This window comes from Rhizobium sp. C104 (genome assembly GCF_022354505.1).
In the GTDB taxonomy this organism is placed as follows: Bacteria; Pseudomonadota; Alphaproteobacteria; order Rhizobiales; family Rhizobiaceae; genus Rhizobium; species Rhizobium redzepovicii.
The window spans coordinates 2,733,125-3,192,663 of sequence record NZ_CP092348.1 but is presented as its reverse complement, the minus strand read 5'-3'; the positions used below and the strand labels follow the sequence as shown (position 1 = coordinate 3,192,663).

The following is a 459,539-nucleotide window of genomic DNA, read 5'->3' as shown; positions in this document are numbered from 1 at the left end:
ACGCGCTCGATGTTCGAATCCGGATCCTTGACGGTCTTGCGCGCCTTTTCGGCGAAGACCATGTTGCCGTCCTTGCCGCAAAGGCCGATCGCCCATTCGCCGGTCTGGTTGATCAGCGCGACGATTTCCTTGTTGATCGAGCCGGCGAGCACCATCTCCACGATCTCGACCGTCTTCTGGTCGGTGACGCGCAGCCCGCCCTCGAATTTCGATTCGATGCCCATCTTGTTCAGCATGGCGCCGATCTGCGGGCCGCCGCCGTGAACGACGATCGGGTTGACGCCGGATTGCTTCAAAAGGGCGATGTCGCTGGCAAAGGCCTTGCCGAGTTCGGGATTGCCCATGGCGTGGCCGCCATATTTCACGACGATCGTCTTGTTTTCATAACGCTGCATGAAGGGCAGCGCCTTGGCCAGAAGCCGTGCCTGCAGTTCGCTTTCGGAACTCGTTCATGGGGACCCCGCGGAATTGTTCGCGGCCTTTTATCGCAAGTTTCCGACAGAGGGAATAATCCAGAGGGCAATAGTTTTTCGTATCTGGCGCGGAGCCGGTGGCCTTTAGCGTCCGGCGCACCCAAGCATGAGATGAGGAACGGCATGCAAGGCGATGAGATTGCAGACCTGATCGGCCGCGTCGCGCTCGGCGACCGCCGGGCCTTTGTTGCCCTTTACAATCAGACCGGGCCGAAACTTTTTGCCATCTGCCTGCGTATCTTGAAGGATCGCACGGAAGCCGAAGAAGCCCTGCAGGAAGTTTATATCAGCATCTGGCAAAGGGCCGGAAGCTACCAGGCAGCGACAGGATCGTCGGCAGCGTGGCTTTCGGCGATTGCCCGCAACCGGTCGATCGACGCGTTGCGGTCGCGCAAGCCCGTCGCCGACGAAATCGACAGTGCCTATGATCTTGCCGACGCCGCACCCGACCCGGAAATGCAGACGGTGACGAAGGATGAAGGAAGGCGGATTGACACCTGCATGGAAGAGTTGGAAGCTGATCGTGCGGTCGCGGTGAAACGGGCTTATGTCGAAGGGCTGAGCTATCAGGAACTGGCCGATCAGTTTGGTGTCCCGCTGAACACGATGCGGACCTGGCTCAGGCGCAGCCTGTTGAAACTGAGAGAGTGCATGGAACGATGACATCGCCCGACAAAAGCAAGGGAGACCGCTCCCGCGACGAGGTTCTCGCCGGCGAATATGTGCTTGGCGTCCTGTCGCTGCAGGATCGGCGGGTGGTGGAAGAGCGCATGCGCCACGATCGGCCCTTTGCCGCGATCGTCAGCCGCTGGGAAACCAACCTTTCTGCCTTCAATGACGAATATGAAACCGCCTCGCCGAACCGGGAAACCTTCAAGCAGATCGAGGCGCGGCTATTCGGCGATGCTCAAAAACCCGCATCCTTTTCGCAAGGCCTCTGGAATTCGGCAGTCTTCTGGCGCTCGCTGAGCTTTGCCTGCGTCGTCGTCGCCGTCAGCGCCGTCATCTTCGCCTCGGGCGTCGTGCCTGAGCCGCAGGGACCGACACCGCTGGTCGCCTCGCTTTCCGGCCAGAACAGCGCCATCAATCTTCTTGCCTCCTACGAGCTGCAGAGTGGACGGCTGAAGATCGTGCCGGTCGCCGCCGGCAAGCCGGAGGAGAAGTCGCTGGAACTCTGGCTGGTGCCGGGCAGCGGCCTGCCGAAATCGCTCGGCGTCTTCCAGCCGGGCGAGAGCGGCGAACTCGTCATTCCCGCCGATCTGCGCAGCAATCTCGCCGATGGCGCGACGCTTGCCGTCAGCCTCGAACCCTTCGGCGGCTCGCCGACCGGCCAGGCGACCGGTCCGGTGATCGCAAGCGGCGCATTGCGCCGGCCATGATCGGGCGCCGGCCGTAAATCGCGTCGGCCATGAAATCATTTTCTCCTGTCTGAAACTCTTTGGCGCAAGCCGCCGTAGTTCGAAATGTCCGGACGACGCTCAGGCATTAAGCCCGCGGATCGTGTCCGGTGAGGAGAAAATCATGATCAAGTCCGTATTGCGCGGTTTTGCGCTCGCCACCGCCCTGTCCGCCGTCGCCTTTGCCGCCGCCAAGAACCCTGAAGTCGGCGGTGCGCCGATGTTCGCCACCAAGAACATCATCGAAAACGCCGTGAATTCCAAGGATCACACGACGCTGGTCGCCGCCGTCAAGGCAGCCGGCCTGGTCGGCACGCTGGAGGGCAAGGGTCCCTTCACCGTCTTTGCGCCGACCAACGAAGCCTTCGCCGCCCTGCCGAAGGGCACCGTCGACACGCTGCTGAAGCCGGAAAACAAGGCGACGCTCACCAAGGTTCTGACCTGCCATGTCGTTGCTGCCGACGCGATGGCCAAGACGGTTGCCAAGATGATCAAGGATGACGGCGGTGAGCACGACATCAAGACCGTCGGCGGCTGCGTGCTGAAAGCCAAGGAAAGCATGGGCAAGATCACCCTGACCGACGAAAACGGCGGCGTCTCGCATGTGACGATCGCCGACGTCAAACAGTCGAACGGCGTCATTCACGTCGTCGACAAGGTGCTGCTGCCGAAGATGTAAGCCCGCCCATCTTGGCAGGGCCCGGGGCGCTCTTCGGGGCGCCCCGAAAGTAGCCGAGAATGACTTGCCTTGTGATTTCCGACCAGTTTTCTAGCGATGAGGCTATCGGGTCGCTTCGGCTATTGGGAAAACGAGCGAGACACTCACGCCGGCGTCGGGGGACGAGGTGACTTCGACCTTGGCGCGGGCGTTCTGTTTCAGCGACTGTACGATCATTGCGCTTAGTTTACCCGGGTGCGGCCAAGTCACATCTTGAGGAAGCCCGACCCCGTTATCGGCGACGGTGATCCTGCACCCTGTATCGCTGACGACACAACGGAGCGTGATTTCTCCGCCATCACGCCCCACGAAGGCATGTTTGAGCGTATTGGTGAGCAGTTCGTTGATGACCAAGCCGGCGGGCATGGCCACATCGACCGAAACCGGCCAGGTGTCGACCTTCATGTCCAGCCGGATCCCTTCCACGGCGTGAGCCGCCATCACCGAGGCGGCAATCTGGCTCACATAGGTTCCAAGATCGACTGTGGCACCTTTCTCTTCGTCCGACAGCGAGCGATACAGCAGCGCCAGGGCCTCAATTCGCCCGGCAAGCCGTGCAAACCTTTCGCTTTCCTCGCTCTGTTGCGCATTGCGTGCCTCCATCCGGATCAGCGCTGTGATCATCTGAAGGTTGTTCTTCACGCGATGCTGAAGTTCGCGCAGAAGGACATCCTTCTCCGTCAGCAGTTCACCGAAGCTTTGATCGGCCGCCGCCTCATTGCGCGCCGCAAAGGCCACCAATCGGAACAGCGGGGTATCATCATCGTTGACGATGGTATTCGACCAGACATCGATAATGGCAGTGCTCTCGGGTTCGGCCACCAGCGAGAACGCGCCAATATACTCCTCGGCAGAGGTCACGGCGGCCGTGAGCGTCGCTCCTCCCGAAATGGCGGTGGAATTCAATTCGATCTCGGACCAGGTCTTTCCCTCGACCTGCTTTGCGCTCAGCGCCGTCAGCCGTTCGAATTCGAGATTGACATAGATCAGCGCCTCGCGGTCGCCGAGTTCGGAGACGGCCACGGCAAAAGGGACGTGATCGAGAAAGTGTCGAAACCGATCGTCATCAAGGGCTTCGGCCAGATGGGGCAGGTTGCCGACGCCTTCCGGCGACAGCGGCTGGTCTTTGCTATCGGTCATCTCATTACTCGCGCACGCGGACTGCTCTTGCACCGCCTGGGATGGAGGGTTGCTTCAAATACTGCGGGGACGCAAGTGCAATCGCCGCTGATCCGCTTACGCAAGCAGTTTCATGATGCGATGATAAGGATCCGAACCCGTGGGGCCAAACCCGGCAAGGCTATGCCCGGTCATAGGTAAACGAGGTCAGCAGCGTCGTCACGAAATTGCTCGCCCGTTCCTTGACCAGGACCTCCGTCCATTCATCCGTGCCGCGCAGCCGCAAGTCCGTGTAGATGCTGTCCACCGCTGCCTCTTCGATACGCTTGATGTGCGTCCTGAACGAAGCCTCGCCGCCACCATGATACATGTCCCTGATAACCATTCGGAGAATCTCCTGAATGGCGATCTGCCAAGCCGTATTGATCGACTGGAGTTCCTTGATATCGTCCGCCATTCAAGCTTCCTTCAGGATGAGTTCACGGTGAGCGCAGTGTGAGGTCAGCCGGCCCGGGTGCGTTTTGCAACGAGCGCGGCCGTTGTTGTTGCCCGGTCGTTGCGTTCCCTGGAAAGCCGCGCCTCGCGAAGCCGCAAGGTCTTTGCCTGTTGCGATTGGACGTCGGATTCGAGTTCCTCGGCCGCCTTGTTCTTTGCAAAGAACTGGCTCTGGACGTTGCCGAAGGCAATCTCCGCCCGCTGGCGGGATTTGCTGTATGTCTCTGTCATGTCGGGTCCGATACTGAGAGTTCGATGGGCGAGCGAAAACAAAAAGGCCAGGCAGTTCGCCTGGCCTTGCATGGATAACGTGCTTCCGGCAGTGCCAGTACATCCGTGGTCAAAGGAAAGCAGATATCGAGTTAAGCGTTCTGGAGATTGCAAGCGGACATCTTGCCCGACTTGTTGTCACGCTCGAGATCGAAGCCGATCTTCTGGCCTTCGACGAGTTCGCGCATTCCGGCGCGCTCGACGGCGGAGATGTGAACGAAGGCGTCAGCGCCGCCATTGTCAGGCTGAATGAAGCCGAAGCCCTTGGTGGAATTGAACCATTTAACGGTGCCAGTGGTCATGATGAACCCTTTCATAGCAATATTGAAGAACCGCAGCGCCAGGGCGATACGGATGGTGATAGCGATTTTTGAAAGGAAGTTCGTTCAGGCCGCGGTGCTAATCGCGCGATAACCAAGCCAGCAAGCAAAATTCGATAGTTGTCATGTAGCGCAAAGGACGCGCGCCGTCAACCGTTAGTTTTTCATCGCCGGTCGATTCAATCTTTGGATGCGTCGGTGGCCTTTGCACCAAATGGGGACTCGGCCGACTGAAAAGCCGCGGATCCGAAAATGTGGGAAGGAGCTTCGGAACTGGCCGGATTCGCGCGTCGCCGAACATTGCCGCAGCTATCGGCGAGCGCTGAACCATCTAGCGCCGCTCTATTTCCAGCGGGCGACGCCGACGGTTTCGCCGATCGCCTGGCGCAGATCGTCCAGCCCGTCGCCCTTTTCCGACGAGGTGGACAGCACGCCGGGATAAGCGGCCGGGCGCTTGCGGATCTTTTCCGCGGTCTCGGCAAGCAGCTTCGGCACGGCCGGCGCCTTGATCTTGTCGGTCTTGGTCAGCACGATCTGATAGGAGACGGCCGCCTTGTCGAGCAGATCGAGCACGTCGTCGTCGTTCTTCTTGATGCCGTGGCGGCTGTCGATCAGCACATAGACGCGCTTCAGCGTCGCGCGGCCCCGCAGATAGTCGAAAACCAGCTTGGTCCACTTGTCGACCTGCTCCTTCGGCGCCTGCGCATAACCGTAGCCGGGCATGTCGACGATCGCCATCGGCGGCATGTCGCCGCTTTCGCCGGAATAGCCATCCGGAACGAAATAATTGAGCTCCTGGGTTCGCCCCGGCGTGTTCGACGTGCGCGCCAGCCCCTTCTGGCCGACCAGCGCATTGATAAGCGACGACTTGCCGACATTGGAACGGCCGGCAAAGGCCACTTCCAGGGGCCCTTCCGGCGGCAGGAAATTGAGCGAGGGTACGCCGCGGATGAAGATCCATGGGTGGCCGAAGAGCGGCTTTTCGGTTTCGGGCATGCGGGCTCTGCAATCTCCGGGTTCTGTCTCTTCACCGGGCTTCGTGGTTTTGAGGGGAGATGTCAAGCTTCGAGGCGGTTAACAGCCCATTGCGGTCCCCACGGCCGACGGCTCTGCGTCTCATCGCGCGCCCAGGCTGACAAGGTAGGCGCACAGCATATCGGCCATTGCCTCCGAATAGGCTTCCATGTCTTCGCTCTTCCGCGGTCTTTCGGAGAAATCCTTTCCGACGGTCGTCAGGGTTGTCATCATAACGTCGCCGGCGAGCACTCGGGCTGCCTCAGGGAGGGCGGGAAGCACCTCCCTCAGGAACGCCTCGATCACCGGATCGCCAGCCTGTCGCGCCTCCCGGGCCTCCGGCGCATCCCTGTAGAGCGGAGCGGCGTCGCCGAGCGCCACACGGACGGCGGCCTCTTCGCACTCCGAGCGAATAAAAGCCTGAACCAATCTGCGCACCCGGCGAAGCGGCGGCTCCGATCGGTCGTTGAGGATCTCACTCAGAAGACCGGTGGTCTCGCGCCACTCGTCGCTCTGCAGCCGAAACAGGATCGCCGCCTTGTTCGGAAAATATTGGTAGAGCGACCCAATGCTGACGCCTGCTTTCTCAGCCACGCGCGCGGTGGTGAAGCGGTGCGCGCCTTGCTGCGCCAAAACCTGAACAGCAGCCTGCAGAATGGCCGAAACGAGCTCGTTCGACCGCGCCTGTTTGGGCTGTTTTCGTGAGGAAATTTCAGAGCTTGGGCGATCGGCCATTTCCAGGCTCCCGGATGCGATTAGCGAATGCGACGAATTAATCGTATTTTTTCGATCGGCACAACAACGCTCTCGACAAAGGATTTGCCATGACCACGTTAACGACCTCACCGCTCGCGCCGCTGCTCGAGCATTTGTTCGAACAGGCCGACAAGGCGACGAGCCCCGGCCTGGCGGCACTGTCGCGGGAGGAGCGGGATCGCCTCTTCCACAGCAAGACGGAATACCGCAATTTCTACGGCCTGATAAAGGACCTGTGGCTGCCCGTGTCGCGCAGGACCGGCGAGTTGCTCTATATGCTGGCACGCGCCAGTGGAGCACGTGAGATCGTCGAGTTCGGCACGTCGTTCGGTATTTCCACGCTCTATCTCGCCGCCGCATTGCGCGATAACGGCGGCGGCCGGCTGATCACCACCGAGTTCGAGCCCGACAAGATCTCCAGAGCACGGCAGAACCTTGCGGCGGCCGGGCTTGCCGATCTCGTCGAGTTTCGGCAGGGCGATGCGCTTGAAACCCTCGTCGCCGATCTTCCCGGCAGCATAGATCTGGTCCTGATGGACGGCGCAAAGTCGCTCTATCTGGAGATTTTGTACATCTTGGAAGGCCGCCTCCGGCAGGGAGCGATTGTCATCGCCGACGATGCCGACGCCTGCCCGGAATACCTCGGCCACGTGCGCGCGCCTGGCCGCGGTTACATGTCGACGCCGTTTTCCGAAGATATCGAGCTTTCCATGCGCGCTTGTTGAAGCCGCGTCGGCGCAGGGTGATTGCTCACCGATACGAACAGAAAAGCCCCGTCGGAGCGGGGCTTTTCTGTAGCACATTAACCTGCTGCAATAGGCAGCTGCGTCATTTCGACGGCGCCGTTTTTCGTCGGAACAGGCCCTTCAGATTGTCGAACAGCTCGACCTTGACGCCCTGGCGCTTCATGATCACCGACTGCTGGATCACCGAGAGCGTGTTGTTCCAGGCCCAGTAGATGACCAGGCCGGCCGGGAAACTTGCCAGCATGAACATGAACACCAGCGGCATCCAGTTGAAGATCATCGCCTGCGTCGGATCGGGCGGGGTCGGGTTCATGCGCATCTGCAGGAACATGGTGACACCCATGATCAGCGGCCAGACGCCGAGATGCAGAATGGTCGGCGCTTCGAAGGGCAACAGGCCGAACAGATTGACGATCGTCGTCGGATCGGGGGCCGAAAGGTCCTTGATCCAGCCGAAGAACGGCGCGTGCCGCATCTCGATGGTGATGTAGATCACCTTGTAGAGCGAGAAGAAGATCGGGATCTGCAGCGCCACCGGCCAGCAGCCGGCGATCGGGTTGATCTTCTCTTCCTTGTAGAGCTGCATGGTCGCCTGCTGCAGCCCCATGCGGTCATCGGCGAATTTCGCCTTCAGCTCCTCCATCTTCGGCTGCATGCGCTTCATGTTCGCCATCGAAGCATATTGCTTGCTGGCGAGCGGGAAAAACAGCGCCTTGACGACGATGGTGGTGCACAGGATCGCCACGCCGAAATTGCCGAAGAAGCGATAGAAAAAGTCCATCAGCTTGAACATCGGCTTGGTGATGAAATAGAACCAACCCCAGTCGATCAGCCGGTCGAACTTCGGGATCGAATAGCTGGTCTCGTAGCCGTCGATGACGGGCACTTCCTTGGCGCCGGCGAAGACGAGGTTCTTGAGCTCGATCGACTGGCCGGGCGCAACGGTGAAGGCATCGTCCTTGTAGTCGGCCTGATAGCGCGGCTGGCCATCGGCAAAATGCGAGAAGCGTGCTTCATAGGCCGAGGTCTGCGGCGGAATGATCGTCGCGGCCCAGTATTTGTCGGTAATGCCGAGCCATCCGCCGGTGGATTTCGGCGGCATGACGGCTTCCTTCTCGGCGGCGGTATATTTGGTTTCGACGAGCCCGTCATCGCCGATGACGCCGATGAATCCTTCATGCAGCACGTAGACGGAGGGCGTCGTCGGCTTGTTGTAACGCGTCACACGGCCGTAGGAAGACAGTGATACGGGAGCCTGGCCGGTATTTTCGACCTTGTCGGCGACGGTGAACATGTAGCGTTCGTCGACGGAAATCGTCCGGGTAAAGGTCAGGCCCTTGTCGTTGGTGTAGGAAAGCGTCACCGGCGTCTTGTCGGTGAGCTTGGCGCCCTCGGGCGCCGTCCAGAGCGTCGAGGCGCCGGGAACGTTGCCCGTGGCGTCGCTGCCGATATAGCCGAGCTCGGTGAAGTAACCATCCTTGGTTTCCGCCGGGCTGAACAGGGTGATGGTCGGGCTCGAGTCGTCGACGGTCTCGTGATAGCCCTTGAGCTTCAGGTCGTCGAGCCGGGCGCCGGCGAGGTTGATCGAGCCGGAAAGCGCAGGCGTATCGATGACGACGCGCGGGTTCTTTGCCAGCGCCTGTTCCAGCGTTGCCGTGGCGACGGCCTGACCGGAAGGGGCGGTCCCACTCGTCGGGGCCGGCGCCGCGCCGTTGGCTGCGGGCTGCTGCACCTGTTCGGTCTTCTGCTGCGCCTTCTGGGCTTCCTGCGCCTTGCGCTGGGCCTCGATGCGCGGATTCATATAGAGAAACTGCCAGCCGAGGACGATCAGCACCGAGAGAGCGATCGCAATGAAGTAATTGCGGTTTTTTTCCATCATACGTTCCTGGGGCGTCCGTCTCCGGAGCGCCGGGGTTTCGGCCTGGTTTCCACGCGAAATTTCAGTTCCGCGGCCAATTCTTTGAAGGACGCCTCAAGCACGTCCCTGCGCGCGACAACCACATAGTCGTGTCCGGGCTGCATTGCAAACCCCGCATGAAGCCGCACCGCCTCTTTCAGGCGGCGGCGCATGCGGTTGCGTTCAACCGCGTTGCCATGTTTTTTGGTGACTGTAAATCCGACGCGGGCTTGGCTGTCGGGTTCCTTCCGGTCGAGGACTTCGAGAAGAAAGAGGCCGCCGCGGCGTTTTTCGCCCTCGCGCACGGCAAGAAACTGCGGGCGGCTTTTCAGCCGCCCGACAGCGTGTTTTTCTTTTTTGGTCGTCAATTCGCCCGCCATCTCTTTTCGGGCAACCCGGCCTTAAGCCGAAAGACGCTTGCGGCCCTGCGCGCGGCGGCCGGCGATGACCTTGCGGCCACCCTTGGTAGACATGCGCGCACGGAAGCCGTGGCGACGCTTGCGAACAAGCTTGGATGGTTGGTAGGTACGCTTCATTTATTTAAACACCGCGGAGTGCGGCCCTTCTTGAATTTGCATAATGCAAGGAGCGTTATTTTTCGAACGGGCGGGCCATAAAAGGCTGAGTGACCGGACGTGCGGCGGCTTATAGGGATGAAGCCGGTGAAAGTCAATTATACCGGATAATTTCGCTGCAAGCACCAACTCGGCAAGTATTTTCGCACTCCGGTATTAATAAATTCGATCTGCGCCGACTGGTTGTGATTTGTCGGCGCGGCAGACCGATCGCCCGGTTTTCAGGGCTTTGTGCGTCCCGGCCAGGGTCCACATGGATAATTTCCCCAGCCATAATCGTAAATAATGGAAATCTAACTTTAATAAATTTCGCCGATATTCAGGTCATCGGCTGGAATTTGCTTTCCAGGCAGTGGCGTACCTCAGGAGACAGCATTGAAGATCCGCGGCAAAATTAATCTGTTGGTATGCGTGATGGGCGCGGTGGCGCTTCTGATCGGCGCAACGGCGCTCTCGGCCATGCACGAATATAATCGCAACCTGACGGCTTACGAGCAGGCTGCCGCCCGCGCCTATGCCGGCGAACGCCTCAACCGCTTCGTCACGGCCGTGGTCATGGAAGCGCGCGGCATCTATGCGGCCAAGTCGATCAAGGACACGCCGAACTTCGCCAAGGGCCTGCTGGCCGGCCTCGACGAGATCGACAAGGTTATCGCGGGCTGGGCGCCGCTGGTTCCGGAAGACGAGAAGGGCGATTTCGCCAAGCTCGTCGCCCGCGCTGCGGAATTCCGCACCTTCCGTATGGAGACTGCCCGTCTCGGCACCGAAGTCGGCCCCGAGGCCGCCAGCGCCCAGGGCAACAATGACGCCAACCGCGCCAACCGCAAGGCGTTCCAAGCCGAAATCGACGCGGTCGTCGCCACCGACAAGGCAGCGCTCGAAACCGTCAATACCGAGATCGAAAGCTTCCGCACCTGGGTACTGATGCTCGTCCTCAGCATCACCGGCATCGGCATCGCGGTCGGCATCGGCATGGGCTTCTATATCGGCACCAGCCATCTGAGCCGCCCGATCAAGCGCGTCACCCGGGCGATCAATGAGGTCGCCAGCGGCAATTTCGAAGCCGAGGTTCCCTTTGCCGGACGCCAGGACGAAATCGGCGAGATGGCCGCCGCCGTTGCGGTCTTCAAGGCGAACGGCCTAGCCGTCAAGCGCCTGAACGCTCAGGAGGCGGCGATGCGCGCCAAGAGCGACGACCTGCAGTCGAGCATGTCCGTCGTCGTCGCCGCGGCTGCGGCCGGCGACTTCGGCCACCGCATCGACAAGGACTATGAGGACGAGAACCTCAACCAGTTCGCTGGCAACATCAACACGCTGCTGTCGAGCGTCGATGCCGGCATCGGCGAAACCCGCCGCGTCATCGCAAGCCTTGCCGAAGGCGATCTGACCCAGACGATGCGCGGCAGCTTCCAGGGCGCCTTCGCCGAGTTGCAGCAGAACGTCAACAATACCTTCGTCACCCTGCAGGCGACCATGCGCGAAGTGCGCGAGACGACGGAGGCCATGAACGGCAACACCGCCGAGCTGCGCAATGCCAGCGACGACCTGTCGAAACGCACCGAGCAGCAGGCGGCCGCCCTCGAACAGACATCGGCAGCGCTCGACCAGATTACTGCCGTCGTCCAGAACTCCACCGAGCGGGCGCATGAAGCAACCGTCATGGTCTCCGAAGCCAAGGACAAGTCTGGCGCTTCCGGGGTCGTCGTGCGCAACGCCGTCGAAGCCATGGGCCGCATCGAGCAGGCCTCGCGCGAAATCAGCCAAATCATCAATGTCATCGACGAGATCGCCTTCCAGACCAACCTGCTGGCGCTGAACGCCGGCGTCGAGGCGGCACGCGCCGGCGAGGCCGGAAAGGGCTTCGCAGTCGTCGCCCAGGAAGTGCGCGAACTCGCCCAGCGTTCGGCAACGGCCGCCAAGGACATCAAGGCGCTGATCACCAAGTCGGGCGACGAGGTCCAGGTCGGCGTCAAACTCGTCCAGGCGACCGGCGAGGCGCTCGCGGAAATCGGCACCCGCGTCATCGCCATCAACGATCATATCCATTCGATCGCCACGGCTGCCACCGAACAGTCGACCGGCCTCAAGGAAGTCAATACCGCCGTCAACCAGATGGACCAGGTGACCCAGCAGAATGCCGCGATGGTCGAAGAGACCTCCGCCGCCACGCACAGGCTTTCGGCCGAGGCCGGCGGACTGGTCCGCCTCATCTCCCGCTTCAGGCTGTCGGATGACGCGCCGGCACCGGTGGCGCTTGTCCGCAACGAGCCGCAAAGGCCGGTCGCCTCGCCCGCCCGCCGGGCGATCGCCAAGGTCGCCCGCGCCTTCGGCGGCAATACGGCCGCCGCCGAACAGAGCTGGGAAGAGTTCTGATCTGTTATCGATCATGCGCTTTGAAACGCCGCCTCCGGGCGGCGTTTCTTTGTGACGACATGACGCTGCTCGCAAAGATTTGAAAGCGGAGCCTTTTGGTCTAATATAAAGCTCCAACGGTGAAGGCGGCTGGAAGGTTGCCGATCGGGCGAGACAAAAATGCCGGTACAAGATCAGGGCGACAATCCTTCGGCCGAAACCCCCGCGACCGGCGAGACCGCAAGGGCGCCGTGCCCGTCTGCCGGTATGTTCGGCGGACTGTCGGGCAAGCTGCTCTGGCTGACTGTCTTCTTTATCATGCTCGCTGAAATCCTGATCTTCTTCCCCTCGGTCGCCAGCATGCGCATACGCTGGCTGGAGGACAGGCTGAACACGGCCGCTGCCGCCGCCATCGTCATCGATGGGCTGCAGCCGGTCGAGCTGCCGCGCGCGCTGCAGAAGGAGACGCTCGAGGCCACCGGCACCAAGGCAATCGTGCTGCGCAAGGATGGCACCTCGCGGCTCTTGGCGACGACCGATATGCCGACCTCCGTCGATGAAGCCTATGATCTCACCGACGTGCCGCCGGCAACGGCGATGCGCGATGCGCTTGACACCTTGATCTTCGGCGGCAGCCGGATGATCCGCGTCTACGGCCCGGTCGGCGACACCAATACCGGCGTCGAGGTGGTGATGAAGGACAGGCAGCTGCGCACCGCGATGTTTGCCTATTCCCGCAACGTTCTCCTGCTATCGGTGCTGATTTCGCTCTTCACCGCGACGCTGATCTTCTTTGCGATCAACCGCATCCTGATCGGCCCGATCCGCCGGCTGACCGGCAGCATGCAGCAATTCTCCTCCGATCCGGAAAACCCCGCGCATATTTATATCGGCGAGGGCGGCCGCGACGAACTGGCGGTTGCCGGCCGCAACCTCACCTCGATGCAGATGGAGCTGCAGAAGACGCTGAAGCAGCAGAAGAACCTCGCCGCTCTCGGCCTCGCCGTTTCCAAGATCAATCACGACATGCGCAATATCCTGGCCTCGGCGCAGCTGATGTCGGACCGGCTGGTCGATGTCGACGATCCGATGGTCAAGAGCTTCGCCCCGAAGCTCCTGCGCACCATCGACCGCGCCGTCGGCTATACCACCGAGGTGCTGTCCTACGGCAAGGCGAGCGAATCCGCCCCGCGCCGCCGCCATATCCCGCTTTTGGAACTCACCCAGGACGTCAAGGACATGCTGGCGATCGATCCGCAAAGCGGCATCGAATTCACCGAGCAGATCGGCGCCGATCTCAAGGTCGATGCCGATGGCGAGCAGCTGTTCCGGGTCATCCACAATCTCTGCCGCAACGCGCTGCAGGCGCTGACGGCGCCGGGCGAGGCTGCCCCTGGCGCCGTCAGGCGCATCACCGTCGCCGCCCAGCGCGTCGGCAGCGTCGTCAGCATCACTGTGGATGATACCGGCCCCGGCATGCCGCTGAAGGCGCGCCAGAACCTGTTTGCCGCCTTCCGCGGCTCCGCCCGCTCCGGCGGCACCGGCCTCGGCCTGACGATCGCCCGCGAGCTGGTGCTCGCCCATGGCGGCACGATCGCGCTGGTGGAAAAACCGACGGTGGGAACCCAGTTCCGCATCGAGATTCCCGATCGCCCGGTTTCGCTGGAGGATTACCGCAGCCGGACGCACCTTGAGAAGTGACCGGATTTCGAAAGCCGCGGCCGCAAATTATGAAACGCGCGATTTTTTCCGAAATGCTCTTGCATTGTCCCGAAGGACGCTTTAGAGGATCGCCCACGCAAGCGGCACCGCCGCAATTGCACGCACCCGTAGCTCAGCTGGATAGAGCACCAGACTACGAATCTGGGGGTCAGGAGTTCGAATCTCTTCGGGTGCGCCACTTCCTTTTTAGCAGCTTTAATTGCACTCAGTGCCGGATGGGCAACGTCATCTGACGTGGCTCTCTGATATTGTGCGTAACTGACCAGCATCTTTTCCTATGGTCCCATCGGAGGAACTGTGTCCGGTGGCAGTTGCCTGCGGAGGAAATTTGCCGTGACAATTTCAGAATTATTGACCGTCTCCAACCGACATCAGTTTCCCTTGCCGGATTTTCAGAACGGCGATGAAATAAGGTTTCCCGGCGCTTTGGTGTCGGCATTGCTTGATCGGTTCACAAAATCAGGAGACGCCGTCTTCGATCCCTTTGTCGGCTTAGGGACGACCTTCTTTGTCTGCGAGCAGAATGGCAGAATCCCTTATGGGATAGAAGCCGACCGGCAGAGATATGAATGGGTCAGGGAACGCATCACGACAAAGGATCATCTCTTCTGCGGTGATAGCGCGGGGCTGGCAGCCTTCGGCCTTCCCGAGATGGATTTCTGCATCACATCGCCACCATACATGCCCCATTGGCATAAATGGAACCCGCTTTACAACGGCGATCCCGATTATGACGGCTATGACGTTTATCTGAAACGCATGCAGGAAATATACGGCCAGATCTGCCAACGCATGAAGACGAATGCCTATCTTGTCGTTCAGGCCGATAATCTGACCAACGAAAAATTCTCCCCCCTTGCCTGGGATCTGGGAAGAGCTTTGTCAAAGGTCATGATGCTTGAAGGGGAAATTGTGGTGAATTGGTCTGAAGCGGTGGAAAGCGGCAACCGCTTCACCCAATGCCTCGTGTTCAAGAATACAGGCGGATGAAAAGTTCGCCGCGATAGCCGTTACAGTCTGTGCCCCAAGGCAGCCAAGCGAAAAACTATTGCTCGGCCGGGAAATCTCTTTCAAAGTCTTCCTTTTCTTTCTTGCCGTACGCGGATGAGTAATAGCCACTGCAAATCAGATATGAGCACTCATCCGGATCGCCCATTTCCCATCCCGGCAGGCAGGTAACCACGCGCTGGAATTTTTCGTTGCAAAGGCCGTGGTTTGCCAAGAGCCGCGGCTCATTTCCGAAATACGCGCTTATGGCTTTCTGGCGTGTCCATGCCGGAACGACTTTCCAATCCGCGGCGCCACCCTCAGCGCTCACATTGCCGGTCGCACAGAGCGACCAGTTGGAAATCACGACCGGCTGATCGCAGGGAAAGGCCTGGACGGCGCTTCCCAGCAGGATCGAAACCAAAGCCAGTAGCCGCTGGCCATAGACCATCGCGCCCTTCTTCCTCATGCCGACCTTTCGCATCCTGGCCTCCACCACGTTCAATTACCTGCCACCGTCTGACGGGATCAGGTGACCTCAAAAATGCCCTAAGATTTTTTTCCTAGTTCATGGAATGTTCTTACGCTAGATTGCTTGCCGTTGCAACCATGGAATGTTGAATTCCGGAGAATATTGTGGCGATTGGCAATGTCGGCGCCTGGTCTTTCCCTCCGCATCTGTGAAAAACGAGTTCTTCTGTCGTTTCTCGGAAGGAGGCGCTGGCGGCCAAGCTGAGGGGCTGATAGGGGAGTTCAACCCGCAGGACAAAAGCCGCCCCAGTGCCGGAAGCCGCCGGCTCGCGCCTCTCGGTGGAAGCATCAAGCCCAACAGCGTCCAAAATGCCTGGCCCTACTCCTTGATCGGGATTCCGGCTTCGATCGCAGCCTCGATGAAGGCCTGCCGCGCCTCTTCCCGGTTTCGTTTGCCCGACATGACATCCGCGCAAACCGCGCAGGCCCGATCCAGGGCCGGCCCCTCTTCGGTCGGCCAGTCTTCGATCAACGCCCATGTTGCCGCCTGGGTCGTCTGGATGACCACCCACTGATCCGGGCCTTCAAGGGCTAACGTCACCGGCTTCTTCCAAATGGTTTGCATGTCTCAGGACCTCCGCTGCGTGCTCTCTGCCGTCTCCTCACATAAGGCGGTTTATCCCGCGTGGCGAGGCGACGGCTAGAGCGAGATGTTTTTTTCAGCAAAGCCGACTGCAGGCTTATGCGGCGCCTCTTAGAAATCCTGGGCGAATTCGCACGCCAGCAATGTCTTGCCTTTGAAGGCATCCCCCTGGCGGGCGGCGATGGAAACTTTTCCAGGCCCGGCAAGTCCGGGCTCAGGCTGCTGATCGGCTGGAAGCTCGCGCGCATAGCCCTTGGTGGAGGTTCCAAGCAGGTCCGAGGTCTCCGGCTTCAACCCGTATTTTTTCGCCAGATCGTCAGCGCGTTGGCCCTCGACCAGAATTCCGACCGCATTGCTGGCAAAGAAAACCTCCGTCGACTTGAAGCCGTCGTGGCCGATCTGGCTCGGGATCTTGTAGATCGCTGCACCCAGCGACGACGTGTCCGGCTTGGCCAGAGCTTCCGCGGCATCATAGATTTCGGTTGCCGATGTTATCGAATAGGGCGGCTTGCAAAGGGCGGCATCGAAGAACTTTTCATTGGCCGAAGCGGCCAGGGCGTGTTCGGCCTGAAATGTCTGAAAAGCAACGAATAGCGAGATGGCAGCGGTGCGCATGAATTTGGCGTTATGCATGTGATATTTCCACGAGTTGGCAGTAGCGGGCCGCGTTCGATGATAAGTCCGGATGCTTCAGGGATTCGGAACGGCATTGCCACCTTAGGTTTAGCTTTCGGTCTTTTCGAAAGTGCCGCCAGATGTTTAATTGGAGATCGCTGTCCGGCTCGGATAGAGCGGCTCCGCTTGTCGAGACAGAGCATCACAGTCCCTACGACGGCGGGAGAGCCATGATCGCAGCCTATATCGACGAAATCATCATGTTTTGCGCAGGCCTGTGGATGACCTCGGTCGGCTTTGGTTATCTGCCGCTGCCCGGCTACTCCGCCAATCCGCCTTTGGTTCGTCACTTCAAGTGGATGGGGCCCATACTGCTCGTCATCGCCATCGTCCTGGCCGCCGCCTCATCAGGGCTGGAGTGAACAAATGAACAATATGTTGGCTTGCCCATCGTGCGGATTGGACGAAACAGAATCGATTGTGCACTTCGATTCGTACATTCTTCGATGCGCCGCCTGCGGCGAAGCAATCGTCGCGACATCATTCATGGCGATGCTCGAGTCGGATCACGCGTTTTCAGCCTTTGCCGATCCGGGGCCTGGAAAACACCTTGCGCCAGAGATGCTCATCGCTCGCGGACCGCTTCGGCAGATCTCAACGACAATCAGCGGCGCGGCGTCTAACGGAACGCTGATACGCCTGATCCCTGAACCCAAGGATTGAAATCCGACTTCGCGTCGGTTTATGGGTTTAGCCCAGCGACAGCCGCGCCGCGCACCAGTGCCATACCGCATCGACCGCCTTTCGCGGCGATGACGCGCGTTTGCGGATAAGGAAATAGTCCGGTTCGATCAGCGTCGTCGCATCCGTCACCTGCACCAGCCGCCCGGCCTCGAGATCCGCCGCCACGAACGCCCGGCAGGCCAAAGCGACGCCCTGGCCGGCGAGCGCGGCATCGAGGGCCAGCGTGGTGTGGTTGAACACCGCGCCCGGCAGCTTCTCGCGCGATCGCAGGATGAGCGGCCAGGGGCTGACCGCGTCATGCAGAAGCGGCAGCTTGCGAAGCGCATCGGCCGTCAGCGGAAGGGGTAGGCCCTTGACGAGGTATGGGCTGGCGACGGCGACCAGTTCCTGGCGGAACAGCAGCCTTGTTTCCAGCGAGGCTGGGAAGGGCCCGCGGGTCAGCCGCACCGCAATGTCCACCTGATCGCGGTCGAAGTCCGACAGCGCCTCGGTGGCGACCGTTCGCAGTTCCACGTCGGGGAGGGCGGCTTTGAACTCGGCGAGACGCGGGATCAGCAGCTTGGCGGCGACCGTCGGGGTGACGCTGATCGTCACGGCGTCCGGCCGGGCGAGAAGCCGTCCGGTCGCCTCGCCGAGCGTGTCGAAGGCGCGGGTCACATCCGCCAGATAGGCTGCGCCTTGCGGGGTCAGAGCCAGACCGCGCGGCAGACGTTGAAACAGCATCAGGCCGAGTTGATCCTCCAGCGCGCGGACCTGCTGCGCCACCGCACCCTGAGACACTCCCAGCTCCTCGGCGGCGGTGCGGAAATTCAACCTGCGGCCCGAGACCTCGAAGGCGCGGAGCGCATTCAGCGGCGGCAGCTTGCGGCGGGGTTGGGCCATTGAGATTTCCGGAGGCTCTCCAGTAGATTTTCTACAGTCTGACACGTTTCTTTCTGAGGCGAAAGTCGGCGCTGTCTCTGGCATACTGCTTCGCAATTCAACGATTGGAGGCTTCGATGTCTAAAGAAAAAGTCGCTCTCATCACCGCAGGCGGTTCCGGCATGGGTGCTGTCGCCGCACGGAAGCTGGCTGCGGACGGCTATCGCATTGCGGTGCTCTCTTCGTCGGGCAAGGGCGAGGCGCTCGCCAAGGAATTGGGCGGTGTCGGCGTCACCGGCTCGAACCTGGTCAATGACGATGTGAAGCGGCTCGTCGATCTGGCGATGGAGAGATGGGGGCGGATCGATGCGCTGGTCAATTCCGCCGGCCATGGGCCGCGTGCGCCGATCCTCGAAATTACCGACGAGGATTGGCACAAGGGCATGGAGGTCTATTTCCTCAGCGCCGTGCGGCCGATCCGGCTGGTCGCGCCGATCATGGAGGCCCAGGGCGGCGGCGGCATCGTCAACATCTCGACGGCATGGGCCTTCGAGCCATCGGCGATGTTTCCCACTTCGGCCTTCGCCCGGGCGGGGCTGGCAAGCTTCACCAAGATTTTTGCCGACACCTATGCGGCGAAGAACATCCGCATGAACAATGTCCTGCCCGGCTGGATCGACAGCCTGCCGGCCACCGACGCGCGGCGCGACAGCGTGCCGATGGGCCGCTATGGCACAGCCGAGGAAATCGCCGCGACCGTCGCCTTCCTGCTCTCCGAGGGCGCCGGCTACATCACTGGCCAGAACATCCGCGTCGACGGCGGCATTACCCGTTCCGTCTGAGTCAGGCCATGGAAACAGATCATGAGGCCGTGCCGCCGAACCTCGCGGATATAGACGCTTCCGCATGGCGGGAGCTTGAAACGGCTGCGTCAAATCCGCAGTCGGGTTTCCGGTTCGTGAACCTCTGCTCGGTGGATTCAGAGGCGAGGCCGCAGGCGCGCATGGTGGTCTTGCGGCGCGCCGACGGGTCATTGCGGGTTCTGGAATTTCACACCGATAGCCGCAGCCCGAAATGGCGGGAGCTTTCGGCAAATCCCCATGTCGTAGTCCTCGGCTTCTGCCCGCAGACGCGGCTGCAGTTTCGCCTTCAGGGAACGGTCGAACTGCATGCCTCCGGCAGCGATCAGGCGAACGCCGCCTGGGACACGCTCTCCCCCTGGACGCGGACGACCTACACCGGCGGTCCGCCCGGCGACGAGTGTGGTTTTGACATGATCGATGAGGCGGTTCTACCAAAGCCTGCGGATGAGGCGGAGGGAAAGCCGCACTTCGGCCTGCTGATCTTTCGCGCCCGCATGCTGGACTGGTTCCAGTTGCGCCGGCAGGGCAATCGAAGGGCGCTGTCGACCTATGACGAGACGGGCGCTCTTGCCGCCTGTCGATGGGTCAATCCATAATCTGGGAGGCCATGATATGGAATGGGCGCACCCTCATGGGCGCAGCCGGACGACGATCGAAGCTCCCGGAACCCTCAACTGTTCCGCCATCGCTTCCAGATCTTTTCCATCGGTGCCCGCCAGAACAATGTGGCCATCCATGATCGGCTCCCTCATCCAAGGTTCCATGACGACCTTGTCGTTGATCAGCAACTGCGTTTGCCGTCCCAATGCGGCTTGCGTGAAATCGCGGAATTTGGCGGTGCTTTCCGGCGTGAGTACGATAGTCAGCCCCCGATCATAAGAGATGGGAGACCGGGCGACCTCGGCGCTCTTCACCTCGAGCGAGACGGGCGCGATCGCTTCAGCCCCGTCTTTTTCCGTCACCACCGCCGTCTCCTGCGATTCCGGCGGCGAAGGCGGCGTGGAAAGCTCGTCCAGGATGCCCGGCCCGGCCTTGGCAGATGGCAGCGGCTCGACATGCAGATCGGGCGTCTGCAATACCTTGGCCGTCACCACGGCGGGGAGCGGCAAGCGCGCCGGCATGTCGTCCCGCAATATGTGGGTGTAGGTGCGCAGCGTAAATCCGCCTGTGGTCACGCTGACGATCTCGGTGGCTTCGACCGCCGAACCATCGTCCAGCGAGACGACGAATTTGGCGCTTCGGGTCTTGCCGGCGCGTTTGATGGAAGCCAGCTGATCGGCGGTAAGGTTCTTTACCCGCTCGGGAAAGGCCGCCATCATCTTTGCCGTCGCCGGCTGCTGCGACTGACTCAACGCTGCGGGATCGAATTCTTCCGAGAGGGAAAGAGTTGCCGTGTGGGAGGCAGCGTCGGTGGACTCAAGGGTCCAGGTCGACACCACGGGGACATTGACGCCGCTATAATCCTCGATCCGCGACGCCGCCGCGGGCTGCCCGATCTGCATGACCTGATCCTGATAGAATTGTCCGGTCGCAAGCAGCTGCGCCTCCGGCACCAAGGCGGTGACGATCAGCAGCGGGTTTTGCTCTATCTTGCCGATGATACCATTGACCCCATTTTCCGCGGGCGCGGTCCCACCTGGTCCATTGGCGGCCATTTCCCGCATATGCGCCAGGATCCCATCGACGCCGAAGAGGTTGGTGGGAAAGCCGTTCAGGTCCGTTTCCAGCTCGAGCGTGCTGGTGCCATAGACTGCAAGGGAGTTCCGATAGAGCAAGTTCATCTGATAGCTGTCGGTAGGGCCAGCAGTGCCTTCCGGCAATTCGGCATTGAGGGACCAGCGGGCCCGCATGCCGCTTTCATCCCGCGACAGAACCGTCATGCGCTGGCGAAATACGCCGCGCGCCGTCACCGCGGCACCTGGCTTGTCGAACCAGAACGACATATCGCTTTCGGTGGCTTTCTGAACGCTGTAGCCGCGCTCGGCGCCGGTCGCCGGCGCATAGCTGGGGATTGTGACGCCGTCATCGGACCACGCCGGACCGGAGAGCGTGACACAGACGCAAAACCAGACAAGTCTTCTCCAGTGCGGTGATTTCATGCTGGCTGGCCTCTGACATTCCTGCCGAGATCCTAGCAGGAAGGCCTCGGTGATATAAGATCAAAACTAAGAATATTTTCCTATCCTGTGGATCGTGCTTGCGATATGTTGCACGCAATTGCAACCATGGAATGCTGAATGTCGAGCAAATTTTTTCCCGTTGGCGAAATGATCGTCCGGACGAACTTCCGCTGTCGCCCGCAGAATTCCCGGCCTCGCAAGGTGGGAGTCTTGCCGAAGGATCGGCTGGCAACGAGGGTTAGGGGCTGATGGTGGAATTCAACCCGCGCGACAAGAGCCGAACCAGTGCCGGAAAGACGCGGGCGATGGTGCGAAAACATACCGCTCCGCCCGGCAGGAGCGATGACGGCAGCCTTCGCTGGCAATGGCTGACGATCCAGTTGCTGGAATCGCCGGCATTCACGACATTGAGCGCCAATGCCTGCCGCGCCTTCTTCCGCATCATCATCGAACACACCGCCCATGCCGCCTTGGAAAACGGCAAGCTTGTCGTGACCCATCCCCAGTTCGTGTCCTACGGCGTCACCGGCGAATATGTCGCCGATGCGCTTGATGAATTGGCATATAAGAGGCTGGTCAAAGTTCGCCGCGGCCGCGCAGGCAGCGGGGTCGCGCATCCCAACCGCTTCACCCTGACATTTGTCGGCGACCATGAAGGCGCGCCGGCCACCGACGAGTGGAAACAATGCACGGCCGATAGATGCCGGAAATGGTCCGAGACCGACCGCAAACTTGCCGCCGACAAACGCGGGCGCGTCGGCCGGAAGAAAAAACGCCACTTCGGAATCCCGAAATCCCACCGCTTCGGGATCCCGAAATTCGCCGCGCTTCGTGAGCTATGACCCTCGGAAAATATTGAGGGATTTCAATGCCGCAGCCAATTTCGGGATTCCGAAGTGCTATATAGAGTTTGGTGGGGACGAAGGCACTTTGCCACGATCAGGAACTCCGTCTCCCGCCCGCCGATCCTTCCGGCCGAAACCGTGCGCAGCAGAAGGCCGAAGGCTTCATAGAGCCAATAAAGCGGAGGAATTCGGTCCTTGAGCGCATGCACCTGGGTCGACACATATTCTCCGACGAAGACGATATCCATGCCGAGTTCCTTCAGTGTCCCGGCGATCTCCGAATGCGATGCCTCTGCGGCGTGCTCGACGCGAAACGGGGCATAACCCGGTTTTCCCGCGTTTTTCTGCCGCAGCACGTAGCGGTAGAACAGGACGTGGGTCCACCAGGGCGTGAGGTCGGTGAAGATCCCTTTGGTCGAATTCAGGATCGGACCCTTGACGAAGACCAGGCCACCGGGGGACAGGGTGTCGTGGGCTCTGAGCAAGGCGGCGCGCGGGCTTTCCAGATGCTCGAGTACGTCCCAAAAGACACACGCGTCGAAGCGGCGGTCTCCGTAGTCGATAGTCTGCGCATCGCCGAGGATCCGCTCGCAAGCATCCCGGTTCCTCTCGAGCTGCTCCTTCGAGATATCCAGCACCGTATATCTGGCGCCCTCCAAGGGAATATGGGTGCGGGAGCCGCCGCCAACCTCGAGAATATCCGTGTTGATCTTGCTTGAAAAGGCTGACCGCGCGTGTGACAGCGCATCGTTTACCCACGGCGAAGCCATAATCTTCCTCCCCAGGAGAGATTAGCGTCTGCGACTATAAGTAAGCATTAATATAACGTTTAAGCAATATTTAAACTTTCGATGCCGGTGTGCCTAAAGCGCGTCGCGTCAAACTTGATTCATGCGACGCGCTTTAGCTCTTTGTTTTCACGCATGTCGCTGCCGCAAAACCGCGGCACACTTTTGCGCGACATGCTTTAGTTTCGCGCAACCTTGCTGATGTACCCGCAGGTCTGATGAGTCTCAGAGGCGCTTCGGCCGGAGGATTGCATGATGGTGGGTATTTTTCGGGCTCTGGCGGTCCTTGCGATGATGACGGCGCTTGCCGGCTGCATCGACCATGCCAATGATCCGGTGCTCCTGGCGGTGGGCGTGCCGGTCAATCCGCCTGCTGTTGCGCACGGCATCTGCATGACCGATGGCAACGCCATGTATGACGAGGCGAGGAAGCAGTATCAGCTGCGGGCCCAGCTGACCGGCTACGCTCAGGCCGACGAGCTGGAGGCGGAAACGATAGCGCGCGCTGCGGCCCACCGGCAATATGTCGCCTGCCTCTCCGGCCAGGGCTACCGGACATTATACGCGAATTGAGAACAGAGAATTCAGATTTCCACCCTGGCGCCGTTTGAGCCCGTCTGCCGATCGCGACTTTTCACGTTTTTCGGCGCTTTGGTCACGCCGGATCGCCTGCAATCACGAGTTTTGGAAGCTGCATGTGAGCGAGGAACCAGGCAGCTGGAAAAGGCATTTTCATCAGGTAAATCCACGAAGGAGGGTTTATCATGAAGACGCTCAGACTGACCCCTTTCACCACGGTGCTCAGTGCCTTTCTCGCCCTCGCGTCGATCGCGTCGATCGCGCCGGCGCAGGCGGCACCTGTCCAGGCAGTTCGGCCGCCCGATCTCCAAGCCGAAAAAATGGTGCAATATAAACCACATGCCGGGTCCTGGCATGGATATCAGGGCTTTCACACCGAGCGCGCCGGCACCCGCCGCCATTCCGACGGTTACTGGTATCCGCTTGCCGCCTTCGGCGTCGAAGCCGGCACCACGGGCTCCATCGTTCGCCAGCCGGTGAACAGACCGGCAGCCCCGGAAATGTGCAACCCTACGTTTTCCGGATCGATCGGTCCCGGCAGCATGCCTTGTGATAACGGCTATTGAGCCGGCAAATGAAAGAGGCGGCCCTGAGCCGCCTCTTTCTCGATCATGGGGCCGCTCACATATCCGTGACCTCCATTTTGGCGCCGTAGTATGTGACAGATCGCCTTCCTAACTCCGGGGCGCAAATTCCCTGAATCCTCCCAAGGAGACGATTATGACCACGACCTTCAAGAGCGGCCTGACCGCCGCCGCTTTCAGTGCAATCCTCGGCCTCTCTGCCTTTTCGGCCACGGCAGCTCCCCTCCAGTCGAGCGCGACGGAGCAAGGTGCGACAGCGCGCCCGGTTGCTCAGGAAACCAAGGTTGAACATGACAGGCGCACGACCGGTTCGATCGGCGAGCGCGCGGAAAGCATGGGTTCGACACACTATATGATGAACCCGAAGAAGCCCCTCAACATGGATTGCAAACTCGGCTTCAACCCCACGAGCAGCTCCAGCTGCAACTATTGACGAGCGCCCCGCCGTTCGCGGCCAAGTTGGCAGACTTTGTCGGCAATATGGAGGCGGCCTTTTTGGGCCGCCTTTTGCTGTAGGGACCGGTACAACCGTCTTCCACAAATCTTGCATCAACTGCAAAAATGCAATAAGTGAAAAATCAACAGAGATTTCGACAGAAAAAACCGCGCAAATCGCCTGTTCGCACAGGTGTTTGATGCGTCTGCCTTGGAATTGCCATGCTCGCCGCGATGGTCGCATTTCATAATCAATCGAATTTCAGACAGGTGGGATAGTCATGACCGCAAAGGCTGCATGCTCCGATTTCCTGCATTTTTTTCGCTCCTGGATCAGCAACCCGCTTCGTGTCGCCGCCATCGCGCCGTCGGGCGATTCGCTTGCCAGGATCATGACCAGTGAAATTGCCGCGCTCGACGGGCCGATCATCGAGCTTGGCCCCGGAACCGGCGTCTTCACCCGGGCGCTGTTGACGCGCGGCGTCAGCGAGGCGGATCTGACCCTGATCGAGTACGGCCCGGAATTCATCGCCGCGCTGCAGGCGCGTTTCCCTATGGCGCGTGTGTTGCAGATGGATGCGGCCCAGCTCGCCCATGCCGATATTTTCGAGGGCGAACCGGTCGGCGCCGTTGTCAGCGGCCTGCCGCTCTTATCGATGTCGCCGCGCAAGATCGCCTCGATCCTGGCCGGAGCCTTCGCCTATATGCGGCCGGGCGGGGCCGTCTATCAATTTACCTATGGGCCGCGCTGCCCGGTGCCGCCGCCGATCCTCGACCGTCTCGGCCTGAAGGCGGTGCGCATCGGCGGCACGGTGCGCAACCTGCCGCCGGCCTCCGTCTACAGGATTTCCCGCCGCAAACCGCTTGAGCTGTCGCGCGAGCGCTTCAGCTATCGTGAGAGCGAAGCCGAACTCGACGATATTGCCGCTTTTTCCAACGAAACCGGCGGCTGAGTGATGATGCCGGGCTGACATGGCTGACAGCAAACGGACGGCGACCGGGGAAGGCAGGCGGGAACGCAAGCGGCGGCAGACGCGCGAGCGCATCGAGCAGGCGGCGATGACACTCTTTCTCCAGCGCGGCTTCGAGGCCACGACCGTCGAGGACATCACCGAAGCGGCCGACGTCTCCAAGCGCAGCTTCTTCGACTATTTCCCCTCCAAGGAAGAGGTGGTGTTTGCCTGGCAGGACAGTTTCGCCGATCGGCTGATGGCTGCGATCGCCGCAAGGCCGGCAGAAGAGCCCTTGGTGGCCGTGGTCGAGGCGGCGATCATCGCCACCGTCATCGCCGCTGTCGACGAGCGCGGCCTGGCGCTCGCTGAACTCATTCATCGCACGCCGGCGCTGAACGCCCGCGACCAGCTGAAATATGCCAGGCTGGAGCAGAAGCTCGCCGAGGCGCTGCTTCTGCGCAAGGGAAATGATCCGCAAGAGCGGTCGCGCATGCGCATTCTCGCGGCGGTCGTCATCGGCGCGCTGCGCGTCGGGGCCGAACTTTGGCAGCAGCGCCCGCCGGGTGCCGCGCCGCAGGATTTTGCCGAGGAAATCTTCGCCGAGCTCTGGAGGATCCTGGCTGAATTCGGCGACGAGGCGAAGACCAGGCTTTGATGTCGGTCGCTCAATCCGCGCACCCTGCGGCATTTTCGGTTCCGTCCCTGTCCGTGCCCGCGGCTCCCTCCTATATGTGCAAGCGTCATAAAGGCCATAGTCTCGATATCACCGTGATCGGCGGATCATCACCGCGCGCCGATGACCGGTGAACCCGGCGGCACCGCGCTGCGCCACCCACTTTAACGATTTCATTGACCAGGAGAGGAAAGATCATGTCCAGTCATAATGCAGCCAAGTCAGGCACCTTCAAGATCGGCGGCGAGATCGCCGTCAACCGTCTCGGTTTCGGCGCCATGCGGGTCACCGGCAAGGGCATCTGGGGCGAGCCCGACGATCATGCCGAATCCATCCGCACGCTGAGGCGCCTGCCGGAACTCGGCGTCAACTTCATCGATACCGCCGATTCCTACGGTCCCGATATTTCCGAATGGCTGATCAAGGAGGCGCTGCATCCCTATGGCGGCAAATCCATCGTCGCCACCAAGGGCGGCCTCACCCGTCATGGCCCCGACATCTGGCTGCCGGTCGGTCGCCCGGAATATCTGATCCAGCAGGCGCATAAGAGCCTGCGCAATCTGGGGCTCGAGCAGATCGACCTCTGGCAGCTGCACCGCATCGATCCGAAGGTGCCGGCCAAGGAGCAATTCGATGCGATCAAATCGCTGCTCGATGCCGGTCTTATCCGCCATGCCGGCTTGAGCGAAGTCTCCGTCGCCGACATCGAGGCGGCCTCGAAGCACTTCAAGGTCGCCACCGTCCAGAACCGCTACAATCTCGTCGACCGCACCAGCGAAGACGTGCTCGATTACTGCGCCAAGCACAATATCGGCTTCATCCCCTGGTTCCCGTTGGCCGCCGGCGATCTCGCCAAGCCCGGCTCGCTGCTCGACACGATCGCCAAGAAACACAATGCCGCGCCAAGCCAAATTGCGCTCGCCTGGGTTCTGAAGCGCAGCCCGGTGATGCTGCCGATCCCCGGCACCTCCAAGGTCAAGCATCTAGAAGAAAACGTCGCGGCTGTGGATATCACGCTGTCGGACGAGGAATTCTCCGCACTCGATGCCGAGGGCCGGAAGGTCTTTAAGGCGGCTTGAGGAGCTGACCGGCGGAGCCAATCCAAAACCCCTCCCCACAAGGGGAAGGGGCCAACTTGCTGCACCGCTTCAAGTAACCGTCGATCGCACCAATCCGTCGAACGGTAACAACAGACAAAGACCTTCACCGTCTTTAGCCCCTCCCCCTTGTGGGAGGGGTTGGGGAGGGGAAAGGGCGGGAGGATGAGCGGCAGGCGGCGACCTCTGAGTTGCAGCAAGATTTTTCGGCACAATTTTGACCACCTGGTCAAACATGCCGCAAAATGAGGCGCCTCCCTGCTGTTTCCTAGGCAAGCCTTGCACTGAGTGCAATGCTGCATTGCGGTATTTTCGCTATTCCCGATCAAGTGAATGGGGTATCACTATCTTCGTAAGCAGCGCACTCCTCCTCCCAGCGCTCTTACATCGGACTGACAACACTCCTCCTCCCAGTTGTCAGTCAGGATCAAGAGCCTGGCACACCTCCTCCCGCGCCAGGCTCTTTTCGTTTTCCCAATCAAGCTCTTCCTTCTAGGCAATTTGACTCTGCGGCTGTCGTCGGCCTATTTGAACGGGCGCCGCCTGTCGGTGCGCGAACCGGTTGGAGTTTGGTCATGATCGGCAGATGGCGCGGCCCGCGGGCGGCTCTGACAGGTCTTCTGCTGGCGGCGTTCGCGCTCGCCGGCTGCGGCGGCAGGCCGGTCGGCGTCATGCAGGCGGCGGGCAGCGTTCCCCCGGGCACGTCGAAGGTGGACCTTCTCGTCGCGACAACGCGCGCTGCCGACGACAATCCGGCCGTGCTTTTCTCAGGCGAACGCGGCACCGGACTTACCGTCAATGCCGTCGATGTTTCGATCCCGCCGGAGGCCAATCGCAAGGTCGGCCAGGTGCAATGGCCAACGCGGCTGCCGGCCGATCCCTTACGCGATTTCGTCACCGTGTCGGTCGATCCGCTCGAAGGCGAGCGGGCGGGCGAGACCTGGCTGAAGGGCCATATGCCTAAGAGCCGCCGGGTGCTGGTCTTCGTGCACGGCTTCAACAATCGGTATGAGGATGCCGTCTACCGCTTCGCCCAGATCGTCCATGATTCGCATGCCGACGTCGCTCCCGTCGTCTTCACCTGGCCCTCACGCGCAAGCATCTTCGATTACAATTACGACAAGGAAAGCACCAACTATTCCCGCGACGCGCTGGAGGAATTGCTGACCCGCACTGCCGCCAATCCCGCCGTCAGCGACGTCACCATCATGGCCCATTCCATGGGCACGTGGCTGACCGTCGAAGCGCTCAGGCAGATGGCGATCCGCAATGGTCATGTCGCGTCCAAGATCAACAACGTCATCCTCGCCTCGCCGGATCTCGATGTCGACGTCTTCGGCCGCCAGTTCGCAAGCCTCGGCAAGGACCGGCCGCATTTCACCATCTTCGTCTCCAGGGATGACCGGGCTCTGGCGTTGTCGCGGCGCATTTCCGGCAATGTCGATCGCCTCGGCCAGATCGATCCTTCGGTCGAGCCCTACCGCAGCAAGCTGGAGGCGGCCGGCATCACCGTGCTCGATCTCACCAAGCTCAAGGGCGGCGACCGGCTGAACCACGGCAAATTCGCTGAGAGCCCCGAAGTGGTGAAGCTGATTGGCGACCGGCTGATTGCCGGCCAGACGATCACCGATTCCAATGTCGGCCTCGGCGAAGCCGTCGGCGCAGTGGCGATGGGCGCTGCCCAGACGGCCGGAAGTGCCGTCAGCGTCGCCGTCAGCACGCCGATCGCCATCTTCGATCCGCGCACCCGCCGCAACTACGACGCCCAGTTGAAGCGCCTCGGCCGGTCGGTCGACAATACCGTCGGCTCAGTCGGCGACAGCGTCGGCGCCGGCCTGCCGGAAAGCCAGTAAAAAATCCATAGGCATCACTACCGATCTGATATATCAGAGTGGCGAAGGGCAATTCTGTCTGCAGTATGGGTGGGTTGATGGCATGGCTGAAGAGACGAAGAAGAGGGTTGTTGTCGTCGGCGCAGGCGTGATCGGCGCCTCGATCGCCTTCGAGCTGCAGCGGCGCGGCCTTGCGGTGACCTTGGTCGACAAGGGCGAGCCGGGCCGCGGCACCTCCTTTGGCAATATGGCGAGCATCGCGCTCGATTTCGTCGCCGGTTCCTGCCCCTCGACCTGGAAGAAAATGCCTGGCTGGCTGCTCGATCCCGAAGGCCCGGTCTGGCTGCGGCCCTCATATGCGGCAAAGATGCTGCCCTGGTTCCTGCGTTTCCTCGCGGCCGGCCGCCCGTCGCGCCTCCGCGCGATCGAGGATGCCGGCATGAGCCTCTCACAGCGCGCCCTCGGCGATTTCAGGCAGATGCTCGAGGCGATCGGCGCGCCCGAGCTGATGACCGAGGAGGGGTGTCTGGCGATCTACGAGACCGAGGCGGAATTTGCCGCCGACCGCGGCCATCTCGCCATGATGCAGCGCTACGGCCTCGAATTCGAAGTGTTGAGCAACGGCGCCATTCAATCTTATGAGCCGGCTCTTTCCCCATCGATCGCCAAGGCCGTGCTGCTGCCCGACAACAAGTCGATCCGCGATCCCTATCAGCTGGTGGTCAAACTTGCCGAGGCGGCCAAGGCCGCGGGCGCGGCCTTCGTCTCCGGTATGGTCCGGAATATCGAGCGCAAGGGCGATGGCACCGCCGTCGTGCTGCTTGAAGACAGCAGCCGCATCGAGGCGGATTCCGTCGTGCTGGCCGCCGGCGTCCACACCCGCTTCCTCGCCGAAAAGCTCGGCGAGCCGATCCCGCTTGAAACCGAGCGCGGTTATCACACGCAGATCATGAAACCCGGCATCTCCATGCGCTATTCGATGATCTGGCCGGCGCGCGCCTTCATGGTGACGCCGACGGCGGGCGGCATCCGCGTCGGCGGCAATGTCGAACTTGCCGGCCTCGATGCGGCTCCGGATTTCCGCCGACCGCGGGTGCTGGTGCGCCATGCCCAGCGCGCGCTGCCGGGTCTCAAACTCGAGGAGGCGACGGACTGGATGGGCCATCGCCCGGCGCTGCCCGATACGATCCCGATCATTTCGCCGTCCTCGAAAATGCCGGGGGTTTTCTATGCGACAGGCCACGGCCATCTCGGCCTGACCTATGCGGCAACGACAGCGCGGCTGATCGGCGATATGGTGACCGGGCTCAAGCCACCTCTCGACATCACCCCGTTCCGCATGGACCGATATTAGGATTTACTGTCGATGGCGGCCTCGGCCGTCACATCCGAACTGGAGTTTACGACATGAGATGGAAGCGCACGATCCAGCTGCTGGACGTTCATGCCGAAGGCGAGATCGGCCGCGTCGCGATCGGCGGCGTGCCGAAGATCCCCGGCGAGACCATCGCCGCTCAACTGCATTGGCTGAACACCGATCCGAAGGGTGACGAGCTGCGCCGCTTCCTCTGCCTGGAGCCGCGCGGCGCCCCGATTGGCTCGGTCAACCTGCTGCTGCCGGCAAGGCATCCGCAGGCGGATGCCGCCTTCATCATCCTGCAACCGGATCAGGCGCATGCGAGCTCCGGCTCGAACTCGATCTGCGTCACGACGGCTTTGCTCGAATCCGGCATCGTCGAGATGCAGGAGCCGGAGACGATCGTGACGCTCGAAACCGCGGCCGGCCTCGTCAAGGCGGTAGCAACCTGCCGCGACGGGCGCTGCGAGAAGGTCAAGCTCACCATGGTGCCTTCCTTCGTGCACGAACTCGACGTCGAGATCGACACGCCGCATTGGGGACGGATCAAGGCCGATCTCTGCTATGGCGGCATCTTTTACGCCCTGGTCGATGTCGGCCAGATCGGTTTGACGATCGAGGAGGCCAATGCCGCCGGCCTCGTCCAGGCCGGCATGATCCTGAAAGAGCTGATCAACCGCGACATCACAGTCGTCCATCCCGAGATTCCGGCGATATCAGGCGTCGCCTATGTGATGTTCCGCGATAGCGAGGCCGACGGCACGGTGCGCACCTGCACCACCATGTGGCCGGGCCGGGCCGACCGCTCGCCCTGTGGCACCGGCAATTCCGCCAATCTTGCCGCGCTCCATGCCCGCGGCAAGGCGAAAGTCGGCGATGTCTTCACCTCGAAATCGATCATCGGCTCCGAGTTCGAGGTCGGGCTGCAGGCGGTGACCGAGGTGGCCGGCCGCCCGGCCGTCATCCCAACAATCACCGGCCGCGGCTTCACCTTCGGCCTCACCCAGGTGGCCCTCGACCCCTTCGACCCGCATCCCGCAGGCTTCGCGCTGACGGATGTCTGGGGGCCGTCGGCGGGAGAGATCTGAACGCCCAAGGCCACGATGGGCCGGGGTGGATATGGGCATCAACCAGATATGCTGCCGGCGAGGTTGGCGTTTGAGCGTTTGCGGCCGGGCAGCGGGGTCGCGTCAATTGCCCGCTCCGAGCACCTGCGCAGCAGCGAGGGATCGTCGATCACATGCGCCGGCACCGCGTAGTAGCGGCGAACCGTCACATCCCTGCCGGCAGCGCGGTAGCTGAACGGTTCCGAGCCATCTGCCTCGAACTCCGCGCGCATCGCGGCGTCGACGCGCAGATACAACGTGCCCTTCATGACGAATCCGAACTGCGCGCCGTTTCGGACGAGGGCGGATCCGCCGAAGAACCGCCTTACATCGATGGCGCCCGGTGGGGCGATCTGGCTCGCAAATTCGAGCGCCAACTGGCGTGTCGCCTCGCTAGTCATGGGGCTGCCCCGCCGAAGGATCAAAGAAGCCGGTGATCGCGCTGAGCCGGCCATCGGACATCGCCGCGAAGCTTGTCCCCGTCTGCAGGACGGTCTCGTCGTCGTGGCGCAGTTCCCAGCGTGCCAGCGAACGTTCATTGTGATGGAGGACGCTCAATATTATGAACCGGCCTGCCGGCATACTCTCCTTGAAGCCGGCCATGTAAGTCGAGAGACCGGCTCGCCCGGCGATCGCTCCATTCGGATCGCAATAGGTCACATCGTCGGCGAGGCAAGCCGACATTTCCGACTCGCGCGCGTCAGCGTCCAACGACCAGATGGCCGCATATCGATCCCATAGCGCCTCAGGCGTCATAACAGTATCTCCAGTTGATTGAATTCGTCTTCGATCGCCTGCCGCAGGCGGGCTTTGTCTTCGCCGCCGCGAATGAGCACGAGGAGGCCTTGATAGAGGGCAAGAAGACGGACGGCTGTCCGGTCCGCCTTGGCTTCGTCCGCGTCTCGAGCCACAATCGACGACTCGCCGAGCCTCGAGCGGAACGTGCTGCGAAGAAGACCAAGCGCTGCTTCGACACGGGGATGCGTTTTGACCTCACCTCCAAATTCCACAGCCATGTTGGTGATCAGGCAGCCCAGGGAACCGTTGTCGGGCTCATGCAGCAGTGAAAGGAACAGTTCGCGCAAGCCTTTAAGGCCGCTCCCCGGCGGCGCAAATCGCTCGATCCGCCCCTCCAGGACCGTCCGGTTATAATGTCTGAACGCCGCGTCGAAGAGGCCGGCCTTGTCGCCGAAGGCGTGATAGATGCTCCCGCCTTTGAGGCCCGTCGCCTCTTCCAGGTCTCGGATCGACGCACCTTGATAGCCGTGCTTGCGAAAGACCTGCATCGCGCCCTTCAACACCGCCTCCTCATCGAATTCCCGCGTTCTGCCCACACTCGCCTCGATTCTTTATTGATCGTTCTAGAATGACCGATCAAGAATGCGAGTGCAAGGCCTTTCGTAAACTTTCACCAATCATGCCTCCGATGTCGCTGGCGAGATGGGCAACGTGACGAGATTAAGGATTCCGTCGCGGATAGGCCGCGTAGCCGAAATCGAGATCCCTTATCTCAATTGCCGCGGCGACTGGTTGAATTTCTGGCGGAAAGCCGTTGCGAAATGTGCGGCATCCGAAAAGCCGGTCTCGAAGGCGATCTGCGTCATCGAGAGCGTGCTGTTCTCCACCAGAAAGCGGGCATAACGCAGGCGGGTCTCGATGATGAACCGCTTCGGGGTCATGCCGATGCCTTGCTGGAACAGGCGCCCGAACTGACGCGGCGACAGCCCGATCATGCTGGCTGCCTGCTCGGGTGATACGTCGCGGCCCTTGCGGCTCTCGATCAAAACGACCGCGCGCTGAATGCGGGAATCCTCGACATGTCGAAAGCTGGAAACCCGGCCTTGGTCGAAAGCGCTCAAGCCCTTGTGCTCGGTCAAAGACAGCTGGTGAACTGCCTTGGCCGCCCGGTCGGGACCGCAATGGGTGCCAATGAGTTCCGTCATCAACGACAGGATCGAGACGCCGCCGGGAACGGTGATGCGGCCGTTCTCGATCAGGAAGTCGTCGCGCGTCGAGAATGCCTGGCGCGGAAAGGCGATCTTGAAATCCTCGGCATGGAAGGGATGAACGGAGGCTTTGCGCCCGGTCAGCAGGCCCTCTTGGGCGAGTACGAAGACGCCGGTGCAGACGCCGATCACCGGGACTCCGGCGGATGCGGCGACCCGAAGGTAGTCGCGATGCTTGCTGGGTGCTGCGCGTAGATGCGGCAGGAGACCGCCGATGACGGCGATATAGTCGAAGTCCGTCGGGTTGATATAGGGCGCATCGGCCTGCACGCGGATGCCGCAGCTCGCCACCGCGGCGTGGCCCGGCGCTCCCATGATCGACCAGCGGCAATGCAGGGGTCGGGAGTTGTCGGCAAAATCGGCCGCATGCCGCAAGGGCTCGACGATCCCGGTCAGCGACATCATCGGGAAGCTCGGCCAGAGCAGAATGCCAATGGAGAGATCGGCCTTGCGGTCTCGGGCCGCCAAAAGCCGTTCGGCCCACAATCCATCGAGCCAGCGGACATAGTCCGGCTCGATGGCCGGTGCATCTGAAGGGGTGGCGTCTGTGTTCATGGCGGCCGACCTTAAGTCAGCCATGTCGCTATTTCAAAGAAAATGTCCGATTTCTAAAATTCAACGCCGCCTTTCGGTGGCAAGCTCTCTCTCGTCGAACTCGACATCCGGCGACAAGACCCACCGGACCGGGGAACCAAAAACAAATCAAGGATCAGAACAATGGCACTTTCTCTTTCGAGAAGGGTGGTGATGTGCGCGCTGCTGGCAGGCAGCTTCATGGCATCGGCACCGCTCGCAAACGCATTCGAACTTGCCGAGCAGGGCAAGCTGACGGTCGCCTTTACGGGAGACATGCCGGGCTCCGGCTGGCAGGACGGCAAGCTGATCGGCTACGATGGCGAGATCATGCAGCGCATCGCCGACAAGCTCGGCCTCAAGATACAGCCGGCGCTGATGGAATGGTCGGGTACGATCGCCTCCGTGCAATCCGGTCGCGTCGACGTGATGCTCGGCACGATGGGCTGGACTGAGAAACGTACGAAGATCATGACGTTGTCCGAGCCGATCCATTATTTCAAGAACGGCATCATGCAGTCGAACAAGACCAACTGGGATAAGCTTTCCGACCTGGAAGGCAAGAAGGTCGGCACGATCACCGGCTTCTCCTTTGTCCCGGAACTGAAGATGATCAAGGGCATTGAGCTCTCGCTCTACGACACATCCGACGCTGCCGTGCGCGATCTCATTGCCGGGCGTATCGATGCCGTCATCGGCGACCCCCCGGTGGTTTCCTACGCCATCAAGCAGAACCCGGATTGGAACATGCACTTCCTTGCCTTCACGGATAACAGCGCGGATTTCCCGCTGCTCACCGGGCTCGGTCAGGTCGTCTATGGTCTCAACCAGAAGAACGACGATTTGCGTCAGAAGATGGACGCGATCATCGCCGATATGTGGAAGAGCTGTGAGATGAAAGAGATCGGCGCACGCTACGGATTGTCCGCCGATGTCTGGTTCAAGCCGGTGGGTGCAAACTTCCGTGCCGGCGTCGACCGCCCCGGCGATTACAAGCTTCCCTCCTGCGCAGCCGGCGGCTGACCGGGCTGACGGATGAAGGCTGCGGCAAGCGGCCTTCATCCGACCTCTTCGCCACGACACAACAGCATAAGGAAACTGCGATGAATGCGCTTTTGAGCGTGGCGGGCCTGCGCAAGAGTTATGGCCCTGTCGAAGTCCTGAAGGGGATCGATTTTACCGTCGCGCCCGGTGAGAAGATTGCCCTGATCGGCCCCTCGGGCTCCGGGAAATCGACCTGTCTGCGCTGCATGAATTTTTTGGAGAAACCGAGTGCCGGTGAGATCTGCCTCGATGGCGAGCGGATCGGCGTTCGCAACGGCCAGGTGATGAGAGATCGGCAGCTTGCGCCACAGCGCGCCGAGATGGGCATGGTCTTCCAGCTCTTCAATCTCTGGCCGCATCTCTCTGTGACGGAAAACGTTGCGATCGCGGCACGCAAGGTCCGCGGCCTGTCTGCCGGCGAGGCGCGCGAATTGGCCCTGGAGATGTTGGCGAAAGTGCACATGACGCACCGCGCCGATGCCTCGCCGCTGGAGCTGTCCGGCGGCCAGCAGCAACGTGTGGCCATCGCGCGGGCGCTCGCCCAGAAGCCGAAACTCATGCTTTTCGACGAACCGACTTCAGCTCTGGATCCCGAACTGGTCCATGAAGTTCTGAAAGTGATGGAAGAGCTCGCCGCCGAAGGACGCACGATGCTGATCGTTACGCACGAGATTGCCTTTGCCCGCGACATCGCTGACCGGGTGCTGTTCCTCGACGGCGGAAAGATCGTCGAGGCCGGGCCGGCGCGCCAGGTCATTACCGCGCCGCGCGAGGCACGCACGCAAGCCTTTCTCAACAAGATCCGGCACTAGGCGCCATGAGCGGATTCTCGCTATTCCTCTCCGTCGTTAATGGGCTCGCCGCCGGGCTTGAGGTAACCGTCCTGGTGACGCTGGCCTCGCTGGCTTTTGCAACCGGCGTCGGCTTCCTCCTCGCCCTCGTCAGGCAATTCACCGCCATCAGGGTCGTCAATCTGGCGATCGACGCCTATTGCGAAATCCTCTGCAACGTGCCGGCCCTGACGCATCTGTTCATCCTCTATTTCGGGCTTGCCAGCATCGGCGTGAGGCTGACCTCGATTGCTGCCGCCATTCTGGGTCTCGGACTGATCGGCGCAGCCATTACCTCATCGATCTTCCGTGCTGGTTTCGCCTCTTTACCAAAAGGCCAGGCGGAGGCGTCGCTTGCTGCAGGTCTGACGCCGCTCCAGACGATTTTCGAAATTTTGACGCCGCAGGCCATGCGGATCGCGCTGCCGGCGCTCGGGAATTACGCGGTGCAGTTCCTCAAGGACACCTCAGTCGTCTCGGCCATCGCGGCGCCTGAAATCATGTTCTTCGCCCGCTCCATGGTCACCTCGTCCTTCCAGACAACGATGATCTACGCGACGGCGGCGGCACTCTATCTGCTGCTGAGCCTGCCATTGATGCAGGTGACGCGATTCCTCGAAAGACGTTACGGGAGGCTGAAAGGATGATCGGGTTTTTCGCACCCTACCGCGACTATGGTGGCGAATGGCTGCCCTTGTTGTTGCGGGCAATGGTGAATACGGCAGTGCTTTCCGTATGTGCCTTTGCTCTGGCGCTCGTGCTCGGTTTGCTGCTTTCGCTGTGCCAGAGATCAGATTTCCAGGCGTTACGGCATTTCGCGGCCCTTTATGTGACGGTCGTGCGCGGCGTGCCGCTGCTCGCGGTGCTGTTTCTGCTTTACTTCGGCCTGCCCGGCATTGGGATCGTCTTCGATGCTTTCGGCGCGGCGATCGCAGGTTTGGCGCTGTGTTTTGCGGCTCAGATCGCCGAACTCTTCCGGGCCGGGCTGAAGGCGATCCCGGCGGGGCAGCGCGAGGCGGCCCTGGCTGTCGGTCTCACGCCGGTCCAGAGCTTCCGGCTGATCATCTTCCCGCAGGTCGTCCGCGTCATCCTGGCGCCGATGATCGTCACCTTCGTCGCGCTTCTCAAGGATTCCTCGCTCGCATCGCTGATCACCGTCAACGAACTGGTTCTGACCGGCCGGGCGATGGCGACCGAGTATTTCCTGCCGCTGCAGATCTATGTGGCGGTCGGCCTCTGCTACTTCGCGATCGCCTGGCCGTTTTCTGTCTTCTCCCGCCGGCTTGCCGTGCCCGCCCGCTAAATCATAAGGTTCAGACCATGACCACCGATATGACCGTTGCCGCGGTCACCGCGTTTCCCGCCGCGCCGGCACGTAAGGCCCGCCCCCTCATTCTCATAACGCCCGATCTCGACGAGACGCCGCAACAGCCGACGGAATGCGAATATGTGGTGCGCTCGAACTATGCCGAGGCCATCACCAGCGCCGGCGGGGTGCCGCTGATCCTGCCCTATGACGCCGAAAACATCGAGGCGGCGCTGGCGCTTGCCGATGGGATCGTCCTGACCGGCTCCCGGCCGGGGGCCGAAGTGGCCGATCGGCGCCGCGACTTCGAGCGTCAGCTGGTGGCCAAGGCGCTGACGGCAGGCAAACCGCTGCTCGGTATCTGCCATGGCATGCAGCTGATCGGCGAGTGCCTCGGCGGCGAGTTCCTCAGCGAGCTTCCGGCCGCCGGCATTTCGCACATCCCGCAGGACCTGCCCGATGAACTGGCGCACGAGATCATCGTCGAGCCCGGCAGCCTGCTTGCCGGCTGGGTCGGGACGGGGCCGACCCGGGTCAACAGCCTGCATCGCCATGCGCTGTCCGGTCACGGGCGCTTTCGCATCATCGCGCGGGCACCCGATGGGATCATCGAGGCATTCGAGGGCGAGACCGAGGCATTTTGCCTGGGGATCCAGTGGCATCCCGAATACCGTCTGACGGCCCTCGATCTGGAAATTCTCAAGGCTTTCGTCGCGCGCAGCGCCGAAGCCGGCAAAAGCAGAAGGGCTGATCCCGGCATGAGCGCAAGCGATGCCGTGCACAGGCGTCTTGCCGTCCTCGGCCTCAGTTTACCGGAAGCCGCAATGCCGCCCGGGGCTTTCGCCGGCGCTGTGCGAACCGGCAATATCGTCACCATGTCCGGTCAGGTGCCGGTGACCGGTGGAGCTGTTCGGCGAACCGGTCGGCTCGGGGCGGATGTCTCGATCGAGGAGGGCCGCGAATGCGCGCGGATCTGCCTTCTCAACCTGCTTGCTCAGCTTGAGCGCGCCGGTGGTGGGTTCGACAAGGTGCGCGGCTTCGTGCGGCTTGCGGGCTATGTTGCCGCAACGGATGATTTTACCCGCCATGGGGCGGTCGTCGACGGCGCGTCCGAGCTGCTGCGCGATCTGTTTCCGGATCGGTGGGAGCACGCCCGCATTGCGATCGGCGTGTCATCTCTTCCGCGGGGCGTTCCGGTCGAAATCGAGCTGACCGCGCTTGTGGGAAGCGAGGTCTGACATGGCGCGCATCGCAGTCATCGGCGCAGGCGTGATCGGCGTTTCCTCGGCCTATCTTTTGGCCAAGGCAGGGCACGATGTGACGCTTATCGATGCAGCAGCCGAACCCGGCAGCGGCGCCAGCGCCGGCAATGCCGCGCAGCTCTCCTGGGCCTATGGCGATGCGATGGCATCTCCCGGGCTGCTCAGGCATCTGCCGGCCATCGCTCTCGGCCGCGACCCCGCCTTCCGGATTCGCTGGCAGCTCGACCCGGATTTTTTTCTCTGGGGGCTGCGCTTCCTCGCCAACGCGTCATTTTCGCGATGGTGGAGCAATACCCGGGCCATTCTGGAACTCGCCGGAGAGTCCCGCCGCGAACTCGCATTGCTGGTGGCGGAAACCGGTCTGTCCTTCGACTACCGGCTTGCGGGAAAGCTGCATCTCTATCCGGATCAGCGTAGCTTTGCCGCGGCCCAATCAGCCGTCTCACGGAAAAATGCACTCGGATTCGAGCAGCAGATGCTCTCGAACGCGGAAGCCCAGGAGATCGAGCCTGCCCTTGCCGGCTACCAAGGCGAAATCGCCGGTGCGGTCTACACGCCGGGTGATGCGCTCGGCGATGCAGCCGGCTTTTGCCGTCAGCTGACACACCATATTGCTCAGCACCACCGGGTGTCGCTGCTCTTCGGCCGGAAAGTGGCGGGCTTCTCACGACAGGCGGACAGGCTTGCGGCCGTGAGGTTCGACGACCGGGAGGAACTCGCGGTCGATACCGCCGTCGTCGCTGCGGGCGCTCAGGTCCGTCTGCTTGCCGCGGAGCTGCCGGAGGTCCGCCCGGTGCGTCCGGTGAGAGGCTATTCGCTGACCGTGCCGCGGACCGCTGCCGCACCCGCCATCAGCCTCACCGACGTAAAACGCAAGCTGGCTTTCGCATCGATCGGGGATCGTTTCCGCGTCGCCGGTCTTGCCGATATCGACCGCCCGGGCGCGGGCTTCGACCCGGCGCGTTTCGAAGCGCTGCGCGGCGCAGCCGTCGGCGTCCTGCCGGCCCTCTTCAAGAACAGCGTCGTTCTGATGCGATGGTCAGGCGAGCGGCCGATGACCCCGTCATCCCGCCCGATCATCAGGCCCTGCGAGCATCTGAAAGGTGTTTACATCAACACCGGCCACGGAATGCTCGGCTGGACCTTGGCATTGGGCTCGGCCCGAAAAATGGTGGACCTGATCGCCACACAGACGAGATGATGACTAGACGATAGCTAGTAAACGAACGGATCCACCCCGGCCGCCGACGGTGTGCCCGGCTCTTTCGGATAGATCACGCCCTTGCGCAGGATGATGTTGGCGTAGAGCCTGGGCTCGCCGGTCTGGATCAAGGCATGGGCAGTCTTCACCCTTCCGTAGAAATCCTGGCCGACGAGCGGCACCACCGGCCGGTGCGGTTCGTGGCGGGCGCAGCAGTCGATCATCTCCTCATGCACGGGGTCGAGCTTGTCGCGCTCGGCCTTGACGGTCGAGCGGAAGATCGCCTCCGCCACGAAATCGTCGATCGGCAGCACGCTGAGCACGGCGTTCAGAACCGGGACGAGGTGGTGGCCGTCGAGCCGGATCAGCCGGCGGGCATGTTCGACGCCCGGATAATTGCCGTCGACGATGGCGATCTCGTCGCCGTGGCCCATGGCGCGAAGCGTCAAAAGCAGCTCCGGGCTCAGCAGCGGATCAAGTCCTTTCAGCATGGTCTACCTCCTTGAAGAGTACGTTCTGGTCGGTGAGGTACCGCGCAAAGATCGGCAGGCTGGCGCCGCCGATGGCACGCGCCTGGGCGCCGACCGCGCCCTCGATGATTTCGGGCATGACGACGCCCTGCAGGTCGAGCTTGGCGGCTTCGTCGATGGTGGCCTGCACCACCCGGCTGCGCACCCAATCGGGAAAGCCGCCGTCGATGACGGCCGCGCTGAAATCGACGATCGAGGCGGCGGCAACGATCGCCTGCGCCAGCGCCTTGGCGCTATCCTGGATCCAGGCTTCCATCGGCTCGCCGAAATCCACCCAGCCGTCGGCGGAATACCAGAGCGGCTCGGGATCGATGCCGCGCTCGCGCAGCATGTTTTCGAGCACGAAAATCGAGGCGATTTCAAGCAGCTGCATCGTCTCGCCGTTCTTGCCGCGCACCGGCAGCGGCCCGATCGCGCCCGCCGTACCGGTGCGGCCGGAAAAGATCGCCGAATTGAGCACAATGCCGCCGCCGATGAAGGAGCCGATGAAGAAATAGACGAAATCCGGATAGGACGGCCCGACGCCGAAGACCAGTTCGGCGCCGCAGGCGCTGGTCGCATCGTTCTGCAGAAAGACCGGATGGGAGACGCGGGCGGCGATGTCGGCCTGCAGGTCGACATCCCGCCAGACCTCCATGGCGCCGACCGGAGCTCCCACCTCTTCGGCCCAGTTCCAGAGTTCGAAAGGGGCGGCGATGCCGAGGCCGGCGATGCGGCCGCGCTGCTTGTCGTCGAGCCGGTCTTCGAGTTCCTGGATGCCCGAGGTGACGAAGTCGAGGATTTCATCCGGCAGCGGATAGGCATAGGTGCGGTGCAGCTGCATGCGGATGCGGCCGACGAAATCCATCAGCACCAGATCGGCGCTGCGCCGGCCCATCTTCAGGCCGAAGGAATAGACGGCATCGGGATTGATATGCATCGGGATCGACGGCTGGCCGACACGGCCGCGCACCGGTTCTCCGCGCGACAGTAGCCCTTCCTTCTCCAGCACCCGCATGATGACGGAGACTGTCTGCGCCGACAGCCCGCTGCGGCGTGCGATATCGGCCTTCGACAGCGCGCCGTAGAGACGCACCAGCGACAGCACGAGCCGTTCGTTATAGGCTCGCACCCTGACCTGGTTCGCACCTCCGGCCGGATTCAGAATTGGTGGCGGGACCGGCGTGTGTTCCGGTCCATCCAAGGACGACATGGCCGCTCCTCCCGATTGTTGGCCTATGCCCTAATTCGATCGAGCATGCCACATCGAATTAATAATTCAATTGGATTTATTTATTGACAAGCCAATTTCTTTTCGCTCTTAATTGCCGTCGTCAAGGGCACGGGACCGCTGGGAGGCATTAGCGATCCACGGCGAAGTGTCATATCTTAAGCTTCCGGCCCCGCAGGGGCGGCGCCGGCAAACTCTGGGAGGAGTTCCATGAAGAAATCTGTTCTCGCTTTCGGCGCGCTCGCGCTTGGTGTCACCTTTTCCGCTCCTGTCATGGCGGCTGACGTTGCTGCCTGCCTGATCACCAAGACCGACACCAACCCCTTCTTCGTCAAGATGAAGGAAGGTGCGACGGCCAAGGCCAAGGAACTCGGCGTCTCGCTGAAGTCCTATGCCGGCAAGGTCGACGGTGACAGCGAAAGCCAGGTCGCAGCGATCGAAAGCTGCATTGCCGACGGCGCAAAGGGCATCCTGATTGCTGCTTCCGACACCAAGGGCATCGTCTCTTCGGTCAAGAAGGCCCGTGATGCCGGCCTGCTGGTCATCGCGCTCGACACACCGCTCGAGCCGGCCGATGCTGCCGACGCCACCTTCGCCACCGACAACCTGCTCGCCGGTAAGCTGATCGGCCAGTGGGCCAAGGAAACGATGGGCGACAAGGCCAAGGATGCCAAGGTCGGCTTCCTCGACCTGACGCCCTCACAGCCGACGGTCGACGTTCTCCGTGACCAGGGCTTCATGATGGGCTTCGGCATCGATCCGAAGGACCCGAACAAGATCGGCGACGAGGACGATGCCCGTATCGTCGGTCATGACGTGACCAACGGCAATGAAGAAGGCGGCCGCAAGGCCATGGAAAACCTTCTGCAGAAGGATCCGAGCATCAACGTCATCCACACGATCAACGAACCGGCCGCTGTCGGCGCCTATCAGGCGCTGAAGGCCGTCGGCATGGAAAAGAACGTGCTGATCGTCTCGGTCGACGGCGGTTGCCCGGGCGTGAAGTCGGTCAAGGAAGGCGTCATCGGCGCCACCTCGCAGCAATATCCGCTGATGATGGCAGCCCTTGGCGTCGAAGCGATCAAGAAGTTCGCCGACAGCGGTGAAAAGCCGAAGCCGACCGAAGGCAAGTCCTTCTACGACACCGGCGTCTCGCTCGTCACCGACAAGCCGGTTTCCGGCGTCAAGTCGATCGACACCAAGGAAGGCACGGACAAGTGCTGGGGCTGAGGCCTGATTGTTGAAAGCAGACCGGCCGGGGCTTGATCCCCGGCCGTTTTCGACGGACGATGTGCCGTCGCCTCACGAACCGGCTAATCAAAGACCGGATGGATATCGGTGACGGCCCCCGCGCGAGTTCGGCGCGCGGATGCGGAGGAGGAACCATGACCGGAACACAGGAATTCGAACGTGTCCTCGACGGCAGCGACAAGAGCGTTGCCTCCTTCGAGCACGAGAAAATCTCGCTGATCAAGCGCGCGCAGCATTTTCTGCACTCGACGCCGGCCGCCGTGCCGCTGATCGTGCTGGTGCTGGCGATCGTCATCTTCGGGATCACCATCGGCGGACGGTTCTTCTCGTCCTATACGCTGACGCTGATCCTGCAGCAGATCGCCATCGTCGGTATTCTCGGCGCCGCCCAGACGCTGGTCATCCTGACCGCCGGCATCGATCTTTCGATCGGCGTCATCATGGTGATCTCGGCGGTGATCATGGGCAATGTCGCCATCACTTACGGCATACCGACGCCGATCGCGGTCGCAGCCGGCATGCTTGTCGGCGGCCTTTGCGGATTGCTGAACGGCTTCCTCGTCGCCTACATGAAGCTGCCGCCCTTCATCGTCACGCTCGGCACCTGGAACATCGTCATGGCGACGAATTTCATCTATTCCGCCAATGAGACGATCCGCGACACCGACGTCGACGAAAAGGCGCCGCTGCTTCATCTTTTCGCCGTGAGCTTCAAGCTCGGCAGCGCCGTGCTGACCCTCGGCGTCATCGCCATGGTGCTGCTCGTCCTGGTGCTCTGGTATGTCCTTAATCACACCGCCTGGGGCCGGCATGTTTATGCGGTCGGCGATGATCCGGAGGCAGCCAAGCTCTCGGGCATTCAAACCAAGAAGGTGCTGCTGACCGTTTACGCCATATCAGGCGTCATTGCCGGCTTGGCCGCCTGGGTCTCGATCGGCCGCAATGGCTCGATCTCGCCGTCCTCGGCCGTCACCGATTTTAACCTCCAGGCAATCACCGCGACTGTGATCGGCGGCATCTCGCTGTTCGGCGGCCGCGGCTCCATTCTCGGCACGCTCTTCGGCGCGATGATCGTCGGCGTCGTCTCGATGGGCCTCAACATGCTCGGCGCCGACCCGCAATGGAAAGTCCTTTTGACAGGCGTGCTGATCATTGCCGCCGTCGCCATCGATCAGTGGATCAGAAAGGTTTCGGTGTAATCATGGCTCGCGAACCCCTTCTCACCGCCCGCGGTCTCGTCAAGCGTTATGGCCGCGTGACCGCACTCGACAATGCCGATTTCGACCTCTATCCGGGTGAAATCCTCGCCGTCATCGGCGATAACGGCGCCGGCAAATCCTCGCTCATCAAGGCGATATCGGGTGCCGTCACCCCGGACGAGGGGTGATCACGCTCGAAGGGCGGCAGGTGCAGTTCCGCTCGCCGATGGAAGCCCGTGAGGCCGGCATCGAGACCGTCTATCAGAACCTCGCCTTGTCGCCGGCGCTGTCGATCGCCGACAACATGTTCCTCGGCCGCGAGATCCGCAAACCGGGCGTGCTCGGCTCGATGTTCCGCATGCTCGACCGGCCGGCGATGGAAAAGCTGGCGCGCAACAAGCTCTCCGAACTCGGCCTGATGACCATTCAGAACATCAACCAGGCGGTGGAAACGCTCTCCGGCGGTCAGCGCCAGGGTGTTGCGGTCGCCCGTGCCGCCGCCTTCGGCTCGAAGGTCATCATCATGGACGAACCGACGGCGGCGCTTGGCGTCAAGGAAAGCCGCCGCGTGCTGGAGCTGATCCTCGACGTGCGCGCCCGCGGCCTGCCGATCGTGCTGATCTCCCACAACATGCCGCATGTCTTCGAGGTGGCCGACCGGATCCATATCCACCGCCTCGGCCGGCGGCTGACGGTGATCGATCCGAAGGAATACACCATGTCCGACGCCGTCGCCTTCATGACCGGCGCCAAGGCGGTGCCGACGGAGCCCGTCGCCGCATGAACGCACGCATCGATGAAATCGCCGGCGAGGTGCTTGACCGCGCCGGCCATTCCAAGCGTTTCCTGGTCGCCATCGCCGGACCGCCGGGTGCCGGCAAATCGACCATGGCCGACAATCTGGCGGAAGCGCTGAAGGCCAAGGGTGAAAGTGCCGAAGTCCTGCCGATGGATGGCTTCCACATGGACAACGCCATCCTGATCGAACGCGGCCTGCTGGCGCGCAAGGGGATTCCCGAGACCTTCGATGTCCGCGGTTTCCTCGATATCATCCGCGCCGTCAGGCTGGCCGATCAGGAGGTTCTGGTGCCGGTCTTCGACCGCTCGCGTGAACTCGCCATCGCCTCGGCCCGCCCCGTTTCCCCCGATCACCGCTTCATCATCGTCGAGGGCAATTATCTGCTGTTTTCGCTGGGCAAATGGGCCGAACTCGAAGGCGTCTTCGACTTTTCGATCATGCTGGCGCCGCCGATCGAGGTCCTCGAGGAACGCCTCTGGGCGCGCTGGCGCGGCTACAACCTCACCGAAGAGGCCGCCAACGCCAAGGTCTACGGCAATGACCTGCCGAACGGCCGGCTGATCCTCGAAAACCGTCGCCCGGCCGATGTGACGCTGGAGATCGCGCTGGCGTGATGCCGCGGCGATTGTTTTCATGTAAAAGATAGTGCTATCGAGACGGCAGACGCATCGCTTCGGAGGCCTGCCATGCAATCGATCACCATCCGCCGTCCTGATGACTGGCACCTGCATCTGCGCGACGGCGCCATGCTGGAGGGCGTGATCGCCGATACGAGCCGCACCTTCGCCCGCGCCATCATCATGCCCAATCTCGTGCCGCCGGTCGTCACGTCAGCTGACGCCAAGGCCTATCGCGAGCGCATCCTCAAGGCCTTGCCTGATGGCCATCGTTTCCAGCCGCTGATGACGCTTTATCTGACCGAACATACCAGTCCCGATGACGTGGAGGAGGGGAAGAACAGCGGCCTCATCACCGCCGTCAAGCTTTATCCCGCCGGTGCCACGACCAATTCGCATGGCGGCGTGCGCGACATGGAAAAGGCGATGCCGGTGCTGGAGCGCATGGCGAAGATCGGCCTGCCGCTCTGCGTCCATGGCGAGGTGACGACGCCGGAGGTCGATATCTTCGATCGCGAGGCCGTCTTCATCGACACCGTGCTCGATCCGCTGCGCCAGCGCCTGCCGGAACTGAAGGTAACGATGGAGCATGTGACGACGTCCGATGGCGTCGATTACATCAAGGCGGCCAAGGGCAATCTCGCTGGCTCGATCACCACCCACCATCTGATCATTAACCGCAACGCCATCCTCGTCGGCGGCATCCGTCCGCATTATTACTGCCTGCCGGTCGCCAAGCGCGAAAACCACCGGCTGGCCTTGCGTGCGGCGGCCGTCAGCGGCGACCCGCGCTTCTTCCTCGGCACGGATTCCGCTCCGCATGTCGATCCGCTGAAGGAATGCGCCTGCGGCTGCGCCGGCATCTATACCTCGGTCAATACGATGAGCTGCCTTGCCCATGTCTTCGAACAGGAAGGCGCCCTGGAGCGGCTCGAAGCCTTCGTGTCGCTGAACGGGCCGGCCTGGTACGGGCTGCAGCCGAACGAGGAGCGCATCACCCTGTCGAGGCAGGCCGAACCGGTCATCTTTCCCGCGAGGATTGAAACCGGCGCCGGTCCGGTGACGGTGTTCGATCCGATGTTTCCCCTGCATTGGCAGGTGGTTCAGCAGGCGTAAGCTTTCAAATTTCAATTTTAAATAGAATATTCATCTTAAACTTCGGCGCGACGTTAAACGCGTAACATTTGCATTGTGCAGTGCATCATTTGTTAACGGATGCATAAGACATTCCTCCTCGCAGGCCGATAAGCTGCCATTCGAAGCGACAATAGCTGCGGAGACTGAAAAGCATGATGCTTGACTATAACTCCCTCTTGTTGGCGCTCGGCGTCTCCGCGGCCTGCCTTGCGGTGACGCTGATGGGCAGCTGGCTTGTCCGCCGCTCCGAAACCGTGCTGCTCACCGCCACCGTCGGCCTTGTCCTCGTCGTCAGCGGCATTTTCGTCTATAGCGCCTTTGTCAATACGCCGGAGACATGGCTCGGCGTCGCCAATTTCGTGCTGTTTCACGCCGGATTTGCCACCATCTGGGGGGCCGGCAAACAATTCCTCACCGGCCGGGTGTCTCTCCTCGCCATCGCGGTCCGCGCGCTTGCGGCGATGGTCTTCTCCGTCGTGCCGATGCTGGCAGGCTATGACGGGCTGGCCTTCATCGCCGACAATCTTGCCATCGCCCTTTTGCTCTTTGCCACCGCCCGGCAATATTGGCTCGCCCGTGCCGAAGCACCGGCGCCGCTGCTCGGCATCACGGTGCTTTATACGTTGACGGCGATCTCCTTCGTTCTCTGCGCCGCCGTGCTGATCTCCGACGGCAAGCTGGTGCTCGGCAAAGCTCCCAGCAACTGGGCCGAAGATCTGAGCCTTGCCGTCTGCATCGCCGGCATGACCGGGATCGGCGCGCTGTCGCTGGCGCTGCATCAATGGCGGCTCGCCGCCCGCCATCGTCTCGATGCGATCACCGATCCGCTGACCGGCCTGCTCAACCGCCGCGCCCTCTTCGACCAATACGGCACGCGTCCGATGGGAACGACCACCGCCGTCATCGTCTTCGATATCGACCATTTCAAATCCGTCAACGATCGCTTCGGCCATGCCGCCGGCGACCGCGTGCTCAAGGTCTTTGCCGGCGAACTTTCGGCCCATTGCCGCACCGGCGACACCGCTGCCCGGCTCGGCGGCGAGGAATTCGTACTGGTGCTGAAGGAGATCATGCCCGGCCGGGCGGAACTCAGGGCCGAGCGCATCCGCCGGGCGTTCGAGGCGCGCGAGATCCATATCGATGACGAAGTGCTGACATGCACGGTCAGCGTCGGCGTTGCCCCCGGCCGTTCGAAGAGCTTGGATTTCGACACCATGCTGAGTGCCGCCGACAAGGCGCTCTACGTCGCCAAGCGCGCCGGCCGCAACCGGGTCGAGCTTGCCAGCTACCTCAAGGCGGTTCCCGTCGAGGCAACGCGCACCGCGTCTTGATTCCTGACCGACCCTCTCATATTATCGCCCTCGGCCGGATGCGGCCAGCCGCCCCGCGACGCTTCTGCGTTATGGTGAATGCATCCAGGCAACATCCTTCACATCCCTTGCCGTTTGGCGATCGATGGCGAACGGGTCAGCAGACGCGGGCACTGATCTTCCTGTTTGCCGCCAACGGAAGGATGACATCATGCGCGATTTTCGCGATGCCAAGCTCATGGCAAAGACATTGCGGCAGGTCCTTGCCGACCGCGACATTTCGCTGACCCACAGCGAGACGCTCGAAATCGTCGCCCGGCAATTCGGGCTCGAACAATGGAATATCCTCTCGGCAAAGATCGATGCGGCAGGAGCCAACCCCTCTGCCGTCGGCATCGAGCCGCCAATGCCGATCTTCCGCATCTTCTCGGTCGAAAAGGCCATGGAGTTCTATTGCGGCTTTCTCGGCTTCCATCTCGATTGGGAGCACCGCTTCGGCGAAAACTTTCCGCTCTATTGCCAGGTCTCGCGCGACGGCATGGCGCTGCACCTGAGCGAACATTCCGGCGACGCCAGCCCCGGCGCCAAGGCCTTCGTCCGCGTCGCCAATATCAGGGCCTATCACGCCGAACTCTCAGGCAAGGACTACCGCTACATGAAGCCCGGCGTCGAGCAAGCGCCGTGGGGGCTGGAGATGACCGTCACCGACCCCTTCAGCAACCGCATCGCCTTTTGTGAACAGACGTAGACTTATGGGATAACTAAGGTCACGGCTTGGCTCCCTCTTCTCCCCAGCGGGGAGAAGGTGGCCCGAAGGGTCGGTTGAGGGGGCGGCACGGTACATCCTATAAGTTGCCCTTCGCTTACGCTCCGTGCATTCGCGGCCTTGCCGCTCACCCCCTCATCCGCCTGCCGGCACCTTCTCCCCGCTGGGGAGAAGAGACGTGTAGCAGCGCCGTGCCGTTTCTTCTTCAGTCAGAGCAAGATATATCGGGCGAAAAGTTGCTCGCTTCTTCTTCCAGCTGTCCGGTCTAAAAGGGCGCAACGCCAGCGCGATGGGGTCGCGTTCATGCCTGCCGAGAGGAACAAAATGAAATACCTTCCAGTCTTCGTCTTAACGCTTCTGGCGATTTTTTTCGGATGGTTATTCTATGAAAGGTACTGGAAGTTCCGAGATTGCATATCGCAGGCCTTATCAAGTTGCCTCACTCCCGACGGTGATAACCTGACGCAAGGCGGCTCTCTGTGGGCTGGTTTGGCGGGTCTGTTCTTGTTGCTCGCGGTGATCTCAGCCTGGCGCGTTTTCCGGGGCCGGTGACCGAGGCGGAAGCGAAGCTGCGGCACCCTCCAATCTGCGTCATTCAGAGGTGCGATCCGCAGGATCGCCTCGAAGGACACGCCGCAACGGTGCTCCCTGCATGCCTCCGCCTCTTCTCAAACGATCATCAACGCCCGCACGAAGGCCACCGAGGCAATCAGCGAGGCGATGGTCCGCACATGGTTCCACCACGTCCAGTCCCTGACATAAGTGGTCCAGAACTCGACCGCTTCCGGCCCATTGCCGCCGACCTTTGCCAGCGCATCGTTCATCGGCACGTTGAAGATGATGGTCGAGAGGAAGGAGGCGAAGATGTAGAGGGTTGCTCCCGCCAGCATCAGAAAAGATGCCCCGCCGCGCCAGTCGATGAGGGCGAGCACGGCGATGACGAGGCAGAGGATCGCCGTCGGCATGAAGAGGCCCATGAAGGGCGAACGGACGATCGTCACGTTGATCGAGTTCATCGCCGCAATGCCTTGCTCTGCCGGGATCCGCGAGAAGGCGGTCATGATAAAGGTCGAGAAGGCAAAGAAGATGCCGGCGACGAGGCCGCTGCCGATCGCCGCGGCGACGAGGGAGAGGATGAGAATGATCTGCATGGTCAGGCGCTCCATATTCCGGTTGCCACGGTCCGGTGGGCATATTCGCTCAAATCGGTGGCGGGACGGCCGAGAATTTCGGCGACGCCGCCCATCACGTTGGAATTGCGGCCATCGAGGACCTGGCCGAAGAGCTCCTCCAGAAGTTCGATCAGGCCCTGCGGCAGGCCGGCATCCGCAAGCCCGCCGGTGAAATCCGCCATCGACACCTGCTCATATTCGATCGGCCGCCCGGCGGCCTGAGCGATCTCGGCGACCGCCTGGCGGAAGGTCAGCGCCCGCGGGCCGGTCAGCTCGTAAGTCTTGTTGCGATGGCCGGGATCGGTCAAGACGGCGACGGCAGCATCGGCAATATCGTCTGCATCGATGAAAGGTTCGCCGATCTCGCCCGCCGGCAATTGCAGCCGGCCGCCAATGATCTGCTCGACAAAGGCGCCCTCGCTGAAATTCTGGCAGAACCAGGAGGCGCGCAGGATGGTGGTGTTTATGCCGGACGCTTTCAGCGCCGCCTCGCTGCGCTGCGCGCCCTCTTCGCCGCGGCCGGAAAGCAGCACGATATGCTCAAGGCCACATTCCACCGCGACCTTGGCGAGCGCTTCGATCGCCTCCGCCGCCCAGGCGACGGATAGGTCCGGCTGGAAGGCGACATAGGCGCTCGATGCGCCGTCAAGCGCGCCGCGCCAGGTCGACCTGTCCTCCCAATCGAAGGGCCATGCGCTGGAGCGCGATGCCGCGCGGGCAGTGAGGCCCCGCTCTTCCAGGCGCTTGATGATACGGCCGCCGGTCTTTCCCGATCCACCGACGAGGACGATTTCGGAAGTCTGCATGTCAAAACTCCTCCCAAACTTTGAAAACAAGAGAAACTCTCTCATTTGCAAAATGAGATAATCTCTCTTATTTTGTGTGTCAACGTGGAAAAGGAGAGAGCATGTCGGAACAGCCGGTCGCAACGCGCAGGCGCCAGCAGGAGTCTACCGGCCAGCTGCGTCGCATCCCGAGCCAGCAGCGCGGCCGCGAACGCTTCGAAAAGATCCTCACTGTGGCCGCCGAGCTGATCGAAAGCCACGGCAGCGACGGCCTGAAGATGAGCGAGATCGTCGAAAAGGCCGGTCTTTCCTTCGGCGCTCTCTACCAATATTTCCCCGACAAGACCTCGATCATCCGCACATTGGCCGAGCGCTTCAACGAAGAGGGCAGGCGGTGCGTCGAAGAGGAACTGGCGAAGGTGACCGACGCTGCGGCCCTGCAGGGCGCGCTCGCCAATATCGCCGATGAGTATTACGCCTTCTTCCGCCGCGAGCCCGTCATGCGCGACATCTGGCATGCGACCCATACCGACAAGCTGCTGCAACAGGTCGATGCCGAGGACATGGAATTTCATGCCCAGGCATTTCTCGCCGTGCTTATCCGTCTATGGCCGGATCGCGACCGCAAGGAGCTGCTGGCGATCGCCCGGCTGACGATGCAGCTTCTTGCCGCCGCCGTGCGTTATGCGGTGTCGCTGAATGCGGAGGAGGGCGCCCAGGCGATCGCCCTCTTCAAGAAAATGCAGATCGTTGATATCGGCCGCCTGCTGCAGCAATAGCCCGCCTTTCGTCTGGAAACGGCGGGCTCTTGCTGCTATTCCCGCAAGGATCCAAGCCGAAGGAGAGCCGTATGATCCAGACCACATTTCCCGACCGCGCCGTGATGGCAGAATTGCTGGCCAAGATGCTCTGGGAAATCAAGGCGGTGCATTTTAATGCCGCTCAGCCCTATAAACTCTCCTCCGGCATGGCGAGCCCCGTCTATATCGATTGCCGCAAGCTGCTCTCCTTCCCCCGCATCCGCTCGACGGTGATGGATTTCGCCGCCAGCACCCTGCTACGTGACGCCGGTTTCGAGCAGTTCGATTGCATCGCTGGCGGCGAGACCGCCGGCATTCCTTTCGCCGCCCTGCTGGCCGATCGCCTCGGCCTGCCGATGATCTATGTCCGCAAGCAGCCGAAGGGCCATGGCCGCAATGCCCAGATCGAAGGCAACATGCCGGAAGGGTCGCGCGTGCTCGTCATCGAAGACCTGACGACAGCCGGCGGCAGCATGTTCAAGTTCATCGATGCCGTCCGTGCTGCCGGCGGCATCGTCGATCATGGCATCGCGCTGTTCTTCTACGGCATCTTCGGTGAACAGCGCTTTGCTGACGGAAAGGTCAGGCTGCATCACATCGCCACCTGGCGGAATGTTCTGGCCGTCGCCAGGGAGCAGAAGCTCTTCGACGACAAGACGCTGTCGGAAGTCGAGGCCTTCCTCGATGCGCCGCTGGCCTGGTCGGGAAGGAATGGTGGCGTGAGTGAGCTTTCGCTCTAGCTGGTTGACAAAAGCTCGCTTAATCGGTTGATGAACATATCAGTGCTGTTGGGAGGAATACGATGATTTTGTGCTGCGGCGAAGCCTTGATCGACATGCTGCCGAGGGACACCACTCTCGGTGAAAAGGGCTTTGCGCCCTATGCCGGCGGCGCGATCTTCAACACCGCGATCGCGCTCGGCCGCCTCGGCATCCCCACCGCCTTCTTCACCGGCATTGCTGATGACATGATGGGCGAAATCCTGCTCGCGACGCTGAAGGCGAGCAACGTCGATTACAGCCCATGCGCCATCACGCCGCGTCCCTCGACGATCGCCTTCGTCAAGCTGGTCAACGGCCAGGCGACCTATGCCTTCTACGACGAGGGCACGGCCGGCCGGATGATCACCGCGGCCGACCTGCCTGTTCTCGGCGATGATTGCGAGGCGCTGCACTTCGGCGCGATCAGCCTGATCCCCAGCCCCTGCGGCGAAACCTACGAAGCCTTGCTCGACCGCGAAGCCGCAAGCCGCGTCATCTCGCTCGATCCGAACATCCGTCCTGGTTTCATCAAGGATAAGTCGTCGCACATGGCCCGCATCAAGCGCATGGCCGCGAAAGCCGACATCGTCAAGTTCTCCGACGAGGACCTCGAATGGTTCGGCCTGCAGGGCGACCATGATGCGCTCGCCGCCCATTGGCTGAACCACGGCGCCAAGCTCGTCGTCATCACCAAGGGCGCGGAAGGCGCTTCCGGTTATACCAAGGACCGCAAGGTCACGGTGCCGAGCGAACGCGTCACCGTCGTCGACACGGTCGGCGCCGGCGACACCTTCGATGCCGGCATCCTGGCTTCCTTGAAGATGGATGGTCTGCTGACCAAGCCTCAGGTCGCCTCGCTCGACGAAAAGGCACTCCACAACGCCCTGACCCTCGGCGCCAAAGCCGCCGCCGTCACCGTCTCCCGCGCCGGCGCCAATCCGCCCTGGGCGCGCGAGATTGGACTTTAAGGCTTAAGCCCGAGTCTGCCCCTCATCCGGCTGCCGCCACCTTTTTCCCCGCTTGCGGGGCGAAGGGGGGTGTGCCGCAATGCCGGCGAAGCCGGTCTGCCCAAAACAAGATGAACACCCATGCGGGCTTCGACCGCGCCGGCATCGTCTTGACATCCTGTGCTCAAGGCAATTCTTTCGTACGCGCGCGCGCCTTGCTTTCCTTCTTGATCGGCCGACCGACCGGGCAGACCTCCTGTACGAAGCCGTTGAGCGTATTGACGAGATTGTTCTCGATCAGGGAGTAGTGGACGAACTGGCCCTGTTTCTCTCGTCTGATCAGTCCCGCAGCTTCGAGGATAGAAAGATGCTGCGAAACGGCTGGCTTGGACATGCTGAAGCGGTCAGCGATCTCGCCAGCGGTCAGGCCCGACGCTGAGAGATAGGCGAGGATCTTCCGGCGTGGCGCACTGGACAGCGCGTGGAATACCCGCTGGGCGGCGCTGACGGAGCTGCCTTCTACAGCGTCATCGAAAGTCTCTTCGTCCAAGTCCGGTCTCCGTGCCTGCGGCATCATCGCATCGATGCGTTAATCAATTAAGCAATTAATGTATTGCTTAATTGATTCTATTCGTGCAAAGTAATTAGGTAATTGCTTAAATAATGAATTGATGGGCGATGTTCAAGTGGAAATGCGCCCGATGGGAGGGAGTTTGCCATGAGCAGTATTTCCACTGGACGCATGATCGACAACGGAAGCGATCCGGTGAAGGGCAGAGTGGTCTGGATGCCTGCAAAGTCGATCTGGATCACTGCCATGACGTTGATTGCCATCATTGGCGGCCCACTGACCTTCGCCTGGAGCGCCTTTGCCGTCTTTATCCTCTTGACCGCCATCACGATCTGCCTTGGTCATTCGGTCGGCATGCACCGGCTGCTGATTCATCGCTCATTCAGCACTCATATCTGGATCGAGCACGTTCTCGTCTACCTCGGTACGCTGGTCGGCATGGCCGGCCCCTTCGGCATGATCTATGCGCACGACATTCGCGACTGGGCGCAACGTCAGCGAGACTGCCATGACCTCTATGCCCATCGGCGGCCTTTCTTCATCGATGCCTTCTGGCAGATGCATTGCATCGTGGCGCTGGACCATCCGCCGCGTTTCGTCCTCGACGAGCGCGAGCGGCGCGACCGCTTCTATCGTTTCCTGGAAGCGACATGGATGGCGCAGCAGATCCCCTTGGAACTCGCGCTCTTTGCGCTCGGCGGACTGCCATGGGTGGTTTGGGGTATTGCCGTGCGGATATCCGTGTCGCTGACCGGACACTGGCTGGTCGGTCATTTCGCGCATCGAGTTGGCCATCAGGGCTGGAGTGTCGATGATGTCGCGGTACAGGGCTATAATCTACCGCGTTTCGGGCTGGTGACCTTCGGCGAGAGCTTCCACGGCAACCATCACGCTTTCCCGGAATCGGCTCGGCTCGGCATCGAGCCGGGGCAGCTGGATCTCGGCTGGTATTTCATCCGGCTGCTGGCAAAGCTCGGTCTGGCTTCGGCGATCAAGCTCCCACACACGATCGTGCCAAGGCGGGGATTGAGACGCATCGACGCAATTGTAACGGCGGGCGACAGTCATCCGCCACATCACGCAGCAGGTCGCGCGGAATCTCGCACGTAAGTGCCTCCTCCTGCCGCTACGTCTCGATTCCCTCTTCTTCCCTCAGGTCCGAACGCCGATCGATCAGGAGCCTGTCCGGGAGTCACGCTCCAGTCGAGGCTCGGGAGCAAGTACCAAGTCTCCCAAGAAGTTTTCGCACCAAAGTGAGACGTCGTGGGTTAGCAGATGCTCCATCATCATACTCCAGCGGTCGCGGCGCTCCTCCAGCGACATGGCAAGGCCCTTGGCGATGGCATTGGCAGTGCCTTCGACATCGTAAGGATTGACCAGCAGTGCGCCCTTCAACTCTCGAGCCGCGCCGGCGAAACGCGATAGCACCAATACGCCCGGCCGATCGGGATCCTGGGCGGCAACATATTCCTTGGCGACGAGGTTCATGCCGTCGCGCAACGGCGTGACCAGCCCGATCGTCGCCAGCCGGTAGAGGCCGGCGAGCACGTTGCGACTGATCGATCGGTTGACATAGCGGATCGGCACCCAGTCGACCGTTCCGATGGCGCCGTTGACGCGCCCGGCCTGTTCGGCGACCATCCCCTGCATATGCTCGTATTCGGGAACTTCCGATCGCGACTTTGGCGTGACCTGCAGATAGGTGACCTTGTTCTGGTAGGCAGGATTGCTGGTCAGGAAGCGTTCAAACGCTTCCAGTCTCTGAATGATGCCCTTCGAATAATCGAGGCGGTCGACCCCGATGATCATGTCCCGGCCTTCAACGCTGCGCCGGGTCTTCTGTACCATGACGTTGTTTGCGGCTTTTTCGGCGAATTCGGCGAATCCAGCGGTTTCGATGCCGATCGGATAGGCGCCGGCCTTGAAGACCCGCCCGTGCGAATCGAACAACCCGTTGCCGAGGTCGTCGCCGATGCCCTCCCTTCTGAGATAGCCCGCGAAGTTCTGCAGGTCGTAGTCGGTCTGGAAGCCGACGAGATCGTAATGCGAGAGCCCGCGCATGATTTCCTCGTGGACCGGCATGGTGACGAGAATGTCCGCCGGCGGCCAGGGGATATGCAGAAAGAAGCCGATCCGGTTCTTCAGCCCCATCTGGCGGAGTTCGGCCGCCAGTGGAATGAGGTGGTAATCGTGAACCCAGATAATATCATCAGGCTCGATCAGCGGCGCCAGCCGGTGTGCAAAGAAGCGGTTGACGCGGAAATAACCGGCCATTTCCTTCCGGCCATATTCGGCGAGATCCAGGCGGTAGTGGCAGATCGGCCAGAGAACGCGGTTTGCAAAGCCGCGATAGTATTCTTCGACGTCGGTGTCGGTGAGGTCGGTCAGGGCATAGGTGATGTTGCCCTTCTGCAGTTGTGACAGCGCGCCCGGTTCCCTGTCGCCACTCAACTCTCCCGACCACCCCATCCAGATGCCGCCGCGCTCCTGCAAGGCTGCCTGTAGCGCGACGGCAAGGCCGCCGGCAGCAGCACCCCCATCTTTGCTCGGCACGGGAACACGATTGGAAACGACGACAAGACGGCTCATGGAGTTCCTTTGCCTGAGAGCGGTTCAGCTTTTTATGGAAGCGCCTGCTCATCGGCCGATGGGATTGATGGAACGGAGCGTCGTCCCAGGCTTGATAGGCCATGTCTTGGGAAGCAGCCCCTGCACAGAATTTGCTTAAATCTAGGGTGATTGCCGAGAAATGAAAGAATTCCTTCTATAATTTTCCATTAGAAGAACATTTCATCCGCTTCCGCACGACGAGCGTCTGTGCGGCGGCGCACCAGATCCTACTGATATCGGTTTAACATTTGCGGCTGTGATGATGATGTCGGCGCTCGTCGCGATGTCGGCCCGTGGATGGCCTGCGCGGGTCACAGCCCGCCGCGGGACGCCGCTCCCAGGAATGGGGCCGTCGGAGGACGGGCATAAACGTCTGCCCGGCCTCTTGCGTTAAGATGAGGCGGCTGCCTCGAGTGCTTACTTCGCGAGCTTTGACAGCGCTGCGACCAGCCCCTGCGTCGAGGAATCATGGCCAGCCGCGCTCTCCTTGCCCTCGACGACAGGCAGCAGGCCGGTTGCCAGTTCCTTGCCGAGCTCGACGCCCCACTGGTCGAAGGAGTTGATGCGGAAGAGCACGCCTTCGACGAAGACGCGGTGTTCGTAAAGCGCGATCAGGCGGCCGAGCGCATAAGGGGTCAGCTTGTCGTAAACGAAGGTGATCGACGGCCGGTTGCCGGTAAAGACGCGGTGCGGCGCGATGAAATCGGCCTTTTTGTCGTCCATGCCCTTGTCGGTCAGCTGCTTCTTGGCTTCTGCGAAGGTGCGCCCCTTCATCAGCGCTTCCGACTGGGCAAGCACGTTCGAGATCAGCAGCTGGTGCTGGTGGCGCAGTTCCGGCTCGAAGGCGTTGGCGGCGATCATGAATTCGGCCGGGATGATGCTCGTGCCCTGATGGATGAGCTGGTAGAAGGCGTGCTGGCCATTGGTGCCGGGCTCGCCCCAGACGACCGGGCCGGAATTGCCCTCGACCGGCGTGCCGTCGATGGTAACACCCTTGCCGTTCGATTCCATGTCGAGCTGCTGCAGATAGGCCGGGAAGCGCGACAGGCGCTGGTCGTAGGGCAGGATGGCGCGCGTGGCGTAGCCGAGCACGTTGCGGTGGTAGAAGCCGATCAGGCCGAGCAGCATCGGCAGGTTTTCGGTAATCGGCGCCTGACGGAAATGATTGTCGACGGCATGGGCGCCGTCGAGGAACTTGCCGAAATTCTCAGGGCCGACGGCGATCATCAGCGGCAGGCCGATCGCCGACCAGATCGAGTAACGGCCGCCGACCCAGTCCCAGAAGCCGAAGACGCGGGCGCTGTCGATGCCGAAGGCGGCGACCTTGTCGAGCGCCGTCGAGACGGCGGCGAAGTGGTGCTGCACGGCGGCTTCGCCGAGCGCCTTGGCGATGAAGTTGCGCGCCGTCTGCGCATTGGTCATCGTCTCCACCGTCGTGAAGGTCTTCGAGGCGACGATGAACAGTGTCGTTTCCGGCTGCACCAGCTTGAGGATATCGGCGATATGGGCGCCGTCGATATTGGAGACGAAATGCGCGCGCGGGCCGTCATGGAAGGGGGCAAGCGCCAGCGTCGCCATGACAGGGCCGAGATCCGAGCCGCCAATGCCGATATTGACGACATCGGTGATCGCCTTGCCGGTGGCGCCCTTCAGCGTGCCGGAGCGGACGCCGTCGGCAAACTTGCCCATGGCGGCAAGCACCGCATTGACGTCGGGCATGACGTCCTTGCCGTCGACCAGAACCGGGGTGTTGGAGCGGTTGCGCAGCGCGGTGTGCAGAACGGCGCGGTCTTCGGTGAAATTGATCGCCTTGCCGGAGAACATTTCCTCGCGCTTCTTCTCGACACCGCCGTCTTCGGCGAGCTTCACCAAGAGCTTGAGGATGTCGTCGTTCACCGCCGTCTTGGAAAAATCCATCAGCAGATCGTCAAGCGCGACGGAAAAGCGCGAAAAGCGCTGCGAATCGGCGGCGAAGGCGGCACGGATATCGGTTGCCTTGGTGGCATCAGCGGTGCTTTTCAGCTGTTCGACGATGGCGTTCATGGGAGGCTCCTTTGGAGGCGGAAAGGTTGCGGAAACTATTCGCTTTCTCACCCGCAAATCAAGTTCAGCCACCTGCCGAAATAGAAAAAAGCCACCCGCGGCAAGCGGATGGCCCCTTCAGGAAAGCCTCCAATTCATCAAATCGTCAAATTCAGCCGCGCAGGTCCTTGCGCAGGATCTTACCAACAGGCGACTTCGGCAAGCTCGGTGCGGAATTCGATGAAGCGCGGCCGTTTGTAGTTGGTGAGGTTGGCGATGCAATGGGCTTTTACCTCGGCTTCCGTCAGGTTCGGATCCTTCCTGACGACGAAGAGTTTTACCGCCTCGCCCGAATGTCCGTCCGGCACGCCGATGGCTGCGGCCTCGAGGATGCCGGCATGCATGGCGGCGACTTCCTCGATCTCGTTCGGATAGACGTTGAAGCCGGAGACCAGGATCATGTCCTTCTTGCGGTCGACGATCTTGGTATAGCCGCGGTCGTCCATGAAGCCCATGTCGCCCGAACGGAAGTAGCCGTCATCGGTCATCACCCGCGCCGTTTCCTCAGGCTTCTGCCAGTAGCCGGCCATCACCTGCGGCCCGCGGATGCAGATCTCGCCGACGTCGCCGAGCGGCAGGGAATTGCCGGCCTCGTCGCGGATGTCGAGTTCGGTGGAGGGAAGCGGCAGGCCGATCGTGCCGGTGAACTCAGGCGAATCGAAGCGGTTGGCGGTGGCAACGGGCGATGTCTCGGAAAGGCCGTAGCCTTCCGTCACGGCCGTGCCTGTCATCTTCAGCCAGCGGTCGGCGACCGGGCGCTGCACAGCCATGCCGCCGCCGAGCGACATGATCAGCGAGGAGAAGTCGAGCTTGGCGAAATCGGCATTGTTCATCAGCGCATTGAACAGCGTGTTGAGGCCGGGAAAGATATGGACCTTCGACTTTTCGAATTCCTTGACGAGACCGGGAATGTCGCGCGGATTGGCGATCAGGATATTGTGGGCGCCGAGCGACATGCCCATCAGCGAATTCACCGTCAGCGCGAAAATGTGGTAGAGCGGCAGGGCGCAGAGGAAATTCAGCACCTCCGGCTCTTTCTTGCGTTCGAAGGCCGATCGAAGCCAGAGCGACAGCTGCACCTTGTTGGCGAGCAGGTTTTCATGCGTCAGCACCGCGCCCTTGGCAACGCCGGTCGTGCCGCCGGTATATTGCAGGAAGGCGATGTCGCTGCCTGTCAGCGCGACCGGCTGGAGCTTTTTCCCGCACCTTCGCTAAGCACCTGGCCGAAGCTCTTGTGCTGAGGGATCGACCAGGAGGGAACGAGCTTCTTCACCTTGCGCACGACGAAATTGACGATCAGCCCCTTCGGTCCCAGCATTTCCCCGAGCGAGGTGACGACGACATGGCGCAGATCGGTCTTGTTGAGAACCTGTTCCACCGTGCGTGCGAAATTCTCCAGCACGAAGATCGCCTTGGCGCCGGAATCCCGCAACTGGTGTTCGAGTTCGCGCGGCGTATAGAGCGGGTTGACGTTCACGACGACGAGGCCGGCGCGCAAAATGGCATAGGTGGCAATCGGGTTCTGCAGCACGTTCGGCATCATCACGGCGACGCGGTCGCCCTTCTGAAGGCCGGTGCTTTGCAGCCAGGCGGCGAGTTTGCGCGTCTGGCTCTCCAGTTCGCGGTAACGCATCCCCTTGCCCATGCTGGAAAAGGCGGTCCGGTCGGCGTAACGGGCGCAGGATTTTTCCAACAGTTCGGCAAGCGAGGCATATTCCAGCGGCGGAATCTCTGCCGGAACGATATCGGGATAGGCGGCAAGCCAGGGTTTGTCAGGCTTGGCTCCATTCGGATGGACGGATATGCTGTTCATCTGTCTCTCTCCCCTGCGGCCGCCGCGCCGACATCATTCGGCAGATAACCAGAAAGATCCTCCATCTTCCAGTCCGGCAGCTTATGCCATTGCCTGAACGGTTCAAGCCGAATGAAGCTATACTAACCTTGACGTAAACGTCAACATTCCGCCGACACACGATCATGGAATGGATGGGGCACAATCATAGAAAGATGGGGAACTTTGAGTCTGCCATGACGTTGATCTTGCATACTCACCATGAGGAAACACCAAAAGGAGGTGCACAATGCTGAACCAGGATACTGACGCCACCCGCCGCGACCCGAATGTCAAGAGCACACACTCGCTGATCGCCAGCGACCGCGTCGAGGGCACCCGTGTTTATGGGGCCGATGGCAAGCATATCGGCTCGATCGAACGCTTGATCATCGGAAAGCTCGACGGCCGTGTTGCCTATGCCGTGCTGAGCTTCGGCGGGTTCCTGGGCATCGGTCACGACCACTATCCGCTTCCCTGGGAAAAGCTGAACTACGACACCCAGCTGGATGGCTATCGCATCGACCTGACCAAGGAGCAGATCGAAGGCGCCCCGAGCTATTCGGACGATGACGACACCTGGTACAACGACAATGGCCGCCGGGTCTATGATTACTACGGCGTGCCGCCTTACTGGATGTAACGTCGTCCGATAGGCCGAGCTGGAAGGGCCCCGCGGATGCGGGGCTTTTTAGTGTTGGGCGACAAGGTCGTTGGCCGAGCGCAAGACGGTGCCGACGACAATATCGTCTGCCACGATCGCCTTTGCCGTCTTGACCGCAAACACATGGCTCTCGCCCGGCAGCAGCGTCACCAGCATCGAATCGACAACGGCATCCGGATCCAGCCGATCGGCCATCAGGCAAAGATCCTTGAGGAAGTTCTGCGCCGTCACCTTGACTCCATACCCGCCGTCGATCCCGACGACATCGACCGTCAGCCGCGGCGCCGGCAAGGCAAGCTCGATATCCTCGACGAAATAGTGAAAGGCGCGCCGGTCGAGCATCTGCACGACGATCACCTCGTCCTTCGGTAAGTCGGGAGTGACGATAGCTTCGGGCAGCGGAAATTCCTTTGCTTCGAAACGGTCGCAGAGCAGGCGCCAGAATTCGAATTCGGCAAGCACCGTGCCGTCAAGCTTCAGGCGTTTGCCGCTGATCTTCGCCCGCCAGAATAGCGTCCGTTCATTGACGGCCACCGCCGCAAGCCCGCCGCCGCGCGGCTGGATCGTCAGCAGGCGCGGATCATAGGCTGCCTTCAGCGCATACCAGAGCGGCTTGCGGCGCCCGGCTGAATCGAGTGCCGCCCACGAGGTCACCGGCCAACAATCGTTGAACTGCCAGACCACGGCACCCTTGCAGATATCCCGATGCGAGCGCATGTGCTCGACGCCGAAGCGGATGGCGCGCGCCTGGTTGAGCTGGGTGGTGAAGTGCCAGTCGTCCATTGTCCGCGGCTCCGGCAGATGGCCGGACAGGCCGCGGATCAGCTTGCCATTGCCCTCCGTTGCCTTCTGGTGGTGGAAGACGCCGTTCGATTGCGGCGTCAGCGGCGCATCGTGCACGCTTTCTTCGATCGTTGCCCAGGCCGGCGGCGCCTGCCAGCCGAATTCGGAGCAGAAGCGCGGGATATAATTGCGGTAGACCTCGTAGCCGACATCGTTCCACACATCCCAGATATGTTTGCAGCCATGTGCGTCGGCATTGGGCTCGATCTCCATCGAGCCGGAATAGGGACTGCCGGGGTAATAGGGCCGGTCCGGATCGAGTTCGACGCAGAGTTTCGGCAGCAGGTCGAGATAATAACCGAGGCCCCAGCTTTCGCCCGCCTTGATGATCGGCCGCCAGCCCCATTCGTCGAAGCCCCAGATGTTCTCGTTGTTGCCGTTCCAGAGGACGAGCGAAGCATGCGGCATCAGCCGCACGACATTGTCGCGCACCTCCGCCTCGACCTCGCTTCTGAGCGGCTCCTCCTCCGGATAGGCGGCGCAGGCAAAGAGGAAATCCTGCCAGACCAGCATACCGGCGCGGTCGCAGGCCTCATAGAATTCGTCGGTCTCGAAGATGCCGCCGCCCCAGACGCGCAGCATGTGGATATTGGCGGCCTTTGCCTCCTCGATCCGCGCGGCATAACGCTCAGCCGTCACCCGCGGGGAAAACAATCGTCCGGAATCCAGTTCGCCCCGCAGATGAAGAGCGGCACGTCGTTGATGACGAAGGTAAAGGCCGAGCCGTGCTCATCGGCCGAGGTATCGAGCCGCAGCGAGCGGAAACCGAGTTCCCGCTCGTGAGCGTCGAGCAGATCGTCGCTCCCATCTTCGACCAACCGGAGCATCATCGGATAAAGCGGCTGCGCGCCGAGATGGTGCGGCCACCAGAGCTGCGGCGAGGCGAGGGCAAGCTCGAAGGCTACCTCGTCTTCGTCGGCGGCGATCACCACCGTCTTGGTCACGCCGCCGATTTCGGCAATGAGCCTCAACGGCGTCGTGTCACCATGCCGCGCCAGCCTGGCATCCACTTTTATCAGCCCGTCGCCGCCGGCAAGCGTCGCGGAAACCCTGGTTTCGGCAAGCCGCGCCCGATCCCAGCTTTCCAGCCGGACCGGCTTCCAGACGCCTGCCGTCACCAGCGTCGGCCCCCAGTCCCAGCCGAAATTGCAGGCCATCTTGCGCATCAGATTGCCCGGTCCCGGATAGTTGTTAGGACGGTAGCCGTAATGTTTTTCCATCTCCGCGCCATAGGCGTAGGCGGAGCGAAAGGTGACAGAAAGGTCGTTGGCGCCAACCTTCAGCAGCCGGGAAACATCGAAACGATAGGTGCGGTGCATGTTGAAGGTGCGGCCGATCTCTTCCCCGTTGAGGGCGATCACCGCGACCGTATCGAGCCCGTCGAAGACCAGCTCTTGCACCCTGCCATCGTCCGGCATCGCCTCGAAGCTGCAGCGATAGGTCCAGTCGGTCTTGCCGATCCAGTCGTTGGTGATCTCGTTGACGTCGATATAGGGATCGGGGATCAGCCGGTTGGCCATCAGGTCGAGATGCACGCAGCCCGGCACCGTCGCGGGGATCACAGCCGGCAGGCCAAGCCTGGCTGTATCGTTACAGGAGAGCGTCCAGCCGGAATTGAGCGCAGTCTTTTCGATCATGGCGGGCTCCTGATGCATGCCGCTTGAAGCTGTGGGATTATTTGTGGTTTGGAACGTCTCGGGGGTTCGGCGTCAGATGCGTCAGAGAAACCGGCCGTGGCGCTGCAGCACCTCGATCTTGTAGCCGTCGGGATCGCTGATGAAAAAGAACAGGCCGAAGAGCTTGCCGTCGCGGTTGAGCTCCACCAGTTCGCCCGGATTGAGTCCGAGCTTCGACAGCCGCTCGCGCTCGACCGCCACCTCTTCGACGGAGACGGCGAGATGGCCATAGGCATTGCCGGGATCGTAAGGCGCGGTCCGGCCCTTGTTGACGGTCAGTTCCAGCTCGAAGCCGGTCTCGGCATTGCTCATATAGATCAGCGTGAAGGTTTCGAAATCGACGCGGTCGGCGACTGAAAGGCCGAACGCCCTCTCGTAGAATTCAACGGAGCGCGCCTCATCGAGAACGCGGATCATGGAGTGGATCATCTTCGCCAAGTCTGCCTCCCATTATCATCAATTACGGCAGTCTTGGTACCCGTCCTTTTACGCCGCGCGCAAGCCGATTCTTCGCGTAATCGCCGCTTCGACGAGGCCCATGGCGTCATAGATCAGCACCGCCATCAGGCCGACGATCAGGCCGCCCTGCAGGATGAAGGCGGTATTGTCGGAGATCAGCCCGGCGATGATGACCTCGCCGAGACCCTTGGCCGCAACCGTCGAGCCGATCGTCGCCGTGCCGATATTGATGACGGTCGCGACCTTCAGCCCCTCGAGGATTAGCGGCAGGGCAAGCGGCAAGCTCGACGCGAAAGAGCCGCTGCGTGCCGTTCATGCCCATGCCGTCAGCGGCATCGAGAACCTGCGGCGAAACCTGCTTCAAGCCGGCAACAGTATTTTCGAAGATCGGCAGCAGGCCGTAGAGAAAGAGCGCGATCAGCGTCGGCATGGCGCCGAAACCGGTGGCGGGAACGGCGAGCGCCAGCACCGCGACCGGCGGAAACGTCTGCCCGGCATTGGCGATGGCGCGCGACAGCGGCAGAAAGTCAGCCCCGCTTTCCCGTGTCACGAAGATGCCGCCGACAACGGCAAGCACGGCGCTGCAGACGATCGAGCCGATCACCAGCTGCAGATGCCCGACAGCAAGCGAGGCAAGGCTGTTCTGCGTATAGACGGCAGGCGCATTGTTGTTGGTCAGCGGCGTGAGCAGGAAGGAGAGCCACTCCGTCCTGAACAGCAGGATCAGGAGCAGGGCGAGCGCCGCCAGGCGGAAGAGATTGGCGACGAGGAGCTTCATGCCTTGCGGCCCAGTTCGAGAAGCCGCGTCATCGAGATCGATCCCACAGGCGCCTTTTCGCCGTCCTGCACGGCCGCCTCATCGACCCCCTGCCAGATCATCTCGGCCAGCGCATCACGCAGGCTGAGCGACTGCGGCAGGGCATAGGCGAGGCCATTCTTGGCCGGCTCCATGCTCTCCTTCAGCGGCAGCAGCGACATCAGCTTCAAGGCCCGGTCGGACGTCCCGGTTAATTGCTGGACGAAGGGGTCGGCGGGTTCGGTGAGGATCTTTTCCGGCGTCGAGCATTGCAGCAATCTGCCCTGGCTCATCACCGCGATCTGATTGCCGAGATGGAAGGCCTCATCCATGTCGTGGGTGACGAGAATGACAGTCGTGCCGAACTGCTTCTGGATCGCCAAGAGATCGTCTTGCGCCTTGCCGCGGATGACCGGATCGAGCGCGCCGAAGGGTTCGTCCATCAACAGCAGTTCCGGCTCGGCCGCCAGTGCCCGGGCGACCCCGACGCGCTGCTGCTGGCCGCCGGAAAGCTGGTGCGGATATTTGTCGGCGAAAGTTGCCGGATCGAGGTTGAACAATCCAAGCAGTTCCTCGACCCGTCTGGCGATACGGGCCGAATCCCAGTCGAGAAGCTGCGGCACGGTGGCGATATTCTGCGCCACGGTGCGGTGCGGGAAGAGCCCGTGCCCCTGGATCGCATAGCCGATCTTGCGGCGAAGCTCCGTCACCTCGACGTCGATCACATTCTGCCCGCCGACGAAAATCTCGCCCTCGGTGATCGGCACCAGCCGGTTGATCATCCGCATCAGTGTCGATTTGCCGGAGCCGGAGGTACCGACGATGACGGTAATCTCGCCCTTCTCGACCTGCATCGAGACATTGTCGACGACGGTGGCCGTGCCATAGCGCTTGGTGACGTTCCTGATCTCGATCATGCTCATGCGGCGGATCCCCGGATACTGTCGATGACCGCATCGAGGATGACGGCCGATGAGAAGGCGAAGAAGACGGTCGGCACGGCGCCGAGCAGGACGAGGTCCATGGCCGTCTGGCCGAGTCCCTGGAAGATGAAGATGCCGAAGCCGCCGCCGCCGATCAGCGCGGCGATCGTCACCATGCCGATCGCCTGCACCAGCACGATGCGGATGCCGGTGAGGATGACCGGAAAGGCAAGCGGCATGTCGATGCCGGTGAGGATCTGCCGGCGCGTCAGCCCCATGCCGGCCGCGGCATCGCGCACCGAGGGGTCGACGCCCTGCAGGCCGACGACGGTGTTGGCAACGATTGGCAGCAGCGAATAGAGCACCAACGCGATCAAGGCGGGCGCCGTGCCGATGCCGCGAATGCCGATGGCCGATGCCAGCGCCACATGGGTGGCGAGATAACCGAGCGGCAGCATCAACAGGCCGAAGAGCGCAAGACTGGGGATCGTCTGGATGAGGCTGAGGCCCTGCAGCACGATGGCGCGCAGCTTCGGCACCCAGAAGCAGAGGATGCCCAGCGGCAGGCCGAGGATGATGGCGATGGCGAGCGAACCGAAGGCCAGCAGCAGATGCGAGATCGCTTCCGTCTCGAACTGCGGCGCCCGCGTCGAGAACTCCTTCATGATCGACAGGCTGTCGAGCAGGCCGGAGGCGAGCGAGATGAAGAGCAGCGCGGTGTAGCCCGCAAGGGCCGCGACCCGCATCCAGGGCGCCAGCCTTATTTTCACCAGCGCATCCGAGATGACGAGCCCGATCACCGCAAACAGCACCCAGAAGCCGCCGCCGGGCGTCATCCGCGCCACCGTGCTGCCGGGCGGTGTCGCCGCCGTCGAGACGAGGCCGATCGCAACGACCAGCGCCGCAAGGCAGAGTGTGGCGATCACGAGCCGGGCGAGAGCATTGCGGAGAAACAGCGTCGCCAAGGCCGTGAGAATAAGCAGCACGGTCAGGAAGATGACGGAAGGCTGGGGAAGAAGCTGCGTCAGCAGCATCGGCTTGCCGGCGGCGATGCGGTTCGCCTTGACATAGATGAACGGCATCAGTGCCGTCGCCGCAATGCCGCCCGCCACCAGAACCACGCCGAGCCGGTCCAGCCTGCGGACCGCTGAGGTTTCTTCCATCAAATCAACCCTGTCTGAGCAATCCCGTCCGGCCAACCCTATCAGCAGAGGGGGCTCCGCCCGCAATCGGGCGGAGCGAGTGATGATTATTTCAGGAAGCCTTTTTCCTTGAGATAGGCTTCAGCGACGGATTTCGCCGGCTCGCCGTCGACCTGGATCTTGGCATTGAGCTTGCGCAACTCGTCGGCGGTCAGGCTCTTGAAGATCGGCGAGAGCACTTCCTCGATCTTCGGATTGGCTTTCAGCACCTCTTCGCGGATGATCGGCGTCGGCGCATAGACCTGCTGCACGTTCTTGTCGTCTTCGAGAACGGTGAGCTCGGCCGCTTCGATCGCGCCATCCGTGCCATAGACCATGGCGGTGTTGACGCCGTTGGTTTGGTCGGCGGCCGCCTTGATCGTCGCCGCCGTGTCGCCGCCGGAGAGAACGACCATCTGGTCGGGCTTCAGCTGGAAGCCGTAGGTCGTCTGGAAGGCGGGAAGCGCGCCGGCTGAATTGACGAATTCGGCAGACGCCGCCAGCTTGGCGGCACCGCCGCCGGCGACCCATTTGCCGAAGTCCGTGAGGCTCTTCAGCTTGTTCGGTTCCGCGACGTCGCTGCGCACGGCGAGCGCCCAGGTGTTATTGGCAGGCGACGGCGTCAGCCAGACGATCTTGTTGGCGTCGTAATCGAGCTTCTTCGCCAGCTCGTAACCCTGGTCGATATTCTTCCAGGCGGCATCGTCGGCCTTGTTGAAGAAGAAGCCGGCATTGCCGGTATATTCCGGATAGATGTCGATTTCGCCTGCGGTGATCGCCTTGCGCACGACCGGCGTGGCGCCGAGCGCGATGCGGTCCTGCGTCTTGATGCCGTTGGCTTCGAGCGCAAGCGCAATGACATTGCCGAGCAGCGTGCCTTCCGTGTCGATCTTCGACGAGACGACGACATCCGCGGCGTGAGACGCACCCGCCGCGAAGGCGGAGAGCGAGACGGCGAGTGCGAGTTTCTTCAGCATGGAATATCCCCTTGGTTGACACTGTTAGCACTTTGAATTGCTGCATTATGCAGGTGCGCAAGCTCCGAGCGGGAGCTCTGCGCACAGAAGTTCGCCAGCCAGCGCGACGACGTCGCCACCATGCCGGAATTGCGTGCGTCATGGAAATAGCGTGCACGCCCGAAAAATCGATGCAAGCCCCCTCCAGTATTTGCAGTCGCGGCACGATTATGGCGGCGAATGCATCTCCACGCGTGGAAACGCATTCCCTTTTCCAGGGCCGGCGCGATTTGTTTTTGTCCCCTTGCGTGTTTCCGCGGTGGTCCGGTGCTCTGTTGCGGATTGCCGCCGCCCGGATTTTTCTATGACGGAAACGATAGCCCGCCTCTTACGATGCAGGGATATCTTTTTTCGTGAACACATCATATCGTCCGGTTTTTCCAGCGCTTTCCGGAGCCAGCCCTTTTGCATCTCGGCGCCCTGTTCATAAGCCACCATGTGCTGACCTCCGGTTCGGTGCGCGAGACCGCGCGGCGCTTCCAGCTGTCGCCCTCCACTGTCTCGACGGCCATCCGCCATCTCGAAACAGAGCTGGCGATGAAGCTGACGGAACGCGCCTCCGGCGAGCTGGTGACGCTGCTCGCCAGCGGCAGGGTGCTGGAGGGACTGGTGCCGATCACGGCGGCAATCGGCGAACTCGGTCAATTCGCCGGTCATGACGCTGCGGCCGCCGATGCCCACGCGGCCTGGGCATCGCGCATTCCCCTCAAGATCGTCACGATGGAGCGCTTTCTCGAAGTCGCCGATCAGGGCAGCATCAATCGCGCCGCCCGCCGTCTTGGCCTGGGTCAGCCGCAGCTTTCGCTTCAGCTTGCCAACCTGGAGAAATTTCTGGGTGGCCGCCTGTTCGAGCGGCAGGCGCAGGGCTCGGTGCTGACGGAGGAGGGCAGGCGCGCCTACCAGGTCTTCACGGCGATCAGCCAGGCATGGAACGATCTGAAGTCTTCGGCCGACGAGCGATATCGGCGCACCGTCCGGTCGCTGCGCATCGGCTCGATCATCCCCACGGGATCGGAAAGCTGGGTGGCGCGCTGCCTGGGTTCGCTGGTTTCGGAATGGAATGCGCGGCGCAGCAACAATGCGATATCGCTGGTCTCGATGACCGCCGACGATCTGCGCGAGGCGCTAAAGAGTGGCCGCATCGATGTCGCCATCCTGGATTCGGTCTTCGGGCTGGAAAGCTTCCGCCATCGCGAGCTGCTGCAGACCGACATGGTGGTGATCGCGCCGCCGGATAGCACCGAAACGAATGTCGCCGATCTCGTCGCCGGCCATGCCATCTGCATGCCGAGCCCGCGCACCGGCCTCGGCCACGCGGCCATGGCCTTCAGCTATGAGCGTGGCCCGAACCGGCGGTTCCGCAGCCAGGATATCACTGCGGCGGATTCGCTGCCCGTGATCGTCGACCTCGTCGCCAATCACGGCTACGTTTCCTTCTTGGGCCGCGTCAGCGCCATGCCGATCGCTGATAAGGTGCGCATTGTCGATCTCGACGAACATCTGCCGATGTCCTATCACGTCGCCTTCAATCATCGCAAAGCCGCCGCCGATGCCTGCGCCGTCATCATCGAGGCGGCGGCGAGAATCACGTCTGAGCCTGTCGCGCAGACCGAAAGAGTTAGGGAGAGCGCGGCATGACGATCCTGCTGGAAGTGTGCGTGGATAGCGCCAATGGCCTCGCCGCCGCCATCGAGGGCGGCGCCGACCGCATCGAGCTTTGTTCGGCGCTGGAGCTCGGCGGTCTGACGCCGCTGCCGAGCTTGATGCGGATCGCCGCCAGGGCGCGTATTCGCGTCTACGCAATGATCCGCCCGCATGCCGGTCCCTTCATCTTCGACAGGGCGGACGAGGAAGCGATGATGCTCGATATCGACGCCGTGCGCGCCGCAGGCCTGGCCGGGGTCGTCATCGGCGCCAACCGGCCTGATGGTACGCTCGACATGCCGCTGATCCACCGCCTGAAGGCGCATGCGACAGGCCTCGGCTCGACGCTGCATCGGGCGTTCGATCTGGTGCCGGATGCCGATCAGGCGCTGGAACAGGCGGTCGAACTCGGCGTTGAGCGCATCCTGACATCCGGCTGCGCGCCGAAGGCGGCCGACGGAACCGAAACCCTGAAACGCCTCTCGGCAAGGGCCGCCGGCCGCATATCCATCATGCCCGGCAGCGGCATCCGCCCCGCCAATGTCACCGCCATCTTGCAGGCAACCGGCGCCCGCGAGGTCCATGGATCCTGCAGCTCACCTGTGGAAAGCGCCGACCCCTGCGCGGTCGCCTTTGGTTTCGAGGCGAAAAGCGCGAACCGGACGGATAGTGCGGTGGTCAGGGAGATGTGCAGGGCGATTGCGTCAATGGAGCGTTAGCGGTCTCGCAATTCCGGACGGAAAGCGTTTTGCGATTTTGAAACGCGAATGCAGTGCTTGCGGCATGGGTCCTCGGGTCAAGCCCGAGGACGACGGAGTGTGGTGTGGGCGCTGCGGCAAGTAGGTGCCGTAGACACCAAACGACAAGCAAATTGGGACCGCGGGTTTTCCCTATTTTTACGCGATCCCGGACATAAAACGGGCGCCCACCTTTGATGGAATTGCTCCAAGCGTCCCGGCCCTTGCCGCGTGGTTTCCCCACCCTCCGTCATACTCGGGCTTGACCCGAGTATCCACGACGCACTCCACGTGCATGCTACCGTCTTACCCTAATCTCCAACCCTGATCACCGCCTTGATCAACCCGCTCTTCTCATGCGCCCAGCGCGCCAGATCTTGCGGCGTATCGGCCAGCGCCGTCCGGTGGGTAATCAGTTTATCCACCGGCACCAGCCCCTTGGCGATCGAATCGACCACATGCTCGAAATCGACGCGGGTGGCGTTGCGGCTGCCGATGACCATCATCTCGCGTTTGTGGAATTCCGGGTCGGAGAAGCGGATATCGTCCTTGACGACGCTGACCAGCACCAATGCGCCGCCATGGGCGACGAAGGAGAAGGCTTTTTCCATCGACGGGCCGTAACCGGTGGCGTCGAAGACGACGTCGAAACCGTCGCCATCGGTTTTTTCCCGCACAGCCTCTAAGGTTTTCTCACCGGCGACGATGCCGGAGGTAAAGCCGAAGCGCTCCGATGCCATCTGCAGTCGTTCGGCACTGGTATCGAGCAGCGTCACCTCGTGACCGGCAATGCGCGAGAAGATCGCCGCGCCGAGGCCGATCGGGCCGGCGCCGATGACGAGGGCGCGCGCGCCGGCGCCGGCCAGCGAGCGGCGCACCGCGTGGGCGCCGATCGCCAAAAATTCCGTTGTCGCCGCCGCCTCCAGGCTGAGGCCCTTGGCGGGATAGAGATTGCCTGCCGGAACAGAAATCTCCTCGCAGAAGGCACCGTCGGTATGGACGCCGAGCACCTTGATGTTGGTGCAGCAATTCGGCTTGCCCTGGCGGCAGGCGACACATTGGCCGCAGGAGAGATAGGGGTTGACGATAACAGGTGTGCCGGCCGCAAGCGTTACGCCGTCGCCGGCTGCGATGACCGTCGCCGAGATCTCGTGCCCCATCACCCGGGGATATTCGAGGAAAGGGTGTTTGCCCTCGAAGATATGATAATCCGTGCCGCAGATGCCGACATGGCTGACCGCCAGGCGCACCCAGCCGGGCGCCGGTGCGGCGGGAGATGGCCGCTCGACGATCTCGAGCACGCCGGGTTCGCGGCAAACAACTGCTTTCATGACAGGTCTCGCATTCCTGGAAATTGAAGAAGCCGGCCTGTGCGACCGGCTTCTCTGAGTTTCTCAATTGCTCTTGCGGCGGCGCAGCTGGTCGAAGAAGACGATCACGATGATCAAGAGACCGGTGATGATGCGCTGCCAGAAGGAGTTGACGTTCAGAAGGTTGGCGCCGTTGTTGATGGTGGCGAGGATGAAGGCGCCGATCAGCGGCCCGTGCACCGAGCCGACCGCGCCGAACAGGCTGGTGCCGCCGATGACAGAGGAGGCGATCGCCTGCAATTCCCAGCCGTCGGCCTGCGTCGCATTGCCGATGGCGATGCGCGAGGCGAGCAGCACGCCGACGAAGGCGGCAAAGCCGGCCGACAGGATATAGGCGAGGTAGATCATGCCCTTGACGTTGACGCCGGAAAGGCGGGCAGCTTCCGCATTCGAACCGACGGCGAAGAGATAACGGCCCCAGCGGCTGAGATGCAGGAACACGAAGGATGGCACCGCCACCAGGATGACCATCCAGAACAGGCTCGGAATGCCGAGGAAATCGGCGCGGGCGAAATTGCTGAAACCCTCATCGGTGATGCTGATCGTCGAACCGTTGGTGATCAGCAGGCCAATGCCGCGCAGCGATGTCAGCGTTGCCAGCGTGATGATGAAGGGCGGCAGGCCCATATGGACAATGCCGAAACCGTGGAAGGCGCCGATCGCCACACCGATGGCGAGCGTCAGCACGATCGCTCCCCAGAGCGGCACCCCCGCCTGCAACAGCCAGGCGATGATGACGGTGCAAAAGCCGACGATCGCGCCGACCGACAGATCAATGCCGGCGGTGATGATGACGAAGGTCTGGCCGAGTGCGAGGATTGCCGTCATCGCGCCTTGGCGCAGCAGGTTGGAAATGTTGAGCGGCGTCCAGAAGCTAGCGGTGACGAAGCCGAGTACGATCCAGAGGAAGATCAGCAACCCGATCAGGGTCAGGCCGAACAGGATGTTCATCTTCCGGCGCGGCGGCGGCGCGACGATTTCGGTGGGGGTGGCAGTCATGAATTTTCTCCCTCTTAGAGAATTTTCGTTTTTCCGAATGACGGAAATTCTCTATCTCTTTGTTCTCACGCAATTTCCGAACGCAAAACCGCAGCGCACTTTTGCTGGAATTGCTTGTGCTCAGACGCCGATCGCTTCGCTGAGCACTTGTTCATGCGTCGCCGCGTGGAAATCATGGCTGGCGACGAGCTTGCCGCCGCGGAAGACGTGCAGCCGGTCGGCCAGTTCGTAGACTTCAGGCAGGTAGGAGGAAATCAGGATGATGCCCGCCCCCTCCTTCAGAAGCTTGGCGAACAGCCTGTAGATTTCCGCCTTGGTGCCGACGTCGACGCCGACGGTCGGCTCGTCGAAGATGAACAGTCTTGCGCCGTGGCTCAGCCACTTGCCGATGACGATCTTCTGCTGGTTGCCGCCCGACATGCTGGAGGCCGGCACGCGCCGGCTCGGCGTCTTGATGCTGAGATCGCGGATCTGCTTGTCGGCATTGGCCGCTTCGCGCGTATGACTGATCACTGGTCCTTGGCTAAGGCGCCCGAAGACCGGCAGGTTGATGTTGAGGCCGATCGGCAGGTTGAGGCAAAGCCCCTGGTCGCGCCGGCTTTCCGGCGCCAGCGCAATGCCGAGTTCCATCGCCGTGCGTTCGTTTCGGATATCGACGCGCTTGCCCATCCATTCGATGTCACCGGCGCTGATCGGCTGGCGTCCGTAGAGGCCGAGCGCGAATTCGCTGCGTCCGGCGCCGATCAGCCCGTAGAGCCCGACAATCTGCCCGGCTTTGACGCTGAGCGACACGTCCTCGAAGCCCGGACCCGAAAGCCCCTTGACCTCGACGATCGTCCCGCCGATCGCAATCTCTTCCTTGTGGTAGATCTGCTCGATCGAGCGGTTGATCATCAAAGCGATCAGCTCAGCATCGTTGGTCTCGCCGATCAGCCGTGTGCCGACATGCGTGCCGTCGCGCAGCACCGAGACACGGTCGGCCAGTTCGAAGACTTCCTCCATGCGGTGGCTGATATAGACGATGGTGACGCCTTCGCCTTGCAGCCGGCGGATCAGCTTGAACAGCTGTGCGGATTCCTGGCGCGTCAGATAGGCTGTCGGTTCGTCGAAGATCAGGAACTGGGTGCCGCGCATCGCCGCCCGCGCGGTTGCCACCAACTGCTGCTGGCCGATGGTCAGTGAGCTCAGAAGCGCGGCCGCCGGCAGGCCGAAGCCGAGATCGTCGAGCACGGCCTGCGCCATTTTCACCATCTGCTTCTTGCGCATCAGGCCGTAGCGGTTGACCTCGTCGCCGAGGAAGAGGTTGGCGGCGACCGTCAGGTGCCGGCAGAGCACGACTTCCTGGTGGACGGCGTTGATGCCGCGGGCGATCGCCTCGTTCGGGGTCGACAGTCCTACCGGATGGCCGCACCACAGGACCTCGCCGGCCGTGCGGGTAATGACGCCGGTGAGCAATTTGATCAGGGTGGATTTGCCGGCGCCGTTTTCGCCGACGATGGCGTGGATCTCTCCGGCCAGAAAGGTCAGCGTCGCCGGCTTCAGCGCCTGGACATGACCGTAATTCTTTTGCAGGCCCTTAAGTTCGAGGATAGGCGATCCGGTCGGGATGCGATTGGCTTCTTTCAGCGTGGCGCTGTCATCATGGCGATGACTGACCTCTTCCAGTCCGATCATGGACCTCTCCTCTTCTTGGTCGTCTCATTTCCACCCTGGCAAACCATAGCATGGATGGAAAAGGCCGCGCCGGTTTTTAGAAAGCCGGCGCGGCCCGTTCTTGTCGGATTACTTGATCTTCGGGTTCAGGAGCGCGTCGATCTTCGGATCGGCCATGTTCGCCTTGGTGACGAGGTTGGCGCCGGTATCGACATTTTCCGGAACCTTTTCGCCCTTGGAGACGGCAAGCGCGGTCTTCACGCCGTCATAGCCCATGCGATAGGGGTCCTGGACGACGAGGCCGGCAATGGCGCCGTCCTTGAGGAAGCCAACCGTCTTGTCGTCGCTGTCGAAGCCGATGACCTTGATCTTGTCGCCGAGCTTGTTTTCGGCGATCGCCTGGCCAACGCCCTGTGCCAGTATGAGGTTCGAGGCGAAGACGCCGACGAGCTTCGGATTGGCCGTGATCAGGTCGGTCATCATGTTGAGGCCGGTGGTTGCCTGGCCGTCACCGTATTTGTCGGCGATGACCTTGAGACCGGGATGCTTGGTCTTGATCTGATCCAGGAAGCCTTCGCGGCGCTGTTCCAGCGAGCCGACGCCGGGAAGATTGGTGAGGATGACGATTTCGCCTTCTTCCTTGCCCGTCATCTCCTTGATCGCGGCGGCAAGACCGTCGGCTGCGATGCGGCCGCCCTGGACGTTGTCCGTCGTCAGGAACGACTTGAATGCCTTGGAATCGGCACCTGAGTCGATGCCGATGATCGGTACCGACTTGGCGGCTTCATCGATCGGCTTGCCGAGCGCCTTGAATTCGGTCGGCGAGATGACGATGGCGGCCGGCTTGCCGGCAACGGCGTTCTCCAGAATGCTGATCTGGCCGTTGATGTCGGATTCGGCCTGGGCGCCGAGCTCCGGCACGTTGACGCCGAGATCCTTGCCGGCCTTGCGGGCGCCGGCCAGAACGATCTGCCAGTAGAAGGACGTCGTGTCCTTGACGATGATCGGGATCGTCACATCGGCGGCAAAGGACGTGACCGGCATCGCCGTGGCGATAACGGCAGCGCCGGCAAGCGCGGTAAAGGCGCGGCGCGACAGAAGGGATTTCATGATGGTCATAAGGGTTCTCCTCTCAAGATGCGTTCTCCTCCGAATAAATCGGCCGCTGAACGCAGGCGGGCGATTTTTATCGATAAAAAACATTTGCAGGCAGAAGCTAGCTGAGGCGCAATCAAATTGCAAGAGCGCCGATCCGGCTTTTTTGCTTTGGTAAACTCCTGCCAAGCAACTGATTTCATTTCAATACAACGATAACCTAAAGTAGGTATCAGCCGAGATCGACCTCATGCGGATGCACGACGCCCTTTTTCAAAATCAGGTTGCCGTAGAGCCGGAATTCCGTCGTCGCGACGATATAGGCAGCCTTGCGGGCCATCGCGTAAAAGGCGAAGCGTTCGACCGGCACGATCGCAAAATCGCCGGCGCGCCTGGCAACGATCTGTTGGAACTCGGCGCACACCTCCGGCATGGCGTGCGGGTCGCCGACCACCTCCATCCGCCAGGCCGCTTCCGGCACGAAAGTGTCGAGCGGCATATGGGCGAGGATCGCTTCAGCCATCGCGGTGGCGCTGACGCCGTCGGCGCGGATGACCGGCGGGCCCATCGAGCCTGAGGGAAAATTAGCGTCCGAAATGACGATATCGTCGCCATGCCCCATCGTCTTCAGCGCATGGAGCAGGTCGGGGCCGAGCAGCGGATGAATACCCTTCAGCATAATGTCTCCTCGAACTCGGACCGCTTCGGCGCCGAGCGGCGGCGCGACCAGCGTATAGGGTTCGAATTCGGCATAGATCTCGTCGGCAAGCCGTGGTTCGACGATTTCCATGTTGCGCGTCAGGCTCGACGGTTTGGCCGTGCCGATCAGCACCGATGCGACGATCGGTTCGAGCAGCGGAAACTGCAGGGCGGGTGCTGCCAGCGGCACGCCGTGGCGCTTGGCGATCGCCTCCATGGCGCCGACCTTGGCAAGCACCTCGTCATCGGCCGGCATATAGTCGAAATGTGAACCGGGCACCGGGCCGGTGGCGAGAATGCCTGAGTTGAAGACGCCGCCGACGACCAGCGACGTGCCCTTCTGCCGGCAGAGCGGCAAAAGTTCGGCGACCGCCGAGCGGTCGAGCAGGGTGTAGCGGCCGGCCATCAGAATGCAGTCGAGATCGGCGTTGCGCATGACGTCGAGGCAGACGGGCACTTCGTTGACGCCGAGGCCGAAGGCGGAGATCGCGCCCGAGGATTTCAGTTCTTCCAGCGCCTTGATGCCGGAATCGAGCAGCTGCTTCTGGTAGACGGCATTCTTCGCCGCGCCATGCGTATAGACGCCGATATCGTGGACGTAGAGAATGTCGATGCGGTTGAGGCCGAGGCGTGCATAGCTGAACTCGACCGAGCGCATGATGCCGTCATAGGAATAGTCGTAATCGGCATCGAAGGACAGCGGATCGACATAGCTGTAATCGGGCACGGTTCCGGTCGGCACCGGCCTGAGCAGCCGGCCGACCTTGGTCGACAGCACGTATGAGCCATCAGGCTGGTCGCGCAGGAAATCGCCGACGCGGCGTTCGGCCAGGCCGAGCCCGTACCAGGGCGCCACGTCGAAATAGCGGATGCCGCTGTCCCAGGCCGCCTGCAGCGTGTCCATCGCCTGCTGGCGCGGGCAGGCGCGGTAGAGGCCGCCGAGCGCTGCGGCGCCGAAGCTGATTTCGGTCACCTCAAGCTTGGTCTTGCCGATCCGTCTCGTTTTCATCATGCCTCCTGGCGAAGAACGTGAAATTCTCTGGCCATTCCCGGAAACCGCGAAGCGGGCTTTCCGGGAATTGCGTAAAACAAAGGACTAGAGCGTAGCCCCCAGATGCCAGGGCACGAATTCATTGTCGCCATAGCCGAAGAGTTCGCTCTTGGTCTTCTTGCCGGAGGCCGTGTCGACGATCAGCTCGAAGATCTCGCGGCCCTTGCCGCTGATCGTCGCGTCACCGGTGGCGATCGTGCCGCAATCGATGTCCATATCCTCTTCCATCGAGGCATAGAGGGCCGAATTGCTGGAAAGCTTCAGCGACGGCGCCGGCCGGCAGCCGAAGCAGCTGCCGCGGCCTGTGGTAAAGGCGATCATGTTCGCCCCGCCGGCCACCTGGCCGGTTGCCGAGACCGGGTCGTAGCCTGGAGTGTCCATGAAGACGAGGCCGGGGGCGGTGACCCGCTCGGCATAACCATAGACCGCCGTCAGCGGCGAGCGGCCGCCCTTGGCGACGGCGCCGAGCGACTTTTCCAGAATGGTGGTGAGGCCGCCGCGTTTGTTGCCGGGTGAGGGGTTGTTGTCCAGCGAGGCGCCGTGCAGGGCGACATAATCCTCCCACCAGGCGATTTTCTCGTCGAGTTTCTTGGCCACCTCGTCGCTGACGGCGCGGCTGCGCAGCAGATGTTCGGCGCCATAGATTTCCGAGGTTTCCGACAGGATTGCCGTGCCGCCGGTGGCTGCCAGCAGATCGGCCGCGACACCCAGCGCCGGATTGGCGGTGATGCCGGAAAAGCCGTCCGAGCCGCCGCATTGCAAGCCGATGATGATCTCGCTGACCGACATCGGCACACGCTTTTCCCTGCCGACATCGGCCGCAATTTCGCGCAGCATGCCCATGGCCCGCTCGACCGCGCGGCGCGATCCGCCGGCATCCTGAATGTTGAAATGCCGCTTGGAGGCACCCGCACCGCTCTGGCCGTATAGCGTCAACTGGTTGACCTCGCAACCGAGGCCGATCATCAGCACGCCGCCGAAATTCACATGTCTTGTATAGCCGGCCAGCGTCCGGTGCAGCACGTTCATGCCGTCGCCGGTCGAGCTCATGCCGCAGCCCTGGTCATGCACGATCGGCACGAAGCCGTCGATGCCGTCATAATGCGGCAGGATTGTCCGGTTCGCCTCGTCGGCGATCGCCCGGCAGACCGTGGTGGAACAGTTCACGCTGGCGATGATGCCGATATAGTTGCGCGTTGCAGCCCGCCCGTCGGCGCGGCGATAGCCCATGAAGGTGCGCGCCTTGTCTTCGCTCGACGCTGTCTCCGGCGCCGAATTGGCGGTCGCAGCCAGCCGGTCGTTTTCGAAATGCAGATTGTGGCTGTGCACATGGTCGCCGGCCTTGACCTCCGCCGTCGTGCGGCCGATCGCCTGTCCGTATTTCACCACGGCGGTGCCGAGCGGAATATCGGCGATCGCCACCTTGTGGCCGGGGTCGATTTTTTCACGGGTTTCAATGCCGGCAACCGTCGAACCCGGCGCGATGGCCGCCGTTGCGACCGCGACATTGTCACCGGCCGACAGGATGATCCAAGGCAGTTTGTCCAAGTCTCTTCTCCCAGAGCATGACACCGAAAAATCTAAGCGGTTTCGGACGACATCATGCTCCAACTCTTGAATTCAGGAAACACTCGCTGCACCGGCGAATGCGCATTGATTTTGTTTTTTATCTACAATAAACATTTTCAAGTCAACGGGAATATTGATCCTGTGGACGAGGGAGGCAATGAGCCGCAGGCGACTGGAAATAAGCTAAAGGTCGTTTGAACAAGCCCCGGTCTGTTTGCCCTGCTATGCAGAGGCGATTGCGCACGAGGGCGGAAAGCGGGGGTCTGGTGGCAAGGCAGAATACGGTCTTCAAGGAAGCCTACAACAGGTATGCCGTGGCTCTGCGCACGGATACCGCACTGCCCTCTGAGCCGGAGATCGCCGCCCAGCTCGGCGTCAGCCGCTCCACCGCGCGCGCCATCCTGACCCGCCTCAGCGAGGAAGGCATCATCCGCTGGAACAAGCGCCAGAAGATCGTACTGCGCCAGCCCACAGACCGCGACCTCTTTCCCTCCGAAGAAACCGACTCCCTGCATGACATCATCGAGCGCAGCTTCATGCAGCGCATCCTTGCCGATGATGCCGCCCCCGGCATGCAGATCAACGAGCTGGAACTTGCCCGCGAGATCGGCACCGGCACGACAAGCGTGCGCGAGTTCCTGATCCGCTTTTCCCGCTTCGGCCTCATCGAGAAACGGCCGAACAGCCACTGGACGCTGAAAGGCTTCACCCGCGAATTCGCCCTCGAATTGGCCGATGTGCGCGAGATGTTCGAGCTGCATTCCGCTGCCGAATTCGGCCGGCTTGCCAGGGACAGCCAGGCCTGGACCGATCTCGCCGCCATCCGTGACGAACATCACGCCATGCTTGCCGACATCAACCAGCGCTTCAAGGATTTCTCCGTCCTCGACGAACGCTTCCACCTGCTGATCCACCGCGCCTCGAAGAACCGCTTCATCGCCGATTTCTACGACGCCATCGCCATCGTCTTCCACTATCACTACCAGTGGAACAAGACCGCCGCCCGCGAACGCAACGAGCGCGCCATCCACGAACATCTGGATTACATCGCAGCGCTCGAATCCGGCGACCAGGCCGCAATCGAGAAAGCCTGCCGCATCCACCTGCGCTCCGCCCGCCAGACCCTGTTGCAATCCCTGCCGCAGATGGCGACCGACAGTGGCTGAGCGTAAGCGAAAATCGACAAAGGGCGTGCCGTGCAGCCCCCTCATCCGACCCTCGGGTCACCTTCTCCCCGCTGGGGAGAAGAGGGGAGAATGCCGCTTCGCCAACGATTCCATTGAATGGGGTGTCTTTGGACAGGCGCGTTCGTTTGGGCAGTGTCGGCGCATCTTGCTCCCTCTTCTCCCCAACGGGGAGAAGGTGGCCCGCAGGGGCGGATGAGGGGCCATACGGCACAACGCCAAACTTCGGCACGATGAAACCTTCTGATCCATAAGCCGTTATCGTGCTTATGAGCGGCGCAAAACTTAAACCGAAATCGGTCGACGACACCGAACCGCAGGGTTCCGAGACGACGGCCGAGGATAAGCCATCGACTGCCGAGGCCGTGCCGCCGCCAGATCTTCCACCTCCAGATGTCGTCGAACCCGGTCCGGAACTCACGCCCGAGGAGGCGGAGCAGGCGCGCAAGAAGTATCTGCTCAAGCGTTTCTGGATCAGCGCGCGCCATTACTGGGGCCGCGGCGGCGACAAGTTCGCCTGGCCGTGCACACTCGGGCTGCTGGCGCTGATCGGCATCAATGTCGGCTTCCAATATGGAATCAATCTGTGGAATCGGGGGATTTTCGATGCCATCGAGCGACATGATGCCGGCACCGTCTATTTTCTGAGCGCCGTCTTCGTGCCGCTGGTGCTCGGCACCGTCGCGGTCGTCACCACCCAGGTCGCGCTTCGCATGATGATCCAGCGCCGCTGGCGGTCCTGGCTGACGACCGCCGTCATCGGACGCTGGCTGGCAAACGGCCGCTATTATCAGCTGAACCTGATCGGCGGCGACCACAAGAACCCCGAAGCGCGTATTTCGGAGGATTTGCGGATTGCCACCGAAGCCCCTGTCGATTTCATCGCCGGGGTCATTTCCGCATTCCTGGCGGCCTCCACCTTCATTGTCGTGCTTTGGACGATCGGCGGGGCGTTGACGCTGCCGATCGCAGGCTTCACCGTCACCATTCCCGGCTTTCTCGTCGTCACCGCAGTCCTCTATGCCGCAATCACCTCCAGTTCGATGGCATTCATCGGCCGCCGTTTCGTCCAGGTCTCCGAGGCCAAAAATCAAACCGAAGCCGAATTTCGATATACGCTGACGCATGTGCGCGAAAACGGCGAGAGCATAGCCTTGCTCGGCGGCGAAGAGGAGGAGCGCAACGACCTCCACAAGACCTTCGCCAATGTGCTCGGGCAATGGGCGCTGCTTGCCCGCCAGCACATGCGCACGACGCTGGTGTCGCATGGATCCATGCTGATTGCCCCGGTCGTGCCGGTGTTGCTGTGCGCTCCAAAATTTCTCGAAGGCAGCATGACGCTCGGACAGGTCATGCAGGCAGCCTCAGCCTTCGCCATCGTCCAGGGCGCGTTCGGATGGCTGGTCGACAACTATCCCCGCCTTGCCGATTGGAACGCCTGCGCCCGCCGCATCGCGTCGCTGATGATGTCGCTCGACGGGCTGGAGCGGGCCGAACAGAGCGACGCGCTCGGCCGCATCAAGCGCGGCGAAACGGAAGGCGAGGCGATGCTCAGCCTGAACGATCTCTCCGTCTCGCTCGACGACGGCACCGCCGTGGTCACGGAAACCCGGGTGGCGATCGAACCCGGCGAGCGGGTGCTCGTCTCCGGAGAATCCGGTTCTGGCAAGAGCACACTGGTGCGGGCCATCGCCGGTCTTTGGCCCTGGGGTGACGGCAGCGTCAATTTCCACGCCGACCGCCGCTTGTTCATGCTGCCGCAACGACCCTACATTCCTTCCGGGACGCTGCGCCGCGCAGTCGCCTATCCCGGCGCTGCCGATAGCTGGACGTCCGATGAGATCAAGGCGGCCCTCGACAAGGTGGGACTGGCTTACCTGAACGACAAGATCGAGGAAGACGCGCCATGGGACCAGACCCTGTCGGGCGGCGAAAAGCAGCGGCTCGCCTTTGCGCGCCTGCTGCTGCATACGCCCGATATCATCGTGCTCGATGAAGCGACCTCGGCACTCGACGAAAAGAGCCAGGATAAGATGATGCAGATGGTGATCCATGAATTGCCGGAGGTGACCATCATCAGCGTCGCGCATCGCGCCGAGCTCGAAGTCTTCCATAGCCGCAAGATCACCCTGGAACGGCGCGAGGGCGGCGCAAAGCTCGTCAGCGATATCGACCTCATCAAGCGCAAGAGAAAACGGAACTTGCTGTCACGCGTTCTGGAGAACCGTCGCTCCCCGCGAAAGGCCGGCACGGCCTCGAACAAGAGGCGCAGCCCCTGAAGAGAACCTGGCTTTCGCTTGGTCGCGGTGCCCGGTGGGCCTTCGTTTTCTATTGCTCATTCTGGGGGAGGTTGTCGGTGATATCGTAGTAGTCGCCCTTATCAGCGACAAAGATATGCATTTTTAGTTTGGTTTCGGTCGGGCTATCAAATGCACCCATCGCGACAGCAATCCAGTCTCGATGCGGTGGATCCCAAAACAAAGATGATCCGCATATCGTGCAAAATCCACGCCTCACCTTTTCCGAGGATTGATACCAGGTGATATGTTTGTCTCCTTGGATCGTGATCTGACGTCGAGGTACGTCGGTTGAAGCGAAAAAGTGCCCGGATTGTTTTCGGCATTTGGAGCAGTGGCAGGCGTCTGGCGCTTGCAAACCGCCCTCGATCTCAAAAGTTACGGCGCCACACAAACAGGATCCTTTGTGCATAAGCGTTCCTCTCATAAGTCCCATATTGCCTATAATTCTGTGCCCAGGATATGGCGGTTACCGCTCGCCCGCCGAAGCCTCCGCGCCGGCAATCCGATCCAGATTGTCGATCAGCCGCTTGAGCAGATCGACGAGCTGTGCCGCTTCCGCCTCCGTAAACCCTGCCAATGCCTCGCTGTTTCCCTGGAACAAGGCCGCAACAGCTTCCGGCATGCCTTCCCGCGCCGCCTTCGTCAGCACGATGTGGCTGCTGCGCCCGTCAGCCGGGTCGCGCGTCCGTTCGATCAAGCCGTCCCGCTCCATGCGGGCGAGCATTTGTGCCATCGGCGGTTGCTCGACCCTGGCAAAGCGGGCGAGGTCTCGCTGCGTGCTTGCCGTGCCATCTCCAAGCGCCACTAGCACCGGCAACTGGCCGACACCGAAGCCGAGCGGTTTGAGGCGCATCTCGCTCAGCCGAGCAAAGCCCCGCGCCGCAAGACTGATGAGATGCCCCGGTGTTGACAGCACGTCTTCGCCCATCTGCTTCCCCGTTCTCATGCGCTTGACCACAAGATATATATGTACGTATATATCTCCATGAGCGGTCTTCGACAATGCCGTTTCGACACCGAATGTTTCAATCACCATCGGGGAAGCGATATGCCGCAGAATGACATCGAAATGATCAAGCGCATCTATGCCAGCTTCAATGCGAGAGACATCGACGCGGTCCTTGCCGTCCTTTCTGATGATGTCACCTGGGCCAACGGCATGGAGGGCGGCCATATCCATGGCCGTGAGGCCGTGCGCGATTATTGGACTCGTCAGTGGGCTGTCATCAGTCCGCATGTCGAGCCGGTCGCATTCGAAAAAACCGAAGACGGCGCCCTTGCCGTCGAGGTGATCCAGTCGGTCTTCGACTTGGACAGCCGGCCGCTGCAGGGGCAAACCCACGGCCTGCGGGACAAGATCGTCACGCATGTCTTCCGCATCGAAGCAGATAAGATTATTCGCTTCGATATCCGGGATGGCGTGTCAGGCCCGGCTTGAGCGTCGAGAGCCGAATCGTTTAATGCGAGGTCGCCTCGCTTGCGACAGCCGCGCCCCGCTTTTCCGGCCATGCGCGACCGGGATCAGCCAGGTGGTGACGAAGGTCAGCACCGCGACGACCACAACGCCCCAGAAGCTCCAATGCAGCGCCGCATTGAAGACGGCGCGGATCGCCGGATCGGCGGCGAGCGCCGACAGCCCGGTCGGCTGGTTCAGCGCGGCATGCAGGCCGGCCGCCGCCTCGCCGCCCGCATAATGATTGATGCCGGCATTGAGGATGGCGCCCAGCACGGTGGCGCCGAGCGTATTGCCGAGGCTGCGGGAAAAGATGATCGACGAAGTGGCGCTGCCGCGCATCGACCATTCGACGCTGTCCTGCACCAGCACGATGCTGGTGAGGCTGATGAGACCCATGCCGAAGCCCATGAAGAAGGAGCCGGCGCCGGCAACGATCGGCGAACTGTCGGGGGTCAGGAACAACAGGAAACAGGCGCCGAAGGGAAACATCAGGCTGCCGACGCGCAAGGTGCGCTGGATGCCGAAGGCCCTGTAGAAACGGCCGGAGAGCATCACCGCCAAAGGCCAGCCGACGACGAGCATGGTGAGCGTGAAGCCGGCGACAAGAGGCGAGCGGCCGAGCACGCCTTGCACATAGAGCGGCAGGATTGTCGAAAGCCCGATCAGCGCCATGCCGGCCAGCAGCGTCGCCGCATTGCTGGTCGCGATCAGCCTTCGGCTCCACAGCGGGATCGAGATGATCGGCTCCGGCGCCCGCCTCTCCTGGGCCAGGAAAAGGATGCCCGAGACCACGAAGACGGCGAAAAGCGACAGCAGGATCCAGGCGCTGGCATCGGTTTCCGTCAGCATGACGAGAAGTGCCACGATCGAGATCGAAAACAGCACCGAGCCGAGGTAATCGATCTTTGCCTGCTTGTGCGCCACGTCCTCCTTCAGGAAGAGCATGAAGGCGATGATTGAGATGACGCCGATCGGCAGGTTGATCCAGAAGATCCAGGCCCAGGAGATATTGTCGACGATGATGCCGCCGGCCAGCGGCCCGACGACAGCCGAGGTCGCCCAGACGGTCGCCATGAAGCCCTGGACGCGGCCGCGCTCCTCGAGCTTGAAGAGATCGCCGATGATCGTCGTCGTCACCGGCTGGATGGCCCCGGCGCCCAGCCCCTGCAGCAGCCGGAACAGCACCAGCGACATCATCGACCAGGCAAGCCCGCAGAGCAAAGAGCCGACCAGGAAGATCAGTATGCCGCCGATCAGCACCGGCTTGCGCCCAAAGATGTCGGAAAGCTTGCCGTAGATAACCGTCGTCGTCGACTGTGCCAGCAGGAAGGCTGAAAACACCCAGCTGTAATAGGAAAAGCCGCCGAGCTCCCCGACGATGCGCGGCATCGCGGTCGCCACGATCGTCGCCTCGATCGCCACCATGAAAGTGGCGAGCATGATGGTGGCGACGACAAGCACGCGGTTCGAGCGATGCGCTGCATTCGACATGACGATCCTCTTCGGGTGCTCCGCAGATGCCGGAAAACGGCAGGCTGGGCAGGGCGATCGCCGCTTGCGGAGGGATGTGGTACTATTACGTCCTGGAAACCGGCCGGTAAAGCAGTTCTCACGGCAACCGTTGTCTTATGCGGTTTGACGGCAGCGAAACGAAGGCCCGGCGCCCAGCCCCAGGCCCTTATCCAATCAGGCGGACATCCGCCCTATCCTCACTGCGGGCAGGCCTCGCCGCCCGAGCCGGTATCCCCGGAGCCGGCGGTGCAACCCGGCGTCGGCTTGAGATCAGGATTGACCCCGCCGGGATTGATCGTGCTGCGGTCGATGTTGAGTTCGACGCCGCCAGTGCCCGTGGCATTGCCGCTCGTGCTGCCGGTGGTGCCGGTATCGGTGCCGACGGAACCGCTGCCCGCCGAACCAGTGCCGCCGGATCCGGTGCCCGCCGAGCCTGAGCCGGAACTTCCCGAGCCGCCGATAACAGGCGCCACCGAAAGCCGCCCGCTGGAATTTGCACCACCAGCCGTCTGCGCCATGGTCGAGCCGGCAAGGCTGATGGAAAGGAGGGATATTGCGATGAGTTTGCAGGACATGATGTTCTCCATGCTCGTTTGTCTCAAGGGGAGAACCGGCTCGGCGGCGGCATTGTTCCGAGCGGAATTGGTCGCGCGGCCGCTTCACCTGCTCATCATGCAGCCCGTCATCCCTGGTTGATCAACGATGCCGCCCTCAGCAATCCGAGGCGCCGGCTAGGGGCGCTGATCGTGACCATCCCGACCGTCTATGCCTACCCGGCAGCTCAATGAAATCTATAGCCTACGCAGGACAGTCATTCGCCCTGCAGCATTTTAAACTTTCGCGCCGCCTTAGGGCAAAGCATCGTGAACTGCTTGATCAGCGGCGGCATGCCTGAGGAGCACGACACATCTGCATCCTCCGGTAATGGGAAAGTGGCCCGCAGCGGTTCTCCGCCAGGAGGAACGAAGGACAGGGTGCCCTTGCGGCAATCGGCGGTGGAACGGTAAGTGTCTTTGCCATTTTCCTTCAGATACATCGCCACGCACTGCTCAACAGTCAGTTTCCCGCCATGTGCGACCGTCTCGTATCCCGGATCTCGCTCGCAATATTCCTGAAAGTTGGCCTGATTGACGTTCCCTTCCATAACCGCAGCGCGTGAATCGGTGCCGGTCCTGCTGACCAGCGTTCCGTCCCACCCAGCACATGAGGCAAGAGGGAAATCCGCGGCCTGTGCCGAGGACATAGCAAAGGTGAAAACTACCATACTCAAAAGCGATATCCGCATAAATCCTCCTAATTGCTGGCCTGCACGCGCTCGATCGACATCCAGCCGCTCATGCGAACTGAAGGGCAGCCCGACCGCGTTGAGAGAAGATGCCCACCACCTGTCGAAGCTTGCCTGCCGAGCGCCCAAACGTAGCTAAAGGTGGACGCAGGATATTAAAAGGGGCTTATAATGGAGGTTGTTAGCACGCGATTGAGGAAAAAATGGTGCCGCTTGCAGGACTCGAACCTGCGACCCCATCATTACGAATGATGTGCTCTACCACCTGAGCTAAAGCGGCATTTCACGGCCGAAGCATGCGGCCCGCGATTTGCATGGCGCTGATACAGCCATTGTCCGAAGATTTCAAGCGCTCTGTCATGGCTTTGGCAAAAAAGAGGGCAGGGTGTGGAAGACTGCCCTCAGAGTGCCAGCCGGGCGCGGGCGGCCTTATATTCGGCCTCCAGCCGGTCGACGAGTTTGGCAACCGGTTCGACGGCTTTGACAGCGCTGATGCCCTGGCCGCTGCCCCAGATGTCCTTCCAGGCCTTGGCGCCGCCGACCGCCTGCTCGAAATCCATCTTCGAGACATCGGCGGCGGGCAGGTTGTCCGGGTCCATGCCGGCAGCCACGATCGAGGGTTTCAGATAGTTGCCGTGCACGCCGGTGAAATAGTTGGAATAGACGATATCGCCGGCAGCGCCTTCGACGATCGCCTGCTTGTAGGCCTCGGTGGCGCGCGCCTCTTCAGTGGCGATGAAGGGCGAGCCGATATAGGCCATGTCGGCGCCCATCGCCTCTGCGGCGAGGATGGCGCCGCCGGTGGAAATCGCGCCGGCAAGCAGCAGCGGCCCGTCGAACCATTCGCGGATTTCCTGGATCAGCGCAAAGGGCGACAATGTGCCGGCATGGCCGCCGGCGCCGGCCGCCACCGCAATCAGCCCGTCGGCGCCCTTGCGGATTGCCGAATGGGCGTGGCGGTTGTTGATAATGTCGTGCAGCACGATGCCGCCATAGGAATGCACGGCGGCGTTGACCTCGGGCACGGCGCCGAGCGAGGAGATGACGATTGGTACCTTGTATTTGACGCAGAGCGACAGATCGTGCTCCAGCCGCTTGTTCGACATATGGACGATCTGATTGACGGCAAAGGGGGCGGCCGGCCTGTCGGGATGGGCGGCGTCGTGGCGGGCGAGCTCTTCGGTGATCTCGGCCAGCCATTCGTCGAGCTGGCTCTCCGGCCGGGCGTTCAGCGCCGGAAACGCGCCGATGACACCCGCCTTGCATTGCGCCAGCGTCAGCTTGGGATGCGAGATGATGAACAGCGGCGAGCCGATGACCGGCAGTCTCAATTTATCCCTCAGGATCGGGGGCAGGGCCATGGTTCATGCATCCATTGACGTTTACGAAAACGTCAATCTCTTAACAGAGAAGAAAAGGCGATAAAAGAGCGGCTGCCACGCCTTCGTCGATTTCTGCCGGAATATATGCAGCCGACAGAGCCATTAGAATAAGGTCCGCAAGCGGTGAAACCTCGCGATTATCCCCGCCGATCCGCTGCAGCCGGGCCTGCAAGGCTTGCGGTTTGACGCGCTTGCCGCTACCGAATTTTGATGGAGAACGGCGGGGATTGCAGTCCGATGCCGGGTTCAAGGTGAAGGACTTGACGTGAGCGGATTAGAAACGGCCATCAGAACAGCGCTCGATAATTCCGATCGCGACAATCCGGAGGTTCGAGCGAGGATCTATCAGTCGGCCCGCCAGGCGCTTGAAGCCGGCCTGCGCAAGCAGGATATTACCGATACCGAGGTGGTCGCCCATCATCGCCATCGCCTGGAAAGCACCATCCACGCCATCGAAAGCGAAGAGCGCGACCGCCTTCACCCGCGCCAGAGGCCGCCTGAGGTGCCGGTGCCGCCCGTCGTCGAAATGCCGGCGCCGCCGGTCCATCAAGCTGATGCGGGTGATATCGACAACCATATCGACAGCCCCGTGGCCACCGGCGAGACTCGTGCTCCCGAGGTGGCCCACAGCCGCAGCGACGATTTCAGCCTCGACAACGTGCGTGCCGGCAGTGCCGATCATCTCGCCGCCGCTCCCGTCGGCGAGGAGCGGCTTGCCCGCGGCCAGCGCGCCACCGACATGGATTTCCGCCCGGAGCGGGCGGCAGGCCGCCGCAAGCCGCGCAAGTTCTTTTCCAGGCTTCTCGTCTGGTGCGTCCTGCTCGCCTTCATCGGCATTGGCGCCTGGTGGGCGCATACGTCGGGCCTGCTTTTGACGGCCGCCGAGCGCGACACCAGCGTCGCCAATCCGCCGGCGAGCACCCAGCCGGAGGATTTCACCGGCAATGACGACAGCGCCGGCAATGCGGCCCCTCATACCGACGAGCCGGTGACCATCGATCCGCAGAACAGCTTTTCGGCCGATTGGATCCCCGTCTTCAAGCCCGATGACGCCGACAAGGTCCAGAGCGGCCCGCGGGCGCGCACCGAAAAGATCGCCGAGAATGACGGCCCCGCCGTCCGCCTGATTTCAGAAAGTGGTGCGGCCGACGGTAATATCTCGATCAGCGTTCCCGCCTCGGTGCTGCAGCAGCTTGCCGGCAAATCCTCGACCATCGCGCTGACGCTGCAATCCACAACCGACGAGCCGACGCAGGTCACCGTCGAATGCAATTTCCAGTCGCTCGGCAATTGCGCCCGCCATCGCTTCAACGTCACCCGCGAAAAGTCGGATGCGCTGCTGCAGGTGAAGTTCGACCGTTCGCTGGCGCCGAATGCGCCGGGCACGCTGACGATCAACAGCGATCTCGACGGCAAGGCGCGCGGCATCAACCTCTTCGCCATCCGCATCCTGCCGGGGCAATGATCCCAGCCTCGGCAAAGCCGATGGCCCCAGCCCCGGCAAAGCCGGTGGCTCCGGCTCGTCGCCTACTTCAGGAAACCAGGCCCTGAGCCGATGATCTGCTCGTCGACCGTGCCGAGCGCCTGTCTGTCCTTGCCGTCATAATCCATTCTGTTCAGCATGTGGCGGATGAGTTCGAGGCGCGTCCGCCGCTTGTCGTTGGCGCGGATCACAGTCCAAGGCGCGAAATCCGTATGGGTTTCCTTCAGCATCCGGTCGCGCTTTTCGCTGTAGTCGTCCCATTTCGTCAGTGCGGCGATATCCATCGACGACAGTTTCCAGACTTTCAGCGGATCGTGCCTGCGGTCGTGGAAGCGCTTCAGCTGCATTTCGCGGCCTATATCGAGATAGAATTTGAAGAAGAAGATGCCCTCATGGGCGATAATCTTTTCGAGCTGTGGTGCCTGCTTGAGAAAATCCTCGTATTGCTGCGGCGTGCAGAAGCCCATGACCGGCTCGACGCCGGCGCGGTTGTACCAGGAGCGGTCGAATAGCACGAATTCGCCTGCGGTCGGGAACTGCGCGACATAACGCTGGAAATACCATTGCCCCTGTTCGCGCTCGGTCGGCTTGGTCAGCGCCACGACGCGGGCAAGGCGGGGGTTCATATTCTCCGAGGAGGCCGAGATCGCGCCGCCTTTGCCGGCCGCATCCCGCCCCTCGAACAGCGCCATCACCCGCTTACCTGATGCCTGCAACCAGAACTGTACCTTGACGAGTTCCACCTGCAGCTTTTCCAGCTGCTCGACATAGTCCTCTTCCTTCAGCTTCTTCTTGTGGGGAAAGTCGCCGGATTCTAGTGCGTGTTCATCCACCCAGTCCGGCAGGACGGGATCGTCGACATCGAAGGTGCGTTTCTTTCCGCGGATCTCCAGCTCCACGGCCCTGCTTTCGACGGTCTCGGCCATATGCTCCTCCTAAGCCCGATCGGTTCTTTCTCTCAGGCGAACATATTTACCGTTGGAAATCAAATCTTTCGCATTCGGCCGATAATTTTTCGCGGGTTTCGACTGCGGCCTTTCGCTTGAGACGCAGCAGCCGAAAACTTCTGTCATGAATTGCCGCTATCAGGCAGAGTTCAATACTAAGAAAAACGAATCGACGCCGCGAGGGCACTTGGAAGACGAAACTCCGTGGAGAAAGAGCCTGTTGGCGCGCATCCGGCGCGAGCGGCCGGTGCTGCTGGCGGCGATCCTCAGCGCGCTCGCCGCGCTTGCCGCCGGCATGAACAAGTGGGTTGTGCTTGGCCTCCTGCTTGTCATGATCGTCACCGCGCTTTTCAATGAGGCGCCCGTCATCAAGGACGAACCCGCCGAGCCCATTGAAATCAAGCCGGAGGTGCCGCCGAGCCGCCTGCCTGAGGTTTCCGCCACGCTCTCCGGCCTCGATATCCCGGTCATGGTGCTGTCGGACGACGCCTCGGTGCTCTTCCAGAATCGCGCTGCCGAAAAGGCCTTCGGCGAGGTGGCGCTCGGCGCCCATATATCGGGCCGCATGCGTTCGCCCGGCGTGCTCGACATGGTGCGCGAAACCATCGCCACCAACGCGCCGAACCAGATCGAGCATGCCGAGCGGCTGCCCTCCGAGCGAGTTCTATATCGTGCGCAGCGCCCCCGTCGAATTCGCGGCCGACGGCGGGCCGCATGAGCGGTATTTCATCCTTTCCTTCCGCGATATTTCGGAGGTCCGCCGCATTGACCGCATGCGGTCAGATTTCGTCGCCAATGCCAGCCATGAGCTGCGCACGCCGCTTGCTTCGCTGCGCGGCTTCATCGAGACCATCCAGGGGCCGGCGAAGAACGATCTGAAGGCGCAGGCGCGTTTTCTCGCCATCATGTTCGATCAGACGACGCGCATGAGCAGGCTGGTCGACGACCTGCTGTCGCTGTCGCGCCTCGAGCTGAAATCGCATATCGCGCCGGATGAAAAGATCGACCTGGTGCCGCTGCTCGGCCATGTCAGAGATGCGCTGGTGCCGCTGGCAAGCGATGTCGGCGTCGACATCAACCTGCATCTGCCCGACGGCAAGGTCGAGGTGCTGGGAGACCGCGACGAGCTCGTCCAGGTCTTCGAGAACCTGATGGAAAATGCCTGCAAATACGGCCAGGAGGGCAAGACCGTCGATGTCTGGCTGAAGAACGGCGCCGGCCAGCCGGTCGAGGTCAGCATCGTCGACCAGGGCCCGGGCATCCCGGCCGAGCATGTGCCGCGCCTGACCGAGCGCTTCTATCGCGTCAGCATCGAGGACAGCCGATCGAAAAAGGCACCGGCCTCGGCCTTGCCATCGTCAAGCACATCCTCACCCGCCACAGGGCGCGGCTGATCGTCAAGTCCGAGGTCGGCAAGGGCACCGATTTTACGGTCCGCTTTTAATGCGCATTGCCTGTCCGCGGTGCCTTCTACCCGGCTCGCCATAATGATGTTGAGGTAGATTTTGCAACACAAAGTGGAGTGGCGCTCAAAGTTCATGGCGTTGTTGACGCATGTGTTCGGACCATTTTAAAATTTATATTTTATATCAAATACTTAACCTGTCACAAATGTTTCACGCCTTTGACATAAAAGGACGGTGCTTACAGCGCTAAGAGAGTCTCGCCGATGAAAAAAGGCACTGCGAGGGCCTCTCTGAAGGCCGCACTCACACAAGCCCAATGCCGGGAGATTTCTAATGAACACCTTCAAGCTCACCGTTGCCGCGCTCGCTGCAACCGCCGCTTTCGCTGGCGCTGCCGTCGCCCGCGACCAGATTCAGGTTGCTGGTTCGTCCACCGTCCTGCCTTACGCAAAGATCGTTGCCGAGTCCTTCGGCGAAACCTTCACCAACTTCAAGACGCCGGTCGTTGAATCCGGCGGCACGGGCGCTGGTTTGAAGGAATTCTGCAAGGGCGTTGGCGAAGACACCATCGACATTGCAAACGCTTCGCGTCCGATCAACAAGAACGAAGCCGAAGCCTGCAAGGCTGCCGGCGTGACGGACATTCAGGAAGTCAAGATCGGTTATGACGGCATCGTCTTCGCAACCGACTCGTCCAACCCGGATGTCGCCTACGTTCCCGCAGACATCTACAAGGCCCTCGCAGCCCAGGTCGTCGTCGACGGCAAGCTCGTCGCCAACCCCTACAAGAAGTGGTCGGACGTCAACCCGAAGCTTCCGGCTGTTGATATCGCTGCCTATATCCCGGGTGAAAAGCACGGCACCCGCGAAGTCTTCGAACAGAACGTCCTCGCTGCCGGCTGCAAGGCCTCTGGCGCACTCGACGTGATCGCCAAGGAAATCGCCGACAAGGCCGCTCAGACGAAGGCCTGCGTCGCAGTCCGCAAGGACGGCGCTGCTGTCGACATTGACGGCGACTATCCGGAAACGCTCGCCCGCATCGCCGCCAACAAGACCGGCGTCGGCGTATTCGGCCTTTCCTTCTATGAAAACAATGCTGACAAGCTCAAGGTTGCCAGCATGAGCGGTATCGTTCCCTCCACGGAAACGATCGCCAACGGCACCTACCCGGTTTCCCGCCCGCTGTTCTTCTACGTCAAGAAGGCACATCTCGGCGCCGTTCCGGGCCTGAAGGAATACGTCAACTTCTTCGTATCCGACCAGATGATCGGCCCCGACAGCCCGCTCGTCGAATACGGCCTGGTTGCCGCTCCGGATGCCGAGCGTGACGCGATCCGCAAGGACGTCGAAGCCGGCAAATCTATGTGATGACTTTGCCGGCGCGGCGCTGCAAAGCCCGCGCCGGCATTGCCTTTTCCCTTTGCGCGCCGGCGTTTCCGGTGCTGCAGGGTTGAATTCATTCCGCATGATTGGAAGCTGAAGGCAGGCTGATGAGGCTGCCGGGCTTTGGGGGCTACGGGCCTGGGGACGTAACGAATGAGCACATCCATCATACTTTTGTGCCTTGTGGTGATCGGCGCCGCCGCCTATCTGGTCGCGCGCAGCCGGGCCTCAGCACTTGCCGGAGGCAGATCCTCCGCATTGCATTCACGGCCGGCCTATTACGGCGCCTATGCGGCGATCTGGGCGGTTCTTCCCGCCCTCATCGTGCTTTGCGTCTGGCTTTCTGTCAGCCCCGGCATCATCCAGACCTCGGTTCGCAGTGGCTTCCCTGCCGACGTCAAGGCGCAAGCCGCCGTCGAGCAGGATCTCGGCTATTCGATGGTGGCAACCGTTGCCCGCGGCCTGACGATGCTGAGCGCGGATGAAACCGCAACGGTCGCCGGCGATCCGGCCGCCCTGCAGGCCAAGCTCAGCGAGAAGGGCGTGCCGCTTGCCGGCCAGCCGCAGCCTTACATGCTCGACGCCGCCAAAAAGCTCAACACCATGAGCATGACGAGCCGCCTCGCCATGACGGCGGTGGTCTTTGTTCTCGCTGTTGCCGGCGCCTTCTATGCGCTGCGCGCGATTGCGCCCCGCTTCCGCGCCCGCAACCGGGTCGAGCGCGTCATGCTCTGGGGCCTGCTGCTCGCCTCTTCGATCGCCATCCTGACGACGATCGGCATCGTGCTTTCCATGCTGTCGGAAGCAGCACGCTTCTTTGCCGTCGTTCCTGCCGCCGACTTCTTCTTCGGCACCGTCTGGGATCCGCGTTTTGCCGGTGCCGGCAGCTCGTCCTTCGGCCAGTTCGGCCTCATCCCGCTGCTGCTCGGCACGCTTTATATCGGCCTGGTCGCCATGCTGGTCGCCGTTCCCGTTGGCCTCTTCGCCGCCATCTACATGGCCGAATACGCCTCGCCGAAGCTGCGCGGGGTCGCAAAGCCGCTGCTCGAAGTGCTCGCCGGCATTCCGACGATCGTCTACGGCTTCTTCGCCCTTGTCACCGTCGGCCCGTTCCTGCGCGATTTCTCCGCTCAGATCAGCGGCCTGCTCTCCGGCAGCTACACCAACTTCATCCAGGCGCAGAGCGTCCTGACCGCCGGCATCGTCATGGGCATCATGCTGATCCCCTATGTCTCCTCGCTGTCGGACGACATCATCACCGCCGTGCCGCGGGCGCTGCGTGACGGTTCGCTCGGTCTCGGCGCCACACGCTCCGAAACCATCAAGAAAGTGGTCTTGCCGGCCGCTCTGCCAGGCATCGTCGGCGCATTGCTGATGACGGCCTCGCGCGCCATCGGCGAAACCATGATCGTCGTGCTGGCCGCCGGTGTCGCCGCCCGCATCCAGATCAACCCCTTCGAGCCGATGACGACGGTGACCGTCAAGATCGTCAACCAGCTGACGGGTGACCTTGAGTTCACCTCGCCGCAGACGCTGGTTGCCTTTGCCCTCGGCATCACCCTGTTCTGCATCACACTTTGCCTCAACATCTATGCGCTCTACATCGTGCGCAAATACCGGGAGCAATACGAATGACGGATATTGTTTCTCCCACAACAGGCGTCACCATCTCCAAGGCGCCGGCGCGCCGCGATATCGGCATCAAGCGCCGCTACGCCGCCGAGCGCCGGTTCCAGGCCTATGGCATCGCCGCCATCAGCTTCGGTCTCGTCTTCCTGTTCATCCTCCTGTGGACGGTGATCGGCAAAGGCTACACCGCCTTCCAGCAGACGGCGATCACCCTGCCGATCGAATTCTCCGAGAAGATGATCGACCCGAGCAACAAGCGTGCGACCGACCCTTCGGTGCTGGTTGCCGCCAATTATCCGGTTCTGCTGCGCGATGCGATCGTCAAGCAACTGAACATCAACGCCTCGAGCAAGCCTGACGTGCGCGATGCATCCGCCATGCTTTCCAAGAGTGCGCCGATCCAGCTGCGCGACATGGTCGTCGCCGACCCGTCGATCATCGGCAAGAGCGTCAATGTCACCGTGCTCGCCGACGCCAATGTCGACAGCGCCAACAAGGGCCAGATCGACCTCTCGGTCGATGAAAAGAACCGCAAGGTCAACGACAAGCAGGTTGGCTGGATGAACGAGCTGAAGGCGAGCGGCGCTCTGCACAAGCAGTTCAACACCGGCCTCTTCGTCAACGGCAATTCCAGCCGTCCGGAGGCCGCGGGTCTTGGCGTCGCCCTCATCGGCTCGCTCTACCTGATGCTGATCGTGCTGGTGCTGGCGCTGCCGATCGGCGTTGCCGCCTCGATCTATCTCGAGGAGTTTGCGCCGAAGAACCGACTGACGGATCTGATCGAGGTCAACATCAACAACCTCGCCGCCGTCCCTTCGATCGTCTATGGTCTGCTCGGCCTTTCCGTCTTCATCAACTTCGTCGGCCTGCCGCGTTCGGCCTCGCTGGTCGGCGGCCTGGTGCTGACGCTGATGACCCTGCCGACGATCATCATCGCGACGCGCGCCGCGCTGCGCGCCGTGCCGCCGTCGATCCGCGCCGCAGCGCTTGGCCTCGGGGCCTCGAAGATGCAGATGGTATTCCACCATGTTCTGCCGCTCGCCATGCCCGGCATCCTCACCGGCACGATCATCGGCCTGGCGCATGCGCTCGGCGAAACCGCGCCGCTGCTCTTGATCGGCATGGTCGCCTTCGTCGCCAACGCGCCGACGACACCGCTCGATCCCTCGACGGCTCTGCCGGTGCAGGTCTATATGTGGGCGAACGAGGCCGAACGTGCCTTCGTCGAGCGTACTTCGGGTGCCATCATCGTCCTGCTCCTGTTCCTGATCGTCATGAACATGGGCGCCATCCTCTTGCGTCGTCGCTTCGAGCGCCGCTGGTAAACGGAGTTAAACATCATGAATATGTTGACGGAAGCTGCAGTTGAAAAGGCGCTGGATCAGAAGATGAGCAACGTCCCGTATAAGATGATCGGTCAGGATGTCTCGGTTTACTACGGCGAGAAGCGCGCGCTTTTCGATGTGAACCTGAACATCCGCGAAAACACCGTAACCGCGCTGATCGGCCCGTCCGGCTGCGGCAAGTCGACCTTTCTGCGGAGCCTCAACCGCATGAACGACACGATTGACGGCTGCCGCGTCGCCGGCAAGATCACCCTGGACGGCGACGATATCTATGATCCCGATATCGACGTCGTCGAACTTCGCGCCCGCGTCGGCATGGTTTTCCAGAAGCCGAACCCGTTCCCGAAAACGATTTACGAAAACGTCTCCTACGGCCCGCGCATCCATGGCCTGGCCAAGTCGAAGGCCGATCTCGACCAGATTGTCGAGACCAGCCTGCAGCGAGCCGGCCTCTGGAACGAGGTCAAGGACCGGGTGCATGAATCCGGCACCGGCCTCTCCGGCGGCCAACAGCAGCGTCTCTGCATTGCGCGTGCCGTCGCCGTCAGCCCTGAAGTCATCCTGATGGACGAGCCCTGCTCGGCGCTCGACCCGATTGCCACCGCCAAGGTAGAGGAGCTGATCCACGAACTGCGTGAGAATTATACGATCGTCATCGTCACCCACTCCATGCAGCAGGCCGCGCGCGTCTCGCAGCGCACCGCCATGTTCCACCTCGGCAATCTGGTCGAGGAGAACGACACCGACAAGATGTTCACCAATCCCGACGATCCGCGCACCCAGGACTACATCATGGGTCGCTTCGGCTGATTTTGGCGTCACCAAGCCTTCCCGTTATTCGAGGATAAAGCCCCATGGCATCGACACATATTTATTCTGCCTATGATGATGATCTGAAGTTCCTGTCCAGGCGGATTTCCGAAATGGGCGGCCTGGCCGAGCAGATGGTCGCCGAATCCGTCCGGGCGCTGGTCAACGGCGATACCGCGCTGGCCCAGAAGGTGATTTCCGACGACGTGATCCTCGATCACGCCGAGCGCGAAATCGGCGACAAGGCGATCGTCACCATCGCCCGCCGTCAGCCGATGGCTTCGGACCTGCGCGAAATCATGGGTTCGATCCGCATCGCCGCCGATCTCGAACGCGTCGGCGACCTCGGCAAGAACACCGCCAAGCGCGTCATCGCCGTGCAGAGTACCGGCGTCCCGCGCAAGCTCGCCCGCGGTCTCGAGCATCTGTCCGAGCTGGCGCTCGTCCAGCTCAAGGAAGTGCTCGACGTCTACACGACACGCGCCGCCGACAAGGCGAGTGCGATCCGCGAGCGCGACAACGAGATCGACGCGATGTACACCTCGCTGTTCCGCGAGCTGTTGACCTACATGATGGAAGATCCGCGCAACATCACCAGCTGCACGCATCTTCTCTTCTGCGCCAAGAACATCGAGCGCATCGGCGATCACGCCACCAACATCGCCGAGACCATTTATTACATGGCGACCGGAGCACAGCCGGAAGGCGACCGTCCGAAGGACGACAGCGCCAACACCGTCGGCGCGGTCACGGAATAACCGCCTAAACCAGACGATTGCGCGCGCGCCCATGTGGGGCGCGCGAAAAGGTCGCAGCCAATTTTTATGAATTTGCGCAGGATGCATTGCTTAAATCACCCCCGGTTTAAGGATCATGCGCGAGGAGACCGACACGCATGATCCCGAGAGTTGCAGTTGTTGAAGACGAGGAAGCCCTGAGCGTGCTTCTTCGCTACAATCTCGAAGCTGAGGGCTTCGAGGTCGATACCATCCTTCGTGGCGACGAGGCCGAAATCAGGCTTCAGGAGCGCACGCCCGACCTTCTTATCCTCGACTGGATGCTGCCCGGCGTCTCCGGCATCGAACTTTGCCGGCGACTGCGCATGCGACCGGAAACCGAGCGCCTGCCGATCATCATGCTGACGGCGCGCGGTGAGGAGAGCGAGCGCGTCCGCGGATTGTCGACGGGCGCCGACGATTATGTCGTCAAGCCTTTCTCGACCCCGGAACTCGTCGCCCGCGTCAAGGCGATGCTGCGCCGCGCCCGCCCCGAGGTGTTGTCGACCGTGCTGAAATGCGGCGATATCGAACTCGACCGCGAAACCCACCGCGTCCACCGCAAGAGCCGCGAAGTCCGCCTCGGCCCCACCGAATTCCGCCTCTTGGAATTCCTGATGTCGTCGCCCGGCCGGGTCTTCTCCCGCTCGCAGCTCCTCGACGGCGTCTGGGGCCACGACATCTATGTCGACGAACGCACCGTCGACGTCCATGTCGGCCGCCTGCGCAAGGCGTTGAACTTCTCCAACATGCAAGACGTCATCCGCACCGTCCGCGGCGCCGGCTATTCGATGGAAGCCTGAGGGGTTTCCATCTTTTGTGCCGGTGTCGGCCCCTCACTCTAACCCGACCGGGGTCGAGCCACTCGTCTCGACCCGTCCTTCGGACCCCCTTAAACGGGGCGAGGAGACGTGTCCTACGTGACGTTGGAGAGGGACCGAGAGGTCGCGGCATATCCCCTTCGCCGCGCAAGCGGGGAGAAGGTGCCGGCAGGCGGATGAGGGGCAGCCACACCCAGCCCACTCGCATAAAAAAACGGGCCACTCGGCCCGTTTTCGAATTCTCTGCAATGTCGCCCGCTCAGCTCGCCCGCGCGGCCGCGCGGCGGCGTTCGTTCACCGGCTGGTAGGCTAGCTTCTGGTGATAGCTGCAATAGGGCGAGTTGTCGGGGATTCGCAGCCGCAGAAGTGGAAGTCGTCCTTCAGCGGATCGCCGACCGGCCATTTGCAGGTGCGTTCGGTCAGTTCCGTCAGGCCGAGGCGGCGCGAGATCGGCACGACCACGTTGCCCTTCGGCACGTATTCCATTTCCTCGACCGTTTCGATCTCGATCTCTTCCTTCAGCATCGTCGCGCCCTGCTGGCGGGTAACGGTGCGGGTAGCGATCCGCGAGGCGTAGTTCGGTGCGCGCGGTGCCGATGTATTGCGTTTCGGCGTGCGCGCCGCGGCGGCCGTGCCGCCGGCCTTGGCGCGGCCGGGAAGGCTCAGCCGGTGAACCTTGCCGATCACAGCGTTTCTGCTGACACCGCCAAGTTGCGCCGCGATCTGGCTGGCGCTCAGTCCTTCGGCCCAGAGCTTCTTGAGTTTCTCGACCCGCTCGTCTGTCCAGTTCATGCCCTGTCTCCACCTTTTGCGTTGGTGATGGCAGAATCCCTCACCGTTGTCCCGGAAGCCTCCGAAACAAGAAACGCTTGATCAATTTTGGTGACTAGTTCCGCCGCATGCAGTCTAGTAATTGAACTTTAACCTAGTGTGAGCCTGACTCCGTGACAAGAGTCGCATGAATCCGGATGAATCGAATTCGGAGTTTTCCCCAACTTGCTTCCGCTGCGTGGCATTTCTGCAATATTGCCTGTTGAAGGCCGAAAACACCGCTGTACAAGCTTGCTGCATGCGCTAAGGGCGCAGTTTTGTTGACATTGCAGCGCGAAAAGGAAATAGTACCGCTGGCCGCCGCAAGGCGGCATTTTTGATTTTTCGGGCCTGGTTTTCTTAGCCGGAGTCCCATGTTTGACAACGCTGATCGGGAGACCCGCGCCATGGCTGAAGCCGCGCCGCTTTATGACACCTATTCTCGTGCCCCACTGCGGTTCGAGCGAGGCGAGGGCGTATGGCTGATCACCGAAGGCGGCGAGCGTTATCTCGATTTCGGCGCCGGCGTCGCCGTCACCTCGGTCGGCCATAGCAACCCGCATGTGGTTGGGGCGCTGAAGGAACAGGCCGACAAGGTCTGGCACCTCTCCAACATCTATGAGATCCCCGGCCAGGAGCGCCTCGCGAAGCGGCTGACGGACGCCACCTTCGCCGACAAGGTGTTCTTCACCAATTCAGGCGCCGAGGCGCTGGAATGCGCGATCAAGACGGCGCGCCGCTACCAGTTTTCCAAGGGCCATCCCGAGCGCTTCCATATCATCACCTTCGAAGGCGCTTTCCATGGGCGCACGCTCGCGACCATCGCTGCCGGCGGCCAGGAGAAATACCTCGAAGGCTTCGGCCCCAAGGCGCCGGGCTTCGATCAGGTGGCCTTCGGCGACATCGAAGCCGTCCGCGCCGCCATCACCGATGCGACGGCTGGAATTCTCATCGAGCCCGTGCAGGGCGAAGGCGGCGTCCGCCCGGCCACGCCTGAGTTCATGAAGGCGCTTCGCCAGCTCTGCGACGAAAACGGCCTGCTGCTGATCCTCGACGAGGTCCAGACCGGCGTCGGCCGCACCGGCAAGCTCTTTGCTCATGAATGGTCGGGCATCACGCCCGATATCATGGCGGTCGCCAAGGGCATTGGCGGCGGTTTCCCGCTCGGGGCCTGCCTTGCGACCGCTGAGGCCGCCTCCGGGATGAAGGCCGGCACGCACGGCTCGACCTATGGCGGCAATCCGCTCGCAATGGCCGTCGGCGGTGCCGTGCTCGACATCATCCTCGCCGATGGCTTCCTCCAGCAGGTGCGCGACGTAGCACTCGTCTTCCGTCAGGGACTGGCCTCGCTGAAGGACCGCTATCCCGATGTGATCGAGGATATCAGAGGCGAGGGGCTGCTGCTCGGCGTCAAGGCGGCGGTTCCTTCAGCCGAACTGCTGCAGGCGATCCGCGCCGCGCATCTGCTCGGCGTGCCCGCCGGCGACAACGTCATCCGCCTTCTTCCGCCCCTCGTCGTCACCGCCGAGGAAGCCCGCGAGGGCCTTGCCCGCATCGAGCGCGCCGCCGAGAGCATCCGCGCCTCCAAGGTCAAGAAGACGGCTTGAAAGGATTGCGCCTGCGGGCGCACGACAGGTAAGAACATGGCTCCTAAACATTTCCTCGACCTTTCGGCGGTCACCTCAGCCGACCTCAGAACCATCATGAACGATGCGCTCGCCCGCAAGCAGGCCTTCAAGGCCGGCAAGGGCGACAAGCCGCTCGCCGGCAAGATGCTGGCGATGATTTTCGAAAAGCCGTCGACCCGCACCCGCGTCTCCTTCGATGTCGGCATGCGCCAGCTCGGCGGTGAAACGCTGTTTCTATCAGGCACCGAGATGCAGCTCGGCCGCGCCGAGACGATCGGCGACACCGCCAAGGTGCTGTCGCGTTATGTCGATGCGATCATGATCCGCACCACCGAACATTCCAGGCTGAAGGAGCTTGCCGAGCATGCGACCGTGCCGGTGATCAATGCGCTGACGGATGACACCCATCCCTGCCAGATCATGGCCGATATCATGACGTTCGAAGAGCACCGCGGCCCGATCAAGGGCAAGACCATCGCCTGGACCGGCGACGGCAACAATGTGCTGCATTCGCTGGTCGAAGGGGCGGCGCGTTTCGGCTACCGCATGAACATGGCCGTGCCCCTTGGTTCGGAGCCCAAGGATCACTATCTGAACTGGGCCCGCAATGAGGGCGCCGAAATCATGCTCTGCCATGATGCCGACCGTGCGGTCGACGGCGTCGATTGCGTGGTGACCGATACCTGGGTCTCCATGAATCAGGAACATCGGGCCCGGGGTCACAACGTCTTCCAGCCTTATCAGGTCAACGCGGCCTTGATGGCCAAGGCCGGCAGCGATGCATTGTTCATGCATTGCCTGCCCGCGCATCGCGGCGAGGAAGTGACGGACGAGGTGATCGACGGCCCGCAATCCGTGGTCTTCGATGAGGCGGAAAACCGTCTTCATGCGCAGAAGTCGATTCTTGCTTGGTGCCTGGGCGCGATCTGAACCACAATCGGACGCCGCGTGTGAAAACGCGCGGCCGCGCGAGCGAAGGGCACCCTGTCCTTTCGCTTGAAAACTAGGAGTGAATCCATGGCAGAAGCTGCAACCGCCCTCGGCCAGTTCGATTTCGCCGGCGATGACCATGTCGTCCCCTTCCAGGTGGAGGGTCTGGATGTGCGCGGCCGCGCCGTCCAGCTCGGCCCGATGCTCGACGCGATCCTCGAGCGCCATCATTATCCCGCACCCGTCGCCCGGTTGCTTGCCGAAGTCGTGGTGCTGACGGTGCTGCTCGGCACCTCGCTGAAGTTCGACGGCAAGTTCACCGTGCAGACCAAGGGCGATGGCCCGGTCGATCTTCTCGTCGCCGATTTCTCGACGCCGGAAAATGTCCGCGCCTATGCCCGTTTCGATCAGGCGTTGCTCAACAAGGCCATTGAAGCTGGGGAAACCGAGCCGGAGCAGCTGCTCGGCCGGGGCGTGCTCGCCTTCACCATCGATCAGGGCAAGTTCGGCCAGCCCTACCAGGGCATCGTCGAACTCGACGGCACCTCGCTCGAGGACATCGCCGGCGTCTATTTCCGCCAGTCGGAGCAGATCCCGACGCGCGTACGCCTGGCCGCGGCCGAGCTCTTCGACCGCGACGATGCCGGCAAACCACGCCATCGCTGGCGGGCAGGCGGCCTTGTCGCCCAGTTCCTGCCTGAGGCGCCGGAGCGCATGCGCCAGCCGGATCTCCACGGCGGCGACGGCGACACCGGCGGCCGCCCGCATGGTGAGGACGACGCCTGGACCGAAGCCCGATCGTTGGTCGAGACCATCGACGCCGATGAATTGACCGACCCGCTGGTTGGCACCGAGCGGCTGCTGTTTCGCCTGTTCCACGAACGCGGCGTCCGCGTCTACGAACCGCGGGCGGTCTTCGACCGCTGCAGCTGTTCGCGCGACAAGATCAAGGGCGTGCTGAAAGGCTTTACCGCCGAGGAGATCGAGGCCAGCCAGGAAGACGGAGAAATCGCAGTCACCTGTGAATTCTGCTCGACCACCTACCGCTTCGAGCCGGCCGAACTTCAGCCGGCCGAATAGGCTCGGTTGAGCACGCACAGAACGAATACGAAAGATTAGCGATGATGCAGCACGGTGACTCGACTTTCGGTAGTCACTGTGCACCAATTACCCAATTGGTTCGGGGATGGGGACTTCATGCGTATTTTTTATGTCGTAGTCGCACTCATGGCTGCGATGCCACGAATTGGCTTGGCTGATGATAAGGCAATCCAATGGAAAGAGGTCGGGGGCTGGACCGTGGCTGTCGACCCGACTTTAGACAATGGCTGTTTTGTTCTGACTTCCTTTGATGATGACACCATTTTTCGTCTTGGCTTCAATTTCCGAAAAAAGGACAAACCTCTGTACATTCTGCTTGGAAATCCGAACTGGAAATCCTTGGAGAAAGGTAAGCATTATCCCATCGAACTCTCGTTAGACCAGTCTCGATGGACGGCTGATGCGAGAGGTCTTGATCTCGATGGCCTCAAATCATTGTGGATCGATACCGACGATACCGACTTGATTGAGGAGTTCGCTGGTAAACTGAGTTTCCGCGCCCGCTTTAACGGAAAAGAGATTGTTGCCCTCGGTTTGAAAGATTCCGAGAGGGCAGCGGATGAGTTGCTCGCCTGCCAAAAGGCGGTAAACGATGCGGTCATGAAACAGCCGGGGCCGCCACAATCAAAAGATCCGTTCGAAGCAAAGCCAGGCACCCAAGCCTCGGATCTTTTTGACCTTTAGTTGATTGCTGACTGGGCAAGCCCGAGGATCCACGGCGGGGGGTACGGCGCCCATGTTGGTACTGACTGGAAGGCTGCAGCCGGCCGCGTCCGAGCGCAGTGATTGCCGCATGGGTCCTCGGGTCAAGCCCGAGGACCCATGCGGCAAGCACGGCGTTCGCGTTCGAACTGACAAGCAACCCGTCAGTTGAGCACGCGCAACAGCCCCGGTGAATCCAGCGAGAAAGCGGGGATGTCGACATCGAACATCTCGCCTTCATCCGTTTCCATCTGGTAATGGCCGAACATCAGCCCGGAGGGCGTGTCGAGCGGGCAGCCGGAGGAATATTCGTAGGTATCTCCAGGGCTGAGCCGCGGCTGTTCGCCGACGACGCCGGGGCCGGTCACCTCGTCCACCTGTCCGTTCTGGTCGGTGATATTCCAGTAGCGGTTGACCAGGCGAACCGCGATGGCGGAATTGTTGCTGATGACAATCCGGTAACCCCAGACATAGCGATCGTCTTCCGGATCGGATTGCTCCTCCAGATAGAATGGCTCGACGACGACTTCGATATCTTTTGTGAGGGCGCGATACATGCCTTGCACCTTAGTCAAGATATGTTACCCGTATCTTATAAGAGGCGCTGTCCGTCAAGAAACGGAACGTTGATCGTGACTAAAACGGTCCTGATCCAAGCTGTTTCGATTGTTAAGCCTAATTGACAGTGTTAATTTCACTTCCGAACGCCGGCACCGCCGAACTTGTTCCCCGGCCGGACCGCAGTGAGGTCCGGCCTATCACATCGTGGCGTGCCGAACCCCCGAGGGGTCCGGCCGCCATGGGTGGGATCAGGCCGAGACCTTGGCAAGCGCCTTGGCGAAATCCTCGATCAGATCGTCGGTATCCTCGATGCCGGCCGAAAGGCGGACCGTGCCCGGGGAAATGCCGAGTTCGGCGCGCGCCTCCTCCGTGAGGTTCTTGTGCGTCGTCGTCGCTGGATGGGTGATCAGGCTCTTGCTGTCGCCGAGATTGTTGGAAATCTTGATGATCTCGAGCGCGTTCTGCAGCGCGAAGGCCGCCTCCTTGCCACCCTTCAACTCGAAGGCGACGAGGGTCGAGCCGCCGGTCATCTGCTTGGCGATGATGTCGGCCTGCGGATGGTCCTTGCGGCCGGGATAGATCACCTTAGCGACCTTGCCTTGCTCGGCCAGGAAATCGGCGATCTTCGCCGCATTCTCGGTCTGCTGACGCACGCGCAGCGGCAGCGTTTCGATGCCCTTCAACAGCGTCCAGGCATTGAACGGCGACATGGCCGGGCCGGTATGGCGGAAATAGTCGTGCAGGTTCTCGTCGATCCATTCCTTGTCGGAAAGCACGACGCCGCCGAGGCAGCGGCCCTGGCCGTCAATATGCTTGGTGGCGGAATAAACGACGATATGGGCGCCAAGCTCCAGGGGCTTCTGGAAGAGCGGTGTCGCAAAGACGTTGTCGACAACGACCTTGGCGCCGATCTGGTTGGCGAGCTTGGCGACGCCTGCGATATCGATCACTTCGAGCGTCGGGTTGGTCGGGCTTTCCAGGAAGAACACTTTGGTCTTCGGCGTGATCGCCTTTTCCCAGTTCGCCAGATCCCGGCCGTCGATCAGCGTGCAGTCGATGCCGTATTTCGGCGCCAGCGTCTCGACGACCCAGCGGCAGGAGCCGAACAGGGCACGCGCAGCGACGATATGATCGCCTGATTTCAGCTGGCAGAGGATCGCCGCGCTGACGGCCGCCATGCCGGAAGCGGTGGCGCGGGCGTCTTCGGCGCCTTCGAGCATGCACATGCGCTTTTCGAACATGTCGTTGGTCGGGCTGCCGTAGCGGGCGTAGATGTAGCCGTCCGTCTCGCCCTTGAAGCGGGCTTCGGCCGCCTCCGACGTCTCATAGACGAAGCCCTGCGTGAGATAGATTGCCTCGGATGTTTCGCCATATTGCGAACGCAAGGTTCCGCCGTGGACGAGTTGGGTTGCCGGGCGCCAGGTCTTGCTCATGCCATCACCTTCACATAACAAAAAAACCGGCCGCAAAAGCAGACCGGTTTCAACCCGGTCTTTTTAGCCACTTGTTTAACGTGGCTGCAAGCCGACCGGCCAAATCACCACGGGATAATTCTGCAATACTGCTGTTAGCTGCTTGCGTCAATTCCCCGTATTTGGTTTTGTCGGCGGCAAATGATGGATGAGGCATGATGGCTCGTGAAACGGGAATTCTGGCGGACCGCGCGATCTCGGCGCTGTTCGAAACGGGGCGTCTGATCTCCGAACGGGAGCTGGACCGTGACCAGATCCAGCCGGCAAGCCTCGACCTGCGCTTGGGCGCCAAGGCTTTTCGCGTGCGCGCCAGCTTCATGCCCGGCCCCTCGCACCTGGTCTCGGACAAGCTCGACCGCCTTAGCCTGCATGTCATCGACCTTTCCGAAGGTGCGGTGCTCGAAACCGGCTGCGTCTATATCGTGCCGCTGATGGAGAGCTTGGCGCTGCCGGCCGACATGTCGGCCTCGGCCAATCCGAAGAGCTCGACCGGCAGGCTCGATATCTTCACCCGCGTCATCACCGATTACGCCCAGGAATTCGACAAGATCCCATCCGGCTATGCCGGCCCGCTCTATCTCGAAATCAGCCCACGCACCTTCCCGATCGTCGTGCGCCGCGGCTCGCGCTTGTCGCAGATCCGCTTCCGCGTCGGCCAGGCCCTGCTCGGCGAGCCGGAACTGTTGAAGCTGCATGAAAGCGAAACGCTGGTCGCCAGCAAACAGCCGAACGTCTCCGGCGGCGGCATCGCGCTGTCAATCGACCTTGCCGGAGATGAAGACGGCCTGATCGGCTATCGCGGCAAGCACCACACCGCCGTTGTCGACGTCGACAAGAAAGATCAGCACGACATCTTCGATTTCTGGGAGCCGCTCTATAGCCGCGGCCGCAACGAACTGATCCTCGATCCCGACGAGTTCTATATCCTCGTCTCGCGGGAGGCCGTGCACGTGCCGCCGGATTATGCCGCCGAAATGACCCCCTTCGATCCGCTGGTCGGCGAATTCCGCGTCCATTACGCCGGCTTCTTCGATCCGGGCTTCGGCCACGCACCGGCCGGCGGTCGCGGCAGCCGCGCCGTGCTCGAAGTGCGCAGCCACGAAGTGCCCTTCATCCTCGAAGACGGCCAGATCGTCGGCCGCCTGGTCTACGAGCACATGCAGGAAAAACCGACCAGCCTCTACGGCTCCGGACTCGGCTCCAACTACCAGGCCCAGGGCCTCGAACTCTCGAAACACTTCCGCATCTGAGAGATCGGTCCCGCGCGGCTTGACAGCGGCCCCCATCTGTTGGAAATCTCAGCGGATCGCGGGTGTAGCTCAATGGTAGAGCAGCAGCTTCCCAAGCTGAATACGAGGGTTCGATTCCCTTCACCCGCTCCAACTGCCTTTCCAGCGAACTTCTCTAATCCCCAAAAAACCGGATCGGCTTGTACCGGCGGTGCGCGATGATCAGGCTCCGGTCGGGCTGGATGATGTAGGTTTCTTCCACCTGCTGGCCATACTGGTCGATGAAATCATGCGGGAAGGCGGAGCCAGCAGGTGATTTGGTGAGCTTGCTGCGTGGCTGGCCGTTATAGGTGATGCTTCCCGGGATCGGCTCCAGGCCGGGGCCGCTATAGGTGGCGGTGCTGCACCCGGTGAGAATGAGGCTGCCGATCAAGCCGATGAGTGCGGGTTTCATGTCCATCCCTTCCGATGCGCCGAGGATGCGATCTTACTCCCGATCGGATCACGCTCGCCAGATGAAACGGCGTATCCGCCTTCAATCCTTCGAGAAACGCTGCTTGGGACGCCGTGATCGGGCGCGGGCTATTTCATTGCCGAAACCGGCGCCGTCTGCTAGATCGGCAGCGTCGAAAAAGGCAGGATCGGTTGAGGTAAGCCCGATCCCTTCCGTCAGAGCGTCACGAGCGCTCTCAAAGAAGCTCTGCTCCGTAGCCTATGGCAAGAGAACCCGCGACGTGATCTGCATCAGATGCGGGATCCCGGCGGCGTGCGGAGACGGCAAATTGCAGTCCCGGGATTTTTTTGAACGGAGACTGTCATGCGCCTGAACCATCTCGATTTTCACGTACCCGATATCGCTGAAACGGCGGACTTCTTCATCCGCCATTTCGGCCTGACGCTGAAGGATATGCGCGGCAACAACGGCCTCGCGATCCTGGAGGACGATACCGGCCTCGAAATCGTCCTCAGCCACGCCATCGCCAAGTTCGGCATTGCCGACCAGGTCGAACTGCAGCGCCAGACCTATCATATCGGCTTCATTCTGCCTGATAGGGCGGATGTCGATAGGGTTCACGCCGGGCTGGTTGCCGCCGGCGTGGAGCTCTCCGGCCCGCCGGCCGCTATGCGCGGCGGCTGGCTGTTTTATTGCACGGCGCCGGGGAATATCCTCGTGGAGGTTGGGTGGCGGCCGGCCAGGTAAACGCGGCGAAAGGAGGAGATGCCGCGGCCTTGCGATTGCCTCTTCTCCGGAGCGGGGGTCCGAAGGACGGGCGAGACCCGTGGCTCGCCCAGGCTGGTGCCCGTAGGGCGGATGAGGGGGCCGGCGAAGCCGGTCTTTTCATCGACGTCCATGCAGGCTTCGACAGTGGGATAGATTGTGACGGGAGGGCTTTCCGCGTAGCCCCCTCATCCGCCTGCCGGCACCTCTCCCCGAGGGGAGAAGAGACTTGTGGCTGCCGCTCAGTTCCTCGCTCACCTCTCACAAGGCAAATCGCCTACGGAAGGGTGAGGTGCAGCCATCGGCGCGAAACGCATAGCTGCACCTTGTGCCGAGATTTGCTGCTCAGAACTCCGTCCAGTCACCATCCTGGCCCTTCGGCGCGCTGTCGGTTGCGGCGAAGGCGTTGGCGAGGGTCTGGCCGAGGGCGCGGGCCGGCGAGGCGATCGGGCGGGCCGCACCTTCCCGCGCGACCCGGATCGCGGGTGCCTTGGCCACTGGGCGCGCGGCGGCGCGCGGTGCGGCTGCCGGCGGTCGGGCAGAGGAAATCGGCGCGGCAGCGGCGAAGCCGCCGGTGCCGGTCAGCTTGAACTGGCCGAGCAGGTTGTTCAGCGCCGTCGCTTCCGTCGCCAGGCTGTGGCTGGCGGCTGTCGACTGCTCGACCATGGCCGCGTTCTGCTGCGTACCCTGGTCCATGGTGTTGACGGCGGTGTTAATCTCCTGCAGCCCGATCGACTGTTCGCGCGAGGCTTCGGCGATGGCGTGGACGTGCTGGTTGATTTCCTGCACTTCCTGGACGATCGAATCGAGCGCCTTGCCGGTTTCGCCGACCAGCGAGACGCCGGTCTGCACATGTGTGCCGGAATTGGTGATCAGGTCCTTGATTTCCTTTGCCGCCTTGGCGGAGCGCTGGGCGAGCTCCCGCACTTCCTGGGCAACGACGGCAAAGCCCTTGCCGGCTTCGCCGGCACGCGCCGCTTCGACGCCGGCATTCAAGGCCAAGAGGTTGGTCTGGAAGGCGATATCGTCAATGACACCGATGATGTTGGAGATCTCGCCCGAAGACTTTTCGATCTGCTGCATGGCGGAGACGGCCTTGCGGACGATCTCGCCGGATTTTTCGGCGCCGAGGCGGGTGCGGGCGACGAGCTGGCTCGCCTCCTCGGCGCGCTTGGCGGCGTCGCGCACCGTCGTGGTGATCTCCTCCAGTGCTGCCGCCGTCTCTTCGACGGAGGCCGACTGCTGTTCCGTCCGCCGGGAAAGCTCGTCTGCGGAAGAGCGGATCTCGTTGGCACCGGCGCCGATCGCCCGGGCATTGGCGCCGACCGTATGCAGCGCCTCGTTGAGCTTCTCGACCGAATTGTTGAAATCCTCGCGCAGCGCGTCGAGATGGGCGACGAAAGGCTGGTCGATATGCGAGGCGAGATCGCCGGCGGCAAGGCGGCGCAGGCCGTCGCCGAGCGCGGTCACGGCGCCTTCGAGCTCCGCAGCTTCACGGGTCCGCTGCGCCTCGCGTTCGCGGCGCTCGCCGTCGCTAAGGTTGCGGTCGGCTTCGGCACGCGCCTCGATCCGCGCACGCTCGATCGCGTTGTCGCGGAAGATCGACACGGCCTTGGCCATCTGGCCGACTTCGTCGCCGCGGTCGAGGCCGCCGACCTCGCTTGCGGTATCGCCCTCGGCAAGCCGTGTCATGCGCAGGTTGAGCCTCGTCATCGGGCCGGCAATACCCATCTGGGCGACGACCACGCTGAAGCCGACCGCGAGCAGCACGGCGATGCCGATCAGAACGAGGCAGAAGACGATCCGCCCGTTGACCGAAGCCGAAAGCGCGTCGCCGCCGTCGTTGAGCATCGCCATCATCGCATCATTGTTGGCGATCATCTTCGGCGTCAGCGCATTGAGCTTGGCATTGATCAGAGCAACGCTCGCCTGCGCCCCGGCGCCGTCCTTGGCTTTGCTCTGCTCGATGATCTTGTTCGCCAGCGTTTCGATCTCATCGATGCCGGCCTGAATCTCGTCGATCGCCGGCTTGCGGCTCGGCACCAGCGCCAGCGCATCTTTCATCCGCTCACGGGCCTGCGGCAGCTTGCTCGGCGTGGCGAGCGTCGTCTGGAATGCCGGCGTATCCGGCTTCATGTCGGCAAGCAGGCTCACCTGCAGCACCGAGGCCACCACCGAGGCGCTGGCGCGCGCGCTCTGCATCGAGGCCAGCGCTTCATGATCGATGAAGGCGCTGTAGGCGGCGTCCGCACGGCGGAATTCGGCGACGACATAGACCAGCCCGGCCATCGTGATCAGCCCCAGCAGCGCCACGACCGATATGATTTTCGTGCGGATTTTCAGATGCTTCATGGAAATGTCACCCGGTTGACCGGGCGTCGCACGCCCGGTTCTTTGAAATCAATTGTTGCAAACAGAGCACTGCGTCGGTGTCGCGGCTCAGGGATTATTGCGGGGTTGACGCATGCATCATGCAATCGGCCGGCGGGTCCGTGTCGTCGTCACAAATAGAGGCGATATTCTTTAATTCCGCGCTAACGGCGGGGCGGCGCCGCGGTGATTTTTGGGAGCGTCAACCGGCAAGCCGCTCCGGCTGCCACCGCGCCGAAGGCTGCCCCTCGCCCTAACCCTCTCCCCGTTCTGACGGGGAGAGGGGACGTGCCATGAAAGAGGTTAGCGAGGGACGGAGAGGTCGCGACATATCCCCTTCGCCCCGCAGGCGGGGGTCCGAAGGACGGGTCGAGACGCGTGGCTCGACCCCGTTTGGTGGCGGCAGCCGGATGAGGGGCGGATGTGGCACGATCCGTCCCATGCATATTCCCCGTCCCGCATGACTCTGCTACATCTCGCCGACACCACACGCTTCGCGCTTAATTCGAGACCAAGATCACGATGATGCAATCCAAGTTGGCATCCCTGGCTGTGAAGGGGTTTCTCGCGTTCGGCCTGTTTCTGGGCGCTCTATCTTTTGGCTTTGCCGCATCCGCCCAGCAGGCAACACCCTCGCTGCCGCTGCTTTTCGATGCCCGTGAACGTCTGGCGCGGCCCGATCTCTCCTCGCTGGTCCGCCTGCGCTTCCTGACCTCGGTCGATTTTCCGCCGTTCAATTTTACCGATCAGAACGGCAAGCTTTCCGGTTTCAACGTCGATCTCGCCCGCGAAATCTGCAGCGAGCTGGAGATTTCGGACAAGTGCCAGATCCAGGCGATCCCCTTTGCCGATTTGAAGGATGCGCTCGCCGCCTCGCAGGGCGACGCCGTGATCGCCGGCCTTGCCGTGACGCCGGAGCTGCGCCGGCAATTCGTCTTCTCCCGGCCGTATCTGATGCTGCCGGCCCGCTTCGTGCGCAATCTCGCCGTGCCGCTCGACGGCAAAACGGCTGCCGCCCTTTCAGCGCACCCGGTCGGTGTGGTCAGGGGCACGGTGCACGAGGCGATGCTGGCCGCGTTCTTTCCGGCGATCAAAGCCCAAACCTTCGACACCAAGGACGCCCTGCTTACGGCACTCAAGGATCGCAAGGTCGATGCCGCCTTCGCCGATGCGCTGCAGCTCTCCTTCTGGGTCTCCTCGCCGGCCTCGGCCAAATGCTGCGCCCTGTTCGACGGCCCTTATCTCTCCGAGCATTTCCTCGGCGAGGGCATGACGATCATGCTGCGGCAGAAGGATAGCGTGCTGACGGCGGCGATCGACCATGCGCTCGCCACGCTGTCGCGCAATGGCCGGCTCCAGGAAATCTATCTGCGCTATTTTCCCTACGGGCTTTATTGAGCCTTCAAGCCTAAAGCGCGTCGCGATCTTTCAGATTCGCTCCTCGCGCTTTAGCTCTTTGTTTTTGCGCATGTCGTTGCCGCAAAACCGCGGCACATTTTTGCGCGACATGCCTTATCCCTTGCGGAAGCGGGCAATGGCGCTGCGCTCGATCGCCGCGCAGGTGAGCTTGTCGAGGCCGAGCCGGTCGCGCAGCAGGCTGAGCAGCCGCAGTTCCTCGGCTTTGACGGAGAGATCGGCGGAAGCGACTTCGACGGCCAGCGCATAGGCGGTGTCGTAGAGTTTTGCCGGCAGGGTGTCGCGCACGGTTTCGAGAACGACGTCGAGGCCTTCGGGCCCGGCCAGCAGCGAGGCGCAGTCGCGCGCCACCGAAATCAGCTTGTCGTCGTCGAAGTCCCGGAAAACCGGCAGGAACCCGATCAGTTGTCCGATCCTTTCCATCTCCCGGTCGTTCATCGTGCTGTCGACGGCTGAGGCCATCACCATCACGTAGATCAGCGCATCATGGGCGGAAAGCGGCTTGTTCATCTCTGATTCCTTTTTCGATCAGCCCAGAGTGGGAATTGGCAGCCGGCATTACAAGGGATCGGCGCCCTGTCAAGACCGCCGGTTATCTCCGGCGCGGATCGTCGCCGTAAAGGCCTTTTCCGGCTTGCCTGGCCTTCTCGGCGGCCGATGCCAGCGGCGAACCCGCCGCTGCCTCGGCCCAGCCGTTTTCGGCAAGCCATGCGCCGAGATCCTGCGTGCCGAGCCGGCAGGCGACCGTCGCCGTTTCCGTCCATTCAACAGCGTCGAGATCGCAGGCGATGCTGCGGTTGCGCAAGAGCTTGGCGCAGCGCGGTCTTTGCCATCATGCCGCAGGGCCATTGCCGGCCGGTCGGCCCGCATATCTTGTCGGCCGGCGTCGGCACGATGCCGGCAAGCTGCAGCTTGCGCTCGCCGAAGGAGAGAAGGCCGGCATTTTCGACTGCCGGCCGCGCCAGCTCCACCGGTTTTTTCACGGCTGGGCTTGCCGTCTGCCCGGCGGCCGTCTCGGCCCGTTTCTCGCTCTCGGCGACTTTGGGTGCCGTGCCGTCGGCAGCCCCGAGGGAGGGCGCCGCCGGTTCCGTCGAGCGGACGATCACTTCGGCCCGGTCCTCCGAAATCGCAGCCGGTTCGCCGGCTGGCGCGGGCTGATCCACCGCGGCCACCGTTTCCTCGGCAGGCACGGGCTCGCCTTCGGCCGTGCCGCCCCGCAGCCTTGCTTCACCCGCCATCAGCAGGCCGGCCACCACCACCATGCCTATGAGACCTGTGAAGATGGCGGCAGGGCGCATGGAATATCTTCCTATTGGCTGGCCCAGATGATGCGGGCGATCCAATCGACATCGGAAAGCTCGAGGGTGCGGTTGGGATGCTCGGGATTGAGCGACATCAGCTCGATCGAGCGCGGGCTCTGGCGCAGCAGCACCTTGGCCATCACCTCGCCCTCGCATGTGCGCACGACGACGCGGTCGTTGCGGCGCACCTGCGCGCCGGGCTCGACGATCAGCACGTCGCCGTCGCGATAGAGCGGCATCATGCTCTCGCCCTGCACCTCCAGCGCATAGACGGCTGATTTCTGCGCCGGCGCCGCCGGAAATTCCACCACGTCCCAGCCCTGGCCGGCCGGAAAACCGCCATCGTCGAAGAAGCCGCCGGCGCCGGCTTGGGCAAAGCCGAGCAGCGGGATTGAACTGCCCTGCGGCGGAAAGGCGCCGTCAGATTGGCCGGCCGGCCGCTTGGAAAAACCGGCATCGGGCTGCAGAAAGGCAAGGAACTGCTCGACGCTCGCCCCGGTGGCGTCGAGCACCTTGGCGATCGATTCCGTCGAGGGCCAGCGCAGCCGCCCATCGGCGGAAAGCCGTTTCGACTTGTTGAAGGAGGTAGGGTCGAGCCCGGCACGCCGCGCAAGACCGGATGGCGTCAGTTCGTGCCGCTCGGCAAGCCTGTCGATCGCTCCCCAGATCTGATCGTGTGACAGCATAGGCGCCCGATTCCGTGCGCGGCTCATCCGCGCGTCAGCCGGTCGGAATATTAACCGACCGTGCCGCCGGAGTAAAGGCAAAGGAGGAATAAAATCCTGATATTGCAAGGGTTTCAGGCGACCATCGCCATGTTGATCTTGCCGAGCTGGATGACTGCCTGCGTACGGCTGTCGACGTCGAGTTTCAAGAGGATCGCCGAGACATGCGCCTTGATCGTCGCCTCGGAGACGCCGAGTTCGTAGGCGATCTGCTTGTTCAACAGCCCTTCGCCGAGCATGGTCAGCACCCGGCTCTGCTGCGGCGTCAGGGTATGCAGGCGGTGGATCAGGTCGGCGACATCGGGATCCTGCTCCTGGCCGCCGCGGTAGTTTTCCGGCGTGGCAATGTCGCCGGCAAGCACCGTCTGGATGCTGCGGCGAATGTCGTCGATGCCGGCGGATTTGGAAATGAAGCCGGAGGCGCCGAGTTCCAGCGCCCGACGGATCGTCGTCGCATCGTCGGTTGCCGAGACGATGATGATCGGCAGGCTGGCGAATTCGGAGCGCAGCGCCATCAGGCCGGAAAAGCCGCTGACCCCGGGCATGGCGAGGTCGAGCAACATGAGGTCGGCCTCCGCATGGGCGCCTGCCGCCTTGCGCGCCGCCGCGAAATCGCCGGCTTCGACGATCGCCTGCCGGCCTTCCATGCCGATGACGGCCTGGCGCAGCGCATCGCGAAACAGCGGATGATCGTCCGCAATGATGATGGTCTGTTCCTGCATCGAAAACTCCCTCCCAAGAGCCCGATCGTGCCTGCATGCGCCGCCGTCCCCTCCGAGGTTTGCATGCATGCCTAGTGATATGACTATATCAGATCAGGTCTTCTGCGGAAGGGGATTGGCGTTTTCCTCAGCCTGAAACTCCTTCACCATCCCCATGAAACTCTTCATCATCTTCTCCATGATGCTGATCGAGCGGTCGATCTCGGCATCGCTCGGCAATGCGCGCTGGATGGGGCCGCCCTGTTCCAGCTTCGTCACCCGCTCGGACAGCCGGTCGAGTTCGTCCTCGTAGGCCGCCCGTTCGTCGGCCGCCATCCGGCAGACGAGGGCGCCGTCCTTGTCCAGGCAGATCGACATGGCCCCGGTCTGCCGGTCGAGCCGGACGAAATGGTCGCCGCTCTTCTCCAGCTGGAACCGACTTGCATCGGCCTCGGCTGCGGCCGCGCCAAACGGCAGGAGAAGAACGCCAAGTGTGAGAACCAAAATCTTCATCGTCTCATCCTCCGGATTTTGCTTGTGCGGGTCCTGTTTTTAAGCGCCGGGGCGTGGACATCGCCGCCTCTTTCCGGCAAAGCGCTGGTGATCGAGGACCAGCAACCGCGAGGCCATGATGACCCTGACACCGACCCTTTACAAGATCGTGACGGAAACGCTCTGGCAGCAAGCCAGACAAACCGGCATTTTTCATGGCGCCGGCATTGATCTCAAGGACGGCTTCATCCATTTCTCGACGGCAGAACAGGCCAAGCAGACCGCCGCGCTGCATTTTAACGGCCAGGCCGGCCTGCTGTTGATTGCCGTCGATGGCGGGGGCTTCGGTGACAAGCTGGTATTCGAACCCTCGCGCAACGGCGATCTCTTCCCGCATCTCTATGCCGATCTGCCGCTTGAAGCCGTGCTCTGGGAAGCGGCGTTGCCGCTCGACGAGACCGGCGCCCATATCTTCCCGGAGCTGCAGCCATGATCGATCCCTTCAAACGTCTCGCCCGCAGGGGTCTCTTCCTGTTCGATCCGGAAACGGCGCACGGCATGTCGATCGCCGCCCTGAAATCCGGCCTCGTGCCCGCCTGCCAGATCACGCCCGATCCGCGCCTGCGCCAGACCGTCGCCGGCCTCACCTTCGAAAACCCGCTCGGCATGGCCGCAGGCTATGACAAGAATGCCGAGGTGCCAGAGGCGCTCTTGAAGCTCGGCTTCGGCTTTACCGAGATCGGCACGGTGACGCCGAAACCGCAAGCCGGTAATCCCCGGCCGCGCATCTTCCGCCTGGTCGAGGATGAGGCTGTCATCAACCGCCTCGGCTTCAACAATGAAGGCCATGAGGCCGCTTTCGCGCGCCTCGCGGCGCTGAGCGGCAAGGGCATCGTCGGCGTCAATATCGGCGCCAACAAGGACAGCGAGGATCGCATCGCCGATTACGTCGCCGGCATCCGCCGCTTCCATTCGGTGGCGCGCTATTTCACCGCCAACATCTCCTCGCCGAACACGCCCGGTCTGCGCGACCTGCAGGCGCGTGAAAGCCTGGCAGCGCTGCTGTCGGCGGTGCTGGCAGCACTCGACGAGATGGCGGCGACCTCCGGCCGCAAGGTGCCGGTCTTTCTGAAGATCGCCCCGGATCTGACCGAGGAAGGCATGGACGATATCGCGGCGGAAGCGCTCTCGCATGCGCTGGATGGCTTGATCGTCTCCAACACCACGCTGTCGCGTGACGGACTGAAAGATCAGCGCCAGGCGAAGGAGACGGGCGGTCTCTCCGGCGTGCCGCTGTTCGAAAAATCGACTGCCGTGCTTGCCAGAATGCGCAAGCGCGTTGGCCCCGCGCTGCCGATCATCGGTGTCGGCGGCGTTTCCTCGGCCGAAACCGCGCTGGAGAAGATCAGGGCGGGCGCCGATCTCGTCCAGCTTTATTCCTGCATGGTCTATGAAGGCCCTGGCCTGCCCGGCGATATTGTCCGCGGCCTCTCCAAACTCATGGACCGCGAAAAGGCATCCGGGATCGGCGAGTTGCGCGACAGCAGGCTGGATTACTGGGCGGCGCGAAAAGTCTGATCGGCCCGCGGCTTGACCAGCACGGCCAGGAAAAAGCCCCGGAAGAGCAGGAAGGCGTTCATAGCAAGCCACAGGCCGTGATTGCCGACGAGCGGCACGAAAACGGCAAGCATGGCGAGGTAGCCGGCAAAGGACATCAGCATCCGGTTGCGCATCTCGGCCGACCATGTCGCGCCAATGAAGACTCCGTCCATCAGGAAGGCGAGTGCGCCGGTCAGGCCGGTCACCGCCGCCCAGGGCAGATAGGTTGCTGCCGCCTGCCGCACCTCGGGCGAAGTCGTCAGCACCGAGATCAGCCAGGGACCGGCGAGGAAGAAGAAAGCGGAAACGATCGCTGCCAGCCCGAAGGACCACAGGATCGTCAGCTTCAGCCCGCGGTCGAAGGCCGGCCGGTAACGTGCGCCGATCGCCCGGCCGGTGATCTGCTCGGCGGCATTGGCAAGCCCGTCGAGATAATAGCTGGAGAGCAGGACGAAATTCATCAGCACGGCATTGGCGGCAAGTGTGACCGCGCCGAAGCTGGTGCCGATCCGCGTCATGATGGTGAAGGCGCCGATCAGCACGAAGGTGCGGATCAGGATGTCGCGGTTGAGGGCGAAAAGCTCGGCCAGCCGATGCCGCGAAAAGATCTCCGCCCATGCCGGCCGCTCGGCCTTGGCAAAGCCGCTAAGCACGATGGAAAGCCCGGCAAGCGCGCCGGCCATCTCGCCGGCCATCGTTCCCCAGGCGACTCCCGCCACGCCCCAGTCGAGCGTCAGGCCGAGATAGATCGACAGCAGGATATTCATGCCGTTGATGATCGCCTGCAGCAGCAGCCCGATCTTGCCCTGTCCGCGCCCGAGCACGAAGCCGAGAATGGCGTAATTCGCAAGTGCAGCCGGTGCAGCGAGAATCCGGATCGAGAAATAGGTGCTGGTCGCCTCTGCGATCGCGCCTTCCGCGCCCATCAGCCGCAACCCCGCCGTATTCAGCAGCGGCGAAAGAAAGAGCAGAGCCAGCCCGCAGCCGAGCGCCGAAATCAGCGCCCGGGAGAAGACCGCCTGCTGCTCGTGCTGGTCGCGCCGCCCATAGGCCTGCGCCGTCAGGCCGGTCGTCGAGGCGCGCAGGAAATTGAAGCTGCCCATGATCAGATCGAACAGCATCGCACCGATCGCCAGCCCCGCCAGCGCTTCCGGATCACCCATACGGCCGACGACGGCGGTGTTGGTCAGCCCGAGCATCGGCGTCGTCATGAAGCCGAGCGTCATCGGAATGGCGATCGACAGCACCAGCCGGTGCGTCACCTCGAAGGCGAACCTGTTATTGTGCGTATCCATCCATGGCCTGATATCGAGGCCGAATCGCCTCAGCTCGACAGCACCATGGCCCAATAGGGCAGGTTCCGGGAAGCTGAATTGTGGGCAACGGCGACGCCGAGGCCGTCATAGCGCCCGAGCATGTTTTCCAGATGATGCGGCGAGTTGATCCAGGCGGTCACCACCGCATCGACGCTCTGCTGGCCGGAGGCGATATTCTCCGCCGCCGGCAGCCGGACGCCGCTCGCCTTGACACGGGCGCCGAAACTGTCGGTCAGCCCCATCAGATGCGCCATCTTACCGGCACTTGCCATGCGTTTGGCCTGGAACAGCGCGGCGGTGCTCGCCGCCGGATCGACAGCTAGCGGCGGCAAGCCGTTCTTCGCTCTCAGTTGGTTGACCAGCGGCAATACGCTCGCCGTTTCGTCCTCGCCGTTCGAAGGCGTGCCGGCAAGGCGCGGGGTGGTGGTGCAGCCGGCGATGCCGGCGGCAAGCGAAAGCCCGGAAAGGATGAGCAGGCTGCGCCTGGAAAGATCGATCGATGTCATGTTACCGGCGATAGCTGAAAAGGCGAAGGATGACGAAAAGCGGGATGACGATCGTCGCCCCGAGGAGGAGGTAGTCGCCGACGCGCCCGAGCGCTGAAAAACCGCGATGCCAGATCTCCAGGATGAAGTCGCGGAAGCCATAGATGATGTTCCACGGCGTCAGGCCGAACACGGTCATGACGAAACCGACGATCAGCGACACGACGACAAGCTTTATCAATGTGCGGGCGAAGGAATCGCCGAGGAACCTGTTCACCTGATCGGACATGCGCCATCTCCTGTTTGCCCTTGGAATAAGGTTGCGGCGTGTTGCCCGCAAGCCCTTTCGGGGATTGGCCGCTTCGCCTCTGAAATAGGACTTGAGTTTTTTGTGGCCGCCGCCAGATGCGGGCCACGTAAAACTGTGCAGCGCAACGACATGCGTCAAATAAAGAGCCGATGATGCAGCCTCACCAGCTTTCCTCAGGCGACGTCATCGCCGACCGCCGCGCCGATTATGCCCGAATGCTCGACGAGGGCGGCGAGCCGGAAGCGGCCGCCGAGCTGATGGAACAGGCCCTCGAACTCGTGCCCGGCTGGGCCGCCGGCTGGTATCGCCTTGCCACCTATCGCGAAAAGGCGGGCAGCGGCGAGGCCGCGATCGAGGCCTATCGCAACACGCTTACCCTTGATCCCGACGACATTTTCGGCGCCGCCCTCAAGCTCGCCCTTCTCGGCGACGGCGCCACACCCGACCGGCCGCCGAGCCGCTATGTCGAGCGCCTGTTCGACGACTATGCCGACCGTTTCGAATCGGCGCTCGTCGAAAAACTCGATTACACCGTCCCGCAGAAGCTCGCAGCCCTCGTCGCATCCACCGGCAGGCATTACGCACGTGCCGTCGATCTCGGCTGCGGCACCGGCCTGCTCGGCCCCGAGATCCGCGCCGGCGTCAGCCGCCTCGAAGGCTTCGACCTCTCGCAGAACATGCTGGCCAAAGCCGCCGAGAAGGGAGTTCTATGATCACCTCGCCCGGGCCGATCTCTCGCTGGCGCCCAATTTCTCCGGCTTGTTCGCCGACGCCGCGCGCCATCGCGCCGAGCTGGTAACGGCCGCCGACGTGCTGATGTATCTCGGCAATCTCGAAAGCGTCTTTGCCATCATCGAGGACCTCGCCGCATCGGGCGCCGACATCGCCTTTTCCGTCGAGGATGCAGGGGACAGCGGGGGCTTCCACCTCGCGCCGTCGCTGCGTTACGCCCATTCGGAGGCCTATGTGAGGCAGCTCGCTGCCCGCCACGGCCTCGAAATCCTGAAGATCATCAAGACGGTCATTCGCAAAGATGGCGGCAAACCGGTTGCCGGCATTCTGTTTCTTACGCGCAAACCCGCGTGAGCGAATATTTCTTGCGATTTTTTAATAGGACAGCATTGCTTACCTATTTCACTTGCTCGGCACGCCAGAACACTGATATTGCACAGCTATCCGCAGAAAGCGCGGCCAAAACGCCGGGCGATCCTGTCCATTTCACAATCAAAACCACCGCGTCCGGCTTTTCCCCCGGACGTGTTCCCGAACGCGTCTGCTGTTGGAGACTGGCGACATGACACAGCTCATCAATGCCCTTGGCTTCTGGAATACCAGCGCTACGCGCCATGCCCCGATCGAGGACGTGCAGGGCATATTCTCCGGCAGCCTGGTCGCCGCACTCGGCCTCTACGTGCTCGCCAGTGCCGGGCTTTTGACCGGCAGCACCGCCGGTGTTGCCTTCCTCCTGCATTATGCCTTCGGCGTCAATTTCGGCCTTGCCTTCTTCCTGCTCAACCTGCCGTTCTTCTGGCTCTCCTGGAAGCGTCTCGGCATGGCTTTCACGATCAAGACCTTCGTCGCCATCGGCCTGACCTCGGTACTGGCCGACGTGCAGTCGCGCTTCTTCTCCATTTCCAGCATCCACCCGGCCTGGGCCGCCCTTCTCGGCGGCCTGTTGCTCGGCTTCGGCGTGCTGGCGCTCTATCGCCACCGCGCCAGTCTCGGTGGCGTCGGCATTCTCGGCGTCTATCTGCAGGAGCGGTTCGGCATCCGCGCCGGCCTCGTCCAGCTCGCCATCGACCTCTGCGTGCTCGCCGCTGCCTTCTTCGTCGCCACGCCGCCGGTGGTCTTCTATTCCGTCCTCGGCGCCGTCGTCCTCAACCTCTTCGTCGCCATCAACCATCGCGCCGACAGGTACATCGCGCTCTGACATTACAAATCGGTAAGCCATTCTAAACAAAACGTAACTTGCCTGAAGCCCCTCCCGGCGCGACACTTCTTCCCGCGCCGGATTTGATGAGGTGAGTTATGTCAGATTTGGAAAAGCTTGTGAGACGCCGCATGCAGGAAGAATACGCCAAAGGCGCTTCCGCAGAGGAAATCGCGAAAGTCGTCCGCGACCTCTTCAACAGCATCGACCTTTCGGGCTTATCGCCTGACGCCGTTGCTGTACGAGCCACTCCGAATTACGAGTGACCTTATATTCAACCGACCCGAATTTTTCGGGTCGGTCGCCGGGATGCCATCATGAAGGCGCCTGGAGGGCAGATGATGGAGTTGAGAAGCCCACGTAAAAATCGCAGCCGGGCCCCGATTCCTCGCTGTTCTTGCTCCAAAAATCACCCCACACTCCGTCCTCCTCGGGCTTGATCCGAGGATCCACGCCGCCCCACCGCGGCGGGGCCATTGATCCCAGGCTCAAGGCCTGGGATGACGGAGGGTGGGGGCCTGTTTTGCCAAACTCGCCGTTGACGCAGCGGATGACACGTCGCACTTCCTGGTTCAGCGCGGTGCCGTGTGGCCCCGACGTTTGCCTGGGTTCAGCCCCCAGCCTCAACCCCGTGGCATTGGCCTCAAGCGGCCTTGACGGCAGCATCGATCGGATGTTGCGAGCGGAAGCCGACGGCAAGCCGGTTCCAGATATTGATCGCGCCGATCGCCACGGTGATCTTGGTCATCTCCTCCTCGGAGAAATGCGCCTTCAGCGCCTCGTAATCGGCATCCGGTGCGCCGGTTTTGGCAAGGTTCGTCACCGCATCGACCCAGCCGAGCAGTGCCCGTTCTCTGGCGTCATAAACAGGCGATTCCCGCCAGACGCACATCAGGTTGATCCACTGCTCGGAGAGCCCATCATGGCGGGCTTCCTTCACATGCATGTCGACGCAATAGGCGCAGCCGTTGATCTGCGAGGCGCGCAGCTTGATCAGGTGGATGAAGCGGCGCTCCAGCCCGGAAGACTGGACGTACTGCTCGAGTGCGGCGACCGCCTTGTAGGCATCGGGGGCGGCTTTGGCGAAGTTGAAACGGGGTTGCATGGTCTTCTCCTTTGATATGGCTCAGCGAGCCGTCTTGCGTTCATGGATTTCAAGGAAGGCGCAGCCTCTGGCTGCGATCGATCCATCGTCGAGGGCATTCAATTCGATGCCGAGATCGGCAATGCTGGTCTTGGCCAGTTCGGCCCGGTAGACCCGTTCTGCCCGGAGCATCGCCGCGCTGATATTGCATGGCTTGGCAAAGAAGCGATCGGAGACAGGGTTCGGCCCGCGCTGGCGGATTTCGGCGCAGCGGAACGCCGGCGCCGGTCCTTCGACCGCGAGCAGGATATCGAGCAGCGAAATCTCTTCCGCCGCCTTTGCCAGCCGGTATCCGCCTTTCGGCCCCGGCACGGTATCGAGGATGCCGGCGCCAGACAGCGCCTGCAGATGTTTCAACAGATAGCTCGTCGACACACCGTGGAATTCTGCCAGGGCTGCGGCCGACAGCACGCCGCTCTCGGAAAGGCCGGAAAGCATCGCAACGCTGTGAATGGCCTGCTCGACGCCATCGCTCATCTTCATCGAGGCAATCTCCTAATCGTGGATAAAAGATATCCATGATTATATCGGCTGTCAAGAGCAGACCTTACGGCTGGCGGCTTGCCTTTCTCCCGACGGCGGATAGAAACGGGAAAAACGACAGGGGAAGATCATGGCAGCCAACGCCTTCACAGGCCTTCTGAACTCCAGCGCCGACCGCCACTCGCTGTTCGACGACGCCCAGGGCATCGTCGCCGGCAGCATGCTCGCCGTGCTCGGTGTCTCGCTGCTCTCCGGCGCCGGGCTGCTTGCCGGCGGCACGGCCGGTCTCGCCTTCCTCGCCCATTACGCGACCGGCTTCAGCTTCGGCCTCTGCTTCTTTGCCGTGAACCTGCCCTTTTATTATCTCGCCTTCCGCCGCATGGGGCCTGCCTTCACCATCAAGACCTTCGCCGCCATCGCGCTGACTTCGGTCCTGTCGGAATTCGTCCCTGGCTTTATCGGTATCGGGCATGTCAATCCGATCGCCGGTGCGCTCTTCGGCGGCCTCGTCATCGGCGCCGGCCTGGCGCTCTTCCGTCACCGCGCCAGCCTCGGCGGCATCGGCATTCTCGCCCTCTATATCCAGGATCGGCTCGGCTGGCGCGCCGGCCTCGTCCAGCTCGGCTTCGACTGCGTCATCCTGGCGCTCTCCTTCCTGGTCGCCAGCCCCTCGATCATCGCCTGCTCCGTGCTCGGCGCGGTCGTGTTCAACCTCACGCTTGCCATCAACCATCGCAAGGACCGCTATATCGCCGTATGAGGCGATGGACGCTCTTCTTTTTCCTTCCTATTTCACTACCTTCAGGGCGTGGACCAGATCGATTCCGAAGCCCGCGCTTTGCTGCCTGCCGCCTTTACCCGCTGGTTTGCGGAAAAGGGCTGGCGGCCGCGCGCGCATCAGCTGGAGCTGCTGTCCCGCGCCGAGGCCGGTGAAAGCACGCTGCTGATTGCGCCCACCGGCGCCGGCAAGACGCTTGCCGGTTTTCTGCCGTCGCTGACCGATCTTACCCGCCGCGGCAAAATTCCGCCCGGCTCCGCCTTCACCGGCATTCACACGCTCTATGTCTCGCCGCTGAAGGCGCTGGCAATCGACATCGAGCGCAACCTGATGAAGCCGGTGGCGGAAATGGGCCTGCCGGTCACCGTCGAAAACCGCACCGGCGATACGCCGAACGCCAAGCGCCAGCGCCAGAAGCTCAATCCGCCGGATATTCTGCTGACGACGCCCGAACAAGTCGCCCTGCTTCTCGCCAACCGCGAGGCCGAGCGCTTCTTCAGGGATCTGAAATATGTCGTGCTCGACGAGCTGCATTCGCTCGTCACCTCCAAGCGCGGTCATATGCTGTCGCTCGGCCTTGCGCGTCTGCGACGTCTTGCCCCCGGCCTCCAGACGATCGGCCTGTCGGCGACTGTCGCCGAACCGATGGATCTGCAGAAATGGCTGGTCGCCCAACAAGAGGGCAGCGGGCAGGAGAGCAGGGAACACCATGCCGGTCTCGTCGTCGTCGAAGGCGGCGCCAAGCCGGATATCTCGATCCTGTCGACCGAAGAGCGCATTCCCTGGGCCGGCCATTCCGCCAAATATGCCATTCCCGATGTCTACCGGCAGCTCCTCGACCACCAGACGACGCTGCTCTTCGTCAATACCCGCAGCCAGGCGGAAATGCTGTTCCAGGAACTCTGGACGATCAATGACGACAACCTGCCGATCGCCCTCCATCACGGTTCGCTCGATGTCGCCCAGCGCCGCAAGGTCGAGGCGGCGATGGCCGAAAACCGGCTGCGCGCCGTCGTGGCCACCTCGACGCTCGATCTCGGCATCGACTGGGGCGATGTCGATCTGGTCATCCATGTCGGCGCGCCGAAGGGCGCCTCGCGCCTTGCCCAGCGCATCGGCCGCGCCAATCACCGCATGGACGAGCCGTCGAAGGCGATCCTCGTACCGGCCAACCGTTTCGAGGTGATGGAGTGTCAGGCAGCGCTCGACGCCAATTATATCGGCGCCCAGGACACGCCGCCCGTCGGCCGCGGCGCGCTCGACGTGCTCGCCCAGCACGTGCTCGGCATGGCCTGCGCCGAACCCTTCGACATGCTGGATCTCTACGACGAAATCGTCAGCGCCTCGCCCTATGCCGATCTCAGCTGGGAGACCTTCGAGCGCATCGTCGATTTCGTCGCGACCGGCGGTTATGCGCTCCGCACCTATGAGCGTTATGCCCGCATCCGCAAGACCAAGGAGGGCCGCTGGCGTGTCTCCAATCCGGCCGTCGCCCAGCAATATCGCCTCAATCTCGGCACCATCGTCGAAAGCCCGATGCTGAACATCCGCATGGTCAAGCGCGGCGAGGGCGGCCGGATCGGCCGCGGCGGCGCCACGCTGGGAAAGGTCGAGGAATATTTCCTCGAGCAATTGTCGCCGGGCGATACTTTCGTCTTCTCCGGCAAGGTGCTGCGTTTCGAGGGCATTCGCGAAAACGAATGCCTGGCCTCGCAGGCCTTTTCGCTCGATCCGAAAATCCCCTCCTACAACGGCGGCAAGTTTCCGCTGTCGACCTATCTCGCCGAGCAGGTGCGGGCGATGATTGCCGATCCTGACCGCTGGCGCCATCTGCCGGATCAGGTGCGCGATTGGCTGTCCTTGCAGGACGACAAGTCGATGCTGCCGAAGCGCGACGAGTTCCTGATCGAAACCTTTCCGCGCGGCAGCCGCGGCTATATGGTTGCCTATCCCTTCGAGGGCCGTCTCGCCCATCAGACGCTCGGCATGCTGCTGACCCGCCGGCTAGAGCGGGCCGGCGCCAAGCCACTCGGCTTCGTCGCCACCGATTATTCGCTGGCCGTCTGGGGTCTCGAGGATATGGGGCTGATGATCGGCAATGGCCGGCTCAGCCTTTCCGACCTCTTCGACGAGGACATGCTCGGTGACGATCTCGAAGCCTGGCTCGACGAATCCTTCCTGCTGAAGCGCACCTTCCGCAATTGCGCCGTGATTGCAGGCTTGATCGAGCGCCGTCATCCGGGCAAGGAAAAGAGCGGCCGGCAGATCACCGTCTCGGCCGATCTGATCTATGATGTGCTGCGCAGCCACGAGCCGGATCACATCCTTTTGCAGGCGACGCGGCAGGATGCGGCGACGGGACTTTTGGATATTGGCCGCCTTGGCGATATGCTGAAGCGAATCAGGGGCCACATCACCCATCGCCCGCTCGACCATATTTCTCCGCTTGCCGTGCCGGTGATGCTGGAGATCGGACGCGAGGCGGTGCCGGGCGAGGCCCATGACGCGCTCTTGGCCGAGGCGGCCGACGATCTGATCGCCGAGGCGCTCGCCTGAGGAGACTGGGCCCGAAGAGATTGGGCCCGAAGAGATTGGGCCTGACGAGAATTGGAAACGACGATAGTGATGAACCGCCTGGCGCTGGCGCGCGACATATCCGGATTGGCTGCGATCCCCGGCATCGAGACATCGGTCCATGGCATTGCCGCTGTCTGCGATCCGCTCGGCGCCCTCTATCTGCCGGACGCCGGCCTGCTCGTCGTCTCCGACCTGCATCTGGAAAAAGGTGCCGCCTTCGCCCGCCGCGGCATGATGCTGCCGCCCTATGATACGCTGGCGACGCTGACCGTGCTTGCCGCCCTCATTTCCCGTTATGATCCGAAGCTCGTCGTTTCGCTCGGCGACAATTTTCACGATCGCATCGGCTCCAAACATCTGCCGGAGAATTTTCGGGCGCTGATCGTCGCCATGGCCCGCGGCCGCGAATGGATCTGGGTCAACGGCAACCACGATCCCGACGGCGTCGTCGATCTGCCCGGCACCTCCGTCGACGAAATGCACTATGCCGGCCTGACTTTTCGCCATGAGCCGAGGAACGGCTTGCAGAGCGGCGAAATCGCCGGCCACCTGCACCCGTCGGCAACGGTGCGCCGCCGCGACAGATCCATCCGCCGTCCCTGCTTCGCCACCGACGGCGCCCGCCTCCTGATGCCCGCCTTCGGCGTCATGAGCGGCGGCCTCGATCTCGGCCATCAGGCGATGAAAGGCCTGTTCGACAAGGGGTCACTGATCGCACATCTGCTGGGGCGAGATCGGATTTATTCGGTCAGGTACGGGAATTTGCGGGGGTAGCGATCTCCCCACCTGCGGGGGGATGCCCGGCAGGGCAGAGGGAGGCGCCACACGGCACGCCCCAATATCGCTAATCACACCCCTGCAACTGCTGCTGATAGGTCCCAGCCATCCGCGCGAACTTCTGCGCGGTCTGCTGCAATTGCCCGTTCGAGCGCCAGTCGCCGCGTTTGTATCCGGTCGGGCCGGAGTAATAGGCGAGATAGAGATTATAAGCATCGTTCAGCGGAATGCCGGTCTCGGCGCTGTTCTGGGCGTGGTACCAGCCGATGAAATCGATCGCGTCGGCGAAGTTCGCCCGCCGCGCCGTCCAGTTCCCGGTCTGCGACTGATAATGGTCCCACGTTCCGTCGAGCGCCTGCGAATAGCCGTAAGCGGTCGAAGGCCGCGTCCAGGGAATGAAGCCGAACAGTTTGGTGCGGGCGGCCGCGCGTAGGGCTGGAAGCCGGATTCGGTATACATCGTCGCCATCAGGATCGGCACCGGCACGCCGTATTTCTTTTCCGTCCGCTCGGCCGCACTCTGCCAGCTGGAGAAAAGTCCGTCGCGCTCGTCGAAGACGGCGCAGATGTTCCGCGTCTGCTTCGGCGCCGTCGCGCAGCCGGCGAGCAGCGCGAGACCCACAGCGGTCAGAACGATACGAGTACGCATGACAAAATCTCTCGTTTCCGAGAGATTACTAACTCGTAAATGTTAAAAACCGGTTTTTAGTCGAATACGAAGTTTTCTGAAGGGCTGCCTGTGCCGTCCAGGGATGGATGCCGTCGCGCAGCCAGAGGACGCTATCGCGCCAGAAACCCTCGCAATGACGTGAATGGAACAGGCCGAAATGGCCGATCGCCTCGAAGCCGAGATCGGCGGGACGCAACAGCACTTCGTCGATCTCGGCATTGCAGTAATAGGCAAGCGTGCGACGGATCGCCGGCACGGTTCCGAGCTCGTCGTCCGACATGGCGACGGCCAGGATAGGTGCGGTCACCGCAGCAAAACGCGCGAGCACCTCGTCCCGCTCCGCAGCCGGGTGGCTCATTTCCATGCGCGCCCGGCGAAAGCTCCATTCATGGGCGACGCCGGCCGGCAGATCCTCGAGCCAGCCGAGGCGTTTGCCGGGAAAATAGCCGAAGAGCGCCGTCAGCGCCGGCATGGCGACGTGCCATTTCATCAGCAGCCGCATTCGGCGCGCCGGCGCATAATCGCGCCAATAGGCGTATTGGGCGCCCATCGTCAGAATGCGGTCGATCCGGCCGGCATATTTCGAGAGGCCGGGCAGAAAACCGCCGATGCTGTGGCCGACGATGCAAAGCGGCTGGTCCGCCCGTCCGTCCATAAACCGCAGCGCCGCGTCGAAATCCTTTTCGCCCCACTCCCGCCACCGATAACCGCAGCCGCGGAGCCGCGCCGGCCTCGAAAGCCCAATGCCGCGGTAGTCATAGGTCAGAACGTCGAAACCATGAGCGGCGAGAAACTGGGCGTAACGGTGATAATAACGTGCAAGCACGCCGGTCGCGGGATTGATGATGACGCTGGCGTGAGCTTTCGCCCCGCCCGAGGTCCAAAGGTGGCCGCGGAGCATCACGCCATCGCTGCATCGGATCTCCACCGGTGTATCCACCGCCGGCCGTTCATCTTGTTCTTGCGCAAGCGACAGGTCAGCGCCTTCTGCCATGCTCCGTCTCCCCAATCTTCGGGGATGATGATAGAGGCGCCATTTCCGCAGGAAAAGCCGAATGCGGCCCCAGATTGGGCCGCCGGCGTCATCAGATAGTCTAAGACGCTACGCTTTCACCGGCTCGTAGCGCAGGATCACCGCACCGCCCTGCGTCGTCGAGGATTCGATGAGCTTCAGCGGCACCTGGCCCTCGGCAGGCTTGAAGAGCGGGTTGCCGCCGCCGAGGATGACGGGCACCACGCAGACCCTGATTTCATCGATAAGACCCGCTTTCAGCAGGCTATCGGCGAGCTCGGCACTGCCGAAGATGAAGATCGTTTTGCCGTCTTCCTGCTTCAGCCGCGTCAGTTCCGGGATCGGATCGCTGACGACGCGGGCATTGTTCCAGCCGGGCTCGGTCATCGTCCGCGACACGGCGATTTTGGCGATGCCGTTCATATAGGCTTTGATTGTGTCTTCGCTTTCGGCGGTCGGCCAGTAGGAGGCCATGCCCTCATAGGTCTTGCGGCCGAAGACCAGGAGATCGCCTTCCTCGCCGAATTGCTCGGCATAGTGCTGCAGCTCCGGCCCCCAGGCGAGATTGTGGAAGTCGATATCCCAAGGCTTGGTGCCTTCGAAATAGCCGTCGAGGGTCATCAGGTTCCAGACGATAATCTTTCTCATGTCCATCCTCCTTGTGGATTGCATTCACCGCAACAAACCGATTGCGAATAGCAACTGGTTCAAGCTAGAGCGACTGATAGCAAAATGCAAGCGGTTTTCACGGGAAGGCAAGATGAGCCGCATCCGTGTCGCGTGCCATTCCGGGAGGAGATTTTCATGAATGCCGCGCCGGCGGCGGAGATCAGTCCTTGCGGAAGATCAGGCTGGCGCCCCAGCCGGTGATGACGGCGAGCAGCACGGCAGCGCAGCCGTAGAGGATCGGCTGACCATGCGCGGCGTCGGTGATCGTCTGCTCGATACCGGTCTTGATGACGCGCAGCGGAAGCGATTCCTCGGTAATCAGAGTCCCGCTCTTGAAGAGATAGGCGCGCACGGTGTGGACGCCGTTCGGAATGTTTGCCGGCAGCCGCAGGCTCGCCTTGAAGAGGTTGGAGGAAACGAAACGCACGCCGCTCGGGTTGCGGTCGTAGAATCCGCCGCCCTGCTGCAGCCGCCGGAAGGCATCGCGGAATTCGCCGAGATTGCTGCCGTCGCCGACGAAGCCGACCGGTGTCAGCGGAATATGGTCGATGCCGATCCCCTGGTCGGTCAGTTCGAGTGGCGTCGTCAGGTCGTCGATCATCCGCGAACTCGACATCGAATAGGAGTGCGGTACGGATTCGAAGGTCATCGAGCGCGTATTCACCCAGATGCCGAAGACGCGCTCCTTCTTGCGCACCGTCGCATCCTGACGCGGGCCCTCCAGGACCACGACCACGTCATATTGGCCGATGGCGAGCAGCAGCTGGTCGGTATTCGACAGCGCCCCGAAGATGGTCAGATCGGCGCCGTGGAAATCCGAGGTGATGGCGATTTCGCTGGTCGACGTGCCGATCTCAAGTCCTTCACGCACTGCTTCGGTTGACTGCCCCGGCAGCCATTGCGCTCCGGCCGCCGCCGGCAGCAGACAAAGCAATGTGAGGACGGCGGCAAGCAGGCGCATCAGTTGTGGGCTCCGATCACCACCGAATAGATGTCGGCCGGCGTCACCACCAAGGCGATCGCCAGACGCAGGCCGACGGCAAGCACCAGCAAGCCGAGCAGGGCGCGCAGCTGCTCGCCGCGCAGCTTCTGGCCGACGCGCACGCCGTATTGCGCCCCGATGACGCCCGCCACCATCAGGATGAAGGCGAGCACGATATCGACGGAAAAGTTCGTCGCCGCCTGGACGATCGTCGTATAGGCGGTCACGAAGATGATCTGGAACAGCGACGTGCCGACGACGACATTGGTCGGGATGCGCAGCAGATAGATCATCGCCGGCACCATGATGAAGCCGCCGCCGACGCCCATGATCGAGGTGAGGATGCCGATCGCAAAACCGAGCGCGACGATCGGAATGACGCTGAGAAAGATCTTCGATTTCTTGAAGCGCACCTTCAGCGGCAGTCTGTGCACCCAGTGCTGATGGCCGGGTTTGCGCGGCGCCGGCGGCTCGTTGCGCGCCGCCCGCCGCATGGCATTGATGCTTTCGAGCAGCATCAGCCCGCCGACCGTGCCGAGGAAGATGACATACATCAGCGAGATGATCAGATCGAGCTGACCGATGGCGCGCAGCAACGAGAAGATCCAGATGCCGACCGTGGCCCCGGTGAGGCCGCCGATCAAAAGCACCGTGCCGAGCTTGACGTCGAGCGTGCCGCGCCGGAAATGGGTGATCGCGCCGGAGATCGACGAGGCCACGACCTGGTTGGCGCCGGTGGCGACGGCAACCACGGGGGAATATTGTAGAAGATCAGCAGCGGCGTGATCAGAAAGCCGCCGCCGACGCCAAACATTCCAGACAGGAATCCGACGGCCGCCCCCATGCCGAGAATGATGAAGATGTTCACCGACAATTCTGCGATGGGCAGATAGATTGTCACAGCCGACCCCGAATGATGACCGCTCCTGCCGGGCGGTTTCTGTCACGTCCCCGTTCGAATGCGCACCATACTGTGAAATCGTTGCCAGAGGCTTTCGATCGGCCCTTGGATCGAGCGATGGAGATCGGTGGCAGAAGATTCGCCGGATGCGCGGATGGATATGTCCCGCATAATCCGGCTTTTTTCAGGTTTTGTGACAGTCGGCGGCAAAATTGGAAAAAGCCTTGCGGCATAGTGCCGCCAGGCTTTTTCTAAAGCAATTTCAGCAGAAGGGCCGTGCGGTTTGCGCCCGGTTTGGCGCAATCACGATAGAAGTCATTTCCGCGCCCGAGGGAATGGAAATGCTCTAGATCGCTTTGGCTCCCTGCTTGTTGCGTTCGAGCAGCGCCTTGACGGTTGCGTCGGTCACCTTGCCGTCCGGCTCTTGGCCGATCGACTTCTGGAAGTTCTTGATCGCGGTCACCGTCTTGGCGCCCATTTCGCCATCCGGCGTCCCGGCGTCGAAGCCGTTATTGTTGAGGATCGCCTGGATGTTGCGGACCGCCTTCTTCATGTCGACGCTCGCCGTCTTCAGGCCGGTTCCCGCCCATTCGTCCGGAATGTCGATGGTATTGCTGCGGTGGTCGAGCGGCTCCGGCTTCCAGAGATCGGCCTTGGCGCGGGCACGTTCGAGCTGGTCGGGCTTCATGGCGTTGGCCACTTCGTCGCGCTTCTGCGCCGCATCCTTGTCGCCGGCCTTGGCGGCAATCGCAAACCATTTGTAGGATTCTTCGAGATCCGCCGGGACGCCGTTACCCCTCGCGCAGAGGATCGCCAAGTTGAACTGGCTGTCGGTGATGCCGAGGTTGGCAGCCTTGGTGAACCAGGAGGCGGCCGTCGCATAATCCTGCTGGCCAAGAGCGCCAGAGGCGTAGAGCACGGCGAGATTGTGCATGGCGCTGGCATTGCCCTGGTTTGCCGCCTGTTCGTAGAAGCCCTTGGCCTTGGCGATGTCGCGTTCGACGCCGTTGCCCTTCTCGTACATGCTGCCGAGCCGGTATTGCGCCGGTGCAAAACCCTTGTCGGCCGAAAGCTGGTACCAGCCTGCGGCTTGCTTCTGATCGACGGTGATGCCGTTGCGGCCGTCCGAATAACGCGCGCCGATCTCAAACAGCGCCAGCGCATCGCCGCCCTGCGCCGCATCGGCAAGCGATTTCGGCTGGATGGTGTCGGGAATGGCGATGGCGGCCTGGGGCGCGCTGGCCGCCGGCGTATTCGCGACGAAGCCCGATGTCTCCTGCGCAGCACCCGATGGCGCGCCGGGGGCAAAGGTCGCGGCCCCTTCGCCGTCGAGCGGCGTCGCGTCGGTCAGATGATCTCCGGCAACCGGTGGGGTTGCCTCGGGTTGTGCCTGCTCGGCGGCGGGTGGGGTCGCCTCCGCTGTGGGAGCGGCCGTCTCTGCGGCATTGCTGTCCGACTGGGCCGGCGTCGCTTCAGGCAAGGCCGGCTGCGGGTTCTCGGTCGCGCCGGTCAGGGCCGAGACCTCGGCCGGCGGCTGCGGTGCGCTCTCGCCGCTCGTCAGCGTTCTCGCAAGCGGAAAGGCCATGATCGCGAGCAGCACGGCGCCGACTGCCAGCAGGATCGGCCGGCGGTAACGCGAAAAGGCGCTGGTCTTGCCTGCCTTATCCGTCTTCTCGGAAATCTTGCCGCCCTTGTCGGCAGCCTTCTTCTCGCCCTTGACGGCTGCCTGTTTCGGATTGGCGTCCACCTCCATCGCGGCCGCCTGAGCGGCGCGACGGGCAGCGGCGATATAATCGGCGCGATCAGTTTCGGCGGCAGGTTTGCCACGTGCCGCACTCTGGCTGGCGCGAACCCGCTCGAGGATCTTCTTGACGTCCGGTGCGCCCGAGCCCGGCTCGAGCAGTTCGTTTGATGCATCCGACGGCATCACGTCGGCGGGATCGATCGACGGCGCGGGGTCGATCATCGGGCGTTCGGCTGCCCGGTTTTCGGCCTTCTTGCCGGGCCGCAGCCGCTTGCCGAGGCTGGCGAGCAGGCTGGCCTTTGCCGGTGCCTGTGCCAGCGCGGGGGTGGCAGCCTCCGGCGTCCTGGTGGCGGCTTCGATGGCGATCGCGCTCGTTCCGCTCATGGCGGTTGCCTGTGCCGGGGGGCAGGTTCGGGGGCGACCTCGGCGGTGCGGATGACGGGAGAGGCCTTCGCCGTCGCGACAGCGGCCGGCGCCTTGTTCATCTCGGCCTCGGCCACCATCAGCGCATAGGGATCGACATCGAAGTCGACCTCGGCCAACGGCATCTGGGCGGCCGGCCGCCCGCGCTCTTCCATGCCATCGAGGCGATCGGCGATATGCACCAGCGTCTCGTGCAGCGCCTTGAAGGTCTTGTGCGTGCGTTCCTCGCTGTCGCGGCTGATATCCTCGAGATGGCGCAGGTCTTCGGCGAGCGCCGTCAGCGCCGACATGTCGGCGGCGGGCACGCCGCCCTGGGCGGCGCCATTGCGCGAATAGGCCTCTACGACGGCCTCAGCCGCCTGGCGCGCTGCCTCGATGATATATTCGTCGCTGGTCGCCATATAATCTTCGATCGCGCCCATCCGCCGGTCGAGATCGGCGGGGATCGCAGCGCTTTCGCGCGGCTCGCTCATCAGCGCCGAAAGATTGGCGATCTGGTCTTCGAGGTTCTTCAGCGCGTGCGGATCGGTCGGAGCTGCCGCCGTGCTCTCTTCCAGCCGGGCGGCGATGTCGCTCAGCCGTCCTTCCAAACGCTGGAAGGCGCCGTCGTCGACCGCCGCCACGGGCGCCGGCTGCTGATAGGCCATCTCGTCGATGCGTCGGGCGAGATGATCGAGCCGCTGCGCCAGCACGTCGTTGACGGCGCCGTTTTCGAGCGCGTCGATCTTGCGGGAAATGTCGGAAAGCGGTCCGGTGAGATCGGGCTGCGGCGCGGCCTTCTGGGTGTGCTCCAGCAGATAGGACAGATGTTCCAGCCGTTCGTCGAGTCGCGACGTCGCTTCCGCCTTGGTCAGCTCCTCGACGCGGGATGTTAGGGCCTCGAGCCGCAGCGCCAGCTCCTCATCAGGCGTTGCGCGATTGGCCGCATCATGACTCATCAGGTCGATCTGGTCGGCCAGCGCCGAAAGCCGGCCCTCCAGCCGCTGCATCAGCCCCGGATCGTTGGCGGCGGCCGCGCGTCCGCTGGCCGCGATCGCCCGGCTGATCTCGTCGAGCCGCATGTCCATGGCGGCGAACTGTTCGGACATCACCCGGTCGTGCGGCTGGATCATGCTGCCGAACTGTTCCATCGCCGTGGCGATGGCGATGAGCTTGTCCTCAAGCGCCCTGACCGCCGGGCTTTCGCCCATGCCGCCGATATGGCGCTTGATGTCGTCGAGCCGATAGGCGAGCGAAACCAGTTCTTCCTGCAGCCCCTCGGTATCGAGGGCGGCAAGCCGGCTTTCGAAGCCGTCCCAGCGATTTTCCATATGGCGCAGCGAATCCTCGCGCGCCAGCCCGTCCATCAGCGAGCGCAGTTCCTCGAAATCCTCGCGAAGGCCGGCGGCCTCCGGGGCGCTCGAACGGCCGGTCAGCTGGGTGATGCTCTGGGCAAGGCGGCCCATATCGGCGCGCATGTCGTCGGCGAAGCGGCCGTCTCCGGCATTCGTCTTGATCTCGCGAAGTTCGGCGCGCAGCGCGTTCATCTCGCGGGTGACGCCTTCGGAAATGTCGCGCTTCAGGTCTTGGCGCAGGTTGACGAGCGCCTGGGCGATCTCCGTCATCGTGTCGTCGCCGGGGCGGAAGGCGGGTGCCGCCTGCGGTGCGGCGCGCGGCGCAGGGTCGCGCAATTGCGGGGCCGGCTCGCGTCCGTAGGGCCGCTCACGGCCGGCTTCGAGCGCGCGTTGGCGCTGGCGGATTTCGGCGAGCGGATCCGGCCGCGGCTCGATCGGCGCCCTTGCCGGGCGCGGAGGGTTGGAGCCGGCATAGGGATCGCGCTCGGCCGTTGCCGTGCGCGGCCGCTGTTCGCGCCCGCTGCCCATCAGCCCTTCAATGCGCGCCTCCAGCCCCTCGATCGTGCGGTTCAGCGCATCGAGCGAGGTCCTGTCGGACTGTCGGGAAGGATTTGATCGCGATCCGTTCATCTTCTTGCTCGCTTCGACTGCTCGACCCCTCGTCAGAGCTCGATCTGTGGCTTTTCCGTCTGTGGCCAGCGTCTTCACGCGGACCGGAGCATCTTTCATCAGAAGTTAGTCAATTAGACTTTCCTCAAGCTGAACGATGTAGCGGCATCCCTGGGAAACGCGAGACTGGGAAAAGGAATGCGGATTGCTGTTGCTCAATCCGCACCTTTCACGAAACGTGGTAAACAAGCCGTTAATGTCGCTGAGAATTTTTTAACGTTTGGGCTCAAAACGCCGTTTTTGGCGGCAATTGCCGGCCAATTGGTCGGATCGAAGGGCGGTGCGCGTTCAGGCCGGCCGCTTATATTGCAGCTCGATCTTCACGCCCTCGGGGCCGTAAACGAAGACCTGGCCGAGATCGGTGTCGGGGATATCGTAATATTCGTAGCGATAGCCGCTCGACTTGATGCGCTCCAGCGCCGGGGCGAATTCGTAAAGGCTAAAGGCGACATGGTTGAAGATGCCGGGTGGAAAATCACCGCTGCGCGATGTCAGGCTGAGATGGATGACCGGGCGGTCGTCGAGATAGAGCCAGTGGCCGGGCGAGGGGAAAGGCGGCCGGTAGCCTTCCTCGACGCCGAGCACGGTCTTGAAGAAGCCGATCATGCGAGGCGCATCGCGGGTATCGATCGTGACATGGTCCAGGCGCGGCATCGGTTCCTCCCTGCCAGCTCTTTCGACGAAACATAGTCTGTTCGTAACCGCCGCGAAAGCGGCCTCTTCTGCGCCGCCGGCAGCTCAGAAATTCTCCGTCCATGGCCGGACTTCCACTTCCAGCGACCAAGCACTGCGGTGCTGGCGAAGCACGTCGATATAGGTCTGGGCGATCGCGTCCGGCAGCAGCGTGCCGTCTGGTTTCTCCGCCCGGTCCGGCCGGATTTCGGAACGCACGCCGCCGTCGATGACGAAATGGGCGACATGGATGCCCATCGGCCCGAGCTCGCGGGCGGCACTCTGGGCAAGGCCGCGCAGCGCGAACTTGCCCATAGCGAAGGGAGCCGATTGCGCAAAGCCTTTCACGCTTGCCGAAGCGCCGGTGAAGAAGATCGCGCCGCGGCCGCGCGGTATCATGTGCTGCGCCGCCTGTTGCGCCACCAGAAAGCCGCCGAAGGCGGTGGTCGCGATCGCCTTTTCCACTTCGGCGGGGTCGAGTTCGGCAAACGGGCCGCGCACCCGGGCGCCGGCATTGAAGATCACGACCTCTGGCCCGCCGATGGTGGCGGCAGCCTCTTCGAACAGCGCCGCGACGCTGGCAGGCTTCGACACATCGGCGCTGAATGCGCTGGCGCCTGTTTCCTCCAAGAGCGCCTGGAGCTTTTCGATGTTGCGGGCGGCAAGCCCGACCTTGACTCCGAGCGCCGACAATTGCCGGGCGAGCGATGCGCTGATGCCGGAACCCGCCCCGACGATGAGGGCGCTGGCATAGGGAAAGTCGGACATGAGTATCTTCCTGCGTGGATCGTCCGAAAGAGGTAGGAAGTGCCGATGGCTCGTGCCAGCGCCCTGGCGGGAATTTCAGTGCGGCCCTACCGCATCGATCGAATAGGCGCTGATGCGCGAGAGGTGATTGAAGGAAAGGCCGGTCTCCTCGGCCCATGCATTGAAGGCCTGCTGGATCAGCGGCTGGTCCTTCTTCGCTGTGCCGGAGGCAGACAGCGGCACGCCCGCCGATCGCAGGCAGGCGAGTACGTCCATCGTGGCGACGAAGCTGTCGCGGCCGATGCCGCGCAGGAAATATTGCCCGGTCATGCCGCCGAGCCGGCTGCCGCGTTTGCTCAGCAGGTCGAGAAGGCCGATCTGGTCCTCTCGCGGCCAGTCGGCGATAAAGGCGCCGGCGCTGCCATATTCCTTCGCCAGCTCCCTCACGAAAGCGGCATTGGCGCGCACCGCCATGATCTTCGCGCCGTTGCGGATGATCCGTTCGTCCGAGGTCAGCTCATGTCAGTAATCGTCCGGCGCAATATTGAGCATTGCCGGATCGAAACCGTAAAACGCCGCTTCGAAGCCCGGCCACTTCGCATCGATCACCTTCTGGACGAAGCCGCTGTAGAAGATACGTCGGGTCATGTCGGCGAGGATGCGGTCGTCGGGCATGGTGCGCAGCCGGTCGTGATCCGGCCGATGTTTCTCCAGCATTGCCTGCAGCGCTGCCGCGCCGCCTTTCCGTTGCTCCGCACGCTGCCTTATCGCATCGAAACTGATCATCTGAAGCATTCCCGATCTGCGGTTTAAAGAGCCTTGCCGCTTATACGTCGTTCCGCAATGGACAAGGAAGGGGAGACGACGTCTCGTCAGCAGTTGCGGATTCGCGCCCGTAATTTTTTTCGCGAAAGGCAGCCAAGGTGGCGATTTTGACGTTTACGCAAACGTCAATATTTTGTAAGACAGTCCGCGAGGCCGGCGCGACCGGCAGTCGAATGGGAGGAATTTGACAGATGCCAGTCTACAAGGCCCCGGTGAACGATACGCTCTTCGTCCTGAACGACGTGCTGGGCCTCGAACGCTACAACAATCTGCCGGGTTTCGCCGACGCCACGCCCGATATGATCGAAGCGATCCTCGGCGAGGCGGCCAAGGTGGCCGAAGAAGTTCTCTTTCCCGTGAATTATTCCGGCGATCAGGAAGGCTGCACGCGCCACGACGATGCCAGCGTCTCGACGCCGAAAGGCTTCCAGGAGGCTTACAAAGCCTATCGCGATGGCGGCTGGATCGGCCTTGCGGTGCCGGAGGAATTCGGCGGGCAGGGGCTTCCCTATACGCTGCATACCGCCGTCGGCGAATATACCTCCGCCGCCAACATGTCGTTGATGATGTATCCGGGCCTGACGCAGGGCGCGATCGCCGCGATCCTCGTCCACGGTTCGGCCGAGCAGAAAACCACCTATCTGCCGAAGATGGTGGACGGCGCCTGGACCGGCACGATGAACTTGACCGAGCCGCATTGCGGCACCGATCTCGGCATACTGCGCACCAAGGCAGTGCCGCAGGCCGACGGCAGCTACAAGATCTCCGGCCAGAAGATCTTCATCTCCGCCGGTGAGCATGACCTTGCCGACAACATCGTCCACTTGGTGCTTGCCCGCATCGAAGGCGCGCCGGAGGGTACCAAGGGCATCTCGCTCTTCATCGTACCGAAATTCCTCGTCGGCAAGGACGGTGCGCTTGGCGCCCGCAACGCGGTCACCTGCGGTGCGATCGAGCACAAGATGGGCATCCACGCCAACGCCACCTGCGTCATGAATTACGACGAGGCGACCGGCTTCCTGATCGGCGCCGAAAACCGCGGCCTCAACGCCATGTTCGTGATGATGAACGAGGCCCGTCTGATGGTCGGCCTGCAGGGTATCGCCATTTCCGAGATCGCCTATCAGAATGCCGCCAACTACGCCCGCGACCGCATCCAGGGTCGCTCGCTGTCCGGCCCTAAGGCGCCGGACAAGAAGGCCGATCCGATCATCGTCCATCCCGATATCCGCCGAACGCTGATGACCATCCGCGCCTTCAACGAGGCCGGCCGCGCCTTCCTGCTCTGGACGGCGCTCAAATCCGATATCGCCCACCGCGCCACCGACGACAAGGAGCGCCAGACGGCCGACGATATTCTCGGCCTCGTCACCCCCATCCTCAAGGGCGTGATGACCGACAAGGGCTTCGATAACGCCGTCATGGCCCAGCAGGTCTTCGGCGGTCACGGCTATATCGAAGAACACGGCATGAGCCAGTATGTGCGCGATGCCCGCATCGCCATGATCTATGAAGGCGCCAACGGCATTCAGGCGCTCGACCTCGTCGGCCGCAAGCTCGCCCTGAACGGCGGCCGCGCCGCCATGGCCCTCTTCAAGGAGATCGGTGATTTCTGCGAGGAGAACCGCGGCGACGAAAAGCTCTCCTTCTTCACCAAGCATCTGAAGAAGGGCTTGAACGACGTCCAGGCCGCGACCATGTGGTTCATGCAGAACGCCATGGCCAAGCCCGACAACGCCGGCGCCGGCTCGACCGACTATATGCATCTCTTCGGCCTCGTCGTTCTCGGCTATATGTGGGCAAAGATGGCGAAAGCCGCCGATGACGGCCTTGCATCCGGCGATGCGAGCCGCGAAGATTTCCTGAAGAACAAGCTGGTGACCGCCCGCTTCTTCATGGAGCGCATCATGCCGGAAACCGCGCTGCGCAAGACCCGCATCGAAGCCGGCGCCGACACGATGATGGACCTGGCCGCGGAAGCCTTCTAATTGAGGTTCCCCCTTCTCCCTAGCGGGGAGAAGGTGGCCCGAAGGGTCGGATGAGGGGGCCGCAGGCGCGGCTTTCGTTTGGCTCCGGCCTTGCCGGAGACCCCTCATCGCCTCGCTTTGCCCAAGGTCGAGCCACTGGTCTCGACCCGTCCTTCGCACCCCGCTGGGGAGAAGGGAAAACACGAAATTTACCGGCGCCCGCCGCGCCGCCAGGGAGACGAGACAATGACCGAGGTTTTCATTTACGATCACGTCCGCACGCCGCGCGGCCGCGGCAAGAAGGATGGCGCCCTGCATGAGGTGCCCTCCGTCCGCCTTGCGGCCAAGACGCTGGAGGCAATCCGCGACCGCAACGGGCTCGACACCACGACGGTCGACGACATCATCATGGGCTGCGTCGATCCGGTGATGGATGCCGGCGCGGTCATCCCCAAGGCCGCCGCTTTCGAGGCCGGTTATTCCACCAGGGCGCCCGGCATGCAGATCTCCCGTTTCTGCGCCTCCGGGCTCGATGCCGTCAATTTCGGCGCCGGCAAGATCGCCCAAGGGGCCGACGACATCGTCATCGCGGGCGGCGTCGAAAGCATGTCCCGCGTCGGCCTCGGCATGTCCGGCGGCGCCTGGTTCATGGATCCCTCGGTGAATTTCCCGGCCTATTTCATGCCGCAGGGCGTCTCGGCCGATCTCATCGCCACCAAATACGGTTTCAGCAGAACCGATCTCGACGCCTATGCCGTCGAGAGCCAGAAGCGCGCCGGACATGCCTGGGCGCAGGGTTGGTTCGACAAGTCGGTCGTCCCGGTCAAGGATCAGAACGGCCTGACGATCCTGGATAAGGATGAACATATGCGCCCGGGCACCGATATGCAGGCGCTGGCTTCGCTCAATCCGTCCTTCCAGATGCCGGGCGAGATGGGCGGCTTCGAAGCCGTCGGCATCCAGGCGCATCCCGAGATCGAGCGCATCAACTATGTCCACCATGCCGGCAATTCCTCCGGCATCGTTGACGGCGCCGGCGTCGTCCTGCTCGGCTCGAAGGCCGGCGGCGAAAGCATGGGGCTGAAGCCCCGCGCCCGCATCAAGGCCTTCGCCAATATCGGCTCCGATCCGGCTTTGATGCTGACCGGCCCGGTCGATGTCACCGAGAAGCTGTTGACGCGGACCGGCATGCGCCTTGCCGATATCGACCTCTTCGAGCTGAACGAGGCCTTCGCCGCCGTGGTGCTGCGATACATGCAGGCTTTCGACATCGATCACGACAGGATCAACGTCAATGGCGGCGCCATCGCCATGGGCCATCCGCTCGGCGCCACCGGCGCGATGATCCTCGGCACGGTGCTGGACGAACTTGAACGCCGCGACCTCAACACCGCGCTGGTGACGCTCTGCATCGGCGCCGGCATGGGCACGGCAACGGTTATCGAAAGGGTCTGAGGATGGGCTTCAACACCGGCACGATCGAAACCGAATATGCGGAGGTCACCGAGCACTGGTCGCCCCGCGTCATCGCCGATCTCAACGGCCAGAGCGTCAAGCTCGCCAAGGTCCAGGGCCAGCTGACCTGGCATTCCCACCGCGACGAGGACGAGCTTTTCCTCATCTGGAAGGGGTCGCTGACCATCGAATATCGCGACCGCCCGCATGTGCATCTGAGCGCCGGTGATTTTCATGTCGTGCCGAGAGGTGTCGAGCATAATCCGGTTGCGCCAGAGGAATGCTGGATCGTGCTTTTCGAGCCGTCGCAGACCAAGCACACCGGCGATGTCGTCACCGAAAAGACGAAGACCTTAGACGCGCAGCGCAGCCATTTGCCGGCTTGATCGGGGAGGAAACCCAATGACCTACACCAATTTCACGCTCGAAACCGACGCCGACGGCATCGCTCTCGTCACCTGGGACATGCCCGGCAAATCGATGAACGTTTTTACCGCCGAGGTGATGGCCGAACTCGACGCGATCATTGACGCCACGACCGCTGACGCTGCCGTCAAGGGCGTCGTCTTCACCTCGGGCAAATCCTCCTTCTCCGGCGGCGCCGATCTGTCGATGATCAAGTCGATGTTCAGCGCCTATCAGGACGAGAAGGCAAACAGCCCGGAGACAGCGGTGCAGACGCTTTTCGGCCTGGTCGGGCGCATGTCCGGCCTGTTCCGCAAGCTCGAAACATCGGGCAAGCCCTGGGTTTCGGCCATCAACGGCACCTGCATGGGCGGCGCCTTTGAACTGTCGCTTGCCTGCCACGGTCGTGTCGCCTCCAACGCCAAGAGCGTCAAGATCGCGCTGCCCGAGGTAAAGGTCGGCATCTTCCCCGGCGCCGGCGGCACCCAGCGTGTGCCGCGGCTGGCCAACGCCCAGGACGCGCTGCAGATGATGACGACCGGCCAGTCGCTGACCGGCTCCCGCGCCAAGGCGATGAACCTCGTGCATCAGGTGGTCGACCCGGATCAGTTGATCCCCGCCGCCAAGCAGATGATCAGGGATGGCCTGAAGCCGGTCGCCCCCTGGGACGAGAAGGGCTTCAAGGCGCCGGGTGGCGGCATCTGGACGCCGGCCTCCGCCCAGCTCTGGCCGGCCGCACCGGCAATCCTGCGCCGCGAAACCTCCGGCAATTATCCAGCCGCGCTCGCCATCCTGAAATGCGTCTATGAAGGCCTGCAGGTGCCCTTCGATACCGGCCTGAAGGTCGAGCAGCGTTATTTCACCGAAGTGCTGCAGACCCGCGAAGCCTTCTCGATGATCCGCTCGCTGTTCATCTCGATGCAGGAACTCGGCAAGGGTGCCCGCCGCCCGGCAGGCCATCCCAAGACCGAACTGAAACATGTCGGTGTCGTCGGCGCCGGCTTCATGGGCGCCTCGATCGCCTATGTCACCGCCGCCGCCGGTCTCCCAGTGACGCTGATCGACCGCGACATGGAAGCGGCCGCCAAGGGCAAGGCCGTCTGCGAAGGCCTGGTCAAGGATTCCGTCGGTAAGGGACGGTTTACGCAGGACGAGGCCGCGGCCCTTCTTGCCCGCATCACGCCCTCCGCCGATTATGCCGGTCTCGCCACCGCCGATCTCGTCATCGAGGCGGTGTTCGAGGATCGCGAAGTGAAAAAGTCGGTCATCGAGGCGGTCGAAGCCGTACTGCCGGAAGGCGCGATCTTCGCCTCCAATACCTCGACCCTGCCGATCACGGGACTGGCGAAGAACTCGAAGCGCCCCGCCGATTTCATCGGCATCCACTTCTTCTCGCCCGTGGAGAAGATGATGCTGACCGAGGTCATCCTCGGCAAGGAGACCGGCGACAAGGCGCTCGCCGTCGCTCTCGATTATGTCGCGGCGATCAAGAAGACGCCGATCGTCGTCAACGACACCCGCGGCTTCTTCGTCAATCGCTGCGTGCTGCGCTACATGTCTGAGAGTTACGACATGCTGATCGAGGGCGTGCCGCCTGCGATGATCGAGAATGCGGCGAAGATGGCCGGCATGCCGGTCGGTCCCCTGGCGCTAAACGACGAGGTGGCGATCGACCTGTCGCTGAAGATCCTCAAGGCCACCGCCGCCGATCTTGGCGAGAAGGCGATCGACCCCAGGCATATGGAGCTGATCTCCCGAATGGTGGAAAAGGAGGGCCGTTTCGGCCGCAAGAATTCCAAGGGCTTTTACGACTATCCGCCGAAACCGGCGAAAAAGTCGCTCTGGCCCGAACTGAAGAGCCTCTACCCGCAGAAGAAGGCGGATGAGGTCGATGTCGCCGTGCTGAAGCAACGCTTCCTCGTCACCATCGCGCTCGAAGCCGCCCGCACCGTCGAGGAAGGTATCGTCACCGATCCGCGCGAAGCCGACGTCGGCTCGATCCTCGGATTCGGCTTCGCGCCCTATACCGGCGGCGCGCTCAGCTATATCGACGGCATGGGCGCTAAGGCCTTCGTGGACCTGGCAGAAAAGTTAGCTGGGGCTTACGGAGATCATTTCAAGCCGACGCCGCTGCTGAAGGATATGGCTGCCAAGGGTGAGACGTTTTATGGGCGGTTCGATCCTTATGCGGGGGCGAAGGTGGCGGCGTAAGCCGTTTCGCGGTCTTGGTTTTAACGGGACGAGCTTTTCCGTTGTGCCGCGGCCGCCCCCCTCTGCCCTGCCGGGCATCTTTCGCACAGGTGGGGAGATCACAAGTGGCCAAACCTTCCCGTCCCTCGACGGTTTCGCCACGCTGTGACGCCAGTTGTTTGGGGAAGCCAGTAAGCCAAGCCAATCTCCCCACCTGGGGGGAGATGCCCGGCAGGGCAGAGGGGTGGCCACGGCACGCCGTCCAAGAACGTCCCGCAAGCTGATTCGACTTTTCCGTGCCGACGCCTTGCCACGGACACAATTCCCGATTAAACGTTCTCGCATCGATCTTGCTAGATGAACTTTGAAACGGCGCTTGCGTCGTTCCTGGCGAACTTCCTCCAAAATCGGTTTTCATCGCCGCTCGTGCTTCGGTACGCGCGGCAATCTTCTATGAGCGATTCGAAAAGGATATCGTCATGAGCACTGGTACCGTAAAGTGGTTCAACGCAACCAAGGGCTTCGGCTTCATTCAGCCGGATGACGGCGCTGCCGACGTTTTCGTCCACATCTCGGCCGTCGAACGCGCCGGCATGCGCGATCTCAAGGATGGCCAGAAGCTGTCTTACGAGCTCGTCCGCGACAACAAGTCCGGCAAGATGTCGGCTGACCGCCTCCAGGCGGCTTAAGGCCCAGAGCAATTTCCAGGAAAACTGCGAAGCGGTTTTCCGTCGGGAATTGCGTAGAATAAAAAGCAGCGCGTCCCTTGGACGCGTGGAGCTTTGAATATCATCTCCGGATCGTGACCACGGATGTACTGGCACGGTTCGTTGAGATGGCAGGGAAGGTCGGGTTAGCCCGGCCTTTTTTATTTGCGGTCAGCCCCGGCCGTATCATCGCAAGGCCGATCGTTCAGCCGCGCGACGCCTCTTCGGCCTCCAGCATCTCCATCACCCGCGCCATCACCCCCCGCGCGGCATCGAGTTCGGTCGACATAAACGCGGCTCCAAGCCCATCGGCCCATCGGGCCTGCGCCACCTCGATGACGCCGAGCCGCGCTGCCCCTTCCGCGGTCAGCCGCACCAGCTTGGCCCGCTGGTGCTGCGGGTTGTCGGCATAGGCGATCAGCCCTTCACCCTCCAGCACGTCGGCAAGCCGCTGCACGCCCTGGCGGGCGAGGCCGAGCGCACGGGCGATCTGCGCCACCGACATGTCGCCGCGCCTTGCTGCGGCCAGCACCTGCCATCGCGCGCTTGTCTGTCCCGCGGGCTTCGCCAGCTGGTCGCCCGCCGCCGTCAGATGGCCGGCGAGGCGAAGGGCGGTGATCGCGAAAGCGGAAAAGGCATTCCCCTCCATCGTTCGCTCCGGCCGATTTTGTTTGACAACATGTTGTCGATTTTGTATCTCATCCATAATGACAACATATTGTCATATCGAAGTGTTGAAGGCAACAGTGAGGCGAGCGCCATGAAGAAGACCTACAAGGGAAGCTGCCATTGCGGCAAAGTGCACTACGAGGTCGATATGGATCTCGAAGAAGGCACCGGCCGCTGCAATTGCTCGATCTGCGCCAAGCGGCGCTATTGGGGCGCCAACGTCAAGCCGGAGGATTTCCGGCTGATGTCCGACGCAGCTGAGACATCAGATTACCAGTTCAACACGAAGAGCGGCCATCACCGCTTCTGCCGCACCTGCGGCGTGCCTGCCTTCGGCGACGGTTATGTCGAGGCGGTCGGCGGCGCCTATGTCTCGATCAACATCGCCTGTCTCGACGATATCACCCCTGAGGAACTGGCAGCCTTATCAGTCCGTTATTACGACGGCAGGCACGATGCCTGGTGGAACGAGCCTGAAGTGACGAGTTATCTCTGAAGCAATTCAGCAAATTGCGTGGCGGTTGTCGGATCGTCCTCCTCTCGTTCGTCCTCTGGCCGTAGTGGAAAAGGAGAACGATCGTGAACGACGAAGCCAATGCCAGGCATGAAGAAGAGGCGATCATCGCCATGCTGATGATGCGGGCCAAGGCGCTCGGTGAAAAGAACGCCGAAGAGGCGCTTTCCTATGAGGCCGAGGATTCCGTCGAGTTTTCGCTGGCGCCGCCGCTCGTCATCAATGGCAAGGACGAGGCCGGCGTGCAGGCCTGGTTCGATACTTGGGAAGGCCCAATCGGTGGCGAAGTGCGCGATGCCAGGTTGACGGTCGGCGGCGATGTCGCCTTCTGGAGCGGGCTGACGCGCATGACAGGCACCAAGACCGATGGCACGGAGGTCAATCTCTGGTTCCGCCAGACGCTGGGCCTCGTCAAGCGGGATGGCCGCTGGCTGGTCGTCCATCAGCACGCTTCCGTCCCCTTCGCCATGGATGGCAGCGGCCGTGCGCTGCTCGATCTGAAGCCGGAAAGTGCAGGCCCTGCGGAATAATCCCGTCGTCTTCAAAGCATGCCGTGCAGACCGCGCAGCGGTTTTGCGGCAAAGACATGCGAGAAAATAAACACTTAAAGCGCGCGCGGATCTGAAGGATAGCGGCGCTGCTTTAGAGCATAAGAACTTTCTTTTAATCAAATTTTGCAAGCATGAATATTGGGGGGCCTTCAGTTTCTGCTGGATGACGGTTGTTTAAACGCGCCGGCGAATTGGACTTAAGGCATGCGCCAGTACAGCAGCGAAGGCGAGCGGGAACATGCTTTTCAAGTCTACGACAAGTCGCAATCTCTTCTCTGTGGCGGCCTGCGGCGTCATTGCCGTTATTGTCGCTTCGGGGGCCATTTTCTATCGGTCCTATACCGAAATTCACAGCGGCAGCATCGAGCAGATGCGCCAGATCGCGACGGCCGAGGCGCTGAAGGTCGAAAAGAACATCGGCGGCACCGTGCATATCGTGGACGGTCTGAACGCCGTGCTGACGACGATGAAGGAAATGGGCGACACCGATCGAGCCAAGGCGGACAAGGTCCTGCGCAACATGCTGCAAGCCAACCCCCGGTCCTTGGGATTTGGACCGGATGGGAGCCGAATGCTTTCGACGACAAGGACAAGGAATACGTCGGCAAGGAAGGACACGACACGACGGGCCGCTATGTGCCCTATTGGGTGCGCAGCGGCGGCCAGATCACCCATGCGGCTTTGACGGATTACACCGTCGCTGGAGCGGGCGACTATTATCAACTGCCGTTCACGCAGCGCAAAACCGTGATCATCGAGCCCTATTCCTATGCGATCGATGGAAAAGACGTTTTGATGACCTCTGTCACCGAGCCGATTGTGATCGACGGCAAAGCCGTCGGCGTTGCCGGCCTTGATCTTTCGCTTCAGGACACCGCCAAGGCGCTGTCAGCCAGCCGACCGATGGGAGCGGGCTTTCTTGGCCTGGTCACCAGTGCCGGCAAGATCGTCAGTCACCCGGATGCAAGCCTCATCGGCAAGAGCCTTTCCGAGACCGGAGCGAAAACTGCGGATTGGGACCATCTCATCGCCAACGCCGGTCTTGAGCGTGAAGTGACCAATGAGGACGGCAGCGTCTCCCTGGCAATTGCCACCGCCGTCAAGCTTGCCGAGGGCTCCAATTGGTATGCGATCGTTTCGGTCCCGAAGGCAACACTGTTCGCACCGCTCTATGCGGTGGTTCGGGATGCCATCGTCGCGACGAGCCTTGCGGCGGTGCTGCTGGGCATTGCCGGGTGGCTGATCGCACGCCGCTTCGTCGGCCGGATTTCCGGCGTCATCGCCGAGACTGCCGAGATTGCCGCGGGCAAGCTCGATGTCACCCTGAAGGACGGTGAGGCGAAGGACGAAATCGGCGATCTCTCGCGCTCGCTGAAGGCGCTATTGGAGAGCAACCGCGACAGGGCGCGTCTGGAGACCGAGGCAGAAGAAAACCGCGCGCTGCAGGAACGGGAGCGTGCCGAGCGCGCCCGGATCGACCAGGCCCAGGAAGCGGACGTCAAATTCGCCGTCGGTGAATTGGCGCTTGGCCTAGCCAAGCTTGCCGAAGGCGACATGACGAGCGCGCTCGAGCATCCTTTCGCCGCGACGCTTGATGAGACCCGCATCAATTTCAACGAGTCGGTCGTTAAACTGCGTTCGGCGCTGGTGTCGTTCTCGCAGAATGCGGAGGTCATCCAAAGCGGCACCGAGGAGATTCGTTCTGCGGCCGACGATCTGGCGCGCCGGACGGAACAACAGGCTGCCTCCGTCGAGCAAACTGCCGCGGCGCTTGAGCAGATCACGACATCCGTCAAGGATTCCACGGCGCGTGCCGAAGAAGCCGGATCGATGGTTGTTCGCACGAAGGAAAATGCCGAACGGTCCGGCCAGATCGTGCAGCGGGCTGTCGAAGCGATGAACGACATCGAACAGTCCTCCAAGTCGATCTCCAATATCATCGGCGTCATCGACGAGATCGCCTTCCAGACGAACCTGCTTGCGCTGAATGCCGGCGTCGAGGCCGCCCGTGCCGGAGAAGCCGGCAAGGGCTTCGCGGTCGTCGCTCAGGAGGTCCGGGAGCTGGCGCAGCGCTCGGCCGGCGCAGCCAAGGAGATCAAGGCGCTGATTAGTGCTTCCGGCGGCCAGGTGCGGCATGGCGTTGCCCTGGTGCGTGAGACCGGCGATGCCTTGGACGGGATTGTGCAGGAGGTGCAGCAGATCGACCGCAATGTCCACGCGATCGTCCAATCCGCGCGCGAGCAGTCGACCGGCCTTCAGGAAATCAATACCGCCGTCAATCAGATGGATCAGGCGACGCAGAAGAACGCGGCTATGGTCGAGGAGTCGAATGCCGCGGCCCACACGCTTGCGACCGAGGTTTCCGCCCTGTCCGGACGGTTGGGCCAGTTCCGCCTCGATACGGGCACGGGCATGACATCGGCTATATCGCGATCGAACGCGCCGCGTCCGCTCGCCGCGCCGAAAATCGTCTCGTCGCATGCAACGATCCCGGTTCCCTCGCCGGCGCGTGCGCTGAAGAAGACGCTGGCGGCCGCGCTTGGCGGCGGTTCAAAGGCGGCCGCGCCGGCCGACCACGGCTGGGAGGATTTCTGACCCGATCCCTTCAACGGAACGGTGACGGATCCCCACCATGGATGATTGCGGCGGCCGTCCTCAGGCCGCCGCCTTCCGTCGTCCGGCGCGAAGCCCGAGCAGTCCGGCGCCCATCAGCAGCAGGATTGCCGTCGCATAGATATCGGTCGTCAGCGCATAACCGGCAGATTTCGCCAGGAACCCGGCAAGAATCGCCGGCAGGCTGAAGGCGAGATAGCTCTGAACGTAGAACGCCGACAGCAGCCCGGCCCGTTCATCCGCCTTGGCGAGCGGCATGATGGTGCCGATCGAGCCGAGGAAATTGGTGCCGAAACCGGCGCCGGTGAAGACGGTGCCGATGAGAAGCAGCGGCACATTGGCGAGATGCACGCCGGCAACGACCGTCAGAATGCCGAGCGTCTTGGCCGACACGCCGAAACCGAGATTGGCCGAGGCCGACTTGCCGCGCCTGAGATAGACGGTGATCGCTCCGCTCGCCATCAGCGCAGTCACGACGGCCCCTCCGGTCAGTGGCGCGCGGCTGCCGGTGGTGCTGGCGACCAGCGACGGGACCAGCGAAAGATAGAAGCCGGCGAGCGTCCAGTTGGCGATGTTGATCGGCGTCACCAGCGACAGCGGCCGCTTCACCTGCTGGGGAACCGTGACCCTGGGGATCAGCGAACCGAGCGCGCCCGGCCGTGTGCCGCCGGTCTCCTGCGTCAGCCAGATCGCCGCCGCCAGCAGCGCGAAGGCGAGAAGCAGCAGGGCATAAATGAGATGCATCGGGAAGGGGCCGTATTGGATCAGGGCGCTGGTGCCGACCGCGCCCACCGCCATGCCGCAAAGCGGCGCGATCGAATTGACGATCTGCCCCTTTGCCCGGTCGACATCCACGAGAGCAGCGCCCAGCGAGGCGCCGGCGATCCCGGTCGCAATTCCCTGGACGATCCGCGCCGCAATCAACCAGCCGGGGCCGCCGGCGACGACGAAGAGGCCCATGGCGATGATTTCGAGCACCAGGGCGAAAAAGATCACCGGCTTGCGGCCGAGATGATCCGAGAGCGAACCGGCGGTCAGGAGCGCTGCCAGCAGCGCGAAGGCGTAAACGGCGAAGACCACCGTAATCAGCACCGGCGAGAGCGAGAAGTTTTCCTGGTAGATCCGGTAGAGCGGCGTGGGCGCCGCGGAGGCGCCGAAAAAAGTGGCGAGCGTCAGCGCATGGAAACCGATCGAGGGCTGCGGCGCATTCTCTGTGGATTTGGCTGCGGCGACCATATATAAGCCCTCTTAAAGCTAAGCCGTTGCGTTAGCTCCATGTAAGGCGAGTGCATCGTAAAGGCAAATTCTTTGCGTTTATGGTTCTGTCAAAGATTTTGAACCATGCGTGTGTAAGGCATGTCGCCCGGAAGGTTCCGGGATAAGAGGTCGGGTTGCAGGCATGGCAGTGAAAGAGAATCTCCGTCCGGGCGGCAGAAGCGCCCGGGTTCAGGCATCGGTGCACAAGGCGGTCCGTGAGCTATTGGCCGACATGAACCGTGCCGAGGTGACGATTCCGCTGATCGCCGCCAGCGCGGGTGTGACGCCGTCGACCATCTATCGCCGCTGGGGCGACCTGCAGGAGCTTCTTGCCGATGTCGCCGTCGAGCGGCTGCGTCCGGATATGCAGCCGATCGATGCCGGCAGCGGCAAGGCCGATCTACAGGCCTGGGCTGAGCAATATGCCGAGGAAATGTCCTCCGGGCCGGGCCGCGAGATGATCCGCGACGTGCTGGCGGCACAAGCGGGCGCCAATGCCTGCAAATGCTCGGAATATACCCGCCAGCAGATCCTCGTCATCGCCGAGAGGGCCAAGGCCCGTAGCGAGATCTTTCCGGATGTGGACCGGGTCATGGATGATGTGGTGGCGCCGATCATGTACCGCATCCTGTTCGACGACGTGCCGGATGCCGCGCGGGTGAGCGATCTAGTCTCGCGCGTCATGACCACGAAGGATTGAGCCTGTCTCTTACTCCGCGGCCGCGCGCTTGAGGCCGGAAATCTGCGTGATATAGGCGCGCAGGGCTGCCGGCCGCACCGGCTTGTGCTGGACGGCGATGCCGTATCGCTCGGCCTCGCTGCGCACTTCAGGCGTGCGGTCGGCGGTAACCAACAAAGCGGGAATATCGGCGCCGAACTGCCGGCGCAGATGCAGGATCGCGGCGATGCCGGTGCCGTCGTCGAGATGATAATCGGCGATGGCGAGATCCGGCGGCCCGTCACGGCCGTCGCCTGATATCACGTCGGCGAGGCCATTAAGCGCCTTGACCTCGCAGCCCCAGCCGCTCAGCAGCAGCCGCATGCCCTCGAGGATCTTCGGCTCGTTGTCGATGCAGAGGATCTTCAGTCCCTTGAGCGGCTGCCCCGGCCGGTCGGCGGGCGTGACGGCCGCCGCCGCCTCGGCCGGCCGCGAGATGTCGAGCGGCATGGCGATGCGGAATTCCGTGCCCCTGCCGTGCGTCGAGTGCAGCTCCACCGGATGGTTGAGCACCCGGGCGATGCGGTCGACGATCGACAGGCCGAGTCCGAGGCCGGAAGCGGTTTTCGCCCCTTCGTCCAGCCGGGCGAATTCCTTGAACACCGTGCGGAATTTCGACGGCGGTATGCCGATGCCGGAATCGATCACCTGGATGATCACCTGGTTACCGCGCCGCCGCGCGCCCACCAGCACCTTGCCGGTGATCGTGTATTTGATCGCGTTGGAAACGAGGTTCTGCACCAGCCGGCGCAGAAGATTGGGGTCGGAGCGCACCCTGAGCGACGTCCGCATGACCACTAGCTTCAGCTGTTTTTCGCGGGCGATCGGCGCGAAATCGGTTTCGATCCGCTCCAAGAGGTCGGAAAGTGCGACGGCAGCGAGCCGCGGCCGCATCGCGCCGGTATCGAGCCTGGAGATATCGAGCACCGCGCCGAGAATGGTTTCGACCGATTCCAGCGCCGAATCGATATTGCGGACGATCGGGCTGTTGTCGGATTGCGCCATGCGCTCGACCAGTGCCGAGGAATAGAGCCTGGCGGCGTTCAGCGGCTGCAGGATATCGTGGCCGGCGGCGGCGAAAAAGCGCGTCTTGCCGATATTCGCCTCGTCGGCGGCGGCCCGCGCCTCGGCGAGTTCGTGATTGACGCGGGTCAGCTCGGCCGTGCGTTCGGCAACGCGCTGCTCCAGCGTCTCATTTGCCTGTTTCAGCGCCTGGTCGGCGCTGACGCGCTGGGTGATATCGGTGAAGGTGGCGACGATGCCCTTGTCCGGCATGGCGTTGGAGCGCACCTCGATAATCCGCTCGCCGCCGCTGAGCACCAGTGCGAAGGGTTTGTCGAGCGTCAGGAAATGCCGCACCGTCTGATTGAGATCGCCGGGCGCGATGTCGCCGCGCTCGCTGAGTGTTTTGACGATATCGGACAAGGGGAAACCGACCTGGCCGGCGCTTTCCGGCAGGTCCAGCAATTGCCGGAAGCGCCGGTTCCAGATCGTCAGCCGGTTGGAGCTGTCGAAGACGGCAATGCCCTGGTCCATCTGCGAAAGGGCGGTTTGCAGCATATCCTGGTTATATTGCAGCGCCTCGCTCGCCTGGTCGAGCAGCCATGCAGTGTCGGAAGAGGCGTCCTCGGTCTTCTGCAGGATCAACGACAGCACCAGCCGCGCCGAGGACGAGCCGATGGCGCTGCCGAGCAGCTGCTCGCTGAAATGGATCAGCGCCATATCGGCCGGCTGATCGTCCTCCAGCTTGCGGCCGGAGCTTTGTTCGTAGGTCGTCAACGAGCGCTGCATGCGTTCTTCGCCGAGATAACGCGAGATCGCCGCCTTGAGATCGCCGACGCTGATGCGGGTCTTCCAGCCGCGCGTGGCAAATTGCGAGCGCGAATGGCGTTTGACGAAGATGCCGGCCTGGATGCGTTCGAGTGGCCTGGCATTGCGGGTCAGCGAGCCGACGATGAAGAAGGCGGTGTTGACGAGGAGGCTCATCACCGTCGCATTGACCAGCGGATCGGCGTCGGGCGCGGCAAACAGTGTCGTGCCCGGAAAGATGAAGCCGAGCACGGCGCTCGCCACATAGGAATAATCGGGGCCGCCGAGCGAGGGCAGGAACAGCAGGTAGATCCAGATGACGAAGCCGGAGGAAAGCCCGAGGATCGCGCCGCGTGCATTGGCCCGCCGCCAGATCAGCCCGCCGAACAGCGCTGGGGCGATCTGGGCGATGGCGGCAAAGGAGAGAAGGCCGATCGAGGCAAGGCCGGCGGTGCTGTCGGTCGAGCGGTAATAGGCGTAGCCGAACAGCAGCACCGCAAAAATGGCGCTGCGGCGGATGTTGAGCAGCGTCTTGGCGAAATTGTCGCGCTGGCTGGCGCGGCCGGCAAGTTTACGCCTCAGGAAGATCGGCATGATGATGTCGTTCGACACCATGATCGACAGCGCCACGGAATCAACGATGACCATCGCCGTTGCGGCGGAAAAGCCGCCGATGAAGGTAATCAGCGACACCACCGGCATCTCACCGGCCAGCGGCAGCGACAGCATGTAGAAATCGGCATTGCCGGCGCCGCCGAAGGTCAGCAGTCCGCCGATCGCCACCGGCAGCACGAAGAGATTGATCGCAATGAGGTAGGTGGGAAACAGGAAGCCTGCGAGTTTCAGCTGTTTCGGCGTCCGGTTTTCGACGACCGTCACGTGGAATTGCCGCGGCAGCAGGATGATCGCGAAGGCCGACAGCGCGATCAGGGTGATCCAGCGGCTGATCGGCGTGTGGTAGCTGAGGGCCGACATGACGAGGCTGTTGTCGACGGTCTTTTGCCAGAGATCGCTCGGGCCGTCGAAGAGAAACCAGATGACGCAGACGCCGGCCGTCAGGAAGGCGACCAGCTTGACCACGGATTCCATCGAAACGGCGAGGATGAGGCCGTCCTGGTGTTCCGTCGCGTCGGTATGCCGCGTGCCGAACATGATGGCGAAGCAGGCAAGCACCAGCGTCGCCACGAGCGGCAGGTCGAGAAAGTAGAGATTGCCGCTGCCAATGCCGTAGTCGGACGGGTTGACCATCGCGCTTACGGTGCTGGAGATCGCCTTCAGCTGCAGCGCGATATAGGGAATGGTGCCGATCAGCGAGATCAGCGCGACGATGGTGGCGACGGTCGGGTTCTTGCCGTAGCGCGCGGCGACGAAATCGGCAACCGAGGTGAGCTTCTCGGCCTTGGCGAGCTCGATGATGCGGCGAAGCAGCGGCATGCCGAGCGTGAAGACCAGAATGGGGCCGATATAGATGCCGGCAAATTCCAGGCCGCGCTGCGCGGCAAGCCCGACGCTGCCGAAATAGGTCCAGGAGGTGCAGTAGATCGCCAGGCTCAGCGCATAGACCACCGGCCATCCGCCTTCGAGCGCACCCGGGCCGCGCTTCTTGCGGTCGCCATAGCTTGCCACGGCGAAAAGCAGGAGCAGATAGCCGAAGGCAGACGCGAATATGACCCAGCCTGGAAGCATTGACCCTCCGCCGGCGGAAAACCCGCCGGGACCTCCCGCAACCCTTTCAGCTTAAGTCATTTCAGAGGCGTTGAAAATTCCCGCCCGTCTAGGCCTTAAGTCAAAGACCACCGGGGGTATTGCCAAATAATTGCGATTGCCGATTGATTAATCGCAATGAAGATGTAGCTAATGAAATCCATCGCATACTCTCTGAAATGGATCGAAGGGAGACGGATCCGATGCTCAACGAATTCAAAGCCTTTATCGCCCGCGGCAATGTCATGGATTTGGCGGTCGGCGTCATCATCGGCGGCGCCTTCGGTGGCATTGTCAAATCTCTGGTCGACGACCTCATCATGCCGATCGTCGGCGCCATTTTCGGCGGCTTCGATTTTTCGAATTATTTCCTGCCGCTCTCCTCTGCCGTCAACGCGCCGACACTGGCAGCCGCCCGCGCGCAAGGGGCGGTGTTTGCCTATGGCAGCTTCCTCACCGTGCTCATCAACTTCCTGATCCTTGCCTGGATCATCTTCCTGATGGTCAAGGGCGTGAATACCCTGCGTGCCCAGGTCGAGCGCAAGGAAAAGGCCGCACCGGAGGAACTGCCCCCGCCGCCGGCAGACGTTCAGCTGCTCACGGAAATCCGCGATCTTCTGGCCACACGCCCGACGGCTTGATCCGAGCTGGAGCCCATCCGTTCCTGCCGGACTCATTCATCACGAAAATCGATGTGCCATCACTGGATATCATGGGATTTGCCGGCGCAAATCCTCTATGAAGGCGGAAACCGGAGATATGCATGTCGATTGTGAAGAGCCTCAGCCCGCGCGCCTTGGCGGCGCCAGAAAGCGGGATCGTCGAAGTCGTCAATTATGCCCGCGGCCGCGAAGGCCTGCTGCCTCTCTGGGTGGGGGAAGGCGACCTGCCAACGCCGGATTTCATCAGCCGGGCGGCGATGGACGCGCTTGCTTCAGGCGAGACCTTCTACACCTGGCAGCGCGGCATTCCCGAGCTTCGCCAGGCGCTTTCGGATTATTACTTCAGGCATTTCGGACACCGGCTTCCGGTCGAGCATTTCTATGTCACCGGCTCCGGCATGCAGGCGATCCAGATCGCCGTGCAGACGATGACCTCGCCGGGTGACGAATTCGTCTATCTCACCCCCGCCTGGCCGAATATCGCCGCAGCCCTGGAGATCGCGGGTGCGCGCTCCGTCGGCGTCGAACTGCAGTTCGAAGGCGGCAAATGGGCGGTCGATCTCGACCGCGTCGAAGCCGCCATCACGCCGAAGACCAGGGGCATCTTCGTCAACACGCCGTCGAATCCGACGGGCTGGACGGCGACGAAGAAGGATCTTGCCGATATCCTGGCGCTGGCCCGCCGGCACGATCTCTGGATCATGGCCGATGAAATCTACGCGCTCTATTATTTTGCCGGCGGCCGGGCGCCGTCTTTCCTCGATGTGATGCAGACGGACGACAAGATCATCTTCGTCAATTCCTTCTCGAAGAACTGGTCGATGACCGGCTGGCGCGTCGGCTGGATCGTCGCCCCGCCTCAGATGGGCCAGGTGCTCGAAAACCTCATCCAGTATTCGACATCGGGTGTCGCCCAGTTCATGCAGAAGGGCGCCGTCGCAGCCCTTAATCAGGGCGACGATTTCATCGCCGCCAATATCGCCAAGGCGGCCCGCTCCCGCGATCTTCTCTGCGACGCGCTTGTCGCCACCAATCGCGTGGAGACACTGAAGCCGGATGGCGCGCTCTATGCCTTCCTCAAGATCGACGGCGTCACCGACAGCCGCAGCGCTGCCATCGACATCGTCGACAAGACAGGCGTCGGCCTTGCCCCCGGAACCGCGTTCGGCGCCGGCGGCGAACTTTTCCTGCGCGCCTGTTTCCTGCGCGATCCCGCCCAGGTGGCGGTCGCGGCCGAGCGTCTCTGCGATTATATCCTCAAGCGCTGAGAAGCGGCTCGATCCAAACGATTTCGTGCCGGAATCGGCCGATCGATAAAACTTGAGCAAAGCCTGAAATCGGCCTCTAACCACAAGTCCAAACATACCGGTTCAAAGGGCCTGGAACGGCCGTTCGATAAGAAAATTGGAAAGAAAAACCGGGCCTGATGACCCTGCTATAAAACAAGGCAGGGATGCGGGACATGGCGGTTTTGGTGACGGGCGGCGCCGGATATATCGGCAGTCACATGGTTTGGGCGCTGCTCGATGCGGGGGAGGATGTGGTCGTGCTCGACCGCCTCTCCACGGGCTTTCGCTGGGCCGTGGCGCCGGCGGCGCGTTTCTATCTCGGCGACGTCGCCGATCCCGACATCTTGAAGAAAATCTTCATCGAAAACGACATCGAGGCGATCATTCATTTCGCCGGCTCCGCCGTCGTCCCGGTCTCGGTCGCCGATCCGCTTTCCTATTACGACAACAATTCAGGCAAGACCCGGGCGCTGCTCTCCGCGTCGGTCGAAGCCGGCATCCGCAATTTCGTCTTCTCGTCGACCGCGGCCGTCTACGGTCAGCAAAAGACCGACCTGCCGGTGAAAGAGACTGCCTCCCTCAATCCGGAAAATCCCTACGGCCAGTCGAAGCTGATGACCGAATTCATGCTGCGCGATGCCGCCGCGGCCTATGACTTCAACTATGTCGCGCTTCGCTACTTCAACGTTGCCGGGGCCGATCCCGACCACCGCGCCGGCCAGTCGACGTCAGGCGCCACCCACCTCATCAAGGTTGCCTGCGAGGCAGCGCTCGGCAGGCGCGACAGCGTCAGTGTCTACGGGATCGATTATCCCACCCATGACGGCACCGGCGTGCGCGACTACATCCATGTCACCGATCTTGTCGATGCGCATCTGAAAGCGCTGCAGCACCTGCGCCGCGACAAGGGTTCGCTCGTTGCCAATTGCGGTTATGGCAGCGGCTATTCCGTGCTCGACGTGCTGAACATGGTCACCCGCCTGCACGGACATTCCTTCAAGATCCACATGGCGCCGCGCCGCGCCGGCGATTCAGCCAGCGTCGTCGCCGACGCTTCGCTCGCCCGGCAGGTGCTCGACTGGAAGCCCAGGCACGATTCGCTGGAAACCATCGTCCAGAGCTCTCTCGATTGGGAACTCTTCCTAGCGAACAGAAACGTCGACGACCTGCACAGCATCCACCGGGCACTCGCAGCCGCTTCCTTCTGAGCGGCCTGAGCGCTGACCATCCCGCGCTTACAAGCCTCGCATGCCGTCACGTGAATAAGGAATGATCAAGCTTTCTCTGGCCGGCTGTGGCCGACGGAAAAGGGAAGATGAAGAAGTTTCTGGCCTCATTGCAGCTGCAAAAAGACAATCCGACGCTTCTGACGGCGCAGTTTCGGGCCCTGTCGTCGCAGATCCCCATTCTCTATGTACTCCTGGTCATCAACGCCCTTGCGGTGGCGATCACCCATCTTGAATCCGCGCCGCTCTGGCTTTCGCTCTATATCCCTGTCGCCTTGAGCATCGTCTGTGTCTTCCGTCTCTGCTGGTGGGAAATCAGGGGCAAGGAGAACGTCACAGCCGAGCGCGCCTACCGGCTGATGAAGATCACCATATCGGGCGCCGCCATCCTCACCGTCGCTTTCGGCGGCTGGGCGATTGCGCTTTCCCAGTATGGCGATGCGTCCCAGCAGGGCCAGATCGCCTATTTCCTCGTCGTCACCGGCATCTCCTGCATCTTTTGCCTGATGCATCTGCCGATGGCGGCGGCGCTCACCACGGTCATCACCTTCTCGGCCATGGTCGCGACCTTCATGTTCTCGGGCAATCCTGTTTTCGTCGCGACCGCCGTCAGCGGCCTCTTCCTGATCCTGCCCTTCCTCAGGGTGATCGACAGCTATTTCCAGAATTTCGTCGGTCTAGTGCAATTGACCGAGGAACTGAAGCAGAAGCGGGCGGAAGCCGAGCAGTTGAACCTCGTCAATAGCCGCAACGCGCTGCAGGACCAGCTGACCGGCCTCGCCAACCGCCGCAGCTTCTTTCTCTCGCTGGAAAAACGGTTGCAGAAGGATCCGTCCGCGCCGCCCGTTCTCGGCATTCTCGATCTCGACGGCTTCAAGCCCGTCAACGATGTCTTCGGCCATGCCGCCGGCGATCTGGTGCTCAAGGAGACGGCCCGCCGTTTTGCCGCGCTGGTCGGCGAAGAGGGCATCGTCTCCCGTCTCGGCGGCGACGAGTTCGGTATCATTTTCCCCTGTTCGATGACACGCCAGGCGATCGCCGATCTCGGCCAGGCACTCTGCGCCGCCGTCCGCGATCCCTATGAAATCCCCGACGGCTCGGTCCGCGTTTTCGGCTCCTGCGGCATCGTCTATCCCGAGATCGGCAGATACACCGCAGAGGATCTCTACGAGAAAGCCGATTTCGCCCTCTACCAGGTCAAGAGCAAGCGCAGCAGTGGCGTCGAATTCTTCTCGGCCGAGCACGAGAAGATCCTGACCCAGCGCCACCTGATCGAACTCGAGCTGCAGGCGAATGATTTTGCCAGCGAATTGAAACTCGAATATCAGCCGATCGTCGAGTTGAAGAGCGGCCGCGTCGTCGGTTACGAGGCGCTTGCCCGCTGGGACAGCGCCCGCTTCGGCCGCATCAGCCCCGAAGCTTTCATTCCCGCGGCCGAGCGCACGGCCGTCATCGGCCGGATGACGCGCATCCTTTTTGCCAAGGCGCTCGAAGCGCTGGCAATCATTCCATGCCATCTCAAGCTGTCCTTCAATCTTTCGGCCCGCGATATTTGCGACCATGAAACATCGATGGCGCTGCTTGGCATGATCACCCGCTCCGGCCTCGATCCCCGGCGCATCGAATTTGAAATCACCGAGACGGCGCTGCTCTCCGATTTCGACACCGCCGACCAGGTCATCACCATGCTGCGCGCGGCCGGCATTTCGATCGCGCTCGACGATTTCGGCACTGGCTATTCGAGCCTCAGCCATATCCACCGTCTTGGCTTCGACAAGCTGAAGATCGACAAGGCCTTCGTGATGAATTTCGATCGCGACGCCCGTTGCATGAACATCACCCGCTCGGTCGCCAATCTCTGCCAGAATCTCGGCATTGCCTCCGTTGCCGAAGGCGTCGAAAGCGAAGGGGTCGCCGAGGGATTGAAGGCGATGGGCGTTCGCCTGGCGCAGGGCTATCATTTCTCGCGGCCGCTGCCGCTGGAGCTTGCCATCGACTACGCCACCCGCTGCGAAGCCGAAGCCATCGCCCGCAATTCGCTGTCGGCCTGAACCGATCGATTTCGCCTGTGTTAAATCGACTGGAGCGACGCTGCATCGTCGTCTATTCATGGTCCCGAGCCTTTCCTGGGCAGAATGTCTCAATGGATCAGGAAGGCTCCAGCAGCGGAGGCGAAGCATGCAGGACGGCGAAGTCATCATTGAACAGCAGGGCACTGCCGGCATCATCCGGCTCAACCGACCGCGGGCGCTGAACAGCCTGACGCTGCCGATGATCCGGGCGATCACCGAGGCTCTTGATGGCTTTGCCTCTGATGCCGGGGTGGCGAGTGTCGTGGCGACGGGGGAGGGTGAACGCGCTTTCTGCGCCGGCGGCGACATCCGGGCCCTGCATGAAAGTGCGCGCGCCGGCGATGGGCTCGCAGGCGCCTTCTGGCGCGAGGAATTCAGCCTCAACCATCAGATCGCCGTCTACCCCAAACCCTATGTCGCGCTGATGGACGGCATCACCATGGGCGGCGGCGTCGGTCTATCGTCGCATGGCCGCCACCGCATCGTCACCGAGCGCACCCGGCTTGCCATGCCCGAAACCGGCATCGGCTATGTCCCCGATGTCGGCGCCACCTGGCTGTTGCCGAAGGCGCCCGGCGAAGCCGGAACATGGCTCGGTCTGACCGGGCTCGATATTGGTGCTGCCGACGCGATCCACACCGGGCTGGCCGATCGTCACATCGCCTCGTCGCGGCTTGGCGCCGTGATCGAGGCGCTGTCGGCCCTGCCGCTTGACAGCTCGTCCAGCGAAGTCGATGCCCTCTTGCAGCAGTTTGCCGAGCCTGCCGGAGAAAGCCGGCTCAGGCAGAATGCTGCGATGATCGATCGCGCCTTTCGTTTCGACAGTGTCGAGGAAATCCTGGCAGCGCTTGCCGGGGAGGAGGGCGACTTCGCCGCCGAGACCCGCCGGGTGCTGTCGACCCGTTCGCCGACCAGCCTGAAGCTCGCTTTGGCGCTGCTCAGGGCCGGCCGACGCAGCGCCTCGCTTGCCGAATGCCTTGGCCGCGAACTCGGCGCCTGCCTGCGGATGCTCGATAATCCCGATTTCTTCGAAGGCATCCGCGCCGCCGTCATCGACAAGGACCGCAACCCGAAATGGTCGCCGGCCTCCGTCGAGGCGGTGGGAGCTGCAAGGATCGAGCATTTCCTGAAGCCGGCCGAACCGCCGCTATCTCTCTGAGACGATAGTCGATTTATCGCCACATGCCGCGCATGCGGGCGCCGACATCGATGCGCATCTGCCGCACATGCGCTTGCGCGGCGGTCTCCGATTTCACCTGCGGCCAGCTGCAGGCCTCGAAGAACTGCAGCAATGTTGCCGGAATGAAGCGGCTGCGCGAGGCATAGACGTGCCGGTCGCCCTGCGCATTCTGCCCATAGGTGAAGAAGCGCTGCGGCACGACGAGATCGAGACCGTCCCGAGCACGGGTCATCGCCACATAGAGCAGCCGGCGTTCCTCCTCGATTTCGGCGGTGGCGCCGACGGCGAGATCGCTCGGAATGCAGCCGTCGACGACATTCAGCATGAAGACCCTCGTCCATTCCTGGCCCTTGGCGGAATGGATGGTGGAAAGGATGAGGTAATCCTCGTCGAGCAGCGGCACGCCGGCCTGGTCGCTGGTGGCATCCGGCGGATCGAGGGTGAGCTCGGTGAGGAAACGCTCGCGTGAGGCATAACCGCTAGCGATCTGCTCGAGCTGCAGCAGGTCGGCCTGCCGCGTCGCCGCGTCCTCGTGCAGCCGTTCCAGATGCGGCGCATACCATTGCCGCGCCAGCTCGATTTCCGCCGGCCAGCCGGCCTTGCCGGATTTCATCTCCTGCAGCATCGAAACGAAACCCGTCCAGTCTTCCCCGGAACGCGGCGGCGCCGGCATGGCGGCGAGTGCCGTGATCGGGCTCGCATCCTCGGCCATCAGGTCGAGCGCCTTCTGCGCCGTCGACGGCCCGACGCCCGGCAGGATCTGCATCAGCCGGAAGCCTGCCACCCGGTCGCGCGGGTTCTGCGCGAAGCGAAGGGCGGCCAGCATGTCCTTGACATGGGCGCTGTCGAGAAACTTCAGCCCGCCGAACTTGACGAAGGGAATGTTGCGCCGTGTCAGCTCGACCTCCAGCGGCCCGCTGTGATGCGAGGCGCGGAAGAGTACGGCCTGCTGCTTGAGCGTCAGGCCTTCCTCGCGGTTGTCGAGCACCATGTCGGCGATATAACGCGCCTGGTCAGCCTCGTCGCGCACCGTGACGAGGCGCGGCCGCTCGGCAGATTGCCGCTCGGTCCAGAGGTTCTTGGTGAAGCGCTCCGAGGCGAGATCGATGACGGCGTTGGCCGCCGCAAGGATCGGCTGCGTCGAGCGATAGTTGCGGTCGAGCGTGACGATATTGGCGGCCGGGCTGAAGGCGGCGGGAAAATCGAGGATGTTGCGCACCGTCGCCGCGCGAAAGGAATAGATCGACTGCGCATCGTCACCGACGACCGTCAGCCCCTGGCCTTGGGGTTTCAGCGCGAGCAGGATCGAGGCCTGCAGCCGGTTGGTGTCCTGATATTCGTCGACCAGCACATGGTCGAAGCGGCTGCCGATATCCTCGGCAATCACGCTCTCGCCGACCATCTGCGCCCAGTAGAGCAAGAGGTCGTCGTAATCGAGCACGTTCTGGCTCTGCTTCGCCTCGACATAACAGGCGAAAAGCTCGCGCAGCTGTTTCTCCCAGGCCGCGCACCAGGGAAAAGCGTCGCGCAGCACCTGATCGAGTGCCGTTTCCGAGTTCACTGCCCGGGAATAGATGGCAAGGCAGGTGCCTTTGGCCGGAAACCGGCTTTCCGTTTTGGAGAAGCCGAGATCGTGCCGGATGAGGTTCATCAGGTCGGCGCTGTCTTCGCGGTCGTGGATGGTGAAATCGGCATCGAGGCCGATCTGCTGCGCATAATCGCGCAACAGCCGCGCGCCAATACCGTGGAAAGTGCCGGACCAGTGAAGCGCATCGGCCATGACGCCGGCGTTCGTGCCCAGCACATCCCGGCAGATGCGCTCGACGCGCCGCGCCATCTCGGCGGCGGCCCGCCGCGAGAAGGTCATCAGCAGGATGCGGCGGGGATCGGCGCCCTTGACGATGAGATGGGCGACCCGATGCGCCAGCGTATTGGTCTTGCCCGAGCCGGCGCCGGCAATGACCAGCAGCGGCCCGGCAATATGGCTGCCGTCGGTGAGCGTGCCATGCTCGACGGCCATGCGCTGCTGGGGATTGAGCTTTTCGAGATACATCCAGCCGTCCGGTCGGGCTTCCGCAGAATCACTGCGGAAAGATTAGATGTTCCTTGAATGTTCGCGATTTCAGCCGCTGTCAAGCATTCTGGCGCAGAGGGGTGCCTCAATCGGGGAAATCCGGCCCTACCACGCGCCGCACCAGCTTCAGGCTGCGATCTGGCTGAAGAATGTAGGTTTCCTCGACGCGCTGGCCGGTCCCGTCGTAGAACTGGTGGTGGACGGCGCTGCCGACCGGCGATTTGGTCAGTTTCGTTCGCGGCTGGCCGCCATAGGTGATGCTGCCGGGAATGGGGTCCAACGCCGGACTATCGGCCGACGAGCAGCCGGCCAGCAACACTCCGGCAAACAAAACGGGCAGCAGCACTTTCATCACCGTCATCCTCTTTCGGCTGCAGAGAGATATGGAAGCCGCGGCACCTTTCGCCAAGGGTGGGCCAAGCCTGGCCCGCAGAAATCACGCGCGAATATCCGGTCGAGACCGGCGGGCCGCAACGAAAAGCGTTGTTGCGGCGTTAACCGGATATACCAACCTCAGGAGGCGCTTTGGTGATCGGGTATCCTTTATTCCCCGACCATGACGAACCCGGCCGACAAGGCCATGGCGATGCGGCGACACGTGCTTCGGTGGAGAGCGCTCTTCATGCCGCCGATGATCTCGACGCTGAGGAAATTGCTGTGAGCATGCTGGGCTCCTATGTCATTCTCGACGGTTTCGTGCGACGGCGCGGCGATGTCGAGCGGGCGGTCGCAATCGCCGAAAGCATCGTCGGCCGAGGTTATGTGCACAGTCGTCTGTTGCGGCGCTGAGGGAACCAAGTGCCCTTCCGCGGGTTGAAATGCCGGATCGAAACGCTGGAGACCCCTCATGCAGTCGCTTCCTCGCCTCTCGGCAGTCACCATGATATCGGCCGGCGTTTTTGCCGGTTCCGCTTATGCCTCGCTGGAAACCGGCACAAATTATTCGGCGCTGCCGAAGGACCAGGTCGCCCTCAATGAATATACCGGCGCCATCGCCTGCACGCCGGCAGAACCGCAGTATCTCCCCTCCTTCATCCGCGCCGGCGATGGCACGATCATCGGCGTCGGTTATATCGAGGTGGAAAGTGAGGGTGGCGCGGACTGCTGAAAATAGTCCTGCCCAAACGAGGCTCGCCTGCGTTCCCGCAGAGGTGACGAGCCTCTAACCATCATCATGATGGCTGCGTGTCTTTTATGAATAGACTTATCCCGGGCACAACGCCCGTTGCACCAAAACCCGCCATAGGTTCGATGCAGGGTTAAGTAAATTAAAGCGTCGCACCGTTCCGGCACACTCCGTTTACGGAAATGCCGGCAGAAGAACCCAGTTCATCGTGGCGGAGCGTGCTTCCGCGTCCTGTCGGACGCTTGGGCGCTAATGCAACTTCAGCTTCGCCTCTTCGGCCGCCGCCAGGAATTCGGCTCGTGCTTCCTCCACGCTCTTGCGCCCATCGAGCGCTGCCCGGCAGGTGCTGCGGGCCTTGATATAACGCAGCCCGCGCGAATTCGGCCAGAAATCCGCCAGGCATTTCAGCGCATCGAACGGCCCGCTGACCGTTCGCGCGTCGGCATCTTCGAAACCGACCTTGACCGGGCTGTCCCATTTTTCAGTTGCCATCAATGCTCCTCCACGATTGTCGACAGAAACAAAGCATGCAGCGCCTCCGTATTCCTCCGTGGAGACGTCGCCATAGTGGCATTCTAGCGGGATTTTCACGGCCAACAATGGTGAATCGTTTGTTGCCGATGAGGCCAAATGTCAGCTTGTGGAGGACGGACCGCGAGCGGGCGCCAAACGAAATTTTTCGCAGTCGCAAATAAGTTGTATGGCGTCGGCGCGGTGCCACCGCTACCGTGCCGGGAAATCTGAGGGCTCGAGATGAGTTTAGATCGAAAAATGATCCAGGCTGCTTTTCTCTGCGCGGCGCTGGCAATGCCGGCCTTCGCTCGCGGGGCAGAGGTATCTGCTACTGAAGACGCTTTCCTGACACATATCTCCGTCGAAACCATCCCCGAAATGCAGCGGAAATATTTGCAAGCTACCCTCCCGGTGTACGGCACGGTCATTGATCTTGGCGCCTATCTCTCGGCAGAGAAATTTGATCACTGGTATGTCGAAAGCGTGTTCGATGGAGTTCCTTTGGGGCCTCACGAACCAATTCCAGATGAGGAAGTAGTGCTGACCGGAGAATTGTTCGACCTCTGGCAGTTTTCGCCCTTCATACCTTATTATCTCGAAGTCACCGAAATCCCGGATTGCACTGCCGTGCTGTCCGCTTCGTGCGGATGGCTGCCCCTCACCCTAACCCTCTCCCCGTAAACGGGGCGAGGGGACGTGCCATGCAAGAGGTTAGCGAGGGACGGAGAGTTCGCGACATTCCCCCTTCGCCCCGCAAGCGGGGGTCCGAAGGACGGGTCGCGACGCGTGGCTCGACCCCGGTTGGTGGCGGCAGCTGAATGAGGGCAAGCCGAGCGCGCGGAAAATGATATCGGATACTGAAAGAGAAAACTGGTGCTGCCGAGTGGGATTGAACCACCGACCTCACCCTTACCAAGGGTGTGCTCTACCACTGAGCTACGGCAGCAGGACCAGGACCCGTGCAAGCCGGGTGGCTCAAATCGCGGGAACGGGGCGGCTATTGCCACAGCTTGGCGGCAAGCGCAAGCAGCAAATTCCAACTTCGCGTGGATTGGGGCGCAAGGCCCTTTTGGATCGGCGCGAATTCGGCTAATCCTGTCACATGAACGACAAGACCGAAACCGGCCAGCAGAGCCGCAAACAGGCGATCGAGGCCCAGGCGAAACTGCGCCGCGAACGCGCCGCCGAAAAACTCAGGGAAAATCTTTCGAAACGCAAACAGCAGGTGCGCGCCCGCCGTTCGGGCCAGGCCGACGAAACAAATGGACTGCCTGCCGCAAAAATGGACGAATCGTAATGTTCCGTCCGCGGTCAATTGAAGCGTCGCGAAAAATCCCTTAAACACCCCACTCCCTATTCCAAGGCAGTATTTCAGGAAAGGCGGGCGCGGCCCGTAAGCGCACATGGATCGTATCAGAATCGTCGGCGGTAATGAGCTGAATGGCATCATTCCGATTTCCGGCGCCAAGAATGCCGCATTGCCGCTGATGATTGCCTCGCTTCTGACCAGCGACACGCTGACGCTGGAAAACGTGCCGCATCTGGCCGATGTCGAACTCTTGATGCGCATCCTCGGCAATCATGGCGTCGATGTCGCCGTCAACGGCCGCCGCGAGCGCCAGGAAGATTCCTACGCCCGCACGATCCATTTCACCTGCCGCACGATCGTCGATACCACCGCTTCCTACGAACTGGTCTCGAAGATGCGCGCTTCCTTCTGGGTCATCGGCCCGCTCCTGGCGCGCGAAGGCCATTGCCGGGTGTCGCTGCCGGGCGGCTGTGCCATCGGCACGCGTCCCGTCGATCTCTTCATCGAGGGCCTGACGGCGCTCGGCGCCACTATGGAGATCGACGCGGGTTACATCAACGCCAAGGCGCCGAATGGTGGCCTGATCGGCGCGCGCTACACCTTCCCGAAAGTCTCCGTCGGCGCCACCCATGTGCTGATGATGGCGGCAACGCTCGCCCGCGGCACGACCGTCATCGGCAACGCCGCCCGCGAGCCCGAGGTCGTCGATCTCGCCAACTGCCTGAACGCCATGGGCGCCAAAATCTCGGGCGCCGGCACGGCGACCATCACCATCGAAGGCGTCACCTCGCTCTCCGGCGCGCGCCACCGCGTGCTGCCGGATCGCATCGAGACCGGCACCTATGCCATGGCGGTTGCCATGGCCGGCGGCGACGTCGTGCTCGAAAATACCGATGTAGCGCTGCTCGACACCGCCTTGGAAACGCTGCGCCGCGCCGGCGCCGACATCTCTTCGACCAACAACGGCATGCGCGTCAGGCGCAATGGCGCCGGCATCAAGCCGGTCGATATCGTCACCGATCCCTTCCCGGGCTTCCCCACCGACCTGCAGGCGCAGTTCATGGCGCTGATGACCCGCTCTTCCGGCATCTCGCACGTGACCGAGACCATCTTCGAAAACCGCTTCATGCATGTGCAGGAGCTGGCCCGCCTCGGCGCCCGGATCACGCTCTCCGGCCAGACGGCAAAGATCGAGGGTGTCCAGCGGCTGCGCGGCGCCCCCGTCATGGCGACCGATCTGCGCGCCTCCGTCTCGCTCGTCATCGCCGGCCTTGCCGCCGAGGGCGAAACCACGGTCTCCCGCGTCTATCACCTCGACCGCGGTTTCGAGCGGCTCGAGGAGAAGCTGACCCGCTGTGGCGCCGTCGTCGAGCGCATCAGCGAGTAAGCCGTTCATCCCGGTTGCGTATTTGGCCGCAGCATCTTATTTCCCTTGTCTGACGCATCGCCATTTCGGCGGTGCCTGCTGGGATGAAGCTGAATGACCGAACTGAAGCTTGTGGCGCTCGATGACGAGGATCTTGCGATCATCTCCGCGCATATGCAGGACAGCGTCTTCAAGGTCGGGGATATCGACTGGTCGCCGCGCGACGCGCAGTTCGCCCTTGCCGTCAATCGTTTCGTCTGGGAAGGTGCCGAGCGCAAGCGCAGAGGCTTCGAGCGCCGCCGGGCTGCCCTGGTGTTCAAGCGGGTGCTCGCCGTGCGGTCGCTCGGCATCGACCGCGGCAAACGCGACGAGGTGCTGTCGCTGCTGGCCCTGCGCTTCGAGCAGAAGGGCGAGGGACCGGAGGGTACGATCGAGCTGTCGCTGTCCGGCACCGTCTCGCTTGCGCTCGATGTCGAATGCATCGAGGTGCAAATGGCCGATATCGGCGGTGCCTGGGAGGCTTCGTCCAAGCCTCGTCACCGCTAATGCATGTCGCCCGGAAATGTGCTGCGGTTCCGGGATAACGACATGCATAAAACAATGAGTGTTTGACGCTTGAGGTTTGAACATCGCAGTTTCGAGTTGAGAAGGAATATCGGCCTTGGCAATCTGGCTGGATCAGGCATCGGAAGGTTTCGAGCAGCGTTTTGCCGCCTTTCTGACGACCAAGCGTGAAGTCTCCGAGGATGTGAACACGGTCGTTCGCGCCATCATCGATGATGTCAGGGCCCGCGGCGATGTGGCGCTTGCCGAATATTCGCTGAAGTTCGACGGCATCGATTTCGCCGCCGTGCCGATGCGGGTCACGCCTGAGGAATTCGACGCGGCGATCGAGGCGGTGCCTCCGGAAGTGCTGGGGGCGCTGAAGCTCGCAGCACTGCGCATCGAAAGCCATCATCGCCGGCAGCTGCCGAAGGACGATATCTACGAAGACGACATGGGTGTTGGACTCGGCTCGCGCTGGACGGCGATCGAGGCGGTCGGGCTCTATGTTCCGGGCGGCACGGCGAGTTATCCGAGCTCGGTGCTGATGAATGCCGTGCCGGCCAAGGTTGCCGGCGTCGATCGCATCGTCATCGCCGTTCCCGCCACCGGCGGTGCCGTCAACCCCGCCGTGCTTGCCGCAGCCAAGCTTGCCGGTGTGACCGAGGTTTATCGTGTCGGCGGCGCCCAGGCGATCGCCGCTCTTGCCTATGGCACCGAGACGATCGCCCCGGTTGCCAAGATCACCGGTCCCGGTAATGCCTATGTCGCAGCCGCCAAGCGCCACGTCTTCGGCACTGTCGGCATCGATATGATCGCTGGCCCTTCCGAAGTGCTGGTCATCGCCGACAAGGACAACAATCCCGATTGGATCGCCGCCGATCTGCTGGCGCAGGCCGAGCACGATGCCAGCGCCCAGGCAATCCTGATCACCGATAATGCCGAATTCGGCAAGGCGGTGGAGCAGGCGGTCGAACGCCAGCTGAAGACGCTGAACCGCGCCGAGACCGCCGCGGCAAGCTGGCGCGATTTCGGCGCGGTCATTCTCGTTGCCGATCTGAACCAGGCCATTCCGCTTGCCAACCGCGTCGCCGCCGAGCATCTGGAGCTTGCCGTTGCCGATCCGGACCGGCTGCTCGACGGCATCCGCAATGCCGGCGCGATCTTCATCGGCGCCCATACGCCCGAGGTGATCGGCGATTATGTCGGCGGGTCCAACCACGTGCTGCCGACGGCGCGCTCGGCGCGTTTCTCCTCCGGCCTTTCGGTGCTCGATTTCGTCAAGCGCACCTCGATCCTGCGGCTTGGCCCACAGCAATTGCGCACCCTCGGCCCGGCGGCGATTGCGCTAGCCGTCTCCGAAGGCCTCGATGCCCATGCGCGATCGGTTGCGATCCGCCTCAACCTCGAAAGGTGAGGGGATGGCGGCGGGCGATTTCCGGCTTTGCGATGTCGTCCTCGACGATACGATCGGCCGTTCGACGCCCGATGTCGAGCATGAACGCGCCGTCGCCATCTTCGATCTGATCGAGGAGAACCGTTTTGCGCCGATCGGCCATGCCGGCGGCCCTTACCGGTTGAATATCTCGCTGGTCGATTCCAAGCTGGTCTTTGCCATCAGGACGGAGGAAGGCATCGACGTCGCCACCCATATCCTGTCGCTCACCCCCTTCCGGCGGATCGTCAAGGATTACTTCATGATCTGCGAGAGCTATTATGAAGCGATCCGTTCGTCGACGCCGAGCCGCATCGAGGCGATCGACATGGGCCGGCGCGGCATCCACAATGAAGGTTCGCAGACGCTGAAGGACAGGCTGACCGGCAAGATAGAGGTCGATTTCGACACCGCCCGGCGGCTGTTCACCCTGGTCTGCGTGCTCTACTGGCGCGGATGACGGCAATGGATCGCGCCGCCGACGTCGAGGAAGGAAAAAGGCCGGGCGCCATCCTCTTCATGTGCGGGATGAATGCCATCCGCTCGCCGATGGCCGAAGCGATCGCCCGTAGTATTCTGCCGGCCAATACCTATATCAGGTCGGCCGGCGTGCGCGCCGGCGAGCGCGATCCTTTCGTCGATGTCGTGCTCGACGAGATCGGCCTGTCACTGGGGCGCCGCCTGCCGCAGACGCTTGAAGAACTCGAAGACGATTATTTCGATCTGATCATCACGCTGTCGCCGCCGGCCCATCACGCCGCCCTCGAGCTGACCCGCTCGAATGCGATCGACGTCGTCTACTGGCCGACGATGGATCCGACGGTCGTCAGTGGCACGCGCGAGCAGATTCTGGAGAGCTACCGCGAGGTCCGCGATCACCTGGCCGGCCTCATCGAAAGCCGGCTGCTCAAACGAAATGGCATTGCCGCGCAATCGGCATGAAAACAAATAAAGGAAAGCCTGATCAACAAGGTTCACAAACCTTCGTTGATTGTGTAGTTTCCGCCCAAATTTTAAGGGCGCGCGCTGCGCTGCCTTTTCAACCCACAGGAAGAAAACACTTATATGCCGAAAGAAGAAGTCCTCGAATTCCCGGGTATCGTCACCGAACTTCTGCCGAATGCGACGTTCCGCGTGAAGCTCGAAAACGAACACGAGATCATCGCCCATACCGCCGGCCGCATGCGCAAGAACCGCATCCGCGTTCTCGCCGGCGACAAGGTGCTTGTGGAAATGACGCCCTACGATCTGACCAAGGGCCGCATCACCTACCGTTTCAAGTAAGCTTGCCCAAGATCCTGCAAGGGGTTTTCTCCCGTCTGCCGATGGTCGAGGTTCCATGGCGCTGAAATACAAGCTCATTCTGGCCTCGGGCTCGCCCCGCCGCGTCGACCTGCTCAACCAGGCGGGCATCGAACCGTCGCGGCTGATGCCGATGGATATCGACGAGACGCCGAAGAAGTCGGAGCATCCGCGTTCGCTGGCGCGCCGGCTTTCGGCCGAGAAGGCGGAAGCGGCCCTTGCCGCCATCAAGAGCGATATCACCTGGAAGGGCAGCTATATTCTCTCGGCCGATACGGTGGTCGCCGTCGGCCGCCGCATTCTCGGCAAGGCCGAGTTCGCCGACGAGGCGTTAAGTTCGCTGCATCTGTTGTCGGGACGCAACCATCTCGTCTATACCGGCGTTTGCCTGGTGACGCCGGATCGCAAGATCCGCCAGAAGATCGTCGAGACCAAGGTGCGCTTCAAGCGTCTCTCCGGCTTCGAGATCGAAAACTACCTGGCCTCCGGCCAGTGGCGCGGCAAGGCAGGCGCCTATGGCATTCAGGGACTTGCCGGCACCTTCGTGCAGAAGATGGTCGGCTCCTACACCAATGTCGTCGGCCTGCCGCTTTATGAAACCATCGTGCTTTTGACCGGCGAAGGCTTCGACGTGCATAGCCGGTGGCCCGAGGGCTAAAGCCCGAAGGCCGACTCCTGAACTAAAGCATGTCGCGCAAAAGTGTGCAGCGGTTTTCCCTGGCAAAGCGCGAAGCGCTTTTGCCGTAACGACATGCGTAAAAACAAAGAATTAAAGCGCAAGGAGCGAATCTGAAAGATCGTGACGCGCTTTAGGACGGACCGATCATGCCCGAAGACAACAAAGCCGCCGCCAAGGTCGAACCGCTGCGCAAGGCGCGCCCTTGCCCCGAATGCGGCAAACCCTCTCACCGCGAACATTACCCCTTCTGCTCCAACCGCTGCCGCGAGGTCGATCTCTCTCGCTGGCTGACCGGCGCCTATGCCATTCCGGTTGCCGACGACGAGACCAAGGCCGAATATCCCGATGAGGAAAACTAATGCATGTCGCCCGGAAGTGTGCAGCGGTTCCGGGGTAACGACATGCATCAAAACAAAGAACTAAAGCGCGTCGCATGAATCAAGTTTGATGCGACGCGCTTTAGAGAATTCGGCCAGCGAAGCTCTTATTTTTCCTCACGAATCGGCAAAACGGGCAAGACCGTCAAAAAAAGTCATTTGACGCTTGCCATGGCCGAACAAGATGCTATAACCCCGCTCGCTTCCGGGGCGAACCAAGGCCCCGCGGTTCTTTTTCGAAAAAGGCACCATCGGAAGCAGGTTAGCCCAGGTAGCTCAGTTGGTAGAGCAGCGGATTGAAAATCCGCGTGTCACTGGTTCGATTCCGGTCCTGGGCACCACTCAATCCCCTAGAACTAATCTCCATGCACAGTATTGGATAGCGGGCCAGAAGCTGGCCAACAAACCCCTCTGTCGAGAAGCTAGTGCCGCCCTTTTGTCGTCTTCGCCAGCATCTCGCTCAGAGTTGCCGCCGAAAGCATGGATTCGGCCAGAAGCTTCTTGAGCTTCTGGTTCTCTTCCTCCAGGGCTCTTAGCCGTCTCGCATGGAGACCGGCATTTCCGGACTGCAGGGATTGCCACCGATAGAAGGTCGGCTCGCTGATGCCGTATCGGTGGCAAACATCGGCCACCGTCACGCCGGGCTGGTGCTCCTTGAGAATGCCCGTAATCTGGTCGTCGTCAAATTTTCGCTTGCCCATCACCGCTTCAGTCCTCACGAAATGCTCTGTTGAAACTGTCGAGAAGCGGTCTGACAGCGTAGAGCGCCACGCTGCTTTTGCCGGTTTCGATCAGTGTCTGTGCGGGCATGCCCGCGACCAGTTCGACATCACGCATTTTCGCCAGCCGCTCGTCCGTTACGCGGATTGTCGCGGCATAATAGGGTTGGCCGCTCTGCGTATCGGTGAGGCGGTCGGCTGACACATACTCGACCCGACCTTTCAGCAGTGGAACGCGCCGCTGATTGTATGGAAGAAGGTGCACCTGCGCCTCCAGCCCCGCATGGACAAGATTGATGTCCTCCGGCCTGACATGGGCAGACACGATCAGGCGATCGGAGCGTGGCAGAAGATCGACGAGCGGTTCGCCCGCACCGATCACCCCGCCTGCTGTGTGGATGCGCAGGTTCATGATCGTTCCATCTTCGGGAGCCCGGATATCGGTCCTTGAAAGTTGGTCGTCGATCGCCCGCAAGCGCTCGCGCAATTGCATGATCCGGCTTTCCGTATCGCGCATGCCTTGGGCGACTTCGCTCAAGCGGTCGCTCTCAAGCTTTGCGAGATCGACCTGCGAACTCGCTGATCACCTGGTAGGCGCGAGCGATCTGTGCCTCGACTTGGCCCTGCTGGCCGTCAAGATCTGCTTTTTCGCGCTCGAGGTTGAGAAGCCTGCTCCTTCGTTCCAGTCCCTTGGCAGTGAGGATCGTCACCTGATCCAGTTCTTCCTGCGAGATTGCGGCTCTGTCGGCCAGTGCCCCTTTCTGAGCACCAAGCCCGACGATTTCTTGCCGCACCTGCGCGATTTTTTCATTGCCGATCTGAATTTCCGCCTCCATGACCCGGCGGCGGGCCTCGAAGATTTTCTGTTGCCCGGTCAGAATCGCGCCGACCGAAGGATATTTGTCCATGGCTGCCCTGAGATCGTCGGGATAGGCGACATGGTCGCCGCCCGTCTGCTCCGCAAGCAGCCGGGCGCGGCTTCCTTCGGCGTCCCAAAGCTGCCCTTGGATGCTGTCGCGCTCCGAGCGGGACTTGGTGTCGTCGAGTTCTATGACGATTTGCCCGGCCATCACCGTGTCGCCGTTCCTGACGAGGATCCGCCGCACAATTCCGCCTTCGAGATGTTGGATGGTCTTGCGGCTGGTCTCCGGCTCGATAACGCCGGATGCGACCGCAGCGCTGTGCAGCGGGGCCAGAGCCGACCAAATTCCCAATCCGACGACAAAGACGAGGATCAGCAGGTTCCCCGTCCAGACGACGCCTCTGAGCACCGGCATGGGCGAAGGGGCGGCGGGTCCGCGCTGTTTCTGTTCGATCACCGGCGGATAGGCAGTCTGCCTGGCTGTCGCTGTCCATCCATGAGCGAAGCGCTGGCCCATCCTTGACGAATTCGAAAATTTCGCCGGCGGCGCGTCCAGTGGAACAAGGGTCATGGCAGCATCCCTCCCTAGGTTCCCGTTCGAGCCGGTGGCTGAAGATAGGTTTCATAAATCCGCTCGCTGTCGCCGAAGGCAGCCACCGTTCCGTTGCGCATGATGGCAATCTTATTGGTGACCGGCAGGATCCCCATCCGGTGCGTTATGATAACGACGGTCATGCCCCTGGATCTCATCCGCTCGATTGCCGTAAACAGCATGCGTTCGCCGTCATAATCCAGGCTCGAATTCGGATCGTCGAGAACGATAAGGGACGGATTTCCATAGGCGGCCCGTGCCAGCCCCAGCTGTTGGCGCTGAGCCCGAAGGAGCAGGTTTCCGCCTTCACCGATATCGGTCTCGTAGCCCTGCGGCAGTCGCATGATCGCGTCGTGCAATCCAACCAGCTTTGCGGCGTCGATCGCCTTGCCGGGATCTCCTCCGTCCAGCCGGCCGATCACATCCTTGATTGCTCCGCCGAAAAGCTCGATATCCTGCGGCAGGTATCCGACGTGGCAGGTCCCCCCGCAAAGACGCAGAGCCGAGATATCGACCCCGCCCAGAAGAGCATATCCGCTCGTTGCCGGCACAACGCCTGCCATGATGCGGCCCAGTGTCGATTTTCCCGATCCAGACGGACCGATGAGCGCAATGCAATCGCCAGGTGCCAGGCGCAATGTGATATCGGTCAATATCGGTCGATCGGCGAATGGCTTGATATAGCTGACATTATCGAGAACCAAGCCATTGGGTTCCGGCAGCGGCACCATGCGGGCATCGCATTCCGATGCAATTGCTATCAGCATTCTGTTCAAGCGATTGAAGGCATTGCGCGCAAACATGAAGGAGCGCCATGCCCCTATTGCGCCCTCGATCGGTGCGAGCCCACGCCCGAGCAGCAGGCTCGCAACGAAGATGATTCCGGGACTGCCGCTGTTGACGAGCACCAGCCAGGTCGCCGATCCCATCATCAGGATCTGCGCCAATGTGCGGATCGATTTCGAGAAACCAAGGATGATCTCCGTGCGATGCATCGCGATGTCCTGGGCCCTTCTTGCCATTTCCGCATCGCGATAGACGATCAGCGCTGCACCGTCCTGCATGCCCATGGCCCGGATCACTTCGATGTTTTTCAGTGCGGTCGCAAATCGCAGATAGCTCCTCGAAAGGGCAAGATTGGCGTGAGCAAGCGGCGCTCGCGTCGCCAGTTCCGTCGCCAACGCAAACAGCAAGAGCGCAACTGCGCACAGAAGACCGATGGTTCCAAGCAGCGGGTGAACAAGAAAGAGCAGAAGCAGGAATACCGGCGCCCAGGGAACGTCGAATAAAAGCGAGCTGGCCGGTGAATCGAGGAACTGGCGCAATGCGGCGAGATCCCTGTAGCACTCTGAGGCGGCTCCCGTATCGGCGCGAGCGGCATATTCGAACGATGCGGTAAGCACCATGGGCCGCAGCCTGTGGTCCAGCCAGCTGCCGATGCGCGAAAGAGCTGCCCTGCGCACGATATCGAGCGTCGACCCGACCAGCACGGCGATGGCGATGATCATCGTCAGCATCAGCAGCGTGTCGACGCTTCGGCTCGACAGGACCCTGTCGTAGATCTGCAGGAGATAGATGGAAGGCGTGAGAAGAAAGAGATTGTAGCCGCAGCTGTAAAGGAAGACCAACCCGAAGGCCCCGGCACAAGCCCGGAGCGCAACAACGAGCTGTGTCGGTGGTCGCGGCGGTTTTATGGAGATTGTTGTCATTATCAGATCTCGCTGCACTTGATACTGACAAGAAGAGACTGCTTGCCCTGAGGACCGCCGGCCGAAACCAGCGGCCCTTGATGTCGTCTGAGTTCAGGAACCGAGATGGTCGACGTCGATATGGCCGAAGGCGTTGATGAAGTGATCGAGAGAATTGGTCACCGTCGTCGTTTCGGGATCCGTGTGGACCAATGCCGACGAGATATCGCCGCCATGCGCCATGTTTCCGTTGCCGCCGTTGCCGCCGACACCGGCGAGGATGGTGGCATGCTGATCGGCCATAAGCTGCGTATATTGTGTCGCGGTCGTTGCCGCAGCCACTGCAGCCGTGTCGCCGCCGCTTGAGTTTCCTTGACTGCCGTTCGAGTTGGAATCTCCGCCCGCGCCGCCGTCGCCGTGGTTCGAGATTTTCGCCAGGAAGCCGTTCTGGGCCTCGGTAAAGCCACCGGATCCACCATGGCCGGCATCCCAATCGGCCGTCTGCCAAACGTGATCGCCGTTGTGCACATCGGTAGTGGCCCCATAGACCTTTTGCACGGGATCGACATATGCAACCGGGTTGTAGTTGATGTTGCCATCGTTGTGGCCATCACCACCGTTGCCGGCATTCGCGTCACCCGCATCCGGATGGCTGAGATGAATCGTGTCGGATATTTGTGGAATAGGCATTGATGTCACTCCTCTACTTGGTTTCGTGCGTGTTGGTTTTTTACGGCGTCCCCCTGCGGCATGCGTTCCGGCATATCGCCACAGCCAATACGACCGCGGAGGAATATTGCTCGCGATTTAAACTTTGAACTACCTAGATATTCGGAGACATTCCTTCGGATGTATACTTGATGTGGCGGAACGTTATTTGGATTGATGTTTGGTGATTTGGCGCAGGGCGGCATGCTCATGATCAAGTCTTCGACTTCGCCGAAGCGACGCCCGGAGCCTCTCATCCAAAGCCGATTGAGTGCTTGCAACGCGCACAGCGGGTGCTGCGGCCATGACACCCAAATGGCTAGAGAACTAGCCGAGTGGATGTAGACGAATTGCAGGCTCTGCTTTTCCGAGGTTCAGATGCACAATGCCTGAACAATTAAAGGCGGCATGGCGCCGCATGCTCGGTGGCCGTGCGGTCGACCGCGAATGGAGACGGTAATGGCGGAACCTCGTCCCTTATTGGAAGACCTGCCCAAGACGGGCACCGATCAACACCTCGCCGCCAATGTGGCTGCGGGGCATCTGGCACTAGTGCCGACCTGGCTTCCATTGGATGTCGCTTCCGCGCCAACTCATACGTCAGCCGGCAGCGGTGGTGACGGGATAAGCGAAGGCGTGATCAGCAGCAATGCGTTGGCCGTCTTCATGCCGTCCAATGCGGCTATTGCGGGACCTCATTCGAGTGCCGACGCTTTCCAGGGCAACGATGCATCAATCAATCAGCATCCCACCGAAATGGCTGGGATCGGCGGGAATGGCGGAAGCGGCAATGTTGCCATCGGCAGCGGCGATGGCGCCACTCATGCCGGCACCGGGGGCAACGGGCTCTTCTATGGCGGGCTGGTCAGCACCGAAGTCGCAGTCTTTGCGCCCGTCAATACCGCTGTGGCTGCCGGCCCAGGCGCGGAGGCTCACGCCGAGCAGTCGAACAACGCAATGTTCCTGCAGGGCGCAACCCAGATGGGTGGCATAGGCGGCTCGGGCGGAGACCATAATGTCGCGACCCATGGCTCGTCGATGAGCCCGGGAACTGCGTTGACATTGACCGGCGACTATTATGCCGGCCACGGCGGCGATGGATATTTCGTCGGCAGCATGGTCGACGTGAGCATCGCCATCTTCTCGCCGATCAACATCGCCATCGGCGCCGCAGGCGGCTCGGCGGAGGCTCATCAGACAAACAATGTGATTTTCGATCAGGGCACTGTGCAGATCGCAGGCATGGGCGGCAATGGCGGTGGCTTCAACCTGTCGTCGGACACGATTTTTACCGGCAACCATGCCGGTGGCGGTGGCGGCGACGGATCGTCGACCGGCGCCATGGTCGACGTCAATTTCGGCTATTTCCATCCCATCAACATTGCCGTTCCCGCCGGTGGGACGGCGGACGCCCAACAGATCGATCATGTTCTCTATGATCAGCATGCGCTTCAGCTGGCCGGCATAGCGGGCCACGGCGGAGAGGGTAACCTCACGGACGCCCATTCGGCGCTCGTCGACGACATTCTGACTTTCATGCATAGCTAGCGGGATAGACTCCCCGCTCGTATTGCGCCGGCACAACTGCACGAGATTGTTCTCGGTGCCGTTTTTCAAGCCTTATGATTAATCGCTTTCTTCGCTCGGTTTCAACGGAGATACCGACCATTCCCCCATGACCTTATCGGCATAGTCGGCGCCTTCGCGATGCTGCCTGAGTGAAAAGCGATGCCGGCTGGTATTAATGCGTCATTGGAGCGCGGTTTTCAGTAATCAAAAAGGGTAGTCGCCGATCTCAGGCTTTTGTTGCTTCCGGCATTTGTCGTTTTTCTGTCGAGATTTGCAACTGTTTTGAATTGAGACAGATAAATAACGCCGAACCGATCCGCACCTTGTTATGTAAGACAGCATTTTGCAGAATTGGACCGTAGCAGATCGGTTGGCTTTTCAACTCCTTTCAAAGCTTTGTTGACCTGCTTGCCGTACGTGAATTCGGCGAAGTCGGGAAAGTCTTCGGCGATAAGTCGAGCCATCGGCTAATGATGAACAAGCGCATCAATATGCTCTCAGAGAATAGTTATCTCTCATGGAAATCTTATAGGCTATAATAATTATCCTGAGAGATCAGACTATTGATAGTGGCAATACACTCGCTTTTTCTCATGACATGTCGCGAGAACAGGAATAGTATGAATGACTGTTGGGTTGCACATAATCTGGGGAGCACGCAGGTGTCCGACAGTGCTGGAACAAAGCGCCGGCGCAATGCACCAACTGTGATCATTATTGAGCATTCTACACTGGCGCGCACAACCGTGGTGAAGCTACTTGAGCGGGAACTCGCGGGGTGGAACTTAATCGATTTGAGCTCGACCGAAAGTCTCGATCGGGCGCTTGGAGCCGAGGTGCGTTTGATCGCATTGGATCTGGCCGGCAGAGGTTTTGAGAGCGCCAGCCTGCGGGATGATCTCGCCGCGATTACCGCACGTTTTCCCGAGGTTCCTATCACGTTGCTCTCAAGTACGGATGACGCCATCATTGCCCGTCAGGCGCTGAAGATCGGCATCCGCGGCTTTTTCTCGACGTCCCTTCCCATCGACATTGCTCTTGCCGGTCTTCGCCTCGTCCTGGCAGGAGGAACATTTTTCCCACAGCTTCTGGGGGCAGTTACAAACGGCTCAAACGAGCATAGCCCCGCCAGAAACGAGGCCGAAAAAAGCCTGGATGAGAGGACGCAATACTTGGCGCTTGCCGAGTTCACGCCCCGCGAAGCGGATGTCCTCGCAGAGTTGCAATCCGGCTGTTCAAATAAGGTCATTGCAGGAAAGCTCAATTTGTCGGGGCATACGGTGAAGATGCATCTGCAACACATCATGCGAAAGCTGCAGGCGCAGAACCGGACTGAAGTGGTTGCCCGCTTGATCCAAAGAGCCGCCAGCGGGCCTGACGCCTCGCCCAGTTAGGCCCAGCACCACCCGCGCGGCCGTGTTCATGTCAGCTGGTTTTATATCGTGAATCCCTCATGGGAACCGCGAGTCCAGCCGGCCGTTACCTTTTGAGGAACGGAGGATATGGACATGCGCAAGAAAAAGGCCATCGTCGAGGCGGCGCTCGAGTCCGAATATGAGCGCCAGCCGCTCGGGATCATGAATACGGAGCAAGCCCTCGAGCTTGAGGATGCCGACGGTCTTGTTTTCAGTCACCCGGATAAAGAGGCCGGGGTGACGGATCACTTTGTCGATCAGGAACAGTTGCGCCGATTGGTGCAGTAGATCTTTGCGCGTTTGGAAAAACGCGCAGCTATCGATCTCAGGCAATCATATAACCGCCGTCCACCGGCATCGATATCCCGTTCACCATCGCCGCCTCATCCGACAGCAGGAAGAGAACGACTTCGGCGACGTCGCTCGGCTCGGCGAAACGACCGACGGGGATGCGCTGCATCATCCCGGCGGCCTTCTCGGGGTCGCTCCAGGCCTTCACCGCCATTGGTGTCAGCGTCACCGTCGGGTGCACGCCGTTCGCGCGGATGCCGTGCGGGGCAAGCTCCTTCGGCATGACACGCGTCAAGCCATCCAGCCCGCCCTTCGATGCACAATAAGCTGCGTGGTCGGGGATCCCGACAAACGAGGCGACCGACGAGACGTTGACGATGGCGCCTTTGCGGCCCTCCTTGATCAGGAAGCGGGCATATTCCTGCGCCACGATCATCGGTGCACGTGTGTTGACCGCCACAAGCCGGTCGAATGCTTCGACTGTCGTCTCCAGGAACGGCTGGAGTTCGGTGGTGCCGGCGCAATTGATCAGGAAATCCGCCGGCAGGGCCGCAATCGCCGCCTTCCTCGTCGCATCGGCGTCGGCGAGATCGACCTCTATGGCGCGGCAACCCGCTTCCTCTCGCAGGGCGTCGACGTCGGCGGAACTGCGGGTGAGGGCAACGACATCAGCACCCCGTTCGACGAGCATCCGGGCAATTTCGCGTCCGATGCCCTTTCCCGCTCCGGTAACGATGACCGTCTTTCCATTGAAGTCCATGGTCGCCTCCTTACAGTCTCTGGCCCGTTTCCCGATCGAAGATATGTGCACGCCGGGGATCGATGTGGAAATACACCGTCCGTCCGGGATCTACCTCGATACGTTCGCGGATCAAGGCGTCGATCGGCACACCTTGCGTACGGCCGAAGATCAATGTCTCCGAACCCGTCGGCTCGAACACTGATACCTCGACGGGAACGCCATCGTCGCCGATCGTGATATGCTCCGGTCGGATGCCGTAGGTCACGGCTCGTCCGTCGTCCGCATTCGTCTTGTCGACGGGCAGGACGACGCCCTGGTCTGTGACGACGACCTTCCTGCCGTCGCGGGTGGCGATGCGGCCCTGAAGGAAGTTCATCGATGGGCTGCCGATGAAGCCGGCGACGAAGAGATTGACCGGGAAGTCGTAAAGATCGAGAGGCTTGCCGATCTGCTCGACCCTGCCGTCGCGCATCACCACGATCTTGTTGGCCATCGTCATGGCCTCGATCTGATCGTGCGTGACGTAGACGGTGGTGGTTTTCAGCCGCTGGTGAAGCTCCTTGATTTCGACGCGCATGGTGACGCGAAGTTTGGCGTCGAGATTGGACAGCGGTTCGTCGAACAGGAAGACCTGCGGATCGCGGACGATGGCGCGGCCCATCGCCACGCGCTGACGCTGCCCGCCCGACAGTTGCTTCGGATAGCGATCGAGATAACGCGTCAGGTCGAGGATCTCGGCGGCCCTTCCGACCTTCTCGTCGATCTCCGCTTTGGGGCGCTTGGCCATCTTCAGCGGAAAGCCCATGTTTTCGGCGACCGTCTTGTGGGGATAGAGCGCGTAGCTCTGGAAGACCATCGCGATGTCGCGCTCCTTTGGCGGAGCGTTGGTGACGACACGGCCGCCGATCCGGATGTCGCCGCCGCTGACGGTCTCGAGGCCGGCGATCATCCGCAGCAGGGTGGACTTGCCGCATCCGGAGGGGCCGACCAGCACGACGAATTCGCCGTCCTCGATGTCGACGCTGACGCCGTGCATGACCTGAAGCGCGCCATACCTCTTGGTGACGTCGCTAACCTGTACGTTTGCCAATGTCGTTCCTCCCTAAAGCATGTCTCGCAAAAGTGTGCAGCGGTTTTGCGATAAAGACATGCGTAAAAACAAAGACCTAAAGCGTGAGCGAATCTGAAAGATCGCGACGCGCTTTAAAGCAGCGCGGCTGGTGTGTTGACGGAAGTCATCGGCTCATCCCTTCCAGACGATGTAGGCGCCAAGCACCGCCGAGATTGCCGCCGCGCACCATACCGACAGCCCGACCGGCTCGATGAACCGCATCCAGAACAACGAGAGAGCGACCCAGATCACCACCGAGATGAACAGCCGGTCGAACCAGTTCGTTTCGATCGGCAGAAATCCCGGCTTGCGTTGGTTGTTTCTTGATTGAGAGCTCATGGCTTCACCCTTTCACCGCACCGAAGGTCAGGCCGGCGACGATGTGACGTTGCACCACTGAAAAGACGATGAGCGCCGGCACCAATGTCAGCATCGAGATCGCGGCCATGATGCCCCAGGCGGTCCCGGTGGTCGTCACATATTCCGACAGGCCGGTGGTCAGGGTTCGCGCATTGAAGTTGGTGAGCGTCGCTGCGAGCAGATATTCGTTCCACGCAAACACCCAGGTCAGGATCAGGGTCACCGCAAGTCCGGGCCGCGCCAGGGGAAAGACGATGTCATAGAGGACGGTCCATGGGCTGGCGCCATCCATATAGGCCGCCTCGTCCAATTCCTTTGGAATGCCTTCGACGGTCGGGCGCAGCGTCCAGATGGCGAAGGGAAGGTTGAAGGAGCAGTAGACCAGGATCATGCCCAGCCGGGAATCGGCGAGCGAGAAGTCGCCGATCTTGTAGACCTGCGTCAGCAGCAGGAAAAGCGGCAGCAGGAAGACCGCCGGAGGCGCCATGCGGTTGGTGATCGTCCAGAAGAAGATGCTTTCCTTGCCCGCGAGGTCGAAGCGGGTCAGCGCGTAGCAGGCAAAGAAGCCGAGCGTCGTGACGAGCAGTGCGTTGCCCGACGATATGATCATCGAGTTGAGCATGTATCCGCGCAGGGTCGGATTGGTCAGCACATCCTGGTAGTTTTTCCAGAAGAAGCTGCGGAGCACGACATCGGGCGTCGAGAACAGGTCGAAGGGCTGTTTCACCGATATGACGAACAGCCAGTAGATCGGGAAAAGCGTCGCGAGGCTGATTAAGATCCAAAGGACGACCGGAAGCCAGGGGGTCTGGTTTTTCATCGGATCAACCTCTCTTCACGCGGGGCGCAATCAGGCCGACATAGAGCAGCCAGCACACGACGATGGTGAGGTAAAGGACGATGACGGAGATGGCCGAACCATAGCCGTAATTGGTCTTGGGGAAGACCTCCTTGAAGATGTGGACGCCGATATAGCGTGTCGACGAACCCGGGCCGCCGCCGGTCAGCATCAGGACCTCGTCGACGGTGCGCAGCGCATCCATCAGCCTGATGAACACCGTGGCGAGCAGGGCCGGGCGGATCAGCGGGAGCGTGATGTGCCAGAAGATCTGGCTCTTGCCTGCGCCGTCGATCTGCGCCTGCTCGAACGGATCGGGCGGGAGCGAGACCAGTGCGGCGATCAGCGACAGGGTGACAAGCGGCGTCCAGTGCCAGATGTCCATGATCACCGTAACGGTGAAGGCCGCGACAGCACTCTGGCCGATATTCAGATCGTAGCCGAACCAGCTTCTGAGAAGATACGGGATGATGCCGATCGACGGTGTGGTCATCAGCTTCCAGACAGAGCCGACGATGATTGGCGCCATGATCAGCGGCAAGGTGTGGATCGTGCGAAACACCGCTTTTCCAGGAAAATCCTTCAGCAGCGCCTGGGCGAGGATATAGCCGAGGATCAGTTCCGAGACGACCGCGAAGAAGACGAATGTGAGGGTTATGCCGAGCGATGCCAGGAATTGGGCGTCGAAGACGAGCCGCCGATAGTTGTCGGCCCAATTGAAGACCATGCCCGGATTGGCCGCGAACGGGTTCCATGCATGGAACGAGACCCAGAGGACGTAGATGAACGGAAAGATCCCGAACAGTCCAAGGATCACGATGGTCGGTGACAGCAACAGCCACCCGAGCTTCTGCGAATGCATCGCCTATCCCCCATTGAACGTTATGTGACGTCCGCCCATCCTGGAGCGAAAGATGACGGGTCGTAGGACACGACCCGTCAATTGGGGAGGATGTTTATTTGCGATAGCCGAGCGATGTCAGTTCCTCTTCGGCCTTGGCCGCCATCTGGTCGAGCCCTTCATCGGGAGCGATCTTGCCGGTCAAGATGTCGTAGAAGATCGGGGCGGTCGCTTCCCGCACCTGCGCATGGAAGGGGTAGGGAGGAGCGCCGGCGAAGAGTTTGCCCTCATCCTTCAGCATCGTGTAGAAGCCGCCGAGCTTGGTATCCATCTCCTTCACCTTCGGATCGTCGAACGTCGCCTTATTGGTGATGCGCGGCGCAGCGATGGCCCAGTCGGGCTGCACTTCGTTCTGACCGATGAATTCGAGGAACAGCAACGACGCTTCCTTGTTCTTCGACGTGATCGGCACGCCGAAGGCGCCGCCGTCGTAGTAACCGATATAGCCCTTTCCGGCTTTTGCATCGTCCAAAACGCCTGGTTCGAGCGGCGGCAGCGCGAACCCGACCTTTCCGACGACCTTCGACTGCGCTTCATCGCTTGCAATCCACGCGGCATTCTCACCGTAGATCAGCCCCTGGGCGACACGGCCGGCGGCAAAGGTCGTTGCCGTCTCCGTCCAGGTCGACTGGGTCGATTCCGGCGGAGCGATGTCGCGCAGGTGCAGCCAATATTTCAGCGCGGCCTTCGCCTTGTCGCCGTTCATCGTGCCGCCGTGTTCGACGGTGGCCGCATAGTTGTTCTTGGCGTCGATGCCCCAATTGTAGACCCCGAACGTCGGCACGATGGACTCGAAGAATTCATACCAGGAAGCCGGATGGCCGGTATGGGCCTGGGCGGTCGTGCCCAGAGTTCCATGCCGTTGTCCTTGCCGTACTTGGTGAAGAATTCGGCAATCTGAGTGTATTCCTCGTGGGTGGTCGCCGGCTTCAGGTCCTTGCCGGTTTCCTTCTTGAAGGCCTCCTTGATCTTCGGATCGTCGAAGAGGTCCTTGCGATAGAGATATGTCTTGAGGAACGCTTCCATCGGCGTGCCGAAGAGATCGCCGTTGGCGTCCTTGAAATAGTCGGCGAAGCTGGTGAAATTCGAATCGTCGTAGGTCGGGGCCTTCAGATCCGGCTGATCCTTCAGCGTCTTGGTGATGTCGACGAGGAAATTCCTGGCCAGATAGGAATAGATGATGTCCTGCTCGATGTAGACCATGTCATAGATGCCGGTCTTGGCTTCCATGTCCTTGATCGCCTTGTCGTACATCTGATCCCAGGAGGTCGTCTCGATTTCGACCTTGATGCCGGTCTTCTTTTCGAATTCCGGAGCGAGCACGTTCTTGATGTAGTTCGATGGCGGGGTGCTTTCGGTGACGCCGTGCAGGGTCACACCCTTGTATTTTGCGCCCGCGTCGGACCAGAAGTCAGCCCAGGCCGGCGAAGCGGTCGTCGCAAGGCCGAGCGTCAGCGCAAGCGCGCTAGCCTTCAAAGCATAGTGCATTTCCAATCCTCCCAGATAGCAGCGAGAACATTCGCCGGTGCTTGTGTAGGCCAAAAAAACCGACAGCGCAACATTTGTTGTCTAAACATGCAAATAGATAGCCTATCCCATTGATTTTCACAGGAACAAATTTTTCGTACCGACCTGGAAACGAAGGCCATGGCATAAAATGCTGCAACGCAAAGTCTTTTTGCAGGACAGCAAAATGACGGTGTCAGAATTTATTTGTTGCCTTGCCAAACTAAATGGCATAGCACTGGGCACAATCACCGGCATATCGTGGAGGAAAGACCTATGCGTCGATTGGGTATCCATTCATTTGTATGGACAGGCGGCCAAACGCAGGAAGGCCTGGAGATGGCCCTCAACAAGACCGCCGAACACGGATATCGCACCATCGAATTTGCCTATCTGCGCCCCGAGAAATTCAATCTCGACCGGCTGGCAAAGCTCGCCCAGTCCCTCGATGTGGAGATCGGCGTAACCATGGGGCTGCCGCTCGACAAGGACGTGTCGAGCGAGGACGCTGCTGCGGTGTCCGCCGGCAGGCAGACGCTGGCCGACGCCGTTCGTGCAGTCCGTGATATCGGCGGCAACAAGCTCGGCGGGATTCTCTATTCCGCCCACACCAAGTACAATCGCCAGCCGACGAAGAAGGGCTGGGACAACAGTGTGGCCGCGATCGCCGCGACCGGCGAGGTCGCCAAGCAGGCGAACGTCGACATAGTGCTGGAGGTGGTCAACCGGTTCGAGACCAACCTGCTGAATACCACGGCGCAGGGGCTGAAGTTCATCGCCGAGACGGGATCGCAGCATGTTCGTCTCCATCTCGACACGTTCCACATGAACATCGAGGAAGCCAATCCGGCCGCCGCCATCCGTCTTGCCGGCGACAAGATCGGTTATTTCCACATCGGCGAAAGCAATCGCGGCCATCTTGGTGATGGCGTCATCGACTTCGAGCTGATCTTCGACGCCCTGCTCGACATCGGCTACGAAAGAGACATCGTGTTCGAGAGCTTCTCGACGACGGTCGTGGATGAAGGCCTGTCGCTCGCCTGCGCCATCTGGCGCGATACCTGGGAGGACAATGATTTGCTTGCGGCGCACGCCAAGCGCTACATCGAGCTGAAATATGACGAGGCCAAGCGTCGCCGGGCCACAAACGCGCGGCCCTGATTATCCTTCTGACAGCCTGTTCCAGTCGTGTAAGGGTGGGCGGCTTGAAGGGAATAGACCTATGAACGACACCGTCTCCATCGGAAGTTCGCCGCGCAGGATCCGGCAGAACAACATCGTCGCCGCCTTACAGACGATCTATGTCCACCGAAGCCTCAGCCGGGCCGATCTCGCTCGTAAGCTCGGCATGAACCGCTCATCCTCGGGAGAGATCGTCGCCGAACTGACCGAGGGCGGGTTCGTTCAGGAGTCGGAGGAGAGCGGCAGGCAGCGCCTGGAACATTCCCGTGCTGGCCGTCCCGGCATCATGCTTGAACTGGTTCCGGATGCTGCCTTCTTCGTCGGGATAGAGATCGGCGTCGAGCATATATCGGCCGTCGTTGTCGATCTCTCCGCCGAAGTTCGCGCATGTCGGAAAGTCGCGTTCGACACACCGTCTTCGACGGTGGAGGAGGCTGTGGCGCAGGGTATCGAACTGATTGTCGGCGCAATGGCGAAGCGCATGATCGACAGGTGCAAAGGCTTGGGCCTATCGACGCCGTCCCACGTGCGTCCGGATGGATTTGTCACACTGGCGCCGATCATCGGCTGGCGGGACGTGCCGTTGAAGGAAATTGCCCGGTCAGCCTTCCCGACCGCCGTCCCGATCGCGGTCGAAAACGATGCCAATGCGTTTGCGATCGGCGACAGCTATCGTCACGGCGTCGCAGGGGTGACCCTGTTCCTGCTGATGGAAACGGGCGTCGGTGGCGGCATCATGATCGATGGCAAGCTGTTTCGCGGCGGCCATGGTCTGGCGGGAGAAATCGGCCACACGCTGGTGCCGGGAAGCGGCGGTCAGAAGCTCGAACAACTGATCGGTCGCGAGGTGCTGATCGGTCAATATCGCGAGGCTGTCGGACACGAGGACGCCGATCTGCAGGATTTCCTTGGTGGCGTTCGCGACCGCGTCCCGGCCGCGGTCAACATCGCCGAAACCTGGTCGCGCCATCTTGCATATGCACTGCTGCAGGCCTGTCGCCTGCTCGACCCAGACAGGATCGTGCTGGGCGGCTCCGTGGCACCGCTCTATCCAATGGTGGCTGCCCGCGTGGCGGTTCACATGTCGGAAGGCCAGAACATCGCTTTCCCCACGCCGGAGATCGTCGTGGACGATGATGCAGAGTTCGATTCCGCCTTCGGGGCGGCATGCATGCTGCACCGGCGCTTTCTGTCGTTGGAGAACGAGGAGTTCGGCAGCGAGGACGGTGCGCCGGTCCAATCGGCGCTGAGTTAAGAGACAACAGGGATCGAAAGCAGGACTGCATATGGCTTCAATACTGGCTCCGGACGCACTTGGTCCCACGGTTTGCGTAGGGGAGATCCTCGTGGAGATCGTCGCAACGACGGTTGGAAACGGCTTCCTCGAAGCCCAGCCGCTCGTCGGTCCGTTCGCGAGCGGTGCGCCGGCGATCTTCATTTCGCAATGCGGCCGTCTCGGCGGTCAGGCGGCAATGGTCGGCGCCGTCGGCGATGACGATTTCGGCCGGGTCAATACCGATCGCCTCAAGCGCGACGGCGTCGATATCTCGGCGATTTCGATCGATCCGGATTACCCGACGGGAAGCGCTTTCGTTCGCTACCGCAAGGATGGCTCCAGAGATTTCGTCTACAACATCGCCACCTCCGCAGCCGCGCGCTTCGGCTGGTCCCGAGGGGTCGCCGATCTCATCGATCGGACCGGGCACCTTCACGTGATGGGCTCCGCGCTGTCGGTTCCGAGTGCCCGTGCGGTGATCGACAAGGCGGTCGACATTGTCAAGGCGCGCGGCGGAACGCTGTCGGTCGATCCGAACCTTCGCAAGGAGTTGAAGCTGGACGAGGAGACCGAACGCCGGTTTGCCAAGCTTGTTGCTGCCGCCGATCTGCTTCTGCCGTCCGGAGAGGAGCTTGAGCGCGCCGCCGGTGTCGAAGGCGAGGCGGAAGCGATCCAGCGTTTGTTCGAGATAGGCGTCAAGGAGATCGTGCTGAAGCGCGGCGCCGGCGGCGCGACCTACTTCGCCAGCAGCGGAGACCGCATCCACGCTCCCGCCTTCGTCGTTCAGGAGGTCGACCCTACGGGGGCCGGCGACTGCTTCGGCGGTGCCTATCTCACCTGCCGGCGGCTCGGAATGTCTCCAAAGCAGGCTCTGACCTATGCCTCGGCCGCCGGCGCCCGCAACGTCACGGTGCTGGGGCCGATGGAAGGTGCGGGCACCCGCCCGGAACTCGATGCATTTGTCGCGTCAACGGAAAGGCGGCCGTGATGGAGGTGCATCTCAACGAACTGGCGAGGCTCAGGATCGAAGGCCACCCGAAAGGCGTGACCTCCGTATGCTCCGCCCATCCGATCGTGCTGCGCGCCGCCCTCCGGCACGGGCGGCAACAGAAAAGCACCGTGCTGATCGAAGCGACCTGCAACCAGGTCAATCACCTCGGCGGCTATACCGGCATGACGCCGAGCGATTTCGCCTCCCTCGTCATGAAGATCGCGGCGGAGGAGGGGTGCCCGGAAAAACTCATCGTTCTCGGCGGCGACCACCTCGGCCCCAATCCGTGGTGCGACCGGCCTGCGGAGGAGGCCATGGCCGAGGCGGAGACGATGGTTGCCGCCTATGTCGACGCCGGGTTCCGCAAGATTCACCTCGACGCTTCGATGGGCTGCAAGGGCGAACCGATGGCGCTCGACGACGTAACCACCGCCCGTCGCGCCGCCCGGCTTGCCGCGGTCGCCGAGGCTTCGGCCAGGAAGACCGGTGGCGCGATGCCGGTTTACGTCATCGGCACCGAAGTGCCGCCGCCGGGCGGGGCCGACCATCCCCTGACGACGATCGAGCCGACGGCTGCCGCGGCGGCGTTGAAGACGATCGAAGTCCACCGCCGGATCTTTGCGGCGGCCGACCTCGGGCAGGCGTTTGGGCGGGCAATCGGCCTGGTCGTTCAGCCGGGTGTCGAATTCGGCAATCACAACGTCATCGTCTACGACAGCAGCAAGATGGAGGCGCTGCAATCGGTGCTGACCGAGGAGCCGCAATTCGTGTTCGAGGCGCACTCGACCGATTATCAGGGCGCCGAGCCGTTGAGCGCGCTGGTGAAGGACGGTTTTCCGATTCTGAAAGTCGGTCCCGAACTGACCTTCGTCCTGCGCGAGGCGCTCTACGGGTTGGACGCGATCGCTTCCGATCTCCTGCCCGGTTATGGCCAGCGTCCGCTCTATGCGGCGATGGAAGTGTTGATGCTCGACCAGCCCGGAAATTGGCGGCGCCACTATCACGGAACGGAGGCCGAGATGCGTTGGCTGCGGCATTACTCGCTGTCTGACCGCATCCGCTATTATTGGGCGTCGGCTGAAGCACAAGAGGCCGTCTGGGGCCTGTGCGAGGCTCTTCGAGGGCAGTCGGTACCGCTGCCATTGTTTTGGCAGCATATGCCGGCCGCCCAGCATTTCGCCGAAGCGCCGCTCGATCCGGATGAGGTTCTGATCTGGAGAGTAACGAAGAGCCTGGCGGACTATCATGCCGCCTGCGGCGTCGGAAAAAATGAGCAATCGGGATCAAGATAGGAGGAGACATCGATGCAGGAATTGAATGGGAAGATCGCGGCGGTCACGGGTGCGGCCTCCGGCATAGGATTGGCTTCCACGGAAGCAATGCTTTCCGCAGGCGCGACGGTCGTGCTGGTGGACCGGGATGAGAAGGCCCTTGGGGCGGTTTGCAGCCGGCTTGGCGAGCGGGCTATTCCGCTCGTGATCAACCTGCTCAATCCGAACGAATGCGCGGGACTGCTTGAGGGCGTCCTGGCGAAGACGGGCAAGATCGACATCCTGCATGCCAATGCCGGCACCTATATCGGCGGCGACCTTGTGGAAACCGACCTCGATACGATCGATCGGATGCTCAATCTCAATGTGAATGTCGTCATCAAGAACGTTCGCAATGTCATTCCGCACATGATCGAACGCGGCACCGGCGACATTGTCGTCACGAACTCCGTCGCTGGACATTCGGCTATCCCGTGGGAGCCGGTGTATTCCTCGTCGAAATGGGCGATGACCTGCTTCGTCCAGACGATGCGGCGCCAGCTTCTGAAAAACGGCATTCGCGTGGGGTCGGTTTCTCCGGGGCCGGTCATCAGCGCTCTGCTTGCGGATTGGCCGGAGGAAAATCTTCGCAAGGCCAAGGAGGCCGGCGCTTTGATCGAGCCCAAGGAAGTCGCCGACGCGATCATCTTCATGCTGACCCGTCCGCGCAACGTCACCATCCGTGATATCGTGGTGCTTCCAAGCGCCTTTGACATCTGAAGGAGCCTGATATGAGCTACCAGAAGAAATTTCGCCTCGACGGCGAACGGGCGGTGGTCACCGGCGGAGGGCGCGCCATCGGGCTATGCTGCACCGAGGCGCTGGCGGAGGCGGGTGCGGCTGTCGTCGTCATCGAGCGCAGCGACGCCGACGCCCGGCAAGCGCTTGCGCTGCGCGACAACGGCTACGACATCGAAGTCCGGCTGGGCGACGTCACCGACGCGGCCCGCATGGACGAGATCGCCAATGAGCTTGCCGACGGAGGCCGGCCGGCGACGATCCTCGTCAACAATGCCGGGATTGGCCAGAGCGGCATCCCGGCGGAGGATCTCACCGACGCGGACTGGCTGCGCATGATGGACGTCAATCTGAACGGCGTCTTCTGGTGCTCGCGTGCTTTCGGCCGTCACATGGTCACGATGAGGCGGGGCGCCATCGTGAACCTCGGCTCGATGTCGGGTCACATCTGCAACCGGCCGCAGCCTCAGACGGCCTATAACGTCTCCAAGGCGGCAGTCCATCACCTCACGCGGTCGCTGGCCGCCGAGTGGGCGCAGCATGGTATCAGGGTAAACGCCGTCGCGCCCACCTACATCGAGACACCGATGGTGGTGGCCGTCGAAGCCAATCGCGAGCGTATTCCGCTCTGGCTCGCCGACACGCCGATGGGCAGGATGGGAACGCCGGAAGAGGTTGCCAGCGCGGTCCTCTTTCTGGCGTCGGGTGCAGCCAGCCTGATGACCGGAGCAATCGTCAACGTCGATGCAGGCTTCACCTGCTGGTAGTCCTTGCGTGAGGCGTGCGCCTCGTCCGCACCGGAAAGAGGCGGTGATCGGCCGCCTCGGAGACGCAAGTCCGCCAATGGGCAACTTGCCGCAGCAAGCAGCAATCTGAAAGTGGATAGTCGTCAGCTGTCGGGCGAAACGCGTTTTCCCCGTGCGGCCTTCCGGTAGACGGATGGAGTCTTGCCGACATGGCGAAGAAACGCGCGATTGAAGTTCGACAAGTTGGTGTAGCCGACTTCATAGCAGATATCCGTCACGGTCTCATCGGACTCCGACAGCAATTTGCAGGCCCTGCCTATGCGCAAACTCACCACGTAATCCGTAAAGCTGCGTCCGGTGTTCTTGATAAAAAATCGGCTGAAGGTGTTTGTCGACATGTTGACTACGGATGCGACGTCGGGGAGCTGAATTTTCTCAGTAAAGTGGCCGTGGATATGGAGAATTGCCCGCTGCATGGTGTTCAGCGTCGCCGCGTCGACATTCGGCGAGAAGTCGGGCGATGACAAAAGTTCGTATTCGCGGGAATCTGCCAGCAGTTCCAGAACGCGAAGGAAACGGATCAGCCTTTCCAACCCACCAACTGCTCCAATGCGTTCGAGCAGAAGAGTCGCACGTCGAGCTGTAGTCCCCGAAAATCGCAATCCACGCTGTGCGGCCGTCAGAAGCGTGTCCAGGCGCTTCATCTCCGGCAGATACCTGCTTGCTTCTCGAATTTTGTCCGGATGAAATTGAACGACAAGATCCCGTTCCGGGATCCTGTCGCCTTTGCCAATATGCGAGACCCAATCATGTGGCAGATTGCTGCCGACGATTGTTAGATCGCCGGGACCGAAATTGCCGATATAATCACCAACATACGCCGTGCCGGACGATTTGCGGATAAGGTGTATCTCGAATTCCGGATGAAAATTCCAGAGCGAATTTGCCCAGGGATAGTCGTCGATCCGCCAGAGGAAGGTATCGTCTTCAGCGGTCAGAACGTGCTCAAATTTCGGCGCCAGCCGCGATGTTCCGTTGCGGGCAACCGACGGCTTGGTCAAGCTGGTCGAGGCGCTCATTCCACTTGTTCCATCAACGGATAAGCCGGGTTGAGGATAGCGGTTAGCTCATCCAGTTACCACCATCGACGTTGTAGGTCTGTGCGACGATGTAATCGGCTTCTTTCGAGGCGAGGAAGATTGCCATTCCGGCCAGGTCTTCCGCCGTCCCCATGCGGCCGAAGGGAACAGCTTCACCGACCAGCCGCTTTTTCTCGCCAAGCGGGCGGTTTTCGTATTCTGCGAATTTCGCATCCACGCCGTCCCAATGTTCGCCATCGACGACGCCGGGTGCAATGGCGTTGACGTTGATGCCGTGCTTGATCAAGTCGAGCCCGGCTGACTGCGTCAAGGAAATGACAGCAGCTTTCGTTGCGCAATAGACGGCGACCAGAGCCTCTCCGCGTCGTCCCGCCTGGCTCGCCATGTTGATGATCTTGCCGCCCGTGCCGCGCGCGATCATCGATTTCGCCGCTGCCTGCAGCGTGAAGAGCGTGCCCGAAACGTTGATGGCAAAAAGTGTATCGAAGCTCTCGCGGGTAATGCCGGCGATCGGCGCAAGATCGAAAAGCGCGGCATTGTTGACGAGAATGTCTATGCCGCCTGTCTTGGCATCGACAGCGGCAATCGCCTGGTCGATGGAAGTCTGATCGGTAACGTCGATCTTCAGTGCATAGGCGGATGCGCCAAGTTCGCTGGCCGTGTGTTCGGCGCGCTCGAAATTGATGTCGGCGATTGCGACGGTAGCGCCCTCGCGGATGTAAGCCTCTGCGAACGTTCGGCCGATGCCACGCGCCGAACCGGTAATCAACGCTGATTTTCCTTCAAGCCGTTTCATTACTTTGCCACTCCCTTTTCGTTGAATCTATGGATCCTCGCCGGATCGGGGGTTAGATAAACCGTCTCCCCGGCGCGGATGCCCGTCTCACCCAAGACCCGCACCGTCAGCAGGCCCGCCACCTCGGTGCGAACATGGATGAAGGTATCGGAGCCGAGATGTTCGGTGACGCTCGCCTCACCCTTCCACAGGCCTTCGGCCGTGGAAATGGTCAGATGTTCGGGCCGGACGCCGATGGTATGTGCATTCAGCGCGGCGGCGTTCTGGCCTGTTATGAAGTTCATCTTCGGCGAACCGATGAAGCCGGCGACGAAGAGGTTGCGGGGCGGCTGTAGAGTTCGAGCGGCGAGCCGACCTGCTCGATATTGCCCCTGTTCAAGACGACGATCTTGTCGGCCATGGTCATCGCCTCGACCTGGTCGTGGGTGACGTAGACCATTGTCGTCTTCAGCTGCTGATGCAGCTCGCTGATTTCGAGACGCATGTTGACGCGCAGCGCTGCGTCGAGGTTCGACAGCGGTTCGTCGAACAGGAAGGCCGAAGGCTGGCGCACGATGGCGCGGCCGATCGCCACGCGCTGGCGCTGGCCGCCAGACAGCTGGCGCGGCTTGCGCTCCAGATAATCGGTAAGGTTCAGCACCCGGGCGGCATCGCTCACCTTGCGGTCGATCTCAGCCTTGTCGACGCCCGCCATCTTCAGCGGAAAGGCGATGTTGTTGCGCACGCTCATATGCGGATAGAGCGCATAGGACTGGAACACCATGGCCAGGCCGCGTTCCGACGGCGCCTTTTCGGTGGCGTCCCTGCCGTCGATGACGATCTTGCCGCCGGAGACATCCTCGAGACCGGCGATCAGCCTGAGCAGCGTGGACTTGCCGCAGCCCGACGGGCCGACGAAGACGACGAACTCGCCGTCCTTGATATCGAGATCGATCGAAGGGATGACCTTGGCTTCGCCGAAGACCTTGGAAACCTTCTGAAGGGTAATGCTGCCCATGTTTGTCTCCCTTTATCTTATTTCACAGCGCCGAAGGTCAGGCCGCGGACGAGTTGTTTCTGGCTGAACCAGCCAAGGATCAGGATCGGCGCGATCGCCATCGTCGATGCCGCCGACAGCTTGGCGTAGAACAGGCCTTCCGGACTGGAATAGGAAGCGATGAAGGCCGTCAGCGGCGCCGCCTTGGAGGCGGTGAGATTGAGCGTCCAGAACGCCTCGTTCCAGGCAAGGATGATGTTCAAAAGCAGCGTCGAGGCAATGCCGGGCACCGCCATCGGCGTCAGCACGTAGACGATCTCCTTCATCAGCGATGCCCCGTCCATGCGGGCCGCCTCGAGGATTTCGCCCGGGATTTCCTTGAAGTAGGTATAGAGCATCCAGACGATGATCGGCAGATTGATCAGTGTCAGCACAATCACCAGGCCGGTGCGCGTGTCGAGCAGGCCCGAATTGCGAAACAGCAGGTAGATCGGGATCAGCGCGCCCACAGGCGGCATCATCTTGGTCGACAGCATCCACATCAGCACGTCCTTGGTCCGCTTGGTCGGCGAAAACGCCATCGCCCAGGCGGCGGGAATAGCGATGATCAGGCCGATCAGCGTCGAGCCGAAGGAAATGATCACCGAGTTCATGAAGTGGCTGAGATAGTTCGACCGGCTCTGCACCTCCGCATAGTTCTCCGTCGTCCAATGGAAGAACAGGAACTGCGGTGGCGAGGCGATGGCATCGGCTTCCGACTTGAAGCTGGTCAGGAACGTCCAGAGGATCGGGAAGAAGATCAGGATGCCGAGCGTCCAGGCGATCGCGGTGACGATGACCTTGCGCTGCGTTGTGACTTTTCTGGCCATCTCAAGCCTCCAGATTCTTGCCGACGAGGCGGACGAGGAAGATCGCGACGATATTGGCAAGCACGACGGCGACGATGCCGCCCGCCGAAGCGCCGCCGATATCGAACTGCAGCAGCGCCTGGGCATAGACGAGATAGGTGAGGTTGGTGCTGTCGGTGCCCGGCCCGCCATTGGTGGTGACGAGAATTTCGGCAAAGACCGAAAGCAGGAAGATCGTCTGGATCAGGATCACCACGGTGATGGCCCGCGCCATGTGCGGCAGGATGATGTAGATGAATTTCGAGATCGGACCGGCGCCGTCCATTTCGGAGGCTTCCTTCTGCTCCTCGTCAAGCGACTGCAGCGCCGTCAGCATGATGAGGGTGGCAAAGGGCAGCCATTGCCAGGCGACGATCAGAATGACGGAGAACAGCGGCGCATTCGCCAGCCAGTCGATCGGCTGCAGGCCGAGCGCCTTGGCAAGATGGGCAAACAGGCCGTTGACCGGGTTCATGAACATGTTCTTCCACACCAGTGCTGCCACCGTCGGCATGACGAAGAACGGCGCGATCACCAGAATGCGCACGATGCCCTGTCCGTACATCGGCTGATCAAGCAGCAGCGCAAAGGCGATGCCGCCGATGACGGTGATCAGCAACACGCCGGCAACGAGCAGCAGCGTATTGATCAGCGCCGCGATGAAGGCCGGATCGGACAGGAAGTATTCGTAGTTGAGCAGACCGACGAAACTCTCCATGCCGGGGCTGAGCAGATTGTAGTTCAGCAGCGAGAAATAGATCGTCATCGCAAGTGGGACGATCATCCATGCAAAGAGGAGCAGCACGGAGGGCGCAATCATCAGGCGCGCCGCGGAGCGGGTATGCAAGGTTGCCATGGCAATCACCGATCTGATCTGAAGCGGGGAGCGGCCGCAGGAAGGCTTTGTCTGAAAAAGCGGCCGCCGATGCAGTTCGGGCATCGGCGGCCCAGAGGGGCGGATTGTCAAGAATCCGCCTCTTGCTCAGGAGGTTGTTATTTGATGTAGCCGGCTTTGGTCATTTCCCGGGTTGCCAGCTGCTGGGCGCTCTTCAACGCCTGATCGACCGAAATCTGGCCGGCAAGGGCTGCCGAGAACTGCTGACCCACCGCCGTACCAATGCCCTGGAATTCCGGGATCGCCACGAACTGGACGCCGACATAGGGGACCGGCTTGACGGTCGGCTTGGTCGGATCGGCCGCCTCGATCGAGTCGAGCGTCATCTTGGCAAACGACGCCGCCTTCTGGTAGTCCGCATTCGCATAGAGCGATTTGCGGGTGCCCGGAGGTGCATTCAGCCAGCCTTCCTTCTCGGCGACGAGGTTGCTGTATTCCTTGCTGGTTGCCCAGGCGACGAACTTCTCAGCCGCTTCGGCCTTCTGGGTACCTGCCGGGATGGCGAGGCTCCAGGCCCAGAGCCAGTTGCCGCGCTTGCCGAGGCCCTTGTCCGGGGCGAGCGCGAAGCCGACCTTGTCGGCGACCTGCGACTGCTTCGGATCGGCGACGAAGGAAGCGGCAACCGTTGCGTCGATCCACATGCCGCACTTACCGGTCTGAAACAGCGCCAGGTTCTCGTTGAAGCCGTTGGAGGAGGCGCCCGGAGGGCCGGCATCCTTCATCAGCTTGACGTAGAAATCGAGCGTGTCCTTCCATTCCGGCTGATCGAACTGCGGCTTCCACTTCTCGTCGAACCAGCGGGCGCCGAAGGAATTGGACATGGCCGTCAGGAAGGCCATGTTCTCGCCCCAGCCGGCCTTGCCGCGCAGGCAGATGCCGTAGACTTCCTTGTCCTTGTTGGTGATCTTGCGGGCAGCGTCGGCAATGAAGTCCCAGGTCGGCGCGTCGGGCATTTTCAGGCCGGCAGCGTCGAACAGGTCCTTGCGGTACATGACCATCGAGCTTTCACCATAGAACGGCGCAGCATAGAGCTTGCCGTCTACAGTCAGGCCGCTGCGGATGGCCGGCAGCAGGTCGTCGACGTCGTAGTTGGCGCCGAGATTGTCGAGCGGCAGCAACCAGTCCTGTTTCGCCCAGATCGGAACTTCATAAGTGCCGATCGTCAGCACGTCGTACTGGCCGCCCTTGGTCGCGATGTCGGTCGTGACCTTCTGGCGCAGCACATTCTCTTCGAGGGTTACCCATTCAAGGTCGATGCCCGGATTCTTCGCCTTGAAGTCATCCGTCAGCTTCTGCATCCGGATCATGTCGCCGTTGTTCACGGTCGCGATTGTCAGCGTTTCAGCCAGAACGGTGGAGCTGAGTGCTACGGAAATAAAGGCGCCGAGTGCGCCTGCCAAATAATGTCTCATGGATCCTCCCAAGACAACTCACCCCGAAACGTCAGCCATTCCTCCAAAGGTGAGCGTGGGATGCAATTTAAATGGCCAGTGGGAGCAAACTAGCGCTTGAGGAGCTAAAAACCGATACTCTTATGCAAATCTCCGACCGTAAACGATTTCTGATCTCTTGCAATTGTATCAGCGCGGCCCCGCCTGACTCAGGGCCGCGACGGCCTGCATGGCTGATGAGGCGAATTCAGCGCGCCAAATGGACAATTAAAGCGAATATGGAAACGTTACCACATTTTCTTGACTCGCAATTCTCCTGCGTTTATTCGAATGTGGAAACGTTGCCATATTGGGAGGAAGCTGATGAAATCCGCGCGGTTGAACCGACTTTTCGGCGTGTCTGGAAATTGTTTTGACGTTGCTATCGATCACGGCATGTTCAATGAACGGACTTTCCTCGCCGGCATCGAGAACATGAAGACTGCCATCGAGGTGATCGCGCAAGCGGCGCCGGATGCCATCCAACTGCCGCCGGGGACGGCGCCCATGCTGCAGGCTATTCCCGGCAAGCATCGCCCGGCGCTGGTGCTGCGCACCGACATCGCCAACATCTATGGCAATCCCCTGCCGTCTCAGCTGTTTTCCGAAATGATCGACAGGGCGGTGGAACAGGGCGTTGCATTGGATGCTGCCTGTGTCGTCGTCAATCTTTTGATGCTGCCGGACCAGCCGGAAGTCTACCGCGCCTGCGTGCGCAATGTGAACAGCCTGAAACGCGAGTGCGAGATCTACGGCATGCCGCTGATGGTCGAGCCGCTCGTCATGCAGGACAATTCCAAGGGCGCCTATATGGTCGACGGCGCGATCGACAAGATCCTGCCGCTCGTGCGCCAGGCGGCTGAACTCGGCGCCGATATCATCAAGGCCGACCCCTGCGACAATGTCGAGGAATATCACCGCGTGGTCGAAATCGCCCAGGGCCTGCCGGTGCTGGTGCGCGGCGGCGGCCGCGTTTCCGATCAGGAAATCCTGATCCGCACCAAGCAGTTGATGGAGCAAGGCGCCCGTGGCATCGTCTATGGCCGCAACGTCATCCAGCATCACAATCCCGGCGGCATGACGCGGGCCTTGATGGCAATCGTCCATGACAAGGCTTCCGTCGAGCAAGCCTCGCTGCATATTGGCTGACGCGCGTCTGGGGAGGGCATGTCATGACGAAAATATTCCGCTTCGGCGTCATCGGCTGCGGTCTGATGGGGCGCGAATTCGCGAGTGCCGCGGCGCGCTGGCTGCATCTGGCCGATGTGAAGGCGCGACCGGAAATCGTCGCCGTCTGTGATACCAACGCGACGCTGCTCGACTGGTTCAAGGATCATGTACCGACGGTTCGGCAGTTCACCGCCGATTATCAGGGAGCTTCTGGCCAATCCCGAGGTCGATGCGGTCTATTGCGCCGTCCCGCATGTGCTGCACCAGCAATTCTACATCGACGTCCTGAAGGCCGGAAAACATCTTCTCGGCGAAAAACCCTTCGGCATGGACGCCGCGCAGAATCGGGAAATCATGGCGGTTCTCGCCGAGCATCCCGAACTCCTGGTCCGCTGCTCGTCGGAAATGCCTTTCTTCCCCGGCGCACAGAAGGTCATCGCGCTCGCAAAAAGCGGCGAGATGGGGGATATAATCGAAGTCGAGGCGGGTTTCCTGCACTCTTCGGATATCGACCGGCAGAAGCCGATCAACTGGAAGCGTATGGCCGAGATCAATGGCGACTATGGCTGCATGGGTGATCTCGGCATGCATGTGCTGCACGTGCCGCTGCGTCTCGGCTGGCGCCCGACGACCCTGCATGCGCAACTGGTCAAGAAGGTTACCGAACGTCCCGACGGCAAGGGCGGCATGCTGCCCTGCACCACCTGGGACAATGCCACGATCAGCAGCCGCGTACGCACTGGGGATCAGGATTTCCCGATGGTGCTGAAAACCTGGCGCATCGCGCCCGGCGAATCCAACACCTGGTACATCAGGGTTCTCGGCATGAAGAAAAGCGCATTCTTCAGCACGAAGTCGCCGCGCCAGTGGCAGTGGATGGATTATAATGGCGGAGCGCAGGCCTGGAGCACCGAGGATCTCGGTTATGGCTCGCTGTTTCCGGCCATCACAGGCAAGATCTTTGAATTCGGTTTTGCCGACGCCATACAGCAGATGTGGGCGGCCTTCGTCGATGAGCTTGCCGGCGGGGATGCGAACGGTTTCGGCTGTGCGACGCCGGCCGAGGCGCAGGCGCATCATGCGGTCCTGACGGCAGCCCTCAAATCCGGTCGCGAGGACGTCGTGGTGCCGGTCGCGTATGACGGGGTGTCCGTCTGATGCAGCGCTCCGCGATCAACGCCGCCTTGCTGCGGGCAACCGAGACCCTCGAGCGCTGGCATTGGTCCCTGCCGGCATGGGGTTCCTGGACGGCGGCGGATTTTGCCGCTCATCCCGAGGCATCGGCCTATTTGCGCGCCCATCGAGCTGGGTTGGGATGTCACCGATTTCGGCTCGAACCGCTTCGCCGAATGCGGCCTCGTGCTGTTTTGCCTGCGCAATGGCATCGTTGATATCTGGGGTGAGCGGACCTATGCCGAAAAGCTGCTCTTCGTCGAGGAAGGGCAGCTTACGCCGACCCACCGTCATGCGGCGAAGATGGAAGACATCATCAATCGCGCCGGCGGCGATCTCGTCATCGAATTCGCCGCAACCGACGCCGATGGCAATGTGCTGACGGAGGATGTGACGGTTCCGGTCGACGGGCTGCCGCACCGGCTCGCGGCATGGGAGCCGCTGATTCTTGAGCCTGGCCAAAGCGTGACGATCCGCACCGGGCTTTACCACCGCTTTTACGGCAGGAAAGGGGGCGGACCTGTCCTTGTCGGCGAGGTCAGTCAGGTCAACGACGACAACAGCGACAATTTCTTTCTGGAACCGATCGGGCGCTTTGCCGCGATCGAGGAAGATGAGCCGCCGCTGAGACCCTTGTGGAATGAAGGAGTCAGCTGATGCGAGCCGGGGAGGAGGTTTGCGATCGCGATAGTCAGAAGCACGGCGGCATCGTCTGCGCGGGAAACTTCATCGTCGATCGCGTCCACACCCTGTCCTATTGGCCAGAACAGGGCAACCTCGCGCATATCCTGCACCAGGATCTGGGCGTGGGCGGCGGGGCGGCCAATGTCGTCACCGATCTGGCCTCGCTCGGATTTCCCGGAAAGCTGGCGGCGGCGGGATGCATCGGCGCTGATCAGGACGGGGAGATCGTCAAGGCCCGCCTTACACTTGCCGGCGTCGATGTCGGTGGGTTGACCGCGCTTGCCGACCGGGTGACGGCGCATACGCATGTCATGAATGTGCCCGGCCAGAACCGCACCTTCTTCTATCATGGCGGCGCCAACGATGCCGTCACGGATGAGCTCGTCTCACCAGCCGCCTTCGCTGAGGCCGGCTATCGGCTGTTCTATCTCGGTTATCTCATGCTGTTGCCGGGTCTCGACCGCATCGGCCCTGACGGTCGTTCCGGAGCGTCGCGCCTGCTGGAGGCTGCGCGCCGCGCCGGGCTCACGACCTGCGTGGATTTCGTATCGAGCGAAGACCCGGAATTTGCGTCCAAGGTCGGCGTCGCTCTGCCCTTCTGCGATTATCTGATCATCAACGAGATGGAGGCGGGTCGGGCAACCGATGTTGTCGTTCGCGACGCGAAGGGAGATTTGATCGAGGCGGGGCTTTTGGAAGCGGGCGAGCGCCTGCTTGCCGCAGGCGTCACCAAAGGCGCGATCATCCATGCACCGGAAATCTGCTTCTGGTTTGCATCAGGCGCTTCCCCGATCATGACGCGTTCACGACCCGTCGATCCTGATGACATCGTCAGTACGGTCGGCGCAGGAGACGCCTTCTGTGCCGCCGTGCTCTACGGTCTGCATGAGAACTGGCCGGTCGAGCATATTTGCGCCGTCGCCCATGCTGCCGCTGCGCATTGCCTCGCGGGTGCGACGGCCACCGATGGCATCCCCGACATGTCTGTGCTCCTTCCAGAGGCGCAGGAGGCGAGCCCGCAATCCGCTTAGCCCATTGGTGTCGCCTCAGGAGAGGGCGGTTCCAATAACCATCCAGTCAGAATGGAGGAGCAGACATGAAGCTATTCACTATGGCAGCCGCGCATGGCACCCTTGCCGGCGCAGGTCCGAGTGGGGAGGCAGTACGATGACCCATACGGAAACGGCGCGGCTCTCGGGCAAGGTGGCATTGGTCACAGGGGGAGCGAGCGGTATCGGCAAGGCCGTATGCGAACGCTTCGCCGCCGAAGGCGCCAGGGTTGTCGTGGCGGATCTCGACGGTGAACGATGCGCACGGGTGGCGGAAGCGATCGGTCCGCATGCCTGGGGTGTGGCGCTTGACGTGACCAGCCAGGACAGCATCGAAGAAGCTGCACGCTTCGCCATCGCCACTGCCGGTCAGATCGATATCCTGGTCAATGCCGCAGGCATTTACGAGGTCGAGTCCATTCTGGAAATATCCCGGGAGCGCACCGCTAGGGTATTTCAGGTCAATATCGAAGGCGTGATTTTCATGACACAGGCCGTTGCCCGGCACATGGTGGAGAGAGGGGAAGGTGGACGCATCATCAACTTCTCGTCCCAGGCGGGGCGTCGGGGCGAAGGACCTGCTGTGGCTTACTGCGCATCCAAGGCGGCGGTCATCAGCATCACGCAAAGCTGCGCTCTGGAGCTGATCCGTTACGGCATCAACGTCAACGCCATCGCTCCCGGTGTCGTCGATACGCCGATGTGGGACGTCGTCGATGCAAAACTCGGCAGCCGGGAAGGTTTGAAACCCGGTGACGTCAAGCGCCGCGTGGCTGCCGCCGTTCCCGCCGGACGATTTGGCGCTCCCCAAGAACAAGCTGCAATGGCTGCCTTCCTGGCCGGGCCTGATGCAGCATATATCGTGGCGCAGTGCTACAATGTCGACGGCGGCAATGTCATGAGCTGAGCGCTTGAGCCGCGTCGCGGGTGCATCATCCTACAAGGCGGCTTCATCAGCACGACCGGCAATCGAACTTTAGGTCTGGGGGAGTGGAATGAAGGCTGTACGCTTGGAGTCGATCGGGTCTTTGACCATGCGCAACGTTGAGAAACCGGTTGCCGGGCCAGGCGAGCTGCTTATCCGGGTGGCAGCAGCCGGCATCTGCGGTTCCGATCGCCACATGTACAAGGGCGAATATCCGACAGCGATCCCCGTCACGCTGGGCCACGAATTCTGCGGCATCGTGGAAGAGATCGGCGATGGTGTGACACGGTTTAGCGGCGGGGAGCTCGTGACGGTCGACCCCAATATCGCCTGCGGCATCTGTCCGGCTTGCACGCAGGCGCGGCCGAACCTGTGCGAGAGCTTGACTGCCATCGGCGTGACGCGGGATGGCGGCTTTGCGGAATATGTGGCGGTGCCGCATGCGCAGGCCTTCGTGTTGCCGGCCAACCTCGATCCCGTTCACGGCGCCTTCAGTGAACCGCTGGCCTGCTGTATCCACGCCATCGACAAGGCAAGGATCCGTGCGGGTGAAAGCGTCGCGATCCTCGGCGGGGGCGTGATCGGTCTGCTGATGGTGCAACTCGCCCGCCTGGCGGGGGCGAGCGAGATCATTTTGATCACGCGCCAGCAGTCGAGACGCCAAACCGCTTTGCGCCTGGGGGCGACACATGCCTTCGACCCGGCCTCCTCCGACACGATCGCTTCCGTGCGAGAGGTTACCAAAGGCGGCACAGACGTGGTCATCGAGTGCGCCGGCGTGCCCGATACGCTTCAAAGCGGTCTGAGGATGGCGCGGCGCGGTGGCACATTCGTGCTTTTCGGGGTCACGCCGGCAGGTGTCGAGGTGCCGGTTCTGCCCTTCGATCTGCTGGTGAACGAAGTCGATATCAGGCCGGCCTACCTCAATCCTTTCACCCATTCGCGCGCTGCTGCAATGGTAGCAAACGGGGCATTGGAGCTGGACGCGCTGGTCACCAAAACCATCGGTCTCGAGGAGGTCGCCGACGTGGTGGGCAACGTGCCATTACCGGGCGAGATCAAGGTCATCGTCCGACCCTAGCTTCGCCGCGCCACTCTGATCCGCACCGCCTGCTCAGCTGCGGATGGGGCCGGTGGAATCGCGCTCGATCAGCGTGACCGGCACCTTTACGATCGCACCCTGCCGAGATGCGTCCCCTGTCTGGTGCTCTTCGATCAGCGCTTCCAGTAACCGTGCTGCTTGCTGCCCGACATCGCGGATCGGCTGCGCGACCGTTGTCAGCCGCGGAAAGACATAGGCTGCCTCCGGCAGGTCGTCGAAGCCGACGACCGAATAGTCGTTCGGAACGGAAAATCCGCGATCCTGGACGGCATGGATTGCGGCAATCGCCGAAACGTCGGTTGTGCCGATGATCGCGGTGACCTCAGGTCGAGACGCCAGCAATTCTCGCGCCAGTCGGTAGGTTTCCGCAAAGCTGTGCTCTTCCGCCATCGCCACGATGGCAGGTGCGATGCCATCCTTGGCCATTTCCGCCGTGATGCCCTGAAGGCGAAGCTGGATAGGTTGGCTGTGTGCCGGCGCGCCGACGATGGCGATCGCCCGGTGGCCGAGGTCGATCAGATGGCGCGCCATCAGCCGTCCGCCTTCCGCATGATCGGCCATGACAGCGTCGTCGGCGATGCCGCTCAGCTCACGGTCGATGGCGATGATCGGTATACCGGCATCCCGCAGCACCCCGAAATGCTCGATGCTGCCGAAGGCGCTTGCGACGATGACACCGTCGACGCGCTGGGCAAGCAGCATGGAAATATAGCGCGCCTCGTGATCCATATTTTCCGCCGTGCTGCAGATCAGCGTCTGATAGCCGTGCTGAAACAGTTCCTGTTCGATGGCATGGGCGAGGATACCGAAGAACGGCACGTCAATCGACGGCAGCATCAGCCCGATCATCCGGCTTGGTGCACCGCGCAGCATACGGGCACCCTTGCTGGGTGTGTAGTTCAGTGTCCGGATCGCCGACTCTACGCGATGCCGGAGCTCAGGCGAGGCGTAGCCGCTGTTGTTGAGCACACGCGAGACCGAAGAGACCGACGTTCCTGCAAGTTTGGCGATATGTCTGATGCTGGTCGTCACGGCCCGCATTTCTCTCTTTGTGCAGCACTGAGCGTCTTTGCAGCTGCGCAAAGGACGCTGCAGCAGTTTGAATGCTGCACAACTTATCCTTAAATCGATTCCGATCTAAGCAATTCGTACGCCACAACCAAGCCATTTCGAATGAATGGCTATTCGGCATGGACACCTGATGAACGACACAGTCATCCTTTTTCACGGCATTGCCCGGACGAAGAAAAGCATGGAGAAGCTCGCAGCCTTCCTGTCCGGGAAGGGGTATCGGGTTGCGAATGTCGGTTACCCCTCCACCAGGTTTTCGATCGGCGACCTTGTCGACATCGTTCGGCCGCAGATCGACGCGGCTGTGCAGGAGGCAGGCGACGGCCGTGTGCATTTCATCGGTTATTCGATGGGTGGGCTGCTTATCCGTGCTTTTCTCCGGAACCATCGCCCGCCGAAGTTGGGAAGAGTGGTCATGGTCGGAACGCCGAACAACGGCAGCCAGATCGCCGATTTCCTCAAGACCTGGCCGCTCTACAGGAAGTTCTATGGACCGGCAGGGCAGCAGCTGATTACCGATCAAACCGCAATGACCAAGCTGTTCGGCACGGTCGATTACGAACTTGGCATCATCGCGGGGAACCGGACCATCGACCCGGTCTCTTCCCTGATCATCGGCCTTAGAATTCCGAATGATGGAAAGGTGTCGGTGGAGAGCACACGCCTCGACGGCGCCGCGGCGCATATCGTCATTCCCGCCAACCACACTTTCTTGCCGGTCAACAAGATCATGTGGAGGCAAGCCCTGTCGTTTCTGCAGGATGGACGGTTCGCAAGCTGAACACCGACAGTTGCCTCATCGACAGTTTCAAAACGCACAGCGTGGGCTGACCTCACCGTTGAACGATGAGGTCCTGCTTGACCTTTGAAATCAGCAGGCGGGAGCCGTCAGCGGTGAAGTGCCCGTAGTCGAATTGCACCGGGTCCCCGCTTTTTGTCCACACGATGCAGTCGGGATTGCACATGGTCTTATAGGTGGAGATGTACATTGCTCCGCTTCCGGCCAATGCGTCGTGAATATCTACACCGATGCGCTGCCGAGGCGCCAAATGATCGGCGGCATGAAATGGCTGCTTCTCATAGAGACTATGAGCGAGCAGCCGCGGCAGGGAAGATTTATATTCTGCCACTGGTCCGAAGACGACGATCTTTTTGGCAAAGGGTGAGAGGTAGTCCACCGTCTTTCTGATGAGTTTGACGTCATCTTCAGTCCAGCGTCCGGCCAACACGAGAACATCGACCTTGTGGCTCGGCAAAAACTCTTTGAAGACGTAGTTCATGAGGTCTAGGCAGCGCTCTTCGCCTTCGGCTTCAAGAGTAGGACGGCATCCTGATGCGTTAGCTTGAAGGACGTTGGTCCCCGGCAGCGTTTTCAAGCCCGGATATAGGTGCGCAGCGTGACTATCACCGATGAGCGCTATGTTTTGCTGACTATTTGAGAGAGCCAAGCAGGTATCACGATCGTATTTTTCGATACCGTCGTTTGACGTAAGGAAGCATTTTCCACTGCGGAAGGCTTTCGAGGGGTCGTAATCGGCAAATTCCGCCACCCGCTCAACGAGCTTGTTGTCGTCCTTCATTTGATCGGCGGCGAGTTGCCCGACGAATGCCAGCATTGCTACGGAAGCAATTGAGGCAGCCCCGGCGGCCACGGACACCAGAGGCCGGTATCGCATCGTTCGGAAGGGCGTTTCGATAAATCGCCACGAGAAATATGCGACGACAAAACTCAAAGCGACGGGCACCAATTGCCAGCCATGCTCCCACGCCCCGTACTGGTTCGAAAACACCCAGATCGGCCAATGCCACAAATAGAGGGAATACGAGATCAAACCTATCGAGGTGGCGACCCTCAATGATAGAAGCCTGCTGACCAGCGTGCCTGGACCCGCCCAGATGATAAGAGCCGTGCCTGCCGTCGCGGGTAAGGCCATTAGCCCTGGAAACTCAGAGGTTTTCGACAACAGCAGCGCGCTGAGGCCGATCGCCAAGGCGCCGATTGCCGAAAGCGCATTATTGATCCGCATATCGGAAAATTTCGTCAATGCCGGTGCTGCGATGAGGGAGCCTACCAGCAGCTCCCACGCGCGATATTGCACAAGATAGAAAGCTGCAGAGCGGTTGATTGGAACAGCGATGATGGAAGCAATGATGCTGACTGCGAAAAGTCCCGCAATGGCTATCCCGGTTGCCCTGCGGCCATAACGGCTCGCTGCCATGACGATCAGCGGAAAAATGACGTAGAACTGCTCTTCGACCGACAACGACCATGTGTGCAGGACCGGATTGAATTCCGCGGAATCATCGAAATATCCAGTCGTCAAATAGAAATAGGCATTGGAAGCAAAGAGCGCGGAGGACGTCACTGACTTGAAGACCCGCAGGCTTTCGTCAGGCAGCATCGTAAAATACGAAACCGCCATCACGACAGCATACATGGCCACGACAGCGGGAAGAATTCGTTTGGCCCGACGGCTGTAGAAGTTGCCGATCGAAAATCGGCCATCGCTTACTTCGGCGAGGATTATTTTTGTTATCAGGAAGCCCGATATCACGAAAAAAATGTCCACCCCGATAAATCCGCCGGGGAGAATGCGATCAAATCCGCAGTGATAAAGAATCACAAAAATGACGGCTACGGCTCGCAGGCCGTCGATATCTTGACGATGCGTAATCATTGTCGGCCTCGGTGTTTGGCCTCCCGGGATTTCGTAACGTGAGACCGATCAATATGCAACCAGAGTCATGGTAAAATGAAAACAACTCGCCTTAGAGGCGCTTTCGGCCCAGAGATAGAGGCCCAGCGAGCGAGCGCAAGGTCATCTATGTTTTCGAGATAGTGTTTTTTTTACCACTGGTCCGATGGCGCCGACGAGGAGAAGAATGGCGTCCATCAACTCAACAGTGATTGACTAAACAGCTGCCTTTCAACGGTCCCCAACTCAGGCCACAGAAGAAGACTGACGGGCGATTAAAATGAGCTGCTGAAACGCAGCGGCGGCGTTGCCAGAACGCCATGCAGGAAAAATCGGGCGAACATGTGACGAGCCCGGTACCGGCCGATCCTCGACCCGAGATGCAATGCGACTTCAACTCGCTGCGAGGGCGTCGGCTGGTTGAACGCGATAATCGGGGCGGACTGTCTCTATTGGTCTATGTGCAGAGATTCTCAGCGGCCGTTCAGGTGAAGATAATTTTCAGATATTCAAACATCCGCCACACCGTCGCTCACTATTGTCAGCGACAAGCGTATCGAAGGAAGATCTGATGCCCGCCATCTTGCGAAAGAAAATTCATGGAGCATCCACACGGGGGCAGGTCATCGACGGTGCTGAGGATATCGGCGTCGCTTATCAGGTGTTTTCCGACACGGTGGTCGAAGACGTGGTGGTCAAGAACTCTCCGCGCGGCTTCAAATTTCACAACGGCAAGAATCTTGTCGTAAGGCGCTGCGAAACAGAAAATGTGAACGGCGACGGCATTTACCTTACGATGACGTCGAATGTTTTGCTGGAAAACAACCGCGTCGGCGCAGCGCCCGGCCAAGGAGCGGATTGTTGCCAATTCGCCTACGAAAACAAAGATAGCTATATAAGTTCCAATGTGGTGGTCCGGGGCAACCTTCTTTTACAAAGACCGACCAGCACCTCGAACAAGGGGGCGCTGGTTTGCGGCAGGACCCGAAACTACCTCGTTGAATATAATTTCATCGGCGGGAAGAATTTTTCTTTTTCATCGATCGGCGACGACGCCGTCGTGCGCAGTAACATCATGCGCGACGGCAGGATGAACGATTATTCCTTCGGTTATGGAGTTGGCGATCAAGTCAGCCATGCCGGCCACCATGTTTATGACAACAGGATCGAGAACAGCAATCGCGGCGTGAGTTTGAGCGGTTATTCCGATCAGAATCTGGCATTTCGCAAAGATATGAATATCCACGATAACGTCATCAGCGAATGTGACATCGCTTTTTTCGCCAATCGACCATGGTCCGGAAGCTTTCGGCGCAACATATTCCTGCGGTGCAAGCAGGGCATTCTGCTGAAGGGAAACGGGGAGGCGACTGCGGGGGACATTGACGGCAACTATTTCAATGACGGCAGCTTTCTGAACGTCACTCCGCCGCCGCTTCGCGTCAAACCCGACGGAAAGGCTTCCGTTTCTTCAGGTGAATGGACATCCGAGCCCGACGAAATCCGCATCCAGTGGCGTAACAAGGGGATCGATATACCGGGCGCCAACCGGCCATCTATAACGGTCGAAGCCGGCATGGAACTGTCATGCGTCTTGCTGGCCCGCAAGGAGCAGAATTGGATGTTGGCGATCGCTGAGACTGCTTATGACGATTTCACGCCGCGTGCGTGGCAGGAAAACATGCTGCCCTGGCAGAAGCGGTATTTCTCGATTTGAACGGCTGCTCGCATGCCCATCCGGCGGCCGACGATATTGACCGATGCGACAAGAAGGACGGAATGAGGCGCTCTATCGCCAGACGTCGAACACACCCTCCCTCAAGGCTGGCGTTGATTCCGGTTTGTTCGCAACCTGGGACGCAGTTCCGAGAGTGCGATGACCATATGTGGCCAGCAAATGAAAGGTGCCAGCATCATGCCTGCCTCGGTCATGGCTCCAAGCATGATGAGGATGATGATAACAATCTCCTTTCGCCTGGCGCCGGATTCTGCCGGATCGGGGTCGACGATTGTCATCTTCCGGAACACGCGGGTCAGCGCAAACAACGTCCATGCGGTAACGCCTGGAATGCCGATATTGAGCGCTAGCTCAAGATAGGTGTTATGGGTCGATCGTGCATCGAAGGTAACCTTGACGTACTCTTCCATGACATCGGGCTGACGAAACATCGCAAACCCATAACCTGTTAGGGGCCTATCCCAGATCAATGGCAATAGCTGTTCCCAGATATTGGTGCGACCGGAGAAAGTAATATCTTTGCCGAATGCTTCTGCAACCGCTGAAGCCACGCCGAGGTAAACGAAGCTGGCGCCGAACCCGATGATCACGAACAACAGGAAAACGACGAAGGAACGAAAAAGGCGGTTCGGGTAAATGTGAATAACGCGAATGCCATACAGCATCATGCTGCCGAACATCGTCAAGACGACAGCCGTCGAGGACTTCGTTGCCACAATCAAGGCGAGAAGGCAGAGCATTGCAGCCCAGCGTACCAGGGTACTGTAACGAAGCCGGCCGAATTTCTCCGTCGATAGCAGACAGACAAAACTGACCGAGCAAAACTGCCCCAACGTGTTCTTATGATAAAATGCGCCTTTGACCATGCCCGCATAGCTGCCACGCATGATGGCGAATTGTGGGAAAGCTGCTGTGTAGAGAACGTTGATGAATGCGGCGGCAATCGCAAAACGCCCGAGGACTCGGAAGGCTTCGACATTGCCGTAGCGCGCGCGGTACAGAAGAGGCGGGATGGCGAGAACGATGACCGCAGCCAATCCCTTTAAGGATGCGGTCTTGTCGATGGAGAAGACGATCGATGTCAGGCAGGAAATGCCGACAACCACGATGAACGGCGAAAACCTTGAAAAGACCCGTAGGAACTGTTTCTGTTCCAACAGAAAATATAATCCTGACAAAGGGATAAGGCCGTAGAGCAATATTTTCATCGGCAGCGGGTCGACCGCGGCGCCGTCGTCGAAGTTTGCAGGCAGGCCGTACCACATGCCTGTCGCCCGCCATAGAGACGCGTAAAATGCTATCGTAAGGACCAGCTTTGCCAGCACATCGCGCCGGACGCGCCACCGAGGCACAGACTGCCGGTGGTAGCCCGCCGGATAGTGGTGTCTTGCCAAAGCTGCATTTTCTATCGTCATCAAGGGCTCATATAAATCAATCTGCAGAACCCCGGCTGTTCGCCACGATCAAGGCGATGCCGGTATTCGATTGAACGGAGGCGGGAACTGATCTGCGCATCCTCGGCTTCCGCTCGCGAAGAACGAATTCGTTTTTGGCGGTTTCGATAACGTCGTCCTAGTTTCCCAAACTGCCCGTTTCGGTGGGCGATCTGGCCAGGGCAATTTGACCAGTGGCCCCAAGCTTCTCGAGGCGGCACGTCTCACTTCGCCATGCGGCGCGACTTTAAGCGAACTCATTCCGCGAATCCAGCCGATATAATCATGTCATCATGTCGCGCCGTTAACCATCCGATCGACTCTGGACTATTGGCACTACCCAGGCGATTTTACGGCGCACCCAATTTTCGGAACCAAACATCGGCTCCGCCGTTGAATGCGATGTCCAACCGTGTCCGGGAGACAGACATGGCACGTCAGACATTCTGGAAGGGCTACCTCAAGCTCTCGCTGGTGACGGCAGCCGTCTCGCTGACGCCGGCGACGACCGAAAGCAATAAGGTGCGCTTCCACGTTCTCAATCGCCAGACGAAGAACCGCGTCGAAAGCCGCTATGTCGACAGCGTCACCCACAAGCCGGTCGCCGACCGGGATCAGGTGAAAGGTTATCCCCGCGGCGAGGACGACTATGTTCTGCTGGAAGACGAGGAGATCGAGGAGGTCGGGCTCGAAAGCACCCGCACCATCGATATCGACAGCTTCGTGCCGCGCGGCTCGATCGACTGGATCTGGTACGACAAACCGCATTTTCTGGCGCCCGAGGATAAGGTTGGGGTGGAAGCCTTCTGCGTCATTCGTGAGGCAATGAAGGCAAACGATGTGGTCGGCATCGCCCGGCTGGTGCTTTATCGTCGCGAGCGTGCCGTGCTCCTGGAGCCGCAGGGCAAGGGCATCATTCTCTGGACGCTGCGTTATGGCGACGAGGTGCGTGAACCGGTGACCGAACTCGACAGCAAGGCCGAGATCGACAGCAAGCTTCTAACGTTGATGAAACGGCTGGTGAAGGAAGAGACCAAGGATTGGAGCCCGGCCATGGTGCAGGATCCGATCCAGAAGCGCCTGAAATCGATGATCCGCGGCAAGCAAAAGAGCCTGAAGAAGGCCGCTCCCGCGAAAAAGCCCGCGCCGGTGAAATCGACCGGCAACGTCATCAACATCATGGATGCGCTGAAGAAGAGCCTTGCCGCGGATGACGGGCGCAAACCGCATTAGCGAAAAGGTGAGGGCATTTCACTCGATAGATCTCAAAAGCCAGCTCAGCTCGCCTTCTTGCTGCGGCTGTCGCTGCGTGCCGGTGCCTTCTTCGCTGGCGCCTTCTTTGCAGTGGCCTTGCCGCTCAGCCCGGCGCTCTGTCGCAGCGCCTCCATCAGGTCGACGACCTTACTTTCCCGGGGCTGCTTTTTCTTTGGCAGTGCCCGGCCCTCGATTTTTGCCTTCACCAGCTCGACGAGGGCAGCCTCGTAACGATCCTCATATTCGCTCGGCTCGAAGGTGCCTTGCTTGGTCTTGAGGATATGGCCTGCGAGCTCGAGCATCTCCTTGTCGAATTTAAAGTCGGGAATGTCGTCAAAGACGCTGTCGGCCGAGCGCACCTCGTAGTCGAAGTTCAGCATGGTCGCGACGATGTGGTCGTCATGCGGGCGGATCAGCAGCGTCCGGTTGCGTCGGAAAAGCACGGCTTCGGCAAGTGCTGCGACTTTGCCGTCAAGCATGCTCCTGGCAATCAGCGCCAGCGCCTCTTCATCATGTTCGTCTACGGGCGCGAGATAGTACGGACGGTCGAAATAGAGCTTGTCGATGCCGTCATAGGCGATGAAAGCCTTGATATTCAGCACCTTGTCGCTTTCCGGCATGAGTGCGGCGATCTCGTCGCCCTCGATGACGATGTAATCGCCATTCTCCAACTGGTAGCCCTTGACCTGGTCGTCCCGCTCGACCGGTTTGCCGGTTTCACTGTCGATGAATTGCCGCTCCACCCGGTGGCCGGTCCTGCGATTGATGATGTTGAAGGAGACGCGGTCGGAGGAGGAAATGGCGGTGTAAAGCCCGACGGCGCAGGCAAGGTCGCCCACTTTCAGATGACCTTTCCAGCTTGCCCGCGCGGCCATTCCATCCTCCGTCGCAAATCAGAGCCGACTGTTGCTCTTGTCGGTTTCGAGTTCTTGAAAGGCCCAGCCGCGTCCGTCAGGCGCGGGATAGGCGAGCAGCGCGTCGCCATCGCCGATCTTCTGGCGCGACGCGGCGTCCCTGGCGTGAACGATCGCTTCATCGGCCGTGGCATAGGTTTCAGAAAGCGTGTCGCCGAGCTTGTAAGCCCAGCCATTGTCATGCGGCACGACCTGATAGGTGATATCGGCCATTTCGGATCTCCTCTTTAGTTCCGATTTGGTTTGCGCCGCTCGTCGAGGGCGATGATCTTCTCCACGGAGGCGATATCCTCGCTGGTGACGACAGGCACCGGATCGCCCGCGATCGCCTCCAGCACCTCTTGTGAGACGGCGCCGTTGCGAATCGCCCATTCCAGCGTCTCGCGTGTTTCGCGCTCGGCCTTCAGCTGCACATAAAGCGCGACGATCAGCCGATCGCGGGCGTCCATGCGCCGGCCTTGGCGATCCATACTGCGGACATCAGGCATCGCAATCCACCTTTGGCACCGATTTCGTTCAGGTGTAATCAACTGATGACGGATGGAAAGGTTCCGAAACCGATGGGTGGCACTTGCCTCTTGCGGCGCCGGGCGGCGATTGCCATCTGCAGAATGTTCGTCAAAGGATTTCACCATGGTCGATCTCAAGGCCCGCCCCCGCCCGACCGGCGCCACCGCCGCTCTCGGCCGCACCGGTTTTCCGCATGTCACCTCCGCCACCAAAGGCGAGATCGATATCGTCACCGCGCCGTCGCAGCCGGGTTTCAATCCGCTCGACCTGCTCTATGCCTCGCTCTCGGCCTGCCTCGTGCTCAGCGCCCGCATGGCCGCCAGCCAGATGGGCGTTCTCGACAGGATCAGCGGCATCACCGCCGAGGTCACCGGCGAGAAGGCGACGGAAGGCCTTTCGCGCGTTGCGAGGTTCAATATCGCCTTCTCGATCAGAGGCGATATCGATGAGGAGACCCGGCAGAGAATCGTCCATGCGGCCGAAGACGAGATCTGCACGGTGAGCAATACGATCCGCGGCAACCCCGATTTTTCGACGACGATATCGGCATAGGTTCAATCTATATAATATTTATAGACAATTGCCGGCAGAGGATTGCGCGGCCCATGCCCGGCTTCTATGCTTGGGCATCTAAAGCGATGATACGGCCACCATGCAGTCCAAGCCTTTCCCGAAATCCGAACGGCCTGTCGTCGCCATTATCGGCGGCGGCGTCTCCGGCGCCGGCGTCGCCTATCATCTCGCCCGGGCGAATTGCGGCGAAGCTCCCGTCATCCTGGTCTTCGAGCCGCGCGCCGAACTCGGCCGCGGCCTTGCCTACGACACGGATGATCTGGCGCACCGCATCAATGTCCCGGCTGCCAAGATGAGCCTGCAGCCGGACGATCTGGGCGAATTCCAGGCCTGGATCGAAGCTCGCGATGCCGTTGCCGGCGACAGCAAGGCCAAACAGCCCGATGGCTCGCTTTTCCCGCGGCGCCAGCTGTTCGGCGAATATGTCGCCTCGCTGCTGAAACCACTGCTGGAAGACGGTCGCGTGCGTCATTGTCACGCCGCGGTCACCGGCGTCGAGCGTCGTGCCGGCCGCTGGACGATCCGCGACGATAGAGGCGGCGTGACCGAGGCCGATATCATCGCGATCGCCACCAGCCATCCGCCGCCCGCAGCCCCCGGCCAGCTGGCGAGCCGGCTCGCCGACCATCCGCGTTTCGTCGTGGATACCACCAAACCCGGCGCGCTCCAGGTCATCCGCCCGCATGACCGGGTGTTGGTCATCGGCAACGGCCTGACGGCGGCCGACGTCATCGCCTCGCTTGCCGAGCACGGACATGAGGGGCCGGTGACCGCGATCTCGCGCCGTGGCCTGCGTTCGCGCGGGCATGCGCCGGTGCCGCAGCCGCTCTTCGGCGATTTCCTCGCCGATGCGACCCATTCCGCCGGCTCGCTGCTGGCAAGGATCCGCGCCGCCATCGATGCGGCAAAAGCGGAAGGGATCAGCTGGCACGGCGTGATCGATCAGGTGCGGGCGCAGGGATATGATCTCTGGCAGGCGTTGCCGGTTGCCGAACGCCGCCGCCTCGTCCGCCATCTTCGTCCCTATTGGGACGTGCACCGGTTCCGCATCGCTCCGCAAGTCGAGGCCGTGCTCGACGCGGCGATTGCTACCGGCCGGCTCGAGATCCTTGCCGGCTCCGTCGCCGATGCGCGCATCGAGGGCGAGTTCATCCTGTGCACCTTGCAGCCGCGGCAGCACCGCCAGCCGCTGGAGCGGAGTTATGACGCCGTCATCGTCACCACCGGCCCGGCCCATGGCGGCATTCTCGAAACTCAGCCCTGGCTTGCAGCCCTTGCGGCAAACGGCCACCTGTCGCTCGATCCCACTGGCCTCGGCCTTGCCTGCACCGGGCATTCGGAGGCGATCGGCCGGTCAGGAGAGGCGGATCCGTCGCTGCTGATCTCCGGCCCGCTGGCGCGCGGCACCTTCGGCGAGCTCGATGGGCCTGCCGCAGGTGACCGAGCATGCCTTCTTCGTCGCAAACGAGATTGCCGGAAAGCTGCGGGTGAACACGACACACACGCATCCGGCCTGATTTTACATTCCCCTGATTTTACATTCCCCCTGATTTTACATTCCTATGTCGCTTGGCGGCTGTCGTTCATGATCGACATCTGATACTCACGGCAGCCAACATCCCATCGCCCTGCTTTCGGGCGACCAGAAATATCGAGATCATGTTGCAGGCTGCCTCCACCCTTTCCGAAGCCTCGCCTTCCAATCGCCTCGCCCTTGCAGCCCTCATTCTCGGCGGGGCGGCAATCGGCGGCTCGCCGATCTTCGTCCGGCTCTCCGAGGTCGGGCCGATGGCGACGGCCTTCTGGCGCGTGGCGCTGGCACTGATCCCGATCTTCATCGTCTCGCTCATGAAGAAGGATGCGGGGGCGAGGCCGCAAAGCCTTTCCGATTACGGCATGCTGATCCTGCCGGGCGTCATGCTGTCGCTCGATCTCGCCGCCTGGCACCTTTCGCTCACCATGACTTCGGTTGCCAATGCGACGCTGCTGGCCAACCTCGCACCGGTCTTCGTCACGATGATCGCCTTCGTCTTTTTCGGAGCGAGGATCAGCGGCGTTTTCCTGTTCGGGCTTGCCTTGGCCTTGGCAGGCGTCGTCGTTCTAAAGGGCGGGCCGGCAGCCATCGGCAATGGCGACCTCAGCGGCGATGGCATCGCGATGATCGCGGCCTTCTTCTACGCTTGTTATATCCTGGCGATCGGCAGGCTGCGCAGCCGGTTCGATACGATCAGAATCATGATGTGGAGCACGGCGTCCGCTGCCATTTTCATCTTCCCGATCGGCTTCTTTTACGAAGGTCAGATGCTGCCCGCGAGCCTCTATGGCTGGTCGATCCTTTTCGGTCTCGCCTTTATCAGCCATGCCGGCGGGCAGGTGGCGATCACCTATGCGCTGGCCTATCTGCCGCCGGCCTTTTCCTCTTTGACGCTGCTGCTGCAGCCGGTCATCGCGGCTATCCTTGCCTGGGGGCTGCTGAACGAAGCGATCGGCACGATGCAGGCGCTCGGCGCTGCCGTCGTGCTCGCCGGCATCATGGTTGCCCGCGCTTCCCGCGTTCTGGTTTAAGCATTTCGGAACCGGCGCCTAAAGCGCGTCGCGATCTTTCAGATTCGCTCCCCGCGCCTTAGCTCTTTGTTTTTGCGCATGTCGTTGCCGCAAAACCGCTGCGCAGTTTTGCGCGACATGCTTTAGCGGTTTTCCTGCAGCAGCCATTTCTGGATGATCGGCACATCGGCATCGCCGAGATCATGGCCGCCGGGAATGACGTCGGAATCGACCGTGGCGCCCGAACTCTTCAGCCGATCTTCCAGCTCGCTCGCATATTTGCCGTAGGCATCCGTCTTGCCGCTGATGACGAGCAGGTCGGTGCCCTTCAGGTCGGCATGCGGATAGTCGCTGAGCACCGGCATGGAGCGCAGCAGCACCGCCTTGTGAACCAGGTTCGGATGCAGGTAGAGCAGCGAGTTCAACAGGTTGGCGCCGTTGGAGTAGCCGACATAGACGACCTTCTGGGGATCGAGCCCGTAGGATTTGACGGCGCCCTCGATGAAGGCGGCGAAGGCCTCCGCCTCGGTCTTGATGTCGTTCTGGTCGAAGGAGAAGGGAGTAATGCGCTTGTACCAGCGCGGAAACCCTTCCTCGGTCGCCCTGCCGCGCACGCCGAGCAGAGTCGCCCGCGGTGCCGCCTTGTTCAGCAGCGGCATCAGCGTCGTCTCGTTGCCGCCGGAGCCGTGCAGCAGCACGAAGACGCTGCCGTCGGGATCCGGCGGCGTATAGAAACGGTGGACGAAAGGCAGCTCGCGGTAATTGATGCGCGGTTGGCCGGGCATTGCAAACTGCGGCAGCACGACCTTCAGGTCATGGAGATTGGTGATCGCTTCGGGCGGCGCAAACAGCTTCGTCCCGAGAGCGGCCTGCTCTTCATCCACGATCATGCCCGGCTTGTCGGTCGCAAGCTCTATCAACGTGCCGCCGGGCTCACGGGCATAGAGTGAGCGGAAATATTTGCGGTCGTGCATGTTGGTCGGCGATGCGTCGGTGGCTTCCAGGGCCTTGCGGACGGAATGCAGCGTCTCCTCGTCGGCAGCGCGGAAGGCAACGTGATCGACGGTCCCGGTGCCCGGCGCGCCGGACCAGAAGCCGCGGGCATCGCGCACGTCGATGACGTCGCCGGACTGCGAAACCAGTCTGTCGATCGTGCCGCGATTGGCATGGAAGCGGTAGCCGAAATGGCTCTCGAGGAAGCTGCGGCTTTCAGTCGGCTTTTCCGTCAGCATGGTCGCGCCGCGCACGCGCTGGATGGCGTGCTCCGCGGGGATCGAGGCGCCGTGCCAGGCCGCCGGCGATGTGACGTGCTTTGCACCGGCGAGCTTGAGGATGATGTTGTCGGGGTCCTTCAGCCGGAGCACGGGCTCGCCGAATTCGTCCGCCGGTCCTTCCGAGCGCAGGCCGAAGCTCATGGCGCGCGTCAGCCAGTAACCGATGCTGGCGGGATCGATCGACAGTGATATTTCACTGATCTGGCCGTAGCCGGCCCGGCCGGGCGCACCGTCTTCCCATGCGAGGAAGGTAAGCAGCGAACCCGGCGTCCCTGCCGCATCGCCGTAGAACAGATGGAGTTGCGTCGCGTCCTCGTAGCCGGCCGTCTGCTTGACCAGCCGCAGGCCGAGAAAACCTGCGTAAAAGTCCACGTTCGCCTGCACCTTTCGGGTGACGGCCGTGACGTGATGTATGCCTGATACCATCGGAAGCAGTCCTGATTGAAGCGGAGTCGTCAGGAGCGCGAGTATGAGAGTTGCGAAGGTCATACCGTTGCCAATGACCACCGCTTAGTTTTGTTCCGCACAAAGCGCAAGCGAATCGCCGCGCTGCAGCAATTCCAGATGATCGACATATTCGAGTGCCTCTTCGAGTTGCTGCAGGGTCGGCGGCTTGACCATATAGGCGCGCGCACCGAGATTTCTGGCCCGTTGCCGGTCGGTCTCATCGCTTGACGTGCTGAGAATGCAGACGGGAATCTGGTTGAGGCGGACATCGGTGGAAAGCGCACGCAGCACCTCGAAGCCGTCCATGATCGGCATGTTGATATCGAGCAGCATCAGGTCGATCTGCGGCACCTCGGCAATACAGGCGCGTTCTTCGAGCAGCCGCATCGCCTCGCGCCCGTTGGTGGCGACATGCAGATTGAAATTCACCTTCTCCCGCCGCATCAGCTTGATCTTCAGAAGCTGGATATCGGCCGGGCTGTCCTCCACCAACAGCACTTCGGCAAGCCTGCCTTCGCCTTCACCCGGCTGCTCCGCAGGCTTGCCGCTGTGCGGGATGGCCGCTGCCGGCAGCGGCTCGGGCCTCGTCTCGGCGAGCGGCACGTCGAGAACGAAAGTGGCACCCGGGCCATCCTCCGCCTCGCACCAGATCGAGCCGCCATGCAGTTGTGCGATGCGGCGGCAGATGGCAAGGCCAAGCCCGGTGCCCTCGATGCCGCGGCCGACGAGGCGTTTGAACGGCTGGAAGATCAATTCGCGATGCTGAGGATCGATGCCGGGCCCGTTGTCGCGTACGGTGAGGCGGCAGAAATCGCCATGGGCTTCGCCTGAGATCGTGACCTCCGGAACCTTCTGCTCGCAATAGCGGATGGCATTCGACACGAGGTTCTGCAACAGCTGGGTCAGCAGCGTCGCATCGCCCATGACCTCCGGCAGCGCGCCGCGGATGATGATCGCGCCGCGGCTTTCGGTCTGCTGGCGCAGATTGTCCTCCACCTGGTCGAGTACGGCAGAGAGCGAAACCGGCGTGAGCTCCGGCCCGCCGGAGGCTTCGAGCCTGGTGAAGCCCGAGACCTTGACGATCAGGTCTTCCATATGGTCGGCGGCACTCAACACGTAATCGAGCAGTTCCCGGTCGTCGGCCGGAAGCGCAGCAGAACCGTGCAGGATGCGGCTGAAGGATTTGATCGTCCTGAGCGGCTCCTTCAGATCATGGGCCATGGCGCGTGTGAAAATCTCGAGCGATTGCCGCTTCTGTTCCAACTGCGCTTCCAGCATGCCGTGCATGATGGCGTTCTGGATGCAGCGATGCAGCGTTTCCGGCGACAGCGAATCCTTGGTGAGATAGTCGCGTGCGCCGGCCTTCATCACCTCGACGGCGACGGTTTCACTGCCTTGGCCGGTCAACATGATGACGTTGGCGGCGGGATCGTTCTCCAGAATATCGGCAAGAACGCCGAGCCCGTTGCGGCCCGGCAGCGAATAGTCGAGCAGGATGCAGTTCGGCCGTTTGCGGCCGTTCAGCGCAAGGCCCTCTTCGCCCGTCTCCGCCTCCAGGACGCTATAGGCGGTGCTGGAGACGCGGCCCAATATGCGGCGATAGACCTCGCGATCGTCAATATTGTCGTCGATGATGAGAATGCTGCACTCTTCGGCCAATCTGTCAGTCCTCGAGCGGCAGAATGGCGATTTCGAACCAGTATTCCTTCAGTCGCTGGATCGCCGCGAAGAGCCCGTCGAGATCGACCGGCTTCTGGACATAGGTATTGGCGCCGAGCGCATAGCAGCCTTCGATATCCCGTTCGTCGTCGGACGTGGTGAGGATCACCACCGGGATCTTGCGCCAGCCGGCGTTCGATTTAATCGCCTCCAGCGTCTTGCGGCCGTCAAGGCCCGGCATGTTGAGATCGAGCAGGATCAGCCCCGGTTTCGGCACCATCACGGCCAGCATGTCGAGCGCTTCCTGCCCCGAGGCTGCCCAACGGATCGAGTTGCGCAGATTGGTGCGTTTGAACGCGCGCATCGTCGCTTCGAAATCGTCTTCGCTGTCCTCGACGATCAGGATCGGTTGCGTGTCACGCTGCTGCATTCTGCCCCTCGCGCTTTTTTCCCAGAGTGAAGTAGAATGTGGTGCCGGCGCCGACCTCGGATTCCAGCCAGATATCGCCATTGTGCCGCGCGATGATCTTGCGGACGAAGGTGAGGCCTGCTCCGGTGCCGTCGTCGGAATCCTGCGATTTTTCCAGCCGTTTGAAAATGCGGAAAATATCCTCATGGAATTCCTGGGGTATGCCCTTGCCGTTATCCCTGACGAAAAACACGTTGCGGGCAATCGTGCCGTCCTGGCCGACGAACCGATCGAGATAGCCGATCGACACCAGCGGCGCCGGTTTGTCGTTGTATTTGATCGCATTGGTGATGAGATTGCGGAACACTTCGGTCAGCCGCGGCGCGTCGCAGACCACATCCGGCAACTGGCCATCGATGATGACCTTGGCATGGCGTTCCTCCAGCAGCAGCTCCATGGTCGCGACGACATCCTTGACGATCAGGCCGATATCGCTGCGCTTGACCGCCAGCTGCTGCCGCCCGAGCCGGGAGAAATACAGCAGGTCGTTGACGAGTTTTTCCATGCGCTGGCTGAGGCGCACCAGCCGGTTCAGTCGGCGCACGCCGTCGTCGTCGAGTTTGTCTTCGTAGTCCTCTAGCAGGAATCGGGAGTGGTTATGCAGGCCGCGCAGCGGTTCCTTGAGATCATGCGAGGCGATATAGGCGAATTCGTCGAGGTCGTGATTGCTGCGCTCGAGTTCGGCCGTGTAGGCCTCGAGCTGGGCAAGCGTCGTTTTCATCCGCTCTTCCTGCCGGGCCCGCTCGCTGATATCGCGCACGATGCCGACGAAGATCTTCGCATCGCCGGTGGAAACGGCGCTGATGGAAACGTCGATCGGAAAGACGATGCCGTTCCTGCGTCGTCCGGAAACCATCCGCGTCGTGCCGATGATGCGCTCCTCACCGGTCTTCCGGTAATGGGCGAGATAGCCGTCGTGCTCGGAGTGGTAGGGTTCGGGCATCAGCATCTTGATATTCCGGCCGATCGTCTCCTGCGGGGTGTAACCGAACATGCTTTCAGCCGCCGGGTTGAAGCTCCTGATCGTTCCGCTCTCGTCGATGACGATGACGGCATCGGGCGTGCCGCGCACCAGCGCGCCGAAACGGACGCGCTCGGTTTCGAGGTTATGATTGTTGCGCATGAAATAAAAGACGAGGATCGCGATCAGCCAGAGCGTCGCAGCCGTAATCGTGCGGTTGGCGATCTCCTGCCAGAATGCCGCCTCGTTGTGCCTGACGGCGAAGAAGCCGAGCATCAACAGCACGGTGCAGGCAAACGCGAAGAAAAGCGGCGCATTCCTGTTGCCGAACCAGAGCGCCGTCAGCACCAGCGGCACATAGAGAATGCCGTTGGCAACGCCGAGCGGCGTGTAGAGATCGACGAGGAGGCCGGTGAAGCAGACCGCAGCCGGGATCCAGAGCGGAATCTGTGCGCGGTTTGCCGGCTGCATCCACCAGGAGCGCGCCAGCAGGCCTGAGCCGAAGATCACCATGCCGACCGCCGTATGCAGCGCCATCGCCGCATAAGGCCCCCAGCGGTAACCCTGTTCGGCATCGGTGACATAGCTGGCGAGCGCGATCATGCCCAGGGTGATAACGATGTAGCTCGTCAGCTCCTGCACCACCTGGCTTCTCCTCTCGACGTAGAGAGAGAACAGCAGCGAAAGATTGGCGATCAGGAAGACCAGGGCCGTGTTTGGGCCCATGCCGCCGCCGATCTGCGCGATGAAATCCGGCGGAATGACGAAGCGGGTGATCAGCAGGTCGATATTGTGGAACGTCCGGCCGATGGTGACGATTTCCAAGAGCCGGGCCGCAGCGATCGCCGCCGCAATCCCTGTCATGACCGTTGCGGCAATCAGAAAGCGACGGGCAGCCAGCGTCGAGGCGGCAAGCCCAAGGCCGGACAGCACGAAGCAGAGCGCGGTGTTGAAGGCCATCGACGGAAAGCCGGGAACCAGCGAAATGATCACCTGGATCTGCAATAGCCAGCCGGCAAGGGCGCTCATTCCGAGAAGGAACATCAGGCAGCCGACCGCAATCGCAAAGCCACGGTAGCGCTGCCGCTGCCGCTGGTCCTGCAGGTCCACGTTGCCACTATCCTGCACCCGTCATGTCCTCCTCGGTTCGCGCGGCCATTTTTTCCGAAATCGAGGAATACTCAATAGGCAGGGGAGAACGACGCCGCGCTTTTTCCGAAACGATTTTTCGACAAGATGGATCGAATTTTCGCGAAATCGCGATATCGTGAGGTCGAAGGACAGCAAGGTTCATCGAACAATATCCAAATCATGGTGCTGAATGCCAACCATAATTTACGTCGACGACAGCAGGGATGATCTCTTCTATCTCGACTATATCCGCAGGAAGCAGCAGATAGATGTCGATCTATTCTGTTTTTCGACCGCCGAGACGGCACTGGCGGCGCTGGAGCAGCGCGCGGCGGAAGGCTGGGCGCTGCCGGAACTGCTGGTTGCCGATCTGTACATGCCGCTCGACAGCGGCATCGCCCTGGTAACAAGGCTGCGCCGGGACGACCGTTTCAAGGCGATGCGGCTTGCCATCTGCAGCGGCTCGGATGCTGCCGAGGACCGCGCGCGCTCGCTTGAGGCCGGCGCCGACGCCTATCTGGAAAAGCCGCTTGATCTTGCCGGGATTATTCTCAATCTTGAGCTGTAGGAAGCGGCGAAGGCCCGGTAACCTGTTCCCCGTCCCATGTCCCAACCATTTGACAAAGCGCAATTGACAAGGTCGAGGCCGCACCACAAGATGCAACCGAAGCGAAGCAAATGATTGGCAAAATAAGCGCTGAGAGAACCGATCGACCCGCGTTCGCCGCCACGAACATCAGCCAACCCCTTAGCCAAATGGGTCTGTCGGCTCTCTCGCGCTTACGTCTGGCACTGCCTTCCTGCATTCTTGGATGTTGAATGCAGGAAGAAAACGATACCCAGGTAAGAACTACTGCGCTCAGTAAAATCTGCCCGTGCATCACCTGTAGCTGAGATAATTGATGATTTCCGCCTTTGAATGCCGAAAGTCCCCGTTTCGATATTCGTCATCAACTGTCTCGCAATTTTTGTAGCTCTTCGCGTTTAAGACGTATATCCCAAGATTTCGGGATCGGAGGCATCGAGGAGAGGAAGAGTGGGAATGAACAACGCCCCGGCAATTCCCTTTCATGCCGGACCGGAGCTGAGCCGGGCGATCAACCGCACCGATTTTTTCCGGCTGCTGAAGTCGGCGGCACAGCACTACAACTTCGACAATTTCGCGCTTGCCCGTATTTCCGAGGCGTCTGCCCCTTTCGGGGAACGCGATATCGTCATCACCAATGTCGCCGAACGGCGTGTCGGCCTTTTCATCACGACGTTGAAGGAAGCGCTCGGGACCGTCCGGGCAAAGTCCGCCCAGTTTCTGGCAACGCCGGTTCATGGCAGGAGCGTACGGCCGGAAGATTATCGCTCGGATCTCGTTTTCAATGAGTTCCTGAGCGGCGTCTTTCTGTTCATCCCGCTGTTCACCCCCGAAGGGCGGCGCTATTGCCTCGTCCTCAGCGGCGAGCGTCAGGAGCCGGATCAGAGCGAGATCGCCGATATGCTTCTCGACGCGATGCGCATTTTCGACAAGCTTTATGAGGAAATCCTGACACAGGAAATGTCCGGGCGGCTCACCCAGCGCGAGCAGGAAATCGTCAAATGGACGAGCGAAGGCAAGACGTCGGCTGAGATCGCCATCATTCTCGGTCTTTCCGAACATACGGTCAATTCGCACATCACCGCGGCTGCGCGCAAACTTGACGCCGTCAACCGCGTTCACATGGTGGCGATCGCCTTGCGGAACGGCTTGGTCACGTGAAGCCGGTTTCGGGATTGGGGAAATTAAGTCGATGATCACCGAAACTGTGCGAAAGAATGCCGTGAAGGTTCTCTTCGTCGACGACGAATTCATCGAATTCCGTGCGCTCAAGAAGAAGATCGCCGATCTCTCCGAGCCGGCCGTCGAGGTTGAATATTCGCCATCGATCGGTGACGCGCTGGAAAAGATCCGCTTGGCGCGTTTCGATCTCATCCTGCTCGACAACCGCCTGCTGCCGAACGCCGATTTCCGCGAAACGGTGCCGGAACTGCGCGGCATCGGCTTCACCGGCCCGATCGGCGTCGTCTCGACCGACATATCGGGCGGCTATTTCCAGGAATTCCCCGATTACGGCGTCGATTTCCGCATCGGCAAGGACGAAATCGACGCCCAGACGCTGCAGCACATCATCCGCGAATATGTGAATTATGACGTCCCGGATTTCTGGAAGGACGATTACAGCATCTGAAAAGACGCACGCTTTCAGATGCATGTCGCCTGGTAGTGTGCAGCGGTTCCGGGATAACGACATGCATCAAAACAAAGAACTAAAGCGCGTCGCATGAATCAAGTTTGACGCGGCGCGCTTTAAGCTCAGGCGACCGGAAGGCGGATGAGGAAGCGGCTGCCGCTTTGATCCGAATGTTCGAGGCTGAGATCGCCGCCAAGCGCTGCCAGAAACTCTCGCGCCGTCGTCAGTCCGAGGCCGGCGCCCGGCACCGTTCCCGCCTTCGGCAATTTCCAGAACGGCTCGAAGATCCGCTCCCGATAGGCCGGATCAATGCCCGCCCCATTGTCGGAAATCCGGATGAACCAATTCGCCACCTCCCGCTCCGCGCTGATGACCACATGAAGCGGCGCTTCGCTGCGATAGGTCAGCGCATTGATCAGCAGATGCCGCAGCACTAGGCCGAGCAGGGCGGGATCGCTCCGGAGCGAGGGCAGACCCTGGCTTTCCAGTGTCGCATCGGAAACCGCGGTTTCATCGGTCAGTTCGCCCCAGACATTTTCGGCCAGCGCCTGCAGATCGACCTCTTCGGGCGTCACCTGAGGTGCTCCACCGGCAAGGCTCATCAATGCCTTGGTCAGGCGCTGCGCGGCTTGCGCCTTTTCCATGATCATCCGGAGGCTCTGAAGCTGTTCGCCGTCGAGCGTTCCCTCGAGATCGTCGAGCAGCAGTTCGGCATACATGGCGATATGGCGCAGCGGCGATTGCAAATCGTGCGAGGCGGTTGCGAGAAAACGCTTGATGCGCTCCTCGCTGCTATCGTCCACTTCCGGTCGTCTCGTCGGGTTTGATGACATTTGGCGGTTTCCCCGATCTCTGCTGCTAGCGCCCCACATCCTATCAGACGCGCCACGGGCGCGGTAATCCTTTGAATCGCTGCAGGATTTTATCCTTGCAGTCATCGACAATAGAAAGAGGGCGCCGGCTCTGCAACCGGCGCCCTCTTCAAGGATGTGTTAACAGGCGGATTTTAGCTCGCCGACTTGCGCGGGCGGCCCTGTTCCGGCGGGATGATTTCGACGGCGCCATCGGTTGCCGCTGCCGCCTTGGCATGGCGGCGGCGCCAGTCGCCGAGGAAGAGCAGGATCGGTGCCGCGATGAAGATCGACGAGGCGCCGGCCACGAGAATGCCGAAGACCATCGGGATTGCGAAGCTCGAGACGGCGCTGCCGCCCCAGATCGCCATCGGCACCAGGGCGAGGAAGGCCGTCGCATTGGTGTAGAGGCTTCGTGCCAGGGTCTCGTTGATCGACTTGTCGATGATCTCGCGCAGCGGCATCGACTTGTAGAGCCGCATGTTTTCACGCATGCGGTCATAGACGACGACCTTGTCGTTCACCGAGTAACCGACGAGCGTCAGGATGGCGGCGATGGCCGTCAGGTTGAAGTCGAGGCCGGTGATCGCAAAGAAGCCGATCGCCTTGGTGACGTCGAGCACCAGCGTGACGATGGCGCCGACGGCAAACGGCCATTCGAACCGCACCCAGATATAGATGAGCATCGCGAGGCTGGCGATCACCACCGACAGGATGCCGGCCCAGGCAAGCTCGCCGCTGACCTTCGGCCCGATGACATCCGTGCCTTCGACGGTGGCGGTCGGATCGATCTTGGCGACTTCGGCCTTCAGCTTGGTCACCGCTGCCGTCTGCGCCTCTTCGCCGCCTTCCTGCCGCTGGGCGCGAACCAGAATGCTGCTTTTGTCGCCGAAGGACTGCAGCGTGATTTCGCCGAGGCCGAGACTATCAAGACCTTCGCGGAACTTTGCCAGATCGGCGACCCCTTGGGTCTTGACGGACATCTGGATGCCGCCGCGGAAATCGACGCCGTAGTTGAGGCCGGGGTGAATGAAGAGCACGACGGAGGCGATCGAAAGCAGCGCCGACACGGTGACGCCGAAGAAGCGTGCCTTCATGAACTCGATGTGCTTGTCATAAGGGCTGAACGGGATCAACGGCCGGATATTCAGCACCTTGAACTTCCGACGGCGGGTGATCTCGATCATCGCAACGCGAACGAAGGCGACCGAGGTGAACATCGAGATGATCAGGCCGAGCGCCATGGTCACGGCAAAGCCGCGAACCGGGCCGGAACCGAAAAAGAACAGGATGGCCGCGGCGATCAGGGCCGTCATATTGCCGTCGATGATCGTCGAATAGGCACGATTGAAGCCGGTATCGATGGCGGCGAATGCGCCCTTGCCCTTGCGGGTCTCTTCACGAATACGCTCGTTGATGAGGACGTTCGCATCGACCGCAAGGCCGATGCCGAGAACGATACCGGCAATGCCCGGCAGCGTCAGCGTCGCACCGACCAGCGTCAGGGCCGAGAAGGTCAGGATCGTGTGGATCAGCAGCGCGATATTCGCCAGCACGCCCCAGGTGCCATAGAGAACGAAAATGAAGACTGCAACGAGGATAAAGCCGACGATGCCGGAATAAATACCCATCTTGATGGCATCGGCGCCGAGGTCGGCGCCGACGGTGCGTTCCTCGATGACCGTCAGCTTGGCGGGCAGGGCGCCGGCGCGCAGCATGGCGGCAAGCGTCGTTGCGCTGTCGGCCGAGAAGTTGCCGGAGATCTGGCCGGAACCGCCGGTGATCGGCTCGCGGATGACGGGCGCGCTCAGCACCTTGTCGTCGAGGACGATAGCGAAGGGATTGCCGACATTCTGACGGGTGATATCGGCAAAACGGCTGGCGCCGGCGCTGTCGAAGCGGAAGCTGACGATCGGCTCATGCGTGTTCGGGTCGAAGCTGACGCGGGCGTCGGAAAGCCGGTCGCCGGAGAGTTCGACGCGGTCAAGCACCGGATAGGTCCGGCCTTCATCGTCCTTCAGCATGGTCACGCCGGGGCCGGGCTGGTTGTTCGGCGACAGCATATGGAACGACATCTTCGCCGTGGAGCCGAGAAGCTGGCGCAGCCGCGTCGGATCCTGTGCGCCCGGCAGCTGCACGAGCACGCGATTGGCGCCGATGCGCTGAATGGTCGGCTCGGAAACGCCGACCTGGTCGACGCGCTGGCGGATGACTTCAAGGCTCTGCTGGACGGCGTTGTCGACATTGGCGGAGATGCCGGCCTTGGAGAAGCCGATGGTAATGGTCGCTCCGTTCGCTATGACATCAAGATCCGACTGGCCGGCGCTGAGGCCGGTGCTGATCGGGTTGGCGAGCGTCTTGAGGTCGGTGACGGCAGCATCGCTCTGCGTGGCATCGGTCAGCGTCACGACGATTTGGTTCTGGCTGCGGACGACGGCCTTCGGCTGGATGCCCTTTTCGCGCAGCACGCGACGCGCATCCTGAAGCAGCGATTGCAGCCGCTCCTTGGTCAGATCCGCCTCGTCGACTTCCAGAACGAGATGCGAGCCGCCGCGAAGGTCGAGACCGAGCGACACCTGTTCATGCGGCAGCCATGCCGGCACGCGCTGAAGGACAGATTGCGGCAGGACGTTAGGCAGGGCGATCAATAGGCCGATCAGGATGATCACCGTATAGGTGAACACCAGCCATGGTGAAGTACGCATGTTGTATTCCTTAGATAATCGAGGGCCGGCGCTCGGGCGCTGGCGGCATGTCGTCAGATGTCGGAAGCGCCTCGGCGCAAACGTCAGGCAGCGACCGGCGGTCCGCGCGGTTGATGGGTCCTGGAGATCGCGGCATGACGCGGAGCATCAAATGCCGGAAAGGCGGCTGCAATGGTCCAGCCGGCGAGATCGACATCCGGGGCAGCGGCAAGCATGGGCGATCCGCCGTCATGGGCCGCCTGCTTCGGCGCAAGCCGGCGCTCGGTGGCAAGCACGCCACGCACGGCATCGCGCGCGGTCAGCTGCGGCGGCTGTGTATCCCGGCCGGAAGAGGAAAGCGTATTGACGGCGGCAGCCGGCGAAATGACCAGATTGCCGCCGACGAGCAGGCCGATATAGGCAAGGATGGCGACAAGCAGGGAAGCGGCGACACGGCTGGTCAGATGGTGCTGATCCAGCTCCACCTTCTCCGTCCCGGCGATGTCACTCCCGTATCGGCTCAAAAGCGCGCCAATCTCTCATTCTTTTGGCGGCGGAGGCTCATCCGCCGCAATAATTGTATCAGGCCCATGCCCGTCTTCATAGGGCACACTGTCATGATGCACTTGAGCGAGCCGGTCAACCATGCCAAGCGCGATTTCACGCTCGCCCATGATGACGGTGTCGGCGCCATAGTGCTTCAATTCATCGACCTCGGCATCGGAATGGGCGCGGGCGACGATGAGGATCGACGGATTGACGCTGCGCGCCTGCTCGGCAATGCGGCAGGCCTCGAAGGCGTTCGGGATGGCGATGGCGATGCTGCGGGCGCCGGAAAGATTGGCGAGGTCGAGGGTTTCCCGCATCACCGCATTGCCCATCAGGGTTTCGACCCCTTGCGCCCTCAGCTCGCCGATGCGCTTGTCGGAATCCTCGATGACGAGAAAAGGTGTGGCTGACGATTTGAGATTCTGTCCGACGATGCTGCCGACCCGCCCGTAGCCGACGAGAATGGCGTGGCCGCGGAGAGCAGTCGGGTGCACCTCGTCGTCTTCGGGCTGCACCTCTTCATGAGCGACCGCCGCATCCGCGGAGGGGGCGGATTCCACCGCGGCTTCCTCTCTTTTTGCGCCTTCTAGCATCGGCCGCATGCGGTCGCAGAGGAAGAACAGCAGCGGATTGAGGATGATCGAGATGATGGCGCCGGCCAGGATCAGATCGCGGCCTTCCTCCGGCAGCAGCCCGAGTTCGACGCCGAGGGCGGCGAGAATGAAGGAGAATTCGCCGATCTGGCCAAGGCTGGCCGAAATCGTCAGCGCCGTGCCGAGCGGCTTCTTGAAGGTGAGCACGATCAGCAGGGCGGCGACGGATTTGCCGATGACGATGATGAAGATGGTGGCGAGGATCGGCAGCGGCCTGTCGATCAGGATGTTCGGATCGAACAACATGCCGACCGAGACGAAGAAGAGCACGGCGAAGGCGTCACGCAGCGGCAGGCTTTCCTGGGCGGCGCGATGGCTGAGTTCGCTTTCGGCAAGCACCATGCCGGCAAAGAAAGCGCCGAGCGCCAGCGACACGCCGAAAAGCTTGGCCGCGCCGAAAGCGACGCCGAGCGCGATCGCCAGCACGCCGAGCCGGAAGAGCTCGCGCGACCCGGTATGGGCGATGCGGTGCATCGTCCAGGGAATGAGCTTGCGGCCGAAGACCAGCATCAGCGCCACGAACAGCGCCACTTTCACCAGCGTCATGGCGATCATGCCGCCGATGCCGAGATCGAGCCCGAACAGCCGGTTCAGTCCGGCCGAGAGCGGCTCGACCGGCGCGTGACCCTCACCGCCGATGCTGGCTGCGGCCGGGATCAGCACCAGCGCCAGCACCATGGCGAGATCCTCGACAATCAGCCAACCGACGGCGATCCTGCCGCGCTCCGTCTCGACCAGGCGCCGCTCCTGCAGCGCTTTCAACAGCACCACTGTGGAAGCGACCGAAAGCGCCAGGCCGAAGACCAGGCTGCCGCCGGTCGGCCAGCCCAAGAAGGCACCGAGCCCCCAGCCGAGCAGTGTCGCAAAGGCGATCTGGGCGATCGCGCCGGGCACGGCGATGCCGCGCACCGACAGCAAGTCCTTGAGCGAGAAATGCAGCCCGACGCCGAACATCAGCAGGATGACGCCGATTTCGGCAAGCTCCGGAGCCAGGCTCTGATCCGCCACATAACCCGGCGTATGCGGGCCTACCAGAACGCCGGCAATCAGATAGCCCACCAGCGGCGGCATGCGCAGCCGATGGGCAAACGCGCCGAAGATGAAAGCCAGCACGAGGCCGCCGACGATTGTCGAAATCAAGGGCGTATCGTGCGGCATTGCTGTCTCCCGATCTGGAAATCCCGTTTATAATGTGACATATATGGTTTATATCGACCAATATGGGCAAGTTGTAATCATGGGTCAAGGCGCAAGGGAAACAATTCTGACCCCGGCTCTCTGCAGGGCGGCGCGCGGCCTGCTCGACTGGACCCAGACCGATCTTGCCGAAAGGGCGGCCGTCTCCCGCAGCACCATCCGCGATTATGAGGGGCGCCACCACAACATCCACCGCGCGACGGAGGCGCAGCTGCGCCTCGCCTTCGAGGAAGGCGGCGTCAGATTCGTCGAGATCGAAGGGGCGGGCACCGGCCTCTGCCTGCCCACGGCATAATTTCCTAAAGCGCGTCGCGATTTTCAGATTCGCTCCTTGCGCTTTAGCTGTTCGTTTTTACGCATGTCGTTGCGGCAAAGGCGCTTCGCGCTTTGCCTGGGAAAACCGCGGCACGGGTTTGCGCGACAGGCTTTAAATCGGAATCGATTGGCTCAGGGTGCCAGGCAGGCTGCGGCGACCTTGTAGACGGAGAGCGACTTGCCCTTGTAATAGCCCTCGGTCGGCTGCCAGTTCTTCAGCACCTCGGGCGTCTCGGAGGCGCAGTCTGAAGGGCCCGATCGTCAGGTAAAGCACCTTTCCGGGGATGTCGGCCGGCAACGCGAATTCCTGTTCGTAATAGCTCTCCGGAAGGCCGGCGGGCGCCCGTGCATAGATTCTGTAGGGCGCATCGCGCAGCGTGTAGAAAAGATCGGCGACCATGTCGCGATCGTCGGTGACGATGATGTCGGTGCCGGCCTGAGCCGCGAGTGCGGCGGTCTCGCGGCTGACCTCGGCGCGGCCGAGATAGCGCTTCATCACTTCGTCGCCGTTCGGCAGCAGCAACTGCTGCGGAAAGATCGTCGCCAGCGGAAAGAGCAGGCTGGCGATGCCGTTGATGCCGAGCGACAGCCGCAGGCCCTTCGGCCACATCCGGTAAAGCAGCCAGACGGCGAGGATGGTGCCGGCGACATAGGCGGTCACGGCCCAGTTGGCATAGGCCTTGGCGACCGTTGCCTGCAGCGTGATCAGCACCACCACCGGCATCGACAGCCAGACCAGCATCTTTTCCCGGTCGTCGCTCCTGCCCCTGATCATCCGATAGACCGCCCAAAGCATCGCAAAGAAGATGATCGGCCCGACGACGCCGAACTGGGCGGAGAAGAATTCAAGCCCGCGACGGAGATTGATGCCGAGATCGCTCCAATGGGCGATATCCTGCGTATGCCGCACCGTCGTATTGTTGTGCTGCAGGTTCCACCAGAGGTTGGGCAGGGCGACGACCGCCGCGACCGCAACCGCGACGATGAAATCCCGGATGGCGATGCGCGCCGCCGGAATGAGGAGGAGGGCAAGCGCGCCGCCCGGAACAACGAACAGCACCGCATATTTCGTCAGGAAGGCGAGGCCGACGCCGAGGCCCATGACCAGCGCCAGCCCGACCGAGCGCCGCTGTGTCAGGCTGAAATAGGCAAGCAGGGTGATCGCGATGAAGAACAGCAGGATGACATCGGTCGAGAAAAACACCGAAGAAAGCGCCACACCCGGGAGGGTAATATAGGCGGCGCCCGTCCAGCCTTCGATCTCCGGGCCGACGAAACGCTTTGCAACCTTCATCAAAACAAGTGCCGCCGCCATGTGGATGAGCGGCCCGGAGAGCCTGATCCAGTAGATGGCGTCGGAGCCGGAAAGCGCGGTCATCGCCCGGATTACCCAGGCGATCATCGGCGGCTTGGAATAATAGCCGAGATCAAGATTCTGCGCCCAGAACCAGTACTGCGCCTCATCGACGAAAAGGTCCGTCCGGTCGAAAACTAGCGTGACGACGCGCCAGAGCGTGAAGCCGAGAACGATGAGAAGACCAGATCTGGGGGACATGAACCACGTGTTCCGCTGACATGAAAGGCGCCAGTGCGATACACCAAAGGTGCCGGACTGCCAACGGGCAGGGAGGGGTTTTAGAAAACCCGAAGCGCGCTGATATCGCGGTTTGCGGCGAGAGAATCGAGGCGGGCGACGGCGGCAAGCAGCGTCATTGCAATCAAGCAGGCACCCAATCCGAGAACAATCATTGCTCTGTCCTTGTCGACGTCATGTCTTGGTTATCGACCGGCCTATAACATGGAGCTTGCGTGTGCCTTGTAGCAGCCGTGCAACTCCGCCGCAGTATTTGCTGCAAGCGGCCTTGAATTGCTTCAAAAGCCGGCAATGCGAAGGGCTTATTAACCTTCAAGCAAGGAATTAACCATAAACATTGGTTTACACGTCGGAATGGGAAGATGCACTCGTTCCCACCAGGCATGACGCCGTCCCGCCGTACCGGGTTGATCCGGTATCCATCTCTTCAGACAGCTCCGAAACATAGCTGATCAGGGGGCTTCGACCCGCCGGTTGTAACCGGTGGTGAGAACCGTCTCGAGGCTTTGCGTTCTCTGGATGCTGCGAAAGTTTTTAACCAGGCATTCGCCTGGACAGTGGGTCGGGGACAGGCGTTGAGGCAGGACATGCCATCAGAACAGGCTCGTGGAGCACAGGCAGGCAGCTTGCGCGACCGCCTGCGCTTTGCCGGCCTCGATGCCGACCAGTGCGAGCTGGTGCGCCGCAACCGGTCGTCCCTCGAAGCGCATCTGAAGGCAGGCCTCAGAGATCTCTTCCACAGGTTCCAGTCTTTCCCCGACGCGGCGCGCAATTTCGACAGCGAGCGCCAGGTCGAGCGCCTGCATGATCTGCAGTCCTCGCATTGGGACGTGCTGACGGATGCACGGTTCGATAGCCTCTATGCCGAACGCGTCAAAGTTCTCTCCGATACCGAAAGCAAGATCGGCCTCGATCCGCGCTGGCACGTGGCCGGCCACGGCGTCATGCTGGAGCATGTCGTTTCCGGTCTCGCCGAGGAAATTGCCGGCCGTCCGCTGCTGCCGTCGGCCAAGCGCCGCACCCGCGAAATCTCCGATCTGATGACGGCGATCATCCGCCTCGTCATGGTCGATGTGGAAATTGCCGTCTCGCTGCGCTTCAATGCTCAACGCGCCGCCGAGAGCCGTGCGCTCGCCGATCAGCGCGCCGACAACGAAGCCGAGATCGTCAGGATCTTCGGCGATGTCATCGAAGGCCTTTCCGCCCGCGACCTGACGCGGCGCGCGCCGGTCGACGGCGCCCATGCGGCGACTGCCGCCGCGCTGAACGGCGCACTGGATGGTCTCCAGGCAGAGTTTACTGCCATCACCGAACGCACGTTGAAGGCCGAAGCGGCGACGGGTTCGCTTGCCGGCCTGTCCAGGCAGTTCGCCGGCACGGCGTCCGGCCAAGCCGACCGGCTGCAGCTTTCCGCCGCCGCGCTTGCCGGCATCGCCGCCAGCGTTCGCGACGGGGCCGCCGACAGCCGCGCCGCCGAGCAGGCCGCCGCCTCGACGCGCGCCGCCGTCGAGGAAAGCGGTGAGGTCGTCGGCCGCGCGATCAGCGCCATGGCCGATATCGAGCAGTCGGCCGAAAAGATCGGCCAGATCATCGGCGCGATCGACGAGATCGCTTTCCAGACCAATCTGCTGGCGCTGAATGCCGGCATCGAGGCCGCCCGCGCCGGCGATTCCGGCCGCGGTTTTGCCGTCGTCGCCCAGGAGGTCCGCGCGCTCGCCCAGCGTTCGGCCGAAGCCGCCCGCGAGATCAAGACGCTGGTGACGACGACCAAATCGCAGGTCGATGCCGGAGTGCAGATGGTCGGCCGCACACAGGATTCCATCGGCAGCATCGTGCGCCAGGTTACCGACATCAATGCCGCCATCGCCGGCATCGCCACCCGTACCGGCGAACATGCCGCGAGCCTGGATAGCGTGACTTCAGACGTCAAGGGTCTGGGCGGCGAAGTGGCAGGCAGCGCCGGCCTTGCGGAGCGCTCGGCCGAAGGCGCCGACCACCTCCATACCGTCATTGTCGAGCTCGGCCAGACGATTCGCGAATTCCGCATCGCCCGGGAAAACGCCAATGCCGGGCGCCCGGCGCCGGTTCGTGGGACGCCGCCGCGCGCCATCGAAGCCGCCGCCCGTCCGGCAGTGGCCGAGGACGACTACGAAAATGATGATTTTAGCCTTCCGCAGCCTTTCGCAGGCGTCGGAGGTGGGCGGAATGTTTACTAACCTATCGGATGATTGCCTCAGCTCGTCCGCTCGAGCCGGGGACAAGGGGACAAGGAAAAGCTGATGGTAGCAAAGAAGAGTGGCAAGACGCTGGATCTGACAGCGGTGCTCGACCTCAACGAGGCTTCCGCCTTGCGCGATAAACTCCTCTCCCTCAGGGGCAGCGGTCTGTCGATCGACGCTTCCGGCGTTGAACGGATCGGTGCTCTGTGCGCCCAGGTTCTGATGTCCGCCGAGAAGACCTGGGAGCAGGACAAGCAGCCATTCACCTTTTCCAAGGTGTCCGACGCATTTCAGAAAACCATGCAGCTGGTGGGCGTCAATATTGATCACCTGCTTGCCAAGGAGATTCGGCAATGAAGAAAAAAGTTCTTACCGTGGATGATTCCCGCACCATCCGAAACATGCTTCTCGTGACGCTTAACAATGCCGGCTTCGAGACGATTCAGGCGGAAGACGGCGTCGAGGGTCTTGAGGTTCTCGAAGAGTCCAATCCTGACGTCATCGTGACCGACATCAACATGCCGCGCCTCGACGGCTTCGGCTTCATCGAAGGTGTCCGCCGCAACGAGAAATATCGGGCGATCCCGATCCTGGTCCTGACCACCGAAAGCGACGCGGAAAAGAAGAACCGCGCCCGCCAGGCTGGCGCCACCGGCTGGATCGTCAAGCCTTTCGACCCGGCCAAGCTGATCGATGCCATTGAGCGTGTAACCGCTTAAACCCAGGATTTGCTCCTATGGATATGAACGAAATCAAAGAGATCTTTTTCCAGGAGTGCGAGGAACAGCTCGCCGAGCTGGAATCCGGTCTTCTGAAAATGAATGATGGCGATCGCGATCCGGAAACCGTCAATGCGGTGTTCCGCGCCGTGCATTCGATCAAGGGTGGCGCCGGCGCCTTCGGCCTTGATGATCTGGTCGCCTTCGCCCATGTTTTCGAGACCACTCTCGATTGCGTTCGATCCAATAAGCTTGAGCCGACCCAGGACGTCCTGAAGGTGATGCTGAAGTCGGCCGACGTGCTCGCCGACCTGACGAATGCTGCGCGCGACGGCGGCAGTGTCGATGAAAGCCGCAGCCGCGGTCTCGTCAAGGAGCTCGAGGCGCTGGCCAACGGTGAATTGCCGTCTCCCTCGGCATTGGCCGAGGCACCGGCGCCCAAGGCCGCCGCAAAGCCCGCCGCCGCTCCGGCGCCGGCTCCCAAGCCGACCGACGACAGCGGCTTCCAGCCGGTCCCCTTTTCCTTCGACGATTTTGGCGGCGAGGGCGATGCAGGCTCCGGCATGCCGGCCTATGAAGTCATCTTCAAGCCGCGCTACGAACTCTATTCCAAGGGCAATGACGCCACGCTGCTACTGCGCGACCTCTCGCGCCTCGGCGAGATGACCATCTATTGCAATAGCGATGAGTTGCCGGGCCTCGATGAACTCGATCCGGAAGGCGCTTATTTCTTCTGGAACGTCACGATCAAGACGGACAAGGGCGAAGACGCCATTCGCACCGTCTTCGAATTCGCCGAATGGGATTGCGAACTGACGGTGAAGCCGGTCGAGGAAGCAAGGGCTGAGGCGACCAGCAACGACGAACTGCCGATGGTGCCGGTTCCCTTCGATCTGTCGATCCTGGACGAAGCGGGTGCTGCGGAAGACGTTTCCGGCACTGCGGCAGCCGAGGCCGCCACTGCCGTTGCCGCCGCCGAGACCGCTTCCAACGTCACGCAGATGGCCGCCGCTGCCGCCCGCGTCGAAAAGAAGGAATCGGCAGCCGCCGCAGCAGCCGCCGCAAGTGCTGCTGCCGCCCAGAACAATGCCGCCGGCGCCGGCCAGACGATCCGCGTCGATCTCGACCGTGTCGACCGCCTGATCAACCTCGTCGGCGAGCTGGTCATCAACCAGGCGATGTTGTCACAGAGCGTCATCGAGAACGACACGACTGGCACCTCCTCGATCAACATGGGCCTGGAAGAGCTGCAGCAGCTCACCCGCGAGATCCAGGACTCGGTCATGGCGATCCGCGCCCAGCCGGTGAAGCCGGTCTTCCAGCGCATGTCGCGTATCGTCCGCGAAATCGCCGACATGACCGGCAAGTCGATCCGTCTGATCACCGAAGGTGAAAACACCGAAGTCGACAAGACGGTTATCGACAAGCTGGCCGAGCCGCTGACCCACATGATCCGCAATGCCGTCGACCACGGCATCGAAACGCCGGAAAAGCGCGCAGCCGCCGGCAAGAACACCGAAGGCACGGTTCGCCTGACAGCCAAGCACCGTTCGGGACGCATCCTGATCGAGCTTGCCGACGACGGCGCCGGCATCAACCGCGAGAAGGTCCGCCAGAAGGCGATCGACAACGACCTCATCCCGGCCGATTCCAACCTGTCGGACGAGGAAATCGACAACTTGATCTTCCTGCCGGGCTTCTCGACGGCCGACAAGATCTCCGACATCTCCGGCCGCGGCGTCGGCATGGACGTCGTCAAGCGTTCGATCCAGGCGCTCGGCGGCCGTATCAACATCACCTCGAAGCCCGGCCACGGCTCGGTCTTCACCATGAGCCTGCCGCTGACGCTCGCCGTCCTCGACGGCATGGTGGTCACCGTCGCCGGCCAGACGCTGGTCGTGCCGCTGACCGCGATCGTCGAAACCTTGCAGCCGGAAGCCTCCGCGATCCACTCCTTCGGTGCGAACCACCGGCTGATCTCGATCCGCAACAGCTTCTGCCCGCTGGTCGATGTCGGCCGCATCCTGAACTTCCGCGCGACCCAGGCCAACCCGGTCGAGGGCGTGGCGCTTCTGGTGGAATCCGAAGGCGGCGGCCAGCGCGCCCTGATGGTCGACGCCATCCAGGGCCAGCGCCAGGTGGTCATCAAGAGCCTGGAAGCCAACTACACCCATGTGCCGGGCATTGCCGCCGCCACCATTCTCGGTGACGGGCGCGTCGCTCTCATTCTCGATGTCGACGCGGTTGTCGGCGCCTCGCGCGGCCAGTCGCTCAAAGCAGAAATGTCGTTAGCAGCGGTAGGGTAAGGGAATGTCGTACGCCGTAAAAAATCTGAACGAAGGGGATCGCGAGCTGATCGCGTTCCGCATCGGGGATCAGGAATTTTGCGTGAACATCATGTCGGTTCGTGAGATCCGCGGCTGGACCCCGGCGACCGCGATGCCGCACTCGCCTGGCTATATGCTCGGTGTCATCAACCTGCGCGGTGCGGTGCTGCCGATCATCGACCTTGCCGCCCGCCTCGGCATGAAGCCGGCCGATCCGACGGCCCGTCATGTCATCATCGTCGCCCAGGTGCGGCGCAAGGTGGTCGGCCTCCTGGTCGACGCCGTGTCCGATATCCTGACGGTGACCGACGAAACCATCCAGCCGACGCCCGAGATTTCCTCCGAGCTCGAACGTCAATTTGCCCGCGGCATTCTTGCCATCGAAAAGCGCATGATCTGCCTGATCGAACTCGAATCCCTCTTCCCGAGACCGAAAGCGAAGCCGCATGAACGCAATGGGCGCAAAAGATCAGAGACAGGGGTCCGACGAGGTCCTGGCGAGCGGAGAATATCCGCTGACGCGCCGCGACCTCACGGAGATCGCCGCGATGATCTATTCGGATGCCGGCATCTTCCTCAACGAGACGAAGGCGTCTCTGGTCTATTCGCGCCTGTCGAAGCATATCCGCAATCTCGGCCTGTCCGGTTTCCGGGAATATTGCGACCTCGTCGCTTCGCCGGCGGGTGCGGCGCCGCGCCGCGAGATGCTGTCGCATCTGACGACCAATTTTACCCGCTTCTTCCGCGAAAACCATCATTTCGACCACCTGCGCGACCATGTCCTGCCGGAGCTTCTGCAGCGGGCGAAATCGGGCGGCAGGGTGCGCATCTGGTCGGCCGCCTCTTCGGACGGGCAGGAGCCCTATTCGATCGCGTTGACCGTGCTGTCGCTGATGCCGAATGTCGCCGATTACGACTTCAAGATCCTGGCAACCGACATCGACCCGAAGATCCTGGCGATCGCCCGGGCTGGCGCCTATGACGAAAACGCGCTCGAAACCGTTTCGCCCGCCATGCGCAAGCAATGGTTCAGCGAAGTCGAGATCCAGGGCCGCAGAAAGTTCCAGGTCGATGACCGCGTCAAGCGGCTGATCACCTACAACGAACTGAACCTGATGGCGCAATGGCCGTTCAAGGGCAAGTTCGACGTCATCTTCTGCCGCAACGTCGTCATCTATTTCGATGAACCGACGCAGATGAAGATCTGGCAGCGTTTCGCCGGCCTGCTGCCGGAGGGCGGTCATCTTTATATCGGCCATTCCGAGCGTGTGTCCGGCGAAGCGAAACACGTCTTCGACAATATCGGCATCACAACCTATCGCTACACGGCCAAAGGTCTCGGGAGGAAGGCATGAGCGCTCCGGCAAGGGTTCTCGTCGTTGACGACTCCCCGACAATGCGGGGGCTGATCACCGCCGTCCTCAGTTCCGACCCCGAGGTCAATGTCATCGGCCAGGCCGGCGATGCGCTGGAAGCGCGCGAGGCCATCAAGCGGCTGAACCCCGACGTCGTGACGCTCGACATCGAGATGCCGAACATGAACGGTCTCGATTTCCTCGAAAAGATCATGACCCTGCGTCCGATGCCCGTCATCATGGTATCGACAATGACCCATCGCGGCGCCGAGGCGTCGCTTGCAGCGCTCGAGATAGGCGCCTTCGATTGCGTCGGCAAGCCGGCGCCGGGCGAACTCAGGCCCTTCGGCGATCTCGCCGAGAAGGTCAAGGCAGCCGCCCGCACGCAGCGCCAGTTTTCCCAGCCGGTGGCCGCCCCGGCACCTCCGCCCGCCGTCGCCGATTTCCGCGTCGGCCGCAAGATCGTCGCGATCGGCTCGTCCACAGGCGGCGTCGAGGCGCTCATCGCCGTGCTGCAGAAGTTTCCGGCCAATTGCCCGCCGACCGTCATCACCCAGCATATGCCGCCGACCTTCACCAAGAGCTTCGCCGAACGCCTGAACCGCCTCTGTGCGCCGGTGGTGCAGGAAGCGACCGATGGTGCCCGCCTCGAAATCGGCAAGATCTATCTGGCGCCGGGCGGCGAGCGTCATCTCCAGGTCAGCAACGCCTCGGCGCCGTGCTGCCGTCTCGTCGACCGGGCGCCGGTCAACGGTCACCGCCCATCGGTGGACGTGCTATTCGATTCGGTCGCCGAGCTGGCTGGCCGCAACGCCGTCGGCGTGATCTTGACCGGCATGGGCCGCGATGGCGCCGCCGGATTGTTGAAAATGCGCCACGCCGGCGCCAGAACACTCGGCCAGAACGAAAAAACCTGTGTCGTTTACGGAATGCCAAGGGTTGCTCATGAACTTGGCGCCGTGGAGCAGCAGTTGCCCCTGTCTGCCATCGGTGAAGAAATATTGAAAATGACAGCCGCCCGAAAGGAAGGGACCGAATAAAATGTCGATCGCGGAGAAAATCAAAGTTCTGATCGTCGACGATCAGGTGACGAGCCGGTTGCTGCTCAGCGACGCGCTGACCCAGCTCGGTTTCAAGCAGATCACGTCTGCAGGCGACGGCGAGCAGGGCATGAAGATCATGGCCGAGCAACCGCACCACCTGGTGATCTCGGACTTCAACATGCCGAAGATGGATGGCATCGGCTTCCTTCAGGCCGTGCGCACCAACCCGAACACCAAAAAGGCGGCCTTTATCATCCTCACCGCCCAAGGCGACCGCGCATTGGTACAGAAGGCAGCCCAGCTCGGCGCCAACAACGTGCTCGCCAAGCCGTTCACGATCGAGAAGATGAAAGCGGCTATCGAAGCCGTGTTTGGAGCCTTGAAATGATGACTGAGGGGGCAGCCCGCCGCGTGCACATCATTCAGGGCGAGTACAAGGTTCTGAGCGATCCGAATGCGGTCCTCTCGACCATTCTCGGCTCGTGCGTGGCTGCGTGTCTCAGAGACCCTGTCGCCGGTATCGGCGGCATGAACCACTTCTTGCTGCCGGGCTCGGCGACCTCGCCGACGTCAGGCGGCGATGCGACGCGCTACGGCGTGCATCTGATGGAGCTGCTGATCAACGGTCTCCTCAAGCAGGGCGCCCGGCGCGACCGGCTGGAGGCCAAGATCTTCGGCGGTGCGAAAACGATCTCGACATTCTCCAATGTCGGTGAGCAGAACGCGGCCTTCGCCATGCAGTTCCTGCGCGATGAAGGCATTCCGGTGGTCGGCTCCTCCACAGGCGGAGATCATGGACGCAAGCTTGAATTTTGGCCCGTCTCCGGCCGTGCCCGGCAATACCCGCTGACCGGCGCCGAAACGCAGAGAACCGTTGCTCTCGAGCAGCGCCCCGCCGCTCCGCCGAAGCCCGTCGAAACCAGTATCGAATTTTTTTGATGGCGAGGATTTTTATATGACGTTTAATTCGGTCATGGAGCCGCCTGCGCCAGTTGAAGCGTTGAGCGACATCCTGATGCGCATCGTTTCCGAACTGCACGACGTTGCCTATCTCATCGAGCGCATCGAGCCGCAGCTTCTCGATCTCGGCGGCGCCGAAATTCTGAATTCGCCGGATGCCATGAAGGTCATGCAGGGCATCGATCTCGCCGTGCAGAAATCGCGCGGCCTTGCCGAGTTCATCGACACCATCACCGGCGAAATCCCGCACGGCTGGGCCGTCGACGTTGCGACCGCGCTCAGCCTCGTCAAGCTGGCGGAGATGCAGAAGGCATTGGGCGGCGCCACGCGCCACGGCCATTCCCAGCCCCTGAGCAAGGCAGCCGGCGACTTCGATTTCTTCTAGCCCTTCAGGGGCTGCGCGCCCTTTACGAAACGCTCGCGCAAGTTTCGCCGATTATTCGTCAGATGAGGCAATAAGCCTGCTTTGTCTTTGACGAATCGTGCGAGAACAGAATGAATCTGTTAAATCAATTAGTTCAGATCTTTAAGAACTTCGGTTCCCTTGGCCGAACACGCCTGATGATTCTCGGAGGCGTCGGTGCCGTCTCCATCGCAATCGTCCTTGCGGCCGCTCTATTCGTCAACAAGCCGGCACAGGAAACTTTGTATGTCGGTCTGGATTCGCCCGATCTCAACCAGATCAGCATGGCGCTTGCCGAAGCCAACGTCGATTTCCAGGTCGGCACGGACGGCACCAGCATCAGCGTCCCCGCGGGGATGACGGGCAAGGCCCGCCTGTTGCTTGCCGAGCGCGGCCTGCCGAACAGCGCCAATGCCGGTTACGAACTCTTCGACAATGTCGGCTCGCTGGGCCTGACCTCCTTCATGCAGGAGGTGACGCGGGTTCGCGCGCTGGAAGGCGAAATCGCCCGCACCATCCAGTCGATCTCGGGCATAACAGCCGCGCGTGTGCATATCGTCATGCCGGAGGTCGGAAACTTCCGGAAGGCGGAGCAGAAGCCGACCGCCTCCGTCATGATTCGCGCCAGCGCCACCACCGGGCGCAGTGCTGCGACCTCGATCCGCCACCTCGTCGCCTCGGCCGTGCCGGGGCTTGACGTCGATGACGTGACTATCCTCGATTCGGCCGGTCAGCTGCTCGCGTCCGGCGACGAAGCCAGCAACAGCTCGCTGAACCGCTCGCTCAACATCGTCCAGAACGTCCAACAGGAAGTCGAATCCAACATCGACAAGGCGCTCGCACCCTTCCTCGGCATGGACAACTTCCGCTCCAGCGTCACCGCCGATCTCAACACCGACGCCCAGCAGATCCAGGAAACCACCTACGATCCCGAATCCAAGGTCGAACGCTCGGTCCGCTCCACCAAGGAAGCCCAGCAGTCGCAGCAGAAGCAGTCCGACAGCGCGACGACGGTCGAGCAGAACATTCCGCAGGCAGCTCCCGAGGCCGGTGGTTCGGCCGGACCGGAATCGCAGGATAAGTCCGACAAGCGTGAAGAGCAGACCAACTACGAAATCAACAGCCGGACGACGGCGACCACCCGCAACAGCTACAAGGTCGAGAAGCTTTCGATCGCCGTCGTGGTCAATAAGGGCCGCATCGCCAAGATGGTCGGCGAGCCGGCCGACCAGGCCAAGATCGACGCCTATCTTGCGGAAATGCAGAAGATCGTTGCTTCGGCGTCCGGCATCGACGCCAAGCGCGGCGACGTCGTCACCGTTACGGCGATGGACTTCCTCGAGAACCAGCTGCTAGAAGACGCCACCGGTGGTGTTCGCGTCATGGATATGCTGAGCCGCAACCTGGCCGGCATCATCAACTCGCTAGCCTTTGTCGCGGTCGCCTTTGTGGTGGTCTGGATGGGCCTGCGGCCTCTGGTGCGCAGCGTCAGCGGCAACGGCAGCTCTTCGGTTCTCGGCGACGCCACGCCGGAGGCGGCCGGCCTCGAGCTTCCGGACTTCGCGCCGGCAGCCGGCGCTTCCGGAGGAGCCCTCATGGACGGTTTCGGATCCGACTTCGGCTTCGACAGCACCGAGGATCTTCTCAGCCTCGGCGACGACGACGGCAACTTCAACCGCCGCGTCAAGGAAGGCCCGGAACGCAAGCTGTCCCGCATGGTCGAGATCAACGAGGAACGCGCTGCGAAAATCCTCCGGAAATGGGCGATCGACGAAGCAGCGTAAGAAAAGGGCCGGGCAACCGGCCTTTTTTCATGTCGATGCCCAGTGTCGTTTCTGTAAAGGGATAGTTGTCTGATCCTGGACTCGCGTAAAACGCGAATGAAGTTGCGATACAGCCAGAATCACCTTAGCCTCTCCTTGTCTTGAGGGCTGGAATTGATCATCGAATCAGTGCATGCGCGGCAGTGGAAGTAAATCCCTAGAAGTCGGAGATGGTGATTTGCATCGGCTGGCTTACCCTTGGGTGATTCGAAATGGGATTCGAGCGGGACTCGAATTGAATCCCTTATAGAAAAATTGCTGTTGCACCGAGTTTGATCGTTTCTCAGCCGCAGGACATTGCCAATGGATATGGATGTAATTCAGGCGAGCAAAGGCGAGAGGCAAATGTCGAATTTTGCGAGCGCTGTGGTGCCGGATCTGTTGCCGCGCGATCAACTGCTCCAGCGCCTGCACGGTGTCGCCAACACTGGCAGGTTGCAGTCCGGTCTGCGCGCGCTGACGGAGTATGTCGGTGCTTCGCACTACCTTCTGGCGCGCTGCGATCTCCTCCAGGAAAGCGGCCTCGATTTCATCGTCTCGTCGGATTGGCCTTTTGACCTGGTCAGGGATATCGCCAACGATCTGGTTCGCGGCTACGCCCGTTCGACGGAGCTGGAAAAATGCATGCAGGTTTTCCAGCCGAATTTTGCTCTTATGCCTGACAATGCCGACGTGCCGGACGGCGCCAGCCGCCAATATTGCTCCGTGACCTTCAATGTCGGCCGGTCGCGGCTCGCCCTGATGTTCCTGTTCGGCGAGGGGTTCATCCTGTCGCCGGAGCGCCTGCGGGATGTCGGCCTGCTTGCAGGTTACGTCGCGAGTTTCCTGCGCTGCGGCGGTACCAGGGTCGATCGCGATTTCGAATTGACCGACCGCGAGCTCGAATGCCTGTTCTGGATCGCCGAGGGCAAGACGAGCGACGAGATCGCGATGATCCTCGGCATCTCCCGCAATACCATCAACAACTACATTACCAGCGTGATGCGCAAGACGGCGACCAAGACCCGCTCCGAGGCCATTGCCTTCGCCGTCCGCAACAATCTCGTATAGGGGGAGCCATGGCGCATCCATCAGCCAGGACGATGAGCAGTGCCGAGCAGTCGCGCATGGTGCGTGTGAACAGGATTTCCAGCCGGTCCGATCTTTTTCCGCGGCTGATTGCCATGCAGAAACTCGCCGATGCTCACGGCTTCGCGATCTTCCGCGTCAGCGGCTCGGGTATTCCGGCAAAGCAGCGCCTTGTCTGCGAGCTCGAAAACTGGGGGTCTTCCAATGCCGGTTTCGGCAAGGCTTTCACGGATACCTATGGCGATGTCCTTCTCGAGCATATCGAGAAGTCGTTGTTGCCGCTCTCATGGGCCGGCGGTTGCGACCGTGCCGCCCCCGGTCCTGCCGACTTCGCGCCGTTCATGACGCGGCTGCAGGATGGGATCGTGCCCTTTTCCGGCCTTGCCTTTCCGGTGCGGCTCGGCGCCGTCGGCAACGGTTTTATCGTTTTCACCGGCGATGAGATCGATCCCTCGAGTGATACCATCGTCGAGCTGCACGGTCGCTGCTGCCATATCATGATGGATCTGCTCTCGCTCGACGAACGCCGCACGGCGGCCGCCGAAGCCCTCAGCGAACGCGAGATCGCCTGTCTCCAGCTTGCCGGCGACGGCCGCATCAGCGAAGAGATTGCCGACAAGCTCGGCCTGTCGGTGCATACCGTCAACGCCTATCTCGGCTCGGCGACGATCAAGCTCGATTCCGTCAATCGCATCCAGGCGATCGCCAAGGCGATCCGGCTCGGCTATATCAGCTGAACCCCACTCAGCTCAGCTGAGCGGATGAAAGCTCTCATGTCTCGATGACAAATCAGCTGGCCAGCGCACGCGGCGCCTGGCTGACGCTGTAGCGCGATTCTCGAAGGCTCTTTTCGAGGAAGCGGGTGTTTTCATCGGGATCGGCCGAGGGATCCTGGAACGCGATATGGTTGATCTCGATGCCGGCGTGATCTTCGGCAAGCGTCAGCTGCGCATAGACGGTGACGCCGCGCGGCTTAATTTCCAGATCGAGAACGACTTCGGGCTTGCCGCCCCACTCCAGCGTATAGTTGCCGCCGAGGCCGAAATTCACAGTGCCCGGATGAAAGAAAAGCTCTGCCGCCGAAGCGACGAGATCGGAAAGATTGCCGTAATACTCGAAGCGCAGCAGCGAAATAAGGTCAGAAGCATCCAGAAGGCGCAGTTCCGTGGCGACCGGGCTGATCGCAACTGCGAGGATTTTTTCACGCTGGGTAGAGTGAGGGCATTTTTTCATTCGGCTTATCTTACCCGTTTGTTCTTGGCGTCTGCGGCGTAAACCCGGTGGATCAGCTCCGCAACGGCCTTATAGAAGACTGACGGGATGACAGTATCGACCGAGACTTGCGCAAACATGGAGCGCGCAAGTGGCGGATCCTCGAACACCGGGATGCCGTTTTTCTCGGCAATCTCCCTGATTTTGAGCGCGATGAGGTCCTGGCCCTTGGCCAGCACCACCGGCGCGTCGTTTTCTTCGCGCGCGTAGCGCAGCGCCACCGCATAGTGCGTCGGGTTGGCGATGACGAGCGTCGCCCGGTGCACATTGGAAATCATACGCCGGCGTGCGCGGTCGCGCATCAGCGAGCGCTGCCGGCCCTTGACGAAGGGGTCGCCCTGCGCCTGCTTATTTTCTTCCTTGATCTCGTGCCGCGTCATCTTCAGCTCGGTGAACCAGTGATGACGCGTCCAGAAGACATCGACGATCGCCACAATCGCGGTGGCGATCAGCACGACGATGATGATCTTGCGCATCGCCGTCGAGATCCGCACCAGGATCGTCTGCGGGTCGGAGAACATTGCGTCGATCGAGCTGAAATATTCGCTCCTCAGCACGAAAAACAGGATGACCCCGACGACGACGACCTTGAACAGCGATTTTCCGAACTCGATGAGGCCTGGCAGGCTGAAGAGCCGTTCCCAGCCTTTGACGGGAGAGATGCGCGAGGCCTGCGGCCGGATGCGTTCGAGCACCGGCGTCGGCAGGTTCTGGAAGATGGAGGAGGCGATGCCGAACACCATGAACAGGATGAAAGCGGGCGCCAGCAGCGCCGCAGTGGCCCAGCCGAGCTTGACGAACAGCGAAAGGACGTCAGGCCCCGTCTCGATCTTCCATTGGTCGGGCTGATCGAAGATGTCGCGCAGCGTTTCAGCCATGCGCCCGACGCTGTCGGGGAGGAAGAACACCAGGTAGATATAGGTGGCAAGGATGGTCGCGAAGATCGACAGTTCGCGCGAAAACGGCACGTTGCCTTTCTCGGCGGCGTCGGTTTGCTTTTTCGCGGTCGGGGCTTCTGTTTTGCTGTCCTTGTCATCATCTGCCAAGTCGCGGCCCTCCGTCAAAGATATAGAGCGCAGCTAATGCATGTCGCCCAAACACGTGCAGCGGTTTTGGATGACGACATGCATCAAAACAAAGAGCTAAAGCGCGTCGCGGAAACCGGGTTCCCTGCGACGCGCTTTAGAGCGCGGCCTATTGCTGGAAGGGTAGTCGCCTGTGGCATGGCGATCAACAGCCGCCTTGCGGGCGGCTGGATTTGTCAACAGTCTCGCAGGATTAGGCGGCTGCCGAAGCGTCGCCTTCCTTTTCCTTGAGTTCGATCTGGCCTGAATTGGCCAGGCGAATCGCTTCCTGCGCCACGGCGCGCCGGGCAATGGCGATCTCGCGCGGATTGACGCCCCCCATGCCGCTCTGCAGATCCGATTCGATCATGCGGCGCTGGCGCGGGCTGATGGCGGAGAGAACCGATTCGCGGATCTCGGGCGGCGAACCGCGCAGCGAGACGGTCAGCACATCCGTCGAAATGTCGTTGAGCAGCAAGACGCGGCTGCGCTGCGGCATGTACATGAGATCCTCGAACAGGAAGATCTTCGGGCGGACCTTGTTGACGGATTCGCGGCTGATCGATTCAAGCGAGGTGAGCAGCGTGTCGACCTGCGGCTTGTCGAGCTCGTTCATCAGATCGGCGACCTTCGTCGAGCCGGCGGCATTGCGCTCTGCCTCGACCTCGGCAAGCAGCGTCATCACCTGGTTCTCGATGATCTGCGCAGCCTTCGGGCTGACGGTCTTCATGTTGACGGTTCGGTTCATGATGTCGGCGCGGCGGTTGTCGGGGAGACTGCAGCAGCACCTTGGCGCCGAAGTTGGAAGGCATCATCGAAAGAATATAGGCAACGGTCTGCGGATGTTCGCGCAGTAGGAACTGGGCGACGAATGTCGGCTCCGCCTCGCTGAGGCGATCCCAGATCGAGGTTTCGTAGGCCTGGAACGCCGTGCGGCGGCCGAGCAGGCTGTCGACCTCGTCGGGCGTCAGGCCTTCTTCCAGAATGGCTTCGATCGCCTTGGCGTTGTCCATCAGTCCGGCGCCCTCGGTGAAGAGGTCTTCGAACTCGGAGACGAGCATCAAGAGTTCGTCCGGCGGAATGGCGCGCAGCGACTGGGCGGATGAGATAATGGTCTGCAATTCGGCCTGGGTGAAATATTTCAACAGCCGGCCGGCGACGCCCTTTCCCATAGCGAGAAGAACAGCCGCCGCCTTTTCAGCCTGGGTCAACGGTTTCCCGGCTAGCGCGCCGCCGAAATCGTCAAAGTCCATCATGGTCTAACCTCTCCGTCCCACACAGGGATCAGGCTTTTTTCGTACTCAAAACTTCTATCAGTTTCACACCGAATCGGGTGTCGTCGTTATCAAGCACCGTAATCTCGCCGCGGGCAATCCTGCGGCCGTTCACCATGATCTCGACCGGCTCGCCGATTTTCTTGTCGAGGGCGATCGTCGCCCCTTCATTGAGGTTCATCAGGCCGGAGACCTGCATGCGGCTGGTGCCGAGCATGATCTGGACATCGATCGGAATGTCCATGATCAGTTCGAAATTGGAATTCAAAGCGCTGCCGAGCGGAGCCGGCGAAGCCTCGAAGGAAGGGCTGCTGCCGAAATCCATGCCGGCAGCCGCGCCGGCATTGCCGGCACCGAAATCGCCGCCGAAATCGTCGCCGCCGAACGGGCTGTCCGAAATCTCGCCGCCGAAAGCCGCCAGATCGGTTCCTGCTGCGAAGGCGTCGTTCTGCAGGTCGTCGCCAAACTGCGGCAGGTCGCCATCGGCATCCTGCTTCAGCACGCCGCGCAGATCGTCGATCGCCTGATCGAGATCCGCTTCGCTGCCCGGCATATCCAGGGAGAGGTCGCTGTTCTGCTGTGTTTTCTTCGTAGCCATGAAATCACTATTCCAGTTGAAACTTGCCTCAAACTGCCTTTGCAGCCCGAAAGCCAGAGAACCGATTAATTCATTAAATGACGGATGAGTTCGTCATCCGAGTTCATCGTATCCTTGACGCGGACCATGTAGTTTTCGCCTGAACGCCCGAACTCGCACACATACAATTCCTTGCTGTTGGCGCTGACCTCGACGCGCACGTCGCCATGGTCACGGAACGGAATGACATCGCCGACCATCAGCTTCGAGATCGTGCGCAATGTCAGGTCCTGCAGCCTGATCTTGGCCTCGAGCGTGACCTGCGAGCGGCGGACCTGATCGCCGAGCTGTTCTGTCCATTCCGCTGAGCTGCCGCCTGACTGGCGCTTCGGCTTCGGCGGCGTCACTTTGGTTTTCAGCAGCGCCGTCTGCGGAACCATCAGCGAAAATTCCGACACGATGCCGGCAAGCGTGATCGACATATTGATGGCGGCGGCGAATTCGTCCGGGCGGTCCTCCGGCGGCCGGGCGCGCATCTCAAGGGCGTGCGGGACCGAGAGGCTCGGTTCGAAACCGCCGGGCGCGTTGACGGCTGAGCGCAGCACCTTGGCGATCTTGTCGAAGACCATCACCGCCAGGTCCATTTCGATGATCGACAGCAGCCGGTCGGCCGGCTCCTCGATCGTATCGGCCGTGGCGCCGAGCAGGTGCTCCATCAGGGTGATGACGAAACCGTTGCCGCAGGCAAGCGTGATGTTCTGCGACCAGTTTCGCAGAGTCACGTCGACGAGCGTGACGTTCGAGTTCAGGTCGTCGATCAGGTGGTTCTTGTAGCCGATCTCGCAGCCGAGATAATTGACCGTCACGTCGAGGCCGGTCTCGCTCTTGATGACGTCGGGAAAGAATTCGCTGTAGACTTCCCCGAAGGAACTGCAGATCTTGGCGACCCTGCCTTTGTCGCCGAGCCCGCCGGTCAGCTTGGCGAGAAGGGCAGGATCCATTGCCGGTTTGTCGTGCGAAGCATTGCTCATGGTCATTTAAGCCGCCTTGTTTTCGCCGCCTGGGTTCATCATTTCCTGTTCGACCGCATCGATGGATGGACGCTCGTAAGCCGAGATCGTCTTGCGGCCGTATTCGAGAGCGACCTGCGGAACTGAGCCGTTCATGTAGGCAAGCAGCGTCTGCTTGACGATGACGTAGAGGCGGTGCTGCTTGTTGCGCACGATCTTGATCTGGGAGACCAGCGGCGAGCAGACGCAGTAGGACAGGAGGATGCCGAGGAAGGTGCCGACCAGCGCCGAGCCGATCAGGTGACCGAGCACTTCGGGCAAATCGTTGATGTGAGCCATCGCCTTGATGACGCCGAGAACCGCCGCGACGATACCGATCGCCGGGAAGGAATCGCCCATGATCTGGATCGCGTGGTAGGGCTTCATCTTGTCGTGCATGATGGTGTTGAGCTCTTCGTCCATCAGCGCTTCGATTTCGTGGCTGCGGGCGTTGCCGATGATGATCAGGCGCACATAGTCGCAGATGAAGGCCGTCAATTCCTTGTTCTTCAGAACGGTGGGGGCCGACTGGAAGATCGTCGATTCTGCCGGATTGTCGATATGGGCTTCGATTTCGTTTCGCGACTTGGTGCGCAGGTCGCGCATCAAGGAATAGAGCACGCCGAGCGTATCGAGATAATTGCGTTCCTTCGGCACGGCGTGCTTGAAGGCTTCGCCGAGCGCTTTGCCGGAATCCTTCACCACCTTCATCGGGTTCGCCATGATGAAGCTGCCGAGACCGGCGCCGCCGATGATCACGAATTCGAAGGGCTGGAATAGCGCGTCCACGTGGCCGCCCATTGCCATGAAGCTGCCGATGACACAGCCGCAAGTCACTATAAATCCGATAATGATATTCATCGTCAGCCCAATCTGAACGTTACTTTTCTCTAAGACGGTTAGGGTTTCTGCCTTGCGTGAGGCTGATGAACGGGCCGCGCGCCAGGCATTTCCGCGTGCCAGCTTCGCGCAAGCATCTGGCGTCAGTCTTAAGGAGACGAATGGGTGCCCGCACCCGTTTCTGAGATGCCGCCTCAGCGAAATCCCGGCCGAACCTCATAAGACGACGCCCGGTTTTTCGTTCCGTTCATCGCCAATGCTTGGAGCCTACCGACATGCAATCCGGTCTTTATGTTTCTCTGTCGTCGCAGATGGCTCTCGAAAAGCGCCTGAACACCATCGCAGACAACATGGCGAACGTGAACACGACCGGTTTTCGCGCCACCGAGGTGAAGTTCGACGAGATGGTGGCGGCAACCAAGAACAAGCTGAACACCAAGGTCGCCTTCGTTTCCCAAGGCAATGACTATCTGAACGAGTCAAACGGCGAGCTGCAGCACACCGGCAACATGCTTGATTTCGCCATCAAGGGTGATGCCTGGTTCTCGCTCGATACGCCCGCTGGCCGCGTGCTGACGAGGGACGGCCGCTTCACCCTAAAGGATACCGGCGAACTGGTTTCGATCCGCGGATATCCCGTTCTCGACGCCGGCGGCGCGCCGATCCAGCTCAACTCCAAAGGCGGCGAGCCGGCCGTCGGCACCGACGGCATCATCTATCAGGGTGACCGCCAGGTCGGATCGCTCGGCCTGTTCGAGGCCGATATCAGCAAGGGTTATCTGCGCTACGAAAACAGCGGCATCATGACCACCGACCAGCCGCGCGCCGTCGTCGACCGCTTCAATGTCGGTGTCGAGCAGGGTTATCTCGAAAACTCTAACGTCAACGCCATGCGCGAGATTACCCAGCTGATCGAAGTCAACCGCGCCTTCGAAAGCGTCTCGTCGTTGATGCGCGACAGCGAGGATTCCTTCAAGGAAGCCGTCCAGACGCTTGGGGGTAGCCGCTAATGCATGTCGCCCAAAAGTGTGCAGCGGTTTTGGGAGGACGACATGCATAAGAACAGAGATCGAAAATGCGTCGTATTTTCGGGTGGGATTGAAGCATGAGCACCACGCTGCTGTCCGAGGACGGTCTTTCCCCGAAGCTGGCGCATCTGGCAGGCCTCGTCGAGCGATACGCATCGCCGGAGTTTTCGGTTGCCCATGGCGGTCGCGTGCAGACCATCGCTGCCGGTCACTACACGGTTCGCGGTCTTTCCCGCCATGTTCGCCTCGGCGAGTTCGTCGCCCATAAATCGGCAACCGGCATCCATTTGGGCGAGGTCGTTCGCGTCGAGCCTGATCTGATCTATGTCTGCCCGATCGAGCCAGGCGAGCCGATCGGCATCCACGATACCGTCATCCGCAAGGGCGCCTTCCGCATCTCCCCGTCGGACAGCTGGTGCGGGCGCACCGTCAACTCGCTCTGCGAGCCGATCGACGGACTGGGCCCGATCGCCGAGGGCCTCGACCGCCGCTCGATCTCCAATACCGCGCCGCCCTCGATGACCCGTAAGCGTGTCGAGGCCGGCTTCAAGACCGGCGTGCGCGCCATCGACATCTTTTCGCCGCTCTGCCTCGGGCAGCGCCTCGGCATCTTCGCCGGCTCCGGCGTCGGTAAGTCGACGCTTCTGTCCATGCTCGCCCGCGCCGATGCCTTCGACAAGGTCGTCATTGCGCTTGTCGGCGAGCGCGGCCGCGAGGTGCGCGAATTCATCGAGGATACGCTCGGCAGCAATATGAAGAAGGCGATCGCCGTCGTCGCCACCAGCGACGAGAGCCCGATGCTGCGCAAGATGGCGCCGCTGACGGCGGTCACCATCGCCGAGCATTTCCGCGACAAGGGTGAGAACGTCCTGTTCATCGTCGACAGCGTCACGCGTTTCGCCCATGCGATCCGCGAGGTGGCGACCGCCTCCGGCGAGCCGCCGATTGCCCGCGGCTACCCGGCTTCCGTCTTCACCGAGCTGCCGCGCCTGTTGGAGCGCGCCGGTCCCGGTCCCGAGGGCGCCGGCACAATCACCGCGATCATCTCGATCCTCGTCGACGGCGACAACCACAACGACCCGATCGCCGATTCGACGCGCGGCATTCTCGATGGTCATATCGTCCTGCAGCGCAGTCTCGCCGAAGAAGGGCGTTATCCGCCGATCGATCCGCTCGCCTCGATCTCGCGTCTTGCCCGCAAGGCCTGGACGCCGGACCAGGAAAAGCTGGTGTCGCGGCTGAAGGTGCTGATCCACCGCTTCGAGGAAACGCGCGACCTGCGCCTGATCGGCGGTTACCGCCAGGGCGCCGATCCCGATCTCGACATGGCGGTCAAGCAGGTCCCGATCATTTACGACGTCCTGAAACAGTCGCCGGGCGATCGCAACTCGCCCGATGCCTTTGCCGATCTCGCCAGCGCCCTCAAGGCTGCAGCCGGTGTCGGCAATCAGGGCGGAGCCATCCAGAGGAGATAGATGTGGCTGAATTCGACGACGAACGCATCGCTTCCCCGAAGCAGCGCGGGAAGGCCGCCCGCTTGGATCGGTTTCTGACCTTTGCCGGCCTGGCGCTTGCCGGCGCCTCTGCGTTCTTTCCCTGGTATGTTTTCTTCAATGAAGACAAATTCGGCATCAATGTCGCCGCCAGCGACAATTCGCGCGAACTGCCGGATTGGCCGGCGCGCAATGTCTTCAGCGTCTCGCCGCTGGCCATGGTCAACAAGAACGAGCCGGACAAGAAGGCGCCGCCGATCGATCCGCTGACGACGGCGACGGTCTCCGACCTCGGCAAGGAGCGCGAGGGCCGCCCCATCCTGGAGGATCAGCCCTTTCCCGGCAAGTCGTCCTTCCGCCTGCTGCACGTCTCCAATGGGCGGGCGCTGATCGAGGATACCTCCGGCATGTATGTGGTGCGCGTCGGCTCGATACTGCCGGATCAGAGCCGCCTTGCGACAATCGAACAGCGCGGGGGCAAGTGGATGATCGTCACCTCCAAGGGTGAGACCTACCAGAACAACTGAACCTGTCGGCCAACGCCGGAGGCAATGGAGGCTCCGCCGCGAACCGGCCGGGGCCTCGGTTTTTTGGGGCCCCCCGCTCGCCGAAAAGCGCCTTGAAACCTGAACTCCCGTAAGTCCCACGCAAGATTACCGCAATAGGTTGGGGACAGTAAAAACGGAGAGTCTCATGCAACCGATCCAACTTTTCGACTTGGCTTCGCGACAGGCGGAATGGCTGACGATCCGTCAGCAGGTTGTTGCCGGCAACATCGCGAATGCCAATACTCCGAAGTTCCGCGCCAAGGACGTCACGCCCTTCGACGCCGTGCTCGACAAATCAGACATCACCATGGCGCGCACCAATCCGGCCCATCTCAGCGGCAATGATTTCAGCGCCAGCGGCGATATCGACGTCAAGGACGCCTCACTCGACCAGGAAATCGGCGTCCAGGAATCCGGCAACACGGTCGGTCTGGCCGAGGAGCTTTCCAAGTCCGGCGATATCAAGCGCCAATACGATCTGAATACCTCGCTGGTCAGTTCCTTCAACCGCATGATGCTGATGACCGTCAGGAAGTAAAAGTCATGGATCCGCTTTCAGCAGCAATGAAAATCGCCGGTTCCGGGCTCGAGGCGCAGTCGACGCGCCTGCGCATCGTTTCGGAAAACATCGCCAACGCCCGCTCGACCGGTGACACGCCCGGTGCCGACCCCTATCGCCGCAAGACCATCACCTTCGGCCAACAGATGGATCGTGTGAGCGGCGTCGAGACGGTCGACGTCAAGAAGGTCGGCGTCGACGAAGGCGACTTCAGCACCGAATTCGACCCCAGCAATCCGGCTGCGGACCAGAAGGGCGTCGTCAAGCTGCCGAACGTCAACATCCTGGTCGAGATGGCCGACATGCGCGAAGCCAACCGCTCGTATGACGCCAATCTGCAGACCATCAAGCAGACCCGCGATCTCATCTCCTCCACGATCGATCTCCTGAAGAGCCAATAATAATGATCAGCAGCGTCCAGAATGTCAGCAACCTTTCGATGACCCGTGCGCTCGGCGCCGTCGACACCGAAAATTCGGCCTCGTCGTCTGCCGCCACCATGCCAGGCACCGCAGGTGCGGCCAATAATATGAGCTTCGCCTCCGTCATGGGCAACATGGCAAGCGACGCGGTCAGCAGCCTGAAGGGTGCGGAAAGCATGTCCTTTGCCGGGATCAAAGGCACGGCGACGACGCGTGAAGTCGTCGATTCCATGCTCCAGGCCGAGCAGACGCTGCAGACGGCGATCGCCATCCGCGACAAGGTCGTCTCGGCCTTTCTCGAAGTCACCAAGATGCAGATGTAACTGATTTGAGGACGAACACATGAGAGCGCTCGCCATTGCAGCAACGGGCATGGATGCCCAGCAGACCAATCTGGAAGTCATCGCGAACAATATCGCCAACATCAATACGACGGGTTTCAAGCGCGCCCGCGCCGAATTCTCCGATCTTCTCTACCAGACCGAACGCGCCAAGGGCGTCGCCAACCGCGCCAACCAGGCCGTCGTTCCCGAAGGCGCCAATATCGGCCTCGGCGTCCAGACATCGGCGGTCCGCAACCTGCATCTCCAAGGCGAACTGACCCAGACCGGCAACGACCTCGACGTGGCGCTGATCGGCAAGGGCTTCTTCCAGATCCAGTCGACCGACGGGACGACGCTTTACACCCGCGCCGGCGCCTTCAACAAGAACGACCAGGGCCAGCTCGTCACCATCGACGGCTACGAGGTCCTGCCCGGTATCACCATCCCGACGGGCTCGACCGAGCTGACGATCAGCCGCTCCGGCCAGGTTTCGGCCAAATTGCCGGGTGCGGCGGATGCGACCGTGCTCGGCCAGTTGACGCTTGCCGACTTCGTCAACGAGGCTGGTCTCCAGCCGCTCGGCGACAATCTCTTCCAGGAAACGGCAGCCTCCGGCGAAGCCGTCGTGGGCAATCCTGACGAGGAAGGTTTCGCCTACATGAAGCAGGGCTATCTGGAATCGTCGAACGTCGATCCGGTGAAGGAAATCACCGAGCTGATCTCGGCCCAGCGCGCTTACGAGATGAATTCCAAGGTGATCACCACCGCTGATGAAATGGCCTCCATCGTCAGCAAGAACCTGAAGTAAAGGGAAGGGCCGAAACATGATGTTTTGCCGGGCAGGACACATCTCAGGATGGGTGGCGGCAGCCACGATCGCAGTCACGGGCATTTTCTTGCCCGCGGACGTGGATGCCGGCATGGGTTATGCCGTCGTCCCGACGACGATCATCTACCCCGGCGACACATTGTCGGCCAGCCAGCTTCAGGAGGTCGAGGTCACCAACCCCAACCTTTCCGGCGATTTCGCCAAATCCATCTCCCAGGTCGAAGGCCTGGTCTCCAAGCGCACGCTTTTGCCGGGCCGCACGATTTCGGTTTCGGGTCTGCGTGAGCCCTATACGGTGACCCGCGGTTCTTCGATCCGCCTGGTCTTCTCGCTCGGTGCGATGACCATCTCAGCCGCCGGCTCGCCGCTCGAAGACGGCGCCACAGGGCAGCTGATCCGCGCGCGCAATATGGATTCCGGCGTCATCGTCAGCGGCACGGTGCTTGCGGACGGCACGGTCCATGTGAGGGCAAAATGAAATTGTTCTTCCGGTTCTTGACCCTTGTCGCGGTGCTTGCCATGAACCTCGTCGACGTCGCGCCCGCCTGGGCGCTGACATCCCGCATCAAGGATATCGCCTCCCTTCAGGCCGGACGCGACAACCAGTTGATCGGCTACGGCCTGATCGTCGGCCTGCAGGGAACCGGCGACGGCTTCCGTGCTTCGCCTTTCACCGAGCAGTCGATGCGGGCTATGCTGCAGAATCTCGGCATCTCGACGCAGGGCGGCCAATCCAACGCCAAGAACACGGCGGCCGTCATGGTCACCGCCAACCTGCCGCCCTTCGCAAGCCCCGGCAGCCGCATCGACGTAACGGTAAGCTCGCTCGGCGACGCAACATCGCTGCGCGGCGGCACACTCGTCATGACCTCGCTTTCCGGCGCGGACGGCCAGATCTACGCTGTCGCTCAGGGCGCTGCCATCGTCACCGGCTTCCAGGCCCAGGGCCAGGCGGCGACCGTGACCGAAGGTGTGACCACCGCCGGCCGCGTGCCCGGCGGCGCGATCATCGAACGTGAACTGCCGTCCCGCTTCAAGGACTCGGTCAATCTCGTCCTGCAGCTGCGCAATCCCGACTTCTCGACGGCGATCCGCATCGCCGACATCGTCAATGGTTATGCCTCAGCACGTTTCGGCGGCCCGGTCGCCGAAGCCAAGGATTCTCAGGAAGTGGTGATTCAGAAGCCGCGCACGGCCGATCTCACCCGGCTGATGGCCGACATCGAAAATCTCATCGTCGAAACCGATACGCCGGCCAAGGTTGTCATCAACGAGCGTACCGGAACGATCGTCATCGGCTCCGACGTCCGCGTCTCGCCGGTCGCCGTCAGCTACGGCACCCTGACGGTTCAGGTCACCGAGACGCCGCAGATCATCCAGCCCGAACCTTTCTCGCGTGGCCGCACCGCGGTCCAGCCGCAGACCGATATCGCCGCTGAGCAGACCGGCGGGCGCGTCGCGATCATCGACGGTCCCGACCTCAGGACCCTCGTTGCCGGCCTCAACAATATCGGCGTGAAGCCGGATGGCATCATCGCCATTCTCCAGGGCATCAAGTCGGCGGGCGCCCTGCAGGCGGAGCTTGTGCTGCAATGATAAAGATCATCAAAGACATGACGGTCCTGCAATTGGCGCGCCGGCTGGCGCTGCCGGCAGCAGGCCTCGTCCTTCTGTCGATCCCGGGCGCCTTCGCGCAGGAGCATGCGCCGGCGGGCGACATCACCTCCCAGGACGAAGTCAAGCAGTTCTGCACCAACATTGCCGACCCCGCCCGCGACCAGCGTTACCTCCTGCAGAAGCAGGAGCTGGAAAAGCTTCGCGCCGACATCGACGCCCGCATGGCGGAGATGGATAAGCGCAAGGCCGAGTACCAGGACTGGCTGAAGCGGCGCGACGATTTCCTGAAGCAAGCGGAAGCCGGCCTCACTGAAATCTACAAGAAGATGAAGCCGGATTCGGCCGCACTGCAACTACAGGACATGAAGATCGAGGTGGCCTCCGCCGTGATCATGCGGCTCGGCCCGCGTCAGTCGAGCCTCATCCTCAACGAGATGGACCCGAAGAAGGCCGCGGCCATCGCCAGCGTCATCGCCAGTGCGTCCGATCCCAATACGTCGAAGGATCCTTCATGAATATGCGTTTCCCGGCCGCGATCGCCGCCCTCGCACTCCTTGCAGGTTGCCAGTCTCCGACGGCAGTCAGCGAGATCGGCCGCGCGCCCGCCATGAGCCCGATCGGCAGCGGCCTGGCCTATGGCCAGACGCCGCAGATGGCGCTTTATCCGAAGCAGCCGCGCGCCGTGGCGCAGGGTTATTCCCTGTGGAGCGATTCGCAGGCGGCGCTCTTCAAGGATGCGCGTGCGCTCAATGTCGGCGACATCCTGACCGTCGACATCCAGATCAACGACAAGGCCTCCTTCGACAACGAGACCAACCGCAGCCGCACCAATTCGAGCGGCATGAACTGGGACGTCAACGCCCAGATCTTCGGCTGGACGCCCGAGTCCAAGACCGACCTCACCTATGGTTCCGACACCAGCACCGACGGCAAGGGCAAGATCGAGCGCACCGACAAGATCACCCTTCTGGTCGCCGCCGTCGTCACCGGCATTCTCGAAAACGGTAACCTCGTCATCTCGGGCTCGCAGGAAGTCCGTCTGAACCAGGAACTGCGCATCCTGAACGTCGCCGGTATCGTTCGCCCGCAGGACGTCAATGCCGACAACCAGATTTCCTACGACAAGATCGCCGAGGCCCGCATCTCCTACGGTGGCCGCGGCCGCCTGATGGAAGTACAGCAGCCTCCGCGCGGCCAGCAGGCCGTCGATCTTTTCTCGCCGCTTTGAGGCTGAACGACGATGGCAGAGCCAGACGCAAGCACAGGTCAACCAAAGAAGAAATCCGCCACGCTGATGACGATCATCGGTATCGCTGTCCTGACGCTGCTCGGCGCCGGCGGCGGCTGGGCGGTCGGCACGATCGTCGCGCCCAACATCAAGGGCGCCAAGGAGGCCGAGCAGGCCAAGGACGCCGAGGCCAAGAAAAAGGCCGAGGAAGGCCTGGCCCACATCTCGACCGAGGCGAACAACGTTGTCCAGCTCGAGCCGATCACCTCGAACCTCGCCTACCCCTCGGAAAACTGGGTCCGACTCGAGGTCGCGCTGCTGTTCAACGGACCACCGGATGTCAAGGTTTCCGAGGATATCCACCAGGATATCCTCGCCTATGTCAGGACCGTTTCCCTGCAGCAGATCGAGGGGCCGCGGGGCTTTCAATATCTCAAGGATGACATACAGGAACGTGTTGACCTTCGCTCGCAAGGGCGGGTATCGAAGGTCATGTTCAGGACATTTGTCATCGAATGATTCGTCTCATAGTTTTCCTTGCCGCCATGATGGCGGTACCGGAACTGGCGGTGGCACAGCAGCTGCCGACTGACTTGTTGAACGTACCCGTCGATGGCTCCGTCGCCGCCTGGATCATCCGCACGTTCGGCCTGCTGACCATCCTTTCGGTCGCGCCGGGCATCCTGATCATGGTGACGAGCTTCCCGCGCTTCATCATCGCCTTCTCGATCCTGCGCTCAGGCATGGGCCTCTCGTCGACCCCCTCCAACATGATCCTCCTGTCGCTGTCGCTGTTCATGACCTTCTACGTCATGTCGCCGACCTTCGATCAGGCCTGGCAGAACGGCGTGCAGCCGCTGCTTGCCAATCAGATCAACGAGACCGAGGCCGTCCAGCGGATTGCCGAACCCTTCCGCACCTTCATGGCGGCCAACACCCGCGACAAGGATCTGGCGCTATTCGTCGATCTGGCGCGTGAACGCGGCCAGACTATCCAGACGACGGATCCGATCGACTATCGCGTGCTGATCCCGGCCTTCATGATTTCGGAAATTCGCCGCGGCTTCGAGATCGGCTTCCTCGTCGTCCTGCCGTTCCTCGTTATCGACCTCATCGTCGCCACCATCACCATGGCGATGGGCATGATGATGCTGCCGCCGACGTCGATCTCGCTGCCGTTCAAGATTCTCTTCTTCGTGCTGATCGACGGCTGGAACCTGCTGGTCGGCAGTCTGGTGCGCTCGTTCAACTGACCGACCGCCGCTCCTATCTTTGCCCGTTCCTATCTTCGTCTAGGCTTTCGGCAACGAGAAAACCCGCCGGATCGCTCCGGCGGGTTTTCGTGACGATTGAAAGGCTCACTCGGCGCCGAACGGCACCGTGCGCGGCGGCAGCGCCGCAATGTCCATGTGCTCGGGGGCGAGACGCTGCTTGCCGCGCTCGGCCATGATTTCGTAGGCCTGCTCCAGATGATTGCAGAAACGTTCGGCGTCGAAGAGCGGTGCGATATAGCGCTTCTCTTTCAGATGCGCCTTGTATTCGGCGATCCTTCCGGGGTTCTGCGCCAGTTCGACGGCCATATCTTCATAGGCCTGCAGGTCGCTTGCGACGAGGTCGGGCAGGTCGATGGCCCGCAGCAGGCTCTCGCTGACGCGTGAGGCGAAGTTGGTGCCCTTGAAGGTCAGAACCGGCAGGCCGCCCCAGAGCTGCTCCGAGGTGGTCGTATGGCCGTTGACGGGGAAGGTATCGATGCCGAGGTCGGCCGCCTGCTGACGGTCGATATGTTGTTCGTAGGGCGCGCGCGGGCAGAAAATGATCCGCTTGGGCGAAATGCCTGCCGTCTGGAAGTGCTTCAACAGATTCGCCTGGTTGCGCGGCGTGTTCGCCATCAGCCAGAGCACGCTGTTCGGCGCCCGCTTGAGAATGCGGCACCAGCTGTCGATCGTCTCCGGCGTGATCTTGCGGTTGCCGTTGAATGAGGCGAAGATAAAGGCCTCTTTCGGCAGGCCGAGCTGCTCGCGGGTGACGGGGCGCGGCTTCGGGCGATGCATCGGGTCGTTCGGCTGATAGCTTTCCGGCAACCGGCAGAATTTCTCATGGTAGAAGGGCTTGGCCACCTCGGGCAGTACCGAATGGTCGCCGATGACGTAGTCGAGATCGATATTGACGGTGCTGCCGGGGAAACCAAGCCAGCCGACGTGTACTGGCGCCAGCGGCAGGTTGAAGGCTGTCGCGCGACTGCCGGAGGTATGGCCCTTCAGGTCGACCATGATGTCGATATTATGCTCGCGCACGACTGCCAGCACCGCCTGATCGGAGAAGCCGTGAACGTCGACGATCCGGCCCCAGCGGCTGCGGTCGGTAACGTTGTGCTTCAGGTATTCCGGACCCGTATGGCAGAACAGCGTCACCTCGAACCGGTCCCTGTCGTGCAGTTCCAGGATCCGCTGCAGGAGCTTCATCGTCGCATGGCGATCCCAGAAGTCCGATGACATGTAGCCGATCCGGATCTTGTCGGACCACGTGTGCGGCTGGTTGCGGCGGAAGGCCACCCGTTCGGGGTTGAGGGGGGTGGTGCCGATCGTGGCATAGCGGTTGAAATCCTCGTTGCCGCACCAGTGCAGATGATAGAACGGGTTGTCCTTGCGCAGGATCTCGATATCGCCCTTTGCGAGTGCAGAGTCGATCACCGCCTGATGTTTGCTGGCCTCTTCGAACTCGTTGAATTCGCGGGCGAAAACCAGATGCAGGAAGCGGAATGCGAGATTGCCCGGAAACCGCTTGAAGAGGTTGCGCGAGAGGCTCTGGTTGGTTGCGTCGTTCAGATCGTCGCTCAGCAGCAGGGCCGCCAGGCGCATATGATCGGGATTGGCACTCTGTGACAGCACCGTCTTGAACGGGCGAATGATATCCCGCTGCTGGCGCTTCAGATAGATCGCCGTGATGATGAAGGCGAGTTCTGCGTCGTCCTTGGCCTTGGCGAGGTTTCGCATGGCGATCAGCAGAGCATCATCCTCGTTGCCGATCTCATAATGCAGCTTGGCAGCCTGCTTCTGGTATTCGTAGGCATTCGGTCCTTCGCAGTTGCCGGCCAAGCCATAGGCTTTCGCGGCATCGGCCTTGAAGCCGAGCTGCAGGAGGTTCTTGGCCAGCAGCGCATAGGTCTTGGCGTCCTGCTGGATATCCATGAGCTGGTTGAGCGTCGCCAGGGACTGTGTGTAGCGGCCCGCCTGGTAATCTCTGGATGCCGCAGAGAACGAAACTTTGCTGTTCAAAACCCAACTCCGTGAAGGAAATGTTCTGGCATTTCTGTCGATCGCCGACGCACGCCCGAGCCGTCCTCCCCGAAAACGGGCGGATCGATCCGATGATGCTATCCCGGCGCCTGCCACACTGCCAGGTGAAGCTTGCTTGAAACCGGTGTGCCGCATGAAGGCGCTTCCTTCATGAGAGAAAACGGTTTCTTTCTCGGCATGTTAGCATGCGAAGGAATAGATTCAGCCGGCATTAACTATGCGATGTAAGGAGCCGGCACGGGGCCTCTGTTTTTAAGAAGTTGGCAAGCATTGGCTGCGAGATTGCCCTGGACATGACGGGTTTGGGCCAAACAAAAAAAGGCGCCGAGTAGCATGAAGCTGGTCCGTCATCGCCGGTACTATAGTCCGGTATGTCCTCCTTTTTGTATCTAGTTTCCAGGGGACAGATTTATGACAAGCATTAACACCAATTCTTCCGCACAGGCCGCTCTCCAGACGCTACGCAGCGTCAACCAGAACCTGAACAGCACGCAGAACCACGTTTCGTCGGGCTACCGCGTCGAAAAGGCTTCCGACAACGCTGCTTACTGGTCGATCGCAACGACCATGCGTTCGGACAACAAGGCGCTTTCTGCCGTTTCCGACGCTCTCGGCATGGGCGCTGCCAAGGTCGACACCGCTTACACCGCCATGGACAGCGCCATTGACGTCGTCGGCGACATCAAGGCCAAGCTGGTTGCCGCCACTGAAAACGGCGTTGACAAGGCCAAGGTCCAGGAAGAAATCAGCCAGCTGCAGGAACAGCTGAAGAGCATCGCTCAGTCGGCTTCGTTCAACGGTGAAAACTGGGTTGCCGGCGCCGACGGCACCAAGAGCGTCGTTTCCTCGTTCGTCCGCGACGGCTCCAACGCCGTGTCGGTCACCACCACCGACTACGTTCTCGACGACGGCTCTGCAGGCAACGTTCTGTTCGGCATGAGCGGCGGCTCGGTCGAAACCTCCACGGGTATCCTCGGCACGTCGAACGGCGCCACCGGTTCAATCTACGGGATGGACATCACCAACTTCACCGCCGGCCAGATCCAGACGGCTCTGACCAACGTCGAAGCGGCTCTGAAGTCCATGACCAGCGCCGGTGCTGCTCTCGGCTCGCTCTCCAAGCGTATCGACAACCAGGACGATTTCGTCAACGCTCTCAGCGACTCGATCGACTCCGGTGTCGGCCGTCTCGTCGACGCCAACATGGAAGAAGAATCCTCCAAGCTCAGCGCCCTGCAGACCCAGCAGCAGCTGGCGATCCAGTCGCTGTCGATTGCGAATTCCTCTTCGCAGAACATCTTGTCGCTCTTCCGCTAAGAGCGGTCGGCAAAGGTTTTCAAGTTTCGCGGCCGGGTCATTCCCGGCCGCGAAATGTTTTAACATAAGGTTAATGAAAAACCTTCTAAGTGTCAGATATTTTTACGCTATTTCCATTTTGAATTTAGCTTTCCTTAACCATCTTGCTGTTTTCTAGGCCCATCGAAACGGCGAGTTAACCTTAACGAGACTGGTTAACAGGCATGATGCTGATCGCTGTGGGCCGGCCGAAAATCCGGAATGTCCCTTTTTAAAATCTGCCAACAAGGGGCAAACAAACTATGACGAGCATCAACACCAATAACGCTGCGATGGCAGCCCTCCAGACTCTCCGTGGCATCAACCAGGGTCTCCAGACAACCCAGGCTCACGTTTCGTCCGGCTATCGCGTTGGCCAGGCTTCCGACAATGCTGCTTACTGGTCGATCGCAACGACCATGCGTTCGGACAACAAGGCGCTTTCCGCCGTCTCCGACGCTCTCGGCCTCGGCGCCGCCAAGGTTGATACCGCTTATTCCGCCATGGACAGCGCCATCGATGTCGTCGGGAACATCAAGGCCAAGCTGGTTGCCGCGACTGAAAACGGCGTCGACAAGGCCAAGGTCCAGGAAGAAATCAGCCAGCTGCAGCAGCAGCTCCTGAGCGTCGCTCAGTCGGCTTCCTTCTCCGGTGAAAACTGGGTTGCCGGCGCCGACGGCACCAAGAACGTCGTTGCCTCCTTCGTTCGTGACGGCTCCAACGCTGTCTCGGTCGTGATGACCGACTACGTTCTCGACGACGGCTCCGCAGGCAACGTTCTGTTCGGCATGAGCGGCGGCGCTGTTGAAACCTCCACGGGTATCCTCGGCACGTCGAACGGCGCCACCGGTTCTGTCTACGCGATGGACATCACCAACTTCACCCTCGGCGAGATCCAGACGGCTCTGACCAATGTCGAAGCGGCTCTGAAGTCCATGACCAGCGCCGGCGCTGCTCTCGGCTCGATCTCCAAGCGCATCGAACTGCAGGAAAACTTCGTATCCGCTCTCAGCGACTCGATCGACTCCGGTGTCGGCCGTCTCGTCGACGCCGACATGGAAGAAGAATCCTCCAAGCTCAGCGCTCTGCAGACCCAGCAGCAGCTGGCCGTCCAGTCACTGTCGATCGCGAACTCCTCTTCGCAGACCATCCTCACGCTGTTCCGCGGCTAATAACCCTCGGAAATATCGGCCCGCCGGTCTCCGGCGGGACTTCGGAAACGAGCCGCGCTTCAATGGAGCGCGGCTTTTTTTAGTGTCTGTTAACGGTTGATTAACCATAATGCTGTTTTCTCAGGTCAACGAGACGGCGGGTTAACCAAATTTAAGAACCGGTTAACAGGCATGAGGCTGGTCCCCGTTCCCGGTAGCTTCCGGAATGTCCCTTTTTATCAACTGCCGACAAGGGGCAATCATTTCATGACCAGCATTTTGACGAACGTTGCGGCGATGGCCGCCCTTCAGACACTCCGCGGAATCAATGACGGCCTCGAGGCTACGCAGAACCGCGTATCGTCGGGTTATCGCGTCGAAAAAGCGTCCGACAACGCCGCCTACTGGTCGATCGCAACGACCATGCGTTCGGACAACAAGGCACTTTCCGCCGTCTCCGACGCTCTCGGCCTCGGTGCCGCCAAGGTCGATACCGCTTATTCCGCCATGGACAGCGCTATCGACGTCATCAGCGAAATCAAGGCGAAGATCGTCGCCGCGACCGAAAAGGGCGTCGACAAGACCAAGGTCCAGGAAGAAATCGGCCAGTTGCAGCAGCAGTTGCTCAGCATTGCCCAATCGGCTTCCTTTTCCGGTGAAAACTGGGTTGCCGGCGCTGACGGCACTAAGAGCGTGGTTTCCACCTTCGTGCGCGATGGCAACGGCAATGTCTCCGTCAAGACGACGGACTACATCCTGGACTCAAGCTCCACGGGCAACGTCCTCTTCGGCATGGACTCGGTCGGCTCGATCGAGACGAGCTCCGGCATTATTGGCACATCATACGGTACGATCGGCTCGATCTACTCGATGGACATCAGCACCTTCGGCTCGGTTGAGATCTCCATGGCCCTGACCTCGATCGAGGCCGGCTTGGACGCGATGACCAAGGCCGCATCGCAGCTCGGCTCGATTTCCACGCGAATCGAACTGCAGGAAAATTTCGTCGGCGCGCTCAGCGACTCGATCGACTCGGGCGTGGGCCGCCTTGTCGATGCCGATATGGAGGAGGAATCGAGTAAGCTGACGGCGTTGCAAACGCAGCAGCAGCTGGCGATCCAGTCGCTGTCGATCGCCAACTCCAGCGCTCAGAACATTCTCACGCTGTTCCGCAGCTAAATCGGGCGCTGAAGCTGGACCGAATCTTGCGCCCTCGTCCGGCAACAAGCGAAAAGCCTACGAACCGCGTCCGAAACGGCGCGGTTTTTTCTTTTATATCAATGGCTTGAATTGCGTCGCGATCGACGCGGCGCGTTCGGCGCTGCGCTCTTGCCCAACGGGTTGATATCGAGTTACCTTCGCTTTCAGTTGATTTGCTTTTGCGACACGCCGGTAGAAACTCTACCGGAGGCATGATGCCACTTCAGTCGCCGCCGGCATTCCGGCCTGCCCCTTGACCTTATTCCGAGACCTGTCGATGACCGTTAAGATTACCAGCGCGGCCGCGGTGAATGCGCTTGCGGTGCTACGCAGCATCAACAAAGAAGCCAGCCAGACACAGCAGCAAGTTTCCTCGGGTTACCGTATCGAGACGGCCTCCGACGATGCGTCCTACTGGTCGATCGCAACCGTCATGCGCTCAGACAGCACCAATCTGGGCACGATCGGAGATGCGCTTGGACTCGGCGCTGCCAAGGTGGATGCGACCTACACGGCGATGACCTCGGCGATTGATCTTATGGGCCAGATTCGCGCCAAGCTGGTTGCGGCAAAAGAGCCCGGCACCGACAAGGACAAGATCAATGCTGAGATCAGCGAATATAAGGAGCAGCTGAAGACCGTCGTTGAATCGACGTCGTTTGCCGGCGAAAACTGGCTGCTGAACGGCGACACCGCCGCGCCGCCGACATGGTCGGTGATTTCGAGTTTCGTGCGCGCGCCGACTGGCGAATATCAAGCTCAGACCATCGATTTCCCCTCGTCGCAAACCATCCTCATCGATAAGAACGATGCGAGCGGCGGACTGTTTACCAAGGCGGTCGATGCCAACGCGATCAACAACAGCGGCGCGACGGCGCGCAACTATTACCTTTTGGACGCCAGCTCGACCACGCCGGCGACGGGCACGGAAATTGCGATCGACAAGAATACGACCGATGCGCAACTCACCGATATGCTCGATGTGACCGACTCGCTGCTTTCCTCGCTGACGACGACGGCCGCTTCCATCGGTGTGATGAAGACGCGTATCGACGATCAGATGGACTATACGGCCGATCTCTCCGATTCGATCGACAAGAGCGTCGGCGCGCTCGTCGATACCGACATGGACGAGGCTTCGATCCGGCAAAAGGCGATCGAAACCCAGAAGCAGATGGCCGTCGAAGCGATCTCGATCCTCAACACGGCTTCGAGCAAGATTTTGATCCTGCTGGAATAAAGGTGGGCGCGATCGCGGATGGCGGTGCCATTCATCCTCGCGCAAGTTTGACTTCCTAGTTTCCGGCATGAAGGCATCGTCCGAATCCGTGCCGGTGCAAGGTGAAGCCCTTGCCCGTTCGAAGCGACGTGCCGGCGCGCAAGTTCGTTTTGAGCGGGGGTGGATATGCTGCATGCCTCCCGAATGCTGGATGGTTTTTTATGAGCATTACGCTTTCCCGGTATTTGAAGGATTTCGGTGAACCGGAACCGTCAGCGCCGATCATCGAGATGGACGATTTCGGCGGCGACGGTTTTCCCGAAATGCCGAGCGAACCGGTAATCGACGTCGAGGCGGAGCGCCGCAATGCCTATGCGCAAGGTCATGCCGCAGCGACCGCTGATTTGACCGAAAAATACGAACGCGAGACGCGGACGCTGGCCGAGGCTCACGCGCGTGAGCTTGCCGAGCTGAGGCTTCGCTACGAAGTCGAGGCGGCAGCGGTCATTGCATCCCGCGTCCGCGATATTGCCGAAGAGGTCGCGCAGCTGGTCAGTGCCGGTGCCTCTATCGCCATCGCGCCCGTGATGACCGAAGCGCTTGCCGCCAGGGCAGCCGAAAGCCTCGCCGTGCTGCTGCGCGACTCGATCCTCGAGGGCGCTGCCGGACCGATCGTCGTCCGCGGGCCCAGCCGGCTTTTCGAACTCTTAGCCGCCGAGCTCGGTGAACATGCCGAGGCGGTTCGACACATTGAGACTGACGATATCGATCTTGCCGTCGAAATCGGCGATTCCGTCATCGTCACCCGTATGTCCGCCTGGGCAGCCAGCTTGAAGAAAGTTCTCGAATGAGCGAAGGCGAAAACCACCACCACGGCAAGAACGAGATCATCATCGTCAAGAGACATGGCGGCGGTGATCACGATGGCTCCCATGGCGGTGCGTGGAAAATTGCCTATGCCGACTTCATGACGGCGATGATGGCGTTCTTCCTGGTCATGTGGCTGGTCAATGCCGCCAACGAGGAGACCAAGGCCTCGGTCGCGACCTATTTCAATCCGATCAAGCTTTCCGACGAAAAGCCGACCGAGAAGGGATTGAAGAAGCCCGTCGACAACGCCGAAGGCGAGGAGAAGCAGGAGAAGTCGAAACAGAAGGAAGAAAATCCGAACGACGGCAAGGCTTCGGCGGATGGTGACGACCAGACATCGACATCAGGCGACCAGACCAATTATTCCGAGGCCGATTTCTTCGAAAATCCGTATTCGGTTCTGGCCGAGATCGCGCAGGAAGTCGGCCAGCAGGCCAATGTCAGCGCCAAGGGCGATGGCGGTGCCGCCGATTCCGGCCCGGCCACCGGCGCCGATGGCGGCGAAGCCTATCGTGATCCCTTCGATCCGGATTTCTGGACGAAGCAGGTTGAGGTCACGACAGCCGGCAAGTCCGCGCCTCCCGGCAAGAGCGACGAGCAGGCGGCTGAAAGCGCGACAACCGAGATGGCCAAGGTCGAGGATATGAAGCCGATACCGCTGACCACCGATCAGAAGGCCGCTCAGGAAGCCAAGGGCGCGGCCGAGGCCAAGGACGGCAAGGCGCCGGATGACAAGAAGTCTGGCGATAAGAAGGCTGAGGACAAGAAGGCCCCAGCGCAAAAGGATGCAGCGCAGAAGGACGCCGATCATCAGAAGGATGCGGACAAGAGCGCGGCCGAGACCGAACAGCAGCAGCAGAAACAAGCCGAGCAACTGCAGGAGCAGATCGCTCAGCAGATCGGCGGCATTGCCGGCAAGCTTGCCGAAGGCCTGACCGTAACGGCATCCGAAGGCGGATTGCTCGTCAGCATCTCCGACCAGAGCGACGACTCGATGTTCAATATCGGTTCCGCGGTTCCCCGCCAGGAAATGGTGCTCGCCATGGAAAAGATCGGCGCGATCCTGAAGGAAAGGGGCGGCGCGGTCGCCATCCGCGGCCATACGGACGGGCGCCAGTATAAGGGCGCGCAGAATGAAAACTGGCGGCTTTCGATGGACCGCGCCCAGAGCGCTTATTATATGCTTGTGCGCGGCGGGCTCGACGAAAAACGCATCTCCCAGGTTTCGGGCTTTGCCGACCGCCGGCTGAAGCTGCCGTCCGACCCGTTCAACGCGACCAACCGCCGGATCGAGATCCTGGTGCAGGCGGATCGAGGATAACAGGATGGCGCGTCGGCAGCATCGCTATGTCGGATTTGTGGCTCTCGGTCTGGCGATGCTTTCGCCGGCCGCAGCCAAGGCGCAGGATCCGGACGATCTTGCACCGTACAAGATGCTGCGGTCGCTGCAGTTTGTGCAGGATTCCGTCGTCTCCGGGGATCATTCGGCCGGAGAGATGCAGCGCTTCATGCTGGGAACGATCGACGAGCGGCTGCGCAGCGTCGATACTTCGGTCTTCGATGACGACCGCAACGTCGATGCAGCGCTGATCTACGCGATGAGCGGCGGCAATCCGCAGACGCTCGAATATCTGATCGCCCACGACGTCAACGGCTATTTCGACAACCGTGTCACCGATGTGCTCAGAAAATATCTGAGCGGTAAGGGGCTGCTCGTCGCCAAGACCCTGGAGGAGACGGCCAGGGAATACCGCGACAAGAAGATCGGCCCATACCTTGCGTTGATCGGCGGCAACGTGCTGATCGCGACGAAGCCGACAGACGCACTGGATCTCTACGACCAGGCGCGCCTTGCGGCACCCGGCACGATCGTCGAGGAAGCGGCGTTGCGCCGCTCCGTCGCCATCTGCGTCGACAAGGGGATGCTCGACAGGGGCATGGCCTATTCGCAGCGCTATATCAGGCGCTTCCTACATTCGCCTTATGCCAGCCAGTTCGCCGACCTTTTCGTGACACTCGTCGTCGGCCATGATCACGACGTGAAGCCGCAGGATGTCATCGACATCCTGTCCTTCATGGACGCGCCGCGCCAGCGCGAGGTCTATCTGCGCATCGCCCGCGCTGCGGCGATCGCGGGAAAGCCGCAGCTGGCCCATATGGCGGTCGACCGTGTGCAGTCGCTTGGCGCCGGCACTGACAATGCCTTCGGTCCTCTTGCGGATTTCTATGGCGGCATGGCCGGCCTTACCACAGAGGATATCGACCGGGCAGCGAAGAATGTCAGCGGCATCGCCGGTGACACGCTTTCGCCGCGGGATCAGGCGTTGCAGGAGGCGGCACGATCGGTTGCCGAGCAGATCCTGCGCGCTCCCGACCCGGCAAGCCTGACGCAAGCCTCGGGCCCTAACACTTCTGATCAAGAAATCACTTCTGAAAAGGCTGCGGCTATAGCTCCGCAACCGGGAGCGCCAGGCGCGCTTTCCGAGCCTGTTCCGGGAGGTGTGGCATCGACTGGCCAGAGCCAGGGTACCGACCCCTCATTCAACGCATTTGTGACGACCAATCGGTCTAAGCTCGACGAGATCGACGGTCTTCTGGCGCAGGAAGGCAACGAACAATGATGGATATGAGCGTCTTGGGCGGAGCCGCCGGTCCTGATTCTGCCGCGGCTGTGAAATCTGCACGGCCGATGGGCAAAGACGATGCTGGCGGCCAAAAGAACGGCTTTTCCGACGCGCTTGCCAAGGCAAGCAACGGCGCCGTCAATGACGACGCCGACGATGCGCAGCCGGATCAGGGTGCAGTTGCCGATGCCGGCGCCGAGAAAGTGGCGCGGACCATCCGCAGCCGCAATGGCGCAAAGCCGTTGATCGATCTCGGCGATGCCGCTTTGAAGGCGCAGGCTGAAGGGCCGCCGGAGACCATCGCAAATGTCGTCGCGGCAAAGCCCGCAAAGGCTGCAGTCAAGGTGCAGGCGGATATCGCCTTCGGCAAGGTCGACCCGAAAGACCGCTCGACCGAGGCGGCCAAAGGCGGCAAGCATGCCAAAGCCGACGCGTTGGATACCGATACGGACAAGGACAGTGAGGATAATGACGGCGGCATTTCCGATGTCCTCGGCCTGCTGAAGCAGGGACCTGCCGACGGCGCCGTTGGTTTGCCGGTGACCGCAGGCGTCCATCATGCGTCCGCCAAAGCCGATGAAGCCGACAAGAAGATCGAGGATATCGAAGCCAAGGCAGGCGGCCATGCGTCCGACGCCTTGGCGGCCGTCAGCGGCAACGTCGACAGTGGCATGGTAGGTGACGTCAAGGTGCCGGGATCGGAGAATGCCGAAGCCGCCGACGGCAGGACGTTCAGGATCAGCCGCGCCGATGGCCGTGGCGTGTCGATGGATGTTCACCTCGGCACCGATCAGGCCGGGCCTAAGGACAGCGCCAAGAAAGCCGATGTCGAAAACGTTTCGGTTCTCGAGTTGCGCCGCTATATCGGCCTGATGCAGAATTCGAATTCCGCCGCCCTCACTGCCGCTCTCTCCGGCGATTCAGAATGGGCGCGCGCCATGGAACCGAGCTCGGCGCTCTCCAATGCGGCGGAATGGACAAGCACCGGCAAGGTGGTCAATACGCTGAAGATCCAGATGAATCCGCTCGATCTCGGCATGGTGACGGCGACCATGCGCCTGTCCGGCGACGCCCTGAATGTCGACCTCAAGGTCGAAACCGGCGCGGCCTACCGTCAGATGAAGGAAGATCACGGCAAGATTCTCGAAGCACTGCGCAGCCAGGGCTACGCCGTCGACAACGTTACCATCAGCATGGCGCCGGTCGAGCGTAGCGACGCCGGCAACCAGGCAGGCAGTCAAGGCCAGGCCTCCCAGCAGCAGTCGCTCGCCCAGCAGGGGCAGGGCGGCGAGGCGCGCGAGCGTCACAATCAGACGGCACAGCGGGCGGACGGAGGCTTCAATGGTGCAGGCGAGACCGGTATTGAAGACGCTAATGCTGGCCGCAGCGGCGGCACTGGCGGCGTTTACCTCTGAGGTCAAAGCCTCCACCGGCGCCTGCGAGCGTGAGATCCAGTCGGCAGCTGCCAAATACGGTATCCCGGAAGGCATCCTCTATTCGGTCGGCCTGACGGAGACCGGCCGCAAGGGCTCGCTCTATCCCTATGCAATGAACGTCGAAGGCAAGGCGATCTTTCCGCCCTCCGAACAGGACGCGATGCGGCAGTTCGATGTCGCCCGCAGCAGCGGCGCCAAGCTCATCGACATCGGCTGCATGCAGATCAACCATTACTATCATGGCGAAAATTTTGGCTCGGCCGAGGATATGTTCGACCCGCATCGCAACGTCGAGTATGCAGCAAAATTCCTCCGCGACCTGCATGACCGTCACGAGACATGGACGATGGCGGTAGCCAGATACCATGCAGGCCCCAACAATGACCCCGCGCAGAAGCAATATGTCTGCCGCGTCATCGCCAATCTGGTCGCCACGGGCTACGGCAAGTGGACTCCCAATGCGAGTAACTTTTGCCGAAATTAATTCAACCAAAGATGGAATGGGCCCATTGTGACGAAACTGTGTCACAATATGGCAGGAATCCGGCATGAATCCCCTGCGCAAGTCATAATTAAGGGGCCGTTAACTTTTCCACGAAATTTTGGTGTGCATAAACAGCTAGACCCACTAGATATAGATCAAATCGCTACCCAGATCTTAATCAATTATTAGTTTCTGCCATTAACTTTAACGAGTTGTCGCCGATTCGTGCGATTCGTACCCATAGATCATCGAAGTGCCACACTGATTCGGAGGCGGACGAATGATCGTCGTGGTTGATGAGCGTGAGCTCGTGAAAGATGGATACACATCTCTGTTTGGTCGTGAGGGCATTCCCTCCACCGGCTTTGATCCAGCGGAATTTGGCGAGTGGGTACAGACCGCCGCCGATTCCGATATTGCGGCAGTCGAGGCCTTCCTGATCGGTCAGGGCCAGCGCAGCCTCGAACTCCCCGGGCGATCCGGGACCGGTCGATGGCGCCGGTAATTGCGGTCAGCGACCAGCCCTCGCTCGAAAACACCCTTGCGCTATTCGATTGTGGCGTCGACGATGTGGTGCGCAAACCGGTGCATCCGCGCGAAATCCTGGCAAGGGCGGCTGCGATCCGGCGCCGGCTGAAGGCGATTGCCAACTACACCGAAATCGGCGGGATCCGCGTCTTCTCGGACGGCCGCGACCCTGAGATCAACGGCGAAGTCTTCGCGCTTCCCCGGCGCGAGCGCCGCATCCTCGAATATCTAATCGCCAATCGCGGTCGCCGGGTCACCAAGACCCAGATCTTCAACGCCATCTACGGCATCTTCGATGAGGAGGTCGAGGAGAATGTCGTCGAAAGCCATATCTCGAAGCTGCGCAAGAAGCTGCGCAAGAAGCTCGGCGTCGATCCGGTCGATTCCAAGCGCTTCCTTGGCTACTGCATCGATTGGGCCTGATTTTTCCGGCCGGGCGGCGACGCCCGGCTGAACCTCGATATTGGCCTCGCAGCGCGCCATCACAGACAGCTTCACGCAAGGCCCGACAAATACTCTCGAGCTTAACAGGTAAAACGAGGTTTTCAGATGAGCATTTTCGGCAGCATGAAGACGGCGGTATCGGGCATGAATGCGCAGGCGAACCGCCTCAGCACGGTCTCCGACAATATCGCCAACGTTAACACGACCGGTTACAAGGCCGTGTCGACGAGCTTCTCGTCGCTGGTTCTGCCATCCTCGGGCGGCAACTACAATTCCGGCGGCGTTCAGACCTCCGTCCGCCAGGCCGTCTCCGACCAGGGCGATATTTCCTACACCACCTCCACCACCGACCTTGCGATCTCGGGCGACGGCTTCTTCATCGTCCAGGGCGCCGACGGCACGCCTGTCCTGACCCGCGCCGGCGACTTCACGAAGGACGACGAAGGCAATCTCGTCAACGCCGCCGGCTTCGGCCTGATGGGTTATTCCTACGACTCCGGCGCTCCCGCCGTCGTCGTCAACGGCTTCGACGGCCTCGTTCCCGTCAATGTCAACCAGGAAGGATTAACTGCCATCGCCTCGACGTCAGGCGTCTTCAAGGGCAACCTTAATTCCAACGCTAACGTTGCTCCGGTCGCTCCTGCGACGCTTCCGAGCGACAACGGCGCAACCGGCACCCCGACAACCGACACCAAGAAGTTCTCGATGGTCGCCTACGACACGCTCGGCAACAAGGTGATGTACGACTTCTACTTCACCAAGACCTCGGTTACTACACCACCGCCGGCAACCGGCACCGCCAGCACTTGGGAGGTTGCGATCTTCCGCAACGCCGATGCGGCAACCGGCGGAACGACCTCCTTCCCCTACAGTACCACCACCCCCACCGGCGGCACCGTGGCAGAGACCACGCTCGAGTTCGAACTCAACCGGCAAGATCACCAACTCAACGGGCACCGTCACGATCTCCGATCCGGTAACTGGTTTGGATATCGACATGGATCTCACGGGCTTTACGCAGCTCGGCGCCGAGTTTGCCGGCACCGGCACGCCGAACGGTCAAGCCGCAAGCCCGGTCAAGGACGTAACGATCGACGGCGACGGCATAGTCTACGCCAAATACGAGGACGGCAGCACCAAGCCGCTCTACCGCATTCCGCTCGCGAATGTCGCAAGTCCGGACAAGTTGACGCTGATGAGCGGAAACGTCTACAGCGCCAACGGCCAGTCGGGCGTCACTGTCACCGGTTTCCCGCAGACCAACGGCCTCGGCACGATCAAGTCGGGTGCTCTCGAAGGTTCGAACGTCGACCTTGCCGGCGAGCTCACCGAGATGATCGAATCCCAACGCAGCTATACCGCCAATTCCAAGGTGTTCCAGACGGGGTCCGACATCATGGACGTCCTCGTCAACCTCAAGAGATAATCAGGGTAACGGGTAAGCCATGTCGCTCACGTCCGCACTTAATACCGCGCAGGGAATATTCAACAATACCGGCACGCAGAGCAGTGTCGTATCGAACAATATTTCGAATGCCGGCAACAAGGATTACGTGCGCCGGCAGGCGATGCTCACCACGTCCCTGAACGGCGCGCAGGTCGTCAAGATCGACCGGGCGCAGGAAGATGCGCTGCTGCGCCAATATCTGAAGTCGTCCTCCCAGGACAGCGCCCAGCAAACCCTGCTCAGCGGTCTCGAGGACCTCAAGTCGATCATGGGTGGCAACGACTACGAGACGTCGCCATCCACCTATCTCGGTGTTTTCCAGCAGAAACTTCAGGCCTTCCGCACGACGCCCGGCAGCACCGTCGCCGCCCAGGGCGCGATCACCGCCGCCCAGGACGTCGCCAACTCGCTGAACAATGCGTCGAGTTCCGTACAGGATGTCCGCGCCAGCGCCGACAAGCAGATCGCTACCGCGGTCGATACGCTGAATACGCTGCTCAGCCAGTTCGAGACCGCCAACAATGCGGTGAAGACCGCCACGGCCACGGGCGCGGATCCCTCCAGCGCTCTCGACGAACGCGAGAAGGCCCTCAAGCAGATTTCGCAGATCGTCGGCGTCAGCGCCACGACGCGCGACAACAACGACATGGTGCTGAGCACGTCTGACGGGACGATTCTCTTCGAGACGATCCCGCGCACGGTGACGTTCCAGGCGAAGGATGCCTACAATGCCACCATCGCCGGCAATTCGGTCTATATCGACGGTGTCGCGCTTCCGCGTGGCAGCGGATCGACGGCGACGGGGCAGGGAAGCCTTCAGTCGCTCCTGCAGGTCCGTGACGAGATCGCTCCCAACTTCCAGAAGCAGCTCGATGAAATCGCCCGCGGCCTGGTATCGCTCTTCAAGGAGCAGAGCACGTCGGGGACCCCGGCCTATGTGACAGGTCTCTTCACCTGGAGCGGCGACACGGTCGAGGCCGGCAGCACCGCGGTTGCCGGTATGGCGTCGACCATCACCGTCAGCAGCACCGTCATCACCTCGCAGGGCGGCGACCCGATGCGCCTGCGCGATGGCGGCGTCAACGCCGACGGCGTCGTCAACAATCCTACCCACCTCAGTGGTTATACGACGGACCTCGATAGTCTTTATAATGCCTTGGGCTCCGATATCGATTTCGATCCGGCAACGGGGACGACGGCCGGATTCGACACCTCGACGGGCATCGATTCGAACGTCAGCATCATGGAATACGCCACGAATTCCCTCGGTTGGCTCGAGCAGTATCGCAGCAATGCCACGACCGCGGCGGAAAACACCTCGGCGGCGCTGTCGCGCTCGGACGAAGCCTATTCCAACGAGACGGGTGTCAACCTCGACGAGGAACTGACGCTGCTCCTTGACATAGAGCAATCTTACAAGGCGGCGACCAAAATCCTGAACGCTGTCGACGAAATGTTGAAGTCATTGCTGGATATTGCGAGTTAAGCCATGAAGAGCTCATTTATTTCAAGTTCAGCCATTCAGAATGCGATGCGCTTGACCATTCGTCAGGGGCAGAACCAGATGACGAAGGCGACGATGGAGGCAACGACGGGTGTCTATGCCGACATCGGTGTCTCGCTCGGCGGCAACGCCGCCAGAAGCGTCGACTTCAGCCGCGAGGTCGACAGGATCGACACGATCAAATCGAGCAATTCGCTCGTCACCGCGCGCATGGAATCCTCGCAACTCGGCCTGTCCAAGATGAAGGACGTCGGCGACGGTCTCGTTTCGAAGCTGACGGCGCTCCAGGGCAGCCACGATCCCGGCAGCATTACCGTCGCCATCCAGTCGGCGACCAGCGCGCTGTCCACTATGATGGACACGGCCAATACCATGGTGAACGGCGAATACTTGTTCTCCGGCATCAACACCGATGTGCAGCCGCTGACTGACCAGACGACGGCGACGAGCGCGGATATCGTCACCGCGCTGAATACATATGCGACGGGCCTCGGCAAGGGCGTCAGCGATCTCACCGGCGACGAAATGGAGACCTTCATTACGACGATGGTCGAGCCGATGTTCAGCGAGGCAAACTGGACCAATGCGACGACCGGCTGGTCGCAGGCATCGAGCCAGAACATGACGAGCCGCATCAGCAATTCGGAAGTCATCGAATCCTCGACCAACGCCAATTCCGAAGGCATGCGCTACATGGCGCTCGCCTCGGTGATGACCTCGGCGCTGCTTGGCCAGGACCTGAGCAGCGACGCGATGAGCACGGTGTCGAAGCAGGCAATCAGCTACACGACGAAGGCGACCAGCGGCCTCGTGACGCAGGCAAGCCAGCTCGGTCTTTCCCAGGAGCGCGTCAAGAAGTCCAACGACGCCCTCGACGCCCAGTCGAACATCATCAAGAACAAGCTCGTCGACCTTCAGGGCGTCGATCCCTACGAGGCTTCGACCCTCGTCAAGACCTTGGAAACGCAGCTTGAAACGGCTTACACGATCGTCTCGAAGATCCAGCAGTTGAGTCTCGTAAACTACCTTTGATGAGCAAAGGCGCGCAAGACTAAGAAGGATGCATGAATGTATCAGTTCTCTTATGCCGAAGTCATGCAGGACTTGGTGGCCGACGCGAAAGAGCGGGAATGGCAGGTTCTTGACCGGTCCATAGATCTGCTGTCGCTGGCGCGCGAAAAGGAAAAATACGGCCGGGAAGCCATCGAAGCCCTGTTTTATACGCGCAGGGTATGGATCAGCTTCATCGAGGATCTGAAGCATCCCGACAACCAGCTGGAGATCGAGCTCAGGGCCAACCTCATCTCGATCGCAATCTGGATTTTGAAGGAATGCGACAGGATCCGAAAACGTCTGTCGAATAACTACCAGGGCATCATCGACGTTACCACCATCATCAGGGATGGACTTAAATGAAAAGTACACTTCGCATTTCTCTGAAAGCCGGAGAAAGAATCTTCATCAACGGCGCCGTCCTGCGTGTCGACCGCAAGGTCGCGCTGGAATTCCTGAATGATGTGACGTTCCTTCTCGAAAACCACGTCCTCCAGCCCGAAGGCGCCACCACGCCCCTGCGTCAGCTGTATTTCATCGCACAGATGATCCTCATCAATCCCGAGGGCAAGGACCACTCGACGGCGATGTTCCGCAAGTCGATCACCATGCTGCTCAGCTGCTTCAAAAACGAGGAAATCCTCGCCGAACTGAAGCGCATCGATGCACTCGTCTCGACCGGCCGCGCTTTCGATGCGCTGAAGGCGATCCGTGGCCTCTACGCGATCGAAGACAATATCCTCAACAACCACGAGATGCCGCCGACAATGGTCGAGCAGATTCGCAGGGAGATTGCACCATGGCGGTAGATGCGACATCAAGCGTCAGCACGACGAGTACGACGAGCTCGACCAGTTCGGCCCAGAGCAAGGCGACGCTGAACTACGACAATTTCCTTCAGCTGCTCATTGCGCAGATGAAGAACCAGGATCCGACCGATCCGGTCGATGCCAGCGAGCAGATGTCGCAGCTGGCAAGCTTCTCGCAGGTCGAGCAGACGATCCAGACCAACACCAAGCTGGATACGCTGCTGGCAAGCTCGAGCCTCACCCAGGCCAGCAGCTACGTCGGCAAATACATGGAAAGCGCAGACGGCACCGTCAAAGGCACCATCGAATCCGTCAAGGTTTATTCCGACGGCATCATTGCGACGACCACCGATGGCGGTAATATACTCGTCCAGGCGGGAATCACTGTTGCCGACAAGGCGCCGACCAGCGACAGCGATACCTGATACCACGGCGCCGACGCGCCGAGGGACACCAATCAATAGCGGCCCGGCCACGGCGGGCTGCTTCGAGGCGATATGAGGTTGCCTTCAGATGAATGAAGCTGATGCATTGGATCTGTTCCAGGCTGCGATCTGGACCGTCCTGATTGCCGCCGGTCCGGCCGTCATTGCTGCGATGGTCGTGGGTCTCGTCATCGCCCTGATCCAGGCCTTGACCCAGGTGCAGGAAGCGACGCTGACCTTCGTGCCGAAGATCGTCGCCGTGCTGATCACCGTCGGCGTCACAGCACCCTTCGTCGGCTCGCAGATCTCGATTTTCACCAATCTCGTCTTTTCGCGCATCCAGTCCGGTTTCTGAGCCACCTTCGCGCAAGCTTCGCCATTTAACTCTCGATCCGAATTGGGCGGACCGAGTCCGCCTCCTCTCATGAAGAGACGGAACTGTTATGGCGCAACCACCTGCACTCCCCCTTCCGAAAGTCGCCCCGAGCCTGCGCGATGTCGGTTTTGCCCTCGGCATCATCGGCATCATCTGCATTCTCTTCCTGCCGATCCCGCCATTCCTGATCGACATGGGGCTGGCCTTCTCGATCGCCTTCTCGGTGCTGATCCTGATGGTTGCGCTGTGGATCCAGAAACCGCTCGATTTTTCGTCTTTCCCGACCATTCTGCTGATCGCGACGATGACCCGGCTGGCGCTGAACATCGCGACGACGCGCGTCATCCTGTCCCACGGCAATGAAGGCCATGACGCGGCCGGCGGCGTCATCGCCGGTTTCGCAAGCCTGGTGATGTCCGGCGACTTCGTCATCGGTCTGATCGTCTTCCTGATCCTCATCACCATCAACTTCATCGTCATCACCAAGGGCGCCACGCGTATCGCCGAAGTCGGCGCGCGCTTCACGCTGGATGCCATCCCCGGCAAGCAGATGTCGATCGACGCCGATCTTTCGGCCGGCATCATCGATGAAAGGGAAGCCCAGCGCCGGCGCCGGGAACTCGAAGAGGAAAGCTCGTTCTTCGGTGCGATGGACGGTGCCTCGAAATTCGTGCGCGGCGATGCCGTCGCCGGCCTGATCATCACCGCCATCAACGTCTTCGGCGGCATCATCATCGGCTATTTCCGCCACGGCATGCCGATCGGCGAAGCAGCCGACGTCTTCGTCAAGCTCTCCGTCGGCGACGGCCTCGTCTCGCAGATGCCGGCCCTCATCGTCTCGCTCGCCGCCGGCCTTCTCGTCTCGCGCGGCGGCACGACCGGCTCCACCGACCAGGCGGTCGTCAACCAGTTGAGCGGTTACCCCCGCGCACTCTCGGTCTCGGCCGTGCTGATGTTCGTCCTGGCGCTGATGCCGGGACTGCCCTTCGTCCCCTTCGTGATCCTCGGCAGTCTTCTTGCCTTCGGCGCCTGGTTTATCCCGCGTCAGGTCGAGGCTGAAAACAAGCTTCGCCGCGAGCAGGAGGAAAAGAAGGTCGTCCAGAGCAAGGAGCTGGAAAAGGATTCGGTCAAGTCGGTACTGCGGACCTCCGAGATCGAGCTTGCGCTCGGCAAGATGGTCTCGACCCGCCTGCTCGGCGCCCACCAGGAACTCGCCTTCCGCGTCGGCAAGATGCGCAAGAAGTTCGCCACCCAATACGGTTTCGTCGTGCCCGAGATCAAGGTCACCGACGACATTGCCATCGCCGAGAAGTCCTACCAGATCCGCATCCACGGCACGACGGTGGCCTCCAACCTGCTGCGCGTCGGCGAAGTCCTGGTCGTCACCGGCGCCGGCCGCCGGCCGAGCATCCCCGGCGATGAAATCCGCGAACCCGCTTTCGGCATGCCGGCCGTCTCGATCCTCGAAAACTTTGCCGACGATCTGAAACGCGAGGGCTTCCAGCCGATCGACAACGTTTCCGTTGTGCTCACCCATATGAGCGAGGTCATCCGCAACAACCTGCCGCAGCTTCTGTCTTACAAGGACGTCAAGGTGCTGATCGACCGGCTCGACCCCGAATACAAGAAGCTCGCCGACGAGATCTGCTCGTCGCATATGTCCTATTCGGGCCTGCAGGCGGTGCTCAAGCTCCTGCTTGCCGAACGCGTCTCGATCCGCAACCTGCACCTCATTCTCGAAGCGGTGGCCGAACTCGCCCCGCATGTCAGGAAGACCGAGCAGATCGTCGAGCATGTCCGCATCCGCATGGCCCAGCAGCTCTGCGGCGACCTTGCCGACAACGGCGTGCTGCGCGTCCTTAGGCTGGGCAGCAAATGGGATCTCGCTTTCCACCAGGCGCTGAAGCGCGACGCCAAGGGCGAGGTGATCGAATTCGACATCGATCCGCGTAACCTGGAAGAATTCAGCGAACAGGCCACCAAAGTTATCCGTGAGTTCATGGATCGCGGTCTGCCATTCGCACTTGTCACCTCGCCGGAAACACGCTCCTATGTGCGCATGATCATCGAACGCCTGTTCGCCACGCTGCCGGTCCTGTCGCATGTCGAACTGGCCAAGGGCATCGAGATAAAGATTTTGGGCTCTATTTCATGATAACAGACCCGCAAGGGACCGTTCTCGCACTGTTTCTGGTTTTCTGCCGGATCGGTGGCTGTGTGCTGGCTCTTCCGGGTTTTTCCTCGGCGCGCGTGCCCGAACAGCTGCGCGTCTTCATCGCCGTCGCGCTGTCGATCGCCGTCATGCCGCTGCTGTGGGACACGGTCTATCCGGCCGTCCACACCGGTTCCGGAACCTATATCGGCCTGATCGTCAGCGAATCGCTGATCGGCGTGATGTACGGCATGCTGGCGCGGATCTACACGCTCGGCATGCAGTTCGCCGCGACGATCATTGCCACCATGGTTGGTTATACCCAGCCGGGCTCGGCCGATATCATCGAAGACACGCCGGAGAGCAGCCTTTCCGGCTTCATCACCTTTGCCGGCATCATGATCCTGTTCATCATGGACTTCCATCACATCGTCTTTCGGGCGCTGATCGATTCCTACACGACCATGCCTTTCGGCGGCCTGATGCAGATGCGGGCGACGCTGATCTCCTTTAGCGACACGCTGGAGCAGACCACCTACATCATGCTGCGGCTGTCGAGCCCCTTTCTGATCTACGGCCTGATCTTCAACGTCTCGATCGGCTTCATCAACAAGTTGGCGCCGCAGATCCCGGTCTACTTCATCTCGACGCCCTATCTGCTGATGGGCGGGCTCTTCCTGATCTACTTCTCGATTGCGGCCTTGGTCAGCCAGTTCGGCCAGTCCTTCGGCTCGATCTATATCGGGCGATGAGGCGATGATCGATAAGAACCGCTCCCAGAAGCTTAAGCGACTGCTCTCGGTGCAAAGGCATATCGAAAGGATGGCCGAGAACGATCTGGCCGAAACCAGCCGCCAGCGCGTCGAGGTCAATGCGGCGATGGATGACGTGATCCTCGCACTCGGCTCGATGGACCCCGTCCACCATGCCTTTTCGCAGAATTACGCCGACCGATTCGGCAGGCTTTCGATCAAGGACCTGCAGCTGACCGGCATGCAGGAGGTTCACGAAATGCGGCTGGCGCGTGAGCGCGCCAAGGGCGACCGTTTCGAAGAAGGCATGAAAGAAGCCCTCGAGGCCGAGCGCCGCGAGGCCGACGACAATGCCGTCTACGATGTCATCGATCAGCAATTCGCAACGCCAGCCTCCAGCAAGCTTCGAAACCCATAGTCGTTACGATCTTAAATTAGAGGATTGTAACGTGGCTATTTCGCCTCCCAGTGATCTGGTCCTGGACGTTGTCAAAGCTGCCGACCCCATGGAGGTTCAGGCGGCCCAGGAAAAATTGAAGGCAAATCGTGCGGCCTTTGCCGCAACGAGCCTCGCCGAAAATGGCAAGGGCTTCTCCAATACGGTCGACGTCCTCGACCATATCAGCCAGAAAAGCGGCCTTAACAACATCCAGAACCGCACGAAGGCCGAGGAAGTGCCGGAAAGCTACCGGAAATTCGAGGCCATGGTGCTGCAGAATTTCGTCAAGTCCATGCTGCCGAGCGAAAGCGAAGACGTCTACGGCAAGGGCGCGACCGGCGATATCTGGAAGGGCATGATGGCCGAACAGCTCGGCAACACCATGGCCAAGGGCGACGGCATCGGCATCGCCAAGCAGATGTACGCCGAGCAGCTGCGCCGACAGGAAGGCAAGATCGTCAATGCCTCGACCGATAACGATGACCGCAACACTGCGCTCAGCATGATCGACGACTTCCAGCGCAAGACATTCGGCACGCCCACCGCTGAAGCCAAGACCGACAGAACAGGATGATTTGGGGCCCGTTGGCCTAAAACCTGAATCTTGTTCTCAATGAAATAGTTAGAGCGTGATGTCGCGCGAAATCCGCGCACAGTTTTCGGCATGGCGCTCCAAGCGACGCATAATCGAGGGTACAATGGAAATAGTTTCGAACGAATACAGAATCAAATCCGTTCTCGGACGCCTCGAAATGATCATCGACAATGAGAACACCCGGATCGGCAGCGATCCGCAGTTCGATCTCAAGGTCTCCAATGCGCATAAAAGCCGCTGCCTCTATGAGCTGTCGATGCTTTTCCGCGACACCGATCCGGCCGAGCTTGCCGCTGCCCATCTCGATCAGTTGCACGGGCTGAAGAAGAAGCTGGTTCTCAACGCCCGTCGGGTCGAGGCGCATCTCGAAGCGGTTCGCGCTGTCGCCGATCTGCTGAAGAACGCCGTTCAGGACGCCGATGCCGACGGGACCTATTCCCAGGAACAATTTGCCGCGCGTGGAAACTGATGATCAAGCTCGTCCTCACCGGTGTCTGGGTTTGCGCCATCACCTTGGCATCGGTCTATTTCTCCGTGTACCTGGCGACCGCGCCGGCGCCCGCGGCAACGGATTCCAAACAGAGCGCGCTTGAACTGGTGAAGGGTGAAACCATCACGGTCCCCATCATCGGCAATGGTGCGATCACCGGCTACTTCCTCGGCCGCGTTTCCTTCATGATGAACAAGGAGATGCTGAAAGACGTGACGCTGCCGCTGGCCGAAATGACCACCGACCAGCTTTTCAGCCTGCTCGTCGGCAACAAGATGGTCGATATCGCCCACATCAAATCCTTCGATCCGAAGGCCTTCCGCGAAGAGATCAAGAAGGGCATGAACGAGCGCCTCGGCGGCGAATATGTCGCCGAGGTCATGCTGGAGCAGCTCGACTATCTCTCCAAGGAAGATGTCAAGGAAAGCTCGGCCGGGGCGCCGAAGAAGGTGGGCACACCCGTCAAGATCGTCGAGACCGCACCGGCCGGTGAAGCGCCGGCGCCAGCCGCTCACTAAGCACGACAATGATATCGACGAACAACGGCGCCGGAAGGCGCCGTTTTCCGTTGGCGCGCGTGGTTAACAAACCACTTATGCGAGCATGGAAATTCAAGGAATTTTCCTAAGGGTTGTTTGAAACCGTCCTGTTATACCAGCTGTCACAGCTTGACATGCGCCGCTTCTGAAATCGGGGCGACGCCGTCACGGCGGGACGCGACCGGGGCTTTCGAGGCCCGGTGCGGAAGTGTGGGCTTGTTTTCCGGGATGTCGGGCGCATGAAGCATCCTAGGCAGGAGGTAGGAATGAATCTGATTGCGAACTTCGCGGTGCTCGCATCGCGGCGGACGATCTTCGATCTGCCGGTCTGCGATCTCGGCTGGGACGATGCCCTCGTTTTCATCAACGAGCTGGCCTCCATTCCCGTCGGCCAGACCGTGGTTTGCTTCGTCAACGCCCACAACATGCTGACCGCGCTTCACGATGACGAATACTACCGGATCATGTCGCACAATTTGGTGCTGCCGGATGGCATCGGTCTCAACATCGCATCGCAGATCGCCCATGGTTCGCCCTTTCCCGCCAATTTGAACGGCACCGATTTTGTGCCGGCCTTCCTCACCTTCATGGAGGCTCCGCGCCGCATCGGTCTGATCGGCGGCACGCGTTCGGTCGTCGAGGCGGCGGCTGAAAATTTCCGCAGGCATACGCCCTGGCATGAATTCGTCGTGGTTTCCGACGGTTATTTCGACAAGGTCGATTCCACTGAGGTCACCGAGGAGATCGAGCGCCAGAAGCTCGACATTCTGATCGTCGGCATGGGAACGCCGCTGCAGGAAAAATGGGTCCACGACAATATCCGTGCCGATCATGCGCGCCTGGTGCTGACGGTGGGCGCTCTCTTCGACTTCGTCTCCGGCGCCGTCCCGCGTGCGCCGAGGACGGTGCGGATGATGCGGCTGGAATGGGCCTATCGCCTGCTGCAGGAGCCGACGCGCCTCTGGCGCCGCTACGTCGTCGGCATCCCGGTCTTCCTTTTCCATGTCCTGCGCTACCGCTTCCGCCGGCGCGAGCGAATCCTCAGGCATCCGGAAGAACACAACACCGCGCTGCAGCCACGGTCGGAACACAAGAAGGCAAGCTGACCCTCGCGTCTTTGCAAGACATTATAGGATTTTGGAATGTATCCTTGGATCGATTCCGATTTGAGGAGCTATGCATAGTTCTGACACGCTGCGGTTAACCATTTCTTTGCCATGAATATTTAGACTGGCTTAATCATCTGCATCCGTGCGGATGAGCGAATTCGGCCATCATGTGCATGAGATGTGGCGCAAATGTACGATATCAGGGCCAGAAGCAGCTTTCACGATCGCGCAGCCACCCGGCCGGCGGCGGCCGGACCGGCGCGCGCCCATGACGATGGTTATGGACTGCCTGGCGTGCCCCGGTCGAACCGGGCCGATATCGCACCGCCCGAGGCCGAACTGCTGCGCGCCATCGGTCGCGCGCTGGAAGAGCAACGCGCCAAAGCCGCGCGCACGCCACCGCTGGTCGATCGCATCGAAACCATCCTTGGCAATCACCTGCGGGCCGCCAACGACATCGGCCATCCGCTTCCGCAGGAACATCCGCGCCGTGAGGAACCGGCTGCTCCGGCCATCGAGCCGATGATCTCGCCCGAACCGCTGGCAGCGATCCGTGAGGAACCGGCGGAACCTCGCACAGCAGCGCCGCGGCGGCGCGTCGGCGGCAGCGCACTTGTGATGACGGTCGCCGCAGCGACGATGATCGGCGCCGGTCTGCCGATGCTGATGCCGGCTTCGCCGGCCCTATACCGTGCCGAAGCAACGCTTGCGGTGAAGACCGATGCCGCAAGCCGGGCCGTCTTCACTGAAGCTGCGGCGAAAGGACTGATGTCGGCACGGGTGGTTGCTTCGACGGTCGCCGCTCTGAAACTCGATCACGATCCGGAATTTGCCGGTCAGAAGGCCAATGCGCTCGGGGTTGCGCTCGATTTGCTGTCGGCGACCGGGGCTGCTGCCGACCCGGCCTCGCGCGCCGAGGCAAGCTTGAAGCGTTCGGTCGAGATCCTGCCCGATGCCGCTGCCGGCACGATCCTCGTGCGGGTGACGACCGGCGACAGCGGCAAATCCATGCGTATCGCCGCAAGGCTTGCCGAAGCGGTTTCCCCGGCGAACCGTACCGGCGGCAACACCGAAAGCGACGCCGCCTTGCGCAAGGCCTATGACGAGGCGAAAGCGGAACTTGCAGCCTTCACGGCAAAGAGCGGCGAGGGCAACGTCAAGGTGGCGGTCGATCTTCGCCGCCAGATCGACAGGCTCGATGCCGATCTAAAACAGGCCGACCAGACTATTCTGGAGGCCAAGGCGCCGGCCGATCGGTTGAAAGCCGCAAAACTCGCCAGCGTGCTCGATGGTTCTCTCCCCTCCGATGTGCTCTCGCCGGCGCTGCAGGACTGGCGCGATAAATATGCGGTCGCCAGGACGGCGCTGGCGCAGCTTTCAGCCGAACTCGGCCCGCGCCATCCGCGGCTGTTGCAGCAGCAGGCCGAAATCGATGGTCTGAAGGAGAACATGGGCAAGGAGCTTACCCGCCTTGCCCAGGCCGCCAACGTCGCCGCCAAGACCGCCGTCGATACGCGCAAGGGCCTGAACGACCGGCGCAACACGCTGATTGCGCAAAGCCGGGATACCGGCGTCGATCTTGCCCGGCTGACCGAACTCAGCGAGAAGGTGGCCGCCGCGCGTTCGCGCCTGGACGATGCGGCCTCCGCCTCGGTGGGAACGGCCGCCGACGGCCATATCACTCTGATGAAGCCGGCGCTGGCAACGGCGGTATCGGCGCCCGAGGGCCTGACCAGCCGCTCGCTGGCCGGTGCTGCCGCGGGTCTCGCCGCCGGTCTTGCTGCGGCCTTCCTGTTGCGCCTGCGTAAACCCGTGGCCGCAGCCGAAGAGGAAATGCCGCTGTCTCAACCGCTATCTTTACCGCAGCCGGTCCCGGCCGAGGTCGACGAGATGGAGGCGCTGCGCTCCGAAATCTCCGGCCTGCGCGACCGGCTTCTTGTTCATGGCCTCGAGGCGCGGCAGCCGCTGCGCTGAACGGTCATTTCCTTGCATTTTTGATATTGCCTTGCTGCTTTCCGACAGGATAGGGCGTTAGCGGGCATTTGACGCTCGCCGATTATCCATAGATTGGCGCGAAACAGGGCGGAGAGACGCGTGACGACAGTAATCGACGGCAAGAACGTAGCTGCATCGGTCATTCAGATGGTCAAGAGTGCGACGGCAGCGCTGGAAAAGAGCAGCGGCGTCACCACCGGTCTTGCGGTCGTCATCGTCGGCGACGATCCGGCAAGTCACGCCTATGTCGGCTCCAAGGGCCGCATGGCCAAGGAATGCGGCTTCAAATCCGTCCAGCACACGCTGCCGGCAGAGACCAGCCAGGAGGATCTGGCAGCCCTCGTCGCCACCCTCAACGCCGATCCGTCGATCCACGGCATCCTGGTGCAACTGCCGCTGCCGAAGCCGCTCGACAGCGAGCCGATCATCCAGGCGATCCTGCCGGAAAAGGATGTCGACGGCTTGAGCATTGCCAATGCCGGCAAGCTCGCCATCGGCGACCTGAAGACCGGACTGGTCTCCTGCACGCCGGCAGGCGCCATGGTCTTCGTCCGCCGCACCCATGGCGAGGATCTCTCCGGCCTCAACGCCGTCGTCATCGGCCGCTCCAACCTGTTCGGCAAGCCGATGGCGCAATTGCTGCTCAATGCCAATGCGACGGTGACGATCGCGCATTCCAGAACCAAGAACCTCGCCGAGGTCTGCCGCAACGCCGATATTCTGGTCGCCGCCGTCGGCCGGCCGGAAATGGTCAAAGCGGACTGGGTCAAGCCGGGCGCAACGGTCATCGATGTCGGCATCAACCGCGTGCCAGCCCCCGAAAGGGGCGAGGGCAAGACCCGGCTCGTCGGCGACGTCGCCTTCGCTGAGGTCTCCGAAGTCGCCAGCACCATCACCCCGGTTCCCGGCGGCGTCGGGCCGATGACCATCGCCATGCTGATGGCCAACACGGTCATCGCCGCCCATCGCGCCGCAGGGCAGACCCCGCCGCAGTTTTGATTAATGCATGTCGCCCGGAAGTGTGCAGCCGTTCCGGATAAGGACATGCATAAAATAAAGAGCTAAAGCGCGTCGCACCAAAGTGTGGGGCGGTTTTGCCCAGGCAAAGCGCTAAGCGCTTTTGCCGCAAACGACATGCTCAAAAAAGGCTAAAGCGCGAGGAGCGAATCTGAAAGATCGCGACGCGCTTTAGAGCTGCTGCGGGGCAGGGCCGGTCGAGGCTCTGACGATCAGTTCGGTTTTCCAGAGTTCCTGTTCGGGAAAGGGGCCTGCCTGCTTCACCGTGCCGATCAGCCGCTGTGCGATGCGAACGCCGGCGGCTCTCAGCGAAGAGCGCGTCGTCGTCAGCGGCACGGAGAAGTTTTCCGGCTTCAACAGCGGCAGCACGTCGTCATGGGCGATCAGCGAGATGTCCTCGCCGAGCCGCAATCCCGCCTGGTTGACCGCGCGGATCGCGCCGAGCGCCAGCACCGTGCTGGCGCAGAGGATCGCCGTCGGCCTCGCCGGCAGCTGCAGGAAATGTTCCATTGCCAGCAACCCTTGCTCATCCGTCATCAGCGCATGGCTGATGCAATCCTCGTGGAGCGCCAGCCCGCGCTCGGCCAGCGCCGATATGACGCCGTTCTTCCTCCGGATGGCGAAATCGAGATGCATCGGCCCGTTCATCAGCGCAAAGCGCGTATGGCCGAGCTGCAGCAGCAGCCGCGTCGCATCGTAGAAGGCGCCTTCATTGTCGATGTCGAGATAGGGATAGTCCGGCTCGGAACCGAAGGATCGCCCGTGTACGACATAGGGCATGGAGAGCGATTTCAACATGGGAAGCCGCGGGTCGTGGCCGCGCATATAGGCGACGAACAGCGCATCGACATTGCCGCTGATCGCCAGGCGTCTGAGCGCTGCAACTTCGTCATCCGGGTCGGCCGGCATGATGACGAAGTGGAAGTCGTGGCGCACGGCCTCTTCGCCGAGCCCGGCCAGGAATTCGCCGAAATGCACGTCGGACTGGTGGCCGGGCGCCGTCGGCATGACGAGGCCGATCGAGCCGGCCTTGCCGGTCGCAAGCCGCTGCGCCGCCTTGTTCGGGCGATACCCGGTTTCCTTGACAGCTTGAAGCACGCGCTCCCGGGTGGCCTCATTGACCTCGGGATAACCGTTGAGCGCTCGGCTCACCGTCGTCTGCGACAGCCCCAGCATTTCCGATAGCTGTTTGAGATTCACCTGCTATGCTTCCTCCCGGCCCGCCCGTCGGCCGTTTCTAAAAGGCCTGCCGCCTCCCAGTGGCATCCAAAGCGCTTTCAATTATGTAGCATCTGGCGCGCTTGACTCAAGAAAAATCGCTCCATATTTCCCGACAGCCGCTGCTGCACCGTGATAATGGCCAGGTTGACGGCGGGTTTTCGTGAAATGACTTGACTCCATTCCACCGAAAGTGGAATGAGTTGGGTGTCAAAGCGCTTTGAAATTTCTTTTAAAGGGAATTCGGCGCGGTTGGGATTGTGATGGGAGGTTGATCACATGAAAAAGTCATTTTTGATGGGCGTTGCCGCGGCAGCGCTTTTTGCCGGTGCTGCATCCGCGGCCGATCTGAAATTTGCCCCGGGACAGGATTCCAAGTTCAACTGGAAGAGCTATGACGAATTCAAGGCCGCTCATGCCGATCTGAAGGGTCAGCCGCTGACGATCTTCGGGCCGTGGCGCGGCGAGGACGAGGCGTTCTTCCAGAGCGTTCTGGCCTATTTCACCGAAGCCACCGGCATCGATGTCAAATACTCCTCTTCCGAAAACTACGAACAGCAGATCGTCATCGACACGCAGGCGGGCTCGCCGCCGAACATCGCCGTTCTGCCGCAGCCGGGCCTCCTTGCCGATCTCGCCAGCAAGGGCTTCCTGACGCCGCTCGGCGACGAAAACTCCAAGTGGATCAAGGACAATTACGGCGCCGGCGACAGCTGGGTCGGGTACGGCACCTATAAGGGCAAGGACGGCAAGGAAGCCTTCTACGCCTTCCCCTATAAGGCCGACGTCAAGTCGCTCGTCTGGTATGTTCCTGAGAACTTCGAGGAAGCCGGCTACAAGATCCCGACGACCATGGAAGAGCTGCATGCCCTGACCGATCAGATCGTCAAGGATGGCGGCGTTCCCTGGTGCATCGGTCTCGGTTCCGGCGGTGCCACCGGCTGGCCGGCGACCGACTGGGTCGAGGACCTCATGCTGCGCATGCAGCCGCCTGAGGCCTATGATAAGTGGACGACCAACGAGCTGAAGTTCACCGATCCGGCCGTAGTTGCCGCGATCGACGAATTCGGCAAGTTCGCCAAGAACGAGAAATACGTCAATGGCGGTGTCGCGGCCGTGGCCTCGACCGACTTCCGCGACAGCCCGAAGGGTCTCTTCTCCGTTCCACCGAAGTGCTACATGCACCATCAGGCCTCGTTCATTCCGTCCTTCTTCCCTGAGGGCACGAAGCTCGGCCAGGATGCCGACTTCTTCTATATGCCGACCTATGCGTCGCATCCCGAACTCGGCAAGCCGGTTCTCGGCGCCGGCACGCTCGTCTCGATCGCCAAGGAACTCGAAGACGGCTCGCGCCTTCATCGACTTCCTGAAGACCCCAATCGCGCATGAGGTCTGGATGGCACAGTCGAGCTTCCTGACGCCGTATAAGGGCGTCAGCACTGAGGCCTATGCCAACCCGCAGATGAAGAAGGAAGGCGAGATCCTGACCTCCGCCACCACTTTCCGCTTCGACGGTTCCGACCTGATGCCGGGCAAGATCGGCGCCGGCGCCTTCTGGACGGGCATGGTTGATTTCGTCGGCGGCAAGTCGGCTCAAGAGGCTGCTGGCGAAATCCAGAGCGCCTGGGACGGCATCAAGTAATTTCCAAAATGATGCCGCCGGCTTGCCGGCGGCATGGCCTGCATGGCTGGCCGGGTTCGCAAAGAGCCCGGCCATCGCAGGATATATTGTGATTGGGCAATACAACAGATTGACGATGACCGGCGCTGACCCGTCAGAATAACAACCGGTCGCAATAAGATCAGGGGAAGCAGGGGAGGGACGAAATGCTGTCGCAGATAGTGTCCGCTTTGGGCGTCGTGGTCGTCGCCGTTTTCGCGTGCTCGGCCTATTTCTATTTTTCGAACAAGATCCTGGATCTCGCTTTGCCGGTCAAGGATGGCGACATCCGCGCTGCCTCGCGCAATCTCAACCGCCGTGCCCTCGTGCGGCCGTGGTTGTTCGTCGGTCCGGCGCTCTTCCTGCTCGTCGTCTATCTCGTCTATCCGGTCGTTGCGACCTTCATCCTCTCCTTCTACGACCGCGCCGGCCAGCAGTTCGTCGGCGTCGCCAACTATCAATGGGCACTCGGCGACCGCGAATTCCGCCAGTCGATCTTCAACAACATCCTCTGGCTCGCCGTCGTGCCGGCCGCCTGCACCTTTTTCGGCCTCGTGATCGCCGTGATGACCGACCGCATCTGGTGGGGCAATATCGCCAAAAGCATCGTCTTCATGCCGATGGCGATTTCCTTCGTCGGCGCATCGGTCATCTGGAAATTCATCTATGAGTATCGCGGCGGCAACGACGTCCAGATCGGCCTGCTGAACGCCATCGTCCAGACGTTCGGCGGCACGCCCGAGGTGTGGATCTCCGTTCCCTTCTGGAACAATTTCTTCCTGATGGTCATCCTGATCTGGATCCAGACCGGTTTTGCCATGGTCATCCTGTCGGCCGCCCTGCGCGGCATTCCCGAGGAGACCATCGAGGCCGCCGTCATCGACGGCGCCAACGGCTGGCAGATCTTCTGGCGCATCATGGTGCCGCAAGTCTGGGGCTCGATCGCGGTCGTCTGGACGACGATCACCATCCTCGTCCTCAAGGTCTTCGATATCGTGCTGACCATGACGAACGGCCAGTGGCAGTCGATGGTGCTGGCGAACCTGATGTTCAACTGGCTGTTCCGCGGCGGCGGCGATTCCGGCCGAAGTGCTGTCATCGCCATCATCATCATGCTCGCCGTCACGCCGATCATGGTCTGGAACGTCCGCCGCGCCAACCGCGAACTGAAGGGCCACTGAGATGACCGCTGTCGGAAGCTACTTCAAGATCGGCCCCGCCCGTCTCTTCGTTCACGCCGCTGTTCTGTTGATCGTCATCGTCTGGCTGATCCCGACGCTCGGCATCTTCGTCAGCGCGCTCCGCGACAAGGACCAGATCGTCGTATCCGGCTGGTGGACAGCCTTTGTCGGCTCGACGCAGACCGTCGCCGTCCGCCTGGGCACGCCGGACCAACAGCAGCAGGAAGGCGCAACCTATGTCATCACAGGCAACGTGCTGGAGGGACAGACCGGCCGTTCGGTGAAGGCCTTCGGCAACCGCGTCCAGCAGCCGGCCGCCTTCAAGGCAGGCGAGACCGCCGATCTCGGCGACGGCGAAAGCCTGCTGATCAACAGCGACGGCAGCTATCGCTACATGAAGAACGCCGCCTTTTCACCCGACGAAAGGCCGCGGCGTATCTATGCGTCGGTTTCCGCGCCGCCAGAGTTCACGCTGCAGAACTACAACACGGTTCTGCGGGGCGAAGGCATCGGCCAGTCCTTCATCAACTCGCTGACCGTGACGATCCCGGCAACGATTATCCCGATCCTGATCGCCGCCTTTGCCGCCTATGCGCTGAGCTGGATGGAATTTCCTGGCCGCGCGCTGCTGATTGCGCTCGTCGTCGGCCTCATTGTCGTGCCGCTGCAGATGTCGCTGATCCCGCTGCTGCGCCTCTATAACGAAATCGGCAACCTGCTCGGCCAGCCGTCCAAGACCTATCCCGGCATTTGGCTCGCCCACACCGCCTTCGGCATGCCGCTCGCCATTTATCTCCTGCGGGCTTATATCGCCGGCCTGCCGAAGGAGATCATCGAATCCGCCCGCGTCGACGGCGCCAGCGACTTCGAGATCTTCACCCGCATCGTATTGCCTTTGTCCTTCCCGGCACTCGCCTCCTTCGCCATCTTCCAGTTCCTGTGGGTGTGGAACGACCTGCTCGTCGCTATGGTCTTCCTCGGCACCGACAAGGACCACCTCGTTCTCACAGGCAGCCTGAACGCGCTGCTCGGCTCGCGCGGCGGCAATTGGGAGATTTTGACGGCCTCGGCCTTCGTCACCATCATCGTGCCGCTGCTCGTCTTCTTCGGGCTGCAGCGTTATCTGGTGCGTGGCCTGCTGGCGGGTTCGGTCAAGGGAGGCTGACAATTTCCAAACGTGACTTCAGACAGGATATTCCATGACCGTGGCTCCCCAATCGATCTCGACCCCCGATAAAGACTGGTGGCGCGGCGCGGTGATCTATCAGATCTACCCGCGCTCCTACCAGGATTCGAACGGCGACGGCATCGGCGACCTGAAGGGCATCACCGCCCGCCTGCCGCATGTGGCAAGCCTCGGCGTCGATGCGATCTGGATTTCGCCCTTCTTCACCTCGCCGATGCGCGATTTCGGTTACGACGTTTCCGACTACGAGAATGTCGATTCGATCTTCGGCACGCTGGTGGATTTCGACACGATGATCGCTGAGGCCCATCGCCTCGGCATCCGGGTGATGATCGATCTGGTCATCTCCCACAGCTCGGATCAGCATCCCTGGTTCGTGCAGAGCCGTTCCAGCAAGACCAATGCCAAGGCCGATTGGTATGTCTGGGCCGATGCCAAGCCGGATGGCACGCCGCCGAACAACTGGCTGTCGATCTTCGGCGGCTCGGCATGGGCGTGGGATCCGACGCGCATGCAATATTACCTGCACAACTTCCTGACCTCGCAGCCGGATATGAACCTGCATAATCCTGAGGTGCAGGACCGTCTGCTCGACGTCGTGCGCTTCTGGCTCAATCGCGGCGTCGACGGCTTCCGCCTCGACACCATCAATTTCTATTTCCACGACCCGCTGTTGCGCGACAATCCGGCACTTGCGCCTGAGCGCCGCAACGCCTCGACGGCGCCGGCGGTCAATCCCTATAATTTCCAGGAGCATGTCTACGACAAGAACCGGCCGGAAAACCTTGCCTTCCTGAAGCGCTTCCGCGCCGTTCTGGAAGAATTTCCGGCGATTGCCGCCGTCGGCGAAGTCGGCGACAGCCAGCGCGGCCTCGAAATCGTCGGCGAATACACCTCCGGCAATGACAAGATGCATATGTGTTATGCCTTCGAATTCCTCGCCCCGATCCGCTCACCGCCGAGCGCGTCGAGGAGGTGATGGAGGATTTCGAAGCCGCAGCACCCGATGGCTGGGCCTGCTGGGCTTTCTCCAATCACGACGTCATGCGCCATGTCAGCCGCTGGGGCGGGCTGGTCGCCGATCACGACGCCTTCGCCAAGCTCTATGCCTCGCTGCTGATGACGCTGCGCGGTTCCGTCTGCCTCTATCAGGGTGAGGAACTGGCGCTAACTGAAGCTGATCTCGCCTACCAGGATCTGCAGGATCCCTACGGCATCCAGTTCTGGCCGGAGTTCAAGGGCCGCGACGGCTGCCGCACGCCGATGGTCTGGGACAGCCAGGTCGCCCAGGGCGGCTTTTCGACGGTGAAACCCTGGCTGCCAGTGCCGGTCGAGCATATCCTGCGCGCCGTCAGCGTCCAGCAGGGCGACGAGGCTTCGGTGCTGGAGCACTATCGCCGCTTCATCGCTTTCCGCAAGCTGCACCCGGCCTTTGCCAAGGGCGAGATCGAATTCGAGGAGCCGCAGGGCGACGCGCTGGTCTTCACCCGCGAATACGGCAATGAGAAGCTGCTCTGCATCTTCAACATGAGCCCGGCCGAAACCGGGGTCACTTTGCCTGCGGGAGAATGGCAGGCGTTGACGGGGCATGGCTTTATCAGCAACAACTATGGCGACAAGATCGATATTCCGGCCTGGGGGGCGTATTTCGCCCGTCTCGCTTAAGGATCAGCAGGGGAGAGAGACATGACTGGACTGACGCTGAAGGATATCCGCAAATCCTACGGTTCCGTGGACGTTCTCCACGGCATCGACCTCGATATCAAGCAAGGCGAATTCATCGTCTTCGTCGGCCCGTCCGGCTGCGGCAAGTCCACGCTACTGCGCATGATCGCCGGTCTCGAGGCGATCACCGGCGGCGAGATGTATATCGACGGCCATCTCGTCAATGACGTGCCGCCCTCCAAGCGCGGCATCGCCATGGTCTTCCAGTCCTATGCGCTTTATCCCCACATGACCGTCTTCGACAACATGGCTTTCGGCATGAAGATCGCCGGCGAAAGCAAGCAGGAGATCGACCGCCGCGTCAAGGCGGCGGCCGAGAGCCTGCAGCTGACCAAATATCTCGACCGCCTGCCGAAGGCGCTTTCCGGTGGCCAGCGTCAGCGCGTGGCGATCGGCCGCGCCATCTGCCGGGATCCGAAGGTCTTCCTGTTCGACGAGCCGCTCTCCAACCTCGACGCCGCGCTGCGCGTCGCCACCCGCATCGAGATCGCCCGCCTGAACGAACAGATGGCCGATACGACGATGATCTACGTCACCCACGACCAGGTCGAGGCGATGACGCTTGCCGACCGCATCGTCGTTCTCTCCGCCGGCAATATCGAGCAGGTCGGCGCGCCGCTGGAACTCTACGAGCGCCCGGCCAACCTCTTCGTCGCGAAATTCATCGGCTCGCCGGCGATGAACATCATCCCGGCGACGGTCGCTGCGACCGGAAACCAGACGACAGTGACGCTGACCGGCGGCATGTCGGTGACCCTCGATGTAGCGACCGGCGCTTCCGAAGCCGGCAAGCAGGCAAGCTTCGGCGTTCGTCCGGAGGATCTGAGGATCGCCGACGGCGCCGACTATCTTTTCGAGGGCGAGGTGTCGATCGTCGAAGCGCTCGGCGAAGTCACGCTGCTTTATATCGAAGGCCTGGTTCCGGGCGAGCCGATCGTCGTCAAGCTGCCCGGCATCTACGATGTGAAGAAGGGCCAGAGGATGCGTTTTGCCGCCGACAGGCAGAAGTTGCATCTGTTTGATGCGACCGGCCATAGCTACCGGAGATGAGAGAGCCATTTTTGGGGTAATAATCCCGAGAATTATACTTGACGGACCGGATTCTTACTTTCTGTTAAAGATCGGCTGCTACCTTTTCCCGGTCAATTTATGAGGGGGATAAGCACGTGGCCGCTTCCAATCCGTCACAGCCAAAATCTCATTTCCTGAGTAAGGAAGAATCCTTCATGTATGACCGCGAGCAGCGGTTCAAGATGGAGGACACGATGAATGCCGCGCGCATCGAATATACGGAAAAGGGTGTCATGCACGCGGCTTCGCGCCGCTGCGATATCGTCCGGATCTCGATGAGCAGCGCCACACTCGCGATCCTCACCCAGTTCAACCTGCCGAAGCAGTTCTATCTGGATATTCCGGATGCCCGCATCACCAAGGTCGGTTGCATACTGATGAAGGTCAACGCCAACAATACGATCGAAGTCCGCTTCCTGCGTCTGCTGACGCAAAAGGAGCTGAACAAGATCTTCGTCTACAGCACCCATCCGGCGCATCGCGACTACGTGCTCGATATCCGCGCCTGACGGATAAAGACTGGATAGCAAAACCCGCGGGTGCTTCGCGCGCCCGCGGGTTTTGTTTGTCTCCAGCGACCACGCTCAGTGGTGGAAGAGCACGCTTGCACCCTGATCCGAAGCGCCGACGGCGCGGCGGAACGGCGCGAAGAGTTCGCGGCCCATGCCGAATTCATTGTCGGAGAGATCGACGGTCACCGGCTCGCGCTCGGCCAGATCGGCCGCATCGACGAGCAGCTCGAGCGTGCCCTTGATCGCGTCCAGGCGGATGATGTCGCCGTCGCGGATGCGGGCGATCGGGCCGCCGTCAACCGCCTCAGGCGTCACATGGATCGCCGCCGGCACCTTGCCCGAGGCCCCCGACATGCGCCCGTCGGTCAACAGCGCCACGCGGAAACCGCGGTCCTGCAGCACGCCGAGCGGCGGCGTCAGCTTGTGCAACTCCGGCATGCCGTTCGCCTTCGGTCCCTGGAAGCGCACGACGGCGATGAAATCGCGGTTGAGCTTGCCTTCCTTGAAGGCGTCCTGCAGCTCCTGCTGGCTGTGGAAGATGATTGCCGGCGCCTCGATGATGTGGCGCTCCGGCTTGACGGCTGAAATCTTGATGACCGCCTTGCCGAGATTGCCACGCAGCATCTTCAGCCCGCCATTGGCCTGGAACGGCGTTTCGATGCTGGAGAGAACCTTCGGATCATGGCTCTTCTCCGGCGACGGCTCACGCAGGACGGTGCCGTTTTCGCCGAGCCGGGCATCGACCGTATAGGCTTCGAGACCCTGGCCGAAGACGGTGCGCACGTCGTCATGCACCAGGCCGTGCTTCAGCAGTTGCTTGATCAGGAAGCCCATGCCGCCGGCCGCCTGGAAATGGTTCACGTCGGCAAGCCCGTTTGGATAGACGCGGGCAAGCAGCGGCACCACTTCCGAAAGCTCGGCGATGTCCTGCCAGGTGAGCTGAATGCCGGCCGCGCGCGCCATGGCGACGAGGTGCAGCGTATGATTGGTCGAGCCGCCGGTCGCATGCAGGCCGACGACGCCGTTGACGACCGAGCGCTCGTCGATCATCTCGCCGGCCGGGGTGAATTCATTGCCGAGCGCGGTGATAGCCAACGCCCGCTTGGCGGCTTCGCGCGTCAGCGCTTCGCGCAGCGGCGTGCCGGGATTGATGAAGGAGGAGCCCGGCAGGTGGAATCCCATGATCTCCATCAGCATCTGGTTAGAATTGGCGGTGCCGTAGAAGGTGCAAGTGCCGGGGCCGTGGTACGACTTCGATTCAGCCTCCAGCAGCTCGGCGCGACCGACTTTGCCCTCGGCGAAGAGCTGGCGTACGCGCGACTTTTCGTCGTTCGGCAGGCCTGTCGTCATCGGACCGGCCGGAACGAAGATCGACGGCAGGTGCCCGAAGGACAAGGCTGCGATGACGAGGCCCGGCACGATCTTGTCGCAGACGCCGAGGAAGAGGGCGGCATCGAACATGTTGTGCGACAGGCCGACGCCCGCCGACATGGCGATCAGATCGCGCGAGAAGAGCGAAAGCTCCATGCCCGGCTGCCCCTGAGTGACGCCGTCGCACATCGCCGGCACGCCGCCCGCCACCTGCGCCACGCCGCCTGCCTCTGCGGCCGCCTCGCGGATGATCGCCGGATAGGTCTCGAACGGCTGGTGGGCCGAGAGCATGTCGTTATAGGCGGTGATGATGCCGAGATTGGGGATGTGGTCGCCGGCGAGCGCATCCTTATCGGCGGGGGAACAGACCGCAAAGCCGTGAGCCAGGTTGGCGCAGCCGAGCACCGAGCGCTGGACGCCCTTGGAAGCGGCGGCGCGCAGGCGCTCCAGATACCGCTCGCGGGTTGGTTTCGAGCGTTCGACAATGCGATCGGTGATCGCAGAAATGCGTGCGTGAGAGGACATGGAAGATCCCTGCCTTGTTCTGGTTCGTCTCAATGTGTTCGCCGGCTCCGGCGGCTGTGAGGCCGTATCAGGGAGCCCAGTAGATCTCGACCGGGGAAGTGGCCCGGCGCAGAATGGCGCGGATCGGCATGTCTGCCTCCTCACCGCTGCCTTCTGCCTTGGCGAGAACGTCTTTTTTGCCTTCGCCCTCAATATGGAGAACCAGGAGTGCGGCATCCTGAAGACTGGAGAAGGTAAAGGTCAGCCGCGGCTCGCCGGCCCCCTCCGCTTCCATGGTGATGACGCCGCGCGGCGTCGATGCGTCGAGCGCCGTGGCAAGATTGCTGCCGCCGGGAAAGAACGAGGCGGTGTGGCCGTCGCCGCCCATGCCGAGGATGACGACATCGAAGGGAATGCCGATTTCGGCGCTCTTTTCCGTCGCAAGCCGCGCGGCTTCCTCGACGGCGGCGGCCGGCTGGTAAAGTGGCACGAAACGCGCCGACTTCGCCTTGTTCTGCAAGAGATTGGCATCGACCAGCATATGGTTCGAGCGCGCATTGTCGGCCGGCACGAAACGTTCGTCGACAAGCGTGATCGTCACCTTGTCCCAGGCGATGTCGCGCGTCGACAGCACCTGGAAGAAGGCCTTCGGGGTCGAGCCGCCGGAAACGGCGATGGACGCCGTTCCGCGGGCTGAGATCGCCGCCGAAAGCGTATCGGCAACCTTGTCGGCGAGGCTGCCGGCGAGATCTGCGGGGCTGGCGAAGGAATGCAGGGTCGATGCCATCGGTTTCCCCTTAGATATCGTCATGCCAGGTGCGGCCGTCGCGCTCGATCAGCGCAATGGCCTGGCTCGGGCCCCAGGTGCCGGCGGTATAGCCCTGCACCTGCTGGCCGGTGGTTTCCCAACCTTTCAGGATCGGATCCACCCATTTCCATGCGGCTTCGACTTCGTCGCGGCGCATGAACAGGGTCTGGTTAGAGCGGATCACGTCCATCAGCAGGCGCTCGTAGGCGTCGGGGTTGCGGACGTTGAAGGCCTGGGCGAAGCTCATGTCGAGCGAGACGTTGCGCAGGCGCATGCCGCCAGGCCCCGGATCCTTGATCATCAGCGACTGCTTGACGCCCTCATCCGGCTGCAGCCGGATGATCAGCTGGTTGGCGACGATACGCCCGGCTGCCTGGTCGAAGATCGCATGCGGGATTGGCTTGAAGGTGATGACGATCTCGGACATGCGTCCGGTCAGGCGCTTGCCGGTGCGGATATAGAAGGGAACGCCGGCCCAGCGCCAGTTGTTGATCTCCGCCTTGATGGCGACGAAGGTCTCGGTGTTGGAGACGCCGCCTTCGAGCTCTTCGAGATAGCCCTTGACCGGGCCGCTGCCCGAGGCGCCGGCGCGATACTGGCCGCGGACCGTCGCCTGCTCGACATTGGAGGCATTGAGCGGCTTCAGCGCGCGCAGCACCTTCAGCTTCTCGTCGCGGACGGCTTCCGAATCCATCGAAGAGGGCACTTCCATCGCCGTCAGGCAAAGCAGCTGCAGAATGTGGTTCTGCACCATGTCGCGGAGCGCGCCGGCCGTATCGTAATAGCCGGCGCGGCCTTCGAGGCCGACCGCTTCAGCCACCGTGATCTGCACGTGATCGATATAGTTGGCGTTCCACAGCGGCTCATAGAGCGCGTTGGCGAAGCGCAGCGCCATCAGGTTCTGCACCGTCTCCTTGCCGAGATAGTGATCGATGCGGAAGATCTGTTCTTCCTTGAAGGCGCGGCCGATCGTGTCGTTGAGCTGCAGTGCCGAGGCGAGGTCGCGACCGATCGGCTTCTCGACGACGATGCGGGTCGACTTGGTGATCAGCTTGTGGTCGTGGATCTTCTGCGAAATATCCCCGAAGATGCCGGGCGCGACCGCGAGGTAGAAGGCGCGCACGCGCTCCTTGCCTTCGTCGAGCAGCTTCTTCAGCTGGTCCCAGCCGGTGTCCGTGCGGGCGTCGACCGAGACGTAGTAGAGGCGGGCGCAGAACTTCTCCACCTCAGCTTCGTCATATTCGCCCTTCTTCAGGTGCTCGTTCAACGCATCCTTGGCGAATTTGCGGTATTCCTCATGGGAAAGCGGGCTGCGCGAAGCGCCGATCACCCGGGTCGGTTCGGAGAACTGGCCCTCGATCTGGCGATGGTAGAGCGCGGGCAGAAGCTTGCGTTCGGCAAGGTCGCCGCTGCCGCCGAAGACGACGTAATCAAAAGGCTCAACGGGAATAATCTGGCTGCTCATGAGCTTGTCTCTCAATCAGGCTGGTTGGCGGCCCTTTTAATCTAATCGATTTAAAAAAGCCAGTGTGCAGTGCAATGAATCTGTCAGGCACCGGTTTTAGTGCGAATTTCCGGAAGAGGAAATCCGCAATCAGACTAAAACTTGTCGCGAAGCGCAAACCACGACAAGGCGAGGAAAAGCAGCGGCGCCCGCATTCTGGGCCCGCCGGGAAAGGCGGGAATATCGAGCGACGCGAAGAGATCGAGATCGCCGGCTTTTCCAAGCACTGTTTCCGCGTAGAGCTTGCCACAGTAGTTTGACAGCATGACGCCATGGCCGGAATAACCGCCGATCGAGGTGACGCCGGGCATCACCTCGCGCACGAACAGCTGGCGCGGCATGGTGATGCCGACAGTGCCGCCCCAGGCGTGGGTGATCTCGATGTCTTTCAGCTCAGGATAGATCTCGGCGATCTGCCGGCGGATATGCTGCGAAATGTCCCGCGGATTGTCTGCAGTATAGGCCTCGCGCCCGCCAAACAGCAGCCGGCCTTCGAATCGGCGGAAGTAACGCACGACGAAGCGCGAATCGGCCACAGCCTCGCCCCCCGGCAGCACGTCGGGATGCCGGTCGAGCGGAGCTGTGGCGCCGATGAAGGAACGGATCGGCATGACATGACTTGCCGTCACCGGCTCCAGATTGCCGATATGGCCGTTGCAGGCGATCAGGGCGCGGCTGGCGGTGATCGTTCCCTTGTCCGTTTCGATCGTCACCTTGCCGCCGCCCTGGCGGATCGCCTTTGCTTTTGTCATCTCGAAGATCGCAGCACCGGCGTTGGCTGCGACCCGCGCCAGGCCGATCAATAGCTTCAGCGGATGGATATGGCCGGTGCCGACATCGCGCACGCCGCAATAAAAACGCTTGGAGCCGAGCCGCTCCTGCGTTTCCGTCTCGTCCATGAAGCTGATATGCGGATAGCCGTAGCGCTGCGCGGCGATTTCGGCGTTCTCACGAAAGTCGCGTTCATAGCTCGCCTTGTGCGCGACGTTGAGCTGGCCGGGCACATAATCGATCTCGATCTGATGCTCCCTGGCGAAATCGAGGAGATGGCGCTTGGCCGCCTCGGCAAGATCGAACAGCGCCTTCGAGCGCTCGTAGCCGATCTTCTCCTCGAGCTCTTCCGGCCACCATCGCTGGCCGGTGCCGAGCTGGCCGCCATTGCGCCCGGACGCCCCGTCGCCGAAGCGGCAGGCCTCGATCAGCACCACGGAGACGCCCGATTTGGCCAGATTGTAGGCGGCCTGCAGGCCGGTATAGCCGCCGCCGATGATGGCGACATCACATGTTCTCGAGCCGTCGAGAGCGGCATAGCTCGGCCGCTCCCCGACGGTTGCCTGATACCAGGATAGGCCCGGCGAGATCGGGCTCTGCCACGTCTCCTGCGATGCCATGGCGCTGCCTCACACGTTGAGCAGAAGGAATTCCCGCTCCCAGGGGCTGATCACCTGCATGAAGGTCTCGAACTCGCCGCGCTTGACGCCGGCGTAGAGACCGATGAACTGTTTGCCGAAAATCTCCTCGAAAGCCGGCTCGTCCTCGAGCAGCGCCACGGCTTCCAACAGGCCCCGCGGCAGGTCGATCGAGCCTTCATTGGCCGAATCCTCGGTCGGCGCCGTCGGCTCGATCTGCTTCATGATGCCGAGCAGGCCGGCGGCAAGCGAGGCTGCAAGCGCCAGATAAGGATTGGCGTCCGAGCTCGGCAGCCGGTTTTCGACGCGCCTGGCCTGCGGATCGGATACCGGAACGCGGAAGGCCGTCGTCCGGTTGTCGTAACCCCAGGCATTGTTGACCGGGCAGGACATATCAGGCTGCAGGCGCCGGTAGGAATTCACATAGGGCGCCAGCATCGCCATCGCGCTCGGCACGAATTTCTGCATGCCGCCGATGAAATGGAAGAATTCCTTCGAGGCCGATCCGTCCGCATTAGAGAAGACGTTCTTGCCCGTCTCGATATTGACCACCGACTGATGGATATGCATCGCCGAACCCGGCTGGGCCTGCATCGGCTTGGCCATGAAGGTCGCATAGATGTCGTGCTTCAGCGCCGCCTCGCGGATCGTGCGTTTGAACAGGAACACCTGGTCGGCAAGTTCGATCGGATTGCCGTGGCGCAGGTTGATCTCGAGCTGCGCCGGTCCCTCTTCGTGGATCAGCGTATCTATCTCGAGGCCCTGTTTCTCCGAGAAATGGTAGATGTCGTCGATCAGTTCGTCGAATTCGTTGATCCCGGCAATCGAATAGCCTTGGCCGCCGAGGATCGAGCGGCCGGACCGGCCCTTGGGCGGGTGCAGCGGATAGTCGGGGTCGTCATTCTTGGCGACCAGGTAGAATTCGATCTCCGGCGCCACGATCGGCTTCCAGCCGCGGTCGTGATAGAGGCTCAGGATGCGTTTCAGCACGTTGCGCGGCGTATAGGGCACTTCGCCGCCGTCGGAATCGACGATGTCGCAGATCACCTGTGCCGTCGGGTCGGTCTCCAGGGCACGACCGAAAGCGTGGAAAGATCGGGCATCAGCTTCAGATCGCTGTCGCGCGGCTCGTAGCGGAAGCTTTCGGTCTCCTCCGGATACTCGCCCGAAATCGTGTGCCGGTAGATCGCCGACGGCAACGCCAGCGAGGTGTTCGAGGTGAATTTCGAGCTCGGCATCATCTTGCCGCGCGGAACGCCGGCAAGGTCCGGCGTGATGCATTCGATGTCTTCGATGCCCCTGTCCCTCAGCCACCGCGCTGCTTCCTTCCAGTTCGCAACGCCGCGCAGAGACCCGGGGTCCGGGGGAGTTTTCTTCGAGGCGGGCACGTTTCTGGCAGGCTTCAGCGTCGTCTTTTTTGGGGACATGACACACCGGTTTGGTTGATCGTGGCGCCATCATAACCGGACTTTGCCAATTGGCGAGAGGTTGAGAACGTTGACTTTCGCCCTTTGATGGAAAAAGAAGGCGCTGTCTTGATCGGGGAAACGGGTTTGCAGCGCAAAAGCGACGTCATCGTCATCGGCGCCGGGGCGGCGGGCATGATGGCGGCCATCCGGGCGGGGAATCGCGGCCGCTCCGTCGTGGTCCTCGACCATGCAAGGGCGCCCGGCGAGAAGATCCGCATCTCGGGCGGCGGCCGCTGCAATTTTACCAATATCCATGCCGGGCCGAAGAACTTCCTTTCCGCCAATCCGCATTTCTGCAAGTCGGCGCTTGCCCGTTTCACGCCGGCCGATTTCATCGCCATGGTCGACCGGCACGGCATCGCCTGGCATGAAAAGACGCTCGGCCAGCTTTTCTGCGACGATAGCGCCAAAGACGTCATCCGCATGCTGCTGACGGAGATGCGCAGCGCCGGCGCGCAACTGCATCTCGGCACCGAGATAACAGGTGTCGAAAAGGTGGAGGCGGGTTTTCGCGTCTCGACCGGTGAAGATGCTTTTGAAGCCTCTGCGCTGATCGTCGCCACCGGCGGCAAGTCGATCCCGAAGATGGGCGCCACCGGCTTTGCCTATCGCCTGGCCGAGCAGTTCGGTCTTCCCGTGCTCGAAACCCGCCCCGGCCTCGTGCCGCTGACGCTCGATCCCGGCCTGCTCGAGGCCATCGCGCCGCTTGCCGGCATTTCCGCCCCGGCCGAAATCCGTCATGGCAAGACCGCCTTTCGCGAAGCGCTGCTGTTCACCCATCGCGGCGTCAGCGGCCCCGCCATCCTGCAGATCTCCTCCTATTGGCGCGAAGGCGACGAGATCGTCGTTTCGATCGAACCGGATATCGACATCGGAGCACATCTGAAGACGGCAAAGCAGCTGAATGGCCGCCAGTCGCCGCAGACGGCACTCGGCGACATCCTGCCGAAGCGGCTGGCCCAATTTCTCGTCGAGCGCGAAAAGATCGCCGGCAACATGGCCGACCTGCCCGACAAGGCCCTGCTGCGCCTTGCCGCGGCGGCGCAGAACTTTACGGTCAAGCCGTCCGGCTCGGAAGGCTACCGCACCGCTGAAGTGACGCTCGGCGGTATCGATACGGCAGCGCTCGATTCCCGCAGCATGGAGGCCAAGGCCGTGCCCGGGCTTTATTTCATCGGCGAATGCGTCGACGTCACCGGCTGGCTCGGCGGCTATAATTTCCAATGGGCCTGGGCCTCCGGATTTGCCGCCGGCGAATATGCGTAAATCCAATGCATGTCGCCCGGAAGTGTGCAGCGGTTCCGGGACAACGACATGCATAAAACAAGGTCTGTAGCGCATCGCTTGAATCAAATTCGATGCGAGGCTCTTTAGGTAATACCGATTCAAGACTTCTTAAGAGAGGTGCGCCATCCTGTCTCAATTGGCGATCTGCAAAGCTCTTCCTAAATAAGCTTTACCAGCAAGCCGTTTTGTTGGATTGTTGTGTCAGACAGAAGTGAGGTTTCGAGCATGACCGGAAACACACGACGCGCCCGCGCCATCGCAATTGCCGAGGCGAAGCCGAACGCCCGCATGGTCGCCCTGCGTTATCTGATGCTCGTAGCCGGCGCTACCGCCGCCAGCCTCGCGCTGCTTCTTTCGCACGTCCTCTGATCCTGTCTTCAGGCCCGCAACGAAGGTCGCGGTGCAATTGCGCCGCCCCGCTGCACCACGGCCTACAAAATTGCAACTATTTCACTGCCTTGGCTTCATTCGCCGCAACCGCTTATCCGAAAATTAATATCTAATCTGACACAATTGCCCGCGATTATTTGGGCATCTCCAAAGTTGTTTGGACATGAACTGGCAATGACTGCCGCCTGGCTTCCGGGTTCCCCAATGTAAATTACGAACAGCTCGATGTGTACCCGGCTGGCGCCAGATGGCCGCCTGCGGGAGGAGTGGTGTATGAAAGGCCCGGAACGCCATGTTGATTGACAAGATTCTTTCCCGCTTCAGGATCAAGACGAAGGTCCTGATCTTCGTTCTGCCTTTCGTCGTCACCATTTCGGCGGTCGGCCTGACGGGCCTTTACGCTTCGGGACTGCTGCAGGGGCGTATGGAAATATCCAACAGCGTCTTGCAGTCGTTGAGCGGGTTCAAGGATCTCTACGGTTCGATGGACGATTTCCTGCGCATCACCAGCCAGCAGGCGCGCGACAAGCTGCTTGCGGATCTGAAGACCCAGCAGGGCGTACTCGATGCGACGTTGAACCAGGTCGGTGAAGAGGCTGCCGGCCGCGATAGCCTGGCCGAAGCATCGCGCCGCACCAAGGATATATCCGGCGTCGTCGACAAGCTCTGGGGCCTGCATGAGCAGGAGCAGGCACTGCATGAGCAGATCGACGCAGCGCAAAAGAGCCTGATCAGCACTCGCTTCACGGTCTCCTATCAGGCCGAGGAATTGCAGACCGCGCTTCAGCAGGACGAGGGCGCCGCCACCATCACGCTTCGCACGGCCGACCGCCTGTTGAAGGGCGGCGACTTCCTCGGCACCGTTGCCAGCGGCTACAGCAAGCCGCAGACGCCGCAGGAAAAGATCGCCTACATCAACGAACAGATGCCTGCGATCATCAAATCCCAGCGCCTGATCGCCATTTCGGTTCCGACCAACCAGAAGAACGTCATCGACGCACTGGCCGCGACCATCGACAGCATCAAGGCGATCGCGGCGATGCCCGCTCCGACCGATGAGAACATTGCCGAACTCGGCCGGCTCGTGTCGCGCTTCCGCCAGACCTCGACCTATACGCAGCTGACCGCAACCCAGAAGATGCGCGAGGCGACACAGCGTTTCGCCGACCTCGAGGGCCGCATCGGCCAGACCAACTCCGTCCTTCAGGATACCAGGCGTCTGGAAAATTCCGTCTATGCACTGCAGATCGTGCTTTCCGATTTCCTCGCCAATTCCAGCAAGGACAACCTCGTGCGCCTGCAGCAGCAGGCCGGCACGCTTGGCAAGGACATGCAGGTGCTGATCACCAGCGCCAAGGGCATGGGCTTTGCCGAAGGCATATCGGGCGCGATCCAGCCCGCGCTCGACGCCATCTCCGGCGGCGGCTCGAAGATCGTCGACACGATCGCCGAGCGCGTCACGGCCTATGCCGCAGCCCGCCAGGAGCTTGACCAGATCTGGACGAAGCTGACCGATTTCGCCGAGCTGCAGAAGCAGACGGCTGGCACCGAGCGCACCCAGGCAAACAGCATCTCCGTCATGACCACCGGTCTCGGCATTCTCCTGTCGATCCTCGGCGGCATTGCCCTGGTGCTGACGCTGCAGCGCCCGATCAGCCAGATCACCGCGGCTATGCGCCGTATCGCCGAAGGCGCGCTGGAGACCAATATCTCCGGCGAGCAGCGCCACGATGAAATCGGCGACATGGCCCGCGCGCTCGGCATCTTCAAGGAAAATGCCATCTCGAAGATCCGCATCGAGGAGCAGAGCGACGAGGAGCGCGCCGCCGCCGAACACGAGCGCCAGCGCAACGACGCCGAAAAGCGCGAGATGGATCGCCAGATCGAATTCGCCGTCAATGCGCTCGCCGCCGGCCTCGAACGCATGTCGCAGGGCGATATCTCGACGACGATCGAAACGCCCTTCATTGGCCGCCTCGAACAGCTGCGCCAGGATTTCAACGGGTCGATGGTGCGCCTGCAGGCGACAATGAGCCAGATCCGCGACAATGTCGAACTGATCCAGGGCAACGGCAACCAGATGGCCCAGTCGGCCGAGGATCTGTCCAAGCGCACCGAACAGCAGGCTGCCTCGCTCGAAGAGACTGCGGCCGCCGTCGATGAGATCACCGTTACCGTCCGCTCTTCGGCAGAACGCGCCAAGGATGCCGACCAGATCGTCCGCCAGGCCAAGCGTAGCGCTGACGATTCCGCCGTCGTTGTCAGCAATGCGATCGATGCGATGGGTCGCATCGAGGATGCCTCGCGCCAGATTGAGCAGATCATCGGCGTCATCGACGAGATCGCCTTCCAGACCAACCTGCTGGCGCTGAACGCCGGCATCGAGGCGGCGCGCGCCGGTGAAGCCGGCAAGGGCTTTGCGGTGGTGGCGATGGAAGTCCGCGAACTCGCCCAGCGCTCCGCAGCCGCGGCGCAGGAAATCAAGGGCCTGATCAACAAGTCGACCCACGAGGTCAGCTCCGGCTCGCAATTTGTGCAGGAGACCGGCACGGTGCTTGCCAAGATCAGCGCCCAGATCGTCACGATCAGCCAGCATGTCGAGATGATCGCCCGTGCCAGCCACGACCAGTCCAACGCGCTGCAGAGCGTCAACGCGACGGTCAATCAGATGGACCAGATGACGCAGCAGAACGCCGCCATGGTCGAGGAAACGACTGCCGCCAGCCGCGAACTGGCCGACGAGGCCGATTCCCTGCGCAGACTGATCCAGCAGTTCAAGATCGACGGCGAGGCGGCAGCCAGCCCGGTCTACCGCGCCGCCTGATCGCCGCCCGATTTGCCTTCAATCGAACGGCCCCGGTTTTATTCCGGGACCGTTTTGCGTTCAAATCGCGCTGCCTGCGGCCCTGATATACGGAAAATTTTCCTTAACGCTTTTCGTCTAATTTAACCTTGTTTTTCTGCCGGGGGTTTTTGATGCTGCGCCTTTTTTCTACGTCAATCGTCCGCCAGATCGTTGCGATCACGCTTTGTCTGCTGGCCGTCAGCACGGCCGCCATCGTCGGCGCGACCTACTACAATCTGAGCCGCTATGTCATGGACGGGGCAGTCTCCGATGCCAGGGATGCCACCCGCGCCATGGCTGTCCTTTACGGTGCAGCCGATCAAGGCGCCAGGGTCGAGCTTAAGGACAACCAACTCGCGACCGTAACGGAAGACGCCATCCCCGCCCTTGCCGATCATTCGCTGGTCGACCGCACGGCGCAGTCGATCGCCGGTGTCGCGACCATCTTCCAGAAGCAGGGCGGCGACTACGTCCGCATCTCCACCAACGTGAAGAAGGAAAACGGCGACCGCGCCGTCGGCACCAAGCTGGTCGCCGAGCACCCCGCCCAGCCGGTTCTCGCCAGGGGCGAAGCCTATTATGGCCAGGCCGAGCTTTTCGGCCGCAAGTTCATGACCGGTTATTTCCCGGTCAAGAATGCATCGAATGCCAATGTCGGCATTCTCTTCATCGGCATTCCGATGGAGGTCTATTACCAGCGCATGTATGAGCTGCAGATGCTGGTCCTCGGCGTCGGCGCCATCGTCATGCTCATCGTCGGCGTTCTCGCCTTCTATGCAATCCGCCTGTCGGTGAAGCCGTTGCAGGCGCTGACCGCGAGCGTTCACGCGATTTCCTCGGGCGATCTCGACGGCGCGATCCCCTGCGTCGCGAAGAAGAATGAGTTCGGCGATATCGGCCGGGCCTTGGCGCTGTTCCGCGACAGCGCCCGTGCCAGGCGCGATCTGGAAACCCAGGCCGCCGAACAGCGCGCCTTGAACGATGCCGAACGCGCCAGGAACGATGCCGACAAGCGCTCGCTCGACAGCCAGATCGACTTTGCGGTCAATCAGCTTGCCGCCGGCCTCGGACGCCTGTCGCAGGGCGATGTCTCGGAAACGATCGGCACGCCCTTCGTCGGCCGGCTGGAGCAGCTGCGCGTCGATTTCAACGCTTCGCTGCTGCGGCTCCAGGATACGCTCTCCGGTATCCGTGACAGCGCCTCGACCATCCAGCGCAACAGCGGCGCCGTCTCGGTTTCAGCAAGTGAGCTTTCGAAACGCACCGAGGCGCAGGCGGCAAGCCTCGAAGAGACCGCCGCAGCGGTGGAGGAGATCACCGTCACGGTTCGCTCTTCCGCCGAGCGCGCCCGCGAAGCCAACAGCGTCGTCGCCGCGACCAAGAAGACCGCCGACAATTCCGGCGCCGTCGTCGGCGATGCCATCGCCGCGATGGAGCGCATCGAAGAGGCCTCGCAGCGCATCGAGCAGATCATCGAGGTGATCGACGACATCGCCTTCCAGACCAATCTGCTGGCACTCAACGCCGGCATCGAGGCGGCGCGCGCCGGCGAGGCGGGCAAGGGTTTTGCCGTCGTCGCCCAGGAAGTCCGCGAACTCGCCCAGCGTTCGGCCGATGCAGCGCGCGAGATCAAATCGCTGATCGAGACATCCAGCCGCGAGGTGACGGTGGGCTCCGAATTGGTTCAGAAGACCGGCAGCGTCCTCGCAGCGATCAGCCATGAGATCATCGCGATTAGCGGCCATGTCGAGACCATCGCCACCGCAAGCCGCGATCAGTCGGCAGCACTTCAGGAGGTCAACGGTTCGGTAAACGCCATGGACCAGATGACCCAGAAAAACGCCTCGATGGTGGCCGAGACCACGCAGGCAAGCCGCCTGCTTGCCGGCGAGGCCGATACGCTGATGGCGCTGATCGAGCGGTTCCGGATCATTGCCGAGCCCGCCGCCGCTCATCTCGGGGCCAGGAAGGTCGCTTGAGGCGCGCAGCCGCCGCTGGATTGCGCCGCAGCTTTGCGGCGTCGTCTGAGACTGAGATCGAGCGAGGTCAGCCAGGCGGCGAAATTGACGAGACCGCTGTCGCCGAACTCGGCATAGAACCGATCCTCGTCGGTCTTGCCTCTGCCCGGCCTGCAAGTGTGTCGATATCCCTGGGTCGCTGCGATGGTGATCAGATCGATCATGGCGATGTCCTTTCTGTAGAAGACATCTCCTGATTTAGGCATCGAATATCTCTTCATAAACAGGGAAAACCCCGCTATGTTTTTCATTGATGAAAAACGCGAATTGGGATTCCTACCAGTTGTTCCTGCAGGTCGCCCGTCTCGGTGGCCTGACGGGGGCAAGCACCGCAAGCGGGCTCAGCCCCGCGACGGTTGGCCGGCGCATGCTCGATCTCGAACAGGAGGTCGGTCGCGCCCTGTTTTCACGCAGCCAGACCGGCTATCGCCTGACCCAGGACGGCCAGGCACTGCTCGATCACCTTCAGGAGATGGAGGCCGCCGCCCGCAAGGTGGAGGCATGGCGGCAATCGGGCGAGGGCGGCACGACCGTCAGGATCGCCGCCGGCACCTGGGTCGCCTGGCTGCTGACGGAGAATTTCGCCGCCATCCGCATGCCGGGCGATGGTTTTGCCATTTCGCTGACGATCGGCGAGGCGCGCGCAAGCCTTGCCTATCGCGAGAGCGATATCGGCATCCGCGCCTTCGAGCCGGAAGAGGCCAATCTTGCCGCCCGCCGGCTCGGCGAGGTCGCCTATGCCGTCTATATCAGACGCAACGCCGCCGAGACCGATGAGCGCTGGATTGCCGTTGCCGAGGAGGAGGCGATCTCCGCCTATCTGCGCTGGCCGCACGCCAATGCCGCAGCCGCGATCGTCGCCAGCGTCAACCGGCCGCGGTCGCTGCCCGATCTGGTGCGCGCCGGCGCGGGCAAGGCGGTGCTTCCCTGTTTTGTCGGCGATCTCCATCCCGATTTGCAGCGCCTTGGCGGCGAACTGCCGGAATTGCGCCATGCGCAATGGATCGTGATGAACGCCGAGGACCGCCATCGCCCGGAGATCCGCACCGTCGCCGACCGCATGACCAAGCTGATCAGAAGTTATGCCGATCTCTTTGCCGGAAAACGGCCGAGCCGCGGCTGAAATTACGATGAAGCGCCCGCGCATTTCTTAAGATGCGCGGGCGTTCTCTTCAATGCCGGTTGGTGACGACGACGGGGATCAGCAGGTCGCCCCAGTTGCCGTCGCCGCCGTGATGGCGGGCCGAGCGCACCAGCTCGACCGAGACGCCGGCCTCGACGGCCTTCATGACCGATTGGTTCAGCCGATGCAGGTCATTGGCGAGCATGCGGATCGTCGTCTGCTGATCCTCGCTCATGCTGGTCGATTGTTCCTCGGCCCGTTCCCTGACGCGTGAAATGGATGCCATGACTTTCTCCTCTTCTTCGGGTTATTCCGCAGCCGGTTTGAACTGCGCATGTTCGGTTGAATCGTGCATTGCCGTGGTCGATGACCGGCCGCCGGTGATGGCGAGCGACACGGCGTCGAAATAGCCGGTGCCGACCTCGCGCTGATGCTTGGTGGCGGTATAGCCGTTGACCTCGGCGTCGAATTCCGCCTGCTGCAGCTCTGAATAGGCCGACATCTGCCGCTGCCGGTAGCCGCGCGCCAGTTCGTACATGCCGTAATTCAGCTGGTGGAAGCCGGCGAGCGTGATGAACTGGAACTTGTAGCCCATCGCGCCGAGTTCGCGCTGGAACTTTGCAATCGTCGCCTCGTCGAGGTTCTTCTTCCAATTGAAGGACGGCGAGCAATTATAGGCGAGCAGCTTGCCGGGATGGACCTTGTGCACGCCCTCGGCAAAACGCCGCGCCTGATCGAGGTCCGGCTTCGAGGTCTCGCACCAGATGAGGTCGCAATACGGCGCATAGGCGACGGCCCGGGCGATGCAGGGTTCGATGCCGTTTCTGACCTGATAGAAGCCTTCGACGGTGCGCCCGGCATCATAATCGACGAAGGGCTGGTCGCGTTCGTCGATATCGGAGGTCAGCAGCTTTGCTGCTTCCGCATCGGTGCGGGCAATCACCAGCGTCGCGACCCCCATGACGTCGGCGGCAAGCCGGGCGGCGTTGAGATTGCGGATATGGGCGGCGGTCGGGATCAATACCTTGCCGCCGAGATGGCCGCATTTCTTCTCCGAGGCAAGCTGGTCCTCGAAGTGGACGCCGGCCGCCCCCGCCTCGATATAGGCCTTCATGATCTCGAAGGCGTTGAGCGGCCCGCCGAAGCCGGCTTCGGCATCGGCGACGATCGGCGCGAACCAGGTGTCGACGGAAAGCCCCTGGCCCTCCGAGGTCTCGATCTGATCGGCGCGCTGCAGCGTGCGGTTGATGCGCTTGGCAAGCTCCGGCCCGGCATTGGCGGGGTAGAGCGACTGATCGGGATACATTGCCGATGCCGTATTGGCGTCGGCCGCCACCTGCCAGCCGGAGAGATAGATCGCCTTCAGCCCGGCGCGCACCATCTGCATCGCCTGGTTGCCGGAAAGCGCACCGAGCGCATTGACGAAATCCTCCTGGCGCAGCAGCCGCCACAACCGGTCCGCCCCCATTTCGGCCAGCGTATGGGTCAGCGCCACCGAGCCCCTGAGCCGCCGCACGTCATCGGCCGAATAGGGCCTGTCGAGGCCGTCGAAGCGGCCTGCCGGCGCATTGGGAACAAGTTTGTAAAAATCGGTCATGCTGATCTCCTCACGAAAAAACGATATTGCGGGTGTTGATGACAAGATTGACAATATCTCCCGGCATGACCAGGAAAACCTTTGATTTCCAAATGGGAAAGAGGTTAAGATGACGAGGATTGACAGAGCGGCGCTGTGAATTTGTAAAATTTTGTAAATGTTGACGCCGCGGGCCTGTCAAAGGGTGTGACAATGGCGGAACGCAAGATATTCGCAGGCCCGAAATTGCGGCGCATTCGCAATGCGCTGGCGCTGACCCAGACCGCCATGGCCGAGGCGCTGGAGATCTCGCCCTCCTACCTGAACCTCATCGAGCGCAACCAGCGGCCGCTGACGGTGCAGCTCCTCTTGAAGCTCGCCGCCGTCTACCGGGTTGATCTGGAGGAGTTGCGCGGGCAGACCGGCGGCAGTCTCGGCCAGCTCAAGGAGGTCTTCGCCGATCCGCTGCTTGCGGGCGAATTGCCCGGCGACCAGGAATTGGTCGAGGTGGCCGAAGCCGCGCCCAATGCGGCAAGCGGCATGATCAAGCTCTACCGCGCCTATCGCGAGCAGGCGGCAAGACTGTCCGATCTGACGGCGCTGATGGCCGCCGAAGGCCATGCGCCCGTCGCCGCCGGCCGGTTGCCGCTCGACGAGGTGCGCGAGACGCTAGAACGCCGCTCCGCCTATTTCGGGCGGATCGAGACGGCGGCGGAAGCCTTTGCCGCAACGCTTCCCGGCGGCCTCGATCTTGCTGTCGGCCTGAAGGATTGGCTGCGCGCCGAGCGCGGCATCGCGGTACGGGTCCTGCCTGTGCACGTCATGCCGGATCTGCGCCGCCGTTTCGATCGCCATTCGATGCGGCTTTTCATCTCGGAGCGCCTGTCGCCGGCCGACCGCGCCCACGAGATATCAGTTGAGGCAGCGACGCTTGCCTTGCTGCCTGCCATCGACGCCGAACTCGACGATCTCTCGCTCTCCTCCGCCGAGGCGCGCCGCATCGCCCGCTTCGAGCTTGCCCGCATCGCCGCCCTGGCGCTGGCCATGCCCTACGAAGCCTTTCTGTCCGCGGCGAAGTCGACGCGCTACGATATCGACATTCTGCGCGCCCGCTTCGGCGTCTCCTTCGGCCATGCCGCCGCACGCCTGACGATGCTGCAGCGCCCAGGTGCCGCCGCCATTCCCTTCTTCCTGATCGAGATCGATGCGGCGGGCCATCGGCTGCGCCGGGCAGGCGCCCAGGGTTTTCCACAGGCGCGCTTCGGCGGCGGCTGTCCGAAGCTCAATCTCCACGCCGCCTTCCTGCAGCCGGGCCAGGTCCTGGCAGAGACGGTGGTCATGCCGGATGGCGCCTCGTTCCTGACGGTCGCCCGCACATTGGAGGGGCCTAGCGTCGAATTCGGTGAAAGGCTGCGGCGCACGGCGATGCTGATCGGCTGCGACGCCGCGCTTGGCGAGGCGCTGATCTATGGCCAGGCGACAGCGCTCGAGCCGGTGGCGATCGGCCCTGCCTGTCGCCTCTGCGAGCGGCGCGGCTGCCTTTCCCGGGCCGAGCCGCCGGTGACGCGGCCGCTCGGGCTCGACGAGATGGTGGCCGGGCTCAGCGCCTTCGATTTCCAGTGATTGTGAAATCATTGAAGGCGCAGGATTTTGCGCTTGTGGGCTGTGAAATTCCTTCTTAGTCTGCTGGCAAAACCAGAGGGAAAAGATGTCCGGGGATGCGGGCTCTTTGAACAAACAGGAGAAGTCATGAGGTCAATCATTGCAAGTGTGACGGCCGCCGCCGTTGCCGCGCTGCTCGCCGCCGCGCCGGCCTTTGCGCAGGAGCGCGTGGTCAACGTCTACAACTGGTCGGATTATATCGACGACAGCATCCTTGCCGACTTCACCAAGGAAACCGGCATCAAGGTCGTCTACGACACCTTCGATTCCAACGAGACCGTGGAAACCAAGCTGCTGGCCGGCGGCACCGGTTATGACGTCGTCGTTCCCACAGCCGACTTCCTGCAGCGCCAGATCCAGGCCGGCGTCTTCCAGAAGCTCGACAAGTCGAAACTGCCGAACCTGTCCAACATGTGGGATCTGATCCAGCAGCGGACCGCCGAATACGACCCGGGCAACGAACACGCGGTCGATTACATGTGGGGCACCGACGGCATCGGCTATAACGTCAAGAAGGTCGCCGAAATCCTCGGTCCCGATGCCAAGCCCGGCCTCGAAGTGATCTTCGATCCGAAGGTCGCCGCAAAATTCAAGGATTGCGGCATCTACGTGCTCGACACGCCGAAGGACGTCATCACCACGGCGTTTCGTTATCTCGGCTTCGACCCGAACTCCACGAAGGCTGAGGATTTCAAGAAGGCCGAAGAACTGCTGACGGCTATGCGCCCCTATGTCCGCAAGTTCCATTCCTCCGAATACATCAATGCGCTTGCCAACGGCGACATCTGCATCGCCTTCGGCTATTCCGGCGACATGCTGCAGGCGCGCGACCGCGCGGCCGAAGCCAAGAATGGTGTCGAGGTCAATTACTCGGTTCCCCCGCAGGGCGCCCAGATGTGGTTCGACATGATGGCCATCCCCGCCGATGCGCCCCACGTCGCCGAAGCCCACGAATTCCTCAACTACATGATGAAGCCTGAGGTCATCGCCAAGGCGAGCGACCACACCTTCTATGCTAACGGCAACAAGGCCTCGCAGCAGTTCGTCAGCAAGGACATTCTGGAAGATCCGGCCGTCTATCCCACAGAGGCGGTGATGAAGAACCTCTTCACGGTCAAGCCGTGGGATCCGAAAACGCAGCGCCTGGGGACGCGCCTCTGGACGAAGGTCGTCACCGGCCAGTAATGCAGCCTTAGGCCCGGACGGAAACGTCCGGGCCTTTCAATTACCGGCCCGGGTGGAGGCCGGAAAAAACCTGTATTCGGGGAATAATATGAAGTCTCTCGGCAATATCCGCCGCGCTTTCGCGCCCTGGACCGATCCCTCTGCAAAACCCTTCATCGCTTTCAAGAATGTCACCAAGCGCTTCGGCGATTTTACCGCCGTCGACAATCTGTCGCTGAATATCTATCACCGCGAGTTTTTCGCGCTGCTCGGCGCTTCGGGCTGCGGCAAGTCCACGCTGCTGCGCATGCTCGCCGGCTTCGAGCAGCCGACCGCGGGCGAGATCGTGCTGGATGGCACCGACATGGCCGGCACGCCGCCCTATAAGCGACCGGTCAACATGATGTTCCAGTCCTATGCGCTTTTCCCGCACATGACGGTCGAGCAGAATATTGCCTTCGGCCTGAAACAGGACGGGATGGCGAAGGATGAGATGACCGACCGCGTCGCGCAGATGCTGAAGCTCGTCAAGCTCGAGCAGTTCGCCTCACGCAAGCCGAACCAGCTTTCCGGCGGCCAGCGCCAGCGCGTGGCGCTGGCCCGCTCGCTCGCCAAGCGCCCGAAGGTGCTGCTGCTCGACGAACCGCTCGGCGCGCTTGACAAGAAGCTGCGCGAGGAAACCCAGTTCGAACTGATGGATCTGCAGCAGAGCCTCGGCCTCACCTTCGTCGTCGTCACCCACGACCAGGAAGAGGCGATGACCATGGCAGACCGCATCGCCGTCATGAGCCACGGCAAGGTCGTGCAGGTGGCCACACCGGCCGAGATCTACGAGGCGCCGAATTCCCGTTTCGTTGCGGATTTCATCGGCGACGTCAACATCTTCGACGGCAAGGTCGCCTCATCCGGCAACGGCACCGTCGAGATATCGGTCGACAGCGGCTTCAGCGTGCGCGTCGCCGCGTCCGAGACACCGCCGTCAGGCAGCGCCGTCGGCTTCGCCATCCGGCCGGAAAAGATGCGGGTCTTGCGTCAAGCGCCCGCCAATGCTTCGGTCAACGCCGCCAGCGGGGAACTCTGGGATATCGCCTATCTCGGCGATATGACCGTCTTCCATGTGAAATTGCAGAGCGGCAAGATCGTCAAAGCCTCGTCCCTCAATGCGCAGCGCTCCGTCGACGACCCCTTCACCTACGACCAGGAAGTCTGGATCTCGTTCGACGAGAACGCCGGCGTTCTCTTGAAGGATTGAGATCATGGGCAAGCTCACCTCCGGCCTCTACAATCGGCTCGTCATCGCCATCCCTTATGCCTGGCTGCTGCTCTTCTTCCTGGCGCCGTTCTTCATCGTCTTCCGCATTTCGCTGTCGACGACGGCAATCGCCATGCCGCCTTACGAGCCGGTCTTCTCGCTTGCCGACGGCTGGGCCGGGCTCTGGAGCAAGATCGGAGAACTGTCCTTCGACAATTACGCCTACCTCACCGACGACGCGCTCTATTTCAATGCCTATATCTCAAGCGTGGTGATTGCCGGGATCGCCACTTTCCTCACATTGCTGATCGCCTATCCGATCGCCTATGGCATGGCGCAGGCGCCGCGCACGATCCGCCCGACGCTGGTGATGCTGGTCATCCTGCCGTTCTGGACGAGCTTCCTGATCCGGGTTTATTCCTGGATCGCGATCCTGAAGCCGGAAGGGCTTCTCAACCAGCTTCTCCAGTCGCTGCACATCATCGACAGCCCACTGATCATCCTCAACACCACGACCGCCGTCTATATCGGCATCGTCTATTCCTATCTGCCGTTCATGGTGCTGCCGCTCTATTCGGCGCTGGAAAAGATGGATGGTACGCTGATCGAGGCCGCACAGGATCTCGGTTGCACGCCGATCCGGGCTTTCTGGCGCGTCACCTTTCCACTGTCGATCCCCGGTGTGGTGGCCGGCTGCATGCTGGTCTTCATTCCCGCTGTCGGTGAGTTCGTCATTCCCGACCTGCTCGGCGGTTCGCAGACGCTGATGATCGGCAAGACGCTCTGGAACGAGTTCAACGCCAACCGCGACTGGCCGGTCTCCTCGGCGGTGGCGACGATCCTGCTGATGATCCTGGTGATCCCGATCGTCTTCTTTCAGAACGCCCAGGCCAAGGCCGAAGAGCGGGGAAATAAGCCATGCTGAAATGGACCCGTTTCAACATTGTCTCCGTCACGCTCGGCTTTGCCTTCCTCTACCTGCCGATCGTGCTTCTGGTGATCTTCTCCTTCAACGAATCGAAGCTCGTCACCGTCTGGGGCGGCTTCTCAACCAAATGGTATGTCTCGCTGCTCTCGAACCAGGGCCTGCTCGACGCCGCCTGGGTGACGATCCGTGTCGGCCTGCTGTCGGCGACGCTCGCCACCATCCTCGGCACGATGGCGGCGCTGACGCTGGTGCGCTACACCCGCTTTCGCGGCCGCATGCTGTTTTCGGGCATGATCTACGCGCCGCTCGTCATGCCCGACGTCATCACCGGCCTGTCGCTGCTGCTGCTCTTCGTCGCGATCGGCTTCGATCGCGGTTTCTGGACGATCACGCTGGCGCATACGACGCTGACCATGTGCTTCGTCGCCGTCGTCGTGCAGTCGCGCCTCTTAAGCTTCGATCGCTCGATCGAGGAAGCGGCGCAGGATCTGGGCGCGCCGCCGGTGCGCACCTTTTCGAGATCACTCTGCCGATCATCGCGCCGGCCGTGGTCTCAGGCTGGATCCTGGCCTTCACCCTGTCGCTCGACGATCTGGTGATCGCCAGCTTCACCTCGGGACCGGGCGCCACCACGCTGCCGATGCGGATCTACAGCCAGGTGCGCCTCGGCGTGACGCCCGAGATCAACGCCGTCTGCACCATCCTGATCGGCATCGTCGCGGTCGGCGTCATCTGCGCCTCGATCGTCACCAAGCGCCGCGAAATCCAGCGCCAGCGGGACGAACGTGCGGCGGCCGCCGGCGCTTGATCCTACTGCGCGTGGGGTGTCGTGCCGAAGAGCGGCACCGGCGAGATCACCGGGTTCGGCCAAGAGCCGCCGATGAAGAACGGCAGAAGCGGCAGATCCGCCGCCTTGGCCGGATCGGTCGCTTCGAGCGATCCGGACAGCGCCAGCCCGTTCGACTGATAGGTAATAACGCCGGATAGCGTCAGCGTCTCGGCCGTGCCGGCGATCCGGGCATCGTGCATCTCGGCGGAACCGTTGGCAAAATCGGCCTGCAGGTTCAACTGGTTGAAAGCGAAGGCGCCGCCTGCCGCAGCACTCAGCGGAAAGAACGGCTTTTGGGCTGCCTGGGTCCTCAGCGCCGCGGCATCGATGCCGGGGATCGTGCCTTCCCTTGTCCAAAAGTGCAGCCTGCCGGTGACGTCGGCAAGACCGGTCGTCCAGATCGCCTTCGGCGACTGCAGGTCGAGGTCGAGCGATCCGGTCGCCAGCGGCAGCGGTCCTTTCAGCTGCAGGCGCTCGGCAAGGGCTGCGAAATCGGCATCGCGGATCGACAGCTGCAGCTTGCCGCCGCCGTCGAAGTCGCGCTGGGTCGCTTCCAGATGCGCGGTCATCTCGCCGCCTTCGAACCGGCTGTCGCCGATGTCGAATTTCGCTTCCCCGCCGGCAACGATCATGCTGGCGCCGACATCGGAAAGCTCGAAGAGACCCATCTGGGCGCGCCGCGCCGAAAGCCTGACATCGACATCGAGCAGCCGCAGCGGCCCGTTTATCCCGGCGGAGATTTCCTCCGCCTCGCCGGCGGCGAGGTCTCAGCGCGAAAGCGTCGAGGAACGGCTTGAGGTTCATCTGGTCGAAGGCGAGCGTGCCGCCGATCTTCGGCCGTTTGCCGGGTTGGGTGAGAAGGTCCATCACCCCGGTGGCGCTCGCTTCGTTCAGCGACAGGCTGAGATTGTTGAAGCGCAGACCGTTGCCCGACGACATGATGTCGGATTCCAGCGAGGCGCTCTTCAGCGTGGCGATGCCGGGGATGGATTTGCCCGACCATGTAAGAAGCGCCGGCATATCGGGAATGCTGGCGGTGATATTGCCGGAAAGCGCCAAAAGGCTGGCGATGTTGGCAATTCCCTGGAAGTGCGCCGTCAAGAGGTTCGATGTCAGCGACGTCCGCGTCTCGGCATTCCGGCCGGCAAAGACGAGCAGCGGCTGGCGCGAGGCGAAATCGACCTTCAGGTCTTCGCCGTTGATGCGGGCGATGACAACAGCCGAGATCGCGCCGGACAGTCTCGGCCAGGCGATATCTGCGGTGACGCTGTCGAAACGATAGGTTTTGGCGGTCTTGATGTCGGTCACCGCAAGCGTGCCGTCCTCGACCGTCACCGCGCCGATCTCGGCGTCGAGATCGGGATCGAGCACCTCGGCGCCGTTTTCGGTGCGCACGCCGCTGATCGCGCGGGCAAGCAGGCCGGCATAACTCCAGTCGATCAGGCCATTCTCGTCGCGCGTCAGCGCCAGGTTGGGGCGCACCAGGTGGAATTCGTGGAAGCTGGTGCGGCCTCTCAGCGCGTCGATGAGGCTGAAATCGGCCGACAGGCTGTCAATGCTGCCGAGCAGCTTGTCGCCGCTTTCGCGCGGCTGGCGGATGGTGATCTGGTTCAGCGTGATGCGCGGCGTCGGCCAGAATTCGAGAACCGGACTGCCCTTGATCTCGGCATGGTAGCCTGTCCATTTTGACAGCGCATCCTCGATACCCGAGCGCACGAAGCCGGTGGTGATGAGATAGGGTGCGGCGACCCTTAGCGCTACGAACAGCCCCAGCGCGATCAGCAGAAACACCGTCGACAGACGGGCGAAGGCCGGAAGCCAGCGCGAAACGGGTCCGATCTTCCTGCGCCACCTGCGATGTCTTGACGTGCTCATGATCTCCGCCGGCAATTCCGCCGGTTATCCCGTTAAGCGCTGATTTCGCCGGATATAGGAAATATCGGGCATATGCAAATCCCCTGCAGCACCGCGCCCCTATTCAGACGCGCCGAGGCATGCTGCAGACCTTCGAAGCGACGCATCGACCTTCTGAATGCATAGGCTGGGATCGCGTCGGTTCCGCACTTTATAATGCAATGCAGCATGATATAAAGGCGGGATTGGGAGGAGGATTGAATGCAGGATAACAGACCACTTTGGGTGCCCTCGGCGGAAGCCGTCGCAAAAAGCCCGATCCACGCCTTCATGGCGCGCTGCAATGCCGATTTCGGGCTTTCGCTTTCCGGCTTTGAAGATCTGCATGCCTGGTCGGTGGCCGAGCGCGAGAATTTTTGGTCGGCCGTCTGGGATTTCTGCGGCGTGAAGGGAGAGCGCGGCGCAGAGGTGCTCATCGATGGCGACCGGATGCTGGAGGCTCGCTTCTTTCCGAATGCCACGCTGAACTTTGCCGAGAACTTGTTGTCGGGGCGCGGTGAGGGGGATGCCATCATCTTCCGTGGCGAGGACAAAGCCGACGACCGCTGGTCGTGGGACCGGCTGCGGGCGCTGGTCTCGAAGCTGCAGCAGGCTTTCAAGGCGCAGGGCATCGGTGAGGGCGACCGCATTGCCGCGATGATGCCGAACATGCCGGAGACCGTCGCCGCCATGCTGGCGGCCGCCTCGATCGGCGCCATCTGGTCGTCCTGCTCCCCAGATTTCGGCGAACAGGGCGTGCTCGACCGTTTCGGCCAGATCGGCCCGAAACTGTTCATCTCCTGCGATGCCTATTGGTATTCCGGCAAGCTGCAGGATGTCGGCCCCAAGGTCGCCGCGGTGGCGAAAAGCTTAGGCGTGCCGGCGATCGTCGTCCACTATGCCGGCGATGCCGAGGCGGTCGCGCGGCAAACGCCTGATGCTTCGACGCTGGAGGCCTTCGTCGCGCCCTATCAGGTAAAAGAGGTCGAGTTTAAGCCGCTCGCCTTTGCCCATCCGCTCTACATCCTGTTTTCCTCCGGCACCACGGGCGTGCCGAAATGTATCGTCCATTCGGCCGGCGGCACGCTCTTGCAGCACCTCAAGGAGCAGCGGCTGCATTGCGGCCTGGAGGCCGGCGAGAAGCTGTTCTACTTCACCACCTGCGGCTGGATGATGTGGAACTGGCTGGTCAGCGGCCTTGCCAGCGGCGCCACGCTCTGCCTGTTCGACGGTTCGCCCTTTGCGCCCGACGGCAACGTGCTGTTCGATTATGCCGCGGCCGAGAACTTCGCGATCTTCGGCACCTCGGCAAAATATATCGATGCGGTGCGCAAAAGCGGGCTGACGCCGCGCAACAGCCACGATCTTTCCAGCCTGCGGCTGATGACCTCGACCGGCTCGCCGCTGTCGCCTGAGGGCTTCACCTTCGTCTACGAGGGCATCAAGCAAGATGTGCAGCTTGCCTCGATCTCCGGCGGCACCGATATCGTCTCCTGCTTCGTGCTCGGCAATCCGCTGCAGCCGGTCTGGCGCGGCGAGATCCAGGGGGCCGGCCTCGGCCTTGCGGTCGATGTCTGGAACGACGACGGCAAGCCGGTGCGCGGCGAGAAGGGTGAACTCGTCTGCACCAAGGCCTTCCCGTCGATGCCGGTGATGTTCTGGAACGATCCCGACGGCGCCAAATATCGTGCCGCCTATTTCGACCGGTTCGACAATGTCTGGTGCCATGGCGATTTTGCCGAATGGACCGAGCATGGCGGCCTTGTCATCCACGGCCGTTCGGATGCAACGCTCAATCCCGGCGGCGTGCGCATCGGCACGGCCGAGATTTATAATCAGGTAGAGCAGATGGAGGAGGTGGCCGAGGCACTGTGCATCGGCCAGGATTGGGACGACGACGTCCGTGTCATCCTCTTCGTCCGCCTTGCATCAGGCGTGACGCTGACGGACGATCTCGTCAAGGCGATCAAGACGCGGATACGCACCGGCGCCTCGCCGCGGCACGTGCCGGCAAAGATCATCGCGGTTGCGGACATTCCCCGCACTAAGTCCGGCAAGATCGTCGAGCTTGCGGTGCGCGAGGTCGTTCACAACAGGCCGGTGAAAAACCAGGAAGCGCTCGCCAATCCCGAGGCGCTGCGGCTCTTTGCCGGGCTGGCGGAGCTCAAGGATTGATAGCGGATTGGAAGCTACAATCTTTTATCACTCATCGATGCACTGTCATGGAAACCTTTCGTTAAGAAAGGTTTGTCAAATCTAAAAGCCAACTTGGGGGCCGTGTATGAACGAGGCGGCCTGGAGCCCTACAGCGCCGCGCGTCTTAGACGCGCAATCATGCAGCAGGGCTTTCGATACATGATGGTGATCGACTGAGCTCTTGTTGAACAGCACCAAATTCAAGGCAGCCTCGGCTGCCTTTTCTTTATGGCTCAGCCGGCCAGCACCCGCTGCGATGGAAAGGTGATCTCGACGAGCGTGCCCTCGTTCGGCGCCGAATTGATCGAGAACACCGCGCGGTTGGCATCGACCATCGCCTTGGTCAGCGGCAGGCCGAGCCCAGTGCCGTCGCCGCGATGGCGCGATTGGGTCGAGGAAACCTGCCGGAACGGTTTCATCGCCTGATCGAGTTCGCTGCGCGTCATGCCGATGCCGGTATCGCGGACCCTCAGCACGACACTGCCATTCGCCTCATAGGAAGTGGAAACGACGATCTGCCCGCCTGACGGAGTGAAGCGGATGGCGTTCGACAGGATGTTGAGCGCGATCTGCTTGATCGAGCGCAGATCCGCCACGACCTCAGGCACCGCATGCGACAGCGCCGTGCGGATGATGACGCGCTGGCCGTTCGCTTGCGGCTGGACCAGGGCGACCGCCTCGGAGACCGCCTCGTTGAGGCCGACGGCGGCAAAATCGAGATCCATCTCGCCCGCCTCGATCTTCGAAATGTCGAGCAGGTCGTTGACGATATCCAGCACATGCCGGCCGGAACGGCCGATGTCGTTGGCATATTCGATATAACGCGGATGGCCGATCGGCCCGAAGCGCTCGCCGGCCATCATGTCGGAAAAGCCGATGATGGCGTTGAGCGGCGTCCGGATTTCGTGGCTGACGCGGGCGAGGAAATCGGTCTTGTGGGCATTGGCGGTTTCGGCCGCGCCCTTGGCGTTGCGCAGTTCGTCCTCGGTGCGCTTCCACTGGGTGATATCGCGGATCACGGCGCAATAGCCGTTGGAGGAGGTGAGCTGGCCCATCGTCATGAACAGCGGCACGAAGCCGCCGGCGGCCTCGCGGCCGATCACTTCGCGCCCGTCGTTCAACACGCTGGCGACGCCATGGCCGGAGAGGCCGTTCAGATAGTCGAGCACCGCCTTCTGGCTCTCATGGGCAAACAGCATGACGAAGGGTTTGCCGCGCGTCTCCTGCTCGTCGTAATTGAAAAGCGCGCTCGCCGACCGGTTCATCGAGCGGATGTCGCCCTCGGTGCCGATGACGACGACGCCGTCGGTCGCCGTTTCCAGGATGGAGCGCAATTCCTCCACTTCGACCTGAAGCTTGGCGACCTTCTCGACCATCCGCTCGGGCCGCGCTTCTGTCCGGCCCTCGGAGCGGCTTGCGTCGCCGCGGCCGTCTTCCTTGCCTTCCACCGGCATGAGCGCCAGCATCAGCGCGTTGGCGTCTTCCCAGCGCACCGATTGCAGCCGCGCCGTCACCGGAACTAGGCTATCGTCTGCCTTGACGAGCATCATGGTGCCGGAGCCGGCGGCTTTTTCCTCGAGTTCGCGGCGTTGCAGCAGGGCTTCGATGCCGCCGACCTCGCGCAAAGCATCGAGCGACGCGTAGCCGGTCAGCCGCATGAATTCCGGATTGGCATGGATCAGCGCATCGCCGACATGGATAAGCACGGCGACCGGCAGCTGGTCGACCGTTCCCAGCGAAAGCCCGTCCGTCATCTTGACGCGCGGCGGGATGAAGCTTGTCAGAACCTCGATCTGGCTGACCGTCTCCCCCAGCCCTTCCGTCACCTCGTCCTCATCGATGACATCGGGCTCCTCGGCACCATCGTCGTCGCGCTGGGCGTCGGCGGCATTCTCGAAAATCGCCTCCTGTGGCACGATCTCCTCGAGCGATGGCGCTTCCGTGTCGTCGTCAATGGGTGTTTCGGCCTTGAACTCTTCGGCCCCGGAAGCCTCTTCGAAGCTGGCCGTTTCCGTGGCGGCGGGTTCGCTCCGCGCCGGCGCAGCAGCTTCGTCCTTGCTGGCGCCGAAGGCCTCGAGACGCTTGGCGATCTCGCGGAAATTGGCCTGTTCGGCGGCCGTCAGTGCGGCGCCGCTGTTATGGAGCTGAACGATCTTGTCGGAGAAGCGGCGGTTGGGCGTTTCCGAAATGCGAAGCGCCGGCGGCTCGTTCGACGTTTTCGTTGCCGGTTCGGCGGCGGAGATATCGCCGGCATCGGCGCTATCGTCTGGTTTTTCCGAAGCGTTTTGCTGGAAAGGCGGTTCGTCGGACGCCTGCTCGGCTGCAATCTCCTCAGACGCCAGCTCCGTCTCCGGCTGCGGCTCGCTTGCCGCAGGCGCCTGCTCCTCGACCTCTTGCGTCAGGGCGGGTTCGCTCGCGACCTCTTCCTGCACTGCCGGCATCTCGTGTACCGCCTCGGCGACGGTCTCGGTCACCGGACCGAGGCTTGCCGCATCATGGCCGACGCCATCCGGGCCGAGCGTCAGGCCGAGCGCCAGCGGATCTTCCTGCGCATCGGAAAGCCGGACGACGCCGAAACCGCGGAAGCCATCGAAGTCGCGGTTGCGGGTATAGGTCGGCAGGGCCGCCAGATCGACGGGAACGACGAGGCTTGTGCCTTCGACCGGCCAGAGGATGGTTTTGCCCGACCAAGTGTCGCGGCGGGCGAGCGCTTCGGCAAGCTTGCCGTCGGGATCGAGATTGAAGAGGGCGGCGACATCGCCGAAGGCAGAGCCGATAATCTCGGAGGCATGCGGACCGACGGCCTCGGCAAATTCATGGCTGACCTCGTTGAACCGGCCCTCGGCGTCGATCTTCCAGACGAAGCGCGTGGCGCGGCTGTTCGGCCTGAAGACGAAGCCTGGCGCAGCCGCAAGCTCAGGAGCAGGGGAGGCGTCGGCGACCATAGGCGGTGCAACGACGGGCTCTTCGTGAACGGCTTCCGGCGCCTCTTCGACCGGCGTTTCGCCGGCTTCAACAGGCGGTTCCGCCGTCGTCGCCGTTTCCACCGTCTGCGTGACGGAGGCAAGGTCGTCCTCGATGATCGCAGCAGGCTCGTGGGACTCATCCGCGCTGCCGTCGATCGCGCCGCCGTCGCTTTCCGGCTCCGCATCCTCGGCGAGACCGGCGTCCTCGGCCATCTCGTCTGCGGTTGCCGCTGCGCTTTCCACCGGCTGGTCGTTTTCGCCGGTGATGTCCTCGAGCGTTTCCTCGACTTCCTCGATCCCCGAGACCGCCTCAATGATCTCGGTAAAGCCTGTGTGGGCAACGGGCTCGTCGCGGAAATCTTCGGCCGGCGGCACGCTTTCTTCCTGCACGGGCGCATCAATCAAGTCGAGGGCGGGGGTATCGATCGGATTTGACGCGGCTGCGTCGATCGCGTCGAGATGGCCGATCGCCGTCTCCACGGCAAAGAGCAGGTTGAGCGCCGGCTCGTCGCTGAGCTTGCCGACCGCAGCCGGAAGATTGCCTCTGCTAGTGGCAACGGGTCGCTTCACCAGCCGGTCGGGATGCGCGCCGGCAAGATTGATCAAGGTCTTTGCCGTCTGCGCCGAAATCCCGAGCGAGGCAAAGCCGGGTGAAGCGGCGATGACGTCGCCGTCGGCGCCGATCACGGCCATATGGGTGTCCGGGTCATCGAGCCCCTGCAGCATCTGCGCCGCCGATGCGCCTGACGTCAGCGGCTTTGTCGAGACCGGGACCGAAAACAGCATGGCCTTTTCGCCTGAAGAAAGCCGGATCAGTTCGGCTGCCGCCTGCACCTGCACACGCTGAAAGCCCTTGGCGACGCGGATCATCAGGCTTCTGTGGTCACCGATATCGGCAAGCTGGCGCGCGGCCGTTTCCAGCTGGCGGAAGGTGATATCCGTGCGGTCGACGCCCTGATCGAGCAGATCATAGACGGCCGAATGGCCGAAAAGTTCGGCGCCCGCACCGTTTGCCCAGAGCAGGCGGGCAAGGTCGGCCGAAAACAGCACCATCGCCTCGCCGCGTGAAAAACGTTCCCGCACCCGTGCATGCACGGCGATATCGATGAACGGATATTGGACTGCGGGCATGATCGAACCTTGTCGCTGTCGGCCTTCTTAAATTAACGGCTTATTAATAACTGCGGGGCGCATGCGGGTCCAGAAGAGCAGGGGGTTTTCGGCCGGCAAGGTTAACGTCTTGTGCATTGCACAATAATTGTTGCAATGCACAATGAAATGTCTTATATAAGCATCATCCCAACTATTGCAGGCAGCGACTGCCTCAGCCCAAAGGATGCGACCCATGGCTACCATAAAGACCGACGACGTTTTTTCAATCGCTTCTTTCGACCCGTCCAAGTTCGCGGAATCCTTCCGTGATTTCGCCGAAAAAGGCGCTCAGCAGTCCAAAGACGCCTATGCCAAGCTGAAGACCGCTGGCGAAGAAGCCGGCAAGACCCTCGAAGCCACCGTCCAGACGGCACAGGCCGGCGGCGTCGAACTCGGCCTGAAGGCTATCGACATCCTGCGCGTCAATTCCGAGAACTCGCTCTCGCATTTCGAAGCACTGCTCGGCGTCAAGTCCGCCGCCGAATTCTTCGAGCTGCAGACCGCCTTCATCCGCAAGCAGGCCGAGCTGACCGTCGAACAGGCGAAGTCGATCCAGGAAACCACCAAGCAGGTTGCCGAAAAGCTCGCAAAGCCCTCCAAGGACGCCGCCGAAAAGGCCATGGCTTCCTTCAAGGTTGCCTGATCGATCTTAACCGGTCGGAGACAAAAGGCTGGACCACGCGTCCAGCCTTTTTGTATATTGACGAGGAATGGGGCTTGAATTCATCGCCAAGTCCTCGTATGTGACCCCCGTCGCGCCAAGCGTGATTTATGCGGTTGTAGCTCAGTTGGTTAGAGCGCAGGTTTGTGGCACCTGAGGTCGGAGGTTCGAGACCCCCCAACCGTACCATTTTCTCCACGATAAGAATGAAACCCCGCTTCCAGCCATTTCGATGGAACCCATGCCGTCCCGACCCGTTCTCCAAGTTAACGGGAGAATATGCATGTCGAAAACCCTTCTCTACGGCGCGACCAAAATCGACGAGACGAACAGTGCTTATGCACCGGTCGAAAGCCTCGCGGCGTTCCAGTGGAAGAACCGCGTCTTCGTCGTTTTTGCCGACAAGGATAATGCCCGCGCCGCCCGGCAGGAAAATCAGCTTTTGGCCGACCGCTCAGCCCTAGACGAGCGTGATCTGGTGGTGCTCAAGATCTCGGGCGCAACTGTCCGGCCGCTCTTCGGTGCGGCGGACGGGCTTGACGGCGAGGCGATCCGCCTTGATCTCGAGGCGGCCGAGATTGGGGAATTTGCCGCCTTCCTTGTCGGCAAGGACGGTACGGTGAAACTCAAGGTCAGCGAACCGATCACCGATGGCGAGCTTTTCGCCATCATCGACAGCATGCCGATGCGTGCTGCCGATGTGCTGAAGCCGGACAAATAGGCCGGCCCGACGTCAGTTTAATCCATTATCATCAAAAGGGAGGCGGCCATGTCCGTGCCCAACGAACCCATTCCCGATCAGCCGCCGATGCCGGCACCCGGCTGGAAGCCGGTGCCGCCGATCATCGAACCGGAGCCGGACAGGCTGCCGGACGAGGCGCCGGTTCCAAATCCCGATGAAAACGACGAACCGGCCAAGCACGTCTCTGAGAACTAAAGAAAGATCTGCCGTTCGGCGCCGACGAGTTCCTGCAGGAAATCGACAACGCTCCTGACGCGCACCAGATCGCGGGCTGTTTCGTGATAGGTCGTCCAGTAAGCGCGTCTGATGGACACATCCGGCAAGATGCGCTGGAGCTCTGGATATTGCCGGGCGATATAATCGTGCAGAATGCCGATGCCGGCGCCTGATCGCACCGCCTCGGTCTGCCCGATTGACGTCGAAATCTCGAAGCTGGCATCCCAGCTTCGCATCACCTCGCCGGAGAAATTCAGCGACGCGGTAAAGATCAGGTCTTCGACATAGCCGATACGCGGATGCGCCTTCAGCGCTTCGATATCACAAGGCGTGCCGCGAGAGGCGAGATAGTCCCGCGAGGCATAAAGGCCGAGCGTGTAATCTGTGAGCTTGGAGGAGACGAGCCGGCCCTGTTCGGGCCGCTCCAGCGTGATGGCGATATCGGCTTCGCGCTGCGACAGCGAAAAGGAGCGCGGCACCGGGACGAGCTGGATCTTCAGCGCCGGATGACGCTCGATCAGCCGGCCCATGCGTGGCGCCAGAAAAGAAACGCCGAAACCATCCGGCGCGCCGACGCGTACCGTCCCGGCGATCGCCGTATCGGTGTGGCCGAGGCTGGCCTGTGCTGCGAGCATTTCCGTTTCCATCCGCTCGGCGGACGCCAGGAACACTTCGCCTTCCGCCGTCAACTCGCAGCCATTGGTCCGGCGGATGAAAAGCCGCGTCTTCAGCGCCTCTTCCAGCGAGGTCAGCCGGCGCGAGAGCGTAGCATGATTGAGCCCCAGCCGCTTCGAGGCGGCAAGGATCTGCCCGGTACGGGCGACGGCAAGGAAAATCCGCACGTCGTCCCAGTTCATGGCTTGGCCCGCATTACGATCGGATCGACGTCGAGAAGCGTCAGCGATGTCACCATGCCCGCCGTTTCGGCCTTGTATTCAAGGAAATGCGGTGTCCGCAGATGGGCCTCGTATGCCTCCTTGTCGGTATAGACCTCGAGAATGCGAATCCGGTTGGGGACGTCCCTGATGCAAACGGCACTGAGAGAAAGGATGCCGGCTTCCAGCGCTACGGATGCCTCGATTTCTCTGGTGAGCAAGGCGCGATAGGCGTCAAGCATGTCCGGATCGATCTCCAGCTCCGCCATTCTGACGACGGGTTTGCGGCTCATCGTTTTGATCTCCCCTTGGGATTTGACTTGTCCGACTGCCGTTCCAAGTTTGAGAGCAGCAGCAGCGCCTGATGCAAATGGTGGCACTATAATTTACGCACAACGGTTACTTATATCAGCGCATTGATTTGTGCAAATTGAAGTGCGATTGTGGGCCATCCCAAAAACAGGAGGAGCATCCATGCGTGAGATCGGTCATTTCATCGGCGGCAAGCAGGTCGCCGGCACCAGCGGCCGCGTGAGCAATGTCTATAATCCGGCAACCGGCGAAGTGCAGGCGACGGTCGCGCTCGCAAGCGTCGAGGAACTGCGCGCCGCCGTCGAAAATGCCAAGGCTGCGCAGCCGAAATGGGCTGCCACCAATCCGCAGCGTCGCGCCCGCGTCTTCTTCAAATTCGTCGAACTCCTGAACAAGCACATGGATGAACTCGCCGAGATGCTCTCCAAGGAGCACGGCAAGACGATCGAGGATGCCAAGGGCGACGTCATCCGCGGCCTGGAAGTCTGCGAATTCGTCTGCGGCATCCCGCATCTCGCCAAGGGCGAGTTCACCGAGGGCGCTGGTCCGGCGATCGACATGTATTCGATCCGCCAGCCGGTCGGCATCGGCGCCGGCATCACCCCCTTCAATTTCCCCGGTATGATCCCGATGTGGATGTTCGCGCCGGCGATCGCCTGCGGCAACGCCTTCATCCTGAAGCCCTCAGAGCGTGACCCCTCCCTGCCGATTCGTCTTGCCGAACTGATGATCGAAGCCGGTCTGCCCGCCGGCATCCTCAACGTCGTCAACGGCGACAAGGGTGCCGTCGACGCGATCCTCACCGATCCCGATATCGGCGCCGTCTCCTTCGTCGGCTCGACGCCGATCGCCCGCTACGTCTACGGCACGGCGGCGATGAACGGCAAACGCGCCCAGTGCTTCGGCGGCGCCAAGAACCACATGATCATCATGCCGGATGCCGATATGGATCAGGCCGTCAACGCGCTGATGGGCGCAGGCTACGGTTCGGCCGGCGAGCGCTGCATGGCGATCTCGGTTGCCGTACCGGTCGGCGAGGACACCGCCAACCGCCTCGTCGAAAAGCTGATCCCGAAGATCGAATCGCTGCGCATCGGCCCCTACACCGACGACCAGGCGGACATGGGCCCGCTGGTCACGAAGGATGCCTATACCCGTGTTCGCGGCCTGATCGACCGCGGCGTCGAAGAAGGCGCCAAGCTCGTCGTCGACGGCCGCGACTTCAAGCTCCAGGGCTATGAGGACGGTTATTTCGTCGGCGGCTGCCTGTTTGATCACGTCACACCCGAGATGGACATCTACAAGACTGAGATCTTCGGACCTGTCCTCTCCGTCGTTCGTGCCCAGAATTACGAAGAGGCCCTGTCGCTGCCCATGAAGCACGAATATGGCAACGGTGTTGCGATCTACACCCGTGACGGCGATGCCGCCCGCGATTTCGCCTCGCGCATCAATATCGGCATGATCGGCATCAACGTTCCGATCCCGGTTCCGCTCGCCTATCACTCCTTTGGCGGCTGGAAAGCCTCGAGCTTCGGCGACCTCAACCAGCACGGCACGGACTCGATCAAGTTCTGGACGAAGACCAAGACCGTCACCGCCCGCTGGCCCTCCGGCATCAAGAGCGGCGCTGAGTTCGTCATGCCGACAATGAAGTGATCTGACGATAAATCGATTTGCAATTCGGGGGCCTTATGGCCCCCGTTTTATTTGCTGTCTTGGAAACCATCACACCGCACCGGTATCTCCGACCGTCCCGGCGCGCGCGGGCGCGGGCATGACATTATGGATTGCAACCAGAAGATTTCGGCGCAGGATTGACGTCGCGTCATTTGGCCTCATAAGCTGAATGCGAATTTCATATTTTGGAATTGTTCAAAACTACCAAACCGCCTATATAGGTCTGAACAGGCACGAGTCAGGAGAATGGCATGCGGTTGACGAAGCAGACCAACTATGCGGTTCGCATGTTGATGTATTGTGCTGCCAACGACGGGCACTTGAGCCGGATTCCGGAAATTGCCAGGGCTTACGGCGTGTCCGAACTGTTTCTTTTCAAGATCCTCCAGCCGCTGAACAAGGCCGGCCTCGTCGAAACCGTGCGCGGTCGCAATGGCGGCGTGCGCCTGGGCAAGCCGGCGGCCGACATTACGCTCTTCGACGTCGTCAGGGTGACGGAAGACAGTTTCGCCATGGCCGAATGCTTCGAGGATGATGGCGTGGTCGAATGCCCGCTGGTTGACAGCTGCGGCCTGAATTCGGCGCTGCGCAAGGCGCTCAACGCCTTCTTCGCCGTGCTGTCGGAATATTCCATCGACGACCTCGTCAAGGCGCGTCCGCAGATCAATTTCCTTCTCGGAATCACCGGCGAGCAGCCATATCGCAAACCCGCGATCGTTGCGCCCGCCGCCTGAATTTAAAAGAGCAGGACAGAGTTCTGAAACCGCGATGGCCCCGGCCATCGCGGTTTTTATTTTGCCGCGTCTACCGGTTCGGCGAGAATAAACGTCTCAAGCCTGGCAGGCGATTCTGACCGATCACGACACGCATAAAGGGCGCAATTATCCAAAATACGACGAAATCCCGGACGTTTTTATCCGAATCTGTCCAAATGAGGCCGATTTTTGATTGAAAATTTCTAAAATTGTCCAACTGGAAAAATTTTCTCCGTAGCCCGTTGCTTTCAGTAGATAAATGTCGTTCCATCGACCGTCGATCGGGATGCATATCTGCGGTCTCCAGACATTAAAAAAGAACAACCGGGAAACAATATTATGAAAAAGATCTCTGTCATGCTGGCAGCGACGGCCCTGATTTCGGTCATGGCGACGTCGGCCTGGTCCAAGACCCTTGTTTATTGCTCCGAGGGTTCGCCGGAAGGCTTCGACCCGAGCCTCTATACGGCTGGCACGACCTTCGACGCCTCGTCGCGCACGGTCTATAGCCGCCTGGTCGAATTCAAGCATGGCGGTACCGAGATCGAACCGGGCCTCGCCGACAGCTGGAGCGTTTCGGCCGATGGCACGGAATACACCTTCAAGCTTCATCCCGGCGTCAAGTATCAGACCACCGACTTCTTCACGCCGACGCGCGATTTCAACGCCGACGACGTCGTGTTCTCCTTCGAGCGTCAGCTGAAGGCGGACAATCCGTGGAACAAGTATGTCGAGGGCGGTTCTTACGAATACGCCGCCGGCATGGGCTTCCCGGATCTGATCAAGTCGATCGAGAAGGTCGACGACCTCACCGTCAAGTTCACGCTCAACCATCCCGAGGCGCCGTTCCTTGCCGACCTGGCCATGGACTTCGCCTCGATCGTTTCCAAGGAATATGCCGACAAGCTTGCCGCCGACGGCAAGATGGCGCAGTTCAACCAGCAGCCGCTCGGCACCGGCCCCTTCACCTTCGTCGCCTATCAGCCGGATGCCGTCATCCGCTACAAGGCCAACGAAACCTATTTCAAGGGCAAGGAAAAGATCGACGATCTGGTTTTCGCCATCACCTCTGACGCCGCCGTCCGCGCGCAGAAGCTGAAGGCCGGCGAATGCCACCTGATCCCTTATCCGAATGCGGCTGACGTTCCCGAGCTGAAGAAGGACGGCAATCTAACGGTGATGGAACAGGCCGGCCTCAATGTCGGCTTCCTCGCCTACAACACGCAGATGGCCCCCTTCGACAAGCCGGAAGTTCGCCGTGCGTTGAACATGGCGATCAACAAGCAGGCGATCATCGACGCCGTCTTCCAGGGTGCAGCGGCCGTTGCCAAGAACCCCATTCCGCCGACGATGTGGTCCTATAACGACGCCGTTCAGGACGACAAGTACGATCCGGATGCCGCCAAGAAGGCTCTCGCCGATGCCGGCGTCAAGGATCTCAGCATGAAGGTCTGGGCGATGCCGGTTTCGCGTCCCTACATGCTGAACGCGCGCCGCGCTGCCGAACTGATCCAGGCCGATTTTGCCAAGGCCGGCGTCAAGGTCGAGATCGTCACCCATGAATGGGCCGAATATCTGAAGCTCTCCTCCGACGTGAAGCGCGACGGCGCCGTCATCCTCGGCTGGACCGGCGACAATGGCGACCCGGACAACTTCATGGATACGCTGCTTGGCTGCGATGCCGTCGGCGGCAACAACCGTGCTCAGTGGTGCAACAAGGAATATGACGACCTGATGACCAAGGCCAAGCTGACCGCCGATGTCGGCGAGCGCACCAAGGCCTATGAGCAGGCACAGCTGATCTTCAAGAAGGAAGCCCCCTGGGCGACGCTTGATCACTCGCTCGTCTTCGTTCCGATGAGCAAGAAGGTCTCCGGCTTCTTCATGGATCCGCTCGGCATTCACCGCTTCGACGGCGTCGACGTATCCGAATAACAAGAAAAATGTAAGAATGCCCGGCAGAGCTGGGCGCAGCCGGCGGTCAGGCACCCCCTGACCGCCGGAAACTATTGGACATCTGCCATGTTGCGTTTTTTCATCGGCCGCCTTGCGGTGCTGATCCCGACATTCCTCGGCGTTTCCCTCATTGCCTTCTCGTTCATCCGCATGCTGCCCGGCGATCCCGTCATGCTTTTATCGGGCGAGCGTGTCATGGCGCCGGAACGGCACGCCCAGATCATGCACGATCTCGGTTTCGACCGGCCCATGTATGTGCAGTATTTCGATTATCTCGGAAAAGTGCTGCACGGCGATCTCGGCACCTCGATCGTCACCAAGCGGCCGGTTCTCGGCGAATTCCTGACGCTGTTTCCGGCAACGCTCGAACTTTCCTTTTGTGCCATCATGCTCGCCGTCTGTCTTGGCGTGCCCGCCGGCATCTTTGCTGCCGTCAAGCGAGGCACATGGTTCGATCAAAGCGTGATGGGTGTCGCCCTCATCGGTTATTCCATGCCGATTTTCTGGTGGGGCCTGCTGCTGATCATCTTCTTCTCGGGCTATCTCGGCTGGACGCCGGTTTCCGGCCGCATCTCGCTGATGTATTTCTTCAAGCCGGTCACCGGCTTCATGCTGATCGACAGTCTGCTGTCCGGCCAGAAGGGCGCCTTCGCCTCGGCCGTCAGTTATCTCATTCTGCCGACCATCGTGCTGGCCACCATTCCGCTCGCCGTGATTGCGCGCCAGACGCGTTCGGCGATGCTCGAGGTTCTCGGCGAGGACTATGTCCGCACGGCCCGCTCGAAAGGCCTGAAGCCGCTGCGCGTCGTCGGCGTGCACGCGCTGCGCAATGCGATGATCCCGGTCATCACCACCATCGGTCTGCAGATCGGCGTTCTCCTGGCCGGCGCCATTCTCACCGAGACGATCTTCTCCTGGCCGGGCATCGGCAAATGGATGGTCGATTCGGTCTTCAAGCGTGACTACGCCGTGGTCCAGGGCGGCCTCCTGCTGATCGCTGGCGTCATCATGCTGGTCAATCTGATTGTTGATGTCCTCTACGGCTTCATCAATCCGCGCATTCGTCATTAGGAGCGGTTCATGAGCACCGTCACCGTCAAAACCGGCCAGCCATCCGCTCTTGCGGAGTTCTGGCATTATTTCTCCCGCAACAAGGGCGCCGTCATCGGCCTCGTGGTCTTCGTCATTATCCTTGTGGTCGCTGTCTTCGCGCCGGTCTTTGCGCCGCATACGCCGAACGAGCAGAACCGCCAGGTATTGCTCGCCGTGCCGGCCTGGATGGAAGGCGGCAGCATCTCCTTCCCGCTCGGAACCGATGCCGTCGGCCGCGATATCCTTTCGCGCCTGATCTACGGCGCGCGCTTCTCGCTCTTCATCGGCGTCGTCGTCGTCACCCTTTCCATCGTAAGCGGTGTTCTGATCGGCCTCGTCGCCGGCTATTTCCGCGGCAAGGTCGATACGGCGATCATGCGGCTGATGGATATCATCCTGGCCTTCCCGTCGCTGCTGCTCGCCCTCGTGCTGGTGGCTGTGCTCGGCCCGGGCCTGACCAATGCGATGATCGCGATTTCGCTGGTCAACCAGCCGCATTTCGTGCGGCTGACGCGCGCCTCCGTCATCACGGAGCGCGAGAAGGAATATGTGATCGCATCGCGTGTTGCCGGCGCCGGGACGTTCCGTCTGATGTTCAAGACCATCCTGCCAAACTGTCTTGGGCCGCTGATCGTCCAGGCGACGCTCGCCTTCTCGGCAGCGATCCTCGACGCCGCCGCCCTCGGCTTCCTCGGTATGGGTGCCCAGCCGCCGACACCCGAATGGGGCACGATGCTCGCCGAATCCCGCGAGTTCATCTCGCGCGCCTGGTGGGTCGTAACATTCCCCGGTCTTGCCATTCTCATCACCGTTCTCGCCATCAACCTGATGGGCGACGGCCTGCGCGATGCGCTTGACCCCAAGCTGAAGAGGTCGTGATGCCACTTCTCGAAATTGAAAATCTAACCGTCGAATTCCAGACCTCTTCAGGTCTCTTCCGCGCCGTCGACCGCGTATCGCTTGCCTGCGACAAGGGCGAGATCCTGTCGGTCGTCGGAGAATCCGGCTCGGGCAAATCCGTTGCCATGCTCGCTCTGATGGGGCTTCTGCCCTGGACGGCGAAGATCACTGCCGACCGCATGCAATTCGACGGCCAGGATCTGCGCGGCATCTCCGGCCGCCAGCGCCGCAGGATCGTCGGCAAGGACATGGCGATGATCTTCCAGGAGCCGATGTCGAGCCTCAATCCGTGCTTCACCGTCGGTTTCCAGCTCGGCGAGACCCTGCGCGTCCATATGGGCCTCAACCGCAAGGAGCGCCGCGAACGTTCGATCGAGCTTCTGAACCTCGTCGGCATTCCGGCGCCGGAAGACCGCCTGTCGAACTTCCCGCATCAGATGTCCGGCGGTATGAGCCAGCGCGTCATGATCGCCATGGCACTCGCCTGCAATCCGAAGCTCTTGATCGCCGATGAGCCGACGACCGCGCTCGACGTGACGATCCAGGCGCAGATCCTCGATCTGCTCGTGCGCCTACAGAAAGAGCAGGGCATGGCGCTGGTGCTGATCACTCACGACATGGGTGTCGTCGCCGAAACTGCCGAGCGCGTGCAGGTGCAATATGCCGGCCAGAAGGTCGAGGAGCAGCCGGTGAAGGCGCTGTTCCGCGATCCGCACCACCCTTATACCGCAGCGCTTCTCGCCGCCCTGCCGGAACGCGCTGAGGTCGGCCAGCGTCTTCCCTCGATCGCCGGTGTCGTTCCCGGCCAGCACGGCCGCCCTACGGGCTGTCTTTTCGCGCCGCGCTGTGGCTACGCCACGGTCGAATGCGATCGCGGCGTCGTACGCCAGGGACCGGAGCTCGGGCTGGCTTTGTGCAATTATCCTTTGAAGAACGGCAAGCCGCTCGGCCATCCCGGCGTCATGGCCACTGAAACCGCAGGAGACCTGGTATGACAGGCGCTGTTCTTGAGGGCAGGGATCTCGCCCGCTTCTACACCGTTAACCGTGGTCTCTTCAAAGCCGATGCCACGGTCAAAGCGCTGAACGGCGTCAGCTTCAGCCTTCATTCCGGCAAGACGCTTGCCGTCGTCGGCGAATCCGGCTGCGGCAAGTCGACGCTCGCCCGCCTCGTCACCATGATCGAGAACCCGACAGCGGGAGAATTGCTGATCGACGGCAAGCCCGCCCAGGTTGGCGACCGCAGCCTGCGCAGCCAGGTGCAGATCGTCTTCCAGAATCCTTACGGCTCGCTCAACCCGCGCCAGAAGGTCGGCTCGATCCTGGAAGAGCCGCTGAAGATCAATACCGATCTCAACGCCGCCGCCCGCCGCCGCAAGGTGGAGGAGATGATGGCCCGCGTCGGCCTGCGTCCGGAGCATCATGGCCGCTACCCGCACATGTTCTCCGGCGGCCAGCGTCAGCGCATCGCCATTGCCCGCGCCTTGATGCTGCGGCCGAAGGTGCTGGTGCTCGACGAGCCGGTTTCGGCGCTCGACCTGTCGATCCAGGCGCAGGTGCTGAACCTGTTGATGGACCTGCAGAAGGAGATGGGCCTTGCCTATCTCTTCATCTCGCACGGCCTCTCCGTCGTCCATCATATCGCCGACGAGGTGATGGTGATGTATCTCGGCCGCCCGGTGGAGACCGGTCCCGCCGCCGAGGTCTTCGCCCGGCCGCGCCATCCCTATACGGCAGCCTTGCTGTCGGCGACGCCGATCGCCGATCCCGAGCGCGAGAAGAACCGCATCCGCCTGCAGGGCGAACTGCCATCGCCGCTGAAGCCGCCGTCCGGCTGCCATTTCAACCCGCGCTGCTGGAAGGCGCAGGACTATTGCCGCCAGGTTTCTCCCGAATTAAGGGGAGAGGATGCTCAACAATATGCCTGTCATTTCCCGCTCGATTGAGCGGGAAAATGGAGTAATTCCAGGAAAAGTGTGAAGCGGTTTTCCGTCCGGAATGACCGACAGGTTGGAAGGTTCAGGAGGAAACATGCCGGAACGGCGGACGAACAAACCTCATGCGATCATCGTCATGGGGGTCAGCGGTTGCGGCAAATCCTCCGTCGGCGAAAAGCTCGCGGAAGCCCTGCACCTGGCTTTCGTCGAAGGCGATGCACTGCACCCCGCGGCCAATGTCGAGAAGATGTCGAGGGGCATTGCGCTGACCGACGCGGACCGGATGCCCTGGCTCGACCGCATCGGCGAAGACATCAAGTCCTCGCTTGAGAAAGGCGAGGGCATCATCGTCTCCTGCTCGGCGCTGAGGCGCATCTATCGCGACAGGCTGCGGGCTGCGGCCGGCGGCAATCTGTTCTTCGTCTATCTCGAAGGCTCCAAAGCCTTGCTGACCAAACGGATGGGCGAGCGCAAAGGCCATTTCATGCCGGTGTCGTTGCTCGAAAGCCAGTTGGCAACGCTTGAGGTGCCCACCGGCGAGCAAGGTGTCGTCACCGTCAATATCGACGATACTGTGGAAGGCATCGCGGTAGCGGCTCTCGAAGGGCTTGCCACGCTCGGCGTCACGGGTTGAAACGCTGCGGCGAATAAGCCGCAATATCGATGAACGGCGTCTCGCCGGTAATGAGTTCGGCAAGCACGCGGCCGGTCACCGGCCCGAGCGTCAGCCCGTGGTGGGCATGTCCGAAGGCGAACCACAGGCCCTGATGGCGCGGCGCCTTGCCGATGATAGGCATCATGTCCGGCGTACAGGGGCGGGCGCCCATCCAGGGTTCGGGATCGAGCCTGTCGCCGAGCGGAAAGATTGCGCGGGCAACCACCTCGGCCCGGTCGAGCTGGACCGGTGTCTTCGGCGCATCAAGCGTTGTGAACTCCGCGCCGGTCGTCAGGCGGATGCCGCGGCGCATCGGCGCCAGCAGATAGCCGCGTTCGGCATCCAGCATCCAGTTGTTGAGCACTGCATTTCCCTTGGCGGCATAATGCATATGATAGCCGCGTTTGACGCCAAGGGACAAGGAATAGCCGAGGCGGCGCGTCGCAAGCGCCGCCCAGGGGCCGAGCGCAATCACCGCATCGTCGGCTTCGAGCGGGCCTTCCCCGGTCATGATCTTCCAGCCGGAGCCGAACTGGCCAAGCGAGGCGGCGTCGCCTGTGACGAACCTGCCGCCGAGGCTTTCGAAATAGCCGCGATAGGCCGATGTCAGCGCATGCGGATCGAGCACCGACCAGGGATCACGCCAGCGGATGCCGCCGGCAAAATCGCCTGTCATGTCAGGCTCCATGCGGGCGATGTCGGCCGAAGTCAGGCCGTCATATTCCACCCCGAATTCACTCTGCCAGAGTGCTGCCTCCGCTAAGGCCTGATCGCGCTTGGCCTCAGTCCGGAAGATCTTCATCCAGCCGTCCCTACGGATCAGCGCTTCGGCATGCGCCGCCTCGATGAGATCCTTGTGTTCGGCAATCGAATTTTCGATCAGCGGCGCATAGGCTCGGGTGATGAGAGCGTGGCGCCGGGCGTTCGAATTCCACCAGTAGCGGGCGAGAAAGGCAAGCTGGCTCGGCAGCGTGCGCAGATGGTAATGCGCATCGATGCGGTTGTTCAGCGCATAACGCAGCAACAGGCCAAGCTGCTGCGGAAAGCCGTAGGGCGCAACACCTTCGCGCTGGATCAGGCCGGCATTGCCGAAGGAGGTTTCGTTGCCCGGATCCTTGCGGTCGACCAGCGTCACCTGCCGGCCGCGCCGTTGAAGATGGATAGCCGTCGACACGCCGACGATGCCGGCGCCGAGCACGATTGCGTTTTTCGTCATTTCCCTGCATTCCGCTTTGTTATCGCAGTGAAAATGCCCCTGCCGATACCGCCGGGCAAACGAAAAATCGCCTTCATTTCAAAATCATTGCGCTTTTCAGTGCGGCATTTTCGGCCTTCATGCGGACATAGAGGATGCAGGCGTTGAGAAGCGAAAAGCCGATTGCGTAAAAGGGCAGACCGAACGCCAGAGGAAGGGCGGCGATCTCGCCGACGACGATCGCGTAGTTCGGATGCCGGAGGAAGCGATAGGGGCCGGATGTGACGAGCGGCGCGCCGGGCAGGATGATGATGCGCGTCGTCCAGCGGTCTTTCAGCGTCGCCAGAACCCAAAGCCGCAGCGCCTGCAGCCCGATGAAGACGGCAAACCAGAAGAGCTCGACCGGCCTGCCGGGTGCCAGCAGCCAGAGGCCGATGATCCAGCCGGCGTGCAGCGCCACTATGGCCGGATAGTGTTCCGGCGCCAGTTCCCTGGCGCCTCTGGCGAGAAGGGCGGCGGTGTTGCGCCGGGCTAGCACGAGTTCGCCAAACCGCTGCAGCGTCACGAAGGCAAGGAGCGCGATCGACGGCCAGATCATGCCACCCTCCGAAGCGTCACGCAGCTCGCCGAAAAGCCCGGCCCCATGGCGATCATCGCGGAGCGCTCCGGCAATCCGGCGCGGATCGCCCGCTCCAGCACGAATAGAATGGTCGGCGAGGACATATTGCCGTAGTCGGCAAGCACGCCGCGCTCGTGATCGAGCGTGCCCGGCGTCAGCGAAAGCGCGCTCTCCATCGCCGCCAGGACTTTGGTGCCGCCGGGATGGCAGATGAAGCGATCGATATCTGCAGGTGTCAGTCCGCTTCGCGCCAGAATGGCGGTCACCGCCGGGCCCAGCTCCTTTTCGGCAAAAGGCGGCAGGGATTGCGCCAGCACGATGCCGAAACCGCCGTCGTCGATCTTCCAGCCCATGATGTCGAGTGTGTCGGGAAAGAGATGGTCGCCAGTCGATTCCACCTCCGCCAGCCCGCCTTCGCCGGATCGCAGCACGCAGGCGGCGGCACCGTCGCCGAAAAGCGCCGTCGCAATGATGTTCGGCCGCGTCAGCTCGTCAAGCCGGAAGGCAAGCGTGCAGAGCTCGATCGAGACGAAGAGCACGACGGCGCCCGGCCGGCTGCGCGCCAGCCGCGCGGCGATCGCAAAGCCCGACACACCGGCCGCACAGCCGAGCCCGAACACCGGCACGCGCTCGATATCGGCCCTGAAGCCCATCCGGCGCGCCATCTGCGCATCGAGGCTCGGCGTCGTAAAACCGGTCGACGAGACCGTCACGACACAGTCGACATCGCCGGCTTCAAGCCCCGCCCGGGAAAGCGCTGAGCTGGCGGCTTCGACAAAGAGCTCAGCTGCCACCTCCGCATAGGCCTGCATCCGGTCTTGCCAGCCATGCTGCTCGTCGAACCAGGCAAGCGGTCGCGCCGCATGGCGCTTTTGAATGCCAGCGCTGTCGAAGACGCGGGCAAGATGGCGGAAATCCTCAAAACGGTCGGCAAACAGCCGGCCGGAGGCTTCGACCGCTTCTTTCTGGAAAATGACATGTTCGGGTGCGGCGACGGCGAGGCTGACGAGTTTTACGGTATCGGTCACTAAGTTCTCCTTGTCGTTCCCGGCGTAACGTTGAGAACACCCGGTTTCGACGATCTATTCGGCCTCGGTGGCTTCACGAAGCCGTGATGAAGAAAATAGAGAGGCTGCCGAATAAAGCTCGGGGCAGCGGTGTTTTCTCCTCGCAACGTCACTTTCGAGGAGTTTTCCGATGACGATCATGACAATCCGTATTGCTTCCCTCATTCTCGGCGGCTGCCTTGCCGCTTCCGTTTTCTCGGGCCCGGTCTTCGCAGCCGGCAATGACAACAGCACGATGCCGACCTGCAAGAAGGGTGAGATCTACGACCAGAAGAGCAAGAAATGCGTCAAGCAGCAGAGCGCCAACGTCTCTGACGAGAACCGCACCGACTACGCCTATTCACTGGCCAAGAGCGGTCGCTATGAGGAGGCGCTTGCCATGCTCGACACGGTCAAGGACCAGAACACCGCCGAGGTGCTGAATTATCGCGGTTACGCCACCCGCAAGCTCGGCCGCACCGACGAAGGCATTTCCTATTATCTCAAGTCTGTGAAGATGGATCCGCAATACGCCAAGGTCCGTGAATATCTCGGCGAAGCCTATGTCATCAAGGGCAGGCTCGATCTGGCAAAGGACCAGTTGAAGTCAATCAAGTCGATCTGCGGCACCGACTGCGAGGAATATCAGGACTTGAGCGCAGCCATCATCGATCCGTCGAAGATCTGATTGCCGGCACCGGGCGGGAACGGGAAACCACGGGGGAGGGATGTAAGAATGTCGGTCGCGCGCACTTCGTTTCCTGCCTATAGTCGCGCGAGAACGGAATCGCCGGTTCGTCCGGCGGTTCCGAGGCAGGCAGGATCGTCGGAGGCGGCTATCGCGAGCGCAGCGGATATCAAGAGCGGCCTGACGGAAAATCTGGCAAGGCTCTGGCGTTATGGTCTCGTTCTCTCGCATCAGCGTGATGTCGCCGACGATCTGGTGCAGGCGACCTGCCTGCGCGCGCTGGAACGCGCCGATCAGTTCGTCGCCGGCACCCGGCTCGACCGCTGGCTGTTTTCGATCCTGCATTCGATCTGGCTGAACGAGGTCCGCTCCCGCCGGGTGCGTGAGGGCCAGGGTTTCGTCGATGCCGGGGAGGCTCTGACCTTCGACGGCGCCCACGACACCGAAACCCATGTGATGGCGGGTCAGGTGCTGAAACGGGTGAATGCGCTGCCCGAGGCGCAGAGAACAGTGGTGTTCCTCGCCTATGTCGAAGGGCTTTCCTATCGCGAGGTTGCAAGCATACTGGATATTCCGATCGGAACCGTGATGAGCCGGCTGGCGGCAGCCCGCGCCAAGCTCGCCAGTGACGAGCGGGAAGGGGGACGGCAATGAATACGAAACGCACCATTCCCTCCGACGAGGACCTGACCGCCTTCATCGACGGTGAACTGACGGCTGACGAAGCTGCGCGCATCGAAAGTCTGGTGAACGAAGACAAGGCTGTCGCCGAGCGGCTGGAATTCCTGGCCCGCGCCAGCCTGCCCTTCGCGCAGGCCTTTGCGCCGCTGCTGTCGCAGGCTCCACGCGAGAAACTGGAAACGATGCTCGCCGCCATCCCAGTGCCTGAGAGCGCCAAACCCGGCGCCACGCCTGTATCCGCCAGCCGCCGCCGCTTCCTCGGCGCGCTTGCCGCCTCACTTGTCGCCGGCGTCGCTATCGACCGCGCCGTCCTCGCCATCGGCAGAGGCGTTTCAGCGAAGGACGAAAACAGCGAATGGCGCGCCGTGGTCGCCGACTATATCTCGCTCTATACACCGGAGACTCTTGCCGGTCCCGTGCCCGCAAGAGACGACCAGGCCACCCAGCTCGCAGGCCTCGACGAAAAGCTCGGCCTATCGCTCTCCCCGAATCCGTTTCGCTGCCGGGCATCGATTTCAAACGTGCTCTGCTGCTGCAATATGATGGCAAACCGCTCGCCCAGATCGCCTATCTCGACCCCGAAACCGGCCCGATGGCGCTCTGCATCGTCCGCTCCGATGCCGGTCCCAAAGCGCCGGATCTCGAAAGCCGCAAGGGCATGAACGTCGTCTACTGGTCGAACGGAACGCACGCCTTCATGCTGATCGGCCATGCAGCGGCGGACAGGATGGCGGCGATTGCCGATGGAGTGCGGGGGAGGGTGGCTGCCTGACCTGCCATTGGCCCGGCCTGAAATCGGGCGTGATAAATCCTGCTATCGATCTCGTTTCACGAACTGACCGAGACGGTTCACAAGCTTCGATGCCCAGAACGTGAGGATCGAGACCCCCAGGCCGTGGTCGGCAAGGGCACGCAGCACTTCCTTGTTCTGACGCGATATGTTTTGAATGTTCTTGTTTGTGGCGCCCCCAAGCGCATCCTCACCAATACGCGGGGAATATAAACGGTCCTGATGCGCGCAACTTCCAGAAAACGCATCATAAGCTCGACATCGGCTGCCAGCCGATAACGCAGATCGAACGTCCCGAACCGGTCATAGATGCGACGCCGAACATAGAATGTCGGATGCGGCGGACACCAGCCCCGTCTAAAGAAACCGGGTTCAAACGCACAGGATTTCCAATAACGGACTGTGCGATCGGGATGCTGGTTGGAAACATAAATGAGATCGCCATAGCAGCCGTCATAGGCTTCATCGTCCAGCGCGGCCGCCACGGTTTCGAGGGAGCCGCTGCTCTCGAAAGTGTCATCCGCGTTCAGGAAGCCGATGATCTCGCCGCTCGCAAGGCCAATCCCCTTGTTCATGGCCTCATAGATACCTCCGTCCCGTCCCGAAAATACGCGGCGGTTCTCCGCCGGCGCCGAAGCAATGATGGCGAGTGTGGAATCGCTTGAGCCACCGTCAATGATGATGTGCTCGAAATCGCGGTAGGTTTGTTGGTCGATGGACCGCAACGTATCGGCAATGGTCCGCTCTGCGTTCCAGCAAACGGTGATGAGACTTATCCGGGGAGGGCGTGGATCGGCAGTGTCTGCAGCCATTTTGAAGGGTGTCTTGCTCACATTCTAAGGGGCGAAATCTGGCCAAGCCGTAGCAGACGGAAAGGCGGCGTCGCAATCCGGTACTGCAGATTATCCTGGATCAATGCTCGATTGATGAGAGATTGGGCTACTTCCCGTCTCGGTAAGTGCATTGCATGCCGATCGATCTATCTGTAGTGAGCAATGTCGAACAGCGACGTCATCACGAAGCCTCGTGAATGCGCGCGGATTTACCAGTTGCAGGAGGTCTCTTGTCTTCGAAGAAAAAGCTGCGCAAGGGCATCTTGCTCGCCGGGGCTCGGGTACCCGGCTCCATCCCGCGACCCTCGCCATTTCGAAGCAACTTCTTCCGGTTTTTGACAAACCGATGATCTATTATCCCCTGTCAACGCTGATGCTCGCAGGTATCCGGGATATCCTGATTATCTCGACGCCACAGGACACGCCGCGCTTTGAACAGCTGCTAGGTGACGGCGCCCAATGGGGGTTGAACCTTCAATATGCCGTGCAGGCCGCGCCCGAAGGCATTCCTCAGGCATTCTCGATCGGCAGGGAATTCATCGGGCAAGAGGCAACCGCCCTCGTGCTCGGAGACAATATCTTTTACGGCAACCTCCTGACGCATGATTTATCCGCGGCTTCGGCGAGATCGGACGAAGCGACGATCTTCGCGTACAAAGTCCACGATCCCGAACGGTATGGGGTGGTAGAATTTGACGGTGAGGGGAAAGTCCTCACCTTGGAGGAAAAGCCATCCAGGCCCCGCTCTTCTTACGCGGTGACGGGTTTGTATTTCTACGACAATGACGTGATTGACATTGCTGCCGGTTTGAAACCCTCGCCGCGCGGTGAAACCGAAATTACCGACATCAATCGGCATTATTTGTCGACCGGCAGGCTGAATGTTGCCGTCCTGGGAAGAGGGCATGCCTGGCTTGATACGGGCACGCACGATTCACTCCTTGAAGCCAGTCAATTCATTGCCACCATCGAGCGGCGCCAGGGGCTGAAGATTGCCTGCCCCGAAGAAATCGCCTTTCATTTGGAATACATAGATGCCGAGCAATTGCTAAGGCTGGCGGCTCCACTTGAAAAGAGCTCTTACGGTCGATACCTCATCAGCCTGGTGAGGGAGCCAGCTCCGCATTTCCCAACCGGCTGAACCGACAAAACTGGAAAACCAATCTTGTCTGCTTTTACCCTGCTTACGTTAAAGACGATGTCCGACGGACGAGGCGCGCTGACCGTCATGGACGGAATACTGCCATTTCCGGTCGTCCGGAGCTTTTGGATCTATGGAGCCGACGGATACACGCGCGGTGGCCATCGTCATCACCAGACTCGACAGGCGTTGGTGGCGCTTTCGGGAAGCGTGATGATTTTGATGGACGATGGAAAGGCCCGGGAAGAGATCACCTTGTCGTCACCGGACCAGTGCCTGCTGGTAGAGCCAAGGGACTGGCACGAAATGACCTTCGGTCCCGGTTCGATCCTGCTCGTTTTTGCCTCACGCGGATATGATAAGGACGACTACATCGACACCCCCTATGAGCGGCTCTGAGATGATTGAGTATGAAAGTCTTGCGCAGGCCAACCGCGCGCTAATGGAAGAGTTGGAGGCGGCTGCTTCCCGTGTCATTCGTTCCGGGTGGTACATACTTGGCAATGAGGTCTCCTCATTCGAAGCTGAATTCGCCGCCTTTGCGGAAAGCAAACATTGCATCAGCGTGGCCAATGGTCTGGATGCGTTGATCCTCTCAATCGAAGCGCTCGATCTGCCGAAAGGCAGCGAGATCATGGTTGCCTCCAATACCTATATAGCCACTATTCTGGCAATTCTTCGCGCCGGCCACAAACCTGTTCTGGTGGAGCCCGAACGCGAAACCTTCAATATCGATCCGGAGCGCCTTCCTGCGGCGCTCACTCGCCACACGCAGGCAATCTGTGTCACGCATCTTTTCGGCAAAGCGTGCCGGATGACCGAGATCGCCGCGTTTGCAAGCGAGCATGGTCTGAGGGTGATCGAGGATTGCGCGCAGTCTCATGGCGCGCGCTATGACGGCAAACTGACCGGCACCTTCGGAATTGCCGGCTGCTTCAGCTTCTATCCGACCAAGAATCTGGAAGCTCTCGGAGATGCGGGCGCGATCGTCACGGATGATGACGAATTTGCAGATCGCTTGAGACACATGCGCAACTACGGTTCGAAGAAGAAATATGAGAACGTCTATATCGGTGTAAATTCCAGGCTTGATGAGATGCAGGCGGCATTCCTGCGGGTCAAACTGCGTTCCCTCGGTCAGGTCACTGAACATAAGCGGGCGCTGGCCGATATCTATTTTGCCAATCTGCCCAAATGGCTCGCACAGCCGCTTCGTCGACCTGCCGAGTATGACGTGTTTCATATTTTCGGGATACGTCACCCGGCCCGCGACGAATTGCGTCAGTGGCTGCTCGATAACGGAGTTAAGACCGAGATACATTATCCGATCGCGCCGCATAGGCAGAAGGCAATGCAAGGCATTCTTTCCGGCGATTATCCCATCGCCGATGAGCTGCATGCCACTGAGCTCAGCCTGCCTATTTCCGCCGGGCATAGCGGCGATGAGATAGAGCGTGTCTGCAGCCTTCTTGCGGCGCTGCCAGAAAAGCTGAAGTTGGCGGCATGACAGAGCACCTGAAAGGACCAGCCTCGGCACGTGCCGATGACGATTGGGATATCGTTATCAAGCCTTCCAAGGGAAATACGCCGGATCTCGGCCTTGTCTGGCAATATCGCGATCTCGTCTGGATGTTTTTCAAGCGGGATTTCACCACATTTTACAAACAGACCATTCTCGGGCCGGTCTGGTATATCATCCAACCGTCGCTGACGGCGATGACCTATTATGTCGTGTTCGGCAAAATCGCCAATCTTTCCACCGATGGCCTTCCGCCCTTCCTGTTTTACATGTCGGGCACGATTATCTGGAGCTACTTTGCTGCCTGTTTGACTAATAACTCCGAGGTCTTCTCGAAGAACGCCAATCTGTTCGGAAAGGTTTACTTTCCGAGACTTGTGGTGCCGCTATCCGTTGCGATGAGCGGCCTTGTCGCTTTTGCGATCCAGTTCCTGCTGTTGTTGACGGTTTCCATTGGCCTCAAAATTGCCAATCCAGATCTGGCCCTGAACTATTGGTTCCTGTTGCTGACGCCGCTGGTGCTACTCTATATCGCCGTGCTGGGCATTGGTGCCGGGCTTGTCGTTTCGGCGCTAACGGTCCGTTTCCGCGATCTTGTTTACGCAGTCGGGTTCATGACGCAACTCTGGATGTATGGCACGCCGATCGTGTACCCCTTCAGCCAGATCCCTGAACGGTATCATTGGTTCTATTACCTCAATCCAATGACGACGCCGGTTCAAACCTTCCGCTGGGCGCTATTCGACGCTCCCGCCTTGCCCATTGGTCTTTGCCTCGCCAATTTTGCAGTGACGATCGCAATCACCCTGTTCGGGCTGGCACTTTTTTCGCGGGCGGAAGCCAATGCGATGGATACCGTCTGATGAACGACATCGTTATTCGAGCGGAGCACGTCAGCAAACTCTATCGTCTTGGCGTGATCAATCACGGCACCCTCTATCGCGACCTTCAGAGCTGGTGGGCGAAGTGGCGCAACCTTCCGGATCCGAACGTTTCGGTATCCGACCATACGTCCGACCGCGGCGCACAGTCGCGGCTGAAGGGAGACATCTTCCATGCGCTGGATGATGTCTCTTTCGAAGTCGGACAGGGCGAGATCGTCGGGATTATCGGCAGGAACGGGGCGGGAAAGTCCACACTGTTGAAGGTGATGTCGCGTATCACCATGCCCAATTCGGGCTTCATTGGAATACGGGGCAGAATTGCGAGCCTGCTTGAGGTCGGCACCGGGTTTCATCCGGAACTCACCGGTCGGGAGAATGTCTATCTCAATGGCGCCATCCTCGGGATGAGCCGTGCCGAGGTCAGGTCGAAATTCGATGAAATCGTCGAGTTTGCGGAGATCGGCGAATTTATCGACACGCCGGTGAAGCGATATTCGTCCGGCATGTATGTGCGTCTGGCCTTCGCCGTCGCGGCGCATCTCGAGCCGGAAATACTCCTGGTCGACGAGGTATTGGCCGTCGGCGACGTCAACTTCCAGAACAAATGCATGGGGCGCATGCAGGAGGTCACGAAGGCCGGTCGAACGATTATCTTCGTCAGCCACAATATGACGGCGATCAGCAGCATCTGCCCGAAATCGATTCTGATGGCCGATGGCAAAGTCGCTGCGATGGGCGATACGGCAGATGTGATAAAGGCCTATCTCGATCGCCCGGAATTCGGCGGCACCGCAAGTTACTCGGTCAATCCCGAGGACGTCGAAGGCAAGGCGGTTATATGCCGTGTCGCAGTGTTGAATGAGAAGGACGAGGCTTCGGGAACACTGGAACTGTCGAAGGGATTTTCCGTCGAGGTCGAGTACGAGCTGAGGGAGCCTCTTTCCGGTCTCTCGGTCGGGATGCAGATCATGATGGAGGACGGCTATACCACGCTTGTCAGCCTTTCCGATCCTGAGCTCGACGTCGGGCGCTTGGATACCCGGCCAGCCGGTTATTATCGCGCTCGGGTAAAATTTCCGGGATATCTTCTCAATACCGGCACCTTCTACCTCCGACTGGGCATATCGAGCCGGTTCTCGATATATTCCGTCGCCGAAGGTATTCGGTTTGACGTGGAGGATAATGTCGGAATTATCCAGATGCTTGGTCAACAGCGGAAGCCGTCGATTTCGGCGATACAGTTGCCTTGGGAGGTTGAAAAGGTCTTCCACCGCGATTCTGAAGGTGTTTTGAAATGAAGAAGGCGCTTGTCACCGGAGCAGATGGGTTCATCGGCTCTCATCTTGTCGAGACGCTGGTGAGATCGGGTGTGGAAGTCCGCGCCCTCTGCCAGTACAACTCATTTTCCAGCTGGGGCTGGCTCGATCAGTCCGAATACCGCGGCAAGTTCGAGGTGATCCTCGGAGACGTCCGTGATCCCGCTCAGATGCGCTCTGTCGCCAAAGGTGTCGACACGATCTTTCATCTCGCCGCTCTGATTGCGATTCCCTATTCCTATCAGGCTCCCTCAAGCTACATCGATACCAATGTGCATGGGACGCTGAACGTCCTTCAAGGCGCTCTCGACGCCGGTGTCGGAAGAGTGATCCAGACCTCGACGAGCGAAGTTTATGGGACCGCACGTTTTGTGCCCATCAGCGAAAGCCATCCCCTGCAGGCGCAGTCGCCCTATTCGGCGTCCAAAATCGGCGCCGATGCGATCGCCTACAGCTATCATTCGAGCTTCGATCTGCCGGTGACGATCGCACGGCCGTTCAACACCTACGGCCCGAGACAATCTGCAAGGGCGGTTATTCCAACCGTGATTTCGCAGCTTCTGAGTGGACGAACGACGCTGAAACTTGGTGCGCTCTCGCCCACCCGGGATTTCAATTTCGTGCAGGATACATGCGACGGCTTTCTGGCGCTCGCGGCCTGCGACGAAGCCATCGGACAGACGGTAAATATCGGCTCGGGCGGCGAGATATCGATCGGCGATACCGTTCGGCTGATCGCCGATATCATCGGCGTCAACATCGAGATTGAATGCGATGAACAGCGTTTGCGTCCCGCAAACAGCGAAGTGGAACGCCTGTGCTGTGATAACAGCCTGATCAAGTCTCTGACGGGATTTTCGCCGCGCTACAGCTTGAAAGACGGGCTCCAGGCGACGATTGAATGGCTGCGTCAGCCTGACAATCTGGCACGATATAAGGCGGATATCTTCAATGTCTAGGCGTGCAGTCATTCTGGCGGGAGGGATGGGTACGCGGCTGCGGCCCTATACCGTCGTGCTCCCAAAGCCGCTGATGCCGATCGGCGATTATCCCATTCTAGAGGTCATCATTCGCCAGCTGATATCAGGCGGGTTTCAGCATATAACGCTTGCCGTCAACCATCAGGCTGAACTGATCAAAGCCTTTTTCCAGGATGGCGACAAATGGGGTGTGCGCATCGATTATTCGCTCGAAGATCAGCCGCTCGGCACCATGGGTCCGCTACGATTGATCAAGGATCTGCCTGAGAATTTTTTGGTGATGAACGGAGACATCCTGACGGACCTGAACTATGCCGATTTTCATGACGCTCACGTCCGGGAGGGGAATATATTCACCATCTCGTCAAAGACACGGGAGCATCGGATAGACTACGGCGTTCTGGACACCAGCGAGGCGGGGCTGCTGACGGGGTTCCGGGAAAAGCCGACGGCTGAGTACAAAGTCAGCATGGGCGTCTACATGGTGTCTTCGGGGGCGGTCGAGCACATACCACAACGGGGCGCCTACGGTTTTGACCAACTGATGCTTGATCTTCTTGCGGCCGGAAAACCGGCAACGGTTCGAGATTTTCCAGGCTATTGGCTCGATATCGGACGGCCCGACGATTATGCACTGGCGATCGAGCAGTTCGAAACCATGCAATCCAGGTTCTTGAATGGTTGATGCAATCGTCACCGGTGCTGGCGGCTTTCTCGGGAAGCGTCTGGTTGAGAGGCTTAAAAAGGCCGGTGTCGACGTGCTTGCGGTTGACCGAACGCATGGTGATATAAGCGAAGAGGGAATCTGGCAGGAACTTCCCGCAGCCGGCACGCTGTTTCATCTTGCCGGCCGGACGTTTGTCCCGGATAGCTGGTCGCAAGGCCCGAGTTTCATGGCCGCCAATGTTCTCGGTACGCAGCATGCTCTGAACTGGTGCAAGCGGCACAAGGCCAAGCTCGTATTCGCAAGCGCCTATGTCTACGGAGTGCCGGAGCGACTGCCGATCCAGGAAAGCGATCCGGTCAGGCCGAATAACCCTACGCGTTGTCCAAGCATCTTGCCGAACAACTTTGTGAGTTTGCTGCCACACACGAGCAAATACCGGTCGTGGTATTGCGGCTTTTCAATATATATGGGGCTGGGCAGCGCCCGGAGTTCCTGATACCGACACTTCTGAACCGGATACGGGCGAAGCAGGACATACAGGTCATGGACCTCAGTCCGCGGCGTGATTATGTCTTCGTTGACGATGTCCTGAGCGCCTTTGCCAAGGCCATGGGCGTGCCGGAAGGTTACCACTGCATCAATATCGGCTCCGGCAGGTCGTATTCGGTGCAGGAAATCATCGATATCTTGCAAGAAGCCGCCGGCACTGCTCTACCTGTAGTGTCATCTTGCGCCGTTCGGCGGAATGAAATACCTGACGTGCGGGCCGATATTACAAGGGCTCGCGCTGTTCTTGGATGGCGGCCAGAATGGGATCTGCCCGCCGGCATCCGCGAACTGATGAAGGAGTCTTAAATTGAACGAGCGTTACGTTCCGATCAACAAAGGCAACTACTCGATGGACACGGACGAGCGCGAAGCCGCGTTCGACAGATACCGTGGCGAGGGTTGGGAAGCCGAATACGCAGATTACCGTCGCAAGTGGTCGGAATATGCCCTGAACCAGCAGGTTTCGGATTATCCGCTGCTGGTCGATCTCGAGCTGGCGTCGATCTGCAACCTGCGCTGCCCGATGTGCTATACGATCAGCGATGAGTTCAAGAAGAGCGTCAACACCACTCGGATGGACTGGGACCTCTACTGCCGCATCATCGATGAGATCGGCGGCAAGGTTCCTGCGATCCGTCTGTCGCTGCGCGGCGAAGCCACGCTGCACAAGCGCTTCGCCGATTGCGTACGCTATGCCAAGGATCACGGCATCAAAGAAGTCTCGACCCTCACGCACGGCTTCAAGCTCAACAGAGACTATTTCGCCCAGCTCGTCGATGCCGGCATCGACTGGATTACCGTTTCGATCGATGGCACCGGTGAGACCTATGAGAAGATACGCAAGCCGATCAAGTTCCAAGCCCTGCTCGACAAGATCAAAGACATAAAGAAATACAAGGACGAGCGCGGTCTCCACCGTCCTGTCATCAAGGTGCAGGGCATCTGGCCGGCGATCCGGGAAAACCCCGATCTCTATTACGACACTTTCGCGCCGCACGTGGATCTCGTCGCCTTCAATCCGCTGATCGACTACCTCGGCAACGATTCAGACATCGCCTATCTCGACAACTTCACCTGCCCGCAGCAATACCAGCGTTTGGTGATCGGTGCCGACGGCTTGGTGATGAAGTGCTCGAACGATGAGGAGAACCGCGAGGTTATCGGCAATGCGAACACCGAAACCGTGCACCAGATATGGCACGGGGAAAAATGAACGCCGTCCGGGCTCTGCACAAGGAACCGCAGGGCTTCCTGAAGAGCGAGGTCTGCCGCAGGTGCTACCTGCCGAGAGAGACCAACGACGAAACCGCACAGATTTGCGGCAGGCAGGTCATTGTCCGGAATTACGTCGACCGGAACCAGGAAATCGGGCGATAATCGACCGCAATGTGCGCATACTCCTAGGGCATGCCATCAGCGCGCAAGGCAGCTTGCCGGTCGTGAATTACAGGGAGTGACGAATGTTCCGCAACTACCGGCCCGATCGCTGCTATATCATAGCCGAGATCGGCGGCAACTTTACGACGTTCGATCAGGCAAAGCGCCTGATCGACGAGGCAAAGGCGTCAGGCGTGGATGCCGTCAAGCTTCAGACCTATCGGGCCGAAACATTGTCGAGCCGGAATGCCATGTTCGACATGGAAAACACCGGCGTTACCTCGCAATTCGAGCTTTTCCGTAAATATGAAATCGGTCACGAGCTTCACGAAGCGGTTTTCCGCTATGCCGAGGAGCAAGCCCTGGACTGGTTTTCGTCTCCCTCGCATGAGACGGATGTCGACCTGCTGGAGAGATGCGGTGTTGGGGCCCACAAGGTGGGTTCGGACGATGCGGTCAACATCCCCTTTCTCCGCTATCTTGCAAGAACGGGCAAGCCGATCATCCTGTCGACGGGCATGTCGACGCTCGAAGAAGTTCGGGAATCCGTCGCAGCCATCAAGGAAGCCGGCAACGACAAGCTCATCCTGCTGCACGCCATCACAAGCTATCCGACGCATCCGGAAAATGTGAACCTGGGTGCGATGCAAACGATGATGAAGGCGTTTCCGGATCTCGATGTTGGCTATTCCGACCATACATTGAACCCTGTCGCGAGCCTTTGCGCGGTCGCGATGGGCGCCCGGGTCATCGAGCGGCATTTCACCTACGACAAAGCCGCCGATGGTCCCGATCACATGCTTTCGGCTGATCCAGCGGAAATGAAATGGCTTGTGGATGCGATACGCGCATTCGAGATCATGAAAGGCAGCGGTCGCAAAGAGCCGGCTGCAAGTGAGGCGACGACCAGATTGAACAACCGCAAGAGCGTCGTTCTCAATAGACGGCTCAAAGCCGGTGACGTCATTTCCGCCGGCGACATTTCGGTTAAGCGACCGGGGACGGGAATCGAGCCTAAGCATTTGGAAACTCTCACTGGGCGACGACTGCTGAAGAGATCTCGAAGGCGACGCCGTCCTCCAGTGGAGCGATCTGGCGTGACGCTTGGAATCATCATCCAGGCGCGGATGGGATCGACGCGGCTACCGGGAAAAGTCCTTCGCGACATTGCCGGCAAGCCCCTTCTCGCACATGTCCTTGGCAGGCTTCAGATGTTGAAGCGGCCGGCCAAGATCGTCGTCGCGACATCATCGGCCGGCGAGAACGACATTGTCGAAGCTTGGTGCCTCGAGCACGGCGTAAGCTGCTTTCGCGGCGACGAAGCCGATGTTCTCGATCGTTATTTCCAATGTGCAAGATCGCTTGGGATGTCGGATATCGTGCGATTGACCGCCGATAATCCGTTCACTGATATCGAGGAGCTGGAGAGGCTGATCGCCCTGCACCAAAAGCACGGGTTTGACTACACGCACGCGTTCGGACAACTGCCCATCGGTGTCGGCGCCGAGATATTTACATTCGAAGCCTTGTCGCGCAGTCATCGCGACGGGAAACTGCCGCACCATCGCGAACATGTGAACGAATACTTCACCGATCGGCCCGAGCTCTTCAAGCTCGGTCAGCTCGATATTCCGCCGGCCAAAGTCGCTCCGAACCTGCGTCTGACGGTGGATACCGAGGAAGACTGGCGACGTGCCTGTGCGCTCGCCGCCCAGGCGGGTGGGACCTGGCTTGGGACAGAGGAAGCGATCAGACTATGTTCGTCCTCTGCATAGAGAGTTCGCATGCCCGCGGCATGGGGCATTTGTTTCGGTCGTTGACGCTCGCCACCGAACTGCGTTCGCGCGGGTATTCGGTCCGTTTCCTGGCGAATAATCATCCGAATTCGCTGAGAATCATTCGGGAGCGCGGCTTTGATGTCGCGCTCTACGATCTCGCCGCCGTCACGGGATGGGAAGAGGCTTTCGTCGACCCCGCCGTTCCTTCCCCGATCTGGATCAACGACCGCCTCAATACGAGAAGACCTCACAGCGAAACGATCAAGCGTTTGGGCGCCAAGCTCGTGACTTTTGATGATCGCGGCAATGGCGCAGAACTTGCCGACATGAATATCTGCGCGCTCCTTTTCGAAAAGACGGAGGATCTGAAGGGCGAGGATGTTCGGCTGGGGGTGGAGTACATGATACTCAATCCTGAAATCGCCAGGTATCGCAGAGTTCGGCAAAGCCTTGCATCGATACTCGTCACGCTCGGAGGCGCCGATACCTACGGAGTGACGGTGCGCGTCGCCAAATGGCTGAGCGGCAAGCCTTTTCCAGTCACCATCGTCACGGGCCCGAGCTTCCAGCATATGGCGGAGCTTGAAGAAGTCGTCTCGACCGCAGAGCCGGATCGGTTCAAGCTGTTGAACCAGGTGCCGTCGCTTGCGGCAGAGATGTATGGGCACGATCTGGCGATTACCGGCGGTGGCGTTACGCCCTTCGAAGCCTGTGCGGCCGGCCTGCCGTGCGTGGTGATCGCCAACGAGGCTTTCGAAATCCCGGTCGGCCGTGCTCTGGAAGGATTGGGGGCCGCGTTCTTTGCCGGACATCACTCGGCATTCGATCTGGGCATCCTGGAAGAGGCGCTTCCCATCAGGAGCATGAGCGAGACTGCCATGACCAGGGTCGACCTCGGCGGCGTAGGGCGTGTTGCCGATTTGCTGGAAAGATTGGCTGCATGACCATCACGGCGGTTATTCATCAGCCGGACTTCGCTTCATATCTCGGCTTTTTTCAGCGTTTCCTGAACGCTGACCTCTATATCGTTCTGGATCACGTCCAGTTCGTCCATGGCACAAGCAAAAGCTGGACGCACCGCGATAAGATCAAGACCGCGCAAGGTGACCGGTGGCTCACCGTCGGAATCAAAAAGCCGAGTCTCGGCACTCCGATTAACGAGGTGGAACTGGCGCCGGGCACCGGATGGATCGATCAGAACCTTTCCCTGCTTCGCGAAAATTATCGCAAGTCCGGGGGCTGGAGCGAAGTCTTTCCCTGTATCGAGGCCCTCTACGGCCAGCGGTTCGAGCTGTTGGCCGATTTCAACATGCATTTCCTCGAAGGCATTCTGGAGATGCTTGAGATCACCATGCCGACGGTGCGGTCGAGCACTTTAAGCCCCAAGGGGCATAAGAATGAGTTGCTCGTCGAACTGCTGCGCAAAGTCGGAGCAACGCGTTACCTCTCAGGCCTGGGCGCGCGCGACTACATGCGGCCTGAGGTGTTCGAGGCAGCGGGGGTCGAGATCGAATGGCAACATTTCGTCCATCCCGTATACCCGCAGCCTTTCGGCGAGTTCATGCCCTATCTCAGCATCCTCGACACACTGCTGAATTGTGGTATTGCAGGCACGCGTGACCTGCTCTGGAGTTGCAAATGAATATTCTCGCGATCGGTGCCCATTTTGACGACGTGGAGCTCGGCTGTGGCGGTGCACTGGCACGCCATGCGGCAAACGGCGACACGGTTTATGTCTATGTTGCAACCGTATCCGGCTTTTCCAACCAATATGATCAGTCCGTGCGCAGCAGCCAGGTCGCCAGGGCGGAAGCGGATGCTGCGATGGAAATTCTCGGCGTCCACAAGATGTTTTGCGGCGAGTTCAAAACGCTCCAGATCGAATTCGTCGATCCGCTGAATATCGAGATCCTCAAGCTGGTGCAGGATCTGAAGATCGACATGGTCTACACCCACTGGGTCGGAGATATCCACCATGACCATCTGGCCTTGTCGCGCGCCTCGCTGCATAGCTGCCGCCATGTGCCGCGCCTACTGATGTACCGCAGCAACTGGTATCACTCGACGGTCGATTTCCGGGGGAATTTCTACGTCGATATTACCTCCCACTGGGACCAGAAGGAAAAGGCGATCCTTGCCCATGAATCCGAGATGGAGCGTACAGGGCGGAAATGGGTGAGCTTCTTCCGCAATGAAGCGGAAAACGCCGGCCAGCGCATCGGTGTAAAATATGCCGAAGTGTTTGAGGTGGTGAAGTGGCTGCAGCCCTGAGAAAGGTTTTGACCTTTGGCTCCATGCTGCTTCCCTATGGTGTGCATGAGTTAAGGCGCAGGCTAAGTAGTCGTCACAAAATCTCTGCTGATGTTGCGAGATCCCTGGCAGGAAATCGACAGCTTGCCGGTCTGCACGCCGGCCAACGCTGTTTCATCTTAGGAAATGGCCCGAGCGTCAAGGGCTTGGATCTGTCGCGGCTTCAAGGCCAAAACGTTATCACCGTTTCCAACGGCTACCTGCATTCCGATTTTGACAAGTTCCAATCTCGTTATCATTGTGTTCCGCAGATTACCTATGGATTAATGACATCCGAGGACGTGATCCGCTGGTTTGAGGAGATGCACTCACATCTGGGAGCTGCGGAACTGTTCCTCAGCTCCACGGAAGCGGAACTCGTGCGGAAACACAATCTGTTTGCAGGGCGAACGGTTCGCTATCTGCTGCTGGGCGAAAGCTTCGACGATAAGCGATCGGACGAAATCGTCGATATTTCTCGACCGGTGCCGCGTGTCGAGTTGGTGCCGGTGATGGCCCTGATGATAGCGATGTACCTGGGTTTCAAGGAGATCATTCTGCTCGGCGTCGACCATGATCATTTCCTGTCATCGAGCTACCAATATGCGTTCGACCTCAAGGTCCAAAAGGGCATGGATAGCACCGCGAATGCGGACGGCACCTTGAGAACGAACCGTCACGATGACTTTCAAACGCTGGCGCGGCTGTGGCGACAATATCGAGCCATCGCAAACATAGCGAAAGCGAATGGCATCTGTATCGTCAATTCTACACCCGGTGGGGCGCTGGACGAATTTGACCGACGGCCTTTCGAAGCTTGGTTTGAAGAATGAGGCAGATTAATTTTTCGCTCCCGGGAATTCATTGTTTGCTTGAGGTCACGCGGGAATCGCCGCAAGCCCGCGAACAGGACGTTTTGAGCGAATTTCGGCGTCACAACGTCGTTTTCGACGGGCCTCACAACGATTGGCGCTCGGCACTGGCTGCTGCAGATGGATATGACGCGCCGGCTATTCTTGCCAAAGTTGTTGAAGCGACACGTGCAGTTGTTCAGGGTCGTGCCGAATATGAGCGAGACACGGTCGTTTTCACGGAAAGAAGCTATTCGCACCCCCTGCTTGCCTGGCTTCTTTATGTTGCATCCCGGTCTGATCTTCATTTGAGGGTGGTCGATTTTGGGGGCGCGTTGGGAAGTTCTTATTTTCAGCACCGCTCGGCATTGGCGCATCTTGCGGAACTGAAATGGTGCGTCGTCGAGCAGCCGCATTTTGTGATCGCGGGCCGAACGGAATTTGAAGATGCGCGGTTGAGCTTTTCCGACAGTCTGGATGAGGCGATTGATCGGGTGAAGCCCAATGTCGTTCTGCTGTCCGGCGTTCTCCAATATCTTGAATACCCTCTTGAATATCTTGAAAATCTTCTGTCGAAGGGCGTCAAGTTCATACTGATTGACAGGACAGCAGCGCAGTTCGATATCGCAGCCACACCTTTCGTGCAGCATGTGCCCGCGTGGATCTACAGCGCGAGCTACCCGGTATGGTTCTTGAACGCGGATGAAATGCAGGACGGCTTTGCCAGGCATGGATATGAGGTGCTGGATCGTTTCCAGCCGGCCGGGACATTTGGCTCAGTGACGCCGCCGCCCTTGCAAGAACTGAAGCGTTGGGGCATTGGCGTTACACCAGCGCCTCAGCAGCACGAATGGCCGTATGTTGGCTGGTTTCTCGAGAAGCTGGAAAGCTAGCGAATGCGCGTGAACGTCATTATCCCGGTTTTCAACCGCCTTGAACATACCCGTAAGGTTTTGGAAGCTCTTCGGAAGCAGACCGTCTTTGACGCCATGACGATCGTCATCGTCAACGACGGTTCGACCGATGGAACCGCAAAATACCTGCAATCGCAGAGCGATCTGACCGAAATCCGAGGCGACGGTAATCTCTGGTGGGGCGGCGCCATCGAGGAAGGACTGAAACATGTGCTTCCCGGCTGCCGACCGGACGACTATGTCCTGTTTCTCAACAATGATACCTGGTTTGGCGACAATTTTGTTGAAGCGCTGGTGCAGGCATCCAAAGAAAACGGCGGAGCCGCGGTCGGAAGCGTCATCCATGAAGAGGGGCGGGATCCACCGCTTGTCAGTATTGGGGCAAGGGTCAACATCAATCGGCTTGCTGTCTGGGATCTGCTTTCGGAATTGAGCGAAACGGAAAAACAGTCGCCCGCCCGCCAGTATCGTGTTGATGCACTGAGTGGCCGGGGAACGCTTTACCCGGCGATCCTGTTTCGCAGACATGGTGGTATGCGACCGAACCTGTTGCCGCACTACATGGCCGACTACGAAATCGCCATGCGCTTTGCGCGTGCGGGAGTGCCTCTGGTTGTCAGCAGCAAGGCAATCGTCTATTCGCCTCCGGTATATGGAAACGACGCGTCCAGCCTTTCGTGGCGAAAGCGGTTGTTTGGCAGGCGTTCGGCGCACAACGTGTTTCAGCGTCTTATTTTTTACTCGCTTGTCGGGTCACCGGTGCAACGCATAACTGCGCCGATCCGTATGGCGTATTTCTCCTGCAGCCGCGCGTTTTCAACGTGGAGGTCATTGGCGAAACGGAAGGAAGGAACGATATGAGCGGCGGCCAGCACCAGCAGTGCATCGCGTGCGGATCGAAGATGCGAACCTTTATCGAGCGCATCAGTGATGATCGATACGGCTGCCCCGGCGTCTACTCGATAGACCGCTGCGTTTCTTGCGGCCACATGTCGACTGCGCCACGGCTGACGGAAGAGGATCTGCCGGCGCTCTACAGCAATTATTATCCCCGCCGGGAGATCGATTTTGATGCGCTTGAAAAAGAGGCCGCTCTTGTCGAGAAACCTCTTGCCGGATTCCGCCGGTGGGCTGCCGGCACCGACAACCAGGGGCATTATCTCGCCAAGCCGGGGCAGAAAGTCCTGGATATCGGCTGTGGCTCCTGCCTCTCTCTGTTGGAGATGCAAAAGCTCGGCGTGGAATGCTGGGGTGTGGAGGCTGATCCGAACGTTCGGACAATTGCCGAAAAATATGGCTTACGCGTTCATATCGGCAACATCTATGACGTGCCGTTCGCAGATCAGAAATTTGATCTGATCGTGCTGAACCAGGTCATCGAACATGTGCCCGATCCGCTTGCGATGCTGGCGGCCCTCAAGGGCCGTCTCAATGAAGACGGACGCGTCATATTGGCTTTCCCGAATACCGGTTCCTTTCATCGCAAGCTCTGGAAGTTGCGTTGGATAAACTGGCACATTCCGTACCATCAGAACCATTTCAACCGAACCTCCTTCACGTTGCTTGCGCGAAAATCCGGTTACGATGTCAAGCGCATCAGGACGATCACTCCCAATTTGTGGTCGGTGCTCCAACTGCGAACCTCGCAGGAGCAGCGGCAGGAGGGAAGGGCCTCCAATACCTGGTCGGAAAGCGGCAGTTCTCAGAAGCCCCCGAGCTTTGTTCGAAAGCTCCGCAATGTCACCGTTACGCGCGGCGCACGCCTTGCCGGCGCCATGATGGGCTTTATGAACCGGGCTCTGGATGCAACGGGGCAGGGCGATAGTCTCCTGGTCGAACTCCGGCTCTCCGCGACAGAGAACTAGGATCAGCGTCATGCGGATTGCCGTATTCGATACCTACTATTCCCGATTCCTGACGATGCATTATCATCGCAATCGGGATTTGAGGTCCGCCTCCTCCCAAAAGCAGACGGACGCTCTGCTTGAGGCTGCTTTCGGCACGTCCGATTTCTACTCGCGCCACCTGAAAGAGCTCGGCTGCGATGTCATCGATATCGTCGGCAATTGCGTTCCGCTGCAATCGGCCTGGGCGCGGGAGAACAACGAACCATTCAGCCCATGGGCGATGAAACTGCCGCATCGTTTTTTTAGGCTGCCTTATATCGGTGCGCGCCTGGCAGCGCTCCCCGGCCTGCTGGAAGTCGCAATGGCGCGGGTTCGATCATTCAAGCCGGACGTCCTTTATTGTCAGGATCTCAGTTTTTTTCCGCCTCATGCTCTGATGGGGTTGAAAAAGACTGTGCCTTTGATCGTCGGCCAAATCGCTTGTCCCCTGCCGCCAGACAACTTTCTGCGGCCCTATGACCTCATTCTGACCTCCTTCCCCCATTTCGTACCTCGTTTTCATGAAATGGGCATAAAATCCGAATATTTCAGGATCGGCTTCGATACCCGGGTGCTCGATATCCTCGGCGATGTCCCACGCGACGTGCCGGTGAGTTTCGTCGGCGGCATAAGCCGTCATCATGGCAAGGCGATCCCGATGCTCGAACATCTCGCCGAAACCACGCCGATACAGTTTTTTGGCTATGGTGCGGCGACACTTCCACGCTCATCTCCCATCCGAAAGCGTCATAATGGGGAAGTCTGGGGTCCGGACATGTACCGCGCTCTGGCGCGTAGCCGGATCACCGTCAACCGACATATCAATGTTGCCGAGAGCAATGCCAACAACATGCGGCTTTATGAGGCGACCGGTGTCGGATCGCTGCTCATTACCGACCAAAAAGACAATCTCGGTGAGATTTTCGACGTCGGCAAGGAGGTCGTTGCCTATTCCAGTCCTGAAGAAGCCGCGGAACTCATCCGCTACTATATAGATCATCCCGACGAGGCCGATGCCATCGCGAAGGCCGGCCAGGCGAGGACGCTGAAAGATCACACCTACAAGTCGAGAATGAAAGAGTTGATGCCGATCCTCGAGAGACATCTGGAGAATCAGGGTTGATGTCATTTGTTCGTACGACTCTCAACCGCTTTCCGGTATTGAAGAGCCAGCTGAAGCGATTGCGTGAACGGCTGCTGCCGGCTGCATCGGTATCGTCCCACTACGTCGAGATCGATTCAGCTCGGCGAGACAGCGAAAGCTGGCGCCTAGCTGCATCGTGGAAAGCGAATGATCTGCCTGCACGCCAGAGAGCGCTCGTCGAGCGCCAGTTGAAGGAATATCGCGGCGGTGCTTCCATCGATGTATTCGATGTCTTTACCGCCGCGCTGCGTAAGATCGACAATCTTCCGGCGGCCGGTTCGTTGCTCGAAATCGGTTGCTCCAGCGGATATTACTCCGAAGTGCTTGAGGTAAATGGCCTGCCGTTTCGGTATCACGGCTGCGATTATTCCGATGCCTTCATCGAGATGGCGCGCCGCATCTATCCGGCACTGTCGTTCGATGTGGAGGATGCAACACGGCTCAGCTATCAGGACAATGCTTATGATGTTGTGGTTTCGGGATGCTGTCTGCTGCATATCGCCGACTATGAAGCGGCGATTGCAGAAAGCGCCCGCGTCGCCAAAGACTACGTCATCTTTCACCGCACTCCCATTGTCTACGGTGAACCCACCAAGTATTTCCGCAAGCAGGCCTATGGCGTCGAGACCATGGAAATCCATTTTTCCGAGCCGGAGCTATTGGATAGCTTTCGGGTTCACGGCCTCGAAGTCCTGGCGACCTTCACGCTGAACGAGAATGCGGACCCGCGTGACAGCAGCAAGGGCAATGCAAGCCGCACCTATTTGTGCAGGAAACAATCTCAATCATGACGACCTACTTCTGTACCCTTTTCGACAGTGGCTATCTCATCAAGGGCATGGCTATGATGGAGAGCCTCGTCCAGTGGTGCCCAGACGCGCATATTTTTGTGCTCTGCATGGATCAGCAGGCGCAGGAGATACTGACCGCCTCCAACAGGTCCTACATCAACTGCATCGCGCTTGCCGACCTGGAGACGCCGGAACTCCTGGAGGCCAAGAAATCGCGCGGCGTCGCCGAGTATTGCTGGACCTTGTCTCCCTGCCTGCCGACCTTCGTGCTGCAGCATCACCCGGAAATCGATTTCATCACCTATCTCGACTCGGATCTGCTGTTCTATTCGCCGATCCAACCCATCTTCGATGAAATCGGCGATAATTCCATCGCGATTATCGAACATCGTTTTGCCCCGCGGCTGCAGGACAGGGAGGTGAACGGTCGCTTTTGCGTGGAATGGGTGAGTTTCCGACGCGACGAGGAGGGAATGCGCTGCCTGGACCGCTGGCGCGAGCAATGCATCGAATGGTGTTACTACCGCCTCGAAGACGGCAAGATGGGCGACCAGAAATATTTGGACGAATGGCCGGATCTCTATCTGCATTGCCACATCATCGAACATCCGGGCGCCGGCGTTGCCCCCTGGAATTACGAGAAACTGCATTTTACGCAGGATGCGTCCGGTCAGATCGAGGTCGACGGCTCACCTCTGATCTTCTATCACTTCCATCAGTTCCAGCTGCTGGCCAATGGCGATTTCAATCGACTGTCGACATTCTACACCTCCGTCTGCGAGGAACCGGTCGTTGCTTACGAAGCTTACGAGCGTGCCTTGATGCGAGCGCTGGATGCGATCAGGACGATTTCGCCGGGCTTTTCCGGCGGCCTACGTCCTGTTCGTGCCGTGGCGCTCCGCAGATGGGTGCAGCGTCATGTACCCCTGCCGATCAAACGTTTCCTCCACCGTTTCATCAGATATTGAGGTCACCTTAGCGGGCGCGAGAAATCTGGCGTCCTCCAACCTATTGGTATTGACGGTCGATCCATTGGCGGTAATTGCCGCTCGTGACGTTTTCTATCCAGGCTTCATTGGCAAGATACCATTCGACGGTCTTGCGGATGCCCGTATCGAATGTCTCACTTGGGCGCCAGTTCAGTTCCCGCTCGATTTTGGCCGCATCGATGGCGTACCGGCGATCATGGCCGGGGCGGTCGCGCACGAAAGTCATCTGCGACGTATAGCTTGCCCGGTCGGGCCGTGGCCTCAATTCATCAAGGATCCCGCAGAGCGTATTGACCACCGACAGGTTCGTCAGTTCGTTCCTGCCGCCGACATTGTAGGTTTCCCCGGCTTTTCCAGCCTCCAGAACGCGTCGGATCGCGCTGCAATGATCCTTGACGAAAAGCCAGTCGCGTACCTGCATTCCGTCCCCGTAGATCGGAATCTGTTTGCCCGAGAGGGCATTGTGGATGACCAGGGGAATAAGCTTCTCGGGAAAATGATAGGGGCCGTAGTTGTTCGAACAGTTCGTCGTCAGCACCGGTAAGCCGTAGGTGTGATGATAGGCGCGAACCAGATGATCGCTGGCCGCCTTGCTCGCGGAATAAGGGCTGTTTGGTTCGTACTTGCGATCTTCACTAAAGGCGGCTTCCAGGGGTGCGAGCGAACCGTAGACCTCGTCCGTCGACACATGGAGAAAACGAAAGCTTTCCAGGAAGGTTTCATCCTGCAAGGCAAGAAATCCGCGGATGGCCTCCAACAGGCGAAACGTGCCGACGATATTCGTCTGGATAAATTCTTCGGGCCCGTGGATCGATCGGTCGACGTGGCTCTCGGCGGCGAAATTCAGGACCGCACGGGGGCTATGGGACCGGAGCAGTCCCGCAACGAGATCGTAATCCGCGATGCTGCCTTTGACAAAGAGATGGCGCGGGTCGTTCCAGACGGAGGCCAGATTCTCCAGATTGCCGGCATAGGTCAGCACATCGAGATTGACGATCGGTTCATCATGAAGCGCAAGCCAATCGAGCACGAAATTCGCACCGATGAAACCAGCTCCCCCGTCACCAGGATCATATTTTCTCCCTTGGAGTTCTGACAGTATGGAGTGTTCTAGTCTCATCGTGCCGATCTCACGTCAACCGAAGAGATCGAGCATGCTTATTTCGCTGGCCAGGCCGCGGTCACATGGGGGTTGCGCTAGTTCGGCCGTTTCCATAAACACGTCCCGAAGATTGTATCGAAAGACGATGTGAAAAAATGACAAAAACCGCGCTGATTACTGGGGTGACTGGTCAGGATGGTGCCTATCTGGCCGAATTGCTTCTGAGCAAGGGCTATACGGTGCATGGTATCAAGCGCCGGTCATCGTCTTTCAATACCGGCCGTATCGAGCATATTTACCAGGATCCACACGAGGCGCATCCACGCTTCATTCTGCACTATGGCGATATGATCGACTCGACCAACCTCCTGCGGATCGTGCAGCAGACGCAGCCCGATGAAATCTACAATCTTGCCGCCCAGAGCCATGTCGGCGTCAGCTTCGAAACGCCTGAATATACGGCGGATGCCGATGGTATCGGGACGTTGAGGCTGCTCGAGGCGATCCGTATCCTGCGGCTCGAGGAAAAGACCCGGTTCTACCAGGCATCGACCTCGGAACTCTACGGTCTTGTGCAGGAAGTGCCGCAGAGCGAGAAGACGCCGTTTTACCCGCGTTCTCCCTATGCCGCAGCCAAGCTCTATGCCTACTGGATCGTGGTGAATTATCGCGAAGCCTATGGCATGCATGCGTCGAACGGCATTCTTTTCAATCACGAAAGCCCGCTTCGCGGCGAGACCTTCGTCACGCGCAAGATCACGATGGCCGTAGCCGCCATCCATCTCGGCCTTCAGGATAAGCTCTTCCTCGGCAATCTTGACGCCAAGCGCGACTGGGGTCATGCACGTGAGTATGTTGAAGGCATGTGGCGCATGCTGCAGCAGGACAAGCCGGATGACTATGTCTTGGCGACAGGCGAGACAACGAGTGTCCGCCAGTTTGTCGAATGGGCGTTTGCAGACGTCGGTATTGCTTTGGAATGGAAGGGTTCCGGCGTAGACGAAAAGGGTTATGATTCCGCGTCCGGTGCGTGCCTCGTGGAAGTCGATCCTCGGTATTTCCGCCCGACGGAAGTCGATCTTCTGCTGGGTGACCCGACCAAGGCGCGCCAGAAGCTGGGCTGGCAGCACAAGACCCCGGTTCGCGAACTCGCCGCCGAAATGGTGCGCGAGGATGTCAAGCACTGGAAGGCGCAAAACAGCCGGAAAGAGATCTAAGTGTACGACTTGTCCAACAAGAAGATTTGGGTTGCTGGTCATCGCGGTATGGTCGGCAGTGCTCTTGTGCGCAGGCTTCAATCCGAAGATTGCAGCATCATCACGGCCACGCGCCGTGAGGTCGATTTGAAGCGGCAGGACGAGGTCGAGAAATTTGTTGAAGCAAACCGACCCGACGCGATCATTCTCGCCGCTGCCAAGGTTGGCGGTATCCTCGCCAATGACAGTTATCCGGCAGAATTCATCTATGACAATCTGATTATCGAAGCGAACATCTTCGAAGCCGCCCACCAGGGGGGAGTGGACCGGCTGCTGTTCCTGGGTTCAAGCTGCATTTATCCGAAGCTCGCTCCACAGCCGATTCCCGAAGAGGCTCTCTTGACCGGTGCACTCGAGCCGACCAACGAATGGTACGCGATCGCCAAGATCGCCGGTATTAAGCTCGCGGAAGCCTATCGTAAGCAATACGGCCGCGATTATATTTCGGCCATGCCGACCAATCTTTATGGCCCGGGCGACAATTTCGACCTGACATCCAGCCATGTGCTGCCGGCGCTTATCCGCAAGGCGCACGCTGCGAAACTTCGCAAAGACCCGCATATGGTGGTGTGGGGCACCGGAACCCCGCGCCGCGAATTTCTGCACGTCGATGACTGCGCCGACGCGCTGGTGTTTCTTCTCAAGACATATTCGGGCTCGCAGCACGTCAACGTCGGCTCGGGGACGGATCTCGAAATTATCGAATTGACGCGGTTGGTCTGCCGCGTTGTCGGTTATGAGGGTGAGATCATTCATGATCTTTCCAAGCCCGATGGTACGCCGCGAAAGCTGATGAGCAATCAGAAGCTGCAGGACATGGGCTGGAAGCCGCGCATCTCGCTTGAGGATGGCATCCGAGCCACTTATGCTTGGTTCCTGGAGTTCGAGAATACGTCCGACCCAGCGGTCTGATATCAGGCAAACCAGCATTTATCCCCGCTCTTTGCGACACAGACGGTGTCGCAGGGCTGGTGCCTGGGCAACATGCCAGTGATAAGATCGCCGCTATGCCGTCTGGGTGATCAGCCCGTTGACGGAAGCACCTTTCCTGTCAATTTCCCGAGCCGTTCGAACACGGCAACCCGCTCGGGAAATCGTCGCCGCCTGGATTCAACAAATGTTTGATCAGTGAAATTGTTTGGCTGGGGAACCTGGATTCTCACATGATTTCAATGGCTTAGAGAAATCACCTTTGTTTTCCTTATCTTTTCCCATCGCGAGCGACCGTGGATGCCACACTTGTGCCCTGGCTTTGGGCATCAGTCAACAGGACGGTCGAGCGGCAATAATTTCCGCTTACTGGGCTGAAATTAGCGGACGTTGGAAAGTGACGACGGGAAAACAGATCCCATCGTGACACGCCTTTCAATCAGCGAGCGAACCTTTTTCGTATTCCTCGTCTGACACCTTCTCCATCCATGTGACCGAACTTCCGTTCAGCGCCTCGGCCACGGCGAAGTGCGCCATCGCTTCGGTACTTGACGCTCCATGCCAGTGCCGGACGTTAGGTGGAATCCAGACGACGTCGCCCGGATCGACTTGTTGGACTGCCTCTCCTTCCTTTTGCACCCAGCCACGGCCACTCACGATGAACAGCGTCTGTCCCAACGGATGGGTGTGCCATGCTGTGCGGGCACCTGCCGAAAAGGACACGGTTGCTCCGCCCGCCCGTGCAGGCGCGTCGGTCTGGTAGAGGCCGGAGATCTCAACCTTACCCGTGAAGTACTGCTCCGGACCAGGCGTCGCGCTGCTTCCCGCTGGGGTGATCTTGATGTCTGACGGCGACGTGGTCATCGGTTTTTCCTTCCTGTTTGCGAAAACCTGCTTAAGCACGGGCACGGCCGACATGGCTCGGGGCCAGCCCGCGTAGAAGGCGATATGGCTCAGGACTTCGGATGCCTCACCGGCAGTCAGCCCGTTGTCCATGGCTCGGTTGGCGTGGAAGGGCAGTTGTTCGGGCTGCCCGATCGCGATCAGCGCCGACATGGTCACCAGGCTGCGGTCGCGTGCCGAGAGATCCGGGCGCTGCCACAGATCGCCGAACAGCACGCGATTGGTGAGATCGGCAAGTGCGGCCGCTGTCGGCGCTATCGTGGTGTTGACGGTTTCACTGCGCGCAGCCTCGGCCGCGGCTTCCAGCTCCACGCGCGCAGCCCCACTGTTGCCGACAGGTCCTATCTGTCGAGCATCAAAGACCTTCTTCGTCTCCTCGACCGCGGAGATGGCATTCGGCCAGCCGGAATAGAAGGCGAGCTGGGTGATGAGCTCGCCGATCTCCGCAGGCTTTACTCCGTTGTCGAGGGCGCGGCCGACATGTGCCGCGATCTGCGCCGTTTTCCCGGTAGAAACGATTATCGAGACCGTGACGAGGCTGCGGTCGCGCGGGGCGAGTTCCTTTCGTTCCCAGACCTCGCCGAACAGGACCTCGTCCGTGAAGCGGCCGAGGCCGGGTGCGACGTCGTATACAGCCGGCGGAGCTATCCTGCGGCGTTCTCCCTGGGCATCGACGCCTGTCGCGGCGATCGCCGAGATTGCGATGGATGCGGCGATATTCTTCATCTTCAAATCCTTCTCAAGTAGTACAGCGTCCTCGCAGCCACCGGCTCGACGACGTCCGGCGAAGCGGGCTTATGTCAGATGCTGTCCGAAGAAGTCGGCCATCCGGTCGAATGGTATCTTGTCCATCCGGTCGTACAGGTCTGTGTGGCTCGCACCGGGGATGATCATAAGCTCCTTCGGCTCCGCTGCCGCAGCGAATGCGGTTTCCGCGAAGTAGAGGGAATGCGCCTTCTCGCCATGGACGAACAGGATCGGTCGTGGCGAGATTTCAGCAATGTAGGTCAGGATCGGCATGTTCATGAACGAAAGCGGGGTTGTCTGCGACCAGGCATTGCCAGAGTTGACGGCGCGGGCGTGATAGCCGCGCGGCGTCATGTAATAGTCGTGGTAGTCGACGAGGAACTGCGCTTCGCCTCCCTTGAGCTCGTTGTAAGGGGGCTGATAGGCAGGGGCGCCTTTCTCCGCATCGGTCCAGCGCTGCCGGCTCATTTGATCCAGCGCTTTCGTCCTCTGCTCGAGCGTCACGCTGTCGTTGTAGCCCTTCGACATGACGCGGGTCATGTCGTACATGGTGCTCGCGACGACGGCCTTGACCCGCTTGTCGACAGCCACGGCATTGAGTGCCATGCCGCCCCAGCCGCAGATGCCGATCATGCCGATGCGCTCGCGGTCGACGAAGGACTGAAGGCCGATGAAGTCGACGGCTGCGCTGAAGTCCTCGGTGTTGACGTCGGGGGAGGCGATGTTGCGGGGCTCGCCGCCGCTTTCACCGGTAAAGGATCCGTCGAATGCGAGGGTCGCGAAACCACGCTCGGCCATTGTTTGGGCATAGAGACCGGAAGACTGCTCCTTCACGGCGCCGAACGGGCCGCCGACGACGACTGCTGCGAGCCTGCCGCTTCCCCGTTCTTTCGGAAGATAAAGATCGCCCGACAGCGTGACGCCATACCGGTTCTTGAACGAGACCTTCTGGTGGTCGACCTTGTCGCTCTTCGTGAACACCTTGTCCCACGAGCTCGTCTGGGCGAACGCCTGCGTTGCGGCAGCCGCTGGAATAACGCCGAGTGCGGCGACGGCGACGCCTGTCGCCTTCATCAGGCTACGCCGGCCTGCGTCGAATCCGTCGGTATTGTCGGTCTTCCTGGTCATCATGTGATCTCCGTAGATAGAGGTTTTGACTTACTGGATGCGTTCGATGCGCAGTGGGAATTTCCCCCGGACATGCAGCGCCTTGTAGCCGTCGTCGAAGCGGCCGAGGCGCACGAGGCCCGGATGCTTGTAGTCGGCGTGGAACATCGCCAGATTGCCCCAGGGCATGTAGTAGCAGAGGTCGTATGGCCGCTCGTTCGAGAATGGGCCGTGCCCGTTCACCGTCAGTTTGCGGGGCAAGTAGGCGATCTTCTCGTTGGAGCCGAAGTCGTCGATCTCCAACTGCAGTGGCAGCATCGAAACGAAGTCGCGTGCCGACGGGTTGTCGTAGAGGGTCGCGGTCATCGTGTGCGTGTCGAATATCAATCTGATCTTCACGTCGGTGCGCTCCTGATCGTCAGGGCCGTTTTGGCTGAACACTCTTGTCGGTAAGATTGCGGCTGCCGCCGCCGAGACGAGAAGGCCGCGGCGGGTCGGACCTATGCGCGACACGCTCATCGGGACCTCCTGGTGGCACGCCATGTGGCAATGGACATAATCGACGAGCCGATCAGCAGCACGGCGGCGAGCGTGAAAGTCGAGCGCCAGCCGAGCGTGTCGAAGAGCAGGCCGCCGAGGGATGCGCCAGCCGTGATCGCAAGCTGGATAACGGCCACCTGCAGGCCGCCGCCCGCTTCCGCGTCGTCGGGAAGTGCCCGGCTCAACCATGTGCCCCAGCCGACCGGAGCGGCGGTTCCGAGGAAACCCCATCCTATCAGGGACAGGATCACGGCGAGGTTCATCTCGCCAAAACCGATCATCGCGACAGCGATGCAGGCCATCAGCAGCGGAATGGCGACGAGAATGATGAACAGTCGGCGGGATAGAAGCTTTCCGATGACCCATGTGCCGACCGCTCCGGCCAGACCCATCACCAGAAGGGCGATGGAAAGGGTTTCGATGTCCAGTCTGGTGACCGTTTCCAGGAACGGCCTCAGATAGGTGAAGAGCGCGAACTGACCCATAAACAGGAGAAGGATCGCCGCCATGCCGAGCGCGACGGGTAGCCGTCCAAGAAGCCGGAACACGTTTCCTGATGCTTCTCCGCGTGGCGAAAGGCTGGGCAGGCTTATCCACTGCCAGATAAGAGCGAGCAGCGCGATCGGTACGACAAGGAAGAAGGCGCCGCGCCAGCCGATGTAGGCGCCGAGAAGGCTGCCAAGCGGAGCCGAAATCGTCGCGGCGATGGCATTGCCGGCGTTCAGCAGCGCGAGCGCCTTTGGTACCTGATCCCTGTCGACGAGGCGCATCACGATCGACGTCGACATCGACCAGAAGCCGCCGATCGAGATGCCGAGCAGCGCTCGGCCGAGCATCAGGACCGAGTAGGACGGTGCGATGGTGACGAGGATGCCGGACAACATCAGTAGCGCGGTCAAGGCCAGCACGAGCAGGCGCCGGTCAAGTCGACCTGCCAGGGTGGCGATGGACAGGCTCGTTATCACCGCGAAGATCCCGGAGATCGAAATCGCCTGACCCGTATTTCCTTCCAAAACGCCTAGGTCGAGAGCGATAGGGGTCAGCAGGCTGACAGGCATGAACTCCGACGCGATCAGCACGAACACGCACAGGGTCATGGATAGAACGGCCCCCCATGCCGACGGTTTCCGTTCGATGTTGTCTAAGGTGAGCGTCATGGCTTTGTCTTGGACCTTCACTGTTCAACGTTGCGCTGAAGATAGTCCTCATCTACTTTTCGGATTAGATGGACCAATCCGCATGGACCTATCGATTTTCAACATGAATAGGATGCGCAGATGCAACGCGAGGACATGAAGGACTTGTTGTGGTTCCTGGAGGTTGCGAAGGAAGGGAGCTTTACCAAGGCAGCCGCAAACCTTGCGACGTCTCAGTCTACCCTCAGTCATACAATCAAGCAGTTGGAGGCCCGCCTAGGCGTCCGTCTTCTTACAAGAACGACCCGCAGCGTCGCGACGACGGACGCTGGAGAACGCCTGTTCAGATCGATCTTACCTCGGTTTGAAGGCATTGAAGCGGATCTTGGAGATCTGGTCGCATTCCGCGAGAAGCCCTCCGGCACCGTCAGGTTGACCTTGTCCGATCATGCTCTGCAGACAACCGTATGGCCAAAGTTATCTGTCGTTCTCGACAAATATCCCGACGTCAAGGTGGAGCTCTACGCCGACAATGGAATGCGCAACATCGTGGAAGAACGCTTCGATGCCGGCGTTCGCCTTGGGGAAAACGTCGACAAGGATATGATCGCCGTCCGGATCGGTCCTGATTGGCGGCTCCGCGCAGTCGCTTCACCAAAATACTTCGCCAGACGCAGGCGTCCTCAGGCGCCTCAGGATCTAGTGGGTCACGTCTGCATCAACATGCGGCAGGCGACGCTCGGCGGCTTCTACGCGTGGGAGTTCGAAAAAGACGGCCGGGAACTGCGGGTGAGGGTGGATGGCCAGTTAAGTTTCAACTCCTCGATTTCGCAGCTAGAGGCCGCGGTCTCAGGCTTCGGCATCGCCTACGTTCCTGACAACCTTGTGGAGGAGCATATTGCCGATGGCCGTTTGCAAGCTGTCTTAGATGACTGGAGCCACCCATTCACCGGCTACCATCTCTACTATCCCAGCAGACGTCAGATGTCGCCTGCCATGGCGGTAATTGTGGACGCTCTTCGGCAGCGTGGATCAAATTGAGTTGAGCGAATTTCAGGTGCCGACCGGATACAAAGGTCCCCAGCCAATTTTCCTAGCCGCCTTCGAGCACGACGGATGGCCAACGGAACTGCGGCGGAGATCGCCCAACTTATTGAGAAGACGTCACTTTTCCGTGCGGGAGATAGTAGCCAGTTTGGATCGAAAAATCAGTCAAAAACGACTTGCCTGGGGACCCTGGATTCTCACATAATTTCAATGGCTTATCGGAAAATCCTTGAAACTCCCTATATCTTCCTGCCGCGAGCGACCGTGGATGCCACCTTTGTGCCCTGGCTTTGGGCATCAGTCAACCGGGCGGGCGAGCGGCAATAATTTCCGCTTTCGAACCTGAAGTTCGCGGTGAGGCGGCCATTAAGCGCCCGCCAGCTTTGCGCGCCCGTGTTGGCCGTTTATGCCGACATCTTCCGCGTCCTAGAGCGGACGAAGATCTAGCATTGCATCATGTCTCCCCGCGCAAAAGGCGCGCCTCATTAAAACTCTCACTAATAAGGCTGAACAGTGGATATTGGTAGCAACTGTTGCAAACCATTTGGCGCAAACGACGATCTCTTCGCGAATCCACCCTTTTGTGTGAGGTTCGGAAGTTCAAGCGGGTGGCTGCTTCACGCATCATTCGGAAGCTGAACAAGAATTTGCTTGACTAAATTTGCCAGAACACAACATAAAGGTTGCCATGACGTTGAAATTTGGTGGCGTAACTGGGAGGTTACCCAAAGGAATCCACTCTCTGTCGTGGACGGAGGCCGAGACGCTTCTGGCCTATAATGATCGCAGAAAGGAACTGATGGCAGGCCTTTTGCAGGCCTGCCGTGCTCTGCGTGACGCAGGGGCAACGAAGGTTTACGTGGACGGCAGTTTTGCCTCGAAGAAAGCCAACCCAGGAGATTGGGACGCATGCTTCGAAACAAAGGGAATCGATTCCAAGAAGTTGGACCCTGTCTTCCTCGACCACTCCAATGAGAGGGCGGCTCAGAAGGCGAAATATCTCGGCGAGATGTTTTTCGCCGAGCACGCGGCAACCCTCCTCGGGGAGCCATATCTGAGCTTCTTCCAGCACACCAAAGACGGCAAGCCCAAAGGCATTGTACTCATAGATTTAGGAACGCTGCCATGATCAAGAATGAGCGCCAGTTCAGGGTTACGCAAACTCAAGCAAGCCGCTTCGAGGCAGCTCTGGCCGCCGCACGAACCAAGGACGTTCCCGACGATACCGATCCCGTGATCTGGAAGGCCTACATCGACGGGATGGACAGCCAACTTGGCACTTTGAAGCGGGAACTGGAAGAATACAGCCTGTTGAAATCGGGAAAAGTCGACCGCATTGAAGTCGCCTCGCTCGACGAGTTTCCATTGGGTATCATCAAGGCCAGAATAGCGCAGGGGGTGACCCACAAGGAGCTTGCAGACCGGATCGGCGTGAAGCCACAGCAGATTCAGCGTTGGGAGGATTCCGACTACGAGACGACTGGCTTCAACAACTTCATCAAGATCGCGGATGCTCTGGGTATCGTCGTCCATGAGAGCATCTCGTTCCGTCATAAGGCACAGAGCAGCCCCGAAATATTAGCTACTTGTGGCATTGACACGAAGTTTCTCCGGAGACGGTTGGTCCCCGCTGCGGGGAGCGAGCCGCACCAGATTCTTGAAGCGGCATCTGGATATCTCCGAAGAATCTGGGGGCTGGTGGTAAGTTCCGACGGCAGCATCGACACGCGCGCGTTCAACTGCGCCGCAGCCGGATTGGTCCGTTACAAGCTACCAAAGGATGCGAATCCGCTACGCGTACGAGCCTATACTCAATATGCTTACCATATTGCGGAACGGGTCGCCGCCACCATTCCCGAAAACAGCGCTGTTGTTCCGCGGGACTGGAAACAGGCTCGCGAGGCGTTCACCGGAGCAGACGGAACGTTGTCTCTGGAAACAGTGCTTCGCAAAGCCTGGCAGATGAACATCGCAGTAGTGCCACTGAGCGATTCAATACGCTTCCATGGGTGCTGCTGGAGGATCAATAACCGCAATGTGGTCGTCTTGAAGCAGTCGGTTCGAGCGGAGGCCCGATGGCTATTCGACCTTCTGCATGAACTCTACCATGCTGGCGAGGAAGCAGGGCAGACGTTCGACACCGTAACAGGCGACGGCGTAGACGATCAGCGAAGGGAGTCCGCGGAAGAGCGAGCGGCCAATCAGTTCGCCGGAGACGTCCTGCTTTCGGGTGCCGCCGAGGACCTCTATCAGGAGTGTATCGCTGGAGCGAACGGACACGTCGCCAACTTGAAGAGGTCCGTCCGGACCGTGGCCGAGCGACGGAGCGTCAACCTTGGTGTGCTCGCCAACTACGTTGCTTACTCGCTGAAGGAAGAGCGGGATATCGACTGGTGGGGGGCCGCATCGAATCTTCAACCCGACAGCGAGGATGCCTACAACATCGCCGCCGCCGTTTTTAAAGAGCAGTTCAAGGCCGACAAATTATCGGAAGGTGACCGCAAACTCGTCGAGCTCGCCACGTTGGAGCCGGGGGTCTGAAAGTAGTCAGACAATAAACAAATCATGCATTACGACCCATCGATTGATCGCAACCCTTTGCAGTTTTGCACCCGGATCAGAATTCCGCTAGGGGCAAGACCGGCCTGCCTGTTTTCGTCGCTTGCGTAACGGAAGCTTCCAGTCTCCTGACGGCCCCGTTGCGGTCATCGCTCGCGGGTCCCCAGCCAATATTCCTAGCCGTCTTCGAACACCACGACGGCCTGAGGAACTGCGGCCCAGATCGGCCAACTTATTGAGAAGACGCCACTTTTCTGTGCGGGAGATGACCGCCAATTTGGATTGAAAAATCGGTCAAAAATGACCTACCTGGGAGACCTGGATTCTCACATGATTTCAATGGCTTAGCAAAATAGCCTTTGATTTCCCTATATTTTCCTGCCGCGAGCGACCGTGGATGCCATCTTTGTGCCCTGGCTTTGGGCATCAGTCAACCGGCGGCGTTAGCGGAAATAATTGCCGCGCTGAGCGCCGAAGCTACCGAACTGGCGACCACCGCAGCACGGCGGCTTCGCGCCCCATCGCGGCCGTAGAGCGCATCCTAGCCGAATCCCGAAAGCGGACATCCAGGGGGATCGGCGAGAGTTGAGTGCGACACTGCTTTCCACGGCCGACCTGATGTCGTCGGCGATGGATCGCAGGCGAACCTCGTTCAACGCGCGTATCAATCGGTGCTGGAGGATGGAATGGGGTTGCAGGCTGATCCGGAAGCAGATGACATTCTCTCAGAGTTCGAAGCACTCATCCGACAAGCGCGGCAACTGGAAAGGAAGCAACAGCTCGAGCCGCAAACCCAGGGTGTCTGGCGTCCCTTTATGAACCGTCCGGGAACCGGTAATTCATTCTCGTGTAAATTTGCTCGAATCCGGCCCCGATGAGATTGGCGTGAGAGATATTTGGCTCGTCGGCCGAAGGCTGGGCGGTTTCGACGACGAATGTCTGAACGCCCTGACTGGCGCCTTGGTTCAGACGCGCGGTAATGAGGGCCTTCTGTGCCCCTCGATTGCGAAACTCGGGAACTGTCGCGCCACCGCCCAGCCACGCATAGCCGCCTGATGCGTACATCGCGCCTGTCGCAATTGGTTTGCCATTCAACTCAGCGAAGAAGCAGGCCCAGCCTTCCTTACCGGCGATCGCTGACCAAAGCGGCGTCAGGCTCGCCGGAAAGCCAAATCCGGCGCCCATCATCGAGCCGAAGATTTCGGCTTCGGTGACTTTGACCTGCCGGGTAGCGACCTCTCCAGAATGGATGAGTGGCGTGGAAGGCACTGTGCGCCGTAGCTTTGCCCATCCGTTACCTTGGGGAACAAGGCCCCGTTTCCTTATCCAATCGTGTGTCTGTTGAGGAGCGGTGGCAGCGTTCATTTGCAAGTAACGCCGGCCTGCCTTTCTGCTCATCCACTCATAGGCCGTGTCGAGGTCTTCAAGTGTTGCAAGGCCAAGGATACGATTGAGACCGATGGCGGGCGCGTTGGGCAGCGATATTGCGCAACCTGTACCCAATTGCATGCAGCGAAACTCAGCCTGGTCTACGAGCGTCTGGGGCGCGATCATGAACAGATCGATAAATGCTCTCGCTTCGATGATATCTTCTTCGGGCACCACTTGGCGCGATGCTGACGGGCGATCCATGGCAGTGTCCTTGAACTATCAGTAAGCCAAACGGAATTCATCGCAGCGAGGTCAGCCACGGTAGAAGCAGGCTGAGGTTGCTAGCGCCGTTAGGTCAGGAAGTTGGCTGTTGCGGTGGCGATTTCTCGGGAATGCGTCTCCAACGCGAAGTGGCCTGTATCGAGGAGACGGATCTCGGCATTCGGGAGATCGCGTTTAAAGGCCTCCGCGCCTGCGGGCAGGAAGAATGGATCCTTGTCGCCCCAGATAGCCAGGAACCTGGGCTGATACTGGCGGAAATAAGCTTGAAACATCGGATACAGAGTCACGTTGCTCGCGTAGTCGAGCGCAATATCGAGCTGGATTTCTTCAGCATCCGGACGCGCCATGTAGAAGGCATCGAGCGAATAGCCATCGGGAGACACGTTCGATAAATCCGAAACGCCATGCTCGTGCTGCCAGCGGATGGCGGCGGGTTTCATGATCTCGCGCAGCGCATCGCGGTTGGCGGTCGTGGGATCGGACCAGTATCGCCTGATCGGGTTCCAGACGTCGCTCAACCCCTCCTCGTAGGCATTGCCATTTTGGGAAATGATTGCTGTCACCCGCTCCGGGAACTTCATCGCGACGCGGAAACCGATGGGCGCTCCGATATCGAAAGCGTAGAGGGCAAATCGTTCGATGCCCAGCACCTCAATGAACCTCTGGATGATGCGGGCAAGATTGTCGAACGTGTAGGCGAAATTTTCGCGCGCGGGCGCCTCCGACTGGCCGAATCCCGGTATGTCGGGCGCGATAAGGTGAAATCGGTCGGCGAGTAGCGGAATGAGGTCCCGAAACATGTGGCTCGAAGACGGAAACCCGTGCAGCAATAACAGGGTCGGTTTGGTTGGTTCTCCGGCCTGCCGATAAAATACTTCGAGACCGTTGATATCAACGCGGTGATAGGTGGAATGCCTCATCTTGTCCTTCCCCCTTAGAAGCCGAAATCGCTGAGGCCGGGATGCTCATCCGGTCGACGGCCAAGCGGCCAATGAAACTGTCGATCATGGCTTTGGATGGGTGCATCGTTGATGGAAGCGAAGCGCTTTCGCATGAGGCCATCGGCCCCGAACTCCCAATTTTCGTTCCCGTAAGACCGAAACCAGTTGCCGCTGTCGTCATGCCATTCATAGGCAAAGCGAACAGCGATGCGATTGTCCGTAAAGGCCCAGAGCTCTTTGATCAGCCTGTATTCGAGCTCGCGTTGCCATTTCCGGGTAAGAAAGCCGACGATCGCTTGGCGGCCATTTACGAACTCCGAGCGATTGCGCCACTGGCTGTCGTCGCTATAGGCCAGTGCCACTTTTTCGGGATTGCGGCTATTCCAACCGTCTTCTGCAAGCCGGACCTTTTCTGTTGCGGAAACCGCCGAAAACGGCGGCAAAGGGGGTCTTGTGGCGTTCATTATTTTTCTCCCAAGGCTTCGAGCCGGCGCCGCAGGTCTGCATTCTCCGCCTCCAATTGAGCCAAGCGCTCACGCAATGGTGTCGCTGCTTTCTCGACTTCGTGTTCGGTGTAACGCGGAGTGATATGCTGAGGGCAATTCCAATCGAAGGCTTCCAGCCGCAGTCGGAAAATCCGCTCAGCCTTTGCTCGGTAGCCGGCATCCAAAACAAGATCGGTCAGTGCCGGGTAGGCATCGAGTGCAAGCTTCTCGACATGCACGTAGATTTTGAGGCGGGCTCGCCGCGGGTAATCAACCAGAAAGAGACAGGCCCGATCGTTTGCGGCGAAGTTACCGGTACTGATGTATTGGCGGTTACCCCGGTAGTCGGCGAATGCCAGTGTCTTGTTGTCAACGATCTTGAGAAAGCCCTGCGGCCCGCCGCGATGCTGCACATAAGGCCAGTCGGTTTCCGACACAGATGCAATATAGAAGCTGTCCCGAGCAGCGATGAAGGCGCGCTCGCTGTCGGTGAAACTATCCGACTCTCGATGGTGATCGCCCAACCATATCTGATCGGCACCCATTTCAGTCTGGGCCAGCCGCACATTCGGAGTGATTGCAACTTCCAAAAAATGGTACGGCATGGGAGATCTCCAAAATCTGGAATTTAGTAACCGCCGTTCAGCGGTTTGACCTCGGGTTTGCGGAACCTTGGTCACACCGCCGGTGACCATGTCTGATGGTCACTTCTTCGCGACGTTGCGATCCAGGAAGTCGTTGATTAGAGGAGCAGCGACGTCAAGTTTTTCTTCGAGCAGGAAGTGACCCGAATTCAAGACATGAATTTCGGCATCTGGGAGGTCCTTGAGATAAGGATGAGCGCCGGCCTCAGGAAAAATATAGTCGTTCTTGCCCCAGACGATGAGCGTGGGAGGTTTACGCTCACGAAAGAAGTTTTGGAAGTCAGGGTAAAGCGGCACGTTGGTGCGATAGTCATACAACATGTCGAGCTGGATGTCTTTGTTCCCTGGTCGGTCCAGGAGAGCCTGGTCGTGAACCCAGTTGTCGGGGCTGATGCGCGACACGTCTTCCATCCCGTCGGTGTACTGAAACTTGGTCGTTTCGAGCGTGACCAGACCGGAGAGCGCCTCACGGCTCTTCTGCGATCCATCGGACCAGTAGGTCTTGATGGGATCCCAGAATTCCTTCAGCCCTTCATCATAGGCGTTGCCATTCTGGATGATCAGCGCACTGACCCGCTCGGGATGTTTCAGCGCCAGGCGGTATCCCACCGGTGCACCATAATCCATGACGTACATGGCGTAGCTTTTGACGGCCAGATGATCCAGCAACTTGTCGACGATATTGGCGACCCCGCCAAACGTATAGGCAAATTTGCTATGATCGGGAGATGCGCTTTGCCCGTAACCCGGATAGTCCGGCGCGATGACGTGGTATCGATCTGCAAGCAGCGGGATCAGATTCCGGAACATGTGGGATGACGTCGGAAAACCATGAAGCAGCAGCACGACCGGAGCGTCGGCCGGCCCGGCTTCCCGGTAGAAGATATCGAGACCCTCGATCTTTGCGGTTCGGTAGTGGACGGGAACCGGAGCCTCGCGAACGTCCGTCGTGGCCTGCGCGGGAAGCGCTGACGCCACTGTTGCGGCAGTCATGCTGGCGGTCGCCAGCATCAAGCACATAATCAAGCTACGCATGATGGTCTCCCTAAAAGTCGAGATGAAAAAATGATTTCGAATGAGGGCTGCTGTCGGTCGTTCGGACCGCGCAAGCGCCGTGGCGGTTAACAACGTCACCGGAGGCTGTTGCCTCAGGTCAGGAAATGGCAGCGATGTAGAAATTCGTTGCACGTGAATGGTCGATGTGAAGGCGACGAGGGATCCGTTGAGGTCACCGTTCATCAAAGGCTTCGATGTTTAGGAGTAAGCCGGTTTATGGCCTCGCTCAATTGCGATCTAGGTCACGCGCAACTAGACGATGGCATTGCAACCATAGACCTTCGTATATCGATTTTCCCTTACCCAAGTCACAGAAATCCCGTAACTATTTCCGACGGACGATCGGCCATCTTTCGACATTTCCTGACATGGAGTCGGAACGTCTGGGCTCTGTAACGTCTCAAACACTGAACGGAGAGTGCGGTGGAACGAGAGCCGGAAACCGATCCCATTATCGATCTGATCCCCGCCATGGTGTGGTCCGCAACGTCGGAAGGCATGTTGGATTTTGCCAACCAGCATTTTCTCGAGTTTATCGGGGCGCCGCTTGAGGAAATCTCCGGAGTGGGATTCTACAAGCTATTTCATCCCGACGACATGTCACATCTCGCTTCGGAATGGCACGACATCATGGCCTCGAAACATGCCAGAGAGGTCGTGGGCAGGCTCAGGCGCGCAGATGGCCAATATCGTTGGTGCACGCTTCGGCAGAAACCGCGGCTCGATACCGAAGGAAATGTCGTCAGGTGGTATGGTGTGGTCCTCGATATAGAAGACCGCAAACAGGCAGAAAATGCATTGAAGGAAACGAAGACTGCGCTTGCGGCCAGCGAGGAAAACCTCAGCCTTATCATCAATTCGCTGCCTGTTCTCGTATGGTCAGCGCGACCGGATGGCAGCGCCGATTTTGTCAATAAAAGCTGGTTGGACTATGCAGGTCGTCCTGCTGATCAAATCCTCGAGTGGGGCTTTCTGGACCTTTACCATCCTGACGACATTCCAGGCATGGTGGACATCTGGAAGAGAGACCTCGAGCATTCCGACCACACTGTTTTGAAAGGACGCATTCGCGGAGCAGACGGCAACTATCGTTGGTTTTACTTCTCAGGGCGAAAGCTGGTCGATGCCAACGGCGTCGTTCGTTGGTTCGGTGTTAACATCGATATCGAAGACCTGCAACGTGCGGAGAATGCTCTTCGGGAAAGCGAAGCTGCGCTCAGGGAAAGTGAACACAAGCTCAATCTTATCATCAACACGATACCCGCCATGGCCTGGTCCTGCACCTCGGATGGCCGGCTTGAATATTTCAATCGAAACTTGATCGATTATGTCGGTCTACCTTCTGAAGAGATCGTCGGCTTCGGTTTTTATCGTATGTTTCATCCTGATGATGTCGAGCCGATGCGTATGGCTTGGGACGATATCGTAGCCTCAAAAAAAGTCGTCCTGTAGACGCCCGCATCAGACGCGCCGATGGCGAATATCGATGGTTCAACCTTCGACAAAGCCCCCTTCTGGATCCCGATGGAAATGTTGTGAGATGGTACGGCGTCGTCGTGGATATCGAGGATCGCAAACGGGCGGAAGAGTCCTTGCGGCAAAGCCAGAGTGACCTCGCGCATGTGACGCGGATGACGGCCACAGGTGAGCTTGCCGTTTCAATTGCCCATGAAGTCAACCAGCCGCTGATGGCAATCGTCACGAATGCCGGCACATGTCTGCGGTGGCTACAGCCGGGCCACACCGATCTGGAGCAGGCGCGTGTGGCCGCCGAAAGGATCGTCCGGGATGGGCATCGCGCCGGCGATATCATCACCAGTATCCGGGCGATGGCTCAGAAGTTACCTGCCAGGATTGAGCTAACTGACTTCAAACCTGCCGTTCGCGAGGTGCTGGATCTGTTGACGGGCGAACTTCAACGGCGTGGAATAGAGCTCAGTCTTGATATGGCAGCAACGCCTATCGAAGTCGTAGGAGACCGAACGCAACTGCAACAGGTTGTTCTCAACTTGGTTATGAACAGCGCCGAAGCGATGACAGCTTCTTCAACAGCAAAACACATCAACATCAGATGCGCTATGGAGGAGCAGCTTGTCAGCGTGAGCGTTTCTGACACGGGTCGCGGGGTAGCTATCCACGAATTGGAGCGCGTTTTCGAAGCATTCTACAGCACGAAGGCCGACGGTATCGGAATGGGCTTATCGATATGCCGTTCCATCGTCGAAGCCCATGGTGGCCGTATTTGGGCTTCATTGGGGAGAACGGGGACGGGGCCCTATTTACGTTCACGTTGCCAATGGCGGAGGGCGCTGTCGTCCATGATAGATGATCGCAAGAGAGGGCAGCCCACAGTTATTGTCATCGATGACGACGAAAGTGTCCGCGAAGCTTTGAGAGGATTGTTCCAGTCAGTCGGACTTGTCGCTGAAACCCATGGGTCGGTGGCAGAGTTTCTTGCCGCGGATGATCCTGATCGTGCCGGCTGTATTGTGCTTGATATTCGCTTGCCAGGTCAAAGCGGCCTGGAGTTTCAGGAGGCACTCGCGAAAAGCCGGCATCCAAGGTCGGTGGTGCTGATCAGTGCTCATGTCGATGTGGCGATGGCTGTCCGCGCCATGAAGGCAGGTGCTATCGATGTTCTTACCAAGCCTGTGCGCGAGCAGGACCTGCTCGAAGCGGTGAATCGGGCTTTGGCAAGTGATAGCGCTCGACGCGAAGAGGCACGTCAAACGGCGGCATTGCGCCTAATGTATTCCAAACTTACCGAGCGCGAGCGGCAGATTATGGCATTGGTTGTCGCCGGGAAGCTGAACAAACAAATTGCGGCTGAAGTTCAGCTCGCTGAGGCCACCGTGAAGCTTCACCGCGGTCACATGATGCGAAAAATGCAAGCATCGTCAGTTGCGGATTTGGTTAGGATTGCGGGCATTCTGAAGGGCTGAAAGCAGCGATTTGGAGGAAGCGTTCGATCCCTTGCAAGAGCTGAGGGTCCTACACCGGTGATTGAGCCTTTTGCCTGTGTGCCATAATCCGGACCTGAAAACTTCGCGCTTCGATCTGACCGTCTTCTATAGAAGTGAAGGACACCGGGAGCTGCCAGTCCGCTACCGCCCGGTCATCCATTGAGCGATTCGACATCCGCTATGGGCGCGACCATGATCGCGGCTGAAACAGGGTCCCCAGCCAGTTTTCGTGCGGCTAAAGGTAGCGTTTCGATCCCCGGAAATCACAGAACGGTTTGTCGCGAATTATCGGTAACTAGCTGCAAAGGCTAGACTTTTCGTCTTGAGGATTGGTGGTCAAAAGTTGTGGTATGAAGGTCCAAAAATAGCCTGCCTGAGGACCTTGGATTCTCACATGATTTCAATGGCTTAGCGGAAGAGCCTTGAAATCCCTCTATTTTTCCCTTCGCGAGCGACCATGGATGCCGCCTTTGTGCCCTGGCTTTGGGCCTCAGTCAACAGGAAGAGCTAGCGGTAATAATTTCCGCTTCCGGGTGCGTGATGGGAGATAGCGAACGGCTCGTCCTACGACCCCATCATCGCGCACCCCTTGCTCGGCCCAGCGACGGAATCGGACGTAGAGGGAATTCCACTTTCCATCGCTCATGCATATCTCGCCACGGGCAGCCCACCCGAAGAACATGCAAAACACTGTTCATGAACTGGCGGTTGTCATGGGAGTGACGGGGTTTACGCCCACGCTCCGCTGGAAAAAGCGGCTTCACGATTCGCATTCCGCGTCGATTAGGTCTCCACGTGCCATCGCTGCCTCCTAGAAAGCAGCCGTGAATCAGATCTAAGCTGAATTGAAAAGGCACTCTGTCAATATGACCTGGACAGCGCCGGCGCCTAAAGCTGTTCATTGCTGATATACCATTTCGACGTCAGTTGGATACCCTCTTCGTAGGGCACCGTACACCTCCATCCTGGTATGACTCCTTTCGCAATAGTTAAATCAGGTCGCCTGTTTGTTGGATCCTGTGGAGGCGGCTCGCAGAACTCGATCGTTGACCCTTGGAAAAGAGAGGCCATCGTACTGTGCTGTCTTTAGAACAGTTACTTCTCGATCATTTCCAATGTTCAACGGTCCTTTATAAGATTGGTCATCGTCCCAAAAGAACCTTTTCAATCCTTCTATTATATCGTCGATGTAGCCCCAACTGCGTGATTGAGATCCGCTCCCATAAACTGTAAGCGCACGACCAGAAATGGCCTGACAAATAAAATTCGAGATAGCCCTTCCATCTTCCGGCCGGACACGGGGTCCGTACACGTTAAAAAGCCTGGCGATTCTGATGTCCGTACCTCTCGTTCTGGCCGTTTCAAACAAAAGCGCTTCGGTGCATCGCTTTGACTCATCATACGATGAACGTGGTCCGGTGCAGTCTACGCTTCCCCTATAGCTTTCCGGTTGAGGCGATACTAGCGGATCTCCATACACTTCCGAAGTTGAGGAAAAGCAAAAGCGCCCGGCAGGAACAAGGTACTTTAACAAATTGAAGGTTCCAACAACGTTTGCAGAGATTGTGCGCGCGGGATCCGCCATGTACCAATTTGGGGAGGCTGGGGAGGCCAAGTGATAGATCTCATCAAATCTCTCAGACGAGCTAAACATCTCAACGTCGCATTCAAGACGCTCGAGCCGTTGGTCCTGAATATGCCGCAAATTTCTCCATGTTCCGGTCCAAACGTTGTCTACAGCGACAACACGTCGAACATCGTTTCGCCGTAAGATAGCGTCGATGAGGTGTGATCCGATAAAACCTGCTCCGCCTGCGACAAGAATACGCAACTACTTCATCTCCTATCGCTGTCGTACTTTGCGCCATCATCAGGGACCAAATCGTCAGTCCCCATTGCTAACGTGCGTCGTACTTCATTTGCCAGGTGCAATTGATTGCCGTCCTTTCTCAAAAGACACAAAATATTCGAGGGCGCGCGGTTCAGCCATATTTCAATAATTCACTCAAATGAATCCTATGCGTTGCCACATCAGCATCCATTAATATTGGATAGACCGCCCATCCACTCAACGATCTATACCCTGGTTGATCGGATGGCACGGGCGGCTCTAAAACTGATCGTACACCGACGATTTGCGATTCGTCCGATATCAGCAACACTTTCCACCACCGCGACGGCGACGGTTCGCGACAGGACACGATGCGCACCCCGCTAGGACGCCGCCAAACACAATCCGACACGTGGTCGGTCAAAAAATTAGCGGCGAATCCATGCTCCATGCCGTTAGAAAAGTAAGTGTGCAATTGACACGAGTTCCAACGTTGCCATTTCTGCGAAAGCAGACCGTTAGCCTGTGCGAGACTTAAAAGGCCACGTGCTGTCTCCAGTGACATATTCCAGAAACATCCATCAGTTCCTAATAGATCCCTCCGTGATACGACGTCTGCCTCTCCTCGGCGCCAAAGCAAGCGATAGTGGGAAGCCTTATGGTCTGGCTCCTTCCACACTAGAATGGCAGCCGGCTCGTCTGATAGCTTTAATAGAATCTGCTTTGGCCGCATTGCCGCTAGCTCTTTTCGTACATTGAGTCCTCCGGGATGCTTCCCGGCTCCGTTGGTCCCAAGCTGCCAGGCGACAACAAATTTATGCGAACGTCGAAACCATAAGATTGCAGGGAATGCATAATATGAGGTGCCTGGAGACTAAGCTCAGCCAGTATTTTCTCCGAAAATGCCTGGCAGGAATCCGGATACATCCAAGGCAACACCCGTATTTCAATATCAATATTTAGAACCTGAGCGGGGATTTCCGACATTCTTAATCTGAAGCACGGGCTACCTGCGCCATTTAACGACGCTCGATCAGAAAGCCCGCCGGTATTTGCCAGCGCGTCCTTTTCCAAGATGTCGTGAATTATTGATGGCGGCACGACCACGCCACCCCCATTTCCAAAATCTACCACAGCAGCGTGATCCCATCTTCCTAGGAAAACTACTGAAGCTTCATGTCCACTTGTACATTCGGTTTCCCGTACCTTCACTATGTCATTGGTTCGATAGCGGATAAATGGCATTAGCTGAACGAACGGGTATAGCGACGTTATGTGCAGTAACCCCACGCCATCTGTGACTGGTTCAAGGGTGAATGGAGATAGCACTTCCGCAACCATAAACTGATCGAAATGATATGCTCGGCACCTCTCACAGTAAATCGCCCCGCCAAAGCCCTCGGTCAGACTAAATCTCGGCGTGGTCTTCGCATTCCACACACTCGTAAGTTCAGACCTCCAATGCTCGCTGACATACTGGCCTGTGACAAATAGTCCCACAACAGGACTTGAACTAAAATTATAACCATTCTTAATCAACTCGCATGTCAAAATCTTGATATGCTGAAATATTCCCGTTATTATGATTGGTTTATTTCCGGCATTTAAAATCTTTTCGGAAACATCCTTGATGATGTCGCCGGATTTGGACATGTCATCAACATTTATATTTAAGTATTCAGCCTGTACATTTATCGGTATCGCTTCCCCGTGATAAAGTGGCTGCAAGGCTAGGATGCCAATGTCCGCGTCTCCAAGGGGGTCAAAGGTCCCCTCGAAGAAAGCTTGAATAAAATCAACCTCAGCCTTGCCTCGATAAACGTTGAAGGGACGATCCGTTGTCCCCGAAGTATGCTGGACCAAGAGAGGCGGCTCGTCAGATGTTAACAACTCTGACAATAAAAGCTCCCGAAGCATCGACTTATTAGTGGTCGGTAGGATACTCAAATCCGCAACGTCGTTGACGGAGAAAGCCTTCTTGCCTAGGTGTCTCCCGTAAAATGCAGATTTGCCTGCCGCATGCCTAATTGTGGGGCCAATGAGCTCGTTTCTAAATAAAACTTTATGATCCATAACCATCTCTAATTCAGATCATACTGAGTGTACCTTTTGCCGTGAATATACAACACATCAGCTCCACTACCTCTAAAGGTATGGATCGCATCTTCCGGGCTGTCGCATATCGGTTCATTCGGCAAATTCATGGACGTGTTCATCAGGAGCGGAACCCCTGTTGCGGCTTGGTACTGCGTCAACACGTCATGGAGGATCGGTTCCTGTTCACATCTGACGGTTTGAATTCGGCTTGTACCGTCGACATGAACAACCGCTGGCGATCGCTCCAGCGTATTCGATTTGGCAACGACAGCCTCGGTCATCCAAGGAATATCTTGAGAAATATGAAACCATTGAGCTGCGTCTTCCGCGAGAACAATTGGGGCGACAGGCCTATACCATTCACGTTGCTTAACTTCCTCGCTTAACTTTCGTCGTAAGCCCAGTGTTTCCGCCGCCCCGAAAATGCTTCGGTGCCCTAGCGCTCTAGGGCCAACTTCTGATCGCCCGTCAAACCAAAAGACAATTTTTTTGTTTGAGAGATCTGAAATGAGTTGCTCAGGTGCTCGCTCCGCGCTGCCCCAAACTCTTCCCAAATACGGGTCGGTCAACTTTGCTCCCGTCTGATGGATTAAAGCTCCCAGCGCCTGACCGTCATCCCCGGAGTCGGTGGGATAAATAAATCTGCGAAAAGACCAGAGTGCCGAAGGCGTGCGTTTAACTGAACATTTAATGCACAACCGCCGGAAAAAATAAGTTTCTCACCAGCCGGACAGAATTGCGCGAGAGTTTCCAACCACTGCGTTTCCCAAATTGCTTGCGCAGTATGTGCAAAATTCCAACGCCGTCTGTCGCGCGAGTCAAAGCTCGATTTAAACTGCAGAAAGTCTGCGATTTTAGATATTCTTTCCGTGTGAATCGCGCCTCCATCCACCTGGGTCAGTATGTGCTTCGCTAGGATAGGATCAAAACTCCCAAACGCTGCGATCCCCATCGTTTTTCCCGGAAGATGGACATGCGCGCTTTCGGGATCAACGTCGAACAATAATTGGGTAATCGCTCCATAATACTTTCCGGTAAGTATTGTACTATCGAGGTCGGCGATCGGCTCATAGCCACCACTATTAAATTTGTAGATGCCACTGCAACCGTTTTCCGATCCACCATCCGCACAGACCGCAAAACCACTTTCCCACCCAACCGACTTCGCCCACCCTATGTGATTAGCGTGGTGCGCCGTCCAAACCGGCGCAAACCTTCGTCCAAGCAAATGTATAAAAGAAGTAGGTTCGCATCCCCACCTCCCAATAAAAAGCGTATCAATCTCATTTATACTCAAATTTAATTCTTTTAATCCAATTGCAACAAGATACTCTAGCTGATTGCTGGTCGCTCGCATGTGTTTTTTTCGAAAAATACGCTCTGCTTGTAAACAGAGTAGAATCTTCGCGTCACTCGAGAAAGCAACGCCTGAATCGTGAAATCCGAAAAACATCGAAACATTGATCGACATCCCGTCCTCTCACGAAGCCTCTGCGGAGATCAAATAGCCACCCTCTACCGGCAGGGCGAGCCCAGTAATCCACGAAGCGCTATTGCTCAGTAGGAAAGCCGTGACCTCGCCAACATCCCGCGGTTCTCCCAACCGTCCCACTGGATAAGACTGTACTATCCTTTCGACCCACTCCGGTTGGTCGAATACGTTAGCAGTTTGTGCCGTTTTTATGAGGCCGGGACAAATGCAGTTACATCGAATTCCCTTGGGGCCGAGATCAAGCGCGAGCGCGCGAGTAAACTGGATTAACGCCGCCTTCGCAGAAGCATAAAGTATACTATTCGGAACTGGTGATAATCCAAGCATCGAAGAAATTGTTACGATCGATCCCCCTTCATTTTTTTCCAGTTCAGGTATTAGCGGCTTGCAAATATTAAATGCCGTTTTGACGTTAGCCGAAAAAGCATAATCAAACGCAGCTTCATCAACTGCCGCAATATCTCCCGGCACCCAAGCGCCTGCGACATGCACGAGTCCCGAAATCCGACTTGAGGTCGCTGCTCTCGATACGAGCGATTGACAGTCAGCGAGAGACCCCAAATCGCCATAAATTATTTCCAAACGCTCATGGAAAACTTCCAAAAGGCGCCCCTCACGCACAGTCGCAATTACGTGCGCGCCATTTCTCAACAAGGTCTCTACTACATTCTTGCCTATCCCAGAATTCGCCGCCGTAACGATGTAAGTCCGACCTGCCAGACCGTCTGCAGTCATCTCTCCTCCTCCAATGCGTGAAGCATCTCCTTCATATTTATACGAAGATCCTGGCTTGAATGAGTAATAAGGTCTTTACGGTGTTCGCTGAACTCCTGCTCCAAGTCTCCAGGCAGTATTAAATCCTTCAAGCGATGCGATTTGTCGAACGACTGAAGTGCCTGAAAAACACCGGTTGCTATTTTATCCTCGGACGATAGTGACGTAATAGATGCGAAATCCTTGGCAGTAAGGTTGACCATCGCTACGCGAGAATCAACGTAGCTCAGTGAATCGCGAAGACATGCAAGCACGGTGCACGGATGCGGTGGTCGGTAAATTCCTAACCTATACAAGTCTGCAACAATGGTGTTGTCAGCTACTCTGGTCGGACATAGCGTCACGTTAGATACGCGAAGATCCATTAGATACTTAGATGTACTTAAAACATCGTGGTATGCTTCCCCGTCCCCCAGAAAAGGCGGCTTCACCATGACGTATATCTTCGCGTTGACATCGTATTTATTCAAGACATCCAAAGATAATTCAAACTGTTTCTTGTTGAAGGAGGTCCCAACGCAAACTTGTCGTATGAAATCGTTTTCTGATTGCAACCCGATTCCGACTGTCAACTTGGCGTCTAAGTGTCGTGTAAAATGTTCTATTCGATCCGGAGTAATGAATTGTGGTAAAGATTCGACCATTAACCGAGGAATGTTAGCGTCGTTAACTAGCTGGGCGATACTCGCACGCTGCTCGACGCCCAATTCTGAATCTGCAAAGAAAGAACCATCATTGTACAAGGAAATAATATCAACTCCCTGTGCCTCCCGTTTCCTCAATGCTCGATAAACTTGAGCCACCGGGTCGGGCGGCTGCTCGCCGGTTCCGAACAAATTATAGTTCGTAAATGGGCACATTGTGCATGTAGGTATGGAGCATCCTGCGCTTAAAAGAACTATCACGTGCCGCCGGAGCGGCTGGCCGAACTCGTAGTAAATATCTGTCGCAGAAAAACGCACGTCGTGTGTTTGGTTTACTAGCGTAGACTTACGACGTTCTTTGACAAGGCGGTTAATCCTTCGGCGAAATTCGGTGTCTATATGATCCATTCCAAATGCCATGTGATCATCCCGCTAAGAATTATCGCCGCACAACACCAAATCTAGGCTTACGATCACGATACTGCGCCCAAGATGCCTGGATGCACGCCCTAAGGTAAACGAAGGGACCCGCCGATGCTCCGGCTAATCCGGCTAGTATAGCGGACATCGGCATCGGGTAATTCCCGCGAAGTCTCTTAAAAAGCTTTCCTAGGAGGTAGGCGTGCCTCGCCAAGAAGGCCTCTCTCAGACCGCGAAAATCACCATATTTGATAAAGAAATGCAGTTGGACCGCAGTGTCACCTACGCCATAATTATACATTCGCTTTCGGAGATCGGCCCAGGTTTGGGGGTGAACGTGGCTAACGGTCGCATTTGTATCGTAAACTGCGTCGTAACCGGCCCTGAATACCTTGTAGCAGATCTCGTGGCTCTGCGAGTGACCAACCGCTGAGCCCACTCCAAATCGCTCGTCATACAATCCGACGTCCAAAAGTATGCTTTTCCGGATGGCAGAGTTTGCACCACACGCGACAAATCTGAGAGGAACTCCGCCGAAGCGCGGGCTTTTAAAAAAGGACTGATCGAAGCGCTTAAACTCGGCGCCCTTACTAAGCCCTCCTTTGGCCTCCCACGAAATTTGCGGCAACGAGATCAACTCAGCCGCTATAACGTTCCCAGCCACATAACCGATCTTCGGGTCAGCGAAGTGCGCAACCAGTTTGTTCAACCATTGCCCATCGATGAGACGCACATCATCGTCGATGAAGACTACTACATCTCCTTCCGAGCCAAGGATGCCGCAGTTCAATGCAGCAGCTTGGCCGCGCTTTGGCTGATGCAAGCATCGCGCTCCAAGAAGCTCAAGGCGAGATTTTAGATCCACATTGAGCGCGGCGTTATTTTGCACAAAAATTATCTCGACATCGTCTCGCTCCAAAACCCCCAGCCTTTTAAGATCGCCCAAAAGTTCAAGAGCTGATGAATTCCGATCAAATGTCGGAACAACGATTGATATCCTAAACGCTCCCAACTACTCCTCCCCTACAAGGTAGAAACTAGAAGCGGATTTTCTTGGAGAATTCGACCTCTACAACTTGACCGGTCGTAGATTCATCAGTCAATACTATTGCTCCACCTTGCATGACGCGGTTCGCCAGCACAGCAAAGTAGTCGGCTGGGCCAACACTTTCGCCCATTGCCTCTTCAATTTTATCTTGAAATGCGAGTAACGCAGCAATGTTAACAATTGCGTTTTGGGTCTTCTCCTGCCCCGATGCAACGTCCATGTCGAGTAGGATTTTTTCTAGTTTTGAAAGTTTTTCTGATGTCTTTTCTGGAGAGCGTGCCAAGAAAGTTCCTCCCGTTGGTGAAAAAACTACAGCGACATATGTACCATAAGTTTATTAAAAAGCAACAGTGCACGTAGAGATACTTTGCGAGTTTACAAAGACACTAATTCCATAAAACTCCGCACAGTTCACTGAACTCCGGAGCTTGAACAGACCGAGTTTCTGGACCGCGGATGGTAGAGTTTGGGGGATCAGAGCAACTCATCCGAACCGCACCGACTTTGCACCTTCTCCGGTTGCTTCTGGGCTTCGCTTCTTCAATAGTCGGCACTTGCGTCAGTCGGCAAGCGGACAAGACCGTCCAATCGGATGCTCTTGGCCGCTTGCTCTCTCACTAAGGGCAGCTTCCTACCATCTCGTGCCGCAAGCGGTCGGACGGTAGACGGGCCTAATACGGTCATCCATCGCAAGTAGGCCGGCAGCCGCTTTTGGCGCGACGCCGGCCACGTGTTGATCGCTGTCAAAAGGGTCCCCAGCCAGGTCTTCGCGCCGATTGTGCTCGCGGTTCGCTCTAGGAGATTACGGTGCTGCTGGCCTACGGGTTTCGATAACTAGCTGTAAACAAAGTGCTTTTCGGAGTGAGAGTGGATGATCGCTCGCGATGGGAAAAGAGAGGGAATTTCAAGGCTTTTCCGCTAAGTCATTGAAATCATGCGGTGGAGCGGTAATAATTTCCGCGTGCGGACCTCAAGTTTGCGGTCAGGCGGCCATAGCGCCCGGCAGCTTCGCGCCCTCAACGCAGATCTTGAGCACATGGTGCCTGCCGGATCGAAAGCGGATGTCCACTCCACCCTCCGGTTGCAAGCCCGCCTTCAGAGTCCTCAGTCCGTCGCGTTATCTCTTGGCATCGAAGTACTGTGTACTATGGGGGAGAGATGCTGGATTGGGCGGATATTGCTTTGCGACTGGTTACCACCGCGCCAAGAACTCCGGCGCACATGCCCTCTGTGATGTATATCAGGGGCGGTCGCGACGGTGGCCACTATATAGGATCGCGTTATAAAACTGAGCTGGATAGGTGGCCATCTGGCAAACTTCTTGTGTAGCACAAGTTGAACGTTGACCTTTCGCCAAACGCGCGACCATGATCGCTAATCGTTTCATCACGCGAATAAAACTCTTTGTATATGTCTGAGCCCTTCCAATTCTTCCTACAGCGTTGCGTTTCGATCGACCTTGAAGTTGATCCTGCAACCGCCAGCATCTTCGCTTTTGCGGCGGTGCGCGATGATGCTCGGCCCGCAATACTGGCAAAAAAGCGCGATCTCCTGGCAGCCCTAGAGCGCCTGGAAGCAGAAGCAACTGGCGGCGTGCATCTGCTCGGCCACAACATACTTCGACATGACTTGCCTCATCTTTTCGCGGTGCGGCCCAGGCTGGCGAATATCCTTAGATCACCGATAGACACTCTATGGCTCAATCCGCTCGCATTTCCGCGCAATCCCTACCACCACCTGGTCAAGCACTACCATGACGGGCGCCTGCAAGCGGGCCATATCAATGACCCTGAACTGGATGCGCGACTGGTGTTTCAGGTACTGCGCAATCAACTCGCGGCTCTGACCCAGCAGAACGCCGACCAACCCGATGCCGTTGCAGCCTTTCATTTCCTTGCTACGAGAATGGAGAACCCAGACGGGTTCGACGCTGTGTTTCGAGAGGTTCGCGGTGCTCCTGCGCCCGACTCTCTTCTGGCAAAAGAAGCGATCTCACGGCTTCTGGCGGGGCGCGCCTGCGAGAGGCGGGTCGAGCAGACGCTGAACCGCCTATCGAACCCGCAGCTTGGTTGGCCGATGGCCTATGCTTTGTCCTGGACCTTGGTTGCGGGCGGGGATTCCGTCATGCCACCTTGGGTACGGGCGCAGTTCCGCGAGGCTGCACTGATCGTAGGGCACCTACGCGACGCCAATTGCAAAAGCCCGGATTGCACCTGGTGTAGCGAGAAGAACGACCCGGTCCGCGCGTTGTCGCGCTGGTTCGGGTTCGATGCCTTCCGCGCTCAGCCGGTGGATGATATGGGCCGCCCCCTGCAGGAGCGGATCGTTGACGAGACGATGCACGGGTCGAGCGTCCTCGGTATTCTGCCGACCGGCACCGGCAAATCGGTTTGCTATCAGATCCCCGCCCTGTCGAAGTTCGACAAGACCGGAGCGCTGACGGTGGTGATCTCGCCGCTGGTCGCGTTGATGGCCGATCAGGTGCAGGGTATGGCGCGGGCAGGAATCTCCTCTGCCGTAACCGTCAACGGTATGCTTTCAATGCCTGAGCGGCAGGATGCGCTGGACCGGGTACGCATGGGAGAGGCGGCAATGCTGCTGATCTCGCCCGAGCAACTGCGCAGCAACTCGGTCCGATCGGTTCTCGCGCAGCGCGCGATCGGGTTGTGGGTGCTGGACGAGGCGCATTGCGTGTCGAAATGGGGCCACGATTTCCGACCGGACTACCGCTATGTCAGCCGCTTCATCAAGGAATCCTCGGGCGATGAAGCGCCCCCGCAAGTGCTCTGCTTGACCGCCACCGCCAAACCCGAAGTGGTGCGTGACATCCGAGAGCATTTCAAGTCACGGCTTGGATGCGAACTTTTGCTGCTGGACGGTGGCGCAGTGCGCACCAATCTCAGTTTCGAGGTCCGGCCGACGCAGCGGGGCACCAAGCTGGCCGACATCCTCGATGTGATCGAGACCAAGCTACCACAGGAGGGCGCTTCGGGTGCCGTGGTCTATTGCGCCACGCGCAGCGAGACGCAGCGCGTTGCCGAGTTCCTCAAGCAGCAGGGTCTGTCTGCGGAACGGTTCCACGCCGGGCTGACGTCCGAGGAGAAGCGTGACATTCAAGAACGATTTCGCATCGGCGAACTGCGAATAATCGCTGCGACCAACGCCTTCGGCATGGGGATCGACAAACCCGACATCCGACTGGTGGTCCATGGCGACATTCCCGGATCACTGGAAAACTACTTGCAGGAAGCCGGGCGGGCCGGCCGCGACCGCGCTCATGCCAATTGCGTGCTGCTCTTTGCCGAAGAGGACGTCGAGCGCCAGTTCTCGCTTTCGGCTCGCTCGCGTCTTGCCCGGCACGAAATCGGCGCGATCCTGAAGGCCCTGCGGCGACTTGACGAGCGGACGAAGAAGACCGGCACCGTGGTGGCCACCTCAGGCGAAGTTGTCCGAGCTGAACGCGATCAGGAGTTTGAGCGCGACATCAACACCGACGACACCAGGGTGAAGACAGCGGTGTCCTGGCTGGAGGAAGCCACGCTGCTGAGCCGAGAGGAGAACAAGGTTCAGGTCTTTCCCTCATCCCTCAGGATCCGCAAGCTGGAGGAAGTCGAGGCCATCTTGGCCAAGGCCGCGATCACCGGCACCCGTCGCAAGCAGCTTCTGGATATTACGCGCCACTTGATGAACGCGCCGCCCAATCAGGGCATTTCCACCGACGAGCTGGCCGGGATCAGCGGATTAACAGGGGGCATGCTGAACAAGGCGTTGGCCGATCTCGAGGCGCTCGGGATCGCCCGCAACGACGTCGTCGTCACGATCTTTGTCCATGTGGCAGTCGACGGTCATTCCCAGCAGCGTCTGGCGCAGGTCGCGCGGCTTGAAACGGCGCTGATCGCCCTGATGCGTGAGGCAGCCCCCGATGCTGAAGGTGCCGAAGGCATTCCCCTGCATCTGGCCGAAACCTGTCAGGCGCTCCGAAATCAGGGGCACAGCGGCGTGCGGCCCGACATCGTGGAAAAGCTGCTGCGCAGCATGGGCCGCGACGGGCGCGATCAGGATGGTGGCAAGGGCAACTTGCGCTTGCGCAAGGCTTCGCGCAACACGTTGATGGTCACGCTGCAACGGTCCTGGCAGGCATTGGAACAGACGGCAAACCTGCGGCGGCAGGGTGGCGAGCTGTTGCTAGCACACCTTCTGGGAAGGTTGCCAAAGGGCAGCCGCGGCAAGGATATCCAGGTCGAAACCACGATGGGTGATCTGCTCGCTGCCCTGACAGGAGACGCGCTACTACGCGGCAGCGGTATTCAGGACATGACAAAACTGATGGAGCGCGCACTTCTGTGGTTGCACGAGCAGGAGGTGGTAACGCTGGGCAAAGGGCTGACGATTTTCCGGCAGGCGATGACGGTCCATTTGAACCCCTCGGGCGGCCAGTTCACCGTGAAGGATTTTACACCCCTAGAGGAACACTACTCCGAGCAGACCATCCAAACCCATGTGATGGCAACCTATGCCGAAAAGGGCCTTGCCGCGATGGATCAGGCCCTGCGGTTGTCGGAGGACTACTTCGTGCTGGAGCGCGACGCCTTTCTGCGTCGCTGGCTGCCGGGCAAGGGCGGTGAGATCCGGCGTCAAACCACCGGCAGCTCGTGGAAAGCGATCGTTGAGGCGCTGAAGAATCCAGTTCAGCAAGAGATCGTCGCCGACGATCGCGATCAGACAAGCGTCCTGGTTCTTGCCGGACCGGGTTCGGGCAAGACGCGCGTTCTGGTGCACCGCATCGCCTACCTAATCCGTGTCCGCCGCGAGGACCCGCGTGGCATCCTAGTGCTGACTTACAACCGGCATGCCGCCGCCGAGATACGTATCCGGCTGCGGCATCTGATTGGCGATGACGCAACTGCGGTGACCATATCCACTTGCCACGCCCTCGCGATGCGATTGGTGGGCGCGAGCTTTGCCGGAACTTCGAACGAGACGTCCCACGACTTCGACGGGATCGTCTTGGAAGCAGTGCGCCAGTTGAACGGCGAGGGACTCAGCAAGACTGAGGCCGAGGCACAACGCGATACGCTAATTCAAGGCTATCGCTGGATTCTGGTAGACGAGTATCAGGATATTGGCCCTGAGGAATATGCATTGATTTCCGCCGTTGCAGGCCGTTCACTGGACGATAAGGAGCTTCGGCTCAGCTTGTTTGCAGTGGGCGACGACGATCAGAACATCTACGCCTTCGCTGGGGCATCCATCCTCTTCATCCGCCAGTTCGAGGCCGACTATAATGCACGACCAATGTTCCTGGTCGAGAACTACCGCTCGACTGAGCACATCATTGCAGCCGCTAACGCAGTCGTTGCACCAGCCGCGGCCCGCATGAAAGCCGGCCACGACATTGCCATCGATCGCAAACGCAGCACGGTGCCGCCAGGCGGAGAGATGGCGGCTCTCGATCCTGTGGCCCGTGGGCGGGTACAAGTGCTGGACTGCCCATCCGGGGATGTGGCGCAGGCGATGACCGCAGTTGATGAACTCGTTCGCCTATCGCGCCTTGATCCGGAGTGGAGTTGGTCGCGTGCGGCGGTAATAGCTCGTGACTGGCGGCGGTTGGCTCCGGTGCGCGCTTATGCCGAAACGCTGGGCATTCCGGTGGAGATGGCAAATGAGAGCCTGCCCAGCATCTGGCGTCTGCGCGAAATGCAGCAGTTCATCGACGTTCTGCGCCGCGATACTACACGTTTGTTGGGCGTCCGTGATCTGGTGGGCATGCTGAACGCGATACCGTCCAACCGCTGGACGGATCTGATCGCCGAAGGCGTCGCCGCGCTGGGGAAAGAGCTTGCGAACAAAACCATGCCCGTGCCTGACCTCGTGGAGTGGTTCGCTGAGTGGGCCCATGATGCGCGCAGCGATCAACGCGCACTGCTGCTGCTGACGGCTCATCGATCGAAAGGCTTGGAGTTCAACGATGTCGTCATCCTGAATGGCGGTTGGGACCGGCCCTCAAAGGGTGAGGATCCCGATGCGCCACGCCGCCTCTTTTATGTCGCCATGACCAGAGCTCGACGTAGCCTTGCCATCATTGCCGAAGGACAGCATCCGTTCCTCCCGGACGGCGCAGAATATGCGCTGCGCCGCGCCGCGCCAGACATCTCTGATGCCGCCGATTCTGCGGCTGTGCTGTACCAAGTGCCGAACCTCAAGACCGTGGACCTGTCGTGGGCCGGGCGTCTCGGGCCGGATCATCCCTCGCTTGTCGCAATCTCGGCGGCAAAGGAAGGAGCCCCACTTCAGATCGTGCGCGATGGCCTCACTTGGATAATGCGGGATGCTCGGGGGCAAACTCTCGGACGCATGGCCAAAAGCTGGTCACCTCCTGAAGGACTCAACTTCCTCCGCGGCGAGGTCGGTGCCATCGTGCGCTGGCGCAAGGCCGACAGTCAGGAAGAGTTCCGGGTGCACCTTCACCGAGATGTTTGGGAAGTGGTTGTGCCAGAGCTTGTGTTCGGCCGATAGTTGCTCGTCGCGAACGTCAGTTTTGACTGTGCGATGTGGTGTCATCGCACAGCGTGGACAATGACAAAAGATCAGCTTTGAGCCCGTTTGAGACCTTTGCGGTTACATCTGCTTTCCGCTCTGTAACATTGGGAGCGTCAGCCTGATGTCGGCCCCAACACTGCCGTTGGTGGAGGCCCCTTTTTGAGGCAGCCGAATACGGTCCCCAGCCGTCTTTTACTGAGCTCTGGACGTTCTCGGGATCTGGAGAACGTCACATAGTTTCTGACTCAAAATTGTACCAAGTAGCTGTAAAGACGTCATTTTTCAGTGGGGAATGGCAGCTTCTAAACAGCAAAAATATATTCCAAAATCGCTTGCCTGGGGATCTTGGATTCTCACATGATTTCAAAGGCTTAAGGGAAAAGCCCTGAAATTCCCTCTGTTTTCCCATCGCGAGCGACCGTGGATGCCACCTTTGTGCCCTGGCTTTGGGCATCAGTCAACAGGGCGGGCAAGCGGCAATAATTTCCGCTTTCGGAGGTCAAGTATGCGTTGGCACAGACAGAAAGCGCAAGGCAGCTTTGCGACTGCATGTCGGACATAGAAGCCGTCTGGCGCTTCATTAAAGCAGACATCGCTCGCGGCGGCGTCACGTCGCCTGTGCGCCAACAGCAGACATTGCTGCAATTCGATCCCATTGCGGAGGTTTGCCTTTCATGCCGCCGATAGCCGCTTCTGGGCAAACGAGGACCATGTTCGAGATGTTGAATACAACGTAAACATCTCGGCTCCACGGAACAGGCCAGCGACTTCAATCTCCTAGCAACTGGTAGTGTCAAGTGGGAACTCATCCTGTATGGAGATGAATATGTATGTGAACGATAATGCTGGGAATTCGAGCATAATGAAAAGCAGACTGCGTCGTCTCGAGTACTTTAAGTGGTTCGCGTGCCATTCCGCGGATTGGTTTTCCGAAGTCGCCGCTAGTGACACTCGGCACAGTTATATGGCCGGATTATACGGTTTTAACGTCGCGCCAAAAGGACGGGACGGCGGGATAGACGATCGCACTGTTGAGGTGTTTTACGGTCAACGACCGTTTGAAGGTGTCAAAGAGCTCGTGGCCCAGGAGGACGGTCTGCCGTCCCTGCGTCGACGACTTCTTATTGAACGCGGTGCATCGCTTACATACCAACGCGGCGACAATGGAGCGGTGATTGTGACCTTAGCCCCTGCAATAACGGAGAATTTCCGGCCGCAAGAATCGACGATCGTTCTTGAATTCATGGCCGATCCGTCCCCGCTGAGAGCGCCGCCTTGGCTTGTGGTGCCTCCTAGAATCGAGAGGCACTGGCGCTGCCTGATGTCCTACCTTCAGTGCACCTCGATTGATGGCGATCCCACTCTTGGCGACAGGATACGACTTGGATGGCTAAGGTGGACTAAGCCGTTAATCATTGAAGAAAAGCTGATAACACCACGTTGGCGCACATTTGCGGTGCAAATAATCGCTTGGGTGCTAACGGTTGGCCTGAGCGGAACAGTGCTGTTTGGATTGCAGTGGTTATTCCGTGATGCTCTCAAGTAAAAATTGCACCTGCTCGCGAATATCTCCCGCCTCATCACAAGACGTCGGCAAAACTCCGATCTTAGCCTGCGAGCTGTCGCCGCGGTCAAGCAGCACTTGACCGCCCGCTTCCCACTTCATCTCAGCCTTTCGGGGTCAGTCCAGAATGACCGCTTCGGGCAATAGCGGTGACCTTGCCCCGTTGAAATAATCCATTTTGAAGTAAGCTCTGGCCCACTGAGAGGACCAGAGGATGAAGCGCAATCGTTTCACAGACGAACAGATCATCGGCATATTGAAGGAGCAGGAGGCAGGCACGCCGGTCTCGGAGCTTGTCAATCGGCTTGGTAACGGGACCCCTTATCGGCTCCCAAAAGTGACCCCTGCCTCTGGTTGCATAGGGTCAGCGCGCGTAGGCCCGGAGCTTTTCATTTAGCGCAGGGGCCTGCGGGCGCGGGTTGGTTGTCTTTTCGGCTTTAGCTTTGAGAGCGGTTTTTGAAGCGCCAGGATTCATTTCCGGTTTCCAGGATCTCGCAATGGTGGGTGAGCCTGTCGAGAAGAGCGGCGGTCATCTTGGCGTCGCCGAACACAGCGGGCCATTCTCCGAAGGCTAGGTTGGTCGTGACGATGACCGACGTCCGCTCGTAAAGCCTGCTGATCAAATGGAAGAGAAGCTGGCCGCCGGCCTGAGCGAACGGGAGATAGCCGAGTTCGTCCATGATGACGAAGTCGAGCCTGGTGATGAAGTCGGCAAGCCGCCCCTGTTTGCCATTGCGTGCTTCTGTCTCAAGCCGATTGACGAGATCGACAACATTGAAGAACCGGCCCCGCGCTCCGTTGCGGATAAGAGCACGGGCAAGCGCGATGGACAGATGGGACTTCCCTGTGCCGGTCCCGCCGACCAGAACAACATTGTGTTGCTCGGCGAGGAACGCCCCGGTCGCGAGCTGGCGCACTAACCCTTCATTGACCGGTGTATCGGTGAAGTCAAAGTCGTTGATATCCTTGGCCAGCGGCAATTTGGCGATGGCGATCTGGTATTTGATCGACCGGGCCTGCTTCTCAGCAATCTCTGACTGCAACAAGTCACCGACAATACGGGGCGGTTCATGCTGGCGTTTGATGCCGGAAGCCATTGTCTCGTCGTATGCGCTGCGCATGCCAAACAGCTTCAGCGTGCCCATCATGTCGAGGATTTGGGATCGTTCCATATCAGCTTGCCCTCCTGAGGCTGTCGTAACGTGCGCAATCGGCCAGAGGCTCATGGGTCAGGCGAAGCGCATCGGGAATGGAAAGGATGGCGGCCGGTTGCGGATCACGCTTACGGGCCAGAATGTTGATGATGACGGCGGATGAGAACACGCCCTGATCGAGCGCCTCCTGGCAGGCTGCTTCAACGGTGGGAAGCCCGGCCTCACCGACACATTCCAGGATCGCCACCATCTGCCGGTCGCCGTCATGCATGGCCTTCAACCGGCGGCGCACCTTCTCCATGGCGGCGGGCAAAACCCAGTCATGGAACGGGGCGCCGTTGCGTAGGGCTCCCGGCTTGCGGGTCAGGACCGGAACGTAATGCCATGGATTATAGATCGTCTCGCCGCGGCCGAAGCAGCGGTCGTGCTGACCGATCTCGATGCCATCTTGCCGGATGACGATGCGGTCGGCATAGGCATGTACCTCTGCCGGGCGACCGACCGCGGTGGACAGCACCGAGTATTTGTTGTTGTCGAAACGCACGAGGCAGGTCTTGCCGATCGAGGCCTGGACGGCGTGGAAGCCATCGAACTTGCCGGGATAACTGATCATATGCGGCCGCTCCGCATCGAACACCTCCCAGATCGTGTGCTCCGTCTGATCGACATGCTTATGGGCGCGGGCATAGCTGATGCACTTGTCCAGCAGCCAGCCGTTCAGCTCATCGTAGGATTTGAAGCGCAGACGTGGGGTGAAGAAGCGCTCTCTCACCAGATTGACCTGGTTCTCGACCTGGCCCTTCTCCCAGCCGGACGCCGGCGTGCAGGCCACCGGCTCGACAAGGAAATGGCTGCACATCTGCAGGAAACGACGGTTATATTGCCGTTCCTTGCCAACGAAGACCGTCTCCACCGCCGTCTTCATATTATCATAGATGCCGCGCGTGCAGGCTCCGCCGAAGAACGCGAACGCCTTGTCATGGGCGTCGAAGACCATCTCCTGCGTCTCTCGCGGATAGGCCCTCACAAACATCATTCGGCTGTGGCAAAGCCGGACATGAGCCACCTTCACCGTTGTCGTCACGCCGTTCAGTACGACAATCTCGTGGCTCCAGTCGAACTGGTAGGCTTCGCCGGGCGCGTAATAAAGCGGGACATAGGCTTCCGCCGTCACGGCCCCGCGCTCTTTCGACCATGTCCTCGCATAACGCCGAACGGTGTCGTAACCGCCTTCATAGCCGAGGTCGCGTAAATCCTCGTATATCCGGATCAGCGTCAGGCGCTCGCGGGAAGCCTTGGCCTCATTGGCAAGCAATATCCGATCGAGTTGTTCGCGCCATGGTCCGAGCTTCGGCTGAGGTTGACGGGCTCGCTCGTATTTGAACTCCGTCTCATCGGTGCGCAAAACCTTCCGCACCACTTTCCGCGATATGCCCAACTCCCGGCAGATCGCCTTGATCGACTTGCCTTGCACATGGGCCAGCCGTCGTATCTTCAGAATTGTTTCCACAATAAGCATCCAAACAAAAAGCCTCCGATGAAACCGGAGGCTGTTGTAACCCCATCGCAGATGGGGGTCCCGTTTGGACGCCGATCACCCCAAATGCGGGGTCCTTATTCCATGCCTAATCACATCGGAGCTTTGCCGCGATGCTCGACAATGCTGCCTTGAAAGACCTTTTGGGAAAGAAGTGGTGACGCCCGCGTCCAAGCGGAAAGCTGTCGCGCATCTGATGAGCCATCATGAGATGAGCGAACGGCGGGCGTGTAAAGCCATTGGTTTTGCCGAATGACGGTCCGTTACGAGACCAGGCGCGAATGAGCTTCGCGAGCGAATGAAGGCGTTGGCGCGTGAACGTCGCCGCTTCGGATCTCGACGCATTGATGTGCTGCTCCGGTGGGAGGGTCACGTCGTGAACCACAAGAGGCTCTTCCGGCTCTATCGGGAGGAGAAACTGAGGGTGCGCAAGCGCGGCGGTCGCAAGCGAGCGATAGGCACGCGAGCGCCGATGCTGGTGCCGATGGTGGCCAATGATCGTTGGTCGCTGGACTTCGTGTCGGATCAGTTCACCGATGGGCGCAGGTTGCGGATTCTGACCGTCGTCGATGATTGCGCGAGGGAGTGCCTGGCGCTCGTCGCCGATACATCGCTTTCCGGTCTTCGCATCGCACGGGAGCTTGACCGGATTATCGAGGAGCGCGGCAAGCCGAGGATGATCGTCAGCGACAACGGCAGCGAGTTCACCAGCAACGCGATCCTGCAATGGGCGGACCGGACCAAGGTTGACTGGCATTACATTGCGCCTGGCAAGCCGATCCAGAACGCTTTATCGAAAGCTTCAACGGGCGGCTGCGAGACGAGTTCTTGAATGAAACTCTGTTCTCGTCGCTTGCTTCACGCCCGGTCTGCGCTTTCAAACTGGCGTAGCGATTACAACGATCAACGCCCGCATTCAGGCCTTGGCTGGCTGACACCGGCCGAATTCGCTCAGACACTCAACCCGCGACGTGATGCGGTGCTGCGCAGCCGAAATGGCTCCGCACCGCAACCCGCCGCTACCGAACCAACAACAGCAACCAAAAACCGCTGGAGCGAACTCAAAACTGGATAAAACTTGGGGGCAAGGTCAGCGGCGGCAGCTATTGACCGAATGAAACACATCTTCTGGGCAGGTGCGACTTAGCCGCCAAAAGGATAGACGCTTTTCGAGGTGATCCCCGTCCGACCATTGCCATCAAGCTCGATAACCCGCAGCGGCGCAACGCGCCCCTCGGTCGTCTCGACGGGGGCGAGACGGCCGAATTTCTCGATGAGATGCCGAGCTAGCGGTTTACTGGCGGTGGTGATCACTAGGTTGAGCGACCGACTACTCTCGAGGACCGTAGCTCGGAAGATGTCGAGCAGGCCGACCCGGTTGAGGTCGTCGAGATGGGTGACCGGCTCGTCGAGGAAAAATGTACCGCCGAGACTGCGCGCACGCGCTAGGAACAAAGCAAGCGCCAGATCCTGCCGCTGTCCTTGACTGAAGTCCTTGCCGGGATCCATTTCCTGACTGCCGGCGTCGGCCAGCCAACGCAGTGGATTTTCGACCTGACCGAGCTGGATGCGATCAAAAACGCGATTCGCGTGCATACGGGCAAACAGCGGATTCACAACCCTGCCAAGGTCCTCAATCTGCCGGCCGCTCACTTGGACATAGCTGTCGTGGAAACGTGTACTTGCCTGCCGCGCAGCATTGATGCGGTCGGCGAGATATGCGAGCCGGTTCCTCAGCGGGGCGACTTCACGCCGCAACGTCTCAAGCCGCATGCGCCGCGCCTCCGTGTTCCAGGCTGTTTGGGCCGCGACAGTCCGCGACGCAATATCCTCGAGCAGCGCCTGTTCGCTCCGGACCCAGTCGCGGCACATGGCAAGATTTTCTGCGCTCCAATCCGCGCCAAGTGCGGCGACACGCCAAACCTGCCGTAGCTTCTCAAGCTCCTGTAGAAGTCGGGCTTGTTCGTCTCGGTTAGCGCGGACTGCCTCGCTGGCGACCGCATGATCCTTACGTAGCCCGTCGCGCAGTAGAGTATGCTCGGCCAGCATGATCTCGGCACTGGCTAGTTCATCTCGCACTGCCGCTTCGCGCGCATGGATTGGCCCCTCGATGTTCGCCTCGAGCGTCCGCAGAGTTGTTCCCTCACCGAGTAGCGGAACGTCGGAACCAGGCAGCGTGGTCGATACCCGGTCGCGCTCGGCGAGCAATAGCGATAATGAAGCTGCGGCGATAAGCGAATTATCGAGCGCTTTGAGCCCAGTGATATGGTCGGGGTCGCTAATGCCGAGCCGCGCGAGGCGGCGCGCACTAGCATCAGCCGCAAGCTCGAGGCTGTCGAGTTCCGCGCGGAGGCGCTTATACTGCGCGGATTGACGCTGGGCCTCCTCAAGTCGTGTGCGAGCCAGCCGCGCTGCTTCGCTGGCTGTGGCAGCGGCCTGCTGCGCGAGCTTCTCTACCTCAGGTACCACCGCGAGCGTTGCGGCTATCGCTTCGCGAAGCGAGTCTGCAGATTTCCAGTCATGGCTGCACAAAGGGCACTCACTTGCGCCGTTGGCATGCTGATGGCCGAGCAGCTCGCGGCCCGCGGTTTGCAACCTGGCGAGGGGGCCGGCCGTCGCATTGTGGAGTTGATCGGCGCGCAGCGCTTCGGCTTCGAGTCGATCCGCCTCGACCCGCAGATTGGCCAAAATTTCCTCTGGCATGACCTTGGTGGCGGCATCGATCAGTTGTTCACGCAAGAGCGCGATGCGATGATCCGCGTCGTTTCCGGCGCGCACCTCGGTGATCGCGGCAGCGACTTCAGCTCGAAGCGCGCCGATTGAATTCGCGCTTTGCTTAGCCTGCGGCAATATCTGGAACAGCTCGTCGAGAGTTTCATCTCCGGTCAAATTCGCTGCGCTCGCCATGTTCGAGAGCGCGCTGTAAAAGGGTCGAACTAGCTGAGTTAACCCGGTCCGCGCTGCCTCGAGTGCTCGCCTCTGCTCCTTGAGTGTGTCGCACCGGGTACTGGCGGCGGCGACGGCAGCGCCGGCTTTTTGACCCTCCAGGACGATCTCGGCAACTTTGTCGGCAAGCGTAGGATGTTCGGCATCGAGCGCGGCGATAGCGGTGACAAGCTGCGCGCGCTCGGGCCAGCGGACGACGGAAGCATCGATGGCATCGCGGCGCATTACCAGATTATGCTGACGCCTGTGCCGCTCGACGTCGAGCGCTTCGATCCGCGCACCGAGCGACGCTTGAGGTCCGTCCTCCGATCCTGCACTTAGCCCGAGACGATGTTCGGCGGCGGCGACTTCAACAGCGGCCGACGAAATTGAAGTTGGCGGCGCGCTTTCGAGTTCGACTGTGAGCCGCACGATCTCCTCTTCACGTCCTGAGACGGTCTGTGCGAGGAGGCGCTCGCGGCTACCTATCTCCGCAACATACCGCTCGGCAAGCTTCTCGGCCTCGAGCAGGTGCCGAATGCCAAGCAAGTCCGCGAACACGTCTTTACGCCGTTCTACTGTGCCATCGTCCGAATCGACGAGAGTTGCCAATGCTTCGGCGGAGAGAAATCGGGTGCCACGAAGCCATCCTTGGCGAAGCGGAATCGCTCGTAGGTGGTGCGACTCCGCAGCCGCGGCTGCGGGCGCGAGGCGGCTGAGCATGTCGTTGAGGCCGATAACCGCTCCGAGCGCACCATCCGCGCCCGCCATGCGAGCCTGAGTCGCACCTTGCGCAACAATGCGCTGCAAGCGCTGCGCGGTGCCACTGAGATGAATTTGTGCGTCAACCACCGGTGCCCGCTCCGAATGGGAAAATTTGGGAAGCAGTACTGCCTGGTCGAAATGCGACTTGTCGCGAAGCCGCTCGACCTGGCCGGTTAGCAGCCACTCCGCTGCTTCGCACATCGTCGTCTTGCCCGTGCCGTTTGCTGCGAAGACCAATGTCAACGGCGATGTGAAATCAAATTCGGTGCGCGTGCCGATGCCACGGAACGCTTCGACGCTCATCTTGCTTATGCGTACGCCGGTCATGCCGCGCCCCTTGTCGGGATCGGCCCTTCGGCGTCGGCGCGTGCCACCGCGGGCGCGCCTTTTCTTGCAGCTCCAGCCAAAGGGCATTTGCTGCATCGCCAATCTCCGGCCAATATAGCGTGTCCCCTGCGGCTGTGGCGGCATCGGGCAGGCCAAGCGCGGTGATATCGGCTATGCGCGCCCAGGGGCCGGCGCCCGCGGCAAGCGCTTCGGCGGATGATGGCCAGACCAAATGCTTGCGGCAAATACGCGCTGAGAGTTCCACCTTACGAACCCCCTCATCTGCCTCCGGTGTGGGCGCCGCCGGCAAGGCCAGGATTAGATAGCCATCGAGTGGGACAGTGGACGGCGTCTCGGTTTGGCCGAGCAGGGCATCGAGCCAACCCTCGCCGTCATCGGCGGCGCACGCGATCATGTCGCTCTGGTTCGTCGCGACAGGCCAAAGCAGCAGTCGCGCGTAGCCGCTCGACCACAAGGTGGCGCCGGCGGGCGGCTGCGCTACGCCTGCAAGGCCCGGCAATTGTACTTGACGCGACATTGCAACCTTCGCGCATAGCGGCTCGAGTGCCTGAATGCACACGTCAATTCCCGGACCGTTCATGCCATCGCCCCAAATGCTCCATTAAGACGTGCCTGTAATGCGTCGACCAACGGCATCTCATCGACACCCGCCTGATAGTCCGCATAGACCGAAGCGACGGCTGCAAGGCTGACGACCGATACGCGACGACGTCCCCTGGGCGCGGTGTGATCCGATTGCTCGTTCATCAGCCCGCCACCGGCCCCAGCCGCAGTCGGTGGCGCGGCGCTGAAGTCGTCACGCCGCGCTTCGACAACCGCGCCTTCGTCAATGTCTCCGAAATGCGACTGCGCAATTACGATAAGATCGGGGTGTTCGCCCGCCTGCTGCTGCCAGTTGCTCAGAACCGCCCGCATTTGCATCTTGGTCTTGCGCGCATCGCGCCAGACTAAGAGGTGGCGGCCCGAGGTGTCCTGGCGCAACTGTCCTTGCTGACCGGCAGCGGATTGCCAACCATTCCCCTCGATTGTGGTCAGCGTGGCCAACGCGTGCAGACCGTGCTCCGCTGCTTGCTGCTGCGCCATTTCGTGTAGCAAGTCAGGGTCCACCGCGCTGCCACTCGGGCCGTGTAACAACGCGTTTAGGATCTGCTTCGCGCGGGGCGAAACGTCCGCTGCGAGATGCGCGGCAATGGCAGCACTGCCATCGCGTAGCCGCGGCGACCAACTGGAATCACCGGGGTGCCGGCGCAGGAATCTGCCGATCTCGCAGGCGTGCGGAGGCGGCGGTAGCGCGAGCGGGGCGACCAATCCAGCCTGGTGGATTGGACAAAGCATCTCTGCGTGCCAGACAAATTTACCGTCGACCGGTCCATAAGGTCCCCAATCAACTGCGCCGATGGTTACCACGGGGTCCGAATGGCGTATCACCGCACCGACCACGCCTGTGGTCATCACCCGCCGCCCGCAGGGCAAATTGACTTGTCCCTTGGTCAGTTCGTCCCACTTACCAAAAACCCCGGTTAGGCTACGCCACTGATCTTCGGCTTCGACGGCCGAGACCTTCGAATCAGCAACGTTTGCCAGCGCAACCAATCCGCGCCGCCCGGCCAGGACATGCACTAGCAGCGATTCGATTGCGCGCACCCAGTTGATGTTATAGCCGTGCTGGAGCAGCGATCCGACCACCATCGCCGGTCGGTCTCCCGGCACATCCCTGAGAGCCTCAACAATGCGGGCCTGTGCGCTGTCGGGATGGTCGCCCGGCAACTGCAGTATGTCGGCGCAGATCAAGGGGAACAGATCAACGTCATTGAAGCGTAGATGCGTGATCCAGCGGCCGAACTGCAAGTCGGGTAGCACCACGGCCTCAACATTCTGCTCAGCGACGGTCTTCAGATAGGCGATGCAATGGGTCTCGCCAGGGACGTGCACCCAGCACCAGCCGCCATTGACCCGGCGTATGTCGCCAATGCCGTCACCTGCCTGATCCCAAGCCAGTCGGCGTCGAGTCTGACCGTCTCCAGTCTCAAGGCCTGCCCATTCCGTCAACCAACTTCCAGCGGTCGCGCCGAACCCGCCCAATACGATTAACGGGCGCGCGGAGGCGCGGATCGCCACGTCGAGCGCTTCCCAATCGACCGAGCCAAAGGCGAACTCGGGAAATGCGACAAGCACAGTTTCATTGCCCGGCGCCATCTCGCTAAGTGCAGCTCCAGCATGGCCACCGCCTCCGGTTAGCAACTGTGTCGCTGCGGCGACCGCAACAGGCCGGCTGGCATCGTTAGTTATCGCGTCTTGCGGGGGCTTCGGAAGCTGCGCGAGGCAGACGTGCAACTTGGATTCGACGGTGATGTCCATGTCAATCGAAATGGTAGTGACTCGTCCTCCGAAATGGTCGATAATGTTTATCATGCGCCCCGCAGCATCCTCACCGTCGCCTTGTCAGTGCATGCCAATCCCGTTGCAAGTCGGGCGGCGTAGACTTTGATTCATCGCATTCTGGCCGGTTTTACCCGTATGCGCCACCACAATAACTTGTCGACGTACAGCATTTCAACTCGCGGCTACTTTGAGACGCCGATGCGAGCGCACCGGCCTTGCCCTCGATCCGATAGAACTCTGTCCGCTTTCCAGTTCTTCCCACTTGAAGCGGACTGCCCGCGAACGGCCCCAAAGCACTCATGTGCTATGGGCTGCTTCATCTCCTGAAACTAGGGCGATGGCCGTGCTCCTTTCACCTGCAACCCTCACATAGGTCACATAGAACCCCTTGATCACCCGGTGGTCCTGTAAGCGATCGCCAAGTGAAAAGCCTTCCGTCTTGATCGGTGGCTGAAAAATGTCGAGCCCGCGATCAAGTACGATTTTCCACCCGGTATCAGTGACGATATCGCGAGCATGAGCTGTTCCAGACGTGTCGAGGGCCCAGCTAAATTCTACTCCGGAGCCAGTGCAGGCTGCCTTGATGGAATCGAGAAGCTCTCTTTGACGCGACAGATTGCCATCGTCTGGCGCCGTAACGAGATGAACCCGTACCTGATCCTCGGGCCGCTTTCGGCGGATTAGCATCTCCACGAATTCCATCATATTCCGGATCTGATAGAAGAGCCGAATGTATGGATCAGTCACGACGACAAGAGAGGCTCCGTCAATATACTGACCAAAGAGCTTGTCATAACTGACACCCTTGCGATTTTCGGCATAGACGAAATGGCCTTCCGCAGGCGCGATTGAGCTTTGACCTGCTGCGTGCGCCGATACCGTAACGGGAACGGCCCACTCTTTCCGCTCATTCGAAGGAGATGCCACAGGGATATCGAGCAAGGTATCTTCCTGCTCGTCCCGACCACCGGTGCCTTTTGTGTGATAGAACTGCGGATACTCCTCTTCCTCCACGGTGGTCACGCGGCGCTTGACGCCGTCGGCGCCAATGTAATGGAAGTCCACTTCCGGGTAGGTGCTGTCGATACGTGCAAGCTGGTCCTTGACCCGCTTCCGGCTTTCCAAGGCGAGACGGAGCAATTCCTCGACTTCAGCCTCTGTTTGGCTGCCATCCGGAAAGATCAGCTTGAGGAGGCCTGACATGGTCTTGGAGATCGCTGTGCGGTCCCGCTCCGAGATCTTCTCGCTGATCTTGAAATACTGCTGAACCCGGTTGGAGTAGTCTTCGGAGCGTAGATGGCGCAGGATTTCGGCGAGGTAGTCGACGATGAAGCCATAGCCCGTCGTGAACATTTCGCCGCGGATGACGTCGATTTCCCAGCCTGGCAGATAGGCGTGCAAGCGGTCGATGAAAGCCGAGTCATGGAACTGGCTAGGCAATGCCTCGAAGAGGTCGCTGTTCTTCAGCATATAGGGCACGTTGTGGTCCGTATTGCCGACGAAGGAGAAGCTGGCCTCTGCCCCCATGGGGTTCACCCCACGGGAAAATGTTTTGTTGGCCATGTAGTTCTTCATGATGTCGACCAGCGCCTTGTTCGCGGTCTTCTCCCGTCCAGCGAACTCGTCGAAAGCAACCACATCCCAGTAACCAACCAAACCGATACGGCCGTTCGAGTTGTTCACGAAGAGTTTGGGAACCGTAATCTCACCGCCTGAGATCAACTGGCCGTGCGGGGAGAATTCCGAGTAGACGTGCGACTTGCCCGTTCCTTTCGGCCCCAGTTCAATCAGATTGTAGTTCCGCTCGACGAAGGGAATGAGGCGCAGCAATTGCAGCAGCTTGCTCCGGCGCCCAAAGGCTTCGGGTCGGAAACCAATGCTCTGCATGAGTAGGTCGATCCACTCGTCCGTGGTGAAGGCCCGGCGAACGTCCCGATATTGCTCATAGTCAACCTTGGCGATCTGGATCGGCTTGATCGTTTCCAGAATCCAGGGCGAAACCCGCGCCTCCTCAGAAAATTCATACTGCACATCGGCAATACACCACACGCCGGTCACAAGCAGCTTCGGATGTGTCTTGACCGTGTTGCTGTCGACGGCGACTTTCTTGATCCCGAGGTTCTCAAACACCGCCTCGTAGCTGTCGGTCTTCTCGTTGAGCGATACGCTGATTTGGTCAATTACCTTGTAACGGCCGCGCTCCCGGATGGTGGATTGGATGAGGCCAGCCTCGCTGCGGTGAACATAGTGCTTGCGCAGGATGTCCTTGACCGTCTCGATGCCCGTCTGGATCGATGCCTCATCGTCCGTCGCGCAATACTGCCCTAGCAGATATTCCAGCACGTAGGTGGGCACGATGGCGTTGCCCTTCACGGCCTTTACGAGATCCTTTCGGACAACAAAGCCCGCGAAGTATTCGTTGATCTTGCTGTCGCGATCGCTCATGGGCCGGTCCTCAGAAATCAAAGTCAGTGGTTATACCGCGACGCAATTCAAACCGATGCGTGGCATAATCTTGATAACGGCTTGTCTTGCCAACGCGCTCACGCAGCTTCAGGGTAACATCCTGATTGTTGAAGCGATCAGCTTCTCGCGACAATAGGAACTTGCGCGGCATTTCCCGCTCACGCGGATTGTCGGAACTAAAGTCGAACACGAGGGTGTACTCGTCGGAAATCAGCGTTCCATCGGCGGAATAAATACCCGCCTGTACCTCGCGCGGTCGCATTTTTTCTGAAGCAGGCTGTACCTGATACAGCGTGACCGCCGTTTGACCCGACGAGATCAAGCTGCGACCGGAAACGAGGATCTGTACCTCGACGTGGTCGATATCTGCCTCTCGCTGCTTGCCGACCCGGATGACGGGAATGACGATTTCCTGCAGGCTGGCGCCGCCATGAACGAAACGGCTGCCGGCACCTCTCACACGCATGCGGTTGATCGAGTTCGGGATAAGAACATCCAGGTCGCCGGAAAGCCCCAAGTTGGCGGCGGTGAAATGTTTCATGCCGTCAGTTGCAACGAGCCCTCGGCCGATTACGAAGCGGCGATTGCGAAATAGCACCTCATCACCCTTCGGATCGGCGATTGCGAAGTCGCTCTCGTCAAGCGCACGGTGCTGATAGAGGAATCCGTGGTCTGCGGTAATCAGGATATTGGAGAAGTTGGCTGACGTCAGCTTCCGAACAAGCTTGGTCAGGTCCTCGATGGTGTCCTCGACAGCTTCCGGCAGCAGTTCTTCCGTCTGCATCTTGTCGCCAATCGCGTCGATGCGGTTGTGGTAGATGTAGATGATGTGATTGTCGCGGAAGAGGGCCTTTGCCTCGTCGACGCGTATGTTCATCACCTCTTCGAATTTCAGCGCCTTGGCTGTGTCTCCATTACGGCCGGCGGCCAGCAGCTTTTCCCGTGTCGCCAGACCTCTGGTGTTTTCACCACCGGAGAGAATATCGCCGCTGCCATCCTCGGCCATGGCCAGCCCGTTGTGCGGCAAGAGTGCGGCCATGCCGAGCTGGGTATAGCTCGGCAGCGAACTGATCATCGGCTTGAGATCTGCGTCGAAGCGATCCAGCGCGCGGATCCGGCGCAGGCATTCCTCGGCGACCTCAAAACGCAGTGCATCGGAAATAATTACCGCGACTTTCTGATCTTTCCGGCGATACTCAGCCGCCTGTTCCCGGTAGAAGTCGGCCTGTGATGCGTAGCCGGGGATCTTCCAGTCGTTCAGTCGGGCGACCTGATCCTGCCAGGCATCGTTGACGGCCAAAACATAGCTGTTGGTGTAGCGGTTCTCGACTGACTCGTAGAGATCGGCCAGCAATTGCGCCTGACCGCTCTTCTGCATGTGATAGATGAATTTGCGATAGAGCTGGTCCAGGCGGCACCAGGTGCTGACATAGCGCTGCACGCCTTCCGACGCACTTGTCATGCCCAGATGAGCTTCCGCCAGCGCCTGCTGAAACTCGGTGGCGAAACCGATGGCCTGATAAATGTCCTCGTATTTGGGATACCAGTGGCTCTGCCGCCGTTCGCGCACCCAAGTCAGCACCTCCGGCGCGCCAACCGCCTGCGCGGAAAGAGCCTGTACGATCTGGCGGATGATCTCGCGGTCGATTTCCTCGAAATGGTCGATGGTGACAAAAGTCCGGAAATCGCGCTTCTTCAGGTCGGCAGGAATGGCCAGCAGATCCTGATATCGGGCCGAGAGGGTCTCGAAGGCTTCCGCCCAGTGCCGGTTGTTCTTCCAGCGGCGGAAGACGAGCAGTGCCTCGGCATTCAGAGCCCCATCCTCGCCCAGCACGCGGGCATAGGCGGATTGGAAGAGGGAGATGGCGAAGTCCTCGAAATCCGGCTCGCCCGATTTGTAGTCAAAGGCTTGGCCCACCTGCGTCCAGAAGAAGTCCGTTAGGCCGGAGCGCTCGATCAGCCGCAGACCGTCGTCCTTGCCAGCGCCAAGATCGCCCAGCAGCGCTTCGATCACGGTATCCAGGCCGCCCTCGGCGCCAGCGCAGACGGCAAGCATTTTCAAGCGCATCTGGGTCTGGGTATCGGAGGTGTGCAGCAGCTTTTTAGGACCTCGACACGAGGCTTGGCGCCGAAGAAACCGATATGCGCGCGCACGACATTTTCGAATTGCAGCGGCAGGCCCAGTTCCGCAACCCAGATGGCGGCCTGATCCGCCTTGAACACGGTCGTTGCCAATTGCATATCCAGCAGCCAGTTTTCTGCCATCGGCGGCTCAGGCCCGTCCTTGAACAGCAGGAAACGGCCATCTGGCTCCTGCCGCAGGATGCGGTACTTTAGGCCGAACTCGTTGTTGGCGATGTCCAGCTTGGTCACGCCCGAAAGCTCGAGCGCGTCAAACTCCGCCCGCATGTCACGGTCGGTATCGTACCAGAAGACGATCCGGTGTTCTTCGAAGAGACGCCGCAGGCTGGCGGCGATGCGATCACTCATCCGCAGCCTCCAGCCCCTTGATGGGTCTCAGCGCCGCGCCGAACAGTGGATAGTTGCGCTTCACGCCATCGTCCAGATCGATTTCGATCTTCTTCTGCGCCAGCGGGAAGATGACATCGCGCTCCCATTCCTCCAGTTCGGCGATCTGCTTAGTGACAGTGCCGACATCCTTGAGGGCGCGGGTGCGAACGTTCTGGGCCGCCGATGGATCATCGGAGACCTTGTCCAGCCGGGCACGCTCGGCTTCCAGCTTGCGGATGAACTCGCGCAGGTAGTCGTTCAGCAGCACAGACACCGTTTCTGGCCGGTAGCGGTGCATGTAGATCAGCGCCTGGAATGTGCCCTTGGGGCTGGAGAACATCCAGTAGATCGGCCGCTTCTTGTAGCGCTTGAGATGATCCTCATAGAAGGTCCGGGTGAAGTATTTGCGGATGTCGCCAATCTGCGCCTCGATGAAGGCGAGGTTCTCGCGGAACCGCTCTTCGCCAAAGGTCACACGCAGGAACTTGCGGAAGCGGTCCACGATGTCATCCGGGAACCAGTCGCCGTCCAGGACGGGGATCACATTGTCCGCATCCGGCAGGAAGCTTGGTTCCGCCACGTCCTTCTCGTGCAGGCGGGCCAGGTAATCGGCAAGCGTTTCGCCCTGATTGGCAAGGATCAGCCCCGGCGCATCAAGGCTGTAGCGGCCGAACATGCAGCCCACCGCATAGGAAAGAAACTCGGCCATGGTGTCAGCGGTCAGCCGCGCTTCCCGTTCTTCCACTGTTCCCTTCGCGCCATAGCGATAGGCCGGGTTGCAGGTTAGCGTGATCTCCTGGATCGGCACATCAGGCGTCAACTCGTCAGCCAGACCATAGGCATCGATGAAGATGCGGTTGTTCTCTTCCTCCAGGCGCTGCATTTCGTCCGTCATGTCCTGCCAGTGAGTGCGGAGACGGGCATAGCTGGCCTCCAGCGTCTCGTCCCGGTGATCGGGTGAGAGCTGCGGCAGCGTGGTGAAATCCCAGGAGGTTTCGTAGGCGTCCCAGTCGGATTTTCCCTTTTCTACTAGAGCTTTCATGTCAGTGACACTCACTGAAACACTTCCAGCCAATGCTGGAAGGTTTCGGAAATTCCCAACATTGAAATGTAAAGTAGGATTTAGAACCGCGTTCAGTTCGCTGCACAGGTTAGAATTCAGAAATGCCAGCAGAAACCACTCAGAGTATTTACCTGACGGAAACGCTGAGGGCGCTGTGATATCGAACAGCGACCCATCGGAGTATCTGAATGAGTTTTTTCCTGTGGTTACGTCCGACCAGTTAACGGAGCGGTCAAAGTAAAACTTTTCGTTCCAGCATTTTGAATTGTTCGCGGTAATTCGACCAGCGGCGAGGTCAATTCTTTTCCTTTGTTTTATGTTATTCCCATCGTCCTGCCAGTCGACAACGAAGTCATAGTTGCCGTACCAACGCCGGAATTCGCCGCCTTTGTTGTACGGAAACCATTTTTTACCGGAAGCGGAAGCGCGTTCGCGAGTTGAAACGCCTATGCCCAGTTGGCCGCTTCCAACTTCAAACCACTGTCGCAGGTAAAGATTGTTATCATTTGTCTGTAGACCGTTTCCGGCCTCCACATTATCACCCAGACGCTCATTCTCTTTGAACATTCGCCGGAAGCGTTCAGAGAGCCAGTATGCGATTGGCTCTCCCGGAATTCTTTCAAAATCTTGAGGTGAAAAAACATAGAAGTTCGCAGATAGTCTGTCACTAATACCATGACGGAGCATCGCTTTTTTCTCGCTTTCTGACCTTCCTTCAGTCAAACGCACAAATTCGGAAACTGATTCTCTACGCGTCTTGGCGCGAAAAACGAATGCAGTAGTCGAGACTACTGCCCCGCCGATGGTGTCGAAGGCACGTTCGCCCAAGTGAATCATGGAAAGAATGGCGTGATCGGAAAGAAGTTTTGATCTAAGCTTTTCGTATGAAGAGATAAACATCCATGCCTGCATGTTTATCATTGCCATGTTTCCAGCAAGTGCTGTCAAATCCAGGCAACGTTCCATGAACATGGCAAACAGATCCGTCTTACTGGCTGGAAAGTGATCCCTTGTAAAATTTACAAGTTGCGGGTTCATATTGCCTTTGCCCATATACGGTGGGTTGGCCACTACCACATGATAGTTGGGCGATAGCGCAGCGGCCATGCCAAGCACAGCCAGGACGCGTGCCTGCATCTCCTTCAACAGCAGGTCTGAGCTGAAATCCCGTGCCTCCACCAGCCGCAGCGTATCCGCCGGGTCGCCCAATTTCGGCACGATCAGCGAACCGAAATTCTTCGCCTGTTCGAACTGTGTGAGTGTGTCGCGCAGCGCATTTGTGAACAGATCCTTGCCCACCACGGCGGCCACATCCGTCAGCTCGGCAGGCGTGAAGCTGACGTTCTGCAACACGACGATATCCGGCTTCACCTCCATGCGCAGGAAGCGTCGGCGTCCCAGTTTCGCTGCCGCCTTCATGGAAAGCGCAAAGGCTGCCAGTGCGGCCGCGCGGTCATCGATCTCGATGCCGGTGAGATTGTGTTTGAGGATTAGCGCCGGGATCTCGGCGCGGTCATAACCCTCTTCCTCATAGATCGCGTAGAGCAGGTCGAAGGCATAGGTCAGCATATGGCCGGAGCCGCACGCCGGATCACAGATCTTGATCTCTTCCGGCTTGCCGAGCTTCAGGAAGTCCGTTTCGGGCTCTTCCGGCGCGATGTAATAGTCCATCTGCGCGGCGAGCTTCGAGGCGGGGCGGTTCAAGAGCCACAGACGCCCCAGCGAGTTTTCCACGAGATAGCGGACAATCCAGTGCGGGGTGAAGAGCTGGGTTGCAGCGGGAATGTTTTCCGCCGTGATCTTGATGTTCTTCTTCAGGCCGGCAAAGACCTGATCCTTCTTTTCCGAGATGTAGAACTGGTAGAGCCAACCGATGATTTCGACATCAGTGCAGGCGTTGTCGGCCATGGCTTCCCTCAACCGGGCGAGGATGGATGTTGGCGACAGCAGATCCTCCGGCATCAGGAGTTCGGTATAATCGCCCACCTTTTCGAACAGGAAGGGCATGGCCCCGTGCCAGGCATTGCAGGCATGCACCAGCAGGAGCCGGTAGGCCTCCGCCTGCGGATCATTTGAGGGGCTGCGGCCTTCCAGCAGGGCGGAGATGGCAGAAGGTGCCTTTTCCGGCAGATTGCCAGCCATGGCTTCCGCCAGAATTTCCGGCCGTGTTGCACCTTCCGCAGGGGAGACGACACGTGGATTGGTGTAGCCGTTCACATCCATGAAGCGCAGGGCCGTGAAACGGTTGAACCAGGTATAGGCCACCTGTTCGATCACCTGCCGTTCGCTCGCCTCATGGATCGCGACTTCCAACGCCTTCACCGCCGCCGGCTGTTCGCGCCGCGCCGCAGAGGCCGGATCCAGCACCAAAGCCAGCTTTGCGGTGACCTGATCGATCAACAGATTGCGGGCGCTTTGCGCAAATTTTTTCAGGGCATTGGTATCCATCAGACGATCACTTTCTTGCCTGCTGCGATCTCGGCCAGCAGGGTCTTGCGCAGTTCATTGACGTATTGCTCTACATCCGCCGCTTCGGCGAGATAGGTGCGGGGATAGGCCACCTTGATTTGCGAAGCGTTGATATAGGTTGGCGGCTTGATGACTGGCGCTGGCGGCTCGGACATGCCAGTCGTCATGGGCTTTGGCGCCGCAGGCGGAGGAGCAAGCCGGGCGATATCCGCCAGGATCTGCTGCATCAGGCCCGTGCGCGCACCATTCGCCTTGTCCCGCAGGATCGGGATCATGCTGACCGTCTCAACACCGGTTTTGTGGGTTTCGATGCTGCGCTTGATCTTGTCCTGCTGCTCCGGGGGCAGTGCCTGGAACTCGGACGTCCAGGCGATCTTCTCGACACATTCATCCACCGCCGCGATCACCGCCTTGCGCTCCTTCAAGACGTCAAGCTCTACCTTGTCCTTCAGGGCGTAGAGGTCTGCCTTGAGCGACTGGACGGCATTGCCCTTGTAGCAATCCTGGTCGTTCAGCGCTGCGCGCAGCTTTTCCCCGGCACCAGCATCGACATAGCCGATATTGGCTTCCTGTGACCGAAGGAAATCGCGGACGTCATCGTAGATCGTCTTCTGGGCACCGGCCATGAAGCTGCGGATCTTGTCGAGGATGTCCTCCTTGGCATTCAGCAGCGCGTCTTCCTGCTTCACCGGCTCGGTGATGTACCAGGCCGGGGGCTTGCCCGTCATGTCGACTATCCGATCCCGCAGCGGCTCCAGGGCGACCAGGAAGGGATAGTTTCGTTTGTCAGACAGCAGCCGGTTGAGTTCGTCCGCCAGCTTGCGTGCGCTATCCGCCCACTCGCCGCCAAGTACCCGCGCATCCGAGCCATCCGCCGGCTGGCCGAACAGTTCCCGGTATAGATCCTTGGCAGCCCGGATCTGGGAGGGGAGGAACTCCACTTGCGGCGTGAGCAATATGTTGCCCAGCACATGGCTGTTGTTCAACGCACGCGCCAGCCCGGCGCCCTCCAGCGGCGCGCCATCCGACCGGGCTTCGCACTTGCCCTTGGCCACTAGGCTTGCGGTGAGACAAAGGGTGGCGACCGTCGGCCAGCCATAGGGCTTGGCGCCGAACCGCTCCGTCAGATACTTGACTGACACCTTCACTCCGTTGCGGGCCTGCCCCTGGATGTGGTTCAGGACCTCCTGCTCCTCCTCCTTCAGGCCGGTATCGCCGAGAAGGTCATTCGCAAGGCTTGCCGCCTTGGCAATATCTGCCTCTTGGTAGGTCACGCCCCGCAGCATCGGCAGGTTGACATAGACCTTGTCAACGAGAGACTGGAATGCCTTGACGATGCGCTCTTGCGGCTCGTCTACGCCAATATCAAGCTCGTCGCCCCGCACGAAGAGACGTGCGTCCGCAATCAGTTTTCGAAGCCGGGCTTCCAGATCCTTCGCACGGCGGGCGTTTTGATCGCCCTTTTCCTGAATGATGCGGTCGCGTCCCGGCTGCGGTGAGCCAGTGCGAGCCTGCCGGATGTACTTGTCGGTTTGCCGGAACAGCCGCAGGTCGCGAACGAACCGGACGTCTGGCAGCAGGACGACAGCCAGCTCCTCGCGACCGAGGTTGCGCATGCGGACGGTCTCCGGGACTGCGATATCATCGCCGACCGGGCTGATGATGTTGATGGACAGCTCATATTCGCGGCCCAAGAGATGGTCGTCGAGCTTCCGGCTGAAGGCATATTCGTAGCCCGTCGTCAGATGCTTGATCTTGCGGTGACGGAGGATGGTGTCGAAGGCGAGATCTTCCAGCGCCTTGGTGCTTTCCGCCGGGTCGACGTCAAGCGCCTTGATCTCCGCCTCGACGTCCTTCTCCTCATTGGTGAGAAACTCATAAACATCGCCATTGCGCTGAATGTAAGTTTCCCGCTCGAGGCGAGCCAAGGCCTCCTCGATCCTGCGGCGCTGTTCGCCTTGGTCTACATCAAACTCCGATAGCAGCAGGATGCTGATATTCCTGACTGTCGCCCTGAAGCCCTTGACGTATTTGACGAGGAACAGCGCTTTCAGGACACGAAAGGCATAGGGGTCATCGAGATTGTCTTTCGCAATATGGATGGATTGCTGGACGGAGGACTTCAGTACCGATTGTATGCCGTCGAACATGCGATCGAAGGTCGCGAGGCCGCCGACCGGCATATCTTTCAGAGCCTTGGCGACCTCCTGAAACACGGCCAGCATGGACCGTTCGCCAACAGAACTGTGCTTGCCTTCAAAAGCGTTGTGCTCCGAAAGCGAGGTGATCGCCATCTGGAAGAGCGTGTACTGGTACGGTGGGAAGGGGTAGCTGGCGATGAAATGGTTTCGATCGCGATAGTTTTTCAGCGGTATCGAACCATCGGCAAAATCGAACAATGTTCGGAGATTACTGACCTCTTTGTCGTGCAGGTTTCCGAGCGTGATTTCCGCGGCCTCGGTTTTCGCCAGCAGACGCTTCTGGATGACCTCAGCCACATCAGCAGAGTTCAGCGGCATGCGATTGGAAAAGCGGGCCTGAATTTTGGAGAAGTCGTTCTCCTGGCGCGCCGTCATGTCGCCCACGACATCTGTGAGGGCCTGCTGCGCTGTAACGATGATCCACGCTTGTCCCTTGCACTTGGTGTTCAGGCTTTCGGCAATGGTCTGCAGGTTGGTCATCAGCTTGACGTTGTCAGCGATGTACTGACCAACCTCATCGACAAAGAAGTTCAGCCGAAACTTGGGCACCTGCCGGTCGATCCAGGCCTTCACCGTATCGGCAAAATCCTCGATTGAGACCCGCGTATCCTTACGATACTGCGTCAGGATATCCTTTGCATCCGCGGCATCCGTTCCGGTAGCGTGAGCGAAGGCTGCGGCGATGTTGCGTGCTTCCAGCAGAGCCTCTTCTCTGCCGCGGGTTTCCCAGGGCTTGCCGGACAGTTCCACGAAGGCCGTCTTGAAGGTGTCGAGTTGCCCGCGCTCATCCAGTTGCCGCTCGAACTGGGCGATGTGCGGCTGCTTGCCGTAATAGCCGCACATTTCATCGAAGACTTTCTGGAACACGGCCAGCAGCGCATCGACATCCGTCTTAGAGATAACATCGGCCTTCTGGTCGATGTTGAAGAGGATCGATTTGGACGGGATCGATATGGCCTTGCGCAGCGCGCCGGCCAGCATCGGATCGTTCTTCAATTCATCCTTCTGCGCAAAGATATCGAAGGCCTTGACGCCATCAACCTCACGGTTTTCCAGCAGCAAGGCGAGCATCTTGAGAAGATGCGACTTGCCGGAGCCGAAAAAGCCGGAGATCCAGACGCCGTTCGCGGTGCTGTAGTTGTTGTAGGCCTCCAGTAACTGACCCAGCCTAAGCCCGATTTCGCCGGTGATGACGTACTCGTCCAACTCCACCCGCAGGCTTGCCTCATCATCCGCCTTGATGACGCCATCGATGGAACGATCGACAGGCTTCTCGAAAATGTCACGCATCGCGATCGTCATGGATCAGACCTCGTAATTCAGGATATTGAAAGCTCTGTAGTATTTGTCGTCGTGCAAGCACCCGAAGAGATCCAGCGACGCTCCGGTCGCAAACGAATGGGTGTAGCTTCCGGGGAAGAAAAGAACCGTCGGCTTGTCCTTTGCCGTGCTTTGCAGATTGTTCAAGACGTTGTGCGAGCGGATGTAGGGATACACCTCACCGACGCCCGACAGGAAAATGACGTCGTGCGGCGTCGATGAAATCGCCTCGCCAATCTTGGGGATCAGATTGGCTTGGGGGTCCAAGACCGACTGAAGCAACTCCCGAAGCTCAATTTTATCCGTCTCTGATTCGACGTTGAGGACCTGCTCGAGGATCCCGCGCTCTTCCAAAATACCGAGCGACAGATCGTACAGGCTGAGGTCCAGGACGGTCACACGTGCGTGGCCAACCCGAGCCACCAGTTGGTGCCTGTCATCATCCATCGAAAGCCCTTCCTTGGCGTCGTAGGGGTAGATGAAGAAGGGCACCTCATTCCCGAGACCCTGCTTGGTCAAGAATCGCGGGCTCGTGATGACTTTGAAAAGATGTTCAGAACGCGCTTTGCGGGTGGCTGGCAGGTTCATGCGATGCCTCTGTCGGATTTCAAACCGGGAAATAGCTGGATATCTGAAGGACTGTGCTCTGCAATTATTCCGTCGAACTGCGGCGAGATGTATGTCGCCAGGATCTTGTTCTCCTTTGAGATGATGCCAGCCTCGCGCATGATCCGGAAAAGCACCTGCCGCAGCTTTGATCGTGTCGTGGCGCTGATGCTCGCGAGCGCGTCATTCCACTCTGCTTTGTGAGCGAAGAAAGTGTCAAAGCTCTCGACTGATAAGTCAGTTTGAAGAGACAGGAAGCGCTCCCGCACAACCTCAGTCGCAAATTCATGCACGATACGATATTCGCGACATACTGCCAGCCAGAGCAAAGCCTGTTGATCGGTGCGATCTCTCGTCTCACCAAAAAACCGCAGCTCCGCATCATTCAGCTTGGAGAGCCTACTCGCAATTTCACGAAGGGTCCGACGCCGAGAGGCTACTTTCGGCAAAGATGTGATGCTCTCGCCAAGCGCCATTTGTCGCGTTTGGTTCCAGTTCGCAGACGTCCTATGAAGGTTTACGATGTCGATGCTTTCGTTGAGAAACAATCCGCCAACGACGAAGGACATTTTGTAATGTTGATCGTTCTCGGTCGTCACGATGGGATGCTCCTGCAGTTCATCAAGTCCTGCGTCAGGGTCCGTTTGATGATCAGTCGTCGCTGCAGCATGCAATTGGCGATCAACAGTTTCAATAGCGGGCTCAAGGTGTGGCATGTCGGCCATTTGCGTAAGGCTGTATGCCTATGGCCATGTCGTGGCTAATACTCATCTCGTTAAAAAATTGATGAAACTGGCCAGTAGCCACGGATTGGCTGTTGGTCCGGAGATGGACCTCCGCAAGAGCGCCGACGGTCCTCGTTCCGGAAAGATCACAGAGTGCGGCCAAGCCGATGGCCACAACGAATATCTCTTTGAAAGCGTCAAATAATCGTCCCTTGCGCTCAGCGCGAACTATCCATGATTTAGGCATGCGTATCCCCCGGCAGAGATACATTCATTACTCATCGAAAGATTGCAAGGCGAACAGAATTACTGTCCACGGATGCGTTAATACGAGGTTCCGTTGTCGGAAATCATTTCCGCCCGTTTACCCCTCGGACACCTGTTCGCGACGATACCGTCAGTCCCCTATTGCGTCTTCAGATTGTCGCCAAAGTCCGTTGCACGGTTCGTTGGCCAGATCCGGAACCGGCGCCAGCCGTCCGTGGCCTTGGCTTCTGAAGACATGCGCGAGGAAGGCATGTAAGGATCAGGCCATACTCGGCGTCAGGGACGTTTAGACAGCGCGGCCGAATGCGCCTTTGTTCGTTGAGCCGTCCTCCTTGCGTAGGCCGCTTTCGTAGTAGTAGTCCGCTTCCTTGAACGGAACGGCATGATCGAAAGGTAGGAAGTCCTCGATCAACGCGTAGATGGTCAGGCTTCGATGGATCCGGAATGATGTCGGCGATCAGGGCCGTCGTAAAATAAGCCTGCCGTCCACCGGTCTTCATCAACTCGCCGCTCGGACGCCACGGTTCGTAATAGACAATCCAGTCACCACTCGCCGCTTCGAACTGACGCAGATAGGTGCGCGGGAGATGATACCGCTGCTCCGGAAGATCATCTTTGGTCGGAGCGAGTTTCGTTGTCAGCACTGCCTTTGACATAGTGTCACTCACTTGAATCTGCGTATCTGGTACCAAGTTGGCAGGTCCTCGAAAATGGGCACGTTTATCGAGTGAGGTGCAACCAGAGAATGCGGAAATAATACTTAGGTGATTTTATGTAAAAAATAATTTTTTGGCGTTATTATTAAGTAACAATAAGTAAAAAATGACGTAAAGATCTACTTTTTGAAGTTACTCTCTCGGAGACAACCTATCGTAAACATTGTTATTGCCTGCACGCGGTGCGATAATACTTATATCAATCGCGCAAACGCGGTTGGTGCTTTTGCAACCCGCAAGGATCTTTGACATGACGAACAAGACAACAAAACGGGCGCCCGCCCGCTTTGACTACGACGCGCTCGACATCGGTGTGCAGAGCAAGAAGGCGTTGGAAGCGGCAGCCGCTGGCATCCAGGCCCTGGGGCGCCGCTCCACGGACCAGGCCTTCGAGCTAGGCGTCCTGCTGGAGCAGGCTTCCGAGCACGTAGAACCGGGCACTTTCGAAAATGGGTATCGCAGCGATGCGACATCTCTTCGAAAACAGCCCGGAACTACCGGGCTGTTGCTCGAAACCTCGAGGCTTATCGGGGGCGAGCAGTCGAGCTTGCGATCAGCCCGACAGTCCTTTTCCATCTCGCGTCCGCGCCGGAGGAGAAGGTTGAGGCCGCGTTGGCTTTTGCCGAGGAGCATGACGGCATCCGCGTCAGCGAGGTGAAGACTTTGCTTGCGGACGGCTCGGAGACGGCTTCTGACGATGAAGCCGGCGCCGAACTCGCCGACATCGGCGGTCTCGCCGGTTTGCGGGCGCTGATCGACCTCAAGACGAAGAGTGGCGTAGCCGCTTTCGTCGAAAGTGCTGCAGCTCTCGCCGCGGCGGTTGTCAGTGCTCTCGAGAGCAAGGGCAAGCGTCTGCAGAAAACGACACTCATTCCGGTGCTTGAGCCTTTGGCTCGAGTGGCGAAACGCAGCCTGGGCAATGTTTTGCTTCTCGATGCGCCGGGTGACGTCGACGTCCGCAAGCTCCCGGAAAGCGAGCTTTCTGCTGCGAGCCATTGGTACAAGGTCTTCCAGACGTTGGACCATCTCGGCAACAGGGAGTCGTGGCCCGAAGCGAAGGGGCTTGAAACTTGGTTGCGCCAAGACTTACTGCTGCTGCTCGACTGGGCAACGTCCCGGACGAAGAAACCCGAATGGCCGCTTGAAGCCCCAGTCGCTCCGAAGTCCGCAGACGCAGTCATGCGAGGTGGCCTTGAGGCGCTTGGCGGCGTGGTAAGGGTTGAGGCGCCAAGCCTTGATCCGGCCGATGACAATGGCGCTGCCGTCCGGGACTTCCAGCCGCCGGCGTTCCTGGTGCGTCCGGTTTCGACAGGGAAGGCTGACGCTGAGCCCTCCAACGTCGTCTCGATGCTTTCGACTGAAAACCCGTCGGGGCTGAGGAAGCCGGCTTGGCTGAAGCCAAAACCCGCCGAGGTCTCGGCGGAATGAACATAAGAAAGGGGGCTTCGGCCTCCTTTCTCGATTCCATCGCCGTGGTCGGTGTGCGGTTCGCAGGTCGTGTACGAGGTGTTTACCACCAAGCGGCCGGTGGAATTCGCGTGTAGGTCCCTCGTTAACCGCGTTCGGGATCCGTTCTCTTTTTGCCGGGGGGATCCTTGAGATCTGGTTCCGGTCCTGTCAGATATGGGCGGCTCCGAAGTGAACGGAGCAAGCGGCCCAAGGCAGCGCGCCAACGCTACCAAGGGCCTGACCCTCAAGCCTTCTGTTGAAAGGAATCGGGCTTTGACAAACCTACACTCTTCGTCCCCTGCGGGGGAAGTTCTGCGCGCCGCGTCCGCGGCTTCTTCCACCGTCAACCACTCGCCGGCATCGTCTCCGCGCCGGCACTTCGCCGAGCGTCTCGCTGTTCATGGTGAGCCACCGGTGCTGCGGCGTCATCCGTATCTGGTGCGCTACCGCGACATCGAGGCGGACTTCGACGTCTTGATCGACAAGGCAATCGCCGCCATCGCCGAAGGCGAGCCTGTCGAGGACGAGATCCTCGGTCACTACGTCAACGTCGCCTCACTCGTGCGGGCCGTGTCGTTCCGCGAGGGCAAGCTGTTGGAACAGGCCGTCGAGCGGCTTGCCAAGGCCAATCCCGACCTCGTGGTCCTCATGCAGTCGATCAAGTTACCACTGGTGAAGGCGGCGATCGAAGCGATCGCTGGCAATGACTGGCATCATCTTGAGGAAGTACGGCTCGATTGCGATGCGCCCGCCAAGGGCAGCTACACGCCGGACCTGATCCTTGTGAACCGCGCAAAGCGCGCCGCCTTCGTGCTGGACCTGAAACGTTCGCTCGCGTCCTATGGCGATACCAGCCGGCTGGAAGAGCTGAAGCTCAGGATGTTGGCGTCGGCAATGATCCTGCCGGACTGGCTCTACAAGAACTCAGAAGCGGCTTATGGTCGAGACAGTGGGCGTTGCCATCATCGATGGCGCGAGCCGCCCGAGCGACCATGCGGCGGGCGTCTGGGCATTGTCGGAGATCGATGACCTGCTGGAGATCGATGGCGCGGCGGCCTGCATGGCGGAATTGCGTCTGCGTTTCGGGCGCCGCGTGCAGCAGCTTCTGGAGGCCGAGGTGCGACGTGCGCTCGGTATTCCGGATGCGGCAACGCCGCGACTGACATCGGCGGCTGCAAATTCGACATCTTCCCGGCGTCTCGGAATCCTCCGGGCCACCCGCCGCGTCATGATCTGTGACGATCCGGCGTGCTGCGATGAGCATCCGTCCGGATGCCGCTGTGGCGACGACGATCCGTTCGACGACGGTCGGGATGACCCGGAGGCAGAAGATGACGGCGCAGCCTCATGGCCTCCGCAGCACATCCGCGTCGGCTTTGCGCGGCGTCTGCTCGACGCCTGAAGGCGTCCGCCCTTCGCTCTGGCTGAGGTGATGGCTGCGGCGCCGATGCCCGCGGCCCGCCTTTCCCCGTTCCCTTCATGCTCTGAAGACGCCGGTGACCAAGATTGGACCGGCGAGGAGATCTTGCGTGTCCGTAGAAACCGTACCCACCTCATCATCGCCGCTGCCCGAATTTCGCGGTCCTGCCAAAACTGGCACTGCGTTGGCAGGCCGGCGTCGTCGCGTTTGCCAAGATGACCCGGCGCTGGTCGTCGGCCTCGCACTTGCCTTCACCCGACACGGGGCCGGCGACGCCGCAGCCGTTCCGCCGATGCTCCTTGATCGGCTGTGCCACCACGCATGGTCTGGCGATCCAGCCTGCCGCCTGGTTCTCGACTGGCTCAATGGGAGAGCAAGCGCGCGGCAAGATCGGGCTGTCTCTCGCGACCGTCATGCCTCTGCCCAGCACACAGGTCATGCGGAAATTGTTTCCGCTTCCGCGGCGTTCCCGGTGGAGGAGAACTGATGGATCGTCTGTCTTCTTTCCTGCTTCGGCGTCTGCGTCATGTTCAGCGCCGCGAGGGCCGGCGGGTGGCTGTCCGCAACGGTCTGCTCATGATGACCACCGCGATCGTCGAGGGCCATGTCATTGGCCGCTACCTTCCGGCCTTCGATCCCTCCCATCTGACGGGCGAGGCAGAGCGAGACCGGCAGTGGATGCGCGATCGCCTTGCTGCCTTCCTGATCGACGCCCCGCAGGATACGAGCGGTCGACCCGACCTGTTGTCGGCGGCGCCCGTATGGCCGGCGCCGCTCAGACGCCGCCTGCCGGCCAGGAACGGCGCTGACGACGACGCGCTCGCTTATGCTGTCAGGGTTGTCGCCGAGGCTGGTGAGGTGCTTGGCATCAAAACGATGGCGACTGTCCTTTTGCTCGCGGCGGCCATGGAGGAATCCGGCGTCGAATTGCGCGATCTGGTCGCATTCCTTCGGCAACCGGCCGGGGTCTTCGCAGTGCAGGTGACGGTCGAAGGGTTCGAGCGGGCATTGCCGCACCTAGTCGAAGAAACGGCCTTCGTGCCGTTCGGCCCGTATGTCGGCATGGCCGCCGATTTTACCTTCGTCGACGAGCTCTGGAGGTATGTGGAAGGCCAAGCCAAACGTGTCTTCCTGCAGATTCCGGTCGCTCAGACTTATCGCCCGAGCCGTTCGGCCATGCGCGCTCAATTGCTGTGGGCCTTGGCACACGGCTCGCCGGTTCTTGCCGTGGCTGAAACCCATCAAGGCGTTCCGGATCAAGTTGATTTGACGAGCGATGTGCGGTTGACCGGCGGAGGGATCAATATCACATTCCTCGCGGACTTGCTGGAAGCGGTCTATGGTAGCGATGCTGTGTCGCGCCATGACGGCCTGATCGCGGTGATCGATGCGGGCGCCCTGACGCTCGATGATCTCGCAATTGCCGTCCGGCCCGGCCGACCGATCCTGTCCAGCATTGAAGCGCTGGTGGGGCTTGCGATCCATAATCGCGAAGAGCGGGACAACGAGAAGGACAAAGGCGACGCCGCCTCTTCGCGGCGCCTGATTACCCAAAGCCCCAGCGAACGGGCGGCGCAGTCGTCACAAGACCGCAGCGGCAAGGGCGACAGCGCATCGTCGTCGGCAGGCAAACGCAAATCAAAAGATCAGCCGACCGGCGCCGAAGTGATCCAGCCTCTGCCTGAAGATGGTGAGACGCCGGGAGAGGGCCGGCCGCCGCTGCTGGTGGAGACCCTGACCGGCTACGGTGCAGCGAAAGATTGGGCGTTGGGGCTCAAAGCGGATCTGGCTGATTACCTCGCCGGCGACCTGGCCTGGTCCGACATGAGTACCAAGCTTCTTCTGTCCGGACCGCCGGGAACCGGCAAAACGACTTTTGCGCGCGCCATGTGCAACAGCCTTAGGATCCCGCTGGTCGTGACCTCGGTTTCGACCTGGCTGCAGGGTGAATATCTGAACGCCGTACTTGACCGGATGGCGAACACGTTCGCCGAGGCCCGAGCCCAGGCGCCATGCATTCTTTTCATCGACGAGATCGACGGTATCGGAACGCGGGTGTCGGCGTCGCGGCAATATGCCGACTACTGGAATGCGTGCGTCAACAAGCTCCTGGAGCTGCTCGACGGTGCGGTGAAGAGCGAGGGCGTCATCGTTGTTGGTGCCACCAACCGGCCGAACGAAATCGACGAGGCCATCCGCCGGTCGGGAAGGCTGGAAACCCATATCGACATCCCGCGCCCCGATATCCCGGCGCTCGCCGGTATCCTCGCACATCATCTTGGTGCCGATCTCGACGTCGTCGCCAAGTCGGATACGCAAGACGGAGGTCAGCCATGACGAGGTTTAGCCAGAACAGTGGCCCCGCAGACGAGCTGGAGATTGTTCTTGACGATGACGATCAGCGCGACATCGAGGGGCCGGACGCGCACGAGCAGGAAGGGGCAATTCCTCAGGCGCTTCGACGTCTAGCGACGCGGGCGATGGGTCTGACGGGCGCCGACATTGAACGGGTCGTACGAGAGGCAAGGCTGAAGGCGCGCCGTGAACAGCGGCGCCTGACCTATGCAGACATCGAAGCCGGCATTCGCGGCCATCGGCCGCCAATTCCTTACGACGTCCGGTGGCGCTATGCGATCCATGAATCCGGCCATGCCGTCGTCCATCACGCCTTGCGCCTTGGCTCCATCAGGGGTCTCACGATCGATACCAAGGACGGCGGCCACAATGCTGTGACGTTCGCGACTGGCACACCCGATACAGTGGAATGGTATGGGCGGCTGCTTGCCATGCTGATGGCCGGACGTGCAGCGGAACTCATCGTGCTGAAGACCGTATCCGCAGGCTCCGGCGGCGCGGAGCAGAGCGATCTCGCCCGCGCCACGCGGATCGCCCTCGATATGGAACAAGTGCTTGGCTTCGGCGCGCGCTATCCGCTGCTTTATCTCGAACACAAGGATCCGACCGCAATCCTCAGTCGAGACGACGATCTTGCTAAGCGGGTTCACCAGCGTCTGGAGTTTGCCCAGGCCAGGGCCACCGAGGTGATTTTCGAACACCGAGCGGCGTTCGACCGGCTGGTCCGGGCGCTGTTCGACGCCCAGGCGCTCGATGGCGATGCGGTGATGGACATCCTAGCCCCCACCCCCTAGACCCTTTTGGGAACGTGGGAGGTCAGGATGTCTGTGGCTGTCATTGCTCACTGCGACTGGAGTATCGACCGGAAAAAGCGGTGGATGTGCGTGGCCGTGCGACAAGCGACGAAATGGATATTGTCGGCGCCAGAGTCTGTCGGTGAAACGAAGGACCTCATCCCTCGGCTTCGAAGCCGTGCCGAAACGGACGCCGCGCTGCTGATGGGGTTTGATTTCCCGATCGGCCTGCCTGCCGCTTATGGCAAGGCATTGGGTCTCGCCGACTTCCGGTCTGCCTTGCAAGCGTTTGGCGCCGGGCGATTTGAGCGGTGGTTCGACGTCGCGGAACATCGCAACGACATCGCCATCGATCGTCCCTTCTATCCCATGCGGCCAGGCGGTACACAGCGTCGACACCTGTTCGATGCTCTGGGAGCCGGGAGCGGCCGTGAGCTTCTGCGCCGCTGCGAGCGCGCAACGGCGGACCGTGGCGATGCCTGCATGCTGTTTTGGACGCTAGGCGGCAATCAGGTGGGAAAAGCAGCCATCACCGGCTGGCGAGAGATCATTATCCCGAACGTTTCGGAGTTAGCTCTATGGCCTTTCGACGGAAGCCTTGCTGAACTCACCAAGCCCGGAGCAACTGTTGTTGCTGAAACGTATCCAGGAGATGTCTACGGCCAACTTGGCATTCCGCGGCGCCCCGTGTGGAGCAAGCGACAGCAGGCTGGCCGCCGTACTACTGGAGGCCATCTTCTCCGATGGTTGGCCGACCGCCCCACATCGGCGGAGCGGCGCTGGAGGCGGCGATCACCGATGGGTTTGGGATAGACAAGACCGGTGAGGATCAGTTCGATGCAGTCGTTGGTCTGTTCGGAATGATCGACGTCGTCGAGCGGCGCCGCACTGAAGGAGTACCAGACGACGACGACGTCGCGACCTGGGAAGGTTGGATATTCGGCCAGCGGCCATGAGGTCAGCGGATCGGCTCCGCGCAAACTGAAACGACGTGATATCAATTGCCGGCAACCTGAAACAAATTGCGCTCATTCGATTCAGACCTATGAGCGAACGATTCCAAAACTTCGAAAGACGTTTCGAAAGTCCCGGCCAACGATTCCAAACCGCAATATTCCGATTCACGGATTTTCGAGGGAGGCTGCGGACGTCGCCACATGCGACCTGCTCGCCGAGCCTCGGTCCGATGGTGTGCCGGTAATTCGTTTCGACGTGCGCTCAACGCGAGTCAAATTGCGCTCATTCGATTCAATGCTCCGGAATTCCGATTCAAAACACAATGATTCCGTTGCCGCGACAAACGGGTTGCGCCGGTCAGCCGGTCCTCTGACCATGGAAGTGCCATCCAGCAAAAAGGGGAGGAAGACATGGCACGACAGACTGACGACGAGCGGAAGGCAAGGCAGAAGAAACGGCAGCAGCGGCTCCGAGACCGGCATCGGGCGGAGCGACGCCCGGATCGCGACGACGTTGCAAGAACCCTCCTGGTCTGGACGATTACCAGCTATCTCGAACAGGGGCGGCCCGAATGGATCGAAGAGCTAGCCGACGCCGTGATCGGACTTCTGGTCGACCAGGGCTTTAATGAGCGAGCGGCGGACGAGGTCTTCGACGATCTCGTTGAACGCTACGCCCGCGATGACCAGCCCTTCCGCCGCAAAGTTCACCTGCGCGCCGACGATGTCCTGGCCGCCTAATTTAACGACTGTTTTTGCAAACGGCGTTCTCATGAGGGGACTTTGTCCCCCCGTTACTTCTTGAAACGCCGTTTGCAGAGGAATCGATTTTTTCAGAATCCGCCGCTTTCATGCCCGGTCAGTTACCGGGGATTAATCGCCATTACATAGCTCGCTTGCCCCGCACCTGCGGGAAACTCAACAACAGCTATGTGAATGGAAATGAACGAATTTTCTGCGAAAACCTTTCAACGCAAGATCGAAGCCTTTTGCCAGCTCCGCCTCTCGCCGGTGCTGAAAGTCGATGAGCTACATCGACTGAGTGATTACCTGTCCTTTCTCATCCAGGCGAGGCGGCCGGCGCCTCGAATTAACGGGAAGACCGACTGGGACGTCGTTGCAGCGGCGTCCGGCATCGATGCCAAGGCACTCGCCGCGAACGCGCGCCGGATCGATCCTGCCCTCGATGCGATCGCTCGATGGATCCGGGATACTCGCCTCGCTCCCGCTGCCGCAAAACCAGAAGTGCGTAAACCCGCGAAGACGTCGAGGGCGAGGGCGGCGGCGCCAGCGGTTAGTCGAGTGGCGCCGCAAGTGCCGGAGCCGCCATCAAAGCCGAAGCCTGCCGGCGTGACGTCGGCGCGCGTCAACGTCGAGTTTCCCGAAGCCCTGTTCAAAGTCTGGGAGGATCCGGCGGACTTCGCGGAGGCACTGCAATTGCATCTTCGGCGCCACGGAGAAACTTACTGGACGCTTTATCGCGGCATCATCGGCACTGACGATCTGACGGACAAGAATACGCTTTTGAGCTGGATCGAAGGCCGCCGTGTGCCGCGCAGCACCGAGAGTTTCCACGTGCTATCCCGCATTGAGCGGCGCTATCGGCTACCGGACGGCTACTTCAAGGCAAAGCTTCCGCACCCGTCTCGATCCGCTTCGGGTTTCAACCTGTCCGGGATCGAACCCTCGGAGCGGCGCCGGATCGCATGGCATCTGCCGGAGGATTTCAACGCTCTGCCGTTTCACAAGCGCGAAGAGATCGTCGACTGGGTTCGGCGGGTTATCATCAGCGGCTCGACCGACTACAGGAAGTTTCAGGCGGCAGCCGCCAAGCAGCGATATGCAATCCGCTTTCCAGGCGTATCCTATGGCGGCCGGGCGCCGCGGGATGGGAAAATCCTTGTTCCCGCTAACTATGAGGAAACGTGGATAGAAGATCCCGACCTGCTGTCTGGTGTCATCGAGGCGCCGCCGGCGTTGGCGATGGAAATGGCCGACCTGGTGCGCTTCAAGACGTCGGCTCTGACGTCGGTCGGATTCCAGCGAAACGGTGTCTGGGGCGAGGAGACGGCGTCTCAGAAGATCGAGCATCTCGGGCTCATGTTCGGCGCCCTTGCCGCGGCCAAGGATGGGGAGGTCAGGGGTAATGGCGTGCCGCTGCGTCAACTGACCTTCGGCCTGTTGCTTTTTCCGGGCGTCTGGGACTGGTACCTGCAATGGCGCGAAACGCGGCGCGGCTTCTACACGGCTTGGGAAGTCGACATGCTGCGGATTGCTCTGGCGATTACCAAGGAAGACACCGGGTGGCTTCGCCAGCATCCTGAACTTCTCGCTCGGGTCCAGCCGATCGCCGGTCTCGTTTCAAAAAATGAAATCGACTATGCTCATGCGGATTGGCATGGTGCCTGCGACGACTTCCACAAGCATGCGGCTCATCGCGTAAAGGAAATCCAGCGGATCGCCCGTGTCCACCGCGATCCCTTCGAGCCGATCATGCCGGTCCTCGAGGCAGCGAGCCCTGTCGGCGAGTACCGCAAGATCACCGAAGAGATCATCCGCCTGATGCCGGATGAACATCGTTATCCGCGGCCTGCCGCCGAAGCCGTTCGCGCGTTTTTGATGCTGAGGCTGGGCTTGCATCTCGGACTGCGGCAGAAAAATCTGCGCCAGCTCATGCTCTGCCCCAAAGGTCATATGCCCCGCTCGGAGCGTGTTCTGGAGAAGATGAAGCGGGGCGAGATCCGCTGGAGTGACAGAGAAGGCGGTTGGGAGGTATTCATCCCGGCGGTCGCGTTCAAAAACGCGCACTCGTCTTTCTTTGGCGACAAGCCGTTTCGTCTCGTGCTGCCTGACCTCCTGGATCTGTACGAATATATAGACGCCTACGTCGAACGACATCGGTCAGTGCTGCTACGCTCCGCCGCCGATCCTGGTACGTTCTTTGTCAAGACCGTCAAGACGACCAGCACGGATGCCGCTTACGACGTTACGACCTTCTACGAGGCCTGGCGTCTGACAATCCAACGTTACGGGATCTACAACCCGTACACAGGGCGAGGCGCAATTAAGGGGCTGTTGCCGCACGGTCCGCACAACGTCCGCGACGTGCTGGCGACCCACATCCTGAAGCAGACCGGCTCTTACGAGCAGGCGAGCTACGCGATCCAGGACACAGCCGATATGGTCGCCAAGCACTACGGGCGCTTCCTCCCACAGGATAAGGCCGCACTTGCCGCCCGTATTCTCAATCAGGTCTGGGAGGCCGCATAACTTTCAACGAGACGTCGGAAATTATTTCCGGCGTCTTGCCTCGTTCTTGGCCTCGCGCGCCCAGGGCGGCGGCAACCGCTTTGCGATCCACGGCAGCAATTTGATCGGCTTCGCCTCGATCTCCGACGTGATGATCGGATACTTGCCGAGGGCGTCGCGCATCAATGGGAGACCGGCGGGGTTCGTATAACGACTGTTGGTTTCGCTTCCATCAGAAAGACGCCCGGAAATATCGTCGATGACCTCCGTAGAAACGCCAGCTTGTTTCAACGTGTCCGCCATACCATGACGGAGCGCGTGGAAAGCGCGCTTCCACATTTTACTTCCTAAAGCCTCCTGCATGATCGGGTTGAAAACGTCGTAGAAACGGTCGCCCGGATCATTCCTTGTCTTGTGGGAAATAAGGTCCGGGAACACGGCTTTGTATCCCAGCGCCTCTAGAGCAACGCAGTAGTCCATGAAGCCCAAACGGATCAACTCATCTGGAAGAGGCAGCACCCGCTCCGACTGCTCGGTCTTGAGGCGCCGAAACTCGTTCGTCCGAAGGACAAGCACCAGGCCGTCGTCATCTTCCTCGATATCGTTTAAGGAAAGACCAGCGAACTCCTTCCTGCGGCCGCCAAGATAGGTGTACATGAGAGGCAGGAAGTAGGCCGCGTCATGGAAGACGTGTGGACCCGGCTTTTTGCGGCCACGATCGTGGTCCAACGACCCGGTGTAGACGGGGCATGAGAAAATCGGTTTGATTTCGTCCGGCGTCGGTTTGTGTTGCTGCTTGCGAACAGAACCGGCCTTGGGCTTTTTCGGTCTCAGTCCCTCGAAGCTCCAATCGTCGAGTTCAAAGCCATGCCCGCGCACATGCTTGAGGAAGTGGTTCAGATTTCCGAAGTGCTTGCGGATGGTCGCGGCGCTCAGGCCGACGGCCGCCTCCTTGCCCTCCGTCTCGGCCTGCTCGCGCAGCCTCTGACCTTCGGCCCGTAGCTCGGGTGCCGACATCGCCCTCATTTTGGCGCTCTGCCCCCAACGTATCGGAATGTTATTGAAGTGCTGGCGCAGCTTGCCGATGTGGTATTGGCTGATCTGACCGGTGTGCTCGATGCCGTATTCTTCAAGCACGCTCTTGAACATGCGAACCAAAGCGCGGGCATCACGTGCGGTGTCGTCGTCCCAGGCGTCCTTCATGTTCTGGGCGAGCTTTTCGCACTCGGCCTCGAAATCCGCGACCTGAATAACGGGCTGCGTCTTCAGACCATCGTCCCTTTCGATAGCAGCGTGTCGCGGTGATGGAGAAAGATCGAGCACGGCGATCGGGAAGGGCTCGGGAGGCTTTGGTGTCGGAGCAACATCGACCGGAATCGCGATCAGAGGCGCCGGTGGCATGACGACCTCCGTTGCCTGTTCGTAGGCAACAGGCTGCGGCTCTGGCCTTGACCCACCAGTGAGTTCACTGAGATTTCGGTCTGCGAGTGAATGCCTTTCTGCGACGTCGAACAGCGCTTCCGCCCGGCCACTAAAATAGGCCTTCATCGCCTTTTCGTGGTTGAGGGGATTTTGGCTGATATCGAACTGATGCATCAGCATCCGAATTCCATCCTGGAAGCCACGGGTGTTCGCCTCATGAAGCAGTTCGAGATAGTTCGATCTGATCGCAGAGATATGTGAGGCAGGGACCCCGTTTTCGAGCAGGTACTTGGATCCGCTGCAGCCTTCCTCTAGCGTCAGTTTCTGGCGGATGCCAAACATGGCGAGCAGCTTGTATGCCCAGCCATTCTCCAGATCGAGTTCCAGTTCCTCGATGTCAGCCGGACGGCCATAGCGCCTCGCGACGATCGAGACGTCTTCGAGATGCAAGAGCATCACGTCGCGTTCGTGTTCGCAAAGTTTCTGAAGCTGGGCCTTCGACATCGGTTCCTTCGATTTCATCTTCAGCTCGGCCATCAGCGTGTTGAGCTTTCTGCCGATGACTTCAGCCTTTTTATGATCGGAACAATGAAGGCTCAGTGAAAGCCGGCTGCCCGGCTGGCACCGGGCGAAAGAACTGGGAACACGTGCGCGCCAGTAAAAAATGTTGCCGCGGCGAATAAGGTTCTCGACGTCGTGGCGGACCGCCATGGGATAATTGCCCTTGCCTGCCACCGGCGATGTCGCCACGTGTTTTCCGCGTGGGCATCACCTGTGGGCTACAGTTCTGGGCATCAGGACGCCAATAATGCCAAAACGATATCCGGCACGACTGGAAAATCAAGGAATTAAGGGGATTTAGGGAGAATTGGCTGGGGAACCTGGACTCGAACCAAGATTAACGGAGTCAGAGTCCGTCGTTCTACCATTGAACTATTCCCCAGCAGTCGCCGCCGAAGCATGGCTTGGCTGCTGTGCGGCGCTTATAACCAAAAGCGGGCGGATTGCAAATACCCGTTTTGAAAAAATTCGGTGCTGCCGCGAAGCGGTGAAACGATCCCCAAATCCCGCTCACAAAAAAGAATTTGGTGATTTTGGCGGGCGCTGATATTCTTGCCGCAACGCAAAAATCGAACGAGCGCCTGCTGCATACCTCAGGGAGTTGCGCGGCGCGGTGGAAAAACAACGTGGAAGACCCCGAAGGCGGCGCAAAGCCGCAATTTGACGGGGCGTCGGCGGCAGGGCGCAAGGACGGAAAGAAGTCCAGGCGCCGCAAGGGCAAGCGTGGCGGGCAATCCCGCAACGCGGCTCATCCCGCTTCGCATGAGCTTTCCGGCAATGCCGGGCAGTCTGCGCGCCCGATGGAAGATGCGGCCGGAAGTCCGGCCCGCAAGCGAAAGCGTCGCCGCCGTCGCGGCCAAGGCGCTGCGCAGGACGGTTCATCTCATCCTCAAGCGATGGAACAGGCGAGAGCGGCAAGCAATGCTGCCCGGGCCGAAGGCGAGCAGACGCCGAGCCGGCGTAACCGCCGCAAACATCGCGGCAAGCGCGGTCTTCAGGGCCGGCCGCTGACGGCGGCAAAACCTTCCCCGCCGCAGCAGGAGAGCCGCGCCGAAGAGACGGTGCAGCGCGCCGAATCGCGCGAGGCGCAGAACAGCGCAAATGCCGGCCGCAGGGGGCGCCAGGATGGTCATAGCAATTCCGGTTATCCAGGGGATCGCCAGGCCGGCGAACATGCGTGGCCGGACGAACTCTACGCGGCTCTCGATCTCGGCACCAACAATTGCCGTCTCCTGATCGCCCAGCCGACCCGCCCGGGGCAATTCCGGGTGGTCGACGCCTTCTCCCGCATCGTGCGCCTTGGCGAAGGCCTGGCGGCCAGCGGCCGTCTGTCCGACGAGGCGATGGAAAGGGCGATCGAAGCGCTGAGGATCTGCGCCTCCAAGCTCAGAAACCGGGAGATCCGCCGCATGCGGTTGATCGCCACCGAAGCCTGCCGCCAGGCGGTCAATGGTGAGGAATTCCTCGCCCGGGTCGTTGCCGAAACCGGCCTGGCGCTCGAGATCATCGATCGAGAGACCGAAGCGCGGCTCGCCGTCTCCGGCTGCTCCTCGCTGGTCGGGCGTGAAACCCGCTCCGTCGTGCTCTTCGATATTGGCGGCGGCTCGTCGGAGATCGCCGTCATTCGCATCGGCGACAATCGCTACAGCCGGCTGGCCAATCACATCACCCACTGGACATCGCTGCCGGTCGGCGTCGTGACGCTGTCGGAGCGTCATGGCGGGCGCGACGTCACGCCGGAAGCTTTCGAAGGCATGGTGCGCGAAGTTGGCGGCATGCTCGAAGGCTTCGATTGCCCGGAGATCGAGGTCGCCCAGACCGGCGATTTCCATCTGATCGGCACATCGGGCACGGTGACGACGCTTGCCGGCGTCCATCTCGACCTGCCGCGTTATGACCGGCGCAAGGTCGACGGCATTTGGCTGTCCGACGACGAGGTCTCCGCTATGCAGGCAAAGCTGCTCTCCTGGAATTTCGAAAGCCGTGCCGCCAATCCCTGCATCGGGCCGGATCGGGCCGATCTGGTACTCGCCGGCTGCGCCATCCTCGAGGCGATCCGCCGCCGCTGGCCGAGCCCGCGCATGCGGGTCGCCGATCGCGGCTTGAGGGAAGGCCTGCTCACCGACATGATGGCCGATGACGGCGTGTGGCGACGCAACCGCAACCGCCGCGGCCAGCGTGCTAGATAAGGAGAACGCATGACCAAGGCACCGATCGCGGGAAACCGCACCGGCCGCAAGCTCGGCCAGCGCGTCAAGAACAAGAAGATGAAGGCATCCTCCCGCCAATGGCTGCAGCGCCACATCAACGATCCCTATGTGCAGCGCGCCCAGCTGGAGGGCTATCGCGCCCGCGCCGCCTTCAAGCTCTTGGAGATCGACGAGAAGCACCATATCCTGCGCGGCGCCAAGCGCATCATCGATCTGGGTGCGGCACCCGGCAGCTGGTCGCAGATCGCCGCCAAGGTCACCGGCTCGACGGACGAGGATATCCGTGTGGCCGCGATCGATTTTCTCGAAATGGCACAGCTGCCCGGCGTCAAGATCCTGCAGCTCGATTTCCTCGATCCCACTGCGCCGGAAAAGCTGCTGGAAGCCGTCGGCGGCACGCCCGATCTCGTCATCTCCGACATGGCAGCACCGACCACCGGCCACCACCGCACCGACCATTTGCGCACCATGCATCTCTGCGAAGTCGCGGCGCAATTTGCCGTCGAGGTATTGGGGGAGGGCGGACATTTCCTCACCAAGACCTTCCAGGGCGGTACCGAGCGTGAGCTGCTCGCTATGCTGAAGCAGAACTTCCGCCAGGTCGTTCATGTCAAGCCGAATGCCTCACGCGCCGAATCGGTCGAGATGTTTTTGCTGGCCAAGGGCTTCAAGGGGCGCAAGGTCGAAGGCGACGCTGAGAAAGCTTGATCTTCAGCCGGTCCGGACCGATGATGACGGTCTCAAGAGTTGAACTGCTGATCCCATGCTTCTGTACATCACGCTCGGAACCAACGACCTTTATCGCGCAGGACAGTTTTATGATGCCGTGCTGCCGCTGCTCGGCTATCGCCGCCAGCACTATTCGGAAGAGGAAATCGGCTATTCCGCCGACAGCGATACGCGCTGCCGCTTCTGGGTGGTGACGCCCTTCAATCGCCGCCGGGCGACATCAGGCAACGGCGCCATGGTCGCGCTCGCGGCGGAAACCCGGGCGTCCGTCGATGCTTTCCATGCGGCTGCGATTGCGGCAGGCGGCGTCGATGAAGGCGGGCCGGGCCTTCGCCCCTACCACGCCCATTTCTATGCCGCTTATGTGCGCGATCTCGACGGCAACAAGCTCTCTGCCGTTTGCGAAAATCCGGAATAATACGACAGCGCCGCGTGTCCTTTTGAGGCGCAAGGGACGTTGTAGCACCTTGAACCTATTTGACCGGCTGCTCGGCTTCAACAGTCGATACTGTCACCACCTTGGAGCGGTGGCCGGAAACCAGTGCGCCGGCATTGCGGTCCATTCTGACGAAGGGAATGGTGGCGATGACGGTCAATCCGGCGATGATATAGAAGGCAAGGTGGAAATCGGCGACCTGCAACGCTTCTCCCCTGATATAGATCGAGCTTTCCAGGATCGCGGCGGCAACCGCGACACCGAGTGCCAGGCTGACCTGCTGCATCACCGAACTCATCGATGTCGCCTGGCTGGCTTCGGCATCGTCGATATCGGCGAAGGCAAGCGCATTCACGCCGGTGAACATGAAGGAGCGCGAGAAGCCGCCGATGAGCAGCACGCCGATGATGACCAGATGCGGCGTTGCCGGCGTGAACAGGCCGGTGACGATGGTCACGAGGGTCGTCACCATCGCGGCGCAAAGCAGCGTCGTGCGGAAGCCGGCAGCGGCGAAGACGCGCTTTGCCATGAACTTGGTGGTGATCGCCCCGATAGCGCCGGCAAAGGTGATCAGGCCGGATTGGAATGGCGTCAGCCCGAAGCCCAGCTGCAGCATCAGCGGCGTCAGGAAGGGCATGGCGCCGACGCAGATGCGAAAGAGCGTGCCGCCGAGGGTCGAGGCCCGGAAGGTCGGGTTCTTGAACAGGTCGAGGTTGAGAATCGGCGCCGGGTGGCGTCTGGCATGGCTAATATAGAGGAAGCCGCAGATGAGGCCGATCGCGGTGGCGGTGACGCCGATGATCGGCGGCAGGGCCGGCAGGCTCACCACCGACAGGCCGAAGACGACGCCCGCGGCCGAAAGCGAGGTGAGCATGAAACCGGTGAAATCAAGCTTCGGCGGCGCCGTCGCCTCGACCTCCGGCAGGAAGATCGTCGCCAGCCAGATGCCGATGATGCCGACCGGCACGTTGATCAGGAAGATCCAGTGCCAGCTGAAATAGGTGGTGATAAAGCCGCCGAGCGGCGGACCGGTGAGCGGGCCGACCAGCGCCGGGATGGTGAGCAGCGCCATGGCCGAGACCAGATCACTGCGCTTCGTCGTGCGCACCAGCACCAGACGGCCGACCGGCGTCATCATCGCTCCGCCCATGCCCTGTAGGAAGCGGGCGAACACGAATTCGACGAGGTTGGACGAGATGGCGCAGAAGATCGAGCCGATGACGAAGACCGAGATGGCAAGGCGGAAGATCTTCTTGGCGCCGAACCTGTCGGCCATCCAGCCGCTGACCGGGATGAACACCGCCAGCGCCACCATATAGGAGGTCAGCGCCAGTTTCAGCGTGATCGGCCCGACATTGAGATCCGCTGCGATCGCCGGCAGCGCGGTTGCTATGACGGTGGAGTCCATCTGCTCCATGAAAAGAGCGACGGCGAGGATCAGCGGCACGATGCGGTTCATAGTCGGGAGGCCTTGGTGGGCTGCAGATGGGAGCTGGGAAGGCCCGTGCTGTTTAGTCCCACATCAGGAGCCTGCCAATCCCCCAATCCGCCTCGGCGACACGTTTGCTTCACGTCTGCGTGAAACGGCTTGTCCGACAACGTCGCGTGTCAAGATTGAGATATGTCTTTTCCGTCGGCAGAAGAAATCCGGCTGGAATCGACATCGGGGGCCGTGCGGCGATGCAGCACGTCATGGAAGGATGGACATATGGCAATTTCGTCGGGAATAAAGCGGCGCACCCTTTTTGCGGCAGGCCTCGGCCTGCTCGTGGCGCCGGTCATTTTGAGAGAGAAGGCCGAAGCGGCCGCGACTGGAGAAAGCAATAAAATGAATTTGACGCCTTTGCCCGAGATCAATCAATTCAAGCTTGGTTCCTATAAGTTCACCGTCGTCCGTGATGGCATCAATGTCTCCGAAAAGCCTTATGAAACCTTCGGGACCAATCAGGCCCCCGAAATAGTTCAGGCGCTGCTGACGGCAAACTTCCTGCCGGCCGACAAATTCGTGAACGGCTATACGCCGGCGCTCATCGATACCGGTTCGGATGTCATCCTCATCGATACCGGCTTTGGCGAAAGCGGCCGCGCACGGGGCGCCGGCCAGCTTACCAAGGGGCTGAAGGCCGCAGGCTATTCGACCGACGACGTCACCCTGGTGGCGCTCACCCATCTGCACGGCGATCATATCGGCGGCCTGATGGAAAACGGCGCGGCGGCCTTCAAAAACGCCCGCTATGTCGTCGGCCAGGCCGAATATGATTTCTGGTCGAACAAGGCACGCGAGGGAACGCCGGCCGAAGGCGGCCACAAGGCGGTGCTTGCCAATGTTGCGCCGCTTGCCGAAAAGACCACCTTCATCAAGGACGGTGACAGTGTCGCGCCCGGCATGACGGCAATGCTGGCGGCCGGCCACTCGCCGGGGCATATGGTCTTCCACGTCGAATCCGAGGGCAAGCGCCTCGTTCTCACCGGCGATACCGCCAATCACTATATCCTGTCGCTGCTGCGACCGGATTGGGAAGTGCGCTTCGACATGGACAAGGCGCAGGCAGCGGCCACCCGCCGCAAGGTCTTCGACATGATCGCGAGCGAGAAGATCGCCTTCCTCGGCTATCACATGCCGTTCCCGGCGGTCGGTTTTGCCGAGAAGCAGGATGGCGGCTATCGCTTCGTGCCGAAGACCTATCAGTTCGACATCTGATCGAGAGCCGTTCGGGGTTTCCCGGAATTGCTCTCTGTGCATGGCACCCATGACGAGCCCGGCGGACACGCCGGGCTTTTTGCTATTTCCTTCCTGTCATAGACGTGTTACCAGCCCTCGCCAACTTCCAAGCAATCCCATGCACACCGCCGGGGCGGACGATTCGTTTCCGGGCCAGGTTGCATTTTCTTAAATGAAGGAATTTGGCCATGGCACGCATCATTGAAACGGCAACCGGCGCGGACGCGCTTACCTTCGACGACGTGCTGCTGCAGCCCGGCCACTCCGAGGTCATGCCCGGCCAGACGAATATCGCGACCCGCATCGCCCGGGATTTTGAACTCAACATCCCGATCCTTTCTTCAGCCATGGATACCGTCACCGAAAGCCGTCTCGCGATCGCCATGGCCCAGGCCGGCGGCCTCGGTGTCATCCACCGCAACCTGACGCCGGTCGAGCAGGCCGAAGAGGTCCGCCAGGTGAAGAAGTTCGAAAGCGGCATGGTCGTCAATCCGGTCACCATCGGTCCGGAGGCAAAGCTTGCCGAAGCACTCGGTCTGATGAAATCACACGGCATTTCCGGTATCCCGGTCGTCGAGAAGTCGGGCCGCCTCGTCGGCATCCTGACCAACCGCGATGTGCGCTTCGCCTCCGATCCGGAGCAGAAGATCCACGAGCTGATGACCAAGGACAATCTGGTCACCGTCAAGGAGAGCGTCGATCAGCAGGAGGCCAAGCGCCTGCTGCATTCGCACCGGATCGAGAAGCTGCTGGTCGTCGATACCGAAGGCCGCTGCGTCGGCCTGATCACCGTCAAGGATATCGAGAAGTCGCAGCTGAACCCGAACGCCTCCAAGGATGCGCAGGGCAGGCTTCGCGCCGCCGCCGCCATCAGCGTCGGCGATGACGGCTTCGAGCGCGCCGAACGGCTGATCGAGGCCGGCGTCGACCTCTTGGTCGTCGATACCGCCCATGGCCACTCGCAGCGCGTCCTCGATGCCGTCACCCGCGTCAAGAAGCTGTCCAACTCGGTGCGCATCATGGCCGGCAACGTCGCCACCTATGACGGCACCAGAGCGCTGATCGATGCGGGTGCGGATGCCGTCAAGGTCGGCATCGGCCCGGGCTCGATCTGCACGACGCGCATCGTCGCCGGCGTCGGCGTTCCCCAGCTTGCCGCCATCATGTCGGCGGTTCAGGCAGCACAGGCTCAGGACGTGCCCGTCATCGCCGATGGCGGCATCAAATTTTCCGGCGATCTTGCCAAGGCGATCGCCGCCGGCGCTTCCGCCGTCATGATCGGCTCGCTGCTGGCCGGCACCGATGAGAGCCCGGGCGAGGTCTATCTCTACCAGGGCCGTTCCTTCAAGGCCTATCGCGGCATGGGCTCCGTCGGCGCCATGGCCCGCGGCTCGGCCGACCGTTATTTCCAGGCTGAGGTGCGCGACACGCTGAAACTCGTGCCGGAGGGTATTGAGGGTCAGGTTCCCTACAAGGGACCGGTCTCGGCCGTCGTCCACCAGCTCGCCGGCGGCCTCAAGGCGGCCATGGGTTATGTCGGCGGCAAGGACCTGAAGGATTTCCAGGAGCGCGCGACCTTCGTGCGCATCTCCGGCGCCGGCCTTCGCGAAAGCCACGCCCATGATGTGACGATCACCCGCGAAAGCCCGAACTATCCGGGCGCCGGTCTCTGATCATGAAGGCGGGCAGCGGGATTCCCCTTTGGATCATCGCGCTGCTCGCAGGCCTCTGCCTTGCCGTGCTCGCCTGGACGACCTTCGGCTTCGTCGTTCCCTTCAAGCATGAAACCGGGCAGGCGGTGCTCGATACATATTTCGCCGGTTACGACGAAGCGGCCGTCTTCCACATGCAGACGCTGCTCGATCAGAACGAGACTGCGGCGAAGCTGCTCAGCGCCATGTATTTCGGGCCGGAACTGATCTTTCCTGCCTTGCTGACGGCGCTGCTATTTCTCGCCTTGCTCAAGCTTGGCCCTCTCGGCGCGTGGTTCGGACGATCGCATCCGCTCGTCGGCCAGGCGATTTATCTGCTGCCCTTCGTCTACGGCATCGCCGACTACGGCGAGAACATCTCGAGCCTTATCGCCTTCGGCGACAGTCCTTCCGCAGGCCTTGCCGCGCAGCTGCTGCCATGGATGACAAGGCTGAAATTCGCCAGCCTCGCCATCTCGTGCATCGTCCTTGTCAGGCTTGCCATCGCCCGTTGGCTGTCGCCAGGCCGGGATTGAAGCGGCGTCAGTTCCTCCTCCGCCAAACCGGATTTGACAGTCTCGCCATCATGAAATCGGCAAGGACCTCGACCTTCGCTGGCCGGCTCCGAGCCGAAGGTGTGACGAAATACAGTGCGCCGGTCGGCAGCGTCCAGTCGGGAAGGATTGGCGTCAATTGGCCGTCGACGAGATAGTCATGCGCGAGAAATTCGGGGAGTTCGATGATCCCGAGGCCCCGTAGCGCCATCGGAACCAATGCTTGCGAATTGGTGGCCCTGAGAGAGCCGCTTGGTGAAATGACCTCCTCCTTGCCTTCGCTATTGCGCAGGCGCCAGACATCCTGTCGCGCCCTGTAGGCGTACCCGAGGCAATGGTGAGCCGTTAGCTCGCGGGGATGTTCCGGCACGCCGTACTGTTTAAGGTATGCGGGTGCTGCGAGAATGAAGCGATCCACCGGCGCCAGCCTGCGCGCGACCAATGACGAATCCGGTAGTACCGCGATTCGGAGTGCCGCATCGAAGCCGTCTCCCACGATATCGACGACGGCATCGCTCATGTGCAGGTCGATCGAAATCTCCGGAAAGAGCTCGAAAAAGTCAGGCAGGATTGGGGCCAGCCAGCGTGTCCCGAAGTCCATCGGCGCGGCAAGCCTGATGAGCCCCTTCGGTCGGGTGGCAAGCTCCCGGGCGGTGTCCTCTGCCATCTCGGCCTCGGCATAGATCCGTGCGGCGCTTTCGACCAGTCGCAGGCCGAAATCGGTCAAAGCGAGTTGTCGAGAGGTGCGGTTGAAGAGCCTTGCGCCCAACCTCTGCTCAAGACGGCTTACGGCCCGCGAAACCGTCGGCACCGACACGCCGAGCGTCTGCGCAGCCCGAACGAAAGAACGCTCCTCGGCGACCTTTGCGAACATTGCCAGTCCCTCGAAATCGGGAAATTTGTTCATTTCATTCCTGAAACAATGGCTTTCAATTCTTTCTATTCCGAAACGATACCCCCGTCCATATCTCAGCTTCAGTCGAACCAAAGGAGACGACAATGACACAACGATTGAATGCGAAGATTGCGGTTATCACCGGTGCCACTTCCGGCATTGGCCTTGCCGCAGCCAAGCGCTTCGTGGCCGAGGGCGCACGGGTTTTCATCACGGGCCGTCGCAAGGATGTTCTCGATGCAGCAATCGCTGAGATCGGCGGCGGAGTTGTGGGTATTCAGGCTGATTCAGCCAATCTCGCCGACCTCGATCGCGTCTATGAGAAGGTGAAGGCCGAGGCCGGGAGAGTTGACGTGCTCTTCGTCAACGCAGGTGGCGGCTCCATGTTGCCCCTCGGCGAAATCACGGAAGAGCAGTATGACGACACATTCGATCGAAACGTGAAGGGGGTTCTCTTCACGGTACAGAAGGCCTTGCCGCTGCTCTCGCGAGGATCGTCGATCATCTTGACGGGATCGACAGCAGGCTCGACCGGCACACCCGCCTTCAGCGTTTACGCCGCATCGAAAGCCGCCTTGCGCAGCTTTGCGCGCAATTGGATCCTCGACTTGAAGGATCGCGGCATTCGGATCAACACGCTCAGTCCTGGCCCGACGGAAACGACCGGACTGGTCGAATTGGCGGGTAAGGATCCAGCCCAACAGCAGGGCTTGCTCGATGCCCTGGCGGCTCAGGTGCCAATGGGCAGGGTTGGCCGTGCCGAGGAAGTTGCCGCTGCCGCACTCTTCCTCGCCTCGGATGATTCCAGCTTCGTTACCGGGGCCGAACTCTTCGTCGATGGCGGCAGCGCCCAGGTGTAAAGACAATATCGGCTTTAAGGATGCCAGCGGCGAGCCGCCCCTGGCATCCGCTTAACCTTTCCGCTAATGCTCCTCGCGACATGCGAAAGCGGAAAAGGAAGTGCCGAAATGACCGGCTATCAAATCTTTTGGCCACTCCTTGCCCATGTGGCGCTGGTCTACGGTCTTTATGCCCTTCTTGGGCAGCGGCGCGCAAAATGGTCCGCGCCGGCAACGTCGCGAAATCGGATTACCGCGAAAATCGCGGCGAGCCGGCTGAAAGCCTCGTCGTCAAAAACTGCCTCGCCAATCAGTTCGAACTGCCCGTGCTGTTCTATGCCTGCTGTATTCTTCTCTATGTCACCGAGTCCGATAATGTCGTCGCCGTCGGCCTCGCCTGGCTCTTCGTCGCCCTGCGGTACGCCCATGCCGCCGTCCATGTCACCAGCAACGATCTGCGCTACCGCAGCCCGCTTTTCGCCGCTGGATACCTGGCGTTGGGAGCGATGTGGGTCTGGCTCGCCGCATGGATCGTGATGGGCTGAGGACCGGCGCGAAGCCTCGTCAGGCGCCCGGGTGGACAGCAATTGTCGCTCGTCTCGGGCAGTGGCATGGATATCTCTTCGGTCAAAGAATCCTACAACTATTTCAGGTCTTTCCACCGCTGATCAATTAGCATGATATGATCTAGAGGCCTGATTTCACATGGCTTTGCCGGTCGTTAAAATGCGAGTGTTTTCATTTACGACTGATGAAGACCTGCAATGTCATACCCGCCCGACGCGCTGATTTGGCATGATGCTTACCCCGCGCGAACAATAAGAACGGGAACGACATGGGCGTAGAAAGCATGGATCGGATCGGCTTGCGCAGGAAGCCGAAGCAGGAGCGCAGTATCCAGAGGCTGGACGTCATTCTCGCCGCCGCCGCCAAGATCATTGCCGAAAAGGGCGTCAGCGCCATGCGGATGACGGAACTTGCCGTTGCCGCCAAAGTGCCGATCGGCTCGGTCTACCAGTATTTTCCCGAAAAGGCGGCGATCGTCAAAGCTCTGTTCGACCAGCACGCCGCGGCAATCCAGGCGAAGACGGCGACGATGTTCGCCGACGTTCAGACGCTCGACCAGGCGCTCGACCTCGTTTGCGACATCATCGACTGGTATTACGAGTCCTACCATGATGATCCCGTCTATCTCGGCGTCTGGATGGGAACGGAGACCGACCAGGATCTGCTGCAGTTGAACATCGAGCATAGCGGCCGCGTCGCCGGCATCTTTCAGGAGGCCGTGCGCCGGCTGGCGCCCGACCTTTGCGACGAAGAGATGTATGCGCGCACTTACCTGTTCAGCCACCTGATCGGCGCCGTCATCCGGCTTGCTGCCGTCAGCGACAAGGCCCTGGCGCGCCGCATGCTCGATGAGTGGAAACGCGTCATCCGCGCTTCCCTTTTCGCCGCGACCGCGAAGCGCGCCGCCTGACGGTACTCAGCTTCTACCTCTTACCAGCTAGGCACCATATTGGCCGCCTTCAGCCGCGGATAAAGGCGTGCCTGGGCGGATTTGACATCGGCCTCCAGCGTATCGTCGACGACGGCCGGCGTGATGTTGTCGAGGCAGGCGGTGATATGCGCGGTGATCGCATTCATCAGCGAGAGCGAAACGCCCGGGCGCTTCATGATGCCGATCTGCACCGGCGGCAGCGCCGGAAAGCCGTCCGCCTGGCTCAGCACCTTCATGCCGGTTCGCAGCGCCGATTCCGGCATCACCGAGACCGCCATGCCGGCAAGCACGGCGGCGGCAACGACGGTGCAGGACCAGCTGGTGAACAGGATCTGGTGTTCGCGCCCCACCGCATCGAGCGCCGAGCAGGCGAGCTGGCGCCATTGGCAATCGCGCCGGCCGACGGCAAGCGGCACCGGCGCGTCGTCGCGGATCGGATGGTTGGCCGAACCCACCCAGCAGAGCGGCTCGGTTCTTACCACATCGGACATGCGCTCGCGCGGATTGTGGGTGACGAGCGCGATATCGAGTTCGCCCTTGTGCATGCGCTCGGCCAGATCCACCGAGGGCTCGCAGACGATGTAGAGCTCGACATTCGGATGCGTCTTGGCGAAGCGGCCGATGATTTCGGGCATGTAGCGGTCGGCATAATCGTCAGGCGTGCCAATGCGCAGCGTCCCCTCCAGCCTGTTGTCGTCGAAGGCGGCGATCGCCTCATTGTTGAGACGGATGATGCGCCGGGCATAGTTGAGCAGTTTTTCACCCTCGACCGTCAGCCGGTTGCCGCGTCCGTCCTTGATGAACAACTGCTTGCCGATGCGCTCTTCGAGACGGCGCATCTGCATGGAAACGGCCGATTGGGTCTTGTAGACCCTGTCGGCGGCCTTGGTGAAGCTGCCGGAATCGACGATGGCGATGAAAGTCTGCAACTGGTCGAGATCAAGAGGCGCGGACATTGTGTCACCCATAAAGATAGCTGATGATAATCATTAGAAACATTCGTTGGACTGATCAATAGGTCTTTGGCATCTTCGGGATGCAAATCAAGCAAAGTGAAGGACAGACGCCCTGCCTGTCCAAGCAGAATTCAGCCTTATCCCTTCCCGCACGACCTCGCGGGAGGGGTGGGTTGTTGCGTGCCCTCGAGAAAGGAGAGTTCGATGCTTATGACAAACCGGACAACAGAACTCGACTGCGGCAAGCTCGCCCCGACGCTTTTCCAGCGTCTGGTCGCAGGCCTCGCTCCGCTGGTCTCCCTCTTTCGCGGGTTCCGCAATCGCATGGAGATCAACACGCTGCACGATCTGAATGACAGTCAGCTGAGGGATATCGGCCTGAGCAGGGCTGACCTGACCTCTGCGTTTCTGGCCTCGACCTTTTTCGAGGACCCATCGGAACATCTGACGCGCTCGGCGCGCAATCGCTGGCGCCTGCAGCTCTTCCGCTCCTACAACGAATAGGAGCGTCGAGTTTCCCCGCAGGGTGATAGCCAATAGCCCTGCCGCTTGACCCGGAGACCGGCTTTTCCCAAGCCATCTCCGGGTTTTTTTATGCCTTGGTTTCAGGCGGCTTCGGTCGGTAGGTTTCGAAGATCGCTTCCAGGTTTCTCTGGTAGGTCTTCTGCACTTCCAGCCCGCTGTCGAACATGGCGTTCAGGATCTCGGTATAGCTGTCGGCAGTGACCTTCGCCTCTTCCTTCGGCGCCTCTTGCGTCTTGGCAGCCGGTTGCTTGGCCGCCGCCGGCTGCCCAAGCCCGGCCATCATCTCCTGGAAGGCCTTGGCGAAAGGGTTGTCGAGGAAGGGGTTCGGCTGAGGTGCCGGTTCGGCCTTGGGCACCGAAAACATCTGCTGCATCGCCTGTGTGAAGGGATTGTCGAAGATGCTCGGCTGCGCGGCCTTCGGTTTCGGCGCGAAGCCGGTACTCTCAAGCCATTGCTGGATGGTCTCGCCCATCGCCGTATTGACGAAGGGGTTGATCGGCGAAGCCATCTGGCCGGTCGTCTGCTTGAAGAGCCCGCCCATCAGCGTATCGGCCAGCACCGGCAGCATCCGCTTGTAGATATCCTGGCCGATGCCGGTCATCTGTGCGGCCTGGGCGGCGACCGCCCGCGAAACCTCTTTCGAGCCGAAAAGCTGGGCAAGGATATTGTTGCCGTCGGAAATGCCCTCCGGCGTGAAGGCCCGGTTCATATCCTCGAAATAGCGCGCATAATTGCCGGAGGAGACGGCCTGCATCAGCCCGACGAAGTCATAAGGGTTGCTGGTGCTGCGCTTCAGGCCGGCAGAAAAGGCCGGCATCAGCGCCGCCATCGCCTTGGTTGCCTGTTCCTGGGCGAGGTTGAACTGGCGGGCGATCGCTTCCATCGCCGCGCCGTTCTGCGCCTGCATCATCATGTCGAAGAGTGGCAGCATGGAGGTCCCTTTCCCCGAGTCGTGACGCGTGTCACGCCACTATATCCGGAAAAGGAAATGTGCAAACGGCTTTTTGCCATAAGAACTTAAAGCCGTACTGCAAAGCTGCCGGGTGGTTTTCCGAGTTGGCGAAGACCCCGGGCAGGCTCAGTACTGATAATCCTCGAACACCGGTTCGACGGAGTCGTTCCAGCGGCCGTGATAGAGCGAAAGCAGATCCTCGGCGAGCGTCGCCTTCTTGGCGAGCACCTCGTCGAGCGGCGCCAGGAAGATCGTCTCGTCCTGGCCTTCCCGGTTGAGCTTGCCGCGCGCCTTGAGGCCGGCCCTTGAAATGCCGACCACTTCGCGCGCCATGTCGAAGAGCGGATGCCTGCGAAATTCAGCCTTCAGCCCTTGCGCCGGAACGGCATCGCGCAGTGCGCCGATCTCGGCAAAGTTCCAATCTTTCGTCAACTGGTCGGCGGCGTCGAGTGCGGCATCGTCGTAAAGCAGACCGACCCAGAAGGCCGGCAAGGCACAGATGCGCCGCCACGGGCCGCCGTCGGCGCCGCGCATTTCCAGGAAACGCTTCAGCCGCACGTCGGGGAAGAGCGTCGAAAGATGGTTCGTCCAGTCGCCCATCGTCGGCGCCGGATCGGCGATCTCACCCTTCAATGCGCCATTCATGAACTGGCGGAAAGTGACATGGGTACAGTCGTGATAGCGGCCGTCGCGAACGATGAAGTACATCGGCACATCGAGCGCCCATTCGGCATAGTCGCGGAAACCGAAATCGTCGCGGAAGGTGAAATCGAGCAAGCCCGAGCGCCGGTTGTCGGTATCGCGCCAGATATCGCCGCGCCAGGAGAGCAGCCCGTTCGGCTTGCCCTCGGTGAAGGGCGAGGATGCAAAGAGGGCGGTTGCCAGCGATTGCAGCTTCATCGAAACGCGCATTTTCTTGCGCATGTCGTCTTCAGAGGAAAAATCGAGATTCACCTGGATCGTGCAGGTGCGGTACATCATGTCGAGACCCTGGCTGCCGACTTTCGGCATATAGCGGGTCATGATCTCGTAGCGCGATTTCGGCATGTGCGGGGTTTCCGCATAGGTCCATTTCGGGCTGCCGCCGATGCCGAGGAAGCGAATACCCATCGGCTCGGCGATTTCGCGCAGCGTCGCCAGATGCTGGTTCGATTCCCTGCAGGTTTCGTGGATCGTTTCCAACGGTGCGCCGGAGAGTTCGAACTGGCCGCCGGGCTCGATCGAGATCGCGCCCATGCCGCTCTGCTCGGCAAGCCCGATGATGTTGCCGCCGTCCATGATCGGCTCCCAGCCGCTTTTCGCCTGCAGGCCGGTCAAAAGGGCTGAAATGCTGGCATCGCCGAAATAGGGAACCGGGCTGTTGTCGGCGCGGAAGAAGGCGAATTTCTCGTGTTCGGTGCCGATCCGGAAGCGCTCCCGCGGCTTGTTGCCGGCGGCGATATAATCGGTCAGATCCTGAACCGAAGAGAGCGGTGTCTGGTCGGTGGTGTCGCGGGCCATGCGGGGTACCTGTATTCAAAAAGGCGCCCAGGGGCCGGGCAGCTGGAAGGCTGATTAGGACCCAAGTCACGTATGTTGCAAGTGAAATTCTTTCAATGACGCATCAAAAAAATAACAACGATTTCCATGTCCACCCGTTTTTCTCGTCAGTTCCAGTCGCCGATCGCCGCCTGCACCACGGCGAGCGCCGCAACGGCTGCCGTATCGGCCCGCAGGATGCGCGGTCCAAGCGGAATGGCGGTGACGAAATCGAGGCTTCGAAGCCGCGCCCGCTCTTCCTCGGAAAAGCCGCCTTCCGGCCCGACGAGCAGCGCGAGGTGCCTTTCCCGGATCGCCGACAGCACCGGCAGCGGGTTTTGCCCGGCATCGCCCTCGTCGCAATAGATGATGCGCCGCTCTTTCGGCCAGCGGTCGAGCAGGTCGAGAAGCCGCACCGGCTCGGCGACATCGGGAATGCCGAGAACGCCGCATTGCTCCGCCGCCTCGACGACATTGGCACGCAGCTTGTCGAGATTGGTGATCTTACCCTGTACGTGCTGGGTCATGACCGGTTGCAGCAGGCCGGCGCCCATTTCCACGGCCTTCTGCACGAGATAATCCATGCGGCCGACCTTGAGCGGCGCAAAGAGATAATGCAGGTCGCAGGGTGCCGGCTGCGGCCGCGTCTCTTCGATCGCCGTCAGCAGGATGCGTTTGCGGGTGGGGAAGGTGAGGGTGGCCTTCCACTCGCCGTCGCGGCCGTTGAAGAGCAGGACTTCCCCACCTTCTTCCATCCTCAGCACATTGGCGAGATAGTTGAACTGGTCGGCAGTCGCCTCGAGGGCGGCGCCGCCGGAAAGCGGCGCGTCGACGAAAAGCCGTTGCATGCGGAAATTGGCGCGCATTTAGGACCCGTGAGTTTCAGACGAAAAGCGCGAACATAACCCAATAAATCACTGCCGCAAGCGCTGCCGAAACCGGCACGGTGACGATCCAGGCGGCAATGATCGTCATGAAATGCGAGCGGCGCACGAGATAGCGCCGCCGCGTCTCGTGGATGTTCGGATCCTCCGGCTCGTCGATATCGAAGCTCTCGGCCCTGCGCCTGATATAGGCGATGCGACGCTTCGAATGGCGGGTGTACCATTCGCGGAAGAAGCCGACGCCGAAGACGGAGCCGACGGCGATATGCGTGGTGCTGACCGGCAGACCGAGCCAGGAGGCGACAATGACGGTGAAGGCGGTCGATAGCGCGACGCAATAGGCCCGCATCGGATTGAGCTTGGTGATCTCCTCGCCGACCAAGCGAATGAGGCGCGGCCCGAACAGCAGCAGGCCGACGGAGATGCCGAAGGCGCCGATCAGCATCACCCAGAGCGGCGGATGGCCAACGCCGTCACCGCCGCCGATGCCGACCGAGTGGACGATCGCCGAAAGCGGCCCGACCGCATTCGAAACGTCATTTGCGCCATGTGCGAAGGACAGCAGCGCCGCCGAGCCGATGAGTGGCAGCCGGAACAGCAGCCGCAGCGAGCTGTTGCGGTTTTCGAGATTGCGCGCCTGGGCGAGCACAAGCGGCCGGGCAATAAGCCAGCTCACCAGCCCGATGCCGATGCCGATAAGGATGATGGTGAAAGACGGAAATTTGCCGGTGGGCGACAGCTGCAGCACCATATAGGCCATGAAGCCGCCGGCCATCACCCCGACCAACACCGGCACCCAGCGCCGAGCCGCCGCGATCTTGTCGTCGCGATAGATGATCAGCGTCTTGACGAAATAAAGCAGTCCGGCCGCGATCAGTCCGCCGATCAGCGGAGAGGTGATCCAGCTCGAGGTGATTTCCAGCATCACCCGCCAGTTCACCGGTTCCGTCCCGACGGCTGCGATGCCGGCGCCGATCACCGCGCCGACGATCGCATGGGTGGTGGAAACCGGCGCATTCATCCAGGTTGCGAGATTGATCCAGAGGGCGGCCGCCATCAGCGCTGCCATCATGATCCAGCCGAGCAGCGCCTGCGGCACCTCGACGGTATCGACGATATTCGAGGAAATCGTCTTGACGACCTCGCCGCCGGCGACCGTGGCGCCGAGAACTTCGAAAATAGCGGCGATGACCAGCGCCTGACCCATCGTCATGGCGCGCGCCCCGACGGCCGCACCGACATTGTTGGTCACGTCATTGGCGCCGATGTTCATCGCCATGTAGCCGGCAAGCGCCGCCGCCGCCACGACGAGCACCGCTCCCGGTTGGTCGAGCACATAGACACCGGCAAACAGCATGGCGAAGCCGACAAAGATCAACCCGAGGCCAGGCGCCACCAGCCGCCGCAAAACATGCTTCGCCGCCTCCTCGGCATGGGTTATTTTGTCGAGATCCTTGTCGAGCGTGCGTTTCGTGAGGACTGTGGGACGTGGCGGCATTCTTTATTCCGGGGATGAAATCTGCTTCTACGCCACTTTCCTAGCAGCGCAAGATGGCAGGATTCATTCCGCCGGGATTTGCTTTCCCGCAGATCCCTGCTTTGCCGCTTTGGCCGAAAGCCGCTCAGTTATCTTTCGCTTGAAGGCCAGGAAAAGGCCGCGCAGTTCCGGCTCGCGCACGCGCCCCGCCGCCTCGTCGAACGAGACCCATTCGATGCGGCGTTCACCCTTTTCCTTGAAGTTCTTCGCCATGTCGGTGACTTCGAGCGCATAGACCTGCACCTTGCAGGCCACCTGTACGCCGTCCCGCAGGACTTTCGAATAGCTGTAAGCGCCGAGCGTCTCCGTCTCGACCGCGCCGCGGACGCCGGCTTCCTCAAAGGCCTCCTGTGCGGCGACCTCATGAGCGCATTTACCCGTCATCGGCCAGCCCTTGGGAATGACCCAGCGGCCGGTGTCGCGGCTCGTCATTAGCATCACCTCGACATCGTCACTCTTCTTTTTCACCCGATAGCAGATCGCACCGTATTGCTGTCGCGGCGGACGCCGGAACATCAGTTGCACATCGGATGCCAATCGGGCGAGAAGAGTCAATTGTCGGGTCACCTTCGCAGTGGTTGTTAGGAATCACTCATATACGTGTATCACGAAAAGCTTACACAATCCAAAGCCGCGGACGTTCCGAAACGGGATTTGATCGCCGTTCAATAAGGGAAATCGAGCTGGGGCAGGCTCAGAAATCCGTCACGTCGTGTCTCGAATGCGTCGCATTGCACAGGTGTTCAATATGGCGCGGTCTTGCCTTTCCTTCAATGGCAAGATCAAGTGATCCACTGTCATTTCTGATCGTGGTAATCATGCGTCTTCCACCGCTCAATGCCGTCCGCGCCTTCGAGGCCGTCTGCCGCCACGGCAGCATTCTGAAGGCCGCCGAAGAGCTGAAGGTGGTGCGCGGCGCGGTGCGCCAGCAGATTGCCACGCTGGAGGGTCACTTCGGCCGCAAGCTCTTTGTTCGTGACGGCCGCCGGCTGGTCCCGACCGGAGAGGCGAGCGCTTTCGCCGCAGCATCGAGCGCGGCTTTCGACATTCTGCAACGCGCTGCTTACGAGCTCTCGGGCATCGTGCCGGGCCGCATCCGGCTCGGCGTGCCCTCCGCCTTCGCCGTCTGGTGGCTGATGCCGCGTGTTGCCGACATGCAGGCGAACCTCGGCGATACGGCGGTCGATATCGTGCCGATGACCGTCGTCGAACCATTGCAAATGCACCCGGAACTGGACGCGGTGATCATGGGCGGCGAATACCGGCCGGCTGCCGGCGTGACCGCGGTGCGCTTCATGGAAGACGAGTTCGGTCCGGTCGCAACGCCGGCGCTTGCAGCGACGCTCTCGGAGAGCCCGGCGGCGATGGGCCGGCTGACGATGCTTGCGAGCCGCAGCGTTCCAAAACTCTGGGACGAATGGTTTGCCGAAAGCGGCACGCCGCCGGTCGTCTTTTCCCGCGCCCAAGAATTCGAGGATTTGCTGCTGGCGCTCGGTGCCGCCCGCTCCGGGCTCGGCATCGCCCTTGCGCCGCGCGCCTCGATCGAGGACGATCTTCAGCGCGGGCAGCTGGTCGCGCCCTATGGTTTCATCGCCCGGCCGTCCGGCTACAGCCTCTGCTGCCGCACGCCGGATGCAAAACGTCCGGCTTTCGCCGCTTTGTCCGGCTGGCTGCGCCAATCCGGGCGCGGAAAGGGCAGTTTTTCTGCTCCAACATCAGAATAAACTCCATATTCGCCGCCCTGTGGCATCGCTAGAAATAGCGGGATATCGGCAACAGGGATGAGATGATGGAAAAGACCGCGACGCGCATCGACTGGATCGGCGGCAGCTGCCGGCTGCTGAAGGCGACGGCAGCCGAATTCGAGCGGACGCGGCCCTTCGAGGGACTGTCGATCGGCACGGGCATTCATCTGGAGCCGAAGACGGTTGCGCTGCTGATGACGCTTCGCGCCGGCGGGGCGCGCCTCGTCTGCACCGGCAATCTCAACAGCACCCAGCCTTCGACGGTCGAGTTTCTGCGTTCGCAGGGTTTTACGGTCTTCGCCACGCAGACGATCGATCCGGCCGCCCATCATGCCAGCCTCGAAGCGGTGATAGCCGAAAGGCCGGATCTGCTGCTCGACAATGGCGGCGATCTCTTCGCCATCGCGGCGGAAAAACCCCATGCCAATCTCCGTGGCGGCACTGAGGAAACTACCTCGGGCCGCACCCGCTTGCTGCCGCTGCGCGAACGCCTCAATATGCCGATCCTCGTCATCAACGACAGCCCGATCAAGCAGTTCGCCGAAAACAGGCATGCCGTCGGACAAAGCCTGTTCGAAAGCTATTTGCGCTTCACCAACCGCTCGACCAACGGCAAACGCGTGACGGTGTTCGGCTACGGCGCCTGCGGCAAGGGCACGGCCGCCTGTTTCCGCAACGCTTTTTCCACCGTCAGCGTCGTCGAAATCGACGCCGTGACGACACTCGAGGCCCATCTCGATGGTTTCGCCACGCCGCTGCGCGAGGCGGCAATCCGCTCGGCCGATATAATCGTCACCGTCACCGGGTTTGCCGGCATCGTCACGGCAGCCGACCTGCCGCTCGTCAAGGATGGCGCGATCCTGATGAATGGCGGCCATTTCCCGCATGAGATCGATGTCGAGGCCTTCCGCCGCCATCCCGATGTCATCGGCATCGATCGCTACGAGGCCGATCATATCGAGACCTTCCATCTGCGGGACGGCCGCTCCTTCCACGTGCTGGGCGGCGGCCACATGGCCAATCTCGCCGGCCCGCGGCCGCTCGGCAACACGGTCGAATCGATGGATCTCGGCTTCACCCTGCAGGCCCGCTGCCTGGAACGCATCGCCAGGGGCGAGGCCGGTCCCGAAGCCTGCGTCGTGCCGGTGCCCAGGGATATCGACGCGATGGTGGCCAATGCTTATCTTGATCTCACGTGCTGAGGAAGATGCCTAAAAATGTGAGTGTTTTCGGACGACACCAGGCGCAACTCTCTCATTTAGCGAAGGAATAGATCTAAGGCCGACCGGAGCCTCAAATCATCCTGTTCCAGTCATTCGGCACCGTGAGATCCGTCGATGTCGACGACGACCTTCCCGTCCGCCTGCCGGTTTTCGATCAGCCGATGTGCCTCGTCGGTATCGTCAAGTGTGAAGCGGTGCGGGTCGAGCCTCGGCATCACCTTGCCGGCTTCGACCAGTCTCGTCATTTCCCGCATAATCTCGCCGTGATGTGGGCGTCCTTCGCTGGTTAGAAGCGGGAGCAGCGTGAAAACCCCGGAATAGGTCGCCGCCTTAAAGGAGAGCGGCGCCAGCGCGTGATTTCCCCAGCCAAGGCAGCTCACCACATGGCCGAACCGGCTGACGGCCTGGAATGCCGTATCGAGCCCCTGGCCGCCGACCGTGTCGTAGACCAGATCGAAACCTTTGCCACCGGTATGTCTAGCGACATAGCTTTCTACTGTTTCCGCGGCACGATCGATCGGCGTTGCACCTAGGCCGGCGAGATAGTCCGCTTTCGAAGCGCCGTCGACGACATAGACCTCGGCTCCAGCAGCCTTGGCGATCTGGGCGACGATATGGCCGACACCGCCGCCGCCAAGCACGAGGACCTTGCGGTCGGCGCTGACCCCGGCGCGGTCGACCAGCCCTTCCCAGGCGGTAATGGAGATCAGCGGCAGGGCGGCTGCCTCGCGCATCGAAAGGTTCTGCGGCTTTGGCGCCAACAGCGCGGCGTCGACCGCTGCGAATTCGGCAAGCGATCCCTGAACGCCGCCGACCCCGCCGGTCATGCCATAAACGGCGTCGCCGCGACGGAAACCGCCGACGCCAGGTCCGATCTCTTCGACGATGCCGGCCATATCGATGCCAAGCACGGCCGGAAGCGGGTGGCGCGCATGGGCCGCATTGCCGGCTCTGATCTTGAGATCGAGCGGATTGACCCCGCTCGCCAAGATACGCACCAGGACTTGGCCTTCACCAGGCACAGGCTTCGGAACATCGGCGATCCGTAATGGCGAATTCGGCGATTCCGCCAGCATCACTTTCATCGTTGATTGTCTCGACATGCAATTCTCCTTCGTTCGCGCGGCCTCTACGGTCGCAACGGGCTTTCCTGGAAGAAAGATCGCTCATTGAAACGCGAATGAAAATAAAAGAAAAAGACTGCAGCCCATGCATTTTTGTTTGATGGATACGCGCGATGGAATGGAGCGACCTGAAGATTTTTCTGGCGATCGCGCGGTTCGGAACGCTCGGAGCCGCAGCCCGCAGCCTCGGTTTGACCCAACCGACGATGGGCCGGCGGTTGCGTGCCCTGGAAGCGTCTGTTGGGCAGACGTTATTTCAGCGCACGACTGAGGGCTTCGTGCTGACCGAGGAAGGCGCGGCCGTGCTCGCCGGTGCCGAACGCATCGAGGAGGAGACGCTTGCTATGGAGCGCATCCTTGCCGGTGGCAGCCGCCAGCTCGGTGGTTTTCTCAGGCTGTCCTCGTCCGACTGGTTCGGTGCGCATGTGCTTTCGCCGGTGCTGGCGGAATTCTCGCAACTCCATCCCAAGGTGGTGGTCGAACTATTGACCGACAGCCGGCTGCTTAGCCTGCCACGACGCGAAGCCGACCTCGTTTTTCGTATTCAGCCCTTTACGGAAGCGGAGATCATATCCCGCAAGCTTATCCATATTAAATACGGCCTTTACATCCGTCGCGGCGCGCCGCACCCGAGGGCATTTGAAGGGGTGGGCGCCCGCCTCGTCACCATGGACCAAGCTTTCGGCGACATGCCGGATGCCGGCTGGCTGCAACGGCTCTTGCCGCGGGCCGAAATTGTCATGCGCAGCAACAGCCGCGATGTTCAGGCGGCGCTCTGTGCCAATGGAGCGGGGCTCGCCGTCCTGCCGCGGCCTCTCGGCGATTCGCTTGCTGCCATCGAACTGGTCGATCTCGGTGAGGCGCCGCCCGGCCGGGACACCTGGATCGGCTATCACCGCGACATGAAGCGCCTGGCGCGACTGCGCGCCCTGCTGGATCGTCATCGAGAGGCTGGCGCGCTGAGCGAGCACCGCCGTCAGCGTTCCCAATAGGGGACAGGTCCGTAAAGCTCGGCGAGATAGTCGATGAACAGCCGCACCTTGGCCGGCAGGAATTGCCGGCTGGGATAGACGGCCGACAGCGCCACATTGTGCGAGCCCTCATAGGCGGGCAGCACTTGCACCAGCTTCCCGGCTTTGAGCTCTTCGCCGATATCCCAGGTGGAGCGCAGCGCGATCCCGAGGCCTGAGATGACTGCCTCGCGGATCACCTCACTGGAATTGGTGACCAGCATTCCCTCCGGCCGCAGGCTGAGCATTCCGTCCGGCCCGTTCAGCCGCCAAGTGTCGCCATTGTGCGCCGGCAGGCAGCGATGATGTTTCAAATCGTCGATATCTCTAGGCTTGCCGTGTGCCGCGAGATAATCCGGCGAGGCGCAGAGCAGCCGGCGCACCGGTGCCAGCCGCCGGGCGACGAGGCTCGAATCGGTGAGTTCGGCAATGCGGATCGCCAGATCGAAGCCGCCGCCGACGATGTCGCTGAATTCATCGGTCAGCACCAGGTTGATCGCCAGCTCCGGATGCGTTTCCATGAACGCCTTCAGATGCGGCGCGATGTGCATGCGCCCGAAGGAGGTCGGCGCTGAGATTTTCAGCGTCCCGTGCATCTGCGCCGAGCGGCCGGAAATGTAGAATTCCGCCTCTTCCAACCCGGCGAGGATACCGAGGACGCGGTCGTAGAAGCCCTGGCCGGCTTCCGTCAGCGAGATCTGCCGCGTCGTGCGCTGCAACAGCCGGGTGCCGAGCCGGTCCTCCAGCCGCTTGATCCGCTTGGAGACGACGGCCGGGGAAAAGCCGAGCGCCCGCCCGGCAAGCGACATGCTGCCCGTCGAAACGACCTTGGCAAAGATTTCGAGATCGCCCAGATTGGTCATACGGTTTTCGATTTTTTCCCCTTTTGGCATAAGTGCTTAGCATTTGCGCCGCTTTCGGGAAAGTGCTAAGCCGATTTATCGGCGGCAGAAGGTTCGCCGCCGGTTCCTGTCGTCATTTTCCCGATGAAAGGGGCTAGGGAGCACGCCATGTCCGACGCCATCCCGTTTCTCAAACCCCGAGCCGATGTCCTGGCGCGCCGAGCCCAGATCGTCGCCGATCTCACCGATCTTCTGCCGCCGGAATGCCTGGTGCATGAGGCGCGCGAACTGGTTCCCTTCGAGACCGACGCTTTCGTGTCCTATCGCCGCCTGCCGCTCGCCGTCGCCCTGCCGCGCAGCACGGCTGAGGTTTCGGCGGTCATGCGCTATTGCCACCGCTACGGCATTCCCGTCGTGCCGCGCGGTGCCGGCACCTCGCTTTCGGGCGGCGCCATTCCGCAGGAGGATGCCGTCGTACTCGGCCTGTCGAAGATGAACCGCATCCTCGAGATCGATCTGCCGAACCGGGTCGCCGTGGTTCAAGCCGGTGTCACCAATCTCAATATTTCGGAATCCGTCTCGGCGGACGGCTTTTTCTACGCACCCGATCCGAGTTCGCAGCTCGCATGCACCATCGGCGGTAATATCGGTATGAATTCCGGCGGCGCACATTGCCTGAAATACGGCGTCACGACCAACAATCTGCTCGGCGTCCGGATGGTGCTGGTCGACGGCACGGTGATCGAACTCGGCGGCAAGGCGCTGGATGCGGCGGGTTACGACCTGCTCGGCCTCGTCTGCGGTCACGAAGGCCAGCTCGGCATCGTCACCGAGGCGACCGTGCGGCTGATCGCCAAGCCGGAGGGCGCGCGCCCGGTGCTCTTCGGCTTCGAAGCTTCGGAAGAGGCCGGCGCCTGTGTCGCCGATGTCATCGCCGCCGGCATCATCCCGGTTGCGATAGAATTCATGGACAAGCCGGCGATCGAGATCTGCGAGGCCTTTGCCCATGCCGGTTATCCCCTCGACGTAGGCGCTCTTCTGATCGTCGAGGTCGAAGGCTCGGAAGCAGAAATGGACGCCACGCTGAAGGACATTGTCGAGATCGCCCGCCGGCATGGCGTCAAGACGGTGCGGGAATGTCAGTCGGCGACCGAAGCGGCGCTGATCTGGAAGGGCCGCAAATCCGCCTTCGGCGCCACCGGACGCATCGCCGACTATATCTGCATGGACGGCACCGTGCCGCTCAGCCAGCTTTCCCATGTGCTGAAAAAGACGGCCGAGATCATCGATCATTACGGCCTGCGGGTCGCCAATGTCTTCCATGCCGGCGACGGCAACATGCATCCGCTGATCCTCTTCAACGCCAACGATCCCGAGGATGCCGCCCGCGCCGAGGCCGCCGGCAACGATATTCTCAAACTCTGCGTCGATGCCGGCGGCTGCCTCACCGGCGAACATGGCGTCGGCATCGAGAAGCGCGACCTGATGCGGCACCAATATTCGGAAGTCGATCTCGCCCAGCAGATGGCGGCGCGCGCCGCCTTCGATCCCGGCTGGCTTCTCAATCCGTCGAAGGTCTTTCCGCTCGAAGGGCGCCCCGCCGCATGATCGATCTGATGCCGACGAGCGAGGAAGAGGCGGCAGCGATCGTCCGCACCCATGCCGGGAGCGGCCGGCCGCTGGCTATCTGCGGCGGCGATAGCCGCGCAGGCTTCGGCAATGCCGTTGCCGCCGAGGACCGGCTGCGCTCGACCGGGCTTGCCGGCATCGTCGCCTATAATCCCGGCGAAATGGTCATGACGGTGCGATCGGGAACGCCGCTCGCCGAGGTCGAGGCGGCGCTTGAGGAGAGTGGCCAGATGCTCGTCTTCGAGCCGATGGATCATCGCCCTGTCATGGGCACATCGGGCGAGCCGACCATCGGCGGCGTCTTTGCCGCCAATGTCTCCGGCCCGCGCCGGCTCGTTGCGGGGGCTGCTCGCGACAGCCTGCTCGGTGTACGCTTCGTCAACGGCAAGGGCGAGATCATCAAGGCCGGCGGGCGGGTGATGAAGAATGTCACCGGCCTCGACCTCGTGAAGCTGATCGCCGGCTCGCACGGCACGCTGGGCTTCCTCACCGAAGTCACCTTCCGGGTGCCGCCGCGTCCGAAGACCGAGCGCACGGTGGTACTGTCGGGCCTCAACGACGCCGAGGCGGCCAACGCCATGGCGGCGGCAATGGCGCTGCCGGTCGAAGTCTCCGGCGCCGCCCATCTGCCGCTGACGGTGACCTGGAAATTCCTCGCCGGAAACCTGCCCGAGGGCGAGGCGACGGTGCTGCGCATCGAAGGTCTCGCCGGTTCGGTTGACGCGCGCTTGGAAAAACTTGCGGCAGCAATGTCGGCCTTCGCAGCGGTCACGCGGCTGGACGCGCCGGAAAGCCGCCGGCTCTGGCAAGAAATCCGCGATGTGCTGCCCTATGCCGACGGCACGGCGCGGCCGGTCTGGCGCGTCTCGGTCGCCCCCGGCACCGGCCATCTGCTGGTTGCAGCCCTTCGCCTCGAAGCCGGCGTCGATGCCTTTTATGATTGGCAGGGCGGTCTCGTCT

General features: G+C 60.8%; 393 protein-coding genes, 7 tRNA genes, 43 pseudogenes and 1 riboswitch (2 of these 444 running past the window's edge). Of the genes and pseudogenes, 262 read left to right on the top strand and 181 right to left on the bottom strand.

Features of this window, described 5'->3' with window-relative positions:
• Nucleotides 1–395, bottom strand: partial view of an acetylglutamate kinase gene (argB, locus tag MF410_RS16985; RefSeq protein ID WP_239619906.1) — the 5' portion only. 436 nt of this gene lie to the left of the window's left edge; 395 of the gene's 831 nt are visible here — the first part of the coding sequence; its start codon is at nucleotides 393–395; its stop codon lies beyond the left edge, outside the window.
• Nucleotides 396–596: 201 nt separating this feature from the next.
• Here argB and MF410_RS16980 point away from each other — a divergent pair, with 201 nt between their 5' ends.
• From MF410_RS16980 to MF410_RS16970, 3 genes are all read left to right on the top strand, one after another.
• Nucleotides 597–1,136, top strand: a complete 540-nt coding sequence (locus MF410_RS16980) for a sigma-70 family RNA polymerase sigma factor (protein ID WP_097624687.1) — start codon at nucleotides 597–599, stop codon at nucleotides 1,134–1,136.
• Nucleotides 1,133–1,852 carry an anti-sigma factor gene (locus tag MF410_RS16975; RefSeq protein WP_097624688.1) on the top strand — a complete coding sequence of 240 codons (720 nt, stop codon included), beginning with the start codon at nucleotides 1,133–1,135 and terminating at the stop codon, nucleotides 1,850–1,852. The genes MF410_RS16980 and MF410_RS16975 overlap by 4 nt, the downstream gene beginning before the upstream one ends.
• Nucleotides 1,853–1,994: 142 nt before the next feature.
• Nucleotides 1,995–2,549 (top strand): fasciclin domain-containing protein, encoded by a 555-nt coding sequence (locus MF410_RS16970; RefSeq protein ID WP_097624689.1) that lies wholly within the window; start codon nucleotides 1,995–1,997, stop codon nucleotides 2,547–2,549.
• 102 nt (nucleotides 2,550–2,651) lie between these two features.
• Here the strand turns inward: MF410_RS16970 and MF410_RS16965 are convergent, their stop codons facing one another.
• The 6 genes from MF410_RS16965 to MF410_RS16940 form a co-directional block, all read right to left on the bottom strand.
• Nucleotides 2,652–3,728, bottom strand: a complete 1,077-nt coding sequence (locus MF410_RS16965) for a histidine kinase dimerization/phosphoacceptor domain -containing protein (RefSeq protein WP_097624690.1) — start codon at nucleotides 3,726–3,728, stop codon at nucleotides 2,652–2,654.
• A gap of 160 nt (nucleotides 3,729–3,888) precedes the next feature.
• On the bottom strand, nucleotides 3,889–4,164 hold the full coding sequence (locus MF410_RS16960) for a hypothetical protein (protein ID WP_097624691.1): 276 nt from the start codon (nucleotides 4,162–4,164) through the stop codon (nucleotides 3,889–3,891).
• A 44-nt stretch (nucleotides 4,165–4,208) separates the two neighbouring features.
• On the bottom strand, nucleotides 4,209–4,433 hold the full coding sequence (locus MF410_RS16955; RefSeq protein WP_097624853.1) for a hypothetical protein: 225 nt from the start codon (nucleotides 4,431–4,433) through the stop codon (nucleotides 4,209–4,211).
• A gap of 131 nt (nucleotides 4,434–4,564) precedes the next feature.
• Nucleotides 4,565–4,774 (bottom strand): cold-shock protein, encoded by a 210-nt coding sequence (locus MF410_RS16950; RefSeq protein WP_003588915.1) that lies wholly within the window; start codon nucleotides 4,772–4,774, stop codon nucleotides 4,565–4,567.
• Between the two features lie 360 nt (nucleotides 4,775–5,134).
• Nucleotides 5,135–5,788: a ribosome biogenesis GTP-binding protein YihA/YsxC gene (gene yihA / locus MF410_RS16945; RefSeq protein ID WP_003588913.1), complete on the bottom strand. Its 654-nt coding sequence runs from the start codon at nucleotides 5,786–5,788 to the stop codon at nucleotides 5,135–5,137.
• A gap of 120 nt (nucleotides 5,789–5,908) precedes the next feature.
• The gene (locus tag MF410_RS16940) at nucleotides 5,909–6,541 is read right to left on the bottom strand and encodes a TetR family transcriptional regulator (protein WP_097624692.1); all 633 of its coding nucleotides are present in this window, start codon (nucleotides 6,539–6,541) and stop codon (nucleotides 5,909–5,911) included.
• 89 nt (nucleotides 6,542–6,630) lie between these two features.
• Between MF410_RS16940 and MF410_RS16935 the strand changes: the two genes are divergently transcribed.
• Entirely contained in the window at nucleotides 6,631–7,287 is a 657-nt protein-coding gene (locus tag MF410_RS16935) for an O-methyltransferase (RefSeq protein WP_097624693.1), read from the top strand.
• Between the two features lie 103 nt (nucleotides 7,288–7,390).
• Here the strand turns inward: MF410_RS16935 and yidC are convergent, their stop codons facing one another.
• Genes yidC through rpmH form a run of 3 tightly spaced genes read right to left on the bottom strand, consistent with a single transcriptional unit; the run spans nucleotide 7,391 to nucleotide 9,741 of the window.
• Entirely contained in the window at nucleotides 7,391–9,184 is a 1,794-nt protein-coding gene (gene yidC / locus MF410_RS16930) for a membrane protein insertase YidC (RefSeq protein WP_097624694.1), read from the bottom strand.
• Complete coding sequence (gene rnpA, locus MF410_RS16925) at nucleotides 9,184–9,585, bottom strand: ribonuclease P protein component (RefSeq protein ID WP_003588909.1); 402 nt, start codon at nucleotides 9,583–9,585, stop codon at nucleotides 9,184–9,186. The genes yidC and rnpA overlap by 1 nt, the downstream gene beginning before the upstream one ends.
• 21 nt (nucleotides 9,586–9,606) lie before the next feature.
• Nucleotides 9,607–9,741, bottom strand: coding sequence for a 50S ribosomal protein L34 (gene rpmH / locus MF410_RS16920; RefSeq protein ID WP_003570740.1), 135 nt, complete (start codon nucleotides 9,739–9,741; stop codon nucleotides 9,607–9,609).
• A 414-nt stretch (nucleotides 9,742–10,155) separates the two neighbouring features.
• Here rpmH and MF410_RS16915 point away from each other — a divergent pair, with 414 nt between their 5' ends.
• From MF410_RS16915 to MF410_RS16900, 4 genes are all read left to right on the top strand, one after another.
• Complete coding sequence (locus MF410_RS16915; protein ID WP_097624695.1) at nucleotides 10,156–12,153, top strand: methyl-accepting chemotaxis protein; 1,998 nt, start codon at nucleotides 10,156–10,158, stop codon at nucleotides 12,151–12,153.
• 159 nt (nucleotides 12,154–12,312) lie between these two features.
• The gene (locus MF410_RS16910; RefSeq protein ID WP_097624696.1) at nucleotides 12,313–13,833 is read left to right on the top strand and encodes a HAMP domain-containing sensor histidine kinase; all 1,521 of its coding nucleotides are present in this window, start codon (nucleotides 12,313–12,315) and stop codon (nucleotides 13,831–13,833) included.
• A gap of 122 nt (nucleotides 13,834–13,955) precedes the next feature.
• Nucleotides 13,956–14,032 (top strand) — tRNA-Arg (locus MF410_RS16905).
• Nucleotides 14,033–14,187: 155 nt separating this feature from the next.
• Complete coding sequence (locus MF410_RS16900; RefSeq protein WP_097624697.1) at nucleotides 14,188–14,844, top strand: DNA methyltransferase; 657 nt, start codon at nucleotides 14,188–14,190, stop codon at nucleotides 14,842–14,844.
• Between the two features lie 55 nt (nucleotides 14,845–14,899).
• On the opposite strand, the gene MF410_RS16895 is transcribed toward MF410_RS16900, so the two are convergent.
• The 3 genes from MF410_RS16895 to MF410_RS16885 form a co-directional block, all read right to left on the bottom strand.
• Nucleotides 14,900–15,325 (bottom strand): hypothetical protein, encoded by a 426-nt coding sequence (locus MF410_RS16895; protein ID WP_097624698.1) that lies wholly within the window; start codon nucleotides 15,323–15,325, stop codon nucleotides 14,900–14,902.
• 366 nt (nucleotides 15,326–15,691) lie between these two features.
• On the bottom strand, nucleotides 15,692–15,937 hold the full coding sequence (locus MF410_RS16890) for a DUF982 domain-containing protein (RefSeq protein WP_025415228.1): 246 nt from the start codon (nucleotides 15,935–15,937) through the stop codon (nucleotides 15,692–15,694).
• Nucleotides 15,938–16,066: 129 nt separating this feature from the next.
• Nucleotides 16,067–16,588 carry a hypothetical protein gene (locus MF410_RS16885; RefSeq protein ID WP_097624699.1) on the bottom strand — a complete coding sequence of 174 codons (522 nt, stop codon included), beginning with the start codon at nucleotides 16,586–16,588 and terminating at the stop codon, nucleotides 16,067–16,069.
• 212 nt (nucleotides 16,589–16,800) lie between these two features.
• Between MF410_RS16885 and MF410_RS16880 the strand changes: the two genes are divergently transcribed.
• On the top strand, nucleotides 16,801–16,992 hold the full coding sequence (locus MF410_RS16880; protein WP_239619905.1) for a hypothetical protein: 192 nt from the start codon (nucleotides 16,801–16,803) through the stop codon (nucleotides 16,990–16,992).
• Nucleotides 16,993–16,996: 4 nt separating this feature from the next.
• Nucleotides 16,997–17,293, top strand: coding sequence for a hypothetical protein (locus MF410_RS16875; protein WP_097624701.1), 297 nt, complete (start codon nucleotides 16,997–16,999; stop codon nucleotides 17,291–17,293).
• 27 nt (nucleotides 17,294–17,320) lie between these two features.
• Here the strand turns inward: MF410_RS16875 and MF410_RS16870 are convergent, their stop codons facing one another.
• Nucleotides 17,321–18,196 (bottom strand): LysR substrate-binding domain-containing protein, encoded by an 876-nt coding sequence (locus MF410_RS16870; RefSeq protein ID WP_097624702.1) that lies wholly within the window; start codon nucleotides 18,194–18,196, stop codon nucleotides 17,321–17,323.
• A gap of 116 nt (nucleotides 18,197–18,312) precedes the next feature.
• On the opposite strand from MF410_RS16870, the gene MF410_RS16865 reads away from it, so the two are divergent.
• Complete coding sequence (locus MF410_RS16865; protein WP_097624703.1) at nucleotides 18,313–19,017, top strand: SDR family oxidoreductase; 705 nt, start codon at nucleotides 18,313–18,315, stop codon at nucleotides 19,015–19,017.
• A gap of 8 nt (nucleotides 19,018–19,025) precedes the next feature.
• Nucleotides 19,026–19,634, top strand: a complete 609-nt coding sequence (locus tag MF410_RS16860; RefSeq protein WP_097624704.1) for a pyridoxamine 5'-phosphate oxidase family protein — start codon at nucleotides 19,026–19,028, stop codon at nucleotides 19,632–19,634.
• Between the two features lie 33 nt (nucleotides 19,635–19,667).
• Here MF410_RS16860 and MF410_RS16855 read toward each other — a convergent pair whose 3' ends face one another.
• Complete coding sequence (locus MF410_RS16855) at nucleotides 19,668–21,137, bottom strand: hypothetical protein (protein ID WP_097624705.1); 1,470 nt, start codon at nucleotides 21,135–21,137, stop codon at nucleotides 19,668–19,670.
• Nucleotides 21,138–21,406: 269 nt separating this feature from the next.
• On the opposite strand from MF410_RS16855, the pseudogene MF410_RS16850 reads away from it, so the two are divergent.
• Nucleotides 21,407–21,993: pseudogene (locus tag MF410_RS16850) on the top strand (hypothetical protein).
• A gap of 30 nt (nucleotides 21,994–22,023) precedes the next feature.
• Here MF410_RS16850 and MF410_RS16845 read toward each other — a convergent pair.
• A complete protein-coding gene (locus MF410_RS16845; protein ID WP_097624707.1) occupies nucleotides 22,024–22,773 on the bottom strand; it encodes a class I SAM-dependent methyltransferase in 750 nt (249 codons plus the stop codon).
• Between the two features lie 270 nt (nucleotides 22,774–23,043).
• On the opposite strand from MF410_RS16845, the gene MF410_RS16840 reads away from it, so the two are divergent.
• The 9 genes from MF410_RS16840 (at nucleotide 23,044) to MF410_RS16800 (ending at nucleotide 31,389) form a co-directional block, all read left to right on the top strand.
• Nucleotides 23,044–23,364 (top strand): hypothetical protein, encoded by a 321-nt coding sequence (locus MF410_RS16840; protein ID WP_097624708.1) that lies wholly within the window; start codon nucleotides 23,044–23,046, stop codon nucleotides 23,362–23,364.
• A gap of 191 nt (nucleotides 23,365–23,555) precedes the next feature.
• The gene (locus MF410_RS16835) at nucleotides 23,556–23,936 is read left to right on the top strand and encodes a cell surface protein (RefSeq protein ID WP_097624709.1); all 381 of its coding nucleotides are present in this window, start codon (nucleotides 23,556–23,558) and stop codon (nucleotides 23,934–23,936) included.
• 154 nt (nucleotides 23,937–24,090) lie between these two features.
• On the top strand, nucleotides 24,091–24,387 hold the full coding sequence (locus MF410_RS16830) for a hypothetical protein (protein WP_097624710.1): 297 nt from the start codon (nucleotides 24,091–24,093) through the stop codon (nucleotides 24,385–24,387).
• A gap of 283 nt (nucleotides 24,388–24,670) precedes the next feature.
• A complete protein-coding gene (locus tag MF410_RS16825; RefSeq protein ID WP_239619903.1) occupies nucleotides 24,671–25,342 on the top strand; it encodes a methyltransferase domain-containing protein in 672 nt (223 codons plus the stop codon).
• A gap of 19 nt (nucleotides 25,343–25,361) precedes the next feature.
• Nucleotides 25,362–25,997, top strand: a complete 636-nt coding sequence (locus MF410_RS16820) for a TetR family transcriptional regulator (protein WP_097624712.1) — start codon at nucleotides 25,362–25,364, stop codon at nucleotides 25,995–25,997.
• Nucleotides 25,998–26,212: 215 nt separating this feature from the next.
• Nucleotides 26,213–27,094: an aldo/keto reductase gene (locus MF410_RS16815; protein ID WP_097624713.1), complete on the top strand. Its 882-nt coding sequence runs from the start codon at nucleotides 26,213–26,215 to the stop codon at nucleotides 27,092–27,094.
• 593 nt (nucleotides 27,095–27,687) lie between these two features.
• Complete coding sequence (locus tag MF410_RS16810; protein WP_097624714.1) at nucleotides 27,688–28,965, top strand: alpha/beta hydrolase; 1,278 nt, start codon at nucleotides 27,688–27,690, stop codon at nucleotides 28,963–28,965.
• A gap of 82 nt (nucleotides 28,966–29,047) precedes the next feature.
• Nucleotides 29,048–30,298 carry an FAD-dependent oxidoreductase gene (locus tag MF410_RS16805; protein ID WP_097624715.1) on the top strand — a complete coding sequence of 417 codons (1,251 nt, stop codon included), beginning with the start codon at nucleotides 29,048–29,050 and terminating at the stop codon, nucleotides 30,296–30,298.
• 53 nt (nucleotides 30,299–30,351) lie between these two features.
• The gene (locus MF410_RS16800; protein WP_097624716.1) at nucleotides 30,352–31,389 is read left to right on the top strand and encodes a 4-hydroxyproline epimerase; all 1,038 of its coding nucleotides are present in this window, start codon (nucleotides 30,352–30,354) and stop codon (nucleotides 31,387–31,389) included.
• A gap of 38 nt (nucleotides 31,390–31,427) precedes the next feature.
• On the opposite strand, the gene MF410_RS16795 is transcribed toward MF410_RS16800, so the two are convergent.
• The 4 genes from MF410_RS16795 to MF410_RS16780 form a co-directional block, all read right to left on the bottom strand.
• Nucleotides 31,428–31,808 (bottom strand): TfoX/Sxy family protein, encoded by a 381-nt coding sequence (locus tag MF410_RS16795; protein ID WP_097624717.1) that lies wholly within the window; start codon nucleotides 31,806–31,808, stop codon nucleotides 31,428–31,430.
• A complete protein-coding gene (locus tag MF410_RS16790; RefSeq protein ID WP_097624718.1) occupies nucleotides 31,801–32,163 on the bottom strand; it encodes a nuclear transport factor 2 family protein in 363 nt (120 codons plus the stop codon). Before MF410_RS16790 ends, MF410_RS16795 begins: the two co-directional genes overlap by 8 nt.
• Complete coding sequence (locus MF410_RS16785; protein ID WP_097624719.1) at nucleotides 32,160–32,741, bottom strand: TetR/AcrR family transcriptional regulator; 582 nt, start codon at nucleotides 32,739–32,741, stop codon at nucleotides 32,160–32,162. Before MF410_RS16785 ends, MF410_RS16790 begins: the two co-directional genes overlap by 4 nt.
• A gap of 171 nt (nucleotides 32,742–32,912) precedes the next feature.
• Nucleotides 32,913–33,968: a helix-turn-helix domain-containing protein gene (locus MF410_RS16780; protein ID WP_097624720.1), complete on the bottom strand. Its 1,056-nt coding sequence runs from the start codon at nucleotides 33,966–33,968 to the stop codon at nucleotides 32,913–32,915.
• Between the two features lie 162 nt (nucleotides 33,969–34,130).
• Between MF410_RS16780 and MF410_RS16775 the strand changes: the two genes are divergently transcribed.
• From MF410_RS16775 to MF410_RS16750, 6 genes are all read left to right on the top strand, one after another.
• The gene (locus MF410_RS16775; protein ID WP_097624721.1) at nucleotides 34,131–35,009 is read left to right on the top strand and encodes an ABC transporter substrate-binding protein; all 879 of its coding nucleotides are present in this window, start codon (nucleotides 34,131–34,133) and stop codon (nucleotides 35,007–35,009) included.
• A gap of 80 nt (nucleotides 35,010–35,089) precedes the next feature.
• Entirely contained in the window at nucleotides 35,090–35,842 is a 753-nt protein-coding gene (locus tag MF410_RS16770) for an amino acid ABC transporter ATP-binding protein (RefSeq protein ID WP_097624722.1), read from the top strand.
• Nucleotides 35,843–35,847: 5 nt separating this feature from the next.
• Nucleotides 35,848–36,507: an amino acid ABC transporter permease gene (locus MF410_RS16765; RefSeq protein WP_239619902.1), complete on the top strand. Its 660-nt coding sequence runs from the start codon at nucleotides 35,848–35,850 to the stop codon at nucleotides 36,505–36,507.
• On the top strand, nucleotides 36,504–37,163 hold the full coding sequence (locus tag MF410_RS16760; RefSeq protein ID WP_097624724.1) for an amino acid ABC transporter permease: 660 nt from the start codon (nucleotides 36,504–36,506) through the stop codon (nucleotides 37,161–37,163). Before MF410_RS16765 ends, MF410_RS16760 begins: the two co-directional genes overlap by 4 nt.
• 17 nt (nucleotides 37,164–37,180) lie before the next feature.
• Complete coding sequence (locus tag MF410_RS16755) at nucleotides 37,181–38,404, top strand: Atu1372/SO_1960 family protein (RefSeq protein ID WP_097624725.1); 1,224 nt, start codon at nucleotides 37,181–37,183, stop codon at nucleotides 38,402–38,404.
• 1 nt (nucleotide 38,405) lies between these two features.
• Nucleotides 38,406–39,629 carry an FAD-dependent oxidoreductase gene (locus MF410_RS16750; protein ID WP_097624726.1) on the top strand — a complete coding sequence of 408 codons (1,224 nt, stop codon included), beginning with the start codon at nucleotides 38,406–38,408 and terminating at the stop codon, nucleotides 39,627–39,629.
• A gap of 14 nt (nucleotides 39,630–39,643) precedes the next feature.
• Here MF410_RS16750 and MF410_RS16745 read toward each other — a convergent pair whose 3' ends face one another.
• Nucleotides 39,644–40,120 (bottom strand): RbsD/FucU domain-containing protein, encoded by a 477-nt coding sequence (locus tag MF410_RS16745; protein WP_239619901.1) that lies wholly within the window; start codon nucleotides 40,118–40,120, stop codon nucleotides 39,644–39,646.
• On the bottom strand, nucleotides 40,104–41,351 hold the full coding sequence (locus MF410_RS16740; protein ID WP_128459321.1) for an ROK family transcriptional regulator: 1,248 nt from the start codon (nucleotides 41,349–41,351) through the stop codon (nucleotides 40,104–40,106). The genes MF410_RS16745 and MF410_RS16740 overlap by 17 nt, the downstream gene beginning before the upstream one ends.
• 228 nt (nucleotides 41,352–41,579) lie before the next feature.
• Here MF410_RS16740 and MF410_RS16735 point away from each other — a divergent pair, with 228 nt between their 5' ends.
• The 7 genes and pseudogenes from MF410_RS16735 to MF410_RS16705 all read left to right on the top strand — a co-directional run bounded on the left by MF410_RS16735 (nucleotide 41,580) and on the right by MF410_RS16705 (nucleotide 48,430).
• Nucleotides 41,580–42,599: a sugar ABC transporter substrate-binding protein gene (locus MF410_RS16735; RefSeq protein ID WP_003556143.1), complete on the top strand. Its 1,020-nt coding sequence runs from the start codon at nucleotides 41,580–41,582 to the stop codon at nucleotides 42,597–42,599.
• Between the two features lie 155 nt (nucleotides 42,600–42,754).
• Complete coding sequence (locus MF410_RS16730) at nucleotides 42,755–43,819, top strand: ABC transporter permease (protein WP_033181456.1); 1,065 nt, start codon at nucleotides 42,755–42,757, stop codon at nucleotides 43,817–43,819.
• A gap of 2 nt (nucleotides 43,820–43,821) precedes the next feature.
• A pseudogene (locus MF410_RS16725) lies at nucleotides 43,822–44,603 on the top strand (ATP-binding cassette domain-containing protein).
• The gene (locus MF410_RS16720; RefSeq protein ID WP_012755862.1) at nucleotides 44,600–45,232 is read left to right on the top strand and encodes a nucleoside triphosphate hydrolase; all 633 of its coding nucleotides are present in this window, start codon (nucleotides 44,600–44,602) and stop codon (nucleotides 45,230–45,232) included. Before MF410_RS16725 ends, MF410_RS16720 begins: the two are co-directional and overlap by 4 nt.
• A 72-nt stretch (nucleotides 45,233–45,304) precedes the next feature.
• Nucleotides 45,305–46,351 carry a dihydroorotase gene (gene pyrC / locus MF410_RS16715; RefSeq protein ID WP_130676813.1) on the top strand — a complete coding sequence of 349 codons (1,047 nt, stop codon included), beginning with the start codon at nucleotides 45,305–45,307 and terminating at the stop codon, nucleotides 46,349–46,351.
• A gap of 173 nt (nucleotides 46,352–46,524) precedes the next feature.
• Nucleotides 46,525–47,703 carry a GGDEF domain-containing protein gene (locus MF410_RS16710; RefSeq protein ID WP_239619900.1) on the top strand — a complete coding sequence of 393 codons (1,179 nt, stop codon included), beginning with the start codon at nucleotides 46,525–46,527 and terminating at the stop codon, nucleotides 47,701–47,703.
• A gap of 190 nt (nucleotides 47,704–47,893) precedes the next feature.
• Entirely contained in the window at nucleotides 47,894–48,430 is a 537-nt protein-coding gene (locus MF410_RS16705; protein WP_130676815.1) for a glyoxalase superfamily protein, read from the top strand.
• Between the two features lie 686 nt (nucleotides 48,431–49,116).
• Here MF410_RS16705 and MF410_RS16700 read toward each other — a convergent pair.
• Complete coding sequence (locus MF410_RS16700) at nucleotides 49,117–49,614, bottom strand: anthrone oxygenase family protein (RefSeq protein WP_239619899.1); 498 nt, start codon at nucleotides 49,612–49,614, stop codon at nucleotides 49,117–49,119.
• Entirely contained in the window at nucleotides 49,602–50,426 is an 825-nt protein-coding gene (locus MF410_RS16695) for an NmrA family NAD(P)-binding protein (protein WP_130676817.1), read from the bottom strand. Before MF410_RS16695 ends, MF410_RS16700 begins: the two co-directional genes overlap by 13 nt.
• Nucleotides 50,427–50,527: 101 nt before the next feature.
• Here MF410_RS16695 and MF410_RS16690 point away from each other — a divergent pair, with 101 nt between their 5' ends.
• From MF410_RS16690 to MF410_RS16680, 3 genes are all read left to right on the top strand, one after another.
• Nucleotides 50,528–51,184 (top strand): TetR/AcrR family transcriptional regulator, encoded by a 657-nt coding sequence (locus MF410_RS16690; RefSeq protein WP_003556153.1) that lies wholly within the window; start codon nucleotides 50,528–50,530, stop codon nucleotides 51,182–51,184.
• Nucleotides 51,185–51,255: 71 nt separating this feature from the next.
• Nucleotides 51,256–51,945: an orotate phosphoribosyltransferase gene (locus MF410_RS16685; RefSeq protein ID WP_003556154.1), complete on the top strand. Its 690-nt coding sequence runs from the start codon at nucleotides 51,256–51,258 to the stop codon at nucleotides 51,943–51,945.
• Nucleotides 51,946–52,007: 62 nt separating this feature from the next.
• On the top strand, nucleotides 52,008–52,934 hold the full coding sequence (locus MF410_RS16680; protein WP_130700812.1) for a carbohydrate kinase: 927 nt from the start codon (nucleotides 52,008–52,010) through the stop codon (nucleotides 52,932–52,934).
• Nucleotides 52,935–53,097: 163 nt separating this feature from the next.
• On the opposite strand, the gene MF410_RS16675 is transcribed toward MF410_RS16680, so the two are convergent.
• Nucleotides 53,098–53,463, bottom strand: coding sequence for a metalloregulator ArsR/SmtB family transcription factor (locus MF410_RS16675; protein WP_027681917.1), 366 nt, complete (start codon nucleotides 53,461–53,463; stop codon nucleotides 53,098–53,100).
• Between the two features lie 168 nt (nucleotides 53,464–53,631).
• Here MF410_RS16675 and MF410_RS16670 point away from each other — a divergent pair, with 168 nt between their 5' ends.
• On the top strand, nucleotides 53,632–54,594 hold the full coding sequence (locus MF410_RS16670) for an acyl-CoA desaturase (RefSeq protein ID WP_239619898.1): 963 nt from the start codon (nucleotides 53,632–53,634) through the stop codon (nucleotides 54,592–54,594).
• 63 nt (nucleotides 54,595–54,657) lie between these two features.
• Here MF410_RS16670 and otsA read toward each other — a convergent pair whose 3' ends face one another.
• The 3 genes and pseudogenes from otsA to MF410_RS16655 form a co-directional block, all read right to left on the bottom strand.
• Nucleotides 54,658–56,073 (bottom strand): alpha,alpha-trehalose-phosphate synthase (UDP-forming), encoded by a 1,416-nt coding sequence (gene otsA / locus MF410_RS16665; RefSeq protein WP_239619897.1) that lies wholly within the window; start codon nucleotides 56,071–56,073, stop codon nucleotides 54,658–54,660.
• Between the two features lie 438 nt (nucleotides 56,074–56,511).
• Complete coding sequence (pgi, locus tag MF410_RS16660; protein ID WP_239619896.1) at nucleotides 56,512–58,137, bottom strand: glucose-6-phosphate isomerase; 1,626 nt, start codon at nucleotides 58,135–58,137, stop codon at nucleotides 56,512–56,514.
• Between the two features lie 151 nt (nucleotides 58,138–58,288).
• Nucleotides 58,289–59,989: pseudogene (locus MF410_RS16655) on the bottom strand (long-chain fatty acid--CoA ligase).
• A gap of 268 nt (nucleotides 59,990–60,257) precedes the next feature.
• Here MF410_RS16655 and MF410_RS16650 point away from each other — a divergent pair.
• On the top strand, nucleotides 60,258–60,650 hold the full coding sequence (locus MF410_RS16650; protein ID WP_011650296.1) for a PRC-barrel domain-containing protein: 393 nt from the start codon (nucleotides 60,258–60,260) through the stop codon (nucleotides 60,648–60,650).
• Between the two features lie 48 nt (nucleotides 60,651–60,698).
• Here MF410_RS16650 and MF410_RS16645 read toward each other — a convergent pair.
• The 7 genes and pseudogenes from MF410_RS16645 to MF410_RS16615 form a co-directional block, all read right to left on the bottom strand.
• A pseudogene (locus MF410_RS16645) lies at nucleotides 60,699–63,151 on the bottom strand (glycoside hydrolase family 2 protein).
• A gap of 81 nt (nucleotides 63,152–63,232) precedes the next feature.
• Nucleotides 63,233–63,628, bottom strand: coding sequence for a VOC family protein (locus tag MF410_RS16640; RefSeq protein WP_130681037.1), 396 nt, complete (start codon nucleotides 63,626–63,628; stop codon nucleotides 63,233–63,235).
• A 48-nt stretch (nucleotides 63,629–63,676) separates the two neighbouring features.
• A pseudogene (locus tag MF410_RS16635) lies at nucleotides 63,677–64,427 on the bottom strand (ABC transporter permease).
• Nucleotides 64,424–65,368 carry an ABC transporter ATP-binding protein gene (locus tag MF410_RS16630; protein WP_239619895.1) on the bottom strand — a complete coding sequence of 315 codons (945 nt, stop codon included), beginning with the start codon at nucleotides 65,366–65,368 and terminating at the stop codon, nucleotides 64,424–64,426. The pseudogene MF410_RS16635 and the gene MF410_RS16630 overlap by 4 nt, the downstream one beginning before the upstream one ends.
• The gene (locus tag MF410_RS16625) at nucleotides 65,365–66,531 is read right to left on the bottom strand and encodes an ABC transporter permease (protein ID WP_097624746.1); all 1,167 of its coding nucleotides are present in this window, start codon (nucleotides 66,529–66,531) and stop codon (nucleotides 65,365–65,367) included. The genes MF410_RS16630 and MF410_RS16625 overlap by 4 nt, the downstream gene beginning before the upstream one ends.
• 86 nt (nucleotides 66,532–66,617) lie before the next feature.
• Nucleotides 66,618–67,526, bottom strand: a complete 909-nt coding sequence (locus MF410_RS16620) for an ABC transporter substrate-binding protein (protein ID WP_097624747.1) — start codon at nucleotides 67,524–67,526, stop codon at nucleotides 66,618–66,620.
• Between the two features lie 207 nt (nucleotides 67,527–67,733).
• Nucleotides 67,734–68,003 (bottom strand): hypothetical protein, encoded by a 270-nt coding sequence (locus MF410_RS16615; RefSeq protein ID WP_179867086.1) that lies wholly within the window; start codon nucleotides 68,001–68,003, stop codon nucleotides 67,734–67,736.
• Between MF410_RS16615 and MF410_RS16610 the strand changes: the two genes are divergently transcribed.
• Together MF410_RS16610 and MF410_RS16605 are read left to right on the top strand one after the other, a co-directional pair.
• Nucleotides 67,971–69,203: a LysR family transcriptional regulator gene (locus MF410_RS16610; protein WP_097624748.1), complete on the top strand. Its 1,233-nt coding sequence runs from the start codon at nucleotides 67,971–67,973 to the stop codon at nucleotides 69,201–69,203. The genes MF410_RS16615 and MF410_RS16610 overlap by 33 nt on opposite strands.
• Nucleotides 69,200–69,928: a copper homeostasis protein CutC gene (locus MF410_RS16605; RefSeq protein ID WP_097624749.1), complete on the top strand. Its 729-nt coding sequence runs from the start codon at nucleotides 69,200–69,202 to the stop codon at nucleotides 69,926–69,928. Before MF410_RS16610 ends, MF410_RS16605 begins: the two co-directional genes overlap by 4 nt.
• Before the next feature lie 329 nt (nucleotides 69,929–70,257).
• On the opposite strand, the gene MF410_RS16600 is transcribed toward MF410_RS16605, so the two are convergent.
• The 7 genes and pseudogenes from MF410_RS16600 to MF410_RS16570 all read right to left on the bottom strand — a co-directional run bounded on the left by MF410_RS16600 (nucleotide 70,258) and on the right by MF410_RS16570 (nucleotide 78,361).
• Complete coding sequence (locus MF410_RS16600) at nucleotides 70,258–71,277, bottom strand: zinc-binding alcohol dehydrogenase family protein (protein ID WP_097624750.1); 1,020 nt, start codon at nucleotides 71,275–71,277, stop codon at nucleotides 70,258–70,260.
• A 63-nt stretch (nucleotides 71,278–71,340) separates the two neighbouring features.
• Nucleotides 71,341–72,315, bottom strand: a complete 975-nt coding sequence (locus MF410_RS16595; RefSeq protein WP_097624751.1) for an ABC transporter permease — start codon at nucleotides 72,313–72,315, stop codon at nucleotides 71,341–71,343.
• A 120-nt stretch (nucleotides 72,316–72,435) separates the two neighbouring features.
• Nucleotides 72,436–73,989, bottom strand: a complete 1,554-nt coding sequence (locus tag MF410_RS16590) for a sugar ABC transporter ATP-binding protein (protein ID WP_097624752.1) — start codon at nucleotides 73,987–73,989, stop codon at nucleotides 72,436–72,438.
• 108 nt (nucleotides 73,990–74,097) lie between these two features.
• Nucleotides 74,098–75,087 (bottom strand): ABC transporter substrate-binding protein, encoded by a 990-nt coding sequence (locus MF410_RS16585; protein WP_097624753.1) that lies wholly within the window; start codon nucleotides 75,085–75,087, stop codon nucleotides 74,098–74,100.
• A 208-nt stretch (nucleotides 75,088–75,295) separates the two neighbouring features.
• Nucleotides 75,296–75,742: an RbsD/FucU domain-containing protein gene (locus MF410_RS16580; RefSeq protein ID WP_097624754.1), complete on the bottom strand. Its 447-nt coding sequence runs from the start codon at nucleotides 75,740–75,742 to the stop codon at nucleotides 75,296–75,298.
• A 12-nt stretch (nucleotides 75,743–75,754) separates the two neighbouring features.
• A pseudogene (locus tag MF410_RS16575) lies at nucleotides 75,755–76,771 on the bottom strand (aldo/keto reductase); the annotation flags it as partial.
• Between the two features lie 87 nt (nucleotides 76,772–76,858).
• Entirely contained in the window at nucleotides 76,859–78,361 is a 1,503-nt protein-coding gene (locus tag MF410_RS16570; RefSeq protein ID WP_097624756.1) for an altronate dehydratase family protein, read from the bottom strand.
• Between the two features lie 287 nt (nucleotides 78,362–78,648).
• Between MF410_RS16570 and MF410_RS16565 the strand changes: the two genes are divergently transcribed.
• Both MF410_RS16565 and MF410_RS16560 read left to right on the top strand, forming a co-directional pair.
• Nucleotides 78,649–79,548: a GntR family transcriptional regulator gene (locus tag MF410_RS16565; protein WP_097624757.1), complete on the top strand. Its 900-nt coding sequence runs from the start codon at nucleotides 78,649–78,651 to the stop codon at nucleotides 79,546–79,548.
• 287 nt (nucleotides 79,549–79,835) lie between these two features.
• Complete coding sequence (locus tag MF410_RS16560; RefSeq protein ID WP_097624758.1) at nucleotides 79,836–81,845, top strand: ABC transporter ATP-binding protein/permease; 2,010 nt, start codon at nucleotides 79,836–79,838, stop codon at nucleotides 81,843–81,845.
• Nucleotides 81,846–81,894: 49 nt separating this feature from the next.
• Here MF410_RS16560 and MF410_RS16555 read toward each other — a convergent pair whose 3' ends face one another.
• Nucleotides 81,895–82,275 carry a GFA family protein gene (locus MF410_RS16555; RefSeq protein ID WP_097624759.1) on the bottom strand — a complete coding sequence of 127 codons (381 nt, stop codon included), beginning with the start codon at nucleotides 82,273–82,275 and terminating at the stop codon, nucleotides 81,895–81,897.
• Between the two features lie 57 nt (nucleotides 82,276–82,332).
• Nucleotides 82,333–82,794, bottom strand: coding sequence for a MarR family transcriptional regulator (locus MF410_RS16550; protein ID WP_097624760.1), 462 nt, complete (start codon nucleotides 82,792–82,794; stop codon nucleotides 82,333–82,335).
• Nucleotides 82,795–82,914: 120 nt separating this feature from the next.
• Between MF410_RS16550 and MF410_RS16545 the strand changes: the two genes are divergently transcribed.
• Nucleotides 82,915–83,304: a nuclear transport factor 2 family protein gene (locus MF410_RS16545; protein ID WP_097624761.1), complete on the top strand. Its 390-nt coding sequence runs from the start codon at nucleotides 82,915–82,917 to the stop codon at nucleotides 83,302–83,304.
• Between the two features lie 19 nt (nucleotides 83,305–83,323).
• Here the strand turns inward: MF410_RS16545 and MF410_RS16540 are convergent.
• From MF410_RS16540 to MF410_RS16520, 5 genes and pseudogenes are all read right to left on the bottom strand, one after another.
• A pseudogene (locus tag MF410_RS16540) lies at nucleotides 83,324–84,813 on the bottom strand (MFS transporter).
• A gap of 218 nt (nucleotides 84,814–85,031) precedes the next feature.
• Nucleotides 85,032–85,409, bottom strand: a complete 378-nt coding sequence (locus MF410_RS16535) for a hypothetical protein (RefSeq protein WP_097624763.1) — start codon at nucleotides 85,407–85,409, stop codon at nucleotides 85,032–85,034.
• Nucleotides 85,410–85,645: 236 nt separating this feature from the next.
• Nucleotides 85,646–86,119 carry a hypothetical protein gene (locus tag MF410_RS16530; protein ID WP_097624764.1) on the bottom strand — a complete coding sequence of 158 codons (474 nt, stop codon included), beginning with the start codon at nucleotides 86,117–86,119 and terminating at the stop codon, nucleotides 85,646–85,648.
• 204 nt (nucleotides 86,120–86,323) lie between these two features.
• Nucleotides 86,324–86,399: transfer RNA gene (locus MF410_RS16525), tRNA-Thr, on the bottom strand.
• A 121-nt stretch (nucleotides 86,400–86,520) separates the two neighbouring features.
• A complete protein-coding gene (locus MF410_RS16520) occupies nucleotides 86,521–87,480 on the bottom strand; it encodes a nitronate monooxygenase family protein (protein WP_097624765.1) in 960 nt (319 codons plus the stop codon).
• 286 nt (nucleotides 87,481–87,766) lie between these two features.
• On the opposite strand from MF410_RS16520, the gene MF410_RS16515 reads away from it, so the two are divergent.
• Nucleotides 87,767–88,966, top strand: a complete 1,200-nt coding sequence (locus MF410_RS16515) for a regulator (RefSeq protein WP_097624766.1) — start codon at nucleotides 87,767–87,769, stop codon at nucleotides 88,964–88,966.
• Nucleotides 88,967–89,028: 62 nt separating this feature from the next.
• Here the strand turns inward: MF410_RS16515 and ppk2 are convergent, their stop codons facing one another.
• Nucleotides 89,029–89,910 (bottom strand): polyphosphate kinase 2, encoded by an 882-nt coding sequence (gene ppk2 / locus MF410_RS16510; protein ID WP_097624767.1) that lies wholly within the window; start codon nucleotides 89,908–89,910, stop codon nucleotides 89,029–89,031.
• A 241-nt stretch (nucleotides 89,911–90,151) separates the two neighbouring features.
• Between ppk2 and phoR the strand changes: the two are divergent.
• The 7 genes and pseudogenes from phoR (at nucleotide 90,152) to phoB (ending at nucleotide 98,084) form a co-directional block, all read left to right on the top strand.
• Nucleotides 90,152–91,375: pseudogene (gene phoR / locus MF410_RS16505) on the top strand (phosphate regulon sensor histidine kinase PhoR).
• A gap of 295 nt (nucleotides 91,376–91,670) precedes the next feature.
• Entirely contained in the window at nucleotides 91,671–92,705 is a 1,035-nt protein-coding gene (locus tag MF410_RS16500; protein WP_097624769.1) for a substrate-binding domain-containing protein, read from the top strand.
• A 168-nt stretch (nucleotides 92,706–92,873) separates the two neighbouring features.
• Nucleotides 92,874–94,355 carry a phosphate ABC transporter permease subunit PstC gene (pstC, locus tag MF410_RS16495; RefSeq protein ID WP_097624770.1) on the top strand — a complete coding sequence of 494 codons (1,482 nt, stop codon included), beginning with the start codon at nucleotides 92,874–92,876 and terminating at the stop codon, nucleotides 94,353–94,355.
• Entirely contained in the window at nucleotides 94,352–95,674 is a 1,323-nt protein-coding gene (gene pstA / locus MF410_RS16490; RefSeq protein ID WP_097624771.1) for a phosphate ABC transporter permease PstA, read from the top strand. The genes pstC and pstA overlap by 4 nt, the downstream gene beginning before the upstream one ends.
• A 15-nt stretch (nucleotides 95,675–95,689) precedes the next feature.
• The gene (pstB, locus tag MF410_RS16485; protein ID WP_049732262.1) at nucleotides 95,690–96,505 is read left to right on the top strand and encodes a phosphate ABC transporter ATP-binding protein PstB; all 816 of its coding nucleotides are present in this window, start codon (nucleotides 95,690–95,692) and stop codon (nucleotides 96,503–96,505) included.
• A 44-nt stretch (nucleotides 96,506–96,549) separates the two neighbouring features.
• Nucleotides 96,550–97,263, top strand: a complete 714-nt coding sequence (gene phoU / locus MF410_RS16480) for a phosphate signaling complex protein PhoU (RefSeq protein WP_025415264.1) — start codon at nucleotides 96,550–96,552, stop codon at nucleotides 97,261–97,263.
• Nucleotides 97,264–97,400: 137 nt separating this feature from the next.
• A complete protein-coding gene (phoB, locus tag MF410_RS16475; protein WP_003570612.1) occupies nucleotides 97,401–98,084 on the top strand; it encodes a phosphate regulon transcriptional regulator PhoB in 684 nt (227 codons plus the stop codon).
• Between the two features lie 277 nt (nucleotides 98,085–98,361).
• Here phoB and MF410_RS16470 read toward each other — a convergent pair.
• Nucleotides 98,362–98,894, bottom strand: a pseudogene (locus tag MF410_RS16470) (GcrA family cell cycle regulator).
• A gap of 425 nt (nucleotides 98,895–99,319) precedes the next feature.
• Between MF410_RS16470 and MF410_RS16465 the strand changes: the two are divergent.
• The 4 genes from MF410_RS16465 (at nucleotide 99,320) to MF410_RS16450 (ending at nucleotide 103,255) form a co-directional block, all read left to right on the top strand.
• Nucleotides 99,320–100,519: an aspartate aminotransferase family protein gene (locus tag MF410_RS16465; protein ID WP_097624773.1), complete on the top strand. Its 1,200-nt coding sequence runs from the start codon at nucleotides 99,320–99,322 to the stop codon at nucleotides 100,517–100,519.
• Nucleotides 100,520–100,555: 36 nt separating this feature from the next.
• Nucleotides 100,556–101,470 (top strand): ornithine carbamoyltransferase, encoded by a 915-nt coding sequence (gene argF, locus MF410_RS16460; RefSeq protein ID WP_003588772.1) that lies wholly within the window; start codon nucleotides 100,556–100,558, stop codon nucleotides 101,468–101,470.
• Between the two features lie 87 nt (nucleotides 101,471–101,557).
• Entirely contained in the window at nucleotides 101,558–102,550 is a 993-nt protein-coding gene (locus MF410_RS16455) for an Hsp33 family molecular chaperone (protein ID WP_097624774.1), read from the top strand.
• 117 nt (nucleotides 102,551–102,667) lie between these two features.
• Nucleotides 102,668–103,255, top strand: coding sequence for a hypothetical protein (locus MF410_RS16450; RefSeq protein ID WP_165503938.1), 588 nt, complete (start codon nucleotides 102,668–102,670; stop codon nucleotides 103,253–103,255).
• Nucleotides 103,256–103,437: 182 nt separating this feature from the next.
• Here the strand turns inward: MF410_RS16450 and apaG are convergent, their stop codons facing one another.
• Both apaG and MF410_RS16440 read right to left on the bottom strand, forming a co-directional pair.
• Nucleotides 103,438–103,830 (bottom strand): Co2+/Mg2+ efflux protein ApaG, encoded by a 393-nt coding sequence (gene apaG, locus MF410_RS16445; protein WP_003588769.1) that lies wholly within the window; start codon nucleotides 103,828–103,830, stop codon nucleotides 103,438–103,440.
• Between the two features lie 252 nt (nucleotides 103,831–104,082).
• Nucleotides 104,083–105,267, bottom strand: a complete 1,185-nt coding sequence (locus tag MF410_RS16440; RefSeq protein ID WP_097624775.1) for an O-succinylhomoserine sulfhydrylase — start codon at nucleotides 105,265–105,267, stop codon at nucleotides 104,083–104,085.
• Between the two features lie 42 nt (nucleotides 105,268–105,309).
• Nucleotides 105,310–105,388, bottom strand: a riboswitch (SAM riboswitch).
• Nucleotides 105,389–105,461: 73 nt separating this feature from the next.
• Here MF410_RS16440 and MF410_RS16435 point away from each other — a divergent pair.
• Together MF410_RS16435 and MF410_RS16430 are read left to right on the top strand one after the other, a co-directional pair.
• Nucleotides 105,462–106,556: a 2'-deoxycytidine 5'-triphosphate deaminase gene (locus MF410_RS16435; protein ID WP_239619893.1), complete on the top strand. Its 1,095-nt coding sequence runs from the start codon at nucleotides 105,462–105,464 to the stop codon at nucleotides 106,554–106,556.
• 58 nt (nucleotides 106,557–106,614) lie between these two features.
• A tRNA-Gly gene (locus tag MF410_RS16430) sits at nucleotides 106,615–106,688 on the top strand.
• Between the two features lie 22 nt (nucleotides 106,689–106,710).
• Here the strand turns inward: MF410_RS16430 and MF410_RS16425 are convergent.
• The gene (locus tag MF410_RS16425; protein WP_097624856.1) at nucleotides 106,711–106,989 is read right to left on the bottom strand and encodes a hypothetical protein; all 279 of its coding nucleotides are present in this window, start codon (nucleotides 106,987–106,989) and stop codon (nucleotides 106,711–106,713) included.
• Between the two features lie 363 nt (nucleotides 106,990–107,352).
• On the opposite strand from MF410_RS16425, the gene MF410_RS16420 reads away from it, so the two are divergent.
• Nucleotides 107,353–107,736 (top strand): VOC family protein, encoded by a 384-nt coding sequence (locus tag MF410_RS16420; RefSeq protein ID WP_097624776.1) that lies wholly within the window; start codon nucleotides 107,353–107,355, stop codon nucleotides 107,734–107,736.
• Between the two features lie 363 nt (nucleotides 107,737–108,099).
• Here the strand turns inward: MF410_RS16420 and MF410_RS16415 are convergent, their stop codons facing one another.
• Nucleotides 108,100–110,106, bottom strand: coding sequence for a methyl-accepting chemotaxis protein (locus MF410_RS16415; RefSeq protein ID WP_097624777.1), 2,007 nt, complete (start codon nucleotides 110,104–110,106; stop codon nucleotides 108,100–108,102).
• Nucleotides 110,107–110,646: 540 nt separating this feature from the next.
• On the opposite strand from MF410_RS16415, the gene MF410_RS16410 reads away from it, so the two are divergent.
• Nucleotides 110,647–111,522: a transporter substrate-binding domain-containing protein gene (locus MF410_RS16410; protein WP_097624778.1), complete on the top strand. Its 876-nt coding sequence runs from the start codon at nucleotides 110,647–110,649 to the stop codon at nucleotides 111,520–111,522.
• Nucleotides 111,523–111,636: 114 nt separating this feature from the next.
• On the opposite strand, the gene MF410_RS16405 is transcribed toward MF410_RS16410, so the two are convergent.
• The 5 genes and pseudogenes from MF410_RS16405 to MF410_RS16385 form a co-directional block, all read right to left on the bottom strand.
• A complete protein-coding gene (locus MF410_RS16405; protein ID WP_003570543.1) occupies nucleotides 111,637–112,050 on the bottom strand; it encodes a tellurite resistance TerB family protein in 414 nt (137 codons plus the stop codon).
• Between the two features lie 82 nt (nucleotides 112,051–112,132).
• Nucleotides 112,133–112,838 (bottom strand): annotated as a pseudogene (locus MF410_RS16400) (thermonuclease family protein).
• Nucleotides 112,839–112,849: 11 nt separating this feature from the next.
• Nucleotides 112,850–113,527 carry a helix-turn-helix transcriptional regulator gene (locus MF410_RS16395; protein ID WP_012556513.1) on the bottom strand — a complete coding sequence of 226 codons (678 nt, stop codon included), beginning with the start codon at nucleotides 113,525–113,527 and terminating at the stop codon, nucleotides 112,850–112,852.
• Between the two features lie 113 nt (nucleotides 113,528–113,640).
• Complete coding sequence (locus MF410_RS16390) at nucleotides 113,641–114,288, bottom strand: response regulator transcription factor (RefSeq protein WP_012556514.1); 648 nt, start codon at nucleotides 114,286–114,288, stop codon at nucleotides 113,641–113,643.
• Nucleotides 114,289–114,381: 93 nt separating this feature from the next.
• Complete coding sequence (locus tag MF410_RS16385; RefSeq protein WP_239619892.1) at nucleotides 114,382–114,780, bottom strand: hypothetical protein; 399 nt, start codon at nucleotides 114,778–114,780, stop codon at nucleotides 114,382–114,384.
• A 118-nt stretch (nucleotides 114,781–114,898) separates the two neighbouring features.
• On the opposite strand from MF410_RS16385, the gene MF410_RS16380 reads away from it, so the two are divergent.
• Both MF410_RS16380 and MF410_RS16375 read left to right on the top strand, forming a co-directional pair.
• Nucleotides 114,899–115,252: a DUF952 domain-containing protein gene (locus MF410_RS16380; protein ID WP_097624857.1), complete on the top strand. Its 354-nt coding sequence runs from the start codon at nucleotides 114,899–114,901 to the stop codon at nucleotides 115,250–115,252.
• On the top strand, nucleotides 115,249–116,337 hold the full coding sequence (locus MF410_RS16375; protein ID WP_097624781.1) for a quinone-dependent dihydroorotate dehydrogenase: 1,089 nt from the start codon (nucleotides 115,249–115,251) through the stop codon (nucleotides 116,335–116,337). The genes MF410_RS16380 and MF410_RS16375 overlap by 4 nt, the downstream gene beginning before the upstream one ends.
• Here the strand turns inward: MF410_RS16375 and MF410_RS16370 are convergent.
• Genes MF410_RS16370 through MF410_RS16360 form a run of 3 tightly spaced genes read right to left on the bottom strand, consistent with a single transcriptional unit; the run spans nucleotide 116,313 to nucleotide 118,448 of the window.
• Complete coding sequence (locus tag MF410_RS16370; protein ID WP_097624858.1) at nucleotides 116,313–117,653, bottom strand: MATE family efflux transporter; 1,341 nt, start codon at nucleotides 117,651–117,653, stop codon at nucleotides 116,313–116,315. The genes MF410_RS16375 and MF410_RS16370 overlap by 25 nt on opposite strands.
• Before the next feature lie 29 nt (nucleotides 117,654–117,682).
• Nucleotides 117,683–118,180: a CAP domain-containing protein gene (locus MF410_RS16365; protein WP_097624782.1), complete on the bottom strand. Its 498-nt coding sequence runs from the start codon at nucleotides 118,178–118,180 to the stop codon at nucleotides 117,683–117,685.
• 1 nt (nucleotide 118,181) lies between these two features.
• Nucleotides 118,182–118,448, bottom strand: a complete 267-nt coding sequence (locus tag MF410_RS16360) for a DUF6460 domain-containing protein (protein ID WP_064836366.1) — start codon at nucleotides 118,446–118,448, stop codon at nucleotides 118,182–118,184.
• Nucleotides 118,449–118,621: 173 nt separating this feature from the next.
• Between MF410_RS16360 and MF410_RS16355 the strand changes: the two are divergent.
• The 3 genes and pseudogenes from MF410_RS16355 to MF410_RS16345 all read left to right on the top strand — a co-directional run bounded on the left by MF410_RS16355 (nucleotide 118,622) and on the right by MF410_RS16345 (nucleotide 120,665).
• A pseudogene (locus MF410_RS16355) lies at nucleotides 118,622–119,555 on the top strand (methyltransferase domain-containing protein).
• A 208-nt stretch (nucleotides 119,556–119,763) separates the two neighbouring features.
• Nucleotides 119,764–120,399: a YitT family protein gene (locus MF410_RS16350; protein WP_097624783.1), complete on the top strand. Its 636-nt coding sequence runs from the start codon at nucleotides 119,764–119,766 to the stop codon at nucleotides 120,397–120,399.
• 98 nt (nucleotides 120,400–120,497) lie between these two features.
• Nucleotides 120,498–120,665: a hypothetical protein gene (locus MF410_RS16345; RefSeq protein ID WP_239620450.1), complete on the top strand. Its 168-nt coding sequence runs from the start codon at nucleotides 120,498–120,500 to the stop codon at nucleotides 120,663–120,665.
• A 377-nt stretch (nucleotides 120,666–121,042) separates the two neighbouring features.
• On the opposite strand, the gene MF410_RS16340 is transcribed toward MF410_RS16345, so the two are convergent.
• Together MF410_RS16340 and MF410_RS16335 are read right to left on the bottom strand one after the other, a co-directional pair.
• Entirely contained in the window at nucleotides 121,043–121,504 is a 462-nt protein-coding gene (locus MF410_RS16340) for a carboxymuconolactone decarboxylase family protein (RefSeq protein ID WP_097624784.1), read from the bottom strand.
• Between the two features lie 21 nt (nucleotides 121,505–121,525).
• Nucleotides 121,526–122,026 carry an Rrf2 family transcriptional regulator gene (locus tag MF410_RS16335; RefSeq protein ID WP_097624785.1) on the bottom strand — a complete coding sequence of 167 codons (501 nt, stop codon included), beginning with the start codon at nucleotides 122,024–122,026 and terminating at the stop codon, nucleotides 121,526–121,528.
• A 130-nt stretch (nucleotides 122,027–122,156) separates the two neighbouring features.
• On the opposite strand from MF410_RS16335, the gene MF410_RS16330 reads away from it, so the two are divergent.
• The 3 genes from MF410_RS16330 (at nucleotide 122,157) to pdeM (ending at nucleotide 126,155) form a co-directional block, all read left to right on the top strand.
• On the top strand, nucleotides 122,157–122,786 hold the full coding sequence (locus tag MF410_RS16330; protein ID WP_097624786.1) for a YitT family protein: 630 nt from the start codon (nucleotides 122,157–122,159) through the stop codon (nucleotides 122,784–122,786).
• 48 nt (nucleotides 122,787–122,834) lie between these two features.
• Nucleotides 122,835–125,360, top strand: a complete 2,526-nt coding sequence (locus tag MF410_RS16325; RefSeq protein ID WP_097624787.1) for a ligase-associated DNA damage response DEXH box helicase — start codon at nucleotides 122,835–122,837, stop codon at nucleotides 125,358–125,360.
• 69 nt (nucleotides 125,361–125,429) lie between these two features.
• Nucleotides 125,430–126,155: a ligase-associated DNA damage response endonuclease PdeM gene (pdeM, locus tag MF410_RS16320; protein ID WP_097624788.1), complete on the top strand. Its 726-nt coding sequence runs from the start codon at nucleotides 125,430–125,432 to the stop codon at nucleotides 126,153–126,155.
• 70 nt (nucleotides 126,156–126,225) lie between these two features.
• On the opposite strand, the pseudogene MF410_RS16315 reads toward pdeM, so the two are convergent.
• From MF410_RS16315 to MF410_RS16275, 9 genes and pseudogenes are all read right to left on the bottom strand, one after another.
• A pseudogene (locus MF410_RS16315) lies at nucleotides 126,226–126,806 on the bottom strand (transglycosylase SLT domain-containing protein).
• 28 nt (nucleotides 126,807–126,834) lie between these two features.
• Entirely contained in the window at nucleotides 126,835–127,821 is a 987-nt protein-coding gene (locus MF410_RS16310; RefSeq protein WP_097624789.1) for an alpha/beta fold hydrolase, read from the bottom strand.
• A gap of 108 nt (nucleotides 127,822–127,929) precedes the next feature.
• A complete protein-coding gene (locus MF410_RS16305; protein WP_097624790.1) occupies nucleotides 127,930–128,487 on the bottom strand; it encodes a dihydrofolate reductase family protein in 558 nt (185 codons plus the stop codon).
• A gap of 181 nt (nucleotides 128,488–128,668) precedes the next feature.
• A complete protein-coding gene (locus tag MF410_RS16300; RefSeq protein WP_097624791.1) occupies nucleotides 128,669–129,469 on the bottom strand; it encodes a TIGR02186 family protein in 801 nt (266 codons plus the stop codon).
• A pseudogene (locus MF410_RS16295) lies at nucleotides 129,469–130,391 on the bottom strand (sulfite exporter TauE/SafE family protein). The gene MF410_RS16300 and the pseudogene MF410_RS16295 overlap by 1 nt, the downstream one beginning before the upstream one ends.
• 346 nt (nucleotides 130,392–130,737) lie before the next feature.
• Nucleotides 130,738–134,522 (bottom strand): annotated as a pseudogene (locus MF410_RS16290) (peptidoglycan-binding protein).
• A 327-nt stretch (nucleotides 134,523–134,849) separates the two neighbouring features.
• The gene (locus MF410_RS16285; protein WP_097624792.1) at nucleotides 134,850–135,215 is read right to left on the bottom strand and encodes a VOC family protein; all 366 of its coding nucleotides are present in this window, start codon (nucleotides 135,213–135,215) and stop codon (nucleotides 134,850–134,852) included.
• A gap of 84 nt (nucleotides 135,216–135,299) precedes the next feature.
• Nucleotides 135,300–136,001: an SDR family NAD(P)-dependent oxidoreductase gene (locus MF410_RS16280; protein WP_097624793.1), complete on the bottom strand. Its 702-nt coding sequence runs from the start codon at nucleotides 135,999–136,001 to the stop codon at nucleotides 135,300–135,302.
• A 75-nt stretch (nucleotides 136,002–136,076) separates the two neighbouring features.
• Nucleotides 136,077–136,766: pseudogene (locus MF410_RS16275) on the bottom strand (DNA-3-methyladenine glycosylase I).
• A gap of 230 nt (nucleotides 136,767–136,996) precedes the next feature.
• On the opposite strand from MF410_RS16275, the gene MF410_RS16270 reads away from it, so the two are divergent.
• The 5 genes from MF410_RS16270 (at nucleotide 136,997) to MF410_RS16250 (ending at nucleotide 143,511) form a co-directional block, all read left to right on the top strand.
• Nucleotides 136,997–138,793 carry an acyl-CoA dehydrogenase C-terminal domain-containing protein gene (locus MF410_RS16270; RefSeq protein ID WP_097624794.1) on the top strand — a complete coding sequence of 599 codons (1,797 nt, stop codon included), beginning with the start codon at nucleotides 136,997–136,999 and terminating at the stop codon, nucleotides 138,791–138,793.
• A 225-nt stretch (nucleotides 138,794–139,018) separates the two neighbouring features.
• The gene (locus MF410_RS16265) at nucleotides 139,019–140,227 is read left to right on the top strand and encodes an acetyl-CoA C-acetyltransferase (RefSeq protein WP_097624795.1); all 1,209 of its coding nucleotides are present in this window, start codon (nucleotides 139,019–139,021) and stop codon (nucleotides 140,225–140,227) included.
• A 2-nt stretch (nucleotides 140,228–140,229) separates the two neighbouring features.
• A complete protein-coding gene (locus MF410_RS16260; protein ID WP_097624796.1) occupies nucleotides 140,230–140,613 on the top strand; it encodes a cupin domain-containing protein in 384 nt (127 codons plus the stop codon).
• A gap of 16 nt (nucleotides 140,614–140,629) precedes the next feature.
• Nucleotides 140,630–142,843 carry a 3-hydroxyacyl-CoA dehydrogenase NAD-binding domain-containing protein gene (locus MF410_RS16255; protein ID WP_097624797.1) on the top strand — a complete coding sequence of 738 codons (2,214 nt, stop codon included), beginning with the start codon at nucleotides 140,630–140,632 and terminating at the stop codon, nucleotides 142,841–142,843.
• Nucleotides 142,844–143,301: 458 nt separating this feature from the next.
• The gene (locus MF410_RS16250; protein ID WP_003545273.1) at nucleotides 143,302–143,511 is read left to right on the top strand and encodes a cold-shock protein; all 210 of its coding nucleotides are present in this window, start codon (nucleotides 143,302–143,304) and stop codon (nucleotides 143,509–143,511) included.
• Between the two features lie 223 nt (nucleotides 143,512–143,734).
• Here MF410_RS16250 and MF410_RS16245 read toward each other — a convergent pair whose 3' ends face one another.
• Nucleotides 143,735–144,235, bottom strand: coding sequence for a MarR family transcriptional regulator (locus tag MF410_RS16245; protein ID WP_097624798.1), 501 nt, complete (start codon nucleotides 144,233–144,235; stop codon nucleotides 143,735–143,737).
• A 54-nt stretch (nucleotides 144,236–144,289) separates the two neighbouring features.
• On the opposite strand from MF410_RS16245, the gene MF410_RS16240 reads away from it, so the two are divergent.
• The 3 genes and pseudogenes from MF410_RS16240 to MF410_RS16230 all read left to right on the top strand — a co-directional run bounded on the left by MF410_RS16240 (nucleotide 144,290) and on the right by MF410_RS16230 (nucleotide 147,858).
• On the top strand, nucleotides 144,290–144,694 hold the full coding sequence (locus tag MF410_RS16240; RefSeq protein WP_097624799.1) for a GFA family protein: 405 nt from the start codon (nucleotides 144,290–144,292) through the stop codon (nucleotides 144,692–144,694).
• Between the two features lie 83 nt (nucleotides 144,695–144,777).
• Nucleotides 144,778–145,242 carry a nuclear transport factor 2 family protein gene (locus tag MF410_RS16235; RefSeq protein WP_131711355.1) on the top strand — a complete coding sequence of 155 codons (465 nt, stop codon included), beginning with the start codon at nucleotides 144,778–144,780 and terminating at the stop codon, nucleotides 145,240–145,242.
• A gap of 259 nt (nucleotides 145,243–145,501) precedes the next feature.
• Nucleotides 145,502–147,858, top strand: a pseudogene (locus MF410_RS16230) (methyl-accepting chemotaxis protein).
• Nucleotides 147,859–147,918: 60 nt separating this feature from the next.
• Here MF410_RS16230 and MF410_RS16225 read toward each other — a convergent pair.
• Nucleotides 147,919–149,112 carry an MFS transporter gene (locus MF410_RS16225; protein ID WP_097624801.1) on the bottom strand — a complete coding sequence of 398 codons (1,194 nt, stop codon included), beginning with the start codon at nucleotides 149,110–149,112 and terminating at the stop codon, nucleotides 147,919–147,921.
• A 163-nt stretch (nucleotides 149,113–149,275) separates the two neighbouring features.
• On the opposite strand from MF410_RS16225, the gene MF410_RS16220 reads away from it, so the two are divergent.
• A complete protein-coding gene (locus MF410_RS16220; RefSeq protein WP_097624802.1) occupies nucleotides 149,276–149,833 on the top strand; it encodes a TetR/AcrR family transcriptional regulator in 558 nt (185 codons plus the stop codon).
• Nucleotides 149,834–149,842: 9 nt separating this feature from the next.
• Here MF410_RS16220 and MF410_RS16215 read toward each other — a convergent pair whose 3' ends face one another.
• Complete coding sequence (locus MF410_RS16215; protein WP_097624803.1) at nucleotides 149,843–153,346, bottom strand: hybrid sensor histidine kinase/response regulator; 3,504 nt, start codon at nucleotides 153,344–153,346, stop codon at nucleotides 149,843–149,845.
• Between the two features lie 221 nt (nucleotides 153,347–153,567).
• On the opposite strand from MF410_RS16215, the gene mscL reads away from it, so the two are divergent.
• The 5 genes from mscL (at nucleotide 153,568) to MF410_RS16190 (ending at nucleotide 159,772) form a co-directional block, all read left to right on the top strand.
• On the top strand, nucleotides 153,568–154,005 hold the full coding sequence (gene mscL, locus MF410_RS16210) for a large conductance mechanosensitive channel protein MscL (protein WP_097624861.1): 438 nt from the start codon (nucleotides 153,568–153,570) through the stop codon (nucleotides 154,003–154,005).
• A 122-nt stretch (nucleotides 154,006–154,127) separates the two neighbouring features.
• Nucleotides 154,128–155,294, top strand: coding sequence for a pyridoxal phosphate-dependent aminotransferase (locus MF410_RS16205; protein WP_097624804.1), 1,167 nt, complete (start codon nucleotides 154,128–154,130; stop codon nucleotides 155,292–155,294).
• 194 nt (nucleotides 155,295–155,488) lie between these two features.
• Entirely contained in the window at nucleotides 155,489–156,523 is a 1,035-nt protein-coding gene (galE, locus tag MF410_RS16200; protein WP_097624805.1) for a UDP-glucose 4-epimerase GalE, read from the top strand.
• A gap of 107 nt (nucleotides 156,524–156,630) precedes the next feature.
• Nucleotides 156,631–158,592 (top strand): EAL domain-containing protein, encoded by a 1,962-nt coding sequence (locus tag MF410_RS16195; RefSeq protein WP_097624806.1) that lies wholly within the window; start codon nucleotides 156,631–156,633, stop codon nucleotides 158,590–158,592.
• Nucleotides 158,593–158,719: 127 nt separating this feature from the next.
• Entirely contained in the window at nucleotides 158,720–159,772 is a 1,053-nt protein-coding gene (locus MF410_RS16190; protein ID WP_097624807.1) for an enoyl-CoA hydratase/isomerase family protein, read from the top strand.
• Nucleotides 159,773–159,785: 13 nt separating this feature from the next.
• On the opposite strand, the gene MF410_RS16185 is transcribed toward MF410_RS16190, so the two are convergent.
• Together MF410_RS16185 and MF410_RS16180 are read right to left on the bottom strand one after the other, a co-directional pair.
• Complete coding sequence (locus MF410_RS16185; protein ID WP_097624808.1) at nucleotides 159,786–161,846, bottom strand: ATP-dependent helicase; 2,061 nt, start codon at nucleotides 161,844–161,846, stop codon at nucleotides 159,786–159,788.
• 106 nt (nucleotides 161,847–161,952) lie between these two features.
• Entirely contained in the window at nucleotides 161,953–162,219 is a 267-nt protein-coding gene (locus MF410_RS16180; RefSeq protein WP_097624862.1) for a hypothetical protein, read from the bottom strand.
• Between the two features lie 176 nt (nucleotides 162,220–162,395).
• On the opposite strand from MF410_RS16180, the gene MF410_RS16175 reads away from it, so the two are divergent.
• Both MF410_RS16175 and MF410_RS16170 read left to right on the top strand, forming a co-directional pair.
• Nucleotides 162,396–162,656, top strand: coding sequence for a BON domain-containing protein (locus MF410_RS16175; protein WP_097624863.1), 261 nt, complete (start codon nucleotides 162,396–162,398; stop codon nucleotides 162,654–162,656).
• A gap of 58 nt (nucleotides 162,657–162,714) precedes the next feature.
• Nucleotides 162,715–162,975 carry a hypothetical protein gene (locus MF410_RS16170; RefSeq protein WP_097624809.1) on the top strand — a complete coding sequence of 87 codons (261 nt, stop codon included), beginning with the start codon at nucleotides 162,715–162,717 and terminating at the stop codon, nucleotides 162,973–162,975.
• Between the two features lie 267 nt (nucleotides 162,976–163,242).
• Here the strand turns inward: MF410_RS16170 and MF410_RS16165 are convergent, their stop codons facing one another.
• A complete protein-coding gene (locus MF410_RS16165; RefSeq protein ID WP_003588688.1) occupies nucleotides 163,243–163,485 on the bottom strand; it encodes a DUF982 domain-containing protein in 243 nt (80 codons plus the stop codon).
• 279 nt (nucleotides 163,486–163,764) lie between these two features.
• On the opposite strand from MF410_RS16165, the gene MF410_RS16160 reads away from it, so the two are divergent.
• Nucleotides 163,765–164,187 (top strand): hypothetical protein, encoded by a 423-nt coding sequence (locus MF410_RS16160; RefSeq protein ID WP_310804127.1) that lies wholly within the window; start codon nucleotides 163,765–163,767, stop codon nucleotides 164,185–164,187.
• 190 nt (nucleotides 164,188–164,377) lie between these two features.
• On the opposite strand, the gene MF410_RS16155 is transcribed toward MF410_RS16160, so the two are convergent.
• Nucleotides 164,378–164,452: transfer RNA gene (locus MF410_RS16155), tRNA-Thr, on the bottom strand.
• 156 nt (nucleotides 164,453–164,608) lie between these two features.
• On the opposite strand from MF410_RS16155, the gene MF410_RS16150 reads away from it, so the two are divergent.
• The 10 genes from MF410_RS16150 (at nucleotide 164,609) to MF410_RS16105 (ending at nucleotide 170,858) form a co-directional block, all read left to right on the top strand.
• Nucleotides 164,609–164,803: a hypothetical protein gene (locus tag MF410_RS16150; RefSeq protein WP_003588684.1), complete on the top strand. Its 195-nt coding sequence runs from the start codon at nucleotides 164,609–164,611 to the stop codon at nucleotides 164,801–164,803.
• Nucleotides 164,804–164,909: 106 nt separating this feature from the next.
• The gene (gene murA, locus MF410_RS16145) at nucleotides 164,910–166,202 is read left to right on the top strand and encodes a UDP-N-acetylglucosamine 1-carboxyvinyltransferase (protein WP_088939387.1); all 1,293 of its coding nucleotides are present in this window, start codon (nucleotides 164,910–164,912) and stop codon (nucleotides 166,200–166,202) included.
• Nucleotides 166,203–166,295: 93 nt separating this feature from the next.
• Nucleotides 166,296–166,727, top strand: coding sequence for a DUF2948 family protein (locus tag MF410_RS16140; protein ID WP_097624811.1), 432 nt, complete (start codon nucleotides 166,296–166,298; stop codon nucleotides 166,725–166,727).
• 115 nt (nucleotides 166,728–166,842) lie between these two features.
• A complete protein-coding gene (gene hisD / locus MF410_RS16135; RefSeq protein ID WP_097624812.1) occupies nucleotides 166,843–168,141 on the top strand; it encodes a histidinol dehydrogenase in 1,299 nt (432 codons plus the stop codon).
• A 4-nt stretch (nucleotides 168,142–168,145) separates the two neighbouring features.
• Entirely contained in the window at nucleotides 168,146–168,619 is a 474-nt protein-coding gene (locus MF410_RS16130) for a UPF0262 family protein (RefSeq protein WP_097624813.1), read from the top strand.
• Nucleotides 168,616–169,101, top strand: coding sequence for a low molecular weight phosphatase family protein (locus MF410_RS16125; protein WP_179867088.1), 486 nt, complete (start codon nucleotides 168,616–168,618; stop codon nucleotides 169,099–169,101). Before MF410_RS16130 ends, MF410_RS16125 begins: the two co-directional genes overlap by 4 nt.
• A gap of 123 nt (nucleotides 169,102–169,224) precedes the next feature.
• Nucleotides 169,225–169,443, top strand: coding sequence for a translation initiation factor IF-1 (infA, locus tag MF410_RS16120; RefSeq protein WP_003545338.1), 219 nt, complete (start codon nucleotides 169,225–169,227; stop codon nucleotides 169,441–169,443).
• 55 nt (nucleotides 169,444–169,498) lie between these two features.
• The gene (locus tag MF410_RS16115) at nucleotides 169,499–170,119 is read left to right on the top strand and encodes a Maf-like protein (RefSeq protein ID WP_003570453.1); all 621 of its coding nucleotides are present in this window, start codon (nucleotides 169,499–169,501) and stop codon (nucleotides 170,117–170,119) included.
• Nucleotides 170,120–170,286: 167 nt separating this feature from the next.
• The gene (gene yacG / locus MF410_RS16110; protein ID WP_003588672.1) at nucleotides 170,287–170,499 is read left to right on the top strand and encodes a DNA gyrase inhibitor YacG; all 213 of its coding nucleotides are present in this window, start codon (nucleotides 170,287–170,289) and stop codon (nucleotides 170,497–170,499) included.
• A gap of 283 nt (nucleotides 170,500–170,782) precedes the next feature.
• Nucleotides 170,783–170,858, top strand: a tRNA-Phe gene (locus tag MF410_RS16105).
• Nucleotides 170,859–170,939: 81 nt separating this feature from the next.
• On the opposite strand, the gene MF410_RS16100 is transcribed toward MF410_RS16105, so the two are convergent.
• The 4 genes and pseudogenes from MF410_RS16100 to MF410_RS16085 form a co-directional block, all read right to left on the bottom strand.
• Nucleotides 170,940–171,218, bottom strand: a complete 279-nt coding sequence (locus MF410_RS16100; RefSeq protein ID WP_239620437.1) for a transposase — start codon at nucleotides 171,216–171,218, stop codon at nucleotides 170,940–170,942.
• 7 nt (nucleotides 171,219–171,225) lie between these two features.
• Nucleotides 171,226–172,669: pseudogene (locus MF410_RS16095) on the bottom strand (HlyD family type I secretion periplasmic adaptor subunit).
• Nucleotides 172,670–172,683: 14 nt separating this feature from the next.
• Nucleotides 172,684–174,399: a type I secretion system permease/ATPase gene (locus MF410_RS16090; protein ID WP_097624817.1), complete on the bottom strand. Its 1,716-nt coding sequence runs from the start codon at nucleotides 174,397–174,399 to the stop codon at nucleotides 172,684–172,686.
• A gap of 93 nt (nucleotides 174,400–174,492) precedes the next feature.
• Nucleotides 174,493–175,068 carry a hypothetical protein gene (locus MF410_RS16085; protein WP_012556558.1) on the bottom strand — a complete coding sequence of 192 codons (576 nt, stop codon included), beginning with the start codon at nucleotides 175,066–175,068 and terminating at the stop codon, nucleotides 174,493–174,495.
• Between the two features lie 477 nt (nucleotides 175,069–175,545).
• Here MF410_RS16085 and MF410_RS16080 point away from each other — a divergent pair, with 477 nt between their 5' ends.
• The 3 genes from MF410_RS16080 (at nucleotide 175,546) to MF410_RS16070 (ending at nucleotide 178,358) form a co-directional block, all read left to right on the top strand.
• A complete protein-coding gene (locus MF410_RS16080) occupies nucleotides 175,546–176,634 on the top strand; it encodes a hypothetical protein (protein ID WP_097624818.1) in 1,089 nt (362 codons plus the stop codon).
• 641 nt (nucleotides 176,635–177,275) lie between these two features.
• Nucleotides 177,276–178,049, top strand: a complete 774-nt coding sequence (locus MF410_RS16075) for a response regulator transcription factor (protein ID WP_097624819.1) — start codon at nucleotides 177,276–177,278, stop codon at nucleotides 178,047–178,049.
• 108 nt (nucleotides 178,050–178,157) lie between these two features.
• Nucleotides 178,158–178,358 carry a hypothetical protein gene (locus tag MF410_RS16070; protein WP_179867089.1) on the top strand — a complete coding sequence of 67 codons (201 nt, stop codon included), beginning with the start codon at nucleotides 178,158–178,160 and terminating at the stop codon, nucleotides 178,356–178,358.
• Nucleotides 178,359–178,395: 37 nt separating this feature from the next.
• On the opposite strand, the gene MF410_RS16065 is transcribed toward MF410_RS16070, so the two are convergent.
• From MF410_RS16065 to MF410_RS16040, 6 genes and pseudogenes are all read right to left on the bottom strand, one after another.
• Nucleotides 178,396–179,121 carry an SDR family oxidoreductase gene (locus MF410_RS16065; RefSeq protein ID WP_239619891.1) on the bottom strand — a complete coding sequence of 242 codons (726 nt, stop codon included), beginning with the start codon at nucleotides 179,119–179,121 and terminating at the stop codon, nucleotides 178,396–178,398.
• 10 nt (nucleotides 179,122–179,131) lie between these two features.
• The gene (ugpC, locus tag MF410_RS16060; protein ID WP_097624821.1) at nucleotides 179,132–180,193 is read right to left on the bottom strand and encodes a sn-glycerol-3-phosphate ABC transporter ATP-binding protein UgpC; all 1,062 of its coding nucleotides are present in this window, start codon (nucleotides 180,191–180,193) and stop codon (nucleotides 179,132–179,134) included.
• Nucleotides 180,194–180,346: 153 nt separating this feature from the next.
• Nucleotides 180,347–180,553, bottom strand: coding sequence for a DUF2160 family membrane protein (locus MF410_RS16055; protein WP_097624822.1), 207 nt, complete (start codon nucleotides 180,551–180,553; stop codon nucleotides 180,347–180,349).
• Between the two features lie 4 nt (nucleotides 180,554–180,557).
• The gene (locus MF410_RS16050) at nucleotides 180,558–181,394 is read right to left on the bottom strand and encodes a carbohydrate ABC transporter permease (RefSeq protein ID WP_097624823.1); all 837 of its coding nucleotides are present in this window, start codon (nucleotides 181,392–181,394) and stop codon (nucleotides 180,558–180,560) included.
• A gap of 4 nt (nucleotides 181,395–181,398) precedes the next feature.
• Nucleotides 181,399–182,274, bottom strand: coding sequence for a sugar ABC transporter permease (locus MF410_RS16045; RefSeq protein WP_097624824.1), 876 nt, complete (start codon nucleotides 182,272–182,274; stop codon nucleotides 181,399–181,401).
• A 94-nt stretch (nucleotides 182,275–182,368) separates the two neighbouring features.
• Nucleotides 182,369–183,801: pseudogene (locus MF410_RS16040) on the bottom strand (extracellular solute-binding protein).
• Between the two features lie 294 nt (nucleotides 183,802–184,095).
• Here MF410_RS16040 and MF410_RS16035 point away from each other — a divergent pair.
• The 6 genes from MF410_RS16035 to MF410_RS16010 all read left to right on the top strand — a co-directional run bounded on the left by MF410_RS16035 (nucleotide 184,096) and on the right by MF410_RS16010 (nucleotide 190,083).
• Nucleotides 184,096–184,980, top strand: coding sequence for a sugar phosphate isomerase/epimerase (locus MF410_RS16035; protein ID WP_097624826.1), 885 nt, complete (start codon nucleotides 184,096–184,098; stop codon nucleotides 184,978–184,980).
• 61 nt (nucleotides 184,981–185,041) lie between these two features.
• A complete protein-coding gene (locus tag MF410_RS16030) occupies nucleotides 185,042–186,256 on the top strand; it encodes an ROK family transcriptional regulator (protein ID WP_239619890.1) in 1,215 nt (404 codons plus the stop codon).
• Nucleotides 186,257–186,287: 31 nt separating this feature from the next.
• Nucleotides 186,288–187,265: a sugar kinase gene (locus MF410_RS16025; protein ID WP_097624828.1), complete on the top strand. Its 978-nt coding sequence runs from the start codon at nucleotides 186,288–186,290 to the stop codon at nucleotides 187,263–187,265.
• Nucleotides 187,265–188,560: a class II D-tagatose-bisphosphate aldolase, non-catalytic subunit gene (locus tag MF410_RS16020; RefSeq protein WP_097624829.1), complete on the top strand. Its 1,296-nt coding sequence runs from the start codon at nucleotides 187,265–187,267 to the stop codon at nucleotides 188,558–188,560. Before MF410_RS16025 ends, MF410_RS16020 begins: the two co-directional genes overlap by 1 nt.
• Nucleotides 188,561–188,572: 12 nt before the next feature.
• Entirely contained in the window at nucleotides 188,573–189,298 is a 726-nt protein-coding gene (locus MF410_RS16015) for an SDR family oxidoreductase (RefSeq protein WP_239619889.1), read from the top strand.
• A gap of 11 nt (nucleotides 189,299–189,309) precedes the next feature.
• Entirely contained in the window at nucleotides 189,310–190,083 is a 774-nt protein-coding gene (locus MF410_RS16010) for an SDR family oxidoreductase (protein ID WP_097624831.1), read from the top strand.
• A 122-nt stretch (nucleotides 190,084–190,205) separates the two neighbouring features.
• On the opposite strand, the gene MF410_RS16005 is transcribed toward MF410_RS16010, so the two are convergent.
• From MF410_RS16005 to MF410_RS15980, 6 genes and pseudogenes are all read right to left on the bottom strand, one after another.
• Complete coding sequence (locus tag MF410_RS16005) at nucleotides 190,206–191,141, bottom strand: AraC family transcriptional regulator (RefSeq protein ID WP_097624832.1); 936 nt, start codon at nucleotides 191,139–191,141, stop codon at nucleotides 190,206–190,208.
• 43 nt (nucleotides 191,142–191,184) lie between these two features.
• Nucleotides 191,185–191,958, bottom strand: a complete 774-nt coding sequence (locus MF410_RS16000) for an L-iditol 2-dehydrogenase (protein WP_097624833.1) — start codon at nucleotides 191,956–191,958, stop codon at nucleotides 191,185–191,187.
• Nucleotides 191,958–192,955: pseudogene (locus MF410_RS15995) on the bottom strand (ABC transporter ATP-binding protein). Before MF410_RS15995 ends, MF410_RS16000 begins: the two are co-directional and overlap by 1 nt.
• A gap of 17 nt (nucleotides 192,956–192,972) precedes the next feature.
• On the bottom strand, nucleotides 192,973–193,803 hold the full coding sequence (locus tag MF410_RS15990) for a carbohydrate ABC transporter permease (protein ID WP_064819036.1): 831 nt from the start codon (nucleotides 193,801–193,803) through the stop codon (nucleotides 192,973–192,975).
• Nucleotide 193,804: 1 nt separating this feature from the next.
• Nucleotides 193,805–194,677 (bottom strand): sugar ABC transporter permease, encoded by an 873-nt coding sequence (locus MF410_RS15985; protein WP_131711872.1) that lies wholly within the window; start codon nucleotides 194,675–194,677, stop codon nucleotides 193,805–193,807.
• A 137-nt stretch (nucleotides 194,678–194,814) separates the two neighbouring features.
• Nucleotides 194,815–196,128, bottom strand: coding sequence for a sugar ABC transporter substrate-binding protein (locus tag MF410_RS15980; protein WP_222134984.1), 1,314 nt, complete (start codon nucleotides 196,126–196,128; stop codon nucleotides 194,815–194,817).
• A 342-nt stretch (nucleotides 196,129–196,470) separates the two neighbouring features.
• Between MF410_RS15980 and MF410_RS15975 the strand changes: the two genes are divergently transcribed.
• The 6 genes and pseudogenes from MF410_RS15975 to MF410_RS15950 all read left to right on the top strand — a co-directional run bounded on the left by MF410_RS15975 (nucleotide 196,471) and on the right by MF410_RS15950 (nucleotide 202,228).
• Complete coding sequence (locus MF410_RS15975; RefSeq protein ID WP_018072509.1) at nucleotides 196,471–197,295, top strand: aldolase; 825 nt, start codon at nucleotides 196,471–196,473, stop codon at nucleotides 197,293–197,295.
• Nucleotides 197,296–197,318: 23 nt separating this feature from the next.
• A pseudogene (locus MF410_RS15970) lies at nucleotides 197,319–198,474 on the top strand (Gfo/Idh/MocA family oxidoreductase).
• Nucleotides 198,474–199,146, top strand: a pseudogene (locus MF410_RS15965) (D-lyxose/D-mannose family sugar isomerase). Before MF410_RS15970 ends, MF410_RS15965 begins: the two co-directional pseudogenes overlap by 1 nt.
• The gene (locus tag MF410_RS15960; protein WP_097623842.1) at nucleotides 199,146–200,204 is read left to right on the top strand and encodes a carbohydrate kinase family protein; all 1,059 of its coding nucleotides are present in this window, start codon (nucleotides 199,146–199,148) and stop codon (nucleotides 200,202–200,204) included. The pseudogene MF410_RS15965 and the gene MF410_RS15960 overlap by 1 nt, the downstream one beginning before the upstream one ends.
• A gap of 136 nt (nucleotides 200,205–200,340) precedes the next feature.
• Entirely contained in the window at nucleotides 200,341–201,129 is a 789-nt protein-coding gene (locus tag MF410_RS15955) for an L-iditol 2-dehydrogenase (protein ID WP_097623843.1), read from the top strand.
• A gap of 88 nt (nucleotides 201,130–201,217) precedes the next feature.
• Entirely contained in the window at nucleotides 201,218–202,228 is a 1,011-nt protein-coding gene (locus MF410_RS15950; protein WP_097623844.1) for a zinc-dependent alcohol dehydrogenase family protein, read from the top strand.
• 33 nt (nucleotides 202,229–202,261) lie between these two features.
• Here the strand turns inward: MF410_RS15950 and MF410_RS15945 are convergent, their stop codons facing one another.
• A complete protein-coding gene (locus MF410_RS15945; protein ID WP_097624163.1) occupies nucleotides 202,262–203,281 on the bottom strand; it encodes a LacI family DNA-binding transcriptional regulator in 1,020 nt (339 codons plus the stop codon).
• A gap of 169 nt (nucleotides 203,282–203,450) precedes the next feature.
• On the opposite strand from MF410_RS15945, the gene MF410_RS15940 reads away from it, so the two are divergent.
• On the top strand, nucleotides 203,451–204,101 hold the full coding sequence (locus tag MF410_RS15940) for an alpha/beta fold hydrolase (protein WP_097623845.1): 651 nt from the start codon (nucleotides 203,451–203,453) through the stop codon (nucleotides 204,099–204,101).
• Nucleotides 204,102–204,153: 52 nt separating this feature from the next.
• Here MF410_RS15940 and MF410_RS15935 read toward each other — a convergent pair whose 3' ends face one another.
• Entirely contained in the window at nucleotides 204,154–205,998 is a 1,845-nt protein-coding gene (locus tag MF410_RS15935; protein WP_131711070.1) for an acyltransferase family protein, read from the bottom strand.
• 589 nt (nucleotides 205,999–206,587) lie between these two features.
• Here MF410_RS15935 and MF410_RS15930 point away from each other — a divergent pair.
• Nucleotides 206,588–207,733: a right-handed parallel beta-helix repeat-containing protein gene (locus MF410_RS15930; RefSeq protein ID WP_097623846.1), complete on the top strand. Its 1,146-nt coding sequence runs from the start codon at nucleotides 206,588–206,590 to the stop codon at nucleotides 207,731–207,733.
• A 101-nt stretch (nucleotides 207,734–207,834) separates the two neighbouring features.
• Here MF410_RS15930 and MF410_RS15925 read toward each other — a convergent pair whose 3' ends face one another.
• Nucleotides 207,835–209,169, bottom strand: a complete 1,335-nt coding sequence (locus tag MF410_RS15925) for an O-antigen ligase family protein (RefSeq protein ID WP_097624164.1) — start codon at nucleotides 209,167–209,169, stop codon at nucleotides 207,835–207,837.
• A 447-nt stretch (nucleotides 209,170–209,616) separates the two neighbouring features.
• Between MF410_RS15925 and MF410_RS15920 the strand changes: the two genes are divergently transcribed.
• Nucleotides 209,617–210,420: a Ku protein gene (locus MF410_RS15920; protein ID WP_097623847.1), complete on the top strand. Its 804-nt coding sequence runs from the start codon at nucleotides 209,617–209,619 to the stop codon at nucleotides 210,418–210,420.
• A 44-nt stretch (nucleotides 210,421–210,464) separates the two neighbouring features.
• Here MF410_RS15920 and MF410_RS15915 read toward each other — a convergent pair whose 3' ends face one another.
• From MF410_RS15915 to MF410_RS15905, 3 genes are read right to left on the bottom strand one after another with little or no spacing between them, the layout of a single operon-like run.
• Complete coding sequence (locus MF410_RS15915) at nucleotides 210,465–211,316, bottom strand: Ku protein (protein WP_097623848.1); 852 nt, start codon at nucleotides 211,314–211,316, stop codon at nucleotides 210,465–210,467.
• 18 nt (nucleotides 211,317–211,334) lie between these two features.
• On the bottom strand, nucleotides 211,335–211,568 hold the full coding sequence (locus tag MF410_RS15910) for a DUF2188 domain-containing protein (protein ID WP_003570400.1): 234 nt from the start codon (nucleotides 211,566–211,568) through the stop codon (nucleotides 211,335–211,337).
• 14 nt (nucleotides 211,569–211,582) lie between these two features.
• On the bottom strand, nucleotides 211,583–211,843 hold the full coding sequence (locus tag MF410_RS15905; RefSeq protein WP_097623849.1) for a hypothetical protein: 261 nt from the start codon (nucleotides 211,841–211,843) through the stop codon (nucleotides 211,583–211,585).
• Nucleotides 211,844–211,988: 145 nt separating this feature from the next.
• Here MF410_RS15905 and MF410_RS15900 point away from each other — a divergent pair, with 145 nt between their 5' ends.
• The 3 genes and pseudogenes from MF410_RS15900 (at nucleotide 211,989) to MF410_RS15890 (ending at nucleotide 215,003) form a co-directional block, all read left to right on the top strand.
• Complete coding sequence (locus MF410_RS15900) at nucleotides 211,989–212,417, top strand: OsmC family protein (RefSeq protein ID WP_097623850.1); 429 nt, start codon at nucleotides 211,989–211,991, stop codon at nucleotides 212,415–212,417.
• A 53-nt stretch (nucleotides 212,418–212,470) separates the two neighbouring features.
• Nucleotides 212,471–213,955: pseudogene (locus MF410_RS15895) on the top strand (FAD/NAD(P)-binding protein).
• 142 nt (nucleotides 213,956–214,097) lie between these two features.
• Nucleotides 214,098–215,003 (top strand): DMT family transporter, encoded by a 906-nt coding sequence (locus tag MF410_RS15890; RefSeq protein WP_097623852.1) that lies wholly within the window; start codon nucleotides 214,098–214,100, stop codon nucleotides 215,001–215,003.
• A 122-nt stretch (nucleotides 215,004–215,125) separates the two neighbouring features.
• Here the strand turns inward: MF410_RS15890 and MF410_RS15885 are convergent, their stop codons facing one another.
• Genes MF410_RS15885 through MF410_RS15870 form a run of 4 tightly spaced genes read right to left on the bottom strand, consistent with a single transcriptional unit; the run spans nucleotide 215,126 to nucleotide 220,920 of the window.
• The gene (locus tag MF410_RS15885) at nucleotides 215,126–216,745 is read right to left on the bottom strand and encodes a VOC family protein (RefSeq protein WP_179867051.1); all 1,620 of its coding nucleotides are present in this window, start codon (nucleotides 216,743–216,745) and stop codon (nucleotides 215,126–215,128) included.
• Between the two features lie 21 nt (nucleotides 216,746–216,766).
• On the bottom strand, nucleotides 216,767–218,362 hold the full coding sequence (locus tag MF410_RS15880; protein WP_097623853.1) for a response regulator: 1,596 nt from the start codon (nucleotides 218,360–218,362) through the stop codon (nucleotides 216,767–216,769).
• Between the two features lie 4 nt (nucleotides 218,363–218,366).
• Nucleotides 218,367–218,792, bottom strand: coding sequence for a response regulator (locus MF410_RS15875; protein WP_003584210.1), 426 nt, complete (start codon nucleotides 218,790–218,792; stop codon nucleotides 218,367–218,369).
• Nucleotides 218,779–220,920 carry a PAS domain-containing sensor histidine kinase gene (locus MF410_RS15870; RefSeq protein ID WP_097623854.1) on the bottom strand — a complete coding sequence of 714 codons (2,142 nt, stop codon included), beginning with the start codon at nucleotides 220,918–220,920 and terminating at the stop codon, nucleotides 218,779–218,781. Before MF410_RS15870 ends, MF410_RS15875 begins: the two co-directional genes overlap by 14 nt.
• A 193-nt stretch (nucleotides 220,921–221,113) precedes the next feature.
• Here MF410_RS15870 and MF410_RS15865 point away from each other — a divergent pair, with 193 nt between their 5' ends.
• From MF410_RS15865 to MF410_RS15855, 3 genes are all read left to right on the top strand, one after another.
• The gene (locus tag MF410_RS15865; RefSeq protein WP_097623855.1) at nucleotides 221,114–221,491 is read left to right on the top strand and encodes a response regulator; all 378 of its coding nucleotides are present in this window, start codon (nucleotides 221,114–221,116) and stop codon (nucleotides 221,489–221,491) included.
• A 474-nt stretch (nucleotides 221,492–221,965) separates the two neighbouring features.
• On the top strand, nucleotides 221,966–222,670 hold the full coding sequence (locus MF410_RS15860; RefSeq protein WP_097623856.1) for a LuxR C-terminal-related transcriptional regulator: 705 nt from the start codon (nucleotides 221,966–221,968) through the stop codon (nucleotides 222,668–222,670).
• 31 nt (nucleotides 222,671–222,701) lie between these two features.
• Nucleotides 222,702–223,139 (top strand): response regulator, encoded by a 438-nt coding sequence (locus MF410_RS15855; protein ID WP_097623857.1) that lies wholly within the window; start codon nucleotides 222,702–222,704, stop codon nucleotides 223,137–223,139.
• 125 nt (nucleotides 223,140–223,264) lie between these two features.
• On the opposite strand, the gene MF410_RS15850 is transcribed toward MF410_RS15855, so the two are convergent.
• From MF410_RS15850 to ybaL, 4 genes are all read right to left on the bottom strand, one after another.
• Nucleotides 223,265–223,975, bottom strand: a complete 711-nt coding sequence (locus tag MF410_RS15850) for an ATP-binding protein (protein ID WP_097623858.1) — start codon at nucleotides 223,973–223,975, stop codon at nucleotides 223,265–223,267.
• A 173-nt stretch (nucleotides 223,976–224,148) separates the two neighbouring features.
• Entirely contained in the window at nucleotides 224,149–226,698 is a 2,550-nt protein-coding gene (gene secD / locus MF410_RS15845) for a protein translocase subunit SecD (RefSeq protein WP_097623859.1), read from the bottom strand.
• Between the two features lie 83 nt (nucleotides 226,699–226,781).
• Entirely contained in the window at nucleotides 226,782–227,162 is a 381-nt protein-coding gene (locus tag MF410_RS15840; protein ID WP_097623860.1) for a hypothetical protein, read from the bottom strand.
• Nucleotides 227,163–227,216: 54 nt separating this feature from the next.
• The gene (ybaL, locus tag MF410_RS15835) at nucleotides 227,217–229,037 is read right to left on the bottom strand and encodes a YbaL family putative K(+) efflux transporter (RefSeq protein WP_097623861.1); all 1,821 of its coding nucleotides are present in this window, start codon (nucleotides 229,035–229,037) and stop codon (nucleotides 227,217–227,219) included.
• 34 nt (nucleotides 229,038–229,071) lie between these two features.
• On the opposite strand from ybaL, the gene MF410_RS15830 reads away from it, so the two are divergent.
• Nucleotides 229,072–229,371, top strand: a complete 300-nt coding sequence (locus MF410_RS15830; protein ID WP_179867052.1) for a helix-turn-helix transcriptional regulator — start codon at nucleotides 229,072–229,074, stop codon at nucleotides 229,369–229,371.
• A gap of 152 nt (nucleotides 229,372–229,523) precedes the next feature.
• On the opposite strand, the pseudogene MF410_RS15825 reads toward MF410_RS15830, so the two are convergent.
• Nucleotides 229,524–230,946 (bottom strand): annotated as a pseudogene (locus MF410_RS15825) (glycosyltransferase family 39 protein).
• 626 nt (nucleotides 230,947–231,572) lie between these two features.
• Between MF410_RS15825 and MF410_RS15820 the strand changes: the two are divergent.
• The 13 genes and pseudogenes from MF410_RS15820 (at nucleotide 231,573) to MF410_RS15760 (ending at nucleotide 243,639) form a co-directional block, all read left to right on the top strand.
• Nucleotides 231,573–233,201 (top strand): globin-coupled sensor protein, encoded by a 1,629-nt coding sequence (locus MF410_RS15820; protein ID WP_097623863.1) that lies wholly within the window; start codon nucleotides 231,573–231,575, stop codon nucleotides 233,199–233,201.
• A gap of 63 nt (nucleotides 233,202–233,264) precedes the next feature.
• Nucleotides 233,265–233,561, top strand: coding sequence for an STAS domain-containing protein (locus MF410_RS15815; protein ID WP_003588585.1), 297 nt, complete (start codon nucleotides 233,265–233,267; stop codon nucleotides 233,559–233,561).
• Entirely contained in the window at nucleotides 233,558–233,923 is a 366-nt protein-coding gene (cheY1, locus tag MF410_RS15810; RefSeq protein ID WP_003570362.1) for a chemotaxis response regulator CheY1, read from the top strand. Before MF410_RS15815 ends, cheY1 begins: the two co-directional genes overlap by 4 nt.
• A gap of 17 nt (nucleotides 233,924–233,940) precedes the next feature.
• Nucleotides 233,941–236,229 (top strand): chemotaxis protein CheA, encoded by a 2,289-nt coding sequence (locus MF410_RS15805; RefSeq protein WP_097623864.1) that lies wholly within the window; start codon nucleotides 233,941–233,943, stop codon nucleotides 236,227–236,229.
• Nucleotides 236,230–236,233: 4 nt separating this feature from the next.
• Nucleotides 236,234–236,677 (top strand): annotated as a pseudogene (locus MF410_RS15800) (chemotaxis protein CheW); the annotation flags it as partial.
• 19 nt (nucleotides 236,678–236,696) lie between these two features.
• Nucleotides 236,697–237,605, top strand: a complete 909-nt coding sequence (cheR, locus tag MF410_RS15795) for a protein-glutamate O-methyltransferase CheR (protein ID WP_097623865.1) — start codon at nucleotides 236,697–236,699, stop codon at nucleotides 237,603–237,605.
• Nucleotides 237,602–238,645, top strand: a complete 1,044-nt coding sequence (gene cheB / locus MF410_RS15790) for a protein-glutamate O-methylesterase CheB (RefSeq protein WP_131711073.1) — start codon at nucleotides 237,602–237,604, stop codon at nucleotides 238,643–238,645. Before cheR ends, cheB begins: the two co-directional genes overlap by 4 nt.
• 1 nt (nucleotide 238,646) lies before the next feature.
• On the top strand, nucleotides 238,647–239,036 hold the full coding sequence (locus MF410_RS15785) for a response regulator (protein WP_003556488.1): 390 nt from the start codon (nucleotides 238,647–238,649) through the stop codon (nucleotides 239,034–239,036).
• A complete protein-coding gene (gene cheD / locus MF410_RS15780; protein WP_003588575.1) occupies nucleotides 239,033–239,587 on the top strand; it encodes a chemoreceptor glutamine deamidase CheD in 555 nt (184 codons plus the stop codon). The genes MF410_RS15785 and cheD overlap by 4 nt, the downstream gene beginning before the upstream one ends.
• Before the next feature lie 16 nt (nucleotides 239,588–239,603).
• Nucleotides 239,604–239,993, top strand: a complete 390-nt coding sequence (locus MF410_RS15775) for a hypothetical protein (RefSeq protein ID WP_003588573.1) — start codon at nucleotides 239,604–239,606, stop codon at nucleotides 239,991–239,993.
• A gap of 110 nt (nucleotides 239,994–240,103) precedes the next feature.
• Entirely contained in the window at nucleotides 240,104–241,795 is a 1,692-nt protein-coding gene (gene fliF / locus MF410_RS15770) for a flagellar basal-body MS-ring/collar protein FliF (protein WP_003588571.1), read from the top strand.
• A 342-nt stretch (nucleotides 241,796–242,137) separates the two neighbouring features.
• Nucleotides 242,138–242,884 carry a helix-turn-helix transcriptional regulator gene (locus tag MF410_RS15765; protein ID WP_003584236.1) on the top strand — a complete coding sequence of 249 codons (747 nt, stop codon included), beginning with the start codon at nucleotides 242,138–242,140 and terminating at the stop codon, nucleotides 242,882–242,884.
• Nucleotides 242,885–242,892: 8 nt separating this feature from the next.
• Nucleotides 242,893–243,639 (top strand): helix-turn-helix transcriptional regulator, encoded by a 747-nt coding sequence (locus MF410_RS15760; RefSeq protein ID WP_239619887.1) that lies wholly within the window; start codon nucleotides 242,893–242,895, stop codon nucleotides 243,637–243,639.
• Between the two features lie 52 nt (nucleotides 243,640–243,691).
• Here the strand turns inward: MF410_RS15760 and MF410_RS15755 are convergent, their stop codons facing one another.
• The 6 genes and pseudogenes from MF410_RS15755 to motA all read right to left on the bottom strand — a co-directional run bounded on the left by MF410_RS15755 (nucleotide 243,692) and on the right by motA (nucleotide 248,999).
• Nucleotides 243,692–244,135, bottom strand: a complete 444-nt coding sequence (locus tag MF410_RS15755; protein ID WP_003588567.1) for a hypothetical protein — start codon at nucleotides 244,133–244,135, stop codon at nucleotides 243,692–243,694.
• 5 nt (nucleotides 244,136–244,140) lie between these two features.
• On the bottom strand, nucleotides 244,141–245,220 hold the full coding sequence (flhB, locus tag MF410_RS15750; protein ID WP_054183728.1) for a flagellar biosynthesis protein FlhB: 1,080 nt from the start codon (nucleotides 245,218–245,220) through the stop codon (nucleotides 244,141–244,143).
• Between the two features lie 232 nt (nucleotides 245,221–245,452).
• Nucleotides 245,453–246,494: pseudogene (gene fliG, locus MF410_RS15745) on the bottom strand (flagellar motor switch protein FliG).
• A 28-nt stretch (nucleotides 246,495–246,522) separates the two neighbouring features.
• A complete protein-coding gene (gene fliN / locus MF410_RS15740; protein WP_097623868.1) occupies nucleotides 246,523–247,110 on the bottom strand; it encodes a flagellar motor switch protein FliN in 588 nt (195 codons plus the stop codon).
• Between the two features lie 65 nt (nucleotides 247,111–247,175).
• The gene (locus MF410_RS15735; protein WP_097623869.1) at nucleotides 247,176–248,126 is read right to left on the bottom strand and encodes a FliM/FliN family flagellar motor switch protein; all 951 of its coding nucleotides are present in this window, start codon (nucleotides 248,124–248,126) and stop codon (nucleotides 247,176–247,178) included.
• Nucleotides 248,127–248,999, bottom strand: coding sequence for a flagellar motor stator protein MotA (motA, locus tag MF410_RS15730; protein WP_239619886.1), 873 nt, complete (start codon nucleotides 248,997–248,999; stop codon nucleotides 248,127–248,129).
• A 254-nt stretch (nucleotides 249,000–249,253) separates the two neighbouring features.
• On the opposite strand from motA, the gene flgF reads away from it, so the two are divergent.
• The 13 genes from flgF to fliP all read left to right on the top strand — a co-directional run bounded on the left by flgF (nucleotide 249,254) and on the right by fliP (nucleotide 258,278).
• Nucleotides 249,254–249,988, top strand: coding sequence for a flagellar basal-body rod protein FlgF (gene flgF / locus MF410_RS15725; protein WP_003588556.1), 735 nt, complete (start codon nucleotides 249,254–249,256; stop codon nucleotides 249,986–249,988).
• A 95-nt stretch (nucleotides 249,989–250,083) separates the two neighbouring features.
• On the top strand, nucleotides 250,084–251,481 hold the full coding sequence (gene fliI / locus MF410_RS15720; RefSeq protein WP_097623870.1) for a flagellar protein export ATPase FliI: 1,398 nt from the start codon (nucleotides 250,084–250,086) through the stop codon (nucleotides 251,479–251,481).
• 2 nt (nucleotides 251,482–251,483) lie between these two features.
• Complete coding sequence (locus MF410_RS15715; protein WP_097623871.1) at nucleotides 251,484–252,026, top strand: flagellar protein; 543 nt, start codon at nucleotides 251,484–251,486, stop codon at nucleotides 252,024–252,026.
• 166 nt (nucleotides 252,027–252,192) lie between these two features.
• Nucleotides 252,193–252,585 carry a flagellar basal body rod protein FlgB gene (flgB, locus tag MF410_RS15710; protein WP_003588551.1) on the top strand — a complete coding sequence of 131 codons (393 nt, stop codon included), beginning with the start codon at nucleotides 252,193–252,195 and terminating at the stop codon, nucleotides 252,583–252,585.
• A 5-nt stretch (nucleotides 252,586–252,590) separates the two neighbouring features.
• A complete protein-coding gene (gene flgC / locus MF410_RS15705) occupies nucleotides 252,591–253,007 on the top strand; it encodes a flagellar basal body rod protein FlgC (RefSeq protein WP_003570338.1) in 417 nt (138 codons plus the stop codon).
• A 2-nt stretch (nucleotides 253,008–253,009) separates the two neighbouring features.
• Complete coding sequence (locus MF410_RS15700; RefSeq protein ID WP_003588549.1) at nucleotides 253,010–253,351, top strand: flagellar hook-basal body complex protein FliE; 342 nt, start codon at nucleotides 253,010–253,012, stop codon at nucleotides 253,349–253,351.
• A gap of 19 nt (nucleotides 253,352–253,370) precedes the next feature.
• Complete coding sequence (flgG, locus tag MF410_RS15695) at nucleotides 253,371–254,159, top strand: flagellar basal-body rod protein FlgG (RefSeq protein ID WP_012556600.1); 789 nt, start codon at nucleotides 253,371–253,373, stop codon at nucleotides 254,157–254,159.
• A gap of 16 nt (nucleotides 254,160–254,175) precedes the next feature.
• The gene (flgA, locus tag MF410_RS15690) at nucleotides 254,176–254,658 is read left to right on the top strand and encodes a flagellar basal body P-ring formation chaperone FlgA (protein ID WP_097623872.1); all 483 of its coding nucleotides are present in this window, start codon (nucleotides 254,176–254,178) and stop codon (nucleotides 254,656–254,658) included.
• On the top strand, nucleotides 254,655–255,776 hold the full coding sequence (locus tag MF410_RS15685; RefSeq protein ID WP_097623873.1) for a flagellar basal body P-ring protein FlgI: 1,122 nt from the start codon (nucleotides 254,655–254,657) through the stop codon (nucleotides 255,774–255,776). Before flgA ends, MF410_RS15685 begins: the two co-directional genes overlap by 4 nt.
• Entirely contained in the window at nucleotides 255,773–256,312 is a 540-nt protein-coding gene (locus tag MF410_RS15680; RefSeq protein ID WP_097623874.1) for a MotE family protein, read from the top strand. Before MF410_RS15685 ends, MF410_RS15680 begins: the two co-directional genes overlap by 4 nt.
• Nucleotides 256,309–257,025: a flagellar basal body L-ring protein FlgH gene (gene flgH, locus MF410_RS15675; RefSeq protein WP_097623875.1), complete on the top strand. Its 717-nt coding sequence runs from the start codon at nucleotides 256,309–256,311 to the stop codon at nucleotides 257,023–257,025. Before MF410_RS15680 ends, flgH begins: the two co-directional genes overlap by 4 nt.
• Before the next feature lie 12 nt (nucleotides 257,026–257,037).
• Complete coding sequence (locus tag MF410_RS15670) at nucleotides 257,038–257,544, top strand: flagellar basal body-associated FliL family protein (protein ID WP_097623876.1); 507 nt, start codon at nucleotides 257,038–257,040, stop codon at nucleotides 257,542–257,544.
• Nucleotides 257,541–258,278, top strand: a complete 738-nt coding sequence (gene fliP / locus MF410_RS15665; protein ID WP_003584259.1) for a flagellar type III secretion system pore protein FliP — start codon at nucleotides 257,541–257,543, stop codon at nucleotides 258,276–258,278. Before MF410_RS15670 ends, fliP begins: the two co-directional genes overlap by 4 nt.
• A 105-nt stretch (nucleotides 258,279–258,383) precedes the next feature.
• Here the strand turns inward: fliP and MF410_RS15660 are convergent, their stop codons facing one another.
• On the bottom strand, nucleotides 258,384–260,300 hold the full coding sequence (locus MF410_RS15660; RefSeq protein WP_097623877.1) for a glycosyl transferase: 1,917 nt from the start codon (nucleotides 260,298–260,300) through the stop codon (nucleotides 258,384–258,386).
• A gap of 432 nt (nucleotides 260,301–260,732) precedes the next feature.
• On the opposite strand from MF410_RS15660, the gene MF410_RS15655 reads away from it, so the two are divergent.
• The 26 genes and pseudogenes from MF410_RS15655 to folD all read left to right on the top strand — a co-directional run bounded on the left by MF410_RS15655 (nucleotide 260,733) and on the right by folD (nucleotide 286,296).
• Entirely contained in the window at nucleotides 260,733–261,638 is a 906-nt protein-coding gene (locus MF410_RS15655; protein WP_097623878.1) for a flagellin, read from the top strand.
• A gap of 281 nt (nucleotides 261,639–261,919) precedes the next feature.
• Nucleotides 261,920–262,828: a flagellin gene (locus MF410_RS15650; protein ID WP_097623879.1), complete on the top strand. Its 909-nt coding sequence runs from the start codon at nucleotides 261,920–261,922 to the stop codon at nucleotides 262,826–262,828.
• 246 nt (nucleotides 262,829–263,074) lie between these two features.
• Nucleotides 263,075–263,986 (top strand): flagellin, encoded by a 912-nt coding sequence (locus MF410_RS15645; RefSeq protein WP_097623880.1) that lies wholly within the window; start codon nucleotides 263,075–263,077, stop codon nucleotides 263,984–263,986.
• 298 nt (nucleotides 263,987–264,284) lie between these two features.
• The gene (locus MF410_RS15640) at nucleotides 264,285–265,247 is read left to right on the top strand and encodes a flagellin (protein ID WP_097623881.1); all 963 of its coding nucleotides are present in this window, start codon (nucleotides 264,285–264,287) and stop codon (nucleotides 265,245–265,247) included.
• Between the two features lie 200 nt (nucleotides 265,248–265,447).
• The gene (locus MF410_RS15635; protein ID WP_097623882.1) at nucleotides 265,448–266,077 is read left to right on the top strand and encodes a hypothetical protein; all 630 of its coding nucleotides are present in this window, start codon (nucleotides 265,448–265,450) and stop codon (nucleotides 266,075–266,077) included.
• The gene (locus MF410_RS15630) at nucleotides 266,074–267,417 is read left to right on the top strand and encodes a MotB family protein (protein WP_097623883.1); all 1,344 of its coding nucleotides are present in this window, start codon (nucleotides 266,074–266,076) and stop codon (nucleotides 267,415–267,417) included. The genes MF410_RS15635 and MF410_RS15630 overlap by 4 nt, the downstream gene beginning before the upstream one ends.
• A gap of 4 nt (nucleotides 267,418–267,421) precedes the next feature.
• On the top strand, nucleotides 267,422–268,717 hold the full coding sequence (gene motC / locus MF410_RS15625; protein ID WP_097623884.1) for a chemotaxis protein MotC: 1,296 nt from the start codon (nucleotides 267,422–267,424) through the stop codon (nucleotides 268,715–268,717).
• Nucleotides 268,714–270,135 (top strand): flagellar hook-length control protein FliK, encoded by a 1,422-nt coding sequence (locus MF410_RS15620; RefSeq protein WP_239619885.1) that lies wholly within the window; start codon nucleotides 268,714–268,716, stop codon nucleotides 270,133–270,135. Before motC ends, MF410_RS15620 begins: the two co-directional genes overlap by 4 nt.
• On the top strand, nucleotides 270,083–270,640 hold the full coding sequence (locus tag MF410_RS15615; protein WP_097623886.1) for a lytic transglycosylase domain-containing protein: 558 nt from the start codon (nucleotides 270,083–270,085) through the stop codon (nucleotides 270,638–270,640). The genes MF410_RS15620 and MF410_RS15615 overlap by 53 nt, the downstream gene beginning before the upstream one ends.
• Before the next feature lie 280 nt (nucleotides 270,641–270,920).
• A pseudogene (locus tag MF410_RS15610) lies at nucleotides 270,921–271,591 on the top strand (winged helix-turn-helix domain-containing protein).
• A gap of 126 nt (nucleotides 271,592–271,717) precedes the next feature.
• Nucleotides 271,718–273,038: pseudogene (locus MF410_RS15605) on the top strand (flagellar hook protein FlgE).
• A 19-nt stretch (nucleotides 273,039–273,057) separates the two neighbouring features.
• Nucleotides 273,058–274,545: a flagellar hook-associated protein FlgK gene (flgK, locus tag MF410_RS15600; RefSeq protein ID WP_097623888.1), complete on the top strand. Its 1,488-nt coding sequence runs from the start codon at nucleotides 273,058–273,060 to the stop codon at nucleotides 274,543–274,545.
• 3 nt (nucleotides 274,546–274,548) lie between these two features.
• Nucleotides 274,549–275,595, top strand: coding sequence for a flagellar hook-associated family protein (locus MF410_RS15595; RefSeq protein ID WP_097623889.1), 1,047 nt, complete (start codon nucleotides 274,549–274,551; stop codon nucleotides 275,593–275,595).
• 36 nt (nucleotides 275,596–275,631) lie between these two features.
• Nucleotides 275,632–275,979 (top strand): flagellar biosynthesis regulator FlaF, encoded by a 348-nt coding sequence (flaF, locus tag MF410_RS15590; protein ID WP_239619884.1) that lies wholly within the window; start codon nucleotides 275,632–275,634, stop codon nucleotides 275,977–275,979.
• Nucleotides 275,976–276,425 carry a flagellar biosynthesis repressor FlbT gene (gene flbT, locus MF410_RS15585; RefSeq protein ID WP_003584285.1) on the top strand — a complete coding sequence of 150 codons (450 nt, stop codon included), beginning with the start codon at nucleotides 275,976–275,978 and terminating at the stop codon, nucleotides 276,423–276,425. Before flaF ends, flbT begins: the two co-directional genes overlap by 4 nt.
• Entirely contained in the window at nucleotides 276,416–276,850 is a 435-nt protein-coding gene (gene flgD, locus MF410_RS15580) for a flagellar hook assembly protein FlgD (RefSeq protein WP_097623890.1), read from the top strand. The genes flbT and flgD overlap by 10 nt, the downstream gene beginning before the upstream one ends.
• Nucleotides 276,851–276,938: 88 nt before the next feature.
• A complete protein-coding gene (fliQ, locus tag MF410_RS15575; RefSeq protein ID WP_009992823.1) occupies nucleotides 276,939–277,205 on the top strand; it encodes a flagellar biosynthesis protein FliQ in 267 nt (88 codons plus the stop codon).
• Between the two features lie 88 nt (nucleotides 277,206–277,293).
• Complete coding sequence (gene flhA / locus MF410_RS15570) at nucleotides 277,294–279,381, top strand: flagellar biosynthesis protein FlhA (RefSeq protein WP_097623891.1); 2,088 nt, start codon at nucleotides 277,294–277,296, stop codon at nucleotides 279,379–279,381.
• Entirely contained in the window at nucleotides 279,378–280,130 is a 753-nt protein-coding gene (locus tag MF410_RS15565) for a flagellar biosynthetic protein FliR (protein ID WP_097623892.1), read from the top strand. Before flhA ends, MF410_RS15565 begins: the two co-directional genes overlap by 4 nt.
• Nucleotides 280,131–280,134: 4 nt before the next feature.
• Nucleotides 280,135–280,548, top strand: coding sequence for a hypothetical protein (locus MF410_RS15560; protein ID WP_003588513.1), 414 nt, complete (start codon nucleotides 280,135–280,137; stop codon nucleotides 280,546–280,548).
• 31 nt (nucleotides 280,549–280,579) lie between these two features.
• A complete protein-coding gene (locus MF410_RS15555; protein WP_054183705.1) occupies nucleotides 280,580–281,143 on the top strand; it encodes a rod-binding protein in 564 nt (187 codons plus the stop codon).
• Nucleotides 281,144–281,267: 124 nt separating this feature from the next.
• Nucleotides 281,268–281,633: a hypothetical protein gene (locus MF410_RS15550; RefSeq protein ID WP_003570277.1), complete on the top strand. Its 366-nt coding sequence runs from the start codon at nucleotides 281,268–281,270 to the stop codon at nucleotides 281,631–281,633.
• Nucleotides 281,633–282,172: a hypothetical protein gene (locus tag MF410_RS15545; protein ID WP_097623893.1), complete on the top strand. Its 540-nt coding sequence runs from the start codon at nucleotides 281,633–281,635 to the stop codon at nucleotides 282,170–282,172. The genes MF410_RS15550 and MF410_RS15545 overlap by 1 nt, the downstream gene beginning before the upstream one ends.
• 287 nt (nucleotides 282,173–282,459) lie before the next feature.
• Nucleotides 282,460–283,299 carry a WecB/TagA/CpsF family glycosyltransferase gene (locus MF410_RS15540; RefSeq protein ID WP_097623894.1) on the top strand — a complete coding sequence of 280 codons (840 nt, stop codon included), beginning with the start codon at nucleotides 282,460–282,462 and terminating at the stop codon, nucleotides 283,297–283,299.
• A gap of 192 nt (nucleotides 283,300–283,491) precedes the next feature.
• Nucleotides 283,492–285,276, top strand: a complete 1,785-nt coding sequence (locus MF410_RS15535) for a succinoglycan biosynthesis protein exop (RefSeq protein ID WP_097623895.1) — start codon at nucleotides 283,492–283,494, stop codon at nucleotides 285,274–285,276.
• A gap of 120 nt (nucleotides 285,277–285,396) precedes the next feature.
• Nucleotides 285,397–286,296, top strand: coding sequence for a bifunctional methylenetetrahydrofolate dehydrogenase/methenyltetrahydrofolate cyclohydrolase FolD (folD, locus tag MF410_RS15530; RefSeq protein WP_097623896.1), 900 nt, complete (start codon nucleotides 285,397–285,399; stop codon nucleotides 286,294–286,296).
• Nucleotides 286,297–286,485: 189 nt separating this feature from the next.
• Here folD and MF410_RS15525 read toward each other — a convergent pair whose 3' ends face one another.
• On the bottom strand, nucleotides 286,486–287,514 hold the full coding sequence (locus tag MF410_RS15525; protein ID WP_097623897.1) for a substrate-binding domain-containing protein: 1,029 nt from the start codon (nucleotides 287,512–287,514) through the stop codon (nucleotides 286,486–286,488).
• Between the two features lie 297 nt (nucleotides 287,515–287,811).
• Here MF410_RS15525 and MF410_RS15520 point away from each other — a divergent pair.
• From MF410_RS15520 to MF410_RS15495, 6 genes and pseudogenes are all read left to right on the top strand, one after another.
• Nucleotides 287,812–289,174 (top strand): annotated as a pseudogene (locus MF410_RS15520) (ABC transporter substrate-binding protein).
• Between the two features lie 185 nt (nucleotides 289,175–289,359).
• Nucleotides 289,360–290,373, top strand: a complete 1,014-nt coding sequence (locus MF410_RS15515; protein ID WP_097623899.1) for a sugar ABC transporter permease — start codon at nucleotides 289,360–289,362, stop codon at nucleotides 290,371–290,373.
• 1 nt (nucleotide 290,374) lies between these two features.
• A complete protein-coding gene (locus MF410_RS15510; RefSeq protein ID WP_097623900.1) occupies nucleotides 290,375–291,538 on the top strand; it encodes a carbohydrate ABC transporter permease in 1,164 nt (387 codons plus the stop codon).
• 34 nt (nucleotides 291,539–291,572) lie between these two features.
• A pseudogene (locus MF410_RS15505) lies at nucleotides 291,573–293,224 on the top strand (alpha-glucosidase).
• A gap of 21 nt (nucleotides 293,225–293,245) precedes the next feature.
• Nucleotides 293,246–294,334: a sn-glycerol-3-phosphate ABC transporter ATP-binding protein UgpC gene (gene ugpC, locus MF410_RS15500; RefSeq protein ID WP_097623902.1), complete on the top strand. Its 1,089-nt coding sequence runs from the start codon at nucleotides 293,246–293,248 to the stop codon at nucleotides 294,332–294,334.
• A 176-nt stretch (nucleotides 294,335–294,510) separates the two neighbouring features.
• Nucleotides 294,511–294,864 (top strand): hypothetical protein, encoded by a 354-nt coding sequence (locus tag MF410_RS15495; protein ID WP_003588490.1) that lies wholly within the window; start codon nucleotides 294,511–294,513, stop codon nucleotides 294,862–294,864.
• Nucleotides 294,865–294,939: 75 nt separating this feature from the next.
• On the opposite strand, the gene edd is transcribed toward MF410_RS15495, so the two are convergent.
• The 5 genes and pseudogenes from edd to MF410_RS15470 form a co-directional block, all read right to left on the bottom strand.
• Nucleotides 294,940–296,763 carry a phosphogluconate dehydratase gene (edd, locus tag MF410_RS15490; protein ID WP_097623903.1) on the bottom strand — a complete coding sequence of 608 codons (1,824 nt, stop codon included), beginning with the start codon at nucleotides 296,761–296,763 and terminating at the stop codon, nucleotides 294,940–294,942.
• Between the two features lie 67 nt (nucleotides 296,764–296,830).
• Nucleotides 296,831–297,529, bottom strand: coding sequence for a 6-phosphogluconolactonase (pgl, locus tag MF410_RS15485; RefSeq protein ID WP_097623904.1), 699 nt, complete (start codon nucleotides 297,527–297,529; stop codon nucleotides 296,831–296,833).
• Between the two features lie 10 nt (nucleotides 297,530–297,539).
• Complete coding sequence (gene zwf / locus MF410_RS15480; RefSeq protein ID WP_003570253.1) at nucleotides 297,540–299,015, bottom strand: glucose-6-phosphate dehydrogenase; 1,476 nt, start codon at nucleotides 299,013–299,015, stop codon at nucleotides 297,540–297,542.
• Between the two features lie 134 nt (nucleotides 299,016–299,149).
• A complete protein-coding gene (locus MF410_RS15475) occupies nucleotides 299,150–300,445 on the bottom strand; it encodes an FAD-binding oxidoreductase (protein WP_097623905.1) in 1,296 nt (431 codons plus the stop codon).
• A 9-nt stretch (nucleotides 300,446–300,454) separates the two neighbouring features.
• Nucleotides 300,455–301,890: pseudogene (locus MF410_RS15470) on the bottom strand (glutamine synthetase family protein).
• An 87-nt stretch (nucleotides 301,891–301,977) separates the two neighbouring features.
• Here MF410_RS15470 and MF410_RS15465 point away from each other — a divergent pair.
• The 4 genes from MF410_RS15465 (at nucleotide 301,978) to MF410_RS15450 (ending at nucleotide 308,433) form a co-directional block, all read left to right on the top strand.
• Entirely contained in the window at nucleotides 301,978–303,198 is a 1,221-nt protein-coding gene (locus tag MF410_RS15465; protein ID WP_131711074.1) for an NAD(P)/FAD-dependent oxidoreductase, read from the top strand.
• A gap of 246 nt (nucleotides 303,199–303,444) precedes the next feature.
• Nucleotides 303,445–303,588, top strand: coding sequence for a hypothetical protein (locus MF410_RS15460; protein ID WP_165503916.1), 144 nt, complete (start codon nucleotides 303,445–303,447; stop codon nucleotides 303,586–303,588).
• A 313-nt stretch (nucleotides 303,589–303,901) separates the two neighbouring features.
• Nucleotides 303,902–306,433, top strand: a complete 2,532-nt coding sequence (locus MF410_RS15455) for a HAMP domain-containing methyl-accepting chemotaxis protein (RefSeq protein ID WP_097623908.1) — start codon at nucleotides 303,902–303,904, stop codon at nucleotides 306,431–306,433.
• Between the two features lie 152 nt (nucleotides 306,434–306,585).
• Nucleotides 306,586–308,433, top strand: a complete 1,848-nt coding sequence (locus MF410_RS15450; protein WP_097624167.1) for a methyl-accepting chemotaxis protein — start codon at nucleotides 306,586–306,588, stop codon at nucleotides 308,431–308,433.
• Here the strand turns inward: MF410_RS15450 and MF410_RS15445 are convergent.
• On the bottom strand, nucleotides 308,406–308,636 hold the full coding sequence (locus MF410_RS15445) for a hypothetical protein (protein ID WP_097624168.1): 231 nt from the start codon (nucleotides 308,634–308,636) through the stop codon (nucleotides 308,406–308,408). The two genes, MF410_RS15450 and MF410_RS15445, sit on opposite strands and share 28 nt — an antisense overlap.
• Nucleotides 308,637–308,725: 89 nt before the next feature.
• Here MF410_RS15445 and MF410_RS15440 point away from each other — a divergent pair, with 89 nt between their 5' ends.
• Nucleotides 308,726–309,595, top strand: a complete 870-nt coding sequence (locus tag MF410_RS15440; RefSeq protein WP_097623909.1) for a LysR family transcriptional regulator — start codon at nucleotides 308,726–308,728, stop codon at nucleotides 309,593–309,595.
• Between the two features lie 49 nt (nucleotides 309,596–309,644).
• Here MF410_RS15440 and MF410_RS15435 read toward each other — a convergent pair whose 3' ends face one another.
• A complete protein-coding gene (locus MF410_RS15435) occupies nucleotides 309,645–309,881 on the bottom strand; it encodes a hypothetical protein (RefSeq protein ID WP_003584324.1) in 237 nt (78 codons plus the stop codon).
• 21 nt (nucleotides 309,882–309,902) lie between these two features.
• Nucleotides 309,903–311,192 carry an isocitrate lyase gene (aceA, locus tag MF410_RS15430; RefSeq protein ID WP_097623910.1) on the bottom strand — a complete coding sequence of 430 codons (1,290 nt, stop codon included), beginning with the start codon at nucleotides 311,190–311,192 and terminating at the stop codon, nucleotides 309,903–309,905.
• Between the two features lie 192 nt (nucleotides 311,193–311,384).
• Here aceA and MF410_RS15425 point away from each other — a divergent pair, with 192 nt between their 5' ends.
• From MF410_RS15425 to MF410_RS15405, 5 genes and pseudogenes are all read left to right on the top strand, one after another.
• Complete coding sequence (locus tag MF410_RS15425) at nucleotides 311,385–312,794, top strand: XRE family transcriptional regulator (RefSeq protein ID WP_097623911.1); 1,410 nt, start codon at nucleotides 311,385–311,387, stop codon at nucleotides 312,792–312,794.
• A 126-nt stretch (nucleotides 312,795–312,920) separates the two neighbouring features.
• Nucleotides 312,921–314,018, top strand: coding sequence for a polyamine ABC transporter substrate-binding protein (locus MF410_RS15420; protein WP_097623912.1), 1,098 nt, complete (start codon nucleotides 312,921–312,923; stop codon nucleotides 314,016–314,018).
• 88 nt (nucleotides 314,019–314,106) lie between these two features.
• Nucleotides 314,107–315,249 (top strand): ABC transporter ATP-binding protein, encoded by a 1,143-nt coding sequence (locus MF410_RS15415; RefSeq protein WP_097623913.1) that lies wholly within the window; start codon nucleotides 314,107–314,109, stop codon nucleotides 315,247–315,249.
• Between the two features lie 4 nt (nucleotides 315,250–315,253).
• Nucleotides 315,254–316,174 carry an ABC transporter permease subunit gene (locus tag MF410_RS15410; RefSeq protein WP_239619883.1) on the top strand — a complete coding sequence of 307 codons (921 nt, stop codon included), beginning with the start codon at nucleotides 315,254–315,256 and terminating at the stop codon, nucleotides 316,172–316,174.
• Nucleotides 316,168–316,985 (top strand): annotated as a pseudogene (locus MF410_RS15405) (ABC transporter permease subunit). The gene MF410_RS15410 and the pseudogene MF410_RS15405 overlap by 7 nt, the downstream one beginning before the upstream one ends.
• Nucleotides 316,986–316,987: 2 nt before the next feature.
• Here the strand turns inward: MF410_RS15405 and MF410_RS15400 are convergent.
• A pseudogene (locus MF410_RS15400) lies at nucleotides 316,988–318,881 on the bottom strand (AsmA-like C-terminal region-containing protein).
• A 240-nt stretch (nucleotides 318,882–319,121) separates the two neighbouring features.
• On the opposite strand from MF410_RS15400, the gene MF410_RS15395 reads away from it, so the two are divergent.
• Nucleotides 319,122–321,074 carry an acetoacetate--CoA ligase gene (locus tag MF410_RS15395; RefSeq protein ID WP_239619882.1) on the top strand — a complete coding sequence of 651 codons (1,953 nt, stop codon included), beginning with the start codon at nucleotides 319,122–319,124 and terminating at the stop codon, nucleotides 321,072–321,074.
• A gap of 254 nt (nucleotides 321,075–321,328) precedes the next feature.
• On the opposite strand, the gene MF410_RS15390 is transcribed toward MF410_RS15395, so the two are convergent.
• Entirely contained in the window at nucleotides 321,329–325,192 is a 3,864-nt protein-coding gene (locus tag MF410_RS15390) for an ATP-binding protein (protein ID WP_239619881.1), read from the bottom strand.
• Nucleotides 325,193–325,406: 214 nt separating this feature from the next.
• Here MF410_RS15390 and MF410_RS15385 point away from each other — a divergent pair, with 214 nt between their 5' ends.
• The 4 genes from MF410_RS15385 (at nucleotide 325,407) to MF410_RS15370 (ending at nucleotide 326,811) form a co-directional block, all read left to right on the top strand.
• Nucleotides 325,407–325,856: a phasin gene (locus MF410_RS15385; protein ID WP_097623918.1), complete on the top strand. Its 450-nt coding sequence runs from the start codon at nucleotides 325,407–325,409 to the stop codon at nucleotides 325,854–325,856.
• Between the two features lie 130 nt (nucleotides 325,857–325,986).
• Nucleotides 325,987–326,063 (top strand) — tRNA-His (locus MF410_RS15380).
• 94 nt (nucleotides 326,064–326,157) lie between these two features.
• A complete protein-coding gene (locus MF410_RS15375; protein ID WP_097623919.1) occupies nucleotides 326,158–326,595 on the top strand; it encodes a DUF4174 domain-containing protein in 438 nt (145 codons plus the stop codon).
• 48 nt (nucleotides 326,596–326,643) lie between these two features.
• On the top strand, nucleotides 326,644–326,811 hold the full coding sequence (locus MF410_RS15370; RefSeq protein ID WP_097623920.1) for a hypothetical protein: 168 nt from the start codon (nucleotides 326,644–326,646) through the stop codon (nucleotides 326,809–326,811).
• On the opposite strand, the gene MF410_RS15365 is transcribed toward MF410_RS15370, so the two are convergent.
• Nucleotides 326,808–327,689 (bottom strand): LysR family transcriptional regulator, encoded by an 882-nt coding sequence (locus MF410_RS15365; protein WP_097623921.1) that lies wholly within the window; start codon nucleotides 327,687–327,689, stop codon nucleotides 326,808–326,810. The two genes, MF410_RS15370 and MF410_RS15365, sit on opposite strands and share 4 nt — an antisense overlap.
• Complete coding sequence (locus tag MF410_RS15360; RefSeq protein WP_097623922.1) at nucleotides 327,686–328,000, bottom strand: putative quinol monooxygenase; 315 nt, start codon at nucleotides 327,998–328,000, stop codon at nucleotides 327,686–327,688. The genes MF410_RS15365 and MF410_RS15360 overlap by 4 nt, the downstream gene beginning before the upstream one ends.
• Before the next feature lie 181 nt (nucleotides 328,001–328,181).
• On the opposite strand from MF410_RS15360, the gene MF410_RS15355 reads away from it, so the two are divergent.
• From MF410_RS15355 to MF410_RS15320, 8 genes are all read left to right on the top strand, one after another.
• Nucleotides 328,182–329,678 carry a CoA-acylating methylmalonate-semialdehyde dehydrogenase gene (locus tag MF410_RS15355; RefSeq protein WP_097623923.1) on the top strand — a complete coding sequence of 499 codons (1,497 nt, stop codon included), beginning with the start codon at nucleotides 328,182–328,184 and terminating at the stop codon, nucleotides 329,676–329,678.
• 272 nt (nucleotides 329,679–329,950) lie between these two features.
• Nucleotides 329,951–330,433: an iron-responsive transcriptional regulator RirA gene (rirA, locus tag MF410_RS15350; RefSeq protein ID WP_003588420.1), complete on the top strand. Its 483-nt coding sequence runs from the start codon at nucleotides 329,951–329,953 to the stop codon at nucleotides 330,431–330,433.
• A 360-nt stretch (nucleotides 330,434–330,793) separates the two neighbouring features.
• Nucleotides 330,794–332,389, top strand: a complete 1,596-nt coding sequence (locus MF410_RS15345; protein ID WP_239619880.1) for an ABC transporter substrate-binding protein — start codon at nucleotides 330,794–330,796, stop codon at nucleotides 332,387–332,389.
• Nucleotides 332,390–332,476: 87 nt separating this feature from the next.
• On the top strand, nucleotides 332,477–333,481 hold the full coding sequence (locus tag MF410_RS15340; protein WP_097623925.1) for an ABC transporter permease subunit: 1,005 nt from the start codon (nucleotides 332,477–332,479) through the stop codon (nucleotides 333,479–333,481).
• 9 nt (nucleotides 333,482–333,490) lie between these two features.
• A complete protein-coding gene (locus MF410_RS15335; RefSeq protein WP_097623926.1) occupies nucleotides 333,491–334,381 on the top strand; it encodes an ABC transporter permease subunit in 891 nt (296 codons plus the stop codon).
• Nucleotides 334,381–335,397 (top strand): ABC transporter ATP-binding protein, encoded by a 1,017-nt coding sequence (locus MF410_RS15330; protein WP_097623927.1) that lies wholly within the window; start codon nucleotides 334,381–334,383, stop codon nucleotides 335,395–335,397. Before MF410_RS15335 ends, MF410_RS15330 begins: the two co-directional genes overlap by 1 nt.
• Nucleotides 335,394–336,347: a peptide ABC transporter ATP-binding protein gene (locus tag MF410_RS15325; RefSeq protein WP_097623928.1), complete on the top strand. Its 954-nt coding sequence runs from the start codon at nucleotides 335,394–335,396 to the stop codon at nucleotides 336,345–336,347. The genes MF410_RS15330 and MF410_RS15325 overlap by 4 nt, the downstream gene beginning before the upstream one ends.
• Before the next feature lie 85 nt (nucleotides 336,348–336,432).
• Nucleotides 336,433–336,972 (top strand): gluconokinase, encoded by a 540-nt coding sequence (locus MF410_RS15320; RefSeq protein WP_097623929.1) that lies wholly within the window; start codon nucleotides 336,433–336,435, stop codon nucleotides 336,970–336,972.
• Here the strand turns inward: MF410_RS15320 and MF410_RS15315 are convergent.
• From MF410_RS15315 to MF410_RS15305, 3 genes are all read right to left on the bottom strand, one after another.
• Nucleotides 336,962–338,209, bottom strand: coding sequence for an FAD-binding oxidoreductase (locus MF410_RS15315; protein ID WP_097623930.1), 1,248 nt, complete (start codon nucleotides 338,207–338,209; stop codon nucleotides 336,962–336,964). The two genes, MF410_RS15320 and MF410_RS15315, sit on opposite strands and share 11 nt — an antisense overlap.
• Before the next feature lie 73 nt (nucleotides 338,210–338,282).
• The gene (locus MF410_RS15310; protein ID WP_097623931.1) at nucleotides 338,283–338,786 is read right to left on the bottom strand and encodes an isoprenylcysteine carboxylmethyltransferase family protein; all 504 of its coding nucleotides are present in this window, start codon (nucleotides 338,784–338,786) and stop codon (nucleotides 338,283–338,285) included.
• A complete protein-coding gene (locus MF410_RS15305) occupies nucleotides 338,783–339,835 on the bottom strand; it encodes a type III polyketide synthase (protein ID WP_097623932.1) in 1,053 nt (350 codons plus the stop codon). Before MF410_RS15305 ends, MF410_RS15310 begins: the two co-directional genes overlap by 4 nt.
• Before the next feature lie 169 nt (nucleotides 339,836–340,004).
• Between MF410_RS15305 and MF410_RS15300 the strand changes: the two genes are divergently transcribed.
• The 3 genes and pseudogenes from MF410_RS15300 to MF410_RS15290 all read left to right on the top strand — a co-directional run bounded on the left by MF410_RS15300 (nucleotide 340,005) and on the right by MF410_RS15290 (nucleotide 341,994).
• Nucleotides 340,005–340,541: a tetratricopeptide repeat protein gene (locus tag MF410_RS15300; RefSeq protein ID WP_097623933.1), complete on the top strand. Its 537-nt coding sequence runs from the start codon at nucleotides 340,005–340,007 to the stop codon at nucleotides 340,539–340,541.
• A gap of 48 nt (nucleotides 340,542–340,589) precedes the next feature.
• Nucleotides 340,590–341,195: an RNA polymerase sigma factor gene (locus MF410_RS15295; RefSeq protein ID WP_097623934.1), complete on the top strand. Its 606-nt coding sequence runs from the start codon at nucleotides 340,590–340,592 to the stop codon at nucleotides 341,193–341,195.
• Nucleotides 341,192–341,994: pseudogene (locus MF410_RS15290) on the top strand (anti-sigma factor). Before MF410_RS15295 ends, MF410_RS15290 begins: the two are co-directional and overlap by 4 nt.
• A 42-nt stretch (nucleotides 341,995–342,036) precedes the next feature.
• On the opposite strand, the pseudogene MF410_RS15285 reads toward MF410_RS15290, so the two are convergent.
• Nucleotides 342,037–342,824: pseudogene (locus tag MF410_RS15285) on the bottom strand (glycosyltransferase family 2 protein).
• A gap of 251 nt (nucleotides 342,825–343,075) precedes the next feature.
• On the opposite strand from MF410_RS15285, the pseudogene rfbA reads away from it, so the two are divergent.
• The 21 genes and pseudogenes from rfbA (at nucleotide 343,076) to MF410_RS15185 (ending at nucleotide 361,899) form a co-directional block, all read left to right on the top strand.
• A pseudogene (rfbA, locus tag MF410_RS15280) lies at nucleotides 343,076–343,986 on the top strand (glucose-1-phosphate thymidylyltransferase RfbA).
• Between the two features lie 24 nt (nucleotides 343,987–344,010).
• Nucleotides 344,011–344,385, top strand: coding sequence for an FdtA/QdtA family cupin domain-containing protein (locus MF410_RS15275; protein ID WP_012556659.1), 375 nt, complete (start codon nucleotides 344,011–344,013; stop codon nucleotides 344,383–344,385).
• A 1-nt stretch (nucleotide 344,386) separates the two neighbouring features.
• A complete protein-coding gene (locus MF410_RS15270; protein WP_239619878.1) occupies nucleotides 344,387–345,493 on the top strand; it encodes a DegT/DnrJ/EryC1/StrS family aminotransferase in 1,107 nt (368 codons plus the stop codon).
• A complete protein-coding gene (locus MF410_RS15265; protein ID WP_012556661.1) occupies nucleotides 345,490–346,368 on the top strand; it encodes an ABC transporter permease in 879 nt (292 codons plus the stop codon). Before MF410_RS15270 ends, MF410_RS15265 begins: the two co-directional genes overlap by 4 nt.
• Nucleotides 346,368–347,687, top strand: coding sequence for an ABC transporter ATP-binding protein (locus tag MF410_RS15260; protein WP_097623939.1), 1,320 nt, complete (start codon nucleotides 346,368–346,370; stop codon nucleotides 347,685–347,687). Before MF410_RS15265 ends, MF410_RS15260 begins: the two co-directional genes overlap by 1 nt.
• A complete protein-coding gene (locus MF410_RS15255; protein WP_097623940.1) occupies nucleotides 347,684–348,664 on the top strand; it encodes an NAD-dependent 4,6-dehydratase LegB in 981 nt (326 codons plus the stop codon). Before MF410_RS15260 ends, MF410_RS15255 begins: the two co-directional genes overlap by 4 nt.
• Complete coding sequence (locus tag MF410_RS15250) at nucleotides 348,657–349,370, top strand: nucleotidyltransferase family protein (RefSeq protein WP_097623941.1); 714 nt, start codon at nucleotides 348,657–348,659, stop codon at nucleotides 349,368–349,370. The genes MF410_RS15255 and MF410_RS15250 overlap by 8 nt, the downstream gene beginning before the upstream one ends.
• Nucleotides 349,363–350,207: pseudogene (locus tag MF410_RS15245) on the top strand (NAD(P)-dependent oxidoreductase). The gene MF410_RS15250 and the pseudogene MF410_RS15245 overlap by 8 nt, the downstream one beginning before the upstream one ends.
• A 1-nt stretch (nucleotide 350,208) precedes the next feature.
• A complete protein-coding gene (locus MF410_RS15240; RefSeq protein WP_239619876.1) occupies nucleotides 350,209–351,114 on the top strand; it encodes a radical SAM protein in 906 nt (301 codons plus the stop codon).
• 247 nt (nucleotides 351,115–351,361) lie between these two features.
• Nucleotides 351,362–352,379: pseudogene (locus MF410_RS36790) on the top strand (N-acetylneuraminate synthase family protein).
• Nucleotides 352,361–353,053 (top strand): glycosyltransferase family protein, encoded by a 693-nt coding sequence (locus tag MF410_RS36785; RefSeq protein ID WP_345774725.1) that lies wholly within the window; start codon nucleotides 352,361–352,363, stop codon nucleotides 353,051–353,053. Before MF410_RS36790 ends, MF410_RS36785 begins: the two are co-directional and overlap by 19 nt.
• Nucleotides 353,035–354,000, top strand: coding sequence for a glycosyl transferase (locus MF410_RS15230; RefSeq protein ID WP_097623946.1), 966 nt, complete (start codon nucleotides 353,035–353,037; stop codon nucleotides 353,998–354,000). The genes MF410_RS36785 and MF410_RS15230 overlap by 19 nt, the downstream gene beginning before the upstream one ends.
• Nucleotides 353,997–354,698: a WbqC family protein gene (locus MF410_RS15225; protein WP_097623947.1), complete on the top strand. Its 702-nt coding sequence runs from the start codon at nucleotides 353,997–353,999 to the stop codon at nucleotides 354,696–354,698. Before MF410_RS15230 ends, MF410_RS15225 begins: the two co-directional genes overlap by 4 nt.
• Complete coding sequence (locus MF410_RS15220; protein WP_003556714.1) at nucleotides 354,695–355,327, top strand: PIG-L deacetylase family protein; 633 nt, start codon at nucleotides 354,695–354,697, stop codon at nucleotides 355,325–355,327. The genes MF410_RS15225 and MF410_RS15220 overlap by 4 nt, the downstream gene beginning before the upstream one ends.
• A complete protein-coding gene (locus MF410_RS15215) occupies nucleotides 355,312–356,178 on the top strand; it encodes a hypothetical protein (RefSeq protein WP_239619874.1) in 867 nt (288 codons plus the stop codon). The genes MF410_RS15220 and MF410_RS15215 overlap by 16 nt, the downstream gene beginning before the upstream one ends.
• Nucleotides 356,175–357,089 (top strand): TIGR04325 family methyltransferase, encoded by a 915-nt coding sequence (locus MF410_RS15210; RefSeq protein ID WP_097623948.1) that lies wholly within the window; start codon nucleotides 356,175–356,177, stop codon nucleotides 357,087–357,089. The genes MF410_RS15215 and MF410_RS15210 overlap by 4 nt, the downstream gene beginning before the upstream one ends.
• A 3-nt stretch (nucleotides 357,090–357,092) precedes the next feature.
• Nucleotides 357,093–357,971, top strand: coding sequence for a glycosyltransferase family 2 protein (locus tag MF410_RS15205; protein ID WP_097623949.1), 879 nt, complete (start codon nucleotides 357,093–357,095; stop codon nucleotides 357,969–357,971).
• Nucleotides 357,968–358,975, top strand: a complete 1,008-nt coding sequence (locus MF410_RS15200) for a class I SAM-dependent methyltransferase (protein ID WP_097623950.1) — start codon at nucleotides 357,968–357,970, stop codon at nucleotides 358,973–358,975. Before MF410_RS15205 ends, MF410_RS15200 begins: the two co-directional genes overlap by 4 nt.
• Nucleotides 358,976–359,237: 262 nt before the next feature.
• A complete protein-coding gene (locus MF410_RS15195) occupies nucleotides 359,238–360,119 on the top strand; it encodes a glycosyltransferase (protein WP_239619872.1) in 882 nt (293 codons plus the stop codon).
• 209 nt (nucleotides 360,120–360,328) lie between these two features.
• Nucleotides 360,329–360,931 carry a class I SAM-dependent methyltransferase gene (locus MF410_RS15190; RefSeq protein WP_239619871.1) on the top strand — a complete coding sequence of 201 codons (603 nt, stop codon included), beginning with the start codon at nucleotides 360,329–360,331 and terminating at the stop codon, nucleotides 360,929–360,931.
• The gene (locus MF410_RS15185; protein WP_097623953.1) at nucleotides 360,928–361,899 is read left to right on the top strand and encodes a hypothetical protein; all 972 of its coding nucleotides are present in this window, start codon (nucleotides 360,928–360,930) and stop codon (nucleotides 361,897–361,899) included. Before MF410_RS15190 ends, MF410_RS15185 begins: the two co-directional genes overlap by 4 nt.
• Nucleotides 361,900–361,939: 40 nt before the next feature.
• On the opposite strand, the gene rfbB is transcribed toward MF410_RS15185, so the two are convergent.
• The gene (gene rfbB, locus MF410_RS15180; protein WP_239619870.1) at nucleotides 361,940–363,040 is read right to left on the bottom strand and encodes a dTDP-glucose 4,6-dehydratase; all 1,101 of its coding nucleotides are present in this window, start codon (nucleotides 363,038–363,040) and stop codon (nucleotides 361,940–361,942) included.
• A gap of 137 nt (nucleotides 363,041–363,177) precedes the next feature.
• On the opposite strand from rfbB, the gene gmd reads away from it, so the two are divergent.
• Together gmd and MF410_RS15170 are read left to right on the top strand one after the other, a co-directional pair.
• Nucleotides 363,178–364,239, top strand: a complete 1,062-nt coding sequence (gmd, locus tag MF410_RS15175) for a GDP-mannose 4,6-dehydratase (protein ID WP_012556676.1) — start codon at nucleotides 363,178–363,180, stop codon at nucleotides 364,237–364,239.
• The gene (locus MF410_RS15170; protein WP_097623955.1) at nucleotides 364,240–365,190 is read left to right on the top strand and encodes a GDP-L-fucose synthase; all 951 of its coding nucleotides are present in this window, start codon (nucleotides 364,240–364,242) and stop codon (nucleotides 365,188–365,190) included.
• Nucleotides 365,191–365,643: 453 nt separating this feature from the next.
• On the opposite strand, the gene MF410_RS15165 is transcribed toward MF410_RS15170, so the two are convergent.
• From MF410_RS15165 to MF410_RS15150, 4 genes are all read right to left on the bottom strand, one after another.
• On the bottom strand, nucleotides 365,644–366,837 hold the full coding sequence (locus MF410_RS15165; RefSeq protein ID WP_239619869.1) for a carboxymuconolactone decarboxylase family protein: 1,194 nt from the start codon (nucleotides 366,835–366,837) through the stop codon (nucleotides 365,644–365,646).
• Between the two features lie 69 nt (nucleotides 366,838–366,906).
• The gene (locus MF410_RS15160) at nucleotides 366,907–367,986 is read right to left on the bottom strand and encodes an alpha/beta hydrolase (protein ID WP_239620435.1); all 1,080 of its coding nucleotides are present in this window, start codon (nucleotides 367,984–367,986) and stop codon (nucleotides 366,907–366,909) included.
• A gap of 30 nt (nucleotides 367,987–368,016) precedes the next feature.
• Nucleotides 368,017–368,484 carry a cyclophilin-like fold protein gene (locus MF410_RS15155; protein ID WP_239619868.1) on the bottom strand — a complete coding sequence of 156 codons (468 nt, stop codon included), beginning with the start codon at nucleotides 368,482–368,484 and terminating at the stop codon, nucleotides 368,017–368,019.
• Nucleotides 368,481–369,662, bottom strand: coding sequence for an MFS transporter (locus MF410_RS15150; protein WP_239619867.1), 1,182 nt, complete (start codon nucleotides 369,660–369,662; stop codon nucleotides 368,481–368,483). Before MF410_RS15150 ends, MF410_RS15155 begins: the two co-directional genes overlap by 4 nt.
• A gap of 120 nt (nucleotides 369,663–369,782) precedes the next feature.
• Here MF410_RS15150 and MF410_RS15145 point away from each other — a divergent pair, with 120 nt between their 5' ends.
• From MF410_RS15145 to MF410_RS15135, 3 genes are all read left to right on the top strand, one after another.
• Nucleotides 369,783–370,682 carry a LysR family transcriptional regulator gene (locus tag MF410_RS15145; protein ID WP_239619866.1) on the top strand — a complete coding sequence of 300 codons (900 nt, stop codon included), beginning with the start codon at nucleotides 369,783–369,785 and terminating at the stop codon, nucleotides 370,680–370,682.
• A 694-nt stretch (nucleotides 370,683–371,376) separates the two neighbouring features.
• A complete protein-coding gene (locus MF410_RS15140; RefSeq protein ID WP_239619865.1) occupies nucleotides 371,377–371,817 on the top strand; it encodes a hypothetical protein in 441 nt (146 codons plus the stop codon).
• On the top strand, nucleotides 371,814–373,229 hold the full coding sequence (locus tag MF410_RS15135; RefSeq protein WP_239619864.1) for an XRE family transcriptional regulator: 1,416 nt from the start codon (nucleotides 371,814–371,816) through the stop codon (nucleotides 373,227–373,229). Before MF410_RS15140 ends, MF410_RS15135 begins: the two co-directional genes overlap by 4 nt.
• An 831-nt stretch (nucleotides 373,230–374,060) precedes the next feature.
• On the opposite strand, the gene MF410_RS15130 is transcribed toward MF410_RS15135, so the two are convergent.
• The 5 genes from MF410_RS15130 to MF410_RS15110 all read right to left on the bottom strand — a co-directional run bounded on the left by MF410_RS15130 (nucleotide 374,061) and on the right by MF410_RS15110 (nucleotide 378,005).
• Entirely contained in the window at nucleotides 374,061–374,879 is an 819-nt protein-coding gene (locus MF410_RS15130) for a GNAT family N-acetyltransferase (RefSeq protein WP_115112108.1), read from the bottom strand.
• Nucleotides 374,880–374,968: 89 nt separating this feature from the next.
• The gene (locus MF410_RS15125) at nucleotides 374,969–375,820 is read right to left on the bottom strand and encodes an alpha/beta hydrolase (RefSeq protein WP_018486472.1); all 852 of its coding nucleotides are present in this window, start codon (nucleotides 375,818–375,820) and stop codon (nucleotides 374,969–374,971) included.
• 14 nt (nucleotides 375,821–375,834) lie between these two features.
• Complete coding sequence (locus tag MF410_RS15120) at nucleotides 375,835–376,305, bottom strand: nuclear transport factor 2 family protein (protein WP_018486471.1); 471 nt, start codon at nucleotides 376,303–376,305, stop codon at nucleotides 375,835–375,837.
• Complete coding sequence (locus tag MF410_RS15115; protein ID WP_239619863.1) at nucleotides 376,305–376,931, bottom strand: pyridoxamine 5'-phosphate oxidase family protein; 627 nt, start codon at nucleotides 376,929–376,931, stop codon at nucleotides 376,305–376,307. The genes MF410_RS15120 and MF410_RS15115 overlap by 1 nt, the downstream gene beginning before the upstream one ends.
• A gap of 99 nt (nucleotides 376,932–377,030) precedes the next feature.
• The gene (locus MF410_RS15110) at nucleotides 377,031–378,005 is read right to left on the bottom strand and encodes an alpha/beta hydrolase (protein WP_024321371.1); all 975 of its coding nucleotides are present in this window, start codon (nucleotides 378,003–378,005) and stop codon (nucleotides 377,031–377,033) included.
• 444 nt (nucleotides 378,006–378,449) lie between these two features.
• On the opposite strand from MF410_RS15110, the gene MF410_RS36640 reads away from it, so the two are divergent.
• The 3 genes and pseudogenes from MF410_RS36640 to MF410_RS15100 all read left to right on the top strand — a co-directional run bounded on the left by MF410_RS36640 (nucleotide 378,450) and on the right by MF410_RS15100 (nucleotide 380,968).
• Nucleotides 378,450–379,478: a PAS domain S-box protein gene (locus tag MF410_RS36640; RefSeq protein WP_275593016.1), complete on the top strand. Its 1,029-nt coding sequence runs from the start codon at nucleotides 378,450–378,452 to the stop codon at nucleotides 379,476–379,478.
• Nucleotides 379,439–380,218: pseudogene (locus tag MF410_RS36635) on the top strand (ATP-binding protein); the annotation flags it as partial. The gene MF410_RS36640 and the pseudogene MF410_RS36635, both read left to right, overlap by 40 nt.
• A 126-nt stretch (nucleotides 380,219–380,344) precedes the next feature.
• Entirely contained in the window at nucleotides 380,345–380,968 is a 624-nt protein-coding gene (locus MF410_RS15100; protein ID WP_018486467.1) for a response regulator, read from the top strand.
• Between the two features lie 596 nt (nucleotides 380,969–381,564).
• Here the strand turns inward: MF410_RS15100 and MF410_RS15095 are convergent.
• From MF410_RS15095 to MF410_RS15055, 9 genes and pseudogenes are all read right to left on the bottom strand, one after another.
• Entirely contained in the window at nucleotides 381,565–381,762 is a 198-nt protein-coding gene (locus MF410_RS15095; protein WP_239619862.1) for a transposase, read from the bottom strand.
• A gap of 115 nt (nucleotides 381,763–381,877) precedes the next feature.
• Nucleotides 381,878–382,820: pseudogene (locus MF410_RS15090) on the bottom strand (NAD-dependent epimerase/dehydratase family protein).
• A 738-nt stretch (nucleotides 382,821–383,558) separates the two neighbouring features.
• Nucleotides 383,559–384,893 carry a hypothetical protein gene (locus MF410_RS15085; protein WP_239619861.1) on the bottom strand — a complete coding sequence of 445 codons (1,335 nt, stop codon included), beginning with the start codon at nucleotides 384,891–384,893 and terminating at the stop codon, nucleotides 383,559–383,561.
• 8 nt (nucleotides 384,894–384,901) lie between these two features.
• Nucleotides 384,902–385,486 carry a carbamoyltransferase C-terminal domain-containing protein gene (locus tag MF410_RS15080; protein ID WP_239619860.1) on the bottom strand — a complete coding sequence of 195 codons (585 nt, stop codon included), beginning with the start codon at nucleotides 385,484–385,486 and terminating at the stop codon, nucleotides 384,902–384,904.
• Nucleotides 385,487–385,506: 20 nt separating this feature from the next.
• Nucleotides 385,507–386,388 carry a carbamoyltransferase N-terminal domain-containing protein gene (locus tag MF410_RS15075; protein WP_239619859.1) on the bottom strand — a complete coding sequence of 294 codons (882 nt, stop codon included), beginning with the start codon at nucleotides 386,386–386,388 and terminating at the stop codon, nucleotides 385,507–385,509.
• A gap of 9 nt (nucleotides 386,389–386,397) precedes the next feature.
• A complete protein-coding gene (locus tag MF410_RS15070; RefSeq protein ID WP_239619858.1) occupies nucleotides 386,398–387,144 on the bottom strand; it encodes an SDR family oxidoreductase in 747 nt (248 codons plus the stop codon).
• Nucleotides 387,141–388,247 carry a hypothetical protein gene (locus MF410_RS15065; RefSeq protein WP_239619857.1) on the bottom strand — a complete coding sequence of 369 codons (1,107 nt, stop codon included), beginning with the start codon at nucleotides 388,245–388,247 and terminating at the stop codon, nucleotides 387,141–387,143. The genes MF410_RS15070 and MF410_RS15065 overlap by 4 nt, the downstream gene beginning before the upstream one ends.
• A gap of 19 nt (nucleotides 388,248–388,266) precedes the next feature.
• Nucleotides 388,267–389,259, bottom strand: coding sequence for a glycosyltransferase (locus tag MF410_RS15060; RefSeq protein WP_239619856.1), 993 nt, complete (start codon nucleotides 389,257–389,259; stop codon nucleotides 388,267–388,269).
• A 25-nt stretch (nucleotides 389,260–389,284) separates the two neighbouring features.
• Nucleotides 389,285–389,578: a hypothetical protein gene (locus tag MF410_RS15055; RefSeq protein WP_239619855.1), complete on the bottom strand. Its 294-nt coding sequence runs from the start codon at nucleotides 389,576–389,578 to the stop codon at nucleotides 389,285–389,287.
• A gap of 1,127 nt (nucleotides 389,579–390,705) precedes the next feature.
• Here MF410_RS15055 and MF410_RS15050 point away from each other — a divergent pair.
• The 3 genes and pseudogenes from MF410_RS15050 to MF410_RS15040 all read left to right on the top strand — a co-directional run.
• The gene (locus tag MF410_RS15050) at nucleotides 390,706–395,811 is read left to right on the top strand and encodes a RecQ family ATP-dependent DNA helicase (protein WP_239619854.1); all 5,106 of its coding nucleotides are present in this window, start codon (nucleotides 390,706–390,708) and stop codon (nucleotides 395,809–395,811) included.
• A gap of 850 nt (nucleotides 395,812–396,661) precedes the next feature.
• Nucleotides 396,662–397,381, top strand: coding sequence for a hypothetical protein (locus MF410_RS15045; RefSeq protein WP_239619853.1), 720 nt, complete (start codon nucleotides 396,662–396,664; stop codon nucleotides 397,379–397,381).
• A gap of 232 nt (nucleotides 397,382–397,613) precedes the next feature.
• Nucleotides 397,614–397,694, top strand: a pseudogene (locus MF410_RS15040) (transposase); the annotation flags it as partial.
• Between the two features lie 142 nt (nucleotides 397,695–397,836).
• On the opposite strand, the gene istB reads toward MF410_RS15040, so the two are convergent.
• Together istB and istA are read right to left on the bottom strand one after the other, a co-directional pair.
• Nucleotides 397,837–398,571, bottom strand: a complete 735-nt coding sequence (gene istB / locus MF410_RS15035) for an IS21-like element helper ATPase IstB (RefSeq protein WP_222135253.1) — start codon at nucleotides 398,569–398,571, stop codon at nucleotides 397,837–397,839.
• Between the two features lies 1 nt (nucleotide 398,572).
• Nucleotides 398,573–400,072 (bottom strand): IS21 family transposase, encoded by a 1,500-nt coding sequence (gene istA / locus MF410_RS15030; protein WP_222135254.1) that lies wholly within the window; start codon nucleotides 400,070–400,072, stop codon nucleotides 398,573–398,575.
• A 131-nt stretch (nucleotides 400,073–400,203) separates the two neighbouring features.
• Here istA and MF410_RS15025 point away from each other — a divergent pair.
• A pseudogene (locus tag MF410_RS15025) lies at nucleotides 400,204–401,165 on the top strand (IS3 family transposase); the annotation flags it as partial.
• 68 nt (nucleotides 401,166–401,233) lie between these two features.
• Here MF410_RS15025 and MF410_RS15020 read toward each other — a convergent pair.
• From MF410_RS15020 to MF410_RS14975, 10 genes are all read right to left on the bottom strand, one after another.
• The gene (locus tag MF410_RS15020; protein ID WP_239619852.1) at nucleotides 401,234–404,107 is read right to left on the bottom strand and encodes an AAA family ATPase; all 2,874 of its coding nucleotides are present in this window, start codon (nucleotides 404,105–404,107) and stop codon (nucleotides 401,234–401,236) included.
• Complete coding sequence (locus MF410_RS15015) at nucleotides 404,037–404,708, bottom strand: hypothetical protein (protein ID WP_239619851.1); 672 nt, start codon at nucleotides 404,706–404,708, stop codon at nucleotides 404,037–404,039. Before MF410_RS15015 ends, MF410_RS15020 begins: the two co-directional genes overlap by 71 nt.
• Nucleotides 404,705–406,540 (bottom strand): ABC-three component system protein, encoded by a 1,836-nt coding sequence (locus tag MF410_RS15010; protein ID WP_239619850.1) that lies wholly within the window; start codon nucleotides 406,538–406,540, stop codon nucleotides 404,705–404,707. Before MF410_RS15010 ends, MF410_RS15015 begins: the two co-directional genes overlap by 4 nt.
• 267 nt (nucleotides 406,541–406,807) lie before the next feature.
• Complete coding sequence (brxL, locus tag MF410_RS15005) at nucleotides 406,808–408,955, bottom strand: BREX system Lon protease-like protein BrxL (protein ID WP_239619849.1); 2,148 nt, start codon at nucleotides 408,953–408,955, stop codon at nucleotides 406,808–406,810.
• 10 nt (nucleotides 408,956–408,965) lie between these two features.
• Complete coding sequence (gene pglZ, locus MF410_RS15000) at nucleotides 408,966–411,071, bottom strand: BREX-1 system phosphatase PglZ type A (protein ID WP_239620431.1); 2,106 nt, start codon at nucleotides 411,069–411,071, stop codon at nucleotides 408,966–408,968.
• On the bottom strand, nucleotides 411,035–411,466 hold the full coding sequence (locus MF410_RS14995; RefSeq protein ID WP_239619848.1) for a hypothetical protein: 432 nt from the start codon (nucleotides 411,464–411,466) through the stop codon (nucleotides 411,035–411,037). The genes pglZ and MF410_RS14995 overlap by 37 nt, the downstream gene beginning before the upstream one ends.
• Nucleotides 411,459–414,998, bottom strand: coding sequence for a BREX-1 system adenine-specific DNA-methyltransferase PglX (gene pglX / locus MF410_RS14990; RefSeq protein WP_239619847.1), 3,540 nt, complete (start codon nucleotides 414,996–414,998; stop codon nucleotides 411,459–411,461). The genes MF410_RS14995 and pglX overlap by 8 nt, the downstream gene beginning before the upstream one ends.
• Nucleotides 414,998–418,522 carry a BREX system P-loop protein BrxC gene (gene brxC / locus MF410_RS14985; protein WP_239619846.1) on the bottom strand — a complete coding sequence of 1,175 codons (3,525 nt, stop codon included), beginning with the start codon at nucleotides 418,520–418,522 and terminating at the stop codon, nucleotides 414,998–415,000. The genes pglX and brxC overlap by 1 nt, the downstream gene beginning before the upstream one ends.
• Before the next feature lie 3 nt (nucleotides 418,523–418,525).
• On the bottom strand, nucleotides 418,526–419,128 hold the full coding sequence (locus MF410_RS14980; RefSeq protein WP_239619845.1) for a DUF1788 domain-containing protein: 603 nt from the start codon (nucleotides 419,126–419,128) through the stop codon (nucleotides 418,526–418,528).
• Entirely contained in the window at nucleotides 419,125–419,871 is a 747-nt protein-coding gene (locus MF410_RS14975) for a DUF1819 family protein (protein WP_239619844.1), read from the bottom strand. Before MF410_RS14975 ends, MF410_RS14980 begins: the two co-directional genes overlap by 4 nt.
• A gap of 1,233 nt (nucleotides 419,872–421,104) precedes the next feature.
• Here MF410_RS14975 and MF410_RS14970 point away from each other — a divergent pair.
• The 4 genes from MF410_RS14970 (at nucleotide 421,105) to MF410_RS14955 (ending at nucleotide 423,705) form a co-directional block, all read left to right on the top strand.
• The gene (locus MF410_RS14970) at nucleotides 421,105–421,512 is read left to right on the top strand and encodes a hypothetical protein (protein WP_239619843.1); all 408 of its coding nucleotides are present in this window, start codon (nucleotides 421,105–421,107) and stop codon (nucleotides 421,510–421,512) included.
• Entirely contained in the window at nucleotides 421,467–422,282 is an 816-nt protein-coding gene (locus MF410_RS14965) for a hypothetical protein (RefSeq protein WP_239619842.1), read from the top strand. Before MF410_RS14970 ends, MF410_RS14965 begins: the two co-directional genes overlap by 46 nt.
• A gap of 195 nt (nucleotides 422,283–422,477) precedes the next feature.
• Entirely contained in the window at nucleotides 422,478–423,332 is an 855-nt protein-coding gene (locus MF410_RS14960) for a hypothetical protein (protein ID WP_239619841.1), read from the top strand.
• Nucleotides 423,253–423,705 (top strand): hypothetical protein, encoded by a 453-nt coding sequence (locus tag MF410_RS14955; protein WP_239619840.1) that lies wholly within the window; start codon nucleotides 423,253–423,255, stop codon nucleotides 423,703–423,705. The genes MF410_RS14960 and MF410_RS14955 overlap by 80 nt, the downstream gene beginning before the upstream one ends.
• A 154-nt stretch (nucleotides 423,706–423,859) precedes the next feature.
• On the opposite strand, the gene MF410_RS14950 is transcribed toward MF410_RS14955, so the two are convergent.
• The gene (locus MF410_RS14950) at nucleotides 423,860–424,138 is read right to left on the bottom strand and encodes a hypothetical protein (RefSeq protein ID WP_239619839.1); all 279 of its coding nucleotides are present in this window, start codon (nucleotides 424,136–424,138) and stop codon (nucleotides 423,860–423,862) included.
• 20 nt (nucleotides 424,139–424,158) lie between these two features.
• A complete protein-coding gene (locus tag MF410_RS14945; RefSeq protein WP_239619838.1) occupies nucleotides 424,159–424,329 on the bottom strand; it encodes a hypothetical protein in 171 nt (56 codons plus the stop codon).
• Here MF410_RS14945 and MF410_RS14940 point away from each other — a divergent pair.
• The 5 genes from MF410_RS14940 (at nucleotide 424,300) to MF410_RS14920 (ending at nucleotide 431,098) form a co-directional block, all read left to right on the top strand.
• Nucleotides 424,300–426,060 carry an ATP-binding protein gene (locus MF410_RS14940; RefSeq protein ID WP_239619837.1) on the top strand — a complete coding sequence of 587 codons (1,761 nt, stop codon included), beginning with the start codon at nucleotides 424,300–424,302 and terminating at the stop codon, nucleotides 426,058–426,060. The genes MF410_RS14945 and MF410_RS14940 overlap by 30 nt on opposite strands.
• Nucleotides 426,057–426,872, top strand: a complete 816-nt coding sequence (locus tag MF410_RS14935; protein ID WP_239619836.1) for an ATP-dependent Zn protease — start codon at nucleotides 426,057–426,059, stop codon at nucleotides 426,870–426,872. Before MF410_RS14940 ends, MF410_RS14935 begins: the two co-directional genes overlap by 4 nt.
• Nucleotides 426,873–426,899: 27 nt before the next feature.
• Nucleotides 426,900–427,685 carry a DUF429 domain-containing protein gene (locus tag MF410_RS14930; protein ID WP_239619835.1) on the top strand — a complete coding sequence of 262 codons (786 nt, stop codon included), beginning with the start codon at nucleotides 426,900–426,902 and terminating at the stop codon, nucleotides 427,683–427,685.
• A gap of 554 nt (nucleotides 427,686–428,239) precedes the next feature.
• Nucleotides 428,240–428,569, top strand: a complete 330-nt coding sequence (locus MF410_RS14925) for a hypothetical protein (RefSeq protein ID WP_239619834.1) — start codon at nucleotides 428,240–428,242, stop codon at nucleotides 428,567–428,569.
• A 195-nt stretch (nucleotides 428,570–428,764) separates the two neighbouring features.
• Complete coding sequence (locus tag MF410_RS14920; RefSeq protein ID WP_239619833.1) at nucleotides 428,765–431,098, top strand: hypothetical protein; 2,334 nt, start codon at nucleotides 428,765–428,767, stop codon at nucleotides 431,096–431,098.
• A 21-nt stretch (nucleotides 431,099–431,119) separates the two neighbouring features.
• On the opposite strand, the gene MF410_RS14915 is transcribed toward MF410_RS14920, so the two are convergent.
• Together MF410_RS14915 and MF410_RS14910 are read right to left on the bottom strand one after the other, a co-directional pair.
• Nucleotides 431,120–433,249, bottom strand: a complete 2,130-nt coding sequence (locus MF410_RS14915) for a tyrosine-type recombinase/integrase (RefSeq protein WP_239619832.1) — start codon at nucleotides 433,247–433,249, stop codon at nucleotides 431,120–431,122.
• 119 nt (nucleotides 433,250–433,368) lie between these two features.
• Nucleotides 433,369–433,442: transfer RNA gene (locus MF410_RS14910), tRNA-Gln, on the bottom strand.
• A gap of 244 nt (nucleotides 433,443–433,686) precedes the next feature.
• On the opposite strand from MF410_RS14910, the gene MF410_RS14905 reads away from it, so the two are divergent.
• Genes MF410_RS14905 through MF410_RS14895 form a run of 3 tightly spaced genes read left to right on the top strand, consistent with a single transcriptional unit; the run spans nucleotide 433,687 to nucleotide 436,417 of the window.
• Complete coding sequence (locus tag MF410_RS14905; RefSeq protein WP_097623956.1) at nucleotides 433,687–435,249, top strand: Ppx/GppA phosphatase family protein; 1,563 nt, start codon at nucleotides 433,687–433,689, stop codon at nucleotides 435,247–435,249.
• A gap of 9 nt (nucleotides 435,250–435,258) precedes the next feature.
• Complete coding sequence (locus tag MF410_RS14900; protein WP_012556679.1) at nucleotides 435,259–435,978, top strand: RlmE family RNA methyltransferase; 720 nt, start codon at nucleotides 435,259–435,261, stop codon at nucleotides 435,976–435,978.
• Between the two features lie 55 nt (nucleotides 435,979–436,033).
• Nucleotides 436,034–436,417 (top strand): VOC family protein, encoded by a 384-nt coding sequence (locus MF410_RS14895; RefSeq protein WP_097623957.1) that lies wholly within the window; start codon nucleotides 436,034–436,036, stop codon nucleotides 436,415–436,417.
• A gap of 55 nt (nucleotides 436,418–436,472) precedes the next feature.
• On the opposite strand, the gene MF410_RS14890 is transcribed toward MF410_RS14895, so the two are convergent.
• On the bottom strand, nucleotides 436,473–437,894 hold the full coding sequence (locus tag MF410_RS14890) for a DHA2 family efflux MFS transporter permease subunit (RefSeq protein WP_097623958.1): 1,422 nt from the start codon (nucleotides 437,892–437,894) through the stop codon (nucleotides 436,473–436,475).
• A gap of 249 nt (nucleotides 437,895–438,143) precedes the next feature.
• On the opposite strand from MF410_RS14890, the gene MF410_RS14885 reads away from it, so the two are divergent.
• From MF410_RS14885 to MF410_RS14875, 3 genes are all read left to right on the top strand, one after another.
• Nucleotides 438,144–439,136, top strand: a complete 993-nt coding sequence (locus tag MF410_RS14885; protein ID WP_097623959.1) for an MBL fold metallo-hydrolase — start codon at nucleotides 438,144–438,146, stop codon at nucleotides 439,134–439,136.
• 209 nt (nucleotides 439,137–439,345) lie between these two features.
• Nucleotides 439,346–440,830: an IMP dehydrogenase gene (guaB, locus tag MF410_RS14880; protein WP_003588358.1), complete on the top strand. Its 1,485-nt coding sequence runs from the start codon at nucleotides 439,346–439,348 to the stop codon at nucleotides 440,828–440,830.
• 2 nt (nucleotides 440,831–440,832) lie between these two features.
• Entirely contained in the window at nucleotides 440,833–441,384 is a 552-nt protein-coding gene (locus MF410_RS14875) for a hypothetical protein (RefSeq protein WP_097623960.1), read from the top strand.
• Between the two features lie 7 nt (nucleotides 441,385–441,391).
• Here the strand turns inward: MF410_RS14875 and MF410_RS14870 are convergent, their stop codons facing one another.
• A complete protein-coding gene (locus MF410_RS14870) occupies nucleotides 441,392–442,309 on the bottom strand; it encodes a LysR family transcriptional regulator (RefSeq protein ID WP_097623961.1) in 918 nt (305 codons plus the stop codon).
• 92 nt (nucleotides 442,310–442,401) lie between these two features.
• Here MF410_RS14870 and MF410_RS14865 point away from each other — a divergent pair, with 92 nt between their 5' ends.
• The 3 genes and pseudogenes from MF410_RS14865 to MF410_RS14855 all read left to right on the top strand — a co-directional run bounded on the left by MF410_RS14865 (nucleotide 442,402) and on the right by MF410_RS14855 (nucleotide 444,613).
• Nucleotides 442,402–443,157 (top strand): SDR family oxidoreductase, encoded by a 756-nt coding sequence (locus tag MF410_RS14865; protein ID WP_097623962.1) that lies wholly within the window; start codon nucleotides 442,402–442,404, stop codon nucleotides 443,155–443,157.
• Nucleotides 443,158–443,265: 108 nt separating this feature from the next.
• Nucleotides 443,266–443,681: pseudogene (locus MF410_RS14860) on the top strand (MAPEG family protein).
• A gap of 290 nt (nucleotides 443,682–443,971) precedes the next feature.
• Nucleotides 443,972–444,613, top strand: coding sequence for a TetR family transcriptional regulator (locus MF410_RS14855; RefSeq protein WP_097623964.1), 642 nt, complete (start codon nucleotides 443,972–443,974; stop codon nucleotides 444,611–444,613).
• A 20-nt stretch (nucleotides 444,614–444,633) separates the two neighbouring features.
• Here the strand turns inward: MF410_RS14855 and MF410_RS14850 are convergent, their stop codons facing one another.
• Complete coding sequence (locus MF410_RS14850) at nucleotides 444,634–445,590, bottom strand: LysR substrate-binding domain-containing protein (RefSeq protein ID WP_003588350.1); 957 nt, start codon at nucleotides 445,588–445,590, stop codon at nucleotides 444,634–444,636.
• A gap of 204 nt (nucleotides 445,591–445,794) precedes the next feature.
• On the opposite strand from MF410_RS14850, the gene MF410_RS14845 reads away from it, so the two are divergent.
• A complete protein-coding gene (locus MF410_RS14845) occupies nucleotides 445,795–446,094 on the top strand; it encodes a DUF1127 domain-containing protein (RefSeq protein ID WP_012556688.1) in 300 nt (99 codons plus the stop codon).
• Nucleotides 446,095–446,182: 88 nt separating this feature from the next.
• Here the strand turns inward: MF410_RS14845 and MF410_RS14840 are convergent, their stop codons facing one another.
• The 5 genes from MF410_RS14840 to MF410_RS14820 form a co-directional block, all read right to left on the bottom strand.
• A complete protein-coding gene (locus MF410_RS14840) occupies nucleotides 446,183–447,046 on the bottom strand; it encodes a DUF937 domain-containing protein (RefSeq protein WP_097623965.1) in 864 nt (287 codons plus the stop codon).
• Nucleotides 447,047–447,193: 147 nt separating this feature from the next.
• Complete coding sequence (locus MF410_RS14835; RefSeq protein ID WP_097623966.1) at nucleotides 447,194–448,567, bottom strand: glutamate--cysteine ligase; 1,374 nt, start codon at nucleotides 448,565–448,567, stop codon at nucleotides 447,194–447,196.
• Nucleotides 448,568–448,713: 146 nt separating this feature from the next.
• Complete coding sequence (locus MF410_RS14830; RefSeq protein ID WP_097623967.1) at nucleotides 448,714–449,451, bottom strand: 16S rRNA (uracil(1498)-N(3))-methyltransferase; 738 nt, start codon at nucleotides 449,449–449,451, stop codon at nucleotides 448,714–448,716.
• Between the two features lie 16 nt (nucleotides 449,452–449,467).
• Nucleotides 449,468–450,967 carry an inorganic phosphate transporter gene (locus MF410_RS14825; protein WP_239619831.1) on the bottom strand — a complete coding sequence of 500 codons (1,500 nt, stop codon included), beginning with the start codon at nucleotides 450,965–450,967 and terminating at the stop codon, nucleotides 449,468–449,470.
• Nucleotides 450,968–451,030: 63 nt separating this feature from the next.
• Nucleotides 451,031–451,561 carry an NUDIX hydrolase gene (locus MF410_RS14820; RefSeq protein ID WP_097623969.1) on the bottom strand — a complete coding sequence of 177 codons (531 nt, stop codon included), beginning with the start codon at nucleotides 451,559–451,561 and terminating at the stop codon, nucleotides 451,031–451,033.
• 263 nt (nucleotides 451,562–451,824) lie between these two features.
• On the opposite strand from MF410_RS14820, the gene MF410_RS14815 reads away from it, so the two are divergent.
• Both MF410_RS14815 and MF410_RS14810 read left to right on the top strand, forming a co-directional pair.
• A complete protein-coding gene (locus tag MF410_RS14815) occupies nucleotides 451,825–452,730 on the top strand; it encodes a LysR substrate-binding domain-containing protein (protein WP_097623970.1) in 906 nt (301 codons plus the stop codon).
• A 65-nt stretch (nucleotides 452,731–452,795) separates the two neighbouring features.
• On the top strand, nucleotides 452,796–453,953 hold the full coding sequence (locus MF410_RS14810; protein WP_097623971.1) for an adenosylhomocysteinase: 1,158 nt from the start codon (nucleotides 452,796–452,798) through the stop codon (nucleotides 453,951–453,953).
• A 110-nt stretch (nucleotides 453,954–454,063) separates the two neighbouring features.
• Here MF410_RS14810 and MF410_RS14805 read toward each other — a convergent pair whose 3' ends face one another.
• Complete coding sequence (locus MF410_RS14805; RefSeq protein WP_097623972.1) at nucleotides 454,064–455,077, bottom strand: zinc-dependent alcohol dehydrogenase family protein; 1,014 nt, start codon at nucleotides 455,075–455,077, stop codon at nucleotides 454,064–454,066.
• A 134-nt stretch (nucleotides 455,078–455,211) separates the two neighbouring features.
• Here MF410_RS14805 and MF410_RS14800 point away from each other — a divergent pair.
• Nucleotides 455,212–456,061 (top strand): annotated as a pseudogene (locus tag MF410_RS14800) (LysR family transcriptional regulator).
• 13 nt (nucleotides 456,062–456,074) lie between these two features.
• On the opposite strand, the gene MF410_RS14795 reads toward MF410_RS14800, so the two are convergent.
• Nucleotides 456,075–456,971: a LysR family transcriptional regulator gene (locus MF410_RS14795; RefSeq protein WP_097623974.1), complete on the bottom strand. Its 897-nt coding sequence runs from the start codon at nucleotides 456,969–456,971 to the stop codon at nucleotides 456,075–456,077.
• Between the two features lie 147 nt (nucleotides 456,972–457,118).
• Here MF410_RS14795 and MF410_RS14790 point away from each other — a divergent pair, with 147 nt between their 5' ends.
• Together MF410_RS14790 and glcE are read left to right on the top strand one after the other, a co-directional pair.
• Nucleotides 457,119–458,558 (top strand): FAD-linked oxidase C-terminal domain-containing protein, encoded by a 1,440-nt coding sequence (locus tag MF410_RS14790; protein WP_097623975.1) that lies wholly within the window; start codon nucleotides 457,119–457,121, stop codon nucleotides 458,556–458,558.
• Nucleotides 458,555–459,539, top strand: partial view of a glycolate oxidase subunit GlcE gene (gene glcE, locus MF410_RS14785; RefSeq protein WP_097623976.1) — the 5' portion only. The gene runs 215 nt beyond the window's last position; 985 of the gene's 1,200 nt are visible here — the first part of the coding sequence; the start codon lies at nucleotides 458,555–458,557; the stop codon falls past the right edge of the window. Before MF410_RS14790 ends, glcE begins: the two co-directional genes overlap by 4 nt.

Coding starts and splice junctions, on each gene's coding strand:
- galE (WP_097624805.1), top strand. CDS start 155,489: ATGGCGGTTTTGGTGACGGGCGGCGCCGGATATATCGGCAGTCACATG.
- MF410_RS16555 (WP_097624759.1), bottom strand. CDS start 82,275: ATGCACAAAGGATCCTGTTTGTGTGGCGCCGTAACTTTTGAGATCGAG.
- MF410_RS15125 (WP_018486472.1), bottom strand. CDS start 375,820: ATGAGGCATTCCACCTATCACCGCGTTGATATCAACGGTCTCGAAGTA.
- MF410_RS16370 (WP_097624858.1), bottom strand. CDS start 117,653: ATGGATACGCACAATAACAGGTTCGCCTTCGAGGTGACGCACCGGCTG.
- MF410_RS15935 (WP_131711070.1), bottom strand. CDS start 205,998: ATGATTACGCATCGTCAAGATATCGACGGCCTGCGAGCCGTAGCCGTC.
- MF410_RS16935 (WP_097624693.1), top strand. CDS start 6,631: ATGACCACGTTAACGACCTCACCGCTCGCGCCGCTGCTCGAGCATTTG.
- MF410_RS16745 (WP_239619901.1), bottom strand. CDS start 40,120: ATGCTGAAAGGACTTGATCCGCTGCTGAGCCCGGAGCTGCTTTTGACG.
- MF410_RS15085 (WP_239619861.1), bottom strand. CDS start 384,893: ATGGATCATAAAGTTTTATTTAGAAACGAGCTCATTGGCCCCACAATT.
- MF410_RS15185 (WP_097623953.1), top strand. CDS start 360,928: ATGACGACCTACTTCTGTACCCTTTTCGACAGTGGCTATCTCATCAAG.
- MF410_RS16415 (WP_097624777.1), bottom strand. CDS start 110,106: ATGAAGCATCTGAAAATCCGCACGAAAATCATATCGGTCGTGGCGCTG.
- MF410_RS15495 (WP_003588490.1), top strand. CDS start 294,511: ATGTATGACCGCGAGCAGCGGTTCAAGATGGAGGACACGATGAATGCC.
- MF410_RS14850 (WP_003588350.1), bottom strand. CDS start 445,590: ATGTCCGCGCCTCTTGATCTCGACCAGTTGCAGACTTTCATCGCCATC.
- MF410_RS16550 (WP_097624760.1), bottom strand. CDS start 82,794: ATGGGCGAAGACGTGCTGTCAACACCGGGGCATCTCATCAGTCTTGCG.
- otsA (WP_239619897.1), bottom strand. CDS start 56,073: ATGAGCCGTCTTGTCGTCGTTTCCAATCGTGTTCCCGTGCCGAGCAAA.
- MF410_RS15095 (WP_239619862.1), bottom strand. CDS start 381,762: ATGCGAATCGTGAAGCCGCTTTTTCCAGCGGAGCGTGGGCGTAAACCC.
- MF410_RS16910 (WP_097624696.1), top strand. CDS start 12,313: ATGCCGGTACAAGATCAGGGCGACAATCCTTCGGCCGAAACCCCCGCG.
- MF410_RS16975 (WP_097624688.1), top strand. CDS start 1,133: ATGACATCGCCCGACAAAAGCAAGGGAGACCGCTCCCGCGACGAGGTT.
- MF410_RS16670 (WP_239619898.1), top strand. CDS start 53,632: ATGAGCAGTATTTCCACTGGACGCATGATCGACAACGGAAGCGATCCG.
- MF410_RS15255 (WP_097623940.1), top strand. CDS start 347,684: ATGAAGAAGGCGCTTGTCACCGGAGCAGATGGGTTCATCGGCTCTCAT.
- MF410_RS15015 (WP_239619851.1), bottom strand. CDS start 404,708: ATGAACGGTCCGGGAATTGACGTGTGCATTCAGGCACTCGAGCCGCTA.
- argF (WP_003588772.1), top strand. CDS start 100,556: ATGGCTCCTAAACATTTCCTCGACCTTTCGGCGGTCACCTCAGCCGAC.
- MF410_RS16010 (WP_097624831.1), top strand. CDS start 189,310: ATGAGCTACCAGAAGAAATTTCGCCTCGACGGCGAACGGGCGGTGGTC.
- MF410_RS15640 (WP_097623881.1), top strand. CDS start 264,285: ATGACCGTTAAGATTACCAGCGCGGCCGCGGTGAATGCGCTTGCGGTG.
- MF410_RS15220 (WP_003556714.1), top strand. CDS start 354,695: ATGAATATTCTCGCGATCGGTGCCCATTTTGACGACGTGGAGCTCGGC.
- MF410_RS15210 (WP_097623948.1), top strand. CDS start 356,175: ATGAGGCAGATTAATTTTTCGCTCCCGGGAATTCATTGTTTGCTTGAG.
- MF410_RS15205 (WP_097623949.1), top strand. CDS start 357,093: ATGCGCGTGAACGTCATTATCCCGGTTTTCAACCGCCTTGAACATACC.
- MF410_RS15265 (WP_012556661.1), top strand. CDS start 345,490: ATGACAGAGCACCTGAAAGGACCAGCCTCGGCACGTGCCGATGACGAT.
- MF410_RS16755 (WP_097624725.1), top strand. CDS start 37,181: ATGACCACCGATATGACCGTTGCCGCGGTCACCGCGTTTCCCGCCGCG.
- motA (WP_239619886.1), bottom strand. CDS start 248,999: ATGAATATCATTATCGGATTTATAGTGACTTGCGGCTGTGTCATCGGC.
- mscL (WP_097624861.1), top strand. CDS start 153,568: ATGCTCAACGAATTCAAAGCCTTTATCGCCCGCGGCAATGTCATGGAT.
- MF410_RS15975 (WP_018072509.1), top strand. CDS start 196,471: ATGAAATCCGCGCGGTTGAACCGACTTTTCGGCGTGTCTGGAAATTGT.
- MF410_RS15440 (WP_097623909.1), top strand. CDS start 308,726: ATGAAAAACGCGAATTGGGATTCCTACCAGTTGTTCCTGCAGGTCGCC.
- MF410_RS15120 (WP_018486471.1), bottom strand. CDS start 376,305: ATGAACGCCACAAGACCCCCTTTGCCGCCGTTTTCGGCGGTTTCCGCA.
- MF410_RS15230 (WP_097623946.1), top strand. CDS start 353,035: ATGTTCGTCCTCTGCATAGAGAGTTCGCATGCCCGCGGCATGGGGCAT.
- MF410_RS15925 (WP_097624164.1), bottom strand. CDS start 209,169: ATGACGATAGAAAATGCAGCTTTGGCAAGACACCACTATCCGGCGGGC.
- flgF (WP_003588556.1), top strand. CDS start 249,254: ATGCAATCCGGTCTTTATGTTTCTCTGTCGTCGCAGATGGCTCTCGAA.
- MF410_RS15535 (WP_097623895.1), top strand. CDS start 283,492: ATGTACGATATCAGGGCCAGAAGCAGCTTTCACGATCGCGCAGCCACC.
- MF410_RS15165 (WP_239619869.1), bottom strand. CDS start 366,837: ATGAAGAATATCGCCGCATCCATCGCAATCTCGGCGATCGCCGCGACA.
- MF410_RS16020 (WP_097624829.1), top strand. CDS start 187,265: ATGGAGGTGCATCTCAACGAACTGGCGAGGCTCAGGATCGAAGGCCAC.
- MF410_RS15370 (WP_097623920.1), top strand. CDS start 326,644: ATGTCCGTGCCCAACGAACCCATTCCCGATCAGCCGCCGATGCCGGCA.
- MF410_RS16615 (WP_179867086.1), bottom strand. CDS start 68,003: ATGGTGGCTTATGAACAGGGCGCCGAGATGCAAAAGGGCTGGCTCCGG.
- MF410_RS15100 (WP_018486467.1), top strand. CDS start 380,345: ATGATAGATGATCGCAAGAGAGGGCAGCCCACAGTTATTGTCATCGAT.
- MF410_RS16830 (WP_097624710.1), top strand. CDS start 24,091: ATGACCACGACCTTCAAGAGCGGCCTGACCGCCGCCGCTTTCAGTGCA.
- MF410_RS16140 (WP_097624811.1), top strand. CDS start 166,296: ATGACCGAACTGAAGCTTGTGGCGCTCGATGACGAGGATCTTGCGATC.
- MF410_RS16160 (WP_310804127.1), top strand. CDS start 163,765: ATGATCCAGGCTGCTTTTCTCTGCGCGGCGCTGGCAATGCCGGCCTTC.
- MF410_RS16980 (WP_097624687.1), top strand. CDS start 597: ATGCAAGGCGATGAGATTGCAGACCTGATCGGCCGCGTCGCGCTCGGC.
- MF410_RS16735 (WP_003556143.1), top strand. CDS start 41,580: ATGAAGAAATCTGTTCTCGCTTTCGGCGCGCTCGCGCTTGGTGTCACC.
- MF410_RS15135 (WP_239619864.1), top strand. CDS start 371,814: ATGATCAAGAATGAGCGCCAGTTCAGGGTTACGCAAACTCAAGCAAGC.
- MF410_RS15425 (WP_097623911.1), top strand. CDS start 311,385: ATGGCGGAACGCAAGATATTCGCAGGCCCGAAATTGCGGCGCATTCGC.
- MF410_RS14890 (WP_097623958.1), bottom strand. CDS start 437,894: ATGAACCGCATCGTGCCGCTGATCCTCGCCGTCGCTCTTTTCATGGAG.
- MF410_RS16650 (WP_011650296.1), top strand. CDS start 60,258: ATGCTGAACCAGGATACTGACGCCACCCGCCGCGACCCGAATGTCAAG.
- MF410_RS16620 (WP_097624747.1), bottom strand. CDS start 67,526: ATGCTGAAGAAACTCGCACTCGCCGTCTCGCTCTCCGCCTTCGCGGCG.
- MF410_RS15620 (WP_239619885.1), top strand. CDS start 268,714: ATGATGGATATGAGCGTCTTGGGCGGAGCCGCCGGTCCTGATTCTGCC.
- MF410_RS15225 (WP_097623947.1), top strand. CDS start 353,997: ATGACCATCACGGCGGTTATTCATCAGCCGGACTTCGCTTCATATCTC.
- MF410_RS16030 (WP_239619890.1), top strand. CDS start 185,042: ATGAACGACACCGTCTCCATCGGAAGTTCGCCGCGCAGGATCCGGCAG.
- MF410_RS16585 (WP_097624753.1), bottom strand. CDS start 75,087: ATGACCATCATGAAATCCCTTCTGTCGCGCCGCGCCTTTACCGCGCTT.
- MF410_RS15410 (WP_239619883.1), top strand. CDS start 315,254: ATGGGCAAGCTCACCTCCGGCCTCTACAATCGGCTCGTCATCGCCATC.
- zwf (WP_003570253.1), bottom strand. CDS start 299,015: ATGAGCAGCCAGATTATTCCCGTTGAGCCTTTTGATTACGTCGTCTTC.
- MF410_RS16285 (WP_097624792.1), bottom strand. CDS start 135,215: ATGCCGCGCCTGGACCATGTCACGATCGATACCCGCGATGCGCCTCGC.
- MF410_RS16150 (WP_003588684.1), top strand. CDS start 164,609: ATGAACGACAAGACCGAAACCGGCCAGCAGAGCCGCAAACAGGCGATC.
- pyrC (WP_130676813.1), top strand. CDS start 45,305: ATGCAATCGATCACCATCCGCCGTCCTGATGACTGGCACCTGCATCTG.
- MF410_RS15540 (WP_097623894.1), top strand. CDS start 282,460: ATGAATCTGATTGCGAACTTCGCGGTGCTCGCATCGCGGCGGACGATC.
- MF410_RS14935 (WP_239619836.1), top strand. CDS start 426,057: ATGACGAGGTTTAGCCAGAACAGTGGCCCCGCAGACGAGCTGGAGATT.
- MF410_RS16880 (WP_239619905.1), top strand. CDS start 16,801: ATGATCGCAGCCTATATCGACGAAATCATCATGTTTTGCGCAGGCCTG.
- MF410_RS14790 (WP_097623975.1), top strand. CDS start 457,119: ATGTCCGACGCCATCCCGTTTCTCAAACCCCGAGCCGATGTCCTGGCG.
- MF410_RS16360 (WP_064836366.1), bottom strand. CDS start 118,448: ATGTCCGATCAGGTGAACAGGTTCCTCGGCGATTCCTTCGCCCGCACA.
- phoB (WP_003570612.1), top strand. CDS start 97,401: ATGATCCCGAGAGTTGCAGTTGTTGAAGACGAGGAAGCCCTGAGCGTG.
- MF410_RS15465 (WP_131711074.1), top strand. CDS start 301,978: ATGGAAAAAGAAGGCGCTGTCTTGATCGGGGAAACGGGTTTGCAGCGC.
- MF410_RS15385 (WP_097623918.1), top strand. CDS start 325,407: ATGGCTACCATAAAGACCGACGACGTTTTTTCAATCGCTTCTTTCGAC.
- rirA (WP_003588420.1), top strand. CDS start 329,951: ATGCGGTTGACGAAGCAGACCAACTATGCGGTTCGCATGTTGATGTAT.
- MF410_RS14840 (WP_097623965.1), bottom strand. CDS start 447,046: ATGCTGCCACTCTTCGACATGATGATGCAGGCGCAGAACGGCGCGGCG.
- MF410_RS15885 (WP_179867051.1), bottom strand. CDS start 216,745: ATGACCTTCGCAACTCTCATACTCGCGCTCCTGACGACTCCGCTTCAA.
- guaB (WP_003588358.1), top strand. CDS start 439,346: ATGGCACGCATCATTGAAACGGCAACCGGCGCGGACGCGCTTACCTTC.
- MF410_RS14845 (WP_012556688.1), top strand. CDS start 445,795: ATGCTTATGACAAACCGGACAACAGAACTCGACTGCGGCAAGCTCGCC.
- MF410_RS16860 (WP_097624704.1), top strand. CDS start 19,026: ATGGAAACAGATCATGAGGCCGTGCCGCCGAACCTCGCGGATATAGAC.
- istA (WP_222135254.1), bottom strand. CDS start 400,072: ATGCTTATTGTGGAAACAATTCTGAAGATACGACGGCTGGCCCATGTG.
- MF410_RS15310 (WP_097623931.1), bottom strand. CDS start 338,786: ATGATCTGGCCGTCGATCGCGCTCCTTGCCTTCGTGACGCTGCAGCGG.
- MF410_RS15630 (WP_097623883.1), top strand. CDS start 266,074: ATGAGCGAAGGCGAAAACCACCACCACGGCAAGAACGAGATCATCATC.
- MF410_RS16405 (WP_003570543.1), bottom strand. CDS start 112,050: ATGAACAAGCCGCTTTCCGCCCATGATGCGCTGATCTACGTGATGGTG.
- MF410_RS16870 (WP_097624702.1), bottom strand. CDS start 18,196: ATGGCCCAACCCCGCCGCAAGCTGCCGCCGCTGAATGCGCTCCGCGCC.
- MF410_RS16130 (WP_097624813.1), top strand. CDS start 168,146: ATGGCGGCGGGCGATTTCCGGCTTTGCGATGTCGTCCTCGACGATACG.
- MF410_RS16800 (WP_097624716.1), top strand. CDS start 30,352: ATGAGATGGAAGCGCACGATCCAGCTGCTGGACGTTCATGCCGAAGGC.
- MF410_RS16825 (WP_239619903.1), top strand. CDS start 24,671: ATGACCGCAAAGGCTGCATGCTCCGATTTCCTGCATTTTTTTCGCTCC.
- MF410_RS14920 (WP_239619833.1), top strand. CDS start 428,765: ATGGAAATGAACGAATTTTCTGCGAAAACCTTTCAACGCAAGATCGAA.
- MF410_RS16465 (WP_097624773.1), top strand. CDS start 99,320: ATGGCTGAAGCCGCGCCGCTTTATGACACCTATTCTCGTGCCCCACTG.
- MF410_RS15010 (WP_239619850.1), bottom strand. CDS start 406,540: ATGATAAACATTATCGACCATTTCGGAGGACGAGTCACTACCATTTCG.
- MF410_RS15685 (WP_097623873.1), top strand. CDS start 254,655: ATGAAATTGTTCTTCCGGTTCTTGACCCTTGTCGCGGTGCTTGCCATG.
- MF410_RS16595 (WP_097624751.1), bottom strand. CDS start 72,315: ATGACTGCCACCCCCACCGAAATCGTCGCGCCGCCGCCGCGCCGGAAG.
- MF410_RS16695 (WP_130676817.1), bottom strand. CDS start 50,426: ATGCAGACTTCCGAAATCGTCCTCGTCGGTGGATCGGGAAAGACCGGC.
- pstB (WP_049732262.1), top strand. CDS start 95,690: ATGAATATGTTGACGGAAGCTGCAGTTGAAAAGGCGCTGGATCAGAAG.
- MF410_RS16435 (WP_239619893.1), top strand. CDS start 105,462: ATGATGGCTCGTGAAACGGGAATTCTGGCGGACCGCGCGATCTCGGCG.
- MF410_RS15445 (WP_097624168.1), bottom strand. CDS start 308,636: ATGATCGATCTGATCACCATCGCAGCGACCCAGGGATATCGACACACT.
- fliF (WP_003588571.1), top strand. CDS start 240,104: ATGAATCTGTTAAATCAATTAGTTCAGATCTTTAAGAACTTCGGTTCC.
- MF410_RS16730 (WP_033181456.1), top strand. CDS start 42,755: ATGACCGGAACACAGGAATTCGAACGTGTCCTCGACGGCAGCGACAAG.
- MF410_RS15930 (WP_097623846.1), top strand. CDS start 206,588: ATGCCCGCCATCTTGCGAAAGAAAATTCATGGAGCATCCACACGGGGG.
- MF410_RS16055 (WP_097624822.1), bottom strand. CDS start 180,553: ATGAGCTCTCAATCAAGAAACAACCAACGCAAGCCGGGATTTCTGCCG.
- MF410_RS16410 (WP_097624778.1), top strand. CDS start 110,647: ATGATGCAATCCAAGTTGGCATCCCTGGCTGTGAAGGGGTTTCTCGCG.
- apaG (WP_003588769.1), bottom strand. CDS start 103,830: ATGTATCGCGCCCTCACAAAAGATATCGAAGTCGTCGTCGAGCCATTC.
- MF410_RS16960 (WP_097624691.1), bottom strand. CDS start 4,164: ATGGCGGACGATATCAAGGAACTCCAGTCGATCAATACGGCTTGGCAG.
- MF410_RS16690 (WP_003556153.1), top strand. CDS start 50,528: ATGTCGGAACAGCCGGTCGCAACGCGCAGGCGCCAGCAGGAGTCTACC.
- MF410_RS15950 (WP_097623844.1), top strand. CDS start 201,218: ATGAAGGCTGTACGCTTGGAGTCGATCGGGTCTTTGACCATGCGCAAC.
- MF410_RS16625 (WP_097624746.1), bottom strand. CDS start 66,531: ATGGAAGAAACCTCAGCGGTCCGCAGGCTGGACCGGCTCGGCGTGGTT.
- MF410_RS16115 (WP_003570453.1), top strand. CDS start 169,499: ATGGCGCTGAAATACAAGCTCATTCTGGCCTCGGGCTCGCCCCGCCGC.
- MF410_RS15045 (WP_239619853.1), top strand. CDS start 396,662: ATGTATGTGAACGATAATGCTGGGAATTCGAGCATAATGAAAAGCAGA.
- MF410_RS16765 (WP_239619902.1), top strand. CDS start 35,848: ATGAGCGGATTCTCGCTATTCCTCTCCGTCGTTAATGGGCTCGCCGCC.
- MF410_RS16170 (WP_097624809.1), top strand. CDS start 162,715: ATGCAGTCGCTTCCTCGCCTCTCGGCAGTCACCATGATATCGGCCGGC.
- MF410_RS15510 (WP_097623900.1), top strand. CDS start 290,375: ATGACCGCTGTCGGAAGCTACTTCAAGATCGGCCCCGCCCGTCTCTTC.
- flgK (WP_097623888.1), top strand. CDS start 273,058: ATGTCGCTCACGTCCGCACTTAATACCGCGCAGGGAATATTCAACAAT.
- istB (WP_222135253.1), bottom strand. CDS start 398,571: ATGGAACGATCCCAAATCCTCGACATGATGGGCACGCTGAAGCTGTTT.
- MF410_RS16265 (WP_097624795.1), top strand. CDS start 139,019: ATGACCGAGGTTTTCATTTACGATCACGTCCGCACGCCGCGCGGCCGC.
- MF410_RS14940 (WP_239619837.1), top strand. CDS start 424,300: ATGATGACCACCGCGATCGTCGAGGGCCATGTCATTGGCCGCTACCTT.
- MF410_RS14925 (WP_239619834.1), top strand. CDS start 428,240: ATGGCACGACAGACTGACGACGAGCGGAAGGCAAGGCAGAAGAAACGG.
- MF410_RS15340 (WP_097623925.1), top strand. CDS start 332,477: ATGTTGCGTTTTTTCATCGGCCGCCTTGCGGTGCTGATCCCGACATTC.
- MF410_RS15875 (WP_003584210.1), bottom strand. CDS start 218,792: ATGCAGCAGCGTGACACGCAACCGATCCTGATCGTCGAGGACAGCGAA.
- MF410_RS15355 (WP_097623923.1), top strand. CDS start 328,182: ATGCGTGAGATCGGTCATTTCATCGGCGGCAAGCAGGTCGCCGGCACC.
- MF410_RS16530 (WP_097624764.1), bottom strand. CDS start 86,119: ATGCGGATATCGCTTTTGAGTATGGTAGTTTTCACCTTTGCTATGTCC.
- MF410_RS15865 (WP_097623855.1), top strand. CDS start 221,114: ATGCCAACCATAATTTACGTCGACGACAGCAGGGATGATCTCTTCTAT.
- MF410_RS15320 (WP_097623929.1), top strand. CDS start 336,433: ATGCCGGAACGGCGGACGAACAAACCTCATGCGATCATCGTCATGGGG.
- fliN (WP_097623868.1), bottom strand. CDS start 247,110: ATGGCTACGAAGAAAACACAGCAGAACAGCGACCTCTCCCTGGATATG.
- MF410_RS15650 (WP_097623879.1), top strand. CDS start 261,920: ATGACGAGCATCAACACCAATAACGCTGCGATGGCAGCCCTCCAGACT.
- MF410_RS16580 (WP_097624754.1), bottom strand. CDS start 75,742: ATGCTGAAGGGTATTCATCCGCTGCTCGGCCCCGACCTGCTCCATGCG.
- MF410_RS16015 (WP_239619889.1), top strand. CDS start 188,573: ATGCAGGAATTGAATGGGAAGATCGCGGCGGTCACGGGTGCGGCCTCC.
- MF410_RS16710 (WP_239619900.1), top strand. CDS start 46,525: ATGATGCTTGACTATAACTCCCTCTTGTTGGCGCTCGGCGTCTCCGCG.
- MF410_RS15680 (WP_097623874.1), top strand. CDS start 255,773: ATGATAAAGATCATCAAAGACATGACGGTCCTGCAATTGGCGCGCCGG.
- MF410_RS14895 (WP_097623957.1), top strand. CDS start 436,034: ATGCTTCTGTACATCACGCTCGGAACCAACGACCTTTATCGCGCAGGA.
- MF410_RS15140 (WP_239619865.1), top strand. CDS start 371,377: ATGACGTTGAAATTTGGTGGCGTAACTGGGAGGTTACCCAAAGGAATC.
- MF410_RS16845 (WP_097624707.1), bottom strand. CDS start 22,773: ATGGCTTCGCCGTGGGTAAACGATGCGCTGTCACACGCGCGGTCAGCC.
- MF410_RS15395 (WP_239619882.1), top strand. CDS start 319,122: ATGCAGGATAACAGACCACTTTGGGTGCCCTCGGCGGAAGCCGTCGCA.
- aceA (WP_097623910.1), bottom strand. CDS start 311,192: ATGACCGATTTTTACAAACTTGTTCCCAATGCGCCGGCAGGCCGCTTC.
- MF410_RS15805 (WP_097623864.1), top strand. CDS start 233,941: ATGGATATGAACGAAATCAAAGAGATCTTTTTCCAGGAGTGCGAGGAA.
- MF410_RS16940 (WP_097624692.1), bottom strand. CDS start 6,541: ATGGCCGATCGCCCAAGCTCTGAAATTTCCTCACGAAAACAGCCCAAA.
- MF410_RS16840 (WP_097624708.1), top strand. CDS start 23,044: ATGATGGTGGGTATTTTTCGGGCTCTGGCGGTCCTTGCGATGATGACG.
- MF410_RS15850 (WP_097623858.1), bottom strand. CDS start 223,975: ATGTCATCAAACCCGACGAGACGACCGGAAGTGGACGATAGCAGCGAG.
- MF410_RS15325 (WP_097623928.1), top strand. CDS start 335,394: ATGACAGGCGCTGTTCTTGAGGGCAGGGATCTCGCCCGCTTCTACACC.
- MF410_RS16775 (WP_097624721.1), top strand. CDS start 34,131: ATGGCACTTTCTCTTTCGAGAAGGGTGGTGATGTGCGCGCTGCTGGCA.
- MF410_RS16855 (WP_097624705.1), bottom strand. CDS start 21,137: ATGAAATCACCGCACTGGAGAAGACTTGTCTGGTTTTGCGTCTGTGTC.
- MF410_RS15595 (WP_097623889.1), top strand. CDS start 274,549: ATGAAGAGCTCATTTATTTCAAGTTCAGCCATTCAGAATGCGATGCGC.
- cheR (WP_097623865.1), top strand. CDS start 236,697: ATGAACGCAATGGGCGCAAAAGATCAGAGACAGGGGTCCGACGAGGTC.
- MF410_RS15390 (WP_239619881.1), bottom strand. CDS start 325,192: ATGCCCGCAGTCCAATATCCGTTCATCGATATCGCCGTGCATGCACGG.
- MF410_RS16035 (WP_097624826.1), top strand. CDS start 184,096: ATGCGTCGATTGGGTATCCATTCATTTGTATGGACAGGCGGCCAAACG.
- MF410_RS14805 (WP_097623972.1), bottom strand. CDS start 455,077: ATGTCGAGACAATCAACGATGAAAGTGATGCTGGCGGAATCGCCGAAT.
- pgl (WP_097623904.1), bottom strand. CDS start 297,529: ATGGCATCGACCCTGCATTCCTTCGCCAGCCCCGCAGATCTCGCCGGC.
- MF410_RS16050 (WP_097624823.1), bottom strand. CDS start 181,394: ATGAAAAACCAGACCCCCTGGCTTCCGGTCGTCCTTTGGATCTTAATC.
- MF410_RS16700 (WP_239619899.1), bottom strand. CDS start 49,614: ATGGAGCGCCTGACCATGCAGATCATTCTCATCCTCTCCCTCGTCGCC.
- brxC (WP_239619846.1), bottom strand. CDS start 418,522: ATGACGATCGCGATGCGTGACATTTTCGAGAAGCCTGTCGATCGTTCC.
- MF410_RS14810 (WP_097623971.1), top strand. CDS start 452,796: ATGGAAAAGACCGCGACGCGCATCGACTGGATCGGCGGCAGCTGCCGG.
- flgC (WP_003570338.1), top strand. CDS start 252,591: ATGGATCCGCTTTCAGCAGCAATGAAAATCGCCGGTTCCGGGCTCGAG.
- MF410_RS16520 (WP_097624765.1), bottom strand. CDS start 87,480: ATGGCCCTGCCCCCGATCCTGAGGGATAAATTGAGACTGCCGGTCATC.
- MF410_RS15065 (WP_239619857.1), bottom strand. CDS start 388,247: ATGGCATTTGGAATGGATCATATAGACACCGAATTTCGCCGAAGGATT.
- rnpA (WP_003588909.1), bottom strand. CDS start 9,585: ATGGCGGGCGAATTGACGACCAAAAAAGAAAAACACGCTGTCGGGCGG.
- MF410_RS16225 (WP_097624801.1), bottom strand. CDS start 149,112: ATGGTCGCCGCAGCCAAATCCACAGAGAATGCGCCGCAGCCCTCGATC.
- rfbB (WP_239619870.1), bottom strand. CDS start 363,040: ATGAGACTAGAACACTCCATACTGTCAGAACTCCAAGGGAGAAAATAT.
- MF410_RS15345 (WP_239619880.1), top strand. CDS start 330,794: ATGAAAAAGATCTCTGTCATGCTGGCAGCGACGGCCCTGATTTCGGTC.
- MF410_RS15940 (WP_097623845.1), top strand. CDS start 203,451: ATGAACGACACAGTCATCCTTTTTCACGGCATTGCCCGGACGAAGAAA.
- flhA (WP_097623891.1), top strand. CDS start 277,294: ATGGCGCAACCACCTGCACTCCCCCTTCCGAAAGTCGCCCCGAGCCTG.
- MF410_RS15145 (WP_239619866.1), top strand. CDS start 369,783: ATGCAACGCGAGGACATGAAGGACTTGTTGTGGTTCCTGGAGGTTGCG.
- MF410_RS15820 (WP_097623863.1), top strand. CDS start 231,573: ATGCCATCAGAACAGGCTCGTGGAGCACAGGCAGGCAGCTTGCGCGAC.
- edd (WP_097623903.1), bottom strand. CDS start 296,763: ATGTCCTCTCACGCACGCATTTCTGCGATCACCGATCGCATTGTCGAA.
- MF410_RS16970 (WP_097624689.1), top strand. CDS start 1,995: ATGATCAAGTCCGTATTGCGCGGTTTTGCGCTCGCCACCGCCCTGTCC.
- MF410_RS16350 (WP_097624783.1), top strand. CDS start 119,764: ATGACACAGCTCATCAATGCCCTTGGCTTCTGGAATACCAGCGCTACG.
- flaF (WP_239619884.1), top strand. CDS start 275,632: ATGTATCAGTTCTCTTATGCCGAAGTCATGCAGGACTTGGTGGCCGAC.
- MF410_RS16500 (WP_097624769.1), top strand. CDS start 91,671: ATGAACACCTTCAAGCTCACCGTTGCCGCGCTCGCTGCAACCGCCGCT.
- MF410_RS15270 (WP_239619878.1), top strand. CDS start 344,387: ATGATTGAGTATGAAAGTCTTGCGCAGGCCAACCGCGCGCTAATGGAA.
- MF410_RS15855 (WP_097623857.1), top strand. CDS start 222,702: ATGATCACCGAAACTGTGCGAAAGAATGCCGTGAAGGTTCTCTTCGTC.
- flgA (WP_097623872.1), top strand. CDS start 254,176: ATGATGTTTTGCCGGGCAGGACACATCTCAGGATGGGTGGCGGCAGCC.
- MF410_RS15755 (WP_003588567.1), bottom strand. CDS start 244,135: ATGAAAAAATGCCCTCACTCTACCCAGCGTGAAAAAATCCTCGCAGTT.
- MF410_RS15365 (WP_097623921.1), bottom strand. CDS start 327,689: ATGAACTGGGACGACGTGCGGATTTTCCTTGCCGTCGCCCGTACCGGG.
- MF410_RS15375 (WP_097623919.1), top strand. CDS start 326,158: ATGTCGAAAACCCTTCTCTACGGCGCGACCAAAATCGACGAGACGAAC.
- MF410_RS15670 (WP_097623876.1), top strand. CDS start 257,038: ATGGCAGAGCCAGACGCAAGCACAGGTCAACCAAAGAAGAAATCCGCC.
- MF410_RS16680 (WP_130700812.1), top strand. CDS start 52,008: ATGATTTTGTGCTGCGGCGAAGCCTTGATCGACATGCTGCCGAGGGAC.
- MF410_RS16245 (WP_097624798.1), bottom strand. CDS start 144,235: ATGGATGAGATACAAAATCGACAACATGTTGTCAAACAAAATCGGCCG.
- MF410_RS16720 (WP_012755862.1), top strand. CDS start 44,600: ATGAACGCACGCATCGATGAAATCGCCGGCGAGGTGCTTGACCGCGCC.
- MF410_RS15115 (WP_239619863.1), bottom strand. CDS start 376,931: ATGCCGTACCATTTTTTGGAAGTTGCAATCACTCCGAATGTGCGGCTG.
- MF410_RS16805 (WP_097624715.1), top strand. CDS start 29,048: ATGGCTGAAGAGACGAAGAAGAGGGTTGTTGTCGTCGGCGCAGGCGTG.
- MF410_RS16750 (WP_097624726.1), top strand. CDS start 38,406: ATGGCGCGCATCGCAGTCATCGGCGCAGGCGTGATCGGCGTTTCCTCG.
- MF410_RS15295 (WP_097623934.1), top strand. CDS start 340,590: ATGTCGGTCGCGCGCACTTCGTTTCCTGCCTATAGTCGCGCGAGAACG.
- ppk2 (WP_097624767.1), bottom strand. CDS start 89,910: ATGGCCGAGACCGTCGAAAGCAGGGCCGTGGAGCTGGAGATCCGCGGA.
- MF410_RS15200 (WP_097623950.1), top strand. CDS start 357,968: ATGAGCGGCGGCCAGCACCAGCAGTGCATCGCGTGCGGATCGAAGATG.
- MF410_RS16330 (WP_097624786.1), top strand. CDS start 122,157: ATGGCAGCCAACGCCTTCACAGGCCTTCTGAACTCCAGCGCCGACCGC.
- MF410_RS14885 (WP_097623959.1), top strand. CDS start 438,144: ATGGCAATTTCGTCGGGAATAAAGCGGCGCACCCTTTTTGCGGCAGGC.
- brxL (WP_239619849.1), bottom strand. CDS start 408,955: ATGAGCGATCGCGACAGCAAGATCAACGAATACTTCGCGGGCTTTGTT.
- MF410_RS15360 (WP_097623922.1), bottom strand. CDS start 328,000: ATGAGCCGCAAACCCGTCGTCAGAATGGCGGAGCTGGAGATCGATCCG.
- MF410_RS16440 (WP_097624775.1), bottom strand. CDS start 105,267: ATGAGCAAGACCTGGCGCCCGGCAACCCAACTCGTCCACGGCGGAACC.
- MF410_RS16450 (WP_165503938.1), top strand. CDS start 102,668: ATGCGTATTTTTTATGTCGTAGTCGCACTCATGGCTGCGATGCCACGA.
- MF410_RS16270 (WP_097624794.1), top strand. CDS start 136,997: ATGCCAGTCTACAAGGCCCCGGTGAACGATACGCTCTTCGTCCTGAAC.
- MF410_RS15815 (WP_003588585.1), top strand. CDS start 233,265: ATGGTAGCAAAGAAGAGTGGCAAGACGCTGGATCTGACAGCGGTGCTC.
- MF410_RS14865 (WP_097623962.1), top strand. CDS start 442,402: ATGACACAACGATTGAATGCGAAGATTGCGGTTATCACCGGTGCCACT.
- MF410_RS15450 (WP_097624167.1), top strand. CDS start 306,586: ATGCTGCGCCTTTTTTCTACGTCAATCGTCCGCCAGATCGTTGCGATC.
- MF410_RS15435 (WP_003584324.1), bottom strand. CDS start 309,881: ATGGCATCCATTTCACGCGTCAGGGAACGGGCCGAGGAACAATCGACC.
- pgi (WP_239619896.1), bottom strand. CDS start 58,137: ATGAACGCCATCGTCGAACAGCTGAAAAGCACCGCTGATGCCACCAAG.
- MF410_RS15860 (WP_097623856.1), top strand. CDS start 221,966: ATGAACAACGCCCCGGCAATTCCCTTTCATGCCGGACCGGAGCTGAGC.
- MF410_RS16220 (WP_097624802.1), top strand. CDS start 149,276: ATGGCAGTGAAAGAGAATCTCCGTCCGGGCGGCAGAAGCGCCCGGGTT.
- MF410_RS16780 (WP_097624720.1), bottom strand. CDS start 33,968: ATGAACACAGACGCCACCCCTTCAGATGCACCGGCCATCGAGCCGGAC.
- MF410_RS16560 (WP_097624758.1), top strand. CDS start 79,836: ATGAGCGGCGCAAAACTTAAACCGAAATCGGTCGACGACACCGAACCG.
- MF410_RS16080 (WP_097624818.1), top strand. CDS start 175,546: ATGGCGGAACCTCGTCCCTTATTGGAAGACCTGCCCAAGACGGGCACC.
- MF410_RS15195 (WP_239619872.1), top strand. CDS start 359,238: ATGAAACTGCCGCATCGTTTTTTTAGGCTGCCTTATATCGGTGCGCGC.
- cheB (WP_131711073.1), top strand. CDS start 237,602: ATGAGCGCTCCGGCAAGGGTTCTCGTCGTTGACGACTCCCCGACAATG.
- MF410_RS16375 (WP_097624781.1), top strand. CDS start 115,249: ATGATCGATCCCTTCAAACGTCTCGCCCGCAGGGGTCTCTTCCTGTTC.
- MF410_RS15645 (WP_097623880.1), top strand. CDS start 263,075: ATGACCAGCATTTTGACGAACGTTGCGGCGATGGCCGCCCTTCAGACA.
- MF410_RS14995 (WP_239619848.1), bottom strand. CDS start 411,466: ATGAGTGATCGCATCGCCGCCAGCCTGCGGCGTCTCTTCGAAGAACAC.
- MF410_RS15330 (WP_097623927.1), top strand. CDS start 334,381: ATGCCACTTCTCGAAATTGAAAATCTAACCGTCGAATTCCAGACCTCT.
- MF410_RS16075 (WP_097624819.1), top strand. CDS start 177,276: ATGAATGACTGTTGGGTTGCACATAATCTGGGGAGCACGCAGGTGTCC.
- MF410_RS16385 (WP_239619892.1), bottom strand. CDS start 114,780: ATGAAGATTTTGGTTCTCACACTTGGCGTTCTTCTCCTGCCGTTTGGC.
- MF410_RS15955 (WP_097623843.1), top strand. CDS start 200,341: ATGACCCATACGGAAACGGCGCGGCTCTCGGGCAAGGTGGCATTGGTC.
- MF410_RS15980 (WP_222134984.1), bottom strand. CDS start 196,128: ATGAGACATTATTTGGCAGGCGCACTCGGCGCCTTTATTTCCGTAGCA.
- flgG (WP_012556600.1), top strand. CDS start 253,371: ATGAGAGCGCTCGCCATTGCAGCAACGGGCATGGATGCCCAGCAGACC.
- flgH (WP_097623875.1), top strand. CDS start 256,309: ATGAATATGCGTTTCCCGGCCGCGATCGCCGCCCTCGCACTCCTTGCA.
- MF410_RS15315 (WP_097623930.1), bottom strand. CDS start 338,209: ATGACGAAAAACGCAATCGTGCTCGGCGCCGGCATCGTCGGCGTGTCG.
- MF410_RS16890 (WP_025415228.1), bottom strand. CDS start 15,937: ATGCAAACCATTTGGAAGAAGCCGGTGACGTTAGCCCTTGAAGGCCCG.
- murA (WP_088939387.1), top strand. CDS start 164,910: ATGGATCGTATCAGAATCGTCGGCGGTAATGAGCTGAATGGCATCATT.
- flgB (WP_003588551.1), top strand. CDS start 252,193: ATGCAACCGATCCAACTTTTCGACTTGGCTTCGCGACAGGCGGAATGG.
- MF410_RS16085 (WP_012556558.1), bottom strand. CDS start 175,068: ATGCCTATTCCACAAATATCCGACACGATTCATCTCAGCCATCCGGAT.
- fliI (WP_097623870.1), top strand. CDS start 250,084: ATGAGCACCACGCTGCTGTCCGAGGACGGTCTTTCCCCGAAGCTGGCG.
- MF410_RS15160 (WP_239620435.1), bottom strand. CDS start 367,986: ATGACCAGGAAGACCGACAATACCGACGGATTCGACGCAGGCCGGCGT.
- MF410_RS15905 (WP_097623849.1), bottom strand. CDS start 211,843: ATGCCTGATGTCCGCAGTATGGATCGCCAAGGCCGGCGCATGGACGCC.
- MF410_RS16815 (WP_097624713.1), top strand. CDS start 26,213: ATGTCCAGTCATAATGCAGCCAAGTCAGGCACCTTCAAGATCGGCGGC.
- fliP (WP_003584259.1), top strand. CDS start 257,541: ATGATTCGTCTCATAGTTTTCCTTGCCGCCATGATGGCGGTACCGGAA.
- MF410_RS16820 (WP_097624712.1), top strand. CDS start 25,362: ATGGCTGACAGCAAACGGACGGCGACCGGGGAAGGCAGGCGGGAACGC.
- MF410_RS15130 (WP_115112108.1), bottom strand. CDS start 374,879: ATGGATCGCCCGTCAGCATCGCGCCAAGTGGTGCCCGAAGAAGATATC.
- MF410_RS16065 (WP_239619891.1), bottom strand. CDS start 179,121: ATGGACTTCAATGGAAAGACGGTCATCGTTACCGGAGCGGGAAAGGGC.
- MF410_RS15920 (WP_097623847.1), top strand. CDS start 209,617: ATGGCACGTCAGACATTCTGGAAGGGCTACCTCAAGCTCTCGCTGGTG.
- MF410_RS16300 (WP_097624791.1), bottom strand. CDS start 129,469: ATGCGCCTGCTTGCCGCCGTCCTCACATTGCTTTGTCTGCTGCCGGCG.
- MF410_RS15960 (WP_097623842.1), top strand. CDS start 199,146: ATGCGAGCCGGGGAGGAGGTTTGCGATCGCGATAGTCAGAAGCACGGC.
- MF410_RS15250 (WP_097623941.1), top strand. CDS start 348,657: ATGTCTAGGCGTGCAGTCATTCTGGCGGGAGGGATGGGTACGCGGCTG.
- MF410_RS16070 (WP_179867089.1), top strand. CDS start 178,158: ATGGACATGCGCAAGAAAAAGGCCATCGTCGAGGCGGCGCTCGAGTCC.
- MF410_RS15020 (WP_239619852.1), bottom strand. CDS start 404,107: ATGACCGGCGTACGCATAAGCAAGATGAGCGTCGAAGCGTTCCGTGGC.
- MF410_RS15550 (WP_003570277.1), top strand. CDS start 281,268: ATGGAAATAGTTTCGAACGAATACAGAATCAAATCCGTTCTCGGACGC.
- MF410_RS16740 (WP_128459321.1), bottom strand. CDS start 41,351: ATGTCGTCCTTGGATGGACCGGAACACACGCCGGTCCCGCCACCAATT.
- MF410_RS16195 (WP_097624806.1), top strand. CDS start 156,631: ATGAAGAAGTTTCTGGCCTCATTGCAGCTGCAAAAAGACAATCCGACG.
- MF410_RS16005 (WP_097624832.1), bottom strand. CDS start 191,141: ATGAGCGCCTCGACCAGCTTGACCAAGCCGTCGGTTGCCCGCAACGGA.
- MF410_RS15515 (WP_097623899.1), top strand. CDS start 289,360: ATGCTGTCGCAGATAGTGTCCGCTTTGGGCGTCGTGGTCGTCGCCGTT.
- pstA (WP_097624771.1), top strand. CDS start 94,352: ATGACGGATATTGTTTCTCCCACAACAGGCGTCACCATCTCCAAGGCG.
- phoU (WP_025415264.1), top strand. CDS start 96,550: ATGGCATCGACACATATTTATTCTGCCTATGATGATGATCTGAAGTTC.
- MF410_RS16395 (WP_012556513.1), bottom strand. CDS start 113,527: ATGCTGTCACACGATCAGATCTGGGGAGCGATCGACAGGCTTGCCGAG.
- ugpC (WP_097623902.1), top strand. CDS start 293,246: ATGACTGGACTGACGCTGAAGGATATCCGCAAATCCTACGGTTCCGTG.
- MF410_RS14835 (WP_097623966.1), bottom strand. CDS start 448,567: ATGGCCCGCGACACCACCGACCAGACACCGCTCTCTTCGGTTCAGGAT.
- MF410_RS15070 (WP_239619858.1), bottom strand. CDS start 387,144: ATGACTGCAGACGGTCTGGCAGGTCGGACTTACATCGTTACGGCGGCG.
- MF410_RS16600 (WP_097624750.1), bottom strand. CDS start 71,277: ATGAAAGCAGTTGTTTGCCGCGAACCCGGCGTGCTCGAGATCGTCGAG.
- MF410_RS16165 (WP_003588688.1), bottom strand. CDS start 163,485: ATGGCAACTGAAAAATGGGACAGCCCGGTCAAGGTCGGTTTCGAAGAT.
- MF410_RS15890 (WP_097623852.1), top strand. CDS start 214,098: ATGTTGCAGGCTGCCTCCACCCTTTCCGAAGCCTCGCCTTCCAATCGC.
- MF410_RS16895 (WP_097624698.1), bottom strand. CDS start 15,325: ATGCGAAAGGTCGGCATGAGGAAGAAGGGCGCGATGGTCTATGGCCAG.
- MF410_RS15415 (WP_097623913.1), top strand. CDS start 314,107: ATGAAGTCTCTCGGCAATATCCGCCGCGCTTTCGCGCCCTGGACCGAT.
- MF410_RS15155 (WP_239619868.1), bottom strand. CDS start 368,484: ATGAGCGTGTCGCGCATAGGTCCGACCCGCCGCGGCCTTCTCGTCTCG.
- MF410_RS14945 (WP_239619838.1), bottom strand. CDS start 424,329: ATGGCCCTCGACGATCGCGGTGGTCATCATGAGCAGACCGTTGCGGAC.
- MF410_RS16255 (WP_097624797.1), top strand. CDS start 140,630: ATGACCTACACCAATTTCACGCTCGAAACCGACGCCGACGGCATCGCT.
- MF410_RS16590 (WP_097624752.1), bottom strand. CDS start 73,989: ATGATCGGACTGGAAGAGGTCAGTCATCGCCATGATGACAGCGCCACG.
- MF410_RS15915 (WP_097623848.1), bottom strand. CDS start 211,316: ATGGCCGCGCGGGCAAGCTGGAAAGGTCATCTGAAAGTGGGCGACCTT.
- MF410_RS16025 (WP_097624828.1), top strand. CDS start 186,288: ATGGCTTCAATACTGGCTCCGGACGCACTTGGTCCCACGGTTTGCGTA.
- MF410_RS15455 (WP_097623908.1), top strand. CDS start 303,902: ATGTTGATTGACAAGATTCTTTCCCGCTTCAGGATCAAGACGAAGGTC.
- cheY1 (WP_003570362.1), top strand. CDS start 233,558: ATGAAGAAAAAAGTTCTTACCGTGGATGATTCCCGCACCATCCGAAAC.
- MF410_RS15990 (WP_064819036.1), bottom strand. CDS start 193,803: ATGGCCAGAAAAGTCACAACGCAGCGCAAGGTCATCGTCACCGCGATC.
- MF410_RS16455 (WP_097624774.1), top strand. CDS start 101,558: ATGGCAGAAGCTGCAACCGCCCTCGGCCAGTTCGATTTCGCCGGCGAT.
- MF410_RS15420 (WP_097623912.1), top strand. CDS start 312,921: ATGAGGTCAATCATTGCAAGTGTGACGGCCGCCGCCGTTGCCGCGCTG.
- pdeM (WP_097624788.1), top strand. CDS start 125,430: ATGAACCGCCTGGCGCTGGCGCGCGACATATCCGGATTGGCTGCGATC.
- MF410_RS16965 (WP_097624690.1), bottom strand. CDS start 3,728: ATGACCGATAGCAAAGACCAGCCGCTGTCGCCGGAAGGCGTCGGCAAC.
- MF410_RS14975 (WP_239619844.1), bottom strand. CDS start 419,871: ATGGCCGACATGCCACACCTTGAGCCCGCTATTGAAACTGTTGATCGC.
- MF410_RS16770 (WP_097624722.1), top strand. CDS start 35,090: ATGAATGCGCTTTTGAGCGTGGCGGGCCTGCGCAAGAGTTATGGCCCT.
- MF410_RS15335 (WP_097623926.1), top strand. CDS start 333,491: ATGAGCACCGTCACCGTCAAAACCGGCCAGCCATCCGCTCTTGCGGAG.
- flbT (WP_003584285.1), top strand. CDS start 275,976: ATGAAAAGTACACTTCGCATTTCTCTGAAAGCCGGAGAAAGAATCTTC.
- MF410_RS14930 (WP_239619835.1), top strand. CDS start 426,900: ATGTCTGTGGCTGTCATTGCTCACTGCGACTGGAGTATCGACCGGAAA.
- MF410_RS15700 (WP_003588549.1), top strand. CDS start 253,010: ATGATCAGCAGCGTCCAGAATGTCAGCAACCTTTCGATGACCCGTGCG.
- MF410_RS14900 (WP_012556679.1), top strand. CDS start 435,259: ATGACCAAGGCACCGATCGCGGGAAACCGCACCGGCCGCAAGCTCGGC.
- MF410_RS16685 (WP_003556154.1), top strand. CDS start 51,256: ATGATCCAGACCACATTTCCCGACCGCGCCGTGATGGCAGAATTGCTG.
- MF410_RS16950 (WP_003588915.1), bottom strand. CDS start 4,774: ATGACCACTGGCACCGTTAAATGGTTCAATTCCACCAAGGGCTTCGGC.
- MF410_RS15635 (WP_097623882.1), top strand. CDS start 265,448: ATGAGCATTACGCTTTCCCGGTATTTGAAGGATTTCGGTGAACCGGAA.
- MF410_RS16425 (WP_097624856.1), bottom strand. CDS start 106,989: ATGAAACCCGCACTCATCGGCTTGATCGGCAGCCTCATTCTCACCGGG.
- MF410_RS15775 (WP_003588573.1), top strand. CDS start 239,604: ATGACGTTTAATTCGGTCATGGAGCCGCCTGCGCCAGTTGAAGCGTTG.
- MF410_RS14830 (WP_097623967.1), bottom strand. CDS start 449,451: ATGCGCGCCAATTTCCGCATGCAACGGCTTTTCGTCGACGCGCCGCTT.
- MF410_RS16865 (WP_097624703.1), top strand. CDS start 18,313: ATGTCTAAAGAAAAAGTCGCTCTCATCACCGCAGGCGGTTCCGGCATG.
- MF410_RS16340 (WP_097624784.1), bottom strand. CDS start 121,504: ATGCAACCCCGTTTCAACTTCGCCAAAGCCGCCCCCGATGCCTACAAG.
- MF410_RS16365 (WP_097624782.1), bottom strand. CDS start 118,180: ATGACATCGATCGATCTTTCCAGGCGCAGCCTGCTCATCCTTTCCGGG.
- infA (WP_003545338.1), top strand. CDS start 169,225: ATGCCGAAAGAAGAAGTCCTCGAATTCCCGGGTATCGTCACCGAACTT.
- MF410_RS16215 (WP_097624803.1), bottom strand. CDS start 153,346: ATGCTTCCAGGCTGGGTCATATTCGCGTCTGCCTTCGGCTATCTGCTC.
- MF410_RS16125 (WP_179867088.1), top strand. CDS start 168,616: ATGACGGCAATGGATCGCGCCGCCGACGTCGAGGAAGGAAAAAGGCCG.
- MF410_RS15460 (WP_165503916.1), top strand. CDS start 303,445: ATGACCGGAAACACACGACGCGCCCGCGCCATCGCAATTGCCGAGGCG.
- MF410_RS16000 (WP_097624833.1), bottom strand. CDS start 191,958: ATGAAACGGCTTGAAGGAAAATCAGCGTTGATTACCGGTTCGGCGCGT.
- MF410_RS16180 (WP_097624862.1), bottom strand. CDS start 162,219: ATGAAAGTGCTGCTGCCCGTTTTGTTTGCCGGAGTGTTGCTGGCCGGC.
- MF410_RS16305 (WP_097624790.1), bottom strand. CDS start 128,487: ATGAGAAAGATTATCGTCTGGAACCTGATGACCCTCGACGGCTATTTC.
- MF410_RS15785 (WP_003556488.1), top strand. CDS start 238,647: ATGTCGATCGCGGAGAAAATCAAAGTTCTGATCGTCGACGATCAGGTG.
- MF410_RS16705 (WP_130676815.1), top strand. CDS start 47,894: ATGCGCGATTTTCGCGATGCCAAGCTCATGGCAAAGACATTGCGGCAG.
- MF410_RS16260 (WP_097624796.1), top strand. CDS start 140,230: ATGGGCTTCAACACCGGCACGATCGAAACCGAATATGCGGAGGTCACC.
- MF410_RS14960 (WP_239619841.1), top strand. CDS start 422,478: ATGGGCGGCTCCGAAGTGAACGGAGCAAGCGGCCCAAGGCAGCGCGCC.
- secD (WP_097623859.1), bottom strand. CDS start 226,698: ATGCGTACTTCACCATGGCTGGTGTTCACCTATACGGTGATCATCCTG.
- MF410_RS16545 (WP_097624761.1), top strand. CDS start 82,915: ATGCCGCAGAATGACATCGAAATGATCAAGCGCATCTATGCCAGCTTC.
- MF410_RS15110 (WP_024321371.1), bottom strand. CDS start 378,005: ATGCGTAGCTTGATTATGTGCTTGATGCTGGCGACCGCCAGCATGACT.
- pglX (WP_239619847.1), bottom strand. CDS start 414,998: ATGGATACCAATGCCCTGAAAAAATTTGCGCAAAGCGCCCGCAATCTG.
- yacG (WP_003588672.1), top strand. CDS start 170,287: ATGCCCGAAGACAACAAAGCCGCCGCCAAGGTCGAACCGCTGCGCAAG.
- MF410_RS15900 (WP_097623850.1), top strand. CDS start 211,989: ATGGTCGATCTCAAGGCCCGCCCCCGCCCGACCGGCGCCACCGCCGCT.
- MF410_RS15545 (WP_097623893.1), top strand. CDS start 281,633: ATGATCAAGCTCGTCCTCACCGGTGTCTGGGTTTGCGCCATCACCTTG.
- MF410_RS16240 (WP_097624799.1), top strand. CDS start 144,290: ATGAAGAAGACCTACAAGGGAAGCTGCCATTGCGGCAAAGTGCACTAC.
- MF410_RS15735 (WP_097623869.1), bottom strand. CDS start 248,126: ATGACCATGAGCAATGCTTCGCACGACAAACCGGCAATGGATCCTGCC.
- MF410_RS16345 (WP_239620450.1), top strand. CDS start 120,498: ATGTCAGATTTGGAAAAGCTTGTGAGACGCCGCATGCAGGAAGAATAC.
- MF410_RS15150 (WP_239619867.1), bottom strand. CDS start 369,662: ATGACGCTCACCTTAGACAACATCGAACGGAAACCGTCGGCATGGGGG.
- MF410_RS16790 (WP_097624718.1), bottom strand. CDS start 32,163: ATGACGCCTGAGGCGCTATGGGATCGATATGCGGCCATCTGGTCGTTG.
- MF410_RS14815 (WP_097623970.1), top strand. CDS start 451,825: ATGCGTCTTCCACCGCTCAATGCCGTCCGCGCCTTCGAGGCCGTCTGC.
- MF410_RS15985 (WP_131711872.1), bottom strand. CDS start 194,677: ATGGCAACCTTGCATACCCGCTCCGCGGCGCGCCTGATGATTGCGCCC.
- ybaL (WP_097623861.1), bottom strand. CDS start 229,037: ATGCCGCACGATACGCCCTTGATTTCGACAATCGTCGGCGGCCTCGTG.
- MF410_RS16390 (WP_012556514.1), bottom strand. CDS start 114,288: ATGCAGGAACAGACCATCATCATTGCGGACGATCATCCGCTGTTTCGC.
- MF410_RS15050 (WP_239619854.1), top strand. CDS start 390,706: ATGTCTGAGCCCTTCCAATTCTTCCTACAGCGTTGCGTTTCGATCGAC.
- MF410_RS14825 (WP_239619831.1), bottom strand. CDS start 450,967: ATGCCGCCACGTCCCACAGTCCTCACGAAACGCACGCTCGACAAGGAT.
- MF410_RS16380 (WP_097624857.1), top strand. CDS start 114,899: ATGACCCTGACACCGACCCTTTACAAGATCGTGACGGAAACGCTCTGG.
- MF410_RS16810 (WP_097624714.1), top strand. CDS start 27,688: ATGATCGGCAGATGGCGCGGCCCGCGGGCGGCTCTGACAGGTCTTCTG.
- yihA (WP_003588913.1), bottom strand. CDS start 5,788: ATGCCCGAAACCGAAAAGCCGCTCTTCGGCCACCCATGGATCTTCATC.
- MF410_RS15910 (WP_003570400.1), bottom strand. CDS start 211,568: ATGGCCGATATCACCTATCAGGTCGTGCCGCATGACAATGGCTGGGCT.
- cheD (WP_003588575.1), top strand. CDS start 239,033: ATGATGACTGAGGGGGCAGCCCGCCGCGTGCACATCATTCAGGGCGAG.
- yidC (WP_097624694.1), bottom strand. CDS start 9,184: ATGGAAAAAAACCGCAATTACTTCATTGCGATCGCTCTCTCGGTGCTG.
- MF410_RS16605 (WP_097624749.1), top strand. CDS start 69,200: ATGACGATCCTGCTGGAAGTGTGCGTGGATAGCGCCAATGGCCTCGCC.
- MF410_RS16045 (WP_097624824.1), bottom strand. CDS start 182,274: ATGCATTCGCAGAAGCTCGGGTGGCTGTTGCTGTCACCGACCATCGTG.
- MF410_RS14855 (WP_097623964.1), top strand. CDS start 443,972: ATGGGCGTAGAAAGCATGGATCGGATCGGCTTGCGCAGGAAGCCGAAG.
- MF410_RS16090 (WP_097624817.1), bottom strand. CDS start 174,399: ATGACAACAATCTCCATAAAACCGCCGCGACCACCGACACAGCTCGTT.
- rpmH (WP_003570740.1), bottom strand. CDS start 9,741: ATGAAGCGTACCTACCAACCATCCAAGCTTGTTCGCAAGCGTCGCCAC.
- MF410_RS15765 (WP_003584236.1), top strand. CDS start 242,138: ATGGATATGGATGTAATTCAGGCGAGCAAAGGCGAGAGGCAAATGTCG.
- MF410_RS16310 (WP_097624789.1), bottom strand. CDS start 127,821: ATGGCAGAAGGCGCTGACCTGTCGCTTGCGCAAGAACAAGATGAACGG.
- MF410_RS16630 (WP_239619895.1), bottom strand. CDS start 65,368: ATGAGCATGATCGAGATCAGGAACGTCACCAAGCGCTATGGCACGGCC.
- MF410_RS16535 (WP_097624763.1), bottom strand. CDS start 85,409: ATGTCCTGCAAACTCATCGCAATATCCCTCCTTTCCATCAGCCTTGCC.
- MF410_RS16420 (WP_097624776.1), top strand. CDS start 107,353: ATGCGCCTGAACCATCTCGATTTTCACGTACCCGATATCGCTGAAACG.
- fliQ (WP_009992823.1), top strand. CDS start 276,939: ATGAATGAAGCTGATGCATTGGATCTGTTCCAGGCTGCGATCTGGACC.
- MF410_RS16205 (WP_097624804.1), top strand. CDS start 154,128: ATGTCGATTGTGAAGAGCCTCAGCCCGCGCGCCTTGGCGGCGCCAGAA.
- gmd (WP_012556676.1), top strand. CDS start 363,178: ATGACAAAAACCGCGCTGATTACTGGGGTGACTGGTCAGGATGGTGCC.
- MF410_RS14795 (WP_097623974.1), bottom strand. CDS start 456,971: ATGACCAATCTGGGCGATCTCGAAATCTTTGCCAAGGTCGTTTCGACG.
- MF410_RS16760 (WP_097624724.1), top strand. CDS start 36,504: ATGATCGGGTTTTTCGCACCCTACCGCGACTATGGTGGCGAATGGCTG.
- MF410_RS16885 (WP_097624699.1), bottom strand. CDS start 16,588: ATGCATAACGCCAAATTCATGCGCACCGCTGCCATCTCGCTATTCGTT.
- MF410_RS16835 (WP_097624709.1), top strand. CDS start 23,556: ATGAAGACGCTCAGACTGACCCCTTTCACCACGGTGCTCAGTGCCTTT.
- MF410_RS14970 (WP_239619843.1), top strand. CDS start 421,105: ATGACGAACAAGACAACAAAACGGGCGCCCGCCCGCTTTGACTACGAC.
- MF410_RS15300 (WP_097623933.1), top strand. CDS start 340,005: ATGACGATCATGACAATCCGTATTGCTTCCCTCATTCTCGGCGGCTGC.
- MF410_RS16185 (WP_097624808.1), bottom strand. CDS start 161,846: ATGTATCTCGAAAAGCTCAATCCCCAGCAGCGCATGGCCGTCGAGCAT.
- pstC (WP_097624770.1), top strand. CDS start 92,874: ATGAGCACATCCATCATACTTTTGTGCCTTGTGGTGATCGGCGCCGCC.
- MF410_RS16280 (WP_097624793.1), bottom strand. CDS start 136,001: ATGTCCGACTTTCCCTATGCCAGCGCCCTCATCGTCGGGGCGGGTTCC.
- MF410_RS16190 (WP_097624807.1), top strand. CDS start 158,720: ATGCAGGACGGCGAAGTCATCATTGAACAGCAGGGCACTGCCGGCATC.
- MF410_RS16335 (WP_097624785.1), bottom strand. CDS start 122,026: ATGAAGATGAGCGATGGCGTCGAGCAGGCCATTCACAGCGTTGCGATG.
- MF410_RS15075 (WP_239619859.1), bottom strand. CDS start 386,388: ATGTCGATCAATGTTTCGATGTTTTTCGGATTTCACGATTCAGGCGTT.
- MF410_RS16100 (WP_239620437.1), bottom strand. CDS start 171,218: ATGGGCAAGCGAAAATTTGACGACGACCAGATTACGGGCATTCTCAAG.
- MF410_RS15760 (WP_239619887.1), top strand. CDS start 242,893: ATGGCGCATCCATCAGCCAGGACGATGAGCAGTGCCGAGCAGTCGCGC.
- MF410_RS14875 (WP_097623960.1), top strand. CDS start 440,833: ATGAAGGCGGGCAGCGGGATTCCCCTTTGGATCATCGCGCTGCTCGCA.
- MF410_RS15475 (WP_097623905.1), bottom strand. CDS start 300,445: ATGGCATCGCAGGAGACGTGGCAGAGCCCGATCTCGCCGGGCCTATCC.
- MF410_RS16875 (WP_097624701.1), top strand. CDS start 16,997: ATGAACAATATGTTGGCTTGCCCATCGTGCGGATTGGACGAAACAGAA.
- MF410_RS15565 (WP_097623892.1), top strand. CDS start 279,378: ATGATAACAGACCCGCAAGGGACCGTTCTCGCACTGTTTCTGGTTTTC.
- MF410_RS16250 (WP_003545273.1), top strand. CDS start 143,302: ATGAGCACTGGTACCGTAAAGTGGTTCAACGCAACCAAGGGCTTCGGC.
- MF410_RS16795 (WP_097624717.1), bottom strand. CDS start 31,808: ATGACTAGCGAGGCGACACGCCAGTTGGCGCTCGAATTTGCGAGCCAG.
- MF410_RS14950 (WP_239619839.1), bottom strand. CDS start 424,138: ATGACGGTCGCGAGAGACAGCCCGATCTTGCCGCGCGCTTGCTCTCCC.
- MF410_RS16955 (WP_097624853.1), bottom strand. CDS start 4,433: ATGACAGAGACATACAGCAAATCCCGCCAGCGGGCGGAGATTGCCTTC.
- MF410_RS15560 (WP_003588513.1), top strand. CDS start 280,135: ATGATCGATAAGAACCGCTCCCAGAAGCTTAAGCGACTGCTCTCGGTG.
- MF410_RS14870 (WP_097623961.1), bottom strand. CDS start 442,309: ATGAACAAATTTCCCGATTTCGAGGGACTGGCAATGTTCGCAAAGGTC.
- flgD (WP_097623890.1), top strand. CDS start 276,416: ATGGCGGTAGATGCGACATCAAGCGTCAGCACGACGAGTACGACGAGC.
- MF410_RS15260 (WP_097623939.1), top strand. CDS start 346,368: ATGAACGACATCGTTATTCGAGCGGAGCACGTCAGCAAACTCTATCGT.
- MF410_RS15655 (WP_097623878.1), top strand. CDS start 260,733: ATGACAAGCATTAACACCAATTCTTCCGCACAGGCCGCTCTCCAGACG.
- motC (WP_097623884.1), top strand. CDS start 267,422: ATGGCGCGTCGGCAGCATCGCTATGTCGGATTTGTGGCTCTCGGTCTG.
- MF410_RS14980 (WP_239619845.1), bottom strand. CDS start 419,128: ATGAACCTGCCAGCCACCCGCAAAGCGCGTTCTGAACATCTTTTCAAA.